We start from the raw sequence: 461,373 nt of genomic DNA, 5'->3' as shown, positions 1-461,373 counted from the left end.
ACTTGTGGATTACTTGCTGGCTGCATATCAGGATGGGTAATAATATCGTTAATTTCTTGACTATATAAGTCAGCTTTTCCACCAAAGATTGCTTGAACGCCGCCGGCAACTTTTAATACGCCAGTAGCTCCCAACATCTTAAAGACATCATCGTTAACTAAACTATTATCTTTTAAAGCGACTCTTAATCTAGTAGCACAAGCTGAAACAGTTTCAATATTGTCTAAACCACCTAGAGCTGAAATGATTTCGCATGATTCATTATAAAGTTTATCGTCAGTTTTTGGACCAGCTGCCATGATTTTATCAGCAGCTTGGTTTTCTTCTACAACCATACCAGGAATGCCGACATGGAATTTCTTAATACAGAAAGTAAAGACGAAGAAGTAAAGGAAGAACCAGATGACACCCATGATTAAGACGTTAGGCCAATTGGTTTTATCTTTGCCTTGTAGGACCCCGAAGAGCAAGTAGTCGATTAAACCGCCAGAGAATGAATTACCAATTCTGATATTCATGATGTCTGCTACGTAAAATGAACAACCATCAAGAAAGGCATGGATCACATATAACCAAGGGGCAACAAATAAAAATGTATATTCAATTGGTTCAGTAATACCAGTTAAGAATGAAGTAAGACCACCTGAGATATATAAACCACCATTAGTTTTACGGTTTCTCTTAGGTAAGCAAAGGTACATTGCTAAGGCAGCACCTGGAAGACCAAACATCATTGTTGCAAAACGACCAGCAAAGAATCTTGTTCCGTAGGTAAATAGACCATGGTGATTTGGATCGGCTAATTGAGCAAAGAAGATATTTTGTGCCCCGACAACTGTTTTACCAGCAACATCCGCTGTTCCACCTAAAGCTGTGTACCAAAACATTGGATAAATAGTGTGGTGAAGACCAACTGCACCAGTTAACCGTAGTAAGAATCCATATAGAAAACTACCAAAACTACCCATTTTTGCAATTGCATAACCAGCACTAGTTAAGCCGCTTTGAATTGGTGGCCAGATAATAAAGAAGATGGCACCAATAACAATGGCAGCAAGAGATGAAATTATAGGAATAAACCTTGATCCACCAAAGAATCCTAAAAATTGTGGCAATTCAACTTTACGATAATGGTTATGAAGATAAGCAACAACAGAACCAATAACAATTGCTCCTAAAACACCGGTATCAATAGTATTTTTAGGTGAGAATAACTGTAGTAAGCCTGAAATAGTTGCTGTGTAAACTAGGTAAGCGACACCACCCGCTAAACCAGCTGTCCCTTTATCACCTTTGGCTAAGCCAACGGCTAGACCAATTGAGAAGATAAGAGCTAAGTTATTGAAGACAGCGCTACCTGCAAAGTTCATTACTTTTAATATTGTTTGAAGCCATTCTTGGTTAAGCCAAGGATAAGCACCAACAGCTGCCTTATTTGTTAAAGCACCACCTAAACCAAGAAGTAAACCAGCAACTGGTAAAATGGCGATTGGAAGCATAAAGGCTTGACCTAGTTGGGAGAAGGCCTGCCCAATATGAGAAAATTTCTTAGACATGATTACGCCTCATTTCGTTACACTTGATTATTTTTCAAAAACAGAAGTGAAAGTTTTAGCAATTTGGAGTGGACGAGTAATTGCTCCGCCTACTACAATTCCTGCTGGATTAATGTCAATTACTTGTTTTAATTGCTCTGGAGTGTGAATCTTTCCTTCGGCAATTACCGGTAAACCATCGTCAACTAAGGCTTTAATTAAGTCAAAGTCTGGATGATCAGTTTTTGGACTTTCTTCGGTATAACCAGAGAGAGTAGTACCTACAAAATTAACACCAGCTTCATAAGCGTTCTTTGCTTCTTCAAAGTTTGAAGTGTCAGCCATTAAAAGTTGATTTGGATATTTAGCTTTGATTTCTTTAATGAATTCAGCTACTGTTTTGCCATCGTGTCTTGGACGTAAAGTACAGTCAAGAGCAATTACTTCAACGCCAGTTTCAACTAATTCATCTACTTCTTTCATAGTTGGAGTAATATATGGCTTTTCAGGTGGGTAGTCACGCTTAATAATTCCGATCATTGGTAAGTCGACTACTTTTTTGATTTGCTTAATATCTCTGACAGAGTTGGCTCTTAAGCCTGTTGCGCCAGCTTCTTGAGCAGCTTTTGCCATTAATGGCATAATTCCGCCTTCTTCGGTATATAGTGGCTCACCAGGTAAGGCCTGACATGAAATAATTAAGCCACCGTGGATTTTGTTGATAAATTCTTCCTTGTTCATTTGTAAATATACTCCAAACTAATTATATTTTGGAGTTTTCCTCCTAAAAAGATAATATAATGAATTCAAATATTATGCAAGCGCTTTCTAGCGAAAACATGATATAGTTATTAGGATGAGGACGTGAGAAAATGGAATTTATACAACTCTATAATCAAAATAAAGATAAATTGACTAAGTCAGAAAATAAATTAGCTAACTATATTGCTGCTCATACTGAACATGTGATTTATGACACTATTAAATCTCTGGGAAAGGCGACCAATACAGGAGATGCAACGATAGTTAGATTATGTAAAAAATTAGGCTATTCGGGTTTTTCGGATTTAAAAATTGCTTTAGCGCAAGATTCGATGATGACCACAACCAAGAACCATGATGGAGCTCAGACAAGTTCACAACGAAGTAGTAAAGTTTTAATTTCTTCAATAGAAAAAACAGAAGAGTTAATTAATCCACCGACTCTAAAGAAAGCAGTTAGTTTATTAGCTAAAGCTCAGCGAATTCATATTTTTGGGTTAGGGCATTCTGGCGAGTCTGCTAGAGACTATGAGAGAACATGGCTTAGAATTGGGTTAATTGCTAACGCAGAGTCGGATCCTCATATTCAAGTCCAAGTGGCAGCCTTGCTGAATAAAGATGATGTAGTAGTTGGTTTATCTCTTTCAGGCCATACTAAGGATACGTATGATTCATTAAAAGTTGCTAAAGACTACGGAGCAAAAATTCTGGCAATTACCAACGATCTTAATTCGCCAATTGCTCAATTAGGGGATGTGAGTTTACAAACGTCAGTTAGCGAATTTATGAATATTGGTAGTGTAGCAGGGCAAGTTTCACAATTATATTTGTGCGATGTTTTAGCTAGAGAATATGAAAAGCTCAACAAGGTTGATGTCGATAAAATTAAAGAGCGAGCTTTGTCAGAAGTAATGAAAAAATCTATTTAAAACACAAAAAAACCAAACTACTCAAAAACGAGTAATTTGGCCTTTTTAGTATCTACGATACCGATTATTTTGATTATTGAAAAGTGGAAAGCATAAAGCTTTCTAAGTCTTTATGCTAGTTGTAAGTGTTAAATTTATACTTTTATTATATTAGTTAATTAAAGTTAAGTCTAAAAATATGCTCAGCTAAGTGATGTTAGTATATTAGGATTAGTCAGTAGCTGTTTGTAATTTGCGATCTTTTTGTCTAACTCTACTTAGTCGCTTAATTAACTTAGTAATTTCAACTTGTAAGATTGAGAATAAGGAAAGGATAATTACTACTAACCATTGCTTTGAACTAAGGTTAGTTAAATGGAAGAGATCTTGTAAGTTAGGAATAAATAGAATAATTCCCATTAAAGCTGCTGAAACCATAAAGGAGATAATTAGCCAAATATTCATTTTATTTCCTCTAACCCAAATTGGATCAGTATTAGAATGCTGATTAAATGCCCGAAGCATTTGAGATAAGGCTAAAACGCAGAATGCCATTGTTTGACCAGCAATTGGATTATCGAAAGTTGCGCCTATCCAGTAAGCTAACAAGGTCATCAAGGCAACAAATATTCCCTGACTAATGACGCGCCAGATAAGATCTCTTTCAAATAAGGTTCCAGTTTTTACTGGCTTATGTTTCATGATATTTTTACTTGCTGGATCAACCCCTAATGCTAAAGCAGGCAAACTAGCTGTAGCTAGGTTAACCCAAAGAATATGCACGGCAAGTAGGGGTGGATCCCAATTGAAGATTGTGGCCACAAATAGAGTGGTAATTTCTGCAATATTACCAACGAGTAAGAATTGAATTACTTTCTGAATATTGCGGTATACTTTTCGACCTTCTTTAATGGCAGCTGTAATTGTTGTAAAGCTGTCATTAAGTAAAATCATGTCTGAAACATCTTTGGCAACATCTGTGCCACCAATCCCCATGGCAACTCCGATGTCAGCAGCTTTTAAGGCAGGTGAGTCATTGACTCCATCACCTGTCATTGCTACGACTTCGTCATTTCGCTTTAGGCTTTGAATAATTCTTAACTTATCATTTGGTGAAACGCGGGCAAAGACAGTGGCAGATTTAACTGCTTGGTCTAATTGCTTATCCGTCATTTCATTTAGTTCAGTTCCCGAAATAACAGTGTTTCCATTAGTATAAATACCTAAATTCTTAGCAATAGCGACTGCTGTGTTTTTATGATCTCCTGTGATCATAATTGTTTTAATTCCAGCTTCACGAGCCATCTTAATTGATGCCTTAACTTCATCTCTAGCTGGATCAATCATACCAACTGCACCTAAGAAAACCAAATGCTGTTCGATATCTTCATCTTCTTGAGGTAAGTTTAAAATGTTTTTACTTGCAAATCCTAAGACTCTCAATGCCTGGTCAGACATTTTATGTGATAAGGCAAGAATATTGTCTTTATCAGCCTTAGTTAACTTACGTGTACCATTATTTGTGTGAATATAGTCACAAAGTGGCAGTAACTCATCGAGCGCACCTTTAGTGTAAGCAACGTATTCATTGTTTATTTCATGAACCGTAGTCATTCTCTTTCTAATTGAATCGAAAGGATATTCGCTAAGCCTTGGATATTCTTTTCTTAAGTTAAGAGCCGAGTAACCTAAATCGTGTGCTAGAGGAAGAAGTGCACCTTCAGTGGGGTCTCCAATTACTTCTTTAGGATTCTCTAAATTAAAGCTAGCATCGTTACAAAGACTAGATGCATAGATTAATTGCTTGTATGAATTCGAATCCTTATTTGCTTTTTTTACACTTAGAACTTTTTTATTAAGGAAATCATCACCGTTAGCTAAATGAGTTACAGTCATTTTATTTAACGTTAATGTTCCTGTTTTATCAGAACAAATAACCGTCGCATTTCCTAGAGTTTCAACAGCAGGCAACTTCTTAATTAAGGCATGTTGTTTTGCCATTCGTTGCACGCCAAGCGCCATAATGATTGTTGCTGTTGCTGGTAAACCTTCTGGAATAATTGAAATAGCTAAAGAAATTGCTACCAAGAATTGTGGTAAAAGTGGACGACCATAAAAGGCACCAATTGCAAAAATTAACACACAGATAATTAAACCAATGATTGTTAAAATTTTACCTACTGCATTAAGTTTACGCTTAAGTGGTGTATCACCAGCGTCGTCATTTTCGAGCATGCCAGCAATTTGACCAATTTCAGTGTCCATCCCAGTTTTAGTGACAATTCCGCTTCCTCGACCATAAGTGACGATTGAAGAAGTGTAAGCCATGTTTTTTCTGTCTCCTAAGGGACAGTCTGGTGAAAGAACAGCAGTCGCATTCTTTTCACTAGCAATAGATTCTCCAGTTAAGGAAGCTTCTGCAATTTTTAAGTTAGCTGATTGAGTTAAACGCAAGTCGGCTGGCACCATATCGCCGCTAGCTATGCTGACAAGGTCACCGATGACTAATTCGCTAGCAGGGATGATTTTCTCCATGCCGCCACGAATAACTGTAGCTGTCGCCGCACTCATAGTTTTAAGGGCTGCAAGAGAAGATTGAGCCTTCTTTTCTTGGATAATGCCAATGATTGAGTTAACTACAACGATAAAGAAAATTACTCCTGCTTCAACCCATTCGTTTAGAATAGCTGAAAAAGCGGCTGCTCCTAGTAAAATCAAAATCATAGGGTCGATGATCTGCTCTTTGAGCATCGTTAAAATTGATTTTGGTGGCTTTTCAGCTAGAGCATTAGGGCCATATTTCTTTAATCGCCTCTCAGCTTCTGGCTCACTTAAACCAGAAGAACTTGTTTCTAAATTTGAAAATAATTCATTTGTTGTTTGAGAATACGAGGGAGGTTGTTTCTGATTATCCATAAAGGCTATACCATTCCTTTCTTTGTTTAAAATTTTCGATTTGTATAGATTTTATATTTACTGCTGCAGCAAATATATTCAAAATTTGTTTATGATATATAGTGTAAAATGAGAAACGAATTAAGTCTAAAAATATGCCTATAATTAATTGATTTTGCTATGATTAGGATAGAAACGAGGATGGAAAAATGAAGCAGCTCGATCAATCTTTTACTATTGGAATTTTTGGCTTAATTGGTCTGTTTATCGGCTTATTTGTCAAAAATATTATGGTGTGGACTTTTGTAGGGATTGCAGTTGGTTACGTAGTAACCTTTTGGATTTCATATTTTAAAAAGCAACATCAATTAAGAAAGAAAAATGCAAAATAAGAGCGATTCTTAAAGTAGAATCGCTCTTATTGTTCTTGATATAATTTTTTAACGTCTTCAACGTCGCTGGGTTGAATTGTGTAGAAAGATCCTTGAGGATACATAACTGAAATACCATCCTTATGTCCTAAGCCGATTGCATGTCCTAGCTCATGCTCAACTGTGTTGACGATTCGGCCGTGATTATAGCCGTAGCTTGGATTTAAAAGATAATATGAATTCAAGTTAACGGTGGCTTTAATTAAGTGACCGGTTAAAGAATTATACTGCGTATCAGTTAGACCGGCGGCATTAGTTTGACCATCATTCATTGCTTTGATGATGATTTTTGCACTATTTTTGTCATTTGTCATTTTAAAATTAAAGGCACCTGTATTGTTCCAAATGTTAATGCCATCAATCGCTGCTTGCTTGAGAGTTGGATCAGAGAGATCAAGATAGACTGTTGCTGTATTGGATTCAAAAGTATGGCCTTTAGCATTATTGTCATTTTTATCGTCATTTTGAATTTTTTCAGGTGAAATAAATTGTTGGACTTTGGCTGTTAGATATGGGAGCGGATTTCTAGTTCCAAAAGTTTTTTCAATTTCTGGAGCGGCTTTTTGATAAGCAAAGTCGAGACCAATAAACAGAAAGGCTAGAACTAGAATCGTTTTAAAAAATCGTTTCACTTTCTCATCTCACTATATAATTTTATTTAATTATAAAACTAATTATTTAAGAAAAGACTAAATAACAATTGAGACTTTCTGAAAGTTTTAATTTTTTTGGAAAGCGTATACATATGATAAAATAGTATGCAAAGTTTTTACTAATGCTAGAAATAGGTGACTTAATTTTGGTAAAAGAAACTGAACAACAAAAAGAACAAAAGCATTTAGATGAAGTTCTTGGCTTAATTAAAAAGAAAGAAAGCGAATTAGATCATTCAATTGAACATGCGCAAAATGAAGCGCAAAACATTAATTCGCACTTTTTTGATGATGTGAAATTAGACTATGATGGTTATTCAACTTCAATGGATACCGCGCTGTCCATTCACCAGCAGCAACAAATGCTGGCAGAACGTCAGAATGCATGGCAACATTCCGCTAAACAATTATCAACTTTGCAACGTTTAGAGAAGAAACCTTACTTTGCCAGAGTCGATTTTCAAGAGCCTAATGAAGATCCAGAAACAATTTATATCGGCTTGGGATCTTTTGCAGATAAAGAAGATCACTTTTTGATCTATGACTGGCGGGCTCCAATATCTTCTATTTACTATGATGGTAAATTAGGCAAGGTTTCTTATAATTCTCCTGATGGCGTTCAGACAGTTGATATGACTAAGAAGCGTCAATTTTTAATTGAAGACGGCAAGATTACTAATATGTTTGATACCAATGAATCAATTGGAGATCAAATGCTCTTAAACGTCTTAAATGAAAAATCCTCTACGCAAATGAAGTCGATTGTAACAACGATTCAGCGAGAGCAGAATAAGATTATTAGAAATACCAGTGCAGATCTTTTATTTGTTCAAGGGGCAGCAGGATCTGGAAAAACATCAGCTATTATGCAACGTGTAGCATACTTACTTTACCGCTATCGTGGTAATTTAACTTCTAGCGATGTTATTATGTTTAGTCCTAACCAATTGTTCAACGATTATGTTAAAAATGTTCTACCTGAAATGGGTGAACAAAATATGGTGCAGATGACTTACTGGCAGTTTGTTTCTCGCCGTGTTCCAGGAATGAACGTTGAAAACTTATTTGAACAATTCGAAGATAATGAGCAAAACGATAAGATTGTTAACTTGAAGAATTCATTGCAATTCTTTAATGCAGTAACTCGCTATGCTAAACATCTTGAAAAGAATGGTTTGATTTTCAAAAATATTTACTTTAAGAGTAAGAAGAAACCATTTTTTGATAAGGAAAAGATCAAGGAAATTTACTACGGCTTTAATGAAAACTACCATCTGAGAAATAGAATTGAAGCTACAAAAGAAGCTTTGATTAATAGCTTGAACCGCAGAATTGAACCAGAAACTAAGAAGGCATGGGTTGATAAAACTATTGAATCTTTGGATCAAGAACAATTAAATAAGCTGTATGATCGTCCAGATCAAGAATTTGAATCTAGTGCAAAAGAAGAACACTTTTTAGCTCGTAAGATTGTAATTAAGCAATTAAAACAAGTTAGCCGCAAGATCCACCAGAACCGTTTCTTAAATATTCGTGCACAATACTTGCGTTTCTTGCGTGCTGTTCCTAAGCTAATTGACCTAAGTAAGTGGGATATTAGCGAGGAAGAGTGGGACGCTCATATTGAAAATGTTAAAGAGCGGTTTAAGGCTGGCAGAATCAAGATGGCTGATATTTCACCTTACCTTTACCTATATGATCTAGTAACCGGACGTAGAACAGACTATGAAATGCGCTATGCCTTTATCGATGAAATTCAGGATTACACTCCATTCCAATTGGCATATCTTAAATACAATTTCCCTAGAGCCAAGTTCACGATGTTAGGTGACTTGAATCAAGCTATTTTTACTAAAGATGAAAGTAAAACACTTTTGAGTCAAATTTCTAAATTATTTGATCCTGAAAAGACTGATGTTGTTCAATTAACGAAGTCGTATCGTTCAACTAAGGAAATAACTAACTTCACTAAGCAAATTTTGCGTCAAGGTGAAAAGATTGAAGCTTTTGATAGACGTGGTCCAAAGCCAGCCTTTTACAAGCGTGATAGTATTGAAAAAGAATACAGTGCCTTGCAAGATATATTGGCAGAAAACAATGAGCAAAAACTAACAACAGCGATTATTACTAAGACATTAGCTGAAGCTCAAGAAGTCGCTAAAGTATTAAAAGAAAGAAATATTAAAGCAACTTTGATTGGGTCTGCGAACCAGCGTTTAGTGCCTGGTACTTTAGTAATGCCGTCCTATCTTGCTAAAGGATTAGAATTTGATGCAGTAGTTGCTTGGGGCGTTTCAAAAGAAAATTATCATCAATTAGATGAAACTCAATTGCTTTACACGATTGCTTCCCGTGCAATGTATAAATTAGACTTAATTTATACAGGTGAGAAGAGTCCTCTGTTTGATAATTTGGATGAAAAAACTTACGTAAATAAGTAAAATAAAATTCCTCTTAGATCTTGGTAAGAGGGATTTTTTATTATTCAAGTAAGCAGATAAGGATTTAAAGTTAATTCTATTTAATTTGCAGTGTCATTTAGCATATAAATTAAATAGACTTCATTCTTTTGCAAAAACTAACACATAAATTAAATCTATTTAATTCTTATGCATTTTGACAGAGCTGATACGTAATAGTTAAAATACTTAGCATGAAAAGAATAAGTAGAGCTAGAAAATATCGGCGTAGAAGAAGAATTTTATATACATTTTTACTATTAATTACTGCAGGAGTAGTCGCTTTAGTACTTAATTTTGATAAGATTCAAGATGAATATGATTGGCTTACTTTAAAACCAGAACAGAAACTAAATGTTCCCTTAGAAAATCAATTACCGGACTTGCCAAATGGATGTGAGGTTACCTCACTTTCAATGTTGTTGAAATACTATGATATTAATGTAAGTAAATTAGAGTTGTCGTCAAATATTAAGCATGTTTCCTCATTTATTGATAATGATTATCGCGGTAATCCGCATGTTGGTTTTGTTGGCTATATGAGTATCAACAATGCAGGCTGGTGTGTTTATAATGAACCTCTGTATAATGTTGCAAGAAAATATACTAAGAGAATTCGCAACTATACAGGAAATAACTTTGTTCGAGTATTGAAGTTGGTATCTAAGGGACATCCGGTAATGATTATTACAACTTTGAAATTTGATCGTGTCAACGATATGCAGATATGGCAGACTAAGCAGGGAAAAGTTAATGTGACACCTTCCTCTCATGCATGCGTAATTACTGGATATAATAAAAAGAAGAGGATTGTTTACGTAAATGATCCTTATGGTGTTAAAAATAAAAAAGTAAGTTTAAAGAAAATAGAAGCCAGTTACAATCAGCAAGGTAAACAAGCTTTGTACGTAGAATAGGTATATTAAAAAGGCATCCCACAAACAGGATGCTTTTTTATGATGTAGTAACCATTTCTTTCTCTTTGACTAATTCAGCAAGCTTTTCAATTAGTAATTTATTACCTTCTTGATTTAAATGGATGCCATCCTTCTGAAGTAAATTATTCGGATGACCTGTCTTACGCATTACTTTTGCAAAGTTTAAGAATGGAATATTGTTTTCGATATGACATTCCTCAACTACTAACTCAAATTGCAAAGTTTTAGGCCATGCTTGATCTGGAACAATTTTCCAATTAGTATAGGAAGGTCCCATTAATAATGTTTTATCAGCCCCAATTAAGTCAACTAATACTTGTAAGTTATGCGCATATCGTCCAGCGCTTAAGCCAAAGTGTATATTAGCATCGTTAGTACCTAAAGAAAGAATAACTAGGTCATAATCAAAAGGCTTGACTCTTAGCTCGTAAAAATCAATTGCTTCTTCAGTAGTTGTGCCAGGTACAGAATTATTAATAATTGTAAAATTAGGTAATTTTTCTTGCAGTCCTTGAGTTACAATATTAGTTGCGTGTCCATCAATATAACCTGCAAGTAGGGAATCACCAAAAAGAATTAATTTTTTCATAGATATCTTCTTTTCTTTCTCTCAATATATATGATAGGCTGAACAATGTAAAAATACTAGGAACAAGGCAGAAGGAAGGCGGCTTTTTATGCAAGAGCAATTTTTACACCTGACACCTGAAAAGTGGCAGGCTTTAATTCCTCCAAGTGATGAATTTAGCGCAGAAATTTTCATGATGAAAAATCTTCAATATATCATGAGTCAAAAAAATGCTGTTTATCATACTCAACAAACATTTTATAAAGAACAGTGGCAAAAGATTCCTTTTATAATTGGAGTAACAGGATCTGTTGCTGTTGGTAAGTCCACCTTTGCCAAGAAAATAACTCGCTTATTTGAACGCCTTGAACCGGATAAAAAGATTGCACAAGTTTCTACAGACGGCTTTTTGATGCCTAATGCAGAACTTAAAGCTAAAAACTTAATGGATCAAAAAGGCTTCCCAGTGTCATTTAATTGGGATGCCTTTTCTACTTTTTTGGCAAGTGTTAAAGCTGGTAAAGAAAGAGTACCATATCGACTATACTCACAGGAAATTTCTGATCTGATACCTAATGAAATAGGTTCTGTTGAACAACCGGATGTTTTAGTAGTAGAAGGAATAAATTTACTTGAAGTTCCCCCGGACGGTCAAGCACCGCCAAGTGACTTTTTAGATTATGTGATTTATCTTGATGCTAGTGAAGAAGATTTAGAAAGATGGTATCTTGATCGTTATCATTTAATGCTAGAAATTAATTGCAATAATCCTGACAATTATTTTTATCAATGGGCTCATGTGCCGCGTGAACAAGCAGATATTTTTGCTAAGAAAGTTTGGCGGCATGTTAACTTAAAGAACTTACACGAGTATATTGAACCAACTAAAAAACGAGCAGACATGATTATTAAAAAGTATGGTAATCATGAAATTAGTGATATGTATATTAAAAAATTTTAGAGGTATGTGTTGATGCAAGCAATTGAATTGAAAAAAGGTATGATTTTTAATCAAGATGGTAAATTGATTGAAGTGTTGAAGAGTAATCACCATAAACCTGGTAAAGGAAATACGGTTATGCAAATGGATTTGCGTGATGTTATGAGTGGAGCAGTTGTACATAAGACTATGCGTCCAAGTGAAAAAGTAGAGCTAGTCAATGTTTCCTTGAAAAAAGCACAATATCTTTACGATGATGATGCTAACTTTATTTTTATGGATACAAATACTTATGAACAATACTTAATTCCTAAGGAACATCTTGAAGCAGAAGCTAAGTTCTTGATGCCAAATATTGATGTTGATCTTAAGTTTACTGACGAAGGTAAATTAATTGGAATTAACTTACCGTCAACTGTAAAGATGACTGTTAAAGAAACTCAACCAGAAATCAAAGGAGCCACTGCTGCTGGTGGTGGAAAACCCGCAACTATGGATACTGGTTTAGTTGTAACGGTGCCAGACTTTATTAAGGAAGGCGAAGAATTAATTATTGGAACTGAAAATGGCGACTATAAAGGTCGTGCTGATAGTATTAGTAGATAGATTAAAGTAGAGCTGTTTGAATAAAACAGCCCTATTTTTTTTGAACTTTTATAATGGCAATGTTATATAACACACGGAATTTAATCTACACAATTATGAGAAACAGTATTATAATGAAGATGTGGTTTTTATAATTTACTAAAGGAGAAAGGAAATAATGCTATCAAAAAACAATTATCACGAAAAGCTTCGTAAAATGGAGCCTAGAAAAGAACGTTTTTCAATTAGAAAGTTTTCTATTGGAGCCGCTTCTGTTTTAATTGGTTTCAGCTTTATGAGTATGGCTGGAAATCAAAAAGCTCAAGCTGCTGAGCAACAAGAAAAACCAGCAGTAGTGCAAAATGCAAAAGATAATGAGCAAAGCCAAAGTAGCGCTGGAGCTACTCTAGAAGCCAAAATGGGGGGGGTAAACTCAGCTACTACAGCTAATAAAACAGCTACTGATAGCAAACTTACTCAATCTCCTATTCAAGATAGTACTCACTCTTCTGCTAATACAGAAGCAAATAAATTAACTAACTCTGCAAATTCAAATGTACAAGCAGGTCAAAGTAATGATTTGACTATTTCTAACAAAGAAGATTCAACTAATGTAGAAAATAAAACAGCTGTATTAAACACCGATAAAAAGCAAACATCTTTGACTAAGGATAGTCTTAGAGATGAAAAAGTAGCTGCTGCTTCTGTTGAAAGTACTGCAACTAAGAATCTTCGTGGTACTCAATCACAAGACGTAAATGATTGGCAAGGTTTTGTCAATGCCATGAATGATTCCAGTGTTGGTACCATTAAATTGACGAGCGATATTACAGTTGCTAACAAGGGTACTAATGTTAACGGCATTCATCGTCCACAACCACTAATTAGCTCTGGAAAGATGAATTTAACTGGCTCTAACATTTCTGGTGGATTAGATATTGATGGTCAAAATCATACCATTAATTTTGGAGCTAATTATCTGAGCTTTGATACTAATAATCAAAAGAATAGTAATCCTTGGGACATTGCTTTCAAGAATTTAACTATTAATGCTGATGGTTATGATAACAGTTGGGGTACTTTGGGTGGTGCGTTTAGCCCAATTTATATGGGCGGAGATGATATTAACACTAGTCTTTTAGCTAAGAACAAGGTTACCTTTGAAAATGTGACTGCTGATGTTAAAAACGGTGCCTTTTATAACACTACTATGGCTCAACAAGTTACTGATAATCCATACACTACAGTAACTTTCAAGGGCAATAATAACATTACTGTTGAAGCTGTAAATGTTGCTGGAAATCAATTGTATAACTATTCTAGTGCTGTTTCAGCTTCACACATTGTTTTCGCTGACGGTACTAATACTGTCTTTAATGTAAGCAGTGCGAAAACCAACAATGACCAAAATGCTGGTGGCAATATTTTACGTGCCAAAGTTGAAGATAGTTCAGATACTACTCCAGCAATTGACGTTCAAGAAGGTGCAACTGTTACCTTAAATGGTAAGTCCACTGATGTTAAGGGAATGCTCGTAAATAATGCTATTACGGGTACTGTACAAGTTGATGGTAACTTAAATGCTAACATGGCTGACGGTCACTCAATGGCTATTTGGGCTGGTAACTTAAACATTGGTAAGGCTGGTGTTGTTAACATTAACACTAAGCAGAGCAATGATGGTAGTGGTTTAAACGGTGTAACTAATTATAATGGTTACCACTTTGCACCAATTTCGCTGGGTGTTGGTTTTGCAGCTAACGTTACAAACGCTGATGCAAATACTTTAGATAACCAAGGTAAACTAACGATTGTACGTAGTGGAGACAATACTTCAACTTCACCATTAATTTCTTTTGGTAGTGGAAGTGCTGCCGCTCTAACAGGTAAATTTACTTTAAACGTTACCGATGGTGCAACTTTGGACCTTCAGGATTCAGCTCAATCTTCAATTGCAGGTGCCACTACTAATACTCCTAACATTGGTTTAATTACTATGTGGGGTTCAGGTAGTTCATCGACTGCAAATAACATTAATATTACTAATCCTGCTTATGTCAATTTACAACGGACTGGTAAGCAAACAGGTACTTTAATACGTCTTGAAAACTTGACTAACCATGTTACTGTTCAAAGTAATGGTGCTAATAATCCGTTACCACTGGCACAATGGGACGAAGGTAACTACAACAATCCATCATACTACTGGTACATTAATAACCTTACATCGCATAACAACTGGGGGAACAATTCAATCAGTGGTTTTGCTAAACAAGGTCAAACTGCTGGTGCAAATAAGGCTGGTGAAGCTAAATTCCTTCACTCAAATGGTATTGTTACCATGGGTGGTAGCCAAGCAGGTTTAAACCAATATCAATACACTGACGGTACAATTACTCAAGGCCAACCAGATCCTGGTGTAGATTATGAAACGCCATACTTAAATAAATTCTTGAATAACTTTAATTGGTGGACACCACAACAAATTTCTATGGGGACTAACCTAGAAACTAAAGTAACACCAACCGATGCTGACAAGTATCAACCAGTAGTTCAAACTATTGATGGTAATACTAGCCAAACTCTGAAGGATTTAACTGCTAAAGCTGGTATTAAAGGTTTACTTTCTGGTAATGGTACAGAGACAGATGATCTTTCTTCTGTTAAGAGCGTAAGTTGGTATGATGCAGCTACTGATGCTAATGAGTGGAAGAGCGTAATGGGCAATGAAGCAGAACCAACTAACCCAACGGGTAATCTTAAGACTAGTGATAAGTCAGCTTGGGCAAAAGTAACCTATACTGATGGTTCTGTTGACTTTGCAAATATTCCATTGAAGATTACTGAACCAATGGCACAGCTTTACACTCCATCATACAAGCCAGTAAACGTTGAACAAGGTCAGACTGCAGCTGGTGCCCCATCATTTACTGATCAAGATGGTAAGGATGTAACTGCTCCAACTGGAACTACCTTTACCACGGGAACTGATACACCAGATTGGGCTTCGATTGATCCATCAACAGGTACTGTAACTGTTAAGCCAAGTACTGAGGTAACACCAGGTGCTTACAATGTTCCAGTAACCGTAACTTACTCAGATAAGAGTACCGATGAAACTACTGTGCCAGTAATTGTTACTAAGGCAGGACAAACTGTAACTTGGGGTGATAATGGTGCAGTTGTAACTACTGTTGATACTTCTAAACTTAACGCTCACGAAACTACTGAAAATTCACAAGTACTTTCTCCAGCAACTGTTGTAACTGCAGAAGGTTACGAATTAACAGATGGTAAGATTTCAACTACTGCTACGCCAATTACGATTGATCCATCAACTGTTAGCTGGACTACAACTCCAAATACTAATGTTGAGACTGCAACTGCAGCTGGTAAGGAAATCACTGCCAGTGTTACTGTTGACTTCACTAATAACGATGCAGCAAAGAACATCTTAGGCTCAAAGAACGGTGTTGTAACTACTAATCCATTTACTATTGATGCTAAGGGTGCAGGTGCTAAGAATATCACTACTCCAGTTACTGTTGCTCTTGGTTCAGCTTTGACTAGTGAACAATTTGGACAATTAGTAGAAAACAATATTCCAACTGACGAAATTGCAAGTACTACTTGGGAAACTAAGCCTGACGCAAACGGCAATGGTGGAGTAATCAAGATTACCTTTACTGATAAAGATGCTAATGGTAACCCAACTTACTTGAACGTTAACATTCCAGCAAGTTCAATCAAGGTAACTACTGATGCAGAAATCAATACCCCACAAGGGCAAGATGTTTCAACTAAGGTTGGAGAAGTTCCTGATGCTAAAAAGGGTATTAAGAATCCAGATACTTTACCAAATGGTACAACTTATACTTGGCAAAATACTCCAAACACTACTACTCCAGGTAAGAAACCAGCAGTTATTGTAGTAACTTACCCAGATGGTTCTAAGGACGAAGTTCCAACTAATGTAGTTGTTAATGCTAAGCCAGAAATTAAGACGATTACTACCACTGTTGACGGTAATCCAGCTGCCACTGAAGGAATTGCCAACTTGAATAATGGTGGTACTACTCCAGTTGACGGTTATCCAACAAGTGCAACTTGGACTACTAAACCAGATACTTCAAAGCCTGGTGCAACTACTGGCACGGCAACTGTAACTTATCCAGATGGTACTACTGAAACAGTAACAATTCCGGTTGCTGTAAATGGTCAAGGAGATGTTACTGTTATCGATAATGGTCATGTCTTCAGCCTTCATGCCAATAATGTTGTAACTCACAAGACCTCAGATAAGAACATTATTGGTGGACCAGTAATTGAAAACTTCAAGTTAAGCTACTACCAAGGTGGTCAAAACTACAGTAAGCCATACATTTACACTTTGAATGCTGACAAGACTGCATATGTTCTTACCCAAACTGGTGATAATCCAGCTGGTGTAACTGTTGATGCTCCACAATCTATTAATGCTAGTGACATTAAGATTAGTTGGACTGCCGATGGAACTGTTCTATTCAATAATGCATTAGGTCCAATCAAAGGTAATGGTCAACCATCAAGCTTAGCATCAGACAACAATGGTGGAACCAAGACGATTACTTATACTAACTGGGTCAATAATCAATTTGGTTATCCTAAGTATTCAGCTGTTGTTAACAGCTCAGGTGTAAACTGGCCAATTTATGGAAAAGGTCCAGTATCAACTTATCCATTCCCATCAGTTTACATTTATGGTGCAGAAGCTAACGGTACTATTCCAAGCGTTAACTCCGACGTTAGCGATTTGAAGACTGCTTTAGGAGATGCTTCAAAGCTTGTAAATACTAATGATTTAACTGCTGATCATAATTCTGAAATTAGTTCAGTTAACTGGCAAACTTTACCAAGTCTTGCTGAAGCTAATGCTAAGGCTCCTGCAACAGTACGAATTAACTTCACTGATGGTAGTTATCTTGATGTTCCAGTAGCTGTAAATGTAATCAAGGTTGATCAAGGTGTTGATGATAAGACTAACCACGACATTTATCGTGATATTACTCGTACGATTAATGTTGAAGGCGAAAGTACTCCAGTTGTTCAACACGTAATTTATAGTCGTGCTAAGATAACTGATCTTTCTAAGCCAGCAGGTCAACAAATCAGTTACACTGATTGGGCAGCTGCTAAGAATAGTGAAGGTCAAGCAGTAACGAACTTCCCACAATATGAAGTAACTAAACCTGGCTACACTGCTACTGCAACTGGTGCAACCATTGAAACTGTTGATGGTAAGCAATATGTTCCAGCTTCAGCAACAATTACTCCAGATTCATCAAATGAAACTGTTAATGTAACTTACACTGCTAACGAACATACTTTAGTAATTAATTATGTTGACGGTAATGGCACTGTGGTAGGTACTTACAATGTTCCTGGTAAGACTAATGAAATTGTTAATGTTGATGTACTTGGACATGTTCCAACTAACTGGAAACTAGTTCCAAAGCAACAAGTTATCGGATCTTACAAGTTCGGATCAAATGATCCACAACCTGTAGACTACAAAGTTGAACATGGTACTAAAGTCGTTCCTGTTGACAAGAATGACAAAGATACTTACCGGAAGATTACCCAAACCATCCAAGAAGTACCAGCTGGCAAGACTAATGCCGATATGCATGTTGTAAGAACTGCTTCAGTTGAATTTGAACGTACTGGTGTGAAGGACTTAGTAACTGGTGATATTGCTTGGAATGCATGGAATTCAAACAGCGAAACTTTCCCAGTTTACAACATTAAAGAACAAAAGGGCTATGACAGCTATGTAAATGGTGTTAAGGCAACCGAAGTAGCAGCAGTAACGGTAGATCCAGATTCACAAAACATTACTGATACCATTACTTACGTAAAACAAGCTGCAACTCCAGTGCCATATGATCCTTCAAACAAGGATATGAATAAGTCAGTAACCCGTACCATTAACTACGAAGTACCAGCAGGACATGAAGCAATTGCCCCTGTAACACAAACTGTAGAATACACTCGTGATGTTAACGGTGTCGCAGGTTACCAAGATCCAGTGACTGGTGAGATTACTTGGAATCCATGGCACGTTAAGAGTGGTAAAGCAGAATTTGCTTCAGCTAGTGTAGAACAAATTAAGGGTTACGATTCATACGTAGATGGTACAAAGACAACCGAAGTACCAGCAGCTGCAGTAACTGAAAAAGATGGAGTACCACAAAATGGTGCAAACGTCACAGTAAGTTACCAAAAGCAAGCTGATACCCCAGTACCATACAAGCCAGGTCAAGAAGGCGTAAACGATGACATGAACCAGTATGTAACTCGTACGATTGTGGTTCATGAACCAGATCAAGATCCAGTAAGTCATGATCAAACCGTTCACTTTACTCGTGAAGATGCTCAAGGTAATGCCGGTTACACTGATCCAGTGACTGGCAAGATTACTTGGAACGCATGGCATGTGGCAGGTGAACTTAACCAAGCAAATGGTACTTGGGCAGAATTTAATGCACCAACTGTTAAAGGGTACACTCCAAGTCAAGCTAAAGTAGCAGCTGAAGAAGTTACTGCTGAAACTAAGAATGTCATTGTTGACATTAAATATGCTCCAGTAGCTCCAACTGGTCAAAATGTAACTACTAAGGTCGGTGAAGTACCAGATGCAAGCCAAGGTATTGCCAACAAAGATGATTTACCAGATGGTACTAAGTACTCATGGAAGACAACACCAGATGTATCTACTGAAGGTGAAAAACCAGCTGTAGTTATTGTAACTTATCCAGGTGGCTCACCTGTTGAAGTACCAGTTACCGTAACTGTAACTAAGAACCCAACCGATGCAGATAAGTACACTCCAGAAGGTCAAGACGTGAACACTAAGACTGGCGTTGTACCAAATCCAGCAGAAGGCATCAAGAACAAGAGTGACTTACCAGATGGCACTAAGTACACTTGGAAAGACACTCCAGATGTAACTACTGCAGGAGACAAGCCAGCAACTGTTGTTGTAAGCTACCCAGATGGCTCAAAGGATGAAGTACCAGTAACCATCCACGTAACCAACCCAGCAACCGATGCAGACAAATACACTCCAGAAGGTCAAGATGTAAACACTAAGACTGGCGTTGTACCAAATCCAGCAGAAGGCATCAAGAACAAGGGCGACTTACCAGATGGCACTAAATACACTTGGAAGGACACTCCAGATGTAACTACTGCAGGAGACAAGCCAGCAACTGTTGTTGTAAGCTACCCAGATGGCTCAAAGGACGAAGTACCAGTAACCATCCACGTAACCAACCCAGCAACCGATGCAGACAAGTACACTCCAGAAGGTCAAGATGTAAACACTAAGACTGGCGTTGTACCAAATCCAGCAGAAGGCATCAAGAACAAGAGTGACTTACCAGATGGCACTAAGTACACTTGGAAGGACACTCCAGATGTAACTACTGCAGGAGACAAGCCAGCAACTGTTGTTGTAAGCTACCCAGATGGCTCAAAGGACGAAGTACCAGTAACCATCCACGTAACCAACCCAGCAACCGATGCAGACAAGTACACTCCAGAAGGCCAAGATGTAAACACTAAGACCAGTGTTGTACCAAATCCAGCAGAAGGCATCAAGAATAAGAGTGACTTACCAGATGGTACTAAGTACACATGGAAAGACACCCCAGATGTAACTAAGCCAGGTGAAAGTACTGGTGTGATTGTAGTAACTTACCCAGACGGTTCAAAGGATGAAGTACCAGTAACTATCCACGTAACCAACCCAGCAACCGATGCAGACAAGTACACTCCAGAAGGTCAAGACGTAAATACCAAGACCGGCGTTGTACCAAATCCAGCAGAAGGCATCAAGAACAAGAGTGACTTACCAGATGGTACTAAGTACACATGGAAAGACACCCCAGATGTAACTAAGCCAGGTGAAAGTACTGGTGTGATTGTAGTAACTTACCCAGATGGCTCAAAGGATGAAGTAACTGTGAAGGTAGTTGTTAATACAAACGATGTAACACCAGAAACACAGCCAATTCATACTACTCTAGGCGTTCTTCCAAACCCAGCAGATGCTATTAAGAACAAGGATGAAATGCCAGTAGGTACTAAGTACACTTGGAAAGAAGTACCAAATGTCAATACACTTGGTGAACACACTGGTGTCATTACTGTAACTTATCCAGATGGTTCAAGTGTAGACTTAACAGTTAAGGTATATGTCGATGCTGTCGCAAAGGAAAACAACAGCAACAACACTGCTCAAGTTATCACTAAGCATGTTGCGGAAACTAATGAAAAGAAGACTTCTGCAACTCCAGCACAACAAATTAACCATTCTGAAAAGGCTACATTGCCACAAACCGGTGCTAAATCAGAAAATGCAGCTGGTATCTTAGGCTTAGCTATTGCTGCAGTAGGTAGTCTATTCGGATTAGCTGCTGATAAGAAGCGTAGAGACAAGTAAATATTGTAAAAGTTTGATTTTCTAAATATAGACAAAGAAAGAAGAGACTAGAGGCCTCTTCTTTTTTGTTGCATAAAAATAAGTATTTTTATTTAAATACTTATTGGCACAATTATATGTAAGCGTTATTATAGTTATTGCAAATAAGCGGATTTACTGATGGGATCAGGTCTGAGCTACTACAAATAAAGATGATATACGTAGATAGGTATATTCTAGTTTGTGGTAGCTTTTTTCTATATAAAGGTGATTCGTCGGATGATATTTCTTAAAACATTTAATAATAGTGCACCCTTGGTTCAGGACGATCAAGGTCAAGAACAAGTAGTCCTAGGTAAAGGCGTAGGCTTTGGCTTAAAAAAGGGTGATGAGATTGATGAAAGTAAAATTGAAAGACGTTTCATTGCGAACTTTCATCAAGATGAGGTTAACCAAGTTAAAGAAATAAACGCTTCGACCATCGATTTAACTAATAAGATGATCCAGATGGTGGAGCCGCTATTGAATGTAAAGTTCAACGATTTTCAATACTTGGCTTTAGCAGATCATATTGATTTCGCTCTTTCCAGAATTGAAGATAATATTGATATTAGTGCTGCAAATACGCGCTGGGAAGTTAAGAATCTTTTTCCTAAGGAATATAAAATTAGTGAAAAAGTTATTGCTTTAATTAATAAAGAAATGAATGTTAACTTGCCAGTAGATGGGAAAAAGGCAAATGATGATGCCTTAAAAGACACTGATGGTGTTGTAACTGTTGTTAAAGCAGGTGGCCAATATCAAGTTGTTATTGGCAATGAAGTAGCTGATGTTTATGACGCTATCTTAAAAGAAGGTGGCTTTTCTGGCGGAGGTCAAGTAGCCGATGACGATCTTGAAGATAGTAATATGAGTGTGATGGATGACCTTATTTCAGGTATCTTTACGCCAATCTCATGCCCAATGGCAGCTGCTGGTATGACCAAGGGATTAACTGAAATGTGTGCTTCCTTGGGCTGGCTTTCTGAGACTTCGGGTACTTATGAAGTTTTATATACAATTGGGAATGGATTTTTCTATTTCTTACCACTTATTTTATCTCTTATAAGTGCTAAGAAGTTTAAAGTTGGCGGTAACTTTGCTGCGAGTGTTAAAAATCCATATTTGAAGTATTCCGAATGGAGCTGGGCAACTGATCCAGATGGTCTTCAATATTATCTTGAAGTGATGTATGACCATTATGATATTCCAATGATGGTTGTTGAAAGTGGCCTTGGCGCAGTGGATAAAATTAGCGATGATGGCGTTGATTTGATTGTCTACACTACTTGGGGTTGTATTGACTTAGTTAGTGCCGGAACTGGTCAAATGTCAAAGCGCTATGGTTTTATCAATGTTGATCGAGACGATGAAGGAAAAGGCATTCTGAAGAGAATGCCGAAAGATTCATTCTATTGGTACAAGAAAGTAATTGAATCTGACGGTAAAGATCTAGACTAATTTGAATTTTAAGAATACTGCTCAATTTAACGTCAAAATTGAGTAGTATTTTTTTATCAAAATTACAATGATTACTTATATAACTATGCTATGATGGTTTAGATTAATTATTATTTGTGAGGAAGAAGTTGGATGGATAAGCAAGCTACTAGAAGTAGACTATGGACAATTTTAGCTGCATTGGCAGCTGTAATGTGGGGAATTTCAGGTTTATTTGCGGAATCTTTATTTAAGATTAGTTCTAGAATTACACCAATTTGGCTAACGCAGGTTAGATTAATTATTTCTGGGATTGTCCTATTAATCATTGCGTCAGTTTTACATCAAAAACCATTTTCTGTTTTAAAAAATAAGAAAAATACCTTGCGTATTATTGCCTATGGTATTTTTGGCTTGCTACCAGTACAGATTTTTTATTTTATTGTCATTGAAATGGTAAATGCCTCGATTGCTACAATCTTGCAATTTATCGGGCCTTTTTTCGTCCTTGCTTATTTAGCGATGACCCATCAGCAGGTTTTAAGAAAATTAGATGTTCTAGCAGCAATTATGGCGTTTATTGGAGTATTTTTGCTGTCGACACATGGAAATTTTAATCATTTAGCTATTACTCCTTTAGCATTGTTTTTTGGTCTATTATCTGCTTTAGGTGAGGCAAGTTATACTTTGATTCCAGTTAAAATTGTAAAAAGAATTTCTAGTTTAGTTTTGACTGGGTGGGGGATGATCTTTGCTGGTTTTGGTTTGGTAATTGTTCATCCAAGTTTTCATGCCATTCCAGTCACGCCAAAAGTGTGGCTCTGGGTTGGGGCAATTATTATTATCGGAACGATTCTGCCATTTCAGATAATGGCGAATGCCTTACGCTATGTTAAGCCATCAACTGTTAGTTTACTGGACGCCTTTGAGCCTTTATCGGCTACTGTTGGATCAGTTTTAATCTTTGGTTTAGTGATGTCAGGGATGGACTGGTTAGGTACAGCCTTAGTAATTACAGCAGTTTTAGCTTTGAATTTTACTCCTAAAAGAAAAATTAAAAAAACTGAAAATAAATAATAAAAGAAAAGCTGGTAATATCTTCGTTTGAAATGAAAATATTACCAGCTTTTTTGAAGTTTTTATAGTTCATTTAAGATCATTTCTTGCTCAATAAATTTATCAAAGTGAGGGAACAAGAAAATAACGTAGCCATAACCATCAGGTTTAATAACTTGGTCATCTACTAATTTTCTGCGATAAACAGCTAAATAATTTGCACTTTTATTCATTATTTTACCAATTTCTTGGCCTTTAACTCTAGTTTTTCCTACTTTTACCATTGCTTGCACGAACTCTTTTTCTTTGAAAGATATGTTTGTAGCTAAGTTTAATGGTTTCTAAATCTAGTGAAATAAGATATTTGGTGAAACAAACTAGGATTGAAAGGATTGTTGTCCATACGTTTCACTTTCTAATTTTATAACTAGTAGATTATTTTCTTAAAGAAAACAAGTGTATTAATATCGACTTTTTAATAAAATGCAAATTTTATCGAAAAATATTTTAATTTTATATTGTCTTTTTCATTTTAATATCATATAATCAAAAACAAGAAATTTAAGTCAGCTCACAAAGGAGGAGAACAAATTGAAAAAAGTTAAGTGGTTAGGAGCAATTACTGTTTTGTCAGGGGCGGCATTAACTTTAACTGCTTGTGGGAATAACAACAATAATAATGCTAGCGATAAGAAAGTTAGCTTTAAGGAAGCAGTTCCTAAGAAACAAGTTAAAAAAGGCGGAACATTAAAATACGCTATTGAAAGTGACTCACCATTTACTGGTATCTTCTTACCAGAGTTATCAGATACGGCAACTGATGGGGAAATTCAAGGGCCAGGTTTAGAAGGTTTATTTGCAACTGACGATAGTTATAAGATTAACAACAAGGGTGCAGCTACCTTTAAGTTAGATAAGAATGCCAAGACAATCACTATTGAAGTGAAAAAGGGTGTTAAGTGGTCTGATGGTAAGCAAGTAACTGCTAAGGACCTTGAATATGCCTACGAGATCGTTGGTAATCCTAAGACTAAGACTTCAAGATATACAGATTCTTTAGCTAACCTTGTTGGTTTAGAAGAATATCACAAAGGTAAGACTGATAAGATTTCTGGTATTGAAATGCCAAATGGCGAAGATGGTCGAAAGGTCGTTCTTCATTTTAAAGAAATGAAACCAGGTATGCTTCAAGATGGTAATGGTTACTTCCTTGAAACTGCAGAACCATACCACTATTTGAAAGACGTTCCATTTGATAAACTTTTATCAGATGACAAGGTTCGTAAACAACCACTTTTCTTTGGTCCATACAAGGTTCAAAAAGTTGTTCGTGGTCAATCAGTTACTTATGTACCAAATGAACATTACTGGCGTGGTAAGCCAAACTTAGATAAGATTACTATGGAAGTAATCGGAACTAACTCTGTTTCTCAAGCTATTAAGAATCACAAGTTTGATATTACTGGTGTGCTTAACTCTCAATGGAACAACGTTAAGGATACTAAGGGCGTTAACTTCATTGGTAAGATTCCTCTATCTTACAACTACTTAGGCTTTAAGGTAGGTAAGTTTGACAAGAAGACTGGTAAGAACGTTGAAGATAAGAATGCTAAGATGAACAATGTTTCATTACGTAAGGCGATGGCTTATGCAATGAACATTGATGCCGTTACCAAGCGTTACAGCAATGGCTTGAGTTTCCGTATTAACACTTTAATCCCAGCACAATTTGGCGACTTCTCTGACAAGAGTATCAAGGGATACCCATACAACTTGAAGAAGGCTAATGAATTGTTAGACAAGGCTGGATACAAGAAGCGTAAGGGTGAAAAATACCGTCGTCAACCAAATGGTAAGAAGTTAACTATTAACGTTGCTGTTCGTAATACACAACCAAACGCTGAAAAGATCTGGACTAACTACATCCAACAATGGCAAAAGATCGGCTTAGATGCTAAATTTGTTGGTGGTCGTCCAATGGAATTCAACTCTTGGGTACAAGATGTTCAAGCAGATAGTCCTAAGATTGATGTCTTTGAAGGTGGTTGGAGTTTATCAGCTGAACCATCACCAATGGACCTTTACAGTGAAGGTGCTCCATACAACATGGCTCGTTTTGTTTCTCCAACTCAATCTAAACTTCTTACTAACATTGATTCAACTAAGGCCTTCAACCACAAGTACCGTGTACAAGCATTTGATAAGTGGCAACAATGGATGTATGACAATGCCTATGTTGTACCTACCACAAACAGCTGGTCAGTAACTGCAGTTAATAACAAGGTAACTGGCTGGTCACTTAAGCCATCAGCAAACTCATGGTACGATGTTGGCTTTGCTAAGTAGTAAAAAATAATTTATTCCATACATATAATCCTCATACATTAACACAAATTCTTAAATAATATTTCCTTAAATTAAATTTTCATAGTTATATTCCTACAGAAGGCTCTACTTTCGTTAAGTAGAGTCTTCTTTTTGTATCAGTAATGACAGCGATTACAAGTACAAACTATCATAATTGAACTATACCAATATTTAATAATTAGCTGAAATCACTACTATATTTAGCTTTAATTTATATACCAATTAGGATAAAATATAAACATTGTGAATTCTGGAGGAATTAAATGTGAATAATTTTTTAATAGTTAGTCATGGTGAATATGCTAAGGCAACTTTAGCTAGCTGTGAGATGATCGCAGGGAAGTTGCCGAATGTAAAGGCAATTGCTTTTAAACAAACAATGAACCAGGACGATTTACTTAATGAGATTGAAAAGGTTGCAGAAAGCTTTGATAAAAAGCCGACGATAATTGTTGATATTGCTGGAGGAACGCCCGCAAATGCATCTTTGCGCTATCATCAAAAGCACCCCGAGGTAAAAGTATATAGCGGATTATGCTTACCGCTTTTGCTGGCTGCTGTAATGGGAACACCGATGGAAGAAGCTATCAAGCAAGCCCAAGAAAACATAGCCCCGGTTGGAGAAAATTTAGATATTAAGAAGACACCGGCTAAAGAAAAAAATACTGAAGAAACAAAGCCCAATGAAAATGCGGAAATTGAGCCACAGACGATGCACAATGTGCGAATTGATGAACGACTTATCCACGGACAAGTTGCTACAATGTGGACAAATGCACTTCGTTTAACACGAATTATGGTAGTTGGGGACGATATTGTTAAAAACGATATTCAAAAGACTGCTTTAAAAACAGCTTGTCCACATGGGGTTCATCTCAGTATTTTAACTGCTAAGGGAGCAGCCAGACGAATTAATTCAGGTAAGTATCAAGGTCAAACTGTGCTAGTTTTGGTAAAAAATCCTAGTGTCTTACGTCAAATGTTTGATAATGGCGTGAAGTTGCCTGAGATTAACGTCGGCAATATGTCGACTAAAAGCGATTCACGTCAGGTTGCTAAGAGCGTGGCTGTTACTGCTGAAGATGTTGACGACTTTAATTACTTAAACAAGCAAGGCTGCCATCTATATCATCAAATGGTACCCGCAGAAGATAAAGAAGACTTCATGAAATTATTAGAGAAATAGAGGAAAAATAATGACAATACAATGGTGGCAGATTTTACTGCTGACAGGATTAGCTTTTTGGGCAATTATTGACCAGCTTACTGTAGCTGTGTTGAATAATCCATTGGCAATAGGGATGATTTCTGGAATTATCATGGGAGACATTACGACTGGATTAGCAGTTGGTGCAACTCTCCAGTTAATGGTGTTGGGTGTTTCTACTTATGGCGGAGCTTCAATGCCGGACTTTATGACTGGTGCGATTGTTGGTACAGTTTACGCCGTTATTTCAGGAAAAGGTGTGCAGTTTGCAATTGGTTTGGCAGTTCCAGTTGGATTATTGATGGTTCAATTAGATGTATTAGCGCGTTTTGCAAATACAATTTTTCAACATCGAATTGATTCTTTTATTAGAGAAGATAAGCCAAATGCAGCAGCACGTAATGCTTTGTGGGGAACTTTTACTTGGGGATTTTCACGTGCATTACCCGTCTTTATCTTGCTTGTGGTTGGAAATGATGTTGTAAAAGCAATTTTACGAGTTATTCCTGCTTGGTTAACTGATGGTTTAAAAGTTTCAGGACATATTTTGCCAATTGTTGGTATTGCAATTTTACTTAGATACTTGCCAACTAAGAGATTCATTTCATATCTAGCAATCGGATTTATTGCAGCGGCTTATTTAAAGATGCCAATGCTTGGAGTTGCACTTCTTGGGACAGCGTTAGCTTATATTCACTATACTCGTGAAGTGGAAAAGTTAGAAATGAAGCAGACAAATACAGAAAAGCAAAATGAAGATGAAGAGTATACGAATGATGAGGGAGAGTATGAAAACTAGTTCAAATAAATTAACAAAAAGAGATCTATTTCGAGCAACTTGGCGTTGGTTATGGGCTAGTCAATTATCTTGGAATTATGAAAAAATGATGGCTCCAGGTTATTTTTATTCTGTTTTGCCTTTTTTAAAGCGTTGGTATAAAGATGATGAGTTAGTTGAAATGATGCAAATGCAGTCTCAATTTTTCAACGTTAATGCTTTTGATGGAAATTTTATTATTGGGATGGATTTAGCAATTGAAGAAAAGCAAGGTAGTAAGGCTAAAGATACAATTGCTGGATTAAAGACTGGTTTGATGGGACCACTTGCGGGAGTGGGAGATACGATTTTTGGCGCAATTATTCCAACAATCTGTGGATCAATTGGGGCATATATGGGGTTAAGAGGAAATCCATTTGGCGCATTTCTGTGGATAATTGTTAACTTGATTATTTTATTCACAAGATTTAGCTTTTTAAACTTGGGTTATTCACAGGGTGTAAAGCTAATTGATTCTGCTTCAGGTAAATTAAATGCAATTACAGATTCCGCAATTTTACTTGGGGTTACCGTCGTTGGTGCCTTAATACCAACAGTAGTGAATGTTAAAGTGCCATTTGTATATCGAGCAGGTAAAGTAACATTAAAGATGCAAACAATTTTAAATCAAATTATGCCATCCTTAGTACCTGTCTTACTTGTAGCTTTAGTTTACTGGTTGCTAGGAAAGAAACATGTGACGTCCACTAAGATGATCTGGTTTGTTTTGATTTTAGGAATTGTTTTAAGTTACTTCCATATCTTAAGTGCCTAAAGCCAGCTTTAATATTTTTAATGCTGAAATGGAAACTATTGTTCTATAATTAAAAGTAACAATAAAGATTTATAAAGGGACTTTTATGAAAGAAAAAGAAAAGAACACCATTATAGGACAATTACTTACTTTAGATTTATTTGCAATTATTTGTGGTTATTATTTTATTGATACGATAAATATGTTTGTTAAGCAGCAAGACTGGTGGTATGACTTACTGGTAGTGTTAATTGTAATCTGTGAGATGATCTACAATTGGCTTCAGTTGCTAAAATATAAGGAAAAAATACCAAATTTAGTAGTTATCTTAACTAGTATTACCTTAAGTGCAATTCTGAGCGGAGTATACTTTAGTGTAATTTGGGTTAATATTCAAAATAAACAAAATTATCAAAACAATATAGTTCTAGCATTAATCTGGGTATGTATGCTAGTAATTGGCAACATAGTTTTGTGGAATAGATATAAGAAAAATAATTAAAAAATGCATTATTACTAGTTTGAAATTAGTAATAATGCATTTTTATATTTATTCAGAAAAATTATTCTACAACATTTCTTTCAAATGGATCGTCAGAAATTCCTTTTTCTAAAATATCTCTTGACCACTGTTTAGCAGAAAATAGGGAGTGATCACGATAATTGCCACAAGATTCAATAGTAGTACCAGGAACGTCTTCCCATTGAATCTTGTCGCGAATTTCTTCAAGCGATTCTTTAAGTGCCTTAGCTACCTCTGTAGTGGATGGGGTACCCCAAACTAAGAGGTGAAAGCCGGTGCGACAACCAAATGGGGAGCAATCAATGTAACCGTCAATGCGATCACGTAACAATCCAGCTAATAAGTGCTCAATAGTATGTAAGCCCCCAGTAGGGATGGCATTTTCATTTGGCTGAACTAAACGAAGATCAAAATTACTAATTTTATCTCCTTTTTGTCCTTCTTCAACAGTAATTAAGCGAACGTAAGGTGCTTTAACTTTAGTGTGATCTAATTCAAAACTTTCAACTTTGCCCATAATAAATTTCCTCCGTATAAAATTTTTTTATTTCCAAATTTTATTAGCAGTATCAACGACTAGTTTTATTTTTTTCCATTGGTCAGCTTCAGTTAGAATATTGCCTTCTTCTGTTGAAGCAAATCCGCATTGCGTACTAAGAGCTAAATTAGTTAGAGGAACTAGCTCGGCTGCTTCATTGACTCTTTGAATAATTGTATCAGGATCTTCTAGATGTCCATTTTTTGATGTAATTAATCCTAAAACAATTGTGACGTTATCACGATTGTTCCAGATCTTTTTGATTGGTTCTAAATCTCCAGAACGATCATTGTCATATTCTAAGAAAAAGCGATCATAATTTAGCTGGGCTAGGTACTTAGCAATTGGCTCATATCCACCTGAGAAAAGAAATGTAGATTTAAAATTACCACGGCAGATATGTGTAGCAACAGTTAGATCATCTGGAAGATTTTCTAGCGTTTTATTGATTACGTAAACTGAATCTTTTGCTAATTGAACGTATTTTTCATGTTCTTTAGGATCATTTTCAGTTTCATTCAACTTACTAATTAAGAAGGCCCAAGTTGTGTCATCAATTTGAAGATAACGACAGCCTAAATCATAAAATCGCTTAATTGTCTTGTGATATGCCTTTGCTAGATCATCAAGATAATCCTGTTTATTCTCATAAAAGTTAGACCAGTTGTCTGAACGGTTATCTCTAAAAAGTAGAGTAGGTGAAGGGATCGTTTGCTTAGGAGTTACGTTAGTATGTTCCTTAACAAACTCAAATGCTTTAAAGAACGGATGATCGGGATTATAAGCTACTTTGCCAGCTAATTCTGCATTGTCGGTTCTAGTTTTAGCACCATGGAACTTATAGCTTTCTTGATAGTCATATTTTGCGACGCCATTTAAGCCCCATAAGAAATCAAGATGCCACCAGCTACGACGAAATTCTCCATCCGTTACAGCCTTTAAGCCTAAGTCTTCTTCTGTATGGATTAATTTCTCAATTTCTTGGTTTTCTATTTGAGTTAATTCAGCTTGCGAAATATCGCCGTGATTAAACTTATCTCTGGCCTGCTTTAATTCTTTTGGTCTTAAAAAACTGCCTACAATATCGAAATGTACTAATTCTGTCATAGTAATCTACCTCCTAATTTTAACTAAATTTTTCATTTAAATGTTCTTTGAGGATCCACTAACAAAAGGGATCATGTTCAAGTAGCACATTCGATTAAATACCCGTTCGTTAAAAACAATATACTTATTTTTCATAATGATCCCTCCTTAAACAATAAATAAGCAAAAGAAAAAGCGTCCTTAGCATAGCTATTACACTACACTAGGGACGCTTATCACGTGTTACCACCCTGTATTCAAACTGACTTTACAATCAGTTCCTCGTTAAGTACTCCAAAATATGGAAGACTCAGACGTGATAACGTACGTCAATCGTAAATTGCTTACTTAATTAGCTCGCATTTTATTCTAAATCCAAGACCATATTCATCACTCTAGTACCATCGGTTTTCACCAATTCCGACTCTCTGTGAGATACTTTAAGCAATTACTCATCTCTTCTAAGTTTTAATTAATTTTGTTGTCATAATAATACAACTTCTAAAAATTAATGTCAAGAATATTTAGAAAAATTATTCAACTTCAGTATCTACATCATCTTTTTGATTATTAAAAATACCCCAGTCTAATTCTCCAGTTCGCTTAGCGGTAATCACACCAGCAACCATTGAATCGTTAACGTTAAGAGCAGTTCTTGCCATATCAACGATTGGGTCGATAGCAATTAAAACTCCAAGAACTGTTACTGGTAAGTTAAGTGCACCAAGTACCATTAAGGTAGTAAATGTTGCACCACCACCAACGCCGGCAACACCGAAGCTAGAAATAACGTCAATTACAACTAAACTTAAGACAAATTGCCATGAGAAGATGTTAACTCCAACAAGTGAGGCAGTGATTGCCGCAACCATGGATGGATAAATACCTGCACATCCATTTTGACCAATAGTTAGACCAAAGCTAGCGGCAAAGTCTGCAATGGTATCACTTACTCCCATTGATTCGCGTTGAGTACGTACATTAAGTGGTAAACTACCACCACTAGTTCTAGAAGTAAATGCGAAAACTAAAACGGGCCATGCTTTCTTAAAGTAGGTAACAGGATTAATTCCATTAATTAAAAGTAAAACAGCATGTACGATAAACATAACAGCAATTGCAACATAAGCAGCTACGATAAATACAAGAAGTTTACTCATTGTTGCGAAACTGTTAGTTGCAGTAGTTCTAGCAATTAAAGCAAAAATTCCATATGGAGTGAGTTCAAGTACAATTTTTACTATACGCATGATAATTGCGCGTAATGCTTGGATACCACGTGCGAAAGTTGCAGCGACTTCAGCTTTTTCTTTCTTAACTTGTAAGAATGCAATTCCGACAAAAATAGAGAAGATGACGATTGCAATTGTGCTAGTTGAACGCATTCCTGCAAAGTCTGCGAAAATATTTTGTGGGAAAAACGAAGTGATTTGTTGTGGTAAAGTTAGACCTTTCAACTGTTCTTGGTGGTCCTTAATTGCACTAAGAGCAGTTGAAGAAGCAGACATTCCTTTAGCAAAACTAGCTCCACCCAAGTTAAAGATTGCGACACTGCTAAAGCCCAAGAATGAAGCAACAGCAGTAGTTCCTAGTAAAATGGCTAAGACGCTAGCTGCAATTTTTCTAATCTTAGTCGTAACCTTTAGTTGAGTGAAGGCACCAACTAGTGAAACGAAGATTAAAGGAAGAACTAGCATTTGTAATAATGAAACATAGCCATCCCCAACGATTGAAAGCCAATCGATACTATTTTTTACAATATCGCTTTTGGCACCAAACATTAATTGAATAGAAACCCCAAAGACGATTCCGGCTACTAATGAGAGAAATACTAGCTTAGTAAATCCCCAATTTTTTCTATGTAAGTAGGCCATACCAGCTAGAATAGCAATGGCTACTAAGACAATGAGAGTAGTTTGCACTTTCTTCAACTCCAATTCTAAGCAAACAAAAAAGAGCCATTGGCTTATGCCAACAGCTCTTAAGAAAAATCATAGTTATAACTTTGAAAAGTTAGTTTCTAACTAGAGAAATTCTTGAAGTGAACTAATGACTGTACGCCAAATAATTGCCAAATTTTTTGACAATTACAACAACAAGAATTTGTTTGACGTACATTAAACATAATCATTAGCTCCTTTCTTACTTTTCACAAGTTATAATATCTCATAGCTTACTTTTAGTCAACAGTTAATTTTAAAAAGAAAGCAATATTCTATAAATATATATTATGAAAGATTTACATATAAAAAAATATATATTTGTATTGCAAACCCTTTCTTAAGTGAGTATAATTAAATTGAAGAGTTGTTGATTAATATGAGGTGAAGTAAAATGGCAGAACCTAAATGGTTAAAAGATTTAAAAGAAGAAGATTATCTTAAAGAAGATTTCGATGCAACTGGAAAGTCACGTTATACTGTGGACGGTATCGATAAAAATGATCCAGATTGGTTAGATAAAGCAGCAAAAAAAGTAAATGCTGCTGAAGGAGACGATTATGTAAAGCTTGATGCTGGACTTCTTACAGTTAACCAAATTAATTGGATGCTTCGGCGTGCTTTTGGTGAATTAACTTATGTTGATGATAATAATCAATTTTTATGGTATAACAAACCAACTGATCCAAATAAAAAGATGTTAGCTGGTCGTACTCCAGACCAAGTTGGTGATACAATGGGAGCTGTTCACCCTGATATTCGTAACGTTATTCCTGAAGCAAAGAAAGTTATCTATGCTTTAAGAAATAAAGTCGGTGGACATGATGAAGTTAAAATGCCTGTTCCAAATGGTAATCGTCATAAGTTGATTCTACATGATTATAAGCGAATTGAAGACGAAGAGGGTAACTATGTTGGTACTTATGAATGGGTACAAGATATATATCCGTTTGTAAAATATTTCTGTGAAACTACTGGACAAAAACTTGTTGATGATCCCGATGCTACAACTGGTGCAACTTATAAGAGAGATACCATTGATACTGCAACAGGTGCTTCTAAACATGAAGAGCCTGTAGAAGAAAAGAAAGAAGCAAAACCTGATACCAATTCTGGCGCTTCAGAATATTAATTGAATAATTTTTAGATTTTAAAAAGTCTACTTTTTTGAAGTAGGCTTTTTGTGTTTGATAGCTAGCTGATAAAGAAATATAAAAAATACCTGATATATCTCTGCTTATGAAGCATTGATATATCAGGTATTTTCAATTATTAATGTATTTAATTGTTTTTAATAAAATGTTTTAATTCTTCTTGAGAAAAATATGTGCCATAATCCTCAGTTAATTGTTTTAATACGAAGTCATCACTAGCATTTAATTTTCTACTGAGGTTAATCATCTTTCTAATAGCATTAATTCGGTCCTCTTCTTTTCAACTTTTGGATAAAGCTATCATTTGTATTAATTTTACCACCCATTAGATCGAAGAATTCGTGTAGACGTGGCGTGATTTTCTCTTTTGTTCCACTTGCATTAAGCAAAAGGAATTTTTGACCAATATGTAGTGGATCATCCTTGAATCCCTTGGTGCTCCAAGTCGTATCGTAGCGATACTGGTCAAGTCCGAGAGGATCAGTTGGCAGAATTAAAATTAAGTACGTAGTAGGCAAATTACGATAATTTTCGCCTTGCATAAACGGACTTTGATCCATCATTGAAAAATAATACCGCATTCGTTAAAAAGGAGTTTTATTTTTTTAGACAAAAAGCATCCCTCAAACATTTAAGGGATGCAGTAATCTATTTATTTTTTTCTTGCAATAAGTCACGAATTTGGCGAAGGTATATTTCTTCGTTAGTTGGTGTAGGATCGTCTTCTTCGACTTCTTTTTTAGGAGTGATTTTGTTAACAAGTTTAACTAATAAGAAAATAACTAATGCAATAATTAAAAAGTTGATTATTGCATTGATAAAACTACCATATTTGAATGTGACTTCACCAACTGTGAATTTTAAGTTGGAAAGATCAATTCTCCCAATAAATAAGCCGATTAAAGGATTAATTCTTTTTTCTTCGTTTAAGCTCATCTACTGCAAGTCCTAATAGACTTCTCAATTTTCAGGATAATGTAATATTAAGACTGCGTAGTCTTTAGATAATAGAATAATCAAAAAGCTGACTTGAGCATTTTTACTTAGTCGGCTTTTTAAATTATTTTTTACGCTGATTGTAAAATTAAATTGAACACTTGATAAAAAATAAAAAGTCCATTCGGACCTGTTTGATAGAATGTTAATAACCACAAAAACTTTCTATTGGAGGTCAAAATGGACTCTTTACATTCTACCATGAACCAGCACGTTAAAGGCAAGCATTTATCATTTGAAGAGCGAGTTATTATTCAATTGCGTTTGAAAGATGGCTATTCTTTGCGTGCAATTGCCCGTGAACTTAACTGTTCTCCTTCTACTATCAGCTATGAGGTTAAGCGTGGCACTGTAAAACTGTATCATGGTAAAGTCAAAAAATATAAGGCTACTCAAGGGCATGATGCATATAAAGCTCATCGTAAAAATTGTGGGCGCAAATCAGACTTTCTCAGGAAAGCTCAATTCATGCGCTATGTCCACAAGCATTTTTTTAAAGATGGCTGGTCGCTTGATGTGTGCAGTAATCGTGCTACTGCTGTTGGCGAATTCGCTAGCAGCGATGTTGTCTGCACCAAAACTCTTTATAATTACGTTGATCAAGGCTTATTAGGAATTTATAATTACGACTTGCCAGAGAAGCTTAAACGCAATACTAAGCTTCATCGTATTCGCAAAAATAAGAAAAAACTTGGCAGAAGCATTGAAGAACGTCCTAAAGAGATCAATAAACGTAATGAATTCGGTCATTGGGAATGCGATTTAGTTCTCGGACATAAGAGCAAAGATGATGAGGTACTGCTAACCTTATCTGAGCGTATGAGTCGTGAGTTTTTAATTCTTCGTATTCCTGACAAGACTTCTGTCAGTGTCATGCAGGCCTTTAAAGAACTCCAAAGGCAATACAGCGAACATTGGAATGATATTTTTAAAACCATTACCACTGATAATGGCTCAGAGTTTGCAGATCTTTCCAACCTAGAAAAAGTATCCAATACACTGGTTTACTATGCCCATCCTTACACTTCTTGTGATAAGGGAACAGTTGAAAGACACAATGGTCTTATTCGCAGATTCATTCCTAAGGGAGAAGCAATAGCTAACTATTCTTTACAAGACATCATTAATATTGAAACCTGGTGCAATTCTTTGCCAAGAAAGATACTGGCCTATCATACACCAGATGAAATCTTTGAAAGAGAATTAGATCTAATCTATCAAGCAGCTTAACTAAAAGTGTTCAATTTATTATTGCAATTTGCGAAATTATTTTTTATGCTAAAAAAAGTATAAAAATAGCTTTTACAAAGCTGATGTAAAAAAGTTATAACTAGTTCTTAATATTAATAATATGTTAGATATAAGATTAAAATTTTTGCTTTTATCAGAAATGATTAATTTATTTTTATAAAAATGATTGAAAAATGAAAAAATAGATGTATTATTTAATCAAGTCCTTAAATAAAAATCTTAAGGATTAAAAAATAGAAGATATTTTAATATAAGGATGTCTCATTATGAAGATCAAAGATAAAAGTCATAAATTTTATGAAGAAAAGAATTTAAATAGAGAGTTACCAGCTGCAGGGTGTTGCTGTACTAATGACAGACCTGAAGAAACAGACGATTGCTAAATTCAGATTTTATTTTAATAATTATTATTAGCGTAGTATTTATGTTTAATCATATATATGTTATTTATAGGTCGCCGAATAGCATTACAGCTTTTCTGATTCTGCTTGTATTGAATTTGGGTTTAATATTTATTGCATTATACATTGATGTTTGGTTATGTCCATTGATACACCTTATGTATGACCTAGAAGTTATAAGGAGACAAAAAGGAGGTAAATTATGACTTTGTTGTCTGTAAATAATATTTCAAAAACATATCGAAAAACAAAAAAAAGAGCAGTTTCTGATGTTTCTTTTAAAGTAAACGCTGGTGATATTGTTGCTTTTCTTGGACCAAATGGCGCGGGAAAAACGACAACTTTAAAAATCATTCTTAATCTGGTAAGCCCTGATAAGGGAAGTATATTTTTCGATGGGAAAGATATTACTAATAATAATTTATTTCTTTTAAAAAATACGGGGGTTTTACTAGAAGGATCTAAGAATATGTTTTGGGCTTTATCTCCTATGGAAAATTTCATTTATTGGGGTGGTCAACGTGGGCTTAGCAAAAAAGAAGCAAAAAAAAGAGGAGAAGAGCTATTAAAAACATTTGGGTTACTAGATAAAAAATATACATCAATCACTATGTTGAGTCGCGGTATGCAACAAATTATTGGGATCTGCTGTGCCATGATTGCAAAACCCAGACTTTTAATTTTAGATGAGCCAACTTTAGGATTAGACCTTAATGCGACTCAAATAATGACTAATAGTTTAAGATTATTGTCTAAAAGTGGAGTAGGCATTTTAATTACGACCCATCAACTAGACTTCGCACAGGAAGTAGCTAATAAAATTTTATTAATTAATCACGGTAAGCTTGTCTTTTCAGATAGCGTAAAAGATAGTTTGGAAAGATTAAATAAACGAATTATTTTTGAAGTTGCATTTTCTAGAACTCTTACTGCTAAAGAAGTAGAAAAGTTATTAATTTATTGTGAAGAATTGAAGAAAACGGATAAAATATATCGCTTAAGTGGTAGAGAAAAAACAAAATTAACTGAAATACTTAAAATGCTGAGTGAATTACCTGTGATTAAAATAGAAACAGTAACTAGAGGCCTGGACGAAATATTTAAATATTATATTGGGAGGAATAATGATGACTAGTTTTAAAGCAGAGCTTTGGCGACAGTTTTATTTATATAAAAGATATACCTTTAACTATATTTCAGACTTCTTCTTGTTAATTTTAATGTTTATGGCTATTTTTTGGGGAGGAAGTCTTGTTGGTGGAGGTGTACTTGGTAAGTCATTAAATGCACTAGTAGTTGGATACGTTTTATGGAGTTTGATTCAAAATACTATTAGTCAAATGGGAACTACTGTAATGAATAATGCCAAAAGTGGTATTTTAGAGCAACAATATTTAATGCCAATTTCTTCCAAAAGGTTATTTTTAAATAAAAGTATTGTCAATATAATTGTTTCGCTTGCACAAGCAATTTTGATTTTGATCGTAGTTATGTTTTTTACTAATCATTGGATAAAATTCCCACCAGTGATGATTATTCCATTTCTATTAGCGCTGGTTGTAACTGTAGGACTAGGGTATCTAATAGTTAGTTTAGTATTACGTTTTAAAAGAATAGGGAGTACATTAATAATTTTTCAGTATATTTATTTGGGTGTTTTATTAATTAACTTTGAAAACTATAATGACATTACTAAGTATCTTTCGTGTCTTTTACCAATTTGCCCAATGGTGAGCTGGATGAGGCTAGCTATTAATAATAAACCATATAATATTGCTTTTTATTTTGGTGGTTCATTGTTTAATGCTATCCTATGGGTGTTAATTGGGCTTTTTATTTTTAGGCTAACAGATAAATATGTAAAGAAAAATGGAACTTTGTCTTTATATTAGTAAGTTGTGCACCAAGTTAGAAATTCTAAAATTCAACGAACTCAAAAAGCATTACCTAAATCGCAACAAAAGGTAATGCTTTTTTTATCGCTCGACGCCTACTAATAATTTACTAAAAACACGTAGATATAAAAAGAGCATAGGTACATTACATATGTACTTATACTCTTTAGCAGTAAAACACCTTGAACTAACAAATTTTAAAATATACATAGGAATTCAAATTTATATGATCTACTTGGACATTAAAAATTGTTGTTCAAAATAAACAAATTATTTTCTTTGAAGTGGACATTCCTTTAATACCTTTTAATATATATTCACACGTGGTACTAGTTAAATCTCTCTAGACAATAAGCTAAATTATAGGCAAGTATGGCAATTTCTAGGCGAACTTAAAATCCTGTTAGACTACGAGTTCGATTATTTTCAGCATTATAATATGTTAAAAGTGAAAAATCACTTTCAACTGTTCTACGAATAGCCATTAATAGATGATTATTGTGCTTCTTGGCCTCTGCCATATTCTTATGATAAGGCGTCCAAAGTATATAGCCCATTTCTTTTAGCTGATTATGTAATCTTTTACCTAAGTAGCCTTCATCTGCAAGGAGATAACGATTGGCTGGATGGGCGTCCTCATTAACTCAACCGTTTCTTTAGCATCATGCACGGAAGCTTTAGTAACTACATAATCAAGAATGTAATCATCGCCACTGACAATTGCGTGTACTTTGAAGCTATAATAGTAAATCTTCTTAGTAGCTTTATACCTAATATCCGCATAGCTACGAAATATTTTGGCTCAATAATTACGAATCGACTGACATACAGGTACTGGAAAGCTGTCAAGAATCAAAAATTGTCCGCTTAAATCAACGTTTTGATTCATCTTGTGATTCAATCTCTGTTTTGGCTTGCCAAATGAGCAAAGCTAGGAGAAAACTGTCAGAAATCCTAGTATGCTTAAAATTTCGTCGATGTGCAAATTTACCAGGAACGTATAAGTTATACCAACGACGACAAACTATGACTAAATCTTTAAAACTAACTTGTAAATGATAGCTAAAACGCTTTAACTACCACTATGCGTAGTTACTTATTTTTTTCTTGCAATAAGTCACGAATTTGGCGAAGGTATATTTCTTCGTTAGTTGGAGCTGGATCGTCTTCTTCCACTTCTTTTTTAGGGGTTAGTCGATTAACTAATTTAATTAAGAAAAAGACAACTAGGGCAATAATTAGAAAGTTGATCACAGCATTTAAGAAGCTACCGTATTTAAATGTGGCTTCACCAACTGTGAATTTTAAGTTTGAAAGATCAATTCTCCCAATAAATAATCCAATCAAAGGATTAATCAAATCTTTGACTAAGGAATTTACAATTGCTGTAAAAGCTGCTCCTATAATAACTCCAACAGCTAAATCCATCATATTACCACGTGAAATAAACTCTTTGAATTCTTTAATCATATGATATCCTTTCAAAAATAGCTATTAATTAAAAAGTATAGCGAAAGAAATTCAGTTTTTGCTAGTAAAATGCTTTCAAAGAGTAATGTATGAATCTGCCTACCTGATAAAAAATATCCTACTAAATTTCAGGATTGATAAATCTTGATTTAGTAGGATATTTTGTTTCTGAACTTTCTCAGAACAATTTCTTAAAGCTTAATTTTTCTTTTTCCGTTTGAGATCATTACCGATTAAGCCTAGCAATAGGGATACGGCACTGAAAGACAATCCTAAGAGACTCGCTCTATTCTTTTTAGTTCCGGTCTGAGGTAAGATGGTTTGCTTATCTTCTTTTATTGAGACAACTACATTATTCTGATGAGGTATTTTACCTTTTGAAGCAGATTGAATGGGTTTAGTAGGTTGAACAGATTTGGTAAGCTCAACTGTTTTAGTAGGTTGAACAGGCTTAGTAGGCTCGACCGGTTTAGTAGGTTGAACAGGCTTAGTAGGTTGAACGGGCTTAGTAGGCTCAACGGGCTTAGTAAGTTTGGCAGTATAAATTACTTTAAATAATAAGTCAGAACTACCATGAGAAACAACTTGTTGATCAATTTGTTTGTGATCAGCAGTATAACCAGCAATAATCGGAGATTCAACTAATTTGAAAACATTAGAATCGGGTGTCCATTTTTTCAGACTTTTAACATTAGTTACTAAGTCAAGTTTACCAGTTTGTGAGAAGCTGGTTGAAGAAGTGTAGTTTGGAGCAGCTTCTTGGCCATTGTCATACATATAGATAATAGTTTCAGTAACAACCTGAGAATTACGTAAATCTTTAAATCTATGAGTAAGATGAACTTCGTAATTTTGATCATTAGGCTCTTCGTCATTGTCAAAGATCAGATTTTGTTGGTTCGTTGAATCAGAGACTAGAGCATAATGTTGAGACAAATATTTATCAATTGTGTCTTTAGTAGAATAATTAGCGCTAGTATTTGGTTCACCGGATAATTTCTTAATTTCTAAGACTTTACCTGTAGTGTCATCTATATAAGTTACAGTGATATTTTCACTGAGTGCATAAGGAACTTTGACTGAATAAGTACTATTGTTTTCAAGACTAGCAATTAAGCTTTGATCATTAGTTGCATCAAAATTCAAAGGAGAGATTTGGTTATTACTAATTTCAAATTTCTTAGAAGTAGGAGCTACTTGTGTAATACTTTGTGGATTAATTTTGTAGACATTCGAAATTACAGCAGGGAGTGAGAGTACTTTACTATTATTTTCCACAGTCCAGTTATCCCAAGTAGTTTGGTTAGTAACTAAGTCTTTTTGTCCTGTTCTAGTGAAGTTAATATCACCTAGATTCAAAGTATCAAAAGTTTGCCCTCGTTTAGGACCATTTTCTGCATAAAGAATAGCTTGTTCTGAAATGGTTTTATCCTCAGTAATCGGTTTGAATTCATGAGTGAAATGAAGAACAAAAGCTTGATCTTTAGTTTCATCGTCATCAAAATCACCATAAGAAATCTTGGAATAGTCGGTATTATTGATTGAACCAATACCACTAACACCAGCAAATTTGTAATACTTACTGTTTAAAAAGTTAACAATCTTATCAGCACCTATAAATGAAATGGTTTGTTTAGAAGATCCATCACTTGGATTGGTATAATTATCACTTAATAAAGTAGGTTGATTATTTTGACTTAAATAATTGTCTAAATATTCTTTATCAGTATCGTCGTAGAAACGAAGAGTAGCTTTTTCTGGAGCATAATAATTTACGGTGTAATCTAAAGGAACATTATCTTGAGTAGTAATTGTTCCCTTAGAAGTAATATTTAAGTTAATTGCTGGAATACTTGTAGGTGCAACTAAGGTATAGGCTGAATCATCAGCTTTTGGAGAAATTACTTCATCAAACGAAGAATTAGCTTTCCAGGGATCCCAAGCGATTTCATTAGTCACTAGATCTCTACTTCCCTGACGAGTGTAGGTAACAGTTTGACTATAGGGAGCAGCTGCTTGTTGACCGTTTTTGGTTCCGTTAGCGTAAACATAATTAATCTTTTCAGTTACTGAAGATGTCTGTATTTCTGGTTTAGCACTGATACCATGATAAAGGTAAACATAATATTTTAATGAATCATTTGAAACATCTATATTGTCATTATCGTAGTTAATAAAGTTTTGTTTAGTTGGATCAAAGTTGAGTAAAGGTTTAACACTATGTTGACCTTTAGTCGCACTTTCATCTACTCTATAACCCTGACTTTCAAGGGTCTTAATTATATTTGGAGTCGGATTAGTTATTGAACTATTAGGAGGAGTAATAATCTCTCGACTAGTGTGGGCAATTTCCTGATCAGTATTTTCATCAATAAAGTAAATATTAACCATTAAGTCTACTTTTGGATCAAACTTGAAATTAGTATAAGTTTGAACAAAAGAATTAGTAGTTCCAGAACCATTTAAATTCCATTCGTTTTTTATTGGGGTAGTGATAGATGGACCATCGTTAGGATTATTAATCCAGTATGGAATATAGTTAGTATCAAGTTGTGTATCTAGCTGAATGAAATATGGGCCTTTCTCAGAATAATCTTGGCCGTTAACAGTAAAGGGGCCCGTTTGATCAATAATAATTTGGTGATTATTATCATAAATTGAATTTTTTAAGAAATTTTCAAAATTAGTATCTTCTAAACTTGGTTGATGACTAATAATCTCATTATAGTAATCGTTAATATTTGTTCTTTGACCATCTGCATTGATTATTTTTATATCATTGGGAATTTTAAACACCTTAATAGTTGATGGAAGAATTTTTTGATGGTTGCTAAATTTAATATGGACTAAAACGTTGTATAAAGGATCTAATGGAGAATTACCATTAGCAACTGAACCATAGTTCCAGTCAATTCCATACTGCATTAAGCGAGCATCTCTTTGTTGGTCAGCTGGAATGTCGGCTGCTGCGCTAGGCTCAGGACCGGTATAATTTGCACCATTTTCAGTATATATGCCGTTAGTACCAGGATTACCATCTTGACCTGGTGTCCAAATAACTTTAGGCCCCATGATAAATCCGTGTAAAATTTCACCCTTTACAACTTTATCTTCATAAGGATTAATTTTAATTGGAAGAGTTTGTGTATAAGATTGGCTATTAGGTAAAGTTACAGTAATTGGTAAATTGAAATCCGGATATGCTCCATTTTGTTCATGGTATGCTTGGGCAGCTGAATTGACTGCCACAAATGGAAAAGTTGCATCAAAACCAGACAAAACACCATTGTCACTTCCCGTATAGGTAAAGGTGAAGTCTTTAGTACCGGAATTATTATTAACGCCAACATCAAAATTGCCAATTTTAGTTGCATTAACATCAAATTTTAGCAAGTTATCAGAATCTGCTACTGAAATGTTGACTTGCTGATTATGATTGATAATGATTGGATGACTTGAATTGTTAGCAACATGAACGTTAAAGCTACCTTGAGTTACGTCAGCAATGAGAGAAGTATTGGTTGAGCTTCCTGTAATCTGTACTGGAGCCGTAGTTTCTTGTTGTAATGTTGGTTTATCATTTTTTAAATTATTGGTCGTATTTTGCTTAGAATTATTTTCATATGAAGGATTAGTCTCATTGTTTTGAGAGACTGTAGTATTGTTTGCAGTATTTGCCGTTTCTGATTTTTGAATAGTTAAGGTTCGAGAATTATCAGGATTGACAGAGTTTTGATTAATAGTTGTATTTTGTTGAGAATCGTTATTAGCTTGATCCGCGGCTTGTACAGTTTGTCCACTTTCTAAAAAGAAGATGGTACCTAAAGCAACAGTAACTAATCCAACTGAAATTTTTCTAAAACTAAACTTTTCCTTCCCATTAAGTTTAGTAATAAAAAATAAATCATTTTTATGTTCCATTTTTATTCTTTCCTCGATTGTGAATGTTTTTTAATAAAATAACATTTAGCTTTCTAAAAGAACATTATACTCCATATTTAAATAATGGATTATTAGATAAGGAAAATAGTCTGTTACTAGTAAGGAAAAAGACAAGCTAAAGGTAAAAAAACGACCTAAAAAATTAAACATAAAAATAAAAAATACGTGGCTTATTGAATCATAAAGACAAAAAATTATATAAAAATTTAGGTGAAGATGATTATCAAGATAAAGAAAGCGCTATCCGGATTTTAAATGACACCTACCCGCATATTTAACGAAAATTGTAAACTCTTGTTTTCAATTTGTTAACTACTATACTAGATACAGATGCTTTTTTGAAAAAATGCGGATAAGGCACAATATATTGTGTGACCTAATATAAAGAAAGAGGAGTTAATAAATGGACAATTCCACATCATTACAGGAAGATCGTAAAGAAAGAAAGGATAACTACTTCGTTTGGCTTTTTAAGCAATTACACGGTTGGCCAGTTCAAAATTATATGCTTTGGTTCTTTGCTTTTGGCTTCCAATTAGCTATTTTGATTCAAAATAAGATTACTACTTTAACAGTAATTACTTTTATTGGTACATTGCTTGGGACCTTATGTGTTTTAGCTATTAATGCAACGAAAGCAATTAATGGGTGGTTAGGATTAATCTCAGCAGCTTGTTTCATTTATGCAGGACTAGCTGCTAAGAATTATCTTTCAATTTTTGAACAAATTGCCTATATTTTAACTTTAGACTTACCAGTTATTATTTCAGTTAGATCTTGGAATGATGATACTAAAAACCACTTACGTAAGTTTGGTACTAAAGAATGGATTGTTGCTATTGTTGGTACATTAGTTGTTTACGCTGTATCTGGCTACTTAATCGGTAAATTTACTAATGATCCACGTCCTTGGATCGATGCTATCAGTTTTGCAATTTCATTAACTGCTGGTATTATGTGTTTCTTACGATACAACAACCAATATTTCTGGTGGACTGCCAGCGGAATTTTTCAACTAATTCTTTGGGGCATTACTTATGCACAGGGAGATGCAACTTTAGCAATGGCTGTTAACTCCTTAATTTATGTTGTTAATGATGTTTTAGCCTTTACTGTTTCACCATGGTTCAATATGGGAAGAAAGCGTGAAGGATTAAAGTCTATTAAAAATTAATAATAATCAAAAATAAGTTAAAATTAGCATGTCGACTTCGACATGCTTTTTTGTTTATGAGGTGTGAAAGATAAGATGAATGAAAATTGGATAAAAAATGGTCAAGAGGCTGTAAATGATGATGACTATGTCAAATTAAATGCAGGCTTAATGAAAGTGTCTGATTTAAATGATTATTTAGCATCTTTTCCTAGCAGTCTGCTTAGCTTTAATAAGCTCGGAGAATTTGTATACTATAAGCAACTGCCGGAAATGAATTATAATCCGCCGGAGCTTGGAGAAAATATTACTGCATTAGCTAAAACTGAAGATGAAAAGAAACAATTAACAGAGATTTTCCACAAGTTGAGCACAGGTGAAGCAAAAGAATTGCACTTTGCGGATCAAACTAATACACAAAAGCGTTTTATGGTGGATAGTTACCGAGCTATTTATAATAAGGAGCATCGCTTTATCGGAATTAATGAAAGTATTCAGGACATTTATCCACTGGTGGAATATTATCTAAAAGAAACAGGACAGAAATTGATAAATGATCCCGATAATCCAAATGGTGAAGTGTATCGTAATAATCAGCAAATTGACGCAGAAAGTGGAGCTTCTGAATTGTAGGAAATTGACAGGATGTTATTTTTCCTTAAAATATAATTAAAAATAGCTAGGGAGTGGTTTTAATGACTAAGATTGATCAATCATATATTCAAGATAAATTCGTTGAGTATTGTAAAGTAAATACTCGCTCTGATGAGCAAAGCACGGCTGTGCCTACAACGCCTGGACAGGTTGACCTGCTTAAAATTATTGAGAAAGAATTAGAAAAATTAGGCTTAACAGATATTTCTTTTTCAGAAGAAGATTCATATTTAGTAGGAAAGTTATCTAGCACAACTAATAAGGAAGTTACACCAATTGGTTTTGTGGCACATGTGGATACTGCAGATTTTAATTCAGAAAATATTCGGCCTCAAGTTCATAAAAATTATGATGGAAAAGACATTTCTTTAAAGGAAGGGCGCATTTTATCAACAAGTGAATTTCCTAGTTTAAATAAGCATATAGGAGAAACTTTAATTACTGCTGATGGAAGCACATTGCTTGGAGCTGATGATAAGGCGGGAATTGCTGGTTTGCTTGGAATGCTTAAATTTTTGAAAGAAAATTCAAGTATTGAACATGGGGACGTTTGGGTGGCTTTTGGTCCAGATGAAGAAATTGGTAAAGGTGCAGCTCGTTTTAATGTAAAACGATTTCCAGTTGAATTTGCTTATACGTTAGATAACGGAGACCCAGGTGATATTGCTTTTGAAACTTTTAATGCTGCAGCAGCTACTGTTGATTTCCATGGGACTGTAGTTCATCCAGGTGAAGCATATGGCTTAATGGTTAATGCAGCTTTAATGGCCAGTGAATTTATCCAGGGATTACCAGCCAGTGAAGTGCCTGAGAATAGCAGGGACTTTGATGGTTATTTTATGATTTTATCTAATATCGGTAATGTTGATCATGCTGAAATTCAGCTGATAATTCGTGATTTTGATACGAATAGTTTTGAGCAAAAGAAAAAGTTAGTCACAGGCTTGGTGGGTAAGTTAAATCAAAAATATGGCTTAAATCGAGTTAGTTTAAAAATGCATGACCAATATCGTAGTCCTGGTGATTTAATTAAGCAGCATCCGTATGTTGTAAATTTAGTTTTACATGCTTATAAAACTTTAGGACTGAAGCCTAAAGTTATTCCATTTCGTGGTGGAACAGATGGTGATTTTATTTCAGAAAAAGGAATTCCTACACCTAATTTATTTAATGGTGGAGCAAATTTCCATGGACCATATGAATATGTAACGACTGAAAGTATGACACTTTTAGCTAAAACTTTAGTCGAAATTGCTAAGCAACATGTGCTATTAAACAATCATCGTGATGAAAGTCCTTTAAAGAGAAAGTATTAGTTGAGATGAATTTTTATACCATAAATTATATTCAAAGTCATCAAAATACAGACCGGACAGCTTTATATATTTTAATGATTGTAGCTGCTAGCGCGATGATTATTTTTGCTATTTTATATTTACGCAATCGATTCAATACTCGATATCGAGATTTAGGAATAATTGCACTTTTATTTTTATTATTATTTACAGGTACTCAATATGAAAAATATCTGCAAAATAATGAGCAAAAATCAAAAGCAGCTCAAATTGTTCCTTTTATTAAGTCAGTTGCCGATGATGCAAATGTAAAAGAAAGTGATGTAATGGTTAGTTCAACAACACTTCAGAATGGCATGATTGTTCGAATCGATTCAAAAAATGAAGATTATCAATTGAATTTGAATGAAGACAATAACAGTTATACTTTAAATCGTGCTCACGTAATTGATCATCATGCATATGTACAGAAGTAGGTCAGAAATGGATTATACACAATTATTTATTAAATTTGCTTTAGGGATATTAACCTTGATTATTCAGATTAATGTTTTTGGTAAAAGTAATTTGGCTCCAACTACTGCTCTTGATCAATTACAGAATTATGTGCTTGGTGGAATTATTGGTGGCTTAATTTATAATCAAAATATCACTATTATGCAATTTTTATTAGTATTAATTGTTTGGACTTTGGTAGTTTTTATTTTAAAGTTTGGGCGAGAACATAGTAATTGGATTCGTAATTTAATTGATGGAAAACCAGTTCAAGTAATAAAAAATGGACATGTTTTAGTAGGCAATTGTATGAAAGCAGGTATTTCTGCGAATGAATTAATGTTTAAACTTCGAAGTCGAGGAATTTATTCTGTTGAAAAAGTTAAAAATTGTATTTTTGAACAGAATGGTCAATTAACAGTGATTGAAAACGATGAGGCAAATATTCGCTTTCCAATTATTAGTGATGGACAGATCAATGAAGATGTTTTGGACTTAATCCATAAATCCAATGCTTGGCTTGAACAAGAAGTATCAAAAGCTGGTTATAATAGTACTGATGATATCTTTTTAGGAGAATATGTTAATGGGCAACTGCGCCTAATAGGATATTCCGAAAAATAAAGAGGAAGACAAGATCATGAAGAATTTTGAAGAAATAAAAAAATGGCTAGCTGAAGCAGATGCTGTAATTGTTACAGCAGGTAATGGTTTTGCACAAATGGAAGGTCTTGATATGTTTGATGATGTGGCCTTTCCGATTGAATATAAGAAAATCAGCGAAAAATACTATGTAAAAACAATTGCGGATGCATTAGATAAAAACTTTGATTCTTGGGATGAAAAATGGCAATTTTGGAGTCAGTTAATCAATGAATATTCAGTTGAATATGAACCGAGCAAATCAATGAAAGAATTAAAGATATTATTGACTGATAAAAATTATTTTATTGCTACTAGTACCTTTGGACATTTTTTTGAAAAGGCTGGCTTTGACCGAGAAAAGATTTTTGATGTTTTTGGCGATTGGACCAGAATGCAGTGTTCTAGTGGTTTAAATCATGGCACTTATTCTGATCTTTCAGTAGTAAAGAGATATATTAATGGTCAGGGTGAAATTCCACGATGTGAAGATTGTGATTCACCAATGGAAATTCATATGCCGCTTAATGCTCACTTTTTCCCGGATGAAGATGCTAATACTAGATTTCGTTGGTTTTTAACAAGAAACCAAACTAAGAAAGTTGTAGTTTTGGAGTTGGGCGTCGATCCAACTAGTCCTCAACTTCTTGATCCAATGGTAAAATTAGTAGAACAATTTAAAGATTGGCACTATATAGCGGCAGATTTAAGTCAAGATGACTTACCTGACTCTATTCAAAAAAGAAGTGCTGGATTAGGGATGGCACTTCCTGAAGTGATTGAAAAAATTTCTAATTAATGAAAGGTATAAAATGAGTATTTCAGTTATTCAAGGTGTTTTGCGAATTCCAGCTGCTCAAGAAAAAATTCGTCAAAAAGGAATTGAAAAACCAAGTTTTCCAGAAAATTACACCTTAATTGATGTAGAAACTACAGGTCTTAGCCCATATCGTGATCGTATTACTGAAATGGGAGGACTAAAAGTTCGTCATGGTGAAGTTGTAGCAACTTTTTCAGAATTGGTAAAATTTCCTGATGGTAATAAAGTTCCTGCTTTTATTACGAAATTGAATGGAATTGATGAAGCGGCAATTGAAGAAAAAGGTCTGCCAGTTCAAGAAGCAATTAAAAAGTATCGTGAATTCATTGGTAGTGATCCAATTGTGGGTTATAACGTCAACTTTGATTTGAATTTTGTTTATGACTTAGCAGAAAAGTATCACTTAACAGTTTTAAATAATGATTATGTGGATGTATATCGTCTCGCACGTAGTTTTTATCCTCAAGAACGGCATAATCGCCTGCTTGACTGTATGCATCGATTAAATATTGCGGAAGAACAGGAACATCGCGGCCTAGACGACTGTCTTGATACTAAAAAAGTGTTTGATGAATTTCATAGATTATTTAAGCAAGATCATATGTTAAGAGCACAAGAAGCAGTTAAGACCTTAGACTTAACAAGCGAATGGCCTGATATGGTTAAGCAGACACAAGTATTTCGTAGTCCCTTTAATCACAAGAATGTTGTCATTGCTGGTGATTTAGCTGTAGATGAAGATGAATTAGCAAATGTTGTAAAAAATTTAGGTGGTTTTATTCAAGAAGAAGTTGGTCAAGATACTGATTATGTTTTAGTAGGTGATCATGATTTCTTTAGAACAGATATTACTGAATTGAATAAGGCGAGAGCTTTTAATAAGCAGGGGCAGCATATTAGAACTTGGGCTGAAAAGTTCTTTTTAAATGTTCTTGATAATTGGGCACGTAGTTAATGATTAACCAAAAAGGAATCCTAGAACAGGATTCCTTTTTTGATGTGTGGGATAGTAGTGTGAACTAACCAACTAATATTAATTGCTACGATAATAAAGGTAAGAATTGTAATTACTTCAAAGCTTGACCAGATAAGGCAAGATATTGTGCCAATTAAAGTAGTTGTAAAGAAAATAAAAATAGTAGATTTCTTTAATTTGAATTGTAGTTTATTATAGCGAGTTGAAAAGAATAAACCTAAATAAAATAGTCCAATTCCGCAATATAAACATAGTACTGCAAACCAAGAATTAGCATCAGACTCGTGGATAAATTTAATACTTACTGTAATTAGACTAATTCCGAAAATGATCAAGTAATGTAAATAAATTAAAACATTTCCTGTAACGTCGTCTTGGTCTTCATTGGTTAACTTATCGAATTGTAAGGCGTAGGTGAAAAAGAGCAAAGCAACAGTTAAAAAGATAAAGATTGAGTAAAATGAAAAAGTATTGGGACGAAAATAATCCGCAATGCCAATAATTGTTTCGCCGAAGATAATAATAACTAAGAGATTTAGTCGTTCGAGTAAGTGTGGAAAAATAATTGGATGTTTAATAGTATATTTAGTAGTTAAGGATGGCATTAACCAACTAAAAATGATTCCGATAACTGCTAGGGCAAAACCAGGTGTATTATCAAGAATCCCTCCAATGATTAAGGTGATAGATCTAAATATTAAGATTAAGAAAAATGCCCGGGAAATACTTTTATCTATATTGTTTTTTACTTGGAAGTAGTTAATTAGATAGTGGCTTGCTAAAGTAAGCGATAGTAAACCAGCGGAGATAAATAGAACTTTCATTTCTTTTAAATTATTGGTATCAAATGAATTAGACATATAAAGCAGAATCATCATATCAATAAAATAAAAGGTAATATCAGCCCAGCTACCAATACCGTATCGATTCGTAAATACAGTTTGCACCATCCAAGAATTGATAAAAATAATTACAATTAGAGCAAATAAAGCGAATGAAGTAGGAGATACTAATCCATGTTCGAGATGATGGAGTATTTCAGTTGTCTTAGAAATCATGTAGACAAAAACGAGATCATAAAATAAAGCGATTTTTGAAACTCGTTTATTTAGAATTGCTTGCATAAAAGGCTCCTACTTTACTAAAATTCTTCGTGTTCATTAGGATCAAATCGTCTTGCAGAAATTTTATCTAAATCAATGATACTTTGAATTTCTTTAGGAGTTAATTTGAAATCGAAAATATTTAAATTGCTGAGTTGATGTTCATAAGAACTAGCTTTTGGAATTGGAACAACATTAATTTGAGTTTCCCAGCGTAGAATTATTTGGGCAGGAGTCTTATGGTATTTTTGTGCTAAATCAATAATTTCTTTTTCTTCAAAAGCTTCTCCTCCTCGTTGAAGTGGACTCCAAGCTTCTGTAATAATGTTGTGTTGATCATCGTAGTTACGTATTTTTTTACTTGACCAGTAAGGATGAAGTTCAATTTGGTTAACAGCAGGCATAACTCCAGTTTCACGATATAGGTAATCAATATGTTTAGGTTCAAAATTAGAAACACCAACTGAACGAATTAATCCCAGACGCTGTGCATCAATCATAGCTTGCCAAGCTTCTAGGTAGTGGTTTTGCTTGGGATTTGGCCAGTGAATTAGGTAAAGATCATAGTAATCAAGTCCCGCACTGTATAAGGATTCTTGAATTTGTTCTAAGGCTTCTTGATATTTATGATGACGACCTGGTAATTTAGAAGTTACAAAAATGTTATCACGGCTAACATTACTATTTTTAATAGCACGACCAACTGCACCTTCATTTTCATAATTAACAGCAGAATCAAGAAGCTGATAACCATTCTTTAATGCAGCTTGAATTGCAAAAACTCCACGTGAACCATTTAACTTATAAGTTCCAAAGCCGATCTTAGGAATTCGATTGCCATCATTTAAATTAAAGTATTCCATGTATAAATTCTTCTTTCTATTTATATAAATCTTTCAAGATTATTGTAACAGTCTGGCTTAGTAAAAACTTATTAATTACATTGCAAACGTACGTTCAAATATCTATACTGAAAGAAATAATGTTAGGGGAATTTATAAATGGCAAAAAGAAGAAAATATCGAAAAAAGCAAAAAAACACAGTAGCTAGCTGGGGGCTGGCAATCATAATTATCCTTTGGGGTGGTTGGTTTAAATTACATTCTCCTCAACAGAATTCAAATCAAACGCAAGATAATAGTTCTCAGCAGGTAGTGAATAAGGCTACGACTGCTGATACTAATTATGGTGGTTTATCCAATGCAGATTACCAAAAGCTCGCTAATTTGAATTTTAAAAGTGGAGATAAGGCTTACGTATATGTAAATAACAATAAATCGACCTTGATTAAAAATGCCTGGAAAGTAAATCAGGTAATTTATTCTAATTTAGATAATTTGAATAGAACTTCACATTCAAATACCGCTTTTTTAGAACCAAAGAATGTAGCGAATGACTCATTGCGAGTAAGACAGTTCATTAATCCTACTGCTTGGCATTCTAATCGTGAAAACGGAACGCAGATTTATAATCGTGGACATTTAATTGCTTATTCTGTTTCAGCCGGGATTGATCAAGATGGAAATTATAATCCTAACAATCAGTCAGGAGATCAAAATAATCCTAAAAATTTATTTACGCAAACTGCTTTTTCTAATCAAAAGATTCAGACCATCTTTGAAGGAAAAGTAAGAAATGCCTTGAAACAAGGAAATAAAGTTATTTTTCAAGCAACGCCAATTTTTAGAGGAAACGAATTAATGGCACGCGGGATTAACTTACAGGCGATTAGTTTAACTAGTAATTTAAACTTTAATGTTTATCTTTTTAACGTTCAGCCAGATTATGTATTTGATTATAATAATGGTAGGGCTAAAATAGATCGTAATATGGTAGTTAATCAATAATTAATTTTTAATACTAATTAGGAGAAAATAATGAATAAAAGCAAAGATAATTGTACGGCCATGATTGTAGGTAAAAAAGCTACGATAGATGGTTCAACTATTATTGCGCGTGATGAAGACGGGTATGGCGGCATTAATGAAAAGCTTTTTGTTGTACATGAAGCAAAAGACTATGATGAAGAATATGTTTCAAAATATAATGGCTTAAAACTTCATTTAGAAGGACATGGCTACAGATGGACTGCTACGCCGACAGCTGATGAATCAGAAGGCCGCTGGGATGAACAGGGAATTAATGAGTATAACGTCGCAATGTCCGCAACAGAAACTGAAGCGACCAATGCTCGTTGCTTAGGACATGATCCATTAGTAGAAAATGGTGTAGATGAAGATTCAATGGTCTACCTTGTCTTACCATTTGTTAAAACTGCTCGCGAAGGGGTGAAACGTTTAGGTAAATTAATTGAAAAATATGGTACTGGTGAAAGTAACGGTGTTGCATTTTCTGATCATAATGAAGTATGGTATTTTGAAACCGGAGCTGGTCATCAATGGGTAGCCCAAAGAATTCCAGAAGACTCTTATGCAATTTGTCCTAATATCATGGTGATTCAAGATATTGATTTCGATGATCATGATAACTTTATGTATGCTTCTACAATTCGCGAATTTGTAGAAAAGAATCATCTGAATCCAAGTACTGACGGTAAGTGGAGTTTTAGAGATATTTTTGGTACTAAAGCTGAGGCTGATAGCTATTACAACACTCCAAGAACCTGGTATGGTCAAAAGTTGTTTAATCCAAGTATTGAACAAGATCCCTTAAGTCAAGAGATGCCCTTTATCAGAAAACCAGAAAAGAAGATTGGTGTAGAGGACATAGAATTCTTTTTGTCAAGTCATTATAACGGTACTGAATATGATCCAATGGGATCTTTTGCCTCTGGCGATGATAAGAAGCAAAAGATGTTTAGATCAATTGCTTTAGATCGAAATCAATCTAGCTGTATTTTGCAAATTAGAAATGACGTTCCTCGGGACATAGCAGGGATTCAATGGGTTAACTTTGGTTTTTATGCTTATAGTCCTTACGTACCTTTCTATATAAATATTAATGACACACCATTAAATTATCAAATGGCTAGTCATATGGTTACTCCAGAGTCTAGTGCATATTGGTTGTATAAGAGTTTGCAAGTTTTGGTAGAGCCAAGATATCATCAGTTTATTTACCAAGTTGACAATTTTAGAGATGAATGTCAAAGTTACGCTGTTAGCCGTATTTCAGCAATCGATGAGAAAGCAAGAGAATTGTCTGGAAAAGAACAAACTAAGTATTTAACGGCTGCTAATGCTGAAACGGCTGCGTATATTACTAATGAAACTAAGAAATTGATAAGTGATTTGACGAGACAAGCACTAAATTCTTCTAAATTTCAATTTGAACGTGGCGATAATTTGTAATTTTTTAAAAAAACACTGCACAAGATGTAGTGTTTTTTATTGTTCGACTTTCTTTATCTTGTATGTTAGTAAAACAGATTCCAAGAAGAAATCCCAAAAATGCAAGAGGTAAAATACGATCTATTTATATTTTTATAGATATATTGTTCCTAAAACGATATTATTATCCACATCTTATCCACAAAAAAGCAGCGAAAATTCACAAAGTACGAATTATTTATTGAAAAAATATTTGTGATTTTGTTGCTTTTATCATAAAATTTGAGATGTAATATGATTTAAATCTAAATGTAGTAGTGAGAGATATATGAACGAAGATAAATTCATTCAGGTAAATAACCTAGAAAAAACTTATGAGAATGGTTACCAAGCAATTAAGTCTGTCAGCTTTTCTGTAAAAAAGGGCGACTTAGTGTGCTTGTTGGGTCCTAGTGGTTGTGGAAAAACTACAACTTTAAATATGATTGCTGGACTATTGAATCCGACTGGTGGAGACATCATTGTAAATGGTAAGTCTCTTCTTAATGTTGCGCCAAAAGATCGTAATATTGGCTATGTATTCCAAAATTATGCCTTATACCCACATATGACTGTTTTACAGAATGTAATGTTTCCAATGACAGTGGGAAAGAACAAGAAGCCAAAAGATGAAGCTGAAAAAATTGCCCAAAAATTTATGAAATTAACTCATATTGAAGAATTAGCGGATCAAAAACCGGGCAATCTTTCTGGTGGACAACAGCAGCGTGTCTCGATTGCACGTGCATTAGTGCAAGAACCACAAATTTTATTAATGGATGAACCATTAAGTAACTTAGATGCCCGCTTACGTTTAAAGATTCGTGAAGAGATTCGTAATTTGGTTAAAGAAGTAGGAATTACTACTTTATTCGTTACACATGATCAAGAAGAAGCCCTCTCAATTGGTGATAAGATTATTCTTTTCCATAACGGAGTAATTCAACAAGATGATAAGGGACAAGACCTTTATCTTGAGCCCAATAACCAATTTGTTGCTAACTTTATTGGTAATCCCGTAATTGATAATTTTGATGTGAAGGTAACAGACAAGAAGATTAGTGGGACAGACTTTGAAATTCCAGTTGAAAAATTAGATAGTACAAAATTTAGAGGCGGCTTAGTAGACGGAGATTATACACTAAGTATTCGTCCTGAAAACTTAAAGTTAAGTGATGAAGGCGAACTTTCCGAAGTAATTGATGATGTCGAATTAATTGGGCGCGAACGAGTATTGAAATTTACTCATGCTGGAACAAATCAGCGTGCATTGATTGATTTAGAGCAAGAAATAAAACCGGGAGATAGCGTGAAATTTAAGATGAACTTAGACCGCGTTTACTTATTTAAGCCAGATGGGGAGCGAATCTATTAATGAAAGATAATCAGAGAAAAGCTTGGTTATTTTTAGCACCGGCCATTATTTGTGTTACGGTATTTAGTATTTGGCCAATTCTACGTGCTTTTACGATGAGTTTTCAGGGTGGTCCATTAATTGATCTTCAATTTAATGGACTCTCTAACTATCAGTATATTTTTAGCGATCCAGAATTCTGGCGTGCAATTATGAATACGGCTATTTATTCATTTTTAGCTGTACCAATTGCCTTAATAATTTCTGTTGTGTTAGCATGGTTTATCTTTTCAAAGATTAAACATACTGCCTTCTTTGAAACTATGTTTTTTATGCCATATGTTACAAGTACGATCGCAATTGGAATTGTATTTCGCTATATCTTTAATGGTGAATACGGTTTATTGAACTTCTTATTAAAACTTGTTCATTTACCACAACCTGATTGGCTAGATAATCCGAGTCTAAGTCTTGTTTCATTGATTATCTTTGGTATTTGGTCATCTTTGGCATTTAACATCGTTATCCTGATGGGTGCGTTAAGAAACATTGAACCAAATTACTATGTCTTAGCTGATATGTATGGTGCAACAAGTAGGGAAAAGTTCTGGCGTATAACAGTACCACAGTTAGTCCCAACTTTAGCCTTTCTTTTAACTGTTAACTTAATTGGGGCATTTAAGATCTATACCCAAGTTTATGCATTATTTAATGGACAAGCTGGTGTAGGTAATTCAGCAATGACGGCAGTTTACTATATCTATAATAAATTCCAAATTGTTGGTACACCTGGTGTAGCGATGGCTGCAACAGTAGTCTTGTTCCTATTTATATTGTTCGTAACTTTCTTACAGAGAAAATTAATGAAAAAGGTGAACAGTTAGAATGAAGAAGAAAAAACTACGTTGGGGAATGATTTTTGTCTATCTATTCATTGGAATTTTTGGCATTATAACTGTTTTCCCATTTATTTATATGATCTTAGGTGGGTTAATGTCCTATCAGGAAACTACTACTATTCCACCAACTTTAATTCCAAAGACTTTGCGGTGGAGTAACTATCAAAAAGTATTTGAGCAAGCACCATTTGCAAGATATTTCTTAAACACATTTATTACAGCAGCAACTACAACAATTGTTACATTGTTTACTTCAATTCTCGGTGCATTTGCAATGACCAACTTAAAATTTAAGGGAAAAGGATTTATTCAGTTAATTTTTCTTTCACTCTTAATGGTTCCGGGAGAAGCAATAATTTTTACCAACTACAATACAATTGCTCATTTAGGCTTATTGAATACATATTTAGGATTGGTTTTACCGTTCTTAACTTCTATCTTTTATATGTACTATTTACAAAGCTACTTCACAGCAATTTCACCAACAATTTATAAAGCAGCCATGATTGATGGAGCTTCTGACTGGGAATATATTTGGAAGATTCTGGTTCCAATGTCTAAAGGTGGTTTAATTACTGTTGCCTTGCTTAGCTTTATTTCAGGATGGAACTCTTTCCTATGGCCATTATTGGTAACAAATGAAGACAAGATGCGCTTATTGAATAATGGTTTAGCTGCCTTTGCATCTGATGCAGGTGCTCAAACGCAACTTCAACTAGCAGCAGCGACTTTAACAGTAGTACCTGTTTTAATGGTTTACTTCATTTTTAGAAAGCAAATTATTCGAGGAGTAGTACGTAATGACCTCAAAGCCTAAAACGACAGTTACTTTTTATAATGGGTTAACGACTATTGGCGGCCCAATGATTGAAGTAGCTTATGATAAGTCACATGTATTATTTGATTTAGGAGAAGTGTACCGTCCAGAACTCGGACTAAAAATGGAAGATGAAGATTTTTCAACTCTTCTTAAATATCAATTGATTGGTGATGTGCCGAATTTCTATGATCCAAAGATTACGGGAAAAGAGATAGATCATGAACGGTGGCAGCACAGCGCAGCTTACATTTCTCACCTTCATCTAGATCATAGTAAAGCTATGAATCTTTTAGCGCCAGAGATTCCATTATATGCTGGTCCATTAACTGCGGCCTTGTTACCAGTGTTGAATCGGGATGGAGAATTTCTATTACCAGCAGCTAATAAGCCCAAGAATTATACTCGTCCTATAATTGCTGCTAAATTAAACCAACCCATTAAAGTTGGAGATATAACTTTAACCGTTGTTCCTAGTGATCATGATGCTTACGGAGCAACTGGGTTAATCATCGAAACACCTGATAAAACAATCGTTCATACTGGGGATATTCGCTTGCATGGCTATCATCCCGATTGGGTGCGTCAATTTATGGCGGCCGGTAAGGGATGTGATATGCTAATTATCGAAGGTACTGGTGTTTCATGGCCAGAACGTAGCGAAGAGGATAGTGAAGAGTTCAAAGGCGTTAAGAATGAGGTTGAACTTACTGAAAGAGTAGTTAAATACCAAAAAGATAATCCAAAGCGTCAGTTAACTTTTAATACTTATCCTACAAATGTAGAGCGAATTTTGAGAATTATTTCAGATTCGCCTCGAAAAGTAGTACTTCATGCTAAACGTGCTGAATTATTAAAATTAGCATTAAAGCAGGATGTTCCTTATTACTACTTACCAGAAGATGAAAAAATTGATGCGCTCGATCCAAATCTTGAGGTAAATTATCAAGATCTTTTAAAAGACGATCATCAATATTTCTGGCAAGTAGTTGATCATTATGACCAATTACAAGAAGGTGGTTTATACATTCATAGTAATGCTGAGCCACTAGGGGATTTTGATCCAGCATATGCTCCGTTTATTGAAAATATTGAAAAGCGTGGAATTGAGTTAGTAACTTTGCGCTGTTCAGGACATGCGGATGTAGCTGAATTAAAAGAAATTATTGCGGGTTTTGAGCCAAAAATCTTGGCTCCAGTGCACACATTGCATCCTGAATTAGAAGAAAACCCATTTGGAGAACGGATTTTACCTAAGCGTGGAGAAGCTTTTACGCTTAGCTAAAATTAAAAATTATTTTGTTGTTTGTTTTATTGGGAGGAACATATGAAGTTCACTAAAAAATTTGCAGCAGTTGCAGTTGCTGCTTTAGCCCTTGTAGGCACTACTGCTTGCTCAAATTCTAAGAGTAATGATAGCTCAAGCAGTAAGTCAGCTGATATTCCAACTAAGATTACCAAGAAAACTACTGTTGTTTTCTGGCATGGTATGACTGGAACTCAGGAAAAGACTTTACAAAGCTTGACTAAGGATTTTGAAAAGAAGAATCCTAACATTACTGTTAAGCTCGAAAACCAAGGTAAGTATAATGACTTACAAGCAAAGATTAACTCAACTTTGCAATCACCAAATAACTTGCCTACGATTACTCAAGCTTATCCTGGCTGGCTTTTAAATGCCGCTAATAGCAAACGTTTAGTCGATATGACCCCTTACATTAACAACAGTAAGATTGGTTGGGGATCAGCTAAGAAGAGTGACATCCGTGAAGAATTATTAAAGGGTGCACAAATTAAAGGTACTCAATATGGTATTCCATTTAATAAATCTGTTGAAATGTTGACTTATAACAAGAATTTATTAGATAAATATGGTGTTAAAGTGCCAAAGACAATGTCTGAATTAAAGGCAGCATCTAAGAAGATTTACGAAAAGAGTAACCACAAGGTTGTTGGTGCTGGATTCGATTCACTTTCAAACTACTACGTTTTAGGTATGAAGGATGAAGGCGTAAACTTCTCTAAGAACATCAACTTTACTGGTTCTAAGTCTAAGAAAGTAATCAACTACTATGCTGATGGTATTAAAGCTGGTTACTTCAAGACTGCTGGTTCAGCTGGTTACCTTTCTGGTGACTTCTCTAACCAAAAGGTTGCTATGTTTGTAGGTACTAGTGCTGGTGAAGGATTCGTTAAGATGGGTGTTGGCAACAAGTTCCAATATGGTGTTGCTCCTCGTCCTTCTAAGTACAACATGCAACAAGGTACTGATATTTACATGTTTAATAAGGGTACTGCAGAGCAAAAGGCAGCAGCCTTCATGTACATTAAGTACTTGTTAGGTAAGAACCAACAATTAACTTGGGCTGATAAGACTGGATACATCCCTGTAACTAACAATGTAATTAATTCTAGTGCTTACAAGAACTCAACTAAGTCTAAGGTTCCTGCTCAATTAGACAAAGCAATGAAGAACTTATACAGTGTTCCTGTAGTTAAGAACAGTAATGCCGCATACACTCAATTGAATTCAATTCTGCAAAACATCTTTGCACAAGCAAAGAAAGGTCAAAGCTGGAATTCACAAATTGATGCTGGTAAGACTAAGTTCCAAAGTGCTTGGAATCAATAAAAACAGAATATTAAGTAAAAAATGAGGACTGTCGTTATGACAATCCTCATTTTTTATATAGATATTTTTAGAAGAACAGAAGAATGAAGGCAATTAGTGCAGGCAGCATTTGAACAACAAAAATCTTTTTACTTGCTGTAAAACCACCAAAGATAGCGACAACTATAACAAAGGCAAGTAAAAGTTGCCATACAGTGATTAAAGTTGGCATTCTAAAGAAGAAAAATACAATTAGAATTAAAAGTCCTAGCATACCATTATAGATACCTTGATTGGCTAAGGCGGTTTTAGCAGCAGCTTGTTTAACAAAATTTATATCCATATCAAAAGATTTTGCTTGAAGCTCTGGTTTACCAAAAATTTCTAACCACATAATTCCAATATGTTCAATTCCTACAATAATTGTTAGAAGAATTCCGATATTTCTTAAAATCATTTTATAATCTCCCTTATTTAACTATTCAGATAGATTTTACTTATTGTTAGCATAGAAATCAAATGGTGTAACAATCGGTTTTATTATTGTTGTAAATGCGACAATAATAAAATATACTAGAAAAAACAAATAGGAGGGGATAGACAGAAAGATGGCAGAAGAAGATATTTTGAGGAAAATTGGCTCAATTTCACGGGCCTTAGATTCAATTGCGAATATTGAGTTTAAAGATTTGGAATTGAATCGCGGCCAATACTTATATTTAACTCGAGTTTTTGAACACTCAGGGATTATATCTGATCAACTAGCTATATTATTAAATATTGATCGTACAACGACGGCCCGCGGAGTTAGAAAACTTGAACGAGCTGGACTTATTTTTAAAGAAGACGATGAAACTAATAAGAAAATTAAGCATCTATTTGTAACAGATGCAGGTAAAAAATTAGCTGAAGAAATAGAAAAAGAAAATGTCTATTCAAATACGTTAGTAACAAAAGGCTTAACTAACGATGAACAGGCTCAATTACGAAAATATCTGAGCATCCTTGAGAAAAATGCACGTGAAAACTGGAATTTTGTAAAGAATGGTGGAAAGAGGAAATACTAAAATGACTCCACAATATAAGATTAAAGAAGTATCAGTAGACAATATTAAAGAATTACAACAAATTTCAAGACAAACATTTTTAGAAACATTTGGATCACAAAATAGTGCCAAAGATATGAAAGAATTTTTGAATACAGCATATGCAGAAGAGAAGTTAAAAGATGAAGTTGAAAACACAAATAGTAGTTTTTACTTTTTAACTGTAGATAATAAAGTGGCTGGCTATCTAAAGGTGAATGAAGGTCATGCTCAAACAGAACAGGTGGTTGCTAATGCTTTAGAGGTTGAAAGAATATACTTGAAGCAATCTTTTCAACATCAAGGATTAGGATTAGTTCTAATCAAATTAGCTGAGAAAATAGCTAGAGAAAGAGAGAAGGACAATATGTGGCTTGGGGTTTGGGAGAAAAATTATCAAGCCCAAACTTTCTACGAAAAAGATGGTTTTAAAAGAATTAGTCAACACACTTTTGTGGTTGGAGAAGATCCACAGACAGATTTGATTTTAGTTAAGAGGTTGAAGTAATGAAATTCTGTTTTAAGACAATTGATGAAATGACTGGATACGAGGCTTTTTGTGTCGAAAGACTAAGAAGTGAGGTTTTTGTTAGTGAACAAAAAATCACTTTACCTGAAATAGATGATGAAGACTTTCATGCAATTCATGTTTTTAGTTTAAATGACGGAAAAGATAATGCATTAGCTACTTGTCGAATTTTTAAAGATGAAAATGGAGATTGGTATTTGGGCCGAGTTGTAGTTTCAAAAGATGCAAGAGGAATGCATCTGGGAAGCAAGATGATAAATGCGGTTCATGAGTACTTAAAAGAAAAGAATGTTAATCGAATATACTGCCATGCTCAAATGATCGCAAAACCTTTCTATGATCGTCTCGGCTATCAAGTTAAAGGTGACATATTTGATGAAGGCGGTGTAGAACACGTATTAATGTATAAAGATCTATAGATAAAAAAACACCTCGGAAATATTCCAAGGTGTTTTTACGTGTCTTAATTTATTTATTCATCATCGTTATGGTTAGTGAAGTAGCGGTAATCTTTACTCTTGTCAAAAATTACACCACGTGCGTTTTCACCGTTTGAAACACTGAATACTGCATCTGGGTATTTTTCTTTAACTTCTGCTTCCATGTATGAACGCATCATAGCGTTGTTTGAAAGAACGGAACCAGTCAAGGCAACGCGCATTGGTTTAGGATCTTCGTAACGGTCTAAGCACATAATAATATCGCGTGCCAAAAGATGAGCTTGATCTTCAATGATCTTACGTGCATCCTCATCACCGCCATCTGCTAACTTAGCTACTTTAACAGCCTTTGAAGCAACTTCTGGACTGGTTAAGTTGTAGAATTTAGCAGGAACTTCCCCCATGTTGTCAACATCAAATTCTTTTACGAATAAATCAATTAATGAATTCTTTTCACGCTTGTCCCAGCTGAGGAGAGCTGATTGAAGAGCTGCCTTAGTAATAGCGTAACCACTACCTTCATCTCCAAGTAAAGAGCCGTAGCCACCAACAGCGATTAAAGAGCCGTCTTGACGACCATTAACAACAGAACCAGTACCGGCGATAACTAAAGCACCATCTGCTCCTTCAAGTCCATTATAAAGGGCAAGAAGTGAATCAGTAATAGCACGAGTTGGAATATTACCAACCATTGAAGAAATCGTTGCTGCAACTTCAGGTGCATTACCAACAACAGATAAACCAGCGATTCCGGCTAAAACTTTAATACAGTCGCCATCAATTTTATCACGCAATTCATTAACTGCTTGAGCGATATTTTTAATACCAAGTTCGTAGTCGTTGTTGATTTGACCTGGACCAGATTCTGCACGACCTAATTCTTTACCATTTTCATCATAAGCGATTGCCGTAGAGTGAGTACCACCTGCGTCAATACCAATCATATATTTCAACATAACTAATAATCCCTCACTGTAAATATTAATACTGAAATTATTGTACTAAAAAAAGTAGCATTTGTGAACGCATTCAGCAAATCCTATATAAAGAAAAGATAATCTTAAAAAAATAGAATAATCCCTGATCTTTAAACTTTTTTAGATATTAGCATGATAAAATAAAAAATATGTGATTAAGGAGATTTTTAATGAAAAATAAAATATTTTTAGGGGCGATTTTATCCTCTTTTTGTGCATTAGCTTTTTATATGACTAGTATTAATCATATGAAGACACAAACTTTAGAAATTTATGGAAATTCAACAGCCAAAGTAGCTCAAAAAAGTAAAATGAAAGAGGGCACTAAACAAACTCGTATTACTAGTGGAGAAAGCGAGATTGGAGAGGCCGTTATTTCAAGAAATAGTAATAAAAATTTAACGAAAGCCATTGTTAAAGCTAGTTCAAACGTTCAAGGAAGCTATCAAGTAAGTGTAAAGGACTTAAATAATCCTAAAATATTTGCTGATTTAACAAATACTAGTCAAGATAATTTAAATGCTGGAAATGTTTTAAAGTTATTTGTGTTGCTGGCTTATTACAAGGCAGTTCAAGATAAAAGCTTAAACTCGGCAACTCCTTATAAAGTTAAATCAAGTGACTTAAATAATGGAGATAAGGTATTAAAGGACGATATGTCATATTCTTATACCTATTTACTTGACCTAATGATGCGTCAGCAAAATGATAATGCTGCTAATATTATTTTAAATAAAATAGGTAAAGATAAAGTAAATCAAACGGCAAAAGATTTTGGTGTAGGTGAGACTGAAATTACTGAGAATTTTGGTAAAGATTTTTCTGGAAAAACGAGTGCTGCTGATTTAGTTACTATTATGAAAAAACTATATCAAGGAAAAGTATTAGGTACGGATATTGATAATAAAATTTTAGGACAACTAGCTAATTTTCCAGAAAAAGGACTTGCTAAGAATATTAATGGGACAGTTTATAGGATAGCTGATAAAAAACAGGGAGTTGCCTTAGTTCAAGAAAATGGGAAAACCTATGCTATGGCATTAGTTAGTGAAGAGGATGCTGATTTAGCTAAAGTTGGGAATGCAATTAATGACTGGATGGTTAAACAGAAATAGTTTAAAAAGGAGTTTTGGTACTCCTTTTTCTTTTGCTCAAAAAGTAGATAATTTTCTACATATTGTAGATTGTTTTCTACACATTGTCGTGTTAAAGTATATGAGTACACAAAAAGAAGGTGATTATCTTGGCTAAAAAGAGAGCTCTAGATCGTTCCAAAGTAATCGATCAAGCAATAGCAATTATCAGTGAAAAAGGATTAAGTGAACTAACAATGCCAGCCTTAGCTAAAGCATTGGGAATTAGGTCTCAATCCTTGTATCACTATGTTGCTAATCGAAATGATTTATTAGTTTTAGTTTGCGTAAATAGGCTGCAAGTCCTAAGACAGCATTTAACTAAGAAGATAATAGGTCATTCTGGGTTGGACGCTTTGTTTAGATTTGCAGATGAAATACGTGATTTTTTATTACATGATAAGGCAATTTCTAGTATCTACTATGGGTTAAATGAATATGTTCAAAATGAACAAATTCGTGAAGAAGTTATGAAAATAGTAGATTTAGGAGAAAAGCTTGATGTAGATAATAAAAATATCGTTTCTCTCCATAGTTTACTTGGAGCAGTCTTAGGATATGTTTTCTTAGATCGGTATGTGATTGATGAAACAAAAAAAGATGCTGATGATAATTACCATGAGATGCTTTTACGACTTGTAGCGCCAAAACTTCAAGTTGAAGGTACAAAATAAGGGGAAAGGAAAGTAGCACATGAAATTGCTGAAAAATCATCTTGGTGCTTTGATAGCATGGATAGCAATTTTGCTAATTGCTGTCTTCTCGTTGCCAAATGTGGATGCATTGACACGTCAGCATTCAGAAATTTCACTTCCTAAAGATGTTCAAAGCTCTATTGCAACGAACATCGAAAGTAAGTGGGGCCATGGACAAGATAATACCTATGTTGTAGGGGTAGTTTTTAATAAAAAACATGGAAAACTAACCTCGAGTGATAAGGAGAAAATTGATGATACAATCCGCTTTTTAAAGGACAATAAGAAAAAGCTGGGTATCAAGTCAATGATGACTCCGAATGATAATTACGCAACAAAAGCACAATTGATTTCCAAAGATAAAACGACAGAAATTGTGCAATTAAATATTGCTAATGATCATTCGACTGTTTCTAACGTTAATAAGACTCTAACAAAGGCTGTTAAAACTCCAGGAGTTAGAACGTATGTCACTGGGGTAAGAATTCTTGAAGATGATTTTTCTGCTTCAGTTCAAACAGGTATTAAAAAGACTGAATTAATTACTATCTTTTTTATTTTTATTGTTTTAGTAATTGTATTTAAGTCACCAATTGTACCAATAATCTCATTATTGACAGTTGGAGTTTCATTTATTACTTCATTTTCAATTGTTACTAACTTAGTAGAGAAAGTTAACTTTCCATTTTCAAACTTTACTCAAGTCTTCATGGTTATTGTGTTGTTTGGTATTGGTACTGACTATAATATTCTGCTATATGATAAATTTAAAGAAAACTTGAGTAAGGGGATGTCTAACCAAGAAGCGACAAATGACGCTTTGCGCAAGGCCGGTAAGACCATTCTTTATTCTGGATCTTCGATCTTAATTGGATTTAGTGCGTTAGGTTTAGCTAACTTCTCAATTTACCGTTCAGCTGTTGGGGTTGCTGTTGGGGTCGCTGTATTATTAGTAGTACTTTTAACTTTAAACCCATTCTTTATGGCTGTCTTAGGTAAGAAATTATTCTGGCCAGTTAAGAAGTTTGAAGGTGAAAGCAACTCTAAATTATGGCATGCTCTTTCTAAGGGAAGTCTAACTCATCCAATTGTTTACTTAGTTGTAATGGCTGTTGCAGTATTACCATTCTGCTTGTTCTATTCAAATAATTTGAACTATAACGATGCAGATGAAATTTCTGATTCTACTCCTTCCAAGGCTGGTCTACTTTTATTGCAAGATCACTTCTCTGAAGGCACGTCAGAATATTCAACCTTATATATTCAAAGTGGTCATAAGCTCGATAACGAAAAGAGCTTGAAAGAAATTGATCAGATTGTTAAAAAAATTCAAGCTGATCCAGATGTAAAATTTGCATCTTCAGTAACTGAACCAAATGGAAAATCAATTAAACGTCTTTACGTTGACAATCAATTAGGCACTGTTAATTCAGGTGTTAATACAGCTAGAAATGGTTTAGGAACTTTAAGTAACGGTAGTAGACAAATTACTAATGGTGCTGTTCAACTACAAAATGGTGCAAACCAACTTTCTAACGGAACTGGCCGTCTGCAAGCTGGTGCAAATCAATTAGCTAGTGGAACTACACGTCTTCAAAATGGTGCAGAAGCTCTTAGATCAGGAACTATGCGTTTAGCGACTGGTGCTGGTCGTTTAGAAAGTGGAACCTTGAACTTACAACAAGGTGCTGTACAACTTGAAAACGGAACTATTAAGTTGGCTAATGGTGCTGCAAGTTTACAAAGTGGTACTCAGAGTTTGCAGAATGGTACTCAGGCCTTAGTAAATGGTTTGAATACTATGAGTACACAATTATCTGGACAAATGAATAGTGCTACTAAGGCACAATTAGAAGCTCTTCAAAAGGGATTGCCTCAAATTAACAATGGTATTCAACAATTGAATCAAGCATTGGCTCAGTCAGCAAGTTCTGTAGATACTGCTGGTCTAAAAGCTAATTTAACTGATGTTGGTACTCAAGCCAAAACTATAGGCGATAATTTAACTCAAGCAGGTAACACTTTAAAAGGGTTACAGAGTGCAGGTGCTGGTCTTAGCGATAGTGAAAAAGCTGAATTAACACAAGCTTATGCTCAAGCTATGGATAATGCTAAATTAAATGACCAACAAAAGCAGGCTATGAGTGCAGCTTTTAGTCAAATTTTAGGTAAAGTAGAATCTGCTTCTACTCAAAAAACTCAGAATTTTACTTCAAGCTTACAAAGTGTAGCTGGTAATATTCAAGCAGCTGGTGAAGCAGATAAGAAACTTGGAGAGTCAGCAAATAATGTAGGAAATACTCTACAAACTCTTCAAGGTTTAATGGGTCAAGTTGATAACTTGAAACAACAAGTAAACACTTTAGCTACTGCATCAAACACTGCTTTACCAGGCGCAACTACTGCTTTGAACCAATTAAGCTCAGGCTTAACCCAAGTTCAAAGTGCAGTAGCTCAAGGTGCAGCAGGAGCTAGTCGCTTAAATGACGGCGCAGCTCGCTTAAACAGTGGAGCAGGCCAACTTGCAAGTGGTTTACAAGCAGGTGTAGCTGGTTCTAGTCAGCTTGCAAACGGCGCAGGCCAATTAGCAAACGGTGCTGGTCAATTAAACACTGGTTTACAATCTGGTTTAAACGGTACTAACCAATTGGCAAATGGTATTGGTCAATTAAACAGTGGTGCAGGTCAATTAAGCTCGGGTATTGGTCAACTTAATGGCGGTGCAAATCAATTAGCAAACGGTGCTGGTCAAATTGCATCAAATAATCCTAAGATTACCGCTGGAATTGATAAAGTAAACAGTGGATTAGGTGCTGGTCAAGAATACTTAACTGGCTTAGCTGATTCAGCAGCTGGTAAGACTTTCTACATCCCGGCTAAGATGATTCATTCATCAACCTTTAAGCCAGCTCTTGATAATTACATGAGTTCAGATCTTAAATCTACTAAGATCATCATCATTCTAAAGATGAACCCTGCTTCAACTGAAGGAGCAAAGAAGGCTCATGAAATTAGCAACATGGTCAAGAAATCAGTTAAGGGAACAAGTCTTGCTGGCTCAACAGTTGCTATGGGTGGACAATCTGAAAAGATCTACGATACTCAAGAAACTGCAAGCAGTGACTTCTTAAGAACTGCAATTATTATGTTGGTAGGTATTGGTATTGCCTTGATCTTCGTCACTAGATCAGTATTACAACCAATGTTTATCTTAGGTACTTTAGTAATTGCTTACCTAGCTTCTTTATCAATTAATCAATGGATTGTTAAGGCGGTTTTAGGTAGATCACTATTAGCGTGGAACACTCCATTCTTCAGCTTCATCATGATTGTTGCTTTAGGTGTTGACTACTCAATCTTCCTAATGATGCGTTATCGTGAATTGGGAGAAGTAAACCCTGGTTGGAGTACAAGTCAACGAATGCTTGAAGCCTGCGATATCATTGGAACAGTTGTAATATCAGCGGCTATTATTCTTGGAGGTACTTTCGCTGCCTTAATCCCATCTGGTGTACCAACTTTAATTGAGGTTGCATTATGTGTGGACATTGGATTATTACTTTTAGTATTCTTACTTCCAATTAATATGTCTGCTGCTATGAAGATTACTTATGAAGGCTTAGGCAGAAAAAATAATAAAAAGGATACTGAATAGGATTTAGCGTTCAAAAAAATAAAAGATTGAAGTTATTCCTTTATGATTAAGGATTAACTTCAATCTTTTTTCTTTATATAAGTTAATCAGATATTTTATTTAAAACAGCTGCAATTCGGTCATGATCATTATCTAAGGTAATTGGAAAATCAACTTTATTTTTTAGCTGCCCCCCTTTATTAACTCCTTTAGGGATAATTTCTAAAAGATGAGAGGCTTAACACTAACTATTTTTTCTCTTTTACAACTAACGAATTTTTATTAAGAGAGGAAAACCAATTGTAATCACTATAGACATTCCAAGCAAGATCTGAAGTCTTAAGAGATTCTACTTCATTGATTAATTTAACTGCTTCTGCAGCATCAAAAAATTGTGAATTAAGAGGTCGTCCCATTTCATCTAAAACTAAAGTTCCATTATAAGCAATAATTGGACAAAAATTAGGCATTTTATCTACAACGTTCATAATCCCTTTTGGCATGCGAGCAGAGACAGGAATGAATAAGTTGCCAGCAATAATCTGTTTTCGAATTGCATCTATGGTAGCAGGTGAAACATCGCCTTGAGATGTAATTAGCGTTCCGTCGATATCGCTAAAAATAGGTTTGACTGTCATGAAAATTTTTTCTTTTAAATAGCTTTATCTTTATTATTATAATACGATAAAGATAAGAAATGATGAGTATTATTCGCCTTTGCTTATTAAATAAAATAGTGGAAAAATATAATTAACGACTATTGATAATTGAAATAGATGAGTGAAACTATGACAAAAAAATTGAGAAAAGTGGTATTTATCATCGGTGGTATCTTAGTAGCAGTAATTTTACTCTACTTGCTCTACCGTGATTATCGCCCTGAAATTGATGTTTTAATGCATCCTAATAGCCATACTAAAACGAAATTGCTCTACTTAATTCGCCAACATGAAGTACGCGATAGTCTATTTTTATTGGGACTGATAGCAGTTCTAAATGCTATTCCTGGTATGTCAAATTCCGTTTTTTGTATTTTGGCAGGACTTTGTTACGGACCGTGGATTGGGTTAGCAATTAATTGGGCTGGAAATATTTTAGGAAATTGTATTGTAGAAAGTTTGATAAAAAGAGTTGATTTTTCACATCGATTTAAGAAAAATAAGTTTTTAAATTGGTTAATGAATCAAAAGCATCCTAGTTTGGGGATGACTTTAGGTTTTATGGTGCCAGTGATCCCTAGTGTATTGGTAGATTATACAGCAGCTAGATTGGGCACACCTGCTAATAAATTTTTATCAATGGTAATCGTAGGGATGTTTCCTACTTCATTTATTTATGCCTTTGGCGGGGATGCAATTTTCAATGGTGATTTCAAAAAATTAGCTGGTGCTTTGATTGGAATAGCTATTTTATTTATTATGGCTTGGTGGTTAGTCAGCATGGCATCTAAAAAGAGACAGGGAGAAGATTAGCTCTTTGCCTCTTTTTTGGTTTAATTAGTTTAAATGCTATAATAAGCTAAAAAGTTTATGAGGGAATAAGTATGAAGTGTCCAAATTGTGGAGAAGATGTAAAATCTACAGATAAACAGTGCCCTAATTGTAACTTTGATTTAGAGAAATTTAGAAATGAATTCTTTACGGGACAGAAAGTAACTCGTAATGAAGAAAACAATGATAAGCAATTAAATAGGGAAACTAGATCGGTTAAAAAGATTGAGCCCAAAAAGCAGAATTCTACAATTGCTACGATGATTAATTGGATTCAAGTTAATTCAATGATTGTTTTTGTTGTAGGAATTATTCTTTTGATTTTAACTAGTTTTTCTCCAGCCTTAGGTTGGTCATGTTTTATTGCACTATTAATTTGGTTGTTTATAGTTTGCGATAAAAATAAGGGTAACACTACAGAGCAGTATACAGTTGATAAAAGGTTAACTGAACATGTAAATAAAGTTGGTTCTGATGTAGTCAATTCTTTTGAAGAAGGCGAAAATAAGGTAAAAGCACGTAGACAAAAGATTGATGATAAACTGGGACGTGATCCAGAAGCAATAAAGAAGGTTGTTAAACAAAAAAGGACTGCTACTCAACTAGGTGTAGTTCTAATAGCAGTTTTAAATTTATTACTAGTTTTTAGTGGCCCGTTTTCGTCGGGAACTATGCAAGGCTACCAAGCAGTATCAATTTCTAAAACTCTACTTTCACTTGGAAGATTTAGTGGCAAATATATCTTTATTGGGTATGGAATGTGGCTGTTACTAGTTAGTGTGCCGATTGCAATTATTATTTTGACTATTAAAAATGGTAAGAATAATAAGAGAAGAGTTTTCCTCTTGTCTTTGATAGAATCAATTGTGCTAGTAATTTGTGCGGTTGAATTGATTTTTATGAATGCTGGTTTATCGGTAGGAATAACTAATAACTCAGCAACTAATAGTATGGAAATTCAAAGAATTGTAGCCAATGCAGTTTCTTTTGGAGTATCTACGTACTTATTGTTCGTATCAAGTATTTTGTTAACGGTAGTTGCTTTTCGTAGTATGAAACAAAAATAAAAAGAATTGGGTTAGACCCAATTCTTTTTTTTGTACTGCTAAAAAATTATTTTGATACATCAATTACTAAATGTTCATTTACAAATGACATTAAGCCAAGCTCACTTAGTTCACGACCATAACCAGATTTCTTTACTCCGCCAAATGGTAATTCGGGAGCAGTAATCCAGCGCCCATTAATTACAGTCATTCCAGTCTCAATTTGGCTAGCAACTTCTTGAGCGTGACTTACATTTGAAGAAATAACACTTGAACCTAAGCCAAAACTTGAATCATTAGCTAATGAAATGGCTTCTTCTTCATTTTTAACTTTAAATACTTCAGCCACAGGACCAAATAATTCTTCGTTAAATAATGGATTCTTTTTATCAATATTAGTTAAGATCATTGGGCGGAAGAAAGCCCCAGAACTTTTAATTTCAGGATACTGATAATTAACCATAGCACCGTGCTCGATGCCTTTCTTTACCTGTTCAGCTAATTTGTCAGCAGCTTTTTGAGAATTCATTGGTGCAAGAGTAGTAGATTCATTTAGAGGATCTCCTGGTCTCAGACTAGCAAAGGTATCATGTAGAATGTTCATCACTTCGTTATATAGAGACTCAACAACAATGATTCGTTTAGAAGAGGTACATACTTGACCACAATTGTATGTTCTAGCATCACCTAATACATTTCTTAAAACATCTGGATCTGCATCAGCCAAAACGATAAATGGATCGTTTCCACCCAATTCCATAGTAGAGTTTTTAATGTTTTTTCCTGCGGCTTCAGCTACGCTACTACCACCACGTTCTGATCCAGTAACAGCGACACCTTGGACGCGTTTATCAGCAATTACATCACCAATTTGATCATAAGAAAGAAATAGATTTTGTAAACTCCCTTTTGGAGCACCAGCTTCTTCAATAATTTTTTCAGTTAATTCTGCGGATGCTGGAACATTATGAGCGTGTTTTAAGATAATTGGATTTCCAACCATAAAGTTAGGAGCAAAAACTCTAATAACTTGATATAGCGGAAAATTCCAAGGTTCACAGGCCATAATAATTCCTGTTGATTGTTTTAAATAATAAGCTGATCCTAATTCCGACTCTAAAGGAGTGGGTTCTAGCATGCTAGGAGCTTTATCAGCATAATAGTTACAAATATTAATACATAAATCTACTTCTTCAAGTGATTCTTGGTATAGTTTTCCCATTTCTAAAGTCATGGTTTTGGCCATTTCTTTACGATGTTTGCTGAAATTGTTTGCAATTTCATGAAGTGATTTGCTTCTAGTAGCAGGGAGTTGATTATACCAAGTAAGGTATAACTTTTCACCCACATCTAGGGCTTGATCTATTTCTTGTTGAGTAGCATTTGGATAACTTTTAATTAATTGATTTGTGTATGGATTAATTGATTCATATTTAGACATAAAATTTCCTCTTTTCAATATATTCATATTATGAAGCGCTTACTTTATAATGCTTATAAAAACCACTTCTTTTTAGTAAGATGATAAAAGAAGTGGTTCAATTAATTAAGACTGCTAATCTTTTCTAAAAGGACACGATTATTATTAAGACGAGCAAAAGCAGCTGCGTCATTTAGATACTGAGTAGTTTCTTCTTGAGTCCCGTCTTCTGCAATATTATTTTGTGCTAATTGATAAAGAATTCGAGCAGCAAAATAAATTACATGTCTTTTCTTGCATAAATCGTATCCCATTTTTAATAGCTTATCGGATTGTTGATAATCTTTGTTGCGACCATAAAACTCACCACCATTACATAAAATAGAAAGAAATTGTAGCAAGGAGTCTTCATCTTCAAGATCAACATTAGAAATTGAATTCAAAATAATGTCATAATAATGACGAGCTTTGTAAACGTCGTGCTGTAAATCGTAAACTCGACTACATCCTTTAAGAGCAAGAAGATAGTAAATTTTATTTTGCTTTGATAACTTTACATCTAAGATTGAATTGAAATAATATAAAGCATCAGTTTCCGAATGATCAAGTTCTAGAGCGATAAGACCGCGTAAATAATAATAGTGGAGAGTATCTTCTTGACGAACTAATTCTTTTTTATTAATGCTGCCTAAGATTTGAGCAACTTTTGGAAAATCAAGTTGAATAACAGCAAAGTCTGCTTCAAATAATTTATGGGATGTTTTTTTATTAGAATCTACATCCATAATATCTGCTACATTAATATTCATGCGGTCGCAGAGACTGTTTAAGATTTTTAAAGAAGGGATATGACCATTATTTTCAAATTTACTCAATGTAGATTGAGTACAAATGCCATTGCATAATTCGGTTTGAGATAGACCTAATTTTTTACGAATGGAAATAAATTTGTTAATATTAATCATTCTTTTTCTCCTTGATAGTCTGGAATAGAAAATCTAAAGATTCATCCAAGTAGTCTTTGGCATAGTCCATTGCGTGGCGATGCCCTTTGATGACTAATAATTCAACTTCATGATCTTTATTAGCTAAAAACGCAATAAAGTTTAAAACACTATCTAGAGGAACCAATTCATGGGCCGAATTAATCATTTTTAGGCGTCCTAATTTACTAAAATCATAATTTTGAGCATCCATTTGTTTATAGATAACTGGATCATCCTTACCTGCATAGGTCATGACAAAGAACTTATAAAAAGATTCAAAGATATCATGCAAATCAGTTAAGTGTAATTCATTGGCGCCATATCTTGAAGGTATAACTTTTTGATGATTCTTCATCCAATTAGAAAAGTCCACTGATGCAGACCAAGTTACGGTAGGAAAACCATATAACCCAGCAATATATAAAGCTTGAGTTCCGCCTACGCTAGCGCCAATCTGAACAATATTTTGTTGATCATCGTCATCAGTATATTCTGAATCTAAAAGCCATTCTACAAATTTTTTACTATCATTATGAGCAGCTGGAAAAGTGAATGTTGGTGCAAGACGATAATCTGGGATTAGAGTCATAAAGCCTGCGTTTGCTAACTTTATCCCCCAATTTTTGACATCATTCTTAGAGCCTGCAAACCAACCTCCACCATGCCAAAAGATTAGAATTTTAGTTTGTGAGTTAGTATTATTTGGAAAATAGATATCCGTTTTTAAATTGTTATTTTCATCGTAAATTATATCTTTTTTTATAACAACCATAATTAAACCTCTTAGTTATTTTATAGCACATTATTATTATAGAATAAATTTTTAGAGCTTATTCATTTATTTATTGATAATTCTTAGGCTATAGCGCCTATTTTGCCTTGTTTTTGTTATTATTAATTTAACATACCAAGGAGGGCAGAAAAATGTCTACTAAAACGAGTCGGAAATTAATCAATATTTTGACTATTATCATTACAATTATTCTGATTATTTTGAGTATTTATTGGTACAAATTAGGCATTTTTACCAGTCAAGAGAAAATGAAAGCTTATCTAGCAAATAAGCAAATAATTGGACCATTAATTTTTACTTTAATTCAAATAATTCAAGTTGTAATTCCAATTATTCCAGGTGGAGTTTCTCTGCTTGGAGGCGTCATATTTTTTGGACCAATTTGGGGTTTCGTTTATAATTACGTTGGAATTTGTATAGGATCTATTATTTTATTTTTCCTAGCACGACATTACGGCAAACCATTTATTTTGCATTTAGTTTCAGAAAAAACTTATGAAAAATACATGAAGTGGACAGCAAATCAGAAAAAGTTTAATTGGTTCTTTGCACTTTGTATTATTGCGCCAATGGCACCTGATGATATTTTATGCATGATAGCAGGCTTGACTGAAATGAAATTTTCTACGTATGTATGGATTATTTTATTAGGTAAGCCTTGGACTATTGCTGCATACAGCTTAGGCTTAATTTACGGCGCAAAATGGTTAGTGAAGTTAGTAGGCAAGTAATGCTGGAAAGTAAAAGAATTGTTTTAAGAAATATTGAAATGACAGATGCACCTATACTTTTAAAATGGGGACAGGATAGTATTTATCATAAAAGCGCTGGTTATCAATATTTAGAAGATTTAGATGCTGCTAAGAAAAGTGTCTTACAGTATCAGAATAGATCTTATAGCTACGGAATAGTTTTGAAAGAAAATAATCGTTTAATTGGCTTAGTTGAACTATATGAGCGTGGATTAGATGAATATAATGGACTTTTGATGACTAAAGATTTAGGCTTTTTATTAGATAAGGATTATTGGCATCAAGGGCTTATGACAGAAACTTTAAAATTGATAATTAATTATGCTTTCAAAGACCTGAAGCAGAATCAACTCTGGGCTGGGACATTTGTCTCTAATATAAATTCTCAAAAACTTTTGAAAAAATTAGGTTTTAGATATGTTTATACTACTGATTATTCAGCTGTTACATCTCTATTTAACTATCAAGAAAAATATTATTTATTAACACTACAAGATTGGCATGATATAATGCAAATAAACATGAAATCCTAAGACTAATTTCAGAGAGCTCATGGTTGGTGTGAATGAGTAAATAGTCGTTTCCAGATTTCGTATATGGGTAGGTAATTCTACACGGCTAGCACCGTTATCGCTATTTGAGTGTGGTATTTTTAACCAAATTTGGGTGGTACCGCGAACCGTGTAAGCCGATTCGTCCCAGTAGTAGGGATGGATTGGCTTTTTTATATTTAGGAGGAAATATGTTAGATATAAAAGTAATCAGAGAAAATCTAGATTGGTCAAAGAAAAAATTAGCTACACGTGGCATTAAACCAGAAGAATTGGATAAATTAGTAGCAATTGATAAAGAAAGACGCGAGGCTTTAACAAAGAGTGAACAATTAAAGCAAAAGCGTAATGAAGTATCTGATCAAATCGCACAAGCTAAGCGTAATAAAGAAGATGCAAGCGAAGCTATTAAGGCAATGCGTGAAGTAGGTAAAGAAATTAAAGATTTGGATAAAGAAGTAGAAGATCTTACTCAAAAGCAAAATTATATTTTGCTTCGTTTACCAAACTTCCCAGCAGATTCTGATCCGATCGGTCCAGATGAAAGCTACAATGAAGAAGTCCGTAAATGGAATGAACCAACTAAGTTTAATTTTGAACCAAAACCTCACTGGGAAATTGGTACTGAATTAAATATTCTTGATTGGGATACTGCAGCTAAAGTTTCAGGTGCGCGCTTTGTTTACTATAAGGGTGCTGGTGCTTTACTTGAACGTGCAGTTACAAACTTCTTCTTAGATGAGAATACTAAAGATGGCTATACAGAAGTAATTCCACCATACTTAGTCAATGACGCCTCAATGCAAGGAACAGGCCAATTCCCTAAGTTTACTGAAGATGTTTATACTATCGTTGATAATGACGATCCAGATAAGCCACGTGACTTAACTTTGATTCCTACTGCTGAAGTACCTTTGGTTAATTATTTCCGCGGTAAGATTTTAGATGCTAAGCAATTGCCAATTAATGTAACTGCATTTTCTCCAGCATTTAGAAGTGAAGCAGGTTCTGCTGGACGGGATACTCGTGGATTAATTAGAATGCATGAGTTTAGAAAAGTTGAAATGGTAAAAGTAGTAGATGAAGATAGCTCATGGGATGAGTTAGAAAAATTGACTCACAATGCTGAACATTTACTTCAAAAATTAGGTTTACCTTATCATGTTGTTGCATTATCAACTGGGGATGCAAGTTTTACTAGTGCCAAAACTTATGATCTTGAAGTTTGGATGCCAGCACAAGATAAGTATCGTGAGATCTCAAGTTGTTCAAACTGTACCGATTTCCAAGCACGTCGTAGTATGATTCGTTATCGTGATGAAAATGGTAAATTACATTTGGCTCATACCTTGAATGGTTCTGGACTTGCTGTTGGTAGAACAGTAGCTGCAATTTTAGAAAATTATCAAAATGAAGATGGAACTGTAAATGTCCCTGAAGCACTGCAACCATATATGCAGGGTATGAAAGTAATTACCAAGGAACCAAAATTCGGTGAATAATTAAGATTAATAGGTGAATAATTAAGATTAATATCAGTCTTTTGGTAGATAAAAGACTGGTATTTTTGTTTTATATGGATAAATAGCGTTTTATAATTTAGCACTCTAGAAAAATATTGCTAATTTTTTGTAAAAAAAGGGTTGACGAAAAGTAAAAAAGCCTGTAAAGTAATACATGCTGTTTGAGGCAAGCAAAAAGAGCAAATAAAAAAGTTCAAAAAAAGCTTGCCAAAGCGAGCGAAAGATGATAATATTATAAAGCTGTCATTTGAGAGAGATGAGAAAATTAAAAAGGCTCTTGTCAAAACTCAAAAGACATGATATAATATAAAAGTTGTCACGAGACAACGGTAGTACCTTGAAAACTGAACAAAGTTTCGCTGAAAGTGTGCGGGATATAAAAATCCCAAACAAAAGCGAAGTCAATTCGCAAGCAATAAATTTGAGATAACTCAAAGAAAGTTTTAGAGCTAAACGATAAAAAGCTCATTTTCAAAAAGGAAAATGAGAGTTTGATCCTGGCTCAGGACGAACGCTGGCGGCGTGCCTAATACATGCAAGTCGAGCGAGCTTGCCTAGATGATTTTAGTGCTTGCACTAAATGAAACTAGATACAAGCGAGCGGCGGACGGGTGAGTAACACGTGGGTAACCTGCCCAAGAGACTGGGATAACACCTGGAAACAGATGCTAATACCGGATAACAACACTAGACGCATGTCTAGAGTTTAAAAGATGGTTCTGCTATCACTCTTGGATGGACCTGCGGTGCATTAGCTAGTTGGTAAGGTAACGGCTTACCAAGGCAATGATGCATAGCCGAGTTGAGAGACTGATCGGCCACATTGGGACTGAGACACGGCCCAAACTCCTACGGGAGGCAGCAGTAGGGAATCTTCCACAATGGACGCAAGTCTGATGGAGCAACGCCGCGTGAGTGAAGAAGGGTTTCGGCTCGTAAAGCTCTGTTGGTAGTGAAGAAAGATAGAGGTAGTAACTGGCCTTTATTTGACGGTAATTACCTAGAAAGTCACGGCTAACTACGTGCCAGCAGCCGCGGTAATACGTAGGTGGCAAGCGTTGTCCGGATTTATTGGGCGTAAAGCGAGTGCAGGCGGTTCAATAAGTCTGATGTGAAAGCCTTCGGCTCAACCGGAGAATTGCATCAGAAACTGTTGAACTTGAGTGCAGAAGAGGAGAGTGGAACTCCATGTGTAGCGGTGGAATGCGTAGATATATGGAAGAACACCAGTGGCGAAGGCGGCTCTCTGGTCTGCAACTGACGCTGAGGCTCGAAAGCATGGGTAGCGAACAGGATTAGATACCCTGGTAGTCCATGCCGTAAACGATGAGTGCTAAGTGTTGGGAGGTTTCCGCCTCTCAGTGCTGCAGCTAACGCATTAAGCACTCCGCCTGGGGAGTACGACCGCAAGGTTGAAACTCAAAGGAATTGACGGGGGCCCGCACAAGCGGTGGAGCATGTGGTTTAATTCGAAGCAACGCGAAGAACCTTACCAGGTCTTGACATCCAGTGCAAACCTAAGAGATTAGGTGTTCCCTTCGGGGACGCTGAGACAGGTGGTGCATGGCTGTCGTCAGCTCGTGTCGTGAGATGTTGGGTTAAGTCCCGCAACGAGCGCAACCCTTGTCATTAGTTGCCATCATTAAGTTGGGCACTCTAATGAGACTGCCGGTGACAAACCGGAGGAAGGTGGGGATGACGTCAAGTCATCATGCCCCTTATGACCTGGGCTACACACGTGCTACAATGGACGGTACAACGAGAAGCGAACCTGCGAAGGCAAGCGGATCTCTTAAAGCCGTTCTCAGTTCGGACTGTAGGCTGCAACTCGCCTACACGAAGCTGGAATCGCTAGTAATCGCGGATCAGCACGCCGCGGTGAATACGTTCCCGGGCCTTGTACACACCGCCCGTCACACCATGAGAGTCTGTAACACCCAAAGCCGGTGGGATAACCTTTATAGGAGTCAGCCGTCTAAGGTAGGACAGATGATTAGGGTGAAGTCGTAACAAGGTAGCCGTAGGAGAACCTGCGGCTGGATCACCTCCTTTCTAAGGAAGGCGAAAGATGATGGAGAGTGCGAGAGCACTAAGAGAAGTCATCGAGAAAGCCAAGCGGAAGCACACTGAGAAACTTTGTTTAGTTTTGAGGGTAATACCTCAAGGGTTAGTACATTGAAAACTGAATATAATCTAAAGCAAAAAACCGAGACAATCGAAGAAAACAGATTGAAGAGCGACCGAGAAGAGAGAGAAACTCAACTTGAAATAGGTCAAGTAGAAAAGGGCGCATGGTGAATGCCTAGGCACTAGAAGCCGATGAAGGACGTGACGAACCACGAAAGGCTTCGGGGAGCAGTAAGTAAGCAGTGATCCGGAGATATCCGAATGGGGGAACCCAATACCGAGAGGTATTATCATTAGCTGTTAAGGCTAATGAAGGAAGACGCAGTGAACTGAAACATCTAAGTAGCTGCAGGAAGAGAAAGAAAAATCGATTTCCCAAGTAGCGGCGAGCGAACAGGAAAGAGCCCAAACCAGCTGGCTTGCCAGTTGGGGTAGTAGGACTGCGATATAGTACTTGAAGTGATAGCAGAATTATCTGGAAAGATAAGCCAGAGAGGGTGAAAGCCCCGTAAGCGAAATTGCAGAGAGACTTAGCAGGATCCTGAGTAGGTCGGGACACGAGGAATCCCGATTGAAACCGCGAGGACCATCTCGCAAGGCTAAATACTAACTAGTGACCGATAGTGAACCAGTACCGTGAGGGAAAGGTGAAAAGAACCCCGGAAGGGGAGTGAAAAGAACCTGAAACCGTGTGCCTACAAGTAGTCAGAGCACATTAAAGTGTAATGGCGTGCCTTTGTAGAATGAACCGGCGAGTTACGTTATGGTGCAAGGTTAAGTCAGAAAAGACGGAGCCGGAGCGAAAGCGAGTCTGAAGAGGGCGAAAGAGTATCATGACGTAGACCCGAAACCAAGTGACCTACCCATGACCAGGTTGAAGGCGTGGTAAAACACGCTGGAGGACCGAACCCACGTGAGTTAAAAATCGCGGGGATGAGTTGTGGGTAGCGGTGAAATTCCAAACGAACTTGGAGATAGCTGGTTCTCTCCGAAATAGCTTTAGGGCTAGCCTCGTGTGAATGATAATGGAGGTAGAGCGCTGTTTGGACTAGGGGCCCGTCAGGGGTTACTGAATCCAGATAAACTCCGAATGCCAGATATCAATGCACGGGAGTCAGACTGCGAGTGATAAGATCCGTAGTCGAAAGGGAAACAGCCCAGATCACCAGTTAAGGTCCCCAAATCTATGCTAAGTGGAAAAGGATGTGGAGTTGCGTAGACAACTAGGATGTTGGCTTAGAAGCAGCCACCATTTAAAGAGTGCGTAATAGCTCACTAGTCGAGTGACGCTGCGCCGAAAATGTACCGGGGCTAAGCATAGTACCGAAACTGTGGATGCATATATTATATGCGTGGTAGGAGAGCGTTCTAAGTGCGGCGAAGTTAGATCGAGAGGACTAATGGAGCGCTTAGAAGTGAGAATGCCGGTATGAGTAGCGAAAGATAGGTGAGAATCCTATCCGCCGAAAGACTAAGGTTTCCTGGGGCAGGCTCGTCCGCCCAGGGTAAGTCGGGACCTAAGGTAAGGCCGAGAGGCGTAGCCGATGGACAACAGGTAGAGATTCCTGTACTGAAATTGTTCGATAAGAGCAAAGGAGGGACGCAGGAGGCTAATGACGCATGTTGCTGGAAATACATGTGCAAGCAGTAAGAAAAAAGATGAGTCAAATGCTTGTCTTTAGATTTCAAGCTGTGACGCGGAGCGAAATAAAAGTAGCGAAGGTCATGATGTCACACTGCCAAGAAAAGCTTCTAGCCAGAACAATTTTACCCGTACCGCAAACCGACACAGGTAGTCGAGTGGAGAACACTCAGGTGAGCGAGAGAACTCTCGTTAAGGAACTCGGCAAAATGACCCCGTAACTTCGGGAGAAGGGGTGCTGATAGTAAAATATCAGCCGCAGTGAATAGGCCCAAACAACTGTTTATCAAAAACACAGGTATCTGCAAAATCGTAAGATGACGTATAGGTGCTGACACCTGCCCGGTGCTGGAAGGTTAAGAGGAGAGCTTAGCGAAAGCGAAGGTTTGAATTGAAGCCCCAGTAAACGGCGGCCGTAACTATAACGGTCCTAAGGTAGCGAAATTCCTTGTCGGGTAAGTTCCGACCTGCACGAAAGGTGTAATGATTTGGGCACTGTCTCAACGAGAGACTCGGTGAAATTATAATACCCGTGAAGATGCGGGTTACCCGCGACAGGACGGAAAGACCCCATGGAGCTTTACTGTAGCTTGATATTGAGTATTTGTTAAACATGTACAGGATAGGTAGGAGCCAGAGAAAGTAGGACGCTAGTCTTACCGGAGGCAATGTTGGGATACTACCCTTGTTTGATGGATCCTCTAACTCACAGAGCTGAGCGTTCTGGAGGACAGTGTCAGGTGGGCAGTTTGACTGGGGCGGTCGCCTCCTAAAATGTAACGGAGGCGCCCAAAGGTTCCCTCAGAATGGTTGGAAATCATTCGCAGAGTGTAAAGGTATAAGGGAGCTTGACTGCGAGAGGTACACCTCGAGCAGGGACGAAAGTCGGGCTTAGTGATCTGGTGGTACTGCATGGAAAGGCCATCACTCAACGGATAAAAGCTACCCTGGGGATAACAGGCTTATCTCCCCCAAGAGTTCACATCGACGGGGAGGTTTGGCACCTCGATGTCGGCTCGTCGCATCCTGGGGCTGAAGTCGGTCCCAAGGGTTGGGCTGTTCGCCCATTAAAGCGGCACGCGAGCTGGGTTCAGAACGTCGTGAGACAGTTCGGTCCCTATCCGTCGTGGGCGTAGGAAATTTGAGAGGAGCTGTCCTTAGTACGAGAGGACCGGGATGGACATACCGCTGGTGTACCAGTTGTCTTGCCAAAGGCATCGCTGGGTAGCTATGTATGGAAGGGATAAGCGCTGAAAGCATCTAAGTGCGAAGCCCCCTCAAGATGAGATTTCCGATGCGTAAGCAGTAAGACACCTTAAAGACGATGAGGTAGATAGGCTAGGAGTGGAAGCATAGTGATATGTGGAGCGGACTAGTACTAATCAGTCGAGCACTTGACCAAAGCTCAAAGGTTTAGAGCAGAAGATTATATTCAGTTTTGAGTGTAAAAGCTCAAGAAAGAGTACGGTGGCGATGGCAAGAAGGATACACCTGTTCCCATGCCGAACACAGAAGTTAAGCTTCTTAACGCCGAGAGTAGTTGGTGGGAAACTGCCTGCGAGGGTAGGTAGTCGCCGTGCTAAATGGAGGATTAGCTCAGCTGGGAGAGCATCTGCCTTACAAGCAGGAGGTCACAGGTTCGAGCCCTGTATCCTCCATTGAGTCGTTAGCTCAGTTGGTAGAGCATCTGACTTTTAATCAGAGGGTCGGCAGTTCGAGCCTGCCACGACTCATTGGCCCAGAAAAACTCAAGCGGGTGTGGCGGAATTGGCAGACGCGCTAGATTTAGGTTCTAGTGTTTTCGGACGTGTGGGTTCAAGTCCCACCACCCGTACCATGCCGATTTAGCTCAGTTGGTAGAGCATCTGTCTTGTAAACAGGGGGTCGAAGGTTCGAGTCCTTTAATCGGCATAAAAATTGAATAAAGAATGCGGAAGTAGTTCAGTGGTAGAACATCACCTTGCCATGGTGGGGGTCGCGGGTTCGAATCCCGTCTTCCGCTTATCATTATCATGCCGGGGTGGCGGAACTGGCAGACGCACGGGACTTAAAATCCCGCGGTTGGTGACAACCGTACCGGTTCGATTCCGGTCCTCGGCATATAATGATGCACCCTTAGCGCAACTGGATAGAGTGTCTGACTACGAATCAGAAGGTTGAAGGTTCAAATCCTTCAGGGTGCACACTTCGGGAAGTGGCTCAGTTTGGTAGAGCACCTGGTTTGGGACCAGGGGGTCGCAGGTTCGAATCCTGTCTTCCCGATTGTAGCTTAGAAGAAAGTTACAGGATGGCGGTGTAGCTCAGCTGGCTAGAGCGTCCGGTTCATACCCGGGAGGTCGAGGGTTCGATCCCCCCCGCCGCTATAGAGGTAAGCTTGGACCTTTAGCTCAGTTGGTTAGAGCAGACGGCTCATAACCGTCGGGTCGTAGGTTCGAGTCCTACAAGGTCCATAGGATCTTGGTTTTTTTATATAGAAACATCGCGGGATGGAGCAGTCTGGTAGCTCGTCGGGCTCATAACCCGAAGGTCATAGGTTCAAATCCTGTTCCCGCAATATGGTCCCTTGGTGTAGGGGTTATCACGCCTCCCTGTCACGGAGGAGATCACCGGTCCGAATCCGGTAGGGACCGTAATGGCTCGATAGCTCAGTTGGTAGAGCAAAGGATTGAAGCTCCTTGTGTCGGCGGTTCGATTCCGTCTCGCGCCATTAGGAAGCAAGAAGTTGCGGGTATAGTTTAGTGGTAAAACGAAAGCCTTCCAAGCTTTAGTCGCGAGTCCGATTCTCGTTACCCGCTTCAAAGGAAAAGGGGCCTATAGCTCAGCTGGTTAGAGCGCACGCCTGATAAGCGTGAGGTCGATGGTTCAAGTCCATTTAGGCCCATTGGAGATTTACTCAAGTGGCTGAAGAGGCGCCCCTGCTAAGGGTGTAGGTCGGTTTATACCGGCGCGAGGGTTCGAATCTCTCAATCTCCGCTTTGATAAAGCACATTGATATATATCAATGTGCTTTTTGTTTTGGCTATTTGTCAAATCCTGTTGATGAATAGTTTGTAAAGAGAGCTAAGCAACTAGAAAATAGTTATTTGGCTCTTTTTCTTTTACAATATTTTCTTCGAATCTAATTCTAATTAAAAGATGACTAAAATTTCTATAGCCATAAGCAGTCCGCTCAATTTGCTTAATCTTCCGATTGACACCTTCAAGACAACCATTAGAGTAGTTAGAAGATATACCGTTTGGGACACCGGTATAATTATGCTTAAAGGTCAGTAGTGTTTGATGCATCTGCTTGCCTACAGTGTGTTTTGAGTTAAGTAAGTGAATAATCTGTTTTGAATAGCAGTCATAAAGTCCAGCATAATCCAATATGTATTTTTGAGATCTTTGTTGCACTCTAAGCCGTCTAAGACAACATGTTCCTGAGTGAGATAGTCTTTAAAGTGCCAATCGTAGTAGGGAGTAGTCTTATTAAGTTTGTCATATTTCATGAGATAAAGCTTCCAAGGAGACTTTAAAAGCTTATATTCATGGCTTTAAATTGCTTCATAATTTGAACACGCAAACTATTGAAAGATCTAGTAAGCATTTGAACCATATGAAAACGATCAATAACAATCTGAGCATTTGAAAATAATTCTCTAGCAACTAGTGGATAATAGCAGTTAAGATCCATGGTCACTGTCTTAACCATTGGGCGAGCCTTAGGGGTAAACTTGTAAAAATAGCGTAGAATATCAGGCTTAAAACGAGTTCTAAGAATTTGAACAACTTTGTGAGTATCACCATTTAGACAAATGAAGTGAAGCTTCTTGCCTACACCTTTGAATTCATCAAAGGCTAAGTGTTCAGGCAGATGATCAAAATCCTCATAGAACTTAGAAGAGCAGGATTCTAATACTCTTTGAACCGTGTTGACAGATACAGTATGTTCTCTAGCAATTACTAGTCATTGAACGATCTTCAGTAAGAGCAGAAAGTATTTTTCGCTTAGACGTGTTAGAGATATAGCAGGCTTTATTAATAAGATTAGATTGAGCCATAGATCTTTTTAAACAGTCATTGCCGAGAACACGTTGTTTTCTTAATCTGATAGTAACGGGCTTACTAGCATCAGCAGTAATGAAATGAACGTTAGAAACGTAATGATCATTATGCTTAAGATTAGTAGAACGACAATAAGGACAAGTAGGCTGGATCAGCTCAGCTAAATATATTTTGTAAATCTTACCGTTAATATTTTCATTTGAATAATCAGAAAAAATAATGTTTTGATCTTCAGTATCAAGAGTAAATTTAATATAATCATTTAAAGAGGATATAGTTTGAATCTCCATACACTTAATTGAATTGGTCGAAGAAGGATTTTAAGTTAAGAGAGGCTATGGCCTCTTTCTTTATGCAATAAAAAATCCTGTCGATAGAATATCATAAATATTCATCAACAGGAAAAAGTATAGAACCTTTGTTTTGTATTATGTGTCTCTGTAGCATATGAGAATTAATCTAGTGTTAGCATTTTTAGAGAAGTGTGATGTCCTAGTTTTACTGAAAAAATGTCTCTTTAATATTAATTTGAATCAAATTATTTATAGAATGTAAGGCACCTAGAGCGTCTTTTTGTTTAAACATAGGAAGTTATAGCAGTTAATAGTCGTAGCAGACTACCTAATCGTAATAAATAATATGCATAAGAAGATAATCGAACTGTTTAAAAGTAAATAAAAACGATCTTCAAATAGCCAATACTATAAGAAGATCGCCATTGCATCAGTTCAAAAACTGATACGTAAAAAAATTGATCCTATCAAATATAATTACAACGTAGTCACAGAAAATAAAAGACTTTAGCTGAAATCAAATAATTAACTTAGGTACAGTAACCTATGAAAAAAAGTATAAGTTTTCATAGGCTTATTTTACATACTTTTATTTTTTAGTTAAATCAATAACAAGATTCAAGTAAGGAAAATTAGAAAATTAGTATAATCAACCATTAATTAGCTAAATAAAGTGCTGAGAATACTTGAATTGTGATAGAAAAAGGCACATTTATAAAAAACGTGCGCATCTATAAATAATTAAAAAAATTAGTTTTGAGACTTTAATTCTTTTAGAAGGTTAATGATTTCAGTATTTTGTTTAATCAAAATCCAATTTTGAAGTTTGATTGTATCTTCTGCAGATGTGTTTTTCATTAAATCACTTTGAGCGGCTTTATTAAGAAGAGATTCATAAGAAGAGTGGATACCTTGTAATTCGTGTTCAAATAAGTAGGTATCAGTTAACTTATCGATATAGGCAGTCACTTGATTGGCATCTTTTTCAATTAATTCTTCTTTTTGCCATGGTGTTAATTTTGCATGATCTTCACAGATAGAATTTCCATCAGCGAGTTTGATCGTATTCTTACTTTTTTCATTATCTATAATGCATTTATTTTGAGACATAGAAACACCTCCATATATGCACAGTGTAACACTTTGTAGGCAGTAGAAGATAGAAAAATGCAATAAAATGAAAAAAATACAAATTAGGGGTTGCATCATATGATTGTTTTTAGTAATATAGTTATTGCTGATGCGGAGAGTGATACAAAACAAAGCGTCAAAAAAAGTTAAAAAAACTTGTTGACAAAACTTTCCAAGTCAGGTATGATTAATAAGTACGTTAAAAAACGTATGACCCGTTGGTCAAGTGGTTAAGACACCGCCCTTTCACGGCGGTAACATGAGTTCAAATCTCGTACGGGTCATTACCATATTATAGATGGTATATTGGAGGATTACCCAAGTCCGGCTGAAGGGAACGGTCTTGAAAACCGTCAGGCGGGTTCTGCCCGCGCGTGGGTCCGAATCCCACATCCTCCTTAATCATCGCGGGATGGAGCAGTCTGGTAGCTCGTCGGGCTCATAACCCGAAGGTCATAGGTTCAAATCCTATTCCCGCAATATGGTCCCTTAGTGTAGTGGTTATCACGCCTCCCTGTCACGGAGGAGATCACCGGTCCGAATCCGGTAGGGACCGTAATGGCTCGATAGCTCAGTTGGTAGAGCAAAGGATTGAAGCTCCTTGTGTCGGCGGTTCGATTCCGTCTCGCGCCATTCTGGAGGCCTAGCGAAGTGGCTAAACGCGGCGGTCTGTAAAACCGCTCTCTCTGAGTTCGGTGGTTCGAATCCACTGGCCTCCATTAAATAGGGATATCGTATAAAGGTAGTACATCGGTCTCCAAAACCGCTAGTGTGGGTTCAATTCCTACTATCCCTGTTTTTAATATTATGGCGGAATTGGTGAAGTGGTTAACACACCGGTTTGTGGATCCGGCATGCGTGGGTTCGATCCCCACATTCCGCCCTAACATTGGGATATAGCCAAGTGGTAAGGCAATGGACTTTGACTTCATCATGCGTTGGTTCGAATCCAACTATCCCAATTTGTTAATGATCAGAGGTTGGCGGTGTAGCCAAGTGGTAAGGCACGGGTCTGCAAAACCCTAATCATCGGTTCAAATCCGATCACCGCCTTCGCCTGAATTTCCTGATTAATTTCATTTATGGCGGTGTGGCGGAATTGGCAGACGCGTCAGACTCAAAATCTGGTGTCCCCTAGGACGTATCGGTTCGACCCCGATCACCGCTATTTATTCAGACATTCTGGCAAAAAGACGTGAGTTGATTCTCACGTCTTTTTTTTATCCAAAATTGCAACTCCTATCTACTAATTTTATAATGGTCTTTAATGGAGGTATTTTACATGAATATTGGGCTATTTACCGATACTTATTTTCCTCAGCTTTCTGGGGTAGCAACATCGATCCAGACTTTAAAGAATGCTCTTGAAAAAGATGGACATTCTGTCTTTATTTTTACTACTACAGATCCCCATTTGGGAAAAGGAACTATTGAACCAAATATTTTTAGAGTTAGTAGTGTTCCCTTTGTTTCTTTTACTGATAGAAGAATTCCAGTGCGTGGGCTTTTTCAAGCTACTAAAATCGCTAAAGAAGTAAAACTAGATATTGTTCATACGCAGACAGAATTTGGAATGGGAATGATTGGAAAATATGTTGCTCATTCGCTGAATATTCCTGCAATTCACACTTACCATACTATGTATGAAGATTATTTACATTATGTTTTAAATGGACATTTATTGAAGCCATACCATGTTAAGCAAATTACTAAAGCTTATTTGCATAAGATGGATGGAGTTGTGGCTCCTAGTGAACGAGTTAGAGAAACGTTAACCCGTTATGGAGTTACAATTCCAATGCGAGTAATTCCTACTGGTGTAGATTTAACGGCAATTAATGAGAATCCTCATCGAGATGTACGTAAAGAGTTGGGCATTAATAAAGAGGATAAAATTATTTTAACTTTAAGTCGTGTAGCCGCTGAAAAGAAAATAGATCAAATTCTTGATGTATTACTTGCAATTTTGGAAAAAGAACCGGATGTAAAGTTTGTGATTGCAGGTGACGGACCAGACGTACAACCATTAAAAGATCAGGTGGCTCGGCTTTCATTAGAAGATTATGTGATTTTTGCTGGTAGCGTTGAACATAGTGACGTTGGAAATTATTATCGAATGGCAGATTTATTTGTATCAGCTAGTGATACAGAGACGCAGGGATTAACATATATTGAAGCTTTAGCAGCTGGTACCAAGAGCGTGGTATATAGTACAGATTACACAGAGCATGTTTTTGACAATAAGAAATTAGGCAGTACATTTACCACAAAGAATGAAATGAAAGATGAGATCATTGATTATCTAAAGGAAAATCAATTTAATATTCCTGAAGATTTAAAAGAGAAGAAATTGTCGGAAGTTTCAGCAGCTACGTTTGCACATAAGATAGAAGAATTTTATCAAGATGTAATCCAAAATAAACAAAAAACTGAGGTAAATTATGATTAGAATTAATATGTTTTCCCAGGCTGACTCTGTTCAAGGACAGGGAGTAGGTTCGGCATATAAAGAACTTGTTCGTTTACTTAGAACACGATTAGTAGATGACTTTTATGTAACGATTAATAAGTATGGCGCTAGTGATTTAACTCATTATCATACTATTAACCCAACATATTTTGCTAATAGTTTTTTACCTAGTCGAGGTAGAAAAATTGGATATGTACATTTTTTGCCAGAAACTTTGGATGGATCAGTTAAATTACCTGAACCAGCAAAAAGTATTTTTTATAAATATGTGATTGATTTCTATAAAAGAATGGATCAAATTGTAGTAGTTAATCCAATTTTTATTGATAAATTAGTGAAATACGGTATTAGTGAAGAGAAAGTAAAGTATATTCCAAATTTTGTAGCAAAAAGTGAATTTTATGAACAAACTCAGGTACAAAAGAATGCTTTTAGAAATAAATTGAATATTCCTTTAGATAAGTTTGTAATTGTTGGTGATGGCCAAGTACAAGAAAGAAAAGGGGTAGATGATTTTGCTAAATTAGCAGAAGCTAATCCTGATATTCAATTTATTTGGGCTGGTGGTTTTTCATTTGGCAAAATGACTGATGGATATGCTCATTTTAAAAAATTAATTGATAACCCTCCAAAAAATCTAAAATTTACTGGTATTGTACCACGCGAAGAATTGGTTAGTTATTTGAATATTGCTGATCTATTCTTATTACCATCTTTCGATGAATTGTTTCCGATGTCTGTCTTAGAAGCTTTTTCATGTAATACTCCAGTTTTACTACGAGACTTAGATCTATATCAAGCGATTATTGATGGCTATTACATGAAGGGAAAAAGTTTTGATGAGCTAAATGCTCAAATAAAATCTCTACGATCAAATCCAGATAAGCTAAAGAAATATCGCGTTTTATCTGCCCAGGCTAGTCAAGAATATTCAGAGGAGCATCTTGCTAAGATATGGCATGATTTTTATACGGAACAATATGAAATTGGTAGAAAGTTAGGACAAATCAAATAATGAACAAAAAACATTTTATAGGGATGCTGGTTGTTCTTTTAATTAGTGGTTTCGTTATTTGGCAGGAATTACGAAAAACCCCCATTAAAGAATTATGGGCAGCAGGTAAGAAGTTAAATATAACTTTTTTATTGCTAGTTTTATTTGTAATGATTCTGTCTTATGTTTGTGAAGCTGCAATTATTTGGATTTTGGAACATAAAAAAGGCGAAGTACATAGATCTGCGTGGTCCTTCTTTAGAATTCCAATTATTCAGGCTCTTTTTAATGCCATAACACCTTTGTCTACTGGAGGGCAGCCTTCTCAATTAGTAGCTATGATTCAAATGGGAATAGAGGGCGGGAGAGCAACCTCTATTTTGCTAATGAAATTTATAATTTATCAAATTTGTGTTTTATTTGCGTATGTTTCAACAATTATCTTTGGATTTCATATGGTAGTAACTAAATTTTCCGGCTTAGCCTTATTTATTTTGTTTGGTTTTGTACTTCATGTTAGTTCAATAATCTTTCTCTTAGCCATTATGTTTGCCTATCGTTGGACTAAAAATACAACAAACTGGCTGATGAATATATTAGAAAAGTTTATAAATAAAAATACTGTTGAAAAATGGCGTAAGAATACTATGGAAAAAATTGAAACTTTTTATGCAGAAGGTCAACATCTAAAGCGTGAAAAGAAGAAGCTACTTGGAGCGAGTATTTTAACCGTTGGGCAATTGCTATGTTTCTATTCAATTCCGTATTTGATTTTATTAGCTTTGAACTTAACTCCGTCTTGGCTAGAAGTTACGCAAATGAATATTATGATTATTATGTTCATGGCAATTGTTCCAATTCCAGGAGCGTCTGGTGGAGCGGAGTTTAGTTTTCAAACTTTATTTTCTACTTTTATTCATTCAAATATTTTGTTAACTCTAGGAATGTTTTTGTGGCGCTTTACCACTTACTTTTTTGGGATGATTTTAGGAATATTTGGTTGGTTATTCAAGCCTAAGAAAGTAAAAAGTCATTAAAATTCCTTAAATTTACTATTTTAATTTATCAAAACTATTTTTTAGTAGTAATATCATGAAAGAACAAAGTTGAGGAGGACTTAGATGGGACGCCTAAAAGCATCATACAATTGGTTAACTAAAACTAAATTAGGCTTTTTCACTGTAGTTGTTGTATTTTTTTGGATAAAAACATACTTAACATATATAACTAAGTTTAATTTAGGTGTAGTAGGTCCAATGCAAAAATTTTTGCTATTGATTAATCCGCTACCGACAGCAGTTTTATTGATTGGAATTGGGTTATTCTTTAAGGGTAGGAAATCTTACTGGATTATGGTCATAATTGATTTTCTTTTATCCTTGTGGTTATTTTCAAATATCTTATATTACCGAGAATTTTCTGATTTTCTATCAACATCGATTATTAAAACTTCGGGATCTACTTCAGATAATCTAGGAAAAAGTATCGCTGGAATTACAAAAGGTACTGATTTTTTAGTATTTTTGGATGTAGTTATTATTGTTTTATTAATAGCTTTTAAAGTTTTTAAAATCGATGTTCGCCGATTGAAGCTAAAGGTATCACTTTTAATTGAAGGGTTAGCTGTAGTATTAATTGGTACCAATCTGACTATGGCCCAAAAAGATCGCTCTGGTCTTTTAACTCGAACTTTCGATAATAATTACATTGTTAAATATTTGGGATTAAATGCTTTTGCTGTATACGATGGCGTAAAAACTGCGCAGAATAATGCTATTATGGCTAAAGCTAATCATAGTGATTTAAAGACTGTTCAATCGTATATTAAGAAAAACTATATTGCTCCTAATCCTGAGTATTATGGTGTAGCTAAAAATAAAAATGTATTAGTTATTCACTTAGAAAGTTTCCAACAGTTTTTAATTGATTATAAGTGGGATGGAAAAGAAGTTACACCAAACTTGAACAAACTTTATCATGCTAACGATACGATTAGTTTTGATAATTTCTTTAATCAAGTAGGACAAGGAAAAACTTCAGATGCTGAAATGATGCTGGAAAATTCTATTTTTGGGTTACAGTCAGGTTCGGCAATGTCCAGTTATGGAACGTCTAATACTTTTGAAAGTGCACCTGCTATCTTAGATCAAAAGGGTGGTTATACCAGTGCAGTTATGCATGGTGGAGCAGGATCATTTTGGAATCGTGATAATGCATATAAATCTTTTGGATATGATTACTTCATGCCATTGTCTTATTATCAGAATAAAAAAGGCTATTATTCAGGGTATGGAATAAAAGATAAGCTATTTTTTGAGCAATCTATTAAATACATGGAGCATTTACCACAGCCATTTTATCTAAAAATGATTACGGTAACTAATCACTATCCTTATGATTTAGATAAGAAAAACCAATCTATCGATAAAACTGATACTGGTGATAAGACAGTAGATGGTTATGTTCAAACTGCTCATTATTTGGATCAAGCTGTTGGGGAATTGATGAGCTATTTAAAGAAATCAGGTTTAGAAAAGAATACTTTGATTATGCTTTATGGAGATCATTACGGAATTTCCGGGAATCACCATAAAGCATCAGCTCAATTGTTAGATAAAGATAGTTTTAATAATTTTGATAATCTACAATTCCAACGTGTACCTCTAATGTTTCATATGCCAGGTCTTAAAGGCGGGATTAATCACACTTATGGGGGAGAAATTGATGTTAGACCAACTCTATTTAATTTATTAGGTATTAATGATCAAAATATGATTCAATTTGGTCATAGTCTTTTAGCAAAAAATGCTCCTCAGATTGTAGCTCAAAGAAATGGAGATTTTATTACTCCAAAATATAGTAGAGTAGAAGGAAGCTATTATTATACTAAATCTGGAAAACGAATTACTCATCCAGATAAAAAGGTAAAGGCACAATTGGCATCAATTTCAAATACTGTAACAACAGAATTATCTTTATCTGACCGTGTAATTACAGGTAATTTGCTGCGTTTCTATAGACCAGATGATTTTAAATATGTGAAGAGAAAGAATTATTCGTATAAAAAATCAGAATCGCTGAAGAGGTTAAAGAAGGCTGAAAAGAAGAGTAGAAATAGTCTATGGTATCAAAATGGAAAGAGATCAACACAAAGTGATTTTAAGACTGATGCGCCAGAATTGAAGAAGTAATCAAAATCGTGTTAAGCGAATATGCTTAACACGATTTTTCTACGTAAAGTCAAGTACAATAAGATATTTGGCTTTATTTTTAAGATTATATTTTTGAGTATCGTAAATATAGGCCGAATTACTTTTTTTAAGAAAGTACGACAAATAAGCCTGTAAACATGTCGTTTTTACAAGCTTAGAGCTATAATAAAATTGATCGATTAATTACTATCAAAGTCTTTTTGGTTATATGTGGCTACGTCATAATCATATAGGTGCTCATTGATAATCAGAGCATAAATAGTTCTGATTAATTTATGAATTGAAGCAATAGCTATCTTTTTAAACCCTTTGGGTTGAGAGGATAGCTTTTTGCTTTCATAATAATCTGCTATATGACATGCCTTAGTCTTAGAAGCTAGATCTATTTGTCCAATAGCACGATAAAGTAGTTTTACATTACCGTGTTTAGTAATAATTAAACTAGCATCCATTTCACCAGACTGATAGCGTCCTGGATCAATACCAATAAAAGCATTGATCTTATTTGGACTAGAAAATCTACGAATATCACTTAATTCAGCTAATATTCTAACAGCAGTAGTTTGAGCAAAACCGAGAATACTTTCTAGATTCGCAAGATCATGATTTGGTAAAGATTTAGCTGGTTTCACCATTCTAGAAACTAAATCATTTCATTTTTACTTTGACCAATTAATTCACAGACAGTAGAAGTAGACTCGCTTACAGCAATTCCGAATATAACTTGCATAATTAAACTTCCTAAGCTCAGTAGTAAAACCTATTTGCTTAGAAAGTTAGATCTAATTTTCAAAACTCGACATCAAATGTCCACATTCTTCGAAGAGATTACTAAAATTTTAAGCAAAACTGCCAGTTTTTTGTACGACATCAAGTGTCTAAAGCGTCTATGGCATATTGTTTTACTGCTATTTCAATTCTACAAGAGAACAAAAATAGTGAATCAATTATTCCGTCGAATAACTAATTCACTATTTAGCTTAGAATATTTTTTGTATCCGAATTTTAAAGATGGTTAGTAGGCTCAAATAGAATAATGTTGAGAATAAAACCAGATAATAATAGATAAATAAAAATTTAATATTCGGGAATGCAATTTTTTTAAAAAACTTGTTGACGAAAAGTAAAAAAGCCTGTAAAGTAATACATGCTGTTTGAGGCAAGCAAAAAGAGCGAATAAAAAAGTTCAAAAAAAGCTTGCCAAAGCGAGCGAAAGATGATAATATTATAAAGCTGTCATTTGAGAGAGATGAGAAAATTAAAAAGGCTCTTGTCAAAACTCAAAAGACATGATATAATATAAAAGTTGTCACGAGACAACGGTAGTACCTTGAAAACTGAACAAAGTTTCGCTGAAAGTGTGCGGGATATAAAAATCCCAAACAAAAGCGAAGTCAATTCGCAAGCAATAAATTTGAGATAACTCAAAGAAAGTTTTAGAGCTAAACGATAAAAAGCTCATTTTCAAAAAGGAAAATGAGAGTTTGATCCTGGCTCAGGACGAACGCTGGCGGCGTGCCTAATACATGCAAGTCGAGCGAGCTTGCCTAGATGATTTTAGTGCTTGCACTAAATGAAACTAGATACAAGCGAGCGGCGGACGGGTGAGTAACACGTGGGTAACCTGCCCAAGAGACTGGGATAACACCTGGAAACAGATGCTAATACCGGATAACAACACTAGACGCATGTCTAGAGTTTAAAAGATGGTTCTGCTATCACTCTTGGATGGACCTGCGGTGCATTAGCTAGTTGGTAAGGTAACGGCTTACCAAGGCAATGATGCATAGCCGAGTTGAGAGACTGATCGGCCACATTGGGACTGAGACACGGCCCAAACTCCTACGGGAGGCAGCAGTAGGGAATCTTCCACAATGGACGCAAGTCTGATGGAGCAACGCCGCGTGAGTGAAGAAGGGTTTCGGCTCGTAAAGCTCTGTTGGTAGTGAAGAAAGATAGAGGTAGTAACTGGCCTTTATTTGACGGTAATTACCTAGAAAGTCACGGCTAACTACGTGCCAGCAGCCGCGGTAATACGTAGGTGGCAAGCGTTGTCCGGATTTATTGGGCGTAAAGCGAGTGCAGGCGGTTCAATAAGTCTGATGTGAAAGCCTTCGGCTCAACCGGAGAATTGCATCAGAAACTGTTGAACTTGAGTGCAGAAGAGGAGAGTGGAACTCCATGTGTAGCGGTGGAATGCGTAGATATATGGAAGAACACCAGTGGCGAAGGCGGCTCTCTGGTCTGCAACTGACGCTGAGGCTCGAAAGCATGGGTAGCGAACAGGATTAGATACCCTGGTAGTCCATGCCGTAAACGATGAGTGCTAAGTGTTGGGAGGTTTCCGCCTCTCAGTGCTGCAGCTAACGCATTAAGCACTCCGCCTGGGAGTACGACCGCAAGGTTGAAACTCAAAGGAATTGACGGGGGCCCGCACAAGCGGTGGAGCATGTGGTTTAATTCGAAGCAACGCGAAGAACCTTACCAGGTCTTGACATCCAGTGCAAACCTAAGAGATTAGGTGTTCCCTTCGGGGACGCTGAGACAGGTGGTGCATGGCTGTCGTCAGCTCGTGTCGTGAGATGTTGGGTTAAGTCCCGCAACGAGCGCAACCCTTGTCATTAGTTGCCATCATTAAGTTGGGCACTCTAATGAGACTGCCGGTGACAAACCGGAGGAAGGTGGGGATGACGTCAAGTCATCATGCCCCTTATGACCTGGGCTACACACGTGCTACAATGGACGGTACAACGAGAAGCGAACCTGCGAAGGCAAGCGGATCTCTTAAAGCCGTTCTCAGTTCGGACTGTAGGCTGCAACTCGCCTACACGAAGCTGGAATCGCTAGTAATCGCGGATCAGCACGCCGCGGTGAATACGTTCCCGGGCCTTGTACACACCGCCCGTCACACCATGAGAGTCTGTAACACCCAAAGCCGGTGGGATAACCTTTATAGGAGTCAGCCGTCTAAGGTAGGACAGATGATTAGGGTGAAGTCGTAACAAGGTAGCCGTAGGAGAACCTGCGGCTGGATCACCTCCTTTCTAAGGAAGGCGAAAGATGATGGAGAGTGCGAGAGCACTAAGAGAAGTCATCGAGAAAGCCAAGCGGAAGCACACTGAGAAACTTTGTTTAGTTTTGAGGGTAATACCTCAAGAGTTAGTACATTGAAAACTGAATATAATCTAAAGCAAAAAACCGAGACAATCGAAGAAAACAGATTGAAGAGCGACCGAGAAGAGAGAGAAACTCAACTTGAAATAGGTCAAGTAGAAAAGGGCGCATGGTGAATGCCTAGGCACTAGAAGCCGATGAAGGACGTGACGAACCACGAAAGGCTTCGGGGAGCAGTAAGTAAGCAGTGATCCGGAGATATCCGAATGGGGGAACCCAATACCGAGAGGTATTATCATTAGCTGTTAAGGCTAATGAAGGAAGACGCAGTGAACTGAAACATCTAAGTAGCTGCAGGAAGAGAAAGAAAAATCGATTTCCCAAGTAGCGGCGAGCGAACAGGAAAGAGCCCAAACCAGCTGGCTTGCCAGTTGGGGTAGTAGGACTGCGATATAGTACTTGAAGTGATAGCAGAATTATCTGGAAAGATAAGCCAGAGAGGGTGAAAGCCCCGTAAGCGAAATTGCAGAGAGACTTAGCAGGATCCTGAGTAGGTCGGGACACGAGGAATCCCGATTGAAACCGCGAGGACCATCTCGCAAGGCTAAATACTAACTAGTGACCGATAGTGAACCAGTACCGTGAGGGAAAGGTGAAAAGAACCCCGGAAGGGGAGTGAAAAAGAACCTGAAACCGTGTGCCTACAAGTAGTCAGAGCACATTAAAGTGTAATGGCGTGCCTTTTGTAGAATGAACCGGCGAGTTACGTTATGGTGCAAGGTTAAGTCAGAAAAGACGGAGCCGGAGCGAAAGCGAGTCTGAAGAGGGCGAAAGAGTATCATGACGTAGACCCGAAACCAAGTGACCTACCCATGACCAGGTTGAAGGCGTGGTAAAACACGCTGGAGGACCGAACCCACGTGAGTTAAAAATCGCGGGGATGAGTTGTGGGTAGCGGTGAAATTCCAAACGAACTTGGAGATAGCTGGTTCTCTCCGAAATAGCTTTAGGGCTAGCCTCGTGTGAATGATAATGGAGGTAGAGCGCTGTTTGGACTAGGGGCCCGTCAGGGGTTACTGAATCCAGATAAACTCCGAATGCCAGATATCAATGCACGGGAGTCAGACTGCGAGTGATAAGATCCGTAGTCGAAAGGGAAACAGCCCAGATCACCAGTTAAGGTCCCCAAATCTATGCTAAGTGGAAAAGGATGTGGAGTTGCGTAGACAACTAGGATGTTGGCTTAGAAGCAGCCACCATTTAAAGAGTGCGTAATAGCTCACTAGTCGAGTGACGCTGCGCCGAAAATGTACCGGGGCTAAGCATAGTACCGAAACTGTGGATGCATATATTATATGCGTGGTAGGAGAGCGTTCTAAGTGCGGCGAAGTTAGATCGAGAGGACTAATGGAGCGCTTAGAAGTGAGAATGCCGGTATGAGTAGCGAAAGATAGGTGAGAATCCTATCCGCCGAAAGACTAAGGTTTCCTGGGGCAGGCTCGTCCGCCCAGGGTAAGTCGGGACCTAAGGTAAGGCCGAGAGGCGTAGCCGATGGACAACAGGTAGAGATTCCTGTACTGAAATTGTTCGATAAGAGCAAAGGAGGGACGCAGGAGGCTAATGACGCATGTTGCTGGAAATACATGTGCAAGCAGTAAGAAAAAAGATGAGTCAAATGCTTGTCTTTAGATTTCAAGCTGTGACGCGGAGCGAAATAAAAGTAGCGAAGGTCATGATGTCACACTGCCAAGAAAAGCTTCTAGCCAGAACAATTTTACCCGTACCGCAAACCGACACAGGTAGTCGAGTGGAGAACACTCAGGTGAGCGAGAGAACTCTCGTTAAGGAACTCGGCAAAATGACCCCGTAACTTCGGGAGAAGGGGTGCTGATAGTAAAATATCAGCCGCAGTGAATAGGCCCAAACAACTGTTTATCAAAAACACAGGTATCTGCAAAATCGTAAGATGACGTATAGGTGCTGACACCTGCCCGGTGCTGGAAGGTTAAGAGGAGAGCTTAGCGAAAGCGAAGGTTTGAATTGAAGCCCCAGTAAACGGCGGCCGTAACTATAACGGTCCTAAGGTAGCGAAATTCCTTGTCGGGTAAGTTCCGACCTGCACGAAAGGTGTAATGATTTGGGCACTGTCTCAACGAGAGACTCGGTGAAATTATAATACCCGTGAAGATGCGGGTTACCCGCGACAGGACGGAAAGACCCCATGGAGCTTTACTGTAGCTTGATATTGAGTATTTGTTAAACATGTACAGGATAGGTAGGAGCCAGAGAAAGTAGGACGCTAGTCTTACCGGAGGCAATGTTGGGATACTACCCTTGTTTGATGGATCCTCTAACTCACAGAGCTGAGCGTTCTGGAGGACAGTGTCAGGTGGGCAGTTTGACTGGGGCGGTCGCCTCCTAAAATGTAACGGAGGCGCCCAAAGGTTCCCTCAGAATGGTTGGAAATCATTCGCAGAGTGTAAAGGTATAAGGGAGCTTGACTGCGAGAGGTACACCTCGAGCAGGGACGAAAGTCGGGCTTAGTGATCTGGTGGTACTGCATGGAAAGGCCATCACTCAACGGATAAAAGCTACCCTGGGGATAACAGGCTTATCTCCCCCAAGAGTTCACATCGACGGGGAGGTTTGGCACCTCGATGTCGGCTCGTCGCATCCTGGGGCTGAAGTCGGTCCCAAGGGTTGGGCTGTTCGCCCATTAAAGCGGCACGCGAGCTGGGTTCAGAACGTCGTGAGACAGTTCGGTCCCTATCCGTCGTGGGCGTAGGAAATTTGAGAGGAGCTGTCCTTAGTACGAGAGGACCGGGATGGACATACCGCTGGTGTACCAGTTGTCTTGCCAAAGGCATCGCTGGGTAGCTATGTATGGAAGGGATAAGCGCTGAAAGCATCTAAGTGCGAAGCCCCCCTCAAGATGAGATTTCCGATGCGTAAGCAGTAAGACACCTTAAAGACGATGAGGTAGATAGGCTAGGAGTGGAAGCATAGTGATATGTGGAGCGGACTAGTACTAATCAGTCGAGCACTTGACCAAAGCTCAAAGGTTTAGAGCAGAAGATTATATTCAGTTTTGAGTGTAAAAGCTCAAGAAAGAGTACGGTGGCGATGGCAAGAAGGATACACCTGTTCCCATGCCGAACACAGAAGTTAAGCTTCTTAACGCCGAGAGTAGTTGGTGGGAAACTGCCTGCGAGGGTAGGTAGTCGCCGTGCTAAATGGAGGATTAGCTCAGCTGGGAGAGCATCTGCCTTACAAGCAGGAGGTCACAGGTTCGAGCCCTGTATCCTCCATTGAGTCGTTAGCTCAGTTGGTAGAGCATCTGACTTTTAATCAGAGGGTCGGCAGTTCGAGCCTGCCACGACTCATTGGCCCAGAAAAACTCAAGCGGGTGTGGCGGAATTGGCAGACGCGCTAGATTTAGGTTCTAGTGTTTTCGGACGTGTGGGTTCAAGTCCCACCACCCGTACCATGCCGATTTAGCTCAGTTGGTAGAGCATCTGTCTTGTAAACAGGGGGTCGAAGGTTCGAGTCCTTTAATCGGCATAAAAATTGAATAAAGAATGCGGAAGTAGTTCAGTGGTAGAACATCACCTTGCCATGGTGGGGGTCGCGGGTTCGAATCCCGTCTTCCGCTTATCATTATCATGCCGGGGTGGCGGAACTGGCAGACGCACGGGACTTAAAATCCCGCGGTTGGTGACAACCGTACCGGTTCGATTCCGGTCCTCGGCATATAATGATGCACCCTTAGCGCAACTGGATAGAGTGTCTGACTACGAATCAGAAGGTTGAAGGTTCAAATCCTTCAGGGTGCACACTTCGGGAAGTGGCTCAGTTTGGTAGAGCACCTGGTTTGGGACCAGGGGGTCGCAGGTTCGAATCCTGTCTTCCCGATTGTAGCTTAGAAGAAAGTTACAGGATGGCGGTGTAGCTCAGCTGGCTAGAGCGTCCGGTTCATACCCGGGAGGTCGAGGGTTCGATCCCCCCCGCCGCTATAGAGGTAAGCTTGGACCTTTAGCTCAGTTGGTTAGAGCAGACGGCTCATAACCGTCGGGTCGTAGGTTCGAGTCCTACAAGGTCCATAGGATCTTGGTTTTTTTATATAGAAACATCGCGGGATGGAGCAGTCTGGTAGCTCGTCGGGCTCATAACCCGAAGGTCATAGGTTCAAATCCTGTTCCCGCAATATGGTCCCTTGGTGTAGGGGTTATCACGCCTCCCTGTCACGGAGGAGATCACCGGTCCGAATCCGGTAGGGACCGTAATGGCTCGATAGCTCAGTTGGTAGAGCAAAGGATTGAAGCTCCTTGTGTCGGCGGTTCGATTCCGTCTCGCGCCATTAGGAAGCAAGAAGTTGCGGGTATAGTTTAGTGGTAAAACGAAAGCCTTCCAAGCTTTAGTCGCGAGTCCGATTCTCGTTACCCGCTTCAAAGGAAAAGGGGCCTATAGCTCAGCTGGTTAGAGCGCACGCCTGATAAGCGTGAGGTCGATGGTTCAAGTCCATTTAGGCCCATTGGAGATTTACTCAAGTGGCTGAAGAGGCGCCCCTGCTAAGGGTGTAGGTCGGTTTATACCGGCGCGAGGGTTCGAATCTCTCAATCTCCGCTTTATAGATTGCTTCATTAATAAATATTTAATGAAGCTTTTTATTTTCCTTTGGTTAAATCTGTAAAGTAATACATGGTGTTTGAGGCAAGCAAAAAGAGCAAATAAAAAAGTTCAAAAAAAGCTTGCCAAAGCGAGCGAAAGATGATAATATTATAAAGCTGTCATTTGAGAGAGATGAGAAAATTAAAAAGGCTCTTGTCAAAACTCAAAAGACATGATATAATATAAAAGTTGTCACGAGACAACGGTAGTACCTTGAAAACTGAACAAAGTTTCGCTGAAAGTGTGCGGGATATAAAAATCCCAAACAAAAGCGAAGTCAATTCGCAAGCAATAAATTTGAGATAACTCAAAGAAAGTTTTAGAGCTAAACGATAAAAAGCTCATTTTCAAAAAGGAAAATGAGAGTTTGATCCTGGCTCAGGACGAACGCTGGCGGCGTGCCTAATACATGCAAGTCGAGCGAGCTTGCCTAGATGATTTTAGTGCTTGCACTAAATGAAACTAGATACAAGCGAGCGGCGGACGGGTGAGTAACACGTGGGTAACCTGCCCAAGAGACTGGGATAACACCTGGAAACAGATGCTAATACCGGATAACAACACTAGACGCATGTCTAGAGTTTAAAAGATGGTTCTGCTATCACTCTTGGATGGACCTGCGGTGCATTAGCTAGTTGGTAAGGTAACGGCTTACCAAGGCAATGATGCATAGCCGAGTTGAGAGACTGATCGGCCACATTGGGACTGAGACACGGCCCAAACTCCTACGGGAGGCAGCAGTAGGGAATCTTCCACAATGGACGCAAGTCTGATGGAGCAACGCCGCGTGAGTGAAGAAGGGTTTCGGCTCGTAAAGCTCTGTTGGTAGTGAAGAAAGATAGAGGTAGTAACTGGCCTTTATTTGACGGTAATTACCTAGAAAGTCACGGCTAACTACGTGCCAGCAGCCGCGGTAATACGTAGGTGGCAAGCGTTGTCCGGATTTATTGGGCGTAAAGCGAGTGCAGGCGGTTCAATAAGTCTGATGTGAAAGCCTTCGGCTCAACCGGAGAATTGCATCAGAAACTGTTGAACTTGAGTGCAGAAGAGGAGAGTGGAACTCCATGTGTAGCGGTGGAATGCGTAGATATATGGAAGAACACCAGTGGCGAAGGCGGCTCTCTGGTCTGCAACTGACGCTGAGGCTCGAAAGCATGGGTAGCGAACAGGATTAGATACCCTGGTAGTCCATGCCGTAAACGATGAGTGCTAAGTGTTGGGAGGTTTCCGCCTCTCAGTGCTGCAGCTAACGCATTAAGCACTCCGCCTGGGGAGTACGACCGCAAGGTTGAAACTCAAAGGAATTGACGGGGGCCCGCACAAGCGGTGGAGCATGTGGTTTAATTCGAAGCAACGCGAAGAACCTTACCAGGTCTTGACATCCAGTGCAAACCTAAGAGATTAGGTGTTCCCTTCGGGGACGCTGAGACAGGTGGTGCATGGCTGTCGTCAGCTCGTGTCGTGAGATGTTGGGTTAAGTCCCGCAACGAGCGCAACCCTTGTCATTAGTTGCCATCATTAAGTTGGGCACTCTAATGAGACTGCCGGTGACAAACCGGAGGAAGGTGGGGATGACGTCAAGTCATCATGCCCCTTATGACCTGGGCTACACACGTGCTACAATGGACGGTACAACGAGAAGCGAACCTGCGAAGGCAAGCGGATCTCTTAAAGCCGTTCTCAGTTCGGACTGTAGGCTGCAACTCGCCTACACGAAGCTGGAATCGCTAGTAATCGCGGATCAGCACGCCGCGGTGAATACGTTCCCGGGCCTTGTACACACCGCCCGTCACACCATGAGAGTCTGTAACACCCAAAGCCGGTGGGATAACCTTTATAGGAGTCAGCCGTCTAAGGTAGGACAGATGATTAGGGTGAAGTCGTAACAAGGTAGCCGTAGGAGAACCTGCGGCTGGATCACCTCCTTTCTAAGGAAGGCGAAAGATGATGGAGAGTGCGAGAGCACTAAGAGAAGTCATCGAGAAAGCCAAGCGGAAGCACACTGAGAAACTTTGTTTAGTTTTGAGGGTAATACCTCAAGAGTTAGTACATTGAAAACTGAATATAATCTAAAGCAAAAAACCGAGACAATCGAAGAAAACAGATTGAAGAGCGACCGAGAAGAGAGAGAAACTCAACTTGAAATAGGTCAAGTAGAAAAGGGCGCATGGTGAATGCCTAGGCACTAGAAGCCGATGAAGGACGTGACGAACCACGAAAGGCTTCGGGGAGCAGTAAGTAAGCAGTGATCCGGAGATATCCGAATGGGGGAACCCAATACCGAGAGGTATTATCATTAGCTGTTAAGGCTAATGAAGGAAGACGCAGTGAACTGAAACATCTAAGTAGCTGCAGGAAGAGAAAGAAAAATCGATTTCCCAAGTAGCGGCGAGCGAACAGGAAAGAGCCCAAACCAGCTGGCTTGCCAGTTGGGGTAGTAGGACTGCGATATAGTACTTGAAGTGATAGCAGAATTATCTGGAAAGATAAGCCAGAGAGGGTGAAAGCCCCGTAAGCGAAATTGCAGAGAGACTTAGCAGGATCCTGAGTAGGTCGGGACACGAGGAATCCCGATTGAAACCGCGAGGACCATCTCGCAAGGCTAAATACTAACTAGTGACCGATAGTGAACCAGTACCGTGAGGGAAAGGTGAAAAGAACCCCGGAAGGGGAGTGAAAAAGAACCTGAAACCGTGTGCCTACAAGTAGTCAGAGCACATTAAAGTGTAATGGCGTGCCTTTTGTAGAATGAACCGGCGAGTTACGTTATGGTGCAAGGTTAAGTCAGAAAAGACGGAGCCGGAGCGAAAGCGAGTCTGAAGAGGGCGAAAGAGTATCATGACGTAGACCCGAAACCAAGTGACCTACCCATGACCAGGTTGAAGGCGTGGTAAACACGCTGGAGGACCGAACCCACGTGAGTTAAAAATCGCGGGGATGAGTTGTGGGTAGCGGTGAAATTCCAAACGAACTTGGAGATAGCTGGTTCTCTCCGAAATAGCTTTAGGGCTAGCCTCGTGTGAATGATAATGGAGGTAGAGCGCTGTTTGGACTAGGGGCCCGTCAGGGGTTACTGAATCCAGATAAACTCCGAATGCCAGATATCAATGCACGGGAGTCAGACTGCGAGTGATAAGATCCGTAGTCGAAAGGGAAACAGCCCAGATCACCAGTTAAGGTCCCCAAATCTATGCTAAGTGGAAAGGATGTGGAGTTGCGTAGACAACTAGGATGTTGGCTTAGAAGCAGCCACCATTTAAAGAGTGCGTAATAGCTCACTAGTCGAGTGACGCTGCGCCGAAAATGTACCGGGGCTAAGCATAGTACCGAAACTGTGGATGCATATATTATATGCGTGGTAGGAGAGCGTTCTAAGTGCGGCGAAGTTAGATCGAGAGGACTAATGGAGCGCTTAGAAGTGAGAATGCCGGTATGAGTAGCGAAAGATAGGTGAGAATCCTATCCGCCGAAAGACTAAGGTTTCCTGGGGCAGGCTCGTCCGCCCAGGGTAAGTCGGGACCTAAGGTAAGGCCGAGAGGCGTAGCCGATGGACAACAGGTAGAGATTCCTGTACTGAAATTGTTCGATAAGAGCAAAGGAGGGACGCAGGAGGCTAATGACGCATGTTGCTGGAAATACATGTGCAAGCAGTAAGAAAAAGATGAGTCAAATGCTTGTCTTTAGATTTCAAGCTGTGACGCGGAGCGAAATAAAAGTAGCGAAGGTCATGATGTCACACTGCCAAGAAAAGCTTCTAGCCAGAACAATTTTACCCGTACCGCAAACCGACACAGGTAGTCGAGTGGAGAACACTCAGGTGAGCGAGAGAACTCTCGTTAAGGAACTCGGCAAAATGACCCCGTAACTTCGGGAGAAGGGGTGCTGATAGTAAAATATCAGCCGCAGTGAATAGGCCCAAACAACTGTTTATCAAAAACACAGGTATCTGCAAAATCGTAAGATGACGTATAGGTGCTGACACCTGCCCGGTGCTGGAAGGTTAAGAGGAGAGCTTAGCGAAAGCGAAGGTTTGAATTGAAGCCCCAGTAAACGGCGGCCGTAACTATAACGGTCCTAAGGTAGCGAAATTCCTTGTCGGGTAAGTTCCGACCTGCACGAAAGGTGTAATGATTTGGGCACTGTCTCAACGAGAGACTCGGTGAAATTATAATACCCGTGAAGATGCGGGTTACCCGCGACAGGACGGAAAGACCCCATGGAGCTTTACTGTAGCTTGATATTGAGTATTTGTTAAACATGTACAGGATAGGTAGGAGCCAGAGAAAGTAGGACGCTAGTCTTACCGGAGGCAATGTTGGGATACTACCCTTGTTTGATGGATCCTCTAACTCACAGAGCTGAGCGTTCTGGAGGACAGTGTCAGGTGGGCAGTTTGACTGGGGCGGTCGCCTCCTAAAATGTAACGGAGGCGCCCAAAGGTTCCCTCAGAATGGTTGGAAATCATTCGCAGAGTGTAAAGGTATAAGGGAGCTTGACTGCGAGAGGTACACCTCGAGCAGGGACGAAAGTCGGGCTTAGTGATCTGGTGGTACTGCATGGAAAGGCCATCACTCAACGGATAAAAGCTACCCTGGGGATAACAGGCTTATCTCCCCCAAGAGTTCACATCGACGGGGAGGTTTGGCACCTCGATGTCGGCTCGTCGCATCCTGGGGCTGAAGTCGGTCCCAAGGGTTGGGCTGTTCGCCCATTAAAGCGGCACGCGAGCTGGGTTCAGAACGTCGTGAGACAGTTCGGTCCCTATCCGTCGTGGGCGTAGGAAATTTGAGAGGAGCTGTCCTTAGTACGAGAGGACCGGGATGGACATACCGCTGGTGTACCAGTTGTCTTGCCAAAGGCATCGCTGGGTAGCTATGTATGGAAGGGATAAGCGCTGAAAGCATCTAAGTGCGAAGCCCCCCTCAAGATGAGATTTCCGATGCGTAAGCAGTAAGACACCTTAAAGACGATGAGGTAGATAGGCTAGGAGTGGAAGCATAGTGATATGTGGAGCGGACTAGTACTAATCAGTCGAGCACTTGACCAAAGCTCAAAGGTTTAGAGCAGAAGATTATATTCAGTTTTGAGTGTAAAAGCTCAAGAAAGAGTACGGTGGCGATGGCAAGAAGGATACACCTGTTCCCATGCCGAACACAGAAGTTAAGCTTCTTAACGCCGAGAGTAGTTGGTGGGAAACTGCCTGCGAGGGTAGGTAGTCGCCGTGCTCTTTTTTAATATTCCGGCTTAGCTCAGTTGGTAGAGCACCTGACTGTTAATCAGGTTGTCGTCAGTTCGAGTCTGACAGCCGGAGTTTAAAGGATAGAGAAAAGGGAAGAATGAAGTGAAGACTTTATTCTTCCTTTTTCTTTGTATAGTTTTTATTTTTGATATTAAAAAAGTCTCTAGTTAAATAAAACTAGAGACTAAAAAATCAATTTGTCTTTTTTTGTATAAAATGCGTAATGCAAACTAAGATTATAAAGATGATCCCTGCACTTATCATTGGAATACGGTAATTTGGAAAAATTAGTAATACAATAATCATCGAAATAAAGAAAAGCAATACTGCTAGATCAGATAAAGGATAAAGTGGCATTTTAAATGAAGGGAGCTCCAGTTTAGGCGTTTTCTTTCTATATGTCATATGGGTAATAATCATTATCGACCAAATTACTAAGAACATACTTGTTGCTGTTGCAGAAATAAATGTGAAAGCGTCTTTTAAAAAGAAATTTAATAATGGAGCTAATGCAATTAAAATTGTTGAAAATATTAAAGCGTTTTTAGGTAATTGACGATGGTTTAATTTCCCTAAATGCTTACTTATCTTATTCTTACTCTTATAGTTTATTGAAAATAATAAGCGGCCAGCGCTATAGATAAAACTATTAGTTGATGAAATAGCAGCACTTATTACCACGAAATTAATAATGGAACCTGCATTTTTAATTCCAGTTGCACCTAATGCTTGAACAAATGGTGAACTGGATGTTGAAACTTTATCCCACGGTATAGCCAATAAAATACTAAGAATTGCTAGAACATAGAATAAAATAATTCTAACTGGTAATTGATCGATTGCACGAGTAATAGTTTTTTTAGGTTCTTTAGCTTCAGCCGCAGTTAATCCAATTAGTTCAACGCCAATGAAACTAAAAATTACCATTTGAAATCCTAATAAGAAACCTTTTGGTCCCTTTGCAAATATACCTCCATCGACTACCATATTTTGCCAACTTACATGACCGTACTTGGTTGTTCCATTTGTAATCAAGAGATAGAACATAAGAATAACGAATGCAATGATAGTAACAATTTTTATAATTGCAAAACTAAATTCGAGATTTCCAAAAACACGGGCTGAGATAAGATTAATTGCTAGTAAAACCAATAAAGTAATTAATCCCGGAATCCAACTTTGTAGGTGTGGCCACCAATACTGAAAATAAATTCCTAAAGCAGTAATTTCTGCCATGGCCAATGTCAGCCAACTGAACCAATATAAATATCCAGTTGTAGTTCCAACACTCTTTCCAAGATACTCGCTAATAAAATCAATATAAGTATTTTTATTAATATCCGAGAGTATCAATTCTCCTAATGCTCTCATTAAAAGAAAGAGAAAAAAACCTACTAGACAGTAAATAAAAATTACAGCAGGACCTGCTAATTCAATACTGTTGCCGACACCTAGAAAAAGCCCAGTTCCAATTGTCCCTCCCAACGCAATTAGTTGAATATGGGCATTCGTTAAACTACGTTTCATAGTTTTAACCTCAGATGATTCTGAGCTATTTTTTGACATTAAAATATAAAACTCCTTTCATAGTTTATTAAAATTTTAACATAAAAATCTATGATAACTGCTAAATTGTATAGTTTTTAATATTTTTTATAGGATTTGAGTTAAGAAATTAGTTGTGAAATATTTTTCAATATTAGTAAAAATGAAATCGTTAACATTACTGAAAATAGTTATTTCTTACTTTTAATCATATTGTGAATTTGTAAAAAAGTGCACAAAGTCATTTACAAACGTTTAAGAGAGGCGCTATACTGTGATTGTTCATAAAAAATGCCTAGATTTCCGAGTAGGAGGCCCAATAGATGGTGCAAGATAAAAAGGCTGAAAAAGAAAATAAAGCAATCGATGTAAATAAAATGATTAATAGCTATGTTGAAAAGGCACATAATGCCTTGGATGAAATGACTAATTTTAATCAAGAACAAGTTGATAAAATTTGTGAGGCTATTGCAAGTGCTGGTGAACAAAACAGTTATTTGTTAGCTAAGATGGCAGTTGAAGAAACTGGCCGTGGAGTAGTGGAAGATAAGACTATAAAAAATATGTTTGCTAGCGAAAATATTTGGAACAGTCTTCGTCATGAAAAAACGGTTGGCGTGATTGAAGAAGATAAAGAAAAGCAATTAATTAAAATTGCAGAACCAAAAGGTGTTATAGCTGGTGTAACACCTGTTACTAACCCAACTTCAACTGTAATTTTTAAGGCTATGCTTGCATTAAAGACTAGAAATGCTATTATTTTTGGTTTTCACCCACAAGCACAAAAGAGTTGTGTTAAAACTGGTGAAATTATTCGTGAAGCCGCAATTAAAGCCGGTGCTCCTAAGGATGCTATTCAATGGATTGAATATCCTAGCCTTGAAGCAACTAGTACGTTAATGAACCATCCAAACGTTCAAACTATTTTGGCTACTGGTGGTCCTGGAATGGTTAAGGCTGCTTATTCATCAGGAAAACCTGCTATTGGTGTGGGTCCTGGTAATGGTCCATCATATATTGAAAAGACTGCAAATATTCCGGAGTCTGTATATGATATTGTTTTATCTAAGACTTTTGATAATGGAATGATTTGTTCTTCTGAAAACTCTGTTGTAGTAGATGAAGATATTTACAATAAGGTAAAGGAAGAATTCAAGTCTTGGAATTGTTACTTCTTGAAGCCAGATGAAATTAAGAAGTTTGAAGAGAAATTCATTGATCCTAAGAGAGGAACAGTTGCTGGTCCTGTTGCAGGTCGTTCTGCTTATCAAATTGCAAAATTATGTGGTGTAGATGTACCAGAAGATACTAAAGTAATTATCGCTGAATATAAGGGAGTAGGTAAAAAGTATCCTTTATCTGCTGAAAAACTTTCTCCAGTATTTACTATGTATAAAGCTAAGGATCACGAAGATGCTTACAAGATTTGTACTGATCTTCTAAACTATGGCGGTCGTGGTCATACTGCTGGTGTTCATTCTCAAGATGAAAAAGTAATTGATGACTTTTCAATGAAGATGGATGCATGTCGTATTTTGGTAAATTCTCCGGCTTCAGTTGGTGGTGTTGGTGATCTTTACAATAATATGCTTCCTTCACTTACTTTAGGAACTGGATCTTATGGTGCAAACACATTCTCACATAATATTGGTGCTAGAGACTTGCTAAACATTAAGACAGTTGCAAAACGTCGTGACAATATGCAATGGATTAAGGTACCGAAGAAAACTTATTTCGAACATAATGCGGCAAATTATCTAAAGCATATGCCAGATGTTGAAAGATTTTTCATTGTGACTGATGAAGGCGTAGCAAGTAAATATATTAATGAAATTACTGATATCATTAGTCAACGTCGTGGTAAAAAGAGCTATGAAGTTTTTCAAGCAGTAACTAAAGATCCAGATACCGATATCATTGCTGATGGAGTTCATAGAATGAATATCTTTAAGCCTGATGTAGTTATTGCTGTTGGTGGTGGCTCAGTAATGGATGCTGCCAAGGCAATGCGTTTATTTTATGAAAATCCAGATATGAGTTTTGAAGATGCTTATTCAAAATTTCTAGATATTAGAAAAAGAACAGTAAGATTTCCAAAATATAATGCCATTCAATTAGTATGTATTCCAACTACTTCGGGTACTGGTTCAGAAGTATCTCCATTTTCAATTATTAAAGATACTAAAACGGGTATTAAACATACTCTTTGTGATTATTCTTTAAATCCAGATGTTGCAATTGTTGATGACCAATTTGTAGAAACTATGCCTAAAGAATTGATTGCTCGTTCAGGGTTTGAAGCATTAGCTCATGCAGTTGAAAGTTACGTTTCAACAATGGCCACTGACTTTACTCGTGGTTGGTCAATGGAAGCTATTAAATTGATTTTTGAAAACTTAGAGAAGTCATATAATGGTGATCAAAGTGCAAGAAGTAGAATGCACAATGCTGCTACCCTGGCTGGTATGGCATACGCAAATGCATTCTTAGGAGTAGGTCATGCAATTGCTCATACTGAATCATCTGAATTTGGTGTTCCAAGTGGCTTAAGTGATGCAATTGCAATGCCATATGTAATTAAATTTAATTCTAAGAAGCCTAGAAAACTTGCTATGCGTCCGCATTATTCAACTTTTAGAGCAGATAAAGATTATGCAGAAATTGCACGTAGTTTAGGTTTAAAGGGAGACACTACTCAAGAATTAGTTGATGCCTTAATTAAGAAGGTTGTTGAACTAGGTCATGGCGTAGGAATGAAGTTAAGTCTTAAAGCTAATGGAGTTAATGAAACAGATTTCAATAATAAGATTGAAAATATGGCTATTGAAGCTTATGGTGATCAAAATGTTGTAACTAATCCTTCTGCTTTATTAATTAGTGAAATTAAGGGATTAATGAAAGAAACTTATGCAGGAAAGGGAATTGAAGCTTAACTCTTTTTCTCATACCTCATTTGAAATATTAATATGAATTCGCACATAAAATGTGTCTGGGAAAAAACTAACTCCTAGACCATAAAAAAGAACGATGATTTCCATTTGGATTTCATCGTTCTTTTTCTATACTTTTAGTTTCTTCCTTGATATCATCAAATCACCACAAAATAAAAACAAAAAGGTGGAAACTAGTATGTACAAAGATTATAACACAGGTCAAATTGCTTTAACACTCAATTTAGATTTTGCCATTCCCAGCAATCACTTAGCTAATGCTATCAGCTGGTTTGTGGATTCAATTCTAGAAGAGTATTTTCAGGCAGAAAGATTGAGCTGATGCTTTTGGCTGACCAGCAAAAGATTTCATATCATACTATCAATAACTTCAGATCCAGCAGCCATGCCAATGAATTGGTGAAGAAGAGCTTTATCTACTTTACCAATCTATTGGTGGATGAGGGGCTAATCGAGGGGCTAATCAATGAAGAGACCATTTTTATTGATGGCACTAAATAAGAAGTATTTTATTCCCTACACTATGTATGAAAAAGAACAAGACAGAAAGTATAAAAATGATCCATCCAAGCTGAGCAATTGGTACTACAGTGAAAAAGATGAATTATTACATTGATCATCTTGGCGTTAGATTCAACTTCAAATATTATAGCCAGCGTCAAGTACGCTATAATCCTAATTGGCAATATTTAAAAGAAAAAACAAAAAAGTTCTTCAAAGCGAACCTATCTACGGCATGAGAAAATATGACGTAGAGCCAGTTTTTTGGCATTTGAAGAACGTATTTGGTATGTGCAGAACACATATAAGAGGCAAAAAGAAAGTTGAAACAGATGTCGGAATAGCCTTCATGTTTTGGAACAGAAGATAGAAGACCATTTTTGTTTAATTAAAAGGAAAAAGGACAATCAAAACTCAATTGAGAATTTTGATTGTCCTTTTATTATGGTCTAGAAGTTAGTTTTTCCCCAGACACTTTTCTTAATGTGTATGTAAATTAAATATTTAATTTATCGATTATAAATTAGTTTAACTTACCGGCTTTCTTCAAGATGTCTTGAGCCTTTTCAAGATAGTGATGTTCGGTTCTAAAGGCATCAATGTCACCACCGTTGAAGTCGTTTAATTTAGCAAGCTTGTCATCTAATTCTTCAAAGTCTTTCTTTAAATCGTTGATAACAGGTTCTTCTTCTTGTTCATAGACGTAGTGATTTTCGGTTGAATCTTTAGGACCTTCACCCTTGAATTGTTCGATCTTGTCTTCGTCTTTGTCGACTTTTCTTGCGTGCTTAAGAATTGATTTAATATCCTTAATTGTTTCGTGTTGAGCGGTGCGATGTTTCTTATCATCAATACTATCTTCAATCTTTGTTAAGTGACCTTCTGCATCTGAAATCTTCTTAGCGATTCTATCTAATGCTTTGAGTTCTCTTTTTGCATAATCTGTCATAACAATATACCTCCTAAAATCTTTCTATTAACTTAATCATCCTTATTATAAAATCTAATAAGGATAGTTTCAAGAATAAGGCGTTATTTTATGAAATAACCGTATAGGTTTGAAATATCTAATAATATTATAAACTTAAGTACAATTATTTAATTAAATGAAATTAGCTGATAGTATATGCGTTATTTTTATTTCATGCTTTAACTGTATATTTCTACATAAATATACAGTAATTTTCATTTGATGTGGCTGCATTTATAAGAATGAAGCGTGGAATTAATGTTTAGAGAAAATGCAAAAAATACTCATGAAAAACTTTTAAAAGAAAATGATCCAGATGTATGGGAAAGAATTAGTCATTTTACTTTTGAAGAAGTACAAGATGATGTTGCCTTACCAAATAAAAAAAGTTACTTTCTAATTTAGCATGTTTATTGGGGATGCAAGGACTAGAAGAATTTTGCTTAATGTTTCCAGTTGCCTTGTCTAATGTTGTCAGCCCTATAGAAGCAAAGGAAGTTGTTTATCAAGCAATAGATTATCTAGGGTTAGGACGGGTAATGCCATTTTTTAAAGTAATGAATAATATATTATTTGAACGTGGTGTGAAATTATCTTTGTCAAGGCAAGCCACTACTACAATGGATAATCGTCTTGAAAAAGGCGAAGAAACTCAAATGAGACTGTTTGGTCCACAAATGAAAGATTTTGCTAAAAAAGGAATTATTAATAGATGGTTAGTAGATAGCTGTTTTGGAGATTATTACACTGGAAAAGGGTTAGATGATAAAGAGCGCGAAATGATAACTTTTTTATTTAGCTGCTCAAGGCGCATGTGAACCATAATTATTGGCACATGCAAAAGCTAATGCAATTAATGTTATTAACCAAGTAAAATAGATTATTTATAGTTAAATAACTGCACTGAAATTTTAGAGATCTCAGTGCTTTTTATTATGGCTTAATGGCTAGGACGAAGAAAATATAGTAGAATGTATGTTCGAAAGGAGATAGAGCCATGAATACCGATGAACTGTTGAGCTACGCGATAAGACATTTTGGAAGAAACAGTATTAGTAAAGTTAATAATAACGCTAACATAATTGCTTTTAGTTCACCGATTACTAAAAAATGGTTTGCTATTTTAAATTTAGACCCTAAAAGTAAAAAATTAAATCTTAATTGTGGTGAATTTTCGGCAACAATTAAAGATCTGCCTGGGTTTTCAACTGCTTCTTTAGTGAAAGATGATAATTGGGTTGAAGTTAGTTTGCTTTTAAGCGAGCAAAAAATAAAGCAAGCGTTGGAATATGCTTTTAAAGTTGTATTAATGACAAATAAAAAGAATAATCCAGAAAAATTAATTTATATTCCTGATGTCAATCAAAATGATGAAGAAAATGTATATCATGAACAAAAATTAAATTTTAAGAATTGGAAAAAATCGTCACGTTTTGTTGAAGAAAAAAATAAATTTACTGAAGATAAAATTGATTTAAATTTTGAAGAAACTCAATCTGTACCTAAAGAAATTAAAGAAATGATTAAGTCGTATCAGTATTTATTAAATGGAGCTATTAGAAGAGAACAAAATTTTTATTCTCAGGGGAAATTAATGGCTGATTATGAAGATGACTATGATCGAAAGCAATCATTCTTAAGATATTATCCAACGTATCATGACTTAACTGTGGGACAGGCTCGAACATACTTTACTTGGCGAACGAAAATAAGACACAATATTTATGAAAAAACTTCAGATTCATATGCTTATATATATTTATATGAACTACTGAATGGAATTGGAGTTAAAAATTCGCAAGAAGGATTAGAGGGGCTAATTAATTTTAATAAAAATTATGCTCAAAAATTTTCTTCAGAAATGGGGGCTTATATTGAAAGATGGATTCGTGATTATCTTATTTTTTATAATATTGATTCGAAAACTTATGACTCATTTATTAAGGAACGCGATAAAGATAAAAAGTATGAACAATTACTATATCCGCAAAACTTTTCTGAACATGAAGTTGTTACTAGTTTAATAAGCCTATCGAACTATAAAATTACTAATTGTCCTTTATATAAAAAGGATGAAGAAAAATTTGAACATTTATTGGCTTTAATTTGGCAGCAAATTTTAGATTTGAGACAAGATGGATTTGATTTTTTTACTAATTACATTGCGTATAAAAATCAAATGACAGTTCAGCTTTTTGCTGCTGCTGTTTTTAATCATAATTTGATTTCAAAAACGAATAGTTATGAAGTTGATCAAATTAGAAAGTATTTTTATGATGAAGAAAAGAAAACTTGGTATTGTGAATCTTATTGGGGATTAGCTGGTCAAAAAAGTATTGTAGGAAATTTATTGCATGAAGTTGATCGTGAAGTAAGACAAAGTTTTCATTTAGGAAGAGACTTAAAGCCTAGAAAAATTGAAAAACATTATCTTCAGGCGATTAAAGATGGAATAAAAGAATATCAAATAGAAGAACAGAAGCTAAATCATCCTGAACTAGAAATTAATTTATCTCAATTATCTATGATTAGAGAAGATGCTGCAGATACCCGAGATAGCTTGTTGACCGAAGAAGAGCTTAAAGCTGAACAAGAAGAGAAGACTCAGGTTGAAGAGAATTCTGTAGATAATGTTAAAGAAGATTATGGTTTAAGTAAGGAAGAAGTAACCACAGTAATAATGCTTTTAAATGGAGAAGATCCAAAGAAGTATCTTAAAGAAAATCACTTAATGGCAGCAATTGTAATCGATAATATAAATGAGAAAATGTTTGATGAAATTGGAGACAATGTAGTTGAGTTTATAGATGATGCACCTATACTTATTGAAGATTATCGGGAAGAGTTAGAAGATATGTTTTTGAAAGGAAATAGTTAATAAAATGGCTAATCAAAAGAGAAAAGTGCCTAAAAGAATAGCTCAGACTATTTTAAACTCTTTAAAAGGAGGAGTAGTTCCAAGAATCGGCCTGCCATATATTACAGTAGGACGAAAAGCAGAAATTGAAGCTTTATTACATGATGTGGAATTGATTGGAGAAGGAGGAGCTTCTTTTAGATTTATCGTAGGGCGGTACGGTTCTGGTAAAAGTTTTTTACTTCAAACAATTAGAAATTATGTAATGGATAAGAATTTTGTTGTAGTTGACGGAGATTTATCACCAGAAAGACGTTTGCAAGGTGGAAAAGGACAAGGATTGGCTACTTATCGAGAATTGATTCAAAATCTTTCTACTAAAACTCGACCAGAAGGAGGAGCCTTAACTTTAATTCTTGATCGTTGGATTAATTCAATTCAAATGCAAGTTGTAGCAGACACAGACTTAAATGAAGGTAGTCCGGCCTTTGAAGAGGCTGTTAATAAAAAGATTTATGTGGTAATTTCAAGTTTATCCGAATTAGTACATGGGTTTGATTTTGCCAAATTACTCGAGATGTATTATCAAGCTTATGTTAATGCTGATGAAGAAACTAAGGCTAAAGTTGTTAAATGGTTTAGAGGTGAATATGCTAATAAAACTCAAGCTAAAAAAGAATTAGGAGTAGATATTGTAATCTCGGATGATGATTGGTATGAATATTTGAAACTTTTTGCGTCATTCTTTAGACAAGCAGGATATACAGGTCTGATGATTATGATCGATGAATTAGTAAATATTTATAAGATTCCCAACAGCATTAGTCGTCAGTATAATTATGAGAAAATATTAACCATGTATAATGATGCTCTTCAAGGAAAAGCAAAGTATCTTGGCCTTATTATGTGCGGTACGCCGCAAGCTGTTGAAGATAAAAGAAGGGGAGTATATTCCTATGAGGCTTTACGTTCTCGTTTAGCTAGTGGGAAATTTTCTGAAGCTGGAAATCGTGATATGTATGCCCCAGTTATTAAACTTGATCCACTTACTCCAGAAGAAATGCTTGTTTTAACTGAAAAACTCGCGGATATGCATGCTAATTTATACGGATATGAAAAAGTAATCACCGAAAATGATTTAGAAAAATTTATTAAGATTGAATATTCACGTGTAGGTGCATCTTCTAACATTACACCACGTGAAATTATTCGTGATTTTATTGAACTATTAGATATTGTTTGGCAAAATCCTCAGACTGATATTGAGCACCTACTTAATTCAGATAAATTTTCTTATACTGAGTCAAATGTAGTTTCAGATGATAAATCTGATAATTTCGCTGAGTTTAAAATTTAAGTGAAAAATGGATATTTTTACACGTTTTGCTCCTTTTATTCAAGATTATATTTATGAACATGATTGGCAAAAATTACGTTCAATTCAAGTTGGAGCAGCAGAAGCTATTTTTAATAGTCAGGATAATGTATTATTGGCAGCTTCAACAGCTTCGGGGAAAACGGAAGCTGCTTTCTTTCCTATTCTGACTGAACTTTATGAAGATCCTTCTAAATCGGTTGGAGTGTTATATATTTCGCCATTAAAAGCGTTGATCAATGACCAATATGAGCGTTTAAGTGACCTTTGCCAAGAGGTTGACATTCCAGTTTGGCGCTGGCATGGTGAGGTAGCTCAGACTCAAAAACGAAAATTGCTTAAGCATCCTTCTGGAATCTTACAAATTACTCCAGAATCTTTAGAGTCATTAATGATTAATAAGCATATGGATATCCCGAATTTATTTCATGATCTAAGATATGTAGTCATTGATGAATTACATTCTTTCTTAAGATCAGATCGTGGGGGACAAACTTTTTGTCTGATTGAACGCTTGTCTAAAATGGCGGGAGTTGATCCGAGACGTATTGGACTTTCGGCCACAATTGGAGATACGAAAGCAGCCGCGGAATTTTTAGGTGCTGGTTCAAGGCGTAAGACAATTGTTCCTAAGTCAGAAGGTGGCGGTCAAGTTTGGCGTCTATCAATGGAGCATTTTTATGATAATGGACCACAAGCTGATAGTAGTGACTTTGATCCAGCGCAACCAGTTTTAGATGAAAAAAGTGATCAAGCCCCTGAGATGGCTGATCCGTCAATAGCTTATATTTTTGAACACACACGTGGAAAGAAATGCCTAGTTTTTACCAACAGTAGAGAAGAATGTGAAGCTGTTTGTCAAATTTTAAGACAATATTGTGAAGTAAGACATGAACCGGATCGTTTCCTAATTCACCATGGTAATTTGTCCGCAGCTTATCGCCAAACAGCAGAAGCTGAGATGAAGGATAAGGATTCATTTATGACTACTTGTGCTACAGCAACACTTGAGTTAGGAATCGATATTGGAAAACTAGAGCGAGCATTTCAAATTGATGCACCCTTTACTGTCTCTGGCTTTTTGCAGAGAATGGGTAGAACTGGCCGACGTGGAAATCCATCTGAAATGTGGTTTGTAATGCGTGAATCACATCCTGAATCTCGTGCCATGCTTCCAGAAACTATCCCTTGGTCCTTACTTCAAGGTATTGCCTTGGTTCAGCTTTATTTGGAAGAAAAATGGGTAGAGCCACCAGTGCCGAATAGATTACCATATAGTTTGCTTTATCATCAGACAATGTCTACTTTAGCGTCAAATGGAGAAATGACACCAGCAGAGTTAGCTTCTAGAGTATTGCCCCTTCGTTATTTTCATAATGTTAGTCAAGATGACTATCGCATATTGCTCCGTCATCTAATAAAAGAAGATCATATTCAGCAAACAGAAAATGGTGGCTTAATTGTTGGTTTAGCTGGGGAAAAAGTAGTTAATAATTTCAAGTTTTATGCTGTTTTTCAGGAAAATGAAGAATATTCGGTTAAATCTGAGTCTGAAGAATTGGGTACTATTGTTAAACCACCGCCGGTAGGCGATAAAATTGCTATTGCTGGCCGTGTGTGGGTAGTAGAAGATGTTGATCGTAAAAGGCATCAAGTTTATTGCCATCCAGTTAAAGGGAGAATTCCTGCATATTTTGGTGATGTAGCAGGTGATATTCAACCTAAAATTTTACAGAGAATGAAAAAGATTTTAGGCGAAAAGATGAAATATCCGTATTTAATGGAGCATGCAGTAGCACGTTTGAAAGAAGTACGAGATGCCGCAAACACTTCCGGGATGCTAGAAAGTAATTTAATTAATTTAGGTGGAAAAATGTGGTGTCTTTTTCCTTGGACTGGAACCTATGCTTTCTTAGCATTAGAAAGATTAGTTAAGATTAAATGTGCTAAACGGGTAGGATTAAGAGGCTTTAATTCTAGTCGTCCATATTTTATGCAATTTGCAATGGATGTAAACAAGGATGAGTTTCTAGAAATTTTAAGAGAAGAAGCAAATAAAGACTTTGATCCTTTGGAGCTAGTTTATCCAAAAGAAGTTCCTGTTTTTGATAAGTACGATGAGTATTTACCAGATGAATTAGTAAGAAAGGAATTCGCACAAAGTATTTTAGATATTAAAGAAATGAAAAATTGTGTGAATAATTTAAGATAAAAAATAACCATTCAGTATCCACTAACTGAATGGTTATTTATTTTATTATTTACTTATCTTCGTAACCCTTTGGGTGGGTCTTGTGCCAGTTCCAAGCAGTTGCGATAACGTCATCAACGTTTTCATGCTTTGGTTTCCAGCCTAGAACTTTACGAGCTTTGCTTGAGTCTGCAACTAAGGAATCAGGGTCTCCGCCTCTTCTTGGTCCAATAGTGTAAGGGATGTCAATGCCAGTAACTTTCTTAGCAGCTTCAAGAATTTCTAAGTTTGAGTAACCTTGAGCAGTACCTAAGTTAAAGACATCAGACTTGTTAGTTTCCATTACGTGCTTAAGAGCTAAGATATGGGCGTCAATTAAGTCTTCAACTTGAACGTAGTCACGAACATTAGTACCGTCTTTAGTGTCATAGTCGTCACCAAAAATAGTAAAGTTGCCATCACCAGAAATAGCACTCTTTAAGATATTTGGAATTAGGTGAGTTTCAGGACCGTGATCTTCACCAATTGAACCGTCGCTTGAAGCACCAGCAACATTAAAGTAGCGAAGAGCGATTGACTTGATACCATCAGCTTTGTCAGCCCAGTGCATGATCTTTTCCATCATCATCTTAGTTTCACCGTATGGGTTGATTGGATCAAGTGGTGTATCTTCAGTAATTGGTAAAGTCTTTGGAATACCGTAAGTTGCAGCACTTGATGAGAAGACCAAATACTTAACTTTAGCGTCCTCCATTGCTTGAAGTAATGAAATCATACCAGAAACATTGTTGTCATAGTACTTCAAAGGCTTTTTAACAGATTCAGGAACTAAAGAGTAAGCTGCAAAGTGCATTACAGCATCAATATTTTCATCACGTAAAATCTTGCTTACTAAGTTAGTATCTTCGATATCGCCTTGGTAAAATTTAGCCTTTTTATCAACAGCCTTTCTGTGGCCAGTGTAAAGAGAATCTAAAACGACAACAGTGTTTCCTTCTTCAATTAACTTTCTAACAGCGTGAGAGCCGATATAGCCAGCTCCACCGATAACTAATACTCGCATTAACTAGTTACTCCTTTTTTATTAAATAATAACCGAATCAAATTAATTTTATCATAATAGATAGATTTAAAAATTTCGATTTAAAAATTTTGAGCATAAATAGTGCAATTTAATAATATAGGTTTAAAATAATAAATAAGAAATTAAGCTTATAAAAAGTAAGAGGATAAAAAGATGCAAACAATAAAAAATATAATCATTGGATTCGGTAAGGGTGGAAAAACTTTAGCTAAATTTTTAGCACAAAAGGGTGAAGAGGTATTAGTCATTGAAAAATCTAATAAAATGTACGGTGGTACTTGCATTAATATTGCATGTCTTCCTTCAAAAAGATTGATTATTGAAGCAGCTAATGGTGTCAGCTATGTAGATGCAGTAAATGGTAAAAATGAAATGACAGCGCAATTGAGAGATAAGAATTATCACATGCTAGCAGATGAAAAGAACGTAACAGTATTAGACGGCGAAGCGCATTTCATCGCAGATCATGAAATTGAGGTAGTTTTACCTAATGGTGAAAAAACTCAGTATAGGGGAGAGAGAATCTTCATTAATACTGGAGCCGTTCCAGTAATGTTACCTATTCCAGGTTTAAAAGAAAGTAAGTATGTTCTGAATTCTACTCAGGCAATGGATGAAAAGAAGATGCCAGAGAACTTAACAATTATTGGTGCTGGTTATATTGGCTTAGAGTTTGCTAGTATGTTCGCAAAATATGGTAGTAAAGTAACTGTACTTGACCATAGTAAAGAATTTTTAAGCCGTGAAGATGAGGATATTAGTCAATTAGTCAAGAAAGATCTAGAAGAGGCTGGCATACATTTTGAACTTGGCGTCGATATCGAAGAAATTTCTGATGGAGAAAATGAGGCAAAGGTTCGTTATCAGGTAGATGGTCAGGAAAAAGAGATTAGTGCAGATCGAATCTTAGTGGCAACAGGAAGAAAACCCAATATTGAAAATTTAGGATTAGAAAATACTGCAATTGAAGTAACTGATCGTGGTGCGATTAAAGTAGATGATTTCCTAAGAACAACTGTAGATAATGTATGGGCAATTGGAGATGTTAAAGGTGGTCTTCAATTTACTTATATTTCACTAGACGATTTTAGAATCATTAAAGATCAATTATTTGGCACTGGCGCACGAATGATTAGTGATCGTAAAGTAGTACCTTATAGTGTATTTATTTCACCAGCTTTATCTCAAGTTGGCTTAAATGAAAAGCAAGCACAAAAACAGGACAAAAAATATAAATTGTTTAAATTACCAGTTGCTGCTATTCCTAAAGCTAAAGTGGCTAAGGATAGCAGAGGATTATTTAAAGCTCTAGTTGATCCTGAAACCGAAGAAATTTTAGGTGCAACCTTATATGGAATTGAGTCGTATGAATTAATTAATATGATTTCGTTGGCTATGAAAGCTCACTTATCTTATACGGTTTTAAGAGATCAGATTTATACTCATCCAACTATGTCAGAAGCCTTTAATGATTTATTTAAATAATTGGTATCATAAAGTTTTCATAACTTATTTTTATAATATAAAGTAATTTAAGAAATGAGGTAAATGAATGAAGTTAAATTCAATTGAAGATACTTATACATTGAATAACGGTGTGAAGATTCCGATTATTGGCTTTGGTACATGGCAAACTCCTGATGGAGATGTTGCAAAGCACGCAGTAGAATCTGCACTCAATGCAGGGTACCGCCATATTGACACTGCTGCAGCTTATGGCAATGAAGAGAGTGTCGGAGAAGGGATTAAGAGAAGTGGTGTAAATCGTCATGATTTATTTATTACTACTAAACTTTGGAATGCAGATCATGGTTATAAGCTGACTAAGGAAGCTATTGATAGAAGTCTGCAAAAACTAAAGGTAGATTATTTAGACTTGTACTTAATTCACTGGCCTAATCCAGTTGCTATGCGTGATCACTGGGCTGAAGCAAATGCTGAAAGCTGGCGCGCCATGGAAGAAGCAGTAAAAGCTGGAAAAATTAGAACGATCGGTGTATCTAATTTTAGAAAACATCATTTAGATGAACTCCTTAAAACAGCTGAAATAAAGCCTGCGGTTAACCAAATTATGCTTAATCCTAGCGATCTTCAAGAGGATGTTGTTAAAGTTAATGATGAATTAGGTATGCTTAGCGAAGCATATAGTCCATTAGGTACTGGCGGGTTATTAGGTAATGAAACTGTTAATGAAATAGCTAAGGAAGTAGGAAAATCTCCAGCTCAAGTTTTAATTCGTTGGTCTTTAAAACATGAATTCTTACCGTTGCCTAAGTCAATACATGATAAATATATTACAGCTAATATTGATGTATTTGATTTTGATTTAAATAATGAACAAATGGAAAAATTAGATGGTTTACATGGAGTTAGTGGCTTAGCTACTGATCCTGATAAAGCTAATTTTTAATGAAAAGTCGGAGTAGGATTACTTCGACCTTTTTGTTTGTAAAAAATCATAGATTCTTTACAGGAGAAGAAAATCTTTGTTATAATCTTAGTGTTAATGCTGAATTAGCTCAGTTGGTAGAGCGCTTCCCTCGTAAAGAAGAGGTCGCCAGTTCGATCCTGGCATTCAGCACTCAGGGTATTAACTGAAGAAGCCTTTCAAAGAGTTCACAGTAGAGCTTAATTTGAAAGGCTTTTTTGTATATTTTATAAAAGATTTCGTACCTTTTTCGTAATAAAAAGTAGGACATAAATCTACTCTAGGCGAAAGAGGAATAAAATGAATAAACTATTTGAAAAGAAACCATGGCTTGGTTTCACGGAAGATAAAGTGTTCGGAGAAGTAATGTCAAATAAGGGATTTTGTAAACACGTTTTACAGGGAATTTTACCAGAACTGTCAATTGATGAAATTTATTTTCCGCATAAGCAAGAAGAAATTAACGATCCTGAACACTATAGTCAAAAAGATGTACGCTTAGACATTTTAGTTGAGGATTATAATCATAATCTTTATAACATTGAAGTTCAGACTACTAATACTGATGATATCGCTAGACGAATGCGGTATTATGCTGCAAAAGCAGATCAAAGATATACTTTGAAGAAGGGCAGTACATATCGAAAATTGAAGAATGTATATATAATTTTTCTTTGCACATTTACACGAACTGAAAAAAGACCAATTAGAAATAAATATTTAACTATAAATTCCAATGGAATTCCAAATGGTGACGAAACGAAAACTTTGCTTAATTTGGTGAAGTTGATGAAGAATTTACCTGTATCTGGCGATACATATTTTGATATAGCACAAAATAGAATTAAAGAAACTAATAGTGATGAGAATTGGAGGGATATGATTATGGATTATGAAACTAGATTGTTAGAGCGCGAGCAAGATTATGGGTATAGTTTCTCTAAAGAACAATTGAAGGAGTTTCTGAGAGAAAATTAATAATTAGAGAAGAGAAAATAATGTCTTTAATTTATACTCGGTTTGCTGTTAATACAGATTTACCTAATATTATGCATATTATTAATGAAGCTAAATCTTTCTTAAAACAGAGTGGAAGTAGTCAGTGGCAAGGAGCATATCCTACTGCAGAAACTATTGAAACTGACATAAAGAATAAATATGGACTAGTTTTAATAGTAGATAATCAAATTGCAGGATATGCAGCAAGCATAGTTGGTGAAGAACCAACATACCAAAAAATTGATGGCGCTTGGAAAAATAATATTAATCCCTATGCTACTTTTCATCGCTTAGCGATTAGTAGTAAATATCGAGGTGTGCACTTGGGTAGCTTTATGTTTTCAGATTTAATTTCAATTATGGCTAGCCAGAAAATCAGAAATTTTAGAATTGATACTTCACGAAAAAACGAAATTATGCAACATTTAGCTGTAAAACATAATTTTATTGAACGTGGAATTATTCAAGTTGATGAAGATCCAGAAGACCCAAGCCGGTTAGCTTATGAATTGAACATTTAATAAAGTTAGAAAAGAGGACATCAATGTTTTTATTGCATTGATGCCCTTTGTTACTATAATTTTATATGTTTATTCAAAATAACAATTCCAATTATTAACAATAAAATTGAAACTGCATGAATTAAAATTTGCATTGGTTCTCCATGAGCAGTAATTAAATTTCTTAATAGAGCAGTAATACCTAAGCTCATTAAAAAATTTAGGCTTGTGTGTCCCATATGCTTTAAGGCAGCAACAATCATTACAGAGAATTCAAAGAATAGGAAAAAAGTAACAATTTCGTCTAGAATTTTGGTTGGTATGTTAGTTAAATTTTTTATGAACATCATTTGGCCAATCGTAAATAGTTGACTAAACATTAGGATAGTAATAAGGGTGCCTAGAATTCCTAGTGCAATGATGATAAAAAATCGAAGAAAGTTAGCATATGTACTAGCTGTTTTATTTAGTTTCTTCATTATATGTACCTTTCTAATTGTAGTTAAGAATATTTTTGCGCTTTTTAATAAGTTTTTCCAGAGGTCTTTTAAACCGTAGTTTGGCTAAAACCCTGATATCTTTAATATAGAGGAATTATCATGAGGTAGTAAAGATGCCATTTACTTTTTCTGAGATTGTTGTGCTAGCGTATTTTTAGAGTATGTTTTTCATATGAAGCTTTGGGATTATTCGCACCTATGGGGAAATATTTAAGGAAGGGTTGCACCAATCATCTCTTTGTTTTGGAGAGTAGCAGTAGTATTTCTAGTAAAAATTATTCAGTCCTTTATCCAAAAAGTAGTTAATTGGGAAGAAGCAAAAACTCGTGGATACTTAGCCATAATTATCCTATTAGTAATGGGAACTGATTTGATTCTTACTACTATCAGTGTAGAAAGACTTCATATAAGTACTAAGCGATGGGATGAGAGACTAAATACACGAATCAGAATAGATGAAGGAAGATTCAATCAGCGTTTTGATAAATTAGTGGGATCCTTATCATGAAATTAAAAAGGATTTCTTACAGTTTTCCACATCTTAAGTTTACAGATATAACTTATTTCAATAAAGTTAAGTACAGATGGATTAAGAAAAGAGTAAATAAGAGCTAGAATTTAGCTCTTATTTTTTATTTTTTACTACAGAAAAGTTACAACGTTACATTGTTGTAATCTAAGGGTCAAATATTACAGCAATGTTACAAGTTGAAATATATCTTTAATTTTATAGGAACTATTCTGCAATATTGGGCATGTATTATATAAGCTGTAAATCGAAATTGACGAAATAAATAATTCAAATCGAATTTTATCAAGGAGAGAATTTAATTTTGGATATGCTTAACAAAAATTTGAAATCTACTTTAACTAAAACTGCTGCAGCTGCTGCTCTTACTTTAGCAGGCGCTGCAATTGTAAATAATACTCAAAATACTGTAAAGGCTGCAGAAGTTACTGTTGGTCAACAAGAAAAAGTTGTTACAATTAACTACCTTCCACATCAAAGTATTGCAGTTTGGAATTCATACGGTCCTAACAAGCAAATGACTGGTCAATATTTACCACATGCAACTGCTTGGAAAGTTATTAAGGCTGCATATGATGATGCTGGTAACAAATGGTATGACCTTGGTGCAAACCAATGGGTAATGGCTAAGTATACTCGTCTAGGTAAAGATACTGTTGATCCTAACGTTGCTTCAGAATTGTTTACTTCACAAGTAAGCTCATACAATACTGTTGCACAAACTCAAACTACTCAAGGTTCATACTCAGCACCTAAGACTTCAGTAGGTTCATACTCTTCAGCAAAAAATACTCAAGCTCAACAAGCACAAGCTCCAGTACAACGCCAAGCACAACCTGCACAATCAAGCTACACTTCAAACGTATCTGGTTCTGAAGCAGCAGCTAAGGCATGGATTGCAGGTCGTGAATCAGGTGGTTCATACTCAGCAAGAAATGGTCAATACATTGGTAAATACCAATTATCAGCATCATACCTTGGTGGAGACTACTCAGCAGCAAACCAAGAACGTGTAGCAGATAACTACGTAAAATCACGTTACGGTTCATGGAGTAATGCTCAAAGCTTCTGGCAAGCAAATGGCTGGTACTAAAATTAGCTAAATAATTAATAAAGAGACATCAATTGATGTCTCTTTTATTTTTGAAGAAATATTACAAGAAAGCGCCTTTAAATTACAAATATTACACAGTATGTAATATAAGGCTGTTTTATTTAATAATGTAGTAGCATTTATGTTATAGTTTTGAAATTTTAGGGCTGTATTATGTAACTTGTAAATTAAATGACTGACAAATATGAGACAATATGAAAGGAAGAATTTTTCTTGAAATTTCAATCTATCTTAACTAAGTCACTTGCAGCTGCTGCCCTTACCGCAACTGGTTTGGTAGCCTTAAATTCACAAAATACTAATGACGCACAAGCTGCTACTATTGTTCAAAATGATACTAATGTTGTAACTATTAATAATGCAAATTCTACTGTTGCTGTTTGGGACGGTATTGAAAGTGCCCACTTCACTGGTAAAGAATTAACCCATGGTACTACTTGGAAAGTAGTTAGAACTGCATATGATGCTATGGGTAACAAGTGGTACGATCTTGGTGCAAATCAATGGATCATGGCTAAGTACACTGTAGAAGGTGGAAATGCTGCTACTGCTAGTGTTGCTACTCAAGCACCAGCGCAAAGTGCTACTGCTGTACAACAAGCACAAACTACTCAAAGTGCATCAGTACAACAACCAGCAAAACACGTTACTCCAGCTGCTTCACAAAATGTTCAAGCACAAGCTTCAACTCAAACTAAGCAAGCTCCAGTACAACACCAAGTACAAACTCAAACACCAGTACAACACCAAGTACAAACTCAAACATCAGTACAACATCAAACTGTTGCACAAGCTCCTAAGACTAACTACAACTACAGTGCACAACGTACTTACTCAGCACCTGTACAACAAAGAACTTACAGCTACGCACCTGCACAAAAGCAAACTACTCAAGTAGCACAACCTGCACAATCAAACTACACTTCAAACGTATCTGGTTCTGAAGCAGCAGCTAAGGCATGGATTGCAGGTCGTGAATCAGGTGGTTCATACTCAGCAAGAAATGGTCAATACATTGGTAAATACCAATTATCAGCATCATACCTTGGTGGAGACTACTCAGCAGCAAACCAAGAACGTGTAGCAGATAACTACGTAAAATCACGTTACGGTTCATGGACTGGTGCTCAAAAGTTCTGGCAAGCAAATGGTTGGTACTAATATCAACTAATTAAATATATTTAAAGAATCGTCTTTATGGACGGTTCTTTTTTATTACAAAAATTTTCTGAATAAATTTATTGACAGTTATTTGTATTTATAATATGATATTAATCGTTGAGTGATTAAGTTCATTCAAATAGAGCCAACAAGTAAAAGGCTTGAAGGATGGGTTATAGCCAAGTGGTAAGGCAATGGTTTTTGGTACCATCATGCGCTGGTTCGAATCCAGCTAACCCAATTAATTTCGCCAGGTTTAACCTGGCTTTTTTTGTACCTAGAAATGAGGCTATCTTTCATGGAAACTAGACATGGACGTAATTCGTTTTTTGATGGTGGTTTATTATCTTTCATTGGCTGGCATCTTTTAGGAACAATGATCACTGTGTGTACCTTGGGTATTTGTTATCCTTGGGCGGTTTGTATGATTTATGGTTGGGAAATTAATCACACTGTAATTGAAGGGCATAGGATGAAGTTTGTTGGAAGTGCATTTGGTTTATTTGGTAATTGGATAAAGTGGCTGCTTTTGACGATAATTACACTGGGTATTTATGGTTTCTGGGTTGGTATAAAAATTAGAGACTGGAAAGCAAAAAATACAATTTTTATTAGTTAGAAAAAACTAGAGATCATCAATCGGACCTCTAGTTTTTTTGATATGTGATTACTTTTCATCGAATGGATATTCATTTCCCATGATGTATAGACGCTGGTTAAAATATGGGCCACGTCTCTTGAAGTATCTAATTCACCATCGTCATGTCCTTGATCAACCTAGCGTTCCATATCGTGTACTTCGTATTTTAATGCTTCAGAGCTTTTACCAGCGCTTAGTGTTTCATATTTTTCTTCATGAGCACTGGCTGTATAAGTGATATGTGCTTCTGTTGCACGTGGGTAATTTGAAATTTCAACATAATCTTTAGTTCCAGAAATTACTCCTCGCTTCGGCAGTTTTGCGCGCATTGAAAGCTTTTTTGATGTAGTCATAGTGAAAAGTGTGCGGGATAGCAATATAAATAATATCAATATTAGGATCCTTGATCATTTCATTAGAATTTGTAAATAGGTGCTTAATATTTTTTTCAGTCCCAAATTTTTGTAGACTATCTTCATTTGGATTAGCTACTGCATGTACTTCATCTTTAACTTCTTGTAATGCGTCAGCCATTTCATTTGCAATCCAACCTGTACCGATAATTCCCCAATTATATTTTTTCGTCATTATTATTACCCTTTCTTTATTTCAATTGCTTTATTATCATCTTCGGTAATGATACTCGTAGTGAGTTTTTCAAAATAAGAGCTATTTACAGCTCCATTTTGCTTTAAGAGAAAATTATTTATTTGTTTAATATTTGCCCAAGAATCATTTGGATAAATATCAACTAAAAGATTGCCTAAAGGGGAGCGTGCAAATGATGCTACTGCCTTACCTAAACGAACTTCAGTCTTGTATTCTTGGGATACATTTTTATATAGGTTTCTATGCAATTTGGAATGACTGCTATACACAAAGGAACGGCTGGATTAAGTACTTCCTTAAAATGTTCTTTTGGTAATAATAGAATATATTCTTTGCTATTTTCAGCAGCTATTTTTTCAAAAAGATGAATTCTACCACCACTTTTTAAAGCATTGAAATTTTGATCAATGCTATGCAGCCATCAAAGGCTAGATAAAATTTTGACATTGTATCATTTAAAGGTAAAACAGATAAACCTAACTTTTTACATTGCATTCTAGTAATTTCAGATGGTAAATAAAAATGCAGGTTAGGAATTTGAGCAGTACTCAAGTCCTTAGTAAGATTTAAAATGTTACTGCCACCACCAAGACTAATTGTCATATTTGGTTTTATTTTACTGAGTGCTTTTTTGCTAATTATCGGCATTAAAAGTCTTCGTTAATATATTTCATATTTTAAAATTTATGAAAACTATTTACATAATAGATGGTAATATCAAAAAAATTTGTCAAACATTAAAACGTGAAAATTATTTTATAGTCATAATATAATTTTGATGAAATGGGGGGAGAATATTGGAAAATATTATTGATAAAATTTATAGACAATTAAATAAGATGTTAGCTTCCGACCAGAAGATTGGGAAGACTATTATTGAAGACCCAGTAAAAGTCATGAATGTTACAATTTTTCAATTAGCTAAAAGAGCAGACGTAAGTGATGCTTCAATAACAAGATTTTGTAGAAATTTGTCTTTATCTGACTTTCATGAACTAAAAATTATGCTTGCGCAAAGTGTTGGTCGAAGAGAAAGTGAATCTTTAAAAAAATACCTAAGGATGATATGCAAGCTGCATTAGCGCAGATAGAGAAAAAATAAAATAGATGAGCTTCATGCTACTTTAGGACAAATATCTACGGAAAAATTAGAAAAAATTCTTACAATTATTGAAAAAAGTAGAATTATTCAAATAAGCGCTGAAGGTGATACTTATCCTGTTGCAGCCGATGCAGTATATAAGTTTAACCAAATCGGTTTATTGGCCTTTGCGTCTGGTGGGAATGTTGAAACTGCAGATACTCAAACAATGAATTTGGGAATGAATGATTGTTTAATTGTAATTTCGAATTCAGGAGAATCAGCTCCTCTATTAAAAAGGTTAGGTTAGCTAAGCAGAATAAAATTAAAGTTCTTACTATTACTAATAATCCAGACTCGCCTATTGCACTTGCAGGCGATTATCATTTGAAGACAGGAGTAAGACAAACCATTTTAGAGAATCAATATTATTTTTCAAGAGTGGCAGCATTTACGATTATCGAGGCTCTCTTTTTATTGCTCATTAAAAGAGATGAGAAGCGAATTGAAAAGATTAAACAACATGAAAAAATTGTTTCTAGTTAAAAAATATAAAAACAATTTAAAACTTATCTTAAGTGGATTATCCTTAAGGTGTAAGAAAATTTATAGAAAGTAGGAATTACAATGAGAAATGTAGCAGTAATTGGTATGGGACATGTTGGTGCAACAGTTGCATTTACTTTGTTTACTCATGGAATCGTCGATAATTTATATTTATTAGATAAGAATAAGGCTAAAGCAGAAGCTGAATACAACGATTTACGTGATACTTTAGCTAGAAATGACTATCATGTAAATGTTTTTCTTGGCGACTATAGCGATTTAAAAAATGTAGATGTTGTGGTAACTTCATTTGGCGATATTGCTGCAACAGTTAAGACCGGAGATAGATTTGGAGAATTTGAGATTAATGCCAAAAATGCTAAAGAAGTCGGAGAAAAAATTAAGGAATCTGGTTTCAATGGTATTTTGATTAATATTTCAAATCCCTGTGATGCAATTTCAACTCTTCTACAAGAGACAACTGGTTTATCTAAAAAGCAAGTCTTTGGAGCTGGAACGTTCTTAGATACAGCTAGAATGCAAAGAATTGTTGGTGAAGAGCTTGATGAAGATCCAAGAAACGTTGCCGGATTTGTTTTAGGTGAACATGGAGCATCCCAATTTACTGCTTGGTCAACAGTTTCTATCAATGGTAAATCCGCTAAGGAACTATTTACAAAAGAGCAAGAAGAAAAATTGAGTGCACAACCTAATAAGAATTCAATGAAGGTCGCTTTTGGTAAAGGATATACATCTTACGCAATTGCTACATGTGCAGTACGCTTAATTCAAGCGGTCTTTAGTGACGCACGTCTATTTGCACCAACTTCTGTTTATTTAGATGAAGTTGGCACATATATAGGTTATCCAGCAATTATTGGTAAAAATGGAGTAGAGAAGGTTATAGCTTTGGAATTGACTTCTGAAGAAGATGAAAAACTAAAAGAATCTGCTGAAATTATCAAAAAGCATATTGCACAATTGAAGTAAATAAATATATAAAAAGAGTTGGAAAAAATCTAACTTTTTTTTATTTTTTACTTGCTTTTTACTAGGTAGTCCGTTATTATAATTAAGTAACGTTTCGGAGGCCTAGCGAAGTGGCTAAACGCGGCGGTCTGTAAAACCGCTCTCTCTGAGTTCGGTGGTTCGAATCCACTGGCCTCCATTGCTGGATTTATTCCAGCTGGTTGCATTGAATAACAAGTAAAAGTTCAATCAAATGGGTTATAGCCAAGTGGTAAGGCAATGGTTTTTGGTACCATCATGCGCTGGTTCGAATCCAGCTAACCCAATAGTTCGAAAGAACACCCAACCCGAAAAAAGGTCATCATTGGATGACCTTTTTTGTTATATTATGTTTTTAAGTTAAGCTCTGTATTTTACCTTTCCAATTAAGGATGCCATCATTAATGTTAACTAAGTGTTTGTATCCTTTAGATTTTAAAATTTGGCATACATGGTTAGAAAGGTCTCCTGACCGACAAATAAAGTAGTAGGTCTCATTTTTGGGGTCATTAAAGTATTTTAATTCTTCAAAAGGAAGATTGTGGCTATCAGGAATATGTCCTGATGCAAATTCAATTGGTGTTCGTAGATCATATAAATTAATAGTAGAATCTTTTTCTAAAATTTCTGCTAATTGATTTGTAGTAATGTTAATCATAGTTACCTCCATTGATGGTTATTATTTAAGCAAAATTAATTGAAAATAAAGAGAATAATTTGTGAACTTTTTATGCAGAAAGGATTAGCTAAAATGACACGTCTTGTTAAAGTTAGCGGTCGCGGAGACGGAATTGATTGGAAAAGTGCACTCAAAAATTTAGAGCCAGATGACGTATTGCTCCTAGCTCCCGGATTTTATGAGTTGGATCAAGGTTTAGAAGTAAATAATATTACAATCAAGGGAACAGGTAATACACCTGAAGAAACAGTAATTAATGGTTTTTTCGTTTTAGAGAGTAATTGCGACTTTTTTACCTTGGAAAATGTGAGTCTGCAAACAAAATCCGATCATAATACTATCTATGTTGAAGATGATGCTGACACATATTTAACATTGCGTAACACAACTCTTTATGGTGATGAAAATGATATGGCCGCAATTGCAGTTAATGGAAAATGTACGCTTGAATTATTTTCAAGTAAAATTTTAAATTCAAGTATTTCTTTATTTGCACAAGCTGATTTTCGTTTAACGATGAGTGATTCTGTAGTTGATTATGATTCTAAAGAGTATGCCGCTGTGGGGATTCAAGGAAAAGGAACTGCAATTATTTCTAATAGTATAATTCGTGGTAATTTAAGTACATATCCTAGTTCGAATTCAGAAGTGGATTTAAATAGTAGTTCTATTTCGTATGGTTTGATTCATGGCCAAACATGGGTCAATATGCTAAATTCAACTGTTGAGAAGAATGATGACTCTAGTTTTTATGTTTCTGATGATTCTTGGGTAAATATAGTGCAGTCTGAATTTAAGGGTGGTATTTTTCTTGATAAAAATACAAGAACTTTAATTCAAAATAGTAAAATTGATCGCTTAATTGCTTGTGACAATGCTAAAGTAACGTTAAATAATTCAACTATCGTTAGTCATGCAGATTTTCAGGATAATGCAAGTGGGGATGCAACAAGAGTTGCTTTTTCAGGGAGAGATGAATTTGAATACTTTTTGGCTTTAAATGGCCATGCTAGTTTAAGTGGGAGAGATTTAATTATTAATCCTAATGGTAGTACTTTAGCTGTTCAAGACGATGCTAAGATTAAATTAAACATTGTTTCAAGTAGTGATAAGGATCTCGAAGTAGAATGTAATAGTAGACCTAACGTAAATATTTTAGGAATGCGTTGGGAAGCAAAGAAGAACAATGACTAATGAGGTTGTTTAGGCTAAAATAAACTTGAGAGGATAATGAAGCGAGGTTTTATCATGCAAGAACCAATGTATATTAAAATTCACAATCAAATAAAGCGTGATATTGAAAATAAAAAATATAAAGTTGGCGAGCGAATTCCTGCCGAACGGCAATTAGCCTTAAAATTTAACGTTTCTAGAATGACTTTGCGTCAGGCAATTAAAACATTGGAAGATGAAGGAATTTTAGAAAGACGCTTAGGTAGCGGGACATATGTCTCTAGTCAAAAAGTTCAAGAGAGAATGTCGGGAATTATGAGTTTTACCGATATTACGCGTGCTAATGGACAAGTTCCATCTAGTAAATTGATTTCATATCGAGTTACTAAACCTTCTTTATCAGAAAAAGAAAAGCTAAAATTAAAAGGTACTGACGATGTTTTAAGAATGGAACGTGTCCGTTCTGCGGATAATGTGCCAATCTGTTATGAAGTAGCTACAATTCCTTATAAGTTGGTCGATCGTTTTTCTAAAGAGGAAATTTCAAGCAGCTTATACCAAACCTTAGAAGAAAAAGGCGGTTATAAAATTGGTAGCGTAGTAGAAAATATTGGAGCTGCTGTTGCTAATGAAAATGAAGCTCGTTTATTATCTGTTAAAAAAGGTGAGCCATTAGTAACTAGACGGCAGGTAACAGAACTTAATGATCATTATCCTTTTGAGTATGTTCGTGCATCTTATGTTGCTGAAAGATTTGAATTTACTTTTGAAAAATAAAAATGCATAGTGCAGTTTAGCTTTTGATGTATTAAGCTGCATTATGCATTTTTTTATTTTAAGTCTTCTTTGATTTGAGTTGTAGAAATTCCAGGTGTTCTTTCAAGATACTTAACATTGCAGTATGACTTTAGAAAATCGAATTTTCCTTCCCAATCATTTCCCATTACGAAAGTATCAATATCATATTTTTGAACATCATTGATTTTTTGATCCCAATTCTCTTCTGGAATAACTTGGTCAACATATCTTATTGCTTCAAGAATATATTTTCTTTCTGCATAGCTATTATAGGCTTGTTTATGCTTACTGAATTCATTAAATTTATCAGTTGATAAACCTACGATCAAATAGTCACCTAAAGCCCGAGCTCTTTTTAAGAGACGAATATGACCGTAATGCAATAGGTCAAATGTTCCATAGGTTATAATTTTTTTCATGGTAGATACTCCTTATATTAGTTTCTATTCTAGCAGAAGTAGAAAAAAGTGAAAATTTTCTACTATAAAAAGTTTAGAATGCTTTTTTGTTAGAATGGTAGATAGACAATTATTTCAGCTAGAAACGGTTAAAGACAAAATGAATAAAGTTAATATTTTAGGAATAGAATTTGATAATTATTCTCTGGAAGAATTTAAGGATAGATTAATTAATAGATTAAATAATAAGTTATCAACCATGGTTGTTACAGCCAACCCGGAAATTGTTATGGCTGCAAATAAAGATCCGAAATTTATGAAGATCATAAGGCAAGATGCTGATTTAGTTACGGCAGATGGGATTGGCATAGTCTTAGGTGGAAAAATGTTAAAAACGCCAATGAAAGAGCGAGTAACGGGTTATGATTTATTTACTTGGCTTCTTGAAGTAGCAAATTTAAGAAAATTACGTGTCTACTTAATTGGCGCAACGCCAGCAGTAATGAAAATTACTAAAGAAAAGGTAGCCAAGGTTTATCCAGGAGTAGAATTGGTTGGTGCTGAAGATGGCTATTTTAAAGATGATTTAACTACTGTTGCTAAGAGAATCGAAAAAGCAAAACCTGATATGATTTTTGCAGCAATTGGTTTTCCTAGACAGGAACAATTGATCTCTTTACTGCGTCAAAAACAAGTCCCAGCAATTATGATGGGAGTAGGTGGAAGCTTTGACGTCTTTTCAGGTGTAGTTAAACGAGCACCTGAAGTATTCCAAAAAACGCATCTTGAGTGGCTTTATCGCTTAATTACTAATCCCACTCGATTTAAGCGGATGTTAGCTTTACCAGAATTTGTTGTTGAAGTAGAAAAATCTAAGAAGCAAAAAAATAAAAAGTAATAGAAAGAATACAATTTAAATGAAAGTTTTACATATTAATGCTGGTCTAGAAAAAGGCGGTGGCTTGTCACATATTGTTAATCTTCTGACCGAGGCTAAAATTGAAAATGCAGATTTTGAATTATTGACATTAGCCGATGGTCCTGTTGCACAAACTGCTAAAAAAGCGGGCATTAAAACTACTATTTTAGGAGCACAAAGTCGTTATGATTTAAGTGTTTTAAAGCGCCTTACGAAATTTATTAATAGAGGAAACTTTGACATCGTTCACACTCATGGAGCACGCGCTAATTTATTTATTTCAATGATTAAAAAGCAAATTAACGCGAAATGGATTATTACTGTTCATTCTGATCCTTTGAAAGATTTTGAAGGACGAGGGATGCTTGGAAATATTTTTACTAAATTTAATGTACTAGCTTTGAAAAAAGCTGATGGAATTTTTGCAATTACACAGAATTTTTCCGATCTTTTGGTGGAAAAAATAGGAATTCCTAAAACTAAAATTTGTGTAATTTATAATGGTATTTTCTTTCATAAAAATAGTGAACTACCTAAAAAATATGCTCATCCATATTTCAATATTATTAATGTCGGACGAACTGAAAAAGTTAAAGGTCAGGATTTGCTTCTAAAAGCAATCAAGAATCTTAATGATAAAAATGTTCATTTGCATATTGCTGGTGATGGTAGTGAATTTAATAATTTAAGAGCTCTTGCAAGAGATTTAGGGATTAGTTCACAGGTAACTTTTCATGGCTTTTTAACCCAAAAAGAAATTACTAAATTGTATCAGAAAATGGATTTAGCAGTTCTAACATCTTATTCAGAGAGTTTTCCACTTGTTTTGTTAGAAGCTAGCGATAACTTAGTGCCAATTTTATCCACAGACGTTGGTGATATCGAAAAAATGATTCCTGATAAAAAAAGTGGTTTTATTGCCCAAATAGGTAATCTAAATGATATTAGTAAAAAATTGAAATTAGCAGTTACAACTAATAAAGATGATCTTGAAGCAATGGCCGAACGTGAAAAAGAGTACTTGATGCATGCATTTTCTATGAAGAATCAATTAGTAGCAATTGAAAATTATTATAAACTTGTTCTGGGTGAAAATAGTGGAAAATTATCATAAAAGTAATATCTTGGCAATTTTGGTTGGCTTTTTACCCTTAATTTACGAAATAAGTAGTAATATTTGGAATGGTGATAATGGCTTTTTTATTATTAGTGCAGCATACGGCTTAATTTTACTTTTGCTTGCTTTGTCTATTGATCTTGAAGATTTAGATCAATGGTTTGCAGAAAAAGCGTTGAGCTATATGTCAGTTTTTTTAGCGTTAATATTGATTTTGAATAAGCTGGATATTTTATCCTTAGCCGAGATTGGAGCTTTATATCAATTAGCAATAATTGCTTATATGGGAATTTTGTATTTTTTGGATCGACATTTTAATACAAAAAATATAGTATTACTCTTAATTAATTTAAATGTTTTAGCGAATTTGTCACTTAAGGGCGCTACTTTATTAATTTTAATTATTTCTGTTTTAGCTTTTGTGTTCTACTTAATTAGAATAGCAATTACTTTTAGTGAACAATTACGGCCCGTTTTATTATGCGTTTATTTGATTGTTCTACTTATTTCTTTAGTTTGGTATGTTCCGGAATTACCTGATTTTATTTTAAAAAATCTTTCCAGGAATATTGCAGCAGTTCTTTTATTGTTAGAAGTAATTGGTGCAATCCTTTATCTGAAAGTTAGAAGAAGATTATCGATAAACAGTCATTTGCTTGTAGGAATAATTATCTTTGGATTAGTTAATGAAATAAGTTTGATTGTTGCTGAATCAAATGTCATTAATACTAGCTATTTAGTTTTAATATTTATTTTGGCTTTATGTATTGTTAACGTTTTTGGAAATATTGAACTAGATAGAAAGCAAAGAAAAATTTCAGTTTTAATTCCTGCTCATAATAGTGCCAATACTATTGTTGAGGCTTTAGAATCAATAAAAAATCAAACTTATCGCAAATGGGAGATTATTTTGATTAATGATGCTTCAACTGATGAAACGGAAGAAATTGTAAAACGTTATTTAGAAAATAATAAGCTGACGCTAGAATACGTTAGACAAAAAGAACATAATTATTTTAAAGCGATTAGACATGGTCTGAAGTACGCAAATGGGGAGATTATTTTTGTTTTAGATGCAGATAAAATTTTATTTAATCAGAACGTCTTCTACCGCGCTGTAAGCACTCTTTTTGGTGAAAAATGCGATGGGATGTTTGTAGGCATTAGAGCCATGTATCAACGGCTAAAAGATGGAAAATTTCATTTAATTCGACCGTATTATCGAAATGAAGCCAGCTTAGTAAAAACTGCTCTTGGTTTTGGAACAAATATTTATGCTAATTATGCCTTTTGGCGTAGAGAAGTATTTGAAACTAGCGTGTATGAAAATTATTTAATTAATGGGATGCCAGCTTGGTATAATGCTAAACGTAATTTAGGATTAAGAGTAGTAAATGGAAATTTTGTTGGTTTAAGATATCGAATTTTTAAGAAAGAAAACTTAATCGGAGAAAGTTTTAGTGCAAATGATTCTAAGCGTTTATTAAAATTGTCAACAGAATTACGAACTTTGCACCATATTGTAAGTAGAATAAAAATTCCAGCCTATTCTACTCAGACGGCTGTGTATAGTGCAATTAATAAATTACATATTGCTTCTTTATGTCCGATAATTTTTAAGTGTGGTCAAACGTCCCTAAAAGAAGTAACACCATTAATTGCTGAAGATATTAAGAATTTAAAATTAGATAATTTATATTTAAAAACAATTATCGATTTTGGTAGTAATTTTTCCCCTCAAAAAAGTGAAAAAATTACTATTCCAAAAGGTACAAAAATATATTATGGAACAGAAATTGAAGAGTTTGATCGAAGGTTAGCTACAGGTACTTTGGATCAGTTCTACTATTATTTGATGAAAATAATTGGGTGTGGAACTACTATTTATGAAATAAGAAGGGCAGATAAGGAAAAGCTAGAGCGGATTTTAGAATTTTTCACAATTAAGGATTATGTAAAAATAATAAGTAAATAAAATATAAGTTTAGAAAAGAGGCATCAAATTTGATGTCTCTTTTTGATATCTCAGCTACTTTGATTATAATAAAATACAAGAAAAAAATTATTTATTTAGTGACGAGGAAGGCAAAATGTTTTACCCACAAATTGATCAAGAAGATTCGTTAATTCTTCATACAGACTTGTATGAAATTAATATGATGTATACTTATTTTAAAAAGGGTGTAAGTGAAAGAAATTCAGTATTTGAAGTATTCTTCAGAAAAGAACCTTTTGGTAATGGTTATGCAGTTAATGCAGGCTTAAGTCACGTTATCCAATATTTGAATAACCTCCATTTCAAAGAAAGCGATTTGGAATACCTTAAAGAAACTTGTGGTTATGATGATGAATTTATTGATTATTTACGTAATCTAAAATTAAAATTAACTATTCGTAGTGCTAGAGAGGGAGAACTAGTCTTTGCAAATGAGCCAATTATGCAGATTGAAGGACCTTTAGCTCAAGCACAATTAGTAGAAACTGCGATTTTAAATATTATTAACTTCCAGACCTTAATTGCAACTAAAGCAGCAAGAATTAAGGTAGCAGTAGGCAATGACGGTTTAATGGAATTTGGCTCACGTCGTGCTCAAGAAACTGATGCAGCTATTTGGGGAACTCGGGCAGCATACATTGGTGGTTTTGACGCTACTAGTAATGTTAGAGCAGGAAAGTTATTTAACATTCCTGTTGCAGGAACACACGCGCACTCTTTAGTTGAAGCATTTAATAATGAATATGACGCCTTTAAAGCATATGCGGAAACACATAAGGATTGTGTCTTTTTAGTTGATACTTATGACACTTTACGAAGCGGAGTTCCAACTGCAATTAAAGTTGCTAAAGAAATGGGCGATAAGATTAATTTCCAAGGGGTTCGAATTGATTCTGGAGATATGGCCTATATCTCTAAGAAAGTGCGTAAGCAATTAGATGATGCTGGTTTCCCTGATGCAAAAATTTATGCTTCAAATGATCTAGATGAAAAGACTATTCAGAACCTTAAGATGCAAGGTGCAAAAATTGATGTTTGGGGAATTGGTACTAAGTTAATTACAGCCTTTGATCAACCTGCTCTGGGTGGGGTATATAAGTTAGTAGCAATTGAAGATAAGGAGGGCAATATGCGCGATACTTTGAAAATTTCTTCGAATGCAGAAAAAGTATCTACTCCAGGTAAAAAGCAAGTTTGGAGAATTCAGGCTAACTCTGAAAAGAAAAATGAAGGTGACTGGGTTTCACGGTATGATGAAGACCCAAGAAAATTTGATGCACTCTTCATGTTCCACCCTCAATATACTTACATCAATAAGGTTGTTACTAACTATACAGCTCGTCCTTTGTTACATGAAATATTTCATGAAGGTAAGTTAGTTTATCAAGAACCGACTCTAAAGGAAACCAAAGAATTTACGGCTAATAACTTAGATGGATTATGGGATGAGTATAAGCGTAGCCTAAATCCACAAGATTACCCAGTTGATTTATCGCAAAAGTTATATGACAACAAGATGAACTTGATTAACGATATACGCAATCGAATTGTGAAAAGAGGATATTAGAATGCGCCCATTACAAGAAAAAATTATTGCTTATGAACATGTATTACCAAAAATTGATCCTAAAGAAGAAATTCGTAAATCAATTGATTTTCTAAAAGATTATTTAAAAGAAAATCCATTTTTAAAGAGCTATGTTTTAGGAATTTCTGGTGGTCAAGATTCAACCTTAACTGGGAAACTTTGCCAAATGGCAATTGAGGAAATGCGTGAAGAAACGGGTGATGATTCTTACCAATTTATCGCTGTTCGTCTCCCTTACGGTGTTCAAGCTGATGCAAGTGATGCGGCAGATGCAATTGCCTTTCAAAAGCCTGATCAAGATTTAATTGTAAATATTAAAGAACCTGTTGATGCCATGGTTAAAGTTGTTGAAGCAACTGGTCAAAAAATTACTGACTTTAATAAGGGTAATATTAAGGCACGTCAAAGAATGGTCGTTCAATATGCAATTGCTGGTGCAAATAATGGAGCAGTTGTAGGAACTGATCATGCAGCTGAAAACTTTTCTGGATTTTATACTAAGTATGGTGATGGTGCAGCAGACCTCACACCTCTTTTCCGCTTAGATAAACGTCAAGGAAAAGCAATGCTTAAACAATTAGGTTGCCCAAAGCATTTATATGAAAAAGCACCAACTGCTGATTTGGAAGAAGAAAAGCCTGATTTACCAGATGAAGTAGCTTTAGGAGTTACTTATCAAGAAGTTGATGACTACTTAGAAGGTAAAGATGTAAGCGATAAGGCAGCTGAACAAATAGAAAAGTTGTGGAAGAAGAGTGAACACAAGCGTCACTTGCCAGTAACTATTTTTGATGATTTTTATAAAAAGAACTAAACTTGTATCGGACTCGTTAGTTTAATATAATAAACTTGTATAAGAGAGTAACGGCAATTTATTGCGATAAGTTCAACAACCGAGATAACTGTCTCTGGACTTATCTTAATTAGTGAGACTTATGACGATGGGTTCGTTATAAGTCTTTTTTAGTTATTGGAGGGATTGACCTTGAAAGAGAAGTACTATGCTCAAGATATTTCTCAGATTGAGAAGGAGCTGCATACGTCGTTAGATAATGGATTGTCTGACGATGAGGCTAAGAAAAGATTAGCAACTGATGGTCCTAATTCTTTAGCGTCGAAGAAAAAGCGCAGTATGTTTATGCGTTTTATTGATCAGTTTAAAGATTTTATGATCATTGTTTTGATTGTAGCCGCAATCTTGTCAGGAGTTGTAGCTAATGAGTGGACTGATGCAGCAATTATTATGATTGTTGTTTTACTTAATGCAATATTAGGTGTGATCCAAGAAGCTAGATCAGAAGCTGCTATTGATGCTTTAAAAGAAATGTCAACGCCAAATGCTCATGTAAGACGTGGTGGTGCAATTTTAGAAATTCCAAGTACTGAAATTGTACCAGGAGATGTTGTTTTACTTGAAGCTGGTGATGTGGTTCCTGCCGATATGCGGTTAGCTAAGACGGCAAGCTTAAAGATTGAAGAGTCAGCTTTAACTGGTGAATCAGTACCAGTTGAAAAAGATAGCGAAGTCTTAAAAGCTGATGATGTTGCCTTAGGTGACCGTGTAAATATGGCTTATGCCAATACTAATGTTACTTACGGACGAGCAGAAGGTATTGTTGTTGGAACTGGAATGAAGACTGAAGTCGGTAAGATTGCTACAATGCTTAATAATGCCGATGAAACAGCTACTCCATTAAAGGAAAACTTGAATCAACTTGGTAAGACGTTGACCATTATGATTTTGGCAATCTGTGTGATTGTCTTTATCGTGGGGATGTTTACCAAGCAAGGCAGCGAGCCGACTAACAAGTTAATTATTGACATGTTCTTAGTTGCTGTTTCCTTAGCGGTAGCTGCAATTCCAGAAGGTTTGCCAGCAATTGTTACGATTATCTTAGCTCTTGGCACGCAAACAATGGCTAAGCACAAGGCGATTGTTAGAAAGTTGCCAGCTGTTGAAACTTTAGGTGCAACGGATATTATTTGTTCCGATAAAACGGGTACTTTAACACAAAACCAAATGACTGTAGAAAAGATCTATTATGCTGGAGAACTTCATAATGATGAAGCAGCTATTAAAGTAGATAATCCAGCTATGATGGCTATGATTTTGGCTAATGACACTAAAATTGAAGATGGCGGAAGACTATTAGGAGATCCAACTGAAACAGCTTTGATTCAATATGCTTTTGATCAAAACATTAAAGTTGAAGATTTACTCAAGAAAGATAGCCGTGTTCAAGAAGTTCCTTTTGATTCAGAAAGAAAGTTAATGTCGACAGTTAACCATTATGGCGATAAATTCTTTGTTGCTGTAAAGGGTGCACCTGATGAGTTATTAAAGCGTGTAACTAAGATCGAAAAGAATGGGCAAGTAACGCCAATTTCTGACAGTGAAAAAGAAACTATTTTAGCTTCAAACAAGAATATGGCTGAACAAGCCTTACGTGTTTTAGGACTTGCTTACAAGGTTGTGGATAAAGCTTATGATGATCCAACAACTAATAATGTCGAACAAGATTTGATCTTTGCTGGATTAGTCGGAATGATTGACCCAGAAAGACCTGAGGCTAAAGCTGCTGTTGCAGAAGCTAAGAGTGCTGGTATTAGAACAGTTATGATTACTGGTGACCACCAAATCACTGCTGCTGCAATTGCTTCTCGTTTAGGTATATTAGAAGAAGGTTCAGACAAAGATAAAGCCGTAATTACAGGCGCTGAACTTGATAAGTTGTCGGATGACTACTTTAACAAGCACGTTCAGGACTATAGCGTTTATGCACGTGTATCGCCTGAAAACAAGGTTAGAATTGTTAAAGCATGGCAAGCAAATAATAAGATCGTTGCAATGACTGGTGATGGAGTAAATGATGCTCCTAGTTTAAAGCAGGCTGATATTGGTATTGGTATGGGAATTACTGGTACTGAAGTATCAAAGGGTGCAGCAGATATGGTATTAGCCGATGATAACTTTGCAACAATCGTTGAAGCAATCAAGCAAGGACGTAAGGTATTTGCAAATATTCAAAAGGCGATCCTTTATCTAATGAGTTGTAACGTTGGTGAAGTTTTGACAGTCTTTATGATGACGATGCTTGGTTGGGATATCTTAATGCCAGTGCAATTGTTGTGGATTAACTTAGTTACTGATACTTTACCAGCAATTGCCTTGGGTGTTGAACCAGTAGAGGCAGGAATTATGAAGAAGAAGCCACGTGGTAGAAAGTCAAACTTCTTCAGTGGGGGCGTTGCAAGCTCGATTATTTACCAAGGTATTTTAGAAGGTATTTTAGTTTTAGGTGCATATCAATTTGGCTTGCATGTCGGTCCTCATATTGGAAATGCAGCTATGCAGCATGCTGATGCTTTAACTATGGCCTTTCTTACTTTGGGATTAATTCAATTGTTCCATGCGTTTAATTCTAAGTTTATTCATAAGTCAATCTTTAGAGTACAAACATTTGAAAATAAGTGGTTCAACGGAGCAATTCTTATTTCCGCTTTGATCATGGCTGCTGTAGAGATTCCATTTTTGACTAAGATTTTTGATGTGACTGAATTAGATGGAATGCAATGGTTAGTTGTAATTATTGCAGGACTTTTGATGATTATCATTGTTGAAATTGTTAAGTTCTTTGAAAGACGCGCTGCTAGAAAATAATGTAAAAAACAAAAGATGTTAAAGCAGGTTAAGAAATCTGTTTTAGCATCTTTTTTCTAAAAAATTTAGTTTTGGAGTTAAAATATTAAAAAGTAAATTTTAGAAGGGCTAAAGAAAATGAAAAACATTGGTCAAATATTAAAAAAAGAACGAAAAATTAGAGGCCTGACTCAAGAAGAATTTGTAAAGGAAATTATTTCTGAATCATATTATTCTAAAGTTGAACGTGGACTGAATGAGATTAGTGCTAAAGATCTATTTGCTATTTTGGATCATAATAATATTAGTGAAGAAGAATTTATCTCTAAGCTGCACGATAGTAAAGACAGTGAGAAAGATTTAGAAATTGAACTACTTCAAGCTTTTTATCATAAAGATATTAAAGAAATTAATAATATATTTGAGACAATTTCTAATTCGAATTGTAGTGAACGTTTAAAACTTACAGCTTTGATAGTACAAGCGCAATCTCAAAATAGAATTAAGACATTAAGCAAAAAAGTTAGGTCGAGAATTAATATAATTTTTTTTGAGAATAAAGAATGGGAAATAGATATAACTGCACTTCAACTTTTTTGTAACTCTATGCTTTTATTTGACTTTGAAGAATTAAATGATCGTTTTTATCAACTGTGGAATTTTTATAATTGTAAATTAGATAAATACTCTTTTCATATCCAGAAGTTAATCGGGACGATTTGTATCAATTTTTTACAGAATTGTTATTTAAATAATAAACATAATGATGTGGAATTAGCTTATAATTTAATTAATCAATTGGCTCCAATCCCTGATCTCGGAATGTTTCAAATTGTTAAGAACTATTATTTATTTTGGTTTAAAAAAGATTTTACTCAATGCAGAATAATTAAAGATTTTCTAATTAAGAATAAATTGAAATTATTTACAAATAATTTACCACCTTTAAATTAAAAATCTTCAAATATGACGATTAAAAAGTAAAAAAATAAAAATAAGATAAACTTTAAATTAAGAAATTTTTATTGAGAACTAGGTAGGAGGCTAGAAATTTATGGTATGGCTTGGATTTACCATAGTATCAGTAAATTTTCTTTTAAATTTATTGTAATTATTTTATTAGGAGGCTTCATTATGAAGATCATGGATAAAAGTCGTAAGTTTGATGAAGAGAAGAATTTAGGTAGAGAACTACCTGCTGCAGGATGTTGCTGTAGTTGTAATGGTAATGAGGAATCATCAGATTAAAGGAAAAAGCTCCTGGTACAGGAGCTTTTTTGGTAGGTGAAAGTTATGGAATACAAAGATATATATGATTGTGGTAACAAACTTAATAAGCTCGCATTTAATAGAACCTTCTCATTAGCCACAGGAAGTAAAGAAGATTATTATAATCGCTTTGTAAGAAAGACGGATTATCTTGAACTGAATAATGTAGAAAATGATTTTATTGGAGATAAGTTTGTAAGGAGTTTTGAATCATATTCAAATCCGCAAAATCAAAAGTTTTCAATGTCATTTAATCTAAAAGAAGATTTAAACCGTGCTATTAAATTACCAAAGGTATACAAGTCAAGTAATAAAAATCTAGAACAAATTTTTTTTGAGAGAAGTAGTAAAAGAGAATTTAAAAATACTATTTGGAGTTTACAAGATGTAAGTAATTTATTTTCCGGAATTAGAGTATTTTCAAATAAGCATAGATCATATGCTTCTGGGGGAGGATTATATCCAATAAATTTATATTTCTTTGCACAAAAAATTAGAGGATTAAAGAAAATGGCAGTGTATAGATATCAGCCAGTGACCCATACAGTTTTAGAAATAGGAGAAATCCATCAAAATAATCTTTCAGCGTATGCCCATATAGAAAACTTTGTAAATCTTGAAAATATAAGTATGATGATGTTTTTGGTTAATAATAGAAATGAAAATGAATTTAAGTATGGTAATCGAGGAACGATTTTTTCTTTGGTAGAAGCTGGAGAAATGATACAAACTATTGCTCTGTGTGCAGCTGAATATAATTATAAAATGTGTCAGTTAGGTGGATACAACATTGAAAAAAGTAATGTTGAATTAAAAATTGATGGGGTTAATACATTTATTGCAGCCTGCGCTGTTGTTGGGAGTTGATGAAATGGATTATATAGAGTTGAAAGATAAAAGTGTAAAGTTTCGTCTGGAAAAAGACAGACTGTATCTAAGATTGGGAATATGGGATTACACAGATATATATATTGACAGAGAAGCATTCATTGAACATAATTCGAATTTTGATAATTTTGTAGTACTTTTTTTAGATTTATTGAATGGAAAAAGAAAAAAGAAGAATGATTTTTCTGATCCATATTGGATAGCTTTACTTGATGAATTGATAGAGAATCACTTAATTATTGGATATGAGGAGCGACAACAGTCTCTCTTGTATGTGATAACAGATGAATCAAATTATGATAAGTTAGTTAAATATAATTGTCTATGTAATCGAAATGCACAAATTCATCTGTTGAATGAAACTTTTGAAGTAGATGAAAACTTTAATTATTTTGTTGTGTTAGATAATCCAAAGGTTCATACACTTAAAAATCTTAACAAACAATTTTTTAAAGCTAAGAAAAGTTGGAATATGGGTATTATAGATGGAAAATTTATGCATCTAACGTCTTTTGTACCAAATATCACAGGCTGTTTTGAATGTTTTGAGCTAAATAACAGTATAAGGATGGCGGACTATGAAAATTATATCAATTATCTAGAAATAGAAGAAAAACTGAATTTAACTAAAAATGTATGGAGTTCTTCCTTATTTATGTATCAATTTCTTTTGATGCTGGCTGATAAAAAAGTTAGTTCATTGAGAGGAAAATTGCTAAGTGTATATCTTCCAACACTTGAATTTAACCTAGAAACGTTACATAAGAGTAGTTTATGTTCTTTGGATGGTCTGAGAGCTCAAAAAATATCCCAAAATTTAAATTTGAATGCACAGACGGTAATAAAGAAAATATTAGAGGATAAAAATGATAAATAATTGGAAATTATCACCCTTAGGTATAGATAAAATAAAAAATATAAGTGGGAGATACACTGGATTGCTTACAGATGAAGTATTTTATACGCCTGGTGCAAATGATGGAGTTCAAATGAATATAGCTACTGCCTCTTTACCCAATTATGAAAAACTACTAAATGGACCAAAATCTAAAATTAATTATCATTTGTCTGGATATGGTATAGATTTGAATGATAGTTTAATCAGGCTGGGCGGTGAAAGTGTAGAAAGAGCAGCAGGCGTATTTTCACATGTGTATCTACAAAATAGAGTTATCAATGCAGAATATGCGGAGTTTAATGAGAAAAATATAGTAAATATTAACTATCTATTTCCCTACACTAATAAACAATTAACTCTTTTACATAGACTTAGTAGTAACTTTTTAAGTAAAAATCCTACTAAAAATTTACGACAGAATTGGATAAAAACTTATTCTTTGTTTAACCCTGAAAAAGTAATTTATGTTCCAGAAAATATTTTCTTTTTTGGACCTAAAAGTAAATCCAGGTTTTATCTTTCTGTTTCTACTGGAACGGCTGCTCATATTAATTGGGAAAAAGCTTTATTGAATAGTTTAATCGAATATATTCAAATAGATGCTTTTATGTTTTCTTGGTATGCAAATAAAAAGTATTTAGGATGTGAGCTAAGTAATATTAAAGAAAAAGCAATAAAAGAAAGAATATATAAGTTATTTGGAAATTATAAAGATGAATATAAATGCATGATCATTGATATTTCAGAGTATGCACAAATTCCAATTTTTGTATATGGGGTGTTTCTGATATCAAAAAATGGGAAAAATGTTCCTGCCATTTCTTTTGGATTACAGGGAGGAATAAAAAGAGATGAAACTATTTTAAGAGCATTTTGTGAATCATTAGCTGATTTAAAAATGTCAGAATCTAATTACATTAGAAAAATGAATTTTTCTAAGATCGATACTGATAAGATATTAGACTTTGATAAGAATGTTGAATATTTTGCTAATCCTGAAAATTATATCAAAAATGTTAAGTATCTGTTAAGTAGGATTAAAAGTGTAAATAAACTTGGCACTAAGGAAAACTATGTAAAAAACCTTTCTGAAATATTAGATAGATTAAGGGAGATAGCACCACAATCTTCTTTTCTTGATATAACGCCACCGTATGTTAATGGATATAGAGTAGCACGAGTATTTATACCTGAATTTTTAGCAATGACTTTTCCATCGTTTCCCCAATTAAATCATCCGCGATTGAGAAAATACATCAATGAAAAATACTACATTCATCCTATGCCTTAATTTATTCATAGTATTATTTTCGAGTACTATAGCTGGATATATATTTGCGTATACCAAATATTCGTTTTATAAAATATATAATTTAATATTAATTGGAATCCTATCAATTCAGTTAGTTGAAATACCAAATAATATAATCTTTAATTCGCTTTATAAAAAACTATATATAAATATTTTTGTTTTACTATTAACTTTTTTTCTTTTAGTACTAAAAATAAAAGAAAAAAAGATGCTAGCTTTAACCGCTGTTTTAGAGGAGTGTATATATCGAATTGTTGCTGTTCCAGTTTTTATGTATGCATCAAACTCTAAAATATTATTGATTATAGTCGTTAGTTTAGTCTTTATGATTAATCATATATATATAATATTGAAATCAGCAAACATTTTTGTGTCTTTCATGATTCTATTTATGCTCAATCTTATTTTAATCTTAATGGCACTCTATATAGATATTTGGATTTGTCCGTTAATCCACCTCTTATATGACTTGGCGGTTATGCGACAGCAGCAACAGAAGGAGGGAGAAACATGACTTTACTATCAGTAGCAAATGTTTCTAAGACTTACAAAAAAGCAACTAAAGATGCAGTTTCCAATGTATCGTTTACAGTAGATAAAGGTGACATTGTCGCTTTTCTTGGACCAAATGGAGCAGGGAAGACAACTACTTTAAAAATGATTTTAAATCTAGTTAGTCCCGATAAAGGAAAAATTTTTTTTAAAGAAAATGAGATAACAAATAATAGTACTACCTTGTTAAAGAACACAGGGGCTTTATTGGAAGGATCAAAAAATATGTTTTGGTCTCTTTCTCCGATAGAAAATTTTATCTATTGGGGAGGGCAACGAGGACTAAGAAAAGAGGTTGCTAGGCAAAAAGGATTAGCATTGTTAGAGCAATTTGATTTACTTGATAAAAAAGACATTTCGATTACGAAATTAAGTAGAGGTATGCAGCAAATTGTTGGAATCTGTTGTGCCATGATTGCAGATCCTAGTCTTTTGGTCTTAGATGAACCAACATTGGGATTAGATCTTAGTGCAACGCAAATAATGATATCTAATCTGAAAAGATTAGCCTCCAATGGAGTAGGCATATTAGTAACTACTCATCAACTAGATTTTGCTCAGAAAATTGCAAATAAAATATTATTAATAAATCATGGAAAATTGGTCTTTTCAGATAGTATAAAATCTAGTTTAGATTATTTAAATAAACAAATAATTATGGATTTAAATCTATCTAGACCATTAAATTTAGAAGAAACAGCTGGATTAGTATGTTATTGCAATCTTGTTTCGCAAGATTGCAATAGTTATCAGCTAATCATTAAGAAACAAGAATATCTGCCTAAGGTACTTTCTTTACTGGGAAGACTTCCTATTATAAAAATACAGACGAAAACTAGAGGATTAGAGGAAATATTTGAACATTATGCTAAGGGGGAAATAGAAAGATGACTAGTTTTAAGAGCGAATTATATAGACAATTATATTTATACAAAAGATATCCTTTCAATTATATTTCAGATTTTTTTTTATTAGTCTTAATGTTTATGTCTATCTTTTGGGGCGGTACGCTTGTCGGCGGAGGAGTAATTGGAACCTCGTTGAATGCTTTGGTCGTTGGTTATGTTTTATGGTCTTTGGTACAAAATACTGTCAGTCAAATGGGAATGACAATTATGAATCAAGCTAAAAGTGGAATTCTTGAACAGCAGTATTTAATGCCAATTTCTTCTAAGAGATTATTTTTTAATAAAAGTATAGCTAATATTATTGTTTCCTTGTTACAAGCTATATTGGTTTTAGTAGTTTTGATGGTATGTACTAGTCACTGGATTAAACTTCCGTTAGTTACTATAATTCCATTTACACTATCTTTAATTGTAACAATTGGTTTAGGTTATCTAATAGTTAGTTTAGTGTTGCGCTTTAAAAGAATTGGTAGTACTTTAATTATTTTTCAATATATATATTTAGGTATTTTGTTAACTAATTTTGAAAACTATCCTTTTTTTATTAAAATTGTTTCCTGTTTTTTGCCAATTTGTCCCATGGTTAGTTGGATGAGATTGGCTGTTAACAATAAGTTTTATGATTGGTGGTTTTATCTACTTGGATCACTATTTAATACGATCTTGTGGTTGGTTATTGGTATATTAATTTTTTCTTTAGCAGATAAATATGTAAAAAGAAATGGAACACTAGCACTATATTAATTACAGAATAGATTATTAGAAAATAAAATTTTATCAAATAATCAAAAAAAGCTTGAGTTTACTCAAGCTTTTTTTATACCCTTAGTAATGAGTATATAATTGGCAAATGTTAAATATTTGTCAACAAATCCATTTATTTAAGGAACATTTAAATGAAAAGTTTATTTTTTCGCTTATACTTATGGGGAATGAGTTTCCTTGCAAGTCTTCGACCAATTAAAGAAAAGAATATTGTAGTTTTAAATGGCTCAGGTAGATCCGGTTCAAACGGCTATTTATTTTATAAATATATTAAGGCAAAACATCCTGACTATAACATTACTTTAGTTGAGCCTTGGCCATCTTCTCACTTATCTTGGGAAACTTGGAAAAAAATTGGTACTGCTAAATATGTGATCACCACTCATCAACCTTTTAAAGCGCGACGAGATCAAGTTAACATTCAATTCTGGCATGGCGTACCTTTGAAGCGAATGGGCTTTATGGCGCATAATACACGCTATCGTGATAATAAGCGTAACCAAAAGCTATGGCATAAAAATGCGGACCTGGTAACTTCAAGCTCCGATCTCTATGAAAGTTTAATGAGTGCTTGTATGGCAATTGAAGGTAAAAAATATCAAAAACTTGGCTTTCCTAGAATTGATTACATTGATCAACCAGCAATTTCTAAGGAAAAATTACTAGCAGATTTATTTAAAACTAAGGATGATCAAGCACAAATAGGAATCTATATGCCAACTTTTCGCTATGAGTTAGAAGATAAGTTCGTTATGGAAGAAATAAAACAAGGTAATTATTTTGCTTTTCAAGATTTTGATTCTTATAAATTAAATGATGCTTTAAAAGCAAATCATCAGTATTTAATCGTGAAACTTCATCCTTATGAAATGCGGATGTTTGAAGATTTAAATAGTTACTTCTCAAATATTGCGTTCTTAAATAATAGTTATTTATTTGAAAATAATCTTGATTTATATGAACTGCTCGGAAATACAGATTTCTTAATTACAGATTTCTCATCAATTTATTTTGATTACCTGCACTTGGATAAGCCAATTATTTTTATTACTAATTATTTAAAACAGTACGAGAAAGTACGTGGCTTATTGTTAAGTCCATACGAAGATGTTACGCCGGGACCTTGTGTTAACTCACAAAAAGAACTTCTGCAAGTTTTGAGACATCCTGATGATCATCAATACAAAAATCAGCGTTTTGATTGGCGTGAGTTAATTGATGAAGTTGACTATCTTGATTCTTGCGAACCTATCTTTAATTACATGACAAAGAAGTTTTAGAGGAAAAAGTAGTGAAGCGAACTTTTCTTAATATTTTATATAATGCGGTCTACCAGATTTTTCTAGTTTTAGTACCGTTAATTACCGTTCCATATTTGTCTCGAGTTTTAGGACCTAAGACTTATGGTATTTATGGCAGTGTTAATAATACTGTGCAGTTTTTAATGGTATTTTGTACTTTGTCAGTTTCTTATATTGGAATACGAACTGTTTCTCGAACTAGAACTTATGGAACACCGCAAGAATTGACTGATGCTTTTTGGGGCCTATGGTATTTTCAAGCAATTGCCGGATTAGTTACGATTTTAATTACGTTGTTAATTACTAACATTTTTCATATTCAATATTGGAACTATTTGATCTTAATGGTGCCATATTTAATCTCGGCACAAGTTGATATTTCATGGTTCTTTCAAGGATTAGCAGATTTTGGACGAGTGGTTTTAAAAAATACTGCTGTTAAATTAGCAAGTGTAGTTTTGATCTTGCTATTAATTAAATCACCAGCTGACCTTTGGAAGTACTTTTTAATTATGTCAGTTTCAACTATGCTCGGGTCATTTGTTTTTTGGCTTGATATCCATCGCTATGTTGGTAAACCGGTTAATCATTTTTATAAATATAAAACTACGATTGTTTCTATCATTACTTTGATGATTCCGCAGATTGCTACACAAATTTATACGTCACTTGATAAGCCGATTTTGGGCTTCTTTAGCAATTCAACGCAGGTTGCCTTTTATGATAATTCGCAAAGAATTTCTAATATGATCTTGGGAGTAATTACTAGTATTTCTTTAGTTATCATGCCAAAAATGGCTAGTGAGGAAAAAGAAACGCAGAAAGTTGTTTTGAAGAAGTCGCTTGAAGCAACGACAATGCTTGGTACCTTGTTTGCGGTTATTATTATGGCAAACACTAAGCAGTTTGTGCCGTTTTTCTTTGGAAAAAAGTTTATTCCAATGACTCCTTTAATGTTCTTCTTTACCTTAACGATTATTATGATTCCTATGGGAGGAGTATTTGCTAATCAATTTGCATTAGCTAACAGGAGAGATAAAGAATATGCTATCCCAGTAGTTATTGGAGCAATCATTGAAGTCGTATTAGCGGCTTTATTAGATCGGCCATACGGAGCAGGTGGGGCAACAATCGCAATTTTAATAACGGAATTTGTAGTTCTAATTTTGCGACTTTGGATTGTGAGAGATGATTATAATTTTAAAGAAGCTTTTTATGATGTACCTAAGTATTTCTTAATTGGAATAATCACGCTAATTGCTGGTATGTTCATGCCTAACTTGATTAATTCAATTTTTTTAAATATGGCAGTTAAGTCCATTTTAATGTTGATTATTTATGCAGTAATTATGTTTATAATGAAGTTGGACTTTAATCAAGATATTGTAGATTTTATTGCACGCTTTCTTAGAAAGGTAAAAAGATGATCCCTAAAAAAATTCACTACGTTTGGGTAGGGCATAATCCTAAGTTACCATTAGTTGAGGAATGTATTGCAACTTGGAAAAAGAAATTGCCTGACTATGAATTTATTGAGTGGAATGAAGATAGCTTTGATATGCATGAAAATAAGTATATTGAACAAGCTTATCAAGCAAAAAAATGGGCTTTTGTGTCGGACTATATTCGTGCTCGTGCGATTTATGAGCAAGGTGGAATTTACTTAGATACAGACGTTAGAATTCTTAAAAAATTAGATCCACTTTTAAGTAATCATGCTTTTATTGGGTTTGAGAACAATGACTACTTATCAGCCGCTATCTTTGGCGCGGAAGTACATCATCCCTTTATAAAAGATATACTCGACTATTATCAGGATAAAAAATTTACTTTTGATAAAAATAATCAAATGGCTGGTGTAAACAGCTTGTCAGTAACTGATATTTTAAAAGGGAAATACGGCCTAAAAACAGGTAATTATGAACAAAGATTAAAGGCTGGCATTCATGTCTATCCAGATGGTGTTTTGTGTAATCCTAGTAAAGACTCATATTCAATTCACTTGTTCACGGGTACTTGGATAGATGGACAAGAGACAGTAAAGCAAAAAATTGTAACGGCTTTAAAGAGAAGAATCTCTTCTCCAAAACAGGCTAGTTTATATCAAAAATTAATTCGAAAATGAATCAAGAAGAGTTACAAAAATTAGTAGAAGAAATTTCATTGAAATATTTTCATGTGCCGTTTAAGTATGAGGTCAAAATTAATAATCGTATGACAACTACTGGAGGAAGATACTTTCTTAATGATCACCATATTGATATCAATGGTCATTTTTTAGAAGAAAGATATCGCGCAGATCTTATTGGAATTATTAAACATGAATTAACGCATTATCATTTACATTTAGCAGGTAGAGGCTACCAGCATCGAAATCGTGATTTTAAAAATCTTCTAGCTTATGTTGGTGGCAGTCGATATGCACCAGATCTTGGCTTAAGGCGTAGACAGAAGAAAAAATATATTTACGAATGCGAAAATTGCCACCTTCAATATCCGCGTGTTAGAAGAGTCAATACGCGAAAATATCGATGTGGTAAATGTGGCGGAAAACTAGTCTTAGTAAAGAAAAATAAATAAAAACCAAAAATCCATTTGCTAAAAGAAAAATTATCTGGTATATTAGTTAAGTACCGCGGGCGTGGCGGAATGGCAGACGCGCAAGACTAAGGATCTTGTGATCGCTTTTAGATCGTGGAAGTTCGAGTCTTCTCGCCCGCACTACTAAGAAAAGGAAGTCGCAAATGCGGCTTTCTTTTTTGCTAAAGTTAAAAATTAATAAAGCAGGAAAGACTATGATTAATAAAAAAACTTTTAGAATTGCCATTAGTGCTATTTTTATTGCAATTATTTTAGTTCAAACATTTGTCCCTTATATTGGCTATATTCGCATTTTACCAGGCTTGCCATCAATTACGACTATACCTTTGACTGTTGGTTTGGCTGGCTGCTTAATGGGACCGGGATTTGGGACAACTATTGGTTTATTTTGGGGATTATTGAGCTTATTTGTAGCTTATACACAGCCGGGCGATATCGTCAGTATGCTGTTATTCCGCAATGTTTTGATTGCATTAGTTCCTCGTACAGCCGCAGGTTTTATTGCAGGGATGATCGGACAAGCTGCTAAGGATGATTCTAATTTGCAAAAAACTGTTGTTTATACCATAGCTGGTTTATGTACTTCACTTGCTAATACATTATTAGTAATCGGTATTACTAGTTTATGGTATATGAAAGATCCGTCGGTTTTACTTCATTCATTGGGGCAAACTCAAAATTCTGCTCCTTTAATTGCAATTTTATTAAGTGTTTTAGGCGTTAATGGTGTTGTAGAAGCAATCTTTACTGCTGTTCTTACTCCAGCAATTGCACTGCCTTTAAAGCAAGTGATGAGAAGGAAGATGAATTAAAATGTCACGCAGACGCCGTCAAAAAAATATTCAATATGTAGTTGCAAGAGCTTTTGCTATTTGTTTTACTTTGGTAATAATTTTATCAGGATTTTTGTATTGGCGTCATCAGGTCGTGACTAATGAAAGATTACGACAAGAGCAGTTAGAAAAAGAACGCTCTCTTCAAAATAAGGAAAACTTTATCAAGGTAGTAGCTCCAATTGCTCAAAGAGCCGATAAACCTTATGGACTTTTTCCTAGTGTCACGATTGCCCAAGCGTGTTTAGAGAGTAACTTTGGTCAAAGCGAACTCTCTAAAAAATACAATAATTTGTTTGGTGTAAAGGGAACGGATCCTAATACAAGTAAAGAGTTGACTACTTCTGAATTTGTGAATGACCACTGGGAGACGGTAACGGGACGCTTTCGTGTATATGAATCTTACGACGAATCTATCCAAGCTCATACACGTTTATTTGTAAATGGAACAAGCTGGAATAGAAATCAATATCAACATGTTTTAGTGGCTAAAGATTATGCTAGCCAAGCGCAAGCTCTAGAGACAGATGGTTATGCAACAGATCCAGGTTATGCTAAAAAGCTTCTTGATTTAATTAAAGAGTTTAATTTAACACAATATGATTAATTCCAAAACAACGATAGTTAAGTTAAAAGCTATCGTTGTTTTTTGTTATAATAGACAAGTCTATTTTAGTGTTTGAGTAATTAAGAAAAGGAAGAAGCAATGAGCGAAGAAACAATTCTTGCAGGATTAAATCCTCAGCAGAAAAAAGCTGTGCAGTGTACTGAAGGTCCACTTTTAGTAGTTGCTGGAGCTGGTAGTGGAAAAACATCAGTTTTAACACGTCGAATTGCCTATTTAATTGAAGAAAAAGGCGTTGCACCATGGAATGTTTTAGCCATTACTTTTACTAATAAGGCAGCTAGCGAAATGAAGGAGCGTGTTCAAAAGCTCTTAGGACCAGCTGCTGATAGTGTTTGGATGTCTACCTTCCATGCTTTGTGCGTTCGCATTTTACGCCGAGATGCAGAAAAAATTGGCTATTCAAACAATTTTTCAATTGCAGATTCTGCAGAGCAGTTGACTTTAATTAAGCGAATTGAAAAAGATCTTAATATTGATCCTAAATTGTATGATCCAAAAGCAATTTTAGGTGCTATTTCTAATGGGAAAAATGACTTGCTTACTCCTAAAAATTTTAAGGAACAAGCAGCCAGTCCTTTTGAAAAAGTAACTGCTCAAATTTATGCAGAATATCAACACCGTTTAAAGCGTGATCAAATTATGGATTTTGATGATTTGATTATGCAAACTTTAATTTTATTCAAAAAAGATAAAGAAACGCTTCATTATTATCAAAATAAGTTCCGCTATATTCTAGTAGATGAGTATCAGGATACAAATGAAGCTCAATATCAGCTTTGTGTTGCTTTAGCTGCTCAATATAAAAATATTTGTGTTGTTGGGGATGCTGATCAATCTATTTATGGTTGGCGCGGAGCCAACATGGAAAATATCCTTAACTTTGAACATGATTATCAAGATGATGAAGTTAATACAATTAAATTAGAACAAAACTACCGTTCCACTGGCCATATTCTTGATGCAGCTAACTCAGTAATTAAAAATAATCTGAAACGTAAACCTAAGAAACTTTGGACGGATAAAGGCGCTGGCGATAAAATCAATTATTACCGTGCTCAAAGTGGAAATGATGAAGCACTGTTTATCATTTCAAAGATTAAAGAAGAAATAAAAGAACATCAAAGAGACTACAAGGATTTTGCTGTTCTTTATCGTACCAATGCTCAATCACGTAACGTCGAAGAAGCTCTAGTTAAAGCTAATATTCCGTATCGGATTGTTGGAGGACATAAGTTCTACGACCGAAAAGAAATTAAAGATATTTTGGCTTATTTAAAAGTTGTCGCAAATCCTGCTGATTCAATGAGTTTCAACCGAATTATTAATGTACCAAAACGTGGTTTGGGTCCAACTACGATGGCTAAGTTTAACGGTTTTGCTAATGATAATGACTTTACAGTAGAAGAAACATTTAAAAACTTGAGTTTAGCTCCAATTACTGGCCGTCCTGCTAAAACTTTGTCTATCTTTGGAACTAACTTAAGAGATGCAATTGAATACAGTAAGACACATACTGTAACTGGTTTGACCGAAAAGTTATTAGCTGATTTTGGTTATAAAGAAGCCCTCGAAAACGAACATACTATTGAAGCTGATACTCGTTTAGAGAACTTGAATGAATTCTTAACTGTTACTAAGCGATTTGATGATAATTATGAGCCAGAAGATGAAAACTCAACTGCTTTAGGTGATTTTCTTTCAGAAATCTCACTTTTAAGTGATCAAGATGACTTGGAAAACCAAGATAATCAAGTTGCCTTAATGACACTCCATGCAGCTAAAGGACTAGAATTCCCAGTTGTTTTCTTGGTAGGAATGGAAGAAGGCTTATTCCCACTTTCAAGAGCAGCAAGCGATCCAAGCGAGCTTGAAGAAGAGAGACGTTTAGCATATGTAGGAATTACGCGTGCCGAAAAGAAACTTTACATCACTAATGCTTTTTCTAGAATGATGTATGGGCATCCTCAAAATAATCAACCATCGCGTTTTATTGATGAAATTGAGAATAAGGACTTAGAATTTATTAATCCAGTTCAATCTAGTTCTTCAATTTCTGTTCCTTTTGCTAAAAGTAGCGAGAGAGCAAATTCTCAAGTTTATCGAACAAAAGTAAAAATTGAAACTGCTAAAAAGGCAAGCGGTGCTGTTGGTGCTGATAAAAAGTCTTGGAATGTTGGAGATCAAGTATCTCATAAGGCTTGGGGTAAAGGTGTTGTAGTAAAAGTTAATGGTACTGGTGAAGACATGGAATTAGATATTGCCTTTGCTAGCCAAGGTGTAAAACGCCTTTTAGCTGCCTTTGCGCCAATTAGAAAGATATAATTGAAGTAAAAGCAGTTTGATTCAGAGAAGGACTAAATTATGACAGTTTTAACTCATACTCAGGCTTCTCAGAAAGTCGATGAATTAAGAAAAAAGCTCAATAAATGGGCTGATGATTATTACGCAAAAGATGCTCCAGTTGTTGAAGATGCAGTTTATGATAAAACTTATCAAGAACTAGTAGAATTAGAACAGCAATTTCCTGATTTGGTAACGGCTGATTCAATTACTCACCGAGTAGGTGGCGAAATAAAAAGCGATCTTTCTAAAGTTGAACATCCCGTTCCGATGCTTTCAATGGGAGATGTTTTCTCAAAAGAGGAACTTAAAGAATTTGATGATCGGATCACTAAGTTAGTTGGACATCCTGTAGCTTACAACGTTGAATTGAAAATTGACGGCTTATCTTTGTCACTAGAGTATACTGATGGTAAATTAACTCGTGCTTCTACGAGAGGAAATGGGCGCGTTGGTGAAGACGTTACTGCAAATGCTAAATTTATCAAAGATATTCCACAAACCTTGCCTGAACCTTTAACAACTGAGGTTCGTGGTGAATGTTATATGGAAAAAGAGGCATTTGCTAAGTTAAATGCTGAAAGAGATGAAAAGGGTGAGCAAGTTTTTGCTAATCCTCGAAATGCTGCTGCAGGTTCATTAAGACAATTAGATGCTCGAATCACTAAAAAAAGAAATTTAAGTACTTTTATTTATACGTGGGTTAATCCACCAAGAAACATTACAAGCCAACATCAAGCGATTGATGAAATGAATCGATTAGGATTTCATACTAATCAGTCTGGACAACGCTTTGAATCAATGGATGAAGTATTTAAATTTATTGATGAATATACCGCTAAACGTAATGATTTAAGTTATGGGATTGACGGAATTGTTTTAAAGGTTGATGACTTAAGTTTACAAAATGACTTAGGAAATACTGTGAAAGTACCACGCTGGGAAATTGCATATAAGTTTCCACCTGAAGAGCAAGAAACAGTAGTGCGAGAAATTGAATGGACAGTTGGAAGAACTGGAGTTGTAACGCCAACTGCGGTGATGGATCCGGTTCAACTTGCAGGAACTATTGTGTCACGAGCTTCTTTACATAATCCAGACTACCTGAGAGAAAAGGGAGTAAGAATTGGCGATACCGTTAAGTTACATAAAGCTGGAGATATCATTCCAGAAATTTCTAGTGTTGTTTTAAGTAAAAGACCTAAAGATAGTAAGCCTTATGAAATTCCAAATGTTTGTCCTTCTTGTGGTGAAACTTTAGTTCATTTACAAGATGAAGTAGCTCTTCGTTGTATTAATCCAATGTGTCCTGCTCAAGTTGAGGAAGGAATTATTCATTTTGCTTCACGTGGAGCGATGAATATCATGGGCTTGGGACCTAGAATTGTAAAACAGTTAATCGATAAAGGATTTGTGAATGATGTAGCTGATCTATATCACTTAACTAGTGAACAATTAGGTCAATTAGATCATTTTAAGGATAAATCAATTACGAACTTATTATCTTCTATTGAAAATAGTAAACGAAATTCTGCTGAATTATTACTGTATGGCTTAGGAATTGATCATGTCGGTGCTAAAGCTGCTAGATTAATTTTGGAAAAATATAAAAATTTGGAAAAGGTTAGTCAATTAACAGTGCCAGAATTGACAAGTATAGATACAATAGGAGAGACGATTGCGGAATCGTTAACAGCATATTTTAATCAGCCTAGTGCACAAAAACTCTTACAAGAGTTACGTGATAGTGGATTAAATATGGAATATTTGGGAACAGTTGAAGAAGAAGCACCAGATAATTTCTTTAAAGAAAAGACTGTTGTTTTAACTGGAAAATTATCTGACTTTACAAGAAGTGAATTTACCAAAAAGCTTCAAGATCTTGGAGCAAAGGTTACGGGCTCGATATCTAAGAAAACTGATTATCTAATCTATGGTGCAGATGCTGGTTCTAAAAAAGATAAAGCTGAGAAACTTCAAGTTCCGATGTTAACTGAAAAAGAAGCAATTGCAAAAATTGAGAAATAAGAAGGATAAATAAATTGAAAAGATTTTTGCAAATAGCATTGCTAGTAGCAACTGGTTTAAGTTTAAGTGCATGTGGCAATTTAAAAAATTCTGATCTTGCCAATAACCCTACAACTTCAACTACAAAGAAAAAGAGCTATCAAACAACTAGTACAAGTAAAAATGGTTATAATGTTCTTTTAAAAGATGGTGAATATGTAACTAGTCCAATTGAAGGAATTACGGAAAATACTGGTGATAACAATGTAGATAGTCGTGCTTTAGAATCTGGATTAATTGACTTATCTCATAATACTTTTTCAAGTAGTAAGTATGTTTTTCAAGAAGGGCAAAAAATTTCTGTTACTGATGCCACTGATTGGCTAGGAAGAAAGTCTAAAAGCAATCCAGAAGGCCTAAATGCAGAAAAAAGTACTAAAAAGAATTCATATAATCCAATTATTTTAGATCAAATTTTAGAACAAGATTTTTTGACTAAATCTAATTCTAGTTACAAAATGGATGGTATGAGTGTTGGGCTAGCTCTTAATTCAGTGGATTACTATCAAAAAACTAAAGACGGTGCCCAATATCATAAAGATATTTCTCGTGCAGAACAAGAAACTTTTGGTAAAGAAGCAGCTAATAAGTTAGTTTCTTACTTACGTAAAAAGAAGGGATTAAAAAATATCCCAATTTTGGTTGGACTTTTTAGTAAAACCAGTAAAGATTCTCTTGTAGGTGGAAATTACTTTGCATATGGAATTGCTAATGCAAATAGTAGTAAAATAAGTGATTGGAAAACAGTCAATAATCGTAGTCAAGTGCTACCGACTGTTGGAAGTGAAAAAGCAATCAATTCTACTGATGCAGCTTCATTTAGTGATTTTAAAGCAGCTATTCAAGGTTACTTTCCTAATATTAGTGGGGTAACAGCGACTGTTCATTATCAAAATAAAACTTTGACACAAATGAACATTACTGTAACTACCCAATTCTTTGGTTATGCGCAGATTGAGAGTTTTTCAAGACTTGTATTGTCAGCTGCTAAGAAGTATTTACCTAAGGATGCACCAATAGAAATTAAGATTAATTCTGTTAATGACACGCAGGCATTAATCGCTAAGAATTCCGCAGACGATAGTTATTATGTCCACGTCTTTGGCGGTGAATAGGAGGCAAATGGTGAAAATTACAAAAGATGAAATCAATCACGTTGCAACACTATCTCGACTTGAGTTTGGTGAAGACGAAATTGATAAGTTTACTGAACAAATGGGTGACATTATCAATATGGCACATCAATTAGCTGAAGTTGATACTGAAGGAGTTCCCGAAACTGTTCAAGTTGTTGATCGAGAAACTGACTTTAGAGAAGACAAACCTGAACATTGGGAAAGTCGTGCAGAATTAATGAAGAATGTTCCTGAAAAAGCTGATGGCTTCATTAAGGTGCCAGTAATTATTGATAAGGATGATAATGAATAATGAATTACTTAAATGAAAACATTGACTCATTAAATAAAAAATTACAAGATGGCGAAATAACAGCTGAAGACCTAGCTAAGGAAACAGTTAAGAACATTAAAGAAACTGACAAGAAGATTAATGCTTGGATTACTGTGGACGAAGATGCAAAGCCAGCAGAAGATTTGGATTTTGCAAAAAATAAATTAGCTGGTATTCCAATTGCAATTAAGGATAATATTATTACCAATGGTATGAAGACGACTGCTGCTAGTCATATTCTTTACAACTACATGCCAGTTTATGACGCTACAGTAATTAGCAAGTTGAAAAAGGCGCAAGCTACCTTTGTTGGTAAGACTAACATGGATGAATTTGCAATGGGTTCATCAACTGAACATTCTTACTATGGTGCAACTCATAATCCATGGAACTTAGATAAGGTTCCTGGTGGTTCGTCTGGTGGTTCTGCTGCAGCAGTTGCTAGTGGTGAAGTAGTTGCAGCTCTTGGATCAGATACAGGTGGTTCTATTCGTCAACCAGCAGCTTTTAATGGTATTTTTGGTATTAAACCAACTTACGGTAGAGTTTCACGTTGGGGTCTTATTGCCTTTGGATCTTCATTAGACCAAATCGGTGTAATGAGTAAGCGTGTTAAGGATTCAGCTGAAGTATTAAACGTAATTGCTGGTCCTGATGAACATGACGCTACTGTTTCGGAAAAAGAAGTACCTGACTTTACTAGCTTTTTAGGTCAAGATGTTAAAGGTTTATGCGTAGCTGTTCCTAAGGAATACATGGACGCTGTTGATGGCGAAATGCACGATGTTATTCAAAAGCAAATTGATGTCTTAAAGGATGCAGGTGCAATCATCAACGAAGTTTCATTACCACATACTAAGTATGTTGTTCCAACCTACTACATTGTTGCTTCTAGTGAAGCTTCCTCAAACCTTCAAAGATATGATGGTATTCGTTACGGCTATCGTGCAAAAGATACTAAGAACTTATTAGATGTTTATGTAAAATCTAGAAGTGAAGGCTTCGGTGAAGAAGTTAAGCGTCGTATTATGCTTGGTTCATTTGCTTTGTCAGCTGGTGCATATGATGAATTCTTTAAGAAGGCTGCTCAAGTTAGAACCTTAATTTGCCGCGACTTTGAAAAAATCTTTGAAGAAAATGATGTTATTGTTGGACCAACTACTACTGAACCTGCATTTGGTATTGGGGAAGAAGTTTCTGACCCAATTAAGATGTACAACAACGATCTCTTAACTATTTCAGCTAACTTGGCTGGTATTCCAGCAGCTAGTGTTCCAGCAGGTTTAGTTGATGGAATGCCTGCTGGTTTTCAAATTATGGCTAAGCGTTTTGATGAAGGTAACGTATTTAAGGTTGCTGACTTCATTGAACGTAATAACAAATTCTACGAAAAAACACCTACAGGAATGGAGGATTAATTAATGAATTTTAAATCGACTATTGGTCTAGAAGTCCACTTCGAATTAAAAACAAAGAGTAAGATTTTTTCTCCATCACCAGTTACTTATGGTGCTGAAGCAAACACTGAAACAAATGTTATCGACTGGGCTATGCCTGGTGTCTTACCTCGGTTAAATAAAGATGTTTACCGTCTTGGTATTATGGTTGCTTTAGCAACTCATTCACATATCTTGCCTGTAACTCACTTTGACCGTAAGAACTACTTCTACCCAGATAACCCTAAGGCTTACCAGATTACGCAATTCTTCCAACCACTTGCTCGAGATGGTTACATCGAAGTTGAAGTTCGCGGAAAGAAGAAGCGCATTGGTATTCACGAAATGCACATCGAAGAAGATGCTGGTAAGAACACTCACGGTGCTAACGGTTATTCATACGTTGACTTAAACCGTCAGGGGGTTCCTCTTCTTGAAGTTGTTTCTGAACCTGATATGGAAGATCCAGAAGAAGCTTACGCATACTTGACTAAATTACGTCAAATTGTTCAATTTACTGGTGCATCTGACGTTAAGATGGAAGAAGGTTCAATGCGTGTTGATACCAACATTTCTATCCGTCCTGCTGGTCAAGAAAAGCTCGGTACTAAGGTTGAAATGAAGAACTTAAACTCATTTGACCACGTAAGACGCTCTCTTGCTTATGAAGAAAAGCGTCAACAACAAGTACTTCTTTCTGGTGGCAGAGTTCAACTTTCTACTCGTCGTTTTGATGAAGCTACTGGTAAGACCGTCCTAGAGCGTGTTAAGGAAGGTGATGCAGACTACCGTTACTTCCCAGAACCAGATATTGCTCCTTACCACATTAAGCAAAGTTGGATTGATGAAATTGCAGAAAGCTTACCTGAATCACCATTTGAACGTCGCAAGCGCTACGTTGAAGAATATGGTATTAAGGAATACGATGCAGATGTTATTTTGCAAACTAAGGAATCAAGTGATTTCTACGACGCTGCAGTAGCTGCTGGTGCCGATCCAACTTTAGCTGCTAACTGGTTGAACACTCAAGTTAATGGTTACTTGAATGAAAACCAAGTTGGTATTGCAGACATTAAGTTAACCCCAGAACACTTAGCTGAAATGATCAAGATGATCAAAGATGGTACTATTTCATCCAAGATTGCTAAGAAGGTCTTCAAGGAATCTATTGAAAATGGAACTGATCCTAAGAAGTACGTTGAAGACAAGGGTATGGTTCAATTATCTGATGTTTCTGTTCTTGGACCTATGGTTACTAAGGTTGTTGACGATAATCCACAATCTGTTGAAGACTTTAAGAATGGTAAGGATCGTGCAATTGGATTCTTAGTTGGTCAAATCATGAAACAAACTCGTGGTAAGGCTAACCCTAAGGTTGTTAACCAATTGCTTAATAAGGAACTTCAAAGTCGTTAATCATTTTAGGGAGGCGAAAGGCGATGACGAAAAAGGCAAGATTAATTTATAATCCTGTTTCAGGTCATGAGCAAATGCTTCAAAATGTGGCAGATATTTTAAATGTATTAGAACAGGCTGGTTTTGAAGCCAGTGCTTTTAGAACTACGCCAGAACCTTTGTCTGCTCAAAATGAAGCAAAAAGATGTGCCCTAGCTGGCTTTGATTTACTGGTTGGCGCTGGTGGAGATGGAACAATTAACGAAGTAGTTAATGGGGTTGCTTCATTAGAAAAAAGACCAAAGCTTGCAGTTATTCCAGCTGGTACAACGAATGATTTTGCTCGAGCATTGAAGATTCCAAGAGATAATTTAGTCGATGCCGCTAAAGTAATTCTGACTGGTAAAACGCAAAAGATGGATATTGGGCGTGCTGGTAAGCAATACTTTATGAATATTGCTGCTAGTGGTTCATTAACTGAATTGACCTATGGCGTTCCTTCAGAAGTAAAGTCAGTATTAGGCTATAGTGCATATCTACTTAAAGGCGCAGAAATGTTGCCCAAAATAAGTAGCAACAAGATGCGGTTGACTTATGATAATGGTGTCTATGAGGGAGACTTATCAATGTTTCTTTTGGGGATGACTAATTCAATCGGTGGTTTTGAACGTATTATGCCTGATGCGCAATTATCTGATGGTTTGTTCCAGTTAATCGTGGTTAAAACCGCAAATCCAGTAGATGTTTTACGGTTGATGGCAATGGCCCTAAATGGAAATCATGTTAATGATCCGCAAATTATCTACACTAAGACTAAAAATTTGAAAGTAGAATTATTAGGTGAAAGTAAAGATAAGGATCCGATTCCTGTGAATCTAGATGGTGAGATTGGTGGTCATTTACCCATTGATTTTGAAAATCTAAAACAGCATATTGAATTTTATATTGGTTAATATAAAATAGAGACTAATAATTTGTTAGTCTCTATTTTTATTGGAGAAGAAATGAAAAAATTCATCCATAATTTAAGTACAGATGTTAATGGAGTTGCTGAATGGGCAATCATTTTTTACACTGTTTTTCCCTTAGTAGGCTTTATTGCTAGTCTTGTGTATTTAATAAAAAAAGAAAAAATTAAAGCTAATGCGGTGTTCTTTTATGCATTAATGGGGTTATTGATAAATGTGATTTTCTATATGATTTTTGGAAGATAGGGGTAATTTATGGCAGTAAAACTAATTGCGGTAGATTTAGATGGAACTTTACTAACTAGTGGAAATACGATTTCACCTGAAACTCTGAGAACTTTACAAGTGGCACATGGGATGGGAATTAAAGTGGTGCTTGCTTCTGGTCGCCCTCTCTCTGGAGTAATGCCTTTTGAAACTCAATTAGGACTTGAGGGGCCAGAAGAATATGCAGTTGTCTTTAACGGCGCAGTTGTACAGGACTTGTCCGGAAAAGTTCTGATGAGTCAAGAGATGAACTATCGTGATTTTGAAGTAATGCTTCGCTTGCAGAGACTTGCTCACGTGAATTTACACTTTGAAACAACTGAACGTTTTTGGACTTTAGATCGTGATCTTTCAGTACAAATGCAAATTAATGCCGCTTTAACTAATAATGAAATTAGAGTTCGTGAACGTAAAGAAATCCCACAAGATTTTACCTTTAACAAGGTTGGATTTACTTGTGCTAAAGATAGTGATCAAATTGAAAAACTATGGAATTCTATTCCATACTGGGCCTTTGAATCCTACGATATAGTTCGTAGTTTAGATAACTGTATTGAGCTAAATGGGATTGGGGCTTCAAAAGGAAATGCTTTAATGGATCTAGCTCAACGTTTAAAGATTAGTCCAGAAGAAGTCATGGTCTTTGGCGATCAAGGTAATGATGTTTCTATGTTTGAAAATCCAAGCTTTAAGAAAATTGCGATGGGAAATGCAATTGAAGATATTAAGGAAAAGGCTGATTTCGTAACCGATGATAATAATCATAATGGCATTGCAAAAGCTCTTAAAAAGTTTGTGATTTAAAAGAATTTATGAAAGCTTTTTATAAAATTAATAGATAATAAAGTACACCAATCTGAAAAATTAAAACTTAATTTGACTTAAAAAATTTTTTTAGAAAGAAAAATACTGATATATCATCTTATCGTGATGATATAGTCCTACTTTAGTAGACAGTACAAATATATAAAGTACTATCTATGAAAGTAGGACTTTTTATATGTCTAGAAAAAGTAGATTTAGCTTTGAGGTGAAGCTTAAAGCAGTTAAGCAATATTTAAACGGTGAAGAAAACTATCCATCTATTGCAAATGCTTTAGACGTTCCAGATAGCACGATACGTATGTGGGTAAAAGCATACCAAGTGGATGGTGAGGACGCATTAAAACCTCATAATCGTAATAAAAGGTATTCAAAAGAATTTAAGCTTAAGTGTGTAGCTGCTTATTTAGCAGGTGAAGGTTCCTATTTAAATCTGGCAAATAAGTTTGGTCTAAGAAGTCCTCATCAACTAAGACAATGGGTTATCAAGTATAATAGTCATCAAGAATTGCAGGATTACGATCCTACCCCGGAGGCTTATATGACTAGTAGAAGAAAGACAACCCTAGAAGAACGACAAAGTATTGTTAAATACTGCAAGAAACATAATTGGAATTATAAAGAGACGGCAATTAAGTATGACTGTAGTTATGCTCAGGTATATAACTGGTGCAAGAAGTATCAAACTAAAGGATCAAAAGGACTTAAAGACAAACGAGGCCATCGTCTAAAAGAGTCGGACCTAACTGAAACAGAAAGGCTTAAGCGTGAAGTTGAACGCCTTAAGATGCAAAACCAAATCAAAGATAGAGAAATAGCTTTCTTAAAAAAAGTGAAGGATTTAGAGAGGATGTGGTTATTGGACAACCAAAGCAAAGGCAAATAGCTCTTAGACACAGTCAAAAACAAATTCTTTATGAATTAATCAAGCAGTGCCATCAAGAATACAACTGGCCTATTGATTGGATGTGCAAACAAATTAATATTGCTCGATCGGCTTATTACAAGTGGTTGAAGCATACGCCGAGCAAACGTGAATTAAGAGATCAAAAGATTCTTGAGCGTATTAAAGCAATCGCTAAGAGCAATAATAGTCTTTTTGGTTCACCTAAGATGACATTAGCCTTAAACAATGAACTTGAAGAAGGCGAACCTAAAATCTATCGGCGAACTGTTGCACGCTTAATGTGCGTTAACTATATCTACACAAGCAAAGCTAGATTTAATAAGAAGTATCGCTACAAAGCATCTGGACCTGAGGAAACGTCTGCTAATGTGTTAAATCGTAATTTTAATGCTTCTAAGCCTAATGAAAAATGGTGTACTGACATTACTGAAGAAAAGATCCCTGGCACAGGTAAAAAGATCTATCTTTGCACTATTTTTGATCTTTATGATAGATATCCGGTTGGTTATGCTTTAAGCCAGCGTAATGATACTGCATTAGTTAATGCGGCCCTAATAGCTGCTTGGAAAAAAGAACCTGATAGTCATGCAATGCTTCACAGTGATCGTGGATTTCAGTTTACCCGTGTTCCATTTACAAACGAATTGAAAGAACATGGCATGTCACAATCAATGTCTAGGGTTGGTCGCTGTATTGATAATGGTCCTATGGAGGGGTGGCAAGGAATAATCAAAGAAATGAGATTGGTCTTATATCCAGAAATAAATAGTTACGAAGAAATGGTGCACGCTTTTAATAAGACTATTGATTATTACATAAATTACGATCCACAAGAACGGTTTGAAGGTAAAACCGCAGGAGAAGTACGAGCAGAAGCAAAACGTAATCCAAGTAAAGCCAGAGAATATAAAATCAAACAGGATAAGCGTTACAAAGATTATTGGGAAGAAATAGAAGCAAAGAAAAACCAGCCTGCATAAACAGGTTGGTTCATCAATCATTTTATATATTTTAACTGTCTACTTGACACGGTACGGATCATGACGATGATTATCAGTGTTTTTTATTTTAAATTTTTCTAGATACATATATTATTTTTAGTTTAAACTTAGTAAAAATTACATTATCGTTGATTTGTTATGTTACATGTATTACATTAGTTATGTAAAAACGTATTGATGATTATATAAATTCATTTTAATAAACGATAAAACTAGTATTTAAAAGAGATTTATTATATCAAATAAAAATAACTTGTGTATGTAATGAATTATTAATATTAATATTTGGTGTAATTTAATATGCAAATTAGGGAATAAGTATGAGAAAAGAAAATTTAAGAAAGAATCGGAAACAAGGAAATAAGTATATAGATCCTAATGAACTAAAAAATGGAGATGATCCAAACGCTTATTTTAAAGAACTGGCTGGATTAGCAGCAATTTTAGGAACTGGTATTGGTGGACCAGCTATTTTTCTAAATGATCGAGTATATGCTGCAAAAAATTCTGTTGATCCTAAATCACAAATCGTTGGCTCTGTGTCTACTAGTACTCAAATAGATGCAAATAATAAAATAAACAGTAAGTCAAAGGGAAAAGAAGTAAGTATTAGTAATTCCGAAGCACAAAGTATATCTAATTTTAATTCGAGAAGTTTATTGATATCTCAAAGCACTTCTTCTTCTTTGAAAGAATCATTAAGTCGTTCTCAAAGTACATCTACATCTTTAAAACAATCACTGAGTTATTCTCAGAGTACATCTGAACTTCACTCATTAAATAGTTCTCACGTAAAAAAAGCATCTTTGGGTTCGGAAAAAAGAAAAGTATCTCAGTCACATCTTAGAGATAGTAAAAGTTTATCAAATCATGAAAAAACAAATGAAACAGTTTCTAGTATTTCACATGACAATAATAATACTAATTTAGGAAAAACAAACTATACTAGAGTGTCCTCTAATACTATTTTGGAAAAACAAAATAGTATTAATAATGTAAATAGTCTCAGCCTAAGTAATGGACAAATTATTGAAATGGTCCCTCAAATACCAGTTGTTTTTAATAAAAATACGACTGATAGCAAAAGCCAGTCAATCAATAAATTAAATTTGAATAATGTTTTTGCTAGTGTAGACCAAGCGAATACTGGAGTTAATGAAAACACGGCTGAAGTAAGTAATGGAACTGAATTTCAAACTGCACTTAACAATTCAAATATTAGTCTTATTCGATTGACCGATAATATTGATTTAGGTCAATCTGGAATGGGAGATCTTCAAATTCCACCACGTAATCTTACTATTGAGGGTAAAGGTCACGATCTTAACTTAGGAGACAATTGTATTTGGCTTAATAACTGGCTTGATAACTCTACTTCAAGTAAAACGACGACGATTGTTAAATCTCTTAATCTTTATACAGCTAATGAGCGAGGTGGTTTTGCTCTTACTGGTTCAGGAGCAGAGACCTTAATATATGATAATGTGCATGCTACCGGCGGTGCAGCAGTTATGGCTGATACTTTTGCTTCAAGTGGCTATTTAAAAACTTTTGAAGTTCAAGGACATACTACCATTGATGGTGTAAGTTCGTACCAATATAATGGCAATACTTATTACACAAGCTCAGCTAATTTCCTTGGATATGGTACTTTAATTTATGCTGGAAATGATTTAATCGTTGATGACGATGCAAGTTTGATTATTAATAATAGTATGTCACCATATGATGTTGCAATGTTAGCAAATAATGGAGAACATGCTGTAGAAGTTGGTAAAAATGCTACTTTAGAAATCAATAATACTTATAGTGGCTATTCTGGTGGTCAGATCTGGAATAATGTTGGGAATATTGCCTTAACTAATAGCAACGGTAGGTTTATTGCTGGTGAAAATTCATACATTAACTTGAGTACTAGCGGAGCAAATATTTATTTTGCTAGTGGAAGTTCAAATAATATAGTTACCTTTAATTCTGGAACAGCCACTAAATTTTCTGGTAATCAAAATATTTACTTTGGAGGATCAGAAAATGTAGTTAACATTGATGATCCAGATTATGTAGTTTTAAATACAAGCAGTGGTACTACGTATGCTACAGATAGTAATGCTGTTGTAAATGCCACTAACACTAATGTCATAGTAACTAACGATGGTATAACTAGAGAATCAAATTATTTTACAAATAATCAAAGTAGTGTAAATGGGACTACCTATAGCGTCGGAACTACAATTGGTGAACAAAATAACGGTAAAGCATCAGTTGCTAGTGTAATGAATAATATTAATAAGAATGGAACTACTCAAGTTGAATATATGAGTGGATCAAAACATTCGGAAAGTATATCGTACTCTATAAGTACATCAGAAAGTGTTTCAACATCATTTGTAGAAAGTATTTCTAGAAGTACTAGTCAATCCTTGTCACGAAACGGTTCAAGATCTTTAAGTGAAAGTCTAAGTAACTCCGTATCACAAAGTGAGATTTTGAGTAACTCAGTAAGTCAGAGTGAAAGCTTAAGTAAGTCAGTAAGCATGAGTGAGAGCTTAAGCAACTCGGTATCAATGAGCGAGAGCTTGAGTAACTCGGTATCGATGAGTGAGAGCTTGAGTAACTCAGTAAGTATGAGTGAAAGCTTGAGTAACTCAGTAAGTCAGAGTGAAAGTTTAAGTAACTCAGTAAGCATGAGTGAGAGCTTAAGTAACTCAGTAAGTATGAGTGAAAGCTTGAGTAACTCAGTATCAATGAGTAATAGCTTATCTAACTCAGTATCGATGAGCGAGAGCTTAAGCAACTCAGTGTCGATGAGTGAGAGTTTGAGCAACTCAGTATCAATGAGTGAAAGTTTAAGCAACTCAGTAAGCATGAGCGAAAGTTTGAGTAACTCAGTAAGTATGAGTGAAAGCTTAAGCAACTCAGTAAGTATGAGTGAAAGCTTGAGTAACTCAGTATCAATGAGCGAAAGCTTAAGTAACTCAGTAAGCATGAGTGAGAGCTTGAGTAACTCAGTAAGTATGAGCGAGAGCTTGAGTAACTCAGTAAGTATGAGCGAGAGCTTAAGTAACTCAGTAAGCATGAGCGAGAGCTTATCTAACTCAGTAAGTATGAGTGAGAGCTTATCTAACTCAGTAAGCGTGAGTGAAAGCTTAAGTAACTCAGTAAGCATGAGCGAAAGCTTGAGTAACTCAGTAAGCATGAGCGAGAGCTTAAGCAACTCAGTAAGTATGAGTGAAAGCTTAAGTAACTCAGTAAGCATGAGTGAAAGCTTAAGCAACTCAGTAAGTATGAGTGACAGCCTAAGTAACTCAGTAAGTATGAGCGAGAGCTTAAGCAACTCAGTAAGTATGAGTGAGAGTTTGAGTAACTCAGTAAGTATGAGTGACAGCCTAAGTAACTCAGTAAGTATGAGCGAGAGCTTAAGCAACTCAGTGTCGATGAGTGAGAGTTTGAGCAACTCAGTATCAATGAGTGAAAGTTTAAGCAACTCAGTAAGCATGAGCGAAAGTTTGAGTAACTCAGTAAGTATGAGTGAAAGCTTAAGCAACTCCGTAAGTATGAGTGAAAGCTTGAGTAACTCAGTATCAATGAGTGAAAGCTTAAGTAACTCAGTAAGTATGAGTGAAAGCTTGAGTAACTCAGTAAGCATGAGTGAAAGCTTAAGTAATTCAGTATCAATGAGTGAAAGTCTAAGTAACTCGGTATCAATGAGTGACAGCTTGAGCAACTCAGTAAGCATGAGCGAAAGTTTAAGCAACTCAGTAAGCATGAGCGAAAGCTTAAGCAACTCAGTAAGCATGAGCGAAAGTTTGAGCAACTCGGTATCAATGAGTGAAAGTTTAAGTAACTCAGTAAGCATGAGTGAAAGCTTAAGTAACTCGGTATCAATGAGCGATAGCTTAAGTAACTCAGTAAGTATGAGTGAAAGTTTGAGTAACTCAGTATCAATGAGTAATAGCTTATCTAACTCAGTAAGTATGAGCGAGAGCTTAAGCAACTCAGTGTCGATGAGTGAGAGTTTGAGCAACTCAGTATCAATGAGTGAAAGCTTGAGTAACTCGGTATCGATGAGCGAGAGCTTAAGCAACTCAGTAAGTATGAGTGATAGCTTAAGTAATTCAGTATCAATGAGCGAAAGTCTAAGTAACTCAGTAAGTATGAGTGAAAGCTTGAGTAACTCAGTAAGCATGAGCGAGAGCTTAAGTAACTCAGTAAGTATGAGCGAAAGTTTAAGCAACTCAGTAAGTATGAGTGACAGCTTAAGCAACTCAGTAAGTATGAGTGAAAGCTTGAGTAACTCAGTAAGCATGAGCGAGAGCTTGAGTAATTCAGTAAGTATGAGTGAAAGTTTAAGTAACTCAGTAAGTATGAGTGAAAGCTTGAGTAACTCGGTATCAATGAGTGAAAGCTTAAGTAACTCGGTATCAATGAGTGACAGCTTAAGTAACTCAGTAAGTATGGGCGAAAGCTTGAGTAACTCAGTAAGCATGAGCGACAGCTTAAGTAATTCAGTAAGTATGAGTGAAAGTTTAAGCAACTCGGTATCAATGAGCGAGAGCCTAAGCAACTCAGTAAGCATGAGTGAAAGCTTGAGTAACTCAGTAAGCATGAGCGAGAGCCTAAGCAACTCAGTATCGATGAGCGACAGCTTAAGTAACTCAGTAAGTATGAGCGAAAGCTTAAGCAACTCGGTATCAATGAGTGAAAGTTTAAGCAACTCAGTAAGCATGAGCGAAAGCCTAAGCAACTCAGTAAGTATGAGCGAGAGCTTGAGCAACTCAGTAAGCATGAGTGACAGCTTAAGTAACTCAGTGTCAATGAGTGAAAGCTTGAGTAACTCAGTAAGCATGAGCGACAGCTTAAGTAATTCAGTAAGTATGAGTGAAAGTTTAAGCAACTCGGTATCAATGAGCGAGAGCCTAAGCAACTCAGTAAGCATGAGCGAAAGTTTGAGTAACTCGGTATCAATGAGCGAGAGCCTAAGCAACTCAGTAAGCATGAGTGAAAGCTTGAGTAACTCAGTATCAATGAGCGAAAGCTTGAGTAACTCAGTAAGCATGAGCGACAGCTTAAGCAACTCGGTATCAATGAGCGAGAGCCTAAGCAACTCAGTAAGCATGAGTGAAAGTTTGAGTAACTCGGTATCAATGAGTAATAGCTTAAGTAACTCAGTGTCAATGAGTGAAAGCCTAAGTAACTCAGTAAGCATGAGCGACAGCTTAAGCAACTCAGTATCAATGAGCGACAGCTTAAGTAACTCAGTGTCAATGAGTGAAAGCCTAAGTAACTCAGTAAGTATGAGTGAAAGCATAAGCAACTCAGTAAACAAGAGCGAGAGAGTCTCTGAATCCACTAGTTTCTCTACTTCTAAATCTATGGGTTCAACAAGTGTTAATGAAAGCCTAAGTACCTCGAATGTTTCAGCTTCTCAAAGTTTGATACCTTCTGAAATTCCTGCAAATTCATTAAGCAGTGAAACAGGACAAGCAACCCCAGTTACACCTATTGCTAGTGAAAAGCGTCTATCTTCAAATAGAAGAAATTCGGAATCAATTGGAATAATTAAAGTAAATAAGACTAATAGAATGGCAAAGCGGCCTCGTAACCAGAAGCTTCCACAAACGGGTACTAAAAATAATTCCGGTTTGTTAGGAATAATTGCAGCTAGCTTGGGAGCATTATTAGGGTTAAGATCCAGAAAAAATAATAAAAAATAGGTATTTAAAATGAAGAAAACACTGATAATCATCGTTAAATAAACGTTGATATATCAGTGTTTTTGCTTTTATACGGTAGAAAAGATAGGTGAAATAGACGCTTTAATTTTTCAAGGGGATAGATTATATAATTCTATTGATATGGGATAAATTTTTTATTAAAATAACATCAACTCAATAGTAGTCAAAACTAAAGTTTAATAATCGAGAAGTGAAGAGAGAAATAATGAAAACACTTGTTTTATGTGCTAATTACGATAAAATTGCTCAAGTAGAAACAATTTTGAAATCCATTTATATTAATAATGAAGGTATTAAAACTTATATTATTAATTCGGATATATCACATGAATGGTTTGTAAATATTAACCACTTTCTGGAAAACATCACCTCAGAGGTAGTTGATAAAAAAATAGACTTAAATCGTTTTAATGACTTACCAGAATTAAAAGATACTACTAGGTCAAAAATAGAGTATGGCAAATTTTTAATTCCCGAGCTAGTAGATGAAGATAAAGTGCTTTACTTAGGTAACAATACAATTATTGATCAAAATTTAGATGATCTATTTGCAATTGATGTAGAAGATAAGCCTTTGTATGCAATAATTGATTTTGTACATCCCGATAAGTTTAATATGGGTGTTATGTTTATAAATAATATCTACTGGCGCAATAACAATATTGGTAATCAATTTTTAGAACTAAGCAAAAATTATGGTCTAGTTCATGAGCAAGCTATGATTAATGATGGGTTTGGTACCAATATTGGAAAGTTGCCTGAAATTTACAATTATCAAATTGGATTTGGAGATCCTAATTTTGAATTAACAAATTCATATCTGTATTATGAAGACACTGTTGAGAGGCCTGCAATTATTCAATATGCTAGTGATAGTAGGCTAATTAGAGAAAGTTCACCTAAAAACTTAAGTAAAAAGTGGTGGAATTATCATAGTAGTGAATGGTCAGAAGTAATCAATCATCTAACTTCTAACAGACTTGAAAATAAATTTGATAAAGAAGCTATTATTTTTTTGAATTACGCAGAAAATCATGGCGCACAAGAACTAATCAGGCGCTTCCCAAATATTCATTTTAATATTGTTTCGGGACGGGCATTATATACAGGTTTAGACATTTTAACGCAAAATGGAAATGCAACCCTTTATCCTCAAATTTTAAATTACCAATTAAAGTCAATTATCGAAAAAACAGATCTTTGTTTTGATATTGGCTATGGCGATAAGGATGTCCATTTCGAAACTGCATTGAAATTGCTGGATATTCCTACTTTTGCTTTCAGGGATACTCAATATCATGAACAGAGTAATAATTGTTACGTAGCTGACAGTATGGATGAGATGATAAAACAAGTTAATGAATTACCAGCTAATAGTTCTAAGAAGTCTTTTGATGATATTTTTGATATTTCAGTTAAATCAATTGATGAAACTTTAGATGAAATAATTGAAAATAAGAAATCTGTGGTGCGAATTGGAGATGGTGAACTAGACTTGATATATCGTGAAGACATTATTTATCAACATTTTAATCCAGAGTTAGCGAAGATATTAAAAGATAGTATTCTAAATAACCATAATCCAAGGGTATTAACTTGTTTACCGGATATCTTTACTAATTTAGACAGATATAATGAAATGCGTGGTTATTATGCTGTAGGGGTGTTACCGAGATTTAGTGACTTTTTTAAAGAAATTGAAAAGACGAAGTATTCATATGGCTCGACATTTATGTCTAGAATGTATATGAGTTTCAAGGATAAGAGTAAAAGTCAACATTATTTCCATAAACTTAGGAAAATTTGGCAGAATAAGGATATTTTGATTGTGGAAGGGGAATATACTCGTTCAGGAGTAGGCAATGATCTTTTTGAAAATGTAAGATCAATTCAGCGTATAATTTGTCCTGCTGAAGATGCTTACGATGAAGTACATGAAATTGAAGAAGCGATTAGAAATAATGCTCAGAATAAGTTGATATTACTAATGTTAGGACCTACTGCCAAAGTAATTGTTAATGATTTACAAGATTTAGATAATCAGATACTTGACATTGGGCATATTGATACAGAATATGAATGGTTGAAAATGAATGCTAAATATGTAGTATCGATTGGTAAAAATAAACATATGGCAGAATCTGTAGATAAAAATCTGAATGAAGAAGATAATCCTCAGTACCAAAAAGAAATAATTACGCAAATTGCAATAATAAATTGAACACTTTTAGTTAAGCTGCTTGATAGATTAGATCTAATTCTCTTTCAAAGATTTCATCTGGTGTATGATAGGCCAGTATCTTTCTTGGCAAAGAATTGCACCAGGTTTCAATATTAATGATGTCTTGTAAAGAATAGTTAGCTATTGCTTCTCCCTTAGGAATGAATCTGCGAATAAGACCATTGTGTCTTTCAACTGTTCCCTTATCACAAGAAGTGTAAGGATGGGCATAGTAAACCAGTGTATTGGATACTTTTTCTAGGTTGGAAAGATCTGCAAACTCTGAGCCATTATCAGTGGTAATGGTTTTAAAAATATCATTCCAATGTTCGCTGTATTGCCTTTGGAGTTCTTTAAAGGCCTGCATGACACTGACAGAAGTCTTGTCAGGAATACGAAGAATTAAAAACTCACGACTCATACGCTCAGATAAGGTTAGCAGTACCTCATCATCTTTGCTCTTATGTCCGAGAACTAAATCGCATTCCCAATGACCGAATTCATTACGTTTATTGATCTCTTTAGGACGTTCTTCAATGCTTCTGCCAAGTTTTTTCTTATTTTTGCGAATACGATGAAGCTTAGTATTGCGTTTAAGCTTCTCTGGCAAGTCGTAATTATGTATATCTAATAGACCTTGGTCGACATAATTGTAAAGAGTCTTAGTACAGACAACATCTCTGCTGCTAAATGCGCCAACAGCAGTAGCACGATTACTGCACACATCAAGCGACCAGCCATCTTTAAAAAATGCTTGTGGACATAGCGCATGAATTGAGTTTTCCTGAGAAAGTCTGATTTGCGCCCACAATTTTTACGATGAGCTTGATATGCATCATGCCCTTGAGTAGCCTTATATCTTTTGACTTTGCCATGATACAGTTCTACAGTACCACGCTTAACCTCATAGCTGATAGTAGAAGGAGAACAGTTTAATTCACGGGCGATGGCACGCAAAGAATAGCCATCTTTCAAACGCAATTGAATAATAACTCTTTCCTCGAATGATAAATGCTTGCCTTTAATGTGCTGATTCATGGTAGAATGTAAAGAGTCCATTTTGACCTCCAATAGAAAGTTTTTGTGGTTATTAACATTCTATCAAACAGGTCCGAATGGACTTTTTATTTTTTATCAAGTGTTCAATTTAATTTTACAATCAGCGAAAAAGAAATAATTATGAAAATAAATAAGAAATAAAAGCTCTTAATGAGGAATCAAGTAGGGATAAGTTATCTATTTGATTCCTTTTCTTTTATATAGTGTTATCTTTGATTTTGCACTTAACTATAGCGTAGTACATTTAATTTGTTTATCTACAATCTAAAAACAGCTTTTAAGTGAATTAGAGACTTATAGATAAATAGAATATAAGTGTTATATAATATACTTTTAGTAGATAATATATTAGGCGATTCGTGAAAGTTAGATGTTTAAATATTAATAGAAATGAGTGATAAGTTTGAAAACGATAGTATTAAATGGTGATTATGGATTCTTAGATAAAATTGAAACAACAATTAAATCAATTATTTATCATAATCAAAAAGTAAAAATCTATGTTATCAATCCTGATATTCCACACGAATGGTTCATTAATTTGAATCAATATCTCAGTCAAATAGGGTCACAAATTGTAGATAAAAAAATTGATCAGGCATATTTAAATGACGTTAATTCTTCTTTTAAAGGAATTAAAAATATTGCCTTTGCGAGAATACTAATTCCTGAATTAATTAAAGAAGATAAAGTACTATATTTAGATTGTGATATAGTTGTGAATGCCAATTTAGACGAATTATTTAATATTGATTTAGAAAATAAATGGGTTTGTGGTGTGCGTGACTATCAAGTTCCTGCAGAATTTAATTCGGGAGTGTTATTGATTAATAATAAAAAGTGGAAGAAAAGTAACATAGTTTCTAGACTTTTAGAGAAAGCAAAAGATACTAATCTTCGAAATGGTGATCAAACTGTTATCAATGAAGTATTTAAAGATAAAATTGAAGAATTAGATCTATCTTATAATTACCAAATTGGTTTTGAAAAAGCAGCTTTTTGGGGAAATTTGCAAAAAACTACACAATTTCTTGATAAAGTTAAAAAACCAAAAATAATCCACTTTATTACTGAAGACAAACCATTTAACTTAGTATCAACAGTTAGTCTACGAAACAAATGGTGGCATTATAGAAGACTAGAATGGTCAGAAATTATTTCTAAATATAGTAGTTTTAATAAGAGTAAAATTAAAGATCCATCTTTTGATGGAGAGGCATTTTTGCTTACTCGTATGGCGGAGGTACAGAATATTGAACAGTTGATAAAAAAATTACCAAATATAAGATTTAACATAGCAGCCTATACCCCCATGGCTTTTCTTTTATTGAAATTAACACAATATGATAATGTGAGACTTTTCCCAACTATTGTAGGAAAAACTTTGGATAAAGAAATAAATGAAGCAGATATTTATTTAGATATTAATTATGGTCCTAAAGCTGATGAAATAATTGAAAGAATTATGAAGAAAAATATTCCAATCTTTTCCTTCGATCAAACTCAGTCTCAAAATTTGGATTATGATAATTATCATGTCTTTCGTGATAATCAAATTGATGAAATGGCAGAAGCGATTAAAGAGACGGTCAAAACTAATGCTCCAAAATATAATATTAGAGTAAAAGATATGGACGAATCATTAGACTTGATTTTGCGAGACAATAAATCTGTGATTCGCTTTGGAGATGGTGAATTTGATTTAATTAGAGGAGGTTCAATTCCCTATCAAACTTATGATTCAGAACTTGCTAATCGACTAAAAGATATTATTTTGCGGGGGCAATTTAATAATACCTTGGTTTGTCTACCAGATGTATTTACCAAACTAGAACGTTATCAAGATTTTACTCGATACTTTTATAAGACATCTTTCTTTCCAAATAATGAAAGTTTCTTAAATAAAATTGGACAGACTGGTAATTGGTATGGTTCAACTTTTATTTCAAGACCATACATTGATTTGTTTGATAAAAGTAAAAGTGCAGCATACTTTGATAAATTAAAACAACTTTGGAGTGGTCGTAATCTGCTAATCGTAGAGGGAGCACTAACGCGTTCGGGAGTGGGAAATGATTTATTCGCTAATACTAAATCAATTAAAAGAATTATTGCTCCATCAAAGAATGCGTACCAAAAGATTAGCGAAATAGAACAAATGATTCGAGAAAATGCAGAAGATAGATTGATTTTGTTGATGCTCGGGCCAACAGCTAAAGTAATTGTAGATGATTTGCAAGATTTAGAGAATCAAATCATTGATTTAGGTCATATTGATTCAGAATACGAATGGTTCAAGATGGGAGCTACTCATAAAGTTAAGCTTGAAAATAAGCATACTGCAGAATTTAATTTTGATGAAAATATTGGGTCGGTCCATGATCAAACTTATGAGGATGAGATTATTGGAGAAGTTGAATAAATGAAGATAATTGCATTAAGTGTAGATTACGGCTGGATTGATAAAGCAGAGACAACTTTAAAGTCTATCTATGCGCGTAATCAAGATATCAAAACCTATATTATTAATCCAGATATTCCTCATGAGTGGTTTATGAATATTAACCGATATTTAAAAGAGTTGAACTCAGAAGTTATCGATTTAAAAATTGATCTTAGCCGTTTTAAGGATATGCCAAATCCTGAAAATCGAATTTCTAAGATGGTGTATGGTAAATTTTTGATTCCAGAATTAATTAAAGAAGAGAAAGTGCTTTACCTAGATAGTGATGTAATTGTAGACAAAAATTTAGATCAACTTTTTGAAACTAATATTGAAGATAGGCCTCTCTATACTGTAGTCGACTATTTTAATCCTGGTCAATTTAATTCAGGAGTCTTATTAATTAATAATAGATTTTGGTATAACAACAATATTGGAAATCAATTGTTAGATTTAGGGAAGAGATATAATCTAAGTAATACTCAGGTTATGATGAATGAAGGTTTTGCGCAGAACTATGGAAAGCTAAATCCAAAATATAATTATCAAATTGGTTATGAACGCAAAAGTTACTGGAATGATAAAGATAGTTTTTATTCATTTTTTGATCATATAAAAGAACCTGCTATTATTCATTTTACTGAGCGAGATAAGCCATTTAACATTACTAATACAACTGAATTAAGAGAAAAATGGTGGGATTATCACAATCTAGAGTGGACAAAAATTATTTTCAGAAACTTTGAACTAAATAACGAGCATGATAGGGCTTTTGATGGAGAGGCCTATACATTTACGAATGTCGCTGAAGTTCATAATTTAGAAGAGCTAGTAAAAAAATTGCCTAATATTCACTTTAGTATTGCTGCGTTTACTCCAGTTGCCTTTTTATTAAGTCATTTATCTCAATATGACAATGTAACTATATATCCAAGTGTTACTGCAAAAAAACAAATTGAACTTATTAATAAGTGTACAGTTTATCTTGATATTAATTATGGTAATAAAAATAAAATGGTGCTCGATCGGATTGTACATCGCAAAGTTCCTATTTTATCTTTCATCACAATCTAAAAAGTTAGATTATGAGCACTATCAAGTATTTGAAGACGATCAAATTAATGAGATGGCTAATAGAATTCAGAAAGTAGGAAAGAGTATCACTCAACAATTCGTTCCTCAGCTTTTTAATATTCATGTCAGAGGGATGGATGAAGCGCTTGATCGACTTATTAATAAGAAAAAGTCCATTATTCGCTTTGGTGATGGAGAACTGAGCTTGATTAATGGAAAGGGGATTACCTATCAAGCATATGATGAAAATTTGTCGAGACAATTAAAACAGATACTTTTTGCTGGAGGTAATAATAAATACGATGTAGCTCTTCCAGATGTATTTGAAAGTTTAAAGAATTATGGTCAATACACAAAAGATTTTTACGAAACTAATTTCTTTTTTAACAATCAGCATCTTCTAAAAGAAATAGAAAAAACAGAAAATATTTATAGTAATACTTTTATTTCAAGACCATACATTGATCGAATTGATAAATCTAAAAGTGCACACTGGTTTGATAAACTCAAACAAATTTGGAAAGATAAAGATATCTTAATTGTTGAAGGAAATTTTACACGTTCAGGATTAGGAAACGATCTATTTGCTAATACTAAATCAATTAAAAGAATTATTGCTCCATCAAAGAATGCGTACCAAAAGATTAGCGAAATAGAACAAATGATTCGGGAAAATGCAGAAGATAGATTGATTTTGTTGATGCTCGGGCCAACAGCTAAGCTAATTGTAGATGATCTCCAAGATTTAAAGAATCAGTTAATAGATTTGGGACATATTGATTCAGAATATGAATGGTTCAAGATGGGGGCTACTCATAAAGTTAAGCTTAAAAATAAGCATACGGCCGAATTTAATTTTGATGAAAATATTGAGTCTGTTCACGATAAAACTTATGAGAATGAGATTATTGGAAAAATTGAATAATAAATAATACTAAGCAAAAAAGCTACTAAATCAAGGCTTGAATACCAAGATTTAGTAGCTTTTTATGTAGAATATTAATTTCTATCGCTAAGTCCAAAGATTTGTAAGAATTGTAAGAATAAGTTAACGAAATCTAAATAAAGAGCTAAAGCACCAGCAACTGCTAGGCCGTCAACAGAAACTTGACCATTATAGTTTTCGTAGATTTGCTTCATTCTTTGTGCATCCCAAGCAGTTAAGATAGTGAAGATGATAACTGCAATGAATGAAAAGATGTAAGAAACCATTGGATTTCTTAAGAACATGTTGATTAGCATTGCAACAATTAATCCAATTAAAGCTGCTGAAGCGTAAGAGCCAAGATTATTCAAGTTCTTCTTAGTTGTTGTACCGATAACTGCCATAGTAATGAAGACAGTTGAAGAAGCAACGAATGCAGAAGCAATACTACGACCAGTGTAAGCACCAGCAATTAGTGAAAACTCGACTCCGTAAACAATTGCCATGATCATTAACATAACAAAGCTAGCTACCGGATTTCTTGTTGCTCTAAAGCTAATCCCAAAAGTTAGTGCAAGTGGAACTAACAATAAAATCCAAGTCATTGCTGGGTTACTAGAAAATAAAGTTAAAATTTGAGTTCTAAAGACGGTCATTGTTAAGTAAGCACTCAAAGCAGACACTAAAACGGCAATTGTCATCATACCGTACATTCTGCTTAAGAATCTATTTAATCCAGTTACATCAACAATTGTACGACGTTCTGGTTCTTGTGAAAAGTTATTCATAAGCTCTCCTTCTTTCTTTTTATTAGTATATTTTAACGTATATTAAATATAAAAGAAACTTTTATACAAAGGGATTATAGAAGCGTCCAGAATTAACTTTAAAGAGCAAAATAACGACTAAAACTAGAATAAAGGCTAAGCTCGTGACTAAATAGTCTGCTAAGCTAAAACTTTCTGCAACATACCAGGTACGTTTTTTCTTTGAGCCAAAACGTCTAAGTTGCATAGCAGTACTAATTGTGTCAATTCGGTCAAGACTTGAAAAGATAAGTGGAGTAACGATGTTTAGTGTTCCATGAATTCTTTTGCCCAGGGATGCTTTTTTAGATAATTCATTACCACGCGCTTGCTGGGCAGCAGAAATTGACCAATAACTTTCTTGAATGTTAGGGATATAGCGCAAGGCTAAAGAAACGGCATAAGAGACCTTATAGCTGACGCCAATTTTATTTAAACTAGCTGCGAATTGACTAGGATTAGTCGTTAATAAAAAGAGCAGCACTAGGGGAATAGAACAGATGTATTTCAGACTAACGTTAAATAAATAAAACAATTCTTGAGCAGTCAAAGTGAAGTAACCTGCATTAATTAGGACTGTTCGTGAGTGATACAACGTTTCACCATAAGTTGGCTGAAAGATGAAGACTGCAATAATATTGATAATCGCAAAAACAATAATGAACTTAACGATAAACGATACTTGTTTCCATTTGATGCCAGCTATTTTTAATAAAATTTCTGAACCAATACCTGGGTCAACAACTGAAACAAAACTTGTACCTTTTGGCCAATACTTAATAGTTTGGTAAAGGCGATAAGAGGCAGACCAAATATCATAAGGTGGAAGCTCATGAGTTAAATCTGAAACAACGATGTGAGGGGCAACCATGTGGGCAACTCCGTGCATGATACTAACGGCCCCATCTTTTAAGCCGAAATCGATTTGTAGTACTAGAAAATGATTTGTTTTCCTTCCTCCCTTGATATGTTTTTAATTACTAATAATTTACAATGTATTAAAAGTTTCGTCAATGGGAAAATCCGTACTATTATAACTATATAAGTGTATATAGTACGGATTTTATGGTAAAAATTATTTTTTAGACTTAGGTTGCCACTTTAATCCAATTCCTGTTACTCCAGAAAGAATTGAGAAAACAGGAGAAAGTAAACTAAAGAAGGTAAATGGGATAAAGGCTAAAACTGGAACCCCCAGAGTAGAAGCAGCAAATGATCCAGCCACGCCCCAAGGGATTAAGTAGTTAATTACGCTACCTCCATCTTCTAACACACGGCTCAAGGCAAGTGGGGCAAGACCGATTCTGTCGTATGCTTGTTTAAAGGCGCGACCTGGCAAGATTACGGATAAGTATTGTTCGCCGACAAATAAGTTAATGCAGATACCGGAAAGAATAGTAGTAATTACTAAACGACCAGGCTTTTTAAGGTGTTCAACTAATGGTTCCATGGCAGTTTGAACGATATTAAACTTCATTAATAAACCACCGAGAGATAAAGTAGCAATAATTAAGCCCACAGTATCCATCATGCTAGAAATACCACCACGGGTTAGTAGGACGTTAACGGAAGCATCACTAGTTTTGGCAACGAAACCTTTCATAATTAGATTAGTTAAATCAGTAAGGGTTTGATGAGGATTTTGAATAAAAATCATAATGATAGTGACAGCGATATTTAAAAACAAAGTGGGAATAGCTGGAATCTTTCTCCATGCACAAATTAACATTAAAATAATTGGAACAATTGCCCACCAAGTAATAATGAAATTATGTTGTAAAACTGAAGCTGTATGATTAATCTTGGAAGCATCAATTGAGCCACTGTTTCCTAAGATCCAAAAAAGAATTAAAGATACTACAAATGCTGGAATCGTAGACCACATCATATTTTTAATATGGGCAAATAGTTCACTTTCTGCGACAGCAGAAGAAAGGTTAGTAGAGTCAGATAAAGGTGACATTTTATCGCCAAAGACTGCTCCAGAAATAATTGCACCAACAACAAGTGCAGGATTGGCATTCATACTGGCACCAATTCCAAAAAGAGCAATTCCAACTGTTGAAATAGTTGTAAAGCCGCTTCCGATTGCTAGACCCACGATTGAGCAAACAATGAAGACGGAAGGAACGAAGAATTGTCCACTAATTAAGTGAAAGCCAAGCACCATAATTGAAGGGATAATGCTGCCTTTGATCCATAAACCGATTAAGGCCCCGATTAAAATAAAAATAAAGATAGGAATAATGGCAACACCAATCCCTTCTTTAATTCCGTCTTGAATAGAAGTCCAGTCATTTCCTCTAAGTCTGAGCCAGAAAACTAATAAACAGACTGTGAATAGAACTGGAACTTCTGGCATTAAGCCAAATTTAATTACTGAAATACCTAAAATAATTAGGAGTAACAGTAAGATAATAATTGCTTCTGAGAAAGAAACTTTCTTTTTCATAAAAAAATCCTCCATAAAAAAAGTCCTGTTGAAATTAATCAACAGGACGCATTACCGTGGTACCACCTATTTACTGCATATTTGCAGCACTCTCATCAGGTGATAACGGCACTGATTGTGGCCAAATAAAAGATTGATCGCTGTAATTCATAACTTATGCCTGACTGGTTCGCACCTTACCACCAACTCTCTGACGCTTAACATAAGCACTACTATGACGATAATTGTTGCAGTTATGATAACAAGCTTAAAAAAAGATGTCAATGAATTTATTAATAAAAATGATTAGAATTTCGAATTATGGACTTCGAGCGGTAAAATAGATAGGTAGAGAAAAAGTATAAATATAAATTGAGGGATTAAGATGACTGATATTTTAACCACCAAAGAATTAGGGAAAAACTTCAAAAATAAACATGTTTTGAGCCGAATCAATATTCATGTTCCTGAAGGAAAAATTTACTGCATCATGGGACCGAATGGGGCTGGTAAATCAACTCTTTTGAAAATGATTAGTGGAATTGAGAAACCAACCGAAGGAGTGATTAACTTTAAGGGCGAAAACTGGAAGCGAGAAGATTTAAAAGTAATTGGTTCGTTAATCGAAGAGCCGGGCTTATTTGATAACTTAACAGTTGAAGATAATATCAAATTAAAATTAAAACTTCATCATGTTGAAAACAAAGATCAAGAACAGATTTTAAATACGCTTGGCTTTGGTGATCATAATCAAGAAAAGGTTAAAGGATTCTCAACAGGGATGCGCCAACGTCTTGGTATTGCGCTCGCTTTTATGGGAAATCCAGACTTAGTAGTTTTAGATGAACCAACAAATGGTCTTGATACGTTTGGAATTCATGAACTACGTGAATTATTAATGCTAGAAAAAAAGCAAGGTAAAACAATCATCATTGCTAGTCACAGGCTTTCTGAAATACAAAAAGTAGCTGATCGCATTGCTATCTTAGGTAATGGGGAGCTTTTACTAGAAGAAGATTATGACCAAAAGACAGATTTGGAGGACTTATTTATTTCAACTCTAGAGAAGGCAGGCGTAAAGCATGACTAATATTTTAAAAGTTGAATTTTTAAAAAACAAGCATACTATTATTCGTTTGCTTATTTGGCTTTTGCCATTAATTGCCATTTTGATGATGACTGCTGTTTTCTGGGATAATCAATATTCGGTGCAATTAATGATGGGACAATGGAGTTATTTTTGGTTAAATATGTCAATTGCTCTCGTAATCGGAATTAGTACTTATTATCAAAACCAAGCTACAAAATTCAAAGAAATTTTAACTTCGCCGCAAGATCTTTTTACTTACGAAGTTGGGCGAATTATTCATGGAATTTTACAAGCAGCTTTAATGAGCGTGATTTTCTTAGCTTTGGTAATTTGTGTACGATTCATTTTTTCAAGTAGTGAAGAAATTGTTTGGATGCTTTGCTCAGGGATTGGAATTTTCTTAACTTCCATTTGGCTAGTTCCGTTTTATTCATGGCTTTTCCGTATTACTAACTTATATTTTGCCCTAGGAATTGGATTTTTAAGTTCAATTTTGGCAATGTTTTTAAGTAGAACTTCTTGGAGTATATGGTGGCCATTTGATTGGGGAATGCTTTTAAACAATATGTGGCTTAAGGGAGACTTCGTTTTAGGATCCTGGAGTTTAATCATTTGTAGCTTGATTTTAGGATTTATTTTAAGTGTCTTTAGTGCCTATTCTTTTAAAAAGCAATAGTATTTTTTAGTAAAATAGTAGCAAGTATCTAAAAAGGAATTGAAATTATGCAAAAAAATCAAATTGTCGACTTAGAAATTACGGATTTATCTTATGAAGCAATGGGCGTTGCTCACTTAGACGGAATGACTATCTTTGTAAATAATGCTCTTCCAGGCGAAGTAGTTTCCGCTAAAATTTTAAAGGTAAAGAAGAATTTTGCCTTTGCGAAAATTGAAAAAATTAAGAAGGAAAGTCCAGATAGAATTAACGTTGAACTTCGTCAATGGGTTCAAACAGGTTTAGCCTCACTTGCTCATATTAAATATGAAAAGCAACTTGAATTTAAACGTAATCAAGTAGTGAACTTATTACATAAGGCCGACTTAGATAATATTAAGGTTGGTCAGACTTTGCCTAGTCCAGAAGAGACAGGCTATCGTAATAAGGCACAAGTGCCAGTTCGTGAAGTTCATGGCAAGCTTGATATTGGTTTCTTTAGAAAGCATTCACATGATTTAGTACCGTTAACTAATTTCTTTACCACGGATCCAGAAATTGATCGAGTTTTAATTAAAGTTCGTGATATTTTAAGAACGAATTATATACCAGCTTATGATGAAATTCACAATAAAGGTGAAGTGCGTTACCTTGATGTACGGCGCTCAAAAGCAAGTGGAGAGATTATGGTGATTTTGGTCTGCTTGCATAAGGATTTTCCACAATTGCAAAAAGTGACTAAAGAAATCAGTGAAATTAAAGGTGTTACAAGCGTAGTGTTGAACCATAATCCTAAAAAGACTAACGTGATTTTAGGTAAGAAAGATTACTTGCTGTGGGGAGAGCCTCAGATTACCGACAAAATTGGGGATGTTAGTTTTAAGATTTCACCACAAAGTTTCTTTCAAATTAATTCACTGCAAACTCCGCGCTTATATGACTTGGCAATTCAAAAGGCAGACCTCAAACCTGATGATGTAGTGATCGATGCTTATTCTGGAATTGGAACTATTGGCTTGTCAGTTGCTAAGCATGTTAAGGCAGTTCGAGGGATGGAAGTTATTAAGCCAGCTGTTGACGATGCTAACGCTAATGCAAAATTAAATGGTATTCATAATGCTGAATATGTTGTCGGAAAAGCTGAAGAAGTAATGCCACGCTGGGCTAAGGAAGGACTTAAGACTGATGTGATCTTTGTTGATCCACCAAGAAAGGGATTAACACCAGAATTTATTGATGCAGCCGTTGAAACTGATCCTAAGAAGATTGTTTATATCTCATGCAATCCGGCTACAATGATTAGAGATCTACAATTGTTCCGTGAACAGGGTTATGACTTTAACGAAATTGATCCTGTTGATATGTTCCCTCAAACTCCGCACGTTGAAGCAGTGGCGGTGCTTGAGAAGAAATAAGTAGAATTTATCAGTGAAAAGTGTACTTTTCCATAAATAATTGGAATTAGTACACTTTTTATTTTTTCCAGTGTTAGCTTGAGTACATTTACATCTTAGGCATACAATTAAAGAAAAGCAATAAAAGGAAATTCTGCAAAAACGTAGTTGCCTTAGGTAATAATTGGAAGGAATAACTATGCGTCTGAAAAAAATTATCCTCTATATTTTCTTAGCTATCTGTATGTTCTCAGTGTTTTTATTTATTGTGCCTTCAGGAAGCAGGATTGATCCTGGACTTAAAAATTCACAAAAGCAGCTAAAGTCTTATATGAAATCTAATCATATTAATGGTTTGATGCTCGTTAGCGGTAAAGACGGCAAGCCAATTGTCATTAAAAATAATGAAACGTCTAACAAAAATGACCTAGTGAATGCAGATCAGCTATTTCCAACTGCTTCTCTTCAAAAGATTATAACGGGAACCGCAATTTATCAGTTGCAGCAAAAAGGGCAGCTGAATTGGAATACGCCTTTGTCAAAATATTATCCACAAGTTTCAGGTAGCCAAGATATTACAATTCGTGAATTAATGAATCACACAAGTGGATTAATCAATAATGCTCGTCCATCTGAACCACTTAAAAATCAAGAAGAACAAATTGCCTATATGCTTAAGTATATGCAAAATGATCATCTTCATACTTGGGATTATCAAGATGTAGACTATGAGTTATTAGCTGCAATTATCAGTAAGGAAAGTCATTTAAGCTATAACGACTATATTCAGAAGAATTTTGCTAAGCCATTAAAACTGCGTCAAATTAAGGATTACTCTGAAGTTAATCAAAATGAGATTCCTCAACCAATGAGTAGCAATGTTGACTGGCATAAAGTAGTTGTGACTACATCATCTGATTTTGGAGCAGGAAATTTATTTATATCACCTAATGATTACTGGAAATTTGTGTATAACAGCGTTTTAAAAGATCCGAAGATGATTAATGAATATGCTCAGCAGGCTAAGCATCAAGAAGTAGCTTACTTTGGTGGAGTGTATTTTAAGGACGATGTTATTCGTGCAGAAGGTAGTATTCCTGGATACAATGCTTGTTTTGTTGCTAACTACAAAACTAAGGAAATGATTATGCTGTTTTCTAATAATATTAATTACTTAACTCTGAAGAAAGCATCTGATTATTTGCTTCATCATTATATGGGATTATTTTAATGAAAAAGACTTTAATTAAGAAAATTTCAAATCAAGTGCCACAAGAATTGCAACATTTTATTGCTGATGCGGATATTTATGATAGTTCATCATCTCCTGAAGCTCGCGTATATTTTATTGATAAAGATGGCGGTTATTATTTAAAATGCGCCAAAACTGGTATGCTTGAAAAAAAAGCTAAAATGACACAATATTTTTACTCAAAGAATTTAGGCGCTGAAGTATTGAACTATAGTTCAAATAATCATGATTGGCTGTTAACTAAGGCAGTAGTAGGACATGATTGTATAGATAGCGAATATTTAGCTAATCCAAAGCGCTTATGCGATACGATTGCCACCGAATTAAGAAAATTGCACGAAATAGACTATAGTGATTGTCTCATTATGGATCGAACGACAGAGTATTTGGCAAACGCGGAAAATAATTATCGGACAGGTAATTATGATAAGTCGAGTTTTCCGGATAGTTTTGGTTATCGTTCAGCCGAAGAGGCTCATGAAGTTTTAATTTCTGGTAAAAATGCTTTGCAAAGCAAAGTTTTACTGCATGGAGATTACTGTTTACCGAATATTATTCTAGATAACTGGAAGTTTTCAGGATTCATTGATCTTGATTGTGCAGGTGTGGGTGATCACCATATCGATTTGTTTTGGAGTGTTTGGACGCTTGGGTTTAATTTGAAGACTAGTAAATATCGCGATCGCTTTCTTGATGCATATGGACGTGATAAGGTAAATGAAGAGTTGCTCAAAGTTGTTGCGGCTGCCGAAGTATTTGGGTAATTGAAGTATGGGCTTAAAAAGTAATATAAATTCTAATTATGATTTTTTAGTATTAATATTTTATTATTAACCTTTCCAACTTCATCAACTTTTTGGTATGATAGATATGTTATAAAGGTTGCCTCAATGGCGGAATTGGCAGACGCGCAGCGTTCAGGTCGCTGTTCACGCAAGTGAGTGCAGGTTCGACTCCTGTTTGGGGCACTTGAAAAAAGAGATATGCATTTTTGCATATCTCTTTTATTTTTATCTTAATTTAACAGTTTTACTTTCAAATTTAAACGGCCTCATAAAAGTAAGTTGGTAGGCAGTTAACTGTAATTTTTCTCCGTCGTGGTAATTAGAATTGTACAGCGGATCACCGATAATTGGAGCATTTAGAGCAGCTAAATGTACCCTAATTTGATGAGTGCGGCCAGTCTCTAAAATTAGCTTTACTAATACTTTATCATCATGTTCTTCAATAATTTTATACTGAGTAAGAGCTTTTTGCCCATCTTCACGTACCATTCTTTTTCTTTGATCACTTGGGTCATGACCAATTGGAAAAGAAATAGTGCCACTCTGTTTTAACTTACTAGATTTATTTACCCAAGCCAAGTATTCACGGTGCAATGTTTTATTGGTTAACTGCCTATTTAAAATTGGCACAACTGCTGGATTTTTAGCTACTAATAAAAGACCGTTGGTAAGCATATCAAGTCGGTGTACAATATAAGGACTGTAGCCAAGATAAGTTGCACAATCATTTAAAGCAGTATTTGTTTCATTTAAGTTAGGATGCGTTTTTTGACCAGCTGGTTTATTGATCACTAAGACATCGGAATCTTCATAAATTATTTCTGGTAATTTACCACTTGCAGGATAGGTTTGCTGCTCACTCTCTACTTGATCAAGATAAATATCTATTTTGTCGCCAGCCTTTACTAAAAAATTTAAGGGTAAGTATTTTCCATTAACTAGTATTTTATTTTCAGTACGCAAAAAATGACGCCATTTTCTTGGAATTAATAATTTACGCATTAATTTATCTACACTTCTTTGTGAGTAATCTTTCGGATATATCAGAGAATAATGGTATGTGGCCATCTTTTCCACCTTATCTAATTTTTAACTTTTAAAATACTATTTTTCAAATAAAGATATGCTAAAATCGTCATATTAGGTTTATTGACGAAAAGGGAGTTTTAATTTTATGCATTCCCAAAATCATGAGTTTTGGCATCGCGTTTATTTAGCGATTAAAAACTTCAACCATCGTTTTCAAATTTGGCGTTGGTTAATTTTAATTTTATTGTCGTGTTGTTTATTTGTTTGTACCTATTATACCGTTAAGGTAAAAACTTCAAATATTTCAAATATGAAGGCAGCACTTTCTACGACAACTACTATCTATGATAATAAAAATCAAAAAGCAGGGTCACTTTATTCGCAAAAAGGATCATTTGTGGAATTGAATCAAATCTCGCCTTATATTCAAGATGCCGTTATTGCAACAGAAGATCGGACTTTTTATAAAAATCCTGGTTTCAGTGTAAAAGGAATGGCACGTGCTGCAGTAAGTAGTCTAATTCACCACGGAATTGTTGGTGGTGGATCTACTCTAACGCAGCAGTTGGCAAAGAATGCGTTACTTACACAAAAGCAGACTTTTTCTAGAAAAATAGAAGAGTTATTTTTTGCGATCGAAATTAATCGTGTCTATTCTAAAAAAGATATTTTAACTATGTATCTAAATAATGCCTACTTCGGTAATGGAGTTTGGGGTGTTCAAGATGCAGCAAGACGATATTTTGGTAAAAACGCTAACGATGTTACTGTTGGGGAGGCAGCAACTATTGCAGGGATGCTTCGTAGTCCAAGTTACTACAATCCAATTGATCATATGGATAATGCCGTTGCGCGTCGTAATGTTGTTTTAGGCTTAATGGCTGATACAGGTAAAATTTCTAAGACGCAGGCAGATAATGCTAAAAGAACTACTTTAACTTTAGAAGATACTTTTTCTCAAGAAGATGGATATCGTTATCCTTACTTCTTTGATGCGGTGGTTGATGAAGCAATTGATCGCTATGGCTTAAAAGAAGAAGATGTGATGAATAAAGGTCTGAAGATCTATACTACGCTAGATACTGGTTATCAGAGTGCTTTGCAAGATAGTTTTGAAGAAAGCTGGAATTTTCCTCCAAATGCAAGCGATGGTACTAAAGTTCAAGGCGCCAGTGTAGCAATGGATCCCAAAACTGGTGCTGTGCGTGCGATGGTAGGAGGCAGGGGACAACATGTCTTTCGTGGCTATAACCGCGCTACGCAAATGAAGCGTCAACCTGGTTCAACCATGAAGCCACTTGCCGTATATTCTCCAGCCTTGCAAAGTGGTTATCATTATGATTCTGAGCTTTCTAATAAGCTACAAAAATTTGGTAAGAATGGATATGAACCAAAGAATGTTGATAATCAGTATTCTAACAAAATTCCAATGTATGAAGCTTTAGCAGAGAGTAAAAATGTTCCTGCTGTTTGGTTATTGGATAAGATAGGCGTCAGAAAAGGTGTTCAATCCGTTGAAAACTTTGGCATTCATGTAAATAAAAATGATCAAAATTTAGCCTTAGCATTAGGGGGATTGTCAACTGGTGTATCTCCAATGCAAATGGCACGTGCTTACAGTGCTTTTGCAAATGAAGGGAATCTGCCAAATCAATCCTACTGTATTACTAAGATTACTGATGCAAGCGGTAATGTTATTGCTCAAAACAAAAATCCTGGTAATCACCGTATTATTTCAACTAATACTGCTAAAGAAATGACATCAATGCTTTTAGGAGTATTTACCTCTGGTACTGGTAAATCAGCACAGCCAGCAAGCTTTAGAGTTGCTGGGAAAACTGGATCAACTGAAGTACCTGATAGTTATGGCTTTGGTACTAAAGACCAATGGATTGTTGGTTACACGCCAGATGTTGTCTTATCAACTTGGGTAGGATTTGATAAGACTGATCAAGAGCATTATATGGAAGGTATTTCTGAAACAGGAATTACCCACCTCTATAAATCTGAATTAGAACGTCTGCTTCCGTATACACCACAAACCCAATTTAAGGAGAAGAGTGCCCAACAAATTTCAAAAGATACGGGGGCAAATTCTGACTGGCTCGGTAATTTAGGTCAACAAGTACAAAAAGGAATCAATGATACTGGGTCTAAGTTTAACGAATGGTATAATAATCTTAAAGGACTTTTAGGTCAGTAAAAATAAAGGAGAATTAATTTAAAATGGTTAATATTTATGATAACGCCAATCAATTGGCAAAGGACTTACAAGAAACTGAACAATTTAAAGATTTAAAGAAGTCTCTTGAAAACTTAAAGAATAATCCAGAAAGCTTAGATTTATATCAAAGAATGGATAAGCTTCAACAACAAATCTTAGCTGCACAAAATTCTGGCCAACCACTTTCAGACGAAGTTAGAAAAGAATATCAAAGGATCAATGAAGAAGTTCAAAATAACGACGAATTAAAGGACATGATTACTAAAGAACAAGCTCTTTTCCAAATGATCAATGATGTTCAACAAGCTATGACCAAGCCAATTGGTGATTTATACGATGATTTAAAGGCAAAATAATAAATATGAAATTTATGCATTTAGCAGATGCGCACTTAGATAGTCCTTTCCAGGGACTATCTTTTTTGCCATCTAATGAATTTAACGATATTAAAGAGTCAACTCAAAAATCCTTTACTAAAGCGATTGATACTGCAATAGAGCAAAAAGTAGATTTAGTATTAATTGCTGGTGATACTTTTGATTCGGTTAATCCAAGCCCGCAGAGTCAATTATTTTTTAATCGTGAAATTAAAAGATTGACTGATCAAGAAATTCAGGTAGTGATGATTCTGGGAAACCATGATTACTTAAATCCTGAAGAAATGATTTTACCTCAAACACCATATTTTAAGCTCTTAGGTTCTGATGAAAAAGTAGAAGAGGCGCAATTTAAAACTAAAACTGGCTTTCCTTATACAGTGGTCGGGTTCTCTTATCAACATAATCACATTGAAACAGATAAAATCAGTGAGTTTCCTAAAAAGGGTGATAACTTTACTTTCGGTTTGATGCATGCGGGAGCGAAAACTACAGATGCTCATCAAAACGTTTATGCTCCTTTTACAGTCGCCAAAATTAAGAACTTGAATTATAACTATTTTGCTTTAGGACATATTCATTTGCGTCAAAGCTTATCTGAAGATCCATTAATTGTTTACAGTGGAAATTTACAAGGTAGACATATTAATGAACGTAAGGCTAAAGGTGTCTATTTTGGTATAGTAGATGAAACAACTAAAAAGATAAATTTAGATTTTGTTAAAACAGCACCTATCATTTGGCAGATAGCTGATTTAGAATTAGATCATGAAATTTCTCAAAGTGATTTAACTAGAAAAATCGTTGATATCTTAACTAGAAAAAATACACAAAAGACCTTATTTGGTTTAACTATTAGTGGAGCCCAGTATTTAAGTGAAAAAGAATTAGAACTAGTAAATGATAGCGATTATTGGCTACAACTTTCAAATTCTTTGAATTTTGATTCTCGTTTGGTAAAAGTTTACCTAGTAAATAATGAAAAATTGCAACTTAAGTCAGCTGATAAAGAGGCTTTTAATCAAGCAGAAAGTGAAACTTTTGCTTTAGAAAAGATATATTCTCTGGCAAATGATTTAAGTAAAAAGAGCGATTATGTTGCTGATCTATTAAAAAAGCCAGAATTCATTGAGGAAGTAAAGGAATTATCACAAGTTAAATTGGGACAGAAGTTAAAGGATATGGATGATGAAACTAACTCAAATTAAAATTATTCACTTTGGAAAGTTAAATGATGTAACTTTTAATTTGAACAAAGATTTAACGATCTTTTTGGGTGCGAATGAAGCTGGAAAGAGTACAACTGTTGCCTTTATTAAACAGATATTATTTGGTTTTCATTTAAGAACTAATAAGTCCCCCTTTTTTGAAAACTATCAACCTTTAGATCATGTCAGCCCGATGGGTGGAAGTCTAACTTTTGAAGATGAAGCAGGTACTTTTGTCTTAAATCGACTATATGCAAAAGGTGATCCCAAAAAGGGCGTATTGACAGTTAAATTGAATGGACAAGAAGTTCCAGAATCAGTTTTCTTTGATCGTATTCAAAATATCGATGGTAGTTTTTATACTGATAGCTTTATTTTTAATCAAGATATGATGCGTGAGATAAATAGTCTGTCACAAGCTGAATTAATGGAACAGATTTACTTTTTAGGTGCATCTCAGAGTCATAAGCTGCTTGATTTACGTGATGAATTTAATAATAATGCACAAAAGCTATTTAAAAAGAATGGGCGTAAGCCTGTAATTAATCAACTAATTAACCAAATCCAGGATCAAAAAGATGTTTTGGCGGAAACTGATAATGAATTTAGTAATTATCGTGAATTAGAAGAAAAGCTAAATAAAGAAAAAGCTGCTTTGGCAAAGTCACAAGTAGAATTAGCAAGTTTAAATGAACAGGGACAAAAAGTTAGTTTATTGATGCAAAAGCTAACTAATTTTAAGCAATATCAAGACTTAAAACGAGAATTAAAACCAGTTCAATTTTCTAAGGAATCTTATGAAAATGCGCAAGCAATTAAAAATAAAATTGCTGATTTGACTGAAAGTATTGATAGTTTGACTAATCAATTACAAGAAGTTGAGTCAAGTAATACTCTGTCTAATAAGGATAAAATTCGAGCTTTAGTTGATCATAAAGCAGAAATCCTTCATTGGGAGAGTGAAAGTAAAGACCTAGCGCGTCAAGTTGAGACTGCTAATCAAGATTTACAATCTTATGAGCAGCTGCAACCAGAAGCTGTTAAATTAAGTAAATTGCCTAGTGAAACGAGAACTCAAATTAAATCAGATTACCAGGAATTGAAAAAGCAAAAAGAAGATGCCAATAACTTACCTGGAATTTTGTCATTAATTTTATTGGTTGCAGGGATTTTTAGTGCAATTGCAATTAGTAATTTATTTGTACGCTTTATTGGAATAATGTTGGCACTTGGAAGTATGGGTTTATTTGTTTGGACACGACAAAAGAATAATCAAAGTAGTCGAAAAGAGCAGACTTTTATTGAAAAATATGGACTTAATCCTAATGAAATTGATCTAAATAATTTATGGAATGAAGTAGTCCAAATTGAATCTAAAAAGCAAACTTTAGAGCAATTAACTCAAGAACAAAAGACATTAAATGAAAAAGTGAAAAACTTTATTCAAGAGTTAAATCCATTTATTCAAGGAAAAGTCCAAACTTTTTCAGATATTATCAGCTTATTAAATTCACTTCAAAAGTTGTTAGACCAAAATTATTTGGCTCAGCAGCATTTAAATGATCTTGCTGTGCAATTACAAGAAAGAAAAAATCAATTAGCTAAAAATAAAATAGAATTATCTAATATTTTTGCTAAGAATAAAGTTACTAATTTTGATGAGTTTTCAGACTTAAAGAAGCAGGTCGAAGCACAAGAACAACTTAAATTGAAAGTTGATGCTTTACAAAATAATTTACAAGAAGATTTAGCACAATTAGAAAAGGTTACTCAAGACCCAAGTGCTTTATCTAAAGAAAAGCAAGAAATAGAAGCACAAATTTCTCAAAAGCAAGGGCAAATTAATACCTTACATGCAGAAAGTGCAAAACTTGAAAACCAAATGAATATTTTAGCTAACTCGGACAAATATTTTGCTGAAAAGCAAAAGCTTTCTGATCTAGAATCTTTACTAGCTGAAAATATTAAAGATTATCTTGCTAACTTGTTAACTAGTAACTGGATTGCGAGAGGATTAGACTTAGCTTCAAATGAGCGTTTTCCTAAAATGCTTGAGGATGCTAAAAAGTACTTTACCTTGTTAACAGGTGGAAGATATGTTGACATTAACCTAGATAAGCAACTTAAAGTTAAACGAGTAGATGGTAAGAAATTTGACGTTGAGTATTTGTCTAGAGGTACAAGTGAACAACTATACTTTGCTTTAAAATTAGCTTTTGTCGAACAAGTCTCTGATAAGATTGAATTGCCAATTTTAATTGATGATGCTTTTGTAAACTTTGATGCTCAAAGAACAAACTATATTGTTAAGTTATTAGAAGAATTAGCTAAGAAGACGCAAGTTTTAATTTTTACGGCGCGTAAAGATTTGGTTGAGAAATTAACTATTGATCCGATAAGAATAGAAAAGGAATAATCATGATAAAAAGATTGCTTGATTATAATGATGGTGAGGATATGAATCTGGTTTTATTAATCAAGGATTCAAGTCTTCGCACTAGTAAAAATGGAAAAAAATACTTAGTTTTACAATTTAGTGATTCAAGTGGTGCAATTAGAGGCAATCTTTGGAATGCTAGTCAGCAAGATGCGGATACTTTTAGCTCAGGAACGATTGTTGAATTAAGTGGAAGAAGAGAAGAATATCAAGAACGACCACAGATTAGAATTTATGATTTAAGAGTTGTGGGTCCAAATGAGGGTTATGACCTAAGTCAATTTGTTCATTCAGCTCCGATCAAACAGAAGGATCTTGAAGAAGAAATTAATAAACGTGTCTTCGAAATTTTGAATCCAACTTGGAATAGAATTGTGCGTTACTTACTCAAAAAATGGAATAAAGAATTTTTCTCATTTCCAGCTGGTAAGTCGAACCACCATGCTGTTAAAAACGGGCTAGCTTTTCACACTGTTTCAATGTTAAGAGATGCAGAAGGAATTGCTAACACATATCCGCAAATTAATCGTTCGCTCCTTTATGCGGGATGCATTTTGCATGATATGGGAAAGGTAATAGAATTGTCAGGTCCTGTAGCAACAAGCTATACAACTGAGGGAAATTTGATTGGACACTTAGTTTTAATTGATGAACAAATTATGCTTGCTGCATATGAATTAAAGATTGATGAACATAGTGAAGATTTGATGCTATTGAGACATTTGGTTTTATCTCATCATGGTCTACCAGAATACGGGGCAGCACATCGACCAGTTGTTCTTGAAGCAGAAGTTTTACACAAGATTGATGATTTAGATGCTACCGTTTATGCGATTACAAATGCTTTGCAACAAACTAAGCCAGGAGAATTTACTGAGAGTATTAAGTCACAAGATAATCGCAGATTTTACCGTCCAAAATGCGATGAGGCCTTAGATAAGGCTCCAAAATTAGAATAATAAAAATACCGGGATCACTTTTCATGATCTCGGTATTTTTTTAGAAATATTATTTAGAAAGACTGTCAGTTGAAACGTATTGTGAAAGAACATTCTTTAAGTCTTTGTCCTTGATAGAAACATCGGCACGTTTAAGAACTGTAGCAATTACACTTCTCATAACGTTTTGATCTTCTGACATTGATTGATAGATTTGATTATCAATTTGCTTCTTGTGATCCTTGAAACTACCCTTAGCTGGGTGCTTAATCATTTTAATTACGTGATAACCGTATTGGGTCTTAACTGGAGTAGTAGTAATTTCACCAGTCTTAAGTTTAAATGCAGCAGTCTTGAAGCTAGAATCTAAAGTACTATCAGTAGAGTCGAATGCAGGTAATTTACCAGCATCATTCTTAGTAGCAGTATCGGTTGAATACTTCTTAGCTAACTTCTTGAAGTCGCCACCATTTTGTAATTGCTTAATAATGTCTTCAGCAGTACTCTTTTTTGAGACAAGAATATGTTGAACTGTAACTTCTGGTTGGTAGTTCTTCCATGCTTTCTTTTCTTGAGCAGGAGTAATCTTCTTAATGTGCTTCAAAGCAGCTTCAGTTAAAAGATTGGTCTTCAAATTGTCTTTAAAAGTAGAAGCAGTCATTCCATTTTGTTCAAGAACAGAATCAAATTGACTACCGTATTGTTTCTTGTATTTATCATATTCTTTATCAACTTGCTTTTGAGTGACATCCTTACCGTATTGGCTTTCTAAGGCATCAGAAACAATCATGCTGGCGAGAGTAGATTGACCTGCTTGAGATTCTTTCATCTTGTCGTAATATTGTTTCTCGGTGATTTTACCACCTTTATAAGTAACTACAGCCTTGCCACCAGAACAAGCGGTAGCTCCTAAAGCAATACCAGCAAAAGCTACAATAGCAGCTGCTTTTTTCCACATTTTTTTCATAAGTTAATTTGCACATCCTTTGTTTAATTCACAGTTTCAAATATAACATAAAAACCCTTATTATCCCAATGGACAATAAGAGTTTTCTATATATTTATAAAAAAGACTAACAAATCTTAAAATTAAAGTTCATTTTTAACCTTATCAGCAGTAGATTTTACTTCTTGAGATAAATGAGAAATATTTTCCTTCATTTGGTCTACTTCAGGTTTAATTGAACTTTGAAAATTAGTTACGCTACTTTGTATATCTTTTACTGACTGTTCAGCCTTGGGTAATTCACTCATTAATTGACTGGCAGCAGCCTGTGCTTGATTTTTGCTAGCTGCTAAAGTTGTAGCATCATTTTTTGTATTATTTAAAAATTGACGCACATCTTCTTTAACTTTGTGACCAGTTTGCGGGTTAGGGAGAAGAGAAATACCTAACCCTGCCAAACTACCAATGCCTAAGCCTATTGCAAAAAATTTCATTAATTTTCTTCCTTATGTTCTTCTTCACTCGCATCAGAATTGCTATCTAAAGATTCTTCATCTTGGGTAGCATCCTTGACATCCTCAGTAGCATCTTCGATTTCGTCTTTGGCTTCATTTAACTTGTTTTTTACTGCAGCAAATACACGATTGTGATCAACAGCTTTAAATGAGGCAGCAGAGAATGCATCAACTAGATCATGAGCCTTGTCTTTAAGAGATGGACCCTCAGATACTTCAACTTCTTCCTTTTCATTTGGAGCTTCAGTTGTATCAGCATTTTCATCTTGAGTTTCCTCAGCTTGTTCCATTCTTTTTTCTTCTAGTTCGTCATAAATAGTTTTAACGCGGTGAACTGAGTCAGTAAAGTTATCTGCCGAATCTTTAACATCACTTCTGATTGAATTACCACTTAATGGGTTTTTAGCGTATGATAATAAACCACCTGCAACTGTACCGGTAAGAATCCCTAATAAAAATCCAGACATAATATATACCTCTTATCTATTTAATAATTTTTAACTTAATAACCACTTTTATTATACCGCATTAAAGGGAAAATTACTGAGATTATAGATTATTTTTGATAGCGTTTGCAACAGCTTGATAATCATCTTCTGAATATTTATCAGCATTATTCACATGAGGAGTAGAAATAGGATCATTTTCTCCCCGACGTGGAATTAAGTGAATATGTGAGTGCATAACAACTTGACCAGCAATTTCGCCATTATTAACTTCAACGTTCATCCCTTTAATAGTAGGGTCTGATTTTTTTATTGCTTGAGCAACGAGAGGAATATATTGTAAAAAGCGTGCTGCATCTTCTTGACTATAATCAAAGAAATTTACTAAATGCTTTTTAGGGATAATTAAAGTATGACCTTTAGTTACTTGAGAAATATCTAAAAAAGCTTTAACGTCATTATTTTCAAAAACTGTGTAAGAAGGAACTTCTCCTCTAATAATCTTACAAAATAAACAATCTTTTTCTAATTCTGCCATGAGACCGGCTCCTTTCTTAATGAAAAGAAAATTTAGTTTAACTTATGTTCATGCTATCATAATAAGGAAGTATTTGCAGTAGAGAGGAAAAATCTATGGCACTTAAAATTGAGAATTTAACTGGTGGTTATTCCGGAATTAATGTCATTAAGAATGTGAATTTAACAATAGAACCTGGCCAAGCGGTTGGCTTAATTGGTTTAAATGGTGCAGGTAAGTCTACAACAATTAAACATCTACTTGGACTATTGAGAATGCAGAAGGGCAAGATTACTCTAAATGGCGTTAGCTTAACTGAAAATCCCGCTGAATTTAAGAAAATGATTGCTTATATTCCTGAAACGCCAATTTTATATCCAGAATTAACGTTAAAAGAACATCTTGAGCTCGTAATGCTTACATATGGATTAGACAAGGACAAGGCCTGGGCACGAGCTAAAGAATTATGCAAAATGTTTCGTTTAGAGAATAAATTAGATTGGTTACCAATTAATTTTTCTAAAGGAATGAAACAGAAAGTCATGATTGTTACTAGCTTTTTAGCAAATGCGGATTTGTTAGTAATTGATGAACCATTTACTGGGTTAGATCCATTGGCGGTTGCTAACTTTATTGATTTAGTTAAAGAAGCCGTTGCTAATCAAAAAATGGTTTTAATGACTACTCACGTTTTAGCTGAGGCACAAGAAGCTGTTCAAACTTTTGCAGTACTCAATAACGGCACAATTGAAACTGAAGGCAGTTTAACTGAAATTAGACAGTTTTATGGCTTAAAGCCTAGCGATTCATTTGATCGTTTATATCAAATTTTAAATCAGGAAACGGTGAAGAAGCATGACTGATTTAATTAAGAATAGACTTAATAAGAATTTTAAAAAGCAGACGCATTATTTAACGTTGGTTTTTAACGATTTCTTTATCTTGGCATTAATTTTTCTATTCGGAGCCTTAATGTTTTGGTATGCACAAAATATTAAGAAATGGCCGAATAATCTTTGGTTTTATAAACCGCTACTTGCCTTGATTTGGACAACGACATTAGGAATTGGACATTTTGCAACTTTATTTAATCGAGCAGATGAGCATTTTCTTTTTAATCAAGATAGTGAAATGAAGGATTATTTCAAGCCGCTATATCTGCACAATATGATTCTTCCAGTTGTTTTGATTATCTTGATTACAGGAATTTTATTACCATTTGCGACAATGAGAGCAGGATTTTCAATTGGAGGACTTATTTTTATAATGATTGGTTTAATTGCAAGTAAAAATTTGCAATTTAAATTGATTATTAGAAGTTTTTATTTTAATAAGCATGATTACTACAATACTTGGCTTTTTTTAGGGATAAATTTTATAGTTTTGTACTTATCCTTTTTAGGTCATTATCCTAATCCGCTTATTTATACTACGTTAGCAATTGCAGGCGGGATTGGAGTGGATTACTTACCACGTGGTAAAATGTTTGACTGGTACAAGGCTTTAGACTATGAAGAAAGACGAGTCGATCTCTTAAATAACTTTTATAGTATGTTTACCGATGTAGCAGATAAGAAAGTTCATATTTCAAGAAGAAAATATCTGGACTTTTTGATTAAAAAAGATAATCAAACACCAAATACGTACATCTATCAGCGGGTACTTTTAAGAGATCCTGAGTATAGCAATTTATTAATTCGGATGATTATTTTTGCTTTATTGTTAATTGCCTGCTTACAAGATGCACGCTGGGCGATAGCAAGCGGAGCTTTGATTATTTTCTTAACACTTTATCAGTTGATTCCGTTGGGTACGGTTTATGAACATAATATGATGTACCATGTTATGCCGATTCCGTTTAAGTCAAGAGGGCAGGCTTTAAGAAAGGTTTTACAAAAGGGAATGCTGCTTGAATGGGGATTAGTTAGTCTTGGTTTGATAATCTTTTCTCCTCAAAAATTAGAAGCCTTTGAAGGAGTATTATTACTTCTTGCTTTAACATTCTTATTGCTATATTTCTATTTACCAAGTAAAATTGAACAGTTATTTAAAAAAGTTAGATATTAGGTTGTGAAAAAATGAGATTAAGAAATAAACCTTGGGCTCAAAAGTTGGTAGTTGAGCATCCAGAAGCAATTTTAAATGAGCCAGATCCAGAAAAGAAAATTAACTGGGAAGAAAGATTTGATGATTTTTCTAAACCTTTAGCAATTGAAATTGGTTCAGGTAAGGGTCAATTTATTACTACTTTAGCTAAAAGTCATCCCGAAATGAATTTTATTGGGGTAGAGTTGCAAACAACAGCTGCAGGGATGATTTTGAGAACTAAGTTAGAGGAAAAGATCGATAATCTCCAATTAATGTGTGCCGATGCAGCAAATATTGCAATGTATTTACCAGAAAATAGCGTAGATATTATATATTTAAATTTCTCTGATCCTTGGCCAAAAACACGTCATGAAAAGCGTCGGTTGACTTATAAGAGCTTTTTAGACAAATATAAACGTATCTTAAAACCAGATGGACATTTGGAATTTAAGACTGATAATCAAGGATTATTTGAATATAGTTTAGTAAGTCTTAACAATTATGGGATGAAATTTGATTATGTAAGTCTAGATTTACATAATGCAAATGACGAAGTTTTTGAAAGAAATGTTGAGACTGAATATGAACATAAATTTGCAGCTAAGGGTAATCCGATTTACTGCTTACATGCACATTTTGTACAATAAATTGATAAAAACATTTTAAAAAGCAAAAAAAGTGTCTAGGAAAGTTAAATTCTAGACACTTTTTAATATAATTATTTACTTTATAATTTTAATTCTAAAAGTAATTCATTTGTATAATTAACAGCTCTAAAAAATCTTGTAACAGCTTTGATATGCTCACTACTATTTGCAAAATTATCAAAAGTAAGAATCTCATCATTAAATGTATCCATCACTTTTAAGGTATCATCTGAAGCAGACTTTAAGTGTGGAGGGAGTCCATTTTTTCGAGTATTGGTGGTAATTGTAGCTGCAATTTTATGATAGGCAGAAATTAATGAGAAAATTTGGTCGATATTTTTTTCAATAATCATAATCCAATTATCAGGATCTTTTCTAATATCTTGAACCATTTCGTCAAAAACTAAGTGTAATCGATAACCGGCATGGAGTAATTCCTTATTCATATCAACCATTATTTTAATGCCTTCTTTTTATATTTTTATTGTAGAGCGTTTTTAATCTAAGCTAAAAGATTTGAGACTAGATTTTTGAAATAAAAGGATGTAAAATAATTATGACTTATAAAAAGTAAGAAAAGGTGAGATAAATGGAAGAAATCAAAGAATTAACTCCTGAGCAGTTAAAAGACATTACCAAAAATGGAAGAGTAGTATTATTGTTTTCAGCTATATGGTGCCCAGATTGCCGCTTCTTAGACCCATTTTTACCACAAATTGAAAAAGATAATCCTGATGCGAAATTTTATAAAATTGACCGTGATGGATCAATTGATGTAGCCAAAGAATTAAATATCTTTGGAATTCCTAGCTTTGTTGTCTACCAAGATGGCAAAGAAATTGGTAGACTAGTAAATAAGGACAGAAAGACTAAAGAAGAAGTAGAAAGCTTCCTTAACTCTCTCAAATAGTCTAGGAAAGGAAATTTACTAGAAATGATTATTTCTACTAATAAAACAAGTTACCCTGATACTTTAATTGTGATTTTGGACCAAGATAAGGGTCGTAGTAAATTCACAGAGAAAGATCAAGTTACAAGAGTTGAAAATGAAGATGGCGAAGTTATTGGATTTAACTTCTTCAACGTAAGTAGCTTTTTAGATTATGATAAGCTACCAAATGGTGAAGTTAAGCCAACACAAGAATTAGTTGATGCTTTAAACAAGAAAATTGCTGAAGCTGGCTTCGATACTAAGCTAGAAATTGGAAAGCCAACGCTTGTTTATGGTTACGTTAAGACTTGTGAAGCACATCCAGATTCAGATCACTTACATGTAACTACTGTTGATGTAGGAAATGGTGAAGAACACCAAATCGTTTGTGGTGCTCCAAATATTGCTCAAGGCCAAATGGTAGTTGTGGCACTTCCTGGTACTTTAATGCCAAATGGTCAACAAATTTGGTCAGGTGCACTTCGTGGTGTTGATTCATACGGTATGATTTGTTCAGCACGCGAATTAGACTTAGCACACGCTCCTCAAAAGCGTGGTATTATGGTTGTTCCTGACGACTTTAAAGCTGGTGATGAATTTGAACCAACTAAGTGTGATGAATTACTAGCTAGTGGTCAAATTAGCCTTTAACATCTGTTCGAACTAGATATAACAAAACCCGAAATTCATATAAATCTCGGGTTTTGTTGGAGAGGATGGATTATTTTTCTGATAAGAAACCATTATTTAAAACTTAATATTATGTGCTGTTAAGTTTCTTTTGATAAGTTATATGACATTTTTTGTTGTATCTCCTTTACTATTGGTAAGAAGATGTTTAAATAATATGAATCTTTATTATGCTATTTAATTACAATAAGTGTTATAGTAAAAATGGTAAGAATAATGTTTTTTGTGTTATATATAGTGAACGGAAAGTGAGGGAACGAGATAACATATATGAAGTATAATACAGCTAAGCTAGCAGGCGAGCCTCTGAAAACTCTGGGGGGGGGGATAAGCCCCCTTATCGACCAAGTCCAAAAGATATGAGAAATTTTTTTGATGATTATCGTTTTGAGTTAGTAATTACATAAAGAAAGATTTGGCGCGGATTGATGATCTAAAACTACTTATATGTTAGGGCTTGAAAAAGAATTTTTGTAAATAAAAGAAAGTAGGGAGTAAGGATGAGCTAACTACTTTCTAATTAGAACATAACGTTGTGTTATGTTCTTTTTTTGTGCTAAAAATGGTAGAATTAAAACGAATATTTTGGCACAAACAATGGAGATAGTAATAATATGTTAGACAAAAATAAACAAATTTGGTTCATTGGCATTAAAGGAACTGGTATGGCATCCTTAGCTTTAGTTTTGCACGACTTAGGCTATAATGTTGCAGGTAGTGACATTGAAAAGTACACCTTTACTCAAGTTCCTCTTGAAAAAGCTGGTATTGAAGTAAAAAACTTTGACCCAAAAAATATTAAGAGCAATGCAGAACAAGTAATTGTTAAAGGAAATGCTTTTAAGCAAGATAATCCTGAAGTAGCAGCTTGCTTGGACAAAAATGTTGAATGGCAAAGCTATCCTGATACTGTTGAAGAAATTGTTCAGATGCATACTTCAATCGGAGTTTCTGGTACACATGGTAAGACTTCAACTACAAGTCTTTTATCACACGTTTTAGGTGAAGTTGCTCCTACTTCTTACTTAATTGGTGATGGTCGTGGTAAAGGAGTAGAGGGTTCACGTTTCTTTGTTTATGAAGCCGATGAATATCGTCGTCACTTCTTAGCATATCACCCAGACTACCAAATTATGACTAACATTGATTTTGATCACCCAGATTACTTTAAGGATCAAGCTGACTATACTAGTGCCTTCCAAACTGCTGCTGATCAAACTAAGAAGGCTCTCTTTGTTTGGGGAGACGACAAACGTCTTCAAAGTCTTAAGACTGATATTCCTAAATATACTTATGGCTTCAAAGATACTGATGACTTCCAAGCAGTTAATATTGAAAAGACTACTACTGGTTCTAAGTTCAATGTTTTAGCACATGGAAAAGATTTGGGTCGCTTTGAAATTCATTTATTTGGTGATCACAGTATTTTAAATACTACTGCTGTGATTGCAGTAGCTTATACTGAAAAAGTTCCAATGGAAGATATTAAGAAGGGACTTTTAACTTTCAAGGGTGCTAAGAGAAGATTTGCTGAAAAAGATTTTGGCGATGTTTCAGTAATTGATGATTATGCTCACCACCCAACAGAAATGCGTGCAACTATTCAAGCTGCCCGTCAAAAGTTCCCAGATAAAGAATTAGTGGTAGTTTTCCAACCACATACTTTCTCAAGAACTAAGAAATATCAAAAAGATTTTGAAGAAATTTTACGTGATGTAGACAAGGCTTACATTACTCCAATTTATGCTTCTGCACGTGAAGCAAGTGGGGATATTTCAAGTGAAGATTTAGTTAACAATATTCCTGGTTCAGAAGTAATTGATTTAGACAATATTGCTGATTTAACTAAGCATAAGAATGCTGTTGTAGTATTTATGGGTGCTGGTGACATTCCTAAGTATGAAGACGCATATGAAAAGTTACTATAATTAAATTAAACGCTCAATTCATATAATTAGAATTGAGCGTTTTTTGTCGTAATTGTTGGTTTGTAGTTGAAAGACTAATACAATGTAGACAGGGAATATTGTTAAGCATTGAGGCGTGAAGGATGTCAATTTTAGCAATTATAGAGATAATTTGTATTGGTCTAGTAACAGGGACTATCACTAGTTTAATTGGAGCGAGTGGTGTTACCATTGTTGTTCCTAGCTTAACGTTGCTTTTTGGAATTAATTCTCATTTAGCAATTGGAACGAGCTTATTAGTTGATGTGATTACAAGTATCGTTGTTTCAATTGATTATATCAAGCATAAGAATGTCAGGCTGCAGGCTAGTATTTGGATTACAGTAGGGTCAATTATTGGAGCTCAACTTGGAAGTCACTGGGCTGGGATAATCTCTGATACGAAACTAAGCGGTATTTTTGCGATAATGTTAATTATTTCAGGGATTTCGACGCTGCGAAAGAAGAACAATTCGTTTGATCCTAACAAAGGTGTTCATTTTAAGTCGAAATTTGCACAAACAATGGCATTACTAGGATTAGGCTTTGGTATTGGGATCATTAGTGGACTAGTTGGTGCTGGCGGCGGTGTGGTGGTGTTATTGACTATTATTTTTATTTTGCATTATCCAATGCATCAAGCTGTTGGAACCTCAACCGTTATTATGGCAATTACAGCATTATCATCATTATTAGGTTACGCAAGACAAGGCAATGTCGATTGGAAATATGGTCTTTGGATAGCGTTAGGCGCAGTTGTAGCAGGTATTATTGGTTCACGCTTTGCTAATAAAATTGATGAGCAAAAGCTCAATAAGGTTGTTGCTTGGGTCTTTATAGGTTTAGGAATTATTATGATTGGGATGAAATTTATTCGTTGAAATCATCAAAGGTCGAAAAAGAGAAACGTTTAAGTACGTTTCTCTTTTTTAGCGGTTAAGATCAATTATAAAAGAGTTTAAGTCACCACGATAAGTAGCAGTCGAATATTCGATCAACTGGTTCTTATTTGTCTAGCCCAGATTTAGAAAATTATCGTAAAGAATTAAGCCTTGATGAAAATTCAAGAATCATTGTCTTAAGTACTGAAGGTGGTACTGATAATTATCGTGAAGTTGGTGATGAAAATAATCCACTTTAGGTATTTAAGTACTAAAGCAAAGTAGATAATTAAATGATGTATCAAAAACTGTTAAAATAGTTAAGAGACTATTTGACAGTTTTTTTATTTAAGGAGAAAAATATGGCACAAAAGAAATTGCTTTTAATTGACGGAAATTCAGTGGCCTTTCGTGCCTTTTATGCTTTGTACCGTCAGTTAGATAGATTTACTAGTCCAGACGGTTTGCATACAAATGCAATTTTTACTTTTAAGAATATGCTTGATGCAATTATGAAGCAGACAAAGCCGACTAATGTCTTAGTTGCTTTTGATGCTGGAAAAGTTACTTTTAGAACCAAGATGTATCAAGATTATAAGGGTGGTCGACAAAAAACTCCAAGTGAATTATCGGAGCAACTTCCTGTTATCCGTGAATTGCTTAAAGATTTAGGAATTAAGAGTTATGAACTAAAAAATTATGAAGCAGATGATATTATTGGGACCCTTTCAAAGATGGGTGAAGATGCAGGATATACAGTTGATGTTGTAACTGGAGATCGAGACTTGACACAACTTGCTTCTGATAAGACAACCGTTTTAATTACTAAAAACGGTGTTGGTGATACAGAAGCCTATACGCCAGAACATATGAAAGAAGTTAATGGTGTTACTCCGACAGAGTTTATTGATATGAAGGCTTTGATGGGTGATAATTCTGATAATTACCCTGGTGTAACAAAGGTCGGTCCTAAGACTGCTTCACGCTTAATTCAAAAATATGGTTCAGTTGAAAAACTTTATGAACATGTGGATGAAATGAAGAAGTCCAAGTTAAAAGAGAATTTAATTAACGATAAAGACAAGGCCTTTTTAGCTAAAAAATTAGCAACTATTGATCGTGATTCTCCTGTTGCAGTTACTTTAGCTGATACTAAACTTCAAGATCCAAACATTGAAGACTTGCGTAACTTGTATGAACGGTTAGGATTCAAGAAATTTTTAGCTGAGTTAGGTGCGTCTGCTACTAATAGTAATAAACAAGAAATTGAAAAATATGAATATCTTGAATTAACTAAAGAAAATATTGTCGAATTGGACGGTATTAATGAAAAAGGAGTTACTTTTTATTTAGCAATGTTGGGTGATAATTATCATTTAGCACCGTTAGAAGGATTTTCATTAAAAGTTGGTAATAAGATTTATGTTTCAAAAGACGTTGTTTTATTGCAAGAAAATCCGCTTCGTCAAATGCTAGAAGATAAGAATATTAAAAAGAATGTTTTTGATATTAAACGTACTTATGTAGGCTTGAATCGACTAGGCATTAAAGCTGAAGGGCTAGATTATGATATGCTTTTAGCCTCTTATCTGGTTAATAATGAAAATAATTCCAATGATCTTGGTGAAGTAGCCCATCTATATGACGATTATTCAGTTAAGACCGATTTAGAGGTTTATGGTAAGGGTAAAAAGCAAGCTGTTCCAGAAGATGGAGAATTTTTTGAACATTTGTCCGCAAAAGTTGCTGTAATTGAAAAGCTAAAAGAGCCGCTTCTTGCAAAATTAAAAGATCATGAACAAGATGACTTATATGAAACAATCGAAATTCCAGTTGCTTTTGTTTTAGCAAAGATGGAGATTACTGGGATTAAGGCTGAAGCATCAGTTTTGAATCAACTTGGTAATGAATTCGCCATTAAATTACAAGAATTAGAGCAAAGGATTTATCAACAGGCTGGTGAAGAATTTAACTTGAACTCACCTAAGCAGTTGGGTCATATTCTGTTTGAAAAGTTGGATTTGCCACCAATTAAAAAGACTAAGACGGGATATTCAACCTCAGTTGAAGTTTTAGAGCAATTGAAGATGAAGAGTCCAATCGTTTCAGAAATTTTAGACTATCGTCAAATTGCTAAGATTCAAAATACATATGTCAAAGGATTGCTTGAATGTATTCAGCCAGATGGTAGAATTCACACACGTTACTTACAAACATTAACAGCTACCGGTCGACTTTCTTCAGTTGATCCTAACTTGCAAAACATTCCAACTAGAACAGACGAAGGAAAACAAATTCGAAAGGCTTTTGTTCCATCAACTAAAGATGGATATATTTTCTCTTGTGATTATTCACAAGTTGAATTAAGAGTACTAGCTCATGTTTCTGGTGATGAACATATGCAGGAAGCCTTTAAGTCGGGGTATGATATTCACGCGCATACTGCAATGAAAATTTTCCATTTGGACTCACCTGATGAAGTAACGCCATTAATGCGTAGACATGCTAAAGCTGTTAACTTTGGTATCGTTTACGGTATTTCAGACTATGGCTTATCTAAAAACTTAGGTATTAGTCGTAAGCAAGCTAAGACGTTTATTGAAAATTACTTTGAACAATATCCACAAATTAAAAATTATATGGATGAAGCAATTAAAAAAGCGCGTGAAAATGGTTATGCAGAAACTATTATGCATAGAAGACGCTATTTGCCAGACATTCATTCTAAGAACTTTAATGTAAGAAGTTTTGCGGAAAGAACTGCGATTAATTCACCAATTCAGGGATCAGCAGCTGATATCATTAAGATTGCTATGATTAACATGCAGAAAAAACTTGATGAATTACATTTAAAGACTAAGATGGTTTTGCAAGTACACGATGAATTGATTTTTGATGTACCTAAGGATGAACTAGATACAATTAAGAAGATTGTGCCAGAGGTTATGCAATCAGCTGTAAAATTAGATGTACCTTTGATTGCTGATTCAAACTGGGGTCATAATTGGTATGATGCAAAATAAAAAGTAGGTGATTTGATGCCAGAAATGCCAGAAGTTGAAACGGTCAGGAGGACTTTAACGCCATTAGTTAAAGGAAAAACAATTGAAAAAATTGTTGTTTGGTATCCTAAAATTATAGTTAATGATCCAGATGAGTTTGTTAAAAAACTGACAAATAAGAAAATCTTGAAGATTGATCGTTATGGTAAATACTTACTGTTTAGATTTAATGATGACTTAACAATGGTGTCACATTTGCGCATGGAAGGTAAATATCATTTAGTTACTCCAGATGCTCCTAAGCAAAAGCATGAACATGTGGAATTTATCTTTACAGATGGAACAGCTTTACGATATGACGATGTGCGAAAGTTTGGAAGAATGCATTTAGTCGAGACTGGAACAGAACGCCAGACGACTGGAATTCGACACTTAGGACCTGAACCAAATACTGATGAGTTTAGTCTTGAATATTTTAGGGATGCATTAAGTAAAAAAAGGAAAAATATCAAGAATACAATTTTAGATCAGACAGTAGTTTGCGGATTAGGTAATATTTATGTTGATGAAGTGTTGTGGCAGAGTAAAATTCATCCCCTAAGTAGCGCTAAAAAAATACCATCCGATAAGGTGGCTGATTTATATCGAAATATTAATCATACAATTGCTGTAGCAACTAAAGAACGCGGTACAACTGTTCATACTTATTTAGATGCAAATGGAGAAACTGGTGGTTATCAAAATATGCTTCAAGTTTATGGTCATGCAGGTGAACAGTGTAGCAGCTGCGGTACTGTTTTAGAAAAGATTAAAGTAAACGGACGTGGCACTACTTTTTGTTCACATTGTCAGGTGTTGTACAAATGACATATTTTTTAGGTTTAACTGGTGGAATTGCCAGTGGTAAAAGTACGGCTGATGACTTTTTCAAAAAGAAAAATATTCCAATTATTGATTCCGACTTGATTGCCCATAAGATAATGGAAGTTGGACAAGCTGGGTATCAGGCTGTTGTTGACTATTTTGGATCAAAGATTCTTACTGATAATCAAACAATCAATCGTCGCAAGTTAGGTGAGATAGTTTTTAACGATCAAGCTAAGTTAAAGAAGCTTAACAGTTTAACCCACCCACTTGTTCATCAAGAAATTAAACGACAGATGGAGCACTATCGTTTAAATCAAGAAAAATTGGTTGTAATTGATGTGCCATTACTATTTGAATCTGGCTTTGAAAGTTTATGTGATGGAGTATTAGTTATTTCGATTTCTCCAGAGTTGCAGCTTAAGCGACTGATGAAGAGGAATAATTTCACTGAAAAAGAAGCTTTAAGTAGAATAAATAATCAAATGCCACTAAGTGAAAAAGAAAAAAGAGCTACCTATGTTGTAGCGAATACTGGTACAATAAATGATTTAGAGAAAAGATTATCCGATTTATTACAAAAGATAGGCAGGTAGAGAAGATGGAATGTCCAAACTGTCACAAGAATGCTTCAAGAGTAATTGATTCTCGTCCAAGCGATGAAAACAGAGCAATTAGACGACGTAGAGAATGTGAAAATTGTGGTTTTCGGTTTACTACTTTTGAAAGGGTAGAGCGATCACCTTTATTAGTAATCAAAAATGATGGGACTCGTGAGGCCTTTAACCGCGATAAAATTTTGCATGGTGTAGTGATGGCTGCGCAGAAAAGACCGATTTCAAGTGAGCAATTAGATACTTTAGTTGACCATGTAGAAAATGAAATTCGTAAGCAAGGTCTTAATGAGATTTCATCTAAAGATATTGGTAATTTAGTGATGAAAGAGTTAGCTAATTTAGATGATGTAGCTTACATTCGTTTTGCAAGTATTTACCGTCAATTTAAAGATGTTTCAGGATTTATGGAAGCCATGGAAGATATGATGGCTAAACATGATAAGGAGTAGGTAGCCTGTGTTTGAAAGTGCTGACCCTAAGCAGCCTTTTTATGTGGCTAATCAAATAGCTGTTAGTGAGGAAAATATTAAGGTTCTAACAACTCTTTTTGAACCCTTAGTAGGAATTCAAGGAGTGGGATTATACATAACTTTAACAAAGGAATTTGATGAAGTGCCTTTTGCTAAAGATTATAAAACCTTATATCAACTTCAAGATCAGACAAATCTAAAATTAGAGGATTTATTTTCTACATTGCATCATTTAGAAGCGACAGGTTTAGTTAAGACTTTTTTAGGTTCAAACCCTGTTCTAGGCGAAGTATTAATTTTTGAAGTTGAAAAAGTTCCTTCAGCAGGTGAATTTTTTCATACCTTTTTACTTTCAAGTTTATTACTTGAACGTGTAGGGAATGTAGCATTTAATCGTTTAGTAAAGAAATTTACACCACGTACTTTTGTCGGTTTAAAAGATGCTAAAGAGGTTACTAGTGGATTTTTTGATGTATTTCATTTAAGTGCTGAAAGTGCGATTGATGCTCCTGTCGAAGTTAAAGAAGCAGCTGGCGAAGTTCCTAAGGATAATAAGAGCGAAATAAAGCTGGGCAATGAACCAGTAAAAATTGATTGGAACTTTTTGGTAGACCTATTTGCGAGCTATCACATCGATAAGGGCGAAGTTTTAAAGCATCAAGTCGAAATTAAACAGATTATTGATTTTTATCATCTAACAGAGCAAGAATTTGTGGATACGGCTTTAATTACTATGTCAGCTGGTTCAGAAAAACTGAATATGTATGCAATTCAAAACGCTGTTAACGAGAACTTCGGACTTAATCGCAATAAAAAGATGGTTAAAAAGCAATTGCAACAAGTTCCTAAAGATGCGGATAGGACTATTAAGAAATTGTCCCAATCAGATGCAGATTTACTGAAGGCTATAGATAGTAAAGTGCCAACTGATTACTTGTATGAACTAAAAGAGAAAAAGGGTGGCTATGTAACTGCAAATGAAAAGAAAGTTATTTTTCGTTTACAAGATCAAATGGGACTAACTCCGCCTTTAATTAATATGATTGTTTATGCATGTTTTGAATATGATGCTGTATTGACCGCTAATCTTGCAGACCGAATTGCTAATGATTGGCTTCAGCAAGGAATTACTACACCAGCTGAAGCAATTGCCTATCTAAAAGAAAGAAAGAATACGCGCAAGCGTCAGTATTATCGTGCACCTAAAAAGACTGTGCGTAAAACAACTGATTGGTCGAAGTATGAAAAGCAGAATCAGACTAAGAGAAAAACAATGTCTGCTGAAGAAAGAAACCGAATTTTTCGCGAATTTGGTAAAAATGAATAGGAAGTGTTGTACTGATGGAAGATATTTCTAAAGTAATTACACGAATTTTGAAAAAACGAAAATTAGATGAGGATGGTCAAAAAATTGCTAGAACGGCAATAAAGCATCCAAGTGTTCAGACATTTTTTAAACAAAATAAGGATAAATTAAATAAGGAAATTGTCCAGGCTTCGCTTCCTACAATTTTTAACTATGTTGAGCAGATTAAGGCGCCAAATCCTGTGATGAAGGGATACAAGCCTAGACTTTTTCTTAACGGTAATGTAATTGATATTACTTATGTGCCTACTCAGGACAAATTAGATTCTGAGGCGAAAGCACGTGCAGAGCGCAGGATTGAATTAATTGATTTACCAGGTAAACTGCGTCATGTCGAATTAGCAAATATCGATTCAACACCAGAACGTGATGCAGTTTTGGATGAAGTAGCCTTGTTTTTAGCTAATTTTAAGAAAAATAAGCATATCAAAGGATTATATCTAACTGGAGATTTTGGCGTTGGTAAAACTTATATTTTAGCTGGTCTTGCTAATGCTATTGCTCGTCAAGGAAGCCGAGTAGTCTTTCTACATGTACCATCTTTTATAGCTAGTTTAGGAAGTCATTTTCAAGATAATAGCCTAAATGATGAAATTGATCGTATTGCTTCTGCTCCCGTTTTAATTTTTGACGATATTGGAGCAGAAACATTAAGTGAATGGTCGCGTGACGATGTTTTAGGTGTGATTTTACAAAAACGTATGGATAATGTCTTACCAACCTTTTTTAGCTCAAATATGACCATGGATGGCTTAATGGAGCACTTTGCTGAAATACGAAATAACGTAGATGAAGTGAAAGCCAAACGATTAATGGAGCGAGTTCGTTTTTTGAGTAAAGAAGTTTTTGTTGGTGGTAAAAATCGTAGAAATTAATTTAAAATTTCTCTTGCATCTCTTCGATGAGCTAGTATAATGAAAGTCAATGAAAGACATGATTTTCTTCAACTCAGAGACAGGAGCCTAGTTCTGGAAGCTCCTGATTAGAAGAGAACCCCAATTTCATTCCTGAAATTTTTTATATTTGGCTAGGTACCATTAACGACCTTTAGAGGAATTAATTTTTACGATTAATTCGAATTTCGGGTGGAACCACGTATTTTAACGTCCCAGCACTATTTTTAGTGCTGGGATTTTTTATTTGGAGGTAAAATTTTATGAGTTTTTCTGTAACTTTGCCAGACGGCTCAAAGAAAGATTTTGACAAGGCAGTTTCTGTTAAGGAATTAGCATCTTCTATTGCTACTTCTCTAGGAAAAGCTGCTGTTGGTGCAAAAATTAATGGCGTAATGAAGCCTTTAGATTATGTTGTTGATGAAGATGTTGAAGCAGCTATTATTACTGATAAGGATGAAGAAGGTTTAGATATTTTACGTGCTACTGCCGCATTCTTACTTGAAGCTGTTGCAAAGCGTAAGTACCCAGAATTACGTTTAGGTATGCATGAAGCAGATGAAGGTGGCTTCTTTGTAGATACTGATAAGGAAGATCAAATTAAGATCACTGAATTACCAGAACTTGAAAAAGAAATGCAAAAAGCTATCAAGAATGGCGAAAAGATTGAATACACTTCAATGAAGAAGAGCGAATTGGAAGATATCTTTAAAGATGACCAATTCAAGTTAGATCTTTTGAAAGATGAAAAGGACGAAGTGGCAGTTTATAAATTAGGTGACTTTGTAGACTTTGGTTTTGATGCTTTATTGCCAAACACTGGTAAAATTAAGAACTTCAAGTTGTTATCTGTTGCTGGTGCATACTGGTTAGGCAAGTCTTCTAACCCAATGCTTCAAAGAATTTTTGGTACTGCATTCTTCAAGAAGGCTGCTTTAGATGAAGACTTGAAGCGCCGTGCTGAAATTAAAGAAAGAGACCACAGAACTATTGGTAGAGATTTAGACTTGTTCTTTGTTGATCCTAAAGTTGGTGCTGGTCTTCCTTACTGGATGCCAAAGGGTGCAACTATTCGTCGCGTTGTTGAAAGATACATTGTTGATAAAGAAGTTGCTGATGGTTATGAACATGTTTATACTCCAGTTTTAATGAACGTAGATGCTTACAAGACTTCTGGTCACTGGGCACACTATCGTGATGACATGTTCCCACCAATGGATATGGGTGACGGCGAAATGCTTGAACTTCGTCCAATGAACTGTCCTTCACATATTCAAATTTATAAGCACCACATCCGTTCATACCGTGAATTACCAATCCGTATTGCTGAATTAGGTATGATGCACAGATACGAGAAGTCTGGTGCTTTATCAGGTCTTCAACGTGTACGTGAAATGACTCTAAACGATGGTCACACTTTTGTAGCATTAGATCAAATTCGTGAAGAATTTGCTAAAGTTTTGAAGTTAATCATGGACGTATACAAGGACTTTGACATTACTGATTACTACTTCAGACTTTCATACCGTGATCCAAAGAATACTGACAAGTACTACGCAAATGACGAAATGTGGGAAAGATCTCAATCAATGCTTAAAGCAGCTATGGATGATCTTGGTCTTGACTATGTTGAAGCTGAAGGTGAAGCTGCTTTCTACGGTCCTAAGCTTGATATTCAAACTAAGACTGCTTTGGGTAATGATGAAACTATGTCAACTATCCAACTTGACTTCATGCTTCCAGAAAGATTTGGCTTAACTTATGTTGGTCAAGATGGAGAAGAACACCGTCCAGTTATGATTCACCGTGGTATTGTTGGTACTATGGAAAGATTTATTGCTTACTTAACTGAAATCTACAAGGGTGCATTCCCAACTTGGCTTGCCCCAGTTCAAGCTGAAATTATCCCAGTTAACGAAGAAGCTCACGGTGCATATGCTGACAAGGTTCGTGAAGAATTAGCTAAGCGTGGATTCAGAGCAGAAGTAGACCACAGAAATGAAAAACTTGGCTACAAGATTCGTGAATCACAAACTCAAAAAGTACCTTACACTTTGGTTTTAGGTGATGAAGAAATGAACGCAAATGGTGTTAACGTTCGTCGCTACGGTACTGAAGAACAAATTTCTAAGAGTTTAGATGAATTCATCAATGAAATTGATGCTGATGTTAAGTCATACTCAAGAGAAAAATAATTGATGAAATAAGACAAATGAAAAATAAGAGAGGATTTAATCCTCCCTTATTTTTTTACCCAAAAATACCATTCACCGTGATATTTATACCATTTACCGAAAATTTATAGCTAAAAAATTTTAAGTCGATATACTGTTAATAATTAATCAAGCAGGAGGGATGAGCGTGAAAGTAAAGTTTAATATTGATAAAAATTTTAAAGAAGAAAGAGCAGAATTTTGGTTACATAAAATGACAAACAAAATAAACAGTATTGCTCAAGAACTAAATAATGAGAATGATTTTGTTTGGTGTTATCGAAGAGGTGATATGTTTCCGGTTAAGTTTTCTAAAATAGATTTGATTCAAGTTGAAAATGAAAAGACTTATGTTTATACAGAAGAAAATGTTTATCTATTTAAAGGGCGACTATATCAAATTAATAAATTATTGCCAGCTGATTTTGTTGCTGTTTCAAGAAGCTCAGTAATTAATTACCACAGACTTGATCATTTGGAGATTTTAAGTAATGGAAATATTGATGCGAGCTTAAAAAATAAAATGACTGTGCAAGTATCACGAAGAAAGATTAGAACTTTGAAAGAGAGGTTAGGAATATGAAATATCTAAGAAATATTTTGATTAGTGGATTAATTGGGATCGGAATAGGGATGATTTGGCTCTTAGTCGAATTATTATTTTCTATGAATAGCAATAATTTACATTCAGTAACTATTTCAGGAACAGAACTCGCATTTTGGATTGTTGCAGCTTTTGTGATTGGTGTCTTCTTTTATTTAGCAGGCTTAATTTTTCAAAAGGATAATTGGTCTTTGAGAAAGCAATTCGTCATTAATTTCTTTGTTTGTTTTGTGGCGTGGACATTTTTTGAATTAATGATAAATAATTTTTCTCTTTCTTTTGGCTTGTTTTTTGGAATTATAGTTAGCTTTGTAATTATGTATGCAATTGCTTATGGTAGTTATTTTTTTAAGTTAAATAGAGATATTAGTAAAATTAACCAAAAATTGAAACAAGTAAAATAAACCGTTGTATTTAATTAGTTCTTGACGTAAATTAATTAGATGGTATAATTTAGAAGTTGAGAACAAGAAGAAGCACCCGCTTCTCGCCTAAGTTGATATACCTCTGGGCTGATCGATAATATCTGTTGATTAAAAGCGGGCGTTAACTTTGCCCGCTTTTTTCTTGTCCTCGAAATTAACGTGGAGGTGAATACTCATACCAAGAAATATGATCTTAAACGAAGATATTCGTGCTCGTGAGGTTCGTTTAATTGGAGTTGACGGCCAACAAGTTGGTGTTGTATCCAAGAATGAAGCTTTACGTAAAGCAGCCGATGCTGACCTTGATTTGGTTTTGCTTTCTCCTAATGCTAAGCCACCTGTTGCTAGAATTATGGATTACGGAAAATTCCGTTTTGAACAACAAAAGAAAGCCAAAGAAAACCGTAAGAATCAAAAGGTTATGGCTGTTAAAGAAATCCGTTTAAGTCCAACAATCGAAGGTAATGACTTTGACACTAAGTTAAAGCATGTTCGTAAATTCTTGACCAAAGGCGCTAAAGTTAGAGTTTCTATTCGCTTTAGAGGTCGAGCAATTACTCACAAGGAGTTAGGTAAACAGGTCTTAGAAAAGATGGCCGAAGAAGCTAGTGACTTATCTAATGTAGTTACTAAGCCTAAGATGGAAGGTCGTTCAATGTTCTTAATGCTTGCTCCATTAAGTGAGAAAGACAAAAAGAAAAAGTAGTTAATTGGAGGAATAGATATGCCAAAGCAAAAAACACACCGCGCTTCAGCAAAGCGTTTCAAGAGAACTGCTAATGGTGGTTTAAAGCGTCACCATGCTTACACTGGACACCGTTTCCACGGTAAGACTAAGAAACAACGTCGTCATTTGAGAAAAGCTGCTATGGTTTCAGCAAGTGACTTAAAGCGCATCAAACAGATGCTTTCCCAAATGCGTTAATTATTTAGAAGACTTTTTGAGGAGGAATTTTAGATGCCAAGAACTAAAGGTGGAACCGTAACACGCGCTCGTCGTAAGAAGATCATGAAGTTAGCCAAGGGTTACCGTGGCTCAAAACACTTACAATTTAAAGCAGCAAGTACTCAAGTATTTGTATCACGTAAATATGCATTCCGTGACCGTAAGAAGCGTAAGAGTGAATTCAGAAAATTATGGATTGCTCGTATCAATGCTGCTGCAAGACAAAATGGTCTTTCATACTCTAAGTTAATGCACGGCTTAAAGGTAGCTGGTATTGACATGAACCGTAAGATGTTAGCTGACATTGCTTACAACGATGAAAAAGCTTTTGCTGATTTAGCAGATGCTGCTAAGAAGGCTTTGAACTAAGAATATTAAAAATGCTCCGCTTTAGCGGAGCATTTTTTCTCATTTTAATTAAAGATATAGAGTAAATATTTCTTTTCTTGATCTGAAGCAAAAAATAAAAGTCAAATTTAATTTTTCAATCATCAAATGTTTCTAAAGATTAAAGATTTCTGATACTATAGATATGAGAAAAAAGTGGAGATTTTTTAATGTTGTTTAGACCTCGTTATACAATAGATACTATCTATAATTTAGATCCAAAGCAGTTGAAAAAGATGGGAATTAAGGCCGTTTTTAGTGATTTAGACAATACGTTATTAGCTTGGAATAAGTCTGATACTGCAGTTGAAATGGATCAACTTAATCAGCGTTTAGCTAAATATGGGATTCAGTTAGTTGTTATCTCGAATAATAATTCTGAACGTATTGGAAAAGTTTTGAATCCATATCATATTTCTTTTATTGCAAAGGCTAGAAAGCCTCTTCCCATTGGTATCAATAAGGAATTGAAAGAATTAAATTTAAAAAAAGATCAGGTTTTAATGGTAGGAGACCAGTTGATTACAGATATCCAAGCTGGAAATTTGGCTGGAGTAGCTACGGTACTAGTTAAACCATTAGTTGAAACTGATAAATGGAATACAAGAATTAATCGTTTCTTTGAAAAATTTATTTTTTTCTTTTTGAATTTAAAAAAGCCAGTAGTTTTTAAGGAGAAATTAGAATGAGTGAAGAATTACGTTGTATTGGTTGTGGAAGTGTATTGCAAGATCAAGATCCTAAAAAGTCGGGTTATTTGCCATCTTCTGCCTTAAAGAAAGCCTTAGAAAGTGATGATAATGAAGTATATTGTCAACGTTGTTTTAGGTTAAGGCATTATAATGAAATTATGCCAGTAGAAGAGAATAATGATGACTTTCTAGCTTTGCTTAATTCAATTAGTCAAAAAAAGGCTTTGGTGGTTAATGTAGTTGACCTATTTGATTTTAGTAACTCATTAATTTCATCAATTAAACGTTTTATTGGTGGAAATGAATATATTTTGGTAGGAAATAAAGTAGATTTATTTCCTAAAAATTCAAAAGAATCAAAAATCAAAGACTGGATGCGCCAAGAAGCTAATCGAAACGGTTTGAAGCCAGAAAAGATCTTTTTAGTTTCAGCTGCTAAGAAGAAAAACTTGGAAGACTTAATGGCTTTTTTGGCTAAGAAGGGTGAAAAGAAAGATATTTACTTTATTGGAACAACCAATGTAGGTAAATCAACTTTGATTAATGCAATCATTAATATGAATAGTGATTTAAAGGATGTAATTACTACTTCTAAGTTCCCTGGGACAACTTTAGATGAAATTAAGATTCCACTTTCTAATGAGCACTATTTGATTGATACACCCGGAATTTTGAATGCTAACCAATTAGCTAGTCATTTAAGTGGAAAAGAGCTTGAAGTGGTTGAACCAAAAAAGCCATTAAAGCCCGCAACTTATCAGCTTTTACCAGGACAAACAATTTTCTTAGCTGGTTTAGGACGCTTTGATTATGTTGATGGACCTTCAGCTGGTTTTACTATTTATGTGGCTCGAGATCTTTATGTTCATAGAACGAAAACGGAGAATGCAGATGCCTTTTATGAAAAACATAAAGATGATTTGCTTCTTCCGCCAAGAAAAGAAGATAATTTAGGACCTTTGAAGGGCCAAACTTTTTCACCAAAAGAAAAAAGCGATATTTTATTTGGGGGCGTAGGTTTTATTACAACGCCAGCTGACGTTGTCGTTAAGGCTTATACTCCAGAAGGAATTGGTTTAGGGATCAGAAGAGCGTTAATATAATGCAGTGTGTTGTAAAAGAAAAATCGGAAGTAAAATTTGAACCAGCAACAAGTTCTGCTCAGCAAATTGGAATTATGGGTGGAACTTTTAATCCGATTCATATGGCTCATTTAGTTATGGCAGAACAGGTTAGAAAGCAGCTTCATTTAGATGAAATATGGTTTATCCCAAATAATACGCCACCTCATAAGCAATTAGCGGGGAATGTGAGTGCAAAAGATCGTTGTGCTATGCTCGAATTAGCTACGCATGATAATCCCTATTTCCATGTTAAATTATTTGAAATTATGCGAGGCGGTACGTCATATACAGTTGATACGTTACGCTATTTGAAAAAGAGGGCACCACGTAATCAGTACTATTTGATTATGGGCAGCGATGAAGTAAATGATTTTGAAAATTGGCGTGAGCCTGAAACAATCGCTTTGTTGTCTACCTTAGTTGGGGTTAGAAGGCCAAACTATCCGCAAAATCCAAGTTTTCCAATGATTTGGGTTGATGCACCTAATTTAGATATTTCATCTTCTTTAATTCGTCAAAACATAACTACTGGCAATTCTATTCGCTACCTAGTACCCGAAAGTGTACGATTATATATTGAATCAAGAGGCTTATATCGTGAATGAAATTAATTTTGTTAATACTTATTCCTCGTTAACTTCTGACGAAATTATTGCTAAAGAAAAAAGCAACATGGATGAAAAGAGATTTAAACACTGTATTGGCGTAAGTCAGACTAGCCGTAAGTTAGCTAAGCTTAATAATTATGATCCCGATAAGGCAGCCTTAGCTGGCTTCATCCATGATTATGCCAAACAAGTAGCGCCAGAACGGTTTATTAAGGTAATTAAAGAACAAAATTTTGATCCAGATCTGCTTAACTATAATCGTGCTATTTGGCATGGAATTGTTGGAGCATATTTTATTGAAAAAGAATTAAAGATAACTGATCCAGAAATTTTGACGGCTATTAGACGTCATACAACTGCTGATGTTGAAATGACTACATTAGATAAAATAGTTTTTGTAGCGGATTTTATTGAACCGGGCCGTGATTTTTCTGGTGTAGAAGAGGCGCGTAAGATAGCTTATGCCAATTTAGATGATGGAGTAGGTTTTGAATTAGCGCATACGCTTGACTTTTTAATAACTAATAGAAAAAAGATTTATCCTAAAACTTTTGCTGCATATAACAAATGGTCTGTAAAGGATTAGGATTTGAAAGGAAAAATAAATGGAAAGTAAGAAATTATTAGACTTAACTGTAGAAGCAATTGATGAAAGACATGGTGAAGATACTGAAGCATATGATATGCAAGGAATTAGTATTTTAGCTGATTATTATGTGGTAACAACTGCTGGTTCCAATCGTCAACTTCATGCAATTGTGAACAGCATTATTGATAAGATTCATGAACATGAAAAAGAAGATTATCGAATTGAAGGGACTCGTGACTCTAACTGGCTTTTAGTAGATATGGGCGACGTAGTTGTAAATGTATTTACTGAAGACGCAAGAGACTTTTACGGTTTAGAAAAATTATGGAGCAATGGTAAGAAATTAGAGTTAAATTTAGAGTAAAGGTAAAAGTATGAGTGTAATTGGCATTGTAGCCGAATATAATCCTTTTCATAGCGGACATGAATTTTTGCTAAATCAGGCTCGTTTAGTTGCTGAAAACGATCCGATTATTGTTATAATGTCAGGTAATTATGTTCAACGTGGACAGATGGCAATTATGGATAAGTGGCAAAGAGCTAAGGCTGCTTTGAATTCAGGTGCTGATTTAGTATTTGAACTTCCTTTTTCTTTTGCAGTTCAACCAGCTGATATTTTTGCTAATGGTAGTATTAAGATGTTAAGCGATTTAGGGGCATCAGAATTATTTTTTGGAGTAGAGGATGCTAATTTAAACTTTTCATATTTAGGACAAAAAATAAGTCAAATTCCTAAAAGTCGACTAGATTTTAGTGATTATACCCAAACTTATGCTACTCAGTATAACGAAATGATTGCTAGAGAAATTGGTCATGAAGTAAACCAACCTAATATGATGTTAGCTGTTGCTTATGCAGTAGCTAGTGAGCAATTAGAAAATCCACTTCATCTACACCCTGTGACTAGATTGGGTAGTGGACATGATGATCCGCTTCTGCAGGATAAAATTATTTCGTCAGCTACAGCAATTAGAAATTATTGTTTGCATCATCCTGATAACTTAACAGAATTAAAAAAATATCTACCTAAAGGTGAATTAATAGCTTTAGAAAAACAGAAAGTTTATCCAAATTGGAATCTGTTATTTAAATTTTTAAAATATCGAATTGAGAGTGCAAGTGTAGAAAACTTACGATTAATTTATCAAATGAGTGAAGGACTAGAATATAAAATGAAGGAAGAAATCCATACGGCAGAAGATTTCACTTCATTTCTGCGTCAAATAAAGTCTAAACGCTATACATATGCTCGATTAAGACGACTTTGCCTTTATACGCTTTTAAATATAACAGCAGATGAAATGCAGGCTTCGTATCAAGATACTTCCACTTTGCTGCTTGGATATAATAACCGGGGCAGAAATTATCTAAAAAAAATTCGAAAAGATGTTGAACTTCCTATTATATCTAAAGTGGATAAGAGAAATGCAACTACTGGAACGTTAGGGTTACAGGTTAAAGTAGATAGACTTTTTGAACAAATTATGGGTAAAGATCAAAACTTTGGTCGGAGACCAATCGAGGTAAAATAATGTTAAATTTTTCATATTCACAAATAAAAAATAGTCGTAATCCATTAACGCATGTTGATGAAGATGTTGAACTAAGTAAAGAATTTTTTGATAGAAGTAAAGAATTACTTATAGATGCAAAAAATGTTCACGTAAGTGGAGACTTCTTCTATGATGAACCATTTGTAACTGGAAACTTTACAGTAGAAGCAGATGTTGTAGCACCGTCTACTCGTAGTCTAAAGCCAGTAGAATTACATCAAAAATTTAATTTTACTGAAAACTACAGTGAAGTAGAACCTACTCAGGAGCAGCTTGATGAAGAAGATACAATTGTAACTGTTAAAGATGATGTGATTGATCTTCAAAAAGCTGTTGAAGATAACTTGCTGTTGAGCTTGCCATCAGTGATTCTTACTCCTGAAGAAGAATCTGAAGGTGATTTTCCTGAAGGAAAGGGCTGGAAAGTTGTTTCTCAAGAAGATTATCAAAAAGAACAATCTAATAAGGAAAATCCTGCTTTTGCTAAATTAAAAGATTTATTTAATGATGATAAAAAGAATGAATAATCTCTTGCATTAATGTATCTTTAAATTTAATATTAATTTATTAATAAAATTTTTAACCAAATTAGATAGTAGTGGAGAAAATAATGAGTAAAATTCTGATTATTGAAGATGAAAAAAATCTTGCCCGTTTTGTAGAACTAGAATTAAAACATGAAAAGTATGAAACTCAAGTTGAAGGAAACGGCCGGAAAGGATTGGATTTAGCTTTAAACGAAGACTTTGACGCAATTCTACTTGATTTGATGTTGCCAGACTTGAACGGGTTAGAAATTGCTCGTCGTGTTCGTCAAGAAAAGACTACTCCAATCATTATGATGACTGCTAGAGATTCTGTAATTGATCGTGTTTCTGGCTTAGATCACGGCGCTGATGATTATATTGTTAAGCCTTTTGCAATTGAAGAATTATTGGCTCGTTTACGTGCCGTTTTAAGAAGAGTACAAATTGAAAAGAGAGCTATGGGTGACACTATGGGTGTCCAAAAAGTTGTTCACTTTAATGATTTAACTATTGAAACTGCTAATCGAATTGTTCATCGTGGTGACAGTACAGTTGATTTAACTAAACGTGAATATAACTTGTTAATGACATTAATTGAAAACAAAAATAATGTTGTTACGAGAGAACAACTTTTGAATAAGATTTGGGGTCCCGAATCTAAGATTGAGACCAACGTTGTCGAAGTTTATGTGCGTTATTTACGTAATAAAATCGATGTACCAGGTCGTCCATCATACATCAAGACTGTTCGTGGTACCGGTTATATGGTGAGAACGGATGAAAATGATGAAGCACGTGAAGAAACAAAATAAGTCAACCAAAGAGACCCTCAAGTCCTCGCTAACTTTTAAGTGGGTGAGTTTAGTAGCAGCGACAATTACGGTCTCTTTTGTTATATTTTCAATTGCAATTTATTCTTTAGTTAAGCAACAAATAGTATCACAGGAAAGAAATCTGACTGAAGGTGTTGCTACTACCTTTCAGAGAAGATTAGTTGAAATTCCAACAAGTTTGCAGATTTCAAATGTTGTTCCTCAACTTTCACCTAACACTAATCGAATTTTAGAAGGACAAACGCCAATTACTTCAAATGATGGTGGGAATGTCTTTAATGACGATATTTTAGCAACTTTATCTAATCGTGATACGAGTATTACGATTTATAATCCTGAGGGGGATGTTGTCTTTAGTAATGGTAATGTTCCTGATAATGGGATGCCTAACTTTAGTAAAACAGAAAATCATGTTTTAAAAATCGTTACAACTCGTGGAAAAATCCATATGAAAATTTATCAGAAAATTTATTCTGATAAAACACATCGTCTAACGGGTTATTTAGTAGTTGATAATTCAATGGACCAGCAGAATCATGTTTTAAAGTCGATTCGAACTTGGATGATAAGTCTATCAATTATTGCAATTGTGATCTTTATTGGCTTGTCTTACTTGATTGTTAATAGTGTCGTACGACCAATTAAGAAAATGTCACAAATTTCTCACGATATCAATAAAGATCCAACAGATAAGCGAAGAGTACCTGATTTGCATCGAAATGATGAATTAGGAGAATTGGCGACTTCTTTTAATGAAATGCTTGATCGAATGCAAGCCTATATGCAACAGCAGAAACAGTTTGTTGGGGATGTTTCTCATGAATTACGTACGCCTGTAGCTGTAATTGAAGGACACTTAAATTTGCTTGAGCGCTGGGGAAAAGATGATCCTCAAGTACTTGAAGAGTCAATTCAAGCATCTCTTCAAGAAAGCAAGAGAATGAAACACTTAATCCAGGAAATGCTTGATTTAACTAGAGCTGAGCAGGTTGATTTACAATATCCTGATAAAACAACGGATGTCAATGAAGTTCTTAATCGAACAGTAAATGATATGAGAATGATTCATCAGGACTTTACTATTACATATGATGATGCTGATTTGAAACCTGATACAATTGTCAAAATTTACCGTAATCATTTGGAGCAAATTTTAATTATTTTAATTGACAACGCAATTAAGTATTCTAATGATCGTAAAGAAATTATAGTCGATGCAGCAACTGAAGAAGATAAAGTTAAAATTTCTGTTCAAGATTTTGGTGAAGGAATTGCACCTGAAGAACAAGATAAGATTTTTAATCGCTTTTATCGTGTGGATAAGGCTAGAACTCGTGAAAAGGGTGGCAATGGTTTAGGTTTAGCGATCGCTCAGAAATTGGTAGAGAGCTATCATGGAAAAATTAGTGTAAGTTCTACACTTGGCTCAGGTAGCAAATTTATGATTGAATTTCCACTGTTAAAGTCTGATTTAGTTAAATAATTAAAAGGGAATCCGTTTAGGATTCCCTTTTTTGTCGTGTTATCTATAGTTATTAATCTTTATCAGAGTTATTGGGACGTTTTTGCTTGCCTGCATTACGTGCTCTTAAATCTTGGTGAAGGTTTTTTGTATCTTCAGTAGTAGTTGATGATGAAGAACTTGTATTAAGAATATTATCGATCGTTTCTTGTGTAACTACAACCTTTAATGGCCGATCATTTAATTCTTTAGCAACATCTTTTTTAACTTTTGGCATAATAATAAAAGTAGTGATTAACTGTTGCAAAATCGCAATAAAACCACCTACTAAGAAGTAAAGAGCTAGGGCACCGGGAGCGGAAATACTAATGAAGAAAGTCATTGCAGGACTTAAAATTAATGTCATCTGCATTGCCTTCTTTTGTTCTTCAGGTATTCCGACCATTGAAAGATATCCTTGAATTATATAAAGCAAGGTTGCAATAACAGTCAAAATAATCGATCGTTGTCCAAGTGAAATTCCAAAGAAGCTTGAGGCTGCCAATTCTTTAGAATAAGCTACCGCTTGATAAATTCCCATCATAATTGGAAGCTGGATAAGCAGTGGTAGGCATCCCATACCACCCATCATGGACATGTTATTTTCTTTGTATACTCGCATTTGAAGTTGACTGATTTGCATTTGTTGAGGTTGAGTTAGCCCCGGCTTTTTAAGTGCTTCTTGAATTAACTTCATTTGCGGTTGCAACTTTTGAGTTTTTTCTTGTTGCGTAGTCATCTTACGTTGAGATGCCAAACGAAGAGGCATAACGATTAATTGGACAACAAAAGTAATAATAATAATTGCCCAACCGGCTCCATTAGTACCACCAATTTGATGCTCAACAGCAAGCATGATATTTTGAATTGGCTTACCAAATAGGCTGAAAACCCATGCATATGGTCCACTAGTAGGTGCTTGGTAGATGCTTTGTCCATTATTGGCACAACCACTTAGAATTAATGCAAGAGTTCCTAGCAGGGCAAATAGACTAAAATATTTAGTTTTCGATTTCATTAACTATAACCTTTCCTACTTTATTGTTACTGCAATAAAGTTTACTAGTTATTTGTTAAAGTATCAATAAACCACACTAAAGCGAGTGAATTTTTCTGCGTCTAAAATTGTATCTATATCAACATGGTCGACATGACTAGCAACTGAAGGCGATGCTTTAATTTTTTTGATAAAATGTTCTAAAGGGAGTTCATCACCTTGGGCGACAATTGAGACTGATCCATCGGGATTGTTTTTAACGGTTCCAGTAATACCCAATTCTTGGGCAATCATTTGTGTAGTCCATCTAAAACCAACACCTTGTACAAGTCCTGTAACTCTCATTTTGACAGTTTTCATTATTATTCGCTCTTTTCTGTTTATTCTAATTTAAATTTTAACATGTTAATTTCGAGTCAAGTAATTTAAAATATTAGAATTAGAAGGAAGTATAAATTTATGATAGAAATTAATTCAGTAAACAATCCTACAATTAAAAGTATTAGAAAACTTGAACAAAAAAAATATCGCAAAAAGACCCAAACATATTTAATTGAGGGCTTTCACTTGGTTGAAGAAGCCTTAAAAAATCATGAAAATTATTTATATATTTTAGGTACTCAAGCAGCTTTAAACAAACTTACTCCTAATTATCAATTAAAGGATAATAAAGTAATTCAAATTACTGATGCTATTGCAGAGCACTTAAGTAGTACCAAAAATAGTCAAGATATTTTTATGGTGTTGCCAATCAATCAGCCTAAATCTTTTAGTTTTGAATATGGGAAATGGGTAGTTTTAGATAATTTAACTGATCCAGGAAATGTTGGTACTATTATTCGTACCGCTGATGCAGCTGGTTTTGATGGTGTTGTCTTATCTGAGGAAAGCGTTGACTTATATAATCCAAAAGTTCAACGTAGTATGCAAGGAAGCCAATTTCATATTCAAATTATTCAAAATCTAGTCTTAGAATCCATTAGTAGTTTTAAAGAAAATGGAATTCCTATTTACGTAAGTATTTTAGATAAGACCGCTAAGTCTTTGAACAATTGTGTTCCAGTTCCTCAATTAGCTTTAGTAATTGGAAATGAAGCACATGGAGCTAGCCCAGAAGTAATTAATACAGCAGACAAGAAGATTTATATTCCAATTAAAGGAAAGGCAGAATCCTTGAATGCAGCGGTAGCAGCAGGTATAATGATTTATCATTTTTCATAAGCGAATAGCTTGTTTTTAGTAAGTAATATTACTATAATTTTAGTATAGATGATTGAAAAATTTTAATTTTTTAGGAGGAATATGTATGTCCCAAGAAATTGAAAGCAAACCTAAAATGACTGACTGTCCAGATCCAGAAGATTATTCACTGTGTTCGCATTTTATTGATGCTTTTGCAATTATTGGTAAAAAATGGAATGGGTTAATTATTAGTTCGTTATGTGATACTAATGCAATGCGATTTAAAGATCTAGCTCGTTGCATTAGTAAGTGCTCTGATCGAGTTTTAGTTGAACGATTAAAAGAACTGGAAAAAGAAGGCATCGTTAATCGTACTGTAGATCAAAAGAGTGGTATTATTAGCTATACTTTGACTCAAAAGGGTGCAGATTTACAGCCTGTTTTTGATCAGGTTCACAATTGGGCTGATAAGTGGGCCTAAGAATAATTGCAAAGTTTAATAAAAAGTTTTAAGATACTATTATACTAAATGCGATGATTAAGATTAGTAGTGTGGATATCTTTTTAGAGAGAGTTTTATTGGTGAAAGAAACTTAGGATAGAAGCATGAATTTCATCTTAGGAGCAGAATCTAATCAATTCCGGTATTTCACCGTTACAGGAAAAGAGTGTGAATACGCACTTTATTTGTGCTAGTTCAAACTAGGGTGGTACCGCGAAGCTTCGTCCCTTTTGGGACGGGGCTTTTTTTGTTGGAAAGGAAAATGAGATGGACTTATTCGATAGAATAAATAAGTTAAAAGAAGAAGGTTTAGATCAAATTAAGCAAGCTGAAAATCAAAAAATGCTTGATAAGATCAGAGTTGAATTAATGGGGCGTAAGGGTGAATTAACTGAAATCCTACACTCAATGAAAGATATTGCACCAGAAAATAGACCCAAGGTTGGTCAAGAAGTAAATCAAGTTCGTGATATTCTTCAAAAGCAATTGGATGAAGCAAAAGATCATTTCTTACAAGCAGTAATTGCTAAGAAACTTGAAGAAGAAAAAATTGATGTGACTTTGCCTGGTCGTGAAGGACATTTAGGTTCAAAGCATCCAATCAATATTATTTTAGACGACTTAGAAAGCTACTTCATTGGAATGGGTTATGAAGTAGTACAAGGCCCAGAGATTGAAACTGATCATTACTGTTTTGAAATGATGAATTTACCTAAGGATCACCCAGCTCGTGATATGCAAGCAACTTTCTATATTGATGAAGAAGATCTGCTTAGAACTCAAACTTCAGGAGATCAAGCTAGGGTTTTAGAAAAGCATGATTTTTCTAAGGGGCCATTAAAGATGGTGGGTCCTGGTAAGGTATACCGTAGAGACGATGATGATGCAACTCACTCTCACCAATTCCAACAAATGGAAGGTTTAGTAGTTGATAAAAATGTTACTATGTCAGACCTTAAGGGAACTTTAGAGATGATTGCTAAGCACGTGTTTGGTCAAGATCGTAAGACTCGCCTTCGTCCATCTTACTTCCCATTTACTGAGCCATCTGTTGAAATGGATGTTTCGTGTTTCAACTGTAATGGTAAGGGATGTCCAATTTGTAAGTATACTGGTTGGATTGAAGTATTGGGAGCAGGAATGGTTCACCCTAATGTTTTAGAAAATGCAGGTGTTGATTCAACAGTTTACGGTGGCTTTGCCTTTGGTTTAGGTTTAGACCGTTTTGCTATTTTGAAGTATGGCATTTCTGATATTCGTGATTTCTACACTAATGATGTTCGTTTCTTAGAACAATTCCGTAAGGAGGAAAATTAATGCTCGTTTCATATAACTGGTTAAAAGACTTTCTTAATTTAAATGAAGATCCTAAGGATTTAGGAGAAAAAATTACTAGAACTGGTGTAGAAATTGCATCAGTAGTTCATCCAGCAGAAGGTTTGAAAAAATTAGTAGTTGGTCATGTTATTGAATGTGAAGATATTGAAGGAACTCACTTGCATAAATGCCAAGTTGATGTCGGTGAAGATGAACCAATTCAAATCGTTTGTGGAGCACCTAATGTTGCCGCTGGTGAAGATGTAATTGTTGCTTTGCATGGTGCGCGTATTGCAGGCAATGAAAAGATTAAGCGTGGAAAAATTCGCGGCATTAAATCAAATGGAATGATTTGTGGTCTTCAAGAAATTGGCTTTGCTGACAAAGTTGTCCCACCAAAATATGCTGATGGAATTTTTGTTTTTCCTAAAGATTCTGATGTAAAACCTGGTGAAGATGTTTATGAAGCACTTGGTATGAATGATTACATTTTAGATTTTGATATTACTCCCAACCGTGCTGATACATTATCAATGGAAGGTGCAGCTTACGAAGTTGGTGCAATTGTTGATGAAAAAACTAAAGTTGAACCAGTGGTTCTTAAAGCTGATGGTCCCGACTGGACTGATGAATTAGATGTTAAAGTTGATGAAAAATTAGCACCTAAATTCTATTTAAGAAAAGTATCTAATGTAAAAATTGGTGAAAGTCCATTATGGATGCAAAGACGTCTGTGGAATGCAGGAATTCGGCCAATTAATAATGTTGTTGATGTAACTAACTACGTTATGCTTTTAACTGGTCAGCCACTACATGCATATGATGCGCGTACATTTAAGGATGGTAAGTTAGAAGTTAGAAAAGCTAATAAAGGTGAAAAACTTACTTTATTAAATGATAACGAAGTTGAATTAGATCCAAACGATATTATTATTACTGATGGTGAAAAACCGGTAATGATGGCTGGAGTAATGGGCGGAAAGAATTCAGAAGTAGAAGATAGTACTACAGATGTGATTTTAGAATCTGCTATTTTTGACGGAACTAGCGTTAGACAATCAGCATTACGCCATGCTAATAGAACTGAAGCATCTAGTCGTTTTGAGAAGGGTGTTAATTGGGATAATACTCAAAAAGCTTTAGATATGGCAGCCTTATTATTACGTAATGATGCAGCTGCTACAGTTAACGAAGGCGAAATTAAAGCAACTGATGTTCAAAGAAATCCTTCAGTGGTTAAAACCACAGTTTCTTACATTAATAAGGTGTTAGGAACAGAATTGACCAGAGTTGAAATGGAAAAGATTTTTGATCGTCTAGGCTTTACCGTTGGTGGATCTGAAGACGAATTAATTGTTACTGTCCCTAATAGAAGATGGGATATTTCTATTCCAGCTGACTTAGTGGAAGAAGTTGGTAGAATTTATGGTTATGATAACTTGAAGTCTACTCAGCCTCTTTTAGCCGAAACTCATGGCGGTTATTCAGAAAAAGAAACAGCAATGCGCAGAATCAAGGATATTGTGCAAGGACAAGGATTAATGGAGGCAATTTCTTATTCATTAACCTCTCCAGAAAAAGCAATTTCCTTTACTAAGGATCCAAAGCCAGTTGTAGAAGTGCAATGGCCATTAAATTCAAGTCGTTCAACTATGCGAGAAAACTTAATAACTGGTTTAGTTGACGCGGCAAGCTACAACATGGCACGTAAACAAAAGGAATTAGCCTTATTCGAGCAAGGCCGAGTTTATGATCATGAAAACAATAGTTTTAATGAACATGAACATTTAGCTGCTCTTTATTCGGGTCATACTTTATCAGCTAATTGGCAACATTTAGATCAAAAGATTGATTTCTACTTTGTAAAAGGTCAATTGACTAACTTATTCAGAGCTCTTGGCATAAAAGATGCAGATGTAGAGTATCGTGCAGAAGTTATTGGCGGTATGCACCCAACTAGAACTGCTGGTATTTACATTAAAGATCAATATGTCGGTTTGATCGGGATGTTGGCTCATACTGTAACTACTCTTGATAAAGCTTTACGCGGTAGCGAGATTTATGTTTATGAAATTGATTTAGATCTTATTACTTCAATGCTTGATAAGGGAATGAAAGCTAAAGCCGCACCCAAGTTCCCAGCAATTAAGCGTGATTTATCATTATTAGTACCAAATGCAATAACTAATGCCAAAATTGAAGCTCAAATTAAATTAAATGGTGGAAAATATCTTCATGATATTCGAGTAATTGATGTTTACTCAGGTAGTCAAATTGAATCAGGACATAAGTCAATTTCCTATTCATTAACTTTCTTGAATGAGAAAGATACTTTAACTGATGAAATAGTAGCTAAAGCAATGGAAAAAGTTGAGGCAGCTCTGAAAGAAAGTCTAAAGATTAAAGTTCGTTAATTCTTTTTAAGAAAGCTTTGCTATAATTGTCTTAGATTTTTGTGATTTTCGGAGGAAGAGCATTTGCTGAATCAAGACAAAAAGAAGAATCATGAGTTAGAAGAAGAAGCATCTAAAAAGATTACGCGTTGGATTCTTAGCGGAATTGGAGCTATTTTAGTTTTAGTTATTCTAATCGGAGGATGCTACGTAGGTTATGCACTTCAACCTGTTAATCGCCATGATGAAGATGTAGTTAGTGTCCATATTCCTGAAGGTGCAACTAATAGTCAAATTGCTCAGATTTTACAAGATAAAAAAGTTATTAGAAATGCGGCAGTTTTTAATTTTTGGCTGAAAAGTCATAGTGCGACTAATTTTCAGGCAGGTAATTTTTATCTGTCGCCTTCAATGCATAATAAGGAAATTGTTAGTCAATTGCAGGGCGGTGGCGGACGACCAATTGTTGGTCATGTTTTGATCAAAGAAGGTCAAACTATTGATAGTATCGCTACTACAGTTGGTAAAAATACAAAGTATAGTCGTCAAGATTTCTTGAAGTTGATGAAAGATCAAGACTTCATGAAGAGCTTAGAGAAACAATATCCAAAACTTTTAACTAGTTCAATGAATAGTAAGGGTGTTCGTTATCACTTAGAAGGCTATCTCTTCCCAGCTAAGTATGATGTTTATCAAGGAGCGTCTTTAAAGGAATTAGTTAACCAAATGGTTGATAAAACTAATCAGGTTTTGCAACCATACTATGGTTCTATCAAAAAGAAACATTTGACGGTTCAGGAAGTGTTAACTTTAGCTTCCTTAGTAGAGCGTGAAGGTGTTAAATCTAAAGACAGAAGAATGATTGCTGGAGTATTCTTTAACCGACTTAAGGCAAATATGCCACTGCAATCTGATATTTCAGTTATGTATGCGCTGAATAAGCATAAGCACTCTTTGTCATTAAAGGATATTAAAGTTAAGTCTCCATATAACTTATATGTTCACAAGGGATATGGTCCTGGACCATTTAATAATCCAAGTTTAGATTCAATTAGTGCTGTCTTGAACCCAATTAAGTCTAACTATCTCTACTTTGTCGCAAATCTTAAGACTGGTAAAGTTTACTACAATGAAAATTACGATGAACATTTGAAGCGTAATAGTAGTTTAGGTCAGTAAAAATGGTTGACTTTTTTAGATAGAAAACATAAGCTGTTTGGTGCAAAGAAAAATAGGTATAGGTAAGGAGAATTTTTTAATATGGCAGAAAAAGTTTATCCAATGACTGCTGAAGGTAAGGAAAAGCTTCAGAAGGAATTAAAAAATTTAAAGTTAGTAAAGCGTCCAGAAGTTATTGAAAGAATTAAGGTTGCTAGATCTTTTGGTGACTTATCAGAAAACTCAGAATACGATGCTGCAAAAGATGAACAAAGTGCTGTAGAACAACGTATTGTTCAAATTGAACAAATGCTTAAGTATGCACAAGTTGTTGATGCAGATAGTGTTGATCCAAATGAAGTTTCTATTGGTAAAACTGTTACTTATACAGAAGTAGGTACTGATGATCCAGAAACTTATACCATTGTTGGTTCTGATGAATCCGATCCACTTAATGGTAAGATTTCTAATGATTCACCAATTGCCCAAGCTTTACTTGGCAAGAAGAAAGGTGAAAAAGTAACTATTAATACTCCTGGTGGAACATTTGATGTTACTATCAATGAAGTTAAAACATTGAATTAATATTTAATAATTTTATGAAAAAGGGATTAGCTGCCATAATGGCAGTTAATCCTTTTTTGGTCTAAAGACGAGTATGAAATTGAGTGACATAATTGAAATTAAAATTCCAATTATAAAAGTAATTGGAATATAAATTAAAGTAATATGGTGATACCCCTTTTTTAATTGAGCACTTAAAAATGTGTGAGCAAATTTTTGCTTTTTAAGTACTTTACCATTATCTAAGAGTAACCAGTTACTTGAATAGGGAATAGTAGAATTTAAAATTTGTTTATTTTTGGCCTTGTAATCAAGAGTTAGAGTGATTGGACTTGTTTGCTGAGTTACAGGCTGCCGTTTATTGAATTGGTGAATAATTTTATTAAAATTTGATTGTCTAAATTGAAGAACACGCACACCATTCAAATTGATATTTTTATTATTTAAATAAAAAATAATTTTAATTGATGTGTTGGCTGAGTAATAACCGATATTTAGCAGTTTAGTTGAAATTCCTAGATCTTGATTATTAAGTGAATGACCATTAACAACGACTGACGTTGTTTTTTCATCTAGATTTGAAGGAAGCTCGAGATAATAAGGCCCTTTTTGAAATGAAGATATATTAAAAATAATTGCGGACGTTTGTTTGCCTTTGATTTTTTTATATTCATTAAGATTCTTAGTAGGCTTAACATTTTGTATTTTGGTTGGATTGGTTAGATATAAGCTATTAAATAAATTTGTTTTTTTACCAGTAATATTATCAAATAGAAGATTTTGATTAGTAGCAGGCATACTTGGATAAAACTTAGTTTTTTTATGAGTAGGAGAGACAAAAAGAAGTGGTAATGCAGTTGAATTTTGTCTAATTTGTAATTGTTTAAAGCTTTTAACAACTTTATTTGTAATTAAATCGGGACGATAAAAGGCATTTGTGAAAACAACTTGTTCCTTTTCGGGAAGATTGCGACGATTTTTAATTGGTACAATATTATATTTGACGCCTAGAATACTATCAGATAAGGGAGTTGCATAGTTATTAGTAAAAGAATTATCATTATTTTCCAGTCCTAAATATTCAACTAAGTTAATAATTGATCGATCTGAAATAGAATTGAAGTTACTAATACCATAGTAGTTATTGCTTAGTGGATCATTATCAGATCGAGTAAATGTCTTTTCTGTTCGGTAAGGTCCTGAATCATATTTATGTAAATAATTTATGCTCTCTGAAACATTTTTAGTGAAATTAGAATAGTCATAATTTTTTTGATAAGAAATATTATCTAAACTAGCTAGTAAATTAATGCTTACTTCAAGACCAACTAAACCAAAAAATATTACCGGAATCCACTTGTAATTAAAGAATAGAATGATTAGTAAGCTACATAAAAAGAATAAAATTGTAAGGATGATATTGGTTTGATTTAGAAATTCTTTTTGATGAATATTTAGGAAAAGAAAGATACCAAGACAGATGACTAAAATTACACATGCTAACTTACTGAGAAAGTCAAATTGTTTTGTACGGGCAAGAACTTGCACGCCAAGATAAATAGCATAGAATGAAAAAATAAAGCTAAAGCGAGCTGGATACCAAACGGGATATTGACCTAAATGCCAAAAGAGTACTAATGGATTAAAACTAAAAGAAAAGAATAAAAATATTAAGAGAATAGCTGATGTGATTTTTTCTTTAAGAGATATTTTTTGATTAATAAAGTAGAGTAAGCATAGTAGTGTAAATAAACTCGTTAAAAAGATATTTGGCAAGCCCTTTTCCATTTCAGTGAAATTAAAGGCGCCGATGGTAAGTTTATAAAATGCTTGATATGGAGAAAATTGCATTCCCATAGATAAGGAAGTATCTGAATGGATTTTTCCATTTAATATTTCAAAAAATGTTGGTAGGAGCACACAGGCAGCTAAAGTTGTCCCTAGGAAACTTTTTATAAAGTATTGGGAAATAATCTTCTTTTTTGAAAAAGAATAATTAATTAACTTACTGATAAAGTAAAGTAACCCAAAGAAAAGTGTCATAAAACCAGTATAAAAATTAGTGAACCAGAGTAAAAAAGTAATTCCAATTAGGTAAAAATAGTGCTTTTTGGGGACAAATAATTTGTCAATTGAATCTAATAAGAGAGGTAATAAAATTAAACTATCAAGCCACATTAAGTTTAAGTTGTAGCTGATGACAAAACCACTTAATGAAAAAGCTAGACTCGCAGCTAAAGCAAAAATTTTATTATCGCCTGTAAAGAATTTTTGAAAATAATAAAAGCTACTTAACCCGATACTACCAACTTTTAGACTAATAATTAAAAGGATTGCCTCTGGAAGGTGAGAATTTGAAAATAAAAATAGTAAAAGGTTAAAGGGACTGGTTAAATAATAAGCCCATGTCCCAATAAACGAATTTCCTAATCCGCTACTCAAGTTATAGACTAGGTTTAAAGGATTAGAAAATAGATTATTTTTATAAAATGAGAGAAAATCAATATATTGTTGACCTAAATCAACAGTTAAGATCTCTTGATTACGATATATAAAGTAGCTAGCGAAAATAAGAGCTGGCAGTAAAAATGAAAGCCAATATAAATATTTGGTTTTTAAATGTGATTTAAATTTTTCGATAATCATTGAAAAGCATCCTACTTATTAAGAATATATAATTATTGCGATTTTCATTGTTAGAAAAATAGAATTTATATACTTTTTTTGCTAAAATCAATTCTAGTTTAGTGAGGTTAGAATTTTGAATTATTTAAAACAAAGTAAAGGTTCGAATAGAAATTCCACTTCGACGCCCCTAAGAATGAAAATTATTTTGGGCGTCATTTTAGTTTTATTTTTATTATTAATTGGTCAATTAGCATATCTGCAACTCTTTTATGGTGGTCGTTTTCAAGCAGAGGTTCAACAAACCGACCAAAAAATTGTATCAAATAACGTGCCACGTGGTGTGATGTATGACAGTAGTGGTAAAGTTTTGGTAGGTAATAAAGCTAATAACGCAATTACTTATACCAAAAATTCTAGCATTACGTCTAGTCAAATATATAAGGTTTCTAACGCTTTAAGTCAATATATTACACTTGATGATGAAAAACCTACCCAAAGACAGCTTTACGATTATTATTTGGCTAATAGCAAGGTTTCAGAAAAAGAGACAGCTAAATTGCCAAAATCTGAGCGTTATGACAGTAATGGGGATGCATTAAGTTCAAGTCAGATTTATGATAATGTCTTAAAGCGCGTTGAAAAGCAAAATATTCATTTTACGAAACGTCAAAAAACAGCTGCTCTAATCTTTAATAAGATTTCAGGAGCTTATACACTATCAACTATCTACATTAAGAACAAGGGATTAACTGACCGTGAAATAGCCTTAGTTGGGGAACACTTATCTGAATTACCTGGTGTAGGTATTGGAACAGACTGGTCTAGAAACTATCCAAATGGAAAATCAATTAAAAGTATTATTGGTTCTGTTTCTTCAGAAAAGGCTGGTTTACCAAGTGATAACTTACAATACTATTTAACTCAGGGATATTCACGTAATGACCGAGTAGGTACTAGTTATCTAGAAGAAAAATATGAACCACTTTTAAAGGGAACTAAATCTAAGTCTCAAGTGGTTACTAAGTCTAAAGATAGTGTTGAACAGACTAAGACTGTTTATAAAGGTCAAAGTGGTGCTAGCCTGATTTTGACAATGAATGCTAAGTATCAACAAGAAGTTGAGAAGACTTTGAAGAAAGTGTATGCTTCTGCTCAAGCTGCTGGCGCTACGCAGTATTCAAATGGGGCATATGCCGTAGCAATGAATCCTAAAACTGGTGCATTGTTGGCGATTGCTGGTATTAATCATAATGCTAAGACCGGAAAGGACACTGACGATGCGTTAGGTGTTATTAATAAGTCTTTTGTTATGGGGTCCGCAATCAAGGGTGCAACTGTTGCAGGAGGACTAATGAAGGGAATTATCACACCAACTAATAGTGTGATGCCGGATACGCCAATTTATTTGCCGGGTTCTCCAATTAAGAAATCAGTTTACCCAGTTGGTACTTTTGGTAGCTTAGATGCTCCAACAGCACTTGAAGTTTCAAGTAACATCTACATGATGCAGCTAGCTTTAAGGTGGGTAAATGCTAAATATATACCTCATAGTTTTATCTCAATGCCATCCGATGCATTTACTAAATTAAGACGTAATTTTGCAATGTTTGGTTTGGGACAAAAGACTGGTGTTGATCTTCCTGGAGAAGTGTCAGGTATTCAAGGTAGATCATATAACTCTGCTGGTCAATTATTGACTGGATCCGTCCTTGACTTATCTTATGGTAACTATGATGCTTATACTCCAATTCAATTAGTACAATATATTTCAACTATTGCTAATGGTGGGTACCGTATGCGTCCATATTTGGTTCAATCAGTTGGTGAAACTAATTCTCAAGGAAATAAAGTTTCTATCATGTATAATACTAAGCCTCAGGCTCAGATGCGTATTCCTTGGACTCAAGATCAACTTGATGTAATTCACCAAGGAATGTATCGCGTTGTTCATGGTACTAATGCGTGGGGAACGGCTCACCGCTTAAAGGACGTAAAACCATCAATTTCTGGTAAGACTGGTACTGCTCAGACTTTCTACTATGATGAAGATAATCCGGGTAATCCAAAGGCACCAGAAGTTATTAATGCGACTTTTGTTGGATATGCTCCTTCAAAAGATCCAAAATTAGCTGTTGCAGTTGTCTTCCCAGGGCTTGATCCAGATAAAGAAGGAAGTTATACTCTTCAAGTTGCAAAAGAAATGGTTGAAGATTACTTCAAGCTTAATAAATAGAAAAGTACTGGTAAAAGTACGAAAAACATGGTATAGTTTAACAGTTAACTAAATAAGTAGGTGGTGGAAAAGATGGCAGAACATATTATCCTTGAATGCACCGAATGTGGCGATAGAAGTTACTTATCTGAAAAGAATAAGCGTAAGCATTCGGAACGTTTAGCTTTAAAGAAGTATTGCCCAGTTGAAAGAAAGGTAACACTTCACCGCGAAACTAAGTAATCAAAGCAACAGGCAATTCCTGTTGTTTTTTTGTATCCAGCAATATTTAATGAATTTGATTAATAAACAAGATTTACGAAATTTACAAATAAAAAAGCTAACATCATTTGCTAAAACTAAGCAAAAGATGTTAGAGGATAGAATTTTAAAAGATAAATTTTTAAATAGTTCTGTTCTTAATAAAGCAGATAGTATAGGTATTTTCATTTCAATGCCGTTAGAAGTTAATACAGCGCCAATTATTCCTGCTTTATGGAAAATAAATAAGAGAGTATATATTCCACGTTGTTTGCCAAAAAAAAGAATGGAATTTACTTTTTATGATAAAAATACAGATTTAGTTAAGACTAAGTTTGGCGTTTTAGAAAATCATGATCCAAACGTTGAAGTTAAAAATAATTTGGATTTGATCATTGTTCCTGGACTTGCTTACGGATTAGATAAAAATAGTCGCCTTGGTTTTGGTGGTGGATATTATGATCGTTTTTTAGAAAGAAATCCTACACAGACTCTTAGTTTAGCTAATTCAATCCAGACCTTTAGTCAAACTACTTGGTTAGTTGAAAATTACGATATTCCAATTAAAAATTTTATTTTAACTAATTAAAGGAGGAAGCGCATGAAAAAAATAAACTCCAATCGTTTTTCTAGCACTGTTGTTACAAATACAATTTTAATAGTGCTTTTTGTTGTTTTTATTTTAGAAACGATAATGGGTGGGTCGACCAATATTCATACATTGATCCGCTTAGGAGCTATGAATAATCAACTTGTTACTGTTGAACATCAATGGTGGCGTTTATTTACTGCTCAATTTTTACATATTGGTTGGTTGCACATCGCATCTAACGCAGTGATGATTTATTATATTGGTCAGTTTATGGAACCTATTTTAGGTCATTGGCGATTTTTAGGTATTTATTTATTATCTGGTGTTGGCGGAAACTTGTTAAGTTATGCCTATGGCAGTGATTCGGTAGTAAGTGCTGGAGCTTCAACGGCATTATTTGGACTTTTTGGGGTAGTTATAGCTCTTTATTTAGCTAATAGATCAATTCCAGTTGTTGATTATTTGGGAAAGCAGGCCTTAGCTTTAGCTATTATTAATTTGGTACTTGATTTATTTGCAAGTCATATTGATATTTTAGGTCATCTTGGTGGCTTAATTTCAGGTTTTCTTTTAGGAATAATTTTTGGAAGCATCCATTTAAGGGAATATCATCATAAATTAAAGGTAATTGCAGTTGTGATATTAATTATTTATGTTGTCTTCTGTTTACATCAAGGAATAGTGATTAGTAATTAATAATGAAAAATTTACACGATGTTCAAAAGCTTCTAAAGAAATTTAACATCATAGTTTATGTTGGAAAACGCAAATGGGATATTGAGTTGATGGGAATTGAGCTAGATAATTTATATCATGCCGGTGTAGTTTCTAAAAAGGAATATATGACAGCTAAAATGATTCTAACTCATGAACATGAGATTGAAGAAGAAAAGGAAACTAGCGCAAAAGATAGTAATGGATTATCATAGTACTATAGAAATTCTTATATAGGGGTAAGTAATTAATGAATATTTTTGGGATTATCAACATTATCTTAATCATCATTATTTTGGCCTTTGCTTTGAGTTGGCTTTGGACATGGATCCAATCAAAGAGAGTCGGTGGTGCATTAACTAACGAAGAATTTGAAAAGGGAAAGAGAAAGGCACAGATTATCGATGTGCGAGAAAAAGCTCCTTTTAAAAAAGAACATATTTTAGGAGCTCGTAATATTCCATATACAATGTTCAAGTATCAATATCAGGAAATTCGTCCAGATTTACCAGTTTACCTTTATTCTGATTCAAGTGCCTTAACTGTCAGAGCGGCACGCTTTTTACAGAAAAAGGGCTATAAAAAGGTATATTGGCTAAAAGACGGCTTTGAAAAATGGAATGGCCAAACAAAGGCTTCTAAATATTAAAAGAGAGATCAATACCCAATAAGGGATTAATCTCTCTTTTTTTGTAGAATTTTAACCTTGGTGAGCTGAATAGCTCTTTCTGTTAGCTTTAATTCTATTTTGCTCAATTCGATCAGCTTCTTTTTGTTCAGGTTCTACCACCTTTTTCTTGTAAGTAGCAAGTCCTGCAGCAAGAGCACCAACAGTTGCCAAAACGCCGGTTACAACACCAGCACCAAATTTCTTAGCCATTATAATGCCTCCCTAATATTATTTTATCAATTCAAATTTTAGCAATAATTCTTATTTCAATAAAGTCTTTTGCTGTTAAGTCTGAAGAAATATCAGATTTTTGTTAGAATTAATATCAAGAAATAAGAGGAATTTATATGCAAAAAATTATTGTGATTATTGGACCAACTGGAATTGGAAAAACAGAACTAGCTTTGGATTTAGCTCCTAAAATTAATGCAGAAATCCTTTCTGGTGATTCAATGCAGATCTATCAAGAAGTAAGTATTGGCACAGCTAAGCCGACTTTCGAAGAATTAAAAAAAGTAAAGCATTATTTAGTTAATCAACGTTCGATTTTTGACGAATATTCAGTTAAGGACTTTGTTGCTGAAGGTATTAAAGTAGTTGATGAAATTGTTGCTAAGGATGCTGTTCCCCTAGTAGTTGGTGGAACTGGCTTTTATATTAATGCTTTAGTAAATAAGCTTCAATTAGGTGAACCTGGAGAATATCAGACAAGCGTTGATTCTAAATGGGAAGAGTATTTGAAAAAAAATGGGGAAGAAGAGTTATGGCGTGTGCTTCATGAAAAAGATCCAGCAGCAGCTGATAAAATAGCACCTCAAAATAGCCGCCGTACTCTTCGAGCTCTAACTGTAATTGATCGGACTGGGAAGTTATTTAGTAAGCAGCAAAAAAAGATTACACCGCGATATGATGCATTAATTATTGGTTTAAATAGTAATCGAGAAGAAGTCTATCACAGGATAAACAAGCGAGTAGACAAAATGATGGATCTAGGATTGCTCAAAGAGGCTAAGTTCGTTTATGAGAATCGTGATCGTGAACACCAGGCTATTCAAGCGATTGGATACAAAGAGTTTTTTCCGTACTTTTCTGGTGAAAAAACGCTTGATGACTGTGTCAGCAAATTAAAGCAGGCTTCTAGAAAGTATGCTAAACGACAATTAACATATTTTAAGCATCAATTGCAGGTTACTTGGCTTGATCCATTACAAGATAAAAAAGTTTCTGATCATGCTCTTGAGGAAATAAATAATTTTTTAAATAAATAAAAAATAATGGATATGATAGGATATTACTGGGATCTTTATAATAATTAATTTAAATTATATCTAAAAAAATTATCAATATTTATTGACGAGACCAATTTAGTCTGCTATTGTGTTCACTGTGCATAAGCACAGGTAGTGAATAGATTTTTAAGGACTATACCAATACATAAAATGCTGGGTAGTTCTTTAGAATAGGTGTGTACAATGAGTAAAACTATTACTGCAGAAGATATTAAGAAGAGTGTTAAGGATAACGATGTTCGTTTCCTAAGATTAGCTTTTACTGATATTAATGGAACTTCTAAGGCTGTGGAAGTCCCAACTAGTCAATTGGATAAAGTTTTAACAAATGATATTCGTTTCGATGGTTCTTCAATTGATGGCTTTGTTCGTCTAGAAGAAAGTGATATGGTTTTATACCCAGATTTTTCAACTTGGGCAGTTTTGCCTTGGGGAGATGAAAAGGGCGGTAAAATTGGTCGTTTGGTATGTTCAGTTCACAAGACCAACGGTGAACCATTTGAAGGTGATCCAAGAAATAATCTAAAGCGTGTTCTTAAAGAAATGAATGAAATGGGCTTTACTGATTTTGATATTGGCTTTGAAGCTGAATTTCATCTATTTAAGTTAGGCGAAGATGGTAATTGGACTACTGAAGTTCCTGACCATGCTTCATATTTTGATATGACTTCTGATGATGAAGGTGCGAGATGTCGGCGTGATATTGTTGAAACTTTAGAAAGCATTGGCTTTGAAGTTGAAGCTGCCCACCATGAAGTTGGGGATGGGCAACAAGAAATTGACTTCAGATTTGATGATGCTTTAACTACTGCTGATCGTGTTCAAACCTTTAAGATGGTAGTACGTGAAGTAGCAAGAAAGCATGGCCTATATGCAACCTTTATGGCTAAACCTGTAGAAGGACAAGCCGGAAATGGAATGCACACCAATATGTCATTATTTAAGGATGGTAAGAACGTATTTTATGATAAAGATGGCGAATTCCACTTATCAGATACTGCTCTTTACTTCTTAAATGGTATTTTGGAACACGCTCGTGCAATTACAGCAGTCGGTAATCCGACTGTAAACTCATACAAGCGTTTAATTCCAGGATTTGAAGCGCCTGTTTATATTTCATGGGCTTCTAAGAATCGTTCGCCACTTGTTCGTATTCCTGATGCTGAGGAAATTAATACTCGTCTGGAAATGCGTTCAGCTGATCCAACAGCCAACCCATATCTTTTACTTGCAGCATGCTTAAGTGCTGGTTTAAATGGTATTAAGGAAGCAAAGAAACCGATGGCACCTATTACTTCTAACGTCTTTGAAATGTCTGAAGAAGAAAGAGCTGAACGTGGTATTAAGCCACTTCCATCTACTTTGCATAACGCTGTTAAGGCATTTAAGGCTGATCCTTTAATTCAAGCAGCTTTAGGTGAACACTTAACTCAAAGCTTTATTGATTCTAAGAATCTTGAATGGTCTAAATATAATCAATCAGTTTCTGATTGGGAAAGAGACCGTTACATGGGTTATTAATTAAGTAAAGAATAGTAATTAAGCCAGTTGAGCAATTTCAACTGGCTTTTTTGCTTGACGTAAATGTATGATATAAAAGTAATAATGCTAGAGAGGGGTTAAATGATTGAAAAAAAGACAATCAATTTATACTAAAGACGTTATTCTAGTCATGGCAGCGTCTTTCTTTTTTATGTTTTCAGTTATGTTTGTAACACCATTAATTAATGGATATGCAATTAGTTTAGGTGCTAGTGCGGTATTTGCTGGTATTATAACTGGAATTATGAGTGTAGTATCAATGTTTTTACGACCGATAGCAGGAAATTTAACTGATCGTTTTTCTAAATATAGTCTATCGTTTATAGGTGGAGTATTAATTTTAATCGGGGTAGCAGGATATTGTTTTTCACCATCGGGAAATTGGCTATTATTATTTAGATTAATTAATGGTACGGGTTTTGTTTTGGCGACTGTTTGTATGACAACATGGTTAGCATTTTTGGTTCCACGTAGTCATGTTGGGGAAGCAATGGGATTTTATGGTTTGATGAATGCGTTAGCTATGGCTCTTGCTCCAGCTTTAGCAATTAATTTATATAAAGTAATCGGTTATAAGTCGGCGTTGTGGTTAGCAGTACTTGCTACAATTTTGATGATCGTTTCAATTCAATTTGTGGGTAATCATGCTAAACCCAAAATTATCCAAAATAAAAAGAGAAAAATAAAAATTATTCAAAAAGATGCTATTCCAGTAGCCATGTTAACTACTTTTTTTGCAATTCCATATTTTATTACGCAAGCAGATATTGTTGTTTATGTTGAAAGACAGCGCTTTTCTATTGCCGTTGGTTACTTTTTTGTGATTTATGCAATAGCATTGCTTTTAATTAGAATTGTTTTAAAAAAGTATTTTGATCTAATTCGTTTTGGTATTTGGTTTTGGCTAAGTTTGATTTCTATGATTTTATTTCTAATTATTGCCACCTTTATGGTTAATAATTGGTTAATGGGGTTAGCAGCGATTATGCTTTCAATTGGTTATGGAGTAATTTATTCTGTTAATCAATCAACTGCCTTAATGTTAGCTCCAATAGAAGAGCAAGGGCTAGCAAGTTCCACCTTTTATTTAGGCCTTGATATTGGAATGGCAGCTGGGCCAATGATTGGAGGAGTTACTGCTCAAAATTTAGCACCTAACTACTTCTATCCCGTTTTATTAGTTATTGTGCCAATTATTTTGATAATTTATTTTGTATATAGTAAAAAATTAAATGATGCATTAGACCATCATTAATAAGGGGAGAATAAGATGACAATTCCTTTTAAAGCTGTTGCTGTTGATATGGATGGGACGTTTTTAAATGATAAAAGAAGCTATGATCATGATTTGTTTAATCAAGTCTTAAGTAAGCTTGAGAAAAATCACATTCAATTTATTGTGGCTAGTGGAAGACCGTTTGCACGTTTGAAAAACGACTTTCCAGAATTTGTTGATAGAATGGATTTTGTAACGGCTAACGGATCAAGATTAATTGTTGAAGGTAAAGAAGTTGCTATTGAAGGCTTAACTAAGAAACAAGCAATTGATTTAATCAATTTTGTTCACAATAAATATGGCAGTATGGCTACAATGGTTTATGGAAGAAAACAAGCTTATATTGGTACTGAAGCACCTGAAAAAGATAAGGCATTTTTGCAATATTTTGCCAAAGAAAGTACAGAATTAAGTGATTGGCAAGATTTACCTGATGAGGTTTTTATTGAATTGACTTTTCATTATGATAGCAAGATTGCTAACGATATTGAAAAGAAATTTAATGAAAGGTATGGGAATATCGTTACTACGTTTGCATCTAGTCCAGTAGCAATTGATGTAGTAAAGCATGGTATTAATAAGGCTACTGGTCTGAAGAAGTTACTTGCTCATTTTGACTTAACTGGGGATGATTTAATCGCTTTTGGAGATAGTGGAAATGATATTCCTATGCTTGATTTTGCAAAATATAGTTATGCGATGGAAAATGGAATGTCTATTGCAAAAAAGCATGCTAAATATCTTGCACCTAATAATAACGATAATGGAGTTTTACAGGTATTAAATAAGTATTTAAATAAGAATTAAAAAATGAGGTTCGTTTTGAACCTCATTTTTTGTGTAATTATCTAATATAAACATGACCTTTTTTTAAATTAATCCGATTGCTAAAAATTATATCTTTTTTATCTAATTCTTCAATATAAACGTAAATTGGAAGATGATTATATTTTAACTTTCCTAATAAGTTCCTTATTTGTGCAATTGTTTTAGGCTTTTTTCCTATTAAAAAAACGCATTGCTTACTTTCAATCTTAATTTTACTAATTGGATAGAGAGAATCTGACTTTCTTGGTTGATAAAAAAGCTGAAAATTTGGATGAAGATGGGCAATTAAAATTAGGAAGTCGTCTAAGTACATATATTTCACCTACTCTTGAATTCTATGTTTTTTAGAGATAATATAGATTATATTTTTGAAAAAGAGGCTTTCTAATGAAGATAAAAAGTAAAAAGCTAGAAATAACTATTATATCTATTTTAGCAGTTTGTGGAGTTTTTATAGTAGCCGGCTTATATTTCTATCAAGTAGCGGTTGTTCCAGGTCACAAATCATTTATTAACAATGATACTAGGCTTGTCAAAACCGATCCGCTTTATAAAGAAAAAAAGTGGTATCAAGACGTACATAAACAAAAGTGGACGATGAAGTCAGCAGATGACAATTTGAAATTAGATGCAAATTATATTCCAGCATCTGATTCTAAAAAGACAGTAATTATTCTTCATGGATTTATGAATAATAAAGATACTATGGGAGCTTATGCGGCGATGTTTCATAGGCTTGGTTATAATGCTCTTATGCCTGATGCAAGAGGACATGGGCAAAGTGAGGGTAATTATATAGGCTATGGCTGGCGTGAAAAAGTAGATGTAAGAAAATGGGCTAGAAAAGTAGTAAAAAAAGATGGTCCGCAAAGTAAAATAGTTATTTTTGGCGTAAGTATGGGTGGAGCTACGACTATGATGACTAGTGGGTTAAAAATGCCCAAACAAGTAAAGGCATACGTAGAAGATTGTGGTTATACAAACGTAAAAGATGAGATTGAACATGAAGCACAAGCTTTATATCATTTTCCAGCTTTTCCACGTTTTCCTCTAGTTGAGGTCTTGAGCGGAATAACAAGAATTAGAGCTGGATATTTTCTTAAAGATGGTAGTAGTATAAATCAGGTAGCTAAGAATAAGCGACCAATGCTTTTTATTCATGGTGCTAAGGATACTTTTGTCCCAACCAAAATGGTTTACCAAAATTACAAAGCAGCAGCTGGTCCTAAAGAACTTTGGGTAGTTCCAGGTGCTAAGCACGCTAGGTCATTTGCTACTCACCCTGTAGAGTATCAAAAAAAGATAAATGACTTTTTAAGTAAATATGTATAGAAAGATTGCTAGGGTTGCCTGGCAATCTTTTTTAGAATTGATTAAAAATTGGTATGGCTTGTATGACTACTCAAGTTTGTGAGCTATGATACTTATTAGAATAGTTTTTATTAAGAGGTGGAAGCGTGTTACAGGATGTATATATTGTAGGAATGAATCGAATTCCTTTTGGTAAATATCGCGGATTTTATAAGGATGAAAATGCAGTTGATTTAGGTGTACTAGCATTAAAAGGGTTATTAGAAAAAAATATTGTTCCGCAAGATAAAATAGATAATGTAATAATTGGTAATGTTTTAAGTGCTGGATTAGGTCAAAATGTTGCTCGCCAAATTGCTTTGAAGGCAGGCTTACCCGAATCAGTAGTTGCTACAAACGTTGACGATGTTTGTGGTTCGAGTCTAAAAGCGTTACGGTTTGCTCAAGTGCAAATGGTATTGGGAGATTCAGAAATTTCTGTTGTTGGAGGCGCTGAAAGTATGACAAATGCGCCGTTGTTACTTGATAAGAGTAAAAAGCATGATGAAAATCCGGGTTATCAAGATAGTTTAATGATTGATGGGATTGGGGATGCCTATTCTCAAAAGCCAATGGGGCTTACAGCTGAAAATGTAGCTGATAAATATCATGTTACTCGTCAAGAAATGGATGAATTTGCGCGTGATTCTCATGCTAAGGCGTATGCAGCTCAAGAAAATAATTGGTTTGAAGAAGAATATCAGCCAGTCCAGCTTGAAGGTGAGATACTTGATCACGATGAAACAATTCGACCAGATACTAGTGTTGAGTCTTTGAGTAAATTGAAGCCTGTTTTTAAAGAAAATGGCCGTGTTACTGCTGGAAATTCATCCCCATTAACTGATGGAGCAAGTATGCTGTTACTTGCAAATCAACAAAAGCTAGATGAGCTAAATTTAGCTCCATTAGCACACTTGGGAGCTTTTGCGGAAATTGGTTGTGATCCTGCATACATGGGATATGCCCCATACTTTGCAATAAAAAAATTATTGAAAGAAACAGGCAGTACTATTGAAGATTACGATGTAATTGAAATTAATGAAGCATTTGCTGCGCAGGCCTATGCAGTTGCGCGTGATCTCAATATTCCAAAAGAGAAATTAAATATTGCTGGTGGGGCGATGAGCTTGGGTCATCCTTTAGGTGCAACAGGTACTCGTTTAGTGATGAGCGCAATAAATAGTTTACGTAAGATTAATGGTCGAAGAGCTATCGTGTCTTTATGTATTGGTGGTGGTCAAGGTATTGCATATGAAGTCAGAAGAATTATTTAAGAAGAAGTTTTATCAATGGCTCCCAGAAGATAGAAGAAATTTTTTTGAGCAAGAGGGTATTGAACTAAGTGAAATTGATTCTAAAACTTTAGAAAGACTAAACAGACTTAGTGAAAATGTAATTGGACAGGTTCGTCTTCCTCTTGGAGTTATTCCAAACTTAGTTGTTAATAAGAGAAAATATATTGTGCCAATGGCAGTTGAAGAACCGTCGGTAGTTGCAGCTGCAAATCATGCAAGTAAAATTTTTAATCAAAATGGTGGCGTAGAAGCAGTTAGTATCCGAAATGGAATTTATGGTCAAATTGTTTTAGAAGTAACTAACGATTTTGATATAAATTCTTTTACTCGGCAATTTCCAGAATTAATTAATCAAGCTAATCAAAAGTTTGCTAGTTTAGTTAAACATGGTGGAGGAGTATGTAAAATTGAAGCATCTCAAAAAGATAATTTAGTATTTTTACGTATTTTAGTTGATCCTGCAGAAGCAATGGGTGCTAACAAGACAAATGCAATTTTAGAATTTTTAGGAAATAAATTAGAAAAACAAGCAAATATTGAACAAAATTTATACGCCATTCTTTCTAATTATCCTACTCAGTTAACTACAGCAAAAGTAAATTTAAATGTAGATAGTGTTGGCGGATTTAAAGTGGCTGAAAAACTAGTTTTACTTAGTAAGATAGGTCAAAATGACATTTACCGTGCAGTAACAAATAATAAGGGAATTATGAACGGTATTGACAGTGTTTTGATTGCAACAGGAAATGACTATCGAGGAGTAGAAGCAGCAACAGCGGTGTGGGCTAATAAAAGTGGCAATTATACGTCTTTAAGTAAGTGGAAAATTGAAGAAGATAAGTTAATTGGCGAACTTACTGTTCCTTTAGCAATTGGGGTAGTAGGTGGCTCAATTAGTGCACGTGAAGATATTAAGCAGAGTTTTAATTTACTTGGTCGGGTGTCTGCTAAGCAATTAGCTGAAATTATAGCTGCTACTGGTTTAGCCAATAATTTTTCAGCGCTTTTGGCAATTTCTACCAAAGGAATTCAAGCAGGTCATATGAAATTGCAGGCTCGAAATTTAGTTGCTACTCTGAATGCAAATGAAGAGGAAAAGGAAGAAGTTTTGAAGAAACTGCAACAAAGCAAAAAATATACGCAGGAAGCAGCTCTTGAATTTTTAAGTGAAATAAGAAAGGATAAAAAGTAGATATGAAGGTTGGAATTGATCAAATTGGATATTTTACTCCAAATAAGTATGTTGATATGGTGGATTTGGCGCATGCAAGAAATCAAGATCCAAATAAATTTCTAATCGGGATTGGACAAAGCAAAATGAGCGTGGCTGATGCAACGCAGGATGCAGTTTCAATGGGAATTAATGCAACATTACGTTATTTGAATAAAATTAATAAATCTAAAGTTGGACTTTTAATTTTTGGTACTGAAAGTAGTGTTGATCAATCTAAATCGGGATCTTTATTTGTAAAGTCAGCCTTAAAGTTAGATCCTAGTGTTAGAGCATTTGAAGTTAAAGAAGCTTGCTTTGGATTAACAGCAGGCTTAATGATTGCACAAGATTTTGTACGTCTGCATCCTGATCAAACTGCTATTGTAATTGGAAGCGACATTGCACGCTACGGTCTAAAGACTGCTGGAGAAGTTACTCAAGGAGCAGGAAGCGTTAGTTTGTTGATTTCTAGCAATCCAAGAATTTTAGAATTAAACGAGGGTCACAGCGCTTATAGTGAAGATATTAATGATTTCTGGCGTCCGAATAATTCTAAATTGGCAAAAGTCGATGGAAAATATTCTACCCAAGTTTATTTAGACTTTTTTAAACATACTTTTAATGATTATAAGGAACAAAAGAACCTTGAAACAAAGGATTTTGCAGCTATTGTGTATCATTTGCCTTTTACTAAAATGGGGTTAAAAGCTAATCGTATTGCTATCGAAGGAGAAGATGAGGAAACTAATGCACGCTTAATGGACAGTTTTACTGCAGCTAAAGAATTGAATGCTAATGTAGGTAATATTTACACTGGTTCATTATATTTAAGTTTACTTAGTTTGCTTGAAAATGGAGATTTAAAGGCTGGAGACTTGACTGGTCTATTTTCTTATGGATCAGGTGCAATGGCTGAGTTTTATTCCGCAAATGTAGTTGAAGGATACGAAAAACAAATAGATAAAGCTGGGGACGAAGCCTTATTGGCTAAGCGAAAGAAGTTAAGTGTCGATGAATACGAACGGATTTTTTCTGAAGCTTTAGAGGATCCAAAAAATGATGTTGAACTTGTTAGTGATGAGGACAGTGGAAAATATTATTTTGCAGGAATTAAAGACGATATTCGTCAATATCAAGCTAAATAGTTTGTATTCGCTTACATAGTTGTTATAATAAGATGTGTGGAGAGGTAGAATAATATTGTATAAAAGTTTTTATCTCCAGATTGTAGTGTTTTAAAGACAAGATTCTCTTAGTAAGATCAAATAGTCGTTATTCAATACAGATACAAACAAGTGATGTTGATCAAGTCATAATATTAAACCCAGATACTGATATTATGGCGCTAGATAGTATATTTACCTCATCCACTTGAAAAAAGGTTGTAGATCAGACAGTCTACAACCTTTTTTATATAGATAAAAAGCAGTCGTAATGACTGCTAATGAAATAAATTATTTGTTTTTTCTTAAAACTAATTTAGTGACACCTTCCCAGCGTGGAGTTTGTGGCATCATGTCAATTGGTTGAATTACACGAACATCATATTTTTCACTTAAAAGGACTAGGTCTTTTGTAAGTGTGGCTGGGTTACAAGAAACGTAAACAAAAGTTTCGGGCTGAACTTCAAGCAATGTCTTGATTAATTTTTTGCTTAATCCAGTTCGTGGAGGATCAACGATTAAGGCATTAATTGGAACACCCTGATTTTTTAATTCAGGAAGTAGTTTTTCTACATTTCCTTGAATATACTCAGCATTTCTAACGTGATTTAAGTGGCAATTTTCTTGAGCATCAACTACCGCTTCAGGAATAGATTCAATTCCGATGACCTGTCTTACTTGATCACTAGCCAAAATACCTAACGTACCAACACCAGCATAAGCATCAATTAAAGTTTGATCTGGAGTTAAATCTAGATATTTAAGTGCTTCTGAATAAAGTCTTGTGGTTTGTTCAGGATTGAGCTGGAAAAAGGCACGTGGTGAAAGCTTAAACTTCTTTCCGAGAATTTCTTCAGTTATATGTGATTTTCCAAAGAGCTTGATAGTTTTATTACCCCAAACTTGTGGATTTTGCCATTGAGTTTCATTTTGAAATACGGAAACTACATTAGGAAGCTTCATAATCTGACTAGCAAGTAATTTTAGATCTTTAATCTTTTTACCAATAGTAATCAATGTTACTTGAATTTCATCGGTAGCATGACTTTGACGAACTACGACAGTTTTAATACCATCATTATGGCGTCTAAAGTCAGCAATGCGAATATGAAGTTTATCAATTAACTTTTTAATTTCACGCTCTGTTTTTTGAGTTTCTTTGGTTTGCGTGGGCATTTCCGGTAAGTCAATTAAGCGGTGTGAATTAGGAGCATACAGTCCAAGCTTACTTTTTCCTTTATTAAATTCAATTTGATATTGAGCTTTATTGCGATAATTCCAGATATTTGGTGCTGGGATAGTTTTTTTAACTTTATATTTCATATAATCTCTCGGATGATATTTTCTAAGAGATTCTAAAATTAAATGTTGCTTGAATTCGAGTTGTTTTGGATAAGTAAGATGAGCAAGTTCTAAGCCACCAACAGTTGGATCAACTCCCTTAGGAAAGTTAATTCGATCTGGGGATTTTTCTTTAATTCTAACTAGTTCTCCTTCTAAATAGTGAGGATGTCTGTTAATAATTTTGGCCACAACTACTTCGTTTGGCAAAGCTCCAGGAATAAAAATAATTTTCTTTTTATAATATCCAATACCTTCACCATTAATTCCTAAGCGTTTAATGGTGATAATAATATCTTTTTCTTGTTTATTTTTAGTAAATTTTGTCAAAATAAGGCCCTCATTTCGATTAATTCATGAAAAAAGTGTCACAATAAGCATAAGCGTTATTTTCAAGTGATACAAGTATTTAATTTAATATAAAATAGAAGAAAATAAAATTTTACGAGAGGTGTTACGATGCCACTTATTACTAAAATTAGCACTCAAAAACGCAAAGGCCGCTATAATATTTTTATTGATAATGAATATGCCTTTAGTGTCAATGAAAGAACTTTGATTGAAAGACGCTTGTTAAAAGGGACTGAATTAAGTCTTGAAGATATTGAAGAAATTAAAAAAGCAGAAGCTGATAGTCAAGCTTTGCAATTAGCGATGACTTTCTTGAGTTATCAGCCACGTAGTGTGTATGAAGTTTTAGAATATTTAAATAAACATGAAATTAGTCAGGAAGCAAGTCAGGCCGCAGTTGAAGACTTGATGGATTTGAATTATATAAATGATGAGGATTTTGCTCGTTTATTTATCAAGAATAATCTTAGAGTAGGAAAAGATGGTCCAAGAGGAATTACTAGAAAATTAAAACAAAAGGGCGTTGCAGCTAATACTATTCAAGATGCTCTATATGAAATAGAGGAGGAAGAATGGATAGATACCGGAATTCGTCTTATACATTCACTGATTCATCAGGTAGGTAAACTTTCGTATAAAGAAATTAAGAAAAAAGCGCTGACGAAATTACAAAATCATGGTTTTGATCAAGATTTAGGGGAGTTAATAATTGATCATTTGGATATTGAGACTAATGAAGATGAGCAATTAGAAGCGCTAAAAAAGCAAGGAACTAAAGCTTGGAAAAAATATCGGAAAGATGATGGTTTTAAGAGAAAGCAAAAAGTTAGACATTTCTTATTTCAACATGGCTTCTCTAGTGGTGAAATTGATAGTTTCTTAAATGGCGAAGTAGTGGATCTAGAAGAAATAGATGAATATTAATTTGCTGGTATAATGTTTAGTGAGGAGGCGCACATTATGGAAATGCCTCGTGAAGGCGATTATATCGCAATACAAAGTTATAAACATAATGGCACGCTACATCGAAATTGGCGTGACACTATGGTAGTTAAGACAGAGCAAAATATTATTATCGGCGTTAATGACCGCACTTTAATTACCGAAGAAGATGGTAGGAAATGGATTAGTCGGGAACCAGCGATTGTTTATTTTCATCGAAAACTTTGGTTTAATGTGATTGCAATGCTTAGACCGAATGGAGTTGCTTACTATGCAAATTTAGCGAGTCCATTTGTCTTAGATCGTGAAGCCTTAAAGTATATTGATTATGACCTAGATATTAAGGTCTTCTCAGATGGAGAAAAAAGGCTATTAGATGCAGATGAGTATGCAATGAACAAAAAGCGTTGGCATTATGGCGAAGAGATTGATAGTATTTTGCGTAGTGCTAGTTTTGAATTATTAGATTGGATAGATCAAAAGAAGGGACCATTTGCCCAAAAATTTGCGCAAATTTGGTATGAACGTTATAACCAATTACGTCCTGATTTAGATCGTAGTTTTTTTAAGGGGAGAGAAAATGAAAAGAGAAGAATACTCGGCTCATAATTTTATTGGTAAGGTTTTTATGCCAAACCAAATTGATGAAAATAAGACTTATACAGCGGCTATTCAAGAAATGGAAAACGATCCTATTTTTAAAAAGTTTGTTGAAGATAATGGTTATGAAAATGAGCGTGCAAGTTTAGTAGTATTTGGGCCTGAAAACTTTATGTTTTGGTATGGCGTTTTAGCTGATGATAAACAAATGCCTGTTTCTGGATTAAACAAATTTGAATTACCTAATTCAAAAATTGCGGAAATTGATACACCAAATAGTAATATGGCTTTCTTCAGTCAGCCTTTGAACTTTGTAATTCCAACTTTTTTAGATAAATTATCCAAAGAAGGAGTTACTGTATATGAAAATTTAGGTGATAGTGAAAAACCCTATGTTTTAACTAAATTGAATTTAGAAACAAAAAAACTGGCTCAGATTTTATATCTGGATGCCAGTTCTGATGATGATTCTAAATAGTTACTTCTGTCTTGGGTCAATAGATAGATTATCATATTCGATGTATGCACCAATACATGTTGAAATTAGCATAATAAGTAATACAATGCCAACTGAATTTCCAATAATAAAGGATAATGAGAAAAATTCCCTTACTAAATCCATTGCAAACCAGCAAAGAGCAAAATCGACTAAAAAATTATAGATAAGTAGAAGTTTACGTCTACGAATACTATAAAAACGTAGAATTTGTTTAAATAGATTATTTGGTACTTCGTCAGATACTAAATTAAGTGGGTGTTGAATCGTAGCCTTAATTGCAAACATTATGATTGCACCAACTAAGGCACCAACTAAGCTTCTAAAGATATTGCTTGAGTGTCTAACTAAGGCATTGTAGCAAATACCTATTAAAGTTAGGCTGCATAGATACGGAATTAATAATAAGAATGTAAATACTAAGTAGATGCTTTGTTTTTTCATCTATAAGACCCCATTTCTTGTTCCTTATTTTATCATAGATTAGCATGTGATATAATTACCGATAATTGTGATTAAAGTAGAGATTAGGACAACAATAGAAAGAGAGAATTGAAGATGAGTAGTGATCCCGGTGCGGGGGATATATTTAGCAAGTTAAGAGCTAAATTTCGTGGTGAAGAAGAAGTTGATGGTCAACGGAAGCTAAATAAAATTTTAAATAAATTGCATGAGCAAAAAGAAATTAGTGACCGTGAATTTTCAATGATGGAAGGCATTTTAGATTTTGAAGAAAAGATGGCACGAGAAGTAATGGTGCCTCGAACTGATGCCTTCATGGTCGATATTAATGATAGTTTTCAAGAAAACTTAGATAAGATCTTAAAAGAACCTTATTCAAGAGTACCTGTTTATGATGGAGATAAAGATAAGATTGTAGGCGTCATTCATATTAGAACTGTTTTGCGAAAAGCTCATAAGGTTGGTTTTAATAAGCTAGACTATGCTCAGGTAATGTTTAAGCCTTTATTTGCACCTGAAACAATTGAATTGGGTGAATTATTAGTTGAAATGCAAGAAACACAAAGACAACTTGCAATTTTGACTGATGAATATGGTGGTGTTGTAGGGTTAGCTACAATTGAAGATTTAATTGAAGAGATTGTTGGAGATATCGATGATGAGGTTGATAAGGCCGAAGTCCTATTTTCAAAAATTAGTCCAAGAGAATATGTGATTTACGGAAAAATGCCATTAACTGATTTTAATGAAGAATTCGGTACTAATTTAGCAATGGAAGACATAGATACAGTTGCTGGGTATGTAATTACAAAGTTAGGCTTAATACCAGCTAAGGGCGAAAAGCTAAGCGTTAAACTTGATAATGGAATGACTTTAACAACTAGACGAATGAAAGGCTCACGCTTATTAACTCTCTTACTTACAATTCCAAAAAAAGAAGAAAAGGAAGAAGCTAAAGATTAATGACAAAGTTAACTGATGAAGTGGAAAAAAGACGGACATTTGCGATTATTTCTCACCCAGATGCTGGTAAAACAACAATTACTGAACAGATGCTTCTTTTTGGTGGGGTAATTAGAAGTGCAGGTACTGTTAAGGCACGTAAAAGTGGACATTATGCAACTAGTGACTGGATGGCAATTGAAAAGAAACGTGGTATTTCAGTTACTAGTTCAGTAATGCAATTTGAATACCAAGGAAAAAGAATTAACATCCTTGATACACCAGGACACCAGGACTTCTCTGAAGATACTTATCGTACTTTAATGGCTGTGGATGCTGCCGTAATGGTTATTGATTCAGCTAAAGGTATTGAGCCACAAACTAAAAAACTATTTAAGGTTGTAAAGAAACGCGGTATCCCTATTTTTACTTTTATGAACAAATTAGATCGGGACGGACGTGAACCTTTAGATTTAATTGCTGAATTAGAAGACTTATTAGGCATTGAAGGCGTAGCCATGAATTGGCCTATTGGTATGGGGAAGCAATTAAAGGGATTGTACGATATTGACAATAATCGTGTTGAGCTTTATCGAAAAGATGATGATGATCGTTATTTACCGTTAGATAAAGATGGAAAATTAGCAGAAGATGAGCCTTTAGCAAAAGATAGCTTATATCAATCGACGTTAGATGACATTGATTTATTAAAAGAAGCTGGAAATACTTTTAATAAAGATAAGATTTTAAAGGGCGATCAAACTCCAGTCTTCTTTGGATCTGCTTTAACTAATTTCGGTGTTGAAACTTTCTTAGATAGTTTTGTAAACTTAGCACCAGCGCCTCAAGAACATACTGTTAATGAAAATGAAAAATTGGCAGCCGATGATCCAGAATTTTCTGGTTTTGTCTTTAAGATTCAAGCTAACATGAATCCTAATCACCGTGATCGAATCGCATTTGTGAGAATTGGAAGCGGTGAATTTAAGAAGGGAATTGACGTAACTTTAGCTAGAACTGGCAAGCCAGTCAGATTAAATAATGCAACTGAGTTTATGTCTAGTGAACGTGTGCAGGTTTCTGACGCTGTAGCAGGTGACATTGTTGGATTGTATGATACGGGTAATTTCCAAATTGGAGATTCAATCTATGCCGGTAAGAAAAAAATTGTTTACCCGGCTTTGCCACAATTTACACCTGAAATTTTTATGCGTGTAACTCCTAAGAATGTTATGAAACAAAAGTCATTCCATAAAGGGATGAATCAATTAGTTCAAGAAGGTGCGATTCAACTTTACCGTGGTTATTCAACTGATGATTATATTCTTGGTGCAGTTGGGCAATTGCAGTTTGAAGTATTTTCTTTCAGAATGAAAAATGAATACAATTCAGAAGTTGAACTCCATACATTAGGAAACCGTGTAGCTCGTTGGATTAACCCAGATCAATTGGATCCTAAAATGTCATCATCCCGTAACTTATTGGTTAAGGATAGGGATGGGGAGCCATTATTCTTATTTGAAAATGCATTTGCTGAAAGATGGTTTAAAGACAAGTATCCTGATATTGAATTAACTTCAAGATTATAAGATAGAAAAAAGCCGTGGAACAACTCCACGGCTTTTTTGCGATTTTAACGATCACAAGTGATAGAAATGATTTTTCTACTTTTATCAACTGTTATATCATAAATTCGATCTTCATGAATTAGACGCTTAATAACAAATTCTACTTCATCTTGTCTAATAGAACGTTTATGATTTTCCATAACGATTTCAATTTTATCAGCTGTTTCGCTGTATACTACTGTGGTATTACCTAAAGAGTAAACTTTTACGAATTGACTATTAGTAGCTGCTAATTGTCTTTGGACTAAATCACGGTAGCTATTTGTAACATCAATTAAATGCATCATATTTATAACCTCGATATATAAATGTGTCTTTAAAACCTAAAATTAAGTATAACCTTTTTATAGAATTTATAAAAATAAAAATAAGAGTCACAAATTATGTGGCTCTTATTTGCTCTTAAATAATTAATTTTCACTAATTGCTATTTCACCGTCAACTACATCAGCCTTTAGTTCTTTAGCTGCTGGATTATCTAGTTTATAGTCTGCTACTTTATCTTCAATTTCTTCTTGGATTGTACGACGAAGTGGACGAGCACCCATAGAAGGATCATAACCTTTTTCGACAAGAAGGTCTTTTGCTTCAGATGTAACATCAATATGTAGGCCTTGATCTTTTACCATATCATTGGTATTTGTAAGCATTAAATCAACAATCTTGATTAAGTCTTTCTTATCAAGTGCATTAAATTCAACTATATCATCAAGTCTATTTAAAAATTCAGGTTTAAAGTATTGACCTAAGCTATTCTTAAATTGTTCTTGATGGCTGTTTTCAGCCGCAAAACCTACGCTAGCTTCTTTGATTCCTTGACCAGCATTAGAGGTCATAATGATGATGGTATCTTTAAATGAAACTGTGCGACCTTGCGAATCAGTTAAGCGGCCATCATCGAGAATTTGCAAGAATAGGTGAAGTACATCAGGATGAGCTTTTTCAATTTCATCAAATAAAATTAAGCTATATGGATTATGACGTACTCTTTCTGTTAATTGACCAGCTTCCTCGTAGCCCACGTAACCTGGTGCAGAACCAATTAGTTTCGATACGGAATATTGTTCCATATATTCACTCATATCGAATCGAATCATCGCATCTTCTGTACCAAAGATTTGTTTGGCTAATTGTTTCGCTAATTCTGTTTTACCTACACCAGTCGGTCCTACAAATAAGAATGAACCGATTGGACGACCAGATTTGTTAAAACCAACCCGATTTCGTCTTATTGCACGAGCAACAGTTTCAACAGCTTTGTTTTGACCAATTACATTATCTTTAAGGTCAGTAGCTAAGTTCTTTAATTGTGTTTCTTCTTGTTTCTGTAAGTCGCCGACAGGAATATTAGTTTTTTCCTCCACGATCTTATTCATGATCTTTTCAGTAATTTTAGGTGTTTGATCAGGATCTACTTTCTGATCTTTTAATTTCTCATACTTTTCAATTTGATCACGATAGTAGGCAGCCTTTTCATAATCTTCGTTTTTTAAAGCATCTTGCTTTAAACTTTCAGCAGCATCCAGTCTTTCCTTGATCTTTTCACTATCAACATAAGGAATGGTGAGATTCATTCTTGAACCGGCCTCGTCTAAAAGATCGATGGCTTTATCAGGTAAGAAACGATCTTGAATGTAGCGGGAGGAAAGATCTACTGCAGCTTGTATAGATTCATCTGTATACTGAACATGGTGGTAGTCTTCGTAACGCTTACGAATGCCTTGTAAAATTTTAATTGTTTCTTCAGTTGTAGGTTCTTTAACCTCCACTGGTTGGAATCTACGAGCAAGGGCAGAATCCTTTTCGATGTTTCGATATTCCTTAATAGTAGTAGCACCAATTAATTGGAAATCTCCACGAGCTAAGGCTGGTTTAATAATGTTACCAGCATCCATACCGCCTTCAGCGTTACCAGCACCAACTAATTCATGAATTTCGTCGATAAATAGGATAATATTATCATTTTGCTCTAATTCTTTAATCAGTTGTTGCATTCTTTGTTCAAATTGACCGCGAATTCCAGTACCTTGAACCATTGAGACCATATTTAAAGAAATGATTCTCTTGTCTTGAAGTTTAGCAGGGACTGAACCATCGACAATTTGTTGTGCTAATCCCTCGACAACAGCAGTTTTACCAACACCAGCTTCTCCAATAAGAACTGGATTATTTTTAGTCCGTCTGTTTAAAATTTCAATAACGCGAGCAATTTCTTTATCACGACCAATAACTGGATCAATTTTCCCCTTTTTTGCTAAATCGGTTAAATCCGTACCATACTGGTCGAGTAGAGATTTTTGACCACCGTTATTTCCACCTCGACGGCCACCACCCATTTGCATACGTGGATCACGGCCTTGAGGATTATTTTGTTCATTGTTGTTATTATTTAAGGCGTTGAATAAATCATCAAAATCGCCAAAAAATGCATTGTTATTATTCATACTATTATTTTGTCCTTGTTGATTTTTCAATTCTTGATAACATTGTTGACATAATGAAATTTCACGATCTTGCCCATTTACATTTGTATAAAGATGAATGGAGGCAGGACGTTTATGACAGTTATCACATAGCATTAATATTTCCGCCTTTCTTATAATATTCAGGCCATATTCCTATTTTAGCACTCTTGATATATGAGTGCTAACTTGCTAATATCATAGTACGGATACTTACTAATTGCAAGTGCTAAGCTCAGATTTTTATAGGAAATTGATATAATTAGGATAAAGAAGAAATTTTTTAGAAAGATATAGAAACTTTAAGGAGAGAAGTATAAGGAATGAATTATGAAGAAATATTAGATAAAATCATAAGTGGTGAATTGAAAGAATATAGAGTTAGTCCCAAAGATGCTTTTCAATTCCAATTGGCTCTTAGAAGCTATGGTAAAAGACAGAGGATAACTGGGATTGCCCAAAGAGGTGGGGATATAATTTATACCTTATCTGACAATGAAAATTAAGTACTTTATAATGTAAACATTTACATTTGTGTTGTTTTCATTTAGAAAACATGATAACCTAATAAACGAGTGGGTATAAAACTCCCGATTATTTTTGATTTTAAAGGAGATAATTTAAAATGGAAAAACGCGAATTTCATATTATTGCTGAAACTGGTATTCATGCTCGTCCAGCTACTTTGTTGGTACAAGCTGCTTCTAAGTTTAACTCAGATATTAACTTGGAATACAACGGTAAATCAGTAAACTTGAAGTCAATCATGGGTGTTATGTCTTTAGGTGTTGGCCAAGGTGCAGATGTAACTATTACTGCTGATGGTGACGACGCTAAAGAAGCAATTGAAGCTATTGCTGACACTATGAAAAAGGAAGGTTTAGCTGAATAATGTCGAAAACTTTAAAGGGAATTGCAGCCAGTGATGGTATTGCAGTTGCACCAGCCTACCTTTTGGTAGAACCTGACCTTTCGTTTTCTAAAACCTCAGTTAGCGATGTTGATGCTGAAGTAGCTCGCTTTAAGAAAGTTGTTGAAGAATCAACTAAAGAACTTGAAAAAGTTCGTGATAAAGCTAAGGAAAGTTTAGGAGCAGAAGAAGCTCAAGTTTTTGACGCACACCTTCTCTTCTTAAGTGACCCAGAATTTACTGGTGCCATTGAACAAGAAATCAAAGATCAAAAAGTTAATGCTGAAGCAGCATTAGATGAAACTGCTCAAAAATTCATTACTATTTTTGAAGGTATGACTGACAATGCATATATGCAAGAACGTGCAGCCGACGTACGTGATGTTTCAAAGCGTCTTATGGCACATCTTCTTGGTAAAAAATTGCCAGATCCTGCAGCTATTGACCATGAAGTTGTAGTAGTAGCCTACGATTTAACACCAAGTGATACAGCTCAACTTAACAAGAAGTACGTTAAGGGATTTGTAACTGATGTTGGTGGTAGAACTGCTCACTCAGCAATCATGGCTCGTTCATTAGAAATTCCAGCTGTTGTTGGTACTGAAACGATTACTAAAGATGTTAAAGATGGCGATATGCTTATTGCCGATGGTTTAGACGGCGATGCTATCATTAATCCAACTGATGCTCAAATCGAAGAATACACTAAGAAAGGTGAAGCCTTTGCTAAGCAAAAGGAAGAATGGAAGAAGCTAAAGAATGAACCATCTGTAACTGCTAATGGTAAGAAGTTCATTATTGCTGCTAACATTGGTACTCCTAATGATATGAAGGGTGTAAAAGAAAACGGTGCTGAAGCCATTGGTTTGTACAGAACTGAATTCTTATACATGGATTCAAAAGACTTCCCATCCGAAGAAGCTCAATTTGATGCTTACAAGAAAGTTATCGAAGATATGGATGGTAAGCAAACTATCATTAGAACTTGTGATATCGGTGGTGACAAGCACTTAGATTACTGGGATCTTCCAGAAGAAATGAACCCATTCTTAGGTGTTCGTGCTATTCGTCTTTCAATGCAATACAAGGATATCTTTAGAACTCAATTAAGAGCTTTACTTCGTGCTTCTGCATATGGTCCATTAGGAATTATGTTCCCAATGATTGGTACCTTAGCAGAATTACGTGAAGCTAAGCAAATCTTAGCTGAAGAAAAAGATAAACTTGCCAAAGAAGGCGTTAAGATCGGTGACGACTTACAAGTTGGTATGATGATCGAAGTTCCAGCTGCTGCTGTATTAGCTGATCAATTTGCTAAAGAAGTTGATTTCTTCTCAATTGGAACTAACGACTTAATCCAATATACTATGGCTGCTGATCGTGGTAATGATAACGTTTCTTATCTTTACCAACCATATAACCCATCTGTTTTACGTTTGATTAAGCACACTATTGATGGTGCTCATGAAAACGGTATTTGGTGTGGTATGTGTGGTGAAGCTGCCGGTGATGACATTATGTTCCCAATCCTTTTGTCAATGGGACTTGATGAATACTCAATGAGTGCAACTTCAATCTTGCGTATCAGAAGTTTGATGAAGAAGATCAATACTGAAGATATTAAAGAATTAGCAAATAAAGCTTGTTTTGTTTCAGAAACTGCTGATGAAAACAAGAAATTAGTTGAAGAAACTATGAAGAAACTTAATATTCTTGATTAGAAAAAAGAGTACTTTTAGTACTCTTTTTTGTTTTTTTGTTAGAACTTCACATAAACTTCAATATTTGCTGCTAAAGTATATTATGTAAGCTAATAAAAGAAATATGATTACAACTTACAAGCTCAAAGTATTTGTAATATAATATTTTATGTAAGTGGAACAGTAGTTATTTTTCTACACGCAAAGGAGTGTGGAGTTAAGTGTTAAATTTATATACATCACCAAGTTGTACTTCATGTCGTAAAGCAAAGGCATGGTTAAAGGAACATGATATTTCCTTTAAAGAGAGAAACATTTTTGCCAATCCTTTGAATAAGGAAGAAATCATGCAAGTTCTACGTATGACTGAAAATGGTACAGAGGAAATTATTTCTACTCGTTCTCGTACTTTCCAAAACTTAAAGATCAATTTAGATGATCTATCAATTGATCAATTAATTGATCTTGTTGAAAAGAATCCTAGTTTATTAAGACGTCCAATCATTATGGATGACAGACGTTTGCAAGTTGGTTATAACGAAGACGAAATTAGAAGATTTCTTCCTCGGAAGGTACGTCGTTTAGAACTTGAAGAAATTCAAGCAATGACTGCTGATTTTTAATTAATTATTTAAAAACGTTAGCTTTTTTAAGCTAGCGTTTTTATTTGAACAACAAAATAGGTTACAATGTATTACAGACAAAGACTTCGAGGTGATAATAAGTGGAAGTACACAGAATAAGTGAAAATACCATTCGTGTAACGATGGATGCGGATGAACTTAAAGAGCGTGGGATAACGATGCTCGATTTGTTGGGAAACAAAAGTCAAATTCAAAAATTCTTCTATCAGATTTTAAGTGAAGTCGACACTGATCATACTTTTGCCAAAGGAGATCCGGTTACTTTTCAAGTTATGCCAAGCAGTTCTGGATTAGAGTTACTTATTTCTAAAGTTCCAGATAGTGACACGGACACTCGCGATGATTCAAGTGATCAATTACGAGATCTTTTAAAGGGGTTAGGTACTGAATCAGATACTGATCAACGTAGAACGGAAATTAACGATCAAGATAAACTAGTAAGTGACAATCGTCGTGTTTTTAAACTGGAAAGTATTGATTTAGTTGCTGCATTAGCAGATGCACTAAAGGTTGATGGATTAGCATCTAGTTTATATACTTACCGACATGAATATTACTTAGATTTATCTTACTTAGATGACAACTATGTAGAATTAAAACCTGAAGATACCTGGGTAATTGCAAATGAATATGGCAATGGGATGACTGAAAAGCAATTCCAAAAGATAAAGAAAAATGCTAAGTGTTTAATTAGACAAGATGCATTAGGAAATTTAAGACAATATTTTGATTAAAAAATAAAAGGAGATGAAAAAATTGGCTGTTTGTCAAATCCTGTTGATGACCAGTTTTAGATTAAGGAATTAGGCAACTAAAGAATAGTTGCTTGATTCCTTTTCTTTTATAATATTTTCTTCTAGTTTAATTCTAATTAATAAGTGGCTAAAACTACTATAGCCATAGGCTGTTCGTTCATTTGTTTAATCTTACGATTAACTCCTTCAAGACAGCCATTAGAATAGCTAGAAGAAATGCTATTTAGAATGCCAGTATAATTGTGTTTAAAAATTAATAAGGTTTGATGAATTTGCTTACCGACAGCTTGTTTTGAGTGAAGCAAGTGAATGATCTGCTTTTCGTCTTTGCTTTGAATAGCAGCCATAAAGTCTTGCATAATCAATATGTGTTTTCAAGTTCTTTACTGCAGTCTAAGCCGTCTTCTTATTGACCTTGTCATATTTCATGAGGTAAAGCTTCCAGGTGGATTTTAAGAGCTTATATTCACGACTTTGTTTCTTAAACTGTTTCATCGTTTGTACACGTAGACTATTGAAAGCCCCGATAAGCATCTGAACCATATGTTTGAGATTATGAGAATGGCGGTAAGGACAATGGAGCTGAATAAGCTCAGCTACATATATATTATGATATTTGCCATTTAAAATAATCGGAAAAAACAATAATGAATTGGTCGTAGAAGGATTTTAAGTTAGGAGAGGCTATGGCCTCTTTCTTTATGCAATAAAAAATCCTGTCGATAGGATATCATAGATATCCATCAACAGGAAAAAGTATAGAGCCCAAAAAAATTTATCTCCTTTTTGCGTATATAATATTGGGCGATAAAATGTATGCTGCGATTTTAAATCAAAAATTAGTCTTGGCAGTCAATGAAGCAGAGCAAGTTAATCGAGGAATAAAGAAATTAAATCAGGATTATTATCTATGTCCATCTTGTAGGCATCGAATGATTTTGATCTTATCTGAAGATAAGACACCATTTTTTAAGCACTTTTATCAGGTAAAAGGGACAGGAGAAAAAGAAGAACATTCGCAGGCAAAAATCCTTTTATGTACTGCTCTAAAGGCCAATGGAATTCAGGCGGAAGTAGAAGTTTCACTTTTAGATCAACAATTAAGAGCGGATGTACTGGTAGAAAATAAATTATCTTTTGAAGTTCAATGTGCTCCTTTAAGTGAAGAAGAGTTTAATCATCGACATCAATTATACAAACAAATAAATATTAAAGATATTTGGATTGTTGGAAAAAGACATTATTTGAAGAAGAAAATTAATCAATCACAGGAAATTTTTCTTAGATATAGTCCTAAATGGCAGTGGTATTATCTAGAAATTGATCCATTTAAATGTTTGATAAGGCTTAAATATAATATCTTAAAAGCAGCAATTAGTTCAGAAATTCAATATGATGTTAAAATTTTTCCGTTAGATGAAGAAGGTGTAGCAGAATTATTTTTATTTACTCCAGTTAAAAAGATTTTTAAGGTGTCCGATATTAAAGATCAAAAGAAATATTTGCAAAAACAACTGGTTCAAAAAAGTAAGATTGGATTGAAAATTGGAAGCCTATTATATCAATTGCATTATTCAATAGATGATATACCTAAAGAATTATTTTTGCAGCTGCGAAAGCCGAAAGATGCAAGTCCAATATTAACTTTTCTACAAAAAAAGCTAGATGACTAAAAAGTCAACTAGCCGAAAATTACAATAAGCGTAAACTATTATCACTACTAGTCTGTTTATCCCCAGCGATAGCAGCTTCAATTTCTTCGCGATTTGCGCAACCTTCAATCATCATCCCTGAATCACCACGATCATCATCATAGTTGAAGATGATCGTAGTTGGTGTAGTGACAACATTTAAGTCGTCAGCAAGTTTCAAATCCTTATCCATTGAGAGCTTAATGTAGTTTGACTCTCTATTTTTATTGAAGTTTTTAATTGAAACATCTAGAGAAGTTAAAATCTCATTAACAAGCTCTCGAGAATAAGTCTTACCCATATCATTAATTGCATGTTGTAATTTAATAATATATTGTCTGGCTTTTTTATTACCAACGATTAATTTTAGAGTGTGATAATCTTTAGTTGCATTATAAGCACTTTGACTAAAAGTGTTAAAAACTCCGACATTACTTGAAGCAAGATGCCGAGCCTTGATATCGTTTCGAATCGTATTCATGTTAGTTATGGGTATAAAGTGGTAAGAAATGTTTTGTTTATAACCACTGACTGCAGCACTTATTTCCCGTTCATTTTGATAACAGTTAATCCCAATTGGATTAACAAAGAAAAATATTTCAAACAATTTGTTTTCCTCCGTCCAGATTCATGAATACTTTATCAGAAAATGGACAAAATGAGAAAAATTTTGTTTTATTTTTTGTGTTCCCAAGCACGTTGCACCTTGCTTTGGTTAGTATTTTCTTTGTTAACTTTGAAATTAAATTGTTTTTCTAATTCAGCAAGTACTTTTTTGATAGTAGCTGGATCATCATTTTCAATTTCTAATTCGAAGTCATAATATCCATCTGGAAATTCTGTTAAGTCTAAAGTTAATTCACATTTTTCTGGACCTGTTGCTAATATTCTGCGAGTTTGGCTCCATGAAATTAACTTTAAAGAGTGAATTGCTTCGTTAGAATAGTGTTTTTGTAAATAATCACCAACATCACCGCCGAACAAGAAGAAAGTACCTTCATATGCACTTTGAGTCATTTGTTCGGCTTGAGCAACGGAAAGTAGATCGTTTATTTCAATGCGTTCGCTATACTTATTTTCTTTAGGATTGTTTTCTTTAACCTTAATTGTTTGTTCAGCGTGGTCAACAAGAATTCTAATTCTTAAACTTGCGTCACTATTTTTTAGATCAAAGTCAGGTGTATCAAAATAATAATTCTTTTGGATAAAGTCTGACTTAGCAGTAAAAGCATCACGCATTTTTTTGTAAGTTTCTTCATCTAGTAGTGTTTTTGATTCAATTTCTAAATTTTTACTCATAATTTTATCCTTTCAGTAGTTAATGTTATCCCTCTCTATGGTAGAATAATTTTGTTTGAAACGGAAAGGATTTATACATGAAAGATTGGGATTTATTTTTATGGCCTTATCAACAGGCTGTTTCTGAATTAAAAGTTAAATTTCGATCACTTAGACAAAGTTTTTTAAACAAGGGTGAGCATTCGCCGATTGAATTCGTGGTCGGACGCGTTAAAACAGTCGATTCAATTAAAGAGAAGATGACAAGGCGAGTTATTGCCCCTGATGTCATTGAAAATGATATGCAAGATATTGCTGGAATTCGGATTATGTGTCAATTTGTAGATGATATCTATCGAGTGGTTGACCTAATTCATCAGCGGCAAGATATGCAAGTAATTGAAGAAAGAGACTATATTCAAAACGCAAAACCATCTGGATATCGTTCTTACCATATGGTGATTTCATATTCTGTTTTCTTACCAGATGGACCAAAGAAGATAATTGCTGAAATTCAAATTCGTACTTTAGCAATGAATTTCTGGGCAACGGTAGAACATACGTTAAATTATAAATATCAGGGGAAATACCCGGAGGATATTTCTAAGCGACTTAAAACTACAGCTGAAGCTGCTTATAAGTTAGATGAAGAAATGTCATCAATTAAAGATGAAGTGCAGGAAGCACAAAGAATTTTTACTAAATCTAAAGGAAAAGAACAATAATGAAAGTCGCACTCGTTTATAATGAAAAAGTTGAAACCTTGGCAGTAGTTAAGGCATTAGAAAAATTACTTGATTCTAGAAAGATAGAAATTGATCCTGAAAATCCTGATGTCGTAATCACAATTGGAGGAGATGGAACTTTAATTTCTGGTTTTCATAAGTATCAAAATTTAGTTGATCAAATAAGATTTATTGGTGTACATACGGGACACCTAGGCTTCTATACTGATTGGCGTAATTTTGAAATTAACAAAATGGTGGATAATCTGACTAAGAAACAGCCATCTTCTGCTTCTTATCCTTTATTAGAATTAATCATTACTACCGGTTCGGGTGAGAAGAAAAAATTGCTTGCCTTAAATGAAGCAACTATTAAACGAGTTTCGAAGACTTTAAAAGCAGATGTTTATATTAGAGATCAATTCTTTGAAAGCTTTAAGGGGGATGGCTTATGCGTTTCAACTCCTACCGGTTCTACTGCCTATAGTAAATCTCTAGGGGGTGCAGTTATTCATCCACGTTTAAAGGCCTTGCAAATGACTGAAATAGCATCTATTAATAATCGCGTATTTAGAACTTTATCGTCTCCAATTGTGATTGCCCCTGATGAATGGATAACTATTAAGCCAGAAAGCGATGATCACTACGTAGTAACTTACGATGGATATGAATTTAATCATAAGCATATTAAGAAGATTGAATATCGTATTTCTCAACATGTGATTCGCTTTGATAAATATCAACATACCCATTTTTGGAATAGAGTAGAGGATGCCTTTATTGGCCAACCTAAAAATAAATAATGCAGTACTTTAAATTAAAATTTGAAAATAAAACACCTCAGAAATTGGGGCGTTTTTTATTAAGAAATGGTTTCTCTAAAAGAGCTTTAACTAACAGTCAACATCATGGTGGAATGATTTTAGTAAATCATCATCGTCGCTTCACTAGCTATCTTTTACATCCTGAGGATGAAGTGATTTTTATTTTAGGTGAGGAGAAGAAAAATCAATGGCTAAAACCATCTATTAATCAACTTAATATTGTTTTTGAACAGCATGATTATTTGGTCGTTAATAAAGAAGCTGGCGTTTTGTCGATTCCATCACGTTATGAAGATAATGATGCCGTAGTCAACAGATTACTATATTATTTTCAGAAAAATGGGCAGAAAGAACTTAAACCACATGTTATTACAAGACTTGATCGTGATACGTCAGGATTAGTTTTAGTTGGGAAAAATTCAGTTGCTCATGCTCGATTTAGCAAAATGGGGAAGGATTGCTTTATTAAGAAATACCATGCGATTGTGCATGGCAATTTTAGTAAAGAACAAGAAACAGGTATTATCAATGCGCCAATTGGTAAATTAGATGCCGGTGTTAAACGCGGAGTAGTAGCTAATGGTCAACGCTCAATTACAAAATATCGTGTTTTAGATCAAGTTAATGGTGCAAGCTTAGTTGAATTACAATTACTAACTGGTCGAACCCATCAAATCAGAGTTCACATGCAATATCTTGGACATCCCTTGTATGGTGATCTTCTGTATGGGATTAAAGATAATTTTGAGCGACAAGCTTTGAATTGCTTTTATCTTAAGTTTGATGATCCTTTTTCGAAATGTAAGCAGGAGATTACTGTTTCAGAACCAGCTGATATGAAATGTTTGTGGCAAAACCTAATAAGTAATAAATTATAAATATAATAGTCAAATACATTGACTATTGTAACCGCTTTACATAGAATTGAATATAAGAAGTGTTAATACTATCCGAATATAGAAAAGAGGATCACTTGTATGTATTATTCAAAGGGAAATTATGAAGCTTTTGCAGACACAAAAAAACCAGCAGATGTGGATAAAAAATCTGCTTACATTATTGGTAGTGGATTAGCTGGTCTTTCGACAGCATTCTTCTTAGTTAGAGATGCCAAAATGGCTGGTGACAAGATTCATATTTTGGAAGAATTAGATGTCGCTGGAGGTTCTTTAGACGGAACTAAGCGTCCTAATGCTGGCTTTGTAGTTCGTGGTGGTCGTGAAATGGAAGACCACTTTGAATGTATGTGGGACATGTATCGTTCTGTTCCTTCATTGAGAATTCCTGGTGCATCTTATTTAGATGAATATTATTGGCTTGATAAGGAAGATCCTAACTCGTCAAATTGTCGTTTAATTCATAAACGTGGTAATGAACTACCAACTGATGGTTTATATCAACTAGGCTCACATGCTAGTGAAATAGTTAAACTAGTTTTGACACCAGAATCTGAGATTCAAGGAAAGACTATTGAAGAATGGTTCTCTCCAGAATTCTTTAAGTCTAATTTCTGGACTTATTGGTCAACAATGTTTGCCTTTGAAAAATGGCATTCACTTGCGGAAATGAGAAGATACTGCATGAGGTTTATTCATCATATTGATGGATTACCAGATTTTACGGCCTTGAAATTTAATAAATATGATCAATATGATTCTATGGTTAAGCCATTACTTAAATACTTGAAGGATTATGGAGTTAAATTTGAATATGGGGTTCAAGTTGAAAATGTTTTAGTTGATCATGAAGGAAACGAAAAAGTTGCTAAAAAGATTGTCATGAAAAAGAATGGCAAGCAAGAAGATATCGACTTAACTGAAAATGATCTTGTTTTTGTAACTAACGGTTCAATTACTGAAAGTTCAACTTATGGTAACCAAACTACGCCAGCACCAATCACTCATGCTAAAGGTGGTTCATGGAGATTATGGGAGAACTTGGCTAAGCAAGATCCTGCTTTTGGACATCCAGATGTCTTTAGTGAAAACTTACCAGAAAAATCATGGTTTGTTTCTGCAACTACAACCTTGAAGAATAAGAAGGTAGCTCCTTATTTTGAAAGATTAACTAAACGTAGTTTATATGATGGAAAAGTAAATACTGGTGGTATTATTACAGTTACTGATTCTAACTGGGGCTTAAGTTTTACTATCCATCGTCAACCGCACTTCCCAACGCAAAAGCCAAATGAAATTGTAGTTTGGATTTATGCTTTATATTCAGATACTGAAGGAAATTATATTAAGAAGAAGGTAGTTGACTGTACGGGACAAGAAATTGCTGAAGAAATGCTTTATCACTTAGGTGTACCAGAAAGTGAAATCAAAGAACTTTCTTCAGAAGAAAACATGAATACTGTTCCTGTATATATGCCTTATATAACTAGTTACTTCATGCCTCGTCATGATGGTGACCGTCCAGCCGTTGTACCAGAAGGTTCAAAGAATTTAGCCTTTATTGGTAACTTTGCTGAGAGTCCTAGTAGAGATACTGTCTTTACTACTGAATATTCAGTTAGAACTGCGATGGAGTCCGTTTATACCTTGCTTAATGTTGATCGAGGCGTGCCAGAAGTATGGGATTCTGTCTATGATATTCGTGAATTGCTTCGGGCTATGTACTACATGGCTGACAAGAAGAAGTTAGCAGATCAAGACATACCTCTTCCTGAAAAGCTTGCTGTAAAGGTAGGAATGAAGAAGATCAAGGGAACATGGATTGAAGAATTGCTTGAAGAAGCAAATTTGATTTAAGATTGTAACAATTTATTTAAATGAGAATTTCGAAAAAAGGTTACGGCGTTTTGAAGTCGTAACCTTTTTCTTATGCTGTAAATAATTATTGGGTATCTAATTTTTTGAACATTTCAATATCGGTAATTTTATCTAAATTAACTTGAATTCTATTTTGACTAGGGATCTGACTAATTGATTATCATGATAGAAATTATTATAGTGGGCAGGTTTTGAAAGAAGTAAATGTGCTTCATCAATAATAACAATATCTGCTTTTTCTTGTTTTTTATCTAATTGATTGATGAAACTAGTTGGTCTTTGAAAATTCTTTTTTAGTAGTTCTGGCAGCGGACCAGCAATTTGTTTATAAACCTTAAGAATTTTAGGATGATTTACTAGAAAATAATTATTAGTTTAATAAAAATTACTATTTTTATAATGTCGTAATTTTTGTATTTGATCAAAGAGGAAAGAAAGTACAACACCTTTTTCCAGTTCCTGCATCGAAATAAATGATAAAAATCGCGGGGAAGTTATTTTGAAGATATTGATTAGTAAAATCAATAATTTGAGTAATTAAATTTTGTTGTTCAGTAGTTAATTCTTGTAATGGAGAAAGTTTATCAGTAGCATTATTTTGCATGTGGATACTTGCTTTTTAAGAAAGATAAAATAAAAGCCATGAAAAACATGGCTAAATACTATTTTGAAAATTTATGATAGCTGTAGAAAATTAATCTTCTTCAAATAATACACGTGTAGCTTCTGGTACAGAAATATCTTTTTGAAGAGGGGTTAAGCTACCTATTTCGGAATTGCGACGGTATAGGGTAGCATTATTAGTATTTTGATTAGCTACTACAAGATATTTTTCGCTCTTATCCCAATTGAAGTCGCGTGGGAAGGAACCAAAGACAGAAATTCTTTGAGCTAGTTCAAGTTTTCCATCATTTAAAACTTTGAAGACAGCAATTGAATCATGTCCACGATTAGAAACGTAGATAAATTTCCCATCTTTAGAAATTCTAATTGCTGCAGCACCATTATGATCGGTAAAGTCTTCAGGAATAGTTTTATATGTTGCAATGTCCTCAAAGTCCCAAGTTTGTTCGTTTAAATGAGCGACATTAACTTGACTAGATAATTCGCCAACAATGTACATAGTTTTACCATCGGGTGAAAATGTAATATGACGAGTACCAAAGCCCTTTTCCATTTGGTAGCGAGCTAGGTGTTTTAATTTATCTCCATCTAGTCTATAAAAATCAACGGCATCAATTCCAAGATCGCATGAAACTAAATTACCGGCTGGAGTTTCATCAAAGAAATGAGGATGAGCTGCATCCTGCTCTGGTCTTGGTCCATGTCCTTCATGTTTTTCATTTGTGACGAAGGTTAATTTTACATTTTCATCATAAGAAAAAACGTTGATGGTTGCTAAATGATAGTTTGCAGTGAAGACTAAGTGCTTTTGTGGATCAACGCTAATATAACAAGGAGCTGCGCCCTCATGAAGGTAAGTATCTAATTGTTCTGCTTTTTCGTCTTTAATTCGATAAGTAGCAATTCCACTTTGGTTACCATTTTGAATGATAGTAAATAGTAAATCGCCAACTAGTTGAAAATAAGTTGGACGATCAAGTTCAACAATATTTTTAACATTGTCTAATTTAATATCATTTCCATTATTTTCTGCATCTGCAGTATAAATGCCTTTTGAATCATGGCTAGTATAGCCACCAAACCAAACTTTCATATTATCCTCCTAATTAAAAATATGTCATTTTCATTTTCTACCTTTTAACTGAAATAGGCAATTGTAATTAAGTATTATCGCCTAAACGTAGCTGTATGGTAAAATTTAAAGGAGAGGTTGATAAAAATGAAATGGAATTCTACAATTACTGCTATTGGATCAGAGGCATTAGATCCAAAAGATAATATCGTAATTTTATTTGATAATAAAGTAACAGATAAACTAAGAGATGTTGCTGTATTGCAAAAATTTGATCAAGCAACATCTGTTGAAAAGTTTGTTTTTAAAAAAGACGATTCAATTACGATTGATGGGACAACATATTTATCTTTGTATGTTGGTCCAATGGTACAGATGAATATGCAGGCTATTGGACATGCAACACTAGTCTTTACTGATGAAGTACCAAAGAAGCCAATGACAAATGCGATCTATCTAGAAAAAGATCCTAAGGAAAAAATGCCTGAATTTAAAGTGGGAGACTGGATCACCTACGAACATAGATAAATAGATAAGAGGAAAGCTATGGAGGTAAAGAAACATCATCATACAAGTAATGTCTTTGTGAAATGGTTTTTAAATAATCGTTTTAGCATAGCATTACTTAATATTTTGTTGTTCTTTTTAATTATTCTGGTATTTAACCAAATTTCATTTGTGTTAAATCCTTTCTGGACATTTTTTAATGCAATTTTGCCACCAGTATTAGTGGCATCCATTCAGTATTATTTAATGAATCCAGTAGTTGATTGGATGGAAAAGAAATTAAAAGTGCCCCGTATTATTACAATTATTTTGTTATTTGTAATTGTTTTAGGTGGACTAATTTGGATTATTAATACGCTAATTCCAATTATTCAACATCAGACTGATTCTTTAATTAAAAATTGGCCAACTTATTGGCAGGATGCTCAAAAAGGTTTTGAAAAGATGATCCGCGATCCGCGCTTAAATGGAGTACGTGGGGGAATTAATCATGCTATTTCTGATGCACAAACCAAAATGTTTAAAACTGGTCAAGATAGCTTTAATTTAGCTTTGAGCAATTTATCCTCTGCTGTTAATGTAATTACAATGATTTTTATGACTCTGTTAACAGCACCGTTTGTTTTATTCTTTATGTTAAAAGATGGCCATCGCTTGAATCCGTATGTGACTAAGTTCGCTCCTCAAAGACTACAACCGAGTTTTTCAAGCTTACTTAGTGATATTAATGGAGCAGTTGCTGCTTACATTAGGGGACAAATTACTGTTGCTTTTTGGGTTGTAGTGATGTTTGCGATAGGTTATTCGATTATTGGGTTAAATTATGGAATTACTTTAGCTGTTTTAGCAGGTATATTAAATATGATTCCATATTTTGGGACCTTTATTGCATTTGTTCCAGCAATTATTCTGGGGTTAATTAATTCACCAATGATGCTGGTTAAAATTTTAATAGTTTTTGCAATTGAGCAAACCCTTGAAGGTCGTGTTATTTCTCCATTAGTAATGGGGAATAAGATGAACATGAATCCTGTTACAACAATTTTATTATTGATTGGAGCGAGTGCCGTTGCAGGACTATGGGGCGTAATTTTTGCGATTCCTGTTTATGCAGTAGTTAAAATTATTGTAACTAGACTATTTAATTACTATCGTAAAATTTCTAACCTTTATGAAGAAATATCAGTATCAGATAATGATAATGATTTGAAACCTAAAGAATCAAATTAAAAATAAGCGTGGTACTTGCCTTTCTACAGGTGCTACGTTTTTTTACAAAAGGAGTTTTTTGATGACTAATCATGTTGTACTATATGAACCATTAATGCCAGCAAATACTGGAAACATTGCTCGTACTTGTGCTGGTACCAATACAGTTTTGGATTTAATTGAACCATTAGGTTTTCAAATTGATAACAAGAAAATGAAACGTGCCGGTCTAGATTATTGGGACAAAGTCGATATTAAAATGCATGATGATTTAGAAACGTTTTTGAAAACTCTAGGTCCAAATGACGAGATGTACTTAATTTCAAAGTTTTCTTCTAAGAATTATGCTCAAGTAGACTATACTGATCCTGATAAAGATTATTATTTTGTTTTTGGAAAAGAAACAACTGGTTTACCAGAAACTTTCATGAGAGAGTATTATGATCGTAATCTACGAATTCCGATGTCTGATAATATTCGTTGCTATAATTTATCAAATTCAGTTGCCATGGTTTTATTAGAAGCTTTAAGACAGCAAGGTTTTCCAAATATGGAAAAGAGCCATCATTATGAAAATGATAAGTTGAAAGATAATTATAACCGTCCAGAACGTTATGAAAGAAATGTAGGAGATAAGTAAAAATGGATTTTAAAAATATGACCCCAATTGTTGTAAGAGCATTTCATTACGATTTGAATGACGAGCAGCAAGTAAAGAATGAAGTTAATGTTTCTTTGAGACAAGTTTACCAAGATTTGGATGATGGAACTCAAGATGAAGGAAAGAATGGTAAATATTTTGAAATTGCTGTTCCATTCGAAGTTGCGCCAGCTCCGGGAGACTTTACCGTTAGTGGCGTTATTACGAGAGTTGTTCAATTTATTGATTACTTTGGTGATGGATCCGATTTAGAGCCATCAGATTATCAATTACTTTCTAGACCACTAGTAGAACAAATTGAAACTCTAACTTATGAAATTACCCAATTAACTTTAGATCATCCTGTAAATCTTAGCTTCAAATCAAACTTTAATGAACTAAACAAAGATGATAAAAAAGATAAAGATGATAATTAAACAGATTGAGAAGGTGTCTTGATGGCTAAAAAGCGAAAACGCAGGGCAAAAAGAAAGAAGACAACTACCAAAAAGAAAAAACAAAGTATGGAATGGGTTCTTACGGGAATAGTACTTGTTTTGGTAGCTGTTTTAAGTTGCGTTCATTTCGGTTTGTTTAGTCAACAGTTGATTAACTTAATTCGATTCTTTGTTGGCGATAGTCACTATTTAGCTAGCATTATCCTTGGTCTTTTTGGCTTAATCATGGTTATTTATAATCAACCACCTCACTTTAGTCTAAAGCGGGGTAGTGGATTAGGGATCTTCTATTTAGGTTTATTACTATGGGAAAGTGCTCGCGTTTTTAATCAAATGATGATTCATCAAGGCTTTTTAAATGCCTTCTTAACCTCAATTGGTGAAGAATTTGCTCAAGCTCAAATTACTACTAAAGTTGGTGGTGGATTAATTGGTAGTATTCTGTATCAATTTATCTTTCCAATTTTAGGAACTATTGGAGCAGAAGCTTTATCTTTTTTGATGATGCTAGTAGGTATTTTGATGATTTGCAATGTCAAATTTGCAACTTTATTATCAGGCTTTCAAAAGGGTTCACAGTTAGTAATTGAAAAAAATAAAGATGCTGGAGTTGCTATAAAAAGTAAATATGATGATCTAGTTGAAAAGCATGAGCAGAATAAGCAAGAGAAGTTAAATAATCGAGAAAAACTGATGGATCCATTAGATGATCGCGACGAAACCTTTCCAAGTACGGCTGATTTCACTTCCGATCCTTTTTCAACTAAAACTAAGAAGAATGACAAAGAAGACAATGTTCCTCGCTTTGAACCTCAAATTGAAGTTTCTCAGGATAATGCATCTACACTAGAACCAGAAGTCCATGATTCTTTGACTGAGAATTTACCAATATCACATTCTTATGCCGAAGAAGATCAAAAGATGAAACAAGAACTTCAAAATGTTGATCACGGCGACTTAGAAACTAAACAAGGTACGCAAACTAAAAATGCCAATTATAAAAAACCGCCAATTAATTTGCTAGCATCTATAAAAAATGTTGACCAAAGTCAAGACAAAGCATTGATTCAAAAAAACACAGAAGTTTTGGAGTCTACTTTTAAGAGCTTTGGTGTTCATGTAATTGTGAAAAAGGCGGTTTTAGGGCCGACTGTTACTCGTTATGAAGTACAGCCAGCTGTTGGTGTAAAAGTAAGTAAAATTGTAAATTTGGCAGATGATCTGGCCTTAGCTTTGGCTGCTAAAGATATTCGTATTGAAGCACCAATTCCAGGTAAGCCTTTAATTGGAATTGAAGTACCTAATCGAACTACTTCTGCAGTATCATTTAAAGACGTAATGATCCATCAAGATCCTAAAGCAAAAGATCTTTCATTGGATGTACCGCTTGGTAAAGATGTTGAAGGAAAAATAATATCAGCTGATTTACGTAAAATGCCTCACTTATTAATTGCTGGATCTACTGGATCAGGAAAATCTGTAGCAATAAATACGATTATTACGAGTATTTTGATGAAGTCTTATCCAGAAGATGTCAAATTAGTTTTAATTGATCCGAAGATGGTGGAATTATCTGTCTATAATGGAATTCCTCATTTATTAATTCCAGTTGTTACTGATGCTAAACTAGCTACAAATGCCTTAAGAAAAACTGTTAAGGAAATGGAACGGCGCTACCAACTATTTGCTACTGGTGGTGTGCGTAATATTACTGAATATAATCAAAAGGTGGCCGAGAATAATGCTGATAAAAATAATTCAGTAATGGAAAAACTGCCGTATATTGTGGTAATTGTTGATGAGCTAAGTGACTTAATGATGGTTGCTGGTCATGATGTAGAAGATGCAATTGTTCGTTTAGCTCAAATGGCTCGAGCAGCTGGAATTCATATGATTTTAGCAACTCAACGTCCCAGTGTAGATGTTATTACTGGTTTAATTAAGGCAAATGTACCGTCAAGAATTTCTTTTGCTGTTTCTAGCGGGGTTGACTCACGTACTATTTTGGATCAGGTTGGCGCTGAAAAGCTCTTAGGACGTGGAGATATGCTTTTCTTGCCAATCGGTGCGGCTAAGCCTGAACGTGTTCAGGGAGCCTTTATTTCAGTAACAGAGGTAGAAAAAATAGTATCTTGGGTAAAGGAACAACAAGAAGCAGTATACAACGAAGATATGATTCCATCGAAGAATGATTCTGACTCTCAGACTAATGATGACGATGAACCAGAAGATGAGTTTTACGATCAAGCAGTAGCCTTAGTAAGAAAACAGCAGTCAGCAAGTGTATCAATGCTACAACGTCGATTTAGAATTGGTTATAATCGTGCGGCAAGAATTGTTGATGCAATGGAAGCTAAAGGCATTGTCGGACCTTCTGAAGGATCCAAACCTAGACAAGTACTTATTCCACCAGAAAAGGATGATGAAAAGTAATTATGACAAATATTTCAATTGACCATAATTTAAAATTTAAAACAGCCACTTTGGGCTGTTTTTTGCGTTTACCTTTAGATAAAAAAACTTTAGCTTTAGCAAACATTTTGGCATGTATGCAAGGCAATGCAAGTAAAGCATTTCCTGGAATTAAGGTTCAAGCAAGAACATTTTCTAATCTGTATAATGCAAGTTTACAGGTTTTTCCAGAAGTATTTGGAAACCAAATTGTTATTTTCTATACAATAAATTTTGTTGAGCCACGTGAAATCTTAGATCCAGATTATAATTATCAAGTAGTCATGGATGCTTTTTTCAAAGTAGTAAAAGAACCATTGTTTGATGAACAATTACTTGAGTTAGCGAAAAGACAGCTTGGACAAGAAGAAAAACAATATTATGAATTGCCAGCTAATTATGCTCTAAATGGATTTTTTAATACTTGGTATCGAGATACTCCAAATTATCAAAATAGTGTTTTTGGTGATGAAAAAACACTCAGAAATACTAGCTTAGAAGAGGTTAAATCATTTTTCGATACTTTGAAAAATGCTCCCGCTTTTTGTTTAGGACAAGCTCAAGATCCTGATAGCTTGACTGATTTAGTTCAAGAACAACTTGATTGGGCAGGATATTTTGATGATTTTGTGGTACCTACTCTTGCTATTCCAACCAAAGAAGATCCAATTGAAAAGAAAATCCAATTTAGAAGCGAACAAGCACAATTATTGATAGGTTATGGTTATGATCAGTCTTTACCAGTATCGTTTAAGCAATTTGGTGGACTCTTTTTAGGCGAATATCTTGCTGGGGATGAATCTTCTAAATTGTTTACTGAAGTTAGAAAAAAATTGGGTGCAGCTTATGCAATTGATGCCACTAATTATGTTAATAATTCTCTTTTCTTGATTAGTACAGGTATTGCAAAAGATAAAGTAGCAGCAGCAACTAAGGCAATAAAAGGTGGTGTAGCGGCAGTTCAAAACGGAAAAGTAGATAAGGATGTCTTTGAAAAAGCCAAGGTTGCTTTGAAGCGTAATTATCAAATAAGCGATGATCGTCAAGATTTGATATTAATTCAAATGTTAGCAAATGTTCTTAGAGGCTATGACCATTCTTTCGCAGAAAGAATTAAGGAAGTTGAACGCTTCAAAATTGATAAATTAATCGAATTTAGTCAAAAATTGTACTTTAATGAAAGCTATTGTTTAAAATGAAAAAATTAGATGTAACAACCAGAGACTATAGTTCTGGTTTTCGAGCAAAAGTAATTCGCAGACCACTTTTTGCTCAAAAATTTATGGGAATTATTGTGGATTTTGGTGGTAGCAATCCACAGAAATTATGTGGGGGAGCTCATTTTTTGGAGCATAAATTATTTGCTAAAAAGAATGGCGATATTTCACAACAATTTGAAGAAATTGGTGCGTCTACGAATGCCTTTACTACATACAATGAAACAATGTTTTATGCTAGTTTTACTGATCATTGGCGCCAGGTTTTACCATTGATTTTTGAATTAGTAGGAACAACACATTTTACTAAAAGCAATGTTTCTAAAGAAGCAAAGATTATTGCTCAAGAGTTAGCTATGTATCAAGATGATCCTAACTGGCAAGTTAACTATGAATTGATGCAGATGATGTTTCCGAAGACTAATTTGGCAGAAGACTTAACTGGTACCAAAAACAGCCTGAAAAAAATGACACCAGAAATTTTGCAAGAGATTTATGATAATAATTATGTTAGTGGCAAAATGGAATTTGTTGCTTGTGGCGGATTTAGCGATAATCAAACTAAAGAAATCTTGCGTGAAGTAGGAAAGCTTGAAAGAAAGTATTTGATTTCTAAAAAAGTTAAGCAAAAAAAAGCCTCGCTTGTAAATCCTAAGAAGCAGCATCAAACAGTCTTAGACTCTTCTTTAACTACTTCTCGTGTTGGAATAGGAATAAGATTGCCAAATTTTAAAAAATTGGGTTTGCGAAATAGTATAGCGCAAAGCATCTTGGAAATGATGCTGCAAGCCAAATTAGGGGTAACTAGTACTTGGTTTGAAGAAATGCAAAAACAGGGAGTCTTAAATTCGCCAATGGAATTGCAAGTATCTTATACTACAGAGGGTAATTTTGCGACGATTATTGGGGTTTCAAACAAACCGGATTTGTTTTTAGAAAATACTAAAAAACAATTGCTAGAAATGCCAATAAGCGAAGAAGCATTTGTCTTTCAAAAGAAAGAAGCCTTGGCTCAGACGATTAGAGAATTTGATGATCTTAGTACAATTGCGATTGAAGAAGCTGAGTACGGTCTTGAAAATGATACGTTTAATGAAGCTGCGTGGGCAATTCAATCTTTAAGTTTTAGTGAATTTTATACAGCAATTGATAATATTTTAGCTAAAAGTGATATATTTACTACAATTTTAAAAGGTAAAGAGGAAGCTGATTAATGAAGCGTGCAATAATTTTTGGTGCTACTGGTGGAATTGGGAGAGCAATTGCTAGTCGACTTGCTGAAACTGGTTGGTCCTTATACATTCATTACAATCATAGCAGTCAAGAAGCTAAAAAAATGGTAGATGAATTTGTTGAAAAATATCCACAACAAGAATTTTTTCCATTAGAACTTGATTTTCTGGCTAAAGATGAGAGTATTAAAAAAATTATTTCAAGTTTACTTCCCTTAAGTGCTGCTATTTTTACACAGGGAATTACAAATTATCAATTTCTTAGCAGTCAGAATCTAGAGCAAATAGAAAACGTTATTCGAATTAATCTTTTAACGCCTATAAAAATTACATCGCTTCTAGAATCACAACTTTTAAATCGTGAACATGGACGATTAATATTTATTGGATCTGTCTATGGCGGGCAAGCTAGTGCGTTAGAGAGCGTATATAGTGCAAGTAAAGGTGGCCTATCTAGGTTTGTACAAGGTTATGCTCGTGAAGTTGCGTCAGCTCATTTAACGGTAAATGTTATTGCTCCTGGAGCAGTTGACACACCAATGAACGCAATTTTTGATGCAGAAACTTTAAATGAAGTAAAAAATGAAATTCCCGCTGGAAGATTAGCTGAACCGAAGGATGTAGTATTTTGGGTAGAAAATTTACTTGATGAACGATCGGACTATTTGACAGGTCAAACAATATATGTTGATGGTGGTTGGCTTGTTTAAGTGATGATTAGTTTGGTATACTCATATTTGAATTATTGCAAAAAGTTGAGAGGATATTATGGCAGATATTGGAGATAAATTACGCAGTGCTCGTAAAGCAAAGGGTATGTCAATTGAAGATGTTGAAAAAATAACTAAAATTCAGCGTAGATATCTTACTGCAATTGAAAATAATGATTTTGATCAATTGCCAGGAGATTTCTATGTCAGAGCTTTTATTAGACAATTTGCTGATGTAGTTGGTTTGAATGGTAAAGAATTGCTAGCAGATTATAAGTCTGAAGTACCCGAAGCAAAGCCTGAAGAATATGTCGAAAATTCAATCGACAATAAGAGTGAGAGGATTAAGGAAACCACCAATAACCGTAAAGGTATGTGGCGTAGTTACTTGCCACAGATTGCAACAGTAGTTGGAGTTGTATTAGTAATTTTAGTAGTTTATATTGTTTATACTCGCTTCTTTACTGGTACTAACCAACAATCAGCAAATCAAGCCGAAAATGTAACTGTTTCTTCTTCTCGTATTAAATCTTCAAAATCCAAAACTTCATCAAAGAAGAAATCAATTCCAAAGAATGCAAGTTCAGAAGTTAAAATTTCTAGTTTAGGTAATAATAGTTACCGTGTTAGTGGGATGAAGAATGATCGGACTTTAACTTTAGGAACAACTACTAATGAAGTTTGGGCACAAATTTTAGTTAATGGTTCTTCTGTTTGGCAAGGAACTTTGAAGGCTAATGGTAAACATTCAGTTCAACTACCAGAAAATGTGAATAATGTTTCTGTACAAATGGGAAATAGTGTTTCAACTACCTTAACTTTAGCTGGTAAAAAAGTAGATGCACGTAGTAAAACTAACCCAGCATCACCATTAACTTTAAAATTTACTTTTAATAGCAAAGATAGCAAAAACAGTAATAATCAACAAAATAATGCTGCGACTCAAAACTCTCGTTCTACTAATACTGTAAATACACAAACTCAGCAAAATCAAAATACTCAAAACAGCCAAAGCGTACAAAATAATCAAAATGTGCAACAAAATGTAAAAAATACGCAAGGACAAACAAATACTAATCAAAATAATGGAGGTCAAAGTAACCGTTAATGAACTTACCAAATAAATTAACTATGTTCAGAATCTTTATGATTCCGGTCTTTATGCTGGTTCTAATTTTTAATTGGCCAGCTGGTGGGACAACTTTCTTAGGAGCACATATTTACTGGTCTCATGTATTAGCTGCTGTAATTTTTGCTGTAGCTTCAATAACTGACTTTTTAGATGGACATATTGCCCGTTCAAGAAATTTGGTTACTAATTTTGGAAAATTTGCTGATCCATTAGCAGATAAGATGTTAACGATGACAGCATTTGTATTTTTGATCTCATTAGATTTAGCACCAGCATGGGTTGTAGCAATCATTGTTTGCCGTGAGTTAGCTGTTACGGGTTTACGTTTGATTTTAGCTGAAAATAAAGGTCAAGTTTTAGCAGCAAAGATGCCAGGTAAAATTAAGACAACTACACAGATGTTATCAATTATTTTCTTATTATTTGGTGATGTATACTACATTGGTACTATTTTGTTGTATATTTGCCTAATCTTTACTATTTACTCAGGTTATGATTACTTTAGACAAAGTGGCGATGTATTTAAAGGTGAAATATAGATTTGAAAGAAGCAGGAATGCTTCTTTTTTTTGAAAAAAATTATTGGAATTTTGCGTAATAAATTATAGAGAATATAATATTGAACGTTAGTTCGTATTTTTCTTGCTTTTAGGTAATAAAACCAAGTATAATTATTGTAAATGCATAAGGAGGAAGAAATTTGGCTAAAGATGATAAAAAGAAGGCCCTAGATATTGCCTTAAAGAAGATTGAAAAAGACTTTGGAAAAGGCGCGGTTATGCGCATGGGTGAAAAAGTAGACACCCAAATTTCCACTATTCCTTCTGGTTCACTAGCTTTAGATGCAGCTCTTGGAGTTGGTGGATATCCACGTGGACGAATTATTGAAGTATACGGCCCAGAAAGTTCTGGTAAAACTACTGTGGCTCTTCATGCTGTTGCAGAAGTACAAAAGCGTGGTGGAACTGCAGCGTATATTGATGCTGAAAATGCCATGGATCCAGCTTACGCGGAAACTTTAGGCGTAGATATTGATTCATTGATTTTATCTCAACCAAACACTGGAGAAGAAGGTTTACAAATTGCTGATACATTAATTGCAAGTGGTGCAATTGATATTTTAGTTGTCGACTCAGTAGCTGCCTTAGTGCCAAGAGCTGAAATTGATGGTGATATGGGAGACTCTCATGTTGGGTTGCAAGCAAGATTAATGAGTCAAGCTCTTCGTAAACTTTCTGGAAATATTTCTAAAACTAAAACAATTGCTGTTTTCATTAATCAAATTCGTGAAAAAGTTGGGGTTATGTTTGGAAATCCTGAGACAACTCCGGGTGGTCGTGCTTTGAAGTTTTACTCTACCATCCGACTAGAAGTACGTCGTGCGGAACAAATTAAACAAGGTTCAGATGTTATTGGTAACCGTGTAAAATTAAAGGTTGTTAAGAACAAAGTAGCTCCACCATTTAAAGTTGCTGAAGTAGATATCATGTATGGTAAAGGTATTTCTCAAACTGGTGAATTAATTGATATGGCTGCTGATAAAGATATCATTAAAAAGGCTGGTTCTTGGTACTCATATGGCGATGACCGTATTGGACAGGGTCGTGAAAATGCTAAGCAATATCTTGAAGAACATCCAGACGTTTACGATGAGGTAAAAGCAAAAGTACGTGAAGCATATGGAATTGATGCTAAAGCAATTGAGGAACGAGAAAATCCTGAAAAAGTAAAGCAAGAGCAGGAAAAAGAAAAGGAAGCATCAGCTAAAAATAAAGATATTTCTAACGAGAAAAGTACAAAAAAAGAGTAAACAGATCCAATTAAACCTTGGCATTTAAATGCTAAGGTTTTTTGTATGATTGACATCACTTGCGGATACTTTTATTATTAATAATGTGTGAAATAATTCTATAAAAAGGCGATAGTAAAAGATATGATAAATACAATTTTAGTTCCTGTTGCTGTCGCTATTATTTCTGTCTTTGTTGGAGGTTGTGCTGGTTATAGTATCCGTAAGAATAAATGGGAAACTCAAGCACAAAATGCAGCTCATGATGCAAAACACATCTTGGCAGATGCGGAAAGTAAGGCTAAAGCTGTTGAAGCTGATCTTGCTTCACAAAAAGAAGCAATGAAGAAGGCTGCGGCTGATGCAAAGAAAGAAAAAATCTTGGAGGCACAAGAAGAAATTCATCATTATCGCGAAAGAGTAGATAATGAACTTAATGAGCGTCGACAAGAAGTTTCTAGACAAGAGAATCGCTTGCTGCAACGTGAAGATGCAATTGATCATAAAGATAGTCTGCTGGATCAAAAAGATTCCCAGCTCACACAAAAAGAAAACCAAATTAAAAAATTGCAGGCTCACGTCTTGGAAAAAGAAAAGAGAGCCAATCAGTTAATTATTGAACGTGAGCAGAAGCTCTATGAAGTTGCAGAGTTAAATCAAGAAGATGCTAAAAAGATTGTTTTAGATAAACTTTCAGATCAATTAGTGAAAGAAAGAGCTGAAATGATTGAAGAAAGTAATCAACTTGCTCAAGCAAAAGCCGATCATTTTGCTCGTAAAGTAATTATTGATGCAATTCAAAGTAGTGCAGCAGATACAGTTTCTGAAAAGACTGTCTCAGTTGTTAATTTGCCAAGCGATGATATGAAAGGACGTATCATTGGTCGTGAGGGTAGAAATATTCGTTCTTTTGAAGCATTAACTGGTGTAGATGTAATCATTGATGATACTCCAGATGTAGTTGTCTTAAGTGGTTTTGACCCAATTAGACGAGAAATTGCCAAAAGAGCATTGGAGCGTCTAATTAAAGATGGCCGAATTCATCCCGCACGAATTGAAGAGATGGTTGATCGAGCTCGTAAAGAAGTAAATGATGATATTTACGAAGCCGGTGAAAGTGCCTTGATGGAACTTGGCATTCATAAGATGCATCCAGAATTAGTAAAGATTTTGGGCCGATTGAAATATCGTACTTCTTATGGACAAAATGTTTTGTCACACTCTATTGAAGTAGGTAAATTAACAGGTGTAATGGCTGCTGAACTTGGTTTAGACGAAAAAATAGCGGTACGCGCAGGATTATTACACGATATTGGGAAGTCTATTGATCATGAGATCGAAGGCTCCCACGTAGAAATTGGTGTTGAACTTGCACGCAAGTATCATGAACCAGATTTGGTTGTGAATGCAATTGCTGCTCACCACGACGATGTTCCAAAATTATCATTTATTGCGGAATTAGTGGTAGCTGCTGATACAATTTCCTCAGCTCGTCCAGGTGCTAGAAGCGAATCTTTAGAGAATTATATTCGTAGATTAGAGCAACTAGAGACCATAGCGAAAGGCCATATTGGTGTTAAGCAAGCATATGCAATTCAAGCAGGCCGTGAGATAAGAGTAATGGTTGAGCCAGATAAAATTTCTGACGCTCGAACTACTATTTTGGCTCATGACATTAGAAATCAAATCGAACAAGATATGGAATATCCTGGTAACATTAAAGTTACAGTTATTCGAGAAAAACGTGCTGTTGCAATAGCTAAATAAAAAAGACGAATCTTTAAGATTCGTCTTTTTTATTTATAGTTTATTGTGTTTATATTTAGTGGTAGGTATAATGAAAAAAGAAGTTTAGAAAGTAGATTGTTATGTTTCAAACAATTGTAAAAATATTCTTATTAGTAATCATTACTGCTGCTATAACTCCTTTTATTAGAAAATTAGCTTTTGTATTAGGTGCGGTTGATAATCCAAATGCTCGTCGTATTAATAAAAAGCCAATGCCTACTATTGGTGGATTAGCAATCTTTGTTGCTTTTAATATTGGACAATTTGTCTTATTGAGGCAGGATTTTCCAACTCATGAACTTTTTTCTGTATTATTAGCATCTAGTGTTATCATTCTAACTGGATTAATTGATGATATTTTAGAATTAAAACCAAGACAGAAGATGTTTGGAATCTTTATTGCTGCTCTAGTAGTATATTTTTTAGCGGGAATTAAGGTAAAAGAATTAAGCTTGCCACTCTTAGGACATATTCAGTTAGGCTGGTGGAGTTTTCCACTAACTATTTTCTGGATTTTAGCTTTAACCAATGCTGTTAATTTAATTGATGGCTTGGATGGCCTTGCTACCGGAGTTACTATGATTTCACTCGTAACGATGGGAATTGTAGGATTTTTCTTTTTGAAAAGTTGGCAACATTATGTTCCGATTACCTGTATTATGCTTGCGGCCTGCTTGCTAGGATTTTTACCCTATAATTTTCATCCAGCAAAGATTTTTCTAGGAGACACGGGAGCGCTTTATATCGGATTCATGATTTCCGTATTGTCTCTAAAAGGATTAAAAAATGTAACTTTTGTATCTTTATTAGTTCCAATACTTATTTTGGGTGTCCCAATTACTGATACTGTTTATGCAATGATTAGACGAAAATTAAATAAGAGGAATATTTCACAGGCTGACAAGCATCACTTGCATCATCAATTGTTGAGAATGGGTCTAAGCCATCGTCAAACAGTTTTAGCAATTTATGGAATATCGCTTATTTTTTCATTTGTGTCATTGCTGTCACTTGTTTCTCCAAGATGGGGAATTTGGCTATTAATTTTAGGCTTATTATTTGCGGTAGAATTATTCGTCGAAACTATTGGCTTATTGGGTGAAAAATATAAGCCCTTACTTCATTTCTTGCAGAGAACAATTAATAAGATGGAGCGTGCAGATCCAGAGGTAAAAGTAAGACGTTTAAATAAAAAAAATACAGACAAAAAAGATTTACATTAGTGTATAGCACTAACGTAAATCTTTTTTTTATTGCTCATGAAAATTGAAATCGGTAATGGGAATTTCATTAAAGCGTTGATCAAGCTTTTTAAATTCTACTTTTCCTGATAATAAATTAGTTAGATCTTTTTCAACTTGAGGTATTTGCTCAAGATCTAGAAAAATTTGAATAGTTACATCAGTAGTATAGGCTTGGTTAGCAATTAAAATTTTACTTTCTTCTAAATAATGATTAACTTCATCAAGACGATTATAAGGAATAGAAAATTCAATTCTTTGTTGCATAACGCATTTTACAACACCAATGTTTTGAGCGGCTTCGGTAATTGAATTAGAATAAGCCCGAATTAATCCGCCAGCTCCTAATTTAGTACCGCCGAAATATCTAGTAACAACTGCGGTTACGTTTTTTAATTTCATTAGTTGAAGAGCTTTTAGTTCTGGAATACCAGCCGTCCCAGATGGTTCACCGTTGTCACTTGCTTTAACTTGGTCATCGTTTAAGCCAATTGTGTAAGCATATGTGTTGTGATTTGCATCATGATATTTTTTAGAAATCTTCGCAATAAAAGCTTGAGCTTCTTCAACTGTTTTAGTTCGAGTAAAAGAACAGATAAATCTACTTTTCTTAATAACTATTTCGTGTTGCCCTGATTTACTAATGGTTAAATAATTTTTTTGCTTTAATGACAAAAAATCGCCTCCAATTGCGTAATTAATATTAGGGTGATCGAAATGAATAAATTAAAAGGACGGCAATGGATCTATGATCAAAATAACCATAACATAAACATTAAAACGACAAAAGTGCCAGCAATGATAAATGGAGTTTGCCAAAGATGTAATACTGAATCGTCTTTTAGCCTGCCAGATGGACGCAAGTATTGCAGAGAATGTATTGGGCTAGGGAGGATAAGTGAAGGGGATGAATTAGAGAGAAGTTTAGAGAGTAGTTCATATTCGCCTTTACTCAATCCACTTAGTTGGAACGGAAAGCTGACAGAACAACAAGATGTGATTTCAAAAGGACTCGTTCAATCATTTAAGGAAAAAAGAGATCATTTAATTCATGCCGTAACTGGGGCTGGTAAGACTGAAATGCTTTTTAAAGTTGTAGAGACTGCTTTGAAAAATGGAGCAAGAGTTGCAATTGCAACACCTAGAATTGACGTAGTGGATGAATTATTTCCACGTTTTCAAATAGCTTTTAAAGCTGTAAAGATTGGTAAATATCATGGACGAGAATATCACGAAGCCGAAGATGAACAATTTATCATTTGTACTACGCATCAACTTTTAAAATTTTATCAAGCATTTGATTTGATTGTGATTGATGAAGTGGATTCGTTCCCATTTTATGAAAACAAAATGCTACATTTTGCCGCTGAAAAAGCAATCAAAGAAACGGGTTGTACCTTTTTTCTAACAGCAACACCTGATGAGGAGTTATTAAAAAAAGCAAAAAGAAAAGCTATAAATTATTCCTTACTTAAAAGGAGATTTCACCAAGGTTTGTTACCGGTACCTAAAGAAAAATACTTTTTAAAACCATTTATTTCTAAAAAAGGTAAGATTCATCCTGCCTTAATTAGTCAGATCAAAAAGATTCTTACGATGAAAAAGCCGCTTTTAATTTTTGTCCCTCGAATTAAAGAACTACCAATTTATCAGCAGCATTTAAGGACATCGTTTAATAAAAATAAGATTGTTAGCGTCTGTGCAGGCGATAAAGAGAGACAAGAGAAAGTAGCTAAATTTCGTACAGGAGAAATCGATATTTTGTTAACAACAACTATTTTAGAGCGCGGGGTAACCTTTAAGCATGTTCAAGTAATTGTGATTGCAGCTGATGATCCAATTTATAATACACCCAGTTTAGTTCAAATTGCTGGAAGAGTAGGACGAAGTGCCGATGATCGAAATGGATTAGTAATGTTTTGTTATCACAAATATACGAAAAGCCTAAGGGCAGCCATGAAACAGATTAGGATGATGAATAAATGAGTAAGTGTTTATTGTGTAATTCTAATTTTAGAAGACAAATTAATTACGAAAAGTTACTTTCTTTTACTAAAATTAAAGAAAAATATACTTGCAATTTTTGCTTAGAAAATTTTGCTAAAAAGTCGGGTAAATTATGTAGAGGATGTAGTAAAGAAGTAAAGAAAGAAGATTTATGTTCTGATTGTCTTCAGTGGCAAAAAATATATGGAAACAATTTATTAGACAATAAGTCTTTATATAAGTATAATGACGCTTTCCATGATCTTATGGTGCAGTACAAAAGATATGGAAATTATATTTTGTGTCATGTCCTAGCTGAATTAATTGATAATTTACCAGTAGCTGATTATTATGTCCCTGTACCTAGTTCTCCTAGCCATTTGGAGAGACGCGGTTTTGATACGATAAGGTCTATTTATCAGAACTTAGTTCCGCTGACTAATTTATTAATTAAAAACGATAATGAAAAAGCACAAGGCGAGAAGAATAGGAATGAGCGCTTATTAACTAAACAGACATTTCTAGCTATTAAAAAGGAAAATATTAATGGAAAAATTTTATTATTGGATGATATTTATACTACTGGGAGGACGCTTTATCATGCGCGGGATGCACTTTTAGAAGTATATTCTAATTGTGAAATAAATAGTTTTACAATAAGTAGATAAATCATTAGTAAAACCGCTTACAATTTGTTATACTAGATATGTAAAGAAAAACGTCATAAGACGTTGGAAGGAGAATCTACAATGTTAAAATACAATGTTCGTGGAGAAAATATCGAAGTTACTGATGCCTTAAGAGATTATGTTCAAAAAAGATTGACAAAGCTCGAAAAGTACTTCGAAATTAATTCTGATGTAATTGCTCACATCAATTTGAAGGTTTATCCAGATCACACTTCTAAGGTTGAAGTAACTATTCCACTTCCATACTTAGTTTTACGTGCAGAAGATACAACTGATGACATGTACAAGAGTATTGACTTTGTTTCTGAAAAGTTAGAGCGTCAAATTAGAAAATACAAGACTCGTATTAACAGAAAGAGTCGTGAAAAGGGACTAAAGGATTTCTTCTATGAAGATTTAGAGGAAGAAAAGAAGACCCCTAAAGAATTTGATATTGTTCGTAACAAGCACTTAGACTTAAAGCCAATGAGTGCTGAAGAAGCGGTTTTACAAATGGATCTATTAGGTCATGACTTCTTTGTTTTTGAAGATGCAGATACTAATGGAACAAGTATTGTTTATCGCAGAAATGATGGTCGTTACGGCCTAATTGAAACTAACGAATAATTAAGGTGATTTTAAAAATTAATAGTCTCTCAAGCAATAATAAAGCTTGAGAGGCTTTTTCTTGCAATAGTAGGTTTCTCATTTTTACAATTTAATGTTAAAATTACATAGTATTATTTTAGATTTGTGCACAAAATTTAAACTTAAGGACCGATTAAATGGCTAATATTCTTAAAAAAATTTATGACAATGACAGAAAAGAATTAAAGAAATTTGAAAAATTAGCAACTAAGGTAGAATCTTTAGCAGACGAATATGAAAAGTTGTCTGATGAGCAATTACAAGCAAAGACACCTGAATTTCGCAAGCGTTTAGATAATGGTGAAACATTAGATGATATTTTGCCAGAAGCTTTTGCGACAGCTCGTGAAGGTGCTAAGAGAGTTTTAGGATTATATCCTTTCCGCGTTCAAATTATTGGTGGTATTGCGCTTCACTATGGTAATATTGCTGAAATGATGACCGGTGAAGGTAAGACTTTAACTGCGACTCTACCTGTTTATTTGAATGCTTTGACAGGTAAAGGTGTTCATGTTGTAACGGTTAACGAATACTTGTCTAGCCGTGACGAAAGTGAAATGGGACAGCTTTATAAGTGGCTAGGTTTAACTGTAGGTTTGAACCTTAACTCAATGTCTGCAGATGAAAAGCGAGACGCTTATAATTGTGATGTTACTTACTCAACCAACTCTGAATTAGGTTTTGATTATTTAAGAGATAATATGGTTGTTTACAAGGATCAAATGGTTCAACGTCCGCTTAACTATGCAATTATTGATGAGGTTGACTCGATTTTAATTGATGAAGCTAGAACACCTTTGATCATTTCTGGTCAAGCAGAGCAAGCAAACAGTGAATATATCCGTGCTGATCGTTTTGTCAAAACTTTAACTGAAGATAAAAGTGACGATGATGCGGATGATGATGAAGATCATGGTGACTACAAAATTGATTGGCCAACAAAAACTATTAATTTAACTAATCAAGGAATTAAAAAAGCTTGTGAACACTTTGGTTTAAAGAACTTATACGATATCGATAACCAGGTTTTAGTTCACCACATTGATCAAGCTTTGAGAGCTAACTACCTTATGTTAAAAGATATTGATTATGTGGTACAAAATGGAGAAGTTATGATTGTTGATTCCTTTACTGGACGAGTAATGGAGGGACGTCGTTACTCTGATGGACTTCACCAAGCTATCGAAGCTAAAGAAGGAGTTAAGATCCAAGAAGAATCTAAGACTCAAGCAACAATTACTTATCAGAACTTCTTTAGAATGTATAAGAAATTGGCTGGTATGACTGGTACGGCTAAAACAGAAGAAGAAGAATTCCGTGAAATTTATAACATGGAAGTTATTACTATTCCTACTAACCGACCAATTGCACGTAAAGATTTGCCAGATATCTTATATCCAACTCTTGATTCAAAGTTTGAAGCTGTAGCAAAGGAAATCAAAGAACGGCATGCAAAGGGACAACCGGTTTTGGTTGGTACAGTTGCGATTGAAAGTTCAGAGCGTTTAAGTCAAATGCTTGATCAAAAGGGTATTCCACATGCAGTTTTGAACGCCAAGAACCATGCTAAAGAAGCAGAAATTATCATGAATGCTGGTCAAAGAGGAGCAGTTACAATTGCAACGAACATGGCTGGTCGTGGTACTGATATCAAATTAGGGCCTGGTGTTAAAGAATTAGGTGGCTTAGCAGTTATTGGTACTGAACGTCATGAATCTCGTCGTATTGATAATCAGCTTCGTGGTAGATCTGGTCGTCAAGGAGATCCTGGTATAACAAGATTTTATCTTTCATTAGAAGATGATTTGATGAAGCGTTTTGGTGGAGATCGCGTAAAGCTCTTCCTTGATCGAATCTCGAATAATGATGACGATAAAGTTATTGAATCACGGATGATTACTAAGCAAGTTGAATCAGCTCAAAAGCGTGTTGAAGGTAACAACTACGATACTCGTAAGCAAACTTTGCAATACGATGATGTTATGCGTACTCAGCGTGAAATCATTTATGGTGAAAGAATGCAGGTTATCTCTGAAGAAAAAACATTGAAGCCTGTATTAATGCCGATGATTAAACGGACTATTGATCATCAAGTTGATATGTATACACAGGGTGATAAAAAAGATTGGCGTAATGATCAGTTAAGAGATTTCATTTCGTCTGCTATTACTGATGAAGAAACTACTAAAAAGCTTAATATGAAGCACTTAAGTGCTGAAGAATTAAAGAAGCGTCTTTATAAGATAGCAGAAGATAATTATGCTGAGAAAGAAAAGCAACTTGCTGATCCAGAACAAATGCTAGAATTTGAAAAGGTTGTTATCTTGCGTGTTGTAGATGAACGCTGGACTGATCATATTGATGCAATGGATCAATTGAGACAATCTATTAGTTTGAGAGGATATGGTCAACTTAATCCATTAGTGGAATATCAAGAAGCAGGCTATAGAATGTTTGAGGAAATGATCAGTGATATCGAATTTGATGCCACCCGTCTATTTATGAAGGCTCAAATCAGACAGAACATTAGTCGATAAAACAAAAAGGGAGGCAGATAATGTCTCTCTTTTTTGCTATTATTAAAGTAATAATAATTTAAGTAATGCGAGGAATTAATATGGAAATTAGTGAAATTCAAGCAGAATTAAATAAGCTTAGTCCTAAATTAGATCACTTCAGGAGGTCTCTTTGACTTCGACTCATTAAGTGAAAGTATTGCAATTAATGAGCAGAAAATGGCTGAGCCTGGTTTTTGGGATAATCAAGATCAGGCACAGAGTTTGATTAGTGAAACTAATCAAATGAAGGAAAAAAGTGAGAATTTTAAGAATCTTGAAGAAAAATTTGATGATGCTCAAACGGCCTTGGAACTCCTTAAGGCAGATCCAGATCCTGAATTAAGTGAAGAATTATCCGAAGAAATGGGTTCTTTATCACAAAGTTTTCATGATTATGAATTATCATTACTGTTATCAGATAAGTATGATCAACATAATGCTTTGATGGAAATTCATCCAGGTGCTGGTGGTACCGAAGCCATGGATTGGGCTGATATGCTGTTAAGAATGTATCACCGATACGCTTCTAACCATGGTCTAAAATTCGAAATTGAAAATTATGAACCTGGTGAAGAAGCAGGAGCTAAAAGTGTAAGTATCCGAATTCAAGGCAAGAACGCCTTTGGCTTACTTAAGTCGGAAAATGGGGTTCATCGTCTTGTAAGAATTTCACCTTTTGATTCAGCTAAAAGAAGACACACTTCTTTTGCTTCAGTTGAAGTAATTCCTGAAATTGATCAGAGTATTGAAGTTGATATTAATCCAGATGACTTACGAATTGATGTTTATCGCTCTAGTGGTGCTGGTGGACAGCACATTAACAAGACTTCAAGTGCCGTAAGAATTACCCACTTGCCAACTGGTATTGTTACTTCATCTCAAGCTCAACGTTCTCAGCTTCAAAACAGAGAAACTGCAATGAATATGTTGCGTGCTAAATTGTTCCAGCTTGAAGAAGAAAAGAAGAGAAAACAAACCGAAGAGCTTAAAGGGAATCAAAAAGAAATTGGATTTGGTTCACAAATTAGATCTTATGTTTTTCATCCATATAATATGGTAAAAGATCATCGAACTAATTTTGAAACCAGTGATGTAAATGGTGTAATGGATGGAAAATTAGATGATTTTATCTATGCCTATTTACAATGGTTATTAAGTCAAAGAAATCCAAATTAAAGTTGAAGGAAAAAGCCTATGGGATTTGTAACTATTTTAATATTAGTATTGGTTGCCTTGGTTATTTTGAGTATCTTGTTTGCAGTATTTAAGTTCTTTATTGGACTTTTACCACTTGCATTAATTGTTGCTTTGATAATTTGGCTAATGGCTAAGTTTTCAGGTAGTAAAAAAGATAATAAGGTTTCAGATACTCATAATCCAGTTCAGCATCCTGCTAATAATCAAAAGCGAAAGAAAGCACGAAATGTTTCAGTCAAAGATGTAGAAGATAAAGAGGACAACAAAAATGGTTGAAGCAGTTAAAGTTAGTGAATTAGTAAAAGATGTTCCTTCACTTAAGATTGTTGAAGGAAAAGAATATTTAAATGAAAAGGTAATTAATACTTCTGATATCTCACGTCCTGGATTAGAATTAACGGGATATTTTGATTTTTATCCTAAAAATCGAATTCAGCTTTTAGGGAGAACCGAAATTTCTTACAGTGCTCGCTTAGATCATGATTTGCGTGAGAGAGTATTCAATAAAATGGCTACTCCGGAAACACCTTGTTTTATCGTGTCTCGTGGATTGCCAATTCCTTCTGAATTACTTGAAGCAGCGGATAAAGAAAATATTCCGGTTTTCTCTAGTAACATGGCTACCACACATCTTTCTAGTGTTATTACGCAGTTCTTAGATGAGCAATTAGCTCTTAGAAAGAGTATGCATGGTGTATTAGTCGAAATCTATGGTATGGGTGTACTAATTGTTGGTAATTCTGGTGTTGGTAAGTCTGAAACTGCCCTAGATTTAATTAAGAGGGGCCATCGTTTAATCGCAGATGATCGAGTTGATGTTTATCAAAAAGATGACAAAACCGTAGTTGGAGAAGCTCCAAAAATTCTAAAGCATTTAATGGAAATTCGCGGAATTGGAATTATTGATGTCATGAGCTTATTCGGAGCTGGTGCGGTTAAGAATAGTACTGAAATCAAACTAATTATTCGTTTACAAAATTGGGATCCTAAAGCTAATTATGATCGTTTAGGATTTAATGAAAAGACGCAAGAAATTTTTGAAGTAGATGTACCGCAAGTAACTGTCCCAGTTAAAGTTGGTCGAAACTTAGCAATTATTATTGAAGTTGCAGCCATGAACTTTAGAGCTAAGAAGATGGGATATGATGCAAGTCAAAAATTTGAACAGAATTTAACTGAGTTAATTTCAGATAATTCTAAAAAAAGTGAGGGTGAAAATAAAAAATGAGTTTAGCGTTAAATCCCGTAGCCTTTACTTTAGGATCACTTCAAGTTAAATGGTACGGGATCTTAATGGCTACTGGTGTATTGGTAGCAACTTTAATGGCGATTAATGAAGGTAAAAAAAGGCATATCATGCCTGATGATTTTATTGATTTCCTTCTTTGGGCAGTTCCAATTGGCTTTATTGGAGCACGTATTTATTATGTGGTTTTTGAATGGGGTTACTTTTCACAGCACCCAGATCAAATAATCGCTATCTGGAATGGTGGAATTGCTATTTACGGTGGATTAATTGCTGGATTAATAGTCTTGTTAGTTTTCTGTCATCAGAGAATGTTACCACCGTTTTTGATGCTTGATATTATTGCTCCTGGTGTTATGGCTGCTCAGGTAATTGCTAGATGGGGTAATTTTATGAATCAGGAAGCGCATGGTGCAAAAACAAGTTTGGCGTTTCTAGAAAGTTTACATTTACCTCATTTTATTATTCAGCAAATGTATATCAATGGCGCTTATTATCAACCGACTTATTTATATGAATCTACTTTAAACTTGATTGGTTTAATTTTGATTTTAAGTTTACGACATAGAAAACATCTCTTTAAGCGCGGCGAAATCTTTTTAAGTTATGTGATTTGGTATTCAGCTGTTCGTTTCTTTGTTGAAGGGATGAGAACTGATAGCTTGTATATTGCTAATACAATTAGAGTTTCACAAGCCTTAAGCTTAGTATTATTCTTTGGTGCGATTATTTTATGGGTTTATCGGCGTAAAGTTGTAAAGCCAAAATGGTATTTAGCTGGTAGTGGATTGAAATACCCGTATAATAGAGATTGAAAGAAATAGGTTTTATAGAAAGTTTGAGTAAGAAAATGGCAAAAATTGCAGTTTTAGGTAATGGTTCATGGGGTTCTGTTCTTGGATCAATGTTAGCAGATAACGGAAATGATGTTGTGTTATATGGAAACATTGATAGTGTTAACAAAGAAATTAACGAACACCATACTAATGCTCACTATATGAAGAATTGGAAGCTTAATCCAAATGTCCCAGCTACTGGAAATTTGGAGAATGCTTTAGATGGGGCTGAAATTGTTTTATTTGTTTTACCAACTAAAGCAGTACGTATTGTTGCTAAGAAGGTACGTAAAATATTGGATAAAACTGGTGCTACTCCTCTATTAGTAACTGCTACTAAAGGAATTGAACCAGGTAGTAAAAAATTAATTTCAGATATTTTAACTGAAGAAGTTTATCCTAATAATAGTGAAAAAATTGTTGCTATTTCTGGTCCTAGTCATGCTGAAAATGTGGCCCAAAAAGATCTGACTGCAATCGCATGTGCTTCTACTAGTGAAGAAAATGCTAAACGAGTTCAAGAATTATTCTCAAATAATTACGTTCGCTTCTATACTAATGATGACTTAGTTGGAGTTGAAGTAGGTGGAGCAGTTAAAAATGTTATTGCAATTGCCGCTGGTATTTTAGTTGGTAAAGGATATGGCGATGATGCTAAAGCTGCTTTAATGACTAGAGGTTTAGCTGAAATTACTCGTTTAGGCGTTAAATACTTTGGTGCTAAGCCAATGACGTTCTCAGGTCTTTCTGGTATTGGTGATTTAATCGTAACGGCTACTTCATCTAATTCTCGTAATTGGCGTGCTGGGAAGCAAATCGGTGAAGGAAAGAGCCTGGACTATGTCTTAGAAAATATGGGACAGGTTGTGGAAGGGGCTACTACTGTTAAAGCTGTCCATGAATTAGCAGAAGAAAAGAATATTGATATGCCGATTAGTGAAGCAATTTACCGTGTTCTTTACGAAAATGCTGATGTTGATGAAGAAATTAAGACAATGATGGGAAGAAACCCAAAGCCTGAAATTCAACTTTAGGCAAAAAGATTGCAATTTTTATTTTTTAATAGTAAGATATACTTACGAAAAGTAAGAATTGAGGCGAGAATATGTCTGAGAAAAAGACTTATGATGTAATCGTAATTGGAGCAGGTCCTGGTGGATTGACTGCTGCATTATATGCCGCTCGGGCCAACTTAAAGGTTGTAATTCTTGATCGCGGTATTTATGGTGGTCAAATGAATAATACAGCTGGTATTGATAACTATCCTGGCTTTGTAGATATTCAGGGACCTGAATTAGGTGAGAAGATGTATCAGACTGCAACAAATGCTGGAGCTGAATTTGCTTATGGCGATGTTCAAAGTATTGAGCAGGATGGTAAGAAGAAAATTGTTAAAACTGATTCAGGTGAATATGAAGCTAACGCTGTTGTTATTGCAACTGGTGCAGTTCATAAGCATCTTGGAGTACCAGGTGAAGAAGAATATGCTGGAAAAGGTGTCTCTTACTGTGCGGTATGTGATGCTGCTTTCTTTAGGGATGAAGATGTTGCAGTAATTGGTGGCGGTGATTCTGCTATTCAAGAAGGCCTTTACTTAGCTCAATCAGCTAAGTCGGTTACTGTTATTCATCGTCGTGATCAACTTCGCGCAAAGGCTGAATTACAAAAGAAGGCCTTTGAAAATGATAAAATGAAATTTATCTGGAATGCTCAGACTGAAGAGATTGTTGGCGATGGAAATAAAGTAGTCGGCGTTAAATACAAGGATAAAGAAACTGGTGAAGAAAAAGAAGTTAAAGTAGCTGGTGTATTTATCTATGTTGGTATTCAACCACAAACTGCTGCCTTTAAAGACTTGGGCATTACTGATGAACAAGGCTGGATCTTAACTGATGACCATATGCGTACTAGACTTGATGGTGTCTTTGCCTTAGGGGATGTTCGCTCTAAGGAACTTCGTCAAATCACTACGGCTGTTGGTGAAGGAAGTATTGCTGGTCAAGAAGTATACAATTACTACCAAGGCTTAAGTGAAGAATAAGACCTATCTAAAATTAAAAGCTGTCTATCATGAGTTGGTAGACAGCTTTTGTTGTACGTGAAATTAAAATTATTATTTTGCTTTATTCTTTACTTATCTTCATAGCCCTTTGGGTGGCTTTTGTGCCAGTTCCAAGCAGCTGCGATAACGTCATCAACATTTTCATGTTTTGGCTTCCAGCCTAGAACTTTACGTGCCTTACTTGAGTCTGCAACTAAGGAATCAGGGTCTCCGCCTCTTCTTGGTCCAATAGTGTAAGGGATGTCAATGCCAGTAACTTTCTTAGCAGCTTCAAGAATTTCTAAGTTTGAGTAACCTTGAGCAGTACCTAAGTTAAAGACATCAGACTTGTTAGTTTCCATTACGTGCTTAAGAGCTAAGATATGGGCGTCAATTAAGTCTTCAACTTGAACGTAGTCACGGACATTAGTACCGTCTTTAGTGTCATAGTCGTCACCAAAAATAGTAAAGTTGCCATCACCAGAAATAGCACTCTTTAAGATGTTTGGAATTAGGTGAGTTTCAGGACCGTGATCTTCACCAATTGAACCGTCACTTGAAGCACCAGCAACATTAAAGTAGCGAAGAGCGATAGACTTAATGCTGTCAGCCTTGTCAGCCCAGTGCATAATCTTTTCCATCATCATCTTGGTTTCGCCATAAGGATTGATTGGATCAAGTGGTGTATCTTCAGTAATCGGTAAAGTCTTTGGAATACCATAAGTAGCAGCACTTGATGAGAAGACCAAATACTTAACTTTAGCGTCATCCATTGCTTGAAGTAATGAAATCATACCTGAGACATTGTTGTCGTAGTATTTCAAAGGCTTTTTAACAGATTCAGGAACTAATGAGTAAGCGGCAAAGTGCATAACAGCATCAATGTTTTCGTCCCGTAAGATCTTGCTTATTAAATTAGTATCTTCGATGTCGCCTTGATAAAATTTAGCCTTTTTATCAACAGCCTTTCTGTGGCCAGTGTAAAGAGAATCTAAAACGACAACATTGTTTCCTTCTTCAATTAACTTTCTAACAGCGTGAGAGCCGATATATCCAGCTCCACCGATAACTAATACTTTCATATTTATAATACTCCTTCTAAATTTATTATTTTTAACTTAATTTGAATGAAAATTCAAAATTTTTACTTGAATCTATTCTATATTTTTCCTCGACATCTGTCCCCCAACTGTCTATTCCTCCTACACCGCGTACTTTTCCAGCAATTACTAAAACTGTTCTGCGTGCTAGTGGAAGTTCTTCAATGTGTGTGGCATTTTCTAATTCTTCAGCGGTATAGGGGAGGCAGCTAAAGTTAAGTGGTTTATCAGTTTTATTAATTTCTAGTTGAAAATCATTTGTATCACGATCTGCATTATTCAGGCTAGTATTTCTAGTGATAATTAATTTATCTGTGTCCATATGCATGCCATTTTCTTGTGGAACCAAATATTTTGTGACAGGTAAACCTTTTACGTGAAATACTCCTTTTTTTGCCCCTGCTTTACGATCAGGATAGGTTTCAGAAGAAAGACCGTAATATTCAAATCCAGTTGCCATCGTAGGCATGATAAAACGCATTCCTAGGACTGGAAGAGATGGCAATCCTTCTTTTCCCATGTAACGCATTTTAATAGTTGCATGTCCACTGGAATCAATAACATAGGTAAGCGTGCATATAGTTGCCGGCGTAGTAGTAGTTTTATAATCAAAACTAATTTTTACGAGATTTGCATATTCATGGTTAGAAAATTGATTATTGAATGGAGCGATAGGTAGAGGATCAAATTTTTGATCATCAACTGTTAGATGAATTTTACTACATTGGCTGAACATATCCGCTCCTAACCATTGAGCAGCCTTAACGCTAAAGCCATTACCGCGATCGTTATCAGTTGTGGCACGCCAAAATGTTGGAGTAGGGATCCGATAGAGCCATTCTTTATTATTGATTTTTAGGGATTCAAGTCCGCCTTTTTCATAACTAAAAATATATTGAAATTTTTTAGTTTGTACTCCTAACGCTGCATCTCCGTAAATAATGTGGAGTTTATTTGTGTAATCCATAATAATATTTAACCTCCTGCATTGCTGGTTTTTCAGTTCGATCAGCAAACATTAGACCATCCCCAGAAAATTCATAATCTGAGTGTCGATCATCAAAGTCGCCACCGTATCTGAGTGCTTTTTTACCGCTTATTGGATCATAGGTTAAAAGAGCTTGATCAATAAAGTCCCAAATAAATCCGCCTAAATATTGTGGATATTCATCAATTAATTTAATGTAAGATTTCATTCCACCATCTGAATTGCCCATATCATGCATATATTCGCATTCAAGAAATGGCTTTGAAGGATTATTTTTTAAATATTTTTCAGCTTCTTTAGGTGGAAGATACATGTAACTTTCTAAATCAGATATTTTATTTTTTAAGTCTGGTGTATGAACCACACCTTCATAATGCGTAAGGCGTGTATCATCGTGTGATTTATAGAATTGATTCATTGCTATTAAATTTTCACCAGCATATGATTCATTACCTAGCGACCAAAAGAGAATAGAAGTATGATTCTTTAAAGTTTCATAATTACTTCTGGCACGATCAATAACTACATTACGCCATTTTGCTAAAGATCCTGGAACATTATACGAAGGCTCAACTTCTCCCATTTTTTGCCATGTTCCGTGAGATTCTAAATTATTCTCTGCCATAACGTAGATACCATTTTGATCACATAAGTAATACCACGGAATTTGATTAGGGTAATGGCAAGTACGTACTGCATTGATATTGTTTCTTTTAAAGGTCTGAATATCGGCCTTCATATCCTGTTTAGTAATGGTACGTCCGCTATTCATATTCCATTCGTGTCGGTTGACCCCATTTATAATTAGTCTCTTTCCATTGAGTAATACAACTTTATCGTCAGTTATTTTAATTTCTCGAAATCCAAATTTATAAGAATCTAACTCAATTAGATTTTTATTTGAATCTTGGACTTCAATAAATAACTGGTATAAATAAGGGTGATGGTTATCCCAAAGATGAATGTTTTCCAGTAATTTATTTTCGATTGTAATTGTTGAAGTTAGATTATGTTCTTCATCCAGTAAAGTTCGCCCATTGATATCTTTTATTTTTAAACGTACATATCCATCTTTTGTACCAGTAAAGGATAATTTGGCATTGAAAATTCCATCATGGTAGTCATTTGTAATTGTTGGTTTTAATGTAAGATCCATTAAATGTGTTTCTGGAAAAGCAAGTAGCTTTACTGAGCGGAAAATTCCAGAAAATCTAAACATATCCTGATCCTCTAAAAAAGAGGCAGTACTGTGTTTGAATACTTGTACAGCTAAAATATTGTTCTTTTCTTTAAGGTAGGGGGTAAGATCAAATTCAGATGGAGTAAAACTATCTTCACCATATCCAATAAAATGACCATTTAGCCAAACAAACATTGCTCGTTCTACTCCTTCAAAGAAAACATGAACGTGCTTTCCTTGAAAAGAATTATCTAGATCAAAATGTTTAATGTAAGAACCGACCGTATTATCTTCTCCTTCACTGAATGAACGATCTGTTTTCTGTCCTAGTGAATAAGCTGGTCTGCGAAAAATTTTTCCCTCCCAAGGATAGAGGGTATTTATATATTGATTTTGTGCATAATTATTTAATTCAATTTCACTTGGAACAGGAATGAAATCAAAATCTGAAGCATCAAAATTAGTTTTGTAAAAATCAAGTGGTCTAGTTTGGGGATTATTAGAAAATTTAAATTGCCATTTTCCATCTAGACTTTGAATAAAACTGCTACATTTTTGTTCCCATTCTTCATAATTTTTGAAATATAAATGATCACTGTGCGCTGCAATTTGATTAACGCGGAAAGTTTCTGGATCATCTAGCCATCGAATATTTGCTTTCATGGTTCTACCTGATTTCTAAGAATATTATATTGAAGACGCTTTTATTATATCACCTAAATAAATAATTTACTCGAAAATAGTAAATGATTTACAAATAATATTTGTGTTTTATTGATTAGTTTTGAAAATGATCTTCCGAACTGATAATGTTATTTATAGAAAAAATAAAACTTTTGTTTAAACAGAGTAATTAAATTATAGAAAGAATTAATTATGGCAACTATAAAAAAAATAGCAGAAGAATCTGGTTATTCTCCAGCCACTGTATCTCGTTTGTTAAATAATGATCCTAACTTATCCATTACAGCTGATACAAAAAATAAAATTTTAGAGATTGCTAATAAGTTAGGTTACTGGAAAGATCATCAAGAAAAGAAAATTCGTCCTACGATCGCACTGTTGTATCGTGTTAATCATGAAGAGCAATTACAAGATGAATATTTTACTTCGTTAAAAAATGCTTTAATTTCAACAGTTGAAAAAGAAGCCCTTCAAATGAAAACATTTTATGAAATAGATGATTTAATAAAAAATGCTTCTTTATTTCAAGGATTTATTGGGATAGGGGCTGCACCAATTGAAAATAAAAAATTAAAGCAGTTGCATAAGATACTGCCTAATGGAGTTTTTGTTGATACAAATCCTGCTCCTGAATTATTTGATTCTATTCGCCCAAATCTTGAACTTACGGTTAAAAATGCGATTGATCTGTTCTTCAAAAAAGGATATGAAAAAATTGGATTTATTGGTGGAGTCGGACCAAAGCATGACGGAATTCAAGAAATTGATCGGCGAGCTAGTGCTTTTGCTGAATACTTGAAAGCTAGAGGAAAAAATAATAATTATATGTTTGTTGAGGGGCCTTTTAGTGTTGAAAATGGTTATCAATTAGGTAAAAAGGTTACGGCAAAATGTAAAAATAAGTTTCCCCAAGCATTTTTAATTGCTTCTGATACGCTAGCAGTGGGCGTTTTACAAGCATTTAATGAAGAAGGGATTAATATTCCAAAAGAAACAGCGATATTAAGTATTAACAATAGCAATGTTGTTAAATATGTTTCTCCGCCTTTGTCGTCTTATAATATTGACCAGCAAGAAATGATTGATATGGCATTAAGTATGCTGATTAATTTAATTATTAAACCTGATCGAGCTCATATTGATGTAAATATGAACACAAAATTAGTTATCCGTAAAAGTTTTATTCCTAAGTTTTATTCCTAAGGAAGATAAATAATTTAATAAATAAAAATAATTTTTCATAGAAAAATAAAAAAGGAATGCTGATAGAGACATTCCTTTTTTGTTTTGATATTTAGTAAATTATTTAGTAAATAAAAGTTATTTATTTACTAGAGATATAAACACGAGTATTATATCGATGTAAGCGATTGCGCAGTTGCGATGAGGAGGAAATTTTTATGAAATCTCATGGAAAGTCAGGAAAGCAAATTCTTTCCTACGCGTCATTTTGTTTGGGTAATTTAGGTCATTCAGCTTTCTATGGTGTAATGAGCACATACTTTGTTATTTTTATCACCAGTAGTATGTTCAGTGGAATGCAGGCATCTATTGCAGGTAAGCTGATTGGATTAATTACTGGTTTAATGGTTGTCATCAGGATAGCTGAATTAGTAATTGATCCTATTTTAGGAAATATAGTCGATAATACTAAAACAAAGTGGGGAAAGTTTAAACCTTGGATTTTAGTGGGTACACTAGTAAGTGCACTACTTTTATTGGTATTGTTTACTGGAATTTTTGGTTTAGCTCAAGAAAGTTGGCTCTTATTTGCTGTATTATTTATCTTAATTTATATCGGTTTTGATATTTTTTATTCATTATCTGATGTTTCTTATTGGGGAATGGTGCCAGCTTTAAGTGAAGATTCACATGCACGTGGAATTTATACATCATTGGGTGCTTTTTCAGGAACAATTGGCTGGAACGGATTAACAATTATCGTAGTACCGATTGTGACCAGTGTTACTTATATGGTAACTGGTAAGCACGAAGAAGGAGCAGCTGGCTGGCTAGCTTTTGCAGCAGTAATTTCTGCTCTCGCCATTGTCTGTGCTTTAATTGTTTGCTTTGGTACTAAGGAAAAGCACAATATTATTAGAAATTCGGCGAAGCAGAAGACAAGTTTGAAGCAAGTTTTTGGAGCAATATTTCATAATGATCAAATCTTATGGCCAAGTCTTGCTTACCTCTTATATTCATTAGCTTATATTATTACTAATGGTGTTTTGTTTTATATGTATAAATTTGTAATTGGTAAGCCTAACGAATTCTGGGTAGTAGGTGTTATCGCAACTATTATTGGCTTTTGTATCAGTCCAAGTTTTCCAATTTTAAATAAATATATTCCAAGAAAATGGTTATTTGTTGCTGGTCAAACTTGTATGATTTTAGCTTACGTTCTCTTCATTTTTGGACGTAATAATGTAATCCTAATGGATTTGGGATTAGTTTTACTAAATATTAATTTCGCTCAGTTGGTAACCGTATTGACTTTAACTGATGCTATTGAATATGGTCAGCTTAAGAATGGGCAAAGAAATGAAGCAGTTGTCTTAGCTGTTCGTCCAATGATTGATAAATTTACTGGGGCAGTTTCTAATGCTTTAGTTGGTTATGTTGCAATTGCGGCTGGAATGACTGGAACAGCTACTGCTGCTGATATGACGGCTCATGATATTAATACTTTCAATATTATTGCCTTATATATTCCATTAATTTTAGCTGTTTTGTCAATCATTGTTTTTTTGACAAAAGTAACATTATCAGAAAAGAAACATGCGGCCGTTGTTGAAGAATTAAAAGATAAATTGGCGGAGGGCAAGATTGAAAATGATAAAGAAGAACCTGATGCGAGTGTTACAAATGAAATTGTTTATGCACCAGCGGATGGTGAATTAATGAATTTAAGCGAAGTTATTGATGAGAATAATAAGCCGTTTCCAGGTAAAGGATTTGCTATCAAGCCAAGTAGAGGAAGGATCCATGCCCCATTTAATGGAAAAATTAAATTTACCTTTGTTACTAAACATGCTTTCGAAATTGTTTCTGATGAAGGGTTACAGGTAGTGGTACATGTTGGTTTAGGAACGGTTAACTTACGTGGAAAAGGCTTTGAGACTTACTATGATGATGGTCAAAATGTGAGAAAAGGAGATTTATTACTTGAATTTGATCGAGACCTTGCTCTTGAAAATGGTTATCAAGACACAGTAATTGTTTTTTATACACAACCACGAAAAATTGTAAAAACTAGTGAAGTTGAAACTGGTAAGACTGTTAAGTATGGAGAAGAAGTTGTAAGCGTAGAATTTAGAGAAGCGCTAAAGAATTCAGAAAAAACAATGGGATTACAAGCAGAATAAAGGAGAAAAATATGACACAATTATCACGCTTTTTATATGGTGGAGATTATAATCCTGAGCAATGGCCAGAAGATACTTGGGCAAATGACATACAAGTTTTTAAACAAGCACATTTAAACTCAGCTACTATTAATGTTTTTTCTTGGGCTTTATTAGAGCAAAGAGAAGGAGAATATGATTTTTCAAAATTAGACAAAATAGTTAAAGAATTATCTGATGCTAATTTTGATATCGTCCTTGCAACTGCAACTGCAGCTATGCCCGCTTGGATGTTTAAAAAATATCCTGATGTGGCACGAGTAGATTATCAGGGAAGACGACATGTTTTTGGGCAAAGACATAATTTTTGCTCTAATAGTAAAAACTATCAAGTTCTTGCTAGTAAATTAGTTAAAAAAATAGTAAGCCGATATTATAAAAATCCTCATATTAAAGTTTGGCATGTTAATAATGAGTATGGGGGCAATTGCTACTGTGACAATTGTCAAAATACTTTTAGAGACTGGCTAAAATATAAATATAAAAATTTAGAAACTTTAAATAAAGCATGGAATATGAATGTGTGGAGCCATAGGATTTATGATTGGGATGAAATAGTAGTTCCAAATGAATTAGGAGATGCCTGGGGAGCAGAAGGCACTGAAACTATTGTTTCTGCATTATCGCTTGATTATTTGCGTTTTCAATCTGAGAGCCTATTGAAACTTTTTAAGATGGAGAAAGCTATTATAAAGAAATATGACCCAGTGGCTTTAGTAACAACTAATTTTCATGCTTTACCTAATAAATTACTTGACTATCAAAAATGGGCAAAAGAACAAGACATTATTTCTTATGATAGTTATCCAAGTTATAACATGCCAACTTATCAGTCAGCATTTTTATATGATTTGATGCGTTCGTTAAAACATCAATCCTTTATGCTGATGGAATCGACACCTGCTCAAGTAAATTGGCAACCATATAGTCCATTGAAGAGACCGGGACAAATGGCAGCTACAGAATTGCAAGCAGTTGCTCATGGAGCAGATACAGTTCAATTTTTCCAATTAAAACAAGCCATTGGCGGATCGGAAAAATTCCATAGTGCAGTAATTTCACATTCTCAAAGAACTGATACTAGAGTATTTAAGGAAGTAACAGAACTAGGAGAAAAACTAGAAAAAACTGGTTCGACAATTTTAGGATCAAAGACAAAGGCGAAGGTAGGAATTGTTTTTGACTGGGATAACTTTTGGTCTTATGAATATATTGACGGAATTACGCAAGATCTTGATTATGTAGAATCAATTTTGGATTATTATAAACAATTTTATAAGCGCAATATCCCAACGGATATCATTAGCGTTGACGACGATTTTAGTCAATATGACTTAGTTGTAGCTCCAGTTTTATATATGATAAAAAGCGGATTAGCAGAAAAAATTGATCAATATGTAAAAAGGGGTGGTAATTTTGTTGCTAGCTATTTATCTGGAATAGTAAATGAAAATGATAGCGTGTACCTTGGGGGATACCCTGGTCCTTTAAAAGATGTTTTAGGTATCTGGGTTGAGGAAAGCGATGCAGTAATTCCAGGACAAAAAATTACTGTTTCCTTAGATAGTAACAATTATCAAGCTAACTTAATTTGTGATTTGTTGCATTTAGAAGGTGCACATGCTTTAGGAAACTATAATAGTGAATTTTATAAAGAAACACCAGCAGTTAGTGAGAACAAATGGGGTAAAGGTACTAGCTGGTATATTGGAACGCAATTAGATGAAGCGGGATTAAGTAAAATATTTGATCATCTTATTTCAATTGTGAATATAAAATCTTTAACAGAGACTAAAACGGATTTAGAAATAACTAAAAGAGTTACAAAAAGCGGAAAAAAATTATACTTCGTCTTAAATATGAGTAATGATACAAAAGATTTGCCGTCTGAATTTGATGCATATAAGAATTTATTTACAGATAAAAGTGCAAATAAAAAGATGAAGGCATGGGAAGTTCAATTATTGAGTAAGCTTTAGAAATAAGTTAGGTATAAAGGATTAATATTAACTTTATACCTTTTTTATGAAATTTAGTAAATTTATTTACTAAATAGATAAACAGTTTTATAATTAATTATGAAAACGATTGCAAAAAATTAAGAGGTAAAAATTATGAATAAAGATGAAATACTTAAAGACTATCAAGAAGTATTTAGTGAAAGTGGAAAAGATGTTTTCTTCTCACCTGGTCGAATTAATGTGATTGGAGAGCATACTGACTATAATGGAGGACATGTTTTTCCAGCAGCAATTAGTTTAGGTGTTTACGGCGTTTATGGACCAAGAGATGACAAAAAGGTTCGTCTTTATTCAGGTAATGTAGATGGTGAAATTGTCGAATTTGATTTAGATGATGATTCAGTAGAAAAAGATAAACGCTTTTGGACTAATTATTTTAAAGGAATGATTATTTATTTACGTCAAAGAGAAGACGGCGAAAAAATTAACCATGGTTTTAACCTTTATATTAAGTCTGACTTACCATCAGGATCTGGTCTATCTTCAAGTGCAGCAATTGAAATGCTAATGGGGATGATTTTAAAAGATGAATTTGATTTAGATGTTGATCGTCCAACTTTGGCAAGACTAGGACAAAAAACTGAAAATGAATTCGTTGGCCTAAATTCAGGAATCATGGATCAATTTGCTTGCATCATGGGTAAAAAAGATAGTGCTATTTTCCTTGATTGTAACACGATGGAATATGAATATAAGCCACTTAAACTGGGCGATTATGAAATTATTATTATGTCTACTAATAAAGAGCATACTTTAGCAGATTCTGCTTATAACGATCGTGTTAGTGAATGTCACAAGGCCTTAGAAAAATTACAAACTAAGCTTGATATTAAAGCACTAGGTGAACTAGACGACAATACTTTTGATGAATATTCATACCTAATTAACGATGAAACGGAATTAAAACGTGCTCGTCATGCAGTTAGTGAAAACGGAAGAACAATCAGAGCAACTAAGGCCATGGAAGATAACGATCTTGAAAAATTGGGTCGATTGATTGATGCATCTCATATTTCCCTTCATTATGACTATGAAGTAACGGGTAAGGAACTTGATACTTTAGCAGAAGCAGCTTGGAAACAAGACGGAGTTTTAGGAGCCAGAATGATTGGTGGCGGTTTTGGCGGTAGCGCAATTGCAATTGTGAAGAAGAATGAAGCTGAAAACTTTAAGAAAAATGTTGGCAAGATTTATCGAGATGCAATTGGTTATGACGCAAGCTTCTATGATGCAGAAATTGTAGATGGAACTAAGAGAATTTAATATTAAGAGGCTACAGAAATGAAAATTATTGAGAAATTTGCAGATGAGGTTATTGAAAGTGGAGCCTATCAAGAATTAGATCGTGTATACATAATTAACAAGATCAAAGCCTTAGTTGGTGATGAAGACCAAGAATGTGATGAAAAACAAACATCAGTACACCAACTTGTGCAAATGGCTGTCGATCGTAAAATTATTCCAAATGACAATACTTCACGCGAAGTCTTGAATGATGAGTTATATGATTTGAAGACTCCAATACCTTCAAAAGTAAATGAAATTTTCTGGCAAAAGATGCAAAAGTCAGCTAATAGAGCAACTGATTGGTTTTATAAGCTTTGTGTTGATAATAATTATGTCAAAAAAGAAGCAATTGCTAAAAATATTGTTTTTTCAGGCAGGAGTTCTAAGAATCATGAATTAGAAATTACTATTAATCTGTCAAAGCCTGAAAAAGATCCTAAAGCCATTGCTGCCGCAGCTCACAATACTGGTAATAAATATCCTCAATGTGCTCTATGCTTAGAAAATGAAGGTTATGTTGGCGGATATGGAAAAAATGCCAGAAGTAATTTACGTGTAATTCGAATGACTATCGGTGGTCGTCCATGGGGCTTTCAATATTCGCCATATGCTTACTTTAATGAGCATTGTATTTTCTTAGATCAAAAGCATATTCCAATGATTATTAATCAACAAACCTTAATTAATTTGATTGATATTGAAAAACAGCTCCCAGAATATTTTGTTGGTTCAAATGCAGATTTGCCAATTGTCGGCGGTTCAATGCTGGCTCATGAACACTATCAAGGCGGACGTCACGTCTTTCCAATGATGAAGGCAAAGATTAAGAAAGAAGTTATTTTTGATAAATATCCGGATGTTAAGGCAGGAATAGTTGATTGGCCAATGAGTGATTTGCGGCTAATTAGTAAAAATTCACTAGCTTTAATTAGTCTAGGTAGTAAGATTATTGATTTTTGGGATCGTTATAGTGATCAAGATCGTCAAATTACTGCTTTTGATGGTAAGACTAGACATCATACGGTTACTCCGATTATGCATCGTGATGGAGAAAAATTTGTTCTAGATTTAGTTCTTCGCGATAACAATACTAGCGATAAGTATCCATTAGGAATTTTTCATCCACATTCTGAGCTTTGGCATATTAAGAAAGAAAACATCGGTTTAATCGAAGTTATGGGAAGAGCAATTTTGCCTGGAAGACTTAAGAAAGAACTAGAAGAAGTAAAGAAATATTTACTCGATGAAAATAATGAGATAGCTGAAAGCCATCTTGCTTGGGCTCAAGAAATTAAAGCTAACCATCAAATTACTAGCGAAAATGTAGATAGCATTCTTCAACAAGCTCTAGTTGAAGTGTTTGATCAAGTTCTTGAGTGTGCCGGGGTCTTCAAGAATAATGAAAATGGAGAAGCTGGCTGGCAAAAGTTTACCGAGGCTTTAGTTAGCCAGGTAGATAGATAAAATGAAAACAAGTTTTAGAAAGTATAGTCGTAAAAATGGTCAGGACTTATGTGAAATTAGTCTTGAAAATAATCAAGGAATGAAGGTTAAGATTCTTAATTATGGAGCAACTTTAGAAAAAGTTCTACTTGATAGCGAAGATATGATTTTGTCATTAAATAGTCCAGAAGATTATTCAAAAGAAAGAAATTTTCTGGGTGGGACCGTTGGCAGAATTTGTGGACGCGTTCGGCTAGGTCAATGGAAACATGGCAACCAAATATATCAACTTCCTCAAAATGATGGAGAAAATCACATTCATGGTGGTATTGGAACTGATATGAAAATCTGGAACTTTAAATTAAAAAATTCAGAACAAGAGTCTCGAGTTGATCTCTTTCTTTTTGATCCAGATGGAGATAATGGCTATCCGGGCAACATGAAGTTACATGCCACTTATAAGCTTGATAATGAAAATAATTTGTCGTACAAATTAGAAGCTGTTAGTGATCAGTTAACAATTTTTAATCCGGCTAATCATACATATTTCAACTTAGATGAAAGAGCTACCGACTTAAAACTCCAACTTGCAGCGGATTACTATTTGCCGGTAGGTACGGATGGATTGCCAAATCAAGGAATGAAAAATGTAGAGAATACAGTGTTTGATTTTAGACAAGGTAAGAAGATATCTGCTGCTTTAGATAGTGATGATAGTCAAATTAACTTGCGTAACGGCCTAGATCATCCTTTTATTTTGAATGGGATGCAGCCTGCAGCAGTGTTGTCATCTAATAAACACAAAATGATTATGACCACTAATGCACCAGCAATTGTTACTTATACAGCTAACCATTTTAATCATACTGGTGTAGCAAACAATATTGGACAGTACGATGGGATTACTTTAGAAGCACAATATCCACCAGTAGAAGGTATAGAGTTAGGAGAAATTACTTTACTCCCTTTTGAAAAGTTTGAGCGTAAGATTAACTGGAACTTTAGTTAATGACATACAAACAGTAGTAAATTTTATAAAAGCGTTTAATATCTTTTGCAAACAGAATAATTTAATTGTTAATTATGATAGCAATTTCATTATAACTTGCGTTAAAATAGCAGATGAAACTATAAAATTTACGTAAAGAGGAAATTATGAACGCAAAAGAAATTTATAGTCAATGGACTAATGCAAGTAATTTACCTGATTATTTAAAGGATCAATTAGATAGTTTAGGTAAAGATGAAAAGTGGATTGAAGATGCTTTCGGACAAGATATTAATTTTGGTACTGCTGGTATGAGAGGTAAACTCGAACCTGGTACTAACAGAATTAATTTGTTTACTGTGGGAAGAGTAACCGAAGGATTAGCAAGATTAATTGGCGAAAATGGTGAAGAAGCTAAAAGACGTGGTGTTGCGATTTCTTTTGATTCACGTTATCACTCGAGAGAATTTGCTGAACATGCAGCTCGTATTTTAGGTGCTCATGGAATTCATGTTTACCTATTTGATGATTTAAGACCAACCCCTGAATTATCATTTGCAGTTCGTTATTTGAATACTTTTGCTGGAATTAATATCACTGCTTCACACAATGCAAAGCAATACAACGGCTACAAAGTGTATGGTGAAGACGGTGCTCAAATGGCACCAGAAAACGCAGACCGCTTATTTGCTTATGCACAAAAAGTTGATGACATTTTCAGCGTTAAAGCTGCACCAGTAGAAGAATTACGTGCTAATGGCACTCTACAATTAATTGGTGAAGATGTTGACGAAGCATACTTAGCTCGTTTAAAGGATGTTACTGTTGATCCTGAAATGGTTAAAGCTAATGCTGATAAATTAAAGATCATCTATACTCCATTACATGGTACTGGTAAGATGCTTTATGACCGTGCATTCAGACAAGGCGGTTTCGATAATGTGATCCCAGTCCCAAGTCAATCAATTATTGATTCAGAATTTCCTACAACAATTAAGCCAAATCCTGAATACCGTGATGTGTTTGAACCAGGATTTAAGTTAGCTAATGAAGTAGATGCCAATGTTATTATTGCAACTGATCCTGACGCTGACAGAATGGGTGCTGCTGTTAGAAAATCTGACGGTGACTTCCAAGTATTAACTGGTAATCAAATTGCTACTTTGATGGCATACTACTTATTAGTTCACATGAAAGAAAACGGTACTTTATCTTCTGCTTATGAATTAGTAACTTCAGTTGTATCAAGTGCTCTTCCATTTAAGATTGCTGATGACTTTGGCATTAAGACTAAGCATGTTTTAACTGGATTCAAGTACATTGGTGAAGAAGTTGACCGCATGAACAAAGAAAATGACGGCAAGTTCTTAATGGGCTTTGAAGAAAGTTACGGTTACCTATTTAAGCCATTTGCTAGAGATAAGGATGCTATGCAAGGTGCATTAATGTTTGCAGAAGTTGCTAGCTATTATGCTTCTAAAGGCATGACTGTCTTTGATGGTTTACAAGAAATTTGGCAAAAATATGGTGTTGCTTACGAAATTACTAAGGCTATTGAAATGCCAGGTATTGGTGGACAAAAGAAGATGGCTGAATTAATGAGCAAGTTACGGAAGGAACACTTGTCAGAAATTAATGGTGCTAAGGTTGTTAAGATTCAAGACTTTGAAACTCAAGAAACTATTGAAGATGGCAAGAAGACTCCACTAACTGGTTTTCCTAAGTCTAATGTTTTGAAGTATTTCTTAGATGATGAAACTTGGGTTGCTCTTCGTCCGTCAGGAACTGAACCAGTAATTAAGGCATACGTTGGTGTAAACAAGAAGGATATTGAAACTGCTGAAAAGACAGCTGAAGAATATCAGGATGCCTTAGCAAAATTATTAAAATAAAGCAAAAATTGTGCGAAAATACGTTCGCTGTAGTAAAATAAATACGTTAATAGAAGTTGGGCTAGTTTAGTCCAACTTTTTTTGCGGAGGAAGAAAAATGATTAGACGACAAAAGAATAAAAAGTTTGAACTTGTCTCTAAATTTCAACCGGCAGGAGATCAAGAACAAGCAATAAAAAAATTGACTGATGGTTTTGAAAAAGGTGAAAAGGCACAAATCCTAGAAGGTGCTACTGGTACTGGTAAAACTTTTACGATGGCGAACGTAATTGCTAAATTGAATAAGCCTACTTTAGTTATTTCACACAATAAGACTTTAGTTGGTCAACTTTATGGTGAGTTTAAAGAATTTTTCCCTAAAAATGCCGTTGATTATTTTGTATCTTACTACGATTACTATCAACCTGAAGCTTATGTTCCGCAATCCGATACTTATATTGAAAAGGATTCATCAATTAATGATGAAATTGACCAATTGCGTCATAAGACTACTAGTGACTTGATGTCGAGAAATGATGTGATTGTAGTTGCATCAGTTTCATGTATTTATGGTTTGGGTGATCCACGCGAATATGCAGCTAGTGTAGTATCTTTGTCTGAAGGACAAGAGATTAGTCGCGATGTATTATTACGCGATTTAGTGAACATTCAATATGATCGTAATGATATAGACTTTCAACGTGGACGTTTTAGAGTTCGGGGAGATGTAGTAGAAATTTTCCCAGCTGGATATTCAGATCATGCATTTAGAGTAGAATTTTTTGGCGATGAAATTGATCGAATTGTTGAAGTTGATTCATTGACTGGTGAAGTGATTGGAGAACGTGAACAAGTTTCTATTTTCCCAGCTACTCACTTTGTTACTAACGAACAAATTATGCAAAGAGCCTTAGCTTCAATTAAAGATGAAATGAATATTCAAGTTAAGAAATTTGAAGGAGAAGGTAAGCTTTTAGAAGCACAAAGAATTAAGCAGAGAACTACTTATGATATGGAAATGATGGGTGAAGTTGGTTATACGAACGGAATTGAAAATTATTCTCGTCATATGGAAGGTCGTAAAGCGGGTCAACCACCACATACTTTGCTTGATTTCTTCCCAGATGATTTTTTAATTTTAATTGATGAATCTCATGCTACAATGCCTGAATTAAAGGCTATGTATAATGGAGACCGCGCTAGAAAGCAAACTTTAATTGACTATGGCTTTAGATTGCCATCAGCTTTAGATAACCGTCCATTAAAGCTAGAAGAATTTGAAAAGCATGTTAACCAAATTATGTATGTTTCAGCAACGCCGGGCGATTATGAATTAAATCAAACTGATCATAAGGTTGAGCAAATTATTCGTCCGACAGGTTTGCTTGATCCTGAAATTGAAGTACGTCCAATTAAAGGACAGATTGACGATTTGGTTGGCGAAATTAATAAGCGTATTGATCGTGATGAACGTGTTTTTGTTACAACCTTAACTAAGAAAATGGCAGAAGATTTAACTGATTACTTAAAAGATTTGGGAATAAAAGTTAGATATCTGCACTCTGATATCAAGACGTTAGAACGTCTAGAAATTATTAGAGATCTAAGACTTGGAAAATTTGATGTATTGATTGGGATTAACCTTTTGCGAGAAGGAATCGATGTCCCAGAAGTTTCATTAGTTGCTATTTTAGATGCAGACAAAGAAGGATTTCTACGTTCTACGAGACCTTTAGTTCAGACAATTGGTCGTGCAGCGAGAAATTCAAATGGTAAAGTAATTATGTATGCTGATTCAGTTACAGATTCAATGCGTGAAGCAATTGATGCGACTGAGAGAAGACGTAGTTTGCAAATGAAATTTAATGAAGAGCATGGAATTACGCCAAAAACTATCGTTAAACCAATTAGAGATGTTATCTCAATTACTAAAGATAGTGATGAAAAAGAAAATAAAGAAAGTTTTGCTGATTTGAACTTTGATGAGTTAACTAAGAAGCAAAAGCAAAACATGATTAAGACTTTGACTGCTCAAATGCAAGAAGCTGCTAAGAAACTTGATTTCGAAGAAGCTGCAAACTTACGTGATGCAATTATGGATTTACAAAATCAAATTCATGAGAAGAAAAAGTAGAGGAGGAAATTAGATGGCGAATGATAAAATTGTTATTCACGGAGCACGTGAACATAATTTAAAGGATGTAAGTTTATCAATTCCGAAAGATAAATTAGTAGTCATTACTGGTTTATCGGGATCAGGAAAAAGTTCGTTAGCTTTTGATACTCTATATGCTGAAGGTAGAAGACGATATGTAGAATCTTTATCTAGTTATGCTAGACAATTTTTAGGTCAAATGGATAAGGCTGATGTTGATTCAATTGATGGTTTAAATCCAGCAATCTCTATTGATCAAAAAACTACCTCTCATAATCCCCGTTCAACAGTTGGTACGGTTACTGAAATTAATGACTATTTGCGTCTTCTTTGGGCACGAGTTGGTCATCCAGTTTGTCCAAATGATGGTACTTTAATTGAAAGACAAAGTGTAGATCAGATGGTAGACCGGGTAATGAGTTTACCTGAAAGAAGTAGAATTCAAATTTTAGCTCCAGTTATTAGAGCTAAAAAGGGTGAGCATAAAGAAGTATTTAAGCGGATTCAACGTGCTGGTTATGTTCGTGTCATTGTAGATGGCGAAATGCACGAAATTACCGATAAATTTACTCTTGATAAAAATAAACGTCACAGCATTGACATCGTGGTCGACCGTTTAATTGTTAAAGAGAATATTCGCAGTCGTTTATTTGATTCAGTAGAAGCTGCTCTTCGTTTAGCCGATGGCTATATGGATGTTGATGTAATTAAGGGCGAGCGCATTAATTTTTCTGAATACTATGCTTGTCCAATCTGTGGTTTTACAGTTGGTGAAATGGAGCCACGCTTATTTTCATTTAATGCGCCTTTTGGTGCTTGTCCTGATTGTGATGGATTAGGAATGAAATTGGCGGTTGATGAAGATTTAGTAATTCCGAATAAGGAAAAAACTTTAGCCGAAGGAGCTTTAGTACCTTGGGCTAATTCTAAATACTATACTGCTATGCTTGAACAAGCATGTAAGGCATTGAAGATTCCTTTGGATAAACCATATAAGAAATTGACTAAGCGTCAAAAGGAGTTAATTTTGAATGGTTCTAAAGGAAAGAAAATTAAATTCCATCTTGAAGGCGACTTCGGTGTAAATGATACAATTCAAGAATTTGAAGGAATTTTAAATAATATTGATCGTCGATACCATCATCCAATGTCAAAATTTATGCGGGATGCAATGGGCAAGTATATGACTGAGCTTACTTGTGCAACTTGTCATGGAAAGCGATTAAACGAAAAAGCCTTAGCCGTAAAAGTAAATGGTAAAGATATTGCAGAAGCTTCAGATTTATCTATTGCTAATGCTTTAGAATTCTTTGATTCAGTTGAATTGACTGAGCAAGAAGAAATGATTGCTAAACCAATTTTAAAAGAAGTTCATGATCGACTAACTTTCTTAATCAATGTAGGTTTGGATTATTTAACTTTATCCCGTTCTGCTGGAACTCTGTCTGGTGGAGAAGCTCAAAGAATTAGATTAGCTACTCAAATTGGTTCTAATTTGTCTGGAGTTATGTATATTTTGGATGAACCTTCTATTGGACTTCATCAAAGAGATAATGATCGTCTTATTTCATCACTTAAGAAAATGCGGGACTTAGGTAATTCGTTAATTGTTGTTGAACACGATGATGAGACAATGAAGCAGGCTGATTACTTAGTAGATATGGGACCTGGTGCTGGAGTATATGGTGGAAAAGTAATGGCAGCCGGTACACCAAAAGAAGTAATGAATAATCCTAAATCTTTAACTGGTCAATATTTATCTGGTAAAAAGATTGTTCCTGTACCTTTAGAGAGACGAAAAGGTAATGGAAAGAAGATTACTGTTACGGGGGCTACTGAAAATAATTTAAAAGATATTTCAGTAGATTTTCCATTAGGAAAATTTGTGGTTGTAACAGGTGTTTCAGGTTCTGGAAAATCAACATTAGTTAACCTAATCTTGAAGCGTGCTTTAGCACAAAAATTAAATAATAATTCAGCAAAACCTGGAAAATATAAGTCTATTAAAGGCTATAAAAATATCGAAAAGATCATTGATATTGATCAAAGTCCAATTGGACGAACTCCACGTAGTAATCCAGCAACTTATACTAGTGTATTTGACGATATTCGAACTTTATTTGCACAAACTAATGAAGCTAAGATGCGTGGATATACTAAGGCTAGATTCTCTTTTAACGTTAAGGGAGGACGCTGTGAGGCGTGTCATGGTGATGGAATTATCAAAATTGAAATGAATTTCTTACCAGATGTTTATGTGCCGTGTGAAGTTTGTCATGGTACTAGATATAATTCAGAAACGCTTGAAGTAACGTATCGTGAAAAGAATATTGCTCAAGTTTTGGATATGACGATTAATGAAGCATGTAAGTTCTTCGAAAATATTCCTAAGATTCATCGTAAGTTACAAACTATTGTTGATGTAGGTTTAGGCTATGTACAACTGGGTCAATCTGCAACTACTTTATCTGGAGGAGAAGCCCAAAGAATGAAGCTCGCTTCAGAACTTCAAAAGTTATCTACTGGAAATAATTTCTACATTTTGGATGAACCAACTACTGGTTTACATACTGATGATATAAAACGCCTATTAGAAGTATTGCAGCGCTTAGTTGATGAAGGAAATACTGTTTTAATTATTGAACATAATCTAGATGTGATTAAAAATGCAGATTGGTTAATTGATCTAGGACCTGAAGGCGGTGAAGGTGGCGGTCAGATTGTGGCTACTGGTACTCCTGAAGAAGTGGCGGAAGTTAAAGAAAGCTATACTGGTCAATATTTAAAACCTGTTCTTGAACGCGATACAGAATTGACTAAACAGTTGATGAGCAAGAAGAAAAAGCCAGAGGAAAGTTAATGATGTTTTAGAAAATTAAGTGTAAAATATTATCTGGGAGGATAATAAAATGAACAACATTTATAGTTCTAGACATCAAGGCTTTGACTGGGGAACTTTTATAGCAGGAGTTTTATTTGTTATTGCATCATTCTTACTATTAAGATACCCAGCTCGCGGATTAACAGCATTTGTATTTGTATTTGGTATTTTATCAATTTTACAAGGAATTATTTGGATTTCTGCATATGTAAAATTTCACAATATCTTTGATATTAGTTGGATAACTTTACTTTCAGCAATTATTGATATTGTAATCGGAGTTTTGTTCCTATGTTCTCGTGAAATTGGTGGTCTTACCTTAGCTATTTTATTTGCTATTTGGTTCTTGACTGACTCAATTATTGGAATTATCTTTTCATGGCATCTGCGTGAATATTCAACTGGATATTTTGTTCTTTGCTTAATTTTGAATATCATTAGTTTGATTATTGCCATTGCTTTGTTATTCAATCCAATGTTAGCTGCTATTACTTTAGTTTATTTAGTAGCTTTTTGGTTAATGGTCTTTGGGATCAATGAAATTTTTGTTTCATGGATGCATAGATAAAATAAAAAAGGTCGTGTCTTATCATAGGATTATCAAGAAGTTTGCCTATGATTAGATAACGACTTTTTATTTTTATTCAAAAGATGAAACACCCGGTATGTTATAATAACGGTTAAGGAGGGATAGCTATGGCTGAACAGAAAAAACAATTGTTAATTGTTACTGGTATGAGTGGTGCGGGTAAAACTGTTGCCATTAAAGCATTAGAAGATATGGGGTATTTTGTAGTAGACAATTTACCACCAGAATTATTGGGAAGTTTCTGGGAATTAATAAATAATTCTTCAGATTTTAGTAAGGCAGCGGTAGTTGTTGACTTAAGAGTAAAGAGCTTCTATAACGATTTGGTTGATGAGATTAAATCATTAGAAGATAGTCAAAATGTTCAGTCGACTATTTTATTTTTAGATGCATCAGATGATGTTTTGGTATCTAGATATAAAGAAACGCGACGTTTACCACCTTTGGCTCATACAGGCCGTTTACTTGATGGTATTCAAGAAGAAAGAGCTATTTTATCAAGAACAAAAAATATTTCAAATATAATTATTGATACCTCCCGTCTGTCTACTAAAGAATTGAAAGCTAAATTGGTAGATAAATTTGGAGATAATCATACTCGTACTTTTTCTATCGAAGTTATGAGTTTTGGGTTTAAGTATGGTATTCCCATCGATGCTGATATAGTAATGGACGTAAGATTTTTACCAAATCCATTCTATATTCCACAGCTCAAACCATTTACTGGATTAGATCGTAGAGTTTTTGATTACGTAATGAGCAAGAAAGAAACTAAAGAGTTCTATGCTAAATTTTTAGATATGTTAGAAACGGCTATTCCCGGATATATTGGAGAAGGAAAAGAAAAATTGACTATTGCAATTGGTTGTACAGGCGGACAACACAGAAGTGTTTCAATTGCGCGTCAATTAGCAGTAGACTTAGCTAAAAAATATCCTGTTGATATTTCCCATAGAGAAATTAGTCGTTATATTGGACAATAGAGGAGCGGGATAATGGCGTACAGAGAAAATAAAATTGTACGTGTCATCCGCGGACGTCGCCCTAAAATTGTTGTTATTGGCGGAGGAACAGGGTTGCCTGTTATCTTAAATGCATTAAAGGAGCAAAATGCCGATATAACAGCTATTGTTACTGTGGCAGACGATGGCGGATCGTCCGGTGCAATTAGAAATTACATTAATGTTGTACCCCCAGGTGATATTAGAAATGTGTTAGTTTCTTTATCAGATTTACCACAAAAAGAAAAAGATATTTTTCAGTATCGTTTTAATTCATCTGATTCATTTTTTGCTGGTCATGCAATTGGAAATTTAATTATTGCGGCCTTAGATGAAATGCAGGGAAATATTTTTGATGCTGTTCAATCGTTATCTAAAATGATGCGAATTGATGGTCGAATTTTTCCTGCTTCTAATGAACCATTAACTTTAAATGCGGAATTTGTTGACGGTACAACTGAAGCTGGTGAAACAGAAATTACTGCCAAGGATAAGAGAATTAAGCGAGTATGGGTAACAGATACTGATTCCGATGATGAACCAAAAGCAGTATTACCAGTTTTAGCAGCAATTATGCAGGCAGATGCAGTCGTTCTTGGCCCAGGCAGCTTATTTACTTCAATTTTACCTAATTTAATGATCTCTAACTTGGGGGATGCAGTAAGGCAAACAAAGGCAGAAATTATCTATATCTGTAATATTATGACCCAGCAAGGAGAGACTGATCATTTTACAGCGGCAGAACACGTTCAAGTTATTAATGAACATTTAGGGGGACATTATATTAATACCGCTCTAGTTAATGGAGCTAAAATTGATATGAGTAAATTTAATCCTAATGATTATGATGCTTATCTTGAACCTGTAAGAAATGATTTTGCTGGTTTACGTGCTCAAGATTGCCGGGTTATTACTGCAGATTTTATTGATCAACATAGTGGCTTAGTTTTCCATGATGGAAAAAAGGTAGCAGATGAAATTTTAAATCTAGCTTTTGAAGCATATTGCCGTAGACAGAAAGAACAGGATAATTAATGGTTTCGTACGCAAGTGATGTAAAAAAAGAACTTACTAGTCTGCCAGTTCATCCAGAACATGCTAAAGCAGAATTAGCAGCTTTTTTACGGATGAATGGAGTACTCAGCCTGCATGATCGTCAATTTAGTTTAGATATAACTACTGAAAATCCGGCTATTGCTAGAAGAATTTTTTCTCTTATTAAAACAGCTTATAAAATCGAACCTTTATTGATTGTTTCTAAAAAGATGAAACTAAAGAAAAATTATCAATATTTGGTTAGACTTCAAAATCAAGTTCATGAAATTTTGAATGATTTAGAAATATTTAATAGTGAGAGTGGGTTTATTACCGGGATTCCCCAAAAAATAATGACCTCTGAGCAAAGAGCAATGTCTTATTTGAGAGGAGCATTTCTAGCTTCTGGAAGTGTAAATAATCCAGAAACTAGTCGTTATCATTTAGAAATCTATTCCTTATACGAAGATCACAATAATGACTTATTAAAGTTGATGAATAGCTACTTTTATTTAAACGCAAAAGCTACGAAGAGGCGTAGTGGCTATATTGTATATCTAAAAGAAGCTGAAAAAATTGGAGATTTTTTGCATATTGTTGGGGCCGTCAATGCGATGTTAGCTTTTGAAGACTTAAGAATTATGCGAGATATGCGTAATTCTGTAAATCGATTAGTAAATTGTGATACGGCTAACTTAAAAAAGACAGCAAATGCAGCTGCTAAGCAAGTTGAAGATATTCAATTAATCGAAGAAAAAGTAGGCTTAGATAATTTACCTGAAAAGTTATCTATTTTAGCGCGTTTTAGACTCTCGCATCCAGAACTTTCACTTAAAGAAGTTGCTGCACAAGTGCCAGATGGTCCAATTTCAAAATCTGGAGTTAATCATCGGTTTCAAAAAATTCGTGAAATGGCACGACAATTAAAAGAAGAAAATTAGATAAAAAAAGAGCTCAATTTGAGCTCTTTTTTGTCTATTTAATTTGTTTATTAATCTTTCTTTTGGTTAACCAAGATATCATCAATTAAGCCGTAATCTTTAGCTTCTTCTGCTGATAAGTAGTTATCACGTTCAGTATCCTTAAGAATTTTATCAAGCGGTTGACCAGTAGTTTCATGCAAAATTTGGTTAAGCTTTTTACGACTCTTCAAGATTTCGTTAGCTGCGATTTGAATATCAGTTTGCTGGCCTTGAGCACCACCTAATGGTTGGTGAATAAGAACAGTTGAGTTGGGCAATGCGAAACGCTTACCTTTAGCTCCGCTAGTTAAAAGAATGGAAGCCATAGAAGCAGCCATACCGATTGCAATTGTAGATACATCTGATTTAATAAAGTTCATTGTATCCATAATTGCTAAACCAGAGGTAATAACACCACCTGGAGAGTTAATGTAAAGAGAAATATCTTTGGTATTATCTTGTGCATCTAAGAATAAAAGTTGAGCAATGATGGAATTAGCCATTTGGTCGTTAATTTCACCACTAAGCATAATGATTCTATCTTTTAATAATCTTGAATAAATGTCGTAAGCACGTTCGCCACGTGCAGTTTGTTCAACAACTGTAGGTACGAGCATTAATTTTACCTCCTAAACAAAATTAGCACTCTAATAAGTACAGTGCTAATTAAATCACTTACTTTTAATCATGTCAACTAATCAAGCTTAAATTTATGTATAGAAATAAACGATGGGATAGTTACATCGTTCATTTCTAATTAATTCATTAATGGATTTGTTGCCGTCTTCCTTTTTCATGATTGCTGGTAAAATTAAGCCTAAAGCAATCAGAATAATTGGAGTAATAATATTAAGGAAGAGAGTGAATGGATCTGGTGAGTAGATTCCTAAAATACAACAAGCAGCAGTAACAATAAAACACCAGATTCCGGGTGTGTAAGCTAAACCTTGATTTTTAGTCATTTGATAGGAAGTATCAAATTTCTTTTGTTGCTTTCTAAGTGCAATGTATGCTGCAAATACCCATAAATAACGTATTGGCATTGTGGTTGAGTTCAATTTAACCAATTGTACCATAACTGCTTGAGCAATAATTAAGTCACCAGATAAAATTACAACCATCCAAATACCATTAATGTAGGCATCATGTTTATTAATCTTAAGTAATTTCTTAGGAATAAAGTTTTTAGTCTCTTTACTACCAAGTAGCATTCTCAATGGGGCATCAATACTAATTACCAAAGTTGAAAATTGACCAATAACATTACACCAAGAATAAATGTACATAAATAATCCGCCAACATGGTAATGTTCACCTAAACGTTGAAAGGCCATGTAAGCACCATTTGAAATATATTTATTTAAGTTGTTATTAACAATTTTAGGGTTAAACATCAAAGCCATTGCAAAAGTTCCTAAGATGGCAGATATCATAACCATGAGTGTTAAAGCCATCATTGCTTTAGGAAAGTTTTTTGATGGATTTTAACTTTGTTAACATATGGATAAATCTTTTCACACCCACCAACAGCAAAAACTAAAATTGAAAGTGAAGTTAAGTTAAGTATTTAAGATTAAATGCAGGCATTAAACTCTTCCAATTTAAATTGATCGAATAGCAGCCTGCATGTGGATTAATTGCTGGAGCTGCAAACATCATAATAATGAATGAAATAGACATAATAAACATAGATGTACTAGCAATAGTTGCAGCACTGGGATACCTTTGGTTGTAACCCAACAGAAGAATAAGGAAATTAGCAGGGTAGCTAAGTGTGTCCATGCTGTAGGCAGGCTGTCGTACCATTTTGTATTTCCAAAAATCCACCAAGCCATGGCTCTTAAACCACTAGTTCTTTTACGGGAAATATAAACTACGTGGTATGTCCAGTATGTCCACTCCCCCGCAGAATAAGTCCATTTTGTTCCTATGGTTGGATTAACCCAGGAGGAGACACCACTATTAGCGTTTTTAAAGGTGGCTCCTAGTTCTCCAACCATTAATGCGTATGGAACAAAGTATAGTAGAAACATTAAAATCCAACTGAATACGACTTTTGTACCATCAAAGTAAACATATCCGTTAACAACATTTCCAAAGCCTCAAACAGTTGAAAATGCTATCATCGCCAGCGTGGGCCAAAGCATTTTTTTGGTATCGGACTTTTTTCTTCTTCAATCATAAAATTGCCTTTATATTTTTGTATATAATTAATATCAAATTTAATTATAACGAAAACGCTTACAAATGATAGTCTTTTCCTAAAATAAGGAATAAAATGATTATTTTGAATTAGAAAAAGCCAGTCAAATAAGCTGACTGGCTGATAGATATCTATGCGCCCCCTGAGAGTCGAACTCAGATTTTAAGAACCGGAATCTTACGTGCGATCCATTACACTAAGGGCACTTCAAACTAAGAATAAGTATATCAAAAAAAGTGAAAAGTACAAATTAATTATTATGGGTGATATGTCTTGAATTTAAAAAAAGATATTGCTATACTAAAAACTGTCGAGAGAGAAATGTGAATTTAATTTAAATCACGTCTCTCTAATATTTTTAAGCTTTTTGGGTCGCTAACCGTCATACGGTGGTATCGATTTTGACCCAATAGAGGGAGCGAGCAATGGACTCGGATTTAACCTTGTTGCAAAGCTTAGTTCCTGATGTTTTAAAAATAATTCGGCAACGTTTTCTTGTTCTTGAACAGATTTCGCTGTTAGCTCCAGTTGGGCGACGAGTTGTTGCTAAAAAATTGGGATTAAGTGAACGCAATGTGCGTACTGAAACTGATTATTTACGACAATTAGGTCTAATTAATATTCAAAGTTATGGCATGGAGTTAACGGATAAGGGAAAGAGAACGCTAAAAGAAGCTGCTCCGTTGATCGATCGTCTATTTAATGCTAGTCAAACTGAAATTGAGCTGGCTCAAAAATTAGGGATTGATCGTGCAATTATTGTTCCTGGTGATATGGATCGACAAGATCGAGTTGTTGATTTAATGGGTGAACAACTTAATTCGGCTCTTGACTTGTTATTACCATTGGGAAAAAGTATTATTACTGTCTTAGGTGGTACTACTGTTGCAGGAGTGGCACGTCATCTTTCTCCTAAATTAAGTCGTTATCGCGATTTATTATTTGTTCCTGGCAGAGGGGCAGTAGGAGAGAGTGTTGAAATTCAAAGCAATACTGTGGCTCAAATGATGGCTTCTGAGACTGGCGGAAAGCATAAAGGTTTATATCTTCCTGAGAATGTCTCATCTGAGGCCTTGACTTTATTACTTCAAGACACAGATATTGCGAATGCGATTTCAAACATTTATAATAGTGATATGGTGATACATGGAATTGGCAGAGCAGATGTCATGGCAAAAAGACGTGGCTTAGATGTAATGGCTAGTTCTAACCTCCGAAATGATGGAGCTGTGGCCGAATGTTTCGGGTATTTCTTCGACCAACAAGGCAGACTTGTTAAACGTATCCCACGTATCGGACTTCAATTAGAAGATCTTGATAAAATACCTCATGTATTTGCAATTGCTGCTGGTGTTAGCAAGGCTGCAGCAATCGTAGCTTACATGCATCATGCTCCTAAACAGACGTGGTTGATCACGGATGAAGGAGCCTCAAACTTGGTTTTAAAGGGGAAGTAATTCCCGTTTAAAATAAATTGTTACTTACATATTTCCTAAGGAGGAATAATAGGATATGACAGTTAAAATTGGTATTAACGGTTTCGGCCGTATTGGTCGTTTAGCATTCCGTCGTATTATGGATTTAGGCGAAAAGTCTTCAGATATCGAAGTTGTTGCAATCAACGACTTGACTACTCCAGCACTTTTAGCTCACTTACTTAAGTACGACTCAACTCATGGTACTTTCAACCACGAAGTTTCAGCAACTGATGATTCAATCGTAGTTGACGGTAAGAAGTACCGTGTTTATGCTGAACCACAAGCACAAAACATTCCTTGGGTTAAGAATGATGGCGTTGACTTCGTTCTTGAATGTACTGGTTTCTACACTAGCAAAGCTAAGTCAGAAGCTCACCTTAAGGCTGGTGCAAAGCGTGTATTAATTTCTGCACCTGCTGGTTCAGACTTGAAGACCATTGTTTACGGCGTAAACGATGATACTTTGACTGCTGATGACAAGATTGTTTCAGCTGGTTCATGTACTACTAACTCATTGGCACCAATGGTTAATGCTTTACAAAAAGAATTTGGTATTGAAGTTGGTACTATGACTACTATCCACGCTTACACTTCAACTCAAATGCTTTTAGATGGTCCTGTACGTGGTGGTAACTTACGTTCTGCTCGTGCCGCAGCTATCAACATTATTCCTCACTCAACTGGTGCTGCTAAGGCTATTGGTCTTGTTGTTCCAGAATTGAATGGTAAGTTGAACGGTCACGCACAACGTGTTCCAGTTCCAGATGGTTCTGTAACTGAATTAGTTTCAATCTTAAGCAAGGATGTAACTGCTGACGAAGTTAACGAAGCAGTTAAGAAGTACGAAAGTCCTTCATTTGCATACAACGACCACAACATCGTTTCTAGCGACGTTTTAGGTATGACTGCTGGTTCAATCTTTGACCCAACTCAAACCATGGTAACTACTGCAGGTGACAAGCAATTAGTTAAGACTGTTGCTTGGTACGACAACGAATACTCATTCACTTGCCAAATGGTTCGTACTTTATTGAAATTTGCTACTCTTTAATCATTAATTAATTATTGATTTTAGTAAGCAGACGAGAGAAGGCGGAGGGAATTACTTCCTCCGCCTTTTTTCAAATAATCTATCGGAGGTAAATTAATTTAAATGGCTAAATTAATCGTTTCAGACCTTGATCTTAAAGGTAAAAAAGTTTTAGTTCGTGTTGACTTCAATGTTCCAATTAAAAATGGTGTTATTGGTGATGACAACCGTATCGTTGCTGCTTTGCCAACTATTAAGTACATTATTGAACATGGTGGTAAGGCAATCTTGCTTAGTCACTTGGGTCGTGTAAAATCAGATGCTGACAAGAAAGAATTATCATTACGTCCAGTTGCAGAACGTTTAAGCGAATTATTAGAAAAGCCTGTAACTTTTGTACCAGAAAATGAAGGTAAAGAAGTTGAAGAAACCATCGATAAAATGAAAGATGGTGACGTTGTTGTTCTTGAAAATACTAGATTCCAAGATATTGACAATGACTTTGGTAAACGTGAATCTAAGAATGATCCAAAACTTGGCGAATACTGGGCAAGTCTTGGCGATGTATTTGTAAATGATGCATTCGGTACTGCTCACAGAAGCCACGCTTCAAATGTTGGTATTGCAACTGCTATGAAGAAGGCAGGTAAGCCTGCAGCAGCTGGTTACTTACTTGAAAAGGAAATTAAGTTCTTAGGTGACGCTGTTGAAAACCCAGTTCATCCATTTGTAACTATTCTTGGTGGTGCAAAAGTATCAGATAAGATTGGTGTTATTGAAAACTTAATTCCTAAGTCAGACCACATTTTAATCGGTGGTGGTATGGCTTACACTTTCTTAGCAGCTCAAGGACACAAGATTGGTAAATCATTATTTGAAGCTGATAAAGTTGAACTTGCAAAAGAATTATTAGAAAAAGCAGGCGACAAGATTGTATTGCCTGTAGATAACGTTGCTGCAACTGAATTCTCAAACGATGCTCCTCATGAAGTTGTTGGTGATGATATTCCTGACAACGAAATGGGTCTTGACATTGGTCCTAAGACTGTTGAAAAATTCAGAGACATCTTAAAGGATGCTAAGACTGTTGTTTGGAACGGACCTATGGGTGCTTTCGAAATGCCAAACTACGCAGAAGGTACTTTGGAAGTTGGTCGTGCATTAGCTGACTTGAAGGACGCCGTAACTATTATCGGTGGTGGGGATTCAACTGCTGCTGCTAAGCAATTGGGAATTGCTCCTAAGATTAGCCACATTTCTACTGGTGGTGGTGCTTCACTTAACTACCTTGAAGGTAAAGAATTACCAGGAATCGCTTGCGTTTCTGACAAGTAAAATTAGGAGGAATTTTTAAATGCGTACACCAATTATTGCTGGTAACTGGAAATTACATATGAACCCTGAACAAACTATTGAATTTGTTAACGCAGTTAAGGGTAAGTTACCAGACCCAAGTAAAGTAGAATCAGTTATTGCTGCTCCTGCAGTTGACCTTTATGTTTTAAAGAAAACTGCTGAAGGTTCAAATTTACATACTGGTGCAGAAAATGCATACTTCGAAGTTGAAGGTGCATTCACTGGTGAAACTTCACCTAAGGTTTTAAACGAAATGGGTATTGACTACTGTATTATTGGCCACTCAGAACGTCGTGGTTACTTCCACGAAACTGATGAAGACATTAACAAAAAAGCTAAGGCTTTATTTGCTAATGGCGTAACACCAATTATTTGCTGTGGTGAATCTCTTGAAACTCGTGAAGCTAACAAGCAAGATGAATGGGTAGTTGCTCAAATTAAGGCTGCTTTAGATGGTTTAACTGCAGAACAAGTTTCTAAGCTTGTTATTGCTTACGAACCAATCTGGGCTATTGGTACTGGTAAGACTGCTTCTGCTGATCAAGCTGAAGAAATGTGCAAGACTATTCGTGAAACTGTAAAAGACTTGTACAACGAAGAAACTGCTGAAAATGTTCGTATTCAATATGGTGGTTCAGTAAAACCAGCTAATGTAAAAGAATTAATGTCTAAACCTGACATTGATGGTGGTTTAGTTGGTGGTGCTTCACTTGATCCCGAATCATTCTTAGCATTAGTAAACTACCAAGACTAATTAACAATTTATTTAAACGGAATTAGAAAAAAAGGAGAATCTCCATGTCTGTTATTACTGATATTCACGCACGTGAAGTTCTTGACTCTCGTGGTAATCCAACTGTTGAAGCAGAAGTTTATACTGAATTAGGCGGCTTTGGTCGTGCTATTGTTCCATCTGGTGCATCTACTGGTGAACATGAAGCCGTAGAATTACGTGATGGTGATAAATCTCGCTTTGGTGGTCAAGGCGTTTTAACTGCTGTTGAAAATGTTAACGGTGAAATTGCTAAAGCTGTCATCGGGTTAGACGTTACTGATCAACGTTTAATTGATCAAACTATGATCGATCTTGACGGTACTCCAAATAAAGGTCGTTTAGGTGCTAACGCTATGTTATCTGTTTCATTGGCAAGTGCTCGCGCTGCTGCTGATGAATTAGGATTACCTTTATACGAATACTTAGGTGGACCAAATGCTCATGTTTTGCCAACTCCAATGATGAACGTTATCAATGGTGGTAAACATGCAGATAACAATGTTGATATTCAAGAATTCATGATTATGCCAGTTGGTGCTAAGTCACTTCATGAAGCTGTTCGTATGGGAGCAGAAACTTTCCATACTTTGAAGAGCTTGCTTCAAGAACGCGGCGAATCAACTGCTGTAGGGGATGAAGGTGGTTTTGCACCTAACTTGAAGAACAATGAAGAACCATTTGAAATTTTAGTGGAAGCTATTCAACGCGCTGGCTATAAACCGGGGCAAGACATTTCTATTGCCTTTGACTGTGCTGCTTCTGAATTCTACAACAAGGATACTAAGAAATATGTAACTGTTGCAGACGGTCGTGAATACACTGCTGAAGAATGGACTTCACTTATTGAAGATTTAGTTGATAAATACCCAGTTATTTCTGTTGAAGATCCTTTGGATGAAAACGATTGGGAAGGTTGGAAGACCTTTACTGAACGTTTAGGCGACAAGGTACAAATTGTTGGTGATGATTTATTTGTTACTAACACTAGTTACCTTGAAAAAGGTATCAAGATGGGGGTTGCTAACTCAATCTTAATTAAGGTTAACCAAATTGGTACTTTAACTGAAACTTTTGAAGCTATCGAAATGGCTAAAGAAGCAAGTTACACTGCTGTTGTTTCTCACCGTTCTGGTGAAACTGAAGATACTACAATTGCTGATTTAGTTGTTGCAACTAATGCTGGTCAAATTAAGACTGGTTCAATGTCAAGAACTGACAGAATTGCTAAGTATAACCAATTAATGAGAATTGAAGAAGCTCTAGGTTCAACTGCTCAATACAAGGGAATCCACAGTTTCTACAACTTACACAAACAATTTTAATTTAATTATTGATTAAAACATAAAGAAAAGGGGACGTTGCTTTAGGTGACTCCCTTTTTCTTTTAGCATTAGCTAGTTAAATATGGTAAAATCATTACAGTAAGAAATTTAGGTAATGGAGGCAGCGCTTTGTATAATATCGTCATGACGCTACTCATCATTGTTAGCTTTTTAATTATTATTGCTACATTGATGCAGCCGCAAAAGCAACAAGATGCCTTAAACGCATTGTCCGGCGGTGCAGTATTTAGTGGCCAGACAAAGAAGCGTGGATTTGAAGCATTAATGGAAAGGATTACCGCAGTTTTATTGGTTCTCTTTTTTGCTCTTGCTTTAATCTTGGCAGTACTTTCATCCAAGTAAAAAAGCCTTCCGATGTAGGGAGGGCTTTTTTAATTTCTTTTAGCTTAACTATCTTATAAAGAAATTGAGGCAAATTAAAAAATGACACAGAATGAACGAGTTTTAGCTGATGTTTATGAAACATTTAGACATAATCCTCAAGAACAATATGATGTAGATCAACTTGAAAATGATTTAAGTCGCAATCAAAGATTAAACTTTCCAGATCTTGTTAAGGCCCTAACTTTTTTAGAGCATAGTAAAAAAATCGTAACTGATGGTCAGGGAAAGTATCAATTGAATCAGTTAAATACAGTTGCTGAAGGTACTTTTAAAGCAAATGATAAAGGATTTGGTTTTGTTAGATTTGATGATGAAAGCATGGAAGATGCTTTTATTGATAAACATAATACTAAGTTCGCTATTGATGGAGATCATGTTAAGGTAAAGATTATTGCTGGTGCTAATCCATGGAATGGCAAAGGACCAGAAGGTCAAATTGAAGAAATTACGGAACGTGGTGTCGAAACCTTAGTTGGAGAATTTCATCCTTATTCTGATGAGCTTGTAAAATCTAGTGGCTTTTATGGATATGTCGTTAGTGAAAATCGTAAATTAAAGAAGTATAAAATTAATATCACTGATAATGGTGTTAAGCCACAAATGGGCGATATGGTTAAAGTTTCTATTACTAAGTATCCTGATGAAGATCAACCTGATGAGATGCAAGGTGTAGCTCTTCTCACAATTGGTAATAAGAATGATCCTGGCGTAGATATTATGTCAATTGTTGTTGATAATGATATACGTACTGATTGGCCAGAAGAAGCTATGGACCAGGCAAATAGTATTCCTGACCATGTTACTGAAGAAGAAAAGGCTAAGCGTGTAGATATTACTGATCAACCTGCAGTAACAATTGATGGGGATGATTCAAAAGACTTTGATGATGCTGTTGTAGTTTGGAAATTACCTAATGGAAATTACCATTTAGGTGTGCACATTGCAGATGTTTCTCACTATGTAAAAGAAGGGACTCCATTAGATAAGGAAGCCCTTGCACGAGGAAATAGTACTTATTTAGTTGACCGCGTTATTCCAATGTTGCCATTTAGATTATCAAATGGTATTTGTTCACTGAATGAAGGTGTAGAACGTTTAGTACTTTCCTGTGATATGGAAATTACGCCAGAAGGTAAACGTGTTGGCTACCGTATTTATCCGTCGGTAATGAAGTCTCACGGACGTTTAACATATAATAATGTTAATAAGGTTCTTGATCCAAATAATCATGAAAAATTAGAACAAAAGTATTCTGATGCAGCTCCGATGCTTCATGAAATGGCAGATCTACATAATATTTTGTATAAGAAACGTCATCAACGTGGAGCAATTGATTTTGAAGAACCAGAAGCAAAAATTATAGTTGATGATAAGGGTAAGCCAACTGACATTGTTCTTCATGAACGTGGAACAGCAGAAAAAATGATTGAATCGTTCATGTTAATGGCCAATGAAACTGTTGCTGAAGACTATTATAAGAAACATGCACCATTTCTTTATCGTGTTCATGAGATTCCCGATCAAGAAAAAATGCAATCATTCTTTGAATTTGTTAGCGCATTTGGCTTAAACGTAAAAGCAGATCCAAATGATGTAAAGCCAAAGGATTTACAAAAGATTGTTGCCAAAACTGAAGGAACTCCAGAGGAAGCTGTTGTTCAAATGATGATGCTTCGTAGTTTGAAGCAAGCACATTATTCTCCAGAACCCCTTGGTCACTTTGGCTTGGCTGCTAAGTACTATACTCACTTTACTTCACCAATTCGTCGTTATTCTGATTTGATGGTTCACAGAATGATTCACGAATATGCTGATCAAAATATGGATGAAGGTGTACAAAAGCACTTTAAGTCACAACTTCCTGATGTTGCAGAACAAACTTCAACTCAAGAAAGAAAATCAATTGATACTGAACGTGGTGTCAACGATTTGAAGATGACTGAATTTATGGCTGATAAGGTAGGTCAAACTTTTGATGCCATTGTTTCTTCAGTAACTAGTTTCGGTATGTTTATTCAATTACCGAATACTGTTGAGGGTTTGATTCATATTTCTAATTTGAATGATGATTATTATAATTTTGATGAAAAATCATTAACTTTAACTGGACGTAATTCACATAAACAATTTAAGATTGGTATGCCGATTAAAGTGAAGTTGATTAGAGCTGATGTGGAGCAACATCAGTTAGACTTTGAAATTTATGATCCGAATGCATCAAAACGTCCTCAAAGAAGTAATAATCGTGGAAAACGTAGCTTTGATAAAGGACGTAAAAATGGTGGAAATAAGAGAAATAACAACACTTCTCACATAAATAATGGCCATAATTTTAAGATTCGTCATCGTAAAACAACAGCTGTCAAGTCTAATAAAAAATAATTAGGAAGAAAACGATGAAACAAAAAGCAGATAATTTGATTGCTCAAAATAAAAAAGCAAGTCATGATTATTTTATTAAAGAAACTCTTGAAGCCGGAATTGCGTTAACTGGAACTGAGATTAAATCAATTCGTGCACGTAGAATTAATTTGCGGGACGGATATGTTCAAATTATTAATGGATCTGCTTTTTTAGAAAATGTTCATATTAGTGAATATAAAGAAGGTAATCGCTATAATCATGATCCTTTACGATCACGGCGCTTGTTGCTTCATAAGAAAGAAATTGCTCGTCTAGCTGGAATTCAAGCTCAACAGGGAATGGCTATTATTCCTTTAAAAGTCTATTTAAAGCATGGATTTGCCAAGGTTTTAATTGGTGTAGGACAAGGTAAGAAGCAATACGATAAACGTCAAACTATTAAAAAGCGTGATCAAGACCGTGAAATTCATCGTAAGTATGGGATTTAGTAGGTGAATTATAAATGATTAGAAAGGCAAAATTAACTGATTTTCCCTTAGTTTATCCAATTTTGAAACAAATCTTTGATGAGATGGATATGGATACTATTAAAGCACTTCCAGAAAGTCAATTTTATGATTTAATGAAGCATGGTTTTTATTCTTCTCATTATCGTTATTCTCATAATCGAATGTGGGTTGAAACTGATGAAATGGATCGGCCAATTGGTTTGATTGTAATGTATGGTTATGATGATCAAAACTTAATCGATATTTCATTAAAGAGTGCTTATCCAAAAGTTGGCTTGCCACTAGATACGATTGTATTTTTTGATAAAGAAGCCTTGCCACATGAGTGGTATTTAGATGCAATTGCTGTTTCTCCAAAACATTGGGGAGAAGGGATTGCTCAAAAACTAATTAAGCTTGCACCTGAGATTGCAAAGCAGAATGGATACAAAAAAGTTAGCTTAAATGTGGATCAAGATAATCCTAGAGCTGCCCGTTTATATGACTATATAGGATTCAAGACAACATCTACTATGACGATTGGGGATAGAATATATGATCATATGATCAAAAAAGTAGGTTAAAAAATAAAATAGAATCAATTCAATTATGAATTGATTCTATTTTTTTGCTTAAATTTAAAGAAATATTTAAAAATAACACTATATACATTATTGCTATTGCGTATAATTTTAAAACCTGATAAAGTAAAAAACTGCTTAAAGACTGGGATCTATTAGTATTTTAGAAAGGAAAAATTATATACCATGTTAGCGGAGATGGAAAGAATTCAAGTAGCTTTACATGATATGTTATCTCAATCTGATGTAAAAAAAGTAAATATCTCTAAATTCTGTATTGAAGCGAAAATTAGTAGAAAAACTTTTTATTTACGTTACGGAAAAATAAATAATTGTATCGAAGCTTGCATTCTATCAGAATTAAGAAAGTTGCGTAAAGAAAAAGGGAACAGTTTAAAACAGCTCCTTCATAATTTATGTGGTTACATTCAAAAGCATAAACAATATTTTTATAACGCATATCATTTGAGTGAAAAAGATTGTATGTGTGAAAAAATGAGAGGACATTTTTTTCAGTATATTCGATCTTATGCTCATAAAAGAGGCAGTTTTTCAGAACTTATTGTTAAACAGCTAGCCAATATACTATATGACCGAATTTGTTTTTGGATTAGTCATGAATGTAATGAGGACTTTAGCTGTTTATTAGAAGACTTAGTAATAATTATTGAATTAATAGATTTTCAAAATCAGCTTTGTTCTTCCCAACATCAAGTTTTCGATTTTTCGCACTATTATTTGAAATTTGATTAAGAAGGAGCACTAATCCTGTTTTGAAAATTAAAAGTGGGTAAAAGTAAAGGCTTAGTATGCCATTGGGTAAATAATAAGCTAATCAAAATAATAAAGGGCACATCTTCTGGACGTGATATATCACAAGTCCAAGTGAGACCTGTATCGGTGACTAGTGAATAAACATTAGCCACTTTTTTTATTCCAGAATAGAAACTGTATCGTCCTTGTTTTAGACTTCCTTCAACCCAATAATTTAGTCGAGTAATATAAAATAGATTAGTAAAGCGACTATTTAATTTTTTGACTTTAACTAATGAGTGATTAACTACGTCTACGCTATAACTAGCTAGAATATGGTTAGAATCTAAGTAGAGGCGTCCAATTTCGTTATGATTAATGTCAGTTAAGATAATTGGTTGATTAAATTCATTTAAATTACCCTTTAAGATATAAACAATTTCTCCCTGTCGATTTTTTACTGGAATTTGACCACAAGTTTGTCCTTGCGTAAGTTGCACAGTATAACGCATAATTTCATCTGCCCTTTAAGAAAAATTATGTTTATTTACAGAAGTGTCGAATAGCATAGGCAACACCGTTTTCATTATTATTTTTAGTAATAAAGTTAGCGATTTCTTTAATCGCTGGAGCTGCATTTTCCATTGCAACGCCTACACCAGCCATTCTAATCATTGATTCATCGTTAAGATTATCACCGATTGCCATTACTTCATCTGGCTTATAACCTTGCAATTTTGCATAGTCCATTAAAGCAATACCCTTTTGAGCTTTAATATTATTAATTTCGATATTAGTTGAAGAACTTGCAGTAACAATTAAGTTGCCCATTTTTTTAATTTCTTCGCAAATATGTTCAAATACTTTGGGACCATCTGGATGAAAAGCAACGAATTTCATTGCTTCAAATGATGGCTTTTCAAGCAAAGTTTTAAAATCGGGAACATATTTAATTTTCATTATTTCATCAGAACCAGCAGTAAAAGAAACGGCTTTTTTGAAGGTTAGTTTTTTATTGAGGTTAACTAGAAGATCAGAAAAGTTAGCAATTCTTCTTAAGCGAGAATCAGAATAAACATTATCAGCAGCCACAATTTCAAAGTAAAAACCAGATTTTTTAAGTAATTGGTTAATCTTAATACTTTGTTCTTTGGGAATAGGTTCATCTACGATTAATTTACCAGCAGTATTGAAAACCATGGCACCATTTAAATTAATAAAACCAGTATGAAGGCCGGCTTTAGCTAGAATTCCTTGAGATTCAGAAGGAGCTCTTCCTGTAGCTACTAAAAATTCAATACCCTTTGCTTGAGCTTCTTTAATAGCAGCAATATTTTCAGATGAAATTTGCATTTTTTTGTTTAATAAAGTGCCGTCCATATCACTTGCAATGAGTTTAATCATTTTAAGTCCTCCAATCTTTTATCTATATGATATCATGAACTTGGATTTCTTAGAGGTATAAGAGGATAGAATAAATATGAAAAAATTAATTGGCAACGATTGGGATGAAATTTTGGCTCCAGCTTTTGAAAGCCAGCAATATCATCAATTACATGATTTTTTAAAAGAAGAATATCAAACAAAGCAGATTTTCCCAGATATGTATCATATTTTTACTGCTTTTAAACTAACACCTTTTGCGGACACTAAAGTTGTGATTTTGGGTCAAGATCCATATCATAATCCGGGCCAGGCCACGGGGATGAGTTTCAGTGTAAATCCTGGAGTACCCCTTCCTCCATCATTAAAAAATATCTATAAGGAATTGTATGATGACGTTGGTGCAATTCCCGTAAATCACGGATATTTAAAGAAATGGGCTGATCAGGGAGTATTGCTTTTGAATGCGGTCTTGACAGTACCATATGGTAATGCAAATGGACATCAGGGAAAAGGTTGGGAGACTATTACAGATGCGGCTATTAAAGCCTTGAGTGATCGAGGAAAAGTAGTGTTTATTTTATGGGGAAGATTCGCCCAAAACAAAATACCTTTAATTGATCAAGAAAAAAATGTAATTATTAAATCCCCACATCCAAGTCCTTTTTCAGCAGATCGAGGTTTTTTTGGATCCCGTCCATTTTCTAGATGTAATGATGCCTTGATTAAGTTTGGTGAAAGTCCAATTGATTGGCAACTACCACAAGAAGTTAGTCAATCTGATCTAGCATAGTTTTTACTTTGAGAAAAAGATCTAGAATTGTAAAATGTTATCTATAAATAAAAAAAGGAAGGCTCAATTGAAATGAAAGTATTTGACTCACTTAAGAAAAAAGCAAAAGAATCGAAGAAAGTAATTGTTTTCCCAGAAGGAAATGATGAACGGATAATTAGAGCTGCGGTCCGTCTTGATAAAGAAAATATTGTTGAGCCAATTTTATTAGGAAAGCCCGACGAAGTAATTGAAACTGCTGAAAGATTAAGTGCTGATTTAGGATCAATTGAAATTATTAATCCAACAGTTTATCCAGATTTTGAAAAAATGTGTCAAGATTTTGTTGAATTGAGAAAAGGAAAGAATACTTTAGCAGAAGCAAAAGAAATTTTACAAGATGTTTCTTACTTTGGCACAATGCTAGTATATGAAGGAAAAGCTGATGGAATGGTTTCAGGAGCAACTCATTCAACAGCGAATACTGTTCGGCCTGCTCTTCAAATTATTAAGACTAAAAAGGGAATGGGTCGCGTCTCAGGTGCAATGATTATGGAGCGCGGAGATGAAAAGTATATTTTTGCTGACTGTGCCATTAACATTGATCCAGATAGTGAAACTTTAGCTGAAATTGCTTACCAGTCTAGCAAAACTGCAGAGATGATTGGTCTTGATCCTAAAATTGCAATGCTTAGTTTTTCAACTAAGGGTTCAGCACAAGGGCCAATGGTAACAAAAGTTCAAGAAGCAAATGACTTAGTACATAAAAAGTATCCTGAATTAATTTGCGATGGTGAACTGCAATTTGATGCTGCAATTGTTCCACGCGTTGGTGAAGCAAAAGCACCAGGCTCTGCCGTTGCTGGTCATGCAAATGTCTTTATTTTTCCAGAATTACAATCTGGTAATATCTCCTATAAGGTAGCAGAACGATTAGGTGGCTTTAGTGCAATTGGGCCTGTATTACAAGGGCTAGCTGCACCAATTAATGATTTATCTCGTGGATGCAAGACAGAGGATGTATATTTGTTAGCTATTTTGACTGCTGCACAAGCTAATATGGAGAAATAACATGGAATCATTAGAGATAAATTCTGATGAACAAATGCAAAAACTGGGTAAAGCAATTGGCGAAACTAGTCAAGGTCATGATCTTTTATTATTAAGTGGAGATTTAGGTGCAGGAAAAACAACTTTAACTAAAGGAATTGCAAGGGTTCTTGGAATAAGACGTCCAGTAAAAAGTCCGACTTTTACAATTGTAAGAGAGTATCGCGAAGGAAAAATGCCGCTTTTTCACATGGACATGTATCGATTAGAAGATGGAGACTTATCAAGTATTGATATGCCTGCATATTTGGCTGAAGATGGTTTAGTAGTAATTGAGTGGCCACAATTCATTATTGATGATCTTCCAAAAGATTATCTTGAATTATCGATTAAGCGCCTAGATGATTCCTGGGATTCAACAAAAAGAATAGTTGAATTTAAACCAGTTGGAGAGAGAAATATGACTTGGTTGTCAGAGATAAAAAAATATTTTGAATAATAAAAATGGTTAAGCTTAAATTCGCTTAACCATTTTCTTAATTGGAGCATCTCCAACACATTTATTTTCTTCAATTAAGATTTCTGCACATGCTTCACTATCGCTTAATGCATTATGATGATGCCAAAGATTAATATTTAAAGCTTCTGAAACTGTATCTAATTTATGATTAGATAGATCAGGTTCAAAAGCCTTACTAGTTGCTAAAGTATCAATTGCAAGGTAATGGGGAGCAGGAATATTGTAGCGTGCTAGTGATTTTTCCATTACTCGGCAATCAAAGCGAGCGTTATGAGCAGCAACTAGCATCCCCGGTTGATATAGTTTCTTGATTTTTGGCCACACCTCAGCCATTGTAGGTGCATTTTTTACGTCTTCAGCGGTAATGCCATGGATTCTTATATTGCGACCATCAAAAGGCATTTGTGGGTTAATGACTGTATAAAAACGATCAACAATTTCATTATTCCGAACCATAACAAGAGCGAGAGAACATGCACTTTCTGGGCGATTATTCGCCGTTTCAAAATCCATTGCAGTAAAGTTCATCTTTATCCTCGAATTTTTATTATTTTTCTTTTTAGTATAACACTTAAGGTAGAAAACTAGCTATTTAATGCGGTATGATTAAAGGGATGATTTATTTAAGGAAAAGAGAGATAAAAATGCAACCGATGGATTTAAAGCAACAAGGAATTGACATTCAAGAAAATATTCCATTAAGCCGTTTTACTTTTACTAAGACTGGTGGACCGGCGCAATATCTAGCTTTTCCTAAGAATTTAAAGGAATTAGAGCTCTTAGTAAATACAGTTAAAAGTAATGATATTCCATTAACTGTTATTGGAAATGCATCTAATTTAATTATTAGAGATGGTGGTATTACCGGCTTAGTTCTAATTTTGACTAAAATGAATGAAATTACGGCAAACAAGGAAAATGCAACTGTTACTGCAGATGCGGGTGCTCGAATTATTGATACATCTGAGGCAGCCTGTGAAGCAGGTCTTAGTGGATTAGAATTTGCAGCAGGTATTCCTGGTAGTGTCGGTGGTGCAGTATTTATGAATGCTGGCGCTTATGGTGGGGAAACTGAATTTGTTATTAAGTCAGTTTGTGTTTTAACTAGAGAAGGCGAATTTAAGACCTATACTCATGATGAGATGGAATTTGGATATCGTCATTCTTTAGTTCAAGAAACTGGAGACATCGTTGTAAGTGCTACTTTTGGTCTTGAGGTTGGCGATAAATGGGCTATTAAAGCAAAAATGGAGTACTTTAATGGCTTACGTAGAGCAAAACAGCCACTTGAATATCCATCTTGTGGTAGTGTATTTAAACGTCCAGCTGGTCACTTTGTGGGACCAATGATTATTAAAGCAGGGCTTCAAGGTAAAAGAATTGGCGGCGCTGAAGACTCAATGAAACATGCAGGTTTTATTGTTAATGTGGGCGGTGCTACAGCTACTGATTACCTAGATTTAATTCATTTGATTCAAAAAACAATCAAAAAAGATTTTGATGTTGATTTACAAACTGAAGTAAGAATTATTGGAAAAGAGAAAGATTAGGAAAGAGCTACAAGTAACGGCTTGTAGCTTTTTTGATGAGATGGTGAAAAAAGTTGAGCGATATTATTAAGTTAAATCATGTACGCAAAGAATATGATGATGGTTTTGTAGCGTTAAAGGATATTAATTTAACAATTGAATCTGGAAAATTTTATTCATTACTGGGACCATCAGGATCAGGAAAAACGACTATTTTGAGAATAATTGCCGGATTTAGTGAACCTACGAGCGGAAAAGTCTTTTTTGACGGAGATGATATTACTAACCTTGATTCATCTAAGCGAAAAATTAATACTGTTTTTCAAAATTATGCTTTATTTCCGCATATGAATGTCTTTGAAAATGTGGCTTTTGGCTTACAAATTAAGAAAAAAGATAAGCAAGAAATAAAAATGGCAGTTAAAGAAGCTCTCCACATGGTTCAATTAGACGGATTCGCAAATAGAGAAATTTCTGAATTAAGTGGTGGACAACAGCAACGAGTAGCTATTGCACGAGCAATAGTAAACCAACCAAAAGTTTTGCTTTTAGATGAGTCTTTGTCTGCTCTTGATAAACGCTTGAGAAAGGATATGCAGTTTGAGCTGCGTGAGATTCAAAAAAAGTTGGGTATTACATTTATTTTTGTTACTCACGATCAAGAAGAAGCTTTGGCAATGAGTGATGAGATTTTTGTGTTAAACGAAGGTAAGATTCAACAAAGCGGAAGTCCGGTCGATATTTATGATGAGCCAGTTAATGATTTTGTAGCTCGTTTTATTGGTGATTCTAATATTTTAAGTGGTCGAATGATTAAAGATTACGAAGTAGAATTTGGAAATCATCGTTTTGAATGTGCTGATGCTGGAATAAAACCTGGTGAAAAAGTAGAAGTTGTTTTAAGACCAGAAGATTTGGATATTACTGATATTGAACATGGAAAATTACGAGTTATGGTTGAAAGCCAATTGTTTTTAGGTGATCACTTTGAGATTAAAGCTATTGATAGTGATGAGAATGAGTGGTTAATTCATTCTACTAATCCAACTAAGATTGGCAAGGAAGTTGGAGTGTATTTTGATCCGGAAGATATTCACGTAATGCGTTTTGGTGAAAGTGAAGCTGAATTTGATAAACGATTAGAGGCATATGAAGGAGAGGAGTAAGATATGAAAAAAAGTAAATTATTTTTTCTCATTCCTTATGTTCTGTGGCTTAGCTTATTTGTTATCGCCCCGATTATTTTGATCACAATTAATGCATTTAAGGGAGAGGATGGCTTTACCTTAAAGAATTTTCAGCAATTTTTTGTTAATGGTACTTTTTTAAGAATGACTCTAAATTCATTTTGGTATGCATTCTTAATTACCTTAATTACGCTGCTAATCTCTTATCCAATTGCCTATATTTTAAGCCAAATGAAAAATCAACAATTTTGGTTGTTATTAATTATTTTACCTACTTGGATTAATTTGCTTTTGAAAGCTTACGCATTTATTGGCATTTTTAGTAAGCATGGATTGTTGAATAATTTTTTACGGCTATTTGGAATAGCACCGGCGAATATTTTATTTACTGATTTTGCCTTTATTTTTGTTGCAGCTTATATCGAAATTCCATTTATGATTTTGCCAATCTATAATGCAATTTGCGATATTAATCCTGCTGTAATTCAAGCGGCTTACGATTTGGGTGCAAGTAAATGGCAAACATTTATTAAGGTTTTATGGCCACTTTCAAAATCTGGGGTTGAATCTGGAATACAAGCTGTATTTATTCCCTCATTATCTTTATTTATGTTGACAAGATTAATTGGAGGTAATCGAGTAATTACCCTTGGGACAGCTATTGAAGAGTACTTTATGACAACAATGAATTGGTCAATGGGATCAACGATTGGGGTTGTTTTAATAGTATTAATGGTAATAGTGATGCTATTTACCTCATCTGATCATCATAAAAAGAAGGAGATAAAACTATGAAAAGAATAAAATGGTCTCGAATTTATTTTGGTTTTATCTTAGTTTTAATGTATTTACCAATTTTTTATCTGATATATTATTCCTTTTCAAGTGGTCATAATATGGATCATTTTGAAAAATTTACTTTTAGCCATTATCAAGATCTTTTTAGTGACAATCGCCTATTAGCAATCTTTTTGGAAACAATTTTGCTAGCTCTTTTATCAAGTCTGATTGCTACAATAATTGGAACATTTGGTGCGATTGCAATTAGTCAGACCAAAAATAAAAAGGGACAAAAGACATTACTAGCCCTTAACAACGTTTTGATGGTTTCGCCGGATGTAATTATTGGGGCTAGCTTTTTAATCTTCTTTACTTTTTTAGGAATTGGTTTAGGTTTTGGATCTGTTTTATTAAGTCATATTGCTTTTTCAATTCCAATTGTCGTATTAATGGTATTACCTCGTTTAAAAGAATTTGATTATTCTTTAGTAGATGCTGCTCGAGATTTAGGTGCATCCACTTGGCAAGTTTATAGTAAGGTAATGATTCCGGCTATTACACCCGGGATTTTAGCTGGCTTTTTTATGGCTTTGACTTATTCTTTAGATGATTTTGCAGTTACTTTTTTTGTGACGGGAAATGGTTTTTCAACTTTATCTGTAGAAATCTATTCACGTGCACGTCAAGGTATTAATTTGGAAATCAATGCTCTAAGTACAATAATGTTTATTTTTGTGATGATTTTAGTATTAATTTATTATGTGATTACTAATCATAAGACCCATATTGGTAAGGGACGTGCACAATGAAAAAACTATTAATTGGAATTGCGGCTATTTTGTTAGTTTGTTTAGGATTAGAAGTTGGTGCAAAAAAGTTAAATGATAATGGCATCAGTTCTAATAATAAAAACTTAATTATCTATAATTGGGGCGACTATATTGATCCTAAATTAATCAAAAAATTTGAAAAACAAACAGGATATCATGTGATTTATGAAACCTTTGATTCAAATGAAGCCATGTATACCAAAATAAAACAAGGTGGAACAGCGTATGATATTTGTGTGCCTTCCGATTATATGATTTCAAAAATGCGGAAAGCTAATTTGCTTGATGAAATTGATACGAAAAAAATACCAAACTATAAAAATATTGGAAGTGAATTTTTACATCATTCATTTGATCCAAAAAACACCTATTCTGTTCCGTATTTTTGGGGAACTTTAGGAATTGTATATAATGATAAATTTGTAAAGCCTGGTCAAATCAAGCACTGGAATGATTTGTGGTCAAAAGATTATTGTCATAATATTTTATTAGTTGATTCGGCTAGAGATATTATGGGACTTTCTTTAGCTTCTATGGGAAAGTCGTTAAATACAACTAATACTTTAGATCTTAAGCTCGCAAAAACAAAGTTAGATGGCCTAGGACCAAATGTAAAAGCAATTATTTCTGATGAATTAAAAATGTACATGATACAAAATGAAGCAGCTGTTGGGGTAACTTGGTCAGGCGAAGCACGTACCATGTTAAACGATAATAAACATTTACATTATGTTGTTCCTCCTGAAGGATCAAATTTATGGTTCGACAATTTTGTTATTCCTCGTACTGTAAAAAATAAGGCTGGAGCATATGCTTTTATTAATTTTATGCTTGATCCTAAGAATGCTGCCCAAAATGCGGAATATATCGGTTATGCAACTCCAAATGTAAAAGCTCAAAAGTTACTACCTAAAGAAATAAGAAATGATAAACAATTTTATCCAAGCAAACAGGCTATGAAAAATTTAGAAGTTTATCGAGATCTGGGCCCGAAGAAAATTCAAGAATATAATGATCTCTTTCTTGAATTTAAAATGTATGGTCGGTAAATCAAGAAGTTCGATATAATTATTTTTTAGGAGGGTGCTATGAAGTTTAATATTGAACAGATATTTACCTGGCAGAATCTGATGAATATTATTGATATTTTAATTGTCTGGTATATCATTTATCGCTTAATTATGTTGGTTAGGGGAACGAAAGCCGTTCAGCTAGTTAAGGGAATATCATTAATTATTTTAGTTAGAATTGTTGCTGGCTTATTACATCTACATACGTTAACGTATTTTGTTGATCAAATTCTTTCTTGGTCTGTAATTGGAATAATTGTTATTTTTCAACCTGAAATTAGGCGTGGACTTGAGCATTTGGGCCGTTCACCTATTTTTGGCGGAACAACAATGACTGAAAAGCAAGCTGCTGAAAAAATGATTGGAGAATTGGATAAAGCAATCCAATATATGTCTAAAAGAAGAATTGGTGCTTTGATTACAATTCAACAAAATACTGGTCTAGAAGATTATATTGAAACTGGTATTCCAGTAGATGCGGATATTACTGGGGAGTTATTAATTAATATTTTTATTCCTAATACCCCATTACATGATGGGGCTGTTATTATTCGTAATAATCGGATTGCAGTTGCTGCCGCTTACTTACCACTTTCTGATAATAGTATGATTCCTAAAAAACTTGGAACTCGTCACCGTGCTGCCGTTGGTATTTCAGAAGTTACAGATGCTATTACAATTGTTGTATCTGAAGAAACTGGTGGGGTAACAATTACTCGCAATAGTCAGTTTATGCTTGATTTAACTAGAGAAGAGTATTTGAAATATTTAAATGCTCAATTAGTTCCGAAGGAAAAAGAAGACGAAAATCCAAGATGGTATCAACGAATTGTAAATCATATCTGGAACTGGGGGTCAAATAAAAAATGAAAAAATTTTTTGATAAACCTTGGTTCTATCGAATTGTTGCGTTGATTTTGGCAATTTTGCTTGCTGTATATGTTTCATCTAATCAGCAAGGTTATGTAATTCAAGGACGACGCGAAGATACCTTAAAAACTGCTACTAAAACGCAGGTGATTAAAGCACCTTTACAGGTGTCCATTAATACAGATAAATACTATGTAACTGGATATCCTGAAAAAATAAATTTAACTTTAGAAGGATCAAATGCATTAGTTACATCTACTATTAATACGCAAAATTTTCGGGTCTATATTGATCTAAGTCACTTAAAAACGGGAGAACATATTGTACCAATTAAGGTAAATGGCTTGAGCAATCAATTGACTTATAGCATTAGTCCTAGTAAAGTGCATGTGAACATTCAAAAAAGAAAATCTCGTACTCTTCCTGTACAAATAGAGTATAATAAGAGTGCTGTATCTCATGGGTATAACTTAGGAACTGCTAAAAGTGAACCAGAAGTGGTTAATATTACTGGAGCAAAAAGTGAGGTTAACCAGGTAGACCGTGTAGTGGCTCGAGCAAGTTTACCTAAAGGGATAGACAGCACTTTTGAGCGCGAGGAAATGTTGATAGCACTTGATAAAGAGGGACATCAACTTAATGTTGCTATTGATCCAGCAACAGCGCATATTATTATCCCAATTAATTTATCGAAGAAAAAGGTCAAGGTAAATGTGACTTCGAAAAATGAATCATCGACTCATGTTTACTCTTTGACTGCACAAAAAGAGACAGTTGAGATATACGGTGATGATAATACGCTTAAAAAGATAACATCGATACCTTTAAAGGTTGATTTAAGTGGTGTAAATCATGACATTACAAAAGATGTTGCAGTTAAATTACCAAAGGGCGTAGTTAAGGTTTCACCATCAGTAATACCAGTTCACATCAAAGTTACTGATACTACTGCTAAAAAGGAATAAAACAAGGAAAGGTTGTTAAAAATTATGCTTAAATATTTTGGAACAGATGGTGTACGGGGGGTTGCTAATGCTGGTTTGACTCCAGAAATGGCTTTTAAATTAGGTCGTGATGGAGGTTATGTTCTTACCAAGGATAAGAAAGATGGAGAAAGAGCTAAGGTATTAGTTTCTCGTGATACACGTATTTCTGGTCAAATGTTAGAGTATGCATTGATTTCTGGGTTACTTTCCGTTGGAATTGAAGTTTTAGAAGTTGGTGTAATTACTACTCCTGGTCTTTCTTACTTGGTGCGTGCACAAGATGCAGATGCCGGTGTTCAAATCTCTGCTTCCCATAATCCAGTTGAAGATAATGGAATTAAGTTTTTTGGTAGCGATGGTTTGAAACTATCCGATGCTAAAGAAGAAGAAATTGAAAAATTGATCGACGCTCCTGAAGATAAACTTCCTCGCCCATCTGCAGAAGGCTTGGGTACTGTGACAAATTATCATGAAGGTGCTTCAAAGTACTTACAATTTATTGAAAATACTTTACCTGAAGAATTAAGTGGTATAAAAGTAGTTATTGATGGTGCTAATGGTGCAGCAAGTGCATTGATTTCAAGATTATTTGCTGATATGGGTGTTGACTTTACTACTATTGCTACTCATCCAGATGGTTTAAACATTAATGATCATGTTGGTGCTACTCATACTAAGAAGTTACAAGAAGAAGTTGTAAAACAAGGTGCTCAATTAGGTTTAGCATTCGATGGGGATGCTGATCGTTGTATCGCTGTTGATGAAAAGGGTAATGAAGTTGATGGTGACCACATTATGTACGTCATTGGCTCATATCTTGCTGATCATGGACGGTTAAAGAAAGATACCATCGTTACAACTGTAATGAGTAATCTTGGGTTTACTAAGGCTTTAGAGAGACGTGGTCTTAAGAACGTTAGAACTCAAGTTGGTGACCGTTATGTTTCAGAAGAAATGAGAGCTAATGGTTACAATCTTGGTGGTGAACAATCTGGACACGTTATTATCAGTGATTACCATAACACTGGTGACGGAATGCTTACTGGTTTACATTTACTATACGTAATGAAAGATACTGGTAAGTCATTGAGCGAATTATTAAGTGACTTTAAAGAATACCCACAACGTTTAATTAATGTTCCTGTTAAAAATAAAAAAGACTGGAAAAAACATAAACGTATTACTGAAGCCATTGAAAAGGTTGAAAAAGAATTAAGTGATGAAGGACGTATTTTTGTTCGTCCATCTGGAACTCAAAGTTTGCTTCGTGTAATGACTGAAGCTCCAACACAAGAATTAGCTGACAAGTACTGTGAAGAAGTTGCCAAAGTTGTTGAAGAAGAAATGGGTTCAAACTAATTGTTTTTAGTTTTATTTAAAATTTAATATGGTGATGGTGTTCACCAATTTAACCGATTAATATCTGACGACGCCTACTTTCTTGTATTAACAGGGAGGTAGTGTCGTCTTTTTTTATGCATTTTTTGTATAATAGGAAGGAGAGTAACCGATTACATAAGGAGAAAAAATAATGAATATAAAATTAATTGCTGTAGATCTTGATGGAACTTTATTAAATGATAAACAAGAAATAAGTGTTAAAACAAAGCAAGCTCTTCAAAAGGCATCAAGGATGGGAATTAAAATAGTTCCGTGCTCAGGTAGACCATTTCCAGGTATTAAGGACTATCTTAATGAGTTGGACTTAAAGGATTCTGCTCAGTACGTTGTTGCATTTAATGGGGCTTTAGTGTTAAATGCTCAAGGAAAGCCAATTGTTGAAGAACTATTAAGTTATGATGATTTTATCTTTTTTGAAAAAATTGCTGATAAATTACAAGCAAATTTTCATATTGAAGTAAGAGACAAGTTTATTACGTTAGATCATTTTATTAATTACTATTTATCACGTGAAAGCTGGTTAACAAGAATGCCAATCGAGGTTTCTCAACTAAAAGATATTTCAGAAGATATTAAATTTACTAAGGCCATGTTTTCAGGATCTCCAGCTGAAATGAAGAATATTTATCGGAATTTATCAGAGGAAGTATTTGAAAGATATAATGTTTCAACTTCAGATGAAACTTTGATTGAGATTAATTCAAAGCAGGCATCGAAAGGAAATGCGTTAAAAGAATTAGCTAAAAAACTAAATTTAAAAGAAGATGAAGTAATGATTTTCGGTGATCAAACTAATGATATTTCTATGTTTGATGTTCCGGGATTCTATAAAGTTGCAATGGGAAATGCGGTATCTGAAATAAAGGAACGCGCAAATTATGTTACGAAAACAAATAACGAAGATGGGATTGCATATGCATTAAGAAGGTTGGTATTTGATGAATAAAAAGATAGAAAATTATTTAAGTGTAGGAGTATTTGCTTTTTTTGGAGGTGCATTAAGAGCATATTTAAATTTAGTTTGGTCTCAGTCGGGGACATTTATTGCTAACATTCTCGGCTGTTTTTTATTGGCATTTTTGACCTATTTCTTTATTGAATTTAGAGAAGGTCGTGACTGGCTAGTCACGGGATTAAGTACTGGTTTTGTTGGTGCTTTTACGACATTTTCTAGTTTTCATTTAGATACTTTAAAGCAATTAGAAAATGGTATGCATAGTCAAGCAATCTTGTGTTTTTTTAGTTCAATATTTATTGGTTTTTTATGTGCTTATTTAGGAATGATAATCGGTAAAGTACTAGGTAGAAAGTTGGCAATAAAAGTATGATTACAACAGTTGTAGTAGCAGGTTTTGGCGCTATTTGGGGTGCACTTTTGAGATATGGAATTACTAATTATGGCAAAAAACATTGGGAGAGGGATTTCCCTTATGCAACTCTGCTAATAAATTTAACCGGTGCCTTTTTATTAGGAGTAGTGTTTGCATGTAAGTTATCTCCATTTATTTATGCCTTAGTTGGGACCGGAGTTTTAGGTGGATATACTACTTTTTCGACATTAAATGTTGAACTTCTGTCTCATTGGCAAGACCATAACTATGGTACTTTTATTCTTTACGCCTTACTTTCTTATGGTGGAGGATTATTTTTAGTATTTATCGGATATAAAGTTGGTATGCTAATCTAATTTTTAGAAAAAAGAATGCTGGTAGTTTTTGTTTACCAGCATTCTTTTTTGTTTGTTAATTATTTAATTTGGATTTTTAATTGAAACTTTTCCCATATCACTTTCAATATTTAGAGAATTATTTGAGTCTTCAGCACCCACATAGCCTTTGACCTTATCGTAGTCGTCGCTACTGTAAATAATTGAGTTGAGAGGAAGATCAGTTAAACCGATTTTCTTGGTATCAACGTTAAACGTAAAGGATATGGTATCTGGAATATGGATATGAATATTTCCTATCTTGCTTTGAATAGATAGATTAAATTTGTTGCTTTTATCAAGCGACAAATTTATTTTACCGGTATTAGCTTTAACATTACCTTTAGCTTCAATATTATTTAAAGTTATATTGCCTGAATCAGTTAAGATCTCAATATTTTGACTTTTTAGTTGATTGACTGTAATTTTTCCAGTTTTAGTATCAATAAAAAAGTTCTTACTTGAAATATTTTCTAAATCCATGTTGCCACTAGTAGTGTGGTAAGAGATTTCTTCTTTGGCATTAATATTATCAGCTGTAAGCATCCCTGAATGAGCATTAATATGAAATACATTAGCCGATGTTGCAGATACAGCAATATCGCCTGATTTTAGATCTGCTTGAACTCTTTTGAGAGTGGAATGTGCTAATAGTAAATCACCCGAAACAGCAGTGATATCAATCATGCAGTAACTGGGAATTTTATTGATATAAACATCTCCGCTTTGACTTCGAATAGTTAAAAATCCAGTGAATTCTTTGGGTAAGAATAGTAAAGTTTTATTTTTGAAAATACCTACTAATTTACGCGGACCTTGAGTGATTTTAAGAACATTTCCGATTTTTTCAACAGTTGAATGGAGATTCTCGATATCACGTGACATAAAGTCGTGCACGATTAAATTTGGTGAATTAGTTGGTAGAACCAGTATATCACCTAGACGATAGTTTAAATGTATTTCGTCAATTTGATTTAATTTAAGTTTTAGTTCATTAACTAATTTTGAGTCGAAAATTTTAGCAAAAAAGTCATTATATTTGCTGTAGTCTGTTGCTTCTAAGCTTTTTAGTTGTGAAAGTAGCGTATCAAGGTCAGTTAAATTCAATAGAGCTTTTTGCTCTGCTTCAATTTGACTTGCTCCATGTTGAAGTTCTTTTTTTATTAAGTTATTGATTTTCTTACTGAGAGTTGTTTGTAAAGGTTTATTTTCCTTTATATGAGGAAATTTATTGAAAAATTTTTTTAGTTTTTCATCAATCATATTGAACTCCTTTAATTTTTGTTACACTTTTATTATATAGCACTAAAAAAGCTGTATGTATGTTTTTTATGAGTATTAAAATATAGACTAAATTTTTATTAGGAGAAAAAACTTGAAATTTATAAAATGGATTTGGAGATTAGTAGTTAGTGGCTTGATTTTTATCTCCTTGAGCTTGACTTTAACGAGTCCAGTTCAATTAAAAGTAGACAGTACTGCTGGCTTAGTAAAGAATTCAATTAATAAAGTAGTTGATCAATCGAATAATAGTGATTTACAGATGGGAGTAAGTTTTTTACAAGATTCTGGAATAGAAGATACACTCTTATCGCAATTACCTAAAAATATTAAGTTGCAAACGTCATATCAAGGCTTAAATAAATTAAGTACGAATTATTTAGCTAATAATAAATTAACAGCTGCTGATTTACAGTTGAATAATGATACACAGCAGGAACAGGTTTTTAATCAAGTGATTTTACAATTAGTAAATGAACAATTAAGACAAAATTCGTCTGATGTAAAACAAGCCGCTCAAATTTATCATTTGATATATTTCTTACTCATCGGCTTTTATATTTTGGCAATAGCATTAGTTTTATTTGGTAAGAAAATTGCAATTATTCCTCTTATTCTTGCTGCGGTGGGATCATATGGAGTTTTATCATATGCTGCTGGTGTAGCTACTAGCTCACTTCAACAAAGTGTTTATAGCGGAATTAATGTGAGCTTAAGTAGTGGTTTGAGTCAGGCCTTAATTACAGCGATAATTGCAGCGATTGGTTGCCTATTTATTAAGATTAAGCAAGATAAGGAGTAAAAATGCTTTTTAAGACAAGCGATAATGTGAAAATTAGTTATGAAATAGTAGGAAAAGGAAAAACAATTGTTTTGGTTAACGGCTTTGGCGCTTACCAAGAAATTTGGTCAGCTCAAGTACCTTTTCTAAATAAATTAGGATATCAAGTTATAACTTATGATCATAGAAATATGGGTAAAAGCCAACGAACCGAAAAGGGACATAATATAGAACGGTTAACGCAAGATTTATTTGAGTTGGTATCATTTTTGCAGATAAAAAAAGCTATTTTTATGGGACATTCAATGGGTGCATCGATTATCTTTTGCTTGATGAAACATTATCATGATTTAATTAAACAAGCTTTAATAATTGATCAATCTCCAAAGATGTTAAATGATAACGAATGGCAGTATGGATTTATGGATTATACAAGAAAAAATTATCTAGAAAAATGTCAAGAAAGACCGAGTGTTCATGAAACATATGCTGGTTTAGATGATGATGTTTATGCTAAGTTAATGCAGGCTAAACAGGATAATCCATTTAATAGAAAAGATAATGTAGATTTACTTGAAAATCATATGTCACTTGATTGGCGTGCGGTCTTAGAAAATACTGAGATTCAGACTACTTTTTTCGTTGCTAAGGAAAGTCCATATTATCGAGAAGGTTATGAGAAATGGTTAAAACAAAGAAATATGAAAATAGATAGTTTGATTATGTCGCCAAGTGGTCACGTGATCATGGCAGAAATTCCTAAACAATTTAATAATAAATTGGGAGCTATTTTATAGTAAGAAAAAAGAGGGGTACCCCTCTTTTTTGAATTATTTCAATTTTTTATTAATATTAGCAAGATTTTGATAATTTTCTGTCATCCATTCTATATAAGTTGTATCATTTGGAATAGTTTCACGAACTTGAAGAATTGGGATGTTCTTTGCTTGGGCTCGTTTTACAAAGTTATTTACTGTTGAACTATTTACTTGAGAATTTTTGACAAAGAAAGAAATTCCTCGTTTATCGATAGTTTGGTTCATTTGATGAATAATTTTAGCACTTGGATCGGTTTCATTTTCAATAGCTTCTTCAAATGCCTTGTCTCCAATCTTGAAGTGAGTAGCTTTTAAAGCATAATCAAAAATAGGCTCACTGACATAAACTGGCTTTTGTTTAGCCCCATCAACTGAAGCAGCTATCCTTTTGATCTTATTAATTTTTGCTAGATATTTAGCACCGTTTTCTTTATAGTAGGCCGCATGTTTCTTATCTATTTTGGCTAGACGTTTTACTAAATAATTAACATATTTAGTAGGCATATTTAAATCAAACCAAATATGAGGATTAGCACCATTTTTAAGTTTCATAAGGTCTTCACCAACTAAAACGGCAGATTTATTGTTTGATTTAGCTAATTTTGGTAACCAAGAATCATATCCTAAACCATTAGCAATAATAATTTTAGCATCTTGAACTTTTTTGGCATCAGCTGTAGTTGGCTCAAAATCGTGAGGATCTGTAGAGCTATTAGTAATGATTGCACTTGCTTTGCCATACTTTCCTAAGACATTTTGTGCAATATTTGCGTAAACGTTAGTACTTGTTACAATTGAAATTTTATTAGATGATGAATTATCTTTTTTCGAACAGCCTGTCAGGATTAAAATAAGTATAAAAGCTGTCAAAAAAATTGTTAGTATTTTTCGGTAATATTTTTTCATTAATACATTTATCCTTTCAAATTATAAGATTTATCCTTTAATTCAATATAAATCATATCAGGATATATTAGAATTTTTTATTTGTCAATTATTTTGTATTAATATTCTTGTGTTATAGTAGAAAGAAATTACAGAATTAAGGTAAGAAACAATGAAAGCTACAATATATATCACTGGTAGTATTGCTGCCTATAAAGCAATTAGTGTGGTGCGCGATTTTCAAAAAGCGGGTCATGAAGTAAGAGTAGTAATGACTAAGGAAGCAGTTCATTTGACCAGTACTCAAACTTTAGCTGCTTTAACTAAATATCCAGTCTTAACCGACCTATGGGAAGAAGAGGTAGCTAATAAGATTCCGCACATTGAATTGGCTGATTGGACTGAGATTGCTGTTGTAGTTCCAGCAACTGCAAATTTTATTGCCAAAATCGCAAATGGCTTAGCCGATGATGCGGCAAGTACAACTTTTCTAGCTACAGTTGCACCTAAATATGTAGTACCAGCGATGAATAATCATATGTGGAGTAATGCTGCTTTTCAAAGAAATTTATCTTTTTTAAGACAAGATGGTATTCAAATAATGGATCCAACTATTGGGCGCTTAGCTGAGGGATATAGTGGCAAAGGTAGAATGCCTGAACCTATTGATATTATGGCTTGGATAGATTCGTCCTTAAAAGCAAAGGAAAGATTATTAGGTAAAAAGCTTGTAATTACTGCGGGTGGCACAGTTTCTCCACTTGATCCAGTTCGTTATCTCGGTAATCGTTCTAGTGGTAAGATGGGCATTGCACTTACTAAAGCTGCTCTTAATGCAGGTGCAGATGTGACTTTAATTTCAGGTCATATTTCTGTTCCTTTACCAAAATCTCCTAATTTGACCAATATTCGGGTAGAGACGACAGAAGAGATGCTGGAAGCTGTAAAAAAAGAATTTTTGAATACGGATGCCTTAATTATGGCAGCTGCTGTGGCTGATTATGAACCGGTAAATTATATTGATCATAAAATTAAGAAGCGAGAACAAGGAAATGAGTTAAAGATTTTCCTAAAAGAAACTCCTGATATCTTAAAGACAATGGGAAATATAAAACAAGAAAATCAAGTTGTAGTAGGTTTTGCTGCTGAAACAAATGATTTACTAAAAAATGCGGCTAAAAAATTGGAAGAAAAAAATGCAGATATGATTGTGGCTAATGATGTGAGTCATGGAGTATTTGGCAGTAATGAGGATCAAGTTACAGTTCTTAGAAAAGGTAAGGAAGCAAAAAGTATCAAGGAGACAACTAAAGTTGAAATTGCTAAGCAAATTATTAATTTAGTTGCTGATAAACTTGAAAGTAGGAAAGTTAAAAATGAAAAAAACTTTGTTAACTAAGCGAGAACTTATTTTTGTATGTTTAATGTTATTAGTATTGCTAGGACTATTTATTTCTAGTTCAATGACATATCATGAACAAGAAATGTCCCCAGGATTTATTCATCGTCATTTTCCGATTGTTGAGAGAATTGTTGGTAGATGGAATATATACTACGGTGGACGCTGGCATAATGCTGTTTTGGATAATGGTGAAGCGGGGATGACACAATTTGTAATGAGGAAGTTTGCTCATTTTTCATCATATTTTTTAGTAGGATTATTTGCTTGTTTAGGATTAGATAGATTATTTAAGAAGTGGTGTGGTCCTTTGTTTATTTGGCTAGGAATTATTGGATTGGCTGGATTAGATGAATTTCATCAGTATTTAACTGGAGACCGTACTCCAAGTTTACACGATGTTGCACTCGATTCAGCTGGTGCATTATTAGCAATTTTAATTTGTATCTTTGTTTATTGGTTAAGACATCGACAAGAAAAACGTAATTCATAATTAATCATAGATTGAATTTAAATCTTGAGTGCGTTATGATTGACAAGGTTAACTATATTAAATAAAAAGAAAGAAGGATTCTTATGTCAGGACATTCAAAATGGCACAATATTCAAGGCCGCAAGAATGCGCAAGACGCTAAGAGAGGTAAAGTTTTCCAAAAATTATCTCGTGAAATTTATATGGCTGCAAAGAGTGGTGGTCCTGACCCTTCAGGAAATCCTACTTTACGTATGGTTATGGATAAAGCACGTGCAGCTAACATGCCTAAAACCAACATTGAACGTGCTATTAAAAAGGCTGAAGGTAATTCAGATGAACATTACGATGAAATTACATACGAAGGTTACGCTCCAGGCGGTGTTGCAGTTTTAGTTGAAGCTTTAACTGATAACAAGAACCGTACTGCGTCAGATGTTCGTGTTGCCTTTACTCGTAATGGCGGTTCACTTGGTGCAACTGGTTCTGTTGCTTACATGTTTGACCGTAAGGGTTACATTGTAATCGATCGTTCAACTACCGATGCAGACGAAGATCAAGTATTACTTGATGTAATGGATGCTGGTGGCGATGATTTAGAAACTAGTGATGACGCTTTTGAAATCTATACTGATCCTAAGCAATTTACTGCTGTACGTGATGCTTTAGAAAAAGCTGGCTATAAATTAGCTAATGCTGAATTAACTATGATTCCGCAGAACACCACTCCAGTTCCAGATGATAAAAAAGAGCAATTTGCTCATTTAATTGATGCATTAGAAGATAACGATGATGTTTCTAATGTATACACTGCTGCAGACGATGAATAATTTTATTTAATTGAAAATAGACTCAGGTTTTTCTGAGTCTATTTTTTTGTCCAATTTTTATAAAAAATAAAAAAATTCGTCCATTTTTTGCGTACTAATAAGTGTATTACAAAGGAGGGATGAAAAATGAATTTATTAGCTAAAGAAGTTTTAGGAACGGCAGTTGAAGAAAGAGCAAGTGATGTGTTTATTTTTCCTGCTAAAGCAAATTACGAGATAAAATTGCGAACAGCAGCGGGGTTAAGGCAAGTAAAGGAAATAGATTTTAAAACTGGAAAAGAATTATTGAATTACTTCAAATTTCAAGCACAGATGGACATTGCAGAGCACAGAAGACCACAGGTAGGTTCATATCAAACTATCATAAATTCAGAAAGTGTCTTCTTGCGTTTTTCAAGTATTGGAGAATTTTCTGGCTATGAATCATTAGTAATTAGATTAATTTATGGAGAAAAAAACAATACCTATTTCTTTCCTGAACAATTAACCCTATTAGAAAATTTAACTCGGCAGCGAGGACTAATAATTACTAGTGGGCCAACAGGTTCAGGTAAGACGTCATCAATGTATGAATTAGCGAGGTTAGCTGGAAAAAATAAAATTGTTATGACAATTGAAGATCCTGTAGAAGTTTGGCAACCAGAGTTTTTACAAACACAGGTGAATATAATTGCTGGTATTACTTATCCCGATTTGTTAAAAGCTGCTTTAAGGCACCGACCGGATATTTTAATTATTGGTGAAATTCGGGATACAGACACAGCAAGAATTAGTATTAATGCTGCTTTGAGTGGGCACTTAGTTTTTGCAACTGTACACGCTAAAACGGCCTTACAGACAATTTCACGGTTATAAGGTTTAGGAATCACTAGGGATGAATTAGAAAATTGTTTAACAGCGGTTTCTTACCAACGTTTATTGCCAATAGAAAATAAAGATAGCTTAGGGTGTTTGATGGATGTTGGTTATGGAGAAAGATTATTCGATGCGATAACTAGTAATAATCGAGCTGATCTTGCTGAATGGAAAAATAATTTAGATCAATTAGTTAAGCGAGGAAAGATTAGTGAAAATACTAGACAGCGTTTTGAACAGGGATAAATTAAAGAGCGCAGATCAGCTAATATTTATTGATTATTTAAGGCAAGCGCTCGTTAATGGGTATTCGTTAAATGCTAGTTTGAGCCTTTTACCTAAAGTTTGGGATGAGCATTCGAATCAGTTAAAGTATGTGAGTAAAAAAGTGGAAGCTGGCGTTTCTTTAGGAGACGCATTACATGAAATTGGTTTTTCAAGTACTTTAGCGGCTCAAATAAATATGGCTGTTATTGATGGAAATTTAATATCGTGTTTAGAACAACTTAGTGAATTAATTCGATTAAAAAATAAGCAATTAAAAAAATTAAAAAGTGAATTGGCTTACCCGGCTTTATTAGTTGGGATGATGATTAGTTTATTAATTTGCATGCAGACCTTTTTAAAAACTGAAATGCTTGATAATGATTGGACTAGTAATTTAATGCTAGGAGGACTATTAATTTTAGTAGTGATTGCGATTGTTTTTGTTATCAAAACAATACAATTATTAAATCAGCAAGATTATTTTGCTTTAAAAAAATTAACTAAGTTTCCAGTAATTGGTAAAGTTCTTAATCTATATGTTCATTATTTAGTTATTTCTGATTTAGCAACTTTATTGATTAATGGATTTTCATTACAGAAAATTTGTCAATTAGCAGCTATGCAGCCAGAAAATTCCCTGCAGCAGGTATTAGGTAAAAGAGTAAGGATGCAATTAGAGAGTGGCGTTGAGATTAAGAAAATTATTGAAACAGAATATTTTATTCCAAATAATTTAGTTATGCTACTAGAAACAGGTGCGACTAGGAGTGAGATCGGTAAAAGAGCATTGCTCCTTAGTAAGACACTTTTTTATGAATTGAATTTCAAATTAAACAATTTAATCGTTAATTTGCAACCAATATGTTTTATCTTTATTGGGATTTGTATTTTAGGAATGTATTTAAAAATTTTGATGCCAATGTATCACTTAATGGAAATGATGTAGAGGAGAAAGAAGAATGAAGAAATTAAAGAATTTTATTAATAGAAATAAGCGAGTAAAAGGCTTTACTTTAGTTGAAATGGTAATTGTAATTGCCATCATTGCGATGTTGATCTTATTAATTGTTCCAGGTTTAAGTAGGCAAAAAGAAAGAGCTACTAGTAAAACTGATGAAGCTTTACGTACGACTATTGAGACTCAAAGACAGTTGGCTGAAGATAATGGGGATGGAACATCATTAGAAGAGTTGGTGAAGAAAGAATACATTTCTCAAAAACAGAAAGAAAGATATGAAAAATTACCTCAAAAATGATTTTGAATAGAATAAAAGGTTTTACTTTAATTGAAACCATAATTACATTGACTGTTACTTGCTTACTCGTATTGATGCCCACACTTTATGTGAAAAATATTAAGGAACAGATGATATTAGATAATTCAACGAGACAAATAAAATCAACAATTAACAAATATATGCATTTGGCAACTGTAGAAAAAAAGAATTATATATTTTTGTATTTTGATAATAATTCGTCAATAGAAATAAAGGGTTCAGATAGAGCATCAAAAATTTATTTGGATCGTCATGTAAAAGTATATAATCTAGACAATTTATATATTAATAACCACGGAAGAGTTTCACCAAGGACAATCACAGTAAGAAATGGCAATAAGGAAAAGAAAATAAAATTACAAATGGCATGGGGAAGAATGATTGAAGAATAAGAGAGTAAAGGGCTTTATTTTATGGGAAGCTTGTGTTGGATTTACAATTGCTTGTTTAGGGGTGATCCTTTTAGGGATGACCATTAGACAAAATAAGCATACTGAACAGCAAGTTGAGAAACGTGTAGATAAGGCATATGCGGAATATATTTTTCGTCATAGTGATAAAAAGACACTTTTAGTTCATGATCGACTTTATTATAGGTAAAAGTAATGAAGAAAATAAGAGGATTTACTTTATTAGAAGCAGTTTTTGCGATTGCAGTAACTATAGCTTGCGTTCAAATATTGTTTGGACTTGTAAGTACATTAAGAAAAATTAATCATCAAAAAAGTGGTGTAAATGAAATAACTTATAGTTATGTGCAAGTAAATAATTTCTTAAAAGAAAGTGGTCATGTTGAAGTAAGCAGAACTGGATCAGATCCTACTAAAGTTCTGCTAAAGAAGCTATCAAATAGGAAGAAAAAGAACGGGGATCCGATTTATGATGTTTATGCAATCGATGTAAGCCCGAATGATACTTTAAGAATGAGGACAGATGAGGGTGGACATATGCCTCTACTTTTTAAAGTAAAAAGAATAAAATGTTCCACTACAGATGATTCTTTTACAATTTTAGTAACTGAAAATGATGGTAGACAGAGCGAAATGTTCTTTAAGACGAATTTACCAAAAGAGAAGAAAGAATTAAAAGATGATAAAAAGGAAAGCAAGAAGAGTTAATGGAAGTGCTTTGATAAGTAGTATTTTGCTAATTAATATCTGTATAGCCTTTGTGATAGGATATCAGCAAATTTTCGCTGAAAATATGGAAAGTAACATAGCTTTAATAAATTATTTTTCTAAGTAATAATGATCGCTTGCCAGTCTTTAAGGATACCTATAAAATATTAGAAGGAATATAAAAGAAGGAAGAAAAATGCAAAAAGTAGAAGAATTGTATCCGAAATTTCAGACAGCAGTCGAGCATTTGCAAAAAGCGTTAAATGTTTCTTTCTCATCTGCACTAACAGAGACTTTTGATAATTTAGAAAATGGAAAAATCAAAGTTGAGTCAGGTGCTCCTGATAAGGAAACTGTCGCTAAGTTGACTGAAGAATATCGTCAATTGAATTATGAGAATTTACCACGATCCTTAAAGGTGCAGGTATTCACCTTATTAACTTTAAAAGCTATTGCTCAAGACGCTAGTGATTATAATTTAATGCCAACCCCTTCAGTAATTGCTACAGTAATTGCTTTAATTTGGCAAAAAATTGTCCCAGCTGGAGAAAAGACAGTGGTTGATCCCGCTATTGGAACAGGAAATTTGCTTTATTCGATTATTAGACAATTAATTCAAGAAAATCACTCGCAAAACAATTACCATTTGATTGGAATTGATAATGATGAATCATTATTAGATTTAGCAGATATTGGTGCTCATCTTGAAGATTTGAAAATTGATTTATATTGTCAAGATGCGTTAGATCCATGGATGATTCAAAAAGCTGATGTGATAGTAAGTGACATACCAGTTGGTTACTATCCACTAGATAACAATGCTCAACGTTTTGAAAATCATGCTAAAGAGGGACATTCTTTTGCTCATACTTTGTTTATTGAACAAATTGTGAATAATCTTAAGCGTGACGGATTTGCATTTTTAGTGGTACCAAAGTTATTATTTACAGGTAAGGGATCAACTGAATTTATGACTTGGTTAGCTAAAAAAGTAAATATTCAAACAATTGTTGATTTGCCTGATGATATGTTTTCAAGTAAAGTTCAGCAAAAATCAATTTTAGTTTTCCAAAATCATGGTGAAAAAGCTGTAGAGCGTGAAGTATTGGTAGCTAAGTTAGATTCTTTAAAGAAACCAGATTCTCTAGTAGCATTTAATATGAAATTAAATGACTGGTATCAAAACGATAAAAAATAATTTATATAGAGGTATATAAAATGAAAAAAGTTTTAGCAGTAAACTCCGGTAGCTCATCATTTAAGTACAAATTGTTCTCTCTTGATAATGAAGAAGTAATTGCATCTGGTATGGCTGATCGAGTTGGTTTACCAGGGTCAGTATTTACAATGACACTAGCAGACGGTAGTCAACATGATGAAGAAAATGATATTGCTACTCAGGAAGAAGCTGTTCAAAAGCTACTTAATTGGCTTAAAGAATATAACGTTATTGATTCTTTAGATGATATAGCTGGTGTGGGTCACCGTGTTGTTGCTGGTGGTGAGGAATTTACTGACAGTACTATTATTACTAAGGATAATCTTTGGAAGATTTATAACATTAGCGATTATGCACCTTTACATAACCCAGCTGAAGCTGATGGAATCTATGCTTTTATGAAGGTTTTACCAAATGTACCGGAAGTTGCTGTTTTTGATACTTCTTTCCACCAAACTTTAGATCCAGTTCAATATTTATATTCAGTACCTTATAAATACTATGAAAAATTCCGTGCTAGAAAATATGGTGCTCACGGAACTTCTGCACGTTATGTTTCTCGTCGTACAGCAGATCTTTTAAATAAGCCTGTAGAAGATTTAAAGATGGTTATTTGCCATTTAGGAAGTGGTGCATCAGTTACTGCAATCAAAGATGGAAAATCTTTTGATACTTCTATGGGATTCAGTCCTGTTGCAGGTATTACAATGAGTACTCGAAGTGGTGACGTTGATCCATCTCTTCTTCAATTTATTATGAAGAAGGGTGATATTGGTAGCTTTAACGAAGTTATTAAAATGCTTAACACCGAATCTGGTTTACTTGGTCTTTCAGGTGTTTCACCAGATATGAGAGATATTGAAAAGGCTATTAAGAATGGTGATCAACAAGCTAAGCTTACTAAGAATATTTTCATTAATAGAATTGTTCGTTATATTGGGGCTTATATGACTGAAATGGGCGGATTAGACGTTTTGGTCTTTACTGCCGGAATTGGTGAACATGATGCAAGTGTTAGAAAGCAAATTATGGATGGTCTTACTTGGCTTGGACTTAAATATGATGAAGACGCTAATAAAGCTAACCGTGAAGGGAAAATTACTACACCAGATTCAAAAATTGATGCAATGATTGTTCCAACCAATGAAGAATTAATGATTGCTAGAGATGTTGTACGCTTGGCTAAATTAGATAAGTAATAGAGAATAGTAGTTTGTGGATTTTTAATTGTGAGTGTGATACCATTGAAGCATCTGGGGATGTTTTGGGATTCGACAGGCGTAGATTCGCGGTGACTGCGATTCGTAGGTCACGTCTACGTTAAAAACGTCACAGTTAAATTATAACTGCAAATAACGAAAATTCTTACGCAGTAGCTGCTTAGTCAGCCTGCGTGATCCAATGACGGATTGCTCGTGTCTGTCTGCGGGTCTTACCATTTAACGAGCTACGTTTAACTACTTACCTTAATAGTTAGAAATAAGATTCTTAGGTTAGTTTTGATAGTTTAGCCCTGTTATATGGCGTTTTATCAAAGCGAATTTAAGTAATATAACTATGATCGTAGAGGTTAGCGACGAAATACGTTTGGACAGGGGTTCAATTCCCCTCATCTCCACTATAATAGCTTGAAGCATTGATATATCAGTGTTTAAGTACAATAAAACCACCTTTTGGCTAAAAAATGGCTAAAAAGGTGGTTTTATTTTTTTATATATTTAATTGTGAGATTGAATTAATTGCGTCTTCTTTATTCTTATTATTAACATGCGTATAAATATCAAGCGTCATTTGAATATTTGCATGACCGAGTAACATTTGAACTGTTTTAGGCTTTACATTTGTGTTTTCAATTAATAGAGTAGCAAAAGTATGTCTGAATCCATGAAGAGTAATATGACGTAAATCTTTATTTAAAACATAATTTTCGTCTAATTTGTTTTCTTTGGCAAATTTTTCGTTAATTTCATGATCTTTATCATATACTTGCTTTAACCATTGAGTGGGCTTGCTTAAAGACACATACTTGCCGGCTACAGTATGAAATAGCTTGTCAGAAAGGATTTTTTCACTTTTACGGTAATCTAATAATACTTGCTTTAAATTGTCTGAGAGAGGAACTACTCGCTTTGACTGTTTAGTTTTAGGAGTATTGATTACTTGTTTATTCCCAATACCAAAAGAGATAGTTTTATTAACTGAAATAGTATTATTAATCAAATCAATATCTTTCCAGGTTAAGGCAAGTGCTTCACCTTTTCTAAGACCTGTAGAAGAAAGGAGTTTAAAGTAAGCATATACTCGTAAATTTACTTGTTTGGCAACTTTCAAAAATATGTCTAATTCTTCTTTAGAATAAAAATTATGTTCAACATCTCTACGTTTTCGAGTGGTTTTCCTAGGTATAATTATCCTTAATAATTCATTCTCTGCCACATAGCCTAACCGCATTCCATACTCATAAAGTGAACGCATAATAAAAAGAATATCACGATACTTTACTAATTCGGTAGCTAATTTATCAGCCCATTTTTGTAAGTCTTTTACTTGAATGCGGTCAATATAGTTATTACCAAAATAAGGTAATACATGACATTTATAATTTATTTCAGTTTTATTTGCCGTTGATCCTTTTACTGTATCTTTATAATTGTTAAACCATAAATTCCATAATTCTGAAACTTTAATCTGTTTTTGTTTTACAAAATTATCTGGTTTAATTTGTGACATTTTATTAAAAACGGCTTCTGCTTCAGCATAGGATTTAAAACCACGCCTGCGGGTAATGATAGGCTTACCATTACTGTTAGTGCCTAGATAAATCTGAAACATATACCGTTTCTTACCAGATTTTAATTTGTAATCTTTAATACTTGTATTTTTTCTTTTCGGCATAATAAAAAACCTCCTATTGTAGTCTAAATGTGAACTCTGCTACAATAATAGGGCAGAGTTCATATTTTTATGGCTTTGTTAATCGAATTTATGTTGAGCTATTGACGTAGCTCATTTCTTCCCACTGATGTTGGCGCATCGGTGGGATTTTTTATTTACTTAGATAAATTATCTACAGCATATTGTGCTTCTTCTGGAGTAAATTTGTCCCCAGAATTAGAAGTTAATTGATCTTTAATTTCTGCTGTAGACATATTCATATCTTTTTGGTAAGTTTTAGCACTTTCTAAAGCATTTTTATTCCAATCAGCTTTAACATGATCAACAGCATATTTTGCAGCATCTTCTGGGAATTTATCTCCAGATTTGGAAATTAGTTGATCATAAATTGCAGCCTTAGACATATGCATATCGTTTGCGTATGTTTCAGCGCTTCCTAAAGCAGCGGTAAATTCTCCCGAAACTTTAGGTTTAGTAGATGATTTCTGTGATTGAGCCTTTGAAGAAGTTTTTTCCACTTTATCAGCACTTGATGAAGAGTCATCATCAGAGCCACTCCCGAGTGCACTACCAATGACTACAACTAAAACAACAACTACAATCCAAAACCATGCTCTTTTGTAGAATGGTTTTTGCTCTACATAAACTTTTCCATCTTCGCCGGTTATCTTCTTACTCATATTTTCCCCCTGTGAGTATATAAAAATCAGCTTTTAGAGTCTTCAGTATCTTTGGACAATGAACCTATAGAGTGAAACTTAAGGTGCTAAACTAATCTTCAGCAGCTTCTTTTTCCTTTGATACCGGATAAGGATGTTTCTTGTAGCCTTGTTTACCCCAAGGACAACCAATAGAGTAGGCAATCATTAATCCAATTCCAAAGCCACCTGCATTACTAATGCCACTTGCAAAAGCAAAAAGAACATTCAATCCGATTACTATGAAGAAAATAATCTTAACAATTCGTTCTGCTTTTTTGTTTGGTGGAGTTTTTAATGTAACAAAATACCAGATTGCTAATCCTACACCCCAAGCAGAGAACCAATACAAGAAGCCTTGATAGTCTCTTACAATTCCAAACATAGCAACGCTACTAACAGATTGAGCTTCTACAAATCCAAAGAAAGCTCCAAGTGCCAAGAAAATAGCACCTACTAATCTTCTAACATTCAAAGTGTTTTCTTTATTCACTTTTAAACCTCCATGATTTGCCTTAAGTTTAATGTCATTGGCATTGTGGACAATAACTTATAGTTTAAAGATCTGGTTCATATTTAACGTAGTGAATTTTTTGATCCCAATGAAAAACTTTGTCTCGAAACTTTCTATATCTTTTGGTATCCGATTGAATAATCCTGTATTTACTACCGCCTTCTAATTCTAAAGTCATACCTTGTTGAAGCTTCTTTTCAATATATTCTTTTACTGCAAATTCAGTTTTTGAGTAGCGAAATTTAATTTCATTATTTCCATAGAAGCCATTGTTGACTCTTTTAATTGCTTCAGATTTGGTTGTTGTAAAACCAAAAATAAGTCTAAACAAGGGGACAACCAAGCTTAACCATAAAAATCGTATTATTAATCCGATTAGTTTTAGTATTAGTTTTATAAGTGATAAAGGAAATTTCATATAGTCACTACCTTTCCAAAGTCTATAGATATTGTTATCTTATTCTCTTATACAATTAATGTTTTTTATAATTCCAATAATTACTTTTTCTTGATATCAAATTCTTCTTTGAAAACATCATAGAAATAATAGTTAGCAAGAATTTTAATTCAAATCTTTTCTGATATGGCTTAAAAAGAAGAATATATACTCCCAGATATATTTTGTTCTACTATTTTTTCTCTTACTTCCTGCATACCATTTAGATCACAGTTTCTAAAAGCAAATACGGCATTTTTAGCTGCATATTCATTCCATTTACATTCATAAAAGAAATAATTAAAGAGTCTGTTATGCATTGCAGCTTGGCTTGTAAAATAGTGTGTACATAATCCCATAAAACTATTTGTCATAATCTTTTCCTTTAAAGAAATTGACGGTGTATAAAGCAATGAGGCAATGACGTTAGTTTTATTTTCAAGAGGTTGCAATTCTTCAGGATATTCAGCACCAACAAGTTTACTATTTCCAATCAAAGCTGCGGCTTCCATATAATGAGAATTCTGAAATGATTCATAAACGTGAATTAATTCATGAATGATTGTAAAAATAACATGCGCATAATACTGGTTTGATGCAGCATTTAAAAATACTATTGGTTTATTTGAAACAAAAGTGGTTATTCCATCTACAGTATCTACAAAAGATGGTTTTTCTTGTAAGTAATGAGAACAAGTCACGTCTAATCCAACTCCAGATAATAAGTTATTAAATCTATTTATATCGGGATAATTGACGCCAAGTGCTGTTGGTAACTTAGAAAAACAAATTATATTAAAGGGCGGAAAATTATGATACAAATAATTAACTACTTGATTATATTTAATATCTTTTTTCTTTACATTATAGGTTGTAGCTACATCTGAAATAATACAGTTAGCTATTTCCTTGCACTCTTGATAATCTTCCGGACTTACTCTGGAATATTCATATGCCATTACTTATCTTCCTTTCGATCTTCAACCAATTTACGAGCAAAAGCCATAATATCATTTAGAGAATCTTGAAAATCGGCTTTATCTTCCTCAGACATTCCTTCTGTTTGTTTTCTAAACATAGCTAAAACTTTTTGATCGTCTTTATCGAGAGCAATAGTTTCGTCATCTACATCATCTAATACTTTACTTAATGGAACTTTGAAGAAGTCGGCTACTTTTTGGGCACTAGCAGTAGATGGTTTTTTAGTATCCCATTTTGAAATTATTCCATTACTTAAATCCATTTTTCTTTCTAATTCAGCGATTGATTTTATATCAGGCCTATTATCTTTCCATAGTTTTATTACGTTATCTTTAGCAGTCATTTTTAGTCCCTTTCAAAAATAGAACGAATTCTATAAAAAATACTTGCATTTTAGAAAATAGGCTATTATACTATTAATTGTTCAAAGGAATTAACACACAAAAAAAGCCTTGAACGCCCTATTTGTAAAAAGTCATTTTTTATGAATCCGGGTTATTTACTATGCTTTTATAATAGAACGATTTCTATTATAAGTCAATAATATATTCTAAGAAAGGAGTCTAAAAATGTCGCTTTATACAGCAGTTAGGGAAGTAGCGAGTCAAAATAAAAAGACGATTTATCAAATTGAACATGACTTGCATCTTTCAAATGGAATTATTGGCAAGTGGAATAAAAGTATCCCACGTGCTGATGTGTTGCAAGATGTGGCTGACTACTTAGGAGTTACACCACAATATTTATTCAAATTAGCTAGAAAGGAAAAGTAATTAATGAATAACGAATTAATCAAGATAAAAGTTAAAAATGATCAGCAATTAGTAAGCGCTAGAGAGCTATATAAAGGATTAGATATTAAAAAAAGATTTAGCGTTTGGATTAGTCAAAACTTTAAGGAATTTGAAGAAAATCAAGATTTTACGAGTGTACCCGAAGGTACGGTCGTTAAAAGTGGTAATGGAACAGTTCGAAAATATGACGATTACTTCCTGACAATCGACATGGCAAAGCAACTTTGCTTGATGAGTAGAACAGAAAAAGGAAAGCAATATCGTAAATACTTAATTGAAATAGAACGCAAATGGAATGACCCACAAGAAATTGTAAAGCGTGGATATGCAATCTTACAAAATGAAAATACTCGTTTGAAACTAGAAAACGCTAGGATGGCACCTAAAGCATTATTCGCAGATGCAGTAGCAGCAAGTAAGACAGATATTCTTATAGGTCAGTTAGCAAAAATGTTACGCCAGAATGGTTATGAAATTGGACAAAATAGACTATTTAAATGGTTAAGAGAACATCACTATTTATGTGCTAAAGGAAGTCGCTATAATCAACCAACTCAACGAGCTATGGATTTAGGATTATTCAGAATTAAAGAAAGAACGATTAATAATCCTGATGGAAGCACTCGAATTACAGTAACAACTTTAGTTACAGGAAAAGGTCAACAATATTTTGTTAATCGATTTTTAAATTCAGAGCCAAATCAATTAACACTAGAAATTGAGGAATAAAAGTTGAAAGAACTAGATATTAAAAAAATCAGTTCTCAAAAATTACTTCAAGAACTGATTGATAGAAAAGTCTTAACTAAAATTCCAGTCGGTCTATATAAAGAATTTGAATTAAGACGCAAATATAAGAATAGAGATAAACCAATTACTTATGATGGCGTTTATCTGCTAAATAGCTCTCAAAAAGAGTTTTAGCAATTATAGGAATGGAGTAGTGATAAACATGCAAGTTACAATTCCAGAAAAAGTAATTGAAAGGGCAATTCAACAGAAATACTTCAATGTTACAGCAGGAGCTAACTTTTTAGGAATTAGCCCATCGACTTTTAGAATCTGGTTGAAAAAATATGACTTTAAACCAGTAAGTATTGATGGCCAGATTTTATATGACAAGGAAGTTTTGCAAAAGTTTATGGAGGATCACAAGCTATGAGTAAATGGATTAATCATAAAATCAATGAATTCATGGGAACCACCTTTACAGTAAGGGAAACAGAAATTCTTACGTTGGGAACTATGTGTACAGCTTTAGTAGCATTGATCTTTGTTATGTACACGGCAGTCTTCCCAAATATTTAAAGGAGGTGATGCAGAGTGCTTAGTAAAACTACTATTAATAATTTGATTGCTAATAGCAATGCAATTACAGACGGACAAAAAAAGCCGCTACCTGCGCCAACAGATAACGACCAATACAAATATACATTTCCAGGAGAATTATAACATGAATGTTTTTGAAATTAACAACGCTATCGCAGAAATAGAGAATAAAGACTTAGATCCCGAAATTTTAGTCGATACAATTAAAAGCTTAGAGCTAACTAGAGATCAAAAATTAGATGGAGCAGCTGGCTTATCTGATAAGTATGATAGCGAAATTCAATGGGCTACTGATCGAATAAAGGAACTTAGAGAATTTATCAAAGTATCTAAGAATAAGAAAGATAGATTAAATCAATACATCACTGATGCAATTGATGATGCTGGCTTAAAAGAAATTAGAACTGAACACCACATTCTTAAGCCAAGAAATTACCGCGATTCAGTTATTGTCGAAGAAATTAGGAAACTACCAATTAATTATGTAGTTGAAGAAAAGACTATCAAAGCAGATAAGAAGAAACTTTATGAAGATTTAAAAGCTGGTAAAGAAATTACCGGTGCACACTTGAAAGCTAACAGAAAGACATTAATTAAATAAAACGAGGTATTAACGATGAAAGAATTAGAAAAGTATTTTGAAGAAATTAGGTCAGGAAAAATTAAGGATTATGTAGTTTTAGGTATGGCTGAAGATGGGGAAACAATAATTTACATTAATGGGCGTGCTCCAGTTTGTGATGGATTAATTAGCGAAGCACAAATTAAAGCTACAAATCATTTTGAAAATAATTTACCAAAGAGTGAATTAAGAAATTTGTTAGGTGATCTTAGCTAATGTATGAATTAAGACCCTATCAAACCGATTTAATTAATAAAATTGTCGATTCGATGAAGAAAAAACATCGTGTAATTATCGTCCAAAGCCCACCTCGAACAGGTAAAACAGTGAGTAATGGCCGAGATTGCCCGAAGAACTACTGAAAATAATAACCGTGTGATGTTTCTTATTCATAGGCGTGAAGTTCTAGACCAAGCAGTTAAAACTTTTAAAAATCAAGAAGTAAATCCTAATTTATTAACTGCTGGCATGGTTCAAACACTTACACGAAGAGTTGATAGACTGGCAGTTCCTGATGTGATTTTAGTTGATGAAGCACACCATGCTTTGGCTAAATCCTATCAAAACATTTTGAATAAATTTCCTAAAGCTATTGTGTTATTGTTTACGGCTACACCACACAGAACTGGACGCCAACAATTAGATCAGATTGCAGATGATATTATCGTTGGTCAGTCAATTCATGAACTGACAGAAAAAGGATTCCTAGCACCGTTTAGATATTTTCAACCACCTAACGATTTTGATGAGAAAGCTTTAAAGCGTGGAAGTACTGGGGACTACACAGCTGAATCAATGCAAGAAGCGATGAGCACAAAAATATTTGGTCATATTGTTAAGCAATATAAAAGAATTGCTCCTGGGATGCAAGCAGTTGTTTATACATACTCCATTGACTCAGCAATAAAAATAGCTAATGAATTTAATTCTAAGGGTATTTCAGCAATTGAAGTAGATGGAACGACTTCAAAAGAAAAACGTGATAGAGCGGTACAGGAATTTAAAAGCAAGCAATTGCAGATATTGGTTAACGTAAATCTTTTCACAGAAGGTGTTGATCTGCCAAATGTAGATTGTGTGATTATGGCTAGACCAACAGCATCACTTGCACTGTATTTGCAGTTTTCAATGCGGTGCTTAAATCCTAGACCAGGAAAAACAGCAATCATCATTGACCACGCTAATAATTTTAAGAAATTTGGTTATCCAGATGATGATCGAGATTGGAAACAAGCAATTAAATCTGGGAAACAGAAGAATAAAACACTGCTTAAAGATCCAGGTCTATCAATCGTTACTTGCGATTATTGTTTTGCGGTAGTCAAGGCTAGCGATGTAAAAGACGGTAAATGTCCGGTATGCGGTAAACCAATCAAGGTTCATGAAGCTAAACCAATTAGTGATGTTGACTTAGTTGAAGCAACGAAAGCTCGTAGAGAACATATTAAGAAAATTATTCAAGATCAAGTCATGACTAATGTGGTTGATAAGTCAGTTGGAGAATTGAAGTCAATGAGTGAATTAGTAGCCTATGGTAAGTTACATGGTTACAAGCCAGGATGGGCTTACGTTATGGCTAAGAAGAAAGGAATATTTAAATGAAGATTAAAGAATTAGAAGAGAAATTAAATTCTATAACTTCTGATGATTTGAATTTCACAGTTAAAGAAGAAAAAGAAAAAAGAATAGCTACTAAATTAAATGGAGATACTTTAGATCTAGAACAAATTTATAAAGGTGAAATCATTATTTACACGGGTAGAAAAAAATACAAAGAAGAATTATTAAAAATCATGCCTCCTCATAAGGAATTTGATTTTTGGTATGTAGATACTGAGACTACCGCCTGTTTATTTGATACCACAGCACTAGTTGCTTACATTAATGTTCTTAAAATAGTACTTAAATTTTTAGAAGAGAAAAACAAAGAGGAATAAAACATGCTTACATTACCAAAAGTAGAAAAATTAAAACCAAAATCACAACCCCATAACTTCTTTATCTGGGGAGAAACAATGTCAGGAAAGTCATACTTTGCGAGTTATTTTCCTAATCCGTTAGTTTTAAATACAGACGGAAACAGTGAACAGGGTCAAGCGCCAAGTATTCAGATTCGCAATGTTAGGGATGCAAACGGAAAATTACAACAATCAGCAATTAAAAAGCTAAACGATATCATCACAGCGCTTCAAATTGAAAATCCACAGCGACCAGCTGACCAGCGCTTTAAAACAATTGTCATTGATGTAATTGATGATATCTGTGTAATGATTGAACAAGCCATCTGTTTAGATGCCGGGGTACAAGCTTTATCAGATATTGCATATGGTAAAGGCTATGCAATGTTTAACACAGCACTTCAACAATTTGTAATGGATCTAAAAGCCTTACCAATGAATGTAATTTATATTAGTCGTGAAATCAGTACTACAGATGAAAATACAGGTATTACAACTTACAGACAGTCTCTAAAGGACAAGTACTACAACATGGTCAATGGAAACTGTGATCTAGTTATTAGAACTTCAAAAGTTGGAGCTGGTCAAAATATTCATTACATGCGTGAAGTAAAGGCAGCCAGAACAAAATATTTACCAGAAAACATCACTAACAAGCGAGTGTTAGATCTATTGCTTACTTGTGAGGGAATGTTTAGCGATGAAGTTTTAAAGAAATACAAAGAAAGCAAAAAGAAGGAGAGTAAATAATGGGATTATTAGAAGCATTAAATAAAGTAAAAAGCGAAAAGTACGATCCTAAGAAAGACGATATTGGTTCAGGATTTAAGCCAATTCCAGACGGCACCTATACTGTTACTTTAAGTGGCGTTAACCATGGAGTGTGGGATAAAAGTGGAACTGATTTTGTAAGATTTTCTTTTGATGTAGTAACTGGAGAACAAACTGGTCGTCAAGAACACATTACTCCAATTCTTGCATCTAAAAAGTCAAATGGTGATCCGATGCCTGAATCAGTGCTTGCTCGAAGCATTAAAATGGTTCAAAAAATTGGTGCAATGGTTGGCTTTGATGTGCCGGATAAGGTTTTTATGGGGGCTAACGAAAGTGAAGATTACGAAATGATTCAAGAGGAATTTCGTAATGCAGGCGTTATTGGAAAACTACTCAAACTTACTATTAAATCAACTCCAAACAAAAAAGATCCAGATAATCCTTGGCGTAACTACAAGTTTGAAGAAGCTGAACAACCTACTACTGCTAATGTTGAAGATCCTTTCAAAGATGCAGCTACGGGCATGGAGATTACAGATGATGATTTGCCATTCGGTAAATAAGGAGGAATTGAACAATGAATATTAAATATCCAAAAACAGAAATAATGATTGTCCTAGGTAGTAAAGTTTATCCACTCTATACTAGTCTTTCTGTTAGTAAGGTACATGATTTTATGCGTGTAGCACATCGAGAAGATTTCTTAATTTTCCCTACTGCTATTAATAAAGAACATGGTAACGGTTTATGGTATCTAGGATGTGGATCAGATCCAATTTGGACAGATTGGGAAGTTAAGAAAAATGCAATTAAATCAATTATTAAATTGCCAAAACCTAAGGTAAAAATTGATTATAATACTGATTCTAATGACTATGAGTTCTAATTATGCTAATTAACTTAGTAAATTATGCTGTGAGCTATGCAGAGAAAGGATTTTCAGTAATTCCAATTGGTCAAAATAAGAAACCATTAATTAAATTTGCTGGTAAGCCACCACTTACTCCAGATGAAATTCGTGAAATTTGGAAGAAATATCCATTAGCTAATATCGCATTGAAAACAGATAAATTTTTCGTAATCGATGTTGATCGTCATGGTGGTGAAGTTGATGGAATGAAATCTATAAAAGATTTACACCATGATGAATGGTTTGAGGATACTCTTACCGAGAGAACAGCACATAATGGTTTTCATTTCTTCTTTGTAAAACCAAAAGATATGAAAATTAGTCAAAATATTGGCATCTTACCAAGCGTAGATTTAAAGGCTCACGAAAATAATTATGTTGTTGTAGCACCTAGTAGTTTAGGCGATAAAAAATATCAGTGGCTTAACAATGCACCAATGAAAGCACCCCCGCAGGGGTTGCTTGATCTAATAAAAGATAAGCAAAAAGATATACCACCAACTTTAGTTGCTGAAGTTCTGCAAGGAATGCGAAAACGAACTAAAACAACAGATTTATTTGAGACTATCATTCAAGGACTTGGTGATAAAGGTAAACGTAATGACACTTTAGCAAGTTTTATGGGTGGCTTATTAATGCGAAATGTCGATCCATACATAGCAGCACAATTAGCAATGATAGCAAATACAAATTCTTCAGACCCTTTACCAATAAATGAGGTAGAAAGAACTGTTAATTCGATGATTGAAAAAGAAAATAGAAAGAGGGGTATTTCGTGACAGAAGACAAAAAAGTTCTGAATTTGAATAAAGAAGAAGCTGATAAACTTCAAAAAAGTGAAAATAAAAAATCAATTTTTGAACGAACTACAGCTGGTGTTTTGCGAACTACCTCAGTTAAGAATGTTGTCTTAATTCTCAAGACTGATGAAAATGTGAAAGATCTGTTCAGATTTAATGAGTTTACGCAAGAAATTGATGTCGTCAGAAATACCAAAATTAAAACGCAGCTAGGATTAATTACGATTAGCAAAGGTCAATATACCGATCAGGCAATCAACTCTATTGAACTTTATATTGAATCGTCTTCAAAATATGATGGTGCAAGTTTTAAAAATAATGTGATTGATCAAGCCATTACTAATGTTGCTTATATGGATTCATATAATCCGGTGATTGATTACATGAATGAAGCTTATGCAAAATGGGATAAAGAAGAACGGCTTGATAAATTATTTGTTGATTACTTAGGTGCTCCTCATGATGAAACAACATCCCTCATTACTGAATTATGGTTTATGGGTGCGGTGGCTAAGGCTTACAATCCTAAAACTAAATTTGATTTTGTTTTAGATTTAGTAGGTGGTCAGGGTGTTGGTAAGACATCATTACTCCAAAAATTAGCACCACTTGGGCTATATACCGATCAATTTAATAGCTTCAGCAATAAAGATGATTTTGAAGTTATGAAAAACGCAATAATTGTCAATGACGATGAAATGACTGCATCAAATTCAGCTAGCTTTGAAGAGATTAAGAAGTTTATAACAATGCAGAGCTTTGAGTATCGGAAAGCTTATGCACGTAAGTCAGAAACTTTCTTAAAGAAATTTGTTTTAGCAAGAACTACTAACGAAGTTCGTCACTTGAAAGATCGGAGTGGTGACCGTAGATTTATTTCAATTTTTGCAAATGGAAAACGTCAAACAAAATCGCCCATTACAGATTTATCTGATGAGTATGTACAACAAGTATGGGGTGAAGCAGTTCATTTGTACAAGAGCATTAAAGATCCATTTTTATTAACAGATCATCAGCAAGAATTACTTGAAGAAAATAGAAAACAATTCCGTTATACTTCCGGTCTTGAAGATGAACTTAATACAGTACTTGAAAATGAATTTAAAAATGCTGATTTTATTTCAAACAACGATTTAGCTTTCAAACTGTTTGCAGATGAAAATGCGTTAAGTAGAAACACGAAAGAAACTCGTGATATTCGCTATTATATGGAACATTTAGGATATGAAGTTGGTGCTCGAAAGAAAATTAATGGAAAAGCTATTAGAGGATTCCAAAAGTAGTGACAGTAATGTTAGTTAGGTGACAGTTACTGTCACCTTCCAAAATGCTGACATAGTGTATGGTTAAGTCAGTTGGTGACACTACTACAGTAAATATCTAAGAAAAGTAAATAAATAATATATATAAATATATAGGGGGTATAGAGCCTATAAAAAGTTTTTAAAAAGTTACTGTCACTTTTTGATATTTAAAGCTTTAAATCTCTTGTGGCTGTAAGAGTTAATTAAGGTGACAGTTAATCTTTTTACTGTACCCCGACTGTCACCTTTTCGAGGGAAAATTATGAAAAGAAAAAAGCAAAAGGAAAAAACTAATCAGGAAACGATTAAAGCTTGGCGTAGAGTGATTAAAGAAAGTAAGAAAAAACAAAAACACAGATCAATATTAGCAGATATGGAGTTAAACGACGAATGAACATGAAAATGACGCTAAGCGATGCAAAAGTGATACTAGGTTTTCTATTACTTATCTCATTGATGTGGGCTGGATATAATTCTGAACATTCAGATAATAAGGGCTTACAAATAGTAACATCGTTTTGGTTAGGTTCAATAGTATTTATGTTTATGTTTTATATAATTTTTAGTTATTGAGGTACATAAATGAAGACTAAATTTAAAATGCCTGAAGTTGGAGATCATATTTTACTAAAACTAAATATTCATGTATTAGAGCGTGAATGTTTGATAACTAAACTTGAAGATGAAGAATTTTGTGTAATTAATTTGGAAAATGGAAAAGGAATACGTGATGAAAATAACGATTTAATTTGTTCTGATTCAATTCCGGAACTTTTAGGAGAATTACAACAATATTATCTTATTTATTTAATGGAGGATTAATAATGGTAAATAATGCAAATAAAACATTAAACGGACAACAACTATCTTTTAATGCAGGGATTGAAAACTTTAAGGCAGACGGCGATATCGTAACAATTACTTTAGATGCTGATGCTAAGCAACTGGATTTAAATATTTTAAATAAAATTTCTTTAAACCCATTAACTGTTGATTTTACTAGTATTCAAACAGAACTGTTACCTCAAGAAAGTGAGAAAAAATAATGAAATTATTTGTTTTTGAATGTAATAATCATATAGATAAATTTATTAAAGATATTAATGATTGGGTAAATTTGCATAAAGAGATTACAATTGTCGATTATGACTTTGGGTATGACAATAACGGTCTTCTAAAAACAGTGGTGGTGAAGTGGAAGTAATGACTGATGAAAAATTTATTGAAATAGCTAAAGATCATGTTCAAGATTGGTATTTAAATCATGGTATAAAAATTTCTAAATCTAAAATTTATATATTATCTTATAAATCAAATATCTTAAGAGAATATTTTGTGGCAGAATTGAATGCTTTTCCTAAAATTGATTTTTTTAGATTTTCAATTAATACAGTTAAAAATAAATCGCGCTTTATAAGGAAAGATTATGATGGCAAGTGAAGAACATGAAATTCAAAAACAAATTATGGTAGCTTTGTCTAGACATAGTTGCTCTATTCAACGAATCAATGTAGGGAAAGGTTTTATGATTCGACATAGCCAAATTTTAAGACAAGATCAAAATGGCAATTATATTGTTAAACCACCAATGAATTATTTTGATGCTGGTGCAGCTAAGGGTCACCCAGATTTGTATGGTTTTAGATGGGTAGATAAACAGATATTTTATATTGAAGTTAAATCAAAAACAGGTAAGCCTAGCAAAGATCAGATTAGATTTCATGAGTTTTTGCAGTCTCACAATGTTATTCATGGAATAGCTCGTAGTGTTCAAGATGCTTTGATGATTGTTGATGGTGGTTTAGTCGGGTACGGCTATAACGAAGGTAGTTAAAATAGGAGTTGGTACAGTGAATTTAGGTTTATTTCCAGAACTAGATGAAGAAGAAACTAGAAAATCAGTTTCTAAATTTTTAACTAAAGATCTCGAAAGATTATTACTAATGAGCGGTCATAATCTTTTAGACTTAAAATCACCTGTACTAAGTGGCGCTCCTGGTCATAGTAATGGTGAAAATCATAATGAAGCTGCAATCATTCGTGGTCTTAACGCAGAAGCTATGATAAAAGCTATTGCTGATACTATCGCACATTGTTCTGATAATTCACGAAAAGTGTTACTTGGTTTATTTATCTATCAACAAAGCTGGGATGAAGTGCAGAAAACTTTATTTTGTGAACATAATAAACTTGGTTATACCCGTAAAAAAGCTTTATACGATTTTGCAGATAGTTTTGATTATTGGCAAAGAGTTAATAAATGTGAGCCTATAGTTGATCTACATAAATATAAATAAGGGTACTTTAAAGGTATAATTATGGTACTTTGATAGGCTAAAGGTATGGTTAAATATATATTGTGAGTTAATTGAATTAATTCACCGCATTAAGAAATTCCTCTATATTATGTATTTAACACTTAAGGCTATTGCTTTGTGTTAGCTGCGCATACACACATTCTTTAAGAATGTCCCTTTAAAATTATTTTGTTAAAGAGCAAGTGGGAAATATCTCTAAATGGTGAGACATTAAGCTTGGTTCGACTCCAGTATTTCCCATAGTCCTTCTTAGGACTAAAATTCCGTTCGTTTCAAGAAAGTCAAGTCTTTTAATTAGGCTTGGCTTTTTTATAATTATTTTTGAAACGAATGGAGGTAATGATCAATGAATAATTTAACAGAAAATATTATTACTGGAGATTTAGAATGGAAAGAGAATTATATGCTTAGTAAGAATTTTACATGTGGTTATTGCGGAGCCTATGTTTCCAGTGATAAGGGCATGCCACTTCAAGAGCTAACTGAAGGCTATGCTCCGAATTTTGCTCATCGTCATAGTATAGGTGTGTATATATGTACTAATTGTTATATGCCAACTTTTATTTATGATGATATCCAAGAGCCCGGTAATAGATATGGTTCATCAGTTAAAGGAGTTCCTAAAAATGTAAATGAAGTATATGAAGAGGCTAGAAGCTGTTATGCAGCCAATGCATATACTGGTACGGTGCTTTTATGTAGAAAATTATTAATGCATGTAGCTGTAGATTTAGGAGCTAGTGATAATCTTAGATTTATTGAATATGTAAATTATTTAAATGATAAACACTTTGTTAGTGTTAAAAGTCATGATTGGATTGATCAAATTCGTAAGTATGGCAATGAAGCAACGCATGAATTAGAAGTTAATTCTCAGCAAGATGCACAAATGATTTTAAAGTTTTGTGAAATGTTATTAAAAATGAATTATGAATATCCTTCTATTATTGAAGAATCAGATTAATAATTAATTACAGGTCAGCGTAAGCTGCCTTTTATTTTGCGTTAAATTTTAGAAAGGTGGTGTGGTGATATGTCATGAGCAAAATAGAAGATGCAAAAGCAGATTACTTAGCAGGAATGAAGTATAAGGATATTGCTAAGAAATACGGAGTTGCATTAAGTACTGTTAAGTCGTGGAAGACTAGAAATAAGTGGCAACGTACAACCAAAAAGAAAAGTATGCATACAAAAGTAAAGAGTACGCGTACAAAACAAGAAAAGGTTGCACCAGCGTTACAGCCACCAGAAGTGCCGGATAGTGACGAACTTAATGATAAGCAAAAAGCCTTTTGTCTTTACTATTTACAGCGATACAATGCGACTTGGGCTTATCAACAGGCATTTGGTGGAAGCTATCAATCAGCTAACTCTTTAGGACCACGTTTGTTAGTAAATGTAAGTATCAAAAATTACCTTGCTGAGTTAAAGAAACAGCAGTCACAAGAACTATATGCGACTGCGAATGATATATTGCTACGCTATTTAAAACAGGCGACTAGTGATGTTACCGATGTTCTGTCTTTTAAAACGAAAAAGCGCTTAGTTTATTATAAAATTCATGATAAAGATGGTCCATACGAAGACGCTGGAGGTAAATTCAGGTATGAGCCTAAAATTAATCCGGAAACAGGAGAGCAGGATTATTATTATGAACATTTAATTAAACTTAAGGATAGTAAAGATATTGATACGTCAAATATTAAGAGTATTCGAATAGATAAGGGTGAACCTGTAGTTGAAATGGAAGATAGGCAAAAGGCAATGCAGATTTTACTTGATCGCTTGCCTGAACCAGAAGTTAGTGATGACAGTACTACTTCCTTGTTACGTGCTCTTAAAAATGGTATGGATAAGATTTGGAGTAAAGATAATGAAGATAACTAGATTTAACTTTGTTCCGTTTTCTCGTAAGCAACTGCAAGTCTTAAGCTGGTGGAGTAATCCCCGAACTCTAAACCAGGAAGCCATTATTTGTGATGGTTCGGTTCGTGCTGGAAAGACTGTAGTAATGGCCCTCTCATATATATTGTGGTCTATGACTAATTTTTCAGGGCAACAATTTGGAATGGCGGGAAAGACGATCGGATCTTTTAGACGCAATGTACTTCGCCCATTAAGAAGTATGCTAGAAAGCGAAGGATATAACGTATATGATTCTCGCTCTGAAAATATGATAACTATCAGCAAAAATGGGCATACAAACTTTTACTTCATCTTTGGTGGTAAAGATGAAGCATCCCAGGACCTAGTTCAAGGTATTACTTTGGCTGGGTTCTTTTTTGATGAAGTTGCACTTATGCCACAAAGCTTTGTTAATCAAGCAACAGCTCGTTGTTCAGTGACAGGCGCTAAAATGTGGTTCAACTGTAATCCGTCTGGCCCGTTTCATTGGTTTAAACTAAATTGGATTGACCAGATGAAAGATAAGCGTGCTTTACGCATCCACTTCACGATGCATGATAATCCATCTCTTGACAGTGTAACTATTAGCAGATATGAGCGTATGTATTCAGGAGTGTTTTATCAGAGATATATCCAAGGGCTATGGGTAATGTCGGAAGGAGTTATCTATGACAATTTTGATAAAGACACAATGGTAGTTAATGAATTACCCAATCATTTTGAAAAGTATTATGTATCTTGTGATTACGGTACATTAAACCCTACTGCGTTCCTATTATGGGGACGCAATCATGGAGTTTGGTATCTGATTAAAGAATATTATTACTCAGGAAGAACTACATCCCGTCAAAAGACAGATGAAGAGTATTGCCATGATCTCAAAGAGTTTCTTGGAAACATTAGGGCTGAGATGATTATTGATCCTTCTGCAGCTTCTTTCAGTACAACTCTAAGACAGAATGGATTTAAAGTTAGAAAAGCTAAAAACGACGTGATCGATGGCATTCGCGTTACACAAACTGCCATGAATGAAGGAAAGATCAAGTTTAGTAATAATTGTCCTAACTTATTTAAAGAATTAGCAAGTTACGTTTGGGATGAAAAAGCTGCTGAACATGGAGAAGATAAGCCTGTTAAGCAACATGATCATGCTTGTGATGCAATGAGGTATTTTGTTTACACAGTTATCTATAAGCGGGTTAATGCAAAAGTTACTAAGCGTCCTCTCATTCGTGGATTATAGAAAGAAGGTGTAAATGTGGCATTAGTGATTGATAGAGATTTACTTGGCGATATAAATGAACCCAACATTGAAGCCATAAATTATGCAATTAAAGAGCTAAAGAATCGTCAAAAACGATTAGACATGCTGTCTGATTATTACAATGGAAAGCAAGAAATTGAAAAGCATACATTTGAAAATGCTAATGTTGGAGCTTCTAATGTAATGATTAATCATGCTAAATACATAAGTGATATGAATGTTGGGTTTATGACAGGTAATCCGATTAAATATGCTGCTGATAAGGGAAAGAATATTGATGATATTTTAGATGTATTCAAGCAAATTGATATCCATAAGCATGATATTGAGTTAGAAAAAGACTTATCTGTATTTGGTTATAGTTATGAATTATTGTATCTAAAACAAACTGACCCTATAATTGCGAGAGATAAACTAGGAAATGAAAAGCTTACACCTAATACTGATTTAAAGATTGAAGTAATAGATCCTCGGGCAACCATTGTAGTAACAGATGATACGGTTGAACATGAACCATTATTTGCCGTTTTTGCTCAAGAAAAGAAAGATCTGAGCGGAGAAATAAATGGTTATAGTATTACTGTTTATATGCCTCAGAGAATTGTAGAATACCGTACAAAGCTGGGAATGGAAGTAGCTTCCACTGATCCCATTGTATATGATGGTGAAAATATATTTGGTGCAGTTCCAATAATCGAATATCGAAATAATGAAGAACGACAAGGCGATTTTGAACAATTGATTTCGCTGATTGATGCATATAACTTACTTCAAACAGATCGAATTTCAGACAAGGAAGCTTTTGTGGATGCACTTCTTGTTACATTTGGATTTGGTTTAGATAATGATGAAGACGATAAACAAAGGTTAAATCGAGGCGTTATCGAAGCTCCTCCACGCGAAGAGGGAGCAGATATTGAGTGGTTAACTAAAAGCTTTGATGAAACACAAGTAAATCTGTTAAGCCAATCCATTGAGAATGATATTCATAAGATTTCATATGTGCCAAATATGAATGATGAAAAATTTATGGGTAATGTATCAGGTGAAGCAATGAAGTTTAAATTGTTTGGCTTGGAAAACTTGTTATCAATTAAGCAACGTTATTTCTTTGATGGCTTACGCCGAAGATTACAGTTAATGCAGACGATAGTAAACATTAAGGGAGCAAATGACGATGCTAGTGGATGTAAAATTTCACTTACTGCAAATATTCCATCTAATCTGTCAGATGTTGTAAATAACATCAAAAATGCTGATGGTGTCATCCCTAGAAAATATACGTATAGTTGGTTGCCCGACGTTGATAGTCCTCAAGATGTAATTGATGAAATGAATGAACAAGATGCCGAAACTATCAAGAAAAGTCAAGAAGCATTAAGACAGCAAGATCCTGATCGCTTAGAACTGGAGGAGTCTCAAGATGATTCGAGTGAAAATGATAAAGAAACCCAATCAGACGACAATCATAGCAAGCGGACACGCTCAATATAGTGCTAAGGGTTCTGATATTGTTTGTGCTGCATTTTCTACTTTGTTAACGCATACTGTTAATAATTGTACTAACGTAAGTGCTATTGATAAAAATGGAACATTAACGGCTGTATTCGCAAATAGTGAACGCATTGAGAATAAAACATTACTAAATGCATTTGAGAATACGGTCGACCAGCTTATAAGCCAATATGGCAAGTATATAGCATGGTCTTGATTAATTATGAAAATTGATAAGAGGAAGTTTACATATTGGCAGTTGCGAGACTTACAAAATGAGCAACAAAATCAGGACGAAGCTACTGAACGATTGAAAATAATTAATCGAGCGTATCAAAAAGCACAATCATATTTAAGCGACGAGGTTCAAAAGATCTATCGTCGCTATTTTTATGCTGATATTTCAGAACAAGAGGTGTCAGATATTATGTCCTCACATATTTCTCCCTCTGAATTAGTTACACTAAAAGTATTGGCTAGCAATATTACTGATAAAGAGAGTAAAAAAGCTATCGATGATTACCTAAGTAGATTAGCGGCTAAGAGTAGGATTACCAGATTAGAGGAGTTACGAGTTAAAGCTTATATTGCTACTAAGTCAGCCGGAGATGTTGAATTAGATCAGAACATTAAATTGCATACTAATGTAATGAAACGAACCTGGGATGAGGTTGAAAAACAGGGAGCAGTATATGATAAAACAAAGGACTATAAGCTGCCTGATACCAAAATAAAATCATCTATAGAATCAAAAGACAACGAGGTTATCATAAAAAATCCTGAAACTGGCAAGAAGATTGCTAGCGTAAAAATGGAGCAGGATCTTCCTAAAGATAAAATTACCGAGATACCTAATCGTTACGTCGAAGCAGCATTAAATACCCGGTGGGAAGGCAAAAATTTTTCATCGCGTATCTGGGACAATACTGATAAGCTTGCTGAACGCTTGCAAGAATTGTTTACTACTAAAGAATTGAGTAATATGTCTGAAAAAGACATGATTAAGCAGATTGCCCATGAGTTTAATACTAGTAAATTTAATGCTAGTCGTTTGATTAGGACTGAAGCTAATTTCTTTTATTCTAAAATAAAGCTGGATAACTGGCGTAAACGTGGAGTTGAACGATATCAATTGCTTGCAGTGATTGATAGTCGAACTAGTAAAATATGTCGTTCAATCAACGGTAAAGTATTTAAGGTTAGGGATGCGATTTTGGGAAAGAATATGCCGCCTCTACATCCCTTTTGCCGAACTGTACCTGTAATCTATTTAGGTCCTAAAAATAATACTGTAGTGTCTAAAAAGAATAGTGCAGATGAATATGCAAAATTTAAAAAGGTACTTGGAGATAGGGTGCCCTCAAGAGATTTGTTTAATAATCTTAAACGTGAAAATGATATTTATTGGCAGAATTTAAACATTGATCTCAATCGGAGATTGTATTTAAAAGAACATCCTGAAGAGAAATTACCTAACTTGAACAATATGCTGATCCCCACTCCAAAATTTACAAAATATCTCTTTAATACCGAAAATGAAAGAGGCTGGAGCAAGGGAAAACTCATTAAAGAAAAGCTAGGATATGATAAAAGTAATTATATGGCGTATGTGGATGCCATTAAGGAAGCGGCTAAATCTTATCCGGTAAAATTTAAAGGAAATAATGGGTTTGGGGATGTATATGAACAAAAAATAATGTTGTACAATAAAGATGGTAAACCAATTAATGTCGTTGTAGGCTGGATAGTAATGGATGATAATCCTACTCAAATAAAGTACACTAGTAGCTATATTAAAGAGGTGAAGAAAAATGAGTAAACTTATTCCACAAGAATATGACACTGTTCTTTTGAAAACAGGAGAAGTGGTAGGCTTAATGGATCAAATGGATGAAACTCATTTTTTGCCTGACTACGGTGTTGAAACACCAGAACAAGAAGAAAAGACGATGGCTATGAAGCCTATTTCAATTGATGATATAGAAAGAGTTATATATAGATCTAAAGACACTCATTAACTGAGTGTCTTTTATTTTTGGATTGACCTAAGCATGTCATGAAACTACTTAAAAAATTGAATACGTATGTGGACTTGTTACTGCATACCAGAAAGGCACCGTGTAGAAATATGGGGTGTCTTTTCTTATGCAGTCATATTTCAAGTGTGCATGGGTAGAAAGGAATTTTTATGAAAAATATCGTATTAAAACTAAATTTACAGAGATTTGCTGATGATGGTCAAAGTGAAGGAGGTGAGGAAAGTAATACTAATCCTAGTGAAGCTGAAGTAAATGAAGATGTTTCAGGTGATACAAAACCGTTTAAAACTTTTGATACTCAATCTGAAATGGATTCTTTCTTTGATAAAAAATTAGCTAAAGCGTTAGATACCGCCCGTTTTAAGTGGGAGAAAGAACAGAGTGATAAAGCTCAAAAAGCTAAAGATCTTAAAAATATGTCTCCTGAAGAACGGCAAAACTATGAGCTAAAGCAACGTGAACAAGCTTTAGTTGATAGAGAAGCTGATATTACTAAGCGTGAAAATAGGAATGAATTAGCTTCTAAATTGATTGAAGATGGTTTGCCAGCTGAATTAGTAGATGTGTTTGATGACGTTTTAGCTGATAAAGATAAGATGACAGATACTTATCAAAAGGTTAGTGAAGTATTCCGTGCTGCAGTTCATGATGCCGTTGAAACTCGATTAGCTCAAAGTGCAAGACCTCCAAAGAGCTTAGATGGAAATCATGATCATAAATCTCCTGGAGAAATCTATGCTGAAAAAGCTAATAATTCTCAAAAGTCTAAAAGTGATTTTTGGAATTTAGAAAGGAAATAAGAATGTATACACAATTTCAAAATGGAAAGCAATTAAACTTTCTTGCTTCTGAAAAGTTTACTGCTTTCCCAGAAACAATTAATAAAGATAATTACAACGTCCAAACAGATGACTTAGGACGTAAATATGTACCAGCGGGAACGGTATATCCAACTAATGATGCAAAAGCTGTCGGAATCACTGTAAATGATGTGTACGTGTCAGAAGATGGATCTAATCAAATGGTTGCTGTTATGCGTGATGGTTGGGTGTTAAGTCAAAGATTGAATCCAACTCCAACAGCAGAGGCTATTAAGGCAATGTCAGCAATTCACTTTAAGGATTTGGATACAACAAAAGCGCCATCTACTGATACTCAAAAGAACCAATAGAAGGGAGAATATAATTAATGAAAAATCAAAAATTACAATTAGATTTACAACGATTTGCAACACCTATTCTTGATATGTTTAGTCAAAATACGGTGCTTGACTATACCCGCAATCGTCAATATCCAGAAATGTTAGGTGATACTTTATTTCCAGCAGTCAAAGTACCAACACTTGAAGTTGATATTTTGAAAGCTGGTAGTCGTGTACCAACAATCGCAAGTGTTTCAGCTTTTGATGCTGAAGCTGAAATTGGTAGTCGTGAAGCAAGTAAGATAACTGCTGAATTGGCATACGTGAAGCGCAAAATGCAACTTACTGAAGAAATGCTAATCAAATTGCAATCACCACGTAATACTGCAGAAGAAAACTACTTAAAACAGTATGTTTTTGATGATATTGACGCTATGGTTCAAGCAGTTAAGGCACGTGGCGAAAAAATGACTATGGAAATGTTCGCTACTGGTAAAATTACTGATAAGAAAAATGGTATTGCTGTTGATTATGGCGTGCCAAAGCAACATCAAGAGACATTATCAGGTACCAAGACGTGGGATAAGAGTGATGCTTCTATTATTGATAACTTGCAAGATTGGTCAGATTCACTAGATGTTACACCAACCCGAGCTTTAACTTCTAAGAAAGTTTTACGTACATTAATGCGTAGTACTGAAATTAAAGAAGCTATTTTTGGTAAAGATACTGGACGTGTTGTTGGCCAAGCTGATTTAGATCAATGGATGACAGCCCAAGGGTTACCAATTATTCGTGCTTATGATGGTAAGTATCGAGATGAAGACGCAAAGGGTAATTTGACAACTAAAAATTACTTCCCAGAAGATCGCATTGTTCTTTTCAATGATGAAGTGCCAGGTCAAAAGATTTATGGTCCAACCCCTGAAGAAAATCGCTTGATTTCAAGTAACGCTCAAGTATCTAATGTGGGTAACATCATGGCTAAGGTTTATGAAACCAGTGAGGATCCAATTGGAACATGGATTTTAGCAGCTGCAACAATGCTTCCTTCATTTGCTAGCGCTGATGATGTATTCCAAGCTAAGGTACTTTAAATAATTGGAGGTGCCTAATGTGGATCAACTAACGGAAATAGTTTCAGCTTTAAGTACTCGATTAGAAAATACCAATAATGCCTTACTAACTGAACTAGTTAAAGAATCGATAGCACAGGTACTAGATTATACTGGTCAAAAGAAATTAGTCGGTAGTATGGATATTTACGTTAAAAAGCTAGCAGTTATTAATTACAACCGGTTAGGCATTGAAGGCGAAACACAACGATCCGAAGGTGGCATAACTAATTATTTTGAGACTGGTATTCCAAAAGATATTCGACAAGGATTAAATCGCTATCGAATTGCTAAGGTGAGAAAGCTATGAGACTAAAAGCCAGTGATCTTACAACAGCTTATCTTAAAGAACCAATGAATACTCAAGATGATGAAGGCTATAGCATTTCTGGCTGGAGTGATCCACAACAAATTAGGATGAATATTCAATCAGCTGGTGGTACGGTCAATGCTCAACTTTATGGTAAAGATATTAAATACGTTAAAACATGTAAGTATCAAGGTGATTTACTTGCAGAGGGACATGGCGAAGGTTTTGGTATTTGCCTAAATGTTCCGAGTTCTAGCGATCCAGATTACAAGATTACAGCTATTCAGGAGTTTTCTACTCATAAAAACGTTACTTTAGAACGTATAAAGAGGGATGAACAAAATGATTGAAGTTGAACTTAAAGGAATCAATGAACTAAAAGCAAAGTTAAAGAAGCTACCAGATATAATGGCAAAAGCAACAGCTAATGCTCAAGAAAGTGCGATTGAGCAGGCAGAAGCCTATGCAGTTGATGAGTTGCAATCCAGCATTAAATACTCCACAGGCGAACTTGCTCGAAGCTTTAAACATGAAGTAAAGGTTGATGGAGATGAAGTTATTGGTCGTTGGTGGAACTCTTCTATGGTTGCTGTATTTCGTGAATTTGGTACTGGGTTAGTTGGTGAACGGTCACATAAGCAACTTCCTAAAAATGTTGCCATTATTTATAGACAGACGCCATGGTTCTTCCCAGTTGATTCAGTTGATCTTGATCTCACAAAAATATACGGTATTCCTAAGATTAAGATCAATGGAAAATATTTTTATAGAACTACTGGACAGCCCGCAAGGCAATTTATGACTCCTGCTGCTAATAAAATAGCTAAGGAAGCGCCAGAGATTATAAAAAGATCAATAGATCAAGAACTTCATGATAAATTGGGTGGTTAAATGGAAATCTATAATGTTAAAGCACTAGTATTTAAGACTTTAAAATCTATGCCAGAATTAAAACTAGTTTCACCATCTTATCCAGATAAATTTACAACATTCCCAGCTGCTATTTATTCAACTAGTCAATCTTCTTATATACGGAATGCACAACAAGAAGAGACAGACACTGAATGGAAGATAACAATTGATTTATATAATGACCATGGATCATTAACTAATATAAAAGAAAAGCTCATTGCTAGATTTTCAGCAATGGGCTTTTCTAATAGTGTTGGTGACCAAGATTTAAATGGAGTATCACGTGTGGTAATAGTTTTTACAGGAATTGTAGATAATACGAGCCATCGTGTATATCAGAAAGGATAAAAATGAACAACGTAAAATTTTATAGTGATTTATTAAAATTAGACCTTCAACGGTTTGCAGTTGACAACTCAGAAGGTCTTGCAGGAACAGGAACAAAACTTGAAAGATCGGTAGATGGATCATCATGGGAAGAAATTGCTGACATTAAAACCATCCCTGAATTGGGTGGAGACACTGAAAAAATCGATGTAACTACTTTAGCAGATGATAGACGTAAGCAAGTTGAAGGTATCCAAAATGCTTCTAATGTTCAATTCCAAGCAGTATATAAGGGTGCTAGTTTTGCAAAAGCTCTAAAGGAGGCGGGTGACAGAAAGCAATATCAATGGAAAGTTACGTATCCCGATGGAATGACTGCTACGATGAAAGGATCATACAACATTAAATTTGGCTCAGTAGCAGTTAACGGTGCATTAGGTTACACAATCACTATTACTGTATCTGATGGTCCAACATTTACTGCTGCAGGCGCAAGTCAACCAGCTGGTAAGTAATAAAAAGTGATAGGCGTGGGTTCGATTCCTACGTCTATTTTTATACAACATGAATAGGAGAAATTATGGTAGCAACAATTAAGAAAGCAACTAAAACAGTACAACTAGGTGATCTTGAACTCAATTTAAAACTAGGTGGCCGTGAAATTTTTAAAATTGAACGCCGGTTAGGTAAATCAATGCTTTCACTTTTTATGGATTCACAAGGCGGAAATAAATTACCCCCTGTAAATGAAATTCTTATCGTATTACAAGGCGCTAATCAAAATCATGGTGTAACAGATAAACGAGTTATTGAAGCCTTTGAAAAGTATTTAGACGATGGTCATACCACTATGGATTTGTTTAATGAACTAATGGAATTATTTGATGAATCTGGTTTTTTCGGCAAGAAAAAGAAGAAGGCTACAAAGACCAATACGGAATCGGAAGAAGTAACTCTAGATCCAGTGGAAGCAGAAAGCGAATTGATGTAGACGAAGATCATTTCGAAACAGTATCTGATCTATTTAGACATCTGTATCCAATTGCAGTCGAATCAGGCATAGATGCTGATCATTTTTGGGATATGGATTTTGGTGAAATTATGACCCAAATTTCAGCAAATGAAAAACGTCGATTGGAAGATTTACGAGCTAAAGCTTATATGGATCATCGCTTAAGTGAAATGATGGCCTTTGCTTTTAACGATCCAGCAAAAATGCCCAAAGTTGAAGAAGCTTATCCATTTGTGAAAGATAATTTGGATCAAACAAATAAAATATCTGAGGAAGAACCCGATTGGAAAAAAGATCAGGTTATTTTTATGCAGCAAGCCCAGAAAATCAAACAATTTAATAAAGATAAAGGAGGTGGAAATTAATGGATCTAGAAGAACTTGAGTTAAGATTTAGAGCAAATTATGGGGATGTCATTCAAAAGGTTGATGAATTAACTAATCTTATTGTGCAAAAAACAGGTGATATGCAATATAAGATGCAAAATAATTTAGATAAATTTCAGCAATCAATGAATGAGAGTACCTCAAGAGCTAATGAGAATGTTAAAGAAGAAGTGCGGCAACGTAGTGAAGCAGAAGAAACTAAACAAAAATTACTTGAACAGACTCTTAATACTCAAAATGATGTTACAGATAAAATTGTTCAAGGGAATAAGGAACAAGCTGAAAGCTCTAAAGAAGCGGTTAATCAGTCAGAAAAAAGCCTAGATAGTTTAACAGCTCGGTTGCAGGCAGCTTCTAATATGCAACAACGAATTGCACAACAAACTAGTGCAGCTCATGATGTAGTAAAAGATATTTCTAAACCTAAATCACAAACGCAAGTAAAAGAACCATTGAAATCCCTTTCACAGAGTCACTACTCAAGCTTTGATAATTATCAAGAAAAACGAATTCAGAGTTATATGCCAAAGCGTCCTGTTGATTTAGGTATTGATGATGAAATACAAGCTGAAGCATCTAGAGCTAAAAAAGAAGTTGATAGCTTAGTAACTCACATAAACGAAAAGATGGAACAAGCACGTTCTATGCAACGAAGAATTGCTACTTTAACAGCTAATCGAGACAATCTTGATATGAGCAAGCAGGGTAGTAAAGTTAAAGCAATGAGATTAGATGATCAAATTGCTGATGCTCAAATTAAGATGGAACGGTATCAGACTCAAGCTAAGGCTCTTGCGCAGGAAATGTCGCAGGAGCTTGATACTGTTCCCAACTCATTAAGACGCATTGAGCGTGAAATGGATCAAACAGAAGGCAAGATTGAACGAATTAGACGCTCAATTGCTGAAATGAGGGATAATGATGCGACTCTTGGTCGATCCTCTGGTACTAATAAAGAGCTTAAGAATGCTGAGGCTGAGTACAGAAGGTTAGTTGCCAGAAGTAATGAGTTAGCAAAGGCATATACATATGTCAGTGCTCGCGGAGATGAGTTAAGAAGTAGTTCTTCACGCATTAATACTGAGTTAGCCGAAGAAAGTAAAAGTGTATCAGGACTTAATTCAAAATTTAATCGCTTAAGAAATACTGTTTCTAATGTTAATTCATCCATAAAACGTCTTGGAAGTAACAGTAATTCTTCTATGCGCCAAGCTGGTACCGGTGCATCAATGCTTAGTGAACGGCTAAAAGGCGTTCGAATGGCAATGCGTATGTTAGCTAGTCAATTAATTGTGTTTACTTTGCTCTACCAAGCAATTATGATGCTTGCTCAAGGGATGGGTGCGGCATTAATGACTAACCGACAATTTGCAAGTAGCTTTAACGCAATTAAGGTTAACTTGTTGACTGCCTTTTATCCAATTTATAGTTATGTTTTACCTGCTATAAATGCTCTTATGAATTCATTACAAAAAGCAACTGCATGGATTGCTCAATTTACTTCTGCGCTAACAGGAATGAGCTTGTCTAGTGCTAGAAGTGGTGCTCATGATTTGTACGATCAAGTACAGGCAATGAATGATACTTCAAAGGCTGCAAGTAAAGCTAATGAAGCTGTTAAAAAACAACAGCAAGAACAAGCTAAAGCAGTTCAACGTGCTAATCAGCAAATTGCTCAAGCTAATCGTCAAGGAGCGGCAGCCGTTGCAGCAGAAAATGAAAGAATAAAAGCATCTAACGAACAAGCTAAAAAAGCTTTTGAAGATACAAAGAAAGCTAATGAAGACCTTCAAGCATCACTCATGGGCTTTGATGAGCTGAACGTTTTAGATAACAGCAAAAACAATAACGATAATGGTAGTTTTGAAGCTCAACCACTAGAAAAATTTACTCCACAGCAAAAGCAGGATACACCTATTTTTGATGATCCCGGAATAGATGGTGGTGAGACAGGTGGAAATCAGGGGCTTGATTGGAATGTTCCATTAGTTGCGTCCCAAAATGCTATTGATGCTGCTAATAAAGTTAAAAAGGTTTTAGGCGAAATCTTTGATCCAATGAAAAAAGCTTGGGATGAAAAAGGCCAAGCTGTTGTTGATGCAGCCAAGTATTCATGGACAGAGATTAAACGCTTATTGGGGGATGTAGGTAATTCTTTCTTACATGTTTGGGACAATGGAACAGGACAAAAAGTAATAGAAAATCTACTTCAACTTTTAGCCGATATGCTGAACGTCATTGGCGACATTTCACGAGCTTTTGCTGAAGCATGGGAAGAGAGTGGTCGAGGGACCAAGTTTATTCAGACTATCTTCAATTCTCTCAATAATGTTCTTGAAGCTATCCATCATATATCTCAAGCGTTTCGTGATGCATGGAATACTGGTGATCTAGGCAAGAGAATTTTCGCTAACTTGCTTGATTTGGCTACTAAGTTAGTTGAATTTATTGGCGATATTGCTAAATCTTTTGATGAGGCATGGCAACATGGTAATGCCGGAACTAGACTATGGCAAGCATGGCTAAATGCACTGAATAATATACTTGATACTTATAAGCATATAGTTACATCAATTGATGAGGCATGGAAACACTCCGACCTAGGTGTTTCAATTTGGAGTCACCTGATTCAAATTGTAACTGGTGTAGGAAACACTATTGGTAATTTAGCTGGTCAATTTGATAAAGCGTGGCAACATGGAAATGTTGGAACTTCTATCTTTAAAACTTTACTCGGTATGGTAGATGACATGCTTGGATCACTTGGCGATATGGCAACTTATACTGCAAACTGGGCTAAGAAGCTTGATTTTACTCCATTGCTTCAGTCAATTGATAATCTGCTAAAAGCTATTCGACCAGTAACCAAAGATGTTTGGGATGGATTATCGTGGGCATATAAGAATGTCTTGCTTCCACTTGCAGGCTTCACGATTACTAAGATAATCCCTGAGTTCTTAAATGCCTTAGCTGCAGCCCTTAAAGTTGTACACAGTGTAATCAAAGCAGCAGAACCCGTTTTAGAATGGTTCTTCGATAGTTTTATTAAGCCGTTAGCTAAAATAGCAGGCTTTGCAATCGTAGAGGCCTTAAAGCTTTTAACTAAAGCACTTGAAGGATTATCTGATTGGATAGATCATCATCAAACAGCTGTTAAGATCATGACTGCAACACTGCTTACGCTTTTAGGCATTAAAGTTGCTAGAGCCACTATTGCTGGGATTCAAAGCTTTACTGATACTCTGAAGATCCTTGCAATGCTCAAATTTGATAAATTGAAAGCTGCTGCAAAGTATGCTGATGATTTATTAGGAGTAGCAATTGAATTTGCAAAGCATCCAATAACTAATATTAAAGAACTTGCTAAGCTGAGTTTTGAAAATATCAAGGGTGGCTATAACCACATAAAAGATCTTTGGAGTGAAGTAAATAAAGGCTGGCAGGATAGTAATCTTGCCAAGACTGATTTTCTTAAATCTGCTCGCTCTTCAATACAATCGGGCGAACCAATGAAGCTGGGGCAAAAACTTGGTACTGGTTTATCTGGTGCTATGATTGCTGTAACTTCAGGAATTGATATCTACAAAGGAATCAAAGCTAATAACAAAGAAGAAAAATTTGCAGATTTTGGTTCTGGAATTGGTGGTGCAGTTGGTGGTGCCATTGGACTTTGGTTCGGTGGTCCACTAGGGGCAGCCGTAGGCCAACAGATTGGCTCGTTAATTGGTAAATGGGGCGGTGTTGGTGCTTCTAAATTTGGTGATGGTTGGTCTAAGTACGGCAAAGGTAAGAAACCTAAAGACTGGGTTGAAGCAATAGGTTTTAAGTCCCATGAAATTTTAGATAACTTTACCTCTTGGGCTAAATCAGTCGGTAAAGATATCAATACCAATATTTCTAAAGGTAAAAAAGATGTTCAAACTGCTAGCTCTAATATCCATAAATGGTCCACTAATTTTATTTCTAATGCGAAGAAAGATATTAAATCTTGGGCACAAAATATCGGTTCTAGCATTCATAAAGATGTAGACAAAGGTAAGAAATTAGCTAAACAAGCTGGAGATAAAGTAAAAGAATGGTCTACTAGCTTTATTAGTGATGCTAAAAAGAAGGTTCATGATTGGTCTTCTCAAATTGGTTCTAATGTAAATAATAGCGTTGAAAATGGTCAAGCCATGGCTAAGAATGCTGGAACTAAAATTAAAAACTGGACTACAGGCTTTAGAGAATCAGCAAGTGGACTAGTAAGATCTTGGGCTGAAAGATTAGGAGAACATATCAATAATGGCACTGACTCATCTCGTTCTGGAGCCACTAATGCCGGTAATAAGCTTTCTAAATGGACAAGAAGTTTCTTTGGAGGAGCTAATCAAAGTGTTTCTAGTTGGGCCAGTGGTCTAGGTGGTCATGTTAATGACGGCATAGGTGGAGCTTATAACTCTGCTAAAAATGCTGGTGAACGTCTAGGAAGTTGGGTTTCTAGTTTTAGACATGATACTTCAAGAAAACTTGGTTCATGGGCCGGAACTCTTGGGAGCACAATTGGGAATGGAATTACTGATGGACTGCACAATATTAGTCGAGCCGTTCGAAAAGTAGTTAACGCAATTGTTAAACCGGTGCAAAATGCTACTAATAAGGTCAGAGACGGTATTAACTGGGTGCTTGGTAAACTTGGCGGTGGGTCAATTGGCTGGGGATTCTTTGATTGGAATTCTTATGCGAATGGGACGAATAGCCACCCAGGTGGACTAGCCTTAGTTAATGATCAAGCCGGAGACACTTATCGGGAAAGTTATGAATTACCTAACGGAGAACAAGGTTTATTCCCAGCTGAACGTAATTTGTTAACTTACTTGCCAGCTGGCACAAAAGTTAAAACTGCAACTGATACGGCTAATGAATTAGCAGCTATGGTTCCCAAATATGCTGGTGGTATAGGTAACTTTAATTTCGATTTTAGTGGTATCTTTAGCGGAATTAGTAGCGCTCTTGGAAACCTAAATTTTGGGAATATATTTGATGGGGTTGGCAATTTTGTTGATGGTGTAATGGAAGAACTTGAAAAAGTTACTGATGATATAGCTCATCCAGAACGATTAGTTAACTACATTATTGATAAATTTGTCACCTATGATTGGAGTTTAGGCGACGCTTCATTAAAGTTTGCTAAAGGCGCTGTTCATCAAGAAAAGAAAGGCATGATGAATTGGGCCAAGAAAGTTATCAATCAATTTGGTGGTGCAACTCATCAAACAGGACCAGGTGCGGAAGGTTGGCGTAGTGCTGTTAAGAAAGCATTGCGCAAGAATGGTCTACCTGCAACACCAGCATATGTAAATGCATGGGTTCGTCAAATCCAAACTGAGTCTGGTGGTAATGAACATGCTGTACAAGGCGGTTATACGGATATCAACACCTTAACAGGAGACTTGGCAAAAGGATTGTTGCAAACTATCTCTGCAACTTTTAACGCTTATAAATTCCCTGGTCACGGTAACATCTTCAATGGATACGACAACATGCTTGCTGCCATCAATTATGCAAAGCATCGGTATGGATCGGATATGCTGGCTGTAATTGGTCATGGTCACGGTTATGAAGATGGTGGATTAATTGCTAAACACGGTTTCTATGAAATCGGTGAAGGCGACAAGCCAGAAATGGTAATTCCGTTAACTAACCGTGAATTAGGTATGAGAAGAATTAATGAAGCTATTGCTTTCATGAATAATAACTTTGGTAGCGGCTTACAACTCCCTACATCTCTAAATAGAAACTCAATTAGTAATGACTCTATTTATGCTGAAAATCAGTCCAATACTTCCACAATGAAAAGTGGAGGCTTCAAGGAGATGAGTACAGAGTTAGTAAATGCGATTATCCAAGCTCTTCAAATGCAAAATATTAATAGCAACAATGGAAAACCAATTGATTTACATCTCTCTGTAAAAATTGGTGATGAGTCCTTCGGTGAACATGCTATTAAAGGAATTAATGCTATTAATCAAAGAAATGGTAGAAATATGTTGAATCTCTAAAAAGGAGGAAATGAGTGATTGTATTCTTTAAAAATTTCTGGGACAGTGGTTAATCCTGCCCCGCAAACTATGCAAGTTGCTATTCAAGACATAGATGCTAAGGCAACTCGGGATGCACAAGGGCTGTTACATAGAGATAGAGTTGCCACAAAACGTAAAATAAATTTATCCTTTGGTGCTCTAACTGTGTCTGAATGTGCCGGAATTTTAGCCTCTGTTAAAGCTGAGTTCTTCAATGTTGAATATCTGGATCCAGAAACAGGCCAAAATAAATCGGGCACTTTTTATGTTGGTGACCGAACTGCACCCGTCTATTCTTTTGTAGATTCCGTACCAGTATGGAAAGGTCTTTCGTTTGATTTAATTGAACAGTAGGAGGTGAAAGAATGCTAAAACAAATCAAAGAAGTTCAAGATGCGTGGCGAGCCACACAAAGAACTTTAGATATTAAAGTAATTGTTAATGGTAAGACCTATGAAGCTACTGATATCAATAGTTTGAAATATGATTCGGGAGCATATACCGGAGATACATTTGCAATTGGCTCTACGTACTCCAATAATGTGCAGATTGAATTTTCTCATCTTGTTGAAGGATTGAAGCTAGGAATGGAAGTTCGTCCTAGTATTGGAATAAAAACGTCTAAAGGCTACATTTATGAACCATTAGGCGTTTTTATTATATCCAGCGAAATAAAGATGGATCGAAATAATAATTTAACATCCATTAGTGCTAGCGATAGATTTTGTGGATTAGAAGGTACATATAAATCAAAACTAGCATATCCCGCAAAAGTTTTAGACATAATTGCGGAAATCTGTGCTCAGTCTGGAGTTAAAGCAAACGTCAATGATTTAGCACGGCTTCCACATCAAGCTGATTTACCTATTCCAATTAGTGGCCAAAGTTATAGAAAAGCTCTAGGGTGGATTGCACAATTATACGCTGGTTATGCTACATTTGATCGACAAGGATTATTCACGATTAGAACTATTGCTGAACCGAATTATGAGCTCGATCCTAGTCAATATGAACAAGCGGGGTTAACTAAGAATGAAGCACCATATAAAATTGGTGGTATTCAGTGTCAAACAGTCATTACTACCAAAACTAGAGATGGCGAGAACACTGACGAGACAAAAACTTATCAAGTTGGTGATACTAGTGGTTCGCAAATTAAGCTAGAGAATAACATTATGACGCCTGATCGGCTAAATAATATTTGGGAGCAAATTAAAGACATTAGTTTTTATCCATTTAATTTGAATTGGTTCGGCAATCCTGCTATTGAAGCTGGTGATTGGCTACGGTTAGAAGACAAGCAAGGTAATAAATTTATAGTTCCTAATAACAGCTACACGCTTGATTTTAATGGTGGACTTTCAGCAACTTCGAAAGCTGATCAAACATCTTCTACTGATTCAGTAATTAGCTGGAGAGGTACTTATGCTCAAATTATTGAAGAACTTCAAGCGCGTAAAGCACCTGACGGTACAGTTATTTTTCCACCTAGTATAGTAGAGCCTCCAAAGAATGCTAAGCCTAATGATGTCTGGTTTAAGCAGAACGGTAATTCTACAGAATTGTGGGTATTTACTGAACAAGAAGATGGAACAGGTAAATGGATCAGAAGAGATCTGACTCCAGACGAGATTAAAAAGCAGGTTAAAGAAGCACAAAGTGGCTTAAGTGATGCCAAAAAACAAATTGCTGATAATTTGGCCAAAGCTGATGGAGATATTGATGAGCTTAATGCAAGCATCAACGCTCAAAAAGGAACGATTGATGGTCTAAGTACAACCGTCAATACAGTTGCCATCCCTAAAATTACTGATGTAACTAATAAAGTATCCGATGCTCTGAATAAAATTAATGAGCAGAAAAATATTGTTACTGGATTGCAAAATCAAGCTACTAAGCAAGGTAAGGATATATCTAAGATCAGTACTGATATTCATGGGGTTACTGTTGATTTAGCTAATCTTAATGGGGATGTAAATCAAACTAAAGCTACTGTACAAGGATTGCAGACTACATTGGGTAATGCTCAAGGAGATATTGCACAGATTAAAGTGGATGCTAAAAAACTTTCTACTAGTTTATCTGGTAAGGTTGATAATTCCACGTATGCTAATTTTGTTAGTGCTACAAATAATGTTTTAAATGCTAAGTTGGTTGCTAGTGACTTGAATGGATATGCTAAAACTACTGATGTGCAAGCTACAGCTAATGGGCTACAGCTTAATATCAATAACGTAACAGATAAATTGAATAATCTAAGAATTGGAGGTAGAAATTTAGTTGGCAAGACTGACAAAGAATATGTAATGGGATTTGGAATTCCAAATACCGTTTGGAAAGATAATTTTGCGTATACTTCTTTACCGTTAATTAGTGGTGATGGAGGCGAAATTTTACCCCAAGGTGCGGGATTTTGGCATGTCTTAAGTCCAGGAGAAGAATATACTCAAACTATTTGGATTGAAACAGATGCTATCATAAAAAGTTTAAATGGTACATTTTTAACATGGCTAACTATGGATGATGGGCATGATGTGCAAAAAGCACATATTCAAAGGATAGGAAATAACAGCTATAAAATTATAGGTTCTTATACTTGGCCACAAAATAAAAAAGGCAATAGAGTTCGCTTATTTGATATTTTTAATTTACCAAATTCGATTGACTTGAAAAGTGGAACATATCTAAAGTTTGGAAAACTAAAGTTAGAAGTGGGAAATGCTTCAACTGACTGGACTCCAGCTGTTGAAGATACTGAACATGATCTAGAAAATTTATCTGCTCGCATAACTATTAATAGTCAACAATTTGGTTCTTATTACACTAAAGGTGAGTCTGACAATAGAACTAATATTGCAAAAAATGAAGTTATCAATTCAATTAAAAATGATAGTAATTGGCGTGGATTAACTAATATTCTAACGAATAGTAGCTTTATACAAACTGCAGATGGCTTTATACAAAAAGTACAGCAAACGATGCAACCAATCATTAATGAAAATAATAGTGGTGGAGTAAATTTATTAACTAATACATATACTTTGCATAACTTTAATAATGCTGGTAATGCTGGAGAAGCTACTGGATTTGGAATTGAATCTGGAAATAGTCATAAAAATGAATTAAATGCTGGTGAAATAAGTACAAATGTTTTTCACATTTATGCCAAAGATTTAAATCATGCTCCTGTTTACTTTGGTCAAAACTTTACACTTCCTAAAGGAACTTGGACTCTAAGTTTTTTAGTTCGTCATAATGGAAGTAGTGAACAAAAAATAAGACTAAGCTTTTATACAGAGGATTGTGCTAACAGAGGGTGGATTCCACTAGGAACATCTGATGAGATAGATAACATTTGGAAAAGACATCAGATAACTTTTACAACGACCCAGGAAACTTTTGAACAAAATCCGCGATTACATATGCCAACTGGTGATATAGTCCCCGGTGGCTCTTTGTATTTTGCAAATTTCAAACTAGAATCAGGATCAATTGCTACTACTTGGTGTCCAGCTCCCCAAGATTTAGCTAAACAAGTTGCAGTTGCTGAACTAAATCAAACCATACAAGGGCTTCAATCAACTGTTTCAAGTAACTACGAAAATCTACAGAGCCAGATAAGTCAAACTGCTGGAACTATTAGGAATGAAGTAACTGATAGAACCAATAATCTACAAAGTCAAATTACTCAAAATGCTAATAATATTAACATTAAAGTAAATGCCGTGGGGGATTTATCTAACATATGTTTAAATCCATCATTTATTGATGGAAGTACTCAAGGATGGGAAAACGTATTTAGTTCGTCTGGAGATCCGGGCAGTCCTACAAAGTTTTATGGAGGAGTTAGTACAAGAGATGCATTTTATGGAAATATGTTCCCAGTAGCGACAGGAGACAAATATTTCTTCTCGGTCTTTGCTTGGCAAAATCAATCTACCCATCCTTTAAATGTAGGACTTGCCTATTTGCAAAAAGATGGAAGTTGGAATTGGCAATCTGCTGTAAATTTTGCTCCTAATGAAGGTGCACGAACTAAATCTGGATCTATCACCATTCCTAATGAAGCAGTTAAAGCCAGAATATGGGTTCAAATTGATGCTTATTCTGATTATGGTCATTGGTGGTTCACTAATGTCAATGTTAGAAAAAATGATACGCTTGCACAAATTAATATGTCAGCCGGCACAACTCTAATCCAGAATGACAAGATCTATATGGATGCTAGCTCAACTGTATTTTCTGGCAAAGCCTTCATCCCTAACGCAGCCATAACTAATATTTCAGCTGATAAGATTAACACTGGTACTTTAGATGCCGGTAGGATTAATGTAATTAACTTGAATGCAAACAACATCACTACTGGAACAATAAATGGTGCCAATTTGAAAATTAATCTAAATAGTGGTGAAATTTTGTTCCAAAAAGGTCGTATTGCTTCTACTAATGGAAATCTGAATATTGATATTGATTCAGGTACGATGAGTGTTACAAATTGGATGAATGAGGGAGTTTATTTTAAAGATGGAAAATTAATTCTAGATGATAGAGGATTTGGAGGTTTGATTGCAGATAATCCAAAATATGGTGTAATTCAACGTTCTAATCAAATGTTTAATAATAATGCATTTGGAATGGAACTCAATTCTCCAAATGGAGTAAGTTTAAGGACATCAAATTACGATGGTGTGATAAATACAGGATCAGGATTAGATGGAACTAAAAATGGCGCAGTAATAAGTGTAGATAAAGATGGGTCAGCAGTGGTTAATGGTGCAGGTACCACTTTTTTAACAGGTGGTCCCAAATTTTCTCAATCTGAATATTCTATTGGTACACGTCCACACATCTGGATTGGGACTTTTAATGCTCGACTAGGAGACCGTATTGAAATAGATGCGAATTATGTCCACCTTCCAACAACTTATTATCGAACTACGGGGTCAGCACCAAATCTTTGTATTGCTTCTGATGGTGCTCTTGTCCGTTCAACTTCAGCATCCAAATACAAAACTGATATAAAACGCAGTTTTTCCACTGATTATGGTGAGAAACTTTTAAATTTACCAACTGCAATCTGGACAGATAAAGGTCAAAAAGAAAGATATGAAGCTGGAAAACGTCATATTAAACCGGAACAGTATTTTGGCATGATTGCTGAAGATTTGGCAAATGCAGGTCTAGATCTCTTAGTTAGTCGAAATCCAGAAACACATGAAATTGAGGGTATTCAATATGAAAGAATAGCCCCTGCATTATTGCCGGTAATTAAGAAATTAAAAGATAAAGTAAATAGATTGGAGAAACAAATAAATGAACGATAATGCAATTTCGCAAAAATTAATTAACAAGTTAGCAACTAGTGAGTATAACAATGCAATTTTACAAGTGAAAATTGATGAACTAACTCAAGAATTGAACCAATTAAAGGCAGAAAAGGAGAATAAAGATGTTAAAAACAAGTAAGTCGATTGCAATTTCAGGCCGTTCAATGGTAGATGATAAGCAAGTAGCAACTTTTAACGCTAATATTTATGAGGCTAATGTTTCAGGTGGCAGTGACAACATTAATATGATTATTACCGATCGAGATTTATATGATGCAAATAAAACTGTTGTAAGAAAAGATCTTCAAGATTTTCAAACAAAAGTATGGTCAGCACAAGATGAAGTGATGGCAGGAAGTGATGAAAAGGCAAGTGAAGGTTAATGAACGAGATAGCAAAATTATGGGAAAATATAAAACAAAATCCTCTGCATTTAATCATTGGGCTAATGATTTTTTTATCAGGGAGCTTTTTGTTACTTTGTGATGATTTCTTTCTTTGGCCGCCTGAATGGACCAATGTTTTTAATAATGATCTGATTGACGCTATTGCAATTGTAATAGGCGTCTTTTATTTTGCTTACGTTTTAGCAGGTGCCAATAGTCCACTAGCTAACATTTGTTTATTAACGGCTAGTGCTTTTCTTTTAACAATTCTCATTGTTTTAGAAATTGGATGTGTTTTAGCATTTCAAAATTATCCGTTAGTAATGGCAGCAATTTATCAGTTCGGTGCATTGCTATTAGTTCAAGTATGTGCATCAAGATCACCAGGCTTAAAAAGAAAGTAGGGATAAGAAGTGCAAGAATGGATCGATTTTGTACAAAAAATCGCACTTCTTATTTCTAGCGTTGTGGGACTTTTAACAATTTTCAATACTCTTAAGCAAACAGACTATTCAAATGCTAAGGAAAAGAAGGAAGAACTAAAGGAAGATGTAGAGCTTTATAGAAAAAGATGGCTTCAGGCAGAGGAAGCCTACGACAAGCTTTTGAAAGATAACGAAAAGTTAAAACGAAAGATTAATAGATTGGAAGATAACAATGAATAATATTTTGATTGATGTGTCCGGTGTAGTTATTGCGCTAGCAGTTTCATATTTTGTATTTTGGTATCGCAATCACAAAATTGAAATTGATTCTAAACGAGCTAAGGGAGATGCTTTAGCTTTTGTAGTTGATACTTTGGGTCAAGTTGCTACCAATGTAGTTTATGATTTAAAGGATAGTTCAGAAAAAGGTGTTGAAAAGAAGAAACAGGCGAAAGTGAAAATTAAGAATTTTTATGCAGATGCTCATTTACCAGCACCTAGTGATGACCAACTTTCTGGTGCAATTGAAAAAGCGGTAGCTATAATGAAGTTATCAAATGAAGGTGGAAAGAATGAATAAAGTAGAAAAAAGAAGTTATGGAGTAGATGTATCAAGCCACAATGGAACTGACTTATCAAGCATGGCTCACTCTGGGGCTAAGTTTGCTATCGTAAAGCTATCAGAAGGTACAGGCTATCAAAATCCTAAAGCACAAGCACAAATTTCAAGTGCTAAAGCTAATAACATGCTTACTATGGGTTATCACTATGCCCACTTTGGCGCTGATATCAATCGGGCAGTGCAAGAAGGTAACTATACAGTTAATTCAGCAAAATATGCTGGGCTACCAGCAGGTTCTTACTTGGCTTGTGATTGGGAAGTAGACGATAATAATGTTACTAATGGTGGACGAGTACCTAGTGCTAATGCAATTCTCGCATTCCTTGATGTGGTTGTAGCAGCAGGATATAAGCCACTCTTATACTCTGGTGCAGCTTTGCTAAAAGGTAATATTGATACTGGTAAGGTACTTGCTAAGTATCCTAACTGTCTATGGGTAGCAGCATATCCACTAGGCAACGGTGTACCAGCAAATACGCCTAATTTTGGTTACTTCCCATCAATGGACGGTGTGGCAATTTGGCAATTTACTGATAATTGGCGTGGTATGAGCGTGGATGGTAACATTAGCTTAATTGATCTTAAAACTGACGGTGTACCAACTACTCAACAAGCTAAGCCAGTGGTTAAGCAACCAGTACCACAATCTTTTGTAGATGAACTTGGTGATACTTGGTATACGGAAGAAGGTAAGTTCTATCCAAATGGCACAATCAACATTCGCTATGGTGCTAGAACTACTAGTGATATTATTGGAACGGTTACTAAAGGAGATTGTGTTAAGTATGATGCTTACAGTCGTCATGGTGGTTATGTCTGGATTAGACAACCACGTGCAAATGGTCAATATGGTTTCTTAGTTTGTCGTCAAGGCAATGATCCTTGGGGAAGATTTGAGTAATATAAAGTGATATAATTAAATCACTTAGGATTTAGTCCTCTGGATAGATATCTTTGAAGTTTCTATATCTATTGCCAATTTAAGAAACGAATTAAAATGCATTTTAAAAGCCATTCTGGAGATTAGGTTCTCTGTAGTGGCTTTTTTGTGCTTATATAATAGTAGAAAAATGATATAATTTTATTTGCTGTGTCATGGAGAGTAAGACGTGACACGGCTTTTTTTATTTTTGCTAACTAAAAAATATTGTCTAAAAATGGCTAAAAAAATCAAACCAATTATAAGCACATAATCTGTTAATTACTGGTATTATAAGGTATTAAGTGAATAATAAGCCCATTATCATTCGATTACCTTAACCCCTCATCTCCACTATATGGAATAAAAACCGCTTTAGAGCAACATCTAAGGCGGTTTTTTTGCGTTTAATATAAAATTGATAAGCGATTAACATTTATAAATAAAATTTTGATTTTATTTAATTCTATATAGTTTTTTCAAAATTATATTTATTTTTTTGTAAAAAGATGGTAGTCTGTTATTTGAAAATGTTAAACGCTTAACATGCAGGAGGAAAAAGATGTTGGAAAATAAAAATCATAAATAGATATCTTTAAGCGGAAAATCTTTATTAATGGGAACTTTATCTACTGCAGCAATTGTATTAAGTGCTTCAACTGCAAATGCTGCCACTACTAATGCAGACAACGTTGATAATGTTAATGTTAGTCAAGTTACTACAATAAATGCACCTGCTTCGGTTACAAAAAATGATAATAGTGAATTAAAAGAGGATACTACAAACAAAAAAGTAGCTAGAACTGAGACAAATACTAGTTTGAATTCTAGTAAAGAAATAAATAGCCAAGTTAATGAAAGTAAGGAAGACAGCTCATCAGCACAAGTAGGAAGTGCTCCAGTTTCTACCGATAATGGTAAAGAGGAAAATTCTAGTGATTTAAACCAAGATTCTAATAATATTTCCGATCATTTTAAGGATAATGATGCTCAAGGGCAAAGTTCAAACTCTTCAGCGAAAACCGAATTAAAGGGAAAAATCAAGGAAGTTATTAATAATTCTGGTGTTGACGTCACAAAGCTAACTAATGATCAAATTAATAATTTAAATAAGGTTAATTTTGATGACGAGCCGCAAGATGGAACTAAATTAACATTAAACGACTTAGATGCAATTGGACAAGCTCTTGTAAGAAGAGATCCAAAATATGCAGTTCCATATTTTAATGCAAAAGAAATAAAAAATATGGATGCAGGTGTGACTAAGGATGCACAAACTGGTAAAACTGAAACCTTAGAAATTTGGGATTCTTGGCCAGTACAGGATCCTATAACTGGTTATGTATCGAACTATAAGGGCTACCAACTTGTTGTTGCAATGATGGGAATGCCTAAGAAGAACGATAATCATATCTATCTTTTGTATAATAAATATAATGATAATGAATTCTCACATTGGAAAAATGCAGGTTCTATTTTTGGATATAATGAAACTCCTGATTTACAAGAATGGTCAGGGTCAGCTATTGTAAATAAAGATGGTTCTATTCAATTATTTTATACAAAAAATGATACTTCAGATGGTAAGCTAAATGATCAACAGTTGGCTACAGCTAATTTGAAATTAAATGTTAATAATAATGGTGTTTCAATTGCTAGTGTTGATAATGATCATGTGATTTTTATTGGTGATGGTAAAAATTATCAAACTTATGATCAATTTGCAAACGGTGAAAATAGAAATAGAGATAATTATACATTACGTGATCCTCATGTAGTAGAAGAAAAAAATGGTGACCGTTATTTAGTATTTGAAGCAAACACTGGAAGCAATAATTACCAAAGTAAAGATCAAATTTATAGATGGGCTAATTATGGTGGAAATGACAAATTTAATATCAATAATTTCCTGAGCTACTTTGATAATAAAGATGATCAAGCTCTTGCTTCTGTCGCTAACGGTGCGCTGGGGATTTTGAAATTAAGCGGGAATCAAAATAATCCAACTGTGAAGTTAGATGATGTTTACTCACCTTTAGTAACGTCATTAATGGTTAGCGATGAAATGGAAAGACCTGACATTGTTAAAGTTGGAAATAAGTATTATCTATTTTCAGCAACAAGATTGTCTCGAGGAACTAAAGGTGAAATTACTCGTCTTGCTAATAAGATTGTCGGGGATAATGTAGCGATGATTGGTTTTGTTTCTGACAGCTTAACACATGGGTATGTACCATTAAATGGTTCTGGTGCTGTATTAACTGCATCTGTCCCTGCAAATTGGCGTACGGCAACTTATTCGTATTATGCAGTTCCTATCAAAGGAAAAGACAATCAGCTTTTAATTACGTCTTATATGACTAATCGTGGTGAAGTAGCTGGAAAAGGTAACAATTCGACTTGGGCACCAAGCTTTATCTTGCAACTTAATCCAGATAATACTACTACTGTTTTAGCCAAATTAACTAATCAAGGTGTTTGGGTTTGGAATGGTGATAGTGAAAATAAGAATATGATTGGTACTCTTGAAAAGGATTCTTCAAATAGTGCTGCTTTAGATGGAGAATGGGGAAAGTTTATTGATTGGGATGCAATTAATAGTTATAGTTTGAAACCACATCAACCTGTGACACCACCAGATACGCCAGACATTCCGGATATACCACCAACACCAAACACACCTGACACCCCACATACACCAACAACACTAAACACACCTGACACTCCACGTACTCCAGAGGTTCCAACAACTCCAGTTAAGAAAACTACTCAGTCAGAACTTCCAAAGGCAGGAGCTAAAGATGGTATTGCTGCAGCAATTTTAGGTGCTGTAAGCTCAATGTTAGGAGCTATCGGTTTAGCGGGTATTTCAAAACGCAAGCGTAATAACTAAGTTTATAAAAAAGATGAGTTTTAATATGACTCATCTTTTTTTTGCTATAAATATAATTTATTCTAGTATGAAAAACTGTAAATTCTCTCAAAATTGTCTTTTTTCTATAATAATTTTGAAAGGTAATTCTGAGGAAATGACTATCTATAGCATAAAAATATATTTCATTATGCTTAGCAAATATTAGACATTTACTTTTCATAATTTAGACTAAATATTTGAAAGAGTTTAATAAAGAGGAAATTTATGCAAGAATTAATGAAAAATATTTTGAAGGAGAAAGAGTTTTATATGGTCTTTCTAACACAATTTTAGAGAATGTTACGTTCGGTGAAGGAAAATCTCCTCTAAAAGAAACGCAGAATTTAGAAATAAAAGTTAATATTTTTAAATATAAATATCCTTTATAGTATTCAGATAATATTAAAGTTACTGATAGTACATTTGAAACAATGTCTAGAAGTGGTATTTGGTACACTAATAATATCTCCATTAAAAACTCGATTTACAAGCTCCTAAATTATTTAGAAGATGTAAGCACGTTTCTTTAGATCGTGTATTCTTTTCTGATGCTGAAGAAACAATGTGGACTTGTGAGGATATTACTATCAAAAATACTGAGATTAATGAGGATTGTTTCGAAAAAGATAGTTCTGATATCTATATGGAAAATGTGAGCATGATTGGAAACTACGTTTTTGATGATGCGAAAAATATTGTCTGCAAAAATTGTAGTTTTGTATCTAAAGATGTATTTTGGAATTGTGAAAATGTAACTTTAATTAATTGTCAAATGAATGGGGAATATTTAAGCTGGAATAGTAGGAATATTATTTTCAGTGATTGTAGTATTGAGAGTGATCAAGGGCTTTGCTACATGAATCATGTCACTTTAGAAAACTGTATTTTAAATCAAACAACTTTGGCCTTTGAAAAATGTAGTAACATTAACGCGACTATCGATAGTAAGATTACTAGCGTTAAAAATCCTATTTCTGGAGTAATTAAAGCTAAAGAGATTGATACATTATTGATCCAGAAGATACAGAAATCATTTCTGAAGAAATGATTGATAATAAATTATCAATTTCTCATCAAAATCAAGAGGGTGAATAAATTTGAAATATGATTTTAAAACAGTTGTAAATAGGCGTCATACTGATTCGGTAAAATGGAATGTTAAGGATAATGAATTACCGATGTCAATTGCTGACATGGATTTTAAAACCGCATCGAAAATTATTTTAGCAATGAAAGAAAAAATAAAATTAGAAGCTTTTGGTTACGAAGAACCAGGGAAGGATTACTTTAATTCAGTAAGCAATTGGTATGAACTAGAGTATGGTGCAGATGCTGAACCAAACTGGATGATTTTTGCTACTGGAGTAGTTCCAGCTATCTCATCAATTGTTAGACGTGTTTCTCATATCGGCGATAATGTATTAGTGCAAGAGCCGGTTTATAATATTTTTTATAATTCTATTGAAAATAATGGTCGCCAGGTATTATCAAATGATTTAATTTATAGTAATGGTAAATATGAAATTAATTGGCAAGATTTAGAAGAAAGCTGGCTAATCCCTTAACTACTTTGATGATTTTCTGCAATCCGCATAATCCTACAGGAATTGTATGGAAAAAGAGCGAAGTAGAAAGAATTGCGTCTCTATGCCAAGAAAATAATGTAATTCTTCTGTCTGATGAGATTCATGGGGACTTAGTGCGTAATAACGTCAAATATACACCTGCTTTTTCTGTTGCTAAAACCTTAATAAGCAATGTAATTAGTTTAGTGTCTCCAAGTAAAACTTTTAATGTTGCTGCTCTTCATACCGCAACTGTGATTATTCCTGATAATAATTTACGTGATATGATTAATCGCGGATTAAATAGCGATGAATTAGTTGAACTTAATCTTTTAGCTATTCCAGCGACAATTGCCGCTTATACGGAAGGATTTAATTGGTTGCATGAGTTATTAGCAGTAATTGACAATAATTTCGCCTATGTCGAAAAGAAAATTACTAGCCAATTAGAAAATGTAAAAATTGTTTCTGGCCCGGCTACTTATTTAATGTGGCTAGATGTAAGCAAGATTACTCATGACAGTTACAGATTAGCTGCATATCTTCGAAAAGAGACTGGTTTAATTGTGTGTGCTGGTCGTATATATCGCGGAAATGGTAATGAGTTTTTATGGATAAATTTAGCTTCTCCTAAGTCAATGGTAGAAGATGGAATCAGTAGGTTAATTACTGAAATTAAAAAATATTCAAAAAAATAGTTAAAAGTGATTTCGAAATCATCTCAAAAAGATATATACTTTTATTGAGGTGATTTTTTATGGAACCATTATTTTTAACGCCCTATTTTCGACCAAAAATTTGGGGTGGTCGTAAATTAAATACTGTTTTAGGATATGATATTCCTGATGGAAAAGTTGGAGAAGCTTGGGTAATTTCGGGCTATAAAGATGATGCTTCAACTGTGAATGCTGGTCCATTAAAAGGCAAGACATTACGAGAGGTATATTTAGAACACCCAGAGTTATTTGGCAATCCGAAAGCTAAGGAATTTCCTTTATTAGTTAAATTTTTAGATGCAAATGATAATTTATCTGTTCAAGTACACCCAGATGATGATTACGCTAGAATTCATGAAAATGATTCTGGAAAAACTGAAAGTTGGTATGTGCTTCATGCGGAACCTGGTGCTAAACTTATCTATGGGCACAATGCAAAAAGTAAGGAAGAACTTGAAAAGTGGATTAAAGATGGAAAATGGTCCAAGCTTTTACGATATGTACCAGTAAAAGAGGGAGACTTTTTATATGTTCCATCTGGTACGGTTCATGCTTTAACAAAAGGGATTATGGTTATTGAAACCCAACAATCAAGTGATGTAACCTATAGGTTGTATGATTGGGACCGAGTAGATAAGAAAACTGGTAAGAAGAGAGAGTTGCATATTAAGCAATCTCTTGATACTATTCAAGTACCACATAAAGACCCGAAGCTGAAAATTACGTCAGAAACTGTTGGAGATGCAAAGATAACCACTTTGGCTCAGCCACCAATGTCGCCTCATTTTTATTTGTGGCAAATTGATGTTGATGGAGAATTTAGTTGGAGTTTAAATGATCACCCATATCTTTTAGTTTCTGTAATTAAAGGCGATGGTAAGTTTATCGCAGATGGCAAAGAATACGATATCAAATTGGGTAGTAACTTTATTATCCCTAATGAGATGAAGTACTTTAGTTTTAGCGGTAATTTACGTTTAGTAATTTCAGCTCCTGGTAAAGAATAATTTTAAATGAATGGAGTTGGTCAAATGATATATATTGGTTGCGGGGTAATAATGTTTGTAATCGGAGTCATTTGGCTTATTGCTCCTTCACCTAATCCAAATCGAATTTACGGATACATGTCTTATTTAGCTTCAGTTAATGAAGCTAGTTATAAATATGCACAAAAAGTAGCAAGGAATTACTTTATGCTTTTTGGTATAATTCAGTTTTTATTAGGCGTAGTTATCCATTTGTTACATTGGGATCGCTATTTCTTAATCTGGTTACTTACCTTTTATTTGTTTATTTTGGCCCCGATAATTATGACTGAAAAGAAACTACAATCTTTTTTACGCGCTCGTCATGAGTTGCCCCATGATTATATTGAACCGGATAAAATAAAACATACTAAAGTAAAGGGATTTAAGGACAAATAATGCTAAAAATTTTAATGGTTGAAGATGACAATTCTGTTGCAGAAATGATGAAGATGTTCTTTAGTAAAGAACAATGGGATGTTGATATAGCTAAAGATGGAGTAGAAGCTGTTGAAATGTTTAAAAAAGCTCCAGATTCTTATGATATAGTTACGCTGGATCTTAACTTACCTAAAAAAGATGGTATGGAAGTAGCTAAAGAAATTAGAGCTATTTCCTTATCAATTCCAATAATTATGCTTACGGCTCGTGACTCAGAAAGTGATCAAATTTTGGGTTTAGGAATTGGTGCTGATGAATATGTTACTAAACCATTTAGTCCATTAGCCTTAATTGCTCGGATTAAAGCTTTATACCGTAGAAGCCACTTAGAAAAAGATATGTATGCTTCTAATGGGGTAAAGTATGATGTTGTTACTAAGCATTTAGAAATTTCAGAAGATCGCCGAGAAGTCCGTTTTGATGGTAAACTTGTTGAAGGGTTAACGCCAAAAGAATTTGATCTTTTGTACACTATGGCTCAAAAACCAAAACAAGTCTTTTCAAGAGATAAGTTATTGGAACTAGTTTGGGGCTATGAATTTTTCGGTGAAGAAAGAACTGTTGATGCTCATATAAAAAAGTTGCGTCAAAAGTTAGAAAAAGCTGGTCCACAAGTAGTTCAAACTGTTTGGGGCGTAGGGTACAAATTTGATGATTCTGAGGTATAGAAATTGAAACTATTCTATCAAGAAATGCTAGGTTTTTTACTAGTAATTATTACTAGTATCATAATTATTGGTTCATCGACTATTCATTTTGCGACCATTCAAGCATATTCTCAAAGCTATTCACGTTTAGAGGGTTATGGAACTTCAATTGGAAAATTAGCTTTAGCTAAAGATAATCCACGACATGAATTGGATGCTAAATTTTTAAAAAATTTACAGGTAGTAATGGAAAGCGAAGATTTACATCTTCGCATTTTTAATAATAAAAATCGACAGGTTTATCCCGAAACTACGATGAATTGGGCTCTTCCTAAAAAACTTTTTAAGCAATTAAAAAATGGAAAGACAATTAGAATTAGAAATGACCATGAAGATGAGCAAATAAGTTCTTTTTCTAGTAAGGATGCTTATACTAGTGTAATTGTTCCTTGGCGTAGTAAAGGAAAGCTGGTTGGCGTTATTTGGATTGGATCAAGAGTTCAGAATGTTGAACAAATGATTGTACGAGAAAAACATAATTTAGTTACTGCTTTACTCAGTTCCTTAGTTATCGGTGGGCTAATTAGTTTTGCTTTATCTTATTATATTTCTAGAAAAATCAAGTTGTTGTCTAGTGGTACTAAAAAGGTTGCTCAAGGTGATTTTAATGTTCATTTGAAACATAAGGATACGGATGAGATTGATGATTTAGCACGTAATTTTAATATTATGGTTAATGCATTAAGAGAATCAAATGATGAAATTAAAGCTCAAGAGAAAAGACGGGAGCAATTTATGGCAGATGCAGCTCACGAAATGCGTACACCTTTAACGACAATTAATGGATTATTGGAAGGCTTTGAATATGATGCGATTCCTGAAGAGGCTAAACCTAAATCCATTGCTTTAATGCATAGTGAAACTAAACGATTAATTAGACTTGTAAATGAAAATTTGGATTATGAAAAAATTCGAAATAATAAAATTAGTTTAATTCAGTCAAAGTTTAATGCAACTGAAATTTTGACAAATCTTTTAACTCAAATGAAGCAAAAAGCTATTGAAAAAAATGATGAGTTAATTCTTAACTGTCCTTCAGAAGTAGAAGTTTATGCTGATAAAGATAGATTTACTCAAATAATGGTAAATCTAGTTCAGAATGCTTTACAATTTACTGAAAATGGTAAAATTATAATTTCCGGTAAGCGAATTGAGCATGCAGCTCAATTTAGAGTAGCTGATACAGGAATTGGAATGAATAAGAAACAAATGAAGTATATTTTTGAAAGGTTTTATAAAGCAGATCCTTCTAGAGCTAAAATTGGTTCTGGAGAATCAGGATTGGGACTTTCAATTGTTTTATCTCTTATTAAACAGCACGGCGGTAAAATTGATGTGGACTCACAACCGGGAAAGGGAGCTCAATTTACTGTAACTTTGTATGATAAAGGGTATAAAGAATTTATTAGAGACTAAATAAAAGGTCAGTACTTAGACTAATAAGTACTGACCTTTTATGCTTATTTATCGGGATTATCTTTTTCTGGAGAATTATCAGAGCTATTTTTATTTTTATCACTAACAGCAGATTGAATATTTTCAGGAACATTGTTGATTTCATCTTTATTAGTTTCTGGCGCATCGGTAGTATAAAGATCAGTAGTCGTTCCCTTATGTTGAGAATAAAGGGAAGTAGATTTATTACGGAGATCTTTTCTTAATTTAAGCATTCTTTGATAGTTGACTTTATAATCAAATTCATTTGGATTAGTTGGAATGAATCCAGCAGGGGTATAGAAACGCAAAAGATTATGATTATTTAATAAGTCGGAGTAGTGAAGCGAATTATGTCCATATTCAACTAAATTATTAATTTCATCTTTTTGTTTCTTAGTAAATTTAGTAATTTTCTCGCCTGTTTGATAGTTATAAATGGTTCCCTTAATTCCCTTTCCGCCAATAATTATATATTTTGGTGTAACAATTGTACCGTTTCTAAAGACAACTATTTGACGATATTGCTTTGAGAATAGATCTTGACCAAATTGAATATAATTTTTGTTGGAAATTCCTAGTAAGTGAAGAAGAGTAGGAAGAACATCAATTTCACCACTAATTTTATTGTCAACTTTTCCCTTGATACCATCCATATGAATCATGAATGGTACTTTTTGAAGTTCTGTTGTGTCGTAAGATGTCCATTTATTGAAGTCTTTACCTAATACTGGGGCAAGAGCTGATAATTCATCATCTGAACTACCAACACCATAGTGATCGCCATACAAAATGACCATCGTATTTTTATCTAGACCACTCTTTTTTAAGTAATCAAAGAATTCTTTTACTGATTGATCAAGGTAATGAGCAGTTTCAAAATAATTATTTATTGTTGTATTTGAAGTATTGGTAGTGGTGAAATTATTGTCTTTATCTTCCTGATCCATTTGGAATGGAATGTGATTAGTAACAGTTAAGTACTTCACATAGAAGGGTTGCTGCATTTGTTCAAGGTATTTGATACTTTGACTAAATAACAACTTATCCTTTAAACCATAGCCAATTTTGTCGTTTTTCTTTTGAGAGAAATAATTCGCATCAAAGAAGTAATTATAGCCTAAGTTTTTATATACTTCATTACGGTTCCAAAAGGTCCCGGTATTTCCATGGAAAACGGCAGACGTGTAACCACTTTGTCTCATAATTTGTGGAGCACCCTGAAAAGTATTTTCAGAACCTAAAGATGAGAAAAGAGAACCATCTGAAATGCCATATGTTCCCGTTTCAAGCATGTTTTCCGCGTCACTAGTTCTACCTAATCCTACTTGATGATAGAAATTACTGAAACTAACAGTATCTTTATTATGATATAGCGAATTTAGAAAAGGAGTGACTTCTTGACCATTAACCTTTAGTCCAATTAAAAACTGCTGGAAACTCTCTAAGTGTAGGACAATAACATTTTTGCCTTTGGCTTTACTAAAATATTGTGGATTAGCTTTAGCATAATTTTTCTTGGTAAAGTCTAAGACTTCGTTGATGTCTTCAGCATTAGCGTTCTTTTTAACTTGATTTGATTGAGCACTCTTTAATAGATCATAAACTGAATAAGTATCAATTCCTAAGTACTTGACTACATAAGAACGATCAAAAGTATTTCTCAGTAATCTAGGACGAGAAGTTTCTGCTAGAAACATATTTAGTGTTAGCATGAAAACTCCGAAAGATGAGACAGCAAAAGGTCGTTTAAAGCCGTACTTGCGTGGATCAATTTTGATTACTTTTAAGATCAATAAGATGATAATGATGATTATATCTAACCAAAGAAAGATATCACTGGGATGCAATAAAGCAACTGTACTTTTTCCTAAACCTTGTGAGACTTTGTCGGTATTTTGAACGGTTTTGCTAGTTAAAAAGTCTGAAAATTGTCGGTAGTAAATTACGTTTGCAAAAAGCAAGATTGTATTTAATGTATCCAAAACTAGCATAGCCATATAGGAAACAAGTGGCTTAGAGAAGTAGAGACCTAAACTTAAAATAATAATACACGTTCCTAAAGGCGTTAGCCAAACTATGAAGTGTTGATATGGATCACCTAGTCCGAGTTTAAAATCAAAGTAAACTGCATACATATACTTTGCCCAGAAGCAAAGAGTAAGGATTGTTAAAAATCCAATTCTAGTTTGCCAAAAATTACGTTTTGTTTTATTCACGCTAAAATACTCCTTTTAATAAGGAATATTTTACTGGTAATTTCAAAAAACGACAAACTTTTATTAAAGATTTGCGTTTTTTTAACATTTTGAAAAAAATCAACTTTCATTGCTAGCTTTACGTTATAATTAAGCCAAAATTATGGAGTCGGTTAAGTTATGCTTTTTTTACAACCCTTATATGAATATATTTTTCATACTTATGCAACTCGAGTTAATCACTTTGCTCTAATTAAGTTGATTTTATATAGCTTGGATAAGACGCTTTTTTATTTTATTATTTTCGTGATTATTCGATTATGCTGGTTATTGTTTATCAGACATCGTAGAACGTTAAAATCTGAAGCATGTGTTTGGATTTTTGCTTTTTATGTTATCTTGCTTTTAATGCTAACCGGATTTAGAGATACGTATTTTCCATGGCAACTGACGTTTAATTTTCATCGTGATTTAGGTGAGATTAATCTGGTATTTATGAAAGAAACAATAAAGTTAACTCATGGACAAAGTTTACTTGACTTTTTCTATAATTCTCTTGGTAATGTTCTATGGTTCATTCCATTTGGTTTGTTGTTCCCTGAAGTTATTCAAAAAAATAAGATGGGAGTAACAGTTATAGTCGGTGCATGTTTATCTATATGTATTGAAGGATTGCAGTTTATTCTAGAAACTGGGGTAAGCGATATAGATGATGTATTTTTTAATGTTTGTGGTGCGATAATAGGCTTCATAATCTACAAAATTATTTACAGGTTCTTAATAAGAAAAAACTCTAGTTTTATGAAGAAGTAACTGCTAAAATAAGGGTTGTACGTGAAAAAGTTACAAAAAAGGAAGTTTAAATAATGAATAAAGTTGTTCACTTTGATGCAAGTAAATTAACACCATTTGTTCATGAAAATGAATTAAAGGAAATGCAAGCAATGGTAACTGCTGCAGATCAAGAATTACGTGAAGGTACTGGTGCAGGTAGTGACTTCCGTGGTTGGATTGATTTACCAATTAATTACGATAAAGATGAATTTGACCGTATTAAAAAAGCAGCTGAAAAGATCCAAAAAGATTCTGAAGTTTTAGTTGGTATTGGTATCGGTGGTTCTTACCTTGGTGCTCAAGCTTCTATTGAATTTTTAAATAGTTCTTTCTACGGTAGAGAAAAAGAAAAGTACCCAACTGTTGTATTCTGTGGTAACTCTCTTTCAGGTTCATACCTTTATGACTTGCTTGAATGGTTAGGAGATAAAGATTTCTCAATTAATATCATTTCTAAGTCTGGTACTACTACTGAACCATCAATTGCCTTCCGTGTTTTGAAGGACAAGTTAATTAAGAAGTATGGTAAAGAAGAAGCTGCTAAGAGAATTTACGCAACTACTGACCGTGCTAAAGGTGCTTTGAAGACTGAAGCAGATGCTGAAGGTTATGAAGAATTTGTTGTTCCTGATGACATTGGTGGTCGTTTCTCAGTATTATCAGCTGTTGGTTTACTTCCAATTGCAGTAGCTGGTGGAGATATCGATGCAATGATGAAGGGTGCTGCAGATGCACGTGCTGCATACACTGATCCAGATGTATTAAAGGATAGTCCATACCAATATGCAGCTCTTCGTAATATTCTTTACCGCAAGGGTTACACTACTGAATTACTTGAAAACTACGAACCATCATTAAGAATGTTTGGTGAATGGTGGAAGCAATTAATGGGTGAATCAGAAGGTAAAGATCAAAAAGGGATTTACCCATCTAGTGCTAACTTTACTACTGATCTTCACTCACTTGGTCAATACATCCAAGAAGGTCGTCGTAATTTGATGGAAACAGTTATTCGTGTTGAAAACCCAACACATGATGTAACTATTCCAGATGATAAAGAAAACTTAGACCAATTAAACTTCTTATCTGGTAAGACTATGAATTATGTAAATGATCGTGCTTACGAAGGTGTAGTTTTAGCTCACACTGACGGTGGCGTACCAGTTATGACTGTTGATATTGAAAATCAATCAGCACATACTTTGGGTTACTTGATTTACTGGTTCGAATTAGCTGTTGGTATTTCTGGTTACTTAAACGGTATTAACCCATTCAACCAACCAGGTGTTGAAAGCTACAAGAGAAATATGTTTGGTCTTTTGAACAAGCCTGGTTATGAAGATTTACATGACGATTTAACTAAGCGTTTAAAGTAAAATAAAAATTACTCGGTATAATAGTAACGGTTATACGCATAATATAGCGGAATATCATTTCGTTAAAGAAAGAGTAGGGAGCATTGTTGTTTCCTACTCTTTTTATGTGTTGGAGAAAGGAAATTCAATTGAATAGAAAACAAGATAAAAGAAACATCATGGCAGTTTTAGCCGCAGCTTTTATGTCATTTGTGGGAATTTTGACAGAAACGAGTTTAAATGCAACTTTTCCGACTATGATGAAATAATTTAATGTAAGTTTGGATGTCGTTCAGTGGACAACAACCGGTTACTTACTAATGATTGCAATAATTATGATTTGTTCCTCATATTTAAATGAGCGTTTTACTGCTAAGCAATTGTTTGTTGTATCTTGTGGCGGATTTATTGTCGGAAGTTTGATTAGCGCTTTTGCAGGCGAGTTTTACGTTTTGCTATTTGGAAGATTAATCTCATCTTTGGGAGCAGGACTTAGTATTCCTTTAATGTTTAATTTAATTGTTGAAGTTATGCCACAAAAAAGTGGGGACTATACATGGGAATTGTTGGTTTGATTATCGCAATGGCACCAACTTTAGGACCAGCATTTGGTGGAGCAATAACATATTATTTTAATTGGCGAGATATCTTTTTTATTGTAGCTATTTTTGCTGCAATTGTATTTTGTGCTGGAGTAAGAGTAATTGGTAAGTATCATGAACAAACTCAACGCAAGTTTGACTATCTTGGTTTTGTTTTGTTAGCGACTGCTTTTATTACTTTAACTTTGGGAGTTAATCAGATTAGTAGAGGATTTAAAAATATATTTTTATGGCTACTTTTAGTTGGAAGCTTGTTGCTTTTTTATTTATATAAAAAATGGGCACAAAACAATAAAGAAAGTTTATTAAATATCGCTGTATTTAGACAAACAGCATTTGTTTATGGTGCATTAGCATACTTTTTACTACAATTTGCTAATATTGGGGTAAGTTTTGTTTTGCCAAATTACATCCAAATTGTTGGTCATCAAAATGCGCTCATTGGTGGCTTGGTTTTATTGCCTGGAAGTATTATTGCAGGTCTCTTAAATCCAAAATTTGGTAGTTTATATGATCGTTTGGGTGCCAAGCCATTACTCTATACTGGAGGATCAATATTAGCACTTAGTGGCCTTTTATTTGCACTTTATGTATTAACCTTAACAACTTTAATGATTATGTTCTTTTATGGCTTACTAGCTTTTGGACACCGTATGTCTTTTAGTAATACATTGGTAGAAGCCTTAAAAATTGAGCCTAACAATTTGCATACTGATACTACAGCAGTGTGTCAGAGAGCTCAGCAATTAGCTGGCTCGATAGGAACGACAATTATGGCAGCAATCATAGCAATTTTCCAAAATGAATCGAATTCAAGTTATGCAATTCGTACTGCTCGCGGAAATCGAGCAGCATTTTATTTTATATTTGGATTAGGAATTTTGATTTTAATTTTAGATTGGGCTATGTTTAGGTTAGAAAGAAAAAATAGCGTTAAGAATTAGAAAGTGTATTACCATGAATACGAATGCTGAATTTATGGATATGGAAGAAGTAATCTTTAAATTTGCTCAAGAATTATATTTTAAAAATCAAGTAGCAAGTGATTTAGTGGAAAAAGATGAACAAAAAGATCTTTTGCATTTGGATAGAAGTGGAGTAGAAAAATTACAAGAGATAGATGGAATAATTAAGGATTTTTGTCAACCGCAGATTAGAGCAATTCTGCAGGTAAGTCAAAATGCACATACGTTGCAACCAGATTTTAAATTAGTAAAGAACCAGACGCACCAATTAATTCAAAATTACGATAATTTAAAGAAATTAGTTCAGTTTAGAAAGAAAATACGTGCCGAGAAAAACAAAAAATTAAGCTCTGAATGGTTAGAATTAGAAAATAATCTTGAGAAAATGAATATCACTAAAATAGAAAATATAGAAAAGTCTGTGATAGAAAACGAGGATAAGTGATATAATTGAAAAGCTGCGTCATGGTGAGTAAGACATGACGCAGCTTTTTTTGTAGAAAATAGTTTATTATACGACTTAATTTATGAAATAGAGGAGGATAATTATGATAAAGAGTAAAAAGAGCAAACTTATTCCACGTGAGTATGATGAGGTTATTTTAAAGACAGGTGAATTAGTAGGACTAATGGACCAAGTGGATGAAACTCATTTTTTACCTGATTATGGTGTTGAAACACCTGAGCAAGAAAAGAAAACAATGGCTATGGCACCAATTTCAATTGATGATATAGAAAAAGTGGTTTATAGACCGAAAGATTCGCAGTAATAGTGTCTTTATCAAATTTAATCATAGAAAACAAAAAGCCTTTAATATCAACGGTTCTAATTCATTGACATTAAAGACTTTCACGAAAATTGAGATATTCGGGCTCGAACCGAAACATCCAGGAACCAGAATCCTGTGCCTTACCAATTTGGCTATATCTCAGTAATATCACCCGTACGAGAATTGAACTCGTAACTCCACCTTGAGAGGGTGGCGTCTTAACCATTTGACCAACGGGCAAATTCAACATATGTAAATATAATTGAATATGAGAAATATGTCAAGTTCTATCCTGCTTTTTTCTTTTGAAAAGATAAGGTATTATAAAACCTAGGTGAATTAGGATGATAGAATTTTTTAAAACACAACATTTGATTGAAGAGATGGTAAGCGAGAGAATTGTACCTGGTGTTAACTATGCATTCATTAAGGAAAAACAGGTCTTTTCTTCAACTGTAGGCTTTGCTAGCCTTATGCCAGATGTTAAGCAGCTTAGTCCATTTGCGCTTTATGATTTGGCTAGTTTAACTAAGGTTTTAGGAACGACAAATGTTTTTCTAAAGCTAAAAGAAAATGGAAAATTAAATTTTACAGAACCACTTAAACAATTTATTCCTGAATTCAAGGATGAACGAGTTCGCTTAAGCCATCTTTTGACGCATACTAGTGGTATTAGAGGGTGGATCCCTAATAGAGATCAGCTTTCTGCCTCAGAGCTTTTAAAAGCAATTATATCTTTACCTGTAACAGATGAATTTGAAACTAAGATGCGCTATGCAGATACTAACTTTATTTTGTTAGGTTTAGTTCTTGAAAAAATATATGGTCTGCCTGTACAAGATGTGATTACAAAAGAAATCATTTTGCCAGCACAGCTAAAAGAAACAACTTTTCATCCTAATCCTACTGATTGTGTTCCAACTGCTTTTACTGAAGATGGGGATTTATTGCAAGGAGTTGTACATGATCCTAAGGCACGGGTTTTAGGAAAATATTGTGGTTCTGCAGGCTTATTTGCTAATTTAGAAGACTTAATAAAAATGACTCAAGCATATCTAGGTTTGCGGGATGATGTTTTTCCATTAAAGCAAGATACTCTGGCTAGTTTATTTCAAATTAAAACAACAAAAAAAGTACATCCACGTTCTTGGGGATGGGATTTACGGTTTGATCCTATGGATCAGCATCCATTGATTTTTCATACGGGATTTACCGGAACTTTCATATTAATCGATCGTCTTAACCAAACTGCAATGATTGTATTAACTAATCGGATTCATCCAAGTGGACATAATCAAGTTTTTCTAGCTATGAGAGAAAAAATTGTTAATACGTTTTTAAAAGAGAATATTTATAAAAATTAAAAGACCAATGTCGTTGATGACATTGGTCTTATTTGTTGTATTTTACATACCTGCTTTGATAATTTTCTTTTCACCCATTGTTTTACGAAGTGAAAGCATAGCAGTATATGTAGCTAAAATATAAACTTTCTTAGTTGGTACTGTTGAAATTTCGGCTAAGATAGCATCATTATCTGTAGCAGTTGTCATTAAGCCTGGATCAAAGCCAGAAACTTCTAGTCTGAATCCCATATCATGCCAACGTTTACCACCGACTATGACTTTATTGATCTGATCTTTATTTAGACCTTCATAATCTGCATCCCAAATCCAAGAAGTATCAATTCCATCCGCATGGTTTGCATTTAGGAGAGTGACTAGGGAATAACGATCTTTTTCAGTATTAAGCATATGGAGAACTTCATCAAGTCCAACTGGATTTTTAACTAAAATCAAATCGATTTCTTTGCCTGCATAGTTGATTAATTCTTGACGGCCAAAAATACGTTTATTTTCAGCAAAGCTTTGAGCAACTTCGTCATCAGTTAATCCAAATTCTCGAGCTACAGAATAAGCGGCTAAAGCATTATAGATATTGTAAGTTCCACCGATACCGATACTGTAATCTTTTTCGCCCATTTTGAATTTTAAGCTATTCGGAGTTTGATCAATAATTTCATTTACAGTGTAAGTTAAATCAGGTCTATGGTAGCCACAATTAGGGCAGAAGTAGTCTCCAAGATTAGCGTAAATACGTTCATGATAGTGTAAGATATGATCGCATTTAGGACATAAGACACCATCAGTATTCACAGGAGCTTTAAAATCGTTTTCAGGTTTGTCATCCGGGAGTTTAAATCCATAGAATACTTTTTTATTGGGTAGGTCAACTGATGAAAAAATACTTGCATCTCCGTTAGCAATAATAGTTGCATCAGGTGCTAATTTAATTCCATCGACAATTTTTTGATAAGTAGTGTAGATTTCACCATATCTATCCATCTGATCGCGGAAAATATTAGTTAGAACGAAGACACTAGGATGAAGCAATTTTGTTACCATTTTTACATTTGCTTCATCAACTTCTAAAACAGCAATTCTCTTTTTGCTTCTTTTATTTTTATGAGCTAAAAATGCTGTAACAATTCCTTGCTGCATATTTGAGCCAGATGGATTGGTTAAAATATCGCCATATTTTTTCTTCAATGCTTCTACGATTAAAGCAGTAGTCATTGTTTTACCGTTAGTTCCAGTTACAATGATTGTTTCATAGCCTTTTGCTAATGAATTTAATACTTCAGGATCAATTTTCATGGCAAACTTTCCAGGAAAACTCGTCCCACCCTTTAATACATTATGAAGAAACCAGTATGATGATTTACCGGCTGCCTTAGCGATGCCTGATTTTAAATTCATATTCTTATCCCTCACTTTAAAACTAAATTTTACTATAGCATATCAATAAAATGAAAACGACCTTTTTATTTTTATCTGCACGATTTTTAAATTTACTTTATACTAATTAGGATAATATTAGTGAAAGTATTTAAACTTAATAATGGAGGAATTTTGCAGTGGCCCAATTGTTTTTTCGCTATGGAGCAATGAGTAGTGGTAAGTCAATTGAAATATTAAAGGTTGCACATAATTATGATGCTCAAGGACGAAAAATAGCCTTGATGACAAGCGGTGTAGGTGATAGAAGTGGCGTAGGGACAGTGGCGTCGAGAATCGGCTTACATCGTAAGGCAATTCCGATTGATGAAGACATGAATTTGTTTAATTACATTTCAAAAATGAATAAGAATGATGTTGAGTCTGGTAATGGGACTGTAGCTTGTGTTTTAATTGATGAGGCGCAGTTTTTGAAACGACACCACGTATTAGAGTGCGCAAAAATTGTCGATGAATTAAAAATACCAGTAATGGCATTTGGCCTAAAGAATGATTTTCAAAATCATTTATTTGAAGGTAGTGAAAATTTATTGATTTTTGCTGATAAAATAGAAGAAATGAAGACTATTTGTCACTATTGTGGTCATAAGGCTACAATGAATTTACGGATCAATGATGGAAAACCTGTTTATGAGGGTGAACAAGTTCAAATTGGCGGAGATGAATCTTACTATCCAGTTTGTCGTTTTCACTATTTTCATCCAGATAAGCAGAGATAAATTTGAGGAAGGACAGTAAAAATGGATAAAGTGATGGCTCAATTGGAAGGATTAGTTGCCCATTATGAAGAACTTCAAGAAATGATGGCTGATCCAGAAGTTATTAATGATACTAAACGCTATATGGAAATTTCTAAAGAAGAAGCCGATATGCGTGAAGTAGTACAAAAGTATCGTAAATATAAGTCAGATATTAAGGAAATTGAAGATAATAAAGAAATTATTTCTAATGAATCTGATAGTGATTTAGTTGATATGGCTAAGGAAGAAAATTCTGAATTAGAAGAAGAAGTTTCTGAATTAGAAGACGAGATTAAGATTTTAATGCTTCCAAAAGATCCTAATGATGATAAAGATATCATTATGGAAATTAGAGGTGCTGCTGGTGGAGATGAAGCTTCATTATTTGCTGGCGACTTACTTAGAATGTATGAAAAATATGCAGAAACTCAAGGTTGGAAGGTATCTTTAATTGATTCAGAACCAACTGAAGTTGGGGGCTATAAGCGTGTTGCTGTTATGATTACAGGTGACAAAGTTTACTCAAAATTAAAATACGAAAACGGAGCTCACCGTGTTCAACGTGTTCCTGTAACTGAGTCTCAAGGACGTGTTCATACTTCTACTGCAACAGTTGCTGTTATGCCTGAATATGAACAAGTAGATATAGATTTAGATCCTAAAGATATTCGTGTAGATGTTTACCGTTCATCTGGTGCCGGTGGTCAGCACATTAACAAAACTTCTAGTGCCGTACGTATGACCCACCTTCCTACTGGAATTGTAGTTGCTATGCAAGATCAACGTAGTCAGCAACAAAACCGTGAGAAAGCTATGCAAATTTTGAAATCACGTGTTTATGACTATTACGAAAGTCAAAATCGTGACCAATATGATGCTAAGAGAAAAGACGCAGTTGGTACTGGGGATCGTTCTGAAAGAATTAGAACATACAATTACCCTCAAAACCGTGTAACTGATCATAGAATTGGTTTAACTTTAAATAAGCTTGATCGTGTAATGAACGGGGAATTAGATGAGATTATTAATGCCTTAGTTCTTTACTACCAAACTCAGCAATTAGAAAAGATGGCTGAAGAAAATGCCTAAAAATTTAAAGCAAATAAAAGAAAAGGTCCTAGCCGATAATCCAGAAGTGCGTGTTGATGATATTGACTATGTTTTGGGTGAAAGATTAAACTATACGCCTTCAGAGTACGAATTGCATATTAATGATGAGCTGACTTCTGAACAAGAGAAACAAGCATTGAAAGATATGAAGAAACTCCGTAGAGGAATTTCTCCACAATATATCTTGGGTTATGCGTGGTTTTACGGTTACAAGATCTTAGTTAATCGCGGTGTTTTGATTCCTCGATTTGAAACTGAAGAGTTAGTGAAATGGGCTCTTGAGAATATTAAGTCTGGAGAAAAAATTCTAGATTTAGGTACCGGTTCAGGTGCAATCATGGTTGCTTTAGTTAAACAAGCACAAGAACAGGGAATTAGCGATTTAACCCTATATGCAAGTGATATTACTGATTCAGCTTTACGTGAAAGTGAAGAAAACTTTTTAAAGTATGATTTAGATGTTAAAACGCGAAAAGCCAATGTATTAGTTGGACTAGAGAAATTTGACATGATAATTTCTAACCCGCCTTATATTAAAACTAGTGAAAAAGTTTTGATGGATGTAAACGTAATAAAAAATGAACCAGATACTGCTCTTTATGGTGGAGAAGATGGATTAGATTTTTATCGAAAGTTTGCCAAGCAAATTCGCTCTCATTTAAATTCTAATGGTCAATTTTTTTTAGAGTTTGGATTCAGTGAAAAAGAGCAACTAGAGAACTTATTTAAAGCCGAATTGCCAGACTTTAAAGTGGAATTTAGGGAAGATTTAGCTGGTAAGCCAAGAATGGTTCATGGAAGGTGGATGAAGTAATGGAAACTAAAATTTTCAATAAAAAACAAATTCCCGAGGCAGTTGAACTTTTAAAAAAAGGTGAATTAGTAGCTTTCCCCACTGAAACTGTGTATGGCCTTGGTGCGTTAGCAACTAATGAAAAGTCGGTTAAGGGAGTCTATGCTGCTAAGGGACGTCCAAGTGATAATCCTTTGATTGTCACTGTAGCTGACGAAAAGATGATGGAAGAATATGTTAATAACGTACCAGAACGTGCTAAAAAACTGATTAAGCATTTTTGGCCTGGTCCTTTGACGATTATTCTTTTTGTGAAAGAAGGAACTTTACCTGATGCTGTTACAGGTGGTCTGCCAACTGCCGCTTTTCGTTGCCCAAATGATGAAATGACGCATGAACTAATTAGCCGATTGGGAAAGCCAATTGTAGGACCATCAGCTAATACTTCAACTAAGCCTAGTCCAACAACAGCAGAACATGTTTATCATGATCTAAAGGGTAAAATCGCTGGAATCATTGATAATGGACCTACTGAAATTGGTTTAGAGTCGACAATTGTCGACTTATCAGTTGAAACTCCAACTGTTCTCCGTCCAGGTGAGATTACTCCAGAAGAAATTTCGTCTGTTCTTGGTGAAAAAGTTTTGATGAATAAAGGAACTACGCAGACAAAGGGAATTCCAAAAGCGCCAGGAATGAAGTATCGTCATTATGCACCTAGTGCACCTGTTTTTATTGTGGACAAAGAAGAAGATTTTAAAAAAATCAAATGGGATGATGAAACTGGCGTAGCAGCACTTGATGAAGTACTTGAAAATATTGATAGTTCTAATAAATTTAGTTTAGGTAAGACTATTGACAAAGCTGCTCATAATTTGTTTGGAGCTTTGAGATATTTTGATAGTGAGGATAATATTAAACGGATCTATGTTCAAGGCTTTGATCATGGAACAATTAGTGCAGCCTATATGAATCGTCTAAATAAGGCAGCTGCTGGTCATCACTTTAAATAGGATTAGAGGCATGTAGAAAAACATGCCTTTTTTCGTATGATTTTCGAAACATTTATCTAATAATTTGTTAAAATAGTGAGCGAAGTATTATTTAGAATATAGGAGGCCATTATGGGTAAGTTTACCGTTTTGAATCACCCGTTGATCCAACATAAGTTAACGATTATTCGTAAGAAAGATACAGGTACTAATGAATTTCGTCAAATTGTTGGTGAAATCGGTGGACTCATGGTGTATGAAATGACACGCGATTTGCCATTGAAGAATGTTGAGATTGAAACTCCAATTGGAAAATCAACTCAAAAAGAATTAGCAGGTAAAAAATTAGTAATTGTTCCAATTTTACGTGCTGGTCTTGGAATGGTTGATGGTGTGCTGCAAATGATCCCATCTGCAAAAGTAGGACACATTGGAATGTACCGTGATGAAGAAACCTTAAAGCCACATGAATATTTCTTCAAGATGCCACCAGATATTGAAGAGCGTGAATGCATTATTGTTGATCCAATGCTTGCAACCGGTGGTTCAGCTAATATGGCAATTGAGGCTTTAAAGAAGCGTGGTGCTAAGAATATTCGCTTAGCCGTTTTGGTTGCTGCTCCTGAAGGAGTAAAGGCTGTTCAAGAGGCAAATCCAGATGTTGACATCTATGCAGCAGCAGAAGATGAAAAATTAATGGATAACGGTTACATCTATCCAGGTCTAGGAGATGCTGGTGATAGGTTATTCGGAACTAAGTAATTTTTCTCAAAAATATTTTGAAATTGAAATTTTTGGGTGTTATCATTTTTAGTGTGTTTGAGGTATTCAGCACAAGAAGGGAGGTCACGAAGTGAATGAGAAATCTGTAGTCGTTAATGTATTCGGCTTAAATTTCAATGTAACTAATTGCTTAGGGGGAACGTTAGTCGCAATTGCGGTTTTCTTTCTTGTTTGGTATTTAGGACGCAATGTTTCCTTAAAACCTAATAAAAAGCAAAATCTTTTGGAATATATGATTGATTTTACAAATGGGATTGTTAAGGATAACGTTGCTGACGTAGATGCACAAAAGCACCTATCTTTATATGCCTTTACCCTATTCATGTTCATTTTCTTTATGAACCAGTTAGGTTTGTTCTTTGAGTTTTCAATTAATGACCATATCCTTGTCAAATCACCAACTGCTAACCCATTGATTACTATGACCATGGCAATGATGACATTGCTCTTGTCTTATAACTTTGGTGTTCAGAGGTTTGGTGCCAAAGGTTATTTTGCAAATTATGCAAAACCAGTTGGATTTTTACTTCCAATCAATATTATTGAGGAATTCACTAATTTCTTGACGTTATCACTACGTCTTTACGGTAATATTTATGCCGGTGAAGTATTGTTAACTTTAATCGGTAATCGTTTTGCAAAGAGTGCGGGTTGGTTTACCGTCATCGCTTCGGTTCCACTAACTTTAATCTGGCAAGGCTTCTCTGTCTTTATTGGCTCTATCCAGGCATATGTATTCGTAACTTTGTCAATGGTATATATTGGTAAAAAGGTTACTGAAGAATAATTTTACGGAGGTTTTTTTATGAAATATTTAGCTGCCGCAATTGCCGCTGGTTTAGCTGCTTTGGCTGCTTCCTACGGTAACGGAAAAGTTATTTCAAAAACTATTGAAGGTATGGCAAGACAACCTGAATCTGCTAATAACCTTAGAGCAACTATGTTTATCGGTGTTGGTTTGATCGAAGCTGTTCCTATCTTAGCTATCGTTATTGGTTTCTTAATTCTCTTCCTGTAATTTGCGTTTTAAGAACAAGATCGTAATTACGAGAAAGAAGGGTTGAGACATGCAATTTATGTTTGCAGCCTTAAAATTAGAGTTAGGTGACACGCTTTACTATCTTTTGATCTTTGCAGCTTTGCTCCTATTAGTTAAGCACTTTGCTTGGGGCCCTGTAACAAAAATGATGGAAGAACGTCGTCAAAAGGTAATAAGTGACCTTGATCAAGCAGAAAGTGATCGAAAGAAAGCTGAATTGCTTGCTAATCAACGTGAAGCCGCCTTGAAAGACTCTAAACAAGAGGCAACACAAATTCTTTCTACTGCAAAAAGCAATGCGGAAAAGACTAAGAATAATATTATTAGTCAAGCTGATCAAGAAGCTGCCGCAATTAGAAAGAGAGCATCAGAAGATGCTGCTCAGGCAAAAACTGATGCTCTCAATGAAGCAAGAGATCAAGTAGCTGATATTTCTGTTGCTATTGCCGAAAAAGTAATTAGTAAGAATTTATCTGCTGCTGATCAGAAAGACTTGGTAGATCAATTTATCAAGGGGCTGAATGACTAATGGCTTTAAGTAGAGAAGAAATTGCTTCCAGATACAGTAAAGCTTTATTTGCTTATGCGCAGGATGCTAATAGCTTAGATGCAGTACATGAGGATATGAATGTATTGCTTCAAGTAGCTAAAAAAAATCCTGATATGCTGCGTTTGTTAAGCGATCCAATTATTCGAAAGAATCAAAAAGAGGAATTCTTATCAAGTTTTAGCGATAAGTTTTCAATTGAAACTAAAAATTTTTTGGATTTCTTATTAGAATATCGCAGATTTGAATCTTTAACTGCAATTATTGAGGCATTTAATGCTCTTTATGATGAATATAAGAATATTGCTTCAGGGATCGCAGTAAGTGCTATTAAGCTTAATGAAGATGAATTAAGTCGAATAAGCCAAGCCTATGCTAAGAAGTATGGTTTTAAAGAATTGATTCTGACAAATAAAGTGGATCCAAGTATCTTAGGAGGTATTATCCTCAAAGTTGGGGATCGCATTATTGATGGTTCTATAAGAACTCGATTGCAACAAATTCGTGAGCAATTAATTGAAAATAGATAAAAGAGGTGAAACCATTGAGCATTAAAGCGGAAGAAATTAGCGCTTTGATCAAGCAACAACTTGAGAAATATGATGATAAGCTCAACGTCAACGAAGTTGGTACTGTTACCTACGTCGGTGACGGTATCGCCCGTGCTCACGGTCTAAATAACGTATTATCAAGTGAATTATTACAATTTTCTAATGGTTCATACGGTATTGCGCAAAACCTAGAAGCCAATGATGTTGGTATCATCATCTTAGGTCGCTTTGACGATATTCGTGAAGGTGATCAAGTTAAGCGTACTGGTCGAATTATGGAAGTTCCTGTTGGCGATCAATTAATAGGTCGTGTTGTGAACCCATTAGGTCAACCAGTAGATGGTTTAGGTGAGATTAAGACTGATAAGACTAGACCTATTGAAAGTAAAGCTCCTGGGGTTATGGACAGACAATCCGTTAACCAGCCTTTACAAACTGGTATTAAAGCTATCGATGCTTTAGTTCCAATTGGTCGTGGACAGCGTGAATTAATTATTGGTGACCGTAAGACAGGTAAAACTGCTCTTGCACTAGATACAATCATTAATCAAAAGGGTCAAGATGTTATTTGTATTTACGTTGCCATTGGTCAAAAGGAATCAACAGTTAAAAACTCTGTTGAAACTTTAAAACGATTTGGTGCTATGGACTACACTATTGTCGTAGAAGCTGGTCCTAGTGAACCAGCACCAATGCTTTATATCGCTCCATATGCAGGAACTGCAATGGGTGAAGAGTTTATGTACAATGGTAAGGATGTATTAATCGTATTTGATGACTTGAGTAAGCAAGCCGTTGCATACCGTGAAATTTCCTTACTTCTTCGTCGTCCACCTGGTCGTGAAGCTTATCCAGGTGATGTTTTCTACTTACACTCTCGTTTACTAGAACGTAGTGCTAAGTTGAATAAAAAACTTGGTGGCGGTTCAATGACTGCGTTACCATTTATTCAAACCCAAGCTGGGGATATTTCAGCTTATATTCCAACTAACGTTATTTCCATTACTGATGGACAGATTTTCTTGGAAGCTGATCTATTCTTTGCTGGTACCCGTCCTGCCATTAATGCCGGTGAATCAGTTTCCCGTGTTGGTGGTAGTGCACAGATCAAGGCTATGAAAAAGGTTGCAGGTACATTGCGTGTGGACTTAGCATCATATAGAGAGCTTGAAAGTTTTGCTCAATTTGGTAGTGATCTTGATCAAGCTACTCAAGCTAAGTTAAATCGTGGACGTCGTACTGTTGAAGTATTGAAGCAACCACTACATAAGCCACTTCCTGTTGAAGATGAAGTATTAATTCTTTATGCTTTGACACATGGCTTTTTGGATGCAATTCCTGTACCTGATATTCAACGTTATGAACTTGAATTATATGATTACTTTGCAAGTACCTATAACGACTTACTTGATGTAATCCGTACTACAGGAGATTTACCTGAGGAAGATAAGCTTAATGAAGCTTTAAAGAACTTCAACGAAGGTTTTTCAATCAGTAAGAAATAGAAGAGGAGGTTTTTTCATTGGCAGAATCTCTCCTTGAACTGAAAAAAAAGATTGCTTCAATTCAGAAAACAGGTCAAATAACTGAAGCTATGAGAATGGTTTCAGGTGTTAAATTGAATAGAACTGAAAAACTTGATCAAGAATATACTATTTACAACGATAAAGTTAGAGCAACCGTTTCTCATCTAATGAGTTCACAAATTGTGAATCAATTAGGTAAAGAGACAAATGAATATAGTGAATTTGGCAGTCAATCTAACATTGATTATAGTAGTTTCTTTGATTTAGGTACTTTAGTATCTTTAGTTCAACCTCGTAAAGAAATTAAATCGACTGGTTACTTAGTAATTAGTGGAGATAGAGGTTTAGTTGGTTCTTATAACAGTCAAGTTATTAAGAATATGATGAGTATCTTTAAAGATGCTGATGCCCAAAATAAAGATGTTAAAATTTTGGCAGTTGGTAGTGTTGCAGCACAATTTTTTAAGAAACAAAATCTTAATGTAGTGTATGAATATAGTGGTGTAAGCGATGTTCCAACTTATAATGAAGTTAGAGATATTGTTCAAACTGCTGTAAAGATGTACTTAAATGGCGTTTATGATGAACTTTTTGTTTGTTATACTCACCACGTAAATACTTTAACTTCTGCTTTTAGAGTAGAAAGCATGCTACCAATTTCTGACATTGATATTAATCATAAAGAAACAATGCCAAAAGACTACATTATTGAGCCAGATATTGATTCAGTATTGAAGACAGTTTTACCTCAATTTGCTAAATCAATGATCTTTGGAGCTATTTTGGATGCTAAAACTGCTGAGCATGCAAGTTCAATGACAGCTATGCAGAGTGCATCTCAAAATGCCGATGATGTTGTTTCTGGTTTGAAGACTAAATTGAATCGAGCAAGACAGGCACAAATTACTACCGAAATTACTGAAATTATCGGTGGTGCAAATGCCTTAGAATAAAATAGAAAAGGAGGTAGATGTTTTGAGTAAAGGCGAAATTGTCCAAGTTATTGGACCTGTCGTTGACGTGGAATTCCCACTAGATAAAGATTTGCCTGATATTAATAACGCCTTACATGTCACAAACAACAATGGTGATACTCTTGTTCTTGAAGTTACACTAGAACTTGGTGACGGTGTTTTAAGAACTATCTCAATGGAATCTACCGACGGTTTAAGACGTGGTATGGAAGTTGAAGACACAGGTGCTCCAATTTCTGTTCCTGTTGGTAAAGACACTTTAGGACGTGTCTTTAACGTATTAGGTGATCCAATTGATGGTGGTCCTGCTCTAGGTAAAGATGTAAAACGTGAAGGTATTCATAAAGAAGCACCTAAGTACGATGAATTAAGCACAAGTGAAGAAATTCTAGAAACTGGTATTAAAGTTATTGACTTACTTGAACCATATGTTCGTGGTGGTAAGGTTGGTTTATTCGGTGGTGCCGGTGTTGGTAAGACAACTATTATTCAGGAATTGATTCATAATATTGCCCAAGAACACGGTGGTATTTCTGTATTTACTGGTGTTGGGGAAAGAACACGTGAAGGTAACGACCTTTACTTTGAAATGAAGGCATCTGGCGTTTTATCTAAAACTGCCATGGTCTTTGGTCAGATGAATGAGCCACCTGGTGCCAGAATGCGTGTTGCATTAACTGGTTTGACTATTGCGGAATACTTCCGTGATGTTGAAGGTTTAGACGTATTATTATTTATTGATAATATTTTTCGTTTCACTCAGGCAGGTTCTGAAGTTTCTGCTTTACTTGGTCGTATGCCAAGTGCCGTTGGTTACCAACCAACTTTGGCAACTGAAATGGGTCAATTGCAAGAACGGATTACTTCTACTAAAAATGGATCTATTACTTCAATTCAAGCCGTTTATGTGCCAGCTGATGACTATACGGACCCAGCTCCTGCAACTACATTCGCTCACCTAGATGCTACTACTAACCTAGAACGTCGTTTGGTTGAACAAGGTATTTACCCAGCTGTTGACCCACTTGAATCAACTTCTAGTGCCCTAGATCCAGAGATTGTTGGTGAAGAACACTACGAAGTAGCTGTTAAGGTTCAACATATTTTGCAACGTTACCAAGAATTGCAAGATATTATTTCTGTTTTAGGTATGGATGAATTATCAGATGATGAGAAGTTAATCGTTGAACGTGCAAGAAAGATTCAATTCTTCCTTTCACAAAACTTCTTTGTTGCTGAACAATTCACTGGTATTCCAGGTTCATATGTACCAATCAAGGAAACAATTAAAGGCTTCAAGATGATCATTGATGGTAAATTAGATGATCTTCCAGAAGATGCTTTCCGTAACGTTGGACCAATTGAGGATGTTATTAAGCAAGCTGAAAAGATGGGAGTTACTCCTAAAAATCCTGAAGCAAAAGCAATGCTAGAAGCAAAGTAGGGTGATGCGTGATGGCAGATCCAGAAAAAATTATAAAAGTTAGTGTTGTAACACCTGATGGTATTGTCTATTCGCACAATGCTACAATGGTAGCAATGCGCGCAATTGATGGAGATCGTGCAATTATGTATGATCACCTCCCAATTGTTACTCCTTTAGCTATTGGTGAAGTTCGGGTAAAAAGAACGCATGAAATGAATAATCGTGTTGATCATATTGCTGTTAATGGGGGCTACATTGAGTTCTCAAATAATGAAGCAACCATCATCGCTGATAGTGCTGAACGGGCTCGCAATATTGATGTTAAACGTGCACAATCAGCTAAGAAGCGTGCTGAACAACATATGCAAGAAGCTAAAGAGAAGCACAACGAAAGAGAAATGATAGAAGCTGAAATTGCTTTACGTCGTGCGGTTAATAGATTACATGTACATGAAAATTACGGTAAATAGAAATGAGAAAGACGAACGATGTGTTCGTCTTTTTTTATGGAGAAAATTATATGATGAAACAAGTTGGAATACATGCTATTGTTAGTTTAATCACTTATTTAGTTACGATTGCTTTTTCTTTTAGAGCTGTAAGAGGGCTGAGGATAGATCAACTTTTTAAAAAAGGACATACCTTTGAAATTCAAGTTTTTTTACTTTTTATTTCCCTTGCTTTAGGTTTTTTAGTAGGTCAATTTATTTTAGCTTTAGTAGACCAATCACTTGCTTTAAAGATGCTTTTTTAATGATTTTTATAAGAAATCAATTAGAATCACAGTTCTTTCTACTTGTTCTTAAAGAAAAGCAGTATTTATGTTACAATTTTTAATGATAAAATACTGGAGGCACTAGCGTGGCAAGAGATATAGGAATTGATTTAGGAACTGCAAATGTTCTAATAAATGTGTCTGGCAAAGGAATTGTTTTAAATGAACCTTCCGTAGTTGCTGTTGATACAGATAAGGATAAGGTCGTCGCAGTAGGTACTGAGGCTTATAAGATGGTGGGACGTACACCAGGTAATATTAGAGTAATTAGACCTTTAAAAAATGGTGTAATTGCAGATTTTGATATTACAGAAGAAATGCTTAGTTACTTTATTGAAAAGTTAAATGTAAAGGGCTTTATGTCCAAGCCTAATATTTTGATTTGTGCTCCCACTGGAGTTACTTCGATTGAGCAAAAAGCTATCATTCAAGCTGCTGAAAAATCAGGTGGTGGTCGTGTATATTTAGATTTCGAACCTAAAGTGGCTGCTGTAGGAGCTGGGCTTGATATTTTTAAACCACAAGGAAACATGGTTATTGATATTGGTGGTGGAACAACTGATATCGCTGTGCTTTCAATGGGCGAAATTGTAACTTCTCGCTCTCTTCGTTGGGCAGGAGATAAAATGAATCAAACAATTGCTAGCTACATTAAGAGAAGTAAAAATCTTCTTGTTGGACAACATACAGCTGAACAAATTAAGATTCAGTTAGGAACCGCTTTTGAAGCTGATCCAACTAAGACTATGACAGTTCGTGGTCGTGATATGGTAGATGGTTTACCAAAGCAAGTAACAATAAATGAACTAGAAGTTCAAAAGGCTCTTGAAGATGGTTTGATGTCAATAGTAGCAGCTACAAAAGAAGTTCTAGAGCAAACCCCACCAGAATTATCTGCCGATATTATTGATCGTGGTATTATGTTAACTGGTGGTGGAGCATTACTTAAGAATATTGATAAATTGATTACATATTATCTTCAAGTCCCTGTCTTAAAAGCTGACGACCCATTAGAAGCTGTTGCTAATGGAACAGGTGTATTGCTTAAAAATATTGAAAATCACCAGAGACACTAATTATGAATAAAGAAAAGTTTGATTTTTCATTAGTAAATAAGTATTTAAAAAAAGTAGGAAAGATTTTTCTATATTTACTTGCGACTATGCTCTTAGGAGCGTTTATTGGATGCGGAGTAGCAAGTGGAAATCCTTTTGCAATTTTCTTTCCTACAACATGGGTTCATTTTTGGGAATTTTTAAGTTAAAATGAATAAATTGCTAATTGAGTTAGTAAATATTTATAAGAAATTTATTTCTCCAATTTTGCCTCCAACATGTAGGTATTATCCTACTTGTTCAACTTATATGATTGATGCTTTAAAAAGGCATGGAGCAATATTAGGCTTAACAATGGGTTTAGCACGAATATTACGCTGTAATCCATTTGTTAAGGGAGGAGTAGATCCAGTACCGGATTATTTTACCTTGCGCCGTAATCCACATCCTGAACGATATGAAGATGAAATTATTGCGCAGGCGTTTCATTCGAATAAAAAGTAGGAGAATTTTTATGTCTAGAAAATTGGAAAGTATTGATATTGAAGTTAATGAAAGAAAAGGCACTGCAACGCCAACATGGGAAGTTATCATTCCTGGTAAACGTTCTATTGGTATTATTGAACAAGAAGAAGAGCGCTACCATGTAGTATCTTCCAAAACAAGTCATAGTCTTTATTCAAAGACTTTAGAAAGTGCTATTAATGAATTACTTTCATACTTTACTTTGCATGAAAAATAAACAAAGTAGGGATATACAATGACGAAAGTTGAAAATAAAGCAGATTGGTTTGATCGTATCGCTTGGGGTGTAGTAATTCCAGTCTTTTTATTAGCAGTTATCAGTTTATATGGCATTTGGGTAGCAACTGTAAATGATCCTAAAATGGGAAGTCCTGTAAAGGCTGTTATTACTCAAGGAGTCTGGTATCTGGTATCAATTGCATTAGTAATTTTTGTAATGCAGTTTGATGCAGAACAACTTTTTAAGATTGCGCCTATTGCGTATGGAATTGGTATTGTTTTGCTTATCGCGGTTTTATTCTTGTATAATCGACAAGTCTTTGCAGATACGGGTGCTAAAAGTTGGTTTAAACTTGGACCTTTAACTTTTCAACCGTCTGAAATTATGAAGCCAGCTTTTATTTTGATGCTAGCAAGAGTAGTAGAACGGCATAATGAACAATATGCGCATACTTTTAAAACAGATTGGCTTTTAATTGGAAAAATATTTGCATGGTTAGTCCCAGTAGCAGTACTTTTGAAATTACAAAATGACTTTGGTACGATGCTTGTATTCTTTGCCATTGTTGGGGGAGTAATACTAGTTTCAGGGATTACTTGGAAAATAATTGTACCAGTCTATGGATTAGTATTTATTATTGGTGCGAGTGCAATTCTTTTAGTTACCACACCAGGTGGACAAGCCTTTTTAGGAAGTGCTTTTAATTTTAGAGCTTACCAATTCCAAAGAATAAATTCTTGGCTAAATCCTGCTCAAGATACCTCCTCTGGAGCTTATCAATTATGGCAAAGTATGAAAGCCATTGGCTCAGGTCAAATTTGGGGTCATGGGTTTGGTAAAGTTAGTGTTTATGTACCAGTTAGAACATCAGACATGGTCTTTTCAGTTATTGGTGAGTCATTAGGATTTGTAGGATGTTGTGTCCTAATTTTGATTTACTTCTATTTGATTTTTCAAATGGTAAAAATTACTTTTGAGACTAGGAATGCATTTTATTCTTACATTTCAACTGGTATCATAATGATGATTTTGTTCCATGTTTTTGAAAATATTGGAATGGGAATTGACCTACTACCATTAACAGGTATTCCGCTACCATTTGTTTCTCAAGGTGGTTCAGCTTTACTTGGAAATATGATCGGTATTGGACTAATTCTTTCAATGAAATGGCATCATAAAGACTATATCTTTAGTACTGCTGGAGACTTTTAAAAGCATAAAAAAAACCTTGTCATAATTTTGACGAGGCTTTTTTTATACCATTAATTAATTTTCTTGATTTTTCTTAATATCTTCGTTTTGTGCAGCTGGGTGACGAACTACTAAAACGTCACAAGCGGCAGTGCGAGTAACGTATTCAGTAATGCTACCAATTAATAACCTCTCAACTGCATTTAGACCAGTAGCACCAAGAATAATTAAATCAATATTGTGTTCTTCAGGAAATTCATGAGCAATAATATTCTTTGGAGAACCAAATTCAATAGAATAATGAACATCCTTAACACCGGCATCTTTAGCACGATTATAATATTCTTCGATCTTGGTTTTTGCTTCTTCAGATACTTGTTCCACCATTGCTGAGTCAAAGCTAGAGACATCTTGAAAAGCACGTGTATCAACTACGTGAAGAATTTCAAGAGTAGCACCATTTCTTTTAGCGACTTCAACAGCCTTGCTAAATGCAACGTCTGCTTCTTTAGAACCATCAACGGCAACTTGGATACGTTGGTATTGTTTTAACATGTTGATCACCTCTCTATCAATATTTTATCAAAAATTGATTTAAATTGAATAATAAAACTATTCATTTAAATTCATAAATGTGAATGAAAAGATAGAGATGGCCAGTGCGGCAATAATTAAGGTAATAAAGTTAAATACTTTAGGTAAAGTAAATAAAATTATTATGCCTATAATTCCAGTTAAAATTAGCACTAAACTTGTAACGGAAAATAAAGTATTAATTTTTTTATTTCCAATAAAAGTAAAAATAATAAATTGACCTTTATTTTTACTTTTAATTAAATACCATGCTGTAATAAATACTAATAAAATAAAGATTAGCATCAAAATTTTTAATACCACTTACTGATCCTCGCTTAATAAAAAAAGCGGCTTACGCCGCTTCCTTGAATTTCAATAAAATCTGAGTTGACTGCAACATAATGACGCTTGTTGAACCCGCAGTGTTCAAAATTTGAATCTATGTCGCAGTGAATATGGATCCTAGAACAAGCTAGTATTCCGATTCAGATGTTATTCATAAATTCCAACGTCTTTAGTTTGATCGGTCAACTTTGTAATTAGGTTGATCAACTCAGATCACTATCTATTCTAACAAAGATATAGTCTATGTCAATAAATTGAATTTACTTTTTTAAACCGTCATGTTGCATCTTTTTTAAGCGTAAATACTGTCTCTTTAGTGCATCTTCAATTTTAGAATTTCCTTTAGGCTTAAAGTAAGAAGCGTCTTTCAAGTTATCTGGTAAGTACTGTTGTGGAACCCAATCATTCTTGAAATCATGCGGATAAATGTAGGAAACTCCATGATTCAATTTTTTTGCACCTTTATAATGAGCGTCTTTTAGATTATTTGGAATCGAATCATTTTGTTTATTTCTTATATCATTAATTGCAGAATCAATTGCAGTAATTGCACTGTTACTCTTGGGTGATAAACAAAGTTCAATTACGGCATTAGATAAAATGATTCTTGCTTCAGGTAGGCCTACCATTTGTGCCGCTTGAACTGCGTTTACTACTCGGCTGCAAGCAGAGGGATTGGCGAGCCCAATATCTTCATATGCAATAACTAATAAACGTCTACAAATTGCTATTAAATCGCCTGATTCGCATAAATTACCTAAATAGTAGAGTGCAGCATCGGTATCAGATCCACGAATGGATTTTTGAAATGCTGATAATAGATCATAATGACCATCGCCATTGGCATCATAATTTTGAGCTTTAAATTGAATAGAATCTTTTATTTCATTTTTATCAATAATGAGTTTATGGTCAGAACTTTTATCTTGTTTTTCTTGATCAGTTGATAAAACGGCTAATTCTAAAGCGTTAAGAGTAGATCTTAAATCACCATTACCTTTGTCAATAAGTAAATTGCGTGCGTCTTTTGTTAATATAACATTATATTTACCTAAGCCATTTTCAGAGTCGTTTAATGCACGATCGATAGCTCGAGAAATATCTGTGCTCTGAAGGCGATGCAGTTCAAAGATCTGACAACGCGATCGAATCGCAGGAGAAATAGAAATGTATGGATTTTCGGTAGTTGCTCCGATTAAAATAATATTGCCAGACTCTAATAGAGGAAGAAGAAAGTCCTGCTTGGTTTTATCTAAACGGTGAATTTCATCTAAAAGTAAGATGACAGTACCGCTCATTTTTCCTTCTTCGGCTACAATTTGTAGGTCTTTTTTTGTATCTGTTGCAGCATTAAGTTTTCTAAAAGCATATTTTGTTGAGCCAGCAATAGCGCTGGCAATACTTGTTTTGCCGATGCCGGGAGGGCCGTAGAGAATCATTGAAGACAATAATTTTGCTTCAACCATTCGTCTAATTATCTTTTTATTTCCAACTAGATGTTCCTGTCCAACTATTTCATCTAAATTTTTTGGACGCATACGATAAGCAAGAGGTTGCATGATTAATCCTTTTTCCTAAATAATCTATCCCAAAAACTCGGCTTTTTTCGCTCGGTAAGTTGTTCATTAGGAACTTCAGGGGCATAGACTTGATTGATTTCAACTCGATAATGGTTGATAGCTGTTTTTGAAACCACTAGGATTCCAGTAGCATTTGGTTCATCTTTAGCATTATCATCATTTATCAAGGTAAATTTTATATCTTTTTGAGAGCAGAGCCCCATTAGTTTACTGATGAAGTCGTTTTGAGGCATTTTTCCATTTATTAAAATAGTGTAGCCTTTATAGTCATCAATATGTTTCAAGAATAAAGTATCTAATTTTTGATTATTTGTTTCTTCTACAGTCATTCGAATTAAAACACGTTCGCGAAGAGAACCTAAATATCGTCTACGTTCATCGGGACATGTTTGAGGAGTAATGCCTTGAGCAGCATGTTCAAGACGTGTGTTTAAATCTTCAGTCATAATTCTAATTTTTCTTTATTTTTGAATATTTATATTCATAGTGTAACAAAGCAGAAAAGAAGAAAACAAAAAAGTCTTTCCAAAATAGGAAAGACTTTTGTAGTGAAGCGATAATATTAAAGCTTCTTGTTGTACCATTCAACGATAAGAGCTTCATCAACTTCTGGTTCCATTTCGTCACGTTCTGGGAGACGAACTAAAGTACCAGTCATCTTGCTGTCGTCAAATGAAACAAATGGTGGACGTGATACAACTGCATCTAAAGCGTCCTTAACTTGTTGCAAGTTCTTTGACTTTTCTCTTAAGCTGATCTCTTGACCAACTTTAACTTCGTATGAAGGAATGTCAACACGCTTGCCATCTACTAAGATGTGACCGTGGTTAACAAGTTGTCTAGCTTGTTCTCTAGTTGAAGCTAAACCTAAACGGTAAACGATGTTGTCTAAACGTCTTTCAAGTAAAGCCATAAAGTTAACACCGTGCTTCCCTTCACGAATCTTGCCGGCACGGATGAATAAGTTTTGGAATTGACGTTCATTTAAACCAAACATCCAACGTAACTTTTGCTTTTCCTTCAATTGTTGACCATATTCAGAAACCTTAGCACGGTTGTTAGGACCATGATCACCAGGTGCGTAGTTACGACGGCTAATTTCCTTACCAGTACCTGAAAGTGAGATACCTAAGCGTCTTGAACGTTTCCAACTTGGACCAGTATATCTTGACATAAAAAATCCTCCATAAAAAATAATAATTTTTTGGAGTAAAATATGAGAAATAAGTTCAACATTCGTGCATCTCGAGTTGTATGTTTCGCCCAGTGCAGCGCGGGTTACTCGTTCACTAAACGCCTCAAGATGTTGACGTTCTTGTCACTTATTGCTGCAAATATTTTACACGAAGACTATTATAGTAAGAAATATACTTTAAAGCAAGTAAAAATAAGGATTTTCTGGCTAGCATTAAGGGGAAGTCTGGTATAATTAAAATAAAATATGGAGGGTATTATGTCATCAGGGTTATCTATTCTTATTATTGTATTATTAATTGCTATAATTGTTGCTATTGCTACAGTTGTAATCTTTAATAAATATTTTAATCACCAGATTGCAGAACTGGATGCATTAACTGATGAACTGAGGAACCTTAGTGTCGAAGAAGATATAAAACGCCTGAAAAAAATGGAATTAGCTGGTAAAAGTTTAGAAACTTTTAAAAGATGGCAGAAAGTATATCAGAAAGTTGATACTAAGGATGTTGGCGAGTTAAAGCATATACTTGAGCAAGCTGCTGGACTCAATGCAAAATTCAATTTGATAAAGACACATCAATTGATTAAAGAAGCAACAGAATTATTGCAGACCAATCAAGATAATGTTGAACACAGTAAGCAGATATTTACTAATTTGTTAGAAGCAAATCGCGATAATCAAAAACATTACGCTGCTTTATCTAAAGATTATCAACAATTACGTAAGCAGATTTTGTCTCAATCCTTTAATTATGGAAATGCAATTGATCAAATTGAAGAAGATTTGGCGACCTTAGAAAGTGATTTTCAAACAGTAAAAAATCTCTCTGGTGAAGGGGATCATGAGGAAGCTAAGAAAGTATTAATTAAAATTGATACTAAACTTAGTTCATTAAAAGAAGATTTACCAAAAGTAGAAAAATTTGATCAAGAATTAAAGAATGTATTTCCAGATCAATTAAATGAATTGAGCAATACTTATCGTCAAATGATAAAGGATAAGTATAAAATTGAGGAAATTGATGTCTTAGAAGAAATTAAGAACTTACGTGAGCTAGTTGATAATACAAAAAAAGATTTAAATAAATTAGAGCTAACAACAGTTGAAAAGAATAACAAAGAAATTAGTACACGTATTGACAGTTTGTATGATATTTTAACTAAAGAATTTAAAGCTCGACCATTTGTTGATAATAATCAAGATAAGATTGTTCAAATTCTTTCTCACGTAGCTAATGCATCCAATCAACTTGTGGCTAAGTTAGAACATGTTGATCAGAGTTATGAATTGACTCATGGTGAATTAGCTGAAGCTCGACAACTTAAAAGTCAAGTTAATCGAATGAATACGGATTTTGATGTTGATTGTCAAAAAATTGCAGACGGCAATGGGGTTTATTCTCAGATTGAAAATAAATGGCTGACAATGTTGAATAACTTGAAAGAAATTGAAAAAACTGAAAAGAGATTATCAGGCGATGTAGATGGATTGTTTGATGCAGAGAAGATTGCTAATGATTCTATTATTCACTTCAAACAAGAAATTTCTTTAATTTATCGAAAAGTTGAAAGACGTCAATTGCCGGGCAAACCTGAAAGCTTTATTCAGATGTACACTTTGGTCTTAAATGAAGTTAAGCATACAGACAATGAATTAAATCAAGTTCGAATAAATATGGAAAAAATTTCTAGTGAATTAATCCAGATCCAAGAAGATATTAAGCGTCTGAAGAAAGAAGCTGATGAAATTCTAAATTCAGCTGATTTAGTTGAGCTGACTATGCAGTATTCGAATAAATATATTTCAAATCCTGGGATTAAGCGTGCTCGTAAAGAGGCATATGACTTATATCAAAATAAATATGAATATAAGGAAGCTTTAGACATTATTGCTACAGCTTTAGAAAAAGTAGAGCCAGGAAGCTATCAAAGAATTGAAAAAGAATACTATAGTGAACAAGAAGAAGACGAAGAAGAGTAAATCATTGAAGCCATAGAGTTTTTAAGTTAATATTTTATATGATTATCGAACGACCATCTTGATGGTCGTTTTTTAGGGGAGAAAGAAAAATTGATCTATTTTGATAATAGTGCTACAACGGCTGTCTATCCTGCAGCTTTAGAAACATACGATAAGGTAACAAAAAATATCTGGGGAAATCCTTCAAGTTTGCACAAAATGGGAGATCGTTCCCATCAACTTTTGGAAGCATCAAGAAAGCAAATTGCTACTTTGTTAAATGTAAAGCCTTATGAAATATTTTTTACTTCAAGTGGAAGTGAATCAGATAATTGGGCAATTAAGGGAACTGCTTTAGCAAAAAAAGAATTTGGAAACCATATTATTACCTCAAGTGTGGAACACGCAGCCGTTTCTAACTCGGTGCGTGCACTCGAAAATCTGGGGTTTAGAGTAACTGTATTACCTGTAAATAAAAATGGTCAAGTTAGTCCAGATGATTTAAAGGCTGCTCTTGATAAAGATACTATTTTGGTTTCTATCATGGGTGTTAATAATGAAATTGGTGCAATTCAGCCAATTAGAGAAATTAGTGACATATTAGAAGATTATCCAAACGTTACTTTTCACGTTGATAATGTTCAAGCACTCGGAAAAAATATTTGGGATGAAGTTTTTACCAATCGAGTAGATTTAATGAGCTTGTCAGCTCATAAGTTTCATGCTCCTCGTGGTGTAGGGATTCTTTATAAAAAAGAAGGCAAGATGATTAAGCCATTAATTGATGGTGGAGGACAAGAGAAAGGTTTACGCTCTAGTACTGAAAACTTACCAGCAATAGCTGCAACCGCCAAGGCAATGCGTTTATACTTGTCTGATGAAGAAAAGAATGCAAAGCAAGAACTAGCACTAAAAGAAAAGATCACCTCTTACCTAGATGGAAAACCGGGAATTCATGTTTTTTCACCAATATCTGAGAAGTTTATTCCTAGTATTTTATGTTTTTCCTTAGAAGGAATTCGCGGAGAAACATTGGTTCATACTCTTGAATCGAATGATATTTATGTATCTACTACTAGTGCATGCTCTTCAAGAAGTGGTGTTGAAAGTGGAACTTTAAATGCAATGAAAGTAGAGGATGATTTAGCTACTGGAGCAATTAGATTAAGTTTCGATCCAAGTAATACAATCGAAGAAGCCGAGCAATTTATTGCAGTCTTTGATAAAATATATAAGCACTTCGCTGAAATTAATCATTTGAAATAAGGTGAAACTATGCAATATACAGAAGTAATGGTTCGTTATGGCGAACTATCCACTAAAGGAAAAAATCGTAAAGATTTTATTGGAAGATTGGCTGGTAATGTAACTCGAGCATTGCAAGATTTTCCAGAAATTGAAATTCATCCGAAACATGATCGAATGCATATTGTTTTAAACGGTGCTCCTTTTGACAAGATTGATCAACGTTTGAAACTTGTATTTGGTATTCAAACATATTCGCCAACTGTAAAAGTTGAAAAAAATCTCGATGCTATTAAAAAGGCATCTTTAGAATTAATGCAGGCAACTTTTAAAGATGGTATGACTTTTAAAGTTAATACTAGACGTAGCGATCATGATTTTGAATACGATACGAATCAATTAAATGCCATGGTTGGTGACTATCTATTTGATAATATGGATAACTTAAAGGTTAAAATGAAGAAACCTGACTTGGTTTTGAGAATTGAAGTTCGCCAAGATGCTATTTATATTTCAAATCAACTTCTTTATGGTGCAGGTGGAATGCCAGTTGGTACAGCAGGTCGAGCAGTTATGATGCTATCAGGTGGAATTGATTCTCCAGTAGCTTCTTATTTAGCAATGAAGCGTGGAGTTGAAATTGATATGGTTCACTTCTTTAGTCCACCATATACTACTGAAAAGGCACTCGCTAAAGCAAAAGAACTTACTGGAATTTTAGCTAATTATTCTGGAAAGATTAACTTTATTGCAGTACCTTTTACTGAAATTCAAGAACAAATTAAGGAGAAATTACCAGAAGGCTATTTGATGACTATTCAACGTCGTTTTATGCTTCAATTGGCGGATCGTATTCGCGCAATGCGTGGCGGTCTAGCTATCTTTAACGGCGAATCGGTTGGACAAGTGGCTTCTCAGACATTAGAATCTATGGTTGCAATCAATGATGTAACTTCAACACCAGTTCTTCGTCCTGTAGCTACAATGGATAAAACAGAAATTATCAAATTGGCTGAACAAATTGGTACATTTGACCTTTCAATTGAACCATTTGAGGATTGTTGTACAATTTTTGCTCCACCACGTCCTAAGACTAAGCCAAAGCTAGATGAAGCACGTAAATTAGAAAATAGACTTGATGCTGAAGGAATGATTCAGCGTGCTATTGATGGAATGGAAATTACTCCAATTTATCCAAATCAAAAATTCTTAGATGACAAGGCTGAAGAAGACGCAGAATTATTATAAAAAGAGTGCTGGCAGACGCCGGCGCTTTTTTATTTAAGAAAGATAAAATAAATGAGAATTGATAAATATTTAGCCAATATGAATGTTGGTTCGCGCAAAGAAGTTCACAGCATATTAAAACAGGGCGTAGTTACTGTTAATGGAGAAGTTGTAACTGTACCTAAAAAGCAAGTTAAAGAAACTGATGAAATTGCTGTTAATGGTAATGAAATCACATATAAAAAGTATCATTATTTTTTATTGAATAAACCCAAGGGAATTATTTCGGCAACTGAAGATAGAAGTCAAAGAACTGTTATTTCCTTACTTAAGGCTAAAGATCGTTATCAAAATATAGCACCTGTCGGAAGGTTAGATAAGGATACAACTGGTTTATTAATTTTAACAAATGATGGACCTTTAGCACATGAATTGTTAGCTCCTAATAAACATGTTGCTAAAGTATACCAAGCTCAAATTGCTGGTGTAGCAGATCAGAAAACTGTTGAAAAATTTGCTCAAGGATTAATTTTAGGTGATGGAACTAAGTTAAAATCGGCCAAACTAAAGATTTTAGAACAGGATCAAGATAATAATCTGTCACGAATTGAGATTGAGATACAAGAAGGAAAGTATCATCAAATTAAGCGAATGTTTGGAGCAGTTGGTATGAAAGTATTGGAACTAGATAGAATCTCAATGGGAAAATTGCATTTACCTGCTGATTTAAAGCGTGGGGAATATAAAGAGATTGGTCTAGCTGAAATTAAGTAAACGATAATTGACATACTTTAGAAAGATTAAGATGAAAAGATTTACTTTTGCTATTTTTTTACTATTTCTTGTTTTTCCTTTTTCTTGCGGCTTTTTAAATATAGCGCATCGAGGGGATAATGAAAATGGTAAGTATGCAGAACATAGTTGGGTGGCTTATGATCGTGCAGTTGGTGCACATGTAGATTATTTAGAACTTGATTTACAAAAGACTGCGGACAATATTTTGGTTGTTAGTCATGATGAAAATATGAGTCGCGTTTTTGGAATTGATAAAAATATTAAAGATTATCCGTATCGAAAACTAAATATATATATAAATCAAAATAATGAATCAATGCATAGTCTTGAAGATGTTTTTAGGCGCTATCAAAATTCAAATGTCAAGTTTATGATTGAGCCTAAAGGTGACGATGATACTAAATTGTTACTGCAATTAATAAAAAAATATCAGTTAGAAAAGCGTGTTTTATTAGAATCTTTTTCTAAAGACGCCCTGTTAACTTGTTCAAGAGTGAGTCCTCAAATTCCAACTACGCAATTATCTGGAGATTATGAATCAATATCTTTGCCTAAATATTATGCAAATAATTTTTATTCTGAAAAAACTGCAAATTATTTAAATGTACATCAAAAAGGGTATTTGCTCTGGGGCGTTAATACAGTAGATCAAATGAAGCAATTTGTGCAGCCAGAAGCAGGAGTATCAGGAATTTTGACTGATTTTTCTATTAAACTGGCGACTGTTCTACATGCAAATGATGTCTTTAAGAGATACTATGAATCAGTTTCTTATCCAAGCAACAATATCTCTGGAGACATATTGTTAAAAAATGGTAGACGAGTATATGCTGATCAGGTTAAATTAAAGGGAAATAAGCTTTATTATCATGCTAAACCAGATTTATGGATAAATTATAGTGATTTAAAGAATTCAAATAATTCTGCGCCACAAGCAAAGACTGGAAAAATCACACTTCGAAAGAAAACTGCTATCTATACTGATCCTTCATTTGAGAAAAATTCTGGTAGAAAATTAGCTGCTAATAGTGCCTGGAATTATTTCGCAGTGAAAAAAGTCGCCGGAAAAACTGCTTATAATCTGGGTGGTTCGCAATGGATAAGACAATAAAAAATATTGCTAGCTTAAGTAAAACATGATAAACTTATAATCAACATATAGGGAGTAACCGGCAGAGAATGTACTTATGGCGTCAGAACGAAATTAATTTTCCGCTGTAAGTTTAAATGGTGAGACTATTGGCTAAACGTTTTTGTTCAGACAATGGTCTCTTTTTTTATGCCAGAGTCTGGTTTTCCTATTAGATGGAGGTTCTTGTGAAAGCATACTATCGTGAAAGTAAAGAAGAGGTTTTGAAAGAACTGGGAGCTAATGAACAACATGGCTTGACCAATAAAGCGGCTCAAGAAAAATTAGCTCAAGTAGGGCCAAATGCCTTAGTAGAAGGTAAGAAAAAGAGCATTTTAGAAGTCTTTTTAGAACAATTTAAGGACTTGATGGTCATTATTCTAATTGTTGCAGCTATTATCTCCGCATTTACTGGTAACTTGGAAAGTACTGCAGTTATTATTGTTGTGTTAATCTTAAATGCTATTTTAGGAACAGTACAGCATGTTAAAGCTGAAAAGTCGCTAGAGGCTTTAAAATCTTTATCTGCTCCTGCAGCTAAGGTTTTACGAGATGGCAAGAAACAAGAAATTGCTGCAAAAGACGTAGTTCCTGGGGATATCCTTTTACTTGAGGCAGGAGATTTAGTGACTGCTGATGGTAGAATTTTAGATAATTTTTCATTGCAAGTTAATGAAAGTTCGTTAACTGGTGAATCAACTAATATTGATAAGTTAGATACAACATTTGATAAAGAAGTTCCTTTGGGTGATCGAGTAAACATGGTTTATTCTAGTTCGCTTGTAACGTATGGACGGGCAAATGTCTTAGTTACAGCAACTGGAATGAATACTGAGATTGGTAAGATTGCGACTTTGATGAATGAAACTAAAGAGCGTAGAACGCCACTACAAGTTTCACTTGATCAATTTTCATCTCGTTTAGCAACCGCAATTCTTATTTTCTGTGCTTTGATCTTAGGTCTTCAAATGTGGCGTGGTCAGCCGTTGCTCGACGCTCTTTTATTTGCTGTTGCTTTAGCTGTTGCTGCTATTCCCGAAGCTTTGAGTTCGATTGTAACAATTGTACAAGCAATGGGTACGCAAAAAATGGCTAAAGAACATGCTATTATCAAAAACTTAGCAGCTGTTGAATCTTTGGGGTCGGTTTCTGTAATATGTTCTGATAAAACTGGAACTTTAACTCAAAATAAGATGACTGTTGAAGATATTTATATCGGCGGTAAAGTTCTTAAGCCTGAAGAGCTTAATTTGAGTAATCAGTTACATCGTTATTTACTATATGACGTAGTTTTAAATAATGATGCTAGTTTATCTGATGGCAAGAAAATTGGAGATCCAACAGAATCAGCGTTGCTTGAAATGTATCGCAAAGTTCCAGGCATTAATCTTGGAGATGGAAAGTTAGGCTTATCGGAAAGTGAATTAAGAAATCATTTGGATCGTTTAGAAGAAGTACCATTTGACTCTGACCGTAAGTTAATGAGTACTAAGCATCTAATTCATACTATTCCAACAATTTTTGTTAAAGGTGCAATTGATGTTTTACTTAAGCGCTGTGTAAATATTCGTTTTGGGGATGAAGTACGTCCAATTACTGAGCAAGATAGAAAAGATATTTTGGCTCAAAATAATCATTTTTCAGAAAATGGTTTAAGAGTACTTGCTTTTGCTTATAAAGAAAGTGATGAAGAACTCTCTGCTGATACTGAAAAAGATTTAACTTTTATTGGTTTAGTTTCTGAAATGGATCCGCCTAGAGAAGAAAGTGTAGCAGCCGTTGCTCGTGCTAAAGAAGCAGGAATTAGAACAGTAATGATCACTGGGGATCATAAGGTAACTGCTGTAGCTATTGCTAAGAAGATTGGCATTTTTAACGACGGAGATATTGCTTTAACTGGTTTGGAGTTAGATGCTTTAAGTGATGAAGAACTAGACCAAGAAATTGAGAAAGTTGCAGTTTATGCTCGTGTTTCTCCAGAAAACAAAATTAGAATTGTTAACGCATGGCAAAGAAAAGACCATATTGTATCAATGACTGGAGATGGTGTGAACGACGCTCCCGCTCTTAAAAAGGCTGACGTTGGTGTGGCAATGGGTATCACAGGTACAGAAGTATCAAAAGATGCAGCAAGTATGATTTTAACTGATGATAACTTCGCGACAATTATTAAGGCTGTAGCAAATGGTAGAACAGTTTATGAAAATATCAAAAATGCGATTGGTTACTTACTATCAGGTAACTTATCGGCAATTATTACTGTTTTATTTGCTTCAATTGCTGGATTGCCAGTACCATTTGTTGCGGTGCAACTTTTATTCATTAACTTAGTGACTGACTCTCTTCCAGCTTTAGCAATCGGAATGGAGCCAGGAAACCCTGATATTTTAAAGCGTAAACCACGCGATCCAAAGGCTAATCTGTTAGATAAACCGTTTGTTACTCAAATCAGTACGCAAGGCTTCTTAATTTCATTGAGTGTCATTGCAGCCTTCTTAATTGGTTTGAAAGATAGTCCTGCAATTGCATGTACTATGGCCTTTTCAACTTTAACATTTGCACGTCTGCTTCACGGTTTTAACTGCCGTTCACAACATAGCATTTTTAAAATTGGATTTAAAAATAACTGGTATAGTTTAGCTGCTTTTGCTTTAGGTAGTATACTTTTAGCTTTGATTCTATTTGTACCAGCACTTCACAGCCTATTTGCAGTTCAACCATTAAGCGCACAAGAAGTTTGGCTGATTGTGGTTTTAGCAATTATTCCAACTATTTTAATTCAAGTTGTAAAAGTAATTAGAGAAAACAGAGGTTAATTCTTACCTTTTATCTTGTTTTCTTTCATGCTATAATCATAAACAAAGCAAGAATCAAGAGGAGTAATTTTCATACTACAGAGAAAAGTCATTATGCTGAGAGACTTAGAGAAATTTACTAGTAGCTTGATTAGCTGATTAATTGAACTTTAGTAGGTTAATCCGGATACTTCAGCACCGTTACCGCTTATAAGAGAGATATTTGTATATCTAATCGTAGGTGGTACCGCGGAAAATTTCGTCCTAGACAATTATTGTCTAGGACTTTTTTATTGGAGGAATTTTAATGACAGATTTAGCACCTAAATATAATCCAAATGAAGTTGAAAAGGGAAGATATCAAGAGTGGCTTGATGAAGACTTATTTAAGCCATCTGGTGATAAAAAGGCACATCCTTATTCAATTGTTATTCCACCACCAAATGTAACTGGTAAACTTCACTTGGGTCATGCGTGGGATACAGCAATTCAAGATACACTTATTCGTTTTAAGCGTATGCAAGGTTACGATACTCTTTATCTTCCAGGAATGGATCATGCAGGTATTGCAACTCAGGCCAAAGTTGAAGCTAAGCTTCGTAAACAAGGCAAAGATCGCCACCAAATGGGACGTGAAGCTTTTGTTAAGCAAGTTTGGGACTGGAAAGACGAATACGCAAATATTATCAAAGGCCAATGGGCTAAAATGGGACTTTCACTTGATTATTCAAGAGAAAGATTCACTTTGGACAAAGGACTTTCTAAAGCAGTTAAAAAAGTATTTGTTCAACTATATAATGAAGGCTTAATTTACCGCGGTGAATACATTATTAACTGGGATCCAGAATTGCAAACTGCTCTTAGTGATATTGAAGTTATTCACAAAGATGACAAGGGTGCATTTTACCATGTGAAATATCCATTTGCAGATGGATCAGGCTTTGTTGAAATTGCAACTACACGTCCTGAAACTATGTTTGGTGATACTGCTGTTGCTGTTGCACCAGGAGATGAACGCTACAAGAATATTGTTGGTAAAGAATTAGTACTTCCACTTGTTGGTCGCCATATTCCAATTATTGAAGATCAACACGTGGATCCAGAATTTGGTACTGGTTTAGTTAAGATCACTCCAGCACATGATCCTAATGACTTCCAAGTGGGTAATCGTCATAATCTTGAAAGAATCAACGTAATGAACGATGATGGAACAATGAACGAAGAAGCTGGCAAGTATGCTGGTATGGATCGTTTTGAAGCTCGTGAAGCTTTAGTTAAGGATCTTAAAGAAGAAGGCTATCTAATTAAAGTAGAACCAATTGTCCACTCTGTTGGTCACTCTGAACGCTCTGGTGTACAGGTTGAGCCAAGACTTTCTAAACAATGGTTTGTTAAGATGAAGCCTCTTGCTGAAGAAGTACTTAAGAACCAAAAGACAGACGGTAAGGTTAACTTTGTTCCTGAAAGATTTGAAGGAACTTTAAATCACTGGATGGAAGATGTTCATGATTGGGTAATTTCTCGTCAATTATGGTGGGGTCACCGTATTCCTGCTTGGTACAACAAGAAGACTGGTGAAACTTACGTTGGTGAAGAAGCACCTAAGGATATTGAAAACTGGGAACAAGATCCAGATGTACTTGATACTTGGTTCTCAAGTGCTTTATGGCCATTTTCAACTTTAGGTTGGCCAGATACTGACAATCCAGACTTTAAGCGCTACTTCCCAACTAATACTTTAGTTACCGGATATGACATTATTTTCTTCTGGGTATCAAGAATGATCTTCCAAGGTCTTCACTTTACTAAGAAGCGTCCATTTAAAGATGTTGTTTTACATGGTTTGATGCGTGACGAACAGGGACGTAAGATGAGCAAGTCACTTGGTAATGGTGTTGATCCGATGGATGTTGTTGATAAGTATGGTGCTGATGCTGTACGTTGGTTCTTGTTAAATGGGACTGCTCCTGGTCAAGACACTCGTTATGATCCAAAGAAATTGGCTGCTGCATGGAACTTCATCAACAAGATCTGGAATGCAAGCCGTTTTGTAATTATGAACTTGCCAGAAGATGCAAAACCTGCTCATATGCCAGATACTACTAAGTTTGACTTGGCGGATAGTTGGATTTTTGATAGATTAAACCATACTGTTGCTGAAGTTACTCGTTTATTTGATGAGTATAAGTTTGGTGAAGCTGGTCGTGAACTTTATAACTTTATTTGGAATGACTTCTGTGACTGGTACATCGAAATTTCTAAGGTTGCCTTAAATGGTGATGATGAAGAATTAAAGACTAGAAAGCAAGAAAACTTAATTTGGATTCTTGATCAAATCTTACGTTTAATGCACCCAATTATGCCATTTGTTACTGAAAAATTATGGCTTTCAATGCCACATGAAGGTAAGTCAATTATGACTGCAGAATATCCAGAAACTCATGTAGAATTTGAAAATAAACAAGCAGATAATGATATGGCATTCTTAATTGAAGTGATTAAAGCTGTACGTAATATCCGCATGGAAGTTAACGCACCAATGTCTTCTCAAATTGATATCATGATTCAATTAGATGATGAAGCAAACAAGCATATCTTAGATGAAAATGTAGATTACGTAGAAAACTTTTTACATCCTAAAGATTTGCAAGTTGCAGCAGATATTGAGGCACCAAAACTTGCTAAGACAGCTGTAATTCCAGGAGCTCAAATTTTTGTTCCATTAACTGAATTAGTCAATGTAGACGATGAAATTAAGAAGATGGAAAAAGAAGAAAAACGTCTTGAAGAAGAAGTTATAAGAGCTGAAAAGAAGCTTTCAAATCAAGGATTTGTTGCTCATGCTCCAGAAGCAGTTGTAAATAAAGAAAAAGAAAAGAAGGCTGACTACGAAAGTCAACTTGCTGGTGTTCGTGAACGTATGAAAGAATTGAAGGAAAGTAAATAGATTGAAATTTACTAATGTTGACCAAGTAATTAAAAGAATATATTCTTTACCTAAACTTCATCCTAAAAATGATCTAAGCTATATCAAAAGGGTTTTAAAACAGTTAGGTAATCCTCAAGATAGTGTTAAGACAATTCATGTTACCGGGACTAATGGTAAAGGGTCAACATCCTATTATTTGAGTAATTTATTGCAAAAGGCCGGTCAAAAGACTGGCCTTTTTGTGTCTCCTTATATATATGAATTTAACGAGAGAATTCAGCTAAATGGGAGAAATATTAGTAATGACAAGCTAATTAAAGTTGCTAATGAAATAGAAGTAGCAATAGATGCTCTGAAAAAAGTTGATCCTAGTTTTTCTTTAGTAACGTTTGAATATGAAGTAGCTTTGGCTTTTCAATTCTTTGCTCAAGAGAAATGTGATTATGCTGTAATTGAAGTAGGAATTGGTGGAAAGCATGATAAAACTAATGTGATTACTCCCGAAGTAAGTGTGATTACGACTATTGGTTTAGATCATGAAAAAATCATTGGTCCTACTTTAACTGATATTGCTCAAGAAAAAAGTGGAATAATTAAAGAAAAAAGACCGGTTGTATTAGGAAATATACCTAAAGATGTTTTAGAAATATTGCTCAATAAAGCAAAACAAGAAACAGCAGAATCATTTTTATTAGGACGAGATTTTCAGGTGAAATTGACTGAAAAGGCGATAAAATATAATGATTCACAGCAAGAATATACTTTTTTATCCCGTCCACTAGTTGAAGCTTATGATATTGGAATTGCAGTTAAAGCCGTGCAATTGTTGAATATTAGGTTAAATAAAAAGACAGTTGAGAATGCTATTAATGAAACTAAGATTCCTGGGAGATATGAAGTAGTTCAAAATAAGCCAGAGATCATTGTTGATGGTGCACATAATTTACAGGCGATGTCTAATTTGCTAAATTTGGTAAGACAAAAGAAGAAAGAAAAAGTTTATGTGCTACTGGGAATGATGAAAGATAAAGATTTAGGCCCAGTTATTGACCTATTTGAAGATGAAAAAGTTACATTGACTAGAATTGATTATCCAAGAGCTGCTAGGTTAGAAGATTTTCCAAAAGAAGCTCAAGAAAAATATGACTATGAAGATAATTTTAAAAAGGCGTTTACTAATTTAAAGAATAAATTGAATTCAAATGATATGCTATTAGTGACGGGATCTTTTTACTTAGTAGGTGCAATTCTAAATTGTTGCAGAAGGGATAAATAATGAAGGTTGAAAATATATCTGAGCCTATCAAAGGTGTAATTTTTGATATGGATGGTCTGCTAGTTAATTCTGAGAAGTTATACTGGGATGCAAATATTGTCGCTGCAAAAGAAGCTAATTTAGACATTCCAGATGATAGTTATTTGAAATTGGTTGGCTCTTCAGTTAAAGAAATGGAAGATTTCTATCATAGACATTTTAAAACCGACGCGGATCGAGATAAGTTTATTAAAAGAACTGATGAACTGGTATGGCAATGGACTGATGAAGGTAAGCTTAAACTGCAACCAGGAGTAAAAGAGACCTTGACTTTGTTTAAAGAAAGAAATGTAAAGCTTGCCATTGCCTCTAGTAATTATGATGAAGTAGTAACTCATAACTTAGATGTTTTAAAAATAAGAGATTACTTTGATTTTTATTTAAGTTATAAGGATGTAGAGGCGGGAAAGATAAAGGCGAAACCTGCGCCAGACATATATTTATTAGCTGCAGAAAAAATGAAGCTTTCAAAAAATAATTTATTAGTGTTTGAAGACTCAAGTACAGGAGTTGCATCAGCAAGTGCTGCGGGTCTAAAATGCATAATGGTTCCAGATTTGAAAGAACCAACTAATATTGATAGAAAAAATGCTACATTCATTTGCAAAGATTTTTATACTTTTATTGAAAAAATTGAGTAGTTTTTTCGTAATAAATATCAAAGGAGTATTTGATATTTATGAAAAAAGAAGAATTATTGCAAACAGATATTGATTTAGTGAAAAAATTAGCCAGATCACTAGAGAAAAAAGATATTATTACATTTGACGGATTATTTGAAAAGTTAAATGAAATAGAAATAAATAGTTTTAAGGATTTATGGCAATTTGCAGCTAGCCCTAAGTGTAATAATGAAATAGCCGTTTTGCTTCAACTAATTTTGGAACGTGTTAAGAGTGTAAATAATAAAAAGGTCGAAAGTTTCTATTCTAGTTCTCAGGTTGGTTGCTATATAGCAGATAAATTATGCGGTAGGCAACAAGAAGAGTTATATGGTATTTATCTAGACTCTAAGAATAAAATTATTGCTGAGAAATTAATTTTTCAAGGAACTGTGAACCGAGCAGTAGCGCACCCTAGAGACATCTTTCGCTGGGCGGTAATCTATAATAGTACTGCATTTTTTGTGGCACACAATCATCCAAGTGGAGATGAGCAGCCGTCTCAACATGATCTGCGTTTTACTAAAAAATTGGTAGAAGCAAGTAAATGTATGGGAATAGACTTTCTAGATCACTTTATTGTGACTGATAATACTTACTTAAGTTTTCGAGAAATGGAACTTCTTTAAGTCTTCTTTAAGTATGGGCAAATTTCCTTAAAGCAAATTTTTACATTAGAGTTTCTATGCTATAATATCTAAGACTAAATAAAGATACGATTTAGGCTAAAATAATTAAAGAGATAAATTTAAGGAGAGATTTTGCGTGTTTGGATTAGGATCTAAAAATATTGGGATTGATTTGGGAACTGCCAACACACTCGTTTATATTGAAGGTAAGGGTATTGTTTTACGCGAACCTTCTGTTGTTGCTAAAAACACTCAAACGGGTGAAGTTATTGCTGTTGGTTCAGAAGCCAAGGAAATGATTGGTAGAACTCCTGGATCAATTGTTGCTATTCGTCCAATGAAGGATGGAGTTATTGCGGATTATGATACAACTGCTGTGATGCTTAAATACTTTATGGAAAAAACAGTTGGTAATTCAAAGCCAGTAGCTATGATTTGTGTGCCTTCTGGAGTAACAGAAGTTGAAAAGAGAGCCGTAATTGATGCTGCTAGAGTTGCAGGCGCACGTGAAGCATATGTAATTGAAGAACCATTTGCAGCTGCAATTGGTGCTGGTCTTCCTGTTATGGATCCAACAGGATCGATGGTTGTTGATATTGGTGGTGGAACTACTGATGTAGCAACTATTTCATTAGGTGGTATTGTTTCTTCTCGTTCTACTAGAATGGCTGGCGACAAGTGGAATAGTGCAATTGCAACTTACATTCACCAAAATTACAACTTGTTAATTGGTGAAAGAACTGCTGAAACTATTAAGATTCAAATTGCTTCTGCTTCAGTAGAAAAGGCAAAAGAAATTGAATCTATGAATATTCGTGGTCGTGACCTAGTAACAGGATTGCCAAAATCAATTGATATTAATGCGGAAGATGTTGCAAAAGCTATTCAAGAAGTAGTACAAAATATTATCGTAGCTATTAAAGAGACTTTAGAAGAAACATCTCCAGAAATTGCTGCTGATGTTATCGATCATGGTATTGTGTTAACTGGTGGTGGGGCTCTTTTGAAGAACTTACCAGAAGTTATTTCAGACGCTACTAAAGTTCCAGTCTTTATTGCTCAAGATCCACTTGATTGTGTTGCAATTGGTACCGGTGAATCTCTCAAAAATATTGAAGTTATGCGTAAGAGACGTTAATTTAGAGGCCGGCGTAAAAGCCGGTCTTTTTTATTAACTTTTAAATTAGGAAGATAGTAGTAGATGAAAAAATTCTTCAAAAACAAAAAGTTACTGACAATTTTTGTGATAGTTATTTTAGTTTTAAGTATGTTATCTATTTCTGTTCGCTTACGTAATAAGAGACAGTCACCTTTCTTAGTTCAGAAAATTGGTAATGATACAGTCTCTATTGTTACTAGAGTAGTTAACTGGCCCATAAATTTAGTTTCTAATGGCGTTGCCAATGTTGAGGATCTATTTAACGCTCAAGCTGAAAATGATCACTTGAAAAAACAAATTGATAACCTGGCTCAAACTAAAGCTCGTAATAGTTCACTTGAAGCTGAAAACACGCAATTAAAGCAAGCATTAAAGTTAAAGAAAACATTAACTGACTACACTATTATTAACGGCTCCGTAATTTCACGTGCTGCAGATACTTGGTCCGATTTGTTAATTATCGATCAAGGATCAAGAGCTGGTGTTAAAAAGAATATGCCGGTTATGTCAGGTAAAGGTGTTATCGGACGAATAGTAGAAGTAAACAGTACTACCTCTAAAGTTGAATTGATTACTACAACTGATAAATCAACAAATAAATTTGCTGTAGAAGCGGATGCAGCTAATGGTAAAAAGGTTCATGGGGTAATATCAGTTGGGGAAAATAATCAATTGGCATTTACTCAAGTTGTTGATGGCCAAAAGTTAAAAAAGGGTACGCGCGTTTATACTAGTGGCATGGGTGGTTTATCACCAAAAGGATTATTAGTAGGTACAGTAAAAAAAACAACGCGTGATACTTTTGGTCTATCTGACGTTGTTGAAATTCAACCTGCTGGAAATCTCAATGATCCGTCTGTTGTGTCTGTAATTAAAAGAAAGGTTGAAGAGTAATGGCAATATTGCGTCGATGGTATGTAGCTATTGCCTTATTTATGGCGCTAATCTTAGATGGGGTATTAGCCTATAATTTACAGACTTTTATTTTTCATAGAAGTTTTTCTGGAAGCTGCTGGCTAACAGTTGTTGGTATCACTTTAATAGCTTTATGTGATGATAAAAATGATGCAAATATTTGGCTTTGCTTGGGTTTAGGAATTATTGCCGATCTTTATTATTTGGGCATTATCGGAATTTATACTGTTGCTTTTCCTTTGATCTGCTTTTTTATTGAGAAAAGTGCTAGATTTCTTCCTGAAGTATTCTGGTTTCGTCTGTTGATCTGCTTAGTTACTTATCTTTGTGTAAGTGTCTATGTCTTTTTAATGCTAAATCTGACAGGCCTAATTCAACTATCTTTTGCTAGTTTTACACATAGTATTTTACCTAATTTACTATGGTGTTTAATTTTAGCTATATGTACATACTGGTTCTGGGTGAAACTTGCAGAAGACTATCCATTTTTGAAAAAAGAGTATTATTTTTAAATAAACTAAAAAGGAGTTGTTTTTATACAACTCCTTTTTTGCTTACAATTTCTAAAATTGAAATACTCCAGTTCCAATTAAAGCAGTAGCTACTACACCAAGAAGGGTAATAACCGCCATGAACCAGGCCATAACAATAGTTAATTTCTGAAATCCAGATTTTTTCTTACGTTTTCTCATATATGCCCTCCTAAATTAATAATTCTAGTTTACCATGATTTTAATTACAATTTTATATTTAATTGAAATAGTTTAAAATAAACCTAATGGAGGTTTTTATGAATTTTTTGCTTATCTTTTTAATTCCTTTATGTGGCATTGTAGTAGCTGTTTTTTTGGTGAAGTTATTTCCTAAGGCGCAATTTAGTGGTTATGACATATTACCATTTTTCTTTATTGTGGCATGTCAATTATTGACTCAAGAAACTAAGCAACCGTCTTTTTTGCCTTATGGATTTTTATTATATTTCATTTTGGTAGTAATTGTTTCAATTTATACTGCAATTAAAGATAAAAATATTTCGGTTGCTAAAACTTTTGGTATGTTGTGGCATTATTTAGCTGCGTCATCAATTGTTTGGTATGTTGGTCTTGTAATTTTGCTTTTATTATAATTTTTCTCTCCCACATTTTCATTCAAAATAAAGTGCTTCTATCGCAATAGATGGAAGCATTTTATTTTGAATGAAATTATAATTATCATAAAATAACGTAATATCTAAATAAAAAGTGGAAAACTTGTGGTAGAAAGTGGGGAAGTGTGGTAAATTATTCTTTGGAAAGGGGGCTAGACCATGTTCATGGGCGAGTATCATCATAATCTCGACAGCAAAGGCCGTTTAATTATACCGGCCAAATTTAGAGACGAGATTGGTGATAAGATGGTATTTACTCGTGGAATGGAAGGCTGTATTTTTGGCTATCCAATTGAAGAATGGCAGAAAATTGAGGCTAAGTTAGCCAAACTTCCACTGACTAAGAGAAGTGCACGTAAGTTTACGCGTCTTTTCTACTCAGGTGCGATGGAAAGTGAGTTCGACAAGCAAGGACGTGTTAATCTGACCATGACATTGAAAAAGCATGCCGCACTCATTAAGGAATGTGTGATTGTTGGTGTCTCTGATAGAATTGAAATTTGGTCAGCAGAACGCTGGAATGATTTTTCAGAAGATGCTAATGAAAACTATGACGATATCGCAGAAGACTTGGATGACATCGAGTTATAAAAATTATGAAATTCAAGCATAAAAGCGTGCTATTGCACGAAACAATAGACAATTTAAATCCCAAAGATGATGGTCTTTATGTTGACGCAACTTTTGGTGGTGGTGGTCATGCTCGATATTTACTCAGTAAATTAAGTCGAGGAACTGTTATCGGATTTGATCAAGATGAATATGCAATTTCAATGGCAAAAGAGAGTTTTGCTGAGGAATTGAAATCAGGAGCTGAGCCAAGATTAATGTTGGTTCATGATAACTTCTGTCATTTGAAAGAAAATCTGGTAGAGCTGGGAATTTCAGATGGAATAGATGGTATTTACTACGATCTTGGGGTTTCATCTCCGCAGTTTGATCAACCCGAACGTGGTTTTTCATATCGATTTGATGCACGATTAGATATGAGAATGGACCAAAGCCAAGAGTTAGATGCTTATACAATAGTAAACACTTGGTCTCAAAAAGAACTGAGTGATATTTTGTACAAGTATGGAGATGAAAAGTTCTCACGTCAGATTGCTAGAAAGATAGTTGATCGAAGGAGAGAGAAACCTATTGTAACTACATTTGATTTAGTAGACGTAATTAAGGATGCGATTCCGGCATATGCAAGACGGAGTGGCGGGCATCCAGCTAAGAAGAGTTTTCAAGCTATTCGAGTTGCAGTTAATAATGAATTAGGTGTATTGCAAGAGTCTCTTGAGGAAGCGATCAAGCTATTGAAGCCTGGTGGTCGAATCAGCGTAATAACTTTTCAGTCTCATGAGGATAAAATCGTCAAAAAGATCTTTAAAAAGTATTCTGAAGTCGAAATACCACGGGGAATGCCGATGGTACCGGCTGACAGTAAACCAACATTGCGATTGATTAGTCGCAAACCTATCATGGCAAGTAGTGATGAATTAGAGGAAAATAACCGCTCACACAGTGCCAAGTTAAGGGTTGCAGAGAAATTATAGTTTTATTTAATATTTTAAGGAGAAGAAAATGGCTGATAGCTCAGCAAGAAAATTAAATTATCAACAAAGTCAACAGCAGACTGAGCAGCCAAAGAAAGCAATTGTTCTTAATCCCAAAAGCGTTCCTTGGACAGCATTTGAAAAAAGTTTAGTCGTCCTAGGTTCACTAATTACATTGGGATTAATGATTTTATTGGTTTCAGCTAGTATTTCTGCTACTAGTGCTCAACATCAATTAGCTAATGTTGAGCAAACAATAATTTCTCAAAAAAGTCATAACACTGATCTTCGTCAGGAGATTGGTGAATTAACGTCAACTACTAGAATTAATAAAATTGCTCGTGATCAAGGCTTGCACTTGGTTGAGAGTAACATTAGGAATGTCCGTTAATGAAAAAGTTTAATAACTTAAATAGAAATAGATCCAAAGCCCACGGCTACCGCTTTACGGTGGGGAGAATCCTCCAGCTAGTCTTGGCTTTGGTTTTTCTTGTATTTATAGGTAGATTTTTATATATAGGAATTTCAAATCGAGTTGCTGGTGAAAATTTAAATAAGCGTGTAAATCAAATTTATAGGCGAAATGAGGTTTTAAAAGCAACTCGAGGAACGATTTATGATAAAAATGGATTGACGCTTGCTGAAGATGCACATGTCTTTACTGTGTATGCAATTTTAGACAAGAGCTCAATTGACTATCATAATAAGCCGATGTATGTAACTAATAAACGTAAGACAGCACAAAAATTGGCTGAAGTCCTTCCATTAAGTGAAGAGAAAATATATTCATATTTAAATCCGAAGCATAAGGCCTTTCAGGTCGAATTTGGATCGGCTGGAACTGGTTTAACTTTATCTCAAAAGAAAAAAATTGAAGATATGAAGTTACCAGGAATTAAGTTTATCGAAACTCCATCTAGACTGTATCCAAATGGAAATTTTGCTTCTCATATTGTTGGTTTGGCTCAACCGCAAAAGAGTCAAGGAACTAGTAGTCTAGTTGGTACAATGGGAATTGAAGCATACTTCGATAAGCAATTAGCTGGTAAAGATGGATATCGTGAAGCGTTTGTTGATGCCGAAAATAATCAATTACCTAATAGTCAAAAGAATACGCGTACAACAAAAGACGGCGATAATATTTATCTGACGCTTGATTCACGATTGCAGACTTATTTAGAAGTTTTAATGTCGCAGGTTCAGGATAAATATAAGCCTAAGGCGTTGACAGCAGTTGTAGAAGATATAAAGACTGGAAAAATTCTAGCTGCATCTCAACGTCCAACTTTTAATCCTCAAACTAAAAAGGGATTAGATACCTCTTGGCGCAATATATTAGTTCAAGATTCATATGAACCTGGTTCTGTTTTTAAAGTTCTAACTTATTCAAGTGCTATTCAAAGCGGTAATTATAATCCTAACGAGCAATATAAATCTGGATCAGTAACAGTTCAAGGTTCAACAATTCACGACTGGAATAATAGTGGTTGGGGGATGATTCCATTTAGTCAAGCTTTTCCTAGATCAAGTAATGTTGGTTTTGTAAAACTTGAACAAAAAATGGGCTCCAAGACATGGAAAGAATATTTAAATAAATACAGACTAGGTAAAAAGACTGGAGTGACTCTTCCAGGAGAAACTGCTGGAATTTTAAACTTCACAACCCCATTAAATCAAGCCGTTACTGCATTTGGTCAAGGTGTTAATGTTAATGCCATGCAAATGATGCAGGCTTACAGTGCTTTAGCAAATAACGGACAAATGGTAAAACCTCAGTTTGTTGAAAAAATAGTTTCTCCATCTGGTAAGGTAGTCGAAAAGTTTCATCGAACTAAGGTTGGAGCTCCTATTTATTCTGCTAAAACTGCTCAAACAGTTTTAAAAGGGATGCAGGACGTTGTAAATGCAACTTATGGTACTGGTGCGGCTTATAAAATGCCGGGAAAGAGTATTGCAGTTAAGACGGGGACGGCTCAAATTGCTGGACCGCATGGTGGATATTTAACAGGCGACAACAACTATATTTTCTCAGTTGTCGGCGTAACTCCAGCCAATAATCCTCGCTACTGTGTGTACTTAACCATGAAGCAACCACAAAAAATGTCTAAGCCAGCTGAAACTATTCTCTCTTCTATTTTTAAGCCAATTATGAATCGACTAATTTCACTTTCTGATTCTTCTGCTAAGGTTAATGAAAAGGTAACTGTTCCAGCTCTAACTGGTAAAAGTGTTGAAAAAGCTAAAGAAGATGCAAATAATGCCGGTGTTACAGTTGAAGTAGTAGGAACTGGAAAGAACATTAGTCGACAATCTGTTGGAGCAGGTGTTAAGCAAGATAATGACTCAAAGATTTTCTTGTTTACGGGCGGTCAAGTTACTTGTCCGAATATGATTGGATGGACTAGTGAAGAAGTCACTAGTTTCATGACTACCACTGATATTCCAATTTCTATTAATGGAAAAGGAAAAGTTACAAAGCAGTCAATACCAGCTGGAAAAGTAATTGATAAAAATAGTAAGTTATCAGTAAATCTAAAATAGTAAAAAGTTAAAGGAGTAATACAAA

At 34.6% G+C, this 461,373-nt stretch carries 409 protein-coding genes, 52 tRNA genes, 9 rRNA genes, 1 other RNA gene, 21 pseudogenes, 1 riboswitch and 3 other annotated features (1 of these 496 running past the window's edge); of the genes and pseudogenes, 405 read left to right on the top strand and 87 right to left on the bottom strand.

The genetic code is table 11. The annotated features are described in order from the left end of the window. Positions 1 to 1,556, bottom strand: the 5' portion of a protein-coding gene (locus tag H1A07_RS08220; protein WP_210144899.1) for a PTS sugar transporter subunit IIABC. It extends 520 nt beyond the left edge of the window; the window shows 1,556 of its 2,076 coding nt (coding positions 1-1,556); it begins with the start codon at positions 1,554 to 1,556; its stop codon lies beyond the left edge, outside the window. A 27-nt stretch (positions 1,557 to 1,583) separates the two neighbouring features. Continuing rightward, positions 1,584 to 2,276: an N-acetylmannosamine-6-phosphate 2-epimerase gene (locus H1A07_RS08215; protein ID WP_094523522.1), complete on the bottom strand. Its 693-nt coding sequence runs from the start codon at positions 2,274 to 2,276 to the stop codon at positions 1,584 to 1,586. 131 nt (positions 2,277 to 2,407) lie between these two features. Here H1A07_RS08215 and H1A07_RS08210 point away from each other — a divergent pair, with 131 nt between their 5' ends. Further along, the gene (locus H1A07_RS08210) at positions 2,408 to 3,226 is read left to right on the top strand and encodes a MurR/RpiR family transcriptional regulator (RefSeq protein ID WP_210144898.1); all 819 of its coding nucleotides are present in this window, start codon (positions 2,408 to 2,410) and stop codon (positions 3,224 to 3,226) included. 210 nt (positions 3,227 to 3,436) lie between these two features. Here the strand turns inward: H1A07_RS08210 and H1A07_RS08205 are convergent, their stop codons facing one another. Then, positions 3,437 to 6,121: a cation-translocating P-type ATPase gene (locus H1A07_RS08205; protein WP_210144897.1), complete on the bottom strand. Its 2,685-nt coding sequence runs from the start codon at positions 6,119 to 6,121 to the stop codon at positions 3,437 to 3,439. 188 nt (positions 6,122 to 6,309) lie between these two features. Here H1A07_RS08205 and H1A07_RS08200 point away from each other — a divergent pair, with 188 nt between their 5' ends. Next, positions 6,310 to 6,492, top strand: coding sequence for a hypothetical protein (locus H1A07_RS08200; protein WP_210144896.1), 183 nt, complete (start codon positions 6,310 to 6,312; stop codon positions 6,490 to 6,492). Positions 6,493 to 6,518: 26 nt separating this feature from the next. Here H1A07_RS08200 and H1A07_RS08195 read toward each other — a convergent pair whose 3' ends face one another. Then, complete coding sequence (locus tag H1A07_RS08195) at positions 6,519 to 7,163, bottom strand: matrixin family metalloprotease (RefSeq protein WP_210144895.1); 645 nt, start codon at positions 7,161 to 7,163, stop codon at positions 6,519 to 6,521. A gap of 143 nt (positions 7,164 to 7,306) precedes the next feature. On the opposite strand from H1A07_RS08195, the gene helD reads away from it, so the two are divergent. Both helD and H1A07_RS08185 read left to right on the top strand, forming a co-directional pair. Then, positions 7,307 to 9,625 carry an RNA polymerase recycling motor HelD gene (gene helD / locus H1A07_RS08190; protein WP_210144894.1) on the top strand — a complete coding sequence of 773 codons (2,319 nt, stop codon included), beginning with the start codon at positions 7,307 to 7,309 and terminating at the stop codon, positions 9,623 to 9,625. 212 nt (positions 9,626 to 9,837) lie between these two features. After that, complete coding sequence (locus tag H1A07_RS08185) at positions 9,838 to 10,560, top strand: C39 family peptidase (RefSeq protein WP_210144893.1); 723 nt, start codon at positions 9,838 to 9,840, stop codon at positions 10,558 to 10,560. 37 nt (positions 10,561 to 10,597) lie between these two features. Here H1A07_RS08185 and H1A07_RS08180 read toward each other — a convergent pair whose 3' ends face one another. Beyond that, positions 10,598 to 11,170: an SGNH/GDSL hydrolase family protein gene (locus tag H1A07_RS08180; protein WP_094499399.1), complete on the bottom strand. Its 573-nt coding sequence runs from the start codon at positions 11,168 to 11,170 to the stop codon at positions 10,598 to 10,600. A gap of 88 nt (positions 11,171 to 11,258) precedes the next feature. Between H1A07_RS08180 and coaA the strand changes: the two genes are divergently transcribed. From coaA to H1A07_RS08145, 5 genes are all read left to right on the top strand, one after another. Next, positions 11,259 to 12,110, top strand: a complete 852-nt coding sequence (gene coaA / locus H1A07_RS08175) for a type I pantothenate kinase (protein ID WP_210144892.1) — start codon at positions 11,259 to 11,261, stop codon at positions 12,108 to 12,110. A 12-nt stretch (positions 12,111 to 12,122) separates the two neighbouring features. Continuing rightward, on the top strand, positions 12,123 to 12,695 hold the full coding sequence (efp, locus tag H1A07_RS08170) for an elongation factor P (RefSeq protein ID WP_094503567.1): 573 nt from the start codon (positions 12,123 to 12,125) through the stop codon (positions 12,693 to 12,695). Positions 12,696 to 12,852: 157 nt separating this feature from the next. After that, entirely contained in the window at positions 12,853 to 21,159 is an 8,307-nt protein-coding gene (locus H1A07_RS08165; protein WP_210144891.1) for a Rib/alpha-like domain-containing protein, read from the top strand. 258 nt (positions 21,160 to 21,417) lie between these two features. After that, the gene (locus H1A07_RS10495; protein WP_338034686.1) at positions 21,418 to 22,638 is read left to right on the top strand and encodes a family 1 glycosylhydrolase; all 1,221 of its coding nucleotides are present in this window, start codon (positions 21,418 to 21,420) and stop codon (positions 22,636 to 22,638) included. Between the two features lie 132 nt (positions 22,639 to 22,770). Beyond that, the gene (locus H1A07_RS08145; protein WP_210144890.1) at positions 22,771 to 23,694 is read left to right on the top strand and encodes an EamA family transporter; all 924 of its coding nucleotides are present in this window, start codon (positions 22,771 to 22,773) and stop codon (positions 23,692 to 23,694) included. A gap of 62 nt (positions 23,695 to 23,756) precedes the next feature. Here H1A07_RS08145 and H1A07_RS08140 read toward each other — a convergent pair whose 3' ends face one another. After that, complete coding sequence (locus H1A07_RS08140; protein ID WP_244974119.1) at positions 23,757 to 23,957, bottom strand: hypothetical protein; 201 nt, start codon at positions 23,955 to 23,957, stop codon at positions 23,757 to 23,759. Between the two features lie 307 nt (positions 23,958 to 24,264). Here H1A07_RS08140 and H1A07_RS08135 point away from each other — a divergent pair, with 307 nt between their 5' ends. From H1A07_RS08135 to H1A07_RS08115, 5 genes are all read left to right on the top strand, one after another. Beyond that, positions 24,265 to 26,019 carry an oligopeptide ABC transporter substrate-binding protein gene (locus H1A07_RS08135; protein WP_210144889.1) on the top strand — a complete coding sequence of 585 codons (1,755 nt, stop codon included), beginning with the start codon at positions 24,265 to 24,267 and terminating at the stop codon, positions 26,017 to 26,019. Between the two features lie 286 nt (positions 26,020 to 26,305). Further along, on the top strand, positions 26,306 to 27,226 hold the full coding sequence (locus H1A07_RS08130; RefSeq protein ID WP_210144888.1) for a PTS sugar transporter subunit IIAB: 921 nt from the start codon (positions 26,306 to 26,308) through the stop codon (positions 27,224 to 27,226). 10 nt (positions 27,227 to 27,236) lie between these two features. After that, entirely contained in the window at positions 27,237 to 28,046 is an 810-nt protein-coding gene (locus H1A07_RS08125) for a PTS mannose/fructose/sorbose/N-acetylgalactosamine transporter subunit IIC (protein ID WP_210144887.1), read from the top strand. Continuing rightward, the gene (locus H1A07_RS08120; protein WP_210144886.1) at positions 28,036 to 28,839 is read left to right on the top strand and encodes a PTS system mannose/fructose/sorbose family transporter subunit IID; all 804 of its coding nucleotides are present in this window, start codon (positions 28,036 to 28,038) and stop codon (positions 28,837 to 28,839) included. Before H1A07_RS08125 ends, H1A07_RS08120 begins: the two co-directional genes overlap by 11 nt. An 85-nt stretch (positions 28,840 to 28,924) precedes the next feature. Then, positions 28,925 to 29,320, top strand: coding sequence for a hypothetical protein (locus tag H1A07_RS08115; protein ID WP_057718198.1), 396 nt, complete (start codon positions 28,925 to 28,927; stop codon positions 29,318 to 29,320). 61 nt (positions 29,321 to 29,381) lie between these two features. On the opposite strand, the gene H1A07_RS08110 is transcribed toward H1A07_RS08115, so the two are convergent. The 3 genes from H1A07_RS08110 to H1A07_RS08100 form a co-directional block, all read right to left on the bottom strand. Further along, on the bottom strand, positions 29,382 to 29,858 hold the full coding sequence (locus H1A07_RS08110; protein ID WP_057718199.1) for an S-ribosylhomocysteine lyase: 477 nt from the start codon (positions 29,856 to 29,858) through the stop codon (positions 29,382 to 29,384). Between the two features lie 27 nt (positions 29,859 to 29,885). Continuing rightward, positions 29,886 to 30,986, bottom strand: a complete 1,101-nt coding sequence (locus H1A07_RS08105) for a vitamin B12 independent methionine synthase (RefSeq protein ID WP_210144885.1) — start codon at positions 30,984 to 30,986, stop codon at positions 29,886 to 29,888. A 512-nt stretch (positions 30,987 to 31,498) separates the two neighbouring features. Beyond that, entirely contained in the window at positions 31,499 to 32,887 is a 1,389-nt protein-coding gene (locus tag H1A07_RS08100; RefSeq protein WP_210144884.1) for an L-cystine transporter, read from the bottom strand. A gap of 412 nt (positions 32,888 to 33,299) precedes the next feature. On the opposite strand from H1A07_RS08100, the gene H1A07_RS08095 reads away from it, so the two are divergent. Further along, on the top strand, positions 33,300 to 34,037 hold the full coding sequence (locus H1A07_RS08095) for a PAS domain-containing protein (RefSeq protein ID WP_094498182.1): 738 nt from the start codon (positions 33,300 to 33,302) through the stop codon (positions 34,035 to 34,037). Between the two features lie 282 nt (positions 34,038 to 34,319). On the opposite strand, the gene H1A07_RS08090 is transcribed toward H1A07_RS08095, so the two are convergent. Both H1A07_RS08090 and mscL (H1A07_RS08085) read right to left on the bottom strand, forming a co-directional pair. Beyond that, a complete protein-coding gene (locus H1A07_RS08090) occupies positions 34,320 to 34,640 on the bottom strand; it encodes an Rpn family recombination-promoting nuclease/putative transposase (RefSeq protein ID WP_244974118.1) in 321 nt (106 codons plus the stop codon). Between the two features lie 67 nt (positions 34,641 to 34,707). After that, positions 34,708 to 34,971, bottom strand: a pseudogene (gene mscL / locus H1A07_RS08085) (large conductance mechanosensitive channel protein MscL); the annotation flags it as partial. A 264-nt stretch (positions 34,972 to 35,235) separates the two neighbouring features. On the opposite strand from mscL (H1A07_RS08085), the gene H1A07_RS08080 reads away from it, so the two are divergent. The 3 genes from H1A07_RS08080 to H1A07_RS08070 all read left to right on the top strand — a co-directional run bounded on the left by H1A07_RS08080 (position 35,236) and on the right by H1A07_RS08070 (position 38,599). Beyond that, complete coding sequence (locus H1A07_RS08080) at positions 35,236 to 36,285, top strand: IS30-like element ISLjo1 family transposase (RefSeq protein ID WP_011161461.1); 1,050 nt, start codon at positions 35,236 to 35,238, stop codon at positions 36,283 to 36,285. Between the two features lie 624 nt (positions 36,286 to 36,909). Next, positions 36,910 to 37,842: an ABC transporter ATP-binding protein gene (locus H1A07_RS08075; protein WP_094496723.1), complete on the top strand. Its 933-nt coding sequence runs from the start codon at positions 36,910 to 36,912 to the stop codon at positions 37,840 to 37,842. Further along, positions 37,835 to 38,599 carry an ABC transporter permease gene (locus H1A07_RS08070; protein WP_094516760.1) on the top strand — a complete coding sequence of 255 codons (765 nt, stop codon included), beginning with the start codon at positions 37,835 to 37,837 and terminating at the stop codon, positions 38,597 to 38,599. Before H1A07_RS08075 ends, H1A07_RS08070 begins: the two co-directional genes overlap by 8 nt. 332 nt (positions 38,600 to 38,931) lie before the next feature. Here the strand turns inward: H1A07_RS08070 and H1A07_RS08065 are convergent. From H1A07_RS08065 to H1A07_RS08055, 3 genes and pseudogenes are all read right to left on the bottom strand, one after another. Further along, a pseudogene (locus H1A07_RS08065) lies at positions 38,932 to 39,630 on the bottom strand (IS982 family transposase). A gap of 64 nt (positions 39,631 to 39,694) precedes the next feature. Further along, complete coding sequence (gene mscL / locus H1A07_RS08060) at positions 39,695 to 40,072, bottom strand: large-conductance mechanosensitive channel protein MscL (RefSeq protein WP_210144883.1); 378 nt, start codon at positions 40,070 to 40,072, stop codon at positions 39,695 to 39,697. 198 nt (positions 40,073 to 40,270) lie between these two features. Beyond that, positions 40,271 to 43,993, bottom strand: coding sequence for a mucin-binding protein (locus H1A07_RS08055; RefSeq protein ID WP_210144882.1), 3,723 nt, complete (start codon positions 43,991 to 43,993; stop codon positions 40,271 to 40,273). 424 nt (positions 43,994 to 44,417) lie between these two features. Between H1A07_RS08055 and pnuC the strand changes: the two genes are divergently transcribed. The 7 genes from pnuC to H1A07_RS08020 all read left to right on the top strand — a co-directional run bounded on the left by pnuC (position 44,418) and on the right by H1A07_RS08020 (position 50,028). Further along, a complete protein-coding gene (gene pnuC, locus H1A07_RS08050; RefSeq protein WP_057718208.1) occupies positions 44,418 to 45,188 on the top strand; it encodes a nicotinamide riboside transporter PnuC in 771 nt (256 codons plus the stop codon). A gap of 75 nt (positions 45,189 to 45,263) precedes the next feature. Continuing rightward, on the top strand, positions 45,264 to 45,800 hold the full coding sequence (locus H1A07_RS08045; protein WP_210144881.1) for a PAS domain-containing protein: 537 nt from the start codon (positions 45,264 to 45,266) through the stop codon (positions 45,798 to 45,800). A 62-nt stretch (positions 45,801 to 45,862) separates the two neighbouring features. Continuing rightward, complete coding sequence (gene pepT / locus H1A07_RS08040; RefSeq protein ID WP_210144880.1) at positions 45,863 to 47,137, top strand: peptidase T; 1,275 nt, start codon at positions 45,863 to 45,865, stop codon at positions 47,135 to 47,137. Between the two features lie 5 nt (positions 47,138 to 47,142). After that, positions 47,143 to 47,592: a DUF3290 domain-containing protein gene (locus H1A07_RS08035; protein ID WP_057718211.1), complete on the top strand. Its 450-nt coding sequence runs from the start codon at positions 47,143 to 47,145 to the stop codon at positions 47,590 to 47,592. A 7-nt stretch (positions 47,593 to 47,599) separates the two neighbouring features. After that, a complete protein-coding gene (locus H1A07_RS08030; protein ID WP_094496718.1) occupies positions 47,600 to 48,235 on the top strand; it encodes a DUF421 domain-containing protein in 636 nt (211 codons plus the stop codon). Between the two features lie 16 nt (positions 48,236 to 48,251). After that, a complete protein-coding gene (locus H1A07_RS08025) occupies positions 48,252 to 49,052 on the top strand; it encodes an SIR2 family NAD-dependent protein deacylase (protein ID WP_210144879.1) in 801 nt (266 codons plus the stop codon). A gap of 13 nt (positions 49,053 to 49,065) precedes the next feature. Further along, on the top strand, positions 49,066 to 50,028 hold the full coding sequence (locus tag H1A07_RS08020; RefSeq protein ID WP_210144878.1) for an exonuclease domain-containing protein: 963 nt from the start codon (positions 49,066 to 49,068) through the stop codon (positions 50,026 to 50,028). Between the two features lie 20 nt (positions 50,029 to 50,048). Here the strand turns inward: H1A07_RS08020 and H1A07_RS08015 are convergent, their stop codons facing one another. Then, positions 50,049 to 51,173 (bottom strand): low temperature requirement protein A, encoded by a 1,125-nt coding sequence (locus tag H1A07_RS08015; protein WP_094498188.1) that lies wholly within the window; start codon positions 51,171 to 51,173, stop codon positions 50,049 to 50,051. A gap of 17 nt (positions 51,174 to 51,190) precedes the next feature. Next, positions 51,191 to 52,015 carry an aldo/keto reductase gene (locus tag H1A07_RS08010; protein WP_210144877.1) on the bottom strand — a complete coding sequence of 275 codons (825 nt, stop codon included), beginning with the start codon at positions 52,013 to 52,015 and terminating at the stop codon, positions 51,191 to 51,193. 138 nt (positions 52,016 to 52,153) lie between these two features. On the opposite strand from H1A07_RS08010, the gene H1A07_RS08005 reads away from it, so the two are divergent. The 7 genes from H1A07_RS08005 (at position 52,154) to H1A07_RS07975 (ending at position 60,183) form a co-directional block, all read left to right on the top strand. After that, positions 52,154 to 52,999, top strand: coding sequence for a DNA/RNA non-specific endonuclease (locus H1A07_RS08005; RefSeq protein ID WP_210144876.1), 846 nt, complete (start codon positions 52,154 to 52,156; stop codon positions 52,997 to 52,999). Positions 53,000 to 53,029: 30 nt separating this feature from the next. Further along, positions 53,030 to 54,463, top strand: coding sequence for a C69 family dipeptidase (locus H1A07_RS08000; protein WP_210144875.1), 1,434 nt, complete (start codon positions 53,030 to 53,032; stop codon positions 54,461 to 54,463). 307 nt (positions 54,464 to 54,770) lie between these two features. Then, positions 54,771 to 55,856 (top strand): ABC transporter ATP-binding protein, encoded by a 1,086-nt coding sequence (locus H1A07_RS07995; protein WP_094503020.1) that lies wholly within the window; start codon positions 54,771 to 54,773, stop codon positions 55,854 to 55,856. After that, positions 55,856 to 56,719: a carbohydrate ABC transporter permease gene (locus tag H1A07_RS07990; protein WP_210144874.1), complete on the top strand. Its 864-nt coding sequence runs from the start codon at positions 55,856 to 55,858 to the stop codon at positions 56,717 to 56,719. The genes H1A07_RS07995 and H1A07_RS07990 overlap by 1 nt, the downstream gene beginning before the upstream one ends. 1 nt (position 56,720) lies before the next feature. Further along, complete coding sequence (locus H1A07_RS07985; RefSeq protein ID WP_210144873.1) at positions 56,721 to 57,551, top strand: carbohydrate ABC transporter permease; 831 nt, start codon at positions 56,721 to 56,723, stop codon at positions 57,549 to 57,551. Beyond that, a complete protein-coding gene (locus H1A07_RS07980; RefSeq protein WP_094498194.1) occupies positions 57,535 to 58,836 on the top strand; it encodes an MBL fold metallo-hydrolase in 1,302 nt (433 codons plus the stop codon). Before H1A07_RS07985 ends, H1A07_RS07980 begins: the two co-directional genes overlap by 17 nt. A 42-nt stretch (positions 58,837 to 58,878) precedes the next feature. Next, entirely contained in the window at positions 58,879 to 60,183 is a 1,305-nt protein-coding gene (locus tag H1A07_RS07975) for an extracellular solute-binding protein (RefSeq protein WP_210144872.1), read from the top strand. A 67-nt stretch (positions 60,184 to 60,250) separates the two neighbouring features. Here the strand turns inward: H1A07_RS07975 and H1A07_RS07970 are convergent, their stop codons facing one another. Beyond that, positions 60,251 to 60,619 carry a DUF1304 domain-containing protein gene (locus tag H1A07_RS07970; RefSeq protein WP_057718222.1) on the bottom strand — a complete coding sequence of 123 codons (369 nt, stop codon included), beginning with the start codon at positions 60,617 to 60,619 and terminating at the stop codon, positions 60,251 to 60,253. A gap of 151 nt (positions 60,620 to 60,770) precedes the next feature. Between H1A07_RS07970 and H1A07_RS07965 the strand changes: the two genes are divergently transcribed. From H1A07_RS07965 to H1A07_RS07955, 3 genes are read left to right on the top strand one after another with little or no spacing between them, the layout of a single operon-like run. After that, positions 60,771 to 61,229, top strand: coding sequence for a MarR family winged helix-turn-helix transcriptional regulator (locus H1A07_RS07965; protein WP_210144871.1), 459 nt, complete (start codon positions 60,771 to 60,773; stop codon positions 61,227 to 61,229). A 1-nt stretch (position 61,230) separates the two neighbouring features. Then, the gene (locus tag H1A07_RS07960; protein WP_244974117.1) at positions 61,231 to 61,755 is read left to right on the top strand and encodes a GNAT family N-acetyltransferase; all 525 of its coding nucleotides are present in this window, start codon (positions 61,231 to 61,233) and stop codon (positions 61,753 to 61,755) included. Beyond that, on the top strand, positions 61,755 to 62,195 hold the full coding sequence (locus H1A07_RS07955) for a GNAT family N-acetyltransferase (RefSeq protein ID WP_210144869.1): 441 nt from the start codon (positions 61,755 to 61,757) through the stop codon (positions 62,193 to 62,195). The genes H1A07_RS07960 and H1A07_RS07955 overlap by 1 nt, the downstream gene beginning before the upstream one ends. A 53-nt stretch (positions 62,196 to 62,248) precedes the next feature. On the opposite strand, the gene H1A07_RS07950 is transcribed toward H1A07_RS07955, so the two are convergent. Further along, entirely contained in the window at positions 62,249 to 63,172 is a 924-nt protein-coding gene (locus tag H1A07_RS07950) for a BadF/BadG/BcrA/BcrD ATPase family protein (RefSeq protein ID WP_094498199.1), read from the bottom strand. Between the two features lie 191 nt (positions 63,173 to 63,363). Between H1A07_RS07950 and H1A07_RS07945 the strand changes: the two genes are divergently transcribed. The 3 genes from H1A07_RS07945 to H1A07_RS07935 all read left to right on the top strand — a co-directional run bounded on the left by H1A07_RS07945 (position 63,364) and on the right by H1A07_RS07935 (position 68,676). Beyond that, complete coding sequence (locus H1A07_RS07945) at positions 63,364 to 64,308, top strand: serine hydrolase (protein ID WP_210144868.1); 945 nt, start codon at positions 63,364 to 63,366, stop codon at positions 64,306 to 64,308. A 128-nt stretch (positions 64,309 to 64,436) separates the two neighbouring features. After that, on the top strand, positions 64,437 to 65,000 hold the full coding sequence (locus tag H1A07_RS07940) for a TetR/AcrR family transcriptional regulator (protein WP_057718228.1): 564 nt from the start codon (positions 64,437 to 64,439) through the stop codon (positions 64,998 to 65,000). Positions 65,001 to 65,019: 19 nt separating this feature from the next. After that, positions 65,020 to 68,676 carry an MMPL family transporter gene (locus H1A07_RS07935; RefSeq protein ID WP_210144867.1) on the top strand — a complete coding sequence of 1,219 codons (3,657 nt, stop codon included), beginning with the start codon at positions 65,020 to 65,022 and terminating at the stop codon, positions 68,674 to 68,676. A gap of 227 nt (positions 68,677 to 68,903) precedes the next feature. Here the strand turns inward: H1A07_RS07935 and H1A07_RS07930 are convergent, their stop codons facing one another. Then, positions 68,904 to 69,293, bottom strand: coding sequence for an HAD family hydrolase (locus H1A07_RS07930; protein WP_244974116.1), 390 nt, complete (start codon positions 69,291 to 69,293; stop codon positions 68,904 to 68,906). Between the two features lie 150 nt (positions 69,294 to 69,443). Here H1A07_RS07930 and H1A07_RS07925 point away from each other — a divergent pair, with 150 nt between their 5' ends. Next, positions 69,444 to 70,127: a TVP38/TMEM64 family protein gene (locus H1A07_RS07925; protein WP_210144866.1), complete on the top strand. Its 684-nt coding sequence runs from the start codon at positions 69,444 to 69,446 to the stop codon at positions 70,125 to 70,127. Positions 70,128 to 70,198: 71 nt separating this feature from the next. Beyond that, positions 70,199 to 71,212: a zinc ribbon domain-containing protein gene (locus H1A07_RS07920; protein ID WP_210144865.1), complete on the top strand. Its 1,014-nt coding sequence runs from the start codon at positions 70,199 to 70,201 to the stop codon at positions 71,210 to 71,212. Positions 71,213 to 71,258: 46 nt separating this feature from the next. Here H1A07_RS07920 and H1A07_RS07915 read toward each other — a convergent pair whose 3' ends face one another. The 3 genes from H1A07_RS07915 to H1A07_RS07905 form a co-directional block, all read right to left on the bottom strand. Next, on the bottom strand, positions 71,259 to 72,632 hold the full coding sequence (locus H1A07_RS07915; RefSeq protein WP_210144864.1) for an NAD-dependent succinate-semialdehyde dehydrogenase: 1,374 nt from the start codon (positions 72,630 to 72,632) through the stop codon (positions 71,259 to 71,261). 101 nt (positions 72,633 to 72,733) lie between these two features. Continuing rightward, a complete protein-coding gene (locus H1A07_RS07910) occupies positions 72,734 to 73,576 on the bottom strand; it encodes a helix-turn-helix domain-containing protein (protein ID WP_094498205.1) in 843 nt (280 codons plus the stop codon). Next, a complete protein-coding gene (locus H1A07_RS07905) occupies positions 73,569 to 74,369 on the bottom strand; it encodes an alpha/beta hydrolase fold domain-containing protein (protein WP_210144863.1) in 801 nt (266 codons plus the stop codon). Before H1A07_RS07905 ends, H1A07_RS07910 begins: the two co-directional genes overlap by 8 nt. A 152-nt stretch (positions 74,370 to 74,521) precedes the next feature. Here H1A07_RS07905 and H1A07_RS07900 point away from each other — a divergent pair, with 152 nt between their 5' ends. From H1A07_RS07900 to H1A07_RS07795, 22 genes are all read left to right on the top strand, one after another. After that, on the top strand, positions 74,522 to 75,121 hold the full coding sequence (locus tag H1A07_RS07900; protein ID WP_057718234.1) for a TVP38/TMEM64 family protein: 600 nt from the start codon (positions 74,522 to 74,524) through the stop codon (positions 75,119 to 75,121). Further along, complete coding sequence (locus H1A07_RS07895; protein ID WP_210144862.1) at positions 75,121 to 75,675, top strand: GNAT family N-acetyltransferase; 555 nt, start codon at positions 75,121 to 75,123, stop codon at positions 75,673 to 75,675. The genes H1A07_RS07900 and H1A07_RS07895 overlap by 1 nt, the downstream gene beginning before the upstream one ends. Before the next feature lie 209 nt (positions 75,676 to 75,884). After that, a complete protein-coding gene (gene serS, locus H1A07_RS07890) occupies positions 75,885 to 77,195 on the top strand; it encodes a serine--tRNA ligase (protein WP_094496670.1) in 1,311 nt (436 codons plus the stop codon). Positions 77,196 to 77,695: 500 nt separating this feature from the next. Continuing rightward, positions 77,696 to 79,268: ribosomal RNA gene (locus H1A07_RS07885) — 16S ribosomal RNA — on the top strand. A 219-nt stretch (positions 79,269 to 79,487) separates the two neighbouring features. Continuing rightward, positions 79,488 to 82,387, top strand: a 23S ribosomal RNA gene (locus H1A07_RS07880). A gap of 61 nt (positions 82,388 to 82,448) precedes the next feature. Continuing rightward, positions 82,449 to 82,565, top strand: a 5S ribosomal RNA gene (gene rrf, locus H1A07_RS07875). The 16S, 23S and 5S rRNA genes sit together here with 16 tRNA genes alongside, the layout of an rRNA operon. Positions 82,566 to 82,570: 5 nt before the next feature. Continuing rightward, a tRNA-Val gene (locus tag H1A07_RS07870) sits at positions 82,571 to 82,643 on the top strand. Positions 82,644 to 82,645: 2 nt separating this feature from the next. Then, positions 82,646 to 82,718, top strand: a tRNA-Lys gene (locus H1A07_RS07865). A 19-nt stretch (positions 82,719 to 82,737) separates the two neighbouring features. Next, a tRNA-Leu gene (locus tag H1A07_RS07860) sits at positions 82,738 to 82,822 on the top strand. Position 82,823: 1 nt separating this feature from the next. After that, positions 82,824 to 82,896, top strand: a tRNA-Thr gene (locus H1A07_RS07855). Positions 82,897 to 82,915: 19 nt separating this feature from the next. Continuing rightward, positions 82,916 to 82,987 (top strand) — tRNA-Gly (locus H1A07_RS07850). A 12-nt stretch (positions 82,988 to 82,999) separates the two neighbouring features. Further along, positions 83,000 to 83,085: transfer RNA gene (locus H1A07_RS07845), tRNA-Leu, on the top strand. 9 nt (positions 83,086 to 83,094) lie between these two features. Next, positions 83,095 to 83,168: transfer RNA gene (locus H1A07_RS07840), tRNA-Arg, on the top strand. Between the two features lie 5 nt (positions 83,169 to 83,173). Further along, a tRNA-Pro gene (locus H1A07_RS07835) sits at positions 83,174 to 83,247 on the top strand. A 27-nt stretch (positions 83,248 to 83,274) separates the two neighbouring features. Then, positions 83,275 to 83,348 (top strand) — tRNA-Met (locus tag H1A07_RS07830). 13 nt (positions 83,349 to 83,361) lie between these two features. Continuing rightward, positions 83,362 to 83,435 (top strand) — tRNA-Ile (locus H1A07_RS07825). Positions 83,436 to 83,465: 30 nt separating this feature from the next. Then, positions 83,466 to 83,539, top strand: a tRNA-Met gene (locus H1A07_RS07820). 3 nt (positions 83,540 to 83,542) lie between these two features. Continuing rightward, a tRNA-Asp gene (locus tag H1A07_RS07815) sits at positions 83,543 to 83,615 on the top strand. A 4-nt stretch (positions 83,616 to 83,619) separates the two neighbouring features. Continuing rightward, positions 83,620 to 83,692: transfer RNA gene (locus tag H1A07_RS07810), tRNA-Phe, on the top strand. A gap of 17 nt (positions 83,693 to 83,709) precedes the next feature. Next, positions 83,710 to 83,780: transfer RNA gene (locus H1A07_RS07805), tRNA-Gly, on the top strand. A gap of 12 nt (positions 83,781 to 83,792) precedes the next feature. After that, positions 83,793 to 83,866, top strand: a tRNA-Ile gene (locus tag H1A07_RS07800). Between the two features lie 2 nt (positions 83,867 to 83,868). Beyond that, positions 83,869 to 83,958, top strand: a tRNA-Ser gene (locus H1A07_RS07795). Positions 83,959 to 84,045: 87 nt separating this feature from the next. On the opposite strand, the pseudogene H1A07_RS07790 reads toward H1A07_RS07795, so the two are convergent. Next, a pseudogene (locus H1A07_RS07790) lies at positions 84,046 to 85,304 on the bottom strand (ISL3 family transposase). A 403-nt stretch (positions 85,305 to 85,707) separates the two neighbouring features. Here H1A07_RS07790 and H1A07_RS10315 point away from each other — a divergent pair. Continuing rightward, positions 85,708 to 85,833: pseudogene (locus H1A07_RS10315) on the top strand (IS110 family transposase); the annotation flags it as partial. Positions 85,834 to 86,072: 239 nt separating this feature from the next. Here H1A07_RS10315 and H1A07_RS07785 read toward each other — a convergent pair. Further along, entirely contained in the window at positions 86,073 to 86,432 is a 360-nt protein-coding gene (locus H1A07_RS07785; protein ID WP_210144861.1) for a hypothetical protein, read from the bottom strand. 233 nt (positions 86,433 to 86,665) lie between these two features. On the opposite strand from H1A07_RS07785, the gene H1A07_RS07780 reads away from it, so the two are divergent. The 15 genes from H1A07_RS07780 (at position 86,666) to H1A07_RS07710 (ending at position 93,108) form a co-directional block, all read left to right on the top strand. Continuing rightward, positions 86,666 to 86,737, top strand: a tRNA-Glu gene (locus H1A07_RS07780). A 24-nt stretch (positions 86,738 to 86,761) separates the two neighbouring features. Beyond that, positions 86,762 to 86,852, top strand: a tRNA-Ser gene (locus tag H1A07_RS07775). Between the two features lie 7 nt (positions 86,853 to 86,859). Then, positions 86,860 to 86,933, top strand: a tRNA-Met gene (locus H1A07_RS07770). 3 nt (positions 86,934 to 86,936) lie between these two features. Continuing rightward, a tRNA-Asp gene (locus H1A07_RS07765) sits at positions 86,937 to 87,009 on the top strand. Between the two features lie 4 nt (positions 87,010 to 87,013). Beyond that, a tRNA-Phe gene (locus H1A07_RS07760) sits at positions 87,014 to 87,086 on the top strand. Positions 87,087 to 87,090: 4 nt separating this feature from the next. Next, positions 87,091 to 87,172 (top strand) — tRNA-Tyr (locus tag H1A07_RS07755). A gap of 6 nt (positions 87,173 to 87,178) precedes the next feature. Then, positions 87,179 to 87,249, top strand: a tRNA-Trp gene (locus H1A07_RS07750). A 14-nt stretch (positions 87,250 to 87,263) separates the two neighbouring features. After that, a tRNA-His gene (locus H1A07_RS07745) sits at positions 87,264 to 87,336 on the top strand. Between the two features lie 7 nt (positions 87,337 to 87,343). Then, positions 87,344 to 87,415 (top strand) — tRNA-Gln (locus H1A07_RS07740). Between the two features lie 20 nt (positions 87,416 to 87,435). After that, positions 87,436 to 87,506, top strand: a tRNA-Cys gene (locus H1A07_RS07735). A 31-nt stretch (positions 87,507 to 87,537) separates the two neighbouring features. Further along, positions 87,538 to 87,621, top strand: a tRNA-Leu gene (locus tag H1A07_RS07730). 114 nt (positions 87,622 to 87,735) lie between these two features. After that, on the top strand, positions 87,736 to 88,902 hold the full coding sequence (locus H1A07_RS07725; RefSeq protein ID WP_094498331.1) for a glycosyltransferase family 4 protein: 1,167 nt from the start codon (positions 87,736 to 87,738) through the stop codon (positions 88,900 to 88,902). Then, entirely contained in the window at positions 88,895 to 89,938 is a 1,044-nt protein-coding gene (locus tag H1A07_RS07720) for a glycosyltransferase family 4 protein (RefSeq protein ID WP_210144860.1), read from the top strand. The genes H1A07_RS07725 and H1A07_RS07720 overlap by 8 nt, the downstream gene beginning before the upstream one ends. Further along, positions 89,938 to 90,954 carry a lysylphosphatidylglycerol synthase transmembrane domain-containing protein gene (locus H1A07_RS07715; RefSeq protein ID WP_094496992.1) on the top strand — a complete coding sequence of 339 codons (1,017 nt, stop codon included), beginning with the start codon at positions 89,938 to 89,940 and terminating at the stop codon, positions 90,952 to 90,954. Before H1A07_RS07720 ends, H1A07_RS07715 begins: the two co-directional genes overlap by 1 nt. A gap of 84 nt (positions 90,955 to 91,038) precedes the next feature. Then, complete coding sequence (locus H1A07_RS07710; RefSeq protein ID WP_210144859.1) at positions 91,039 to 93,108, top strand: LTA synthase family protein; 2,070 nt, start codon at positions 91,039 to 91,041, stop codon at positions 93,106 to 93,108. Positions 93,109 to 93,308: 200 nt separating this feature from the next. On the opposite strand, the pseudogene H1A07_RS07705 reads toward H1A07_RS07710, so the two are convergent. Next, positions 93,309 to 93,779: pseudogene (locus tag H1A07_RS07705) on the bottom strand (transposase); the annotation flags it as partial. Positions 93,780 to 94,601: 822 nt separating this feature from the next. Between H1A07_RS07705 and H1A07_RS07700 the strand changes: the two are divergent. The 23 genes from H1A07_RS07700 to H1A07_RS07590 all read left to right on the top strand — a co-directional run bounded on the left by H1A07_RS07700 (position 94,602) and on the right by H1A07_RS07590 (position 106,222). Next, positions 94,602 to 96,173 (top strand): 16S ribosomal RNA (locus H1A07_RS07700). A 219-nt stretch (positions 96,174 to 96,392) separates the two neighbouring features. Further along, positions 96,393 to 99,295 (top strand): 23S ribosomal RNA (locus H1A07_RS07695). Between the two features lie 61 nt (positions 99,296 to 99,356). Beyond that, positions 99,357 to 99,473, top strand: a 5S ribosomal RNA gene (gene rrf / locus H1A07_RS07690). Positions 99,474 to 99,478: 5 nt separating this feature from the next. Then, a tRNA-Val gene (locus tag H1A07_RS07685) sits at positions 99,479 to 99,551 on the top strand. A gap of 2 nt (positions 99,552 to 99,553) precedes the next feature. After that, positions 99,554 to 99,626 (top strand) — tRNA-Lys (locus H1A07_RS07680). A 19-nt stretch (positions 99,627 to 99,645) separates the two neighbouring features. Then, positions 99,646 to 99,730: transfer RNA gene (locus H1A07_RS07675), tRNA-Leu, on the top strand. A gap of 1 nt (position 99,731) precedes the next feature. After that, positions 99,732 to 99,804, top strand: a tRNA-Thr gene (locus H1A07_RS07670). A gap of 19 nt (positions 99,805 to 99,823) precedes the next feature. Beyond that, positions 99,824 to 99,895 (top strand) — tRNA-Gly (locus tag H1A07_RS07665). A 12-nt stretch (positions 99,896 to 99,907) separates the two neighbouring features. Then, positions 99,908 to 99,993 (top strand) — tRNA-Leu (locus H1A07_RS07660). A 9-nt stretch (positions 99,994 to 100,002) separates the two neighbouring features. Next, positions 100,003 to 100,076: transfer RNA gene (locus H1A07_RS07655), tRNA-Arg, on the top strand. A gap of 5 nt (positions 100,077 to 100,081) precedes the next feature. Continuing rightward, positions 100,082 to 100,155: transfer RNA gene (locus H1A07_RS07650), tRNA-Pro, on the top strand. Positions 100,156 to 100,182: 27 nt separating this feature from the next. Then, a tRNA-Met gene (locus tag H1A07_RS07645) sits at positions 100,183 to 100,256 on the top strand. A gap of 13 nt (positions 100,257 to 100,269) precedes the next feature. Continuing rightward, positions 100,270 to 100,343, top strand: a tRNA-Ile gene (locus tag H1A07_RS07640). A 30-nt stretch (positions 100,344 to 100,373) separates the two neighbouring features. Beyond that, positions 100,374 to 100,447: transfer RNA gene (locus H1A07_RS07635), tRNA-Met, on the top strand. 3 nt (positions 100,448 to 100,450) lie between these two features. Beyond that, a tRNA-Asp gene (locus H1A07_RS07630) sits at positions 100,451 to 100,523 on the top strand. Between the two features lie 4 nt (positions 100,524 to 100,527). Then, positions 100,528 to 100,600: transfer RNA gene (locus H1A07_RS07625), tRNA-Phe, on the top strand. A 17-nt stretch (positions 100,601 to 100,617) separates the two neighbouring features. After that, positions 100,618 to 100,688 (top strand) — tRNA-Gly (locus H1A07_RS07620). A gap of 12 nt (positions 100,689 to 100,700) precedes the next feature. After that, positions 100,701 to 100,774, top strand: a tRNA-Ile gene (locus H1A07_RS07615). Between the two features lie 2 nt (positions 100,775 to 100,776). Further along, positions 100,777 to 100,866 (top strand) — tRNA-Ser (locus H1A07_RS07610). Positions 100,867 to 101,266: 400 nt separating this feature from the next. Continuing rightward, positions 101,267 to 102,839 (top strand): 16S ribosomal RNA (locus H1A07_RS07605). A 219-nt stretch (positions 102,840 to 103,058) separates the two neighbouring features. Further along, positions 103,059 to 105,958, top strand: a 23S ribosomal RNA gene (locus H1A07_RS07600). Between the two features lie 61 nt (positions 105,959 to 106,019). Next, positions 106,020 to 106,136: ribosomal RNA gene (rrf, locus tag H1A07_RS07595) — 5S ribosomal RNA — on the top strand. Positions 106,137 to 106,149: 13 nt separating this feature from the next. After that, positions 106,150 to 106,222: transfer RNA gene (locus tag H1A07_RS07590), tRNA-Asn, on the top strand. Positions 106,223 to 106,342: 120 nt separating this feature from the next. Here H1A07_RS07590 and H1A07_RS07585 read toward each other — a convergent pair. Continuing rightward, a complete protein-coding gene (locus tag H1A07_RS07585; RefSeq protein WP_210144858.1) occupies positions 106,343 to 107,716 on the bottom strand; it encodes an amino acid permease in 1,374 nt (457 codons plus the stop codon). 302 nt (positions 107,717 to 108,018) lie between these two features. Here H1A07_RS07585 and adhE point away from each other — a divergent pair, with 302 nt between their 5' ends. Then, the gene (gene adhE, locus H1A07_RS07580; protein ID WP_210144857.1) at positions 108,019 to 110,628 is read left to right on the top strand and encodes a bifunctional acetaldehyde-CoA/alcohol dehydrogenase; all 2,610 of its coding nucleotides are present in this window, start codon (positions 108,019 to 108,021) and stop codon (positions 110,626 to 110,628) included. A gap of 196 nt (positions 110,629 to 110,824) precedes the next feature. Then, positions 110,825 to 111,508 (top strand): annotated as a pseudogene (locus tag H1A07_RS07575) (transposase); the annotation flags it as partial. Positions 111,509 to 111,670: 162 nt separating this feature from the next. On the opposite strand, the gene H1A07_RS07570 reads toward H1A07_RS07575, so the two are convergent. Continuing rightward, complete coding sequence (locus H1A07_RS07570) at positions 111,671 to 112,096, bottom strand: hypothetical protein (RefSeq protein WP_094495778.1); 426 nt, start codon at positions 112,094 to 112,096, stop codon at positions 111,671 to 111,673. Positions 112,097 to 112,375: 279 nt separating this feature from the next. Between H1A07_RS07570 and H1A07_RS07565 the strand changes: the two are divergent. The 4 genes and pseudogenes from H1A07_RS07565 to H1A07_RS07550 all read left to right on the top strand — a co-directional run. Then, positions 112,376 to 112,939: pseudogene (locus tag H1A07_RS07565) on the top strand (carboxymuconolactone decarboxylase family protein); the annotation flags it as partial. A gap of 175 nt (positions 112,940 to 113,114) precedes the next feature. Further along, positions 113,115 to 114,995 (top strand): TerB N- and C- terminal domain-containing protein, encoded by a 1,881-nt coding sequence (locus H1A07_RS07560; RefSeq protein ID WP_210144856.1) that lies wholly within the window; start codon positions 113,115 to 113,117, stop codon positions 114,993 to 114,995. 4 nt (positions 114,996 to 114,999) lie between these two features. Continuing rightward, positions 115,000 to 116,331 (top strand): ATP-binding protein, encoded by a 1,332-nt coding sequence (locus H1A07_RS07555; RefSeq protein WP_210144855.1) that lies wholly within the window; start codon positions 115,000 to 115,002, stop codon positions 116,329 to 116,331. Between the two features lie 7 nt (positions 116,332 to 116,338). After that, entirely contained in the window at positions 116,339 to 118,561 is a 2,223-nt protein-coding gene (locus H1A07_RS07550) for a DEAD/DEAH box helicase (RefSeq protein WP_210144854.1), read from the top strand. Positions 118,562 to 118,610: 49 nt separating this feature from the next. Here H1A07_RS07550 and galE (H1A07_RS07545) read toward each other — a convergent pair whose 3' ends face one another. After that, complete coding sequence (gene galE, locus H1A07_RS07545) at positions 118,611 to 119,603, bottom strand: UDP-glucose 4-epimerase GalE (RefSeq protein ID WP_210144853.1); 993 nt, start codon at positions 119,601 to 119,603, stop codon at positions 118,611 to 118,613. A 174-nt stretch (positions 119,604 to 119,777) separates the two neighbouring features. Here galE (H1A07_RS07545) and H1A07_RS07540 point away from each other — a divergent pair, with 174 nt between their 5' ends. From H1A07_RS07540 to H1A07_RS07520, 5 genes and pseudogenes are all read left to right on the top strand, one after another. Next, the gene (locus tag H1A07_RS07540) at positions 119,778 to 121,109 is read left to right on the top strand and encodes an FAD-containing oxidoreductase (protein WP_210144852.1); all 1,332 of its coding nucleotides are present in this window, start codon (positions 119,778 to 119,780) and stop codon (positions 121,107 to 121,109) included. Positions 121,110 to 121,176: 67 nt separating this feature from the next. Next, positions 121,177 to 122,034 (top strand): aldo/keto reductase, encoded by an 858-nt coding sequence (locus H1A07_RS07535; protein WP_210144851.1) that lies wholly within the window; start codon positions 121,177 to 121,179, stop codon positions 122,032 to 122,034. Between the two features lie 98 nt (positions 122,035 to 122,132). Next, positions 122,133 to 122,205, top strand: a tRNA-Thr gene (locus H1A07_RS07530). Between the two features lie 147 nt (positions 122,206 to 122,352). After that, positions 122,353 to 122,976: pseudogene (locus H1A07_RS07525) on the top strand (Rpn family recombination-promoting nuclease/putative transposase); the annotation flags it as partial. 74 nt (positions 122,977 to 123,050) lie between these two features. Then, complete coding sequence (locus tag H1A07_RS07520; RefSeq protein ID WP_210144849.1) at positions 123,051 to 123,572, top strand: GNAT family N-acetyltransferase; 522 nt, start codon at positions 123,051 to 123,053, stop codon at positions 123,570 to 123,572. Positions 123,573 to 123,625: 53 nt separating this feature from the next. Here H1A07_RS07520 and psiE read toward each other — a convergent pair whose 3' ends face one another. Next, the gene (psiE, locus tag H1A07_RS07515; protein ID WP_094503541.1) at positions 123,626 to 124,030 is read right to left on the bottom strand and encodes a phosphate-starvation-inducible protein PsiE; all 405 of its coding nucleotides are present in this window, start codon (positions 124,028 to 124,030) and stop codon (positions 123,626 to 123,628) included. 160 nt (positions 124,031 to 124,190) lie between these two features. On the opposite strand from psiE, the pseudogene H1A07_RS07510 reads away from it, so the two are divergent. From H1A07_RS07510 to H1A07_RS07490, 5 genes and pseudogenes are all read left to right on the top strand, one after another. Continuing rightward, a pseudogene (locus H1A07_RS07510) lies at positions 124,191 to 124,666 on the top strand (putative ABC transporter permease); the annotation flags it as partial. Positions 124,667 to 124,890: 224 nt separating this feature from the next. Then, complete coding sequence (gene apf / locus H1A07_RS07505) at positions 124,891 to 125,673, top strand: aggregation-promoting factor (RefSeq protein ID WP_094495784.1); 783 nt, start codon at positions 124,891 to 124,893, stop codon at positions 125,671 to 125,673. A 234-nt stretch (positions 125,674 to 125,907) separates the two neighbouring features. Next, positions 125,908 to 126,855 (top strand): aggregation-promoting factor, encoded by a 948-nt coding sequence (gene apf / locus H1A07_RS07500; protein WP_210144848.1) that lies wholly within the window; start codon positions 125,908 to 125,910, stop codon positions 126,853 to 126,855. Positions 126,856 to 127,024: 169 nt separating this feature from the next. Further along, a tRNA-Gln gene (locus H1A07_RS07495) sits at positions 127,025 to 127,096 on the top strand. 57 nt (positions 127,097 to 127,153) lie between these two features. Beyond that, complete coding sequence (locus H1A07_RS07490) at positions 127,154 to 127,474, top strand: DUF898 family protein (RefSeq protein WP_057718759.1); 321 nt, start codon at positions 127,154 to 127,156, stop codon at positions 127,472 to 127,474. Positions 127,475 to 127,522: 48 nt separating this feature from the next. Here the strand turns inward: H1A07_RS07490 and H1A07_RS07485 are convergent. From H1A07_RS07485 to H1A07_RS10300, 4 genes and pseudogenes are all read right to left on the bottom strand, one after another. Then, positions 127,523 to 128,083, bottom strand: a pseudogene (locus H1A07_RS07485) (Gfo/Idh/MocA family protein). Positions 128,084 to 128,088: 5 nt separating this feature from the next. Further along, complete coding sequence (locus H1A07_RS10310; RefSeq protein ID WP_244974115.1) at positions 128,089 to 128,352, bottom strand: hypothetical protein; 264 nt, start codon at positions 128,350 to 128,352, stop codon at positions 128,089 to 128,091. After that, complete coding sequence (locus H1A07_RS10305) at positions 128,295 to 128,456, bottom strand: hypothetical protein (protein ID WP_244974193.1); 162 nt, start codon at positions 128,454 to 128,456, stop codon at positions 128,295 to 128,297. The genes H1A07_RS10310 and H1A07_RS10305 overlap by 58 nt, the downstream gene beginning before the upstream one ends. 32 nt (positions 128,457 to 128,488) lie before the next feature. Next, positions 128,489 to 128,752: a hypothetical protein gene (locus H1A07_RS10300; RefSeq protein ID WP_244974114.1), complete on the bottom strand. Its 264-nt coding sequence runs from the start codon at positions 128,750 to 128,752 to the stop codon at positions 128,489 to 128,491. A gap of 149 nt (positions 128,753 to 128,901) precedes the next feature. On the opposite strand from H1A07_RS10300, the pseudogene H1A07_RS10585 reads away from it, so the two are divergent. The 4 genes and pseudogenes from H1A07_RS10585 to H1A07_RS07460 all read left to right on the top strand — a co-directional run bounded on the left by H1A07_RS10585 (position 128,902) and on the right by H1A07_RS07460 (position 131,026). Further along, positions 128,902 to 129,731 (top strand): annotated as a pseudogene (locus tag H1A07_RS10585) (MurR/RpiR family transcriptional regulator). Between the two features lie 81 nt (positions 129,732 to 129,812). Next, positions 129,813 to 130,721 carry an L-lactate dehydrogenase gene (locus H1A07_RS07470; RefSeq protein ID WP_210144847.1) on the top strand — a complete coding sequence of 303 codons (909 nt, stop codon included), beginning with the start codon at positions 129,813 to 129,815 and terminating at the stop codon, positions 130,719 to 130,721. A gap of 96 nt (positions 130,722 to 130,817) precedes the next feature. Next, a tRNA-Tyr gene (locus H1A07_RS07465) sits at positions 130,818 to 130,899 on the top strand. 55 nt (positions 130,900 to 130,954) lie between these two features. Continuing rightward, positions 130,955 to 131,026: transfer RNA gene (locus H1A07_RS07460), tRNA-Gln, on the top strand. 68 nt (positions 131,027 to 131,094) lie between these two features. Here H1A07_RS07460 and H1A07_RS07455 read toward each other — a convergent pair. Beyond that, positions 131,095 to 131,397, bottom strand: coding sequence for a rhodanese-like domain-containing protein (locus H1A07_RS07455; protein ID WP_094495769.1), 303 nt, complete (start codon positions 131,395 to 131,397; stop codon positions 131,095 to 131,097). Positions 131,398 to 131,490: 93 nt separating this feature from the next. Between H1A07_RS07455 and H1A07_RS07450 the strand changes: the two genes are divergently transcribed. Continuing rightward, on the top strand, positions 131,491 to 132,612 hold the full coding sequence (locus H1A07_RS07450) for a hypothetical protein (protein ID WP_210145507.1): 1,122 nt from the start codon (positions 131,491 to 131,493) through the stop codon (positions 132,610 to 132,612). A 54-nt stretch (positions 132,613 to 132,666) separates the two neighbouring features. After that, a complete protein-coding gene (locus H1A07_RS07445) occupies positions 132,667 to 133,368 on the top strand; it encodes a GntR family transcriptional regulator (protein WP_057718786.1) in 702 nt (233 codons plus the stop codon). 53 nt (positions 133,369 to 133,421) lie between these two features. On the opposite strand, the gene tagD is transcribed toward H1A07_RS07445, so the two are convergent. Further along, positions 133,422 to 133,808 carry a glycerol-3-phosphate cytidylyltransferase gene (gene tagD / locus H1A07_RS07440; RefSeq protein ID WP_057718763.1) on the bottom strand — a complete coding sequence of 129 codons (387 nt, stop codon included), beginning with the start codon at positions 133,806 to 133,808 and terminating at the stop codon, positions 133,422 to 133,424. A 139-nt stretch (positions 133,809 to 133,947) separates the two neighbouring features. Here tagD and H1A07_RS07435 point away from each other — a divergent pair, with 139 nt between their 5' ends. The 31 genes and pseudogenes from H1A07_RS07435 to H1A07_RS10580 form a co-directional block, all read left to right on the top strand. After that, positions 133,948 to 134,685, top strand: coding sequence for a WecB/TagA/CpsF family glycosyltransferase (locus H1A07_RS07435; protein WP_210145506.1), 738 nt, complete (start codon positions 133,948 to 133,950; stop codon positions 134,683 to 134,685). 19 nt (positions 134,686 to 134,704) lie between these two features. Beyond that, complete coding sequence (locus H1A07_RS07430) at positions 134,705 to 135,820, top strand: glycosyltransferase (RefSeq protein WP_210144846.1); 1,116 nt, start codon at positions 134,705 to 134,707, stop codon at positions 135,818 to 135,820. Next, entirely contained in the window at positions 135,804 to 137,798 is a 1,995-nt protein-coding gene (locus H1A07_RS07425; protein WP_210145505.1) for a glycosyltransferase family 2 protein, read from the top strand. Before H1A07_RS07430 ends, H1A07_RS07425 begins: the two co-directional genes overlap by 17 nt. A gap of 115 nt (positions 137,799 to 137,913) precedes the next feature. Continuing rightward, positions 137,914 to 139,386 carry a nicotinate phosphoribosyltransferase gene (locus H1A07_RS07420; RefSeq protein WP_210144845.1) on the top strand — a complete coding sequence of 491 codons (1,473 nt, stop codon included), beginning with the start codon at positions 137,914 to 137,916 and terminating at the stop codon, positions 139,384 to 139,386. A gap of 1 nt (position 139,387) precedes the next feature. Further along, the gene (gene nadE / locus H1A07_RS07415; protein WP_210144844.1) at positions 139,388 to 140,221 is read left to right on the top strand and encodes an ammonia-dependent NAD(+) synthetase; all 834 of its coding nucleotides are present in this window, start codon (positions 139,388 to 139,390) and stop codon (positions 140,219 to 140,221) included. 171 nt (positions 140,222 to 140,392) lie between these two features. Next, positions 140,393 to 143,068, top strand: a complete 2,676-nt coding sequence (locus H1A07_RS07410) for a calcium-translocating P-type ATPase, PMCA-type (RefSeq protein ID WP_210144843.1) — start codon at positions 140,393 to 140,395, stop codon at positions 143,066 to 143,068. A 117-nt stretch (positions 143,069 to 143,185) separates the two neighbouring features. Beyond that, on the top strand, positions 143,186 to 144,001 hold the full coding sequence (locus H1A07_RS07405; RefSeq protein ID WP_094503533.1) for a helix-turn-helix domain-containing protein: 816 nt from the start codon (positions 143,186 to 143,188) through the stop codon (positions 143,999 to 144,001). Between the two features lie 339 nt (positions 144,002 to 144,340). Further along, a complete protein-coding gene (locus H1A07_RS07400; protein WP_210144842.1) occupies positions 144,341 to 145,183 on the top strand; it encodes a SagB family peptide dehydrogenase in 843 nt (280 codons plus the stop codon). Next, on the top strand, positions 145,137 to 146,081 hold the full coding sequence (locus H1A07_RS07395; protein WP_210144841.1) for a hypothetical protein: 945 nt from the start codon (positions 145,137 to 145,139) through the stop codon (positions 146,079 to 146,081). Before H1A07_RS07400 ends, H1A07_RS07395 begins: the two co-directional genes overlap by 47 nt. After that, on the top strand, positions 146,071 to 147,393 hold the full coding sequence (locus tag H1A07_RS07390; RefSeq protein WP_210144840.1) for a YcaO-like family protein: 1,323 nt from the start codon (positions 146,071 to 146,073) through the stop codon (positions 147,391 to 147,393). Before H1A07_RS07395 ends, H1A07_RS07390 begins: the two co-directional genes overlap by 11 nt. A gap of 531 nt (positions 147,394 to 147,924) precedes the next feature. Next, positions 147,925 to 148,857 carry an ABC transporter ATP-binding protein gene (locus H1A07_RS07385; RefSeq protein WP_094503531.1) on the top strand — a complete coding sequence of 311 codons (933 nt, stop codon included), beginning with the start codon at positions 147,925 to 147,927 and terminating at the stop codon, positions 148,855 to 148,857. After that, entirely contained in the window at positions 148,854 to 149,618 is a 765-nt protein-coding gene (locus H1A07_RS07380; protein ID WP_210144839.1) for an ABC transporter permease, read from the top strand. Before H1A07_RS07385 ends, H1A07_RS07380 begins: the two co-directional genes overlap by 4 nt. Before the next feature lie 152 nt (positions 149,619 to 149,770). Continuing rightward, positions 149,771 to 150,919 carry a CDP-glycerol glycerophosphotransferase family protein gene (locus H1A07_RS07375; protein ID WP_210144838.1) on the top strand — a complete coding sequence of 383 codons (1,149 nt, stop codon included), beginning with the start codon at positions 149,771 to 149,773 and terminating at the stop codon, positions 150,917 to 150,919. Positions 150,920 to 150,930: 11 nt separating this feature from the next. Continuing rightward, on the top strand, positions 150,931 to 152,367 hold the full coding sequence (locus tag H1A07_RS07370) for an oligosaccharide flippase family protein (protein WP_210144837.1): 1,437 nt from the start codon (positions 150,931 to 150,933) through the stop codon (positions 152,365 to 152,367). Continuing rightward, complete coding sequence (locus H1A07_RS07365) at positions 152,364 to 153,065, top strand: glycosyltransferase family 32 protein (protein ID WP_094499432.1); 702 nt, start codon at positions 152,364 to 152,366, stop codon at positions 153,063 to 153,065. Before H1A07_RS07370 ends, H1A07_RS07365 begins: the two co-directional genes overlap by 4 nt. Next, positions 153,062 to 153,520 carry a SprT family protein gene (locus H1A07_RS07360; protein WP_210144836.1) on the top strand — a complete coding sequence of 153 codons (459 nt, stop codon included), beginning with the start codon at positions 153,062 to 153,064 and terminating at the stop codon, positions 153,518 to 153,520. The genes H1A07_RS07365 and H1A07_RS07360 overlap by 4 nt, the downstream gene beginning before the upstream one ends. A 55-nt stretch (positions 153,521 to 153,575) precedes the next feature. After that, a tRNA-Leu gene (locus H1A07_RS07355) sits at positions 153,576 to 153,661 on the top strand. Between the two features lie 74 nt (positions 153,662 to 153,735). Next, a complete protein-coding gene (locus H1A07_RS07350) occupies positions 153,736 to 154,353 on the top strand; it encodes an ECF transporter S component (RefSeq protein WP_210144835.1) in 618 nt (205 codons plus the stop codon). A gap of 1 nt (position 154,354) precedes the next feature. Beyond that, positions 154,355 to 154,981 (top strand): glycoside hydrolase family 73 protein, encoded by a 627-nt coding sequence (locus H1A07_RS07345; protein ID WP_094499430.1) that lies wholly within the window; start codon positions 154,355 to 154,357, stop codon positions 154,979 to 154,981. A gap of 99 nt (positions 154,982 to 155,080) precedes the next feature. Continuing rightward, entirely contained in the window at positions 155,081 to 157,324 is a 2,244-nt protein-coding gene (gene pcrA, locus H1A07_RS07340; protein ID WP_210144834.1) for a DNA helicase PcrA, read from the top strand. A gap of 39 nt (positions 157,325 to 157,363) precedes the next feature. Further along, positions 157,364 to 159,370: an NAD-dependent DNA ligase LigA gene (ligA, locus tag H1A07_RS07335; RefSeq protein WP_210144833.1), complete on the top strand. Its 2,007-nt coding sequence runs from the start codon at positions 157,364 to 157,366 to the stop codon at positions 159,368 to 159,370. A gap of 14 nt (positions 159,371 to 159,384) precedes the next feature. Then, a complete protein-coding gene (locus H1A07_RS07330) occupies positions 159,385 to 160,524 on the top strand; it encodes a CamS family sex pheromone protein (protein ID WP_057718779.1) in 1,140 nt (379 codons plus the stop codon). 10 nt (positions 160,525 to 160,534) lie between these two features. Beyond that, positions 160,535 to 160,837 (top strand): Asp-tRNA(Asn)/Glu-tRNA(Gln) amidotransferase subunit GatC, encoded by a 303-nt coding sequence (gene gatC, locus H1A07_RS07325; RefSeq protein ID WP_003646851.1) that lies wholly within the window; start codon positions 160,535 to 160,537, stop codon positions 160,835 to 160,837. Continuing rightward, positions 160,837 to 162,276 carry an Asp-tRNA(Asn)/Glu-tRNA(Gln) amidotransferase subunit GatA gene (gene gatA / locus H1A07_RS07320; protein ID WP_210144832.1) on the top strand — a complete coding sequence of 480 codons (1,440 nt, stop codon included), beginning with the start codon at positions 160,837 to 160,839 and terminating at the stop codon, positions 162,274 to 162,276. The genes gatC and gatA overlap by 1 nt, the downstream gene beginning before the upstream one ends. Positions 162,277 to 162,279: 3 nt before the next feature. After that, entirely contained in the window at positions 162,280 to 163,710 is a 1,431-nt protein-coding gene (gene gatB, locus H1A07_RS07315; protein ID WP_003648276.1) for an Asp-tRNA(Asn)/Glu-tRNA(Gln) amidotransferase subunit GatB, read from the top strand. Between the two features lie 23 nt (positions 163,711 to 163,733). Beyond that, entirely contained in the window at positions 163,734 to 164,642 is a 909-nt protein-coding gene (locus tag H1A07_RS07310; protein WP_210144831.1) for a diacylglycerol kinase, read from the top strand. A 51-nt stretch (positions 164,643 to 164,693) separates the two neighbouring features. Then, the gene (locus H1A07_RS07305) at positions 164,694 to 164,903 is read left to right on the top strand and encodes a hypothetical protein (RefSeq protein WP_094499456.1); all 210 of its coding nucleotides are present in this window, start codon (positions 164,694 to 164,696) and stop codon (positions 164,901 to 164,903) included. Positions 164,904 to 164,912: 9 nt separating this feature from the next. Beyond that, entirely contained in the window at positions 164,913 to 165,728 is an 816-nt protein-coding gene (locus H1A07_RS07300) for a Cof-type HAD-IIB family hydrolase (RefSeq protein ID WP_210144830.1), read from the top strand. 196 nt (positions 165,729 to 165,924) lie between these two features. After that, a complete protein-coding gene (locus H1A07_RS07295) occupies positions 165,925 to 166,632 on the top strand; it encodes a helix-turn-helix domain-containing protein (RefSeq protein WP_057718875.1) in 708 nt (235 codons plus the stop codon). Then, positions 166,599 to 167,633, top strand: a complete 1,035-nt coding sequence (locus tag H1A07_RS07290) for an IS3 family transposase (RefSeq protein ID WP_210144421.1) — start codon at positions 166,599 to 166,601, stop codon at positions 167,631 to 167,633. The genes H1A07_RS07295 and H1A07_RS07290 overlap by 34 nt, the downstream gene beginning before the upstream one ends. Positions 167,634 to 167,974: 341 nt before the next feature. Continuing rightward, positions 167,975 to 169,099 (top strand): annotated as a pseudogene (locus tag H1A07_RS10580) (pectate lyase-like adhesive domain-containing protein); the annotation flags it as partial. 1,208 nt (positions 169,100 to 170,307) lie between these two features. Here H1A07_RS10580 and H1A07_RS10280 read toward each other — a convergent pair. Further along, a complete protein-coding gene (locus H1A07_RS10280; protein ID WP_244974110.1) occupies positions 170,308 to 173,004 on the bottom strand; it encodes an NEL-type E3 ubiquitin ligase domain-containing protein in 2,697 nt (898 codons plus the stop codon). A gap of 22 nt (positions 173,005 to 173,026) precedes the next feature. Between H1A07_RS10280 and H1A07_RS10275 the strand changes: the two genes are divergently transcribed. Together H1A07_RS10275 and H1A07_RS07280 are read left to right on the top strand one after the other, a co-directional pair. Continuing rightward, a complete protein-coding gene (locus tag H1A07_RS10275; protein WP_244974109.1) occupies positions 173,027 to 173,368 on the top strand; it encodes an LPXTG cell wall anchor domain-containing protein in 342 nt (113 codons plus the stop codon). Between the two features lie 226 nt (positions 173,369 to 173,594). Beyond that, entirely contained in the window at positions 173,595 to 175,610 is a 2,016-nt protein-coding gene (locus H1A07_RS07280) for an SP_1767 family glycosyltransferase (RefSeq protein ID WP_210144829.1), read from the top strand. A gap of 10 nt (positions 175,611 to 175,620) precedes the next feature. Here the strand turns inward: H1A07_RS07280 and H1A07_RS07275 are convergent. After that, a pseudogene (locus H1A07_RS07275) lies at positions 175,621 to 176,669 on the bottom strand (IS30 family transposase). A gap of 403 nt (positions 176,670 to 177,072) precedes the next feature. Here H1A07_RS07275 and H1A07_RS07270 point away from each other — a divergent pair. Then, positions 177,073 to 179,091 (top strand): SP_1767 family glycosyltransferase, encoded by a 2,019-nt coding sequence (locus tag H1A07_RS07270; RefSeq protein ID WP_210144828.1) that lies wholly within the window; start codon positions 177,073 to 177,075, stop codon positions 179,089 to 179,091. Beyond that, a pseudogene (locus H1A07_RS10605) lies at positions 179,092 to 181,111 on the top strand (SP_1767 family glycosyltransferase). Positions 181,112 to 181,185: 74 nt separating this feature from the next. Here H1A07_RS10605 and H1A07_RS07260 read toward each other — a convergent pair. The 3 genes from H1A07_RS07260 to nhaC all read right to left on the bottom strand — a co-directional run bounded on the left by H1A07_RS07260 (position 181,186) and on the right by nhaC (position 184,369). Further along, a complete protein-coding gene (locus H1A07_RS07260) occupies positions 181,186 to 181,899 on the bottom strand; it encodes a Bax inhibitor-1/YccA family protein (RefSeq protein WP_210144827.1) in 714 nt (237 codons plus the stop codon). A gap of 61 nt (positions 181,900 to 181,960) precedes the next feature. Then, positions 181,961 to 182,842: an SAM-dependent chlorinase/fluorinase gene (locus H1A07_RS07255; RefSeq protein WP_275952026.1), complete on the bottom strand. Its 882-nt coding sequence runs from the start codon at positions 182,840 to 182,842 to the stop codon at positions 181,961 to 181,963. A gap of 150 nt (positions 182,843 to 182,992) precedes the next feature. After that, positions 182,993 to 184,369 (bottom strand): Na+/H+ antiporter NhaC, encoded by a 1,377-nt coding sequence (gene nhaC, locus H1A07_RS07250; RefSeq protein ID WP_210144826.1) that lies wholly within the window; start codon positions 184,367 to 184,369, stop codon positions 182,993 to 182,995. 364 nt (positions 184,370 to 184,733) lie between these two features. Between nhaC and H1A07_RS07245 the strand changes: the two genes are divergently transcribed. The 6 genes from H1A07_RS07245 (at position 184,734) to H1A07_RS07220 (ending at position 189,707) form a co-directional block, all read left to right on the top strand. Then, the gene (locus H1A07_RS07245; protein ID WP_094498761.1) at positions 184,734 to 185,438 is read left to right on the top strand and encodes an ABC transporter ATP-binding protein; all 705 of its coding nucleotides are present in this window, start codon (positions 184,734 to 184,736) and stop codon (positions 185,436 to 185,438) included. Beyond that, complete coding sequence (locus H1A07_RS07240) at positions 185,431 to 186,114, top strand: lantibiotic immunity ABC transporter MutE/EpiE family permease subunit (RefSeq protein ID WP_210144825.1); 684 nt, start codon at positions 185,431 to 185,433, stop codon at positions 186,112 to 186,114. The genes H1A07_RS07245 and H1A07_RS07240 overlap by 8 nt, the downstream gene beginning before the upstream one ends. 47 nt (positions 186,115 to 186,161) lie before the next feature. Continuing rightward, a complete protein-coding gene (rlmD, locus tag H1A07_RS07235; RefSeq protein ID WP_210144824.1) occupies positions 186,162 to 187,508 on the top strand; it encodes a 23S rRNA (uracil(1939)-C(5))-methyltransferase RlmD in 1,347 nt (448 codons plus the stop codon). 178 nt (positions 187,509 to 187,686) lie between these two features. Continuing rightward, on the top strand, positions 187,687 to 188,718 hold the full coding sequence (locus H1A07_RS07230; protein ID WP_210144823.1) for a serine hydrolase domain-containing protein: 1,032 nt from the start codon (positions 187,687 to 187,689) through the stop codon (positions 188,716 to 188,718). Next, positions 188,718 to 189,503 (top strand): aminoglycoside 3'-phosphotransferase, encoded by a 786-nt coding sequence (locus H1A07_RS07225; RefSeq protein WP_210144822.1) that lies wholly within the window; start codon positions 188,718 to 188,720, stop codon positions 189,501 to 189,503. Before H1A07_RS07230 ends, H1A07_RS07225 begins: the two co-directional genes overlap by 1 nt. A 120-nt stretch (positions 189,504 to 189,623) precedes the next feature. Further along, a tRNA-Leu gene (locus H1A07_RS07220) sits at positions 189,624 to 189,707 on the top strand. A gap of 42 nt (positions 189,708 to 189,749) precedes the next feature. On the opposite strand, the gene H1A07_RS07215 is transcribed toward H1A07_RS07220, so the two are convergent. Further along, on the bottom strand, positions 189,750 to 190,592 hold the full coding sequence (locus H1A07_RS07215; RefSeq protein WP_210144821.1) for an RluA family pseudouridine synthase: 843 nt from the start codon (positions 190,590 to 190,592) through the stop codon (positions 189,750 to 189,752). Positions 190,593 to 190,698: 106 nt separating this feature from the next. Between H1A07_RS07215 and H1A07_RS07210 the strand changes: the two genes are divergently transcribed. Genes H1A07_RS07210 through H1A07_RS07190 form a run of 5 tightly spaced genes read left to right on the top strand, consistent with a single transcriptional unit; the run spans position 190,699 to position 197,758 of the window. Then, positions 190,699 to 192,756, top strand: coding sequence for a PBP1A family penicillin-binding protein (locus H1A07_RS07210; RefSeq protein WP_210144820.1), 2,058 nt, complete (start codon positions 190,699 to 190,701; stop codon positions 192,754 to 192,756). A gap of 23 nt (positions 192,757 to 192,779) precedes the next feature. Further along, the gene (locus H1A07_RS07205; RefSeq protein ID WP_210144819.1) at positions 192,780 to 193,133 is read left to right on the top strand and encodes a YlbF/YmcA family competence regulator; all 354 of its coding nucleotides are present in this window, start codon (positions 192,780 to 192,782) and stop codon (positions 193,131 to 193,133) included. 5 nt (positions 193,134 to 193,138) lie between these two features. Then, the gene (locus tag H1A07_RS07200) at positions 193,139 to 194,362 is read left to right on the top strand and encodes a metallophosphoesterase family protein (protein WP_210144818.1); all 1,224 of its coding nucleotides are present in this window, start codon (positions 193,139 to 193,141) and stop codon (positions 194,360 to 194,362) included. After that, positions 194,343 to 196,778: an ATP-binding protein gene (locus tag H1A07_RS07195; RefSeq protein ID WP_210145502.1), complete on the top strand. Its 2,436-nt coding sequence runs from the start codon at positions 194,343 to 194,345 to the stop codon at positions 196,776 to 196,778. Before H1A07_RS07200 ends, H1A07_RS07195 begins: the two co-directional genes overlap by 20 nt. Positions 196,779 to 196,780: 2 nt before the next feature. Next, positions 196,781 to 197,758, top strand: a complete 978-nt coding sequence (locus H1A07_RS07190; protein ID WP_210144817.1) for a 3'-5' exoribonuclease YhaM family protein — start codon at positions 196,781 to 196,783, stop codon at positions 197,756 to 197,758. 49 nt (positions 197,759 to 197,807) lie between these two features. On the opposite strand, the gene H1A07_RS07185 is transcribed toward H1A07_RS07190, so the two are convergent. The 4 genes from H1A07_RS07185 to H1A07_RS07170 all read right to left on the bottom strand — a co-directional run bounded on the left by H1A07_RS07185 (position 197,808) and on the right by H1A07_RS07170 (position 200,182). Next, a complete protein-coding gene (locus H1A07_RS07185; protein WP_094495799.1) occupies positions 197,808 to 198,704 on the bottom strand; it encodes a peptidylprolyl isomerase PrsA in 897 nt (298 codons plus the stop codon). A gap of 122 nt (positions 198,705 to 198,826) precedes the next feature. Beyond that, complete coding sequence (locus H1A07_RS07180) at positions 198,827 to 199,177, bottom strand: YtxH domain-containing protein (protein WP_094498749.1); 351 nt, start codon at positions 199,175 to 199,177, stop codon at positions 198,827 to 198,829. Continuing rightward, on the bottom strand, positions 199,177 to 199,665 hold the full coding sequence (locus tag H1A07_RS07175; RefSeq protein ID WP_210144816.1) for a YtxH domain-containing protein: 489 nt from the start codon (positions 199,663 to 199,665) through the stop codon (positions 199,177 to 199,179). Before H1A07_RS07175 ends, H1A07_RS07180 begins: the two co-directional genes overlap by 1 nt. A gap of 82 nt (positions 199,666 to 199,747) precedes the next feature. After that, a complete protein-coding gene (locus H1A07_RS07170; RefSeq protein WP_057719052.1) occupies positions 199,748 to 200,182 on the bottom strand; it encodes an HIT family protein in 435 nt (144 codons plus the stop codon). Positions 200,183 to 200,277: 95 nt separating this feature from the next. Here H1A07_RS07170 and H1A07_RS07165 point away from each other — a divergent pair, with 95 nt between their 5' ends. From H1A07_RS07165 to trmB, 3 genes are read left to right on the top strand one after another with little or no spacing between them, the layout of a single operon-like run. Continuing rightward, positions 200,278 to 201,024 (top strand): ABC transporter ATP-binding protein, encoded by a 747-nt coding sequence (locus H1A07_RS07165; RefSeq protein ID WP_094498747.1) that lies wholly within the window; start codon positions 200,278 to 200,280, stop codon positions 201,022 to 201,024. Then, complete coding sequence (locus H1A07_RS07160; protein WP_210144815.1) at positions 201,017 to 202,228, top strand: ABC transporter permease; 1,212 nt, start codon at positions 201,017 to 201,019, stop codon at positions 202,226 to 202,228. The genes H1A07_RS07165 and H1A07_RS07160 overlap by 8 nt, the downstream gene beginning before the upstream one ends. A gap of 11 nt (positions 202,229 to 202,239) precedes the next feature. Further along, positions 202,240 to 202,896, top strand: coding sequence for a tRNA (guanosine(46)-N7)-methyltransferase TrmB (gene trmB / locus H1A07_RS07155; RefSeq protein ID WP_210144814.1), 657 nt, complete (start codon positions 202,240 to 202,242; stop codon positions 202,894 to 202,896). An 80-nt stretch (positions 202,897 to 202,976) separates the two neighbouring features. Here trmB and H1A07_RS07150 read toward each other — a convergent pair whose 3' ends face one another. Continuing rightward, positions 202,977 to 203,351 carry a hypothetical protein gene (locus H1A07_RS07150; RefSeq protein WP_210144813.1) on the bottom strand — a complete coding sequence of 125 codons (375 nt, stop codon included), beginning with the start codon at positions 203,349 to 203,351 and terminating at the stop codon, positions 202,977 to 202,979. 134 nt (positions 203,352 to 203,485) lie between these two features. On the opposite strand from H1A07_RS07150, the gene H1A07_RS07145 reads away from it, so the two are divergent. From H1A07_RS07145 to H1A07_RS07025, 26 genes are all read left to right on the top strand, one after another. After that, positions 203,486 to 203,806: a thioredoxin family protein gene (locus tag H1A07_RS07145; protein WP_210144812.1), complete on the top strand. Its 321-nt coding sequence runs from the start codon at positions 203,486 to 203,488 to the stop codon at positions 203,804 to 203,806. A 24-nt stretch (positions 203,807 to 203,830) separates the two neighbouring features. Further along, positions 203,831 to 204,478 (top strand): YtpR family tRNA-binding protein, encoded by a 648-nt coding sequence (ytpR, locus tag H1A07_RS07140; RefSeq protein WP_210144811.1) that lies wholly within the window; start codon positions 203,831 to 203,833, stop codon positions 204,476 to 204,478. A gap of 653 nt (positions 204,479 to 205,131) precedes the next feature. Then, entirely contained in the window at positions 205,132 to 206,445 is a 1,314-nt protein-coding gene (gene murC / locus H1A07_RS07135; RefSeq protein ID WP_094495805.1) for a UDP-N-acetylmuramate--L-alanine ligase, read from the top strand. A gap of 122 nt (positions 206,446 to 206,567) precedes the next feature. Beyond that, the gene (locus H1A07_RS07130) at positions 206,568 to 207,344 is read left to right on the top strand and encodes a sulfite exporter TauE/SafE family protein (RefSeq protein WP_210144810.1); all 777 of its coding nucleotides are present in this window, start codon (positions 206,568 to 206,570) and stop codon (positions 207,342 to 207,344) included. A 128-nt stretch (positions 207,345 to 207,472) separates the two neighbouring features. Then, positions 207,473 to 207,604 carry a hypothetical protein gene (locus H1A07_RS10420; protein ID WP_275952018.1) on the top strand — a complete coding sequence of 44 codons (132 nt, stop codon included), beginning with the start codon at positions 207,473 to 207,475 and terminating at the stop codon, positions 207,602 to 207,604. Positions 207,605 to 207,706: 102 nt separating this feature from the next. Further along, positions 207,707 to 210,367: a DNA polymerase I gene (gene polA, locus H1A07_RS07125; protein WP_210144809.1), complete on the top strand. Its 2,661-nt coding sequence runs from the start codon at positions 207,707 to 207,709 to the stop codon at positions 210,365 to 210,367. 15 nt (positions 210,368 to 210,382) lie between these two features. Then, positions 210,383 to 211,213, top strand: coding sequence for a DNA-formamidopyrimidine glycosylase (gene mutM / locus H1A07_RS07120; protein ID WP_210144808.1), 831 nt, complete (start codon positions 210,383 to 210,385; stop codon positions 211,211 to 211,213). Continuing rightward, on the top strand, positions 211,210 to 211,806 hold the full coding sequence (gene coaE / locus H1A07_RS07115; RefSeq protein WP_210144807.1) for a dephospho-CoA kinase: 597 nt from the start codon (positions 211,210 to 211,212) through the stop codon (positions 211,804 to 211,806). Before mutM ends, coaE begins: the two co-directional genes overlap by 4 nt. 5 nt (positions 211,807 to 211,811) lie before the next feature. After that, positions 211,812 to 212,276, top strand: coding sequence for a transcriptional regulator NrdR (nrdR, locus tag H1A07_RS07110; protein ID WP_057719040.1), 465 nt, complete (start codon positions 211,812 to 211,814; stop codon positions 212,274 to 212,276). 7 nt (positions 212,277 to 212,283) lie between these two features. Next, entirely contained in the window at positions 212,284 to 213,624 is a 1,341-nt protein-coding gene (locus tag H1A07_RS07105) for a DnaD domain protein (protein WP_210144806.1), read from the top strand. A gap of 14 nt (positions 213,625 to 213,638) precedes the next feature. Continuing rightward, positions 213,639 to 214,538, top strand: coding sequence for a primosomal protein DnaI (dnaI, locus tag H1A07_RS07100; protein ID WP_210144805.1), 900 nt, complete (start codon positions 213,639 to 213,641; stop codon positions 214,536 to 214,538). A 281-nt stretch (positions 214,539 to 214,819) separates the two neighbouring features. Beyond that, positions 214,820 to 216,751, top strand: a complete 1,932-nt coding sequence (gene thrS / locus H1A07_RS07095; RefSeq protein ID WP_210144804.1) for a threonine--tRNA ligase — start codon at positions 214,820 to 214,822, stop codon at positions 216,749 to 216,751. 160 nt (positions 216,752 to 216,911) lie between these two features. Then, positions 216,912 to 217,352: a LytTR family DNA-binding domain-containing protein gene (locus H1A07_RS07090; RefSeq protein ID WP_004893669.1), complete on the top strand. Its 441-nt coding sequence runs from the start codon at positions 216,912 to 216,914 to the stop codon at positions 217,350 to 217,352. Next, on the top strand, positions 217,349 to 217,777 hold the full coding sequence (locus H1A07_RS07085; RefSeq protein WP_210144803.1) for a DUF3021 domain-containing protein: 429 nt from the start codon (positions 217,349 to 217,351) through the stop codon (positions 217,775 to 217,777). Before H1A07_RS07090 ends, H1A07_RS07085 begins: the two co-directional genes overlap by 4 nt. Before the next feature lie 58 nt (positions 217,778 to 217,835). Beyond that, positions 217,836 to 217,947: a sequence feature (ribosomal protein L20 leader region), on the top strand. A gap of 38 nt (positions 217,948 to 217,985) precedes the next feature. Beyond that, positions 217,986 to 218,504 (top strand): translation initiation factor IF-3, encoded by a 519-nt coding sequence (gene infC / locus H1A07_RS07080; protein WP_057719034.1) that lies wholly within the window; start codon positions 217,986 to 217,988, stop codon positions 218,502 to 218,504. A gap of 18 nt (positions 218,505 to 218,522) precedes the next feature. Continuing rightward, positions 218,523 to 218,723: a 50S ribosomal protein L35 gene (gene rpmI, locus H1A07_RS07075; RefSeq protein WP_003646917.1), complete on the top strand. Its 201-nt coding sequence runs from the start codon at positions 218,523 to 218,525 to the stop codon at positions 218,721 to 218,723. A gap of 33 nt (positions 218,724 to 218,756) precedes the next feature. Continuing rightward, the gene (gene rplT / locus H1A07_RS07070) at positions 218,757 to 219,113 is read left to right on the top strand and encodes a 50S ribosomal protein L20 (protein WP_003646918.1); all 357 of its coding nucleotides are present in this window, start codon (positions 218,757 to 218,759) and stop codon (positions 219,111 to 219,113) included. A gap of 188 nt (positions 219,114 to 219,301) precedes the next feature. Further along, the gene (locus H1A07_RS07065; protein ID WP_094498730.1) at positions 219,302 to 219,820 is read left to right on the top strand and encodes a YqeG family HAD IIIA-type phosphatase; all 519 of its coding nucleotides are present in this window, start codon (positions 219,302 to 219,304) and stop codon (positions 219,818 to 219,820) included. Next, complete coding sequence (gene yqeH, locus H1A07_RS07060) at positions 219,817 to 220,926, top strand: ribosome biogenesis GTPase YqeH (protein ID WP_210144802.1); 1,110 nt, start codon at positions 219,817 to 219,819, stop codon at positions 220,924 to 220,926. The genes H1A07_RS07065 and yqeH overlap by 4 nt, the downstream gene beginning before the upstream one ends. Further along, the gene (locus H1A07_RS07055; protein WP_210144801.1) at positions 220,926 to 221,552 is read left to right on the top strand and encodes a nicotinate-nucleotide adenylyltransferase; all 627 of its coding nucleotides are present in this window, start codon (positions 220,926 to 220,928) and stop codon (positions 221,550 to 221,552) included. The genes yqeH and H1A07_RS07055 overlap by 1 nt, the downstream gene beginning before the upstream one ends. Continuing rightward, positions 221,545 to 222,141 (top strand): bis(5'-nucleosyl)-tetraphosphatase (symmetrical) YqeK, encoded by a 597-nt coding sequence (gene yqeK, locus H1A07_RS07050; protein ID WP_094498728.1) that lies wholly within the window; start codon positions 221,545 to 221,547, stop codon positions 222,139 to 222,141. Before H1A07_RS07055 ends, yqeK begins: the two co-directional genes overlap by 8 nt. A 19-nt stretch (positions 222,142 to 222,160) precedes the next feature. After that, complete coding sequence (gene rsfS, locus H1A07_RS07045; protein ID WP_210144800.1) at positions 222,161 to 222,508, top strand: ribosome silencing factor; 348 nt, start codon at positions 222,161 to 222,163, stop codon at positions 222,506 to 222,508. Positions 222,509 to 222,518: 10 nt separating this feature from the next. Next, complete coding sequence (locus H1A07_RS07040; protein ID WP_210144799.1) at positions 222,519 to 223,676, top strand: nucleotidyltransferase; 1,158 nt, start codon at positions 222,519 to 222,521, stop codon at positions 223,674 to 223,676. Next, a complete protein-coding gene (locus tag H1A07_RS07035) occupies positions 223,676 to 224,224 on the top strand; it encodes a DUF177 domain-containing protein (protein ID WP_057718740.1) in 549 nt (182 codons plus the stop codon). The genes H1A07_RS07040 and H1A07_RS07035 overlap by 1 nt, the downstream gene beginning before the upstream one ends. Positions 224,225 to 224,307: 83 nt before the next feature. Next, positions 224,308 to 225,036 (top strand): response regulator transcription factor, encoded by a 729-nt coding sequence (locus tag H1A07_RS07030; protein ID WP_057718739.1) that lies wholly within the window; start codon positions 224,308 to 224,310, stop codon positions 225,034 to 225,036. Further along, positions 225,002 to 226,540, top strand: coding sequence for a HAMP domain-containing sensor histidine kinase (locus tag H1A07_RS07025; protein ID WP_094517194.1), 1,539 nt, complete (start codon positions 225,002 to 225,004; stop codon positions 226,538 to 226,540). The genes H1A07_RS07030 and H1A07_RS07025 overlap by 35 nt, the downstream gene beginning before the upstream one ends. 52 nt (positions 226,541 to 226,592) lie before the next feature. On the opposite strand, the gene yidC is transcribed toward H1A07_RS07025, so the two are convergent. Both yidC and H1A07_RS07015 read right to left on the bottom strand, forming a co-directional pair. Further along, positions 226,593 to 227,576: a membrane protein insertase YidC gene (gene yidC, locus H1A07_RS07020; RefSeq protein ID WP_210144798.1), complete on the bottom strand. Its 984-nt coding sequence runs from the start codon at positions 227,574 to 227,576 to the stop codon at positions 226,593 to 226,595. Positions 227,577 to 227,639: 63 nt separating this feature from the next. Further along, positions 227,640 to 227,915 carry an acylphosphatase gene (locus H1A07_RS07015; RefSeq protein ID WP_057718736.1) on the bottom strand — a complete coding sequence of 92 codons (276 nt, stop codon included), beginning with the start codon at positions 227,913 to 227,915 and terminating at the stop codon, positions 227,640 to 227,642. A gap of 99 nt (positions 227,916 to 228,014) precedes the next feature. Here H1A07_RS07015 and H1A07_RS07010 point away from each other — a divergent pair, with 99 nt between their 5' ends. The 6 genes from H1A07_RS07010 to greA all read left to right on the top strand — a co-directional run bounded on the left by H1A07_RS07010 (position 228,015) and on the right by greA (position 234,692). Further along, the gene (locus H1A07_RS07010; RefSeq protein ID WP_094498723.1) at positions 228,015 to 228,776 is read left to right on the top strand and encodes a TrmH family RNA methyltransferase; all 762 of its coding nucleotides are present in this window, start codon (positions 228,015 to 228,017) and stop codon (positions 228,774 to 228,776) included. 85 nt (positions 228,777 to 228,861) lie between these two features. Then, a complete protein-coding gene (locus H1A07_RS07005; protein WP_057718734.1) occupies positions 228,862 to 229,218 on the top strand; it encodes a winged helix-turn-helix transcriptional regulator in 357 nt (118 codons plus the stop codon). A gap of 44 nt (positions 229,219 to 229,262) precedes the next feature. Then, positions 229,263 to 229,471: a binding site (T-box leader), on the top strand. Positions 229,472 to 229,506: 35 nt separating this feature from the next. Next, positions 229,507 to 230,556: a phenylalanine--tRNA ligase subunit alpha gene (pheS, locus tag H1A07_RS07000; RefSeq protein ID WP_057718733.1), complete on the top strand. Its 1,050-nt coding sequence runs from the start codon at positions 229,507 to 229,509 to the stop codon at positions 230,554 to 230,556. Next, the gene (gene pheT, locus H1A07_RS06995; RefSeq protein WP_210144797.1) at positions 230,556 to 232,970 is read left to right on the top strand and encodes a phenylalanine--tRNA ligase subunit beta; all 2,415 of its coding nucleotides are present in this window, start codon (positions 230,556 to 230,558) and stop codon (positions 232,968 to 232,970) included. Before pheS ends, pheT begins: the two co-directional genes overlap by 1 nt. 63 nt (positions 232,971 to 233,033) lie before the next feature. Next, positions 233,034 to 234,128: an endolytic transglycosylase MltG gene (mltG, locus tag H1A07_RS06990; protein WP_210144796.1), complete on the top strand. Its 1,095-nt coding sequence runs from the start codon at positions 233,034 to 233,036 to the stop codon at positions 234,126 to 234,128. A gap of 81 nt (positions 234,129 to 234,209) precedes the next feature. After that, positions 234,210 to 234,692 carry a transcription elongation factor GreA gene (greA, locus tag H1A07_RS06985; protein ID WP_057718730.1) on the top strand — a complete coding sequence of 161 codons (483 nt, stop codon included), beginning with the start codon at positions 234,210 to 234,212 and terminating at the stop codon, positions 234,690 to 234,692. Positions 234,693 to 234,737: 45 nt separating this feature from the next. Here greA and H1A07_RS06980 read toward each other — a convergent pair whose 3' ends face one another. Beyond that, the gene (locus tag H1A07_RS06980) at positions 234,738 to 237,317 is read right to left on the bottom strand and encodes a YfhO family protein (RefSeq protein WP_210144795.1); all 2,580 of its coding nucleotides are present in this window, start codon (positions 237,315 to 237,317) and stop codon (positions 234,738 to 234,740) included. A 115-nt stretch (positions 237,318 to 237,432) separates the two neighbouring features. Here H1A07_RS06980 and H1A07_RS06975 point away from each other — a divergent pair, with 115 nt between their 5' ends. The 6 genes from H1A07_RS06975 (at position 237,433) to H1A07_RS06950 (ending at position 241,727) form a co-directional block, all read left to right on the top strand. Then, positions 237,433 to 239,532, top strand: coding sequence for a peptidoglycan D,D-transpeptidase FtsI family protein (locus H1A07_RS06975; protein WP_210144794.1), 2,100 nt, complete (start codon positions 237,433 to 237,435; stop codon positions 239,530 to 239,532). Between the two features lie 72 nt (positions 239,533 to 239,604). Further along, positions 239,605 to 239,754 carry a 50S ribosomal protein L33 gene (gene rpmG / locus H1A07_RS06970; RefSeq protein WP_210144793.1) on the top strand — a complete coding sequence of 50 codons (150 nt, stop codon included), beginning with the start codon at positions 239,605 to 239,607 and terminating at the stop codon, positions 239,752 to 239,754. 49 nt (positions 239,755 to 239,803) lie between these two features. Further along, positions 239,804 to 240,361 (top strand): 5-formyltetrahydrofolate cyclo-ligase, encoded by a 558-nt coding sequence (locus tag H1A07_RS06965; protein WP_057718727.1) that lies wholly within the window; start codon positions 239,804 to 239,806, stop codon positions 240,359 to 240,361. Positions 240,362 to 240,373: 12 nt separating this feature from the next. Beyond that, positions 240,374 to 241,060 (top strand): rhomboid family intramembrane serine protease, encoded by a 687-nt coding sequence (locus H1A07_RS06960; protein ID WP_057718726.1) that lies wholly within the window; start codon positions 240,374 to 240,376, stop codon positions 241,058 to 241,060. 2 nt (positions 241,061 to 241,062) lie between these two features. After that, entirely contained in the window at positions 241,063 to 241,293 is a 231-nt protein-coding gene (locus tag H1A07_RS06955; protein WP_057718725.1) for a YqgQ family protein, read from the top strand. 35 nt (positions 241,294 to 241,328) lie between these two features. Beyond that, positions 241,329 to 241,727, top strand: a complete 399-nt coding sequence (locus H1A07_RS06950; protein WP_057718724.1) for a rhodanese-like domain-containing protein — start codon at positions 241,329 to 241,331, stop codon at positions 241,725 to 241,727. Between the two features lie 51 nt (positions 241,728 to 241,778). Here H1A07_RS06950 and H1A07_RS06945 read toward each other — a convergent pair whose 3' ends face one another. After that, a complete protein-coding gene (locus tag H1A07_RS06945; RefSeq protein ID WP_004897769.1) occupies positions 241,779 to 241,958 on the bottom strand; it encodes a DUF3042 family protein in 180 nt (59 codons plus the stop codon). 137 nt (positions 241,959 to 242,095) lie between these two features. Between H1A07_RS06945 and miaA the strand changes: the two genes are divergently transcribed. The 4 genes from miaA to H1A07_RS06925 all read left to right on the top strand — a co-directional run bounded on the left by miaA (position 242,096) and on the right by H1A07_RS06925 (position 246,662). Further along, complete coding sequence (gene miaA, locus H1A07_RS06940; RefSeq protein ID WP_210144792.1) at positions 242,096 to 243,016, top strand: tRNA (adenosine(37)-N6)-dimethylallyltransferase MiaA; 921 nt, start codon at positions 242,096 to 242,098, stop codon at positions 243,014 to 243,016. Positions 243,017 to 243,220: 204 nt separating this feature from the next. Further along, positions 243,221 to 244,558 (top strand): type I glutamate--ammonia ligase, encoded by a 1,338-nt coding sequence (gene glnA / locus H1A07_RS06935; protein WP_057718721.1) that lies wholly within the window; start codon positions 243,221 to 243,223, stop codon positions 244,556 to 244,558. Positions 244,559 to 244,664: 106 nt separating this feature from the next. Beyond that, a complete protein-coding gene (locus H1A07_RS06930) occupies positions 244,665 to 245,834 on the top strand; it encodes an MFS transporter (RefSeq protein ID WP_210144791.1) in 1,170 nt (389 codons plus the stop codon). Positions 245,835 to 245,849: 15 nt separating this feature from the next. Further along, complete coding sequence (locus H1A07_RS06925; protein WP_210144790.1) at positions 245,850 to 246,662, top strand: Cof-type HAD-IIB family hydrolase; 813 nt, start codon at positions 245,850 to 245,852, stop codon at positions 246,660 to 246,662. Positions 246,663 to 246,699: 37 nt separating this feature from the next. On the opposite strand, the gene H1A07_RS06920 is transcribed toward H1A07_RS06925, so the two are convergent. Then, on the bottom strand, positions 246,700 to 246,996 hold the full coding sequence (locus tag H1A07_RS06920; protein WP_094516782.1) for a hypothetical protein: 297 nt from the start codon (positions 246,994 to 246,996) through the stop codon (positions 246,700 to 246,702). A 74-nt stretch (positions 246,997 to 247,070) separates the two neighbouring features. Between H1A07_RS06920 and H1A07_RS06915 the strand changes: the two genes are divergently transcribed. From H1A07_RS06915 to H1A07_RS06900, 4 genes are all read left to right on the top strand, one after another. After that, the gene (locus H1A07_RS06915; RefSeq protein WP_210144789.1) at positions 247,071 to 248,015 is read left to right on the top strand and encodes an alpha/beta hydrolase; all 945 of its coding nucleotides are present in this window, start codon (positions 247,071 to 247,073) and stop codon (positions 248,013 to 248,015) included. Positions 248,016 to 248,140: 125 nt separating this feature from the next. Next, positions 248,141 to 249,307: a thiolase family protein gene (locus H1A07_RS06910; protein ID WP_210144788.1), complete on the top strand. Its 1,167-nt coding sequence runs from the start codon at positions 248,141 to 248,143 to the stop codon at positions 249,305 to 249,307. Next, complete coding sequence (locus H1A07_RS06905) at positions 249,285 to 250,520, top strand: hydroxymethylglutaryl-CoA reductase, degradative (RefSeq protein ID WP_210144787.1); 1,236 nt, start codon at positions 249,285 to 249,287, stop codon at positions 250,518 to 250,520. Before H1A07_RS06910 ends, H1A07_RS06905 begins: the two co-directional genes overlap by 23 nt. Positions 250,521 to 250,522: 2 nt before the next feature. Further along, positions 250,523 to 251,686 (top strand): hydroxymethylglutaryl-CoA synthase, encoded by a 1,164-nt coding sequence (locus H1A07_RS06900; RefSeq protein ID WP_057718715.1) that lies wholly within the window; start codon positions 250,523 to 250,525, stop codon positions 251,684 to 251,686. Between the two features lie 309 nt (positions 251,687 to 251,995). Here the strand turns inward: H1A07_RS06900 and rlmD (H1A07_RS06895) are convergent, their stop codons facing one another. Further along, positions 251,996 to 253,375, bottom strand: coding sequence for a 23S rRNA (uracil(1939)-C(5))-methyltransferase RlmD (gene rlmD / locus H1A07_RS06895; protein ID WP_057718714.1), 1,380 nt, complete (start codon positions 253,373 to 253,375; stop codon positions 251,996 to 251,998). Positions 253,376 to 253,504: 129 nt separating this feature from the next. On the opposite strand from rlmD (H1A07_RS06895), the gene recX reads away from it, so the two are divergent. Genes recX through H1A07_RS06880 form a run of 3 tightly spaced genes read left to right on the top strand, consistent with a single transcriptional unit; the run spans position 253,505 to position 255,416 of the window. Further along, the gene (gene recX, locus H1A07_RS06890; RefSeq protein WP_210144786.1) at positions 253,505 to 254,320 is read left to right on the top strand and encodes a recombination regulator RecX; all 816 of its coding nucleotides are present in this window, start codon (positions 253,505 to 253,507) and stop codon (positions 254,318 to 254,320) included. 36 nt (positions 254,321 to 254,356) lie between these two features. Continuing rightward, on the top strand, positions 254,357 to 254,947 hold the full coding sequence (locus H1A07_RS06885; protein ID WP_057718712.1) for a DUF402 domain-containing protein: 591 nt from the start codon (positions 254,357 to 254,359) through the stop codon (positions 254,945 to 254,947). Next, on the top strand, positions 254,919 to 255,416 hold the full coding sequence (locus H1A07_RS06880) for a hypothetical protein (protein ID WP_057718711.1): 498 nt from the start codon (positions 254,919 to 254,921) through the stop codon (positions 255,414 to 255,416). Before H1A07_RS06885 ends, H1A07_RS06880 begins: the two co-directional genes overlap by 29 nt. On the opposite strand, the gene H1A07_RS06875 is transcribed toward H1A07_RS06880, so the two are convergent. Beyond that, positions 255,417 to 255,878, bottom strand: coding sequence for a hypothetical protein (locus H1A07_RS06875; RefSeq protein WP_210144785.1), 462 nt, complete (start codon positions 255,876 to 255,878; stop codon positions 255,417 to 255,419). It abuts the gene before it with no gap. A gap of 114 nt (positions 255,879 to 255,992) precedes the next feature. On the opposite strand from H1A07_RS06875, the gene H1A07_RS06870 reads away from it, so the two are divergent. Next, positions 255,993 to 256,859, top strand: a complete 867-nt coding sequence (locus H1A07_RS06870; protein WP_210144784.1) for a hemolysin family protein — start codon at positions 255,993 to 255,995, stop codon at positions 256,857 to 256,859. Continuing rightward, positions 256,859 to 258,427: a peptide chain release factor 3 gene (locus H1A07_RS06865; protein WP_210144783.1), complete on the top strand. Its 1,569-nt coding sequence runs from the start codon at positions 256,859 to 256,861 to the stop codon at positions 258,425 to 258,427. The genes H1A07_RS06870 and H1A07_RS06865 overlap by 1 nt, the downstream gene beginning before the upstream one ends. A 44-nt stretch (positions 258,428 to 258,471) precedes the next feature. Here H1A07_RS06865 and H1A07_RS06860 read toward each other — a convergent pair whose 3' ends face one another. Both H1A07_RS06860 and H1A07_RS06855 read right to left on the bottom strand, forming a co-directional pair. Continuing rightward, entirely contained in the window at positions 258,472 to 258,750 is a 279-nt protein-coding gene (locus H1A07_RS06860; RefSeq protein WP_057719620.1) for a DUF1827 family protein, read from the bottom strand. 126 nt (positions 258,751 to 258,876) lie between these two features. After that, complete coding sequence (locus H1A07_RS06855; RefSeq protein WP_210144782.1) at positions 258,877 to 261,045, bottom strand: ATP-dependent Clp protease ATP-binding subunit; 2,169 nt, start codon at positions 261,043 to 261,045, stop codon at positions 258,877 to 258,879. 206 nt (positions 261,046 to 261,251) lie between these two features. Here H1A07_RS06855 and H1A07_RS06850 point away from each other — a divergent pair, with 206 nt between their 5' ends. The 5 genes from H1A07_RS06850 (at position 261,252) to H1A07_RS06830 (ending at position 264,916) form a co-directional block, all read left to right on the top strand. Next, entirely contained in the window at positions 261,252 to 261,434 is a 183-nt protein-coding gene (locus tag H1A07_RS06850; protein ID WP_057719605.1) for a hypothetical protein, read from the top strand. A 119-nt stretch (positions 261,435 to 261,553) separates the two neighbouring features. Continuing rightward, the gene (locus H1A07_RS06845) at positions 261,554 to 261,820 is read left to right on the top strand and encodes a phosphocarrier protein HPr (RefSeq protein ID WP_004893814.1); all 267 of its coding nucleotides are present in this window, start codon (positions 261,554 to 261,556) and stop codon (positions 261,818 to 261,820) included. Beyond that, positions 261,820 to 263,559, top strand: coding sequence for a phosphoenolpyruvate--protein phosphotransferase (gene ptsP, locus H1A07_RS06840; RefSeq protein ID WP_210144781.1), 1,740 nt, complete (start codon positions 261,820 to 261,822; stop codon positions 263,557 to 263,559). The genes H1A07_RS06845 and ptsP overlap by 1 nt, the downstream gene beginning before the upstream one ends. A gap of 200 nt (positions 263,560 to 263,759) precedes the next feature. Continuing rightward, positions 263,760 to 264,161, top strand: a complete 402-nt coding sequence (spxA, locus tag H1A07_RS06835; RefSeq protein WP_023599818.1) for a transcriptional regulator SpxA — start codon at positions 263,760 to 263,762, stop codon at positions 264,159 to 264,161. 101 nt (positions 264,162 to 264,262) lie between these two features. After that, the gene (locus H1A07_RS06830) at positions 264,263 to 264,916 is read left to right on the top strand and encodes an adaptor protein MecA (protein ID WP_057719603.1); all 654 of its coding nucleotides are present in this window, start codon (positions 264,263 to 264,265) and stop codon (positions 264,914 to 264,916) included. A gap of 69 nt (positions 264,917 to 264,985) precedes the next feature. Here the strand turns inward: H1A07_RS06830 and H1A07_RS06825 are convergent. Continuing rightward, positions 264,986 to 265,483: pseudogene (locus H1A07_RS06825) on the bottom strand (transposase); the annotation flags it as partial. A 266-nt stretch (positions 265,484 to 265,749) separates the two neighbouring features. Here H1A07_RS06825 and H1A07_RS06820 point away from each other — a divergent pair. Beyond that, entirely contained in the window at positions 265,750 to 266,610 is an 861-nt protein-coding gene (locus H1A07_RS06820) for a competence protein CoiA (RefSeq protein ID WP_210145501.1), read from the top strand. 19 nt (positions 266,611 to 266,629) lie between these two features. Here H1A07_RS06820 and H1A07_RS06815 read toward each other — a convergent pair whose 3' ends face one another. Next, positions 266,630 to 267,235 (bottom strand): DsbA family protein, encoded by a 606-nt coding sequence (locus tag H1A07_RS06815; RefSeq protein ID WP_094496338.1) that lies wholly within the window; start codon positions 267,233 to 267,235, stop codon positions 266,630 to 266,632. Positions 267,236 to 267,303: 68 nt separating this feature from the next. After that, on the bottom strand, positions 267,304 to 267,927 hold the full coding sequence (locus tag H1A07_RS06810) for a CYTH domain-containing protein (protein ID WP_210144780.1): 624 nt from the start codon (positions 267,925 to 267,927) through the stop codon (positions 267,304 to 267,306). Between the two features lie 77 nt (positions 267,928 to 268,004). Between H1A07_RS06810 and yjbM the strand changes: the two genes are divergently transcribed. The 4 genes from yjbM (at position 268,005) to H1A07_RS06790 (ending at position 272,208) form a co-directional block, all read left to right on the top strand. Then, positions 268,005 to 268,631 carry a GTP diphosphokinase gene (yjbM, locus tag H1A07_RS06805; protein WP_057719599.1) on the top strand — a complete coding sequence of 209 codons (627 nt, stop codon included), beginning with the start codon at positions 268,005 to 268,007 and terminating at the stop codon, positions 268,629 to 268,631. Then, complete coding sequence (locus H1A07_RS06800) at positions 268,631 to 269,434, top strand: NAD kinase (RefSeq protein WP_057719598.1); 804 nt, start codon at positions 268,631 to 268,633, stop codon at positions 269,432 to 269,434. The genes yjbM and H1A07_RS06800 overlap by 1 nt, the downstream gene beginning before the upstream one ends. After that, positions 269,434 to 270,333, top strand: a complete 900-nt coding sequence (locus H1A07_RS06795; RefSeq protein WP_210144779.1) for an RluA family pseudouridine synthase — start codon at positions 269,434 to 269,436, stop codon at positions 270,331 to 270,333. Before H1A07_RS06800 ends, H1A07_RS06795 begins: the two co-directional genes overlap by 1 nt. 99 nt (positions 270,334 to 270,432) lie before the next feature. Beyond that, positions 270,433 to 272,208: an oleate hydratase gene (locus H1A07_RS06790; protein WP_210144778.1), complete on the top strand. Its 1,776-nt coding sequence runs from the start codon at positions 270,433 to 270,435 to the stop codon at positions 272,206 to 272,208. Between the two features lie 171 nt (positions 272,209 to 272,379). Here H1A07_RS06790 and H1A07_RS06785 read toward each other — a convergent pair. Further along, a pseudogene (locus tag H1A07_RS06785) lies at positions 272,380 to 272,833 on the bottom strand (DNA/RNA helicase domain-containing protein); the annotation flags it as partial. 90 nt (positions 272,834 to 272,923) lie between these two features. Next, complete coding sequence (locus H1A07_RS06780) at positions 272,924 to 273,946, bottom strand: lactonase family protein (RefSeq protein ID WP_210144777.1); 1,023 nt, start codon at positions 273,944 to 273,946, stop codon at positions 272,924 to 272,926. A gap of 126 nt (positions 273,947 to 274,072) precedes the next feature. On the opposite strand from H1A07_RS06780, the gene H1A07_RS06775 reads away from it, so the two are divergent. From H1A07_RS06775 to H1A07_RS06715, 13 genes are all read left to right on the top strand, one after another. Beyond that, positions 274,073 to 274,453 carry a PTS glucitol/sorbitol transporter subunit IIA gene (locus H1A07_RS06775; protein ID WP_210144776.1) on the top strand — a complete coding sequence of 127 codons (381 nt, stop codon included), beginning with the start codon at positions 274,073 to 274,075 and terminating at the stop codon, positions 274,451 to 274,453. 18 nt (positions 274,454 to 274,471) lie between these two features. Then, positions 274,472 to 275,662, top strand: a complete 1,191-nt coding sequence (locus tag H1A07_RS06770; RefSeq protein ID WP_210144775.1) for an AI-2E family transporter — start codon at positions 274,472 to 274,474, stop codon at positions 275,660 to 275,662. 61 nt (positions 275,663 to 275,723) lie between these two features. Continuing rightward, positions 275,724 to 276,281: a tRNA (cytidine(34)-2'-O)-methyltransferase gene (locus H1A07_RS06765; protein WP_210144774.1), complete on the top strand. Its 558-nt coding sequence runs from the start codon at positions 275,724 to 275,726 to the stop codon at positions 276,279 to 276,281. Between the two features lie 2 nt (positions 276,282 to 276,283). Beyond that, on the top strand, positions 276,284 to 276,718 hold the full coding sequence (locus tag H1A07_RS06760) for a DUF1149 family protein (RefSeq protein ID WP_094496259.1): 435 nt from the start codon (positions 276,284 to 276,286) through the stop codon (positions 276,716 to 276,718). Between the two features lie 21 nt (positions 276,719 to 276,739). Continuing rightward, a complete protein-coding gene (locus H1A07_RS06755; protein ID WP_210144773.1) occupies positions 276,740 to 279,172 on the top strand; it encodes an FtsK/SpoIIIE family DNA translocase in 2,433 nt (810 codons plus the stop codon). 2 nt (positions 279,173 to 279,174) lie between these two features. Beyond that, positions 279,175 to 280,389, top strand: coding sequence for a M16 family metallopeptidase (locus H1A07_RS06750; protein WP_210144772.1), 1,215 nt, complete (start codon positions 279,175 to 279,177; stop codon positions 280,387 to 280,389). Next, entirely contained in the window at positions 280,386 to 281,621 is a 1,236-nt protein-coding gene (locus tag H1A07_RS06745; protein ID WP_210144771.1) for a M16 family metallopeptidase, read from the top strand. Before H1A07_RS06750 ends, H1A07_RS06745 begins: the two co-directional genes overlap by 4 nt. After that, positions 281,621 to 282,349, top strand: coding sequence for an elongation factor P 5-aminopentanone reductase (ymfI, locus tag H1A07_RS06740; protein ID WP_094496256.1), 729 nt, complete (start codon positions 281,621 to 281,623; stop codon positions 282,347 to 282,349). Before H1A07_RS06745 ends, ymfI begins: the two co-directional genes overlap by 1 nt. A 58-nt stretch (positions 282,350 to 282,407) precedes the next feature. Next, positions 282,408 to 283,457, top strand: a complete 1,050-nt coding sequence (locus tag H1A07_RS06735) for a helix-turn-helix domain-containing protein (protein ID WP_094496255.1) — start codon at positions 282,408 to 282,410, stop codon at positions 283,455 to 283,457. After that, the gene (pgsA, locus tag H1A07_RS06730) at positions 283,457 to 284,020 is read left to right on the top strand and encodes a CDP-diacylglycerol--glycerol-3-phosphate 3-phosphatidyltransferase (RefSeq protein ID WP_094498678.1); all 564 of its coding nucleotides are present in this window, start codon (positions 283,457 to 283,459) and stop codon (positions 284,018 to 284,020) included. Before H1A07_RS06735 ends, pgsA begins: the two co-directional genes overlap by 1 nt. A 161-nt stretch (positions 284,021 to 284,181) precedes the next feature. Next, the gene (gene recA, locus H1A07_RS06725) at positions 284,182 to 285,291 is read left to right on the top strand and encodes a recombinase RecA (RefSeq protein ID WP_210144770.1); all 1,110 of its coding nucleotides are present in this window, start codon (positions 284,182 to 284,184) and stop codon (positions 285,289 to 285,291) included. Positions 285,292 to 285,414: 123 nt separating this feature from the next. Beyond that, complete coding sequence (rny, locus tag H1A07_RS06720; RefSeq protein WP_094522991.1) at positions 285,415 to 287,037, top strand: ribonuclease Y; 1,623 nt, start codon at positions 285,415 to 285,417, stop codon at positions 287,035 to 287,037. Between the two features lie 101 nt (positions 287,038 to 287,138). After that, positions 287,139 to 288,281, top strand: a complete 1,143-nt coding sequence (locus H1A07_RS06715) for a glycosyltransferase family 4 protein (protein WP_094498673.1) — start codon at positions 287,139 to 287,141, stop codon at positions 288,279 to 288,281. Between the two features lie 27 nt (positions 288,282 to 288,308). On the opposite strand, the gene H1A07_RS06710 is transcribed toward H1A07_RS06715, so the two are convergent. Then, positions 288,309 to 288,974, bottom strand: coding sequence for a YigZ family protein (locus H1A07_RS06710; RefSeq protein ID WP_210144769.1), 666 nt, complete (start codon positions 288,972 to 288,974; stop codon positions 288,309 to 288,311). A gap of 123 nt (positions 288,975 to 289,097) precedes the next feature. Between H1A07_RS06710 and H1A07_RS06705 the strand changes: the two genes are divergently transcribed. The 10 genes from H1A07_RS06705 to trxB all read left to right on the top strand — a co-directional run bounded on the left by H1A07_RS06705 (position 289,098) and on the right by trxB (position 299,479). Then, positions 289,098 to 290,285 (top strand): helicase-related protein, encoded by a 1,188-nt coding sequence (locus tag H1A07_RS06705; RefSeq protein WP_244974191.1) that lies wholly within the window; start codon positions 289,098 to 289,100, stop codon positions 290,283 to 290,285. Then, entirely contained in the window at positions 290,282 to 290,953 is a 672-nt protein-coding gene (locus tag H1A07_RS06700; protein WP_210144767.1) for a ComF family protein, read from the top strand. Before H1A07_RS06705 ends, H1A07_RS06700 begins: the two co-directional genes overlap by 4 nt. An 81-nt stretch (positions 290,954 to 291,034) precedes the next feature. Beyond that, positions 291,035 to 291,580, top strand: a complete 546-nt coding sequence (gene hpf, locus H1A07_RS06695; protein ID WP_057719579.1) for a ribosome hibernation-promoting factor, HPF/YfiA family — start codon at positions 291,035 to 291,037, stop codon at positions 291,578 to 291,580. Positions 291,581 to 291,738: 158 nt separating this feature from the next. Next, positions 291,739 to 294,138 carry a preprotein translocase subunit SecA gene (secA, locus tag H1A07_RS06690; RefSeq protein ID WP_094496248.1) on the top strand — a complete coding sequence of 800 codons (2,400 nt, stop codon included), beginning with the start codon at positions 291,739 to 291,741 and terminating at the stop codon, positions 294,136 to 294,138. Between the two features lie 80 nt (positions 294,139 to 294,218). After that, a protein-coding gene (gene prfB / locus H1A07_RS06685; RefSeq protein ID WP_210144766.1) for a peptide chain release factor 2 occupies positions 294,219 to 295,335 on the top strand; the annotation gives its coding sequence in 2 pieces (ribosomal slippage) (positions 294,219 to 294,290 and positions 294,292 to 295,335; 1,116 coding nt in all). A gap of 18 nt (positions 295,336 to 295,353) precedes the next feature. Then, positions 295,354 to 295,632, top strand: coding sequence for a hypothetical protein (locus H1A07_RS06680; protein ID WP_057719576.1), 279 nt, complete (start codon positions 295,354 to 295,356; stop codon positions 295,630 to 295,632). Then, positions 295,625 to 296,584 carry an HPr(Ser) kinase/phosphatase gene (hprK, locus tag H1A07_RS06675; RefSeq protein ID WP_057719575.1) on the top strand — a complete coding sequence of 320 codons (960 nt, stop codon included), beginning with the start codon at positions 295,625 to 295,627 and terminating at the stop codon, positions 296,582 to 296,584. Before H1A07_RS06680 ends, hprK begins: the two co-directional genes overlap by 8 nt. After that, entirely contained in the window at positions 296,581 to 297,417 is an 837-nt protein-coding gene (lgt, locus tag H1A07_RS06670) for a prolipoprotein diacylglyceryl transferase (RefSeq protein ID WP_094496247.1), read from the top strand. Before hprK ends, lgt begins: the two co-directional genes overlap by 4 nt. Positions 297,418 to 297,452: 35 nt before the next feature. Continuing rightward, a complete protein-coding gene (locus tag H1A07_RS06665) occupies positions 297,453 to 298,472 on the top strand; it encodes an NAD(P)H-dependent glycerol-3-phosphate dehydrogenase (RefSeq protein ID WP_210144765.1) in 1,020 nt (339 codons plus the stop codon). Positions 298,473 to 298,543: 71 nt separating this feature from the next. Further along, a complete protein-coding gene (trxB, locus tag H1A07_RS06660; protein WP_210144764.1) occupies positions 298,544 to 299,479 on the top strand; it encodes a thioredoxin-disulfide reductase in 936 nt (311 codons plus the stop codon). Positions 299,480 to 299,568: 89 nt separating this feature from the next. Here trxB and galE (H1A07_RS06655) read toward each other — a convergent pair whose 3' ends face one another. Genes galE (H1A07_RS06655) through H1A07_RS06645 form a run of 3 tightly spaced genes read right to left on the bottom strand, consistent with a single transcriptional unit; the run spans position 299,569 to position 303,410 of the window. Next, a complete protein-coding gene (galE, locus tag H1A07_RS06655; RefSeq protein WP_210144763.1) occupies positions 299,569 to 300,561 on the bottom strand; it encodes a UDP-glucose 4-epimerase GalE in 993 nt (330 codons plus the stop codon). A 31-nt stretch (positions 300,562 to 300,592) separates the two neighbouring features. Then, positions 300,593 to 301,546, bottom strand: coding sequence for a beta-galactosidase small subunit (locus H1A07_RS06650; protein ID WP_210144762.1), 954 nt, complete (start codon positions 301,544 to 301,546; stop codon positions 300,593 to 300,595). Continuing rightward, positions 301,530 to 303,410, bottom strand: a complete 1,881-nt coding sequence (locus H1A07_RS06645; RefSeq protein WP_210144761.1) for a glycoside hydrolase family 2 TIM barrel-domain containing protein — start codon at positions 303,408 to 303,410, stop codon at positions 301,530 to 301,532. Before H1A07_RS06645 ends, H1A07_RS06650 begins: the two co-directional genes overlap by 17 nt. Before the next feature lie 213 nt (positions 303,411 to 303,623). On the opposite strand from H1A07_RS06645, the gene H1A07_RS06640 reads away from it, so the two are divergent. The 13 genes from H1A07_RS06640 to whiA all read left to right on the top strand — a co-directional run bounded on the left by H1A07_RS06640 (position 303,624) and on the right by whiA (position 323,047). Beyond that, complete coding sequence (locus tag H1A07_RS06640) at positions 303,624 to 304,634, top strand: LacI family DNA-binding transcriptional regulator (protein WP_210144760.1); 1,011 nt, start codon at positions 303,624 to 303,626, stop codon at positions 304,632 to 304,634. A gap of 197 nt (positions 304,635 to 304,831) precedes the next feature. After that, entirely contained in the window at positions 304,832 to 306,796 is a 1,965-nt protein-coding gene (locus tag H1A07_RS06635; RefSeq protein WP_210144759.1) for a sugar MFS transporter, read from the top strand. A gap of 11 nt (positions 306,797 to 306,807) precedes the next feature. Beyond that, complete coding sequence (locus H1A07_RS06630; RefSeq protein ID WP_210144758.1) at positions 306,808 to 308,814, top strand: beta-galactosidase; 2,007 nt, start codon at positions 306,808 to 306,810, stop codon at positions 308,812 to 308,814. Between the two features lie 135 nt (positions 308,815 to 308,949). Further along, positions 308,950 to 310,119 carry a galactokinase gene (locus H1A07_RS06625; RefSeq protein WP_210144757.1) on the top strand — a complete coding sequence of 390 codons (1,170 nt, stop codon included), beginning with the start codon at positions 308,950 to 308,952 and terminating at the stop codon, positions 310,117 to 310,119. An 18-nt stretch (positions 310,120 to 310,137) separates the two neighbouring features. Beyond that, on the top strand, positions 310,138 to 311,607 hold the full coding sequence (locus H1A07_RS06620) for a UDP-glucose--hexose-1-phosphate uridylyltransferase (RefSeq protein ID WP_210144756.1): 1,470 nt from the start codon (positions 310,138 to 310,140) through the stop codon (positions 311,605 to 311,607). A 1-nt stretch (position 311,608) separates the two neighbouring features. Next, complete coding sequence (locus H1A07_RS06615; RefSeq protein WP_210144755.1) at positions 311,609 to 312,595, top strand: aldose epimerase family protein; 987 nt, start codon at positions 311,609 to 311,611, stop codon at positions 312,593 to 312,595. 146 nt (positions 312,596 to 312,741) lie between these two features. Continuing rightward, positions 312,742 to 314,466 (top strand): phospho-sugar mutase, encoded by a 1,725-nt coding sequence (locus H1A07_RS06610; protein WP_210144754.1) that lies wholly within the window; start codon positions 312,742 to 312,744, stop codon positions 314,464 to 314,466. 97 nt (positions 314,467 to 314,563) lie between these two features. Continuing rightward, positions 314,564 to 316,579, top strand: coding sequence for an excinuclease ABC subunit UvrB (gene uvrB, locus H1A07_RS06605; RefSeq protein ID WP_210144753.1), 2,016 nt, complete (start codon positions 314,564 to 314,566; stop codon positions 316,577 to 316,579). 13 nt (positions 316,580 to 316,592) lie between these two features. Further along, positions 316,593 to 319,460, top strand: a complete 2,868-nt coding sequence (gene uvrA / locus H1A07_RS06600; RefSeq protein ID WP_210144752.1) for an excinuclease ABC subunit UvrA — start codon at positions 316,593 to 316,595, stop codon at positions 319,458 to 319,460. A 49-nt stretch (positions 319,461 to 319,509) separates the two neighbouring features. Continuing rightward, positions 319,510 to 320,049 carry an HdeD family acid-resistance protein gene (locus H1A07_RS06595; protein ID WP_094497105.1) on the top strand — a complete coding sequence of 180 codons (540 nt, stop codon included), beginning with the start codon at positions 319,510 to 319,512 and terminating at the stop codon, positions 320,047 to 320,049. Between the two features lie 128 nt (positions 320,050 to 320,177). Further along, entirely contained in the window at positions 320,178 to 321,053 is an 876-nt protein-coding gene (gene rapZ, locus H1A07_RS06590) for an RNase adapter RapZ (protein ID WP_057719559.1), read from the top strand. A 12-nt stretch (positions 321,054 to 321,065) separates the two neighbouring features. Beyond that, positions 321,066 to 322,106, top strand: coding sequence for a gluconeogenesis factor YvcK family protein (locus H1A07_RS06585; RefSeq protein ID WP_094498633.1), 1,041 nt, complete (start codon positions 321,066 to 321,068; stop codon positions 322,104 to 322,106). Further along, positions 322,106 to 323,047: a DNA-binding protein WhiA gene (gene whiA, locus H1A07_RS06580; protein ID WP_057719557.1), complete on the top strand. Its 942-nt coding sequence runs from the start codon at positions 322,106 to 322,108 to the stop codon at positions 323,045 to 323,047. The genes H1A07_RS06585 and whiA overlap by 1 nt, the downstream gene beginning before the upstream one ends. A gap of 50 nt (positions 323,048 to 323,097) precedes the next feature. Here whiA and clpP read toward each other — a convergent pair whose 3' ends face one another. Next, positions 323,098 to 323,685, bottom strand: a complete 588-nt coding sequence (gene clpP, locus H1A07_RS06575; RefSeq protein WP_057719556.1) for an ATP-dependent Clp endopeptidase proteolytic subunit ClpP — start codon at positions 323,683 to 323,685, stop codon at positions 323,098 to 323,100. Positions 323,686 to 323,778: 93 nt separating this feature from the next. Further along, positions 323,779 to 325,250 (bottom strand): annotated as a pseudogene (locus tag H1A07_RS06570) (APC family permease). 446 nt (positions 325,251 to 325,696) lie between these two features. On the opposite strand from H1A07_RS06570, the gene H1A07_RS06565 reads away from it, so the two are divergent. The 10 genes from H1A07_RS06565 (at position 325,697) to H1A07_RS06520 (ending at position 335,823) form a co-directional block, all read left to right on the top strand. Next, a complete protein-coding gene (locus tag H1A07_RS06565) occupies positions 325,697 to 326,728 on the top strand; it encodes a sugar-binding transcriptional regulator (RefSeq protein ID WP_094497100.1) in 1,032 nt (343 codons plus the stop codon). 55 nt (positions 326,729 to 326,783) lie between these two features. Continuing rightward, positions 326,784 to 327,800 carry a type I glyceraldehyde-3-phosphate dehydrogenase gene (gene gap / locus H1A07_RS06560; RefSeq protein WP_003647012.1) on the top strand — a complete coding sequence of 339 codons (1,017 nt, stop codon included), beginning with the start codon at positions 326,784 to 326,786 and terminating at the stop codon, positions 327,798 to 327,800. A 102-nt stretch (positions 327,801 to 327,902) separates the two neighbouring features. Continuing rightward, on the top strand, positions 327,903 to 329,114 hold the full coding sequence (locus H1A07_RS06555; protein ID WP_057719554.1) for a phosphoglycerate kinase: 1,212 nt from the start codon (positions 327,903 to 327,905) through the stop codon (positions 329,112 to 329,114). A gap of 19 nt (positions 329,115 to 329,133) precedes the next feature. Further along, positions 329,134 to 329,889 carry a triose-phosphate isomerase gene (gene tpiA, locus H1A07_RS06550; protein WP_004893957.1) on the top strand — a complete coding sequence of 252 codons (756 nt, stop codon included), beginning with the start codon at positions 329,134 to 329,136 and terminating at the stop codon, positions 329,887 to 329,889. Between the two features lie 44 nt (positions 329,890 to 329,933). Continuing rightward, positions 329,934 to 331,232 carry a phosphopyruvate hydratase gene (gene eno / locus H1A07_RS06545; protein WP_057719553.1) on the top strand — a complete coding sequence of 433 codons (1,299 nt, stop codon included), beginning with the start codon at positions 329,934 to 329,936 and terminating at the stop codon, positions 331,230 to 331,232. Between the two features lie 129 nt (positions 331,233 to 331,361). Continuing rightward, entirely contained in the window at positions 331,362 to 331,595 is a 234-nt protein-coding gene (secG, locus tag H1A07_RS06540) for a preprotein translocase subunit SecG (RefSeq protein WP_004897700.1), read from the top strand. Positions 331,596 to 331,676: 81 nt separating this feature from the next. Continuing rightward, positions 331,677 to 334,019, top strand: a complete 2,343-nt coding sequence (rnr, locus tag H1A07_RS06535; protein WP_210144751.1) for a ribonuclease R — start codon at positions 331,677 to 331,679, stop codon at positions 334,017 to 334,019. Positions 334,020 to 334,033: 14 nt separating this feature from the next. Continuing rightward, positions 334,034 to 334,489, top strand: coding sequence for an SsrA-binding protein SmpB (smpB, locus tag H1A07_RS06530; protein WP_004897698.1), 456 nt, complete (start codon positions 334,034 to 334,036; stop codon positions 334,487 to 334,489). Positions 334,490 to 334,503: 14 nt separating this feature from the next. Continuing rightward, a complete protein-coding gene (locus H1A07_RS06525) occupies positions 334,504 to 335,073 on the top strand; it encodes a GNAT family N-acetyltransferase (RefSeq protein ID WP_210144750.1) in 570 nt (189 codons plus the stop codon). Between the two features lie 183 nt (positions 335,074 to 335,256). Next, positions 335,257 to 335,823, top strand: coding sequence for a transcriptional regulator (locus H1A07_RS06520; RefSeq protein WP_210144749.1), 567 nt, complete (start codon positions 335,257 to 335,259; stop codon positions 335,821 to 335,823). On the opposite strand, the gene H1A07_RS06515 is transcribed toward H1A07_RS06520, so the two are convergent. Both H1A07_RS06515 and H1A07_RS06510 read right to left on the bottom strand, forming a co-directional pair. Continuing rightward, positions 335,820 to 336,335, bottom strand: a complete 516-nt coding sequence (locus H1A07_RS06515) for an LURP-one-related family protein (RefSeq protein ID WP_057719549.1) — start codon at positions 336,333 to 336,335, stop codon at positions 335,820 to 335,822. The genes H1A07_RS06520 and H1A07_RS06515 overlap by 4 nt on opposite strands. Before the next feature lie 31 nt (positions 336,336 to 336,366). Next, positions 336,367 to 337,227, bottom strand: coding sequence for a Cof-type HAD-IIB family hydrolase (locus H1A07_RS06510; protein ID WP_210144748.1), 861 nt, complete (start codon positions 337,225 to 337,227; stop codon positions 336,367 to 336,369). Between the two features lie 76 nt (positions 337,228 to 337,303). Here H1A07_RS06510 and H1A07_RS06505 point away from each other — a divergent pair, with 76 nt between their 5' ends. The 3 genes from H1A07_RS06505 (at position 337,304) to tsaE (ending at position 339,527) form a co-directional block, all read left to right on the top strand. Next, positions 337,304 to 337,999 (top strand): uracil-DNA glycosylase, encoded by a 696-nt coding sequence (locus H1A07_RS06505; protein WP_094497096.1) that lies wholly within the window; start codon positions 337,304 to 337,306, stop codon positions 337,997 to 337,999. 72 nt (positions 338,000 to 338,071) lie between these two features. Then, the gene (pta, locus tag H1A07_RS06500) at positions 338,072 to 339,049 is read left to right on the top strand and encodes a phosphate acetyltransferase (RefSeq protein WP_210144747.1); all 978 of its coding nucleotides are present in this window, start codon (positions 338,072 to 338,074) and stop codon (positions 339,047 to 339,049) included. A 1-nt stretch (position 339,050) separates the two neighbouring features. Beyond that, the gene (gene tsaE / locus H1A07_RS06495; protein WP_094497092.1) at positions 339,051 to 339,527 is read left to right on the top strand and encodes a tRNA (adenosine(37)-N6)-threonylcarbamoyltransferase complex ATPase subunit type 1 TsaE; all 477 of its coding nucleotides are present in this window, start codon (positions 339,051 to 339,053) and stop codon (positions 339,525 to 339,527) included. Positions 339,528 to 339,542: 15 nt separating this feature from the next. Here the strand turns inward: tsaE and H1A07_RS06490 are convergent, their stop codons facing one another. Then, positions 339,543 to 340,076, bottom strand: a complete 534-nt coding sequence (locus H1A07_RS06490; RefSeq protein WP_210144746.1) for a 3'-5' exonuclease — start codon at positions 340,074 to 340,076, stop codon at positions 339,543 to 339,545. Positions 340,077 to 340,192: 116 nt separating this feature from the next. On the opposite strand from H1A07_RS06490, the gene murB reads away from it, so the two are divergent. The 11 genes from murB to crcB all read left to right on the top strand — a co-directional run bounded on the left by murB (position 340,193) and on the right by crcB (position 349,888). Further along, positions 340,193 to 341,098, top strand: a complete 906-nt coding sequence (murB, locus tag H1A07_RS06485) for a UDP-N-acetylmuramate dehydrogenase (protein ID WP_210144745.1) — start codon at positions 340,193 to 340,195, stop codon at positions 341,096 to 341,098. 53 nt (positions 341,099 to 341,151) lie between these two features. Further along, positions 341,152 to 342,243 carry an ABC transporter ATP-binding protein gene (locus H1A07_RS06480; protein ID WP_057719542.1) on the top strand — a complete coding sequence of 364 codons (1,092 nt, stop codon included), beginning with the start codon at positions 341,152 to 341,154 and terminating at the stop codon, positions 342,241 to 342,243. A gap of 3 nt (positions 342,244 to 342,246) precedes the next feature. Next, positions 342,247 to 343,059, top strand: coding sequence for an ABC transporter permease (locus H1A07_RS06475; protein ID WP_094497087.1), 813 nt, complete (start codon positions 342,247 to 342,249; stop codon positions 343,057 to 343,059). Further along, entirely contained in the window at positions 343,056 to 343,853 is a 798-nt protein-coding gene (locus H1A07_RS06470; RefSeq protein WP_057719540.1) for an ABC transporter permease, read from the top strand. Before H1A07_RS06475 ends, H1A07_RS06470 begins: the two co-directional genes overlap by 4 nt. Continuing rightward, a complete protein-coding gene (locus H1A07_RS06465; RefSeq protein ID WP_094497083.1) occupies positions 343,850 to 344,923 on the top strand; it encodes an ABC transporter substrate-binding protein in 1,074 nt (357 codons plus the stop codon). Before H1A07_RS06470 ends, H1A07_RS06465 begins: the two co-directional genes overlap by 4 nt. Positions 344,924 to 344,962: 39 nt before the next feature. Then, positions 344,963 to 345,814 carry a diadenylate cyclase CdaA gene (gene cdaA / locus H1A07_RS06460; RefSeq protein WP_057719538.1) on the top strand — a complete coding sequence of 284 codons (852 nt, stop codon included), beginning with the start codon at positions 344,963 to 344,965 and terminating at the stop codon, positions 345,812 to 345,814. Then, positions 345,811 to 346,779 carry a CdaR family protein gene (locus H1A07_RS06455; RefSeq protein ID WP_057719537.1) on the top strand — a complete coding sequence of 323 codons (969 nt, stop codon included), beginning with the start codon at positions 345,811 to 345,813 and terminating at the stop codon, positions 346,777 to 346,779. Before cdaA ends, H1A07_RS06455 begins: the two co-directional genes overlap by 4 nt. Before the next feature lie 24 nt (positions 346,780 to 346,803). Beyond that, the gene (gene glmM / locus H1A07_RS06450; RefSeq protein ID WP_210144744.1) at positions 346,804 to 348,159 is read left to right on the top strand and encodes a phosphoglucosamine mutase; all 1,356 of its coding nucleotides are present in this window, start codon (positions 346,804 to 346,806) and stop codon (positions 348,157 to 348,159) included. Positions 348,160 to 348,180: 21 nt separating this feature from the next. Next, positions 348,181 to 348,243: riboswitch (Fluoride riboswitch) on the top strand. Between the two features lie 88 nt (positions 348,244 to 348,331). Then, a complete protein-coding gene (locus tag H1A07_RS06445; protein WP_210144743.1) occupies positions 348,332 to 349,147 on the top strand; it encodes a Cof-type HAD-IIB family hydrolase in 816 nt (271 codons plus the stop codon). Then, positions 349,140 to 349,529 (top strand): fluoride efflux transporter FluC, encoded by a 390-nt coding sequence (locus tag H1A07_RS06440; RefSeq protein ID WP_210144742.1) that lies wholly within the window; start codon positions 349,140 to 349,142, stop codon positions 349,527 to 349,529. Before H1A07_RS06445 ends, H1A07_RS06440 begins: the two co-directional genes overlap by 8 nt. Further along, positions 349,526 to 349,888 (top strand): fluoride efflux transporter CrcB, encoded by a 363-nt coding sequence (crcB, locus tag H1A07_RS06435; protein WP_057719533.1) that lies wholly within the window; start codon positions 349,526 to 349,528, stop codon positions 349,886 to 349,888. The genes H1A07_RS06440 and crcB overlap by 4 nt, the downstream gene beginning before the upstream one ends. 63 nt (positions 349,889 to 349,951) lie before the next feature. Here the strand turns inward: crcB and H1A07_RS06430 are convergent, their stop codons facing one another. Beyond that, positions 349,952 to 351,169, bottom strand: coding sequence for a DUF4097 family beta strand repeat-containing protein (locus H1A07_RS06430; RefSeq protein ID WP_210144741.1), 1,218 nt, complete (start codon positions 351,167 to 351,169; stop codon positions 349,952 to 349,954). 112 nt (positions 351,170 to 351,281) lie between these two features. Here H1A07_RS06430 and H1A07_RS06425 point away from each other — a divergent pair, with 112 nt between their 5' ends. After that, positions 351,282 to 351,989, top strand: a complete 708-nt coding sequence (locus H1A07_RS06425) for a hypothetical protein (protein ID WP_094503443.1) — start codon at positions 351,282 to 351,284, stop codon at positions 351,987 to 351,989. Between the two features lie 2 nt (positions 351,990 to 351,991). Then, on the top strand, positions 351,992 to 352,765 hold the full coding sequence (locus H1A07_RS06420) for an alpha/beta fold hydrolase (protein WP_057719530.1): 774 nt from the start codon (positions 351,992 to 351,994) through the stop codon (positions 352,763 to 352,765). Positions 352,766 to 352,798: 33 nt separating this feature from the next. Here the strand turns inward: H1A07_RS06420 and H1A07_RS06415 are convergent, their stop codons facing one another. Continuing rightward, entirely contained in the window at positions 352,799 to 353,692 is an 894-nt protein-coding gene (locus H1A07_RS06415; protein WP_210144740.1) for a metal ABC transporter solute-binding protein, Zn/Mn family, read from the bottom strand. Between the two features lie 151 nt (positions 353,693 to 353,843). On the opposite strand from H1A07_RS06415, the gene coaBC reads away from it, so the two are divergent. The 12 genes and pseudogenes from coaBC to ssrA all read left to right on the top strand — a co-directional run bounded on the left by coaBC (position 353,844) and on the right by ssrA (position 362,729). Beyond that, positions 353,844 to 355,070: a bifunctional phosphopantothenoylcysteine decarboxylase/phosphopantothenate--cysteine ligase CoaBC gene (coaBC, locus tag H1A07_RS06410; RefSeq protein ID WP_210144739.1), complete on the top strand. Its 1,227-nt coding sequence runs from the start codon at positions 353,844 to 353,846 to the stop codon at positions 355,068 to 355,070. Further along, positions 355,048 to 355,563: a VanZ family protein gene (locus H1A07_RS06405; protein ID WP_057719527.1), complete on the top strand. Its 516-nt coding sequence runs from the start codon at positions 355,048 to 355,050 to the stop codon at positions 355,561 to 355,563. The genes coaBC and H1A07_RS06405 overlap by 23 nt, the downstream gene beginning before the upstream one ends. An 83-nt stretch (positions 355,564 to 355,646) precedes the next feature. Beyond that, complete coding sequence (locus H1A07_RS06400) at positions 355,647 to 356,372, top strand: YebC/PmpR family DNA-binding transcriptional regulator (RefSeq protein ID WP_057719526.1); 726 nt, start codon at positions 355,647 to 355,649, stop codon at positions 356,370 to 356,372. 126 nt (positions 356,373 to 356,498) lie between these two features. Beyond that, a pseudogene (comGA, locus tag H1A07_RS06395) lies at positions 356,499 to 357,473 on the top strand (competence type IV pilus ATPase ComGA). Then, positions 357,460 to 358,440 (top strand): type II secretion system F family protein, encoded by a 981-nt coding sequence (locus H1A07_RS06390; protein ID WP_420889512.1) that lies wholly within the window; start codon positions 357,460 to 357,462, stop codon positions 358,438 to 358,440. Before comGA ends, H1A07_RS06390 begins: the two are co-directional and overlap by 14 nt. 13 nt (positions 358,441 to 358,453) lie before the next feature. Then, complete coding sequence (comGC, locus tag H1A07_RS06385) at positions 358,454 to 358,750, top strand: competence type IV pilus major pilin ComGC (RefSeq protein WP_057719523.1); 297 nt, start codon at positions 358,454 to 358,456, stop codon at positions 358,748 to 358,750. Beyond that, positions 358,747 to 359,163: a prepilin-type N-terminal cleavage/methylation domain-containing protein gene (locus H1A07_RS06380; protein ID WP_094498589.1), complete on the top strand. Its 417-nt coding sequence runs from the start codon at positions 358,747 to 358,749 to the stop codon at positions 359,161 to 359,163. The genes comGC and H1A07_RS06380 overlap by 4 nt, the downstream gene beginning before the upstream one ends. Next, complete coding sequence (locus tag H1A07_RS06375; RefSeq protein WP_094503439.1) at positions 359,153 to 359,371, top strand: hypothetical protein; 219 nt, start codon at positions 359,153 to 359,155, stop codon at positions 359,369 to 359,371. Before H1A07_RS06380 ends, H1A07_RS06375 begins: the two co-directional genes overlap by 11 nt. Before the next feature lie 5 nt (positions 359,372 to 359,376). Then, complete coding sequence (gene comGF, locus H1A07_RS06370) at positions 359,377 to 359,889, top strand: competence type IV pilus minor pilin ComGF (protein WP_210144737.1); 513 nt, start codon at positions 359,377 to 359,379, stop codon at positions 359,887 to 359,889. Positions 359,890 to 360,085: 196 nt separating this feature from the next. Continuing rightward, complete coding sequence (locus H1A07_RS06365) at positions 360,086 to 361,087, top strand: class I SAM-dependent methyltransferase (RefSeq protein WP_057719519.1); 1,002 nt, start codon at positions 360,086 to 360,088, stop codon at positions 361,085 to 361,087. A 20-nt stretch (positions 361,088 to 361,107) separates the two neighbouring features. Next, entirely contained in the window at positions 361,108 to 362,307 is a 1,200-nt protein-coding gene (locus H1A07_RS06360) for an acetate/propionate family kinase (protein ID WP_210144736.1), read from the top strand. A gap of 56 nt (positions 362,308 to 362,363) precedes the next feature. Next, positions 362,364 to 362,729, top strand: a transfer-messenger RNA (tmRNA) gene (gene ssrA / locus H1A07_RS06355). A gap of 89 nt (positions 362,730 to 362,818) precedes the next feature. Here the strand turns inward: ssrA and H1A07_RS06350 are convergent. The 6 genes from H1A07_RS06350 to H1A07_RS06325 form a co-directional block, all read right to left on the bottom strand. Continuing rightward, positions 362,819 to 364,003: a tyrosine-type recombinase/integrase gene (locus H1A07_RS06350; RefSeq protein ID WP_210144735.1), complete on the bottom strand. Its 1,185-nt coding sequence runs from the start codon at positions 364,001 to 364,003 to the stop codon at positions 362,819 to 362,821. Positions 364,004 to 364,158: 155 nt separating this feature from the next. Beyond that, complete coding sequence (locus tag H1A07_RS06345; protein WP_210144734.1) at positions 364,159 to 364,683, bottom strand: Ltp family lipoprotein; 525 nt, start codon at positions 364,681 to 364,683, stop codon at positions 364,159 to 364,161. Between the two features lie 91 nt (positions 364,684 to 364,774). After that, the gene (locus H1A07_RS06340; protein ID WP_244974103.1) at positions 364,775 to 365,194 is read right to left on the bottom strand and encodes a hypothetical protein; all 420 of its coding nucleotides are present in this window, start codon (positions 365,192 to 365,194) and stop codon (positions 364,775 to 364,777) included. Between the two features lie 64 nt (positions 365,195 to 365,258). Continuing rightward, positions 365,259 to 365,546: a hypothetical protein gene (locus tag H1A07_RS06335; RefSeq protein ID WP_210144733.1), complete on the bottom strand. Its 288-nt coding sequence runs from the start codon at positions 365,544 to 365,546 to the stop codon at positions 365,259 to 365,261. Positions 365,547 to 365,803: 257 nt separating this feature from the next. Further along, entirely contained in the window at positions 365,804 to 366,610 is an 807-nt protein-coding gene (locus tag H1A07_RS06330) for a hypothetical protein (protein ID WP_210144732.1), read from the bottom strand. After that, entirely contained in the window at positions 366,610 to 366,975 is a 366-nt protein-coding gene (locus tag H1A07_RS06325; RefSeq protein ID WP_210144731.1) for an XRE family transcriptional regulator, read from the bottom strand. Before H1A07_RS06325 ends, H1A07_RS06330 begins: the two co-directional genes overlap by 1 nt. A gap of 226 nt (positions 366,976 to 367,201) precedes the next feature. On the opposite strand from H1A07_RS06325, the gene H1A07_RS06320 reads away from it, so the two are divergent. From H1A07_RS06320 to H1A07_RS06065, 55 genes and pseudogenes are all read left to right on the top strand, one after another. Further along, entirely contained in the window at positions 367,202 to 367,405 is a 204-nt protein-coding gene (locus H1A07_RS06320) for a helix-turn-helix domain-containing protein (RefSeq protein WP_210144730.1), read from the top strand. Between the two features lie 3 nt (positions 367,406 to 367,408). Further along, positions 367,409 to 368,155, top strand: a complete 747-nt coding sequence (locus tag H1A07_RS06315; protein ID WP_210144729.1) for a phage antirepressor KilAC domain-containing protein — start codon at positions 367,409 to 367,411, stop codon at positions 368,153 to 368,155. A 3-nt stretch (positions 368,156 to 368,158) separates the two neighbouring features. Next, the gene (locus H1A07_RS06310) at positions 368,159 to 368,350 is read left to right on the top strand and encodes a hypothetical protein (RefSeq protein ID WP_210144728.1); all 192 of its coding nucleotides are present in this window, start codon (positions 368,159 to 368,161) and stop codon (positions 368,348 to 368,350) included. A gap of 28 nt (positions 368,351 to 368,378) precedes the next feature. Then, on the top strand, positions 368,379 to 368,588 hold the full coding sequence (locus H1A07_RS06305; protein ID WP_210144727.1) for a helix-turn-helix domain-containing protein: 210 nt from the start codon (positions 368,379 to 368,381) through the stop codon (positions 368,586 to 368,588). A 161-nt stretch (positions 368,589 to 368,749) separates the two neighbouring features. Then, positions 368,750 to 368,878, top strand: a complete 129-nt coding sequence (locus tag H1A07_RS10415) for a hypothetical protein (protein WP_275952017.1) — start codon at positions 368,750 to 368,752, stop codon at positions 368,876 to 368,878. A 1-nt stretch (position 368,879) separates the two neighbouring features. Continuing rightward, on the top strand, positions 368,880 to 369,356 hold the full coding sequence (locus H1A07_RS06300) for a siphovirus Gp157 family protein (protein WP_210144726.1): 477 nt from the start codon (positions 368,880 to 368,882) through the stop codon (positions 369,354 to 369,356). 15 nt (positions 369,357 to 369,371) lie between these two features. Next, positions 369,372 to 369,593, top strand: a complete 222-nt coding sequence (locus H1A07_RS06295; protein ID WP_210144725.1) for a hypothetical protein — start codon at positions 369,372 to 369,374, stop codon at positions 369,591 to 369,593. Beyond that, positions 369,593 to 369,739: a DEAD/DEAH box helicase family protein gene (locus H1A07_RS10575; protein ID WP_369899284.1), complete on the top strand. Its 147-nt coding sequence runs from the start codon at positions 369,593 to 369,595 to the stop codon at positions 369,737 to 369,739. The genes H1A07_RS06295 and H1A07_RS10575 overlap by 1 nt, the downstream gene beginning before the upstream one ends. Next, on the top strand, positions 369,711 to 370,979 hold the full coding sequence (locus tag H1A07_RS06290) for a DEAD/DEAH box helicase (protein ID WP_210144724.1): 1,269 nt from the start codon (positions 369,711 to 369,713) through the stop codon (positions 370,977 to 370,979). The genes H1A07_RS10575 and H1A07_RS06290 overlap by 29 nt, the downstream gene beginning before the upstream one ends. After that, entirely contained in the window at positions 370,976 to 371,314 is a 339-nt protein-coding gene (locus tag H1A07_RS06285; protein WP_012845995.1) for a hypothetical protein, read from the top strand. The genes H1A07_RS06290 and H1A07_RS06285 overlap by 4 nt, the downstream gene beginning before the upstream one ends. 3 nt (positions 371,315 to 371,317) lie before the next feature. Continuing rightward, positions 371,318 to 372,085, top strand: a complete 768-nt coding sequence (locus tag H1A07_RS06280) for an ATP-binding protein (RefSeq protein ID WP_210144723.1) — start codon at positions 371,318 to 371,320, stop codon at positions 372,083 to 372,085. Beyond that, the gene (locus tag H1A07_RS06275) at positions 372,085 to 372,672 is read left to right on the top strand and encodes a single-stranded DNA-binding protein (RefSeq protein ID WP_210144722.1); all 588 of its coding nucleotides are present in this window, start codon (positions 372,085 to 372,087) and stop codon (positions 372,670 to 372,672) included. Before H1A07_RS06280 ends, H1A07_RS06275 begins: the two co-directional genes overlap by 1 nt. 14 nt (positions 372,673 to 372,686) lie before the next feature. Next, positions 372,687 to 372,995 carry a hypothetical protein gene (locus H1A07_RS06270; protein ID WP_210144721.1) on the top strand — a complete coding sequence of 103 codons (309 nt, stop codon included), beginning with the start codon at positions 372,687 to 372,689 and terminating at the stop codon, positions 372,993 to 372,995. 2 nt (positions 372,996 to 372,997) lie between these two features. Next, positions 372,998 to 373,798, top strand: a complete 801-nt coding sequence (locus H1A07_RS06265) for a bifunctional DNA primase/polymerase (RefSeq protein ID WP_210144720.1) — start codon at positions 372,998 to 373,000, stop codon at positions 373,796 to 373,798. After that, complete coding sequence (locus H1A07_RS06260) at positions 373,795 to 375,102, top strand: VapE domain-containing protein (RefSeq protein ID WP_210144719.1); 1,308 nt, start codon at positions 373,795 to 373,797, stop codon at positions 375,100 to 375,102. Before H1A07_RS06265 ends, H1A07_RS06260 begins: the two co-directional genes overlap by 4 nt. Before the next feature lie 283 nt (positions 375,103 to 375,385). Then, complete coding sequence (locus tag H1A07_RS10410) at positions 375,386 to 375,517, top strand: hypothetical protein (RefSeq protein WP_275952016.1); 132 nt, start codon at positions 375,386 to 375,388, stop codon at positions 375,515 to 375,517. Positions 375,518 to 375,705: 188 nt separating this feature from the next. Continuing rightward, a complete protein-coding gene (locus H1A07_RS06255; RefSeq protein ID WP_210144718.1) occupies positions 375,706 to 375,945 on the top strand; it encodes a hypothetical protein in 240 nt (79 codons plus the stop codon). 2 nt (positions 375,946 to 375,947) lie between these two features. Next, positions 375,948 to 376,169 carry a hypothetical protein gene (locus H1A07_RS06250; protein WP_210144717.1) on the top strand — a complete coding sequence of 74 codons (222 nt, stop codon included), beginning with the start codon at positions 375,948 to 375,950 and terminating at the stop codon, positions 376,167 to 376,169. Continuing rightward, positions 376,169 to 376,327 carry a hypothetical protein gene (locus H1A07_RS06245; RefSeq protein ID WP_210144716.1) on the top strand — a complete coding sequence of 53 codons (159 nt, stop codon included), beginning with the start codon at positions 376,169 to 376,171 and terminating at the stop codon, positions 376,325 to 376,327. Before H1A07_RS06250 ends, H1A07_RS06245 begins: the two co-directional genes overlap by 1 nt. After that, positions 376,327 to 376,563: a hypothetical protein gene (locus H1A07_RS06240; protein WP_210144715.1), complete on the top strand. Its 237-nt coding sequence runs from the start codon at positions 376,327 to 376,329 to the stop codon at positions 376,561 to 376,563. The genes H1A07_RS06245 and H1A07_RS06240 overlap by 1 nt, the downstream gene beginning before the upstream one ends. Beyond that, positions 376,550 to 376,957: a VRR-NUC domain-containing protein gene (locus H1A07_RS06235; protein WP_244974102.1), complete on the top strand. Its 408-nt coding sequence runs from the start codon at positions 376,550 to 376,552 to the stop codon at positions 376,955 to 376,957. Before H1A07_RS06240 ends, H1A07_RS06235 begins: the two co-directional genes overlap by 14 nt. Positions 376,958 to 376,973: 16 nt before the next feature. Next, entirely contained in the window at positions 376,974 to 377,420 is a 447-nt protein-coding gene (locus H1A07_RS06230; RefSeq protein WP_210144714.1) for an ArpU family phage packaging/lysis transcriptional regulator, read from the top strand. Positions 377,421 to 377,787: 367 nt separating this feature from the next. Next, positions 377,788 to 378,405, top strand: a complete 618-nt coding sequence (locus H1A07_RS06225; protein WP_210144713.1) for a DUF4145 domain-containing protein — start codon at positions 377,788 to 377,790, stop codon at positions 378,403 to 378,405. Positions 378,406 to 378,479: 74 nt separating this feature from the next. Then, complete coding sequence (locus tag H1A07_RS06220; RefSeq protein ID WP_210144712.1) at positions 378,480 to 379,328, top strand: terminase small subunit; 849 nt, start codon at positions 378,480 to 378,482, stop codon at positions 379,326 to 379,328. Next, positions 379,315 to 380,589 (top strand): PBSX family phage terminase large subunit, encoded by a 1,275-nt coding sequence (locus H1A07_RS06215; RefSeq protein ID WP_210144711.1) that lies wholly within the window; start codon positions 379,315 to 379,317, stop codon positions 380,587 to 380,589. The genes H1A07_RS06220 and H1A07_RS06215 overlap by 14 nt, the downstream gene beginning before the upstream one ends. A gap of 15 nt (positions 380,590 to 380,604) precedes the next feature. After that, positions 380,605 to 382,104: a phage portal protein gene (locus H1A07_RS06210; protein WP_210144710.1), complete on the top strand. Its 1,500-nt coding sequence runs from the start codon at positions 380,605 to 380,607 to the stop codon at positions 382,102 to 382,104. After that, entirely contained in the window at positions 382,034 to 382,321 is a 288-nt protein-coding gene (locus H1A07_RS06205; RefSeq protein WP_210144709.1) for a ribosomal-processing cysteine protease Prp, read from the top strand. Before H1A07_RS06210 ends, H1A07_RS06205 begins: the two co-directional genes overlap by 71 nt. A 6-nt stretch (positions 382,322 to 382,327) precedes the next feature. Continuing rightward, positions 382,328 to 383,923: a minor capsid protein gene (locus H1A07_RS06200; RefSeq protein WP_244974100.1), complete on the top strand. Its 1,596-nt coding sequence runs from the start codon at positions 382,328 to 382,330 to the stop codon at positions 383,921 to 383,923. Continuing rightward, positions 383,916 to 384,122 (top strand): hypothetical protein, encoded by a 207-nt coding sequence (locus H1A07_RS06195; protein ID WP_210144708.1) that lies wholly within the window; start codon positions 383,916 to 383,918, stop codon positions 384,120 to 384,122. Before H1A07_RS06200 ends, H1A07_RS06195 begins: the two co-directional genes overlap by 8 nt. 170 nt (positions 384,123 to 384,292) lie before the next feature. Next, positions 384,293 to 384,943, top strand: coding sequence for a DUF4355 domain-containing protein (locus tag H1A07_RS06190; RefSeq protein ID WP_210144707.1), 651 nt, complete (start codon positions 384,293 to 384,295; stop codon positions 384,941 to 384,943). A 2-nt stretch (positions 384,944 to 384,945) separates the two neighbouring features. After that, positions 384,946 to 385,314 carry a hypothetical protein gene (locus H1A07_RS06185; RefSeq protein WP_210144706.1) on the top strand — a complete coding sequence of 123 codons (369 nt, stop codon included), beginning with the start codon at positions 384,946 to 384,948 and terminating at the stop codon, positions 385,312 to 385,314. 17 nt (positions 385,315 to 385,331) lie between these two features. Further along, positions 385,332 to 386,381 (top strand): major capsid protein, encoded by a 1,050-nt coding sequence (locus H1A07_RS06180; RefSeq protein ID WP_210144705.1) that lies wholly within the window; start codon positions 385,332 to 385,334, stop codon positions 386,379 to 386,381. Positions 386,382 to 386,391: 10 nt separating this feature from the next. Continuing rightward, positions 386,392 to 386,709, top strand: a complete 318-nt coding sequence (locus H1A07_RS06175; RefSeq protein WP_210145498.1) for a phage head-tail connector protein — start codon at positions 386,392 to 386,394, stop codon at positions 386,707 to 386,709. Then, entirely contained in the window at positions 386,706 to 387,059 is a 354-nt protein-coding gene (locus H1A07_RS06170) for a hypothetical protein (RefSeq protein WP_210144704.1), read from the top strand. The genes H1A07_RS06175 and H1A07_RS06170 overlap by 4 nt, the downstream gene beginning before the upstream one ends. After that, entirely contained in the window at positions 387,052 to 387,600 is a 549-nt protein-coding gene (locus H1A07_RS06165; RefSeq protein WP_210144703.1) for an HK97-gp10 family putative phage morphogenesis protein, read from the top strand. Before H1A07_RS06170 ends, H1A07_RS06165 begins: the two co-directional genes overlap by 8 nt. Beyond that, positions 387,601 to 387,969, top strand: coding sequence for a hypothetical protein (locus H1A07_RS06160; protein WP_210144702.1), 369 nt, complete (start codon positions 387,601 to 387,603; stop codon positions 387,967 to 387,969). It abuts the gene before it with no gap. Between the two features lie 2 nt (positions 387,970 to 387,971). Continuing rightward, a complete protein-coding gene (locus H1A07_RS06155) occupies positions 387,972 to 388,463 on the top strand; it encodes a phage tail tube protein (protein ID WP_210144701.1) in 492 nt (163 codons plus the stop codon). Positions 388,464 to 388,528: 65 nt separating this feature from the next. Beyond that, on the top strand, positions 388,529 to 388,939 hold the full coding sequence (locus H1A07_RS06150) for a DUF6096 family protein (RefSeq protein ID WP_210144700.1): 411 nt from the start codon (positions 388,529 to 388,531) through the stop codon (positions 388,937 to 388,939). A gap of 92 nt (positions 388,940 to 389,031) precedes the next feature. Continuing rightward, positions 389,032 to 389,325, top strand: a complete 294-nt coding sequence (locus H1A07_RS06145) for a hypothetical protein (RefSeq protein WP_014567368.1) — start codon at positions 389,032 to 389,034, stop codon at positions 389,323 to 389,325. Continuing rightward, on the top strand, positions 389,325 to 395,387 hold the full coding sequence (locus H1A07_RS06140; RefSeq protein WP_210144699.1) for a lytic transglycosylase: 6,063 nt from the start codon (positions 389,325 to 389,327) through the stop codon (positions 395,385 to 395,387). The genes H1A07_RS06145 and H1A07_RS06140 overlap by 1 nt, the downstream gene beginning before the upstream one ends. Before the next feature lie 18 nt (positions 395,388 to 395,405). After that, on the top strand, positions 395,406 to 395,762 hold the full coding sequence (locus tag H1A07_RS06135; protein ID WP_117285475.1) for a DUF6711 family protein: 357 nt from the start codon (positions 395,406 to 395,408) through the stop codon (positions 395,760 to 395,762). 11 nt (positions 395,763 to 395,773) lie between these two features. Beyond that, complete coding sequence (locus tag H1A07_RS06130) at positions 395,774 to 400,732, top strand: gp58-like family protein (RefSeq protein ID WP_210144698.1); 4,959 nt, start codon at positions 395,774 to 395,776, stop codon at positions 400,730 to 400,732. Beyond that, the gene (locus H1A07_RS06125; RefSeq protein WP_210144697.1) at positions 400,722 to 400,874 is read left to right on the top strand and encodes a hypothetical protein; all 153 of its coding nucleotides are present in this window, start codon (positions 400,722 to 400,724) and stop codon (positions 400,872 to 400,874) included. The genes H1A07_RS06130 and H1A07_RS06125 overlap by 11 nt, the downstream gene beginning before the upstream one ends. Next, on the top strand, positions 400,858 to 401,118 hold the full coding sequence (locus H1A07_RS06120) for a hypothetical protein (protein WP_210144696.1): 261 nt from the start codon (positions 400,858 to 400,860) through the stop codon (positions 401,116 to 401,118). The genes H1A07_RS06125 and H1A07_RS06120 overlap by 17 nt, the downstream gene beginning before the upstream one ends. Continuing rightward, on the top strand, positions 401,118 to 401,525 hold the full coding sequence (locus tag H1A07_RS06115; protein ID WP_011161511.1) for a hypothetical protein: 408 nt from the start codon (positions 401,118 to 401,120) through the stop codon (positions 401,523 to 401,525). The genes H1A07_RS06120 and H1A07_RS06115 overlap by 1 nt, the downstream gene beginning before the upstream one ends. A 9-nt stretch (positions 401,526 to 401,534) precedes the next feature. Continuing rightward, a complete protein-coding gene (locus H1A07_RS06110; protein WP_210144695.1) occupies positions 401,535 to 401,786 on the top strand; it encodes a hypothetical protein in 252 nt (83 codons plus the stop codon). Continuing rightward, complete coding sequence (locus tag H1A07_RS06105) at positions 401,779 to 402,126, top strand: phage holin (RefSeq protein WP_210144694.1); 348 nt, start codon at positions 401,779 to 401,781, stop codon at positions 402,124 to 402,126. Before H1A07_RS06110 ends, H1A07_RS06105 begins: the two co-directional genes overlap by 8 nt. Continuing rightward, positions 402,119 to 403,069 (top strand): GH25 family lysozyme, encoded by a 951-nt coding sequence (locus tag H1A07_RS06100; RefSeq protein ID WP_210144693.1) that lies wholly within the window; start codon positions 402,119 to 402,121, stop codon positions 403,067 to 403,069. Before H1A07_RS06105 ends, H1A07_RS06100 begins: the two co-directional genes overlap by 8 nt. 634 nt (positions 403,070 to 403,703) lie before the next feature. Further along, positions 403,704 to 405,980, top strand: a complete 2,277-nt coding sequence (locus H1A07_RS06095; RefSeq protein ID WP_210144692.1) for a glycoside hydrolase family 68 protein — start codon at positions 403,704 to 403,706, stop codon at positions 405,978 to 405,980. Between the two features lie 218 nt (positions 405,981 to 406,198). Next, positions 406,199 to 407,049 (top strand): annotated as a pseudogene (locus H1A07_RS10570) (DUF3737 family protein). 49 nt (positions 407,050 to 407,098) lie between these two features. Next, positions 407,099 to 408,264, top strand: a pseudogene (locus tag H1A07_RS06085) (MalY/PatB family protein). Positions 408,265 to 408,323: 59 nt separating this feature from the next. Next, positions 408,324 to 409,289 (top strand): mannose-6-phosphate isomerase, class I, encoded by a 966-nt coding sequence (gene manA, locus H1A07_RS06080; RefSeq protein ID WP_210144691.1) that lies wholly within the window; start codon positions 408,324 to 408,326, stop codon positions 409,287 to 409,289. A gap of 24 nt (positions 409,290 to 409,313) precedes the next feature. Further along, on the top strand, positions 409,314 to 409,706 hold the full coding sequence (locus H1A07_RS06075) for an SdpI family protein (RefSeq protein ID WP_012846402.1): 393 nt from the start codon (positions 409,314 to 409,316) through the stop codon (positions 409,704 to 409,706). Further along, positions 409,706 to 410,416 carry a response regulator transcription factor gene (locus H1A07_RS06070; RefSeq protein ID WP_057719469.1) on the top strand — a complete coding sequence of 237 codons (711 nt, stop codon included), beginning with the start codon at positions 409,706 to 409,708 and terminating at the stop codon, positions 410,414 to 410,416. Before H1A07_RS06075 ends, H1A07_RS06070 begins: the two co-directional genes overlap by 1 nt. A 3-nt stretch (positions 410,417 to 410,419) precedes the next feature. Next, positions 410,420 to 411,871, top strand: a complete 1,452-nt coding sequence (locus H1A07_RS06065) for a HAMP domain-containing sensor histidine kinase (protein ID WP_057719468.1) — start codon at positions 410,420 to 410,422, stop codon at positions 411,869 to 411,871. A 44-nt stretch (positions 411,872 to 411,915) separates the two neighbouring features. Here H1A07_RS06065 and H1A07_RS06060 read toward each other — a convergent pair whose 3' ends face one another. After that, positions 411,916 to 414,108 (bottom strand): LTA synthase family protein, encoded by a 2,193-nt coding sequence (locus tag H1A07_RS06060; RefSeq protein WP_210144690.1) that lies wholly within the window; start codon positions 414,106 to 414,108, stop codon positions 411,916 to 411,918. A gap of 159 nt (positions 414,109 to 414,267) precedes the next feature. Between H1A07_RS06060 and H1A07_RS06055 the strand changes: the two genes are divergently transcribed. The 5 genes and pseudogenes from H1A07_RS06055 (at position 414,268) to H1A07_RS06035 (ending at position 418,613) form a co-directional block, all read left to right on the top strand. Beyond that, complete coding sequence (locus H1A07_RS06055; protein ID WP_210144689.1) at positions 414,268 to 414,900, top strand: VanZ family protein; 633 nt, start codon at positions 414,268 to 414,270, stop codon at positions 414,898 to 414,900. A 53-nt stretch (positions 414,901 to 414,953) separates the two neighbouring features. Further along, positions 414,954 to 416,297 carry a glucose-6-phosphate isomerase gene (locus H1A07_RS06050; protein WP_094498522.1) on the top strand — a complete coding sequence of 448 codons (1,344 nt, stop codon included), beginning with the start codon at positions 414,954 to 414,956 and terminating at the stop codon, positions 416,295 to 416,297. Positions 416,298 to 416,401: 104 nt separating this feature from the next. Next, a pseudogene (locus H1A07_RS06045) lies at positions 416,402 to 417,822 on the top strand (MFS transporter). A 13-nt stretch (positions 417,823 to 417,835) separates the two neighbouring features. After that, positions 417,836 to 418,288 carry a hypothetical protein gene (locus tag H1A07_RS06040; protein ID WP_210144688.1) on the top strand — a complete coding sequence of 151 codons (453 nt, stop codon included), beginning with the start codon at positions 417,836 to 417,838 and terminating at the stop codon, positions 418,286 to 418,288. Between the two features lie 103 nt (positions 418,289 to 418,391). After that, positions 418,392 to 418,613, top strand: coding sequence for a hypothetical protein (locus tag H1A07_RS06035; RefSeq protein WP_094496236.1), 222 nt, complete (start codon positions 418,392 to 418,394; stop codon positions 418,611 to 418,613). Positions 418,614 to 418,702: 89 nt separating this feature from the next. Here H1A07_RS06035 and H1A07_RS06030 read toward each other — a convergent pair. After that, positions 418,703 to 418,775 (bottom strand) — tRNA-Gln (locus H1A07_RS06030). Between the two features lie 6 nt (positions 418,776 to 418,781). Next, positions 418,782 to 418,853, bottom strand: a tRNA-Glu gene (locus H1A07_RS06025). 104 nt (positions 418,854 to 418,957) lie between these two features. Here H1A07_RS06025 and H1A07_RS06020 point away from each other — a divergent pair. Next, positions 418,958 to 419,977, top strand: a complete 1,020-nt coding sequence (locus H1A07_RS06020) for a serine hydrolase domain-containing protein (RefSeq protein WP_153938719.1) — start codon at positions 418,958 to 418,960, stop codon at positions 419,975 to 419,977. A 42-nt stretch (positions 419,978 to 420,019) separates the two neighbouring features. On the opposite strand, the gene H1A07_RS06015 is transcribed toward H1A07_RS06020, so the two are convergent. Beyond that, on the bottom strand, positions 420,020 to 421,372 hold the full coding sequence (locus H1A07_RS06015; RefSeq protein ID WP_210144687.1) for a Mur ligase family protein: 1,353 nt from the start codon (positions 421,370 to 421,372) through the stop codon (positions 420,020 to 420,022). A 158-nt stretch (positions 421,373 to 421,530) separates the two neighbouring features. On the opposite strand from H1A07_RS06015, the gene H1A07_RS06010 reads away from it, so the two are divergent. The 19 genes from H1A07_RS06010 to H1A07_RS05920 all read left to right on the top strand — a co-directional run bounded on the left by H1A07_RS06010 (position 421,531) and on the right by H1A07_RS05920 (position 435,679). Continuing rightward, complete coding sequence (locus tag H1A07_RS06010; RefSeq protein WP_057719460.1) at positions 421,531 to 422,130, top strand: thymidine kinase; 600 nt, start codon at positions 421,531 to 421,533, stop codon at positions 422,128 to 422,130. Positions 422,131 to 422,151: 21 nt separating this feature from the next. Continuing rightward, positions 422,152 to 423,240, top strand: a complete 1,089-nt coding sequence (prfA, locus tag H1A07_RS06005; RefSeq protein ID WP_210144686.1) for a peptide chain release factor 1 — start codon at positions 422,152 to 422,154, stop codon at positions 423,238 to 423,240. Next, a complete protein-coding gene (prmC, locus tag H1A07_RS06000) occupies positions 423,233 to 424,075 on the top strand; it encodes a peptide chain release factor N(5)-glutamine methyltransferase (protein WP_210144685.1) in 843 nt (280 codons plus the stop codon). The genes prfA and prmC overlap by 8 nt, the downstream gene beginning before the upstream one ends. Beyond that, positions 424,075 to 425,067 (top strand): L-threonylcarbamoyladenylate synthase, encoded by a 993-nt coding sequence (locus H1A07_RS05995; protein ID WP_057719457.1) that lies wholly within the window; start codon positions 424,075 to 424,077, stop codon positions 425,065 to 425,067. The genes prmC and H1A07_RS05995 overlap by 1 nt, the downstream gene beginning before the upstream one ends. Positions 425,068 to 425,178: 111 nt before the next feature. Beyond that, the gene (gene upp, locus H1A07_RS05990; RefSeq protein WP_004897613.1) at positions 425,179 to 425,808 is read left to right on the top strand and encodes a uracil phosphoribosyltransferase; all 630 of its coding nucleotides are present in this window, start codon (positions 425,179 to 425,181) and stop codon (positions 425,806 to 425,808) included. 91 nt (positions 425,809 to 425,899) lie between these two features. Beyond that, positions 425,900 to 426,616, top strand: a complete 717-nt coding sequence (gene atpB, locus H1A07_RS05985; RefSeq protein ID WP_004894150.1) for a F0F1 ATP synthase subunit A — start codon at positions 425,900 to 425,902, stop codon at positions 426,614 to 426,616. A gap of 18 nt (positions 426,617 to 426,634) precedes the next feature. Next, positions 426,635 to 426,847: a F0F1 ATP synthase subunit C gene (gene atpE / locus H1A07_RS05980; protein WP_004894153.1), complete on the top strand. Its 213-nt coding sequence runs from the start codon at positions 426,635 to 426,637 to the stop codon at positions 426,845 to 426,847. A 49-nt stretch (positions 426,848 to 426,896) separates the two neighbouring features. Next, entirely contained in the window at positions 426,897 to 427,397 is a 501-nt protein-coding gene (gene atpF, locus H1A07_RS05975) for a F0F1 ATP synthase subunit B (RefSeq protein WP_004894154.1), read from the top strand. Continuing rightward, positions 427,397 to 427,945, top strand: a complete 549-nt coding sequence (locus H1A07_RS05970; protein ID WP_094503627.1) for a F0F1 ATP synthase subunit delta — start codon at positions 427,397 to 427,399, stop codon at positions 427,943 to 427,945. The genes atpF and H1A07_RS05970 overlap by 1 nt, the downstream gene beginning before the upstream one ends. Before the next feature lie 14 nt (positions 427,946 to 427,959). Further along, entirely contained in the window at positions 427,960 to 429,471 is a 1,512-nt protein-coding gene (gene atpA, locus H1A07_RS05965) for a F0F1 ATP synthase subunit alpha (protein ID WP_057719454.1), read from the top strand. A 17-nt stretch (positions 429,472 to 429,488) separates the two neighbouring features. Next, the gene (locus tag H1A07_RS05960; RefSeq protein WP_057719453.1) at positions 429,489 to 430,445 is read left to right on the top strand and encodes a F0F1 ATP synthase subunit gamma; all 957 of its coding nucleotides are present in this window, start codon (positions 429,489 to 429,491) and stop codon (positions 430,443 to 430,445) included. Positions 430,446 to 430,467: 22 nt separating this feature from the next. Further along, complete coding sequence (atpD, locus tag H1A07_RS05955; RefSeq protein ID WP_057719452.1) at positions 430,468 to 431,910, top strand: F0F1 ATP synthase subunit beta; 1,443 nt, start codon at positions 430,468 to 430,470, stop codon at positions 431,908 to 431,910. An 11-nt stretch (positions 431,911 to 431,921) separates the two neighbouring features. Beyond that, positions 431,922 to 432,362, top strand: a complete 441-nt coding sequence (locus H1A07_RS05950; RefSeq protein WP_210144684.1) for a F0F1 ATP synthase subunit epsilon — start codon at positions 431,922 to 431,924, stop codon at positions 432,360 to 432,362. Between the two features lie 50 nt (positions 432,363 to 432,412). Further along, the gene (locus H1A07_RS05945) at positions 432,413 to 432,646 is read left to right on the top strand and encodes a DUF1146 family protein (RefSeq protein WP_210144683.1); all 234 of its coding nucleotides are present in this window, start codon (positions 432,413 to 432,415) and stop codon (positions 432,644 to 432,646) included. Between the two features lie 107 nt (positions 432,647 to 432,753). Beyond that, positions 432,754 to 433,743 (top strand): rod shape-determining protein, encoded by a 990-nt coding sequence (gene mreB, locus H1A07_RS05940; protein ID WP_057719450.1) that lies wholly within the window; start codon positions 432,754 to 432,756, stop codon positions 433,741 to 433,743. Between the two features lie 2 nt (positions 433,744 to 433,745). Then, complete coding sequence (locus tag H1A07_RS05935; protein WP_057719449.1) at positions 433,746 to 433,931, top strand: DNA-directed RNA polymerase subunit beta; 186 nt, start codon at positions 433,746 to 433,748, stop codon at positions 433,929 to 433,931. A 1-nt stretch (position 433,932) separates the two neighbouring features. Beyond that, on the top strand, positions 433,933 to 434,226 hold the full coding sequence (gene yidD, locus H1A07_RS05930) for a membrane protein insertion efficiency factor YidD (protein ID WP_057719448.1): 294 nt from the start codon (positions 433,933 to 433,935) through the stop codon (positions 434,224 to 434,226). Positions 434,227 to 434,236: 10 nt separating this feature from the next. Continuing rightward, positions 434,237 to 434,464, top strand: a complete 228-nt coding sequence (locus H1A07_RS05925; RefSeq protein WP_057719447.1) for a DUF2969 domain-containing protein — start codon at positions 434,237 to 434,239, stop codon at positions 434,462 to 434,464. A gap of 18 nt (positions 434,465 to 434,482) precedes the next feature. Next, positions 434,483 to 435,679, top strand: coding sequence for an FtsW/RodA/SpoVE family cell cycle protein (locus H1A07_RS05920; protein WP_057719446.1), 1,197 nt, complete (start codon positions 434,483 to 434,485; stop codon positions 435,677 to 435,679). Between the two features lie 54 nt (positions 435,680 to 435,733). Here H1A07_RS05920 and H1A07_RS05915 read toward each other — a convergent pair whose 3' ends face one another. The 5 genes from H1A07_RS05915 to rpsD form a co-directional block, all read right to left on the bottom strand. Further along, positions 435,734 to 436,213, bottom strand: coding sequence for a universal stress protein (locus H1A07_RS05915; protein WP_057719445.1), 480 nt, complete (start codon positions 436,211 to 436,213; stop codon positions 435,734 to 435,736). A gap of 57 nt (positions 436,214 to 436,270) precedes the next feature. Beyond that, positions 436,271 to 436,555, bottom strand: a complete 285-nt coding sequence (locus H1A07_RS05910) for a hypothetical protein (protein WP_094503630.1) — start codon at positions 436,553 to 436,555, stop codon at positions 436,271 to 436,273. Between the two features lie 284 nt (positions 436,556 to 436,839). Then, complete coding sequence (locus H1A07_RS05905) at positions 436,840 to 438,138, bottom strand: replication-associated recombination protein A (RefSeq protein ID WP_210144682.1); 1,299 nt, start codon at positions 438,136 to 438,138, stop codon at positions 436,840 to 436,842. 2 nt (positions 438,139 to 438,140) lie between these two features. Further along, positions 438,141 to 438,605: a YueI family protein gene (locus H1A07_RS05900; protein WP_094498511.1), complete on the bottom strand. Its 465-nt coding sequence runs from the start codon at positions 438,603 to 438,605 to the stop codon at positions 438,141 to 438,143. 116 nt (positions 438,606 to 438,721) lie between these two features. After that, positions 438,722 to 439,333, bottom strand: coding sequence for a 30S ribosomal protein S4 (rpsD, locus tag H1A07_RS05895; protein ID WP_057719441.1), 612 nt, complete (start codon positions 439,331 to 439,333; stop codon positions 438,722 to 438,724). A 279-nt stretch (positions 439,334 to 439,612) separates the two neighbouring features. Between rpsD and ezrA the strand changes: the two genes are divergently transcribed. The 13 genes from ezrA (at position 439,613) to mreD (ending at position 456,628) form a co-directional block, all read left to right on the top strand. Then, on the top strand, positions 439,613 to 441,337 hold the full coding sequence (gene ezrA / locus H1A07_RS05890; RefSeq protein ID WP_210144681.1) for a septation ring formation regulator EzrA: 1,725 nt from the start codon (positions 439,613 to 439,615) through the stop codon (positions 441,335 to 441,337). A 90-nt stretch (positions 441,338 to 441,427) separates the two neighbouring features. After that, the gene (locus tag H1A07_RS05885; protein ID WP_210144680.1) at positions 441,428 to 442,582 is read left to right on the top strand and encodes a cysteine desulfurase family protein; all 1,155 of its coding nucleotides are present in this window, start codon (positions 441,428 to 441,430) and stop codon (positions 442,580 to 442,582) included. 9 nt (positions 442,583 to 442,591) lie between these two features. Beyond that, entirely contained in the window at positions 442,592 to 443,809 is a 1,218-nt protein-coding gene (gene thiI / locus H1A07_RS05880; RefSeq protein WP_210144679.1) for a tRNA uracil 4-sulfurtransferase ThiI, read from the top strand. 51 nt (positions 443,810 to 443,860) lie between these two features. Next, positions 443,861 to 444,562 (top strand): pseudouridine synthase, encoded by a 702-nt coding sequence (locus H1A07_RS05875; protein WP_210144678.1) that lies wholly within the window; start codon positions 443,861 to 443,863, stop codon positions 444,560 to 444,562. A 31-nt stretch (positions 444,563 to 444,593) separates the two neighbouring features. After that, positions 444,594 to 445,694: a glycerophosphodiester phosphodiesterase gene (locus H1A07_RS05870; RefSeq protein ID WP_210144677.1), complete on the top strand. Its 1,101-nt coding sequence runs from the start codon at positions 444,594 to 444,596 to the stop codon at positions 445,692 to 445,694. Between the two features lie 206 nt (positions 445,695 to 445,900). Continuing rightward, positions 445,901 to 448,528, top strand: coding sequence for a cation-translocating P-type ATPase (locus H1A07_RS05865; RefSeq protein WP_210144676.1), 2,628 nt, complete (start codon positions 445,901 to 445,903; stop codon positions 448,526 to 448,528). 41 nt (positions 448,529 to 448,569) lie between these two features. After that, positions 448,570 to 448,777: a binding site (T-box leader), on the top strand. 37 nt (positions 448,778 to 448,814) lie between these two features. Continuing rightward, entirely contained in the window at positions 448,815 to 451,454 is a 2,640-nt protein-coding gene (locus H1A07_RS05860) for a valine--tRNA ligase (RefSeq protein ID WP_210144675.1), read from the top strand. A 1-nt stretch (position 451,455) separates the two neighbouring features. Next, entirely contained in the window at positions 451,456 to 452,712 is a 1,257-nt protein-coding gene (locus H1A07_RS05855) for a bifunctional folylpolyglutamate synthase/dihydrofolate synthase (protein ID WP_210144674.1), read from the top strand. Further along, the gene (locus H1A07_RS05850; protein WP_210144673.1) at positions 452,712 to 453,392 is read left to right on the top strand and encodes an HAD family hydrolase; all 681 of its coding nucleotides are present in this window, start codon (positions 452,712 to 452,714) and stop codon (positions 453,390 to 453,392) included. Before H1A07_RS05855 ends, H1A07_RS05850 begins: the two co-directional genes overlap by 1 nt. A 38-nt stretch (positions 453,393 to 453,430) precedes the next feature. Then, positions 453,431 to 454,042, top strand: a complete 612-nt coding sequence (locus H1A07_RS05845; RefSeq protein WP_210144672.1) for a JAB domain-containing protein — start codon at positions 453,431 to 453,433, stop codon at positions 454,040 to 454,042. Between the two features lie 136 nt (positions 454,043 to 454,178). Continuing rightward, positions 454,179 to 455,180, top strand: coding sequence for a rod shape-determining protein (locus tag H1A07_RS05840; RefSeq protein WP_094496582.1), 1,002 nt, complete (start codon positions 454,179 to 454,181; stop codon positions 455,178 to 455,180). A 63-nt stretch (positions 455,181 to 455,243) separates the two neighbouring features. After that, a complete protein-coding gene (gene mreC, locus H1A07_RS05835; protein WP_057719429.1) occupies positions 455,244 to 456,095 on the top strand; it encodes a rod shape-determining protein MreC in 852 nt (283 codons plus the stop codon). Continuing rightward, positions 456,095 to 456,628, top strand: coding sequence for a rod shape-determining protein MreD (gene mreD, locus H1A07_RS05830; RefSeq protein WP_094498499.1), 534 nt, complete (start codon positions 456,095 to 456,097; stop codon positions 456,626 to 456,628). Before mreC ends, mreD begins: the two co-directional genes overlap by 1 nt. 51 nt (positions 456,629 to 456,679) lie before the next feature. On the opposite strand, the gene H1A07_RS05825 is transcribed toward mreD, so the two are convergent. Next, a complete protein-coding gene (locus H1A07_RS05825) occupies positions 456,680 to 456,808 on the bottom strand; it encodes a DUF4044 domain-containing protein (RefSeq protein WP_003648594.1) in 129 nt (42 codons plus the stop codon). A gap of 98 nt (positions 456,809 to 456,906) precedes the next feature. On the opposite strand from H1A07_RS05825, the gene H1A07_RS05820 reads away from it, so the two are divergent. The 5 genes from H1A07_RS05820 (at position 456,907) to H1A07_RS05800 (ending at position 461,348) form a co-directional block, all read left to right on the top strand. After that, entirely contained in the window at positions 456,907 to 457,242 is a 336-nt protein-coding gene (locus H1A07_RS05820; RefSeq protein WP_057719427.1) for a DUF3397 domain-containing protein, read from the top strand. Between the two features lie 180 nt (positions 457,243 to 457,422). After that, positions 457,423 to 457,854 carry a division/cell wall cluster transcriptional repressor MraZ gene (gene mraZ, locus H1A07_RS05815; RefSeq protein WP_057719426.1) on the top strand — a complete coding sequence of 144 codons (432 nt, stop codon included), beginning with the start codon at positions 457,423 to 457,425 and terminating at the stop codon, positions 457,852 to 457,854. A 5-nt stretch (positions 457,855 to 457,859) separates the two neighbouring features. Then, complete coding sequence (gene rsmH, locus H1A07_RS05810) at positions 457,860 to 458,807, top strand: 16S rRNA (cytosine(1402)-N(4))-methyltransferase RsmH (protein ID WP_057719425.1); 948 nt, start codon at positions 457,860 to 457,862, stop codon at positions 458,805 to 458,807. A gap of 28 nt (positions 458,808 to 458,835) precedes the next feature. Further along, complete coding sequence (gene ftsL / locus H1A07_RS05805) at positions 458,836 to 459,198, top strand: cell division protein FtsL (RefSeq protein WP_094496585.1); 363 nt, start codon at positions 458,836 to 458,838, stop codon at positions 459,196 to 459,198. Next, entirely contained in the window at positions 459,198 to 461,348 is a 2,151-nt protein-coding gene (locus tag H1A07_RS05800; RefSeq protein WP_210144671.1) for a penicillin-binding protein, read from the top strand. Before ftsL ends, H1A07_RS05800 begins: the two co-directional genes overlap by 1 nt. Positions 461,349 to 461,373 lie beyond the last annotated feature (25 nt).

Origin of the sequence: Lactobacillus taiwanensis (genome assembly GCF_017894345.1) — a bacterium.
Taxonomy (GTDB): Bacteria; Bacillota; Bacilli; order Lactobacillales; family Lactobacillaceae; genus Lactobacillus; species Lactobacillus taiwanensis.
This window is presented reverse-complemented; position numbering and strand designations above follow the sequence as displayed.

What these genes read in the sequence shown, in the direction of transcription:
- H1A07_RS07535 (WP_210144851.1), top strand. Translation starts at nt 121,177, where the DNA reads ATGAAGTTAAATTCAATTGAAGATACTTATACATTGAATAACGGTGTG.
- H1A07_RS06125 (WP_210144697.1), top strand. Translation starts at nt 400,722, where the DNA reads ATGAACGATAATGCAATTTCGCAAAAATTAATTAACAAGTTAGCAACT.
- H1A07_RS06235 (WP_244974102.1), top strand. Translation starts at nt 376,550, where the DNA reads ATGATGGCAAGTGAAGAACATGAAATTCAAAAACAAATTATGGTAGCT.
- H1A07_RS07175 (WP_210144816.1), bottom strand. Translation starts at nt 199,665, where the DNA reads ATGTCTGGATTTTTATTAGGGATTCTTACCGGTACAGTTGCAGGTGGT.
- prmC (WP_210144685.1), top strand. Translation starts at nt 423,233, where the DNA reads ATGCCTAAAAATTTAAAGCAAATAAAAGAAAAGGTCCTAGCCGATAAT.
- H1A07_RS06595 (WP_094497105.1), top strand. Translation starts at nt 319,510, where the DNA reads ATGAACAACATTTATAGTTCTAGACATCAAGGCTTTGACTGGGGAACT.
- murB (WP_210144745.1), top strand. Translation starts at nt 340,193, where the DNA reads ATGCAACCGATGGATTTAAAGCAACAAGGAATTGACATTCAAGAAAAT.
- rny (WP_094522991.1), top strand. Translation starts at nt 285,415, where the DNA reads ATGATAAATACAATTTTAGTTCCTGTTGCTGTCGCTATTATTTCTGTC.
- upp (WP_004897613.1), top strand. Translation starts at nt 425,179, where the DNA reads ATGGGTAAGTTTACCGTTTTGAATCACCCGTTGATCCAACATAAGTTA.
- adhE (WP_210144857.1), top strand. Translation starts at nt 108,019, where the DNA reads ATGGTGCAAGATAAAAAGGCTGAAAAAGAAAATAAAGCAATCGATGTA.
- whiA (WP_057719557.1), top strand. Translation starts at nt 322,106, where the DNA reads ATGGTTTCGTACGCAAGTGATGTAAAAAAAGAACTTACTAGTCTGCCA.
- H1A07_RS06055 (WP_210144689.1), top strand. Translation starts at nt 414,268, where the DNA reads ATGCTTTTTTTACAACCCTTATATGAATATATTTTTCATACTTATGCA.
- H1A07_RS07725 (WP_094498331.1), top strand. Translation starts at nt 87,736, where the DNA reads ATGAATATTGGGCTATTTACCGATACTTATTTTCCTCAGCTTTCTGGG.
- H1A07_RS08145 (WP_210144890.1), top strand. Translation starts at nt 22,771, where the DNA reads ATGGATAAGCAAGCTACTAGAAGTAGACTATGGACAATTTTAGCTGCA.
- H1A07_RS06250 (WP_210144717.1), top strand. Translation starts at nt 375,948, where the DNA reads ATGGTAAATAATGCAAATAAAACATTAAACGGACAACAACTATCTTTT.
- H1A07_RS06880 (WP_057718711.1), top strand. Translation starts at nt 254,919, where the DNA reads ATGAAAAGAGAAGAATACTCGGCTCATAATTTTATTGGTAAGGTTTTT.
- glmM (WP_210144744.1), top strand. Translation starts at nt 346,804, where the DNA reads ATGCTTAAATATTTTGGAACAGATGGTGTACGGGGGGTTGCTAATGCT.
- H1A07_RS07895 (WP_210144862.1), top strand. Translation starts at nt 75,121, where the DNA reads ATGCTGGAAAGTAAAAGAATTGTTTTAAGAAATATTGAAATGACAGAT.
- glnA (WP_057718721.1), top strand. Translation starts at nt 243,221, where the DNA reads ATGAGTAAAACTATTACTGCAGAAGATATTAAGAAGAGTGTTAAGGAT.
- H1A07_RS08070 (WP_094516760.1), top strand. Translation starts at nt 37,835, where the DNA reads ATGACTAGTTTTAAAGCAGAGCTTTGGCGACAGTTTTATTTATATAAA.
- H1A07_RS07225 (WP_210144822.1), top strand. Translation starts at nt 188,718, where the DNA reads ATGAAAAAGACTTTAATTAAGAAAATTTCAAATCAAGTGCCACAAGAA.
- H1A07_RS07900 (WP_057718234.1), top strand. Translation starts at nt 74,522, where the DNA reads ATGTCTACTAAAACGAGTCGGAAATTAATCAATATTTTGACTATTATC.
- H1A07_RS07090 (WP_004893669.1), top strand. Translation starts at nt 216,912, where the DNA reads ATGAGCGTGAAAGTAAAGTTTAATATTGATAAAAATTTTAAAGAAGAA.
- H1A07_RS07715 (WP_094496992.1), top strand. Translation starts at nt 89,938, where the DNA reads ATGAACAAAAAACATTTTATAGGGATGCTGGTTGTTCTTTTAATTAGT.
- H1A07_RS07935 (WP_210144867.1), top strand. Translation starts at nt 65,020, where the DNA reads ATGAAATTGCTGAAAAATCATCTTGGTGCTTTGATAGCATGGATAGCA.
- crcB (WP_057719533.1), top strand. Translation starts at nt 349,526, where the DNA reads ATGATTACAACAGTTGTAGTAGCAGGTTTTGGCGCTATTTGGGGTGCA.
- H1A07_RS07395 (WP_210144841.1), top strand. Translation starts at nt 145,137, where the DNA reads ATGGGGTTAATACATTTATTGCAGCCTGCGCTGTTGTTGGGAGTTGAT.
- H1A07_RS06750 (WP_210144772.1), top strand. Translation starts at nt 279,175, where the DNA reads ATGACAAATATTTCAATTGACCATAATTTAAAATTTAAAACAGCCACT.
- H1A07_RS06980 (WP_210144795.1), bottom strand. Translation starts at nt 237,317, where the DNA reads ATGATTATCGAAAAATTTAAATCACATTTAAAAACCAAATATTTATAT.
- H1A07_RS07390 (WP_210144840.1), top strand. Translation starts at nt 146,071, where the DNA reads ATGATAAATAATTGGAAATTATCACCCTTAGGTATAGATAAAATAAAA.
- H1A07_RS07985 (WP_210144873.1), top strand. Translation starts at nt 56,721, where the DNA reads ATGAAGAAGAAAAAACTACGTTGGGGAATGATTTTTGTCTATCTATTC.
- H1A07_RS06475 (WP_094497087.1), top strand. Translation starts at nt 342,247, where the DNA reads ATGAAAAAAAGTAAATTATTTTTTCTCATTCCTTATGTTCTGTGGCTT.
- H1A07_RS05845 (WP_210144672.1), top strand. Translation starts at nt 453,431, where the DNA reads ATGAAAAAAGAAGAATTATTGCAAACAGATATTGATTTAGTGAAAAAA.
- H1A07_RS05915 (WP_057719445.1), bottom strand. Translation starts at nt 436,213, where the DNA reads ATGTTAAAACAATACCAACGTATCCAAGTTGCCGTTGATGGTTCTAAA.
- H1A07_RS05905 (WP_210144682.1), bottom strand. Translation starts at nt 438,138, where the DNA reads ATGCAACCTCTTGCTTATCGTATGCGTCCAAAAAATTTAGATGAAATA.
- H1A07_RS07930 (WP_244974116.1), bottom strand. Translation starts at nt 69,293, where the DNA reads ATGACAGTCAAACCTATTTTTAGCGATATCGACGGAACGCTAATTACA.
- nadE (WP_210144844.1), top strand. Translation starts at nt 139,388, where the DNA reads ATGCGCCCATTACAAGAAAAAATTATTGCTTATGAACATGTATTACCA.
- H1A07_RS07710 (WP_210144859.1), top strand. Translation starts at nt 91,039, where the DNA reads ATGGGACGCCTAAAAGCATCATACAATTGGTTAACTAAAACTAAATTA.
- pnuC (WP_057718208.1), top strand. Translation starts at nt 44,418, where the DNA reads ATGGACAATTCCACATCATTACAGGAAGATCGTAAAGAAAGAAAGGAT.
- H1A07_RS06845 (WP_004893814.1), top strand. Translation starts at nt 261,554, where the DNA reads ATGGAAAAACGCGAATTTCATATTATTGCTGAAACTGGTATTCATGCT.
- H1A07_RS06555 (WP_057719554.1), top strand. Translation starts at nt 327,903, where the DNA reads ATGGCTAAATTAATCGTTTCAGACCTTGATCTTAAAGGTAAAAAAGTT.
- H1A07_RS06525 (WP_210144750.1), top strand. Translation starts at nt 334,504, where the DNA reads ATGATTAGAAAGGCAAAATTAACTGATTTTCCCTTAGTTTATCCAATT.
- H1A07_RS07190 (WP_210144817.1), top strand. Translation starts at nt 196,781, where the DNA reads ATGATAAAAAGATTGCTTGATTATAATGATGGTGAGGATATGAATCTG.
- H1A07_RS06680 (WP_057719576.1), top strand. Translation starts at nt 295,354, where the DNA reads ATGGGATTTGTAACTATTTTAATATTAGTATTGGTTGCCTTGGTTATT.
- mreD (WP_094498499.1), top strand. Translation starts at nt 456,095, where the DNA reads ATGGCAATATTGCGTCGATGGTATGTAGCTATTGCCTTATTTATGGCG.
- H1A07_RS07400 (WP_210144842.1), top strand. Translation starts at nt 144,341, where the DNA reads ATGGAATACAAAGATATATATGATTGTGGTAACAAACTTAATAAGCTC.
- H1A07_RS06245 (WP_210144716.1), top strand. Translation starts at nt 376,169, where the DNA reads ATGAAATTATTTGTTTTTGAATGTAATAATCATATAGATAAATTTATT.
- H1A07_RS07245 (WP_094498761.1), top strand. Translation starts at nt 184,734, where the DNA reads ATGACTGATATTTTAACCACCAAAGAATTAGGGAAAAACTTCAAAAAT.
- eno (WP_057719553.1), top strand. Translation starts at nt 329,934, where the DNA reads ATGTCTGTTATTACTGATATTCACGCACGTGAAGTTCTTGACTCTCGT.
- H1A07_RS06200 (WP_244974100.1), top strand. Translation starts at nt 382,328, where the DNA reads ATGAAAATTGATAAGAGGAAGTTTACATATTGGCAGTTGCGAGACTTA.
- H1A07_RS10575 (WP_369899284.1), top strand. Translation starts at nt 369,593, where the DNA reads ATGTATGAATTAAGACCCTATCAAACCGATTTAATTAATAAAATTGTC.
- yidC (WP_210144798.1), bottom strand. Translation starts at nt 227,576, where the DNA reads ATGAAATCGAAAACTAAATATTTTAGTCTATTTGCCCTGCTAGGAACT.
- H1A07_RS07405 (WP_094503533.1), top strand. Translation starts at nt 143,186, where the DNA reads ATGAAAAACATTGGTCAAATATTAAAAAAAGAACGAAAAATTAGAGGC.
- H1A07_RS07990 (WP_210144874.1), top strand. Translation starts at nt 55,856, where the DNA reads ATGAAAGATAATCAGAGAAAAGCTTGGTTATTTTTAGCACCGGCCATT.
- nrdR (WP_057719040.1), top strand. Translation starts at nt 211,812, where the DNA reads ATGGAATGTCCAAACTGTCACAAGAATGCTTCAAGAGTAATTGATTCT.
- H1A07_RS06100 (WP_210144693.1), top strand. Translation starts at nt 402,119, where the DNA reads ATGAATAAAGTAGAAAAAAGAAGTTATGGAGTAGATGTATCAAGCCAC.
- H1A07_RS10410 (WP_275952016.1), top strand. Translation starts at nt 375,386, where the DNA reads ATGAAAAGAAAAAAGCAAAAGGAAAAAACTAATCAGGAAACGATTAAA.
- serS (WP_094496670.1), top strand. Translation starts at nt 75,885, where the DNA reads ATGTTAGATATAAAAGTAATCAGAGAAAATCTAGATTGGTCAAAGAAA.
- H1A07_RS07445 (WP_057718786.1), top strand. Translation starts at nt 132,667, where the DNA reads ATGCAAGAACCAATGTATATTAAAATTCACAATCAAATAAAGCGTGAT.
- recX (WP_210144786.1), top strand. Translation starts at nt 253,505, where the DNA reads ATGCCACTTATTACTAAAATTAGCACTCAAAAACGCAAAGGCCGCTAT.
- H1A07_RS06445 (WP_210144743.1), top strand. Translation starts at nt 348,332, where the DNA reads ATGAATATAAAATTAATTGCTGTAGATCTTGATGGAACTTTATTAAAT.
- H1A07_RS07065 (WP_094498730.1), top strand. Translation starts at nt 219,302, where the DNA reads ATGTTGTTTAGACCTCGTTATACAATAGATACTATCTATAATTTAGAT.
- H1A07_RS06295 (WP_210144725.1), top strand. Translation starts at nt 369,372, where the DNA reads ATGAAAGAATTAGAAAAGTATTTTGAAGAAATTAGGTCAGGAAAAATT.
- H1A07_RS08030 (WP_094496718.1), top strand. Translation starts at nt 47,600, where the DNA reads ATGGATTATACACAATTATTTATTAAATTTGCTTTAGGGATATTAACC.
- H1A07_RS07470 (WP_210144847.1), top strand. Translation starts at nt 129,813, where the DNA reads ATGAGAAATGTAGCAGTAATTGGTATGGGACATGTTGGTGCAACAGTT.
- apf (WP_094495784.1), top strand. Translation starts at nt 124,891, where the DNA reads ATGCTTAACAAAAATTTGAAATCTACTTTAACTAAAACTGCTGCAGCT.
- H1A07_RS08095 (WP_094498182.1), top strand. Translation starts at nt 33,300, where the DNA reads ATGGCAGAACCTAAATGGTTAAAAGATTTAAAAGAAGAAGATTATCTT.
- H1A07_RS06015 (WP_210144687.1), bottom strand. Translation starts at nt 421,372, where the DNA reads ATGAATTTAAAATCAGGCATCGCTAAGGCAGCCGGTAAATCATCATAC.
- H1A07_RS08200 (WP_210144896.1), top strand. Translation starts at nt 6,310, where the DNA reads ATGAAGCAGCTCGATCAATCTTTTACTATTGGAATTTTTGGCTTAATT.
- H1A07_RS07375 (WP_210144838.1), top strand. Translation starts at nt 149,771, where the DNA reads ATGAAAAGTTTATTTTTTCGCTTATACTTATGGGGAATGAGTTTCCTT.
- H1A07_RS06810 (WP_210144780.1), bottom strand. Translation starts at nt 267,927, where the DNA reads ATGAGTAAAAATTTAGAAATTGAATCAAAAACACTACTAGATGAAGAA.
- H1A07_RS06050 (WP_094498522.1), top strand. Translation starts at nt 414,954, where the DNA reads ATGAATAAAGTTGTTCACTTTGATGCAAGTAAATTAACACCATTTGTT.
- pheS (WP_057718733.1), top strand. Translation starts at nt 229,507, where the DNA reads ATGGACTTATTCGATAGAATAAATAAGTTAAAAGAAGAAGGTTTAGAT.
- H1A07_RS08115 (WP_057718198.1), top strand. Translation starts at nt 28,925, where the DNA reads ATGAAAGAAAAAGAAAAGAACACCATTATAGGACAATTACTTACTTTA.
- H1A07_RS07925 (WP_210144866.1), top strand. Translation starts at nt 69,444, where the DNA reads ATGACAAAAAAATTGAGAAAAGTGGTATTTATCATCGGTGGTATCTTA.
- coaA (WP_210144892.1), top strand. Translation starts at nt 11,259, where the DNA reads ATGCAAGAGCAATTTTTACACCTGACACCTGAAAAGTGGCAGGCTTTA.
- H1A07_RS07430 (WP_210144846.1), top strand. Translation starts at nt 134,705, where the DNA reads ATGAAAGTTTTACATATTAATGCTGGTCTAGAAAAAGGCGGTGGCTTG.
- H1A07_RS07055 (WP_210144801.1), top strand. Translation starts at nt 220,926, where the DNA reads ATGCAGTGTGTTGTAAAAGAAAAATCGGAAGTAAAATTTGAACCAGCA.
- H1A07_RS06115 (WP_011161511.1), top strand. Translation starts at nt 401,118, where the DNA reads ATGAACGAGATAGCAAAATTATGGGAAAATATAAAACAAAATCCTCTG.
- H1A07_RS05850 (WP_210144673.1), top strand. Translation starts at nt 452,712, where the DNA reads ATGAAGGTTGAAAATATATCTGAGCCTATCAAAGGTGTAATTTTTGAT.
- H1A07_RS10300 (WP_244974114.1), bottom strand. Translation starts at nt 128,752, where the DNA reads ATGCCGATAATTAGCAAAAAAGCACTCAGTAAAATAAAACCAAATATG.
- H1A07_RS06360 (WP_210144736.1), top strand. Translation starts at nt 361,108, where the DNA reads ATGAAAAAAGTTTTAGCAGTAAACTCCGGTAGCTCATCATTTAAGTAC.
- H1A07_RS07015 (WP_057718736.1), bottom strand. Translation starts at nt 227,915, where the DNA reads ATGAAAACTGTCAAAATGAGAGTTACAGGACTTGTACAAGGTGTTGGT.
- rpmG (WP_210144793.1), top strand. Translation starts at nt 239,605, where the DNA reads ATGGCAGAACATATTATCCTTGAATGCACCGAATGTGGCGATAGAAGT.
- H1A07_RS06415 (WP_210144740.1), bottom strand. Translation starts at nt 353,692, where the DNA reads ATGAAAAAATATTACCGAAAAATACTAACAATTTTTTTGACAGCTTTT.
- H1A07_RS08180 (WP_094499399.1), bottom strand. Translation starts at nt 11,170, where the DNA reads ATGAAAAAATTAATTCTTTTTGGTGATTCCCTACTTGCAGGTTATATT.
- H1A07_RS06945 (WP_004897769.1), bottom strand. Translation starts at nt 241,958, where the DNA reads ATGGCTAAGAAATTTGGTGCTGGTGTTGTAACCGGCGTTTTGGCAACT.
- H1A07_RS05870 (WP_210144677.1), top strand. Translation starts at nt 444,594, where the DNA reads ATGAAAAGATTTACTTTTGCTATTTTTTTACTATTTCTTGTTTTTCCT.
- H1A07_RS06130 (WP_210144698.1), top strand. Translation starts at nt 395,774, where the DNA reads ATGCTAAAACAAATCAAAGAAGTTCAAGATGCGTGGCGAGCCACACAA.
- H1A07_RS08075 (WP_094496723.1), top strand. Translation starts at nt 36,910, where the DNA reads ATGACTTTGTTGTCTGTAAATAATATTTCAAAAACATATCGAAAAACA.
- H1A07_RS08125 (WP_210144887.1), top strand. Translation starts at nt 27,237, where the DNA reads ATGACAATACAATGGTGGCAGATTTTACTGCTGACAGGATTAGCTTTT.
- uvrB (WP_210144753.1), top strand. Translation starts at nt 314,564, where the DNA reads ATGATTAGACGACAAAAGAATAAAAAGTTTGAACTTGTCTCTAAATTT.
- H1A07_RS06620 (WP_210144756.1), top strand. Translation starts at nt 310,138, where the DNA reads ATGAAAATTATTGAGAAATTTGCAGATGAGGTTATTGAAAGTGGAGCC.
- secA (WP_094496248.1), top strand. Translation starts at nt 291,739, where the DNA reads ATGGCTAATATTCTTAAAAAAATTTATGACAATGACAGAAAAGAATTA.
- H1A07_RS06160 (WP_210144702.1), top strand. Translation starts at nt 387,601, where the DNA reads ATGGAAATCTATAATGTTAAAGCACTAGTATTTAAGACTTTAAAATCT.
- H1A07_RS06800 (WP_057719598.1), top strand. Translation starts at nt 268,631, where the DNA reads ATGAAAGTCGCACTCGTTTATAATGAAAAAGTTGAAACCTTGGCAGTA.
- H1A07_RS06490 (WP_210144746.1), bottom strand. Translation starts at nt 340,076, where the DNA reads ATGAACTTTACTGCAATGGATTTTGAAACGGCGAATAATCGCCCAGAA.
- H1A07_RS07980 (WP_094498194.1), top strand. Translation starts at nt 57,535, where the DNA reads ATGACCTCAAAGCCTAAAACGACAGTTACTTTTTATAATGGGTTAACG.
- H1A07_RS06965 (WP_057718727.1), top strand. Translation starts at nt 239,804, where the DNA reads ATGAATTTGATTAATAAACAAGATTTACGAAATTTACAAATAAAAAAG.
- H1A07_RS06775 (WP_210144776.1), top strand. Translation starts at nt 274,073, where the DNA reads ATGAAATGGAATTCTACAATTACTGCTATTGGATCAGAGGCATTAGAT.
- H1A07_RS06900 (WP_057718715.1), top strand. Translation starts at nt 250,523, where the DNA reads ATGAAGGTTGGAATTGATCAAATTGGATATTTTACTCCAAATAAGTAT.
- H1A07_RS07420 (WP_210144845.1), top strand. Translation starts at nt 137,914, where the DNA reads ATGTTTTACCCACAAATTGATCAAGAAGATTCGTTAATTCTTCATACA.
- H1A07_RS07915 (WP_210144864.1), bottom strand. Translation starts at nt 72,632, where the DNA reads ATGTCTAAATATGAATCAATTAATCCATACACAAATCAATTAATTAAA.
- H1A07_RS07945 (WP_210144868.1), top strand. Translation starts at nt 63,364, where the DNA reads ATGAAAAATAAAATATTTTTAGGGGCGATTTTATCCTCTTTTTGTGCA.
- H1A07_RS06790 (WP_210144778.1), top strand. Translation starts at nt 270,433, where the DNA reads ATGTATTATTCAAAGGGAAATTATGAAGCTTTTGCAGACACAAAAAAA.
- nhaC (WP_210144826.1), bottom strand. Translation starts at nt 184,369, where the DNA reads ATGAAAAAGAAAGTTTCTTTCTCAGAAGCAATTATTATCTTACTGTTA.
- H1A07_RS06070 (WP_057719469.1), top strand. Translation starts at nt 409,706, where the DNA reads ATGCTAAAAATTTTAATGGTTGAAGATGACAATTCTGTTGCAGAAATG.
- H1A07_RS06850 (WP_057719605.1), top strand. Translation starts at nt 261,252, where the DNA reads ATGAATTATGAAGAAATATTAGATAAAATCATAAGTGGTGAATTGAAA.
- H1A07_RS07230 (WP_210144823.1), top strand. Translation starts at nt 187,687, where the DNA reads ATGCGTCTGAAAAAAATTATCCTCTATATTTTCTTAGCTATCTGTATG.
- H1A07_RS07210 (WP_210144820.1), top strand. Translation starts at nt 190,699, where the DNA reads ATGCATTCCCAAAATCATGAGTTTTGGCATCGCGTTTATTTAGCGATT.
- H1A07_RS07955 (WP_210144869.1), top strand. Translation starts at nt 61,755, where the DNA reads ATGAAATTCTGTTTTAAGACAATTGATGAAATGACTGGATACGAGGCT.
- H1A07_RS06820 (WP_210145501.1), top strand. Translation starts at nt 265,750, where the DNA reads ATGTATGCTGCGATTTTAAATCAAAAATTAGTCTTGGCAGTCAATGAA.
- H1A07_RS07130 (WP_210144810.1), top strand. Translation starts at nt 206,568, where the DNA reads ATGTCAATTTTAGCAATTATAGAGATAATTTGTATTGGTCTAGTAACA.
- manA (WP_210144691.1), top strand. Translation starts at nt 408,324, where the DNA reads ATGGAACCATTATTTTTAACGCCCTATTTTCGACCAAAAATTTGGGGT.
- pheT (WP_210144797.1), top strand. Translation starts at nt 230,556, where the DNA reads ATGCTCGTTTCATATAACTGGTTAAAAGACTTTCTTAATTTAAATGAA.
- H1A07_RS07165 (WP_094498747.1), top strand. Translation starts at nt 200,278, where the DNA reads ATGGCACTTAAAATTGAGAATTTAACTGGTGGTTATTCCGGAATTAAT.
- H1A07_RS07720 (WP_210144860.1), top strand. Translation starts at nt 88,895, where the DNA reads ATGATTAGAATTAATATGTTTTCCCAGGCTGACTCTGTTCAAGGACAG.
- mreC (WP_057719429.1), top strand. Translation starts at nt 455,244, where the DNA reads ATGAAAAAATTCTTCAAAAACAAAAAGTTACTGACAATTTTTGTGATA.
- H1A07_RS06770 (WP_210144775.1), top strand. Translation starts at nt 274,472, where the DNA reads ATGGAGGTAAAGAAACATCATCATACAAGTAATGTCTTTGTGAAATGG.
- H1A07_RS08205 (WP_210144897.1), bottom strand. Translation starts at nt 6,121, where the DNA reads ATGGATAATCAGAAACAACCTCCCTCGTATTCTCAAACAACAAATGAA.
- H1A07_RS07035 (WP_057718740.1), top strand. Translation starts at nt 223,676, where the DNA reads ATGTTAAATTTTTCATATTCACAAATAAAAAATAGTCGTAATCCATTA.
- psiE (WP_094503541.1), bottom strand. Translation starts at nt 124,030, where the DNA reads ATGAAGAAACTAAATAAAACAGCTAGTACATATGCTAACTTTCTTCGA.
- H1A07_RS06510 (WP_210144748.1), bottom strand. Translation starts at nt 337,227, where the DNA reads ATGATTAAACTCATTGCAAGTGATATGGACGGCACTTTATTAAACAAA.
- H1A07_RS06290 (WP_210144724.1), top strand. Translation starts at nt 369,711, where the DNA reads ATGGCCGAGATTGCCCGAAGAACTACTGAAAATAATAACCGTGTGATG.
- H1A07_RS06795 (WP_210144779.1), top strand. Translation starts at nt 269,434, where the DNA reads ATGCAGTACTTTAAATTAAAATTTGAAAATAAAACACCTCAGAAATTG.
- H1A07_RS06215 (WP_210144711.1), top strand. Translation starts at nt 379,315, where the DNA reads ATGAAGATAACTAGATTTAACTTTGTTCCGTTTTCTCGTAAGCAACTG.
- ligA (WP_210144833.1), top strand. Translation starts at nt 157,364, where the DNA reads ATGACAGTTTTAACTCATACTCAGGCTTCTCAGAAAGTCGATGAATTA.
- H1A07_RS07280 (WP_210144829.1), top strand. Translation starts at nt 173,595, where the DNA reads ATGAAAACACTTGTTTTATGTGCTAATTACGATAAAATTGCTCAAGTA.
- coaBC (WP_210144739.1), top strand. Translation starts at nt 353,844, where the DNA reads ATGAAAGCTACAATATATATCACTGGTAGTATTGCTGCCTATAAAGCA.
- H1A07_RS05995 (WP_057719457.1), top strand. Translation starts at nt 424,075, where the DNA reads ATGGAAACTAAAATTTTCAATAAAAAACAAATTCCCGAGGCAGTTGAA.
- H1A07_RS06325 (WP_210144731.1), bottom strand. Translation starts at nt 366,975, where the DNA reads ATGACTGCTAAAGATAACGTAATAAAACTATGGAAAGATAATAGGCCT.
- H1A07_RS06650 (WP_210144762.1), bottom strand. Translation starts at nt 301,546, where the DNA reads ATGGATTACACAAATAAACTCCACATTATTTACGGAGATGCAGCGTTA.
- uvrA (WP_210144752.1), top strand. Translation starts at nt 316,593, where the DNA reads ATGGCGAATGATAAAATTGTTATTCACGGAGCACGTGAACATAATTTA.
- H1A07_RS06095 (WP_210144692.1), top strand. Translation starts at nt 403,704, where the DNA reads ATGGGAACTTTATCTACTGCAGCAATTGTATTAAGTGCTTCAACTGCA.
- H1A07_RS06745 (WP_210144771.1), top strand. Translation starts at nt 280,386, where the DNA reads ATGAAAAAATTAGATGTAACAACCAGAGACTATAGTTCTGGTTTTCGA.
- H1A07_RS06020 (WP_153938719.1), top strand. Translation starts at nt 418,958, where the DNA reads ATGATAGAATTTTTTAAAACACAACATTTGATTGAAGAGATGGTAAGC.
- hpf (WP_057719579.1), top strand. Translation starts at nt 291,035, where the DNA reads ATGTTAAAATACAATGTTCGTGGAGAAAATATCGAAGTTACTGATGCC.
- H1A07_RS08090 (WP_244974118.1), bottom strand. Translation starts at nt 34,640, where the DNA reads ATGCGGTATTATTTTTCAATGATGGATCAAAGTCCGTTTATGCAAGGC.
- rsfS (WP_210144800.1), top strand. Translation starts at nt 222,161, where the DNA reads ATGGAAAGTAAGAAATTATTAGACTTAACTGTAGAAGCAATTGATGAA.
- H1A07_RS06365 (WP_057719519.1), top strand. Translation starts at nt 360,086, where the DNA reads ATGCAAAAAGTAGAAGAATTGTATCCGAAATTTCAGACAGCAGTCGAG.
- H1A07_RS07360 (WP_210144836.1), top strand. Translation starts at nt 153,062, where the DNA reads ATGAATCAAGAAGAGTTACAAAAATTAGTAGAAGAAATTTCATTGAAA.
- H1A07_RS08015 (WP_094498188.1), bottom strand. Translation starts at nt 51,173, where the DNA reads ATGCAAGCAATTCTAAATAAACGAGTTTCAAAAATCGCTTTATTTTAT.
- H1A07_RS06205 (WP_210144709.1), top strand. Translation starts at nt 382,034, where the DNA reads ATGATTCGAGTGAAAATGATAAAGAAACCCAATCAGACGACAATCATA.
- H1A07_RS05860 (WP_210144675.1), top strand. Translation starts at nt 448,815, where the DNA reads ATGACAGATTTAGCACCTAAATATAATCCAAATGAAGTTGAAAAGGGA.
- H1A07_RS06780 (WP_210144777.1), bottom strand. Translation starts at nt 273,946, where the DNA reads ATGAAAGTTTGGTTTGGTGGCTATACTAGCCATGATTCAAAAGGCATT.
- H1A07_RS06470 (WP_057719540.1), top strand. Translation starts at nt 343,056, where the DNA reads ATGAAAAGAATAAAATGGTCTCGAATTTATTTTGGTTTTATCTTAGTT.
- H1A07_RS07300 (WP_210144830.1), top strand. Translation starts at nt 164,913, where the DNA reads ATGGCAGTAAAACTAATTGCGGTAGATTTAGATGGAACTTTACTAACT.
- H1A07_RS06765 (WP_210144774.1), top strand. Translation starts at nt 275,724, where the DNA reads ATGACTAATCATGTTGTACTATATGAACCATTAATGCCAGCAAATACT.
- H1A07_RS05800 (WP_210144671.1), top strand. Translation starts at nt 459,198, where the DNA reads ATGAAAAAGTTTAATAACTTAAATAGAAATAGATCCAAAGCCCACGGC.
- H1A07_RS06140 (WP_210144699.1), top strand. Translation starts at nt 389,325, where the DNA reads ATGGATCTAGAAGAACTTGAGTTAAGATTTAGAGCAAATTATGGGGAT.
- H1A07_RS10495 (WP_338034686.1), top strand. Translation starts at nt 21,418, where the DNA reads ATGATATTTCTTAAAACATTTAATAATAGTGCACCCTTGGTTCAGGAC.
- H1A07_RS06075 (WP_012846402.1), top strand. Translation starts at nt 409,314, where the DNA reads ATGATATATATTGGTTGCGGGGTAATAATGTTTGTAATCGGAGTCATT.
- pepT (WP_210144880.1), top strand. Translation starts at nt 45,863, where the DNA reads ATGACTAAGATTGATCAATCATATATTCAAGATAAATTCGTTGAGTAT.
- H1A07_RS05935 (WP_057719449.1), top strand. Translation starts at nt 433,746, where the DNA reads ATGAATAAAGAAAAGTTTGATTTTTCATTAGTAAATAAGTATTTAAAA.
- H1A07_RS07025 (WP_094517194.1), top strand. Translation starts at nt 225,002, where the DNA reads ATGAAAATGATGAAGCACGTGAAGAAACAAAATAAGTCAACCAAAGAG.
- H1A07_RS06855 (WP_210144782.1), bottom strand. Translation starts at nt 261,045, where the DNA reads ATGCTATGTGATAACTGTCATAAACGTCCTGCCTCCATTCATCTTTAT.
- H1A07_RS06430 (WP_210144741.1), bottom strand. Translation starts at nt 351,169, where the DNA reads ATGATTGATGAAAAACTAAAAAAATTTTTCAATAAATTTCCTCATATA.
- galE (WP_210144763.1), bottom strand. Translation starts at nt 300,561, where the DNA reads ATGAAAGTATTAGTTATCGGTGGAGCTGGATATATCGGCTCTCACGCT.
- clpP (WP_057719556.1), bottom strand. Translation starts at nt 323,685, where the DNA reads ATGCTCGTACCTACAGTTGTTGAACAAACTGCACGTGGCGAACGTGCT.
- H1A07_RS07560 (WP_210144856.1), top strand. Translation starts at nt 113,115, where the DNA reads ATGAATACCGATGAACTGTTGAGCTACGCGATAAGACATTTTGGAAGA.
- gap (WP_003647012.1), top strand. Translation starts at nt 326,784, where the DNA reads ATGACAGTTAAAATTGGTATTAACGGTTTCGGCCGTATTGGTCGTTTA.
- polA (WP_210144809.1), top strand. Translation starts at nt 207,707, where the DNA reads ATGGCACAAAAGAAATTGCTTTTAATTGACGGAAATTCAGTGGCCTTT.
- H1A07_RS05825 (WP_003648594.1), bottom strand. Translation starts at nt 456,808, where the DNA reads ATGAGAAAACGTAAGAAAAAATCTGGATTTCAGAAATTAACTATTGTT.
- H1A07_RS06330 (WP_210144732.1), bottom strand. Translation starts at nt 366,610, where the DNA reads ATGGCATATGAATATTCCAGAGTAAGTCCGGAAGATTATCAAGAGTGC.
- H1A07_RS07350 (WP_210144835.1), top strand. Translation starts at nt 153,736, where the DNA reads ATGATTAATAAAAAAACTTTTAGAATTGCCATTAGTGCTATTTTTATT.
- H1A07_RS07040 (WP_210144799.1), top strand. Translation starts at nt 222,519, where the DNA reads ATGAGTGTAATTGGCATTGTAGCCGAATATAATCCTTTTCATAGCGGA.
- H1A07_RS06630 (WP_210144758.1), top strand. Translation starts at nt 306,808, where the DNA reads ATGACACAATTATCACGCTTTTTATATGGTGGAGATTATAATCCTGAG.
- ymfI (WP_094496256.1), top strand. Translation starts at nt 281,621, where the DNA reads ATGAAGCGTGCAATAATTTTTGGTGCTACTGGTGGAATTGGGAGAGCA.
- atpF (WP_004894154.1), top strand. Translation starts at nt 426,897, where the DNA reads ATGCAATTTATGTTTGCAGCCTTAAAATTAGAGTTAGGTGACACGCTT.
- H1A07_RS06280 (WP_210144723.1), top strand. Translation starts at nt 371,318, where the DNA reads ATGCTTACATTACCAAAAGTAGAAAAATTAAAACCAAAATCACAACCC.
- pta (WP_210144747.1), top strand. Translation starts at nt 338,072, where the DNA reads ATGAAAGTATTTGACTCACTTAAGAAAAAAGCAAAAGAATCGAAGAAA.
- H1A07_RS07170 (WP_057719052.1), bottom strand. Translation starts at nt 200,182, where the DNA reads ATGGCAGAATTAGAAAAAGATTGTTTATTTTGTAAGATTATTAGAGGA.
- H1A07_RS06240 (WP_210144715.1), top strand. Translation starts at nt 376,327, where the DNA reads ATGACTGATGAAAAATTTATTGAAATAGCTAAAGATCATGTTCAAGAT.
- H1A07_RS06350 (WP_210144735.1), bottom strand. Translation starts at nt 364,003, where the DNA reads ATGCCGAAAAGAAAAAATACAAGTATTAAAGATTACAAATTAAAATCT.
- H1A07_RS08045 (WP_210144881.1), top strand. Translation starts at nt 45,264, where the DNA reads ATGAATGAAAATTGGATAAAAAATGGTCAAGAGGCTGTAAATGATGAT.
- H1A07_RS06915 (WP_210144789.1), top strand. Translation starts at nt 247,071, where the DNA reads ATGAAGATAAAAAGTAAAAAGCTAGAAATAACTATTATATCTATTTTA.
- H1A07_RS07160 (WP_210144815.1), top strand. Translation starts at nt 201,017, where the DNA reads ATGACTGATTTAATTAAGAATAGACTTAATAAGAATTTTAAAAAGCAG.
- H1A07_RS07260 (WP_210144827.1), bottom strand. Translation starts at nt 181,899, where the DNA reads ATGAATAACTTTTCACAAGAACCAGAACGTCGTACAATTGTTGATGTA.
- galE (WP_210144853.1), bottom strand. Translation starts at nt 119,603, where the DNA reads ATGCGAGTATTAGTTATCGGTGGAGCTGGCTATATCGGCTCTCACGCT.
- gatB (WP_003648276.1), top strand. Translation starts at nt 162,280, where the DNA reads ATGAATTTTAAATCGACTATTGGTCTAGAAGTCCACTTCGAATTAAAA.
- H1A07_RS06905 (WP_210144787.1), top strand. Translation starts at nt 249,285, where the DNA reads ATGAAGTCAGAAGAATTATTTAAGAAGAAGTTTTATCAATGGCTCCCA.
- rpmI (WP_003646917.1), top strand. Translation starts at nt 218,523, where the DNA reads ATGCCAAAGCAAAAAACACACCGCGCTTCAGCAAAGCGTTTCAAGAGA.
- H1A07_RS06300 (WP_210144726.1), top strand. Translation starts at nt 368,880, where the DNA reads ATGAATGTTTTTGAAATTAACAACGCTATCGCAGAAATAGAGAATAAA.
- H1A07_RS07970 (WP_057718222.1), bottom strand. Translation starts at nt 60,619, where the DNA reads ATGATTTTAAGAAATATCGGAATTCTTCTAACAATTATTGTAGGAATT.
- H1A07_RS07195 (WP_210145502.1), top strand. Translation starts at nt 194,343, where the DNA reads ATGAAACTAACTCAAATTAAAATTATTCACTTTGGAAAGTTAAATGAT.
- H1A07_RS08005 (WP_210144876.1), top strand. Translation starts at nt 52,154, where the DNA reads ATGGCAAAAAGAAGAAAATATCGAAAAAAGCAAAAAAACACAGTAGCT.
- H1A07_RS08010 (WP_210144877.1), bottom strand. Translation starts at nt 52,015, where the DNA reads ATGGAATACTTTAATTTAAATGATGGCAATCGAATTCCTAAGATCGGC.
- H1A07_RS07585 (WP_210144858.1), bottom strand. Translation starts at nt 107,716, where the DNA reads ATGTCAAAAAATAGCTCAGAATCATCTGAGGTTAAAACTATGAAACGT.
- H1A07_RS08105 (WP_210144885.1), bottom strand. Translation starts at nt 30,986, where the DNA reads ATGACAGAATTAGTACATTTCGATATTGTAGGCAGTTTTTTAAGACCA.
- H1A07_RS08025 (WP_210144879.1), top strand. Translation starts at nt 48,252, where the DNA reads ATGAAGAATTTTGAAGAAATAAAAAAATGGCTAGCTGAAGCAGATGCT.
- H1A07_RS07145 (WP_210144812.1), top strand. Translation starts at nt 203,486, where the DNA reads ATGGAAGAAATCAAAGAATTAACTCCTGAGCAGTTAAAAGACATTACC.
- H1A07_RS08210 (WP_210144898.1), top strand. Translation starts at nt 2,408, where the DNA reads ATGGAATTTATACAACTCTATAATCAAAATAAAGATAAATTGACTAAG.
- H1A07_RS06645 (WP_210144761.1), bottom strand. Translation starts at nt 303,410, where the DNA reads ATGAAAGCAAATATTCGATGGCTAGATGATCCAGAAACTTTCCGCGTT.
- H1A07_RS06625 (WP_210144757.1), top strand. Translation starts at nt 308,950, where the DNA reads ATGAATAAAGATGAAATACTTAAAGACTATCAAGAAGTATTTAGTGAA.
- H1A07_RS07785 (WP_210144861.1), bottom strand. Translation starts at nt 86,432, where the DNA reads ATGTCTCAAAATAAATGCATTATAGATAATGAAAAAAGTAAGAATACG.
- H1A07_RS08035 (WP_057718211.1), top strand. Translation starts at nt 47,143, where the DNA reads ATGAATTTTTATACCATAAATTATATTCAAAGTCATCAAAATACAGAC.
- H1A07_RS07455 (WP_094495769.1), bottom strand. Translation starts at nt 131,397, where the DNA reads ATGATTAACATTACTACAAATCAATTAGCAGAAATTTTAGAAAAAGAT.
- atpE (WP_004894153.1), top strand. Translation starts at nt 426,635, where the DNA reads ATGAAATATTTAGCTGCCGCAATTGCCGCTGGTTTAGCTGCTTTGGCT.
- H1A07_RS06170 (WP_210144704.1), top strand. Translation starts at nt 386,706, where the DNA reads ATGAGACTAAAAGCCAGTGATCTTACAACAGCTTATCTTAAAGAACCA.
- H1A07_RS07240 (WP_210144825.1), top strand. Translation starts at nt 185,431, where the DNA reads ATGACTAATATTTTAAAAGTTGAATTTTTAAAAAACAAGCATACTATT.
- rlmD (WP_210144824.1), top strand. Translation starts at nt 186,162, where the DNA reads ATGCAAAAAAATCAAATTGTCGACTTAGAAATTACGGATTTATCTTAT.
- H1A07_RS06565 (WP_094497100.1), top strand. Translation starts at nt 325,697, where the DNA reads ATGGACTCGGATTTAACCTTGTTGCAAAGCTTAGTTCCTGATGTTTTA.
- H1A07_RS07435 (WP_210145506.1), top strand. Translation starts at nt 133,948, where the DNA reads ATGAATAAAGTTAATATTTTAGGAATAGAATTTGATAATTATTCTCTG.
- H1A07_RS06305 (WP_210144727.1), top strand. Translation starts at nt 368,379, where the DNA reads ATGCAAGTTACAATTCCAGAAAAAGTAATTGAAAGGGCAATTCAACAG.
- H1A07_RS06120 (WP_210144696.1), top strand. Translation starts at nt 400,858, where the DNA reads ATGTTAAAAACAAGTAAGTCGATTGCAATTTCAGGCCGTTCAATGGTA.
- H1A07_RS06270 (WP_210144721.1), top strand. Translation starts at nt 372,687, where the DNA reads ATGAATATTAAATATCCAAAAACAGAAATAATGATTGTCCTAGGTAGT.
- H1A07_RS06705 (WP_244974191.1), top strand. Translation starts at nt 289,098, where the DNA reads ATGATAAATGGAGTTTGCCAAAGATGTAATACTGAATCGTCTTTTAGC.
- H1A07_RS06870 (WP_210144784.1), top strand. Translation starts at nt 255,993, where the DNA reads ATGAGTAGTGATCCCGGTGCGGGGGATATATTTAGCAAGTTAAGAGCT.
- H1A07_RS06955 (WP_057718725.1), top strand. Translation starts at nt 241,063, where the DNA reads ATGAAAAATTTACACGATGTTCAAAAGCTTCTAAAGAAATTTAACATC.
- H1A07_RS06040 (WP_210144688.1), top strand. Translation starts at nt 417,836, where the DNA reads ATGAATACGAATGCTGAATTTATGGATATGGAAGAAGTAATCTTTAAA.
- H1A07_RS06755 (WP_210144773.1), top strand. Translation starts at nt 276,740, where the DNA reads ATGGCTAAAAAGCGAAAACGCAGGGCAAAAAGAAAGAAGACAACTACC.
- H1A07_RS06035 (WP_094496236.1), top strand. Translation starts at nt 418,392, where the DNA reads ATGATAAAGAGTAAAAAGAGCAAACTTATTCCACGTGAGTATGATGAG.
- comGC (WP_057719523.1), top strand. Translation starts at nt 358,454, where the DNA reads ATGAAGAAATTAAAGAATTTTATTAATAGAAATAAGCGAGTAAAAGGC.
- thrS (WP_210144804.1), top strand. Translation starts at nt 214,820, where the DNA reads ATGAGTTTTTCTGTAACTTTGCCAGACGGCTCAAAGAAAGATTTTGAC.
- H1A07_RS07905 (WP_210144863.1), bottom strand. Translation starts at nt 74,369, where the DNA reads ATGGTTGTTATAAAAAAAGATATAATTTACGATGAAAATAACAATTTA.
- mutM (WP_210144808.1), top strand. Translation starts at nt 210,383, where the DNA reads ATGCCAGAAATGCCAGAAGTTGAAACGGTCAGGAGGACTTTAACGCCA.
- H1A07_RS07380 (WP_210144839.1), top strand. Translation starts at nt 148,854, where the DNA reads ATGACTAGTTTTAAGAGCGAATTATATAGACAATTATATTTATACAAA.
- H1A07_RS10275 (WP_244974109.1), top strand. Translation starts at nt 173,027, where the DNA reads ATGGGTTCAACAAGTGTTAATGAAAGCCTAAGTACCTCGAATGTTTCA.
- H1A07_RS07310 (WP_210144831.1), top strand. Translation starts at nt 163,734, where the DNA reads ATGACGAAAAAGGCAAGATTAATTTATAATCCTGTTTCAGGTCATGAG.
- H1A07_RS07540 (WP_210144852.1), top strand. Translation starts at nt 119,778, where the DNA reads ATGCAAACAATAAAAAATATAATCATTGGATTCGGTAAGGGTGGAAAA.
- hprK (WP_057719575.1), top strand. Translation starts at nt 295,625, where the DNA reads ATGGTTGAAGCAGTTAAAGTTAGTGAATTAGTAAAAGATGTTCCTTCA.
- H1A07_RS08080 (WP_011161461.1), top strand. Translation starts at nt 35,236, where the DNA reads ATGGACTCTTTACATTCTACCATGAACCAGCACGTTAAAGGCAAGCAT.
- H1A07_RS06285 (WP_012845995.1), top strand. Translation starts at nt 370,976, where the DNA reads ATGAAGATTAAAGAATTAGAAGAGAAATTAAATTCTATAACTTCTGAT.
- H1A07_RS07965 (WP_210144871.1), top strand. Translation starts at nt 60,771, where the DNA reads ATGGCAGAAGAAGATATTTTGAGGAAAATTGGCTCAATTTCACGGGCC.
- H1A07_RS07180 (WP_094498749.1), bottom strand. Translation starts at nt 199,177, where the DNA reads ATGAAATTTTTTGCAATAGGCTTAGGCATTGGTAGTTTGGCAGGGTTA.
- H1A07_RS06735 (WP_094496255.1), top strand. Translation starts at nt 282,408, where the DNA reads ATGGCAGATATTGGAGATAAATTACGCAGTGCTCGTAAAGCAAAGGGT.
- H1A07_RS08120 (WP_210144886.1), top strand. Translation starts at nt 28,036, where the DNA reads ATGAAAACTAGTTCAAATAAATTAACAAAAAGAGATCTATTTCGAGCA.
- H1A07_RS06155 (WP_210144701.1), top strand. Translation starts at nt 387,972, where the DNA reads ATGAACAACGTAAAATTTTATAGTGATTTATTAAAATTAGACCTTCAA.
- helD (WP_210144894.1), top strand. Translation starts at nt 7,307, where the DNA reads ATGCTAGAAATAGGTGACTTAATTTTGGTAAAAGAAACTGAACAACAA.
- H1A07_RS08000 (WP_210144875.1), top strand. Translation starts at nt 53,030, where the DNA reads ATGAATAAAAGCAAAGATAATTGTACGGCCATGATTGTAGGTAAAAAA.
- H1A07_RS05970 (WP_094503627.1), top strand. Translation starts at nt 427,397, where the DNA reads ATGGCTTTAAGTAGAGAAGAAATTGCTTCCAGATACAGTAAAGCTTTA.
- H1A07_RS07550 (WP_210144854.1), top strand. Translation starts at nt 116,339, where the DNA reads ATGGATATTTTTACACGTTTTGCTCCTTTTATTCAAGATTATATTTAT.
- lgt (WP_094496247.1), top strand. Translation starts at nt 296,581, where the DNA reads ATGAGTTTAGCGTTAAATCCCGTAGCCTTTACTTTAGGATCACTTCAA.
- efp (WP_094503567.1), top strand. Translation starts at nt 12,123, where the DNA reads ATGCAAGCAATTGAATTGAAAAAAGGTATGATTTTTAATCAAGATGGT.
- H1A07_RS06455 (WP_057719537.1), top strand. Translation starts at nt 345,811, where the DNA reads ATGAAAAAATTTTTTGATAAACCTTGGTTCTATCGAATTGTTGCGTTG.
- H1A07_RS06440 (WP_210144742.1), top strand. Translation starts at nt 349,140, where the DNA reads ATGAATAAAAAGATAGAAAATTATTTAAGTGTAGGAGTATTTGCTTTT.
- H1A07_RS07295 (WP_057718875.1), top strand. Translation starts at nt 165,925, where the DNA reads ATGTCTAGAAAAAGTAGATTTAGCTTTGAGGTGAAGCTTAAAGCAGTT.
- H1A07_RS05875 (WP_210144678.1), top strand. Translation starts at nt 443,861, where the DNA reads ATGAGAATTGATAAATATTTAGCCAATATGAATGTTGGTTCGCGCAAA.
- trxB (WP_210144764.1), top strand. Translation starts at nt 298,544, where the DNA reads ATGTCTGAGAAAAAGACTTATGATGTAATCGTAATTGGAGCAGGTCCT.
- mscL (WP_210144883.1), bottom strand. Translation starts at nt 40,072, where the DNA reads ATGATTAAAGAATTCAAAGAGTTTATTTCACGTGGTAATATGATGGAT.
- infC (WP_057719034.1), top strand. Translation starts at nt 217,986, where the DNA reads ATGATCTTAAACGAAGATATTCGTGCTCGTGAGGTTCGTTTAATTGGA.
- H1A07_RS06265 (WP_210144720.1), top strand. Translation starts at nt 372,998, where the DNA reads ATGCTAATTAACTTAGTAAATTATGCTGTGAGCTATGCAGAGAAAGGA.
- H1A07_RS06665 (WP_210144765.1), top strand. Translation starts at nt 297,453, where the DNA reads ATGGCAAAAATTGCAGTTTTAGGTAATGGTTCATGGGGTTCTGTTCTT.
- coaE (WP_210144807.1), top strand. Translation starts at nt 211,210, where the DNA reads ATGACATATTTTTTAGGTTTAACTGGTGGAATTGCCAGTGGTAAAAGT.
- H1A07_RS07995 (WP_094503020.1), top strand. Translation starts at nt 54,771, where the DNA reads ATGAACGAAGATAAATTCATTCAGGTAAATAACCTAGAAAAAACTTAT.
- H1A07_RS06255 (WP_210144718.1), top strand. Translation starts at nt 375,706, where the DNA reads ATGAAGACTAAATTTAAAATGCCTGAAGTTGGAGATCATATTTTACTA.
- H1A07_RS06220 (WP_210144712.1), top strand. Translation starts at nt 378,480, where the DNA reads ATGAGCAAAATAGAAGATGCAAAAGCAGATTACTTAGCAGGAATGAAG.
- H1A07_RS07005 (WP_057718734.1), top strand. Translation starts at nt 228,862, where the DNA reads ATGTCCCAAGAAATTGAAAGCAAACCTAAAATGACTGACTGTCCAGAT.
- H1A07_RS06865 (WP_210144783.1), top strand. Translation starts at nt 256,859, where the DNA reads ATGACAAAGTTAACTGATGAAGTGGAAAAAAGACGGACATTTGCGATT.
- H1A07_RS08140 (WP_244974119.1), bottom strand. Translation starts at nt 23,957, where the DNA reads ATGGTAAAAGTAGGAAAAACTAGAGTTAAAGGCCAAGAAATTGGTAAA.
- rsmH (WP_057719425.1), top strand. Translation starts at nt 457,860, where the DNA reads ATGAAATTCAAGCATAAAAGCGTGCTATTGCACGAAACAATAGACAAT.
- H1A07_RS06420 (WP_057719530.1), top strand. Translation starts at nt 351,992, where the DNA reads ATGCTTTTTAAGACAAGCGATAATGTGAAAATTAGTTATGAAATAGTA.
- H1A07_RS07450 (WP_210145507.1), top strand. Translation starts at nt 131,491, where the DNA reads ATGACACGTCTTGTTAAAGTTAGCGGTCGCGGAGACGGAATTGATTGG.
- trmB (WP_210144814.1), top strand. Translation starts at nt 202,240, where the DNA reads ATGAGATTAAGAAATAAACCTTGGGCTCAAAAGTTGGTAGTTGAGCAT.
- rapZ (WP_057719559.1), top strand. Translation starts at nt 320,178, where the DNA reads ATGGCTGAACAGAAAAAACAATTGTTAATTGTTACTGGTATGAGTGGT.
- H1A07_RS05950 (WP_210144684.1), top strand. Translation starts at nt 431,922, where the DNA reads ATGGCAGATCCAGAAAAAATTATAAAAGTTAGTGTTGTAACACCTGAT.
- H1A07_RS06315 (WP_210144729.1), top strand. Translation starts at nt 367,409, where the DNA reads ATGAATAACGAATTAATCAAGATAAAAGTTAAAAATGATCAGCAATTA.
- yqeH (WP_210144802.1), top strand. Translation starts at nt 219,817, where the DNA reads ATGAGTGAAGAATTACGTTGTATTGGTTGTGGAAGTGTATTGCAAGAT.
- ytpR (WP_210144811.1), top strand. Translation starts at nt 203,831, where the DNA reads ATGATTATTTCTACTAATAAAACAAGTTACCCTGATACTTTAATTGTG.
- H1A07_RS06405 (WP_057719527.1), top strand. Translation starts at nt 355,048, where the DNA reads ATGAAAAAAACTTTGTTAACTAAGCGAGAACTTATTTTTGTATGTTTA.
- H1A07_RS06615 (WP_210144755.1), top strand. Translation starts at nt 311,609, where the DNA reads ATGAAAACAAGTTTTAGAAAGTATAGTCGTAAAAATGGTCAGGACTTA.
- dnaI (WP_210144805.1), top strand. Translation starts at nt 213,639, where the DNA reads ATGGAAGATATTTCTAAAGTAATTACACGAATTTTGAAAAAACGAAAA.
- cdaA (WP_057719538.1), top strand. Translation starts at nt 344,963, where the DNA reads ATGAAGTTTAATATTGAACAGATATTTACCTGGCAGAATCTGATGAAT.
- H1A07_RS07345 (WP_094499430.1), top strand. Translation starts at nt 154,355, where the DNA reads ATGTCACGCAGACGCCGTCAAAAAAATATTCAATATGTAGTTGCAAGA.
- ptsP (WP_210144781.1), top strand. Translation starts at nt 261,820, where the DNA reads ATGTCGAAAACTTTAAAGGGAATTGCAGCCAGTGATGGTATTGCAGTT.
- H1A07_RS07920 (WP_210144865.1), top strand. Translation starts at nt 70,199, where the DNA reads ATGAAGTGTCCAAATTGTGGAGAAGATGTAAAATCTACAGATAAACAG.
- H1A07_RS06275 (WP_210144722.1), top strand. Translation starts at nt 372,085, where the DNA reads ATGGGATTATTAGAAGCATTAAATAAAGTAAAAAGCGAAAAGTACGAT.
- H1A07_RS06165 (WP_210144703.1), top strand. Translation starts at nt 387,052, where the DNA reads ATGATTGAAGTTGAACTTAAAGGAATCAATGAACTAAAAGCAAAGTTA.
- rnr (WP_210144751.1), top strand. Translation starts at nt 331,677, where the DNA reads ATGACACAGAATGAACGAGTTTTAGCTGATGTTTATGAAACATTTAGA.
- H1A07_RS06195 (WP_210144708.1), top strand. Translation starts at nt 383,916, where the DNA reads ATGAGTAAACTTATTCCACAAGAATATGACACTGTTCTTTTGAAAACA.
- H1A07_RS06920 (WP_094516782.1), bottom strand. Translation starts at nt 246,996, where the DNA reads ATGTACTTAGACGACTTCCTAATTTTAATTGCCCATCTTCATCCAAAT.
- H1A07_RS07950 (WP_094498199.1), bottom strand. Translation starts at nt 63,172, where the DNA reads ATGTTGAAATATATGATTGGTATTGACGCAGGTGGTACTCACTCTACG.
- H1A07_RS06960 (WP_057718726.1), top strand. Translation starts at nt 240,374, where the DNA reads ATGAAAAAAATAAACTCCAATCGTTTTTCTAGCACTGTTGTTACAAAT.
- H1A07_RS07385 (WP_094503531.1), top strand. Translation starts at nt 147,925, where the DNA reads ATGACTTTACTATCAGTAGCAAATGTTTCTAAGACTTACAAAAAAGCA.
- mraZ (WP_057719426.1), top strand. Translation starts at nt 457,423, where the DNA reads ATGTTCATGGGCGAGTATCATCATAATCTCGACAGCAAAGGCCGTTTA.
- tsaE (WP_094497092.1), top strand. Translation starts at nt 339,051, where the DNA reads ATGGAATCATTAGAGATAAATTCTGATGAACAAATGCAAAAACTGGGT.
- H1A07_RS07205 (WP_210144819.1), top strand. Translation starts at nt 192,780, where the DNA reads ATGGTTAATATTTATGATAACGCCAATCAATTGGCAAAGGACTTACAA.
- greA (WP_057718730.1), top strand. Translation starts at nt 234,210, where the DNA reads ATGGCAGAAAAAGTTTATCCAATGACTGCTGAAGGTAAGGAAAAGCTT.
- ezrA (WP_210144681.1), top strand. Translation starts at nt 439,613, where the DNA reads ATGTCATCAGGGTTATCTATTCTTATTATTGTATTATTAATTGCTATA.
- pgsA (WP_094498678.1), top strand. Translation starts at nt 283,457, where the DNA reads ATGAACTTACCAAATAAATTAACTATGTTCAGAATCTTTATGATTCCG.
- H1A07_RS07520 (WP_210144849.1), top strand. Translation starts at nt 123,051, where the DNA reads ATGTCTTTAATTTATACTCGGTTTGCTGTTAATACAGATTTACCTAAT.
- H1A07_RS05900 (WP_094498511.1), bottom strand. Translation starts at nt 438,605, where the DNA reads ATGACTGAAGATTTAAACACACGTCTTGAACATGCTGCTCAAGGCATT.
- H1A07_RS06105 (WP_210144694.1), top strand. Translation starts at nt 401,779, where the DNA reads ATGAATAATATTTTGATTGATGTGTCCGGTGTAGTTATTGCGCTAGCA.
- comGF (WP_210144737.1), top strand. Translation starts at nt 359,377, where the DNA reads ATGAAGAAAATAAGAGGATTTACTTTATTAGAAGCAGTTTTTGCGATT.
- rpsD (WP_057719441.1), bottom strand. Translation starts at nt 439,333, where the DNA reads ATGTCAAGATATACTGGTCCAAGTTGGAAACGTTCAAGACGCTTAGGT.
- H1A07_RS07365 (WP_094499432.1), top strand. Translation starts at nt 152,364, where the DNA reads ATGATCCCTAAAAAAATTCACTACGTTTGGGTAGGGCATAATCCTAAG.
- H1A07_RS06180 (WP_210144705.1), top strand. Translation starts at nt 385,332, where the DNA reads ATGAAAAATCAAAAATTACAATTAGATTTACAACGATTTGCAACACCT.
- pcrA (WP_210144834.1), top strand. Translation starts at nt 155,081, where the DNA reads ATGAGCGAAGAAACAATTCTTGCAGGATTAAATCCTCAGCAGAAAAAA.
- H1A07_RS06465 (WP_094497083.1), top strand. Translation starts at nt 343,850, where the DNA reads ATGAAAAAACTATTAATTGGAATTGCGGCTATTTTGTTAGTTTGTTTA.
- H1A07_RS07570 (WP_094495778.1), bottom strand. Translation starts at nt 112,096, where the DNA reads ATGACAGATTATGCAAAAAGAGAACTCAAAGCATTAGATAGAATCGCT.
- rplT (WP_003646918.1), top strand. Translation starts at nt 218,757, where the DNA reads ATGCCAAGAACTAAAGGTGGAACCGTAACACGCGCTCGTCGTAAGAAG.
- yjbM (WP_057719599.1), top strand. Translation starts at nt 268,005, where the DNA reads ATGAAAGATTGGGATTTATTTTTATGGCCTTATCAACAGGCTGTTTCT.
- H1A07_RS06150 (WP_210144700.1), top strand. Translation starts at nt 388,529, where the DNA reads ATGGTAGCAACAATTAAGAAAGCAACTAAAACAGTACAACTAGGTGAT.
- H1A07_RS07010 (WP_094498723.1), top strand. Translation starts at nt 228,015, where the DNA reads ATGATAGAAATTAATTCAGTAAACAATCCTACAATTAAAAGTATTAGA.
- gatA (WP_210144832.1), top strand. Translation starts at nt 160,837, where the DNA reads ATGAATTACTTAAATGAAAACATTGACTCATTAAATAAAAAATTACAA.
- H1A07_RS08020 (WP_210144878.1), top strand. Translation starts at nt 49,066, where the DNA reads ATGAGTATTTCAGTTATTCAAGGTGTTTTGCGAATTCCAGCTGCTCAA.
- H1A07_RS08165 (WP_210144891.1), top strand. Translation starts at nt 12,853, where the DNA reads ATGCTATCAAAAAACAATTATCACGAAAAGCTTCGTAAAATGGAGCCT.
- H1A07_RS06505 (WP_094497096.1), top strand. Translation starts at nt 337,304, where the DNA reads ATGAAAAAATTAATTGGCAACGATTGGGATGAAATTTTGGCTCCAGCT.
- H1A07_RS06190 (WP_210144707.1), top strand. Translation starts at nt 384,293, where the DNA reads ATGAAAAATATCGTATTAAAACTAAATTTACAGAGATTTGCTGATGAT.
- H1A07_RS06635 (WP_210144759.1), top strand. Translation starts at nt 304,832, where the DNA reads ATGAAATCTCATGGAAAGTCAGGAAAGCAAATTCTTTCCTACGCGTCA.
- H1A07_RS07200 (WP_210144818.1), top strand. Translation starts at nt 193,139, where the DNA reads ATGAAATTTATGCATTTAGCAGATGCGCACTTAGATAGTCCTTTCCAG.
- H1A07_RS06715 (WP_094498673.1), top strand. Translation starts at nt 287,139, where the DNA reads ATGTTTCAAACAATTGTAAAAATATTCTTATTAGTAATCATTACTGCT.
- H1A07_RS06520 (WP_210144749.1), top strand. Translation starts at nt 335,257, where the DNA reads ATGTTAGCGGAGATGGAAAGAATTCAAGTAGCTTTACATGATATGTTA.
- H1A07_RS05820 (WP_057719427.1), top strand. Translation starts at nt 456,907, where the DNA reads ATGAATTTTTTGCTTATCTTTTTAATTCCTTTATGTGGCATTGTAGTA.
- H1A07_RS06950 (WP_057718724.1), top strand. Translation starts at nt 241,329, where the DNA reads ATGAATATTTTTGGGATTATCAACATTATCTTAATCATCATTATTTTG.
- H1A07_RS07215 (WP_210144821.1), bottom strand. Translation starts at nt 190,592, where the DNA reads ATGGCCACATACCATTATTCTCTGATATATCCGAAAGATTACTCACAA.
- H1A07_RS05920 (WP_057719446.1), top strand. Translation starts at nt 434,483, where the DNA reads ATGACGAAAGTTGAAAATAAAGCAGATTGGTTTGATCGTATCGCTTGG.
- thiI (WP_210144679.1), top strand. Translation starts at nt 442,592, where the DNA reads ATGCAATATACAGAAGTAATGGTTCGTTATGGCGAACTATCCACTAAA.
- H1A07_RS08055 (WP_210144882.1), bottom strand. Translation starts at nt 43,993, where the DNA reads ATGGAACATAAAAATGATTTATTTTTTATTACTAAACTTAATGGGAAG.
- smpB (WP_004897698.1), top strand. Translation starts at nt 334,034, where the DNA reads ATGAAACAAAAAGCAGATAATTTGATTGCTCAAAATAAAAAAGCAAGT.
- H1A07_RS07960 (WP_244974117.1), top strand. Translation starts at nt 61,231, where the DNA reads ATGACTCCACAATATAAGATTAAAGAAGTATCAGTAGACAATATTAAA.
- H1A07_RS06380 (WP_094498589.1), top strand. Translation starts at nt 358,747, where the DNA reads ATGATTTTGAATAGAATAAAAGGTTTTACTTTAATTGAAACCATAATT.
- H1A07_RS07030 (WP_057718739.1), top strand. Translation starts at nt 224,308, where the DNA reads ATGAGTAAAATTCTGATTATTGAAGATGAAAAAAATCTTGCCCGTTTT.
- H1A07_RS08215 (WP_094523522.1), bottom strand. Translation starts at nt 2,276, where the DNA reads ATGAACAAGGAAGAATTTATCAACAAAATCCACGGTGGCTTAATTATT.
- H1A07_RS05925 (WP_057719447.1), top strand. Translation starts at nt 434,237, where the DNA reads ATGTCTAGAAAATTGGAAAGTATTGATATTGAAGTTAATGAAAGAAAA.
- H1A07_RS07305 (WP_094499456.1), top strand. Translation starts at nt 164,694, where the DNA reads ATGAAAAAATTCATCCATAATTTAAGTACAGATGTTAATGGAGTTGCT.
- H1A07_RS06640 (WP_210144760.1), top strand. Translation starts at nt 303,624, where the DNA reads ATGGCAACTATAAAAAAAATAGCAGAAGAATCTGGTTATTCTCCAGCC.
- ftsL (WP_094496585.1), top strand. Translation starts at nt 458,836, where the DNA reads ATGGCTGATAGCTCAGCAAGAAAATTAAATTATCAACAAAGTCAACAG.
- H1A07_RS07490 (WP_057718759.1), top strand. Translation starts at nt 127,154, where the DNA reads ATGGAAACTAGACATGGACGTAATTCGTTTTTTGATGGTGGTTTATTA.
- H1A07_RS07910 (WP_094498205.1), bottom strand. Translation starts at nt 73,576, where the DNA reads ATGATTAATATTAACAAATTTATTTCCATTCGTAAAAAATTAGGTCTA.
- H1A07_RS07975 (WP_210144872.1), top strand. Translation starts at nt 58,879, where the DNA reads ATGAAGTTCACTAAAAAATTTGCAGCAGTTGCAGTTGCTGCTTTAGCC.
- H1A07_RS06860 (WP_057719620.1), bottom strand. Translation starts at nt 258,750, where the DNA reads ATGCATTTAATTGATGTTACAAATAGCTACCGTGATTTAGTCCAAAGA.
- miaA (WP_210144792.1), top strand. Translation starts at nt 242,096, where the DNA reads ATGCAAAAAATTATTGTGATTATTGGACCAACTGGAATTGGAAAAACA.
- H1A07_RS06760 (WP_094496259.1), top strand. Translation starts at nt 276,284, where the DNA reads ATGGATTTTAAAAATATGACCCCAATTGTTGTAAGAGCATTTCATTAC.
- H1A07_RS07185 (WP_094495799.1), bottom strand. Translation starts at nt 198,704, where the DNA reads ATGAAAAAAATGTGGAAAAAAGCAGCTGCTATTGTAGCTTTTGCTGGT.
- H1A07_RS06345 (WP_210144734.1), bottom strand. Translation starts at nt 364,683, where the DNA reads ATGAGTAAGAAGATAACCGGCGAAGATGGAAAAGTTTATGTAGAGCAA.
- H1A07_RS06925 (WP_210144790.1), top strand. Translation starts at nt 245,850, where the DNA reads ATGACAATTCCTTTTAAAGCTGTTGCTGTTGATATGGATGGGACGTTT.
- H1A07_RS06145 (WP_014567368.1), top strand. Translation starts at nt 389,032, where the DNA reads ATGGATTTTGGTGAAATTATGACCCAAATTTCAGCAAATGAAAAACGT.
- H1A07_RS08185 (WP_210144893.1), top strand. Translation starts at nt 9,838, where the DNA reads ATGAAAAGAATAAGTAGAGCTAGAAAATATCGGCGTAGAAGAAGAATT.
- H1A07_RS06225 (WP_210144713.1), top strand. Translation starts at nt 377,788, where the DNA reads ATGAATAATTTAACAGAAAATATTATTACTGGAGATTTAGAATGGAAA.
- H1A07_RS06185 (WP_210144706.1), top strand. Translation starts at nt 384,946, where the DNA reads ATGTATACACAATTTCAAAATGGAAAGCAATTAAACTTTCTTGCTTCT.
- yidD (WP_057719448.1), top strand. Translation starts at nt 433,933, where the DNA reads ATGAATAAATTGCTAATTGAGTTAGTAAATATTTATAAGAAATTTATT.
- tpiA (WP_004893957.1), top strand. Translation starts at nt 329,134, where the DNA reads ATGCGTACACCAATTATTGCTGGTAACTGGAAATTACATATGAACCCT.
- H1A07_RS06400 (WP_057719526.1), top strand. Translation starts at nt 355,647, where the DNA reads ATGTCAGGACATTCAAAATGGCACAATATTCAAGGCCGCAAGAATGCG.
- H1A07_RS06610 (WP_210144754.1), top strand. Translation starts at nt 312,742, where the DNA reads ATGAACGCAAAAGAAATTTATAGTCAATGGACTAATGCAAGTAATTTA.
- murC (WP_094495805.1), top strand. Translation starts at nt 205,132, where the DNA reads ATGTTAGACAAAAATAAACAAATTTGGTTCATTGGCATTAAAGGAACT.
- H1A07_RS06515 (WP_057719549.1), bottom strand. Translation starts at nt 336,335, where the DNA reads ATGCGTTATACTGTGCAACTTACGCAAGGACAAACTTGTGGTCAAATT.
- H1A07_RS06585 (WP_094498633.1), top strand. Translation starts at nt 321,066, where the DNA reads ATGGCGTACAGAGAAAATAAAATTGTACGTGTCATCCGCGGACGTCGC.
- H1A07_RS06320 (WP_210144730.1), top strand. Translation starts at nt 367,202, where the DNA reads ATGTCGCTTTATACAGCAGTTAGGGAAGTAGCGAGTCAAAATAAAAAG.
- H1A07_RS07150 (WP_210144813.1), bottom strand. Translation starts at nt 203,351, where the DNA reads ATGGTTGATATGAATAAGGAATTACTCCATGCCGGTTATCGATTACAC.
- H1A07_RS05945 (WP_210144683.1), top strand. Translation starts at nt 432,413, where the DNA reads ATGATGAAACAAGTTGGAATACATGCTATTGTTAGTTTAATCACTTAT.
- H1A07_RS07085 (WP_210144803.1), top strand. Translation starts at nt 217,349, where the DNA reads ATGAAATATCTAAGAAATATTTTGATTAGTGGATTAATTGGGATCGGA.
- tagD (WP_057718763.1), bottom strand. Translation starts at nt 133,808, where the DNA reads ATGAAAAAAATTATAACCTATGGAACATTTGACCTATTGCATTACGGT.
- H1A07_RS06700 (WP_210144767.1), top strand. Translation starts at nt 290,282, where the DNA reads ATGAGTAAGTGTTTATTGTGTAATTCTAATTTTAGAAGACAAATTAAT.
- H1A07_RS08110 (WP_057718199.1), bottom strand. Translation starts at nt 29,858, where the DNA reads ATGGGCAAAGTTGAAAGTTTTGAATTAGATCACACTAAAGTTAAAGCA.
- H1A07_RS06875 (WP_210144785.1), bottom strand. Translation starts at nt 255,878, where the DNA reads ATGAAAAAACAAAGCATCTACTTAGTATTTACATTCTTATTATTAATT.
- prfA (WP_210144686.1), top strand. Translation starts at nt 422,152, where the DNA reads ATGGATAAAGTGATGGCTCAATTGGAAGGATTAGTTGCCCATTATGAA.
- H1A07_RS07555 (WP_210144855.1), top strand. Translation starts at nt 115,000, where the DNA reads ATGGCTAATCAAAAGAGAAAAGTGCCTAAAAGAATAGCTCAGACTATT.
- H1A07_RS06885 (WP_057718712.1), top strand. Translation starts at nt 254,357, where the DNA reads ATGGAAATGCCTCGTGAAGGCGATTATATCGCAATACAAAGTTATAAA.